This is a genomic window from Lelliottia sp. EB106-05-01-XG201, assembly GCF_058791735.1.
In genome coordinates, this window is record NZ_JBYTDV010000001.1 from 1,441,361 (window position 1) to 1,902,733 (window position 461,373).

The 461,373-nt window shown below is 55.8% G+C and carries 400 protein-coding genes, 9 tRNA genes, 5 pseudogenes, 1 riboswitch and 1 other annotated feature (1 of these 416 running past the window's edge); of the genes and pseudogenes, 263 read left to right on the forward strand and 151 right to left on the reverse strand.

All coding sequences use genetic code 11. From position 1 onward, the window contains the following. On the forward strand, positions 1-31 hold the 3' end of the coding sequence (sixA, locus tag AC3WS9_RS06750; RefSeq protein WP_282493688.1) for a phosphohistidine phosphatase SixA. Its footprint begins 455 nt before the window's first position; 31 of the gene's 486 nt are visible here — the last part of the coding sequence; the start codon falls outside the window, past its left edge; the stop codon is at positions 29-31. A 45-nt stretch (positions 32-76) separates the two neighbouring features. Here the strand turns inward: sixA and smrB are convergent, their stop codons facing one another. Beyond that, positions 77-628, reverse strand: coding sequence for an endonuclease SmrB (gene smrB / locus AC3WS9_RS06755; RefSeq protein ID WP_282493687.1), 552 nt, complete (start codon positions 626-628; stop codon positions 77-79). Between the two features lie 157 nt (positions 629-785). On the opposite strand from smrB, the gene prmB reads away from it, so the two are divergent. The 6 genes from prmB to AC3WS9_RS06785 all read left to right on the forward strand — a co-directional run bounded on the left by prmB (position 786) and on the right by AC3WS9_RS06785 (position 5,337). Then, on the forward strand, positions 786-1,718 hold the full coding sequence (gene prmB / locus AC3WS9_RS06760) for a 50S ribosomal protein L3 N(5)-glutamine methyltransferase (protein ID WP_285146804.1): 933 nt from the start codon (positions 786-788) through the stop codon (positions 1,716-1,718). Between the two features lie 61 nt (positions 1,719-1,779). After that, positions 1,780-2,865, forward strand: coding sequence for a chorismate synthase (aroC, locus tag AC3WS9_RS06765; RefSeq protein WP_285146802.1), 1,086 nt, complete (start codon positions 1,780-1,782; stop codon positions 2,863-2,865). A 2-nt stretch (positions 2,866-2,867) separates the two neighbouring features. Next, the gene (gene mepA / locus AC3WS9_RS06770) at positions 2,868-3,692 is read left to right on the forward strand and encodes a penicillin-insensitive murein endopeptidase (RefSeq protein ID WP_282493684.1); all 825 of its coding nucleotides are present in this window, start codon (positions 2,868-2,870) and stop codon (positions 3,690-3,692) included. Continuing rightward, complete coding sequence (locus tag AC3WS9_RS06775) at positions 3,692-4,501, forward strand: sulfite exporter TauE/SafE family protein (protein ID WP_282493683.1); 810 nt, start codon at positions 3,692-3,694, stop codon at positions 4,499-4,501. The genes mepA and AC3WS9_RS06775 overlap by 1 nt, the downstream gene beginning before the upstream one ends. Continuing rightward, positions 4,501-5,049, forward strand: a complete 549-nt coding sequence (locus AC3WS9_RS06780; RefSeq protein ID WP_282493682.1) for an elongation factor P hydroxylase — start codon at positions 4,501-4,503, stop codon at positions 5,047-5,049. The genes AC3WS9_RS06775 and AC3WS9_RS06780 overlap by 1 nt, the downstream gene beginning before the upstream one ends. A 9-nt stretch (positions 5,050-5,058) precedes the next feature. Continuing rightward, positions 5,059-5,337 carry a YfcL family protein gene (locus tag AC3WS9_RS06785; protein ID WP_100779413.1) on the forward strand — a complete coding sequence of 93 codons (279 nt, stop codon included), beginning with the start codon at positions 5,059-5,061 and terminating at the stop codon, positions 5,335-5,337. A 95-nt stretch (positions 5,338-5,432) separates the two neighbouring features. Here the strand turns inward: AC3WS9_RS06785 and mnmC are convergent, their stop codons facing one another. Further along, positions 5,433-7,445 carry a bifunctional tRNA (5-methylaminomethyl-2-thiouridine)(34)-methyltransferase MnmC2/FAD-dependent 5-carboxymethylaminomethyl-2-thiouridine(34) oxidoreductase MnmC1 gene (gene mnmC / locus AC3WS9_RS06790; protein WP_492487447.1) on the reverse strand — a complete coding sequence of 671 codons (2,013 nt, stop codon included), beginning with the start codon at positions 7,443-7,445 and terminating at the stop codon, positions 5,433-5,435. Positions 7,446-7,603: 158 nt separating this feature from the next. On the opposite strand from mnmC, the gene fabB reads away from it, so the two are divergent. Further along, positions 7,604-8,821 (forward strand): beta-ketoacyl-ACP synthase I, encoded by a 1,218-nt coding sequence (gene fabB / locus AC3WS9_RS06795; RefSeq protein WP_282493680.1) that lies wholly within the window; start codon positions 7,604-7,606, stop codon positions 8,819-8,821. 65 nt (positions 8,822-8,886) lie between these two features. Further along, complete coding sequence (locus AC3WS9_RS06800) at positions 8,887-10,065, forward strand: MFS transporter (protein ID WP_282493679.1); 1,179 nt, start codon at positions 8,887-8,889, stop codon at positions 10,063-10,065. A 76-nt stretch (positions 10,066-10,141) separates the two neighbouring features. On the opposite strand, the gene flk is transcribed toward AC3WS9_RS06800, so the two are convergent. After that, positions 10,142-11,146 (reverse strand): flagella biosynthesis regulator Flk, encoded by a 1,005-nt coding sequence (gene flk, locus AC3WS9_RS06805; RefSeq protein ID WP_492487450.1) that lies wholly within the window; start codon positions 11,144-11,146, stop codon positions 10,142-10,144. Positions 11,147-11,263: 117 nt separating this feature from the next. On the opposite strand from flk, the gene pdxB reads away from it, so the two are divergent. From pdxB to hisP, 15 genes are all read left to right on the forward strand, one after another. After that, a complete protein-coding gene (gene pdxB, locus AC3WS9_RS06810) occupies positions 11,264-12,400 on the forward strand; it encodes a 4-phosphoerythronate dehydrogenase PdxB (RefSeq protein WP_492487452.1) in 1,137 nt (378 codons plus the stop codon). Between the two features lie 66 nt (positions 12,401-12,466). Continuing rightward, the gene (locus AC3WS9_RS06815; protein ID WP_492487454.1) at positions 12,467-13,477 is read left to right on the forward strand and encodes an aspartate-semialdehyde dehydrogenase; all 1,011 of its coding nucleotides are present in this window, start codon (positions 12,467-12,469) and stop codon (positions 13,475-13,477) included. 2 nt (positions 13,478-13,479) lie between these two features. After that, positions 13,480-14,292, forward strand: a complete 813-nt coding sequence (gene truA / locus AC3WS9_RS06820; RefSeq protein WP_492487457.1) for a tRNA pseudouridine(38-40) synthase TruA — start codon at positions 13,480-13,482, stop codon at positions 14,290-14,292. Between the two features lie 32 nt (positions 14,293-14,324). Next, the gene (locus AC3WS9_RS06825; RefSeq protein WP_282493674.1) at positions 14,325-14,984 is read left to right on the forward strand and encodes a DedA family protein; all 660 of its coding nucleotides are present in this window, start codon (positions 14,325-14,327) and stop codon (positions 14,982-14,984) included. 154 nt (positions 14,985-15,138) lie between these two features. Then, the gene (gene accD, locus AC3WS9_RS06830; RefSeq protein ID WP_282493673.1) at positions 15,139-16,044 is read left to right on the forward strand and encodes an acetyl-CoA carboxylase, carboxyltransferase subunit beta; all 906 of its coding nucleotides are present in this window, start codon (positions 15,139-15,141) and stop codon (positions 16,042-16,044) included. Between the two features lie 69 nt (positions 16,045-16,113). Further along, the gene (gene folC / locus AC3WS9_RS06835) at positions 16,114-17,382 is read left to right on the forward strand and encodes a bifunctional tetrahydrofolate synthase/dihydrofolate synthase (RefSeq protein WP_492487459.1); all 1,269 of its coding nucleotides are present in this window, start codon (positions 16,114-16,116) and stop codon (positions 17,380-17,382) included. Continuing rightward, positions 17,372-18,067: a cell division protein DedD gene (dedD, locus tag AC3WS9_RS06840; protein ID WP_282493671.1), complete on the forward strand. Its 696-nt coding sequence runs from the start codon at positions 17,372-17,374 to the stop codon at positions 18,065-18,067. Before folC ends, dedD begins: the two co-directional genes overlap by 11 nt. 247 nt (positions 18,068-18,314) lie before the next feature. Beyond that, positions 18,315-18,803 carry a colicin V production protein gene (gene cvpA / locus AC3WS9_RS06845; RefSeq protein ID WP_282493670.1) on the forward strand — a complete coding sequence of 163 codons (489 nt, stop codon included), beginning with the start codon at positions 18,315-18,317 and terminating at the stop codon, positions 18,801-18,803. 35 nt (positions 18,804-18,838) lie between these two features. After that, positions 18,839-20,356, forward strand: a complete 1,518-nt coding sequence (gene purF / locus AC3WS9_RS06850) for an amidophosphoribosyltransferase (RefSeq protein ID WP_100779425.1) — start codon at positions 18,839-18,841, stop codon at positions 20,354-20,356. An 89-nt stretch (positions 20,357-20,445) separates the two neighbouring features. Then, complete coding sequence (locus AC3WS9_RS06855) at positions 20,446-21,015, forward strand: UbiX family flavin prenyltransferase (protein WP_282493669.1); 570 nt, start codon at positions 20,446-20,448, stop codon at positions 21,013-21,015. Between the two features lie 291 nt (positions 21,016-21,306). Next, positions 21,307-22,089: a lysine/arginine/ornithine ABC transporter substrate-binding protein ArgT gene (argT, locus tag AC3WS9_RS06860; protein WP_095282776.1), complete on the forward strand. Its 783-nt coding sequence runs from the start codon at positions 21,307-21,309 to the stop codon at positions 22,087-22,089. A gap of 211 nt (positions 22,090-22,300) precedes the next feature. Next, positions 22,301-23,083 carry a histidine ABC transporter substrate-binding protein HisJ gene (gene hisJ / locus AC3WS9_RS06865; RefSeq protein ID WP_095282775.1) on the forward strand — a complete coding sequence of 261 codons (783 nt, stop codon included), beginning with the start codon at positions 22,301-22,303 and terminating at the stop codon, positions 23,081-23,083. 85 nt (positions 23,084-23,168) lie between these two features. Continuing rightward, entirely contained in the window at positions 23,169-23,855 is a 687-nt protein-coding gene (locus AC3WS9_RS06870; protein WP_285146793.1) for a histidine ABC transporter permease HisQ, read from the forward strand. Continuing rightward, on the forward strand, positions 23,852-24,568 hold the full coding sequence (locus tag AC3WS9_RS06875; protein ID WP_282493667.1) for an ABC transporter permease: 717 nt from the start codon (positions 23,852-23,854) through the stop codon (positions 24,566-24,568). The genes AC3WS9_RS06870 and AC3WS9_RS06875 overlap by 4 nt, the downstream gene beginning before the upstream one ends. Before the next feature lie 7 nt (positions 24,569-24,575). Continuing rightward, positions 24,576-25,349 carry a histidine ABC transporter ATP-binding protein HisP gene (gene hisP, locus AC3WS9_RS06880; RefSeq protein WP_095282772.1) on the forward strand — a complete coding sequence of 258 codons (774 nt, stop codon included), beginning with the start codon at positions 24,576-24,578 and terminating at the stop codon, positions 25,347-25,349. A 40-nt stretch (positions 25,350-25,389) separates the two neighbouring features. On the opposite strand, the gene AC3WS9_RS06885 is transcribed toward hisP, so the two are convergent. From AC3WS9_RS06885 to yfcG, 4 genes are all read right to left on the reverse strand, one after another. Beyond that, complete coding sequence (locus AC3WS9_RS06885; RefSeq protein WP_492487464.1) at positions 25,390-25,923, reverse strand: GNAT family N-acetyltransferase; 534 nt, start codon at positions 25,921-25,923, stop codon at positions 25,390-25,392. A gap of 57 nt (positions 25,924-25,980) precedes the next feature. Next, complete coding sequence (locus tag AC3WS9_RS06890; RefSeq protein ID WP_492487466.1) at positions 25,981-26,874, reverse strand: TIGR01777 family oxidoreductase; 894 nt, start codon at positions 26,872-26,874, stop codon at positions 25,981-25,983. A 19-nt stretch (positions 26,875-26,893) separates the two neighbouring features. Next, complete coding sequence (gene folX, locus AC3WS9_RS06895) at positions 26,894-27,256, reverse strand: dihydroneopterin triphosphate 2'-epimerase (RefSeq protein ID WP_282493663.1); 363 nt, start codon at positions 27,254-27,256, stop codon at positions 26,894-26,896. Between the two features lie 72 nt (positions 27,257-27,328). Further along, on the reverse strand, positions 27,329-27,958 hold the full coding sequence (gene yfcG / locus AC3WS9_RS06900) for a GSH-dependent disulfide bond oxidoreductase (protein ID WP_285146789.1): 630 nt from the start codon (positions 27,956-27,958) through the stop codon (positions 27,329-27,331). A 138-nt stretch (positions 27,959-28,096) separates the two neighbouring features. Here yfcG and yfcF point away from each other — a divergent pair, with 138 nt between their 5' ends. Genes yfcF through yfcD form a run of 3 tightly spaced genes read left to right on the forward strand, consistent with a single transcriptional unit; the run spans position 28,097 to position 29,958 of the window. Further along, positions 28,097-28,741 carry a glutathione transferase gene (yfcF, locus tag AC3WS9_RS06905; protein WP_492487469.1) on the forward strand — a complete coding sequence of 215 codons (645 nt, stop codon included), beginning with the start codon at positions 28,097-28,099 and terminating at the stop codon, positions 28,739-28,741. Positions 28,742-28,796: 55 nt separating this feature from the next. After that, positions 28,797-29,348 carry a phosphodiesterase gene (gene yfcE / locus AC3WS9_RS06910; protein ID WP_492487471.1) on the forward strand — a complete coding sequence of 184 codons (552 nt, stop codon included), beginning with the start codon at positions 28,797-28,799 and terminating at the stop codon, positions 29,346-29,348. A 55-nt stretch (positions 29,349-29,403) separates the two neighbouring features. Continuing rightward, on the forward strand, positions 29,404-29,958 hold the full coding sequence (gene yfcD / locus AC3WS9_RS06915) for an NUDIX hydrolase YfcD (RefSeq protein ID WP_282493656.1): 555 nt from the start codon (positions 29,404-29,406) through the stop codon (positions 29,956-29,958). Between the two features lie 3 nt (positions 29,959-29,961). On the opposite strand, the gene AC3WS9_RS06920 is transcribed toward yfcD, so the two are convergent. Beyond that, the gene (locus tag AC3WS9_RS06920; protein WP_282493655.1) at positions 29,962-30,981 is read right to left on the reverse strand and encodes a LacI family DNA-binding transcriptional regulator; all 1,020 of its coding nucleotides are present in this window, start codon (positions 30,979-30,981) and stop codon (positions 29,962-29,964) included. Between the two features lie 237 nt (positions 30,982-31,218). On the opposite strand from AC3WS9_RS06920, the gene AC3WS9_RS06925 reads away from it, so the two are divergent. The 5 genes from AC3WS9_RS06925 (at position 31,219) to AC3WS9_RS06945 (ending at position 35,200) form a co-directional block, all read left to right on the forward strand. Continuing rightward, positions 31,219-31,662, forward strand: a complete 444-nt coding sequence (locus AC3WS9_RS06925; protein WP_492487474.1) for a PTS sugar transporter subunit IIA — start codon at positions 31,219-31,221, stop codon at positions 31,660-31,662. A gap of 79 nt (positions 31,663-31,741) precedes the next feature. Then, the gene (locus AC3WS9_RS06930; protein ID WP_095282763.1) at positions 31,742-32,014 is read left to right on the forward strand and encodes a PTS sugar transporter subunit IIB; all 273 of its coding nucleotides are present in this window, start codon (positions 31,742-31,744) and stop codon (positions 32,012-32,014) included. A gap of 21 nt (positions 32,015-32,035) precedes the next feature. Next, positions 32,036-33,427, forward strand: coding sequence for a PTS ascorbate transporter subunit IIC (locus tag AC3WS9_RS06935; RefSeq protein WP_282493650.1), 1,392 nt, complete (start codon positions 32,036-32,038; stop codon positions 33,425-33,427). After that, the gene (locus AC3WS9_RS06940) at positions 33,424-34,254 is read left to right on the forward strand and encodes a transketolase (protein ID WP_492487476.1); all 831 of its coding nucleotides are present in this window, start codon (positions 33,424-33,426) and stop codon (positions 34,252-34,254) included. The genes AC3WS9_RS06935 and AC3WS9_RS06940 overlap by 4 nt, the downstream gene beginning before the upstream one ends. Next, entirely contained in the window at positions 34,247-35,200 is a 954-nt protein-coding gene (locus AC3WS9_RS06945; RefSeq protein WP_492487478.1) for a transketolase family protein, read from the forward strand. Before AC3WS9_RS06940 ends, AC3WS9_RS06945 begins: the two co-directional genes overlap by 8 nt. A gap of 111 nt (positions 35,201-35,311) precedes the next feature. Here AC3WS9_RS06945 and pta read toward each other — a convergent pair whose 3' ends face one another. Continuing rightward, positions 35,312-37,456 carry a phosphate acetyltransferase gene (gene pta / locus AC3WS9_RS06950; RefSeq protein ID WP_492487480.1) on the reverse strand — a complete coding sequence of 715 codons (2,145 nt, stop codon included), beginning with the start codon at positions 37,454-37,456 and terminating at the stop codon, positions 35,312-35,314. 76 nt (positions 37,457-37,532) lie between these two features. Beyond that, a complete protein-coding gene (gene ackA / locus AC3WS9_RS06955) occupies positions 37,533-38,735 on the reverse strand; it encodes an acetate kinase (RefSeq protein WP_282493647.1) in 1,203 nt (400 codons plus the stop codon). A gap of 337 nt (positions 38,736-39,072) precedes the next feature. Between ackA and yfbV the strand changes: the two genes are divergently transcribed. From yfbV to AC3WS9_RS06975, 4 genes are all read left to right on the forward strand, one after another. Next, positions 39,073-39,528: a terminus macrodomain insulation protein YfbV gene (yfbV, locus tag AC3WS9_RS06960; RefSeq protein ID WP_282493646.1), complete on the forward strand. Its 456-nt coding sequence runs from the start codon at positions 39,073-39,075 to the stop codon at positions 39,526-39,528. 93 nt (positions 39,529-39,621) lie between these two features. After that, a complete protein-coding gene (locus AC3WS9_RS06965) occupies positions 39,622-40,116 on the forward strand; it encodes a YfbU family protein (RefSeq protein WP_095282756.1) in 495 nt (164 codons plus the stop codon). Positions 40,117-40,126: 10 nt separating this feature from the next. Further along, positions 40,127-40,786, forward strand: a complete 660-nt coding sequence (locus tag AC3WS9_RS06970) for a sugar phosphatase (RefSeq protein ID WP_492487483.1) — start codon at positions 40,127-40,129, stop codon at positions 40,784-40,786. Positions 40,787-40,862: 76 nt separating this feature from the next. Continuing rightward, on the forward strand, positions 40,863-42,695 hold the full coding sequence (locus AC3WS9_RS06975) for an SLC13 family permease (RefSeq protein WP_492487485.1): 1,833 nt from the start codon (positions 40,863-40,865) through the stop codon (positions 42,693-42,695). 71 nt (positions 42,696-42,766) lie between these two features. Here AC3WS9_RS06975 and yfbR read toward each other — a convergent pair whose 3' ends face one another. Together yfbR and alaA are read right to left on the reverse strand one after the other, a co-directional pair. Further along, positions 42,767-43,366, reverse strand: coding sequence for a 5'-deoxynucleotidase (yfbR, locus tag AC3WS9_RS06980; protein ID WP_285146777.1), 600 nt, complete (start codon positions 43,364-43,366; stop codon positions 42,767-42,769). A gap of 94 nt (positions 43,367-43,460) precedes the next feature. Further along, a complete protein-coding gene (alaA, locus tag AC3WS9_RS06985; protein ID WP_095282753.1) occupies positions 43,461-44,675 on the reverse strand; it encodes an alanine transaminase AlaA in 1,215 nt (404 codons plus the stop codon). Positions 44,676-45,559: 884 nt separating this feature from the next. Here alaA and lrhA point away from each other — a divergent pair. From lrhA to nuoN, 14 genes are all read left to right on the forward strand, one after another. Beyond that, the gene (gene lrhA, locus AC3WS9_RS06990; RefSeq protein ID WP_282493642.1) at positions 45,560-46,498 is read left to right on the forward strand and encodes a transcriptional regulator LrhA; all 939 of its coding nucleotides are present in this window, start codon (positions 45,560-45,562) and stop codon (positions 46,496-46,498) included. Positions 46,499-47,128: 630 nt separating this feature from the next. Beyond that, entirely contained in the window at positions 47,129-47,569 is a 441-nt protein-coding gene (nuoA, locus tag AC3WS9_RS06995; protein ID WP_282493641.1) for an NADH-quinone oxidoreductase subunit NuoA, read from the forward strand. A 15-nt stretch (positions 47,570-47,584) separates the two neighbouring features. Next, complete coding sequence (nuoB, locus tag AC3WS9_RS07000; RefSeq protein ID WP_003861482.1) at positions 47,585-48,259, forward strand: NADH-quinone oxidoreductase subunit NuoB; 675 nt, start codon at positions 47,585-47,587, stop codon at positions 48,257-48,259. 90 nt (positions 48,260-48,349) lie between these two features. After that, entirely contained in the window at positions 48,350-50,152 is a 1,803-nt protein-coding gene (gene nuoC, locus AC3WS9_RS07005; protein ID WP_282493640.1) for an NADH-quinone oxidoreductase subunit C/D, read from the forward strand. Between the two features lie 2 nt (positions 50,153-50,154). Beyond that, positions 50,155-50,655, forward strand: coding sequence for an NADH-quinone oxidoreductase subunit NuoE (nuoE, locus tag AC3WS9_RS07010; protein WP_492487490.1), 501 nt, complete (start codon positions 50,155-50,157; stop codon positions 50,653-50,655). Next, positions 50,652-51,989, forward strand: a complete 1,338-nt coding sequence (nuoF, locus tag AC3WS9_RS07015) for an NADH-quinone oxidoreductase subunit NuoF (RefSeq protein ID WP_285146776.1) — start codon at positions 50,652-50,654, stop codon at positions 51,987-51,989. Before nuoE ends, nuoF begins: the two co-directional genes overlap by 4 nt. Positions 51,990-52,046: 57 nt before the next feature. After that, positions 52,047-54,773: an NADH-quinone oxidoreductase subunit NuoG gene (nuoG, locus tag AC3WS9_RS07020; protein WP_285158425.1), complete on the forward strand. Its 2,727-nt coding sequence runs from the start codon at positions 52,047-52,049 to the stop codon at positions 54,771-54,773. Further along, the gene (gene nuoH, locus AC3WS9_RS07025; protein WP_095282746.1) at positions 54,770-55,747 is read left to right on the forward strand and encodes an NADH-quinone oxidoreductase subunit NuoH; all 978 of its coding nucleotides are present in this window, start codon (positions 54,770-54,772) and stop codon (positions 55,745-55,747) included. Before nuoG ends, nuoH begins: the two co-directional genes overlap by 4 nt. A 13-nt stretch (positions 55,748-55,760) precedes the next feature. Further along, positions 55,761-56,303 carry an NADH-quinone oxidoreductase subunit NuoI gene (gene nuoI / locus AC3WS9_RS07030; RefSeq protein ID WP_282493636.1) on the forward strand — a complete coding sequence of 181 codons (543 nt, stop codon included), beginning with the start codon at positions 55,761-55,763 and terminating at the stop codon, positions 56,301-56,303. A gap of 10 nt (positions 56,304-56,313) precedes the next feature. Next, the gene (gene nuoJ, locus AC3WS9_RS07035; protein WP_282493635.1) at positions 56,314-56,868 is read left to right on the forward strand and encodes an NADH-quinone oxidoreductase subunit J; all 555 of its coding nucleotides are present in this window, start codon (positions 56,314-56,316) and stop codon (positions 56,866-56,868) included. Beyond that, positions 56,865-57,167 (forward strand): NADH-quinone oxidoreductase subunit NuoK, encoded by a 303-nt coding sequence (nuoK, locus tag AC3WS9_RS07040; protein WP_003861496.1) that lies wholly within the window; start codon positions 56,865-56,867, stop codon positions 57,165-57,167. The genes nuoJ and nuoK overlap by 4 nt, the downstream gene beginning before the upstream one ends. After that, positions 57,164-59,005, forward strand: coding sequence for an NADH-quinone oxidoreductase subunit L (gene nuoL / locus AC3WS9_RS07045; RefSeq protein ID WP_285146772.1), 1,842 nt, complete (start codon positions 57,164-57,166; stop codon positions 59,003-59,005). Before nuoK ends, nuoL begins: the two co-directional genes overlap by 4 nt. A gap of 170 nt (positions 59,006-59,175) precedes the next feature. Then, positions 59,176-60,705, forward strand: a complete 1,530-nt coding sequence (nuoM, locus tag AC3WS9_RS07050; protein WP_282493633.1) for an NADH-quinone oxidoreductase subunit M — start codon at positions 59,176-59,178, stop codon at positions 60,703-60,705. A 6-nt stretch (positions 60,706-60,711) separates the two neighbouring features. Continuing rightward, positions 60,712-62,169, forward strand: coding sequence for an NADH-quinone oxidoreductase subunit NuoN (nuoN, locus tag AC3WS9_RS07055; RefSeq protein WP_282493632.1), 1,458 nt, complete (start codon positions 60,712-60,714; stop codon positions 62,167-62,169). Positions 62,170-62,299: 130 nt separating this feature from the next. On the opposite strand, the gene AC3WS9_RS07060 is transcribed toward nuoN, so the two are convergent. Both AC3WS9_RS07060 and rnz read right to left on the reverse strand, forming a co-directional pair. Beyond that, the gene (locus AC3WS9_RS07060; protein ID WP_285146771.1) at positions 62,300-63,304 is read right to left on the reverse strand and encodes a chemotaxis protein; all 1,005 of its coding nucleotides are present in this window, start codon (positions 63,302-63,304) and stop codon (positions 62,300-62,302) included. Between the two features lie 64 nt (positions 63,305-63,368). Beyond that, entirely contained in the window at positions 63,369-64,286 is a 918-nt protein-coding gene (gene rnz, locus AC3WS9_RS07065; protein WP_492487495.1) for a ribonuclease Z, read from the reverse strand. Positions 64,287-64,357: 71 nt separating this feature from the next. Between rnz and AC3WS9_RS07070 the strand changes: the two genes are divergently transcribed. The 10 genes from AC3WS9_RS07070 to AC3WS9_RS07115 all read left to right on the forward strand — a co-directional run bounded on the left by AC3WS9_RS07070 (position 64,358) and on the right by AC3WS9_RS07115 (position 74,274). After that, positions 64,358-64,819 carry a GNAT family N-acetyltransferase gene (locus AC3WS9_RS07070; protein ID WP_285149257.1) on the forward strand — a complete coding sequence of 154 codons (462 nt, stop codon included), beginning with the start codon at positions 64,358-64,360 and terminating at the stop codon, positions 64,817-64,819. Between the two features lie 52 nt (positions 64,820-64,871). After that, entirely contained in the window at positions 64,872-65,177 is a 306-nt protein-coding gene (gene elaB, locus AC3WS9_RS07075) for a stress response protein ElaB (RefSeq protein ID WP_282493628.1), read from the forward strand. 96 nt (positions 65,178-65,273) lie between these two features. Next, entirely contained in the window at positions 65,274-66,569 is a 1,296-nt protein-coding gene (menF, locus tag AC3WS9_RS07080) for an isochorismate synthase MenF (protein ID WP_492487496.1), read from the forward strand. 88 nt (positions 66,570-66,657) lie between these two features. Beyond that, the gene (gene menD / locus AC3WS9_RS07085; protein ID WP_492487498.1) at positions 66,658-68,328 is read left to right on the forward strand and encodes a 2-succinyl-5-enolpyruvyl-6-hydroxy-3-cyclohexene-1-carboxylic-acid synthase; all 1,671 of its coding nucleotides are present in this window, start codon (positions 66,658-66,660) and stop codon (positions 68,326-68,328) included. Beyond that, positions 68,325-69,101, forward strand: a complete 777-nt coding sequence (menH, locus tag AC3WS9_RS07090; protein WP_492487500.1) for a 2-succinyl-6-hydroxy-2,4-cyclohexadiene-1-carboxylate synthase — start codon at positions 68,325-68,327, stop codon at positions 69,099-69,101. The genes menD and menH overlap by 4 nt, the downstream gene beginning before the upstream one ends. Further along, complete coding sequence (gene menB / locus AC3WS9_RS07095; RefSeq protein WP_095282734.1) at positions 69,098-69,955, forward strand: 1,4-dihydroxy-2-naphthoyl-CoA synthase; 858 nt, start codon at positions 69,098-69,100, stop codon at positions 69,953-69,955. Before menH ends, menB begins: the two co-directional genes overlap by 4 nt. After that, entirely contained in the window at positions 69,955-70,920 is a 966-nt protein-coding gene (gene menC / locus AC3WS9_RS07100) for an o-succinylbenzoate synthase (protein ID WP_492487503.1), read from the forward strand. The genes menB and menC overlap by 1 nt, the downstream gene beginning before the upstream one ends. After that, positions 70,917-72,278 (forward strand): o-succinylbenzoate--CoA ligase, encoded by a 1,362-nt coding sequence (gene menE / locus AC3WS9_RS07105; protein ID WP_492487505.1) that lies wholly within the window; start codon positions 70,917-70,919, stop codon positions 72,276-72,278. Before menC ends, menE begins: the two co-directional genes overlap by 4 nt. Before the next feature lie 160 nt (positions 72,279-72,438). Next, a complete protein-coding gene (locus AC3WS9_RS07110) occupies positions 72,439-72,981 on the forward strand; it encodes a YfaZ family outer membrane protein (RefSeq protein WP_282493621.1) in 543 nt (180 codons plus the stop codon). A gap of 93 nt (positions 72,982-73,074) precedes the next feature. Further along, entirely contained in the window at positions 73,075-74,274 is a 1,200-nt protein-coding gene (locus AC3WS9_RS07115; protein WP_285146763.1) for a nicotinamide mononucleotide deamidase-related protein YfaY, read from the forward strand. Positions 74,275-74,894: 620 nt separating this feature from the next. On the opposite strand, the gene glpC is transcribed toward AC3WS9_RS07115, so the two are convergent. The 3 genes from glpC to glpA are packed head-to-tail and all read right to left on the reverse strand — an operon-like array spanning position 74,895 to position 78,959. Then, positions 74,895-76,085 carry an anaerobic glycerol-3-phosphate dehydrogenase subunit GlpC gene (glpC, locus tag AC3WS9_RS07120; protein WP_492487508.1) on the reverse strand — a complete coding sequence of 397 codons (1,191 nt, stop codon included), beginning with the start codon at positions 76,083-76,085 and terminating at the stop codon, positions 74,895-74,897. After that, on the reverse strand, positions 76,082-77,341 hold the full coding sequence (glpB, locus tag AC3WS9_RS07125) for a glycerol-3-phosphate dehydrogenase subunit GlpB (RefSeq protein ID WP_492487510.1): 1,260 nt from the start codon (positions 77,339-77,341) through the stop codon (positions 76,082-76,084). Before glpB ends, glpC begins: the two co-directional genes overlap by 4 nt. After that, positions 77,331-78,959, reverse strand: coding sequence for an anaerobic glycerol-3-phosphate dehydrogenase subunit A (gene glpA / locus AC3WS9_RS07130; protein ID WP_324722758.1), 1,629 nt, complete (start codon positions 78,957-78,959; stop codon positions 77,331-77,333). Before glpA ends, glpB begins: the two co-directional genes overlap by 11 nt. Before the next feature lie 256 nt (positions 78,960-79,215). On the opposite strand from glpA, the gene glpT reads away from it, so the two are divergent. Next, positions 79,216-80,568, forward strand: a complete 1,353-nt coding sequence (glpT, locus tag AC3WS9_RS07135; RefSeq protein ID WP_282495148.1) for a glycerol-3-phosphate transporter — start codon at positions 79,216-79,218, stop codon at positions 80,566-80,568. Between the two features lie 97 nt (positions 80,569-80,665). Here glpT and yfaE read toward each other — a convergent pair whose 3' ends face one another. From yfaE to ubiG, 4 genes are all read right to left on the reverse strand, one after another. Next, positions 80,666-80,920, reverse strand: coding sequence for a class I ribonucleotide reductase maintenance protein YfaE (gene yfaE / locus AC3WS9_RS07140; RefSeq protein ID WP_282495147.1), 255 nt, complete (start codon positions 80,918-80,920; stop codon positions 80,666-80,668). Continuing rightward, the gene (gene nrdB, locus AC3WS9_RS07145; RefSeq protein ID WP_282495146.1) at positions 80,920-82,050 is read right to left on the reverse strand and encodes a class Ia ribonucleoside-diphosphate reductase subunit beta; all 1,131 of its coding nucleotides are present in this window, start codon (positions 82,048-82,050) and stop codon (positions 80,920-80,922) included. The genes yfaE and nrdB overlap by 1 nt, the downstream gene beginning before the upstream one ends. Before the next feature lie 118 nt (positions 82,051-82,168). Next, positions 82,169-84,454: a class 1a ribonucleoside-diphosphate reductase subunit alpha gene (gene nrdA, locus AC3WS9_RS07150; RefSeq protein ID WP_492487513.1), complete on the reverse strand. Its 2,286-nt coding sequence runs from the start codon at positions 84,452-84,454 to the stop codon at positions 82,169-82,171. A gap of 357 nt (positions 84,455-84,811) precedes the next feature. Then, positions 84,812-85,540 (reverse strand): bifunctional 2-polyprenyl-6-hydroxyphenol methylase/3-demethylubiquinol 3-O-methyltransferase UbiG, encoded by a 729-nt coding sequence (ubiG, locus tag AC3WS9_RS07155; RefSeq protein WP_492487514.1) that lies wholly within the window; start codon positions 85,538-85,540, stop codon positions 84,812-84,814. A gap of 146 nt (positions 85,541-85,686) precedes the next feature. On the opposite strand from ubiG, the gene gyrA reads away from it, so the two are divergent. Both gyrA and rcsC read left to right on the forward strand, forming a co-directional pair. Further along, positions 85,687-88,323 carry a DNA topoisomerase (ATP-hydrolyzing) subunit A gene (gyrA, locus tag AC3WS9_RS07160; RefSeq protein WP_282495143.1) on the forward strand — a complete coding sequence of 879 codons (2,637 nt, stop codon included), beginning with the start codon at positions 85,687-85,689 and terminating at the stop codon, positions 88,321-88,323. A 131-nt stretch (positions 88,324-88,454) separates the two neighbouring features. After that, positions 88,455-91,301 carry a two-component system sensor histidine kinase RcsC gene (gene rcsC, locus AC3WS9_RS07165; RefSeq protein ID WP_492487517.1) on the forward strand — a complete coding sequence of 949 codons (2,847 nt, stop codon included), beginning with the start codon at positions 88,455-88,457 and terminating at the stop codon, positions 91,299-91,301. A gap of 51 nt (positions 91,302-91,352) precedes the next feature. On the opposite strand, the gene rcsB is transcribed toward rcsC, so the two are convergent. Both rcsB and rcsD read right to left on the reverse strand, forming a co-directional pair. Continuing rightward, on the reverse strand, positions 91,353-92,003 hold the full coding sequence (gene rcsB, locus AC3WS9_RS07170) for a response regulator transcription factor RcsB (RefSeq protein WP_015959795.1): 651 nt from the start codon (positions 92,001-92,003) through the stop codon (positions 91,353-91,355). A 16-nt stretch (positions 92,004-92,019) separates the two neighbouring features. Continuing rightward, complete coding sequence (rcsD, locus tag AC3WS9_RS07175; RefSeq protein WP_492487519.1) at positions 92,020-94,692, reverse strand: phosphotransferase RcsD; 2,673 nt, start codon at positions 94,690-94,692, stop codon at positions 92,020-92,022. 741 nt (positions 94,693-95,433) lie between these two features. Here rcsD and AC3WS9_RS07180 point away from each other — a divergent pair. The 6 genes from AC3WS9_RS07180 to mgtE all read left to right on the forward strand — a co-directional run bounded on the left by AC3WS9_RS07180 (position 95,434) and on the right by mgtE (position 102,831). Beyond that, the gene (locus tag AC3WS9_RS07180) at positions 95,434-96,552 is read left to right on the forward strand and encodes a porin OmpC (protein ID WP_282495140.1); all 1,119 of its coding nucleotides are present in this window, start codon (positions 95,434-95,436) and stop codon (positions 96,550-96,552) included. Between the two features lie 117 nt (positions 96,553-96,669). Then, positions 96,670-97,725, forward strand: coding sequence for an FAD:protein FMN transferase ApbE (apbE, locus tag AC3WS9_RS07185; protein WP_492487521.1), 1,056 nt, complete (start codon positions 96,670-96,672; stop codon positions 97,723-97,725). Positions 97,726-97,797: 72 nt separating this feature from the next. Beyond that, complete coding sequence (gene ada, locus AC3WS9_RS07190) at positions 97,798-98,862, forward strand: bifunctional DNA-binding transcriptional regulator/O6-methylguanine-DNA methyltransferase Ada (protein ID WP_492490307.1); 1,065 nt, start codon at positions 97,798-97,800, stop codon at positions 98,860-98,862. Next, complete coding sequence (alkB, locus tag AC3WS9_RS07195) at positions 98,862-99,512, forward strand: DNA oxidative demethylase AlkB (RefSeq protein WP_492487523.1); 651 nt, start codon at positions 98,862-98,864, stop codon at positions 99,510-99,512. Before ada ends, alkB begins: the two co-directional genes overlap by 1 nt. Positions 99,513-99,588: 76 nt before the next feature. Then, positions 99,589-101,232, forward strand: a complete 1,644-nt coding sequence (locus AC3WS9_RS07200) for a multidrug ABC transporter permease/ATP-binding protein (RefSeq protein ID WP_492487525.1) — start codon at positions 99,589-99,591, stop codon at positions 101,230-101,232. 162 nt (positions 101,233-101,394) lie between these two features. After that, positions 101,395-102,831, forward strand: a complete 1,437-nt coding sequence (gene mgtE, locus AC3WS9_RS07205) for a magnesium transporter (protein ID WP_282495135.1) — start codon at positions 101,395-101,397, stop codon at positions 102,829-102,831. Here mgtE and AC3WS9_RS07210 read toward each other — a convergent pair. Next, positions 102,794-104,095 carry a SulP family inorganic anion transporter gene (locus AC3WS9_RS07210; RefSeq protein ID WP_492490308.1) on the reverse strand — a complete coding sequence of 434 codons (1,302 nt, stop codon included), beginning with the start codon at positions 104,093-104,095 and terminating at the stop codon, positions 102,794-102,796. The genes mgtE and AC3WS9_RS07210 overlap by 38 nt on opposite strands. 190 nt (positions 104,096-104,285) lie before the next feature. Between AC3WS9_RS07210 and mqo the strand changes: the two genes are divergently transcribed. Next, positions 104,286-105,941: a malate dehydrogenase (quinone) gene (mqo, locus tag AC3WS9_RS07215; RefSeq protein WP_285149274.1), complete on the forward strand. Its 1,656-nt coding sequence runs from the start codon at positions 104,286-104,288 to the stop codon at positions 105,939-105,941. 46 nt (positions 105,942-105,987) lie between these two features. On the opposite strand, the gene eco is transcribed toward mqo, so the two are convergent. Further along, positions 105,988-106,497: a serine protease inhibitor ecotin gene (eco, locus tag AC3WS9_RS07220; RefSeq protein ID WP_285144016.1), complete on the reverse strand. Its 510-nt coding sequence runs from the start codon at positions 106,495-106,497 to the stop codon at positions 105,988-105,990. Between the two features lie 204 nt (positions 106,498-106,701). Between eco and AC3WS9_RS07225 the strand changes: the two genes are divergently transcribed. Then, complete coding sequence (locus AC3WS9_RS07225) at positions 106,702-106,962, forward strand: DUF2534 family protein (RefSeq protein WP_282495132.1); 261 nt, start codon at positions 106,702-106,704, stop codon at positions 106,960-106,962. A gap of 50 nt (positions 106,963-107,012) precedes the next feature. Here AC3WS9_RS07225 and AC3WS9_RS07230 read toward each other — a convergent pair whose 3' ends face one another. The 5 genes from AC3WS9_RS07230 to AC3WS9_RS07250 all read right to left on the reverse strand — a co-directional run bounded on the left by AC3WS9_RS07230 (position 107,013) and on the right by AC3WS9_RS07250 (position 110,357). After that, positions 107,013-107,666 carry a helix-turn-helix domain-containing protein gene (locus AC3WS9_RS07230; RefSeq protein ID WP_285154328.1) on the reverse strand — a complete coding sequence of 218 codons (654 nt, stop codon included), beginning with the start codon at positions 107,664-107,666 and terminating at the stop codon, positions 107,013-107,015. A gap of 170 nt (positions 107,667-107,836) precedes the next feature. Beyond that, positions 107,837-108,076, reverse strand: a complete 240-nt coding sequence (locus AC3WS9_RS07235) for a DinI family protein (RefSeq protein WP_282495130.1) — start codon at positions 108,074-108,076, stop codon at positions 107,837-107,839. A 124-nt stretch (positions 108,077-108,200) separates the two neighbouring features. Next, positions 108,201-108,277 (reverse strand) — tRNA-Pro (locus AC3WS9_RS07240). A 72-nt stretch (positions 108,278-108,349) separates the two neighbouring features. Next, positions 108,350-110,110 carry an LPS biosynthesis-modulating metalloenzyme YejM gene (gene yejM, locus AC3WS9_RS07245; protein WP_324722751.1) on the reverse strand — a complete coding sequence of 587 codons (1,761 nt, stop codon included), beginning with the start codon at positions 110,108-110,110 and terminating at the stop codon, positions 108,350-108,352. Positions 110,111-110,129: 19 nt separating this feature from the next. Further along, complete coding sequence (locus AC3WS9_RS07250; protein ID WP_014884596.1) at positions 110,130-110,357, reverse strand: YejL family protein; 228 nt, start codon at positions 110,355-110,357, stop codon at positions 110,130-110,132. A 134-nt stretch (positions 110,358-110,491) separates the two neighbouring features. Here AC3WS9_RS07250 and yejK point away from each other — a divergent pair, with 134 nt between their 5' ends. Continuing rightward, a complete protein-coding gene (gene yejK, locus AC3WS9_RS07255; RefSeq protein ID WP_282495128.1) occupies positions 110,492-111,499 on the forward strand; it encodes a nucleoid-associated protein YejK in 1,008 nt (335 codons plus the stop codon). A gap of 50 nt (positions 111,500-111,549) precedes the next feature. On the opposite strand, the gene rplY is transcribed toward yejK, so the two are convergent. Then, positions 111,550-111,834: a 50S ribosomal protein L25 gene (rplY, locus tag AC3WS9_RS07260; RefSeq protein WP_095282702.1), complete on the reverse strand. Its 285-nt coding sequence runs from the start codon at positions 111,832-111,834 to the stop codon at positions 111,550-111,552. A 124-nt stretch (positions 111,835-111,958) separates the two neighbouring features. After that, positions 111,959-113,719 (reverse strand): DNA repair helicase RadD, encoded by a 1,761-nt coding sequence (gene radD, locus AC3WS9_RS07265; RefSeq protein WP_492487529.1) that lies wholly within the window; start codon positions 113,717-113,719, stop codon positions 111,959-111,961. Positions 113,720-113,869: 150 nt separating this feature from the next. On the opposite strand from radD, the gene rsuA reads away from it, so the two are divergent. The 3 genes from rsuA (at position 113,870) to AC3WS9_RS07280 (ending at position 117,062) form a co-directional block, all read left to right on the forward strand. Beyond that, complete coding sequence (rsuA, locus tag AC3WS9_RS07270) at positions 113,870-114,577, forward strand: 16S rRNA pseudouridine(516) synthase RsuA (protein WP_285149278.1); 708 nt, start codon at positions 113,870-113,872, stop codon at positions 114,575-114,577. A 15-nt stretch (positions 114,578-114,592) separates the two neighbouring features. Next, positions 114,593-115,789: a Bcr/CflA family multidrug efflux MFS transporter gene (locus AC3WS9_RS07275; protein WP_282495125.1), complete on the forward strand. Its 1,197-nt coding sequence runs from the start codon at positions 114,593-114,595 to the stop codon at positions 115,787-115,789. A 928-nt stretch (positions 115,790-116,717) separates the two neighbouring features. Beyond that, a complete protein-coding gene (locus AC3WS9_RS07280; RefSeq protein ID WP_282495124.1) occupies positions 116,718-117,062 on the forward strand; it encodes a YejG family protein in 345 nt (114 codons plus the stop codon). A 3-nt stretch (positions 117,063-117,065) separates the two neighbouring features. On the opposite strand, the gene yejF is transcribed toward AC3WS9_RS07280, so the two are convergent. The 9 genes from yejF to AC3WS9_RS07325 form a co-directional block, all read right to left on the reverse strand. Next, complete coding sequence (gene yejF, locus AC3WS9_RS07285) at positions 117,066-118,655, reverse strand: microcin C ABC transporter ATP-binding protein YejF (protein WP_492487532.1); 1,590 nt, start codon at positions 118,653-118,655, stop codon at positions 117,066-117,068. A gap of 1 nt (position 118,656) precedes the next feature. Continuing rightward, on the reverse strand, positions 118,657-119,682 hold the full coding sequence (locus AC3WS9_RS07290; protein ID WP_492487534.1) for an ABC transporter permease: 1,026 nt from the start codon (positions 119,680-119,682) through the stop codon (positions 118,657-118,659). After that, complete coding sequence (locus AC3WS9_RS07295; RefSeq protein ID WP_285144024.1) at positions 119,682-120,776, reverse strand: microcin C ABC transporter permease YejB; 1,095 nt, start codon at positions 120,774-120,776, stop codon at positions 119,682-119,684. Before AC3WS9_RS07295 ends, AC3WS9_RS07290 begins: the two co-directional genes overlap by 1 nt. Positions 120,777-120,785: 9 nt before the next feature. Continuing rightward, on the reverse strand, positions 120,786-122,591 hold the full coding sequence (locus AC3WS9_RS07300) for an extracellular solute-binding protein (RefSeq protein WP_492487536.1): 1,806 nt from the start codon (positions 122,589-122,591) through the stop codon (positions 120,786-120,788). An 88-nt stretch (positions 122,592-122,679) separates the two neighbouring features. Further along, a complete protein-coding gene (locus AC3WS9_RS07305; protein WP_492487538.1) occupies positions 122,680-124,236 on the reverse strand; it encodes a cyclic di-GMP phosphodiesterase in 1,557 nt (518 codons plus the stop codon). Between the two features lie 201 nt (positions 124,237-124,437). Further along, positions 124,438-125,007 carry a bifunctional murein DD-endopeptidase/murein LD-carboxypeptidase gene (gene mepS, locus AC3WS9_RS07310; protein ID WP_282495117.1) on the reverse strand — a complete coding sequence of 190 codons (570 nt, stop codon included), beginning with the start codon at positions 125,005-125,007 and terminating at the stop codon, positions 124,438-124,440. Positions 125,008-125,423: 416 nt separating this feature from the next. Further along, positions 125,424-126,137 carry a phosphatase PAP2 family protein gene (locus tag AC3WS9_RS07315; RefSeq protein ID WP_492487540.1) on the reverse strand — a complete coding sequence of 238 codons (714 nt, stop codon included), beginning with the start codon at positions 126,135-126,137 and terminating at the stop codon, positions 125,424-125,426. Positions 126,138-126,180: 43 nt separating this feature from the next. Continuing rightward, complete coding sequence (locus AC3WS9_RS07320) at positions 126,181-127,158, reverse strand: CobW family GTP-binding protein (RefSeq protein ID WP_492487542.1); 978 nt, start codon at positions 127,156-127,158, stop codon at positions 126,181-126,183. 121 nt (positions 127,159-127,279) lie between these two features. After that, on the reverse strand, positions 127,280-128,746 hold the full coding sequence (locus AC3WS9_RS07325; protein ID WP_492487544.1) for a mannitol dehydrogenase family protein: 1,467 nt from the start codon (positions 128,744-128,746) through the stop codon (positions 127,280-127,282). 204 nt (positions 128,747-128,950) lie between these two features. Here AC3WS9_RS07325 and uxuA point away from each other — a divergent pair, with 204 nt between their 5' ends. After that, a complete protein-coding gene (gene uxuA / locus AC3WS9_RS07330; RefSeq protein ID WP_282495111.1) occupies positions 128,951-130,141 on the forward strand; it encodes a mannonate dehydratase in 1,191 nt (396 codons plus the stop codon). A gap of 122 nt (positions 130,142-130,263) precedes the next feature. Here uxuA and yeiP read toward each other — a convergent pair whose 3' ends face one another. Beyond that, complete coding sequence (gene yeiP / locus AC3WS9_RS07335) at positions 130,264-130,836, reverse strand: elongation factor P-like protein YeiP (protein ID WP_095282688.1); 573 nt, start codon at positions 130,834-130,836, stop codon at positions 130,264-130,266. Between the two features lie 165 nt (positions 130,837-131,001). Here yeiP and AC3WS9_RS07340 point away from each other — a divergent pair, with 165 nt between their 5' ends. Further along, positions 131,002-131,256, forward strand: a complete 255-nt coding sequence (locus AC3WS9_RS07340; RefSeq protein WP_285149286.1) for a YkgJ family cysteine cluster protein — start codon at positions 131,002-131,004, stop codon at positions 131,254-131,256. On the opposite strand, the gene setB is transcribed toward AC3WS9_RS07340, so the two are convergent. Beyond that, a complete protein-coding gene (gene setB, locus AC3WS9_RS07345; RefSeq protein ID WP_282495109.1) occupies positions 131,253-132,434 on the reverse strand; it encodes a sugar efflux transporter SetB in 1,182 nt (393 codons plus the stop codon). The two genes, AC3WS9_RS07340 and setB, sit on opposite strands and share 4 nt — an antisense overlap. Positions 132,435-132,787: 353 nt before the next feature. Between setB and fruB the strand changes: the two genes are divergently transcribed. The 3 genes from fruB to fruA are packed head-to-tail and all read left to right on the forward strand — an operon-like array spanning position 132,788 to position 136,564. Next, the gene (gene fruB, locus AC3WS9_RS07350; RefSeq protein WP_492487546.1) at positions 132,788-133,918 is read left to right on the forward strand and encodes a fused PTS fructose transporter subunit IIA/HPr protein; all 1,131 of its coding nucleotides are present in this window, start codon (positions 132,788-132,790) and stop codon (positions 133,916-133,918) included. Next, the gene (gene fruK, locus AC3WS9_RS07355; RefSeq protein ID WP_095282683.1) at positions 133,918-134,856 is read left to right on the forward strand and encodes a 1-phosphofructokinase; all 939 of its coding nucleotides are present in this window, start codon (positions 133,918-133,920) and stop codon (positions 134,854-134,856) included. Before fruB ends, fruK begins: the two co-directional genes overlap by 1 nt. A gap of 16 nt (positions 134,857-134,872) precedes the next feature. Then, positions 134,873-136,564: a PTS fructose transporter subunit IIBC gene (fruA, locus tag AC3WS9_RS07360; protein ID WP_285144031.1), complete on the forward strand. Its 1,692-nt coding sequence runs from the start codon at positions 134,873-134,875 to the stop codon at positions 136,562-136,564. A gap of 71 nt (positions 136,565-136,635) precedes the next feature. Here the strand turns inward: fruA and nfo are convergent, their stop codons facing one another. Both nfo and AC3WS9_RS07370 read right to left on the reverse strand, forming a co-directional pair. Further along, a complete protein-coding gene (gene nfo, locus AC3WS9_RS07365; protein WP_492487549.1) occupies positions 136,636-137,493 on the reverse strand; it encodes a deoxyribonuclease IV in 858 nt (285 codons plus the stop codon). A gap of 63 nt (positions 137,494-137,556) precedes the next feature. Further along, the gene (locus AC3WS9_RS07370; protein WP_492487550.1) at positions 137,557-138,603 is read right to left on the reverse strand and encodes a YeiH family protein; all 1,047 of its coding nucleotides are present in this window, start codon (positions 138,601-138,603) and stop codon (positions 137,557-137,559) included. Positions 138,604-138,725: 122 nt separating this feature from the next. Between AC3WS9_RS07370 and yieE the strand changes: the two genes are divergently transcribed. Both yieE and lysP read left to right on the forward strand, forming a co-directional pair. Then, positions 138,726-139,592 (forward strand): DNA-binding transcriptional regulator YeiE, encoded by an 867-nt coding sequence (yieE, locus tag AC3WS9_RS07375; protein WP_324722746.1) that lies wholly within the window; start codon positions 138,726-138,728, stop codon positions 139,590-139,592. A gap of 130 nt (positions 139,593-139,722) precedes the next feature. Beyond that, positions 139,723-141,192 carry a lysine-specific permease gene (gene lysP / locus AC3WS9_RS07380; protein WP_285149291.1) on the forward strand — a complete coding sequence of 490 codons (1,470 nt, stop codon included), beginning with the start codon at positions 139,723-139,725 and terminating at the stop codon, positions 141,190-141,192. Positions 141,193-141,252: 60 nt separating this feature from the next. Here the strand turns inward: lysP and AC3WS9_RS07385 are convergent, their stop codons facing one another. After that, positions 141,253-143,238, reverse strand: a complete 1,986-nt coding sequence (locus tag AC3WS9_RS07385) for a ligand-gated channel protein (RefSeq protein ID WP_285144035.1) — start codon at positions 143,236-143,238, stop codon at positions 141,253-141,255. Between the two features lie 236 nt (positions 143,239-143,474). Further along, entirely contained in the window at positions 143,475-144,314 is an 840-nt protein-coding gene (fghA, locus tag AC3WS9_RS07390) for an S-formylglutathione hydrolase (protein ID WP_492487552.1), read from the reverse strand. A 137-nt stretch (positions 144,315-144,451) separates the two neighbouring features. On the opposite strand from fghA, the gene AC3WS9_RS07395 reads away from it, so the two are divergent. From AC3WS9_RS07395 to mglC, 7 genes are all read left to right on the forward strand, one after another. Then, on the forward strand, positions 144,452-145,600 hold the full coding sequence (locus AC3WS9_RS07395; RefSeq protein ID WP_492487554.1) for a YbfB/YjiJ family MFS transporter: 1,149 nt from the start codon (positions 144,452-144,454) through the stop codon (positions 145,598-145,600). Between the two features lie 104 nt (positions 145,601-145,704). Beyond that, positions 145,705-146,373, forward strand: a complete 669-nt coding sequence (folE, locus tag AC3WS9_RS07400; RefSeq protein WP_095282673.1) for a GTP cyclohydrolase I FolE — start codon at positions 145,705-145,707, stop codon at positions 146,371-146,373. 16 nt (positions 146,374-146,389) lie between these two features. Then, a complete protein-coding gene (gene yeiB, locus AC3WS9_RS07405) occupies positions 146,390-147,547 on the forward strand; it encodes a DUF418 domain-containing protein YeiB (protein WP_492487556.1) in 1,158 nt (385 codons plus the stop codon). A 155-nt stretch (positions 147,548-147,702) separates the two neighbouring features. Next, positions 147,703-148,725 (forward strand): HTH-type transcriptional regulator GalS, encoded by a 1,023-nt coding sequence (gene galS / locus AC3WS9_RS07410; protein WP_282495091.1) that lies wholly within the window; start codon positions 147,703-147,705, stop codon positions 148,723-148,725. Between the two features lie 295 nt (positions 148,726-149,020). Then, complete coding sequence (gene mglB, locus AC3WS9_RS07415; protein WP_010433541.1) at positions 149,021-150,019, forward strand: galactose/glucose ABC transporter substrate-binding protein MglB; 999 nt, start codon at positions 149,021-149,023, stop codon at positions 150,017-150,019. A gap of 78 nt (positions 150,020-150,097) precedes the next feature. Beyond that, positions 150,098-151,618 (forward strand): galactose/methyl galactoside ABC transporter ATP-binding protein MglA, encoded by a 1,521-nt coding sequence (mglA, locus tag AC3WS9_RS07420; RefSeq protein WP_282495089.1) that lies wholly within the window; start codon positions 150,098-150,100, stop codon positions 151,616-151,618. A 15-nt stretch (positions 151,619-151,633) separates the two neighbouring features. After that, on the forward strand, positions 151,634-152,644 hold the full coding sequence (gene mglC, locus AC3WS9_RS07425) for a galactose/methyl galactoside ABC transporter permease MglC (protein ID WP_100779526.1): 1,011 nt from the start codon (positions 151,634-151,636) through the stop codon (positions 152,642-152,644). A 702-nt stretch (positions 152,645-153,346) separates the two neighbouring features. Here mglC and sanA read toward each other — a convergent pair. The 4 genes from sanA to AC3WS9_RS07445 form a co-directional block, all read right to left on the reverse strand. After that, positions 153,347-154,066 carry an outer membrane permeability protein SanA gene (gene sanA / locus AC3WS9_RS07430; RefSeq protein WP_282495088.1) on the reverse strand — a complete coding sequence of 240 codons (720 nt, stop codon included), beginning with the start codon at positions 154,064-154,066 and terminating at the stop codon, positions 153,347-153,349. A 129-nt stretch (positions 154,067-154,195) separates the two neighbouring features. Next, on the reverse strand, positions 154,196-155,080 hold the full coding sequence (gene cdd / locus AC3WS9_RS07435) for a cytidine deaminase (RefSeq protein WP_492487559.1): 885 nt from the start codon (positions 155,078-155,080) through the stop codon (positions 154,196-154,198). Between the two features lie 128 nt (positions 155,081-155,208). Continuing rightward, entirely contained in the window at positions 155,209-155,904 is a 696-nt protein-coding gene (locus tag AC3WS9_RS07440) for a CidB/LrgB family autolysis modulator (protein ID WP_154127372.1), read from the reverse strand. Beyond that, on the reverse strand, positions 155,901-156,299 hold the full coding sequence (locus AC3WS9_RS07445; RefSeq protein WP_282495086.1) for a CidA/LrgA family protein: 399 nt from the start codon (positions 156,297-156,299) through the stop codon (positions 155,901-155,903). Before AC3WS9_RS07445 ends, AC3WS9_RS07440 begins: the two co-directional genes overlap by 4 nt. 216 nt (positions 156,300-156,515) lie before the next feature. Here AC3WS9_RS07445 and AC3WS9_RS07450 point away from each other — a divergent pair, with 216 nt between their 5' ends. Both AC3WS9_RS07450 and dusC read left to right on the forward strand, forming a co-directional pair. Continuing rightward, entirely contained in the window at positions 156,516-156,782 is a 267-nt protein-coding gene (locus tag AC3WS9_RS07450) for a hypothetical protein (RefSeq protein WP_285154346.1), read from the forward strand. Between the two features lie 72 nt (positions 156,783-156,854). Continuing rightward, a complete protein-coding gene (gene dusC, locus AC3WS9_RS07455) occupies positions 156,855-157,787 on the forward strand; it encodes a tRNA dihydrouridine(16) synthase DusC (protein ID WP_285149298.1) in 933 nt (310 codons plus the stop codon). 37 nt (positions 157,788-157,824) lie between these two features. Here dusC and yohP read toward each other — a convergent pair whose 3' ends face one another. Beyond that, positions 157,825-157,908 (reverse strand): small membrane protein YohP, encoded by an 84-nt coding sequence (gene yohP / locus AC3WS9_RS07460; protein ID WP_087855921.1) that lies wholly within the window; start codon positions 157,906-157,908, stop codon positions 157,825-157,827. A gap of 220 nt (positions 157,909-158,128) precedes the next feature. Here yohP and mdtQ point away from each other — a divergent pair, with 220 nt between their 5' ends. Then, positions 158,129-159,547, forward strand: coding sequence for a multidrug resistance outer membrane protein MdtQ (mdtQ, locus tag AC3WS9_RS07465; RefSeq protein ID WP_492487562.1), 1,419 nt, complete (start codon positions 158,129-158,131; stop codon positions 159,545-159,547). A 48-nt stretch (positions 159,548-159,595) separates the two neighbouring features. Beyond that, a complete protein-coding gene (locus AC3WS9_RS07470; protein WP_492487564.1) occupies positions 159,596-160,369 on the forward strand; it encodes an SDR family oxidoreductase in 774 nt (257 codons plus the stop codon). Positions 160,370-160,373: 4 nt separating this feature from the next. Here AC3WS9_RS07470 and AC3WS9_RS07475 read toward each other — a convergent pair whose 3' ends face one another. Next, complete coding sequence (locus AC3WS9_RS07475; protein ID WP_285144046.1) at positions 160,374-160,940, reverse strand: DedA family protein; 567 nt, start codon at positions 160,938-160,940, stop codon at positions 160,374-160,376. A 173-nt stretch (positions 160,941-161,113) separates the two neighbouring features. Here AC3WS9_RS07475 and AC3WS9_RS07480 point away from each other — a divergent pair, with 173 nt between their 5' ends. Both AC3WS9_RS07480 and pbpG read left to right on the forward strand, forming a co-directional pair. Beyond that, entirely contained in the window at positions 161,114-161,701 is a 588-nt protein-coding gene (locus tag AC3WS9_RS07480; protein ID WP_282495080.1) for a Yip1 family protein, read from the forward strand. Positions 161,702-161,867: 166 nt separating this feature from the next. Continuing rightward, positions 161,868-162,788 carry a D-alanyl-D-alanine endopeptidase gene (pbpG, locus tag AC3WS9_RS07485; RefSeq protein ID WP_285144047.1) on the forward strand — a complete coding sequence of 307 codons (921 nt, stop codon included), beginning with the start codon at positions 161,868-161,870 and terminating at the stop codon, positions 162,786-162,788. 204 nt (positions 162,789-162,992) lie between these two features. Here the strand turns inward: pbpG and AC3WS9_RS07490 are convergent, their stop codons facing one another. Both AC3WS9_RS07490 and dld read right to left on the reverse strand, forming a co-directional pair. Beyond that, the gene (locus AC3WS9_RS07490; protein WP_282495078.1) at positions 162,993-163,547 is read right to left on the reverse strand and encodes a GNAT family N-acetyltransferase; all 555 of its coding nucleotides are present in this window, start codon (positions 163,545-163,547) and stop codon (positions 162,993-162,995) included. A 94-nt stretch (positions 163,548-163,641) separates the two neighbouring features. After that, positions 163,642-165,408 (reverse strand): D-lactate dehydrogenase, encoded by a 1,767-nt coding sequence (gene dld / locus AC3WS9_RS07495; RefSeq protein WP_285149303.1) that lies wholly within the window; start codon positions 165,406-165,408, stop codon positions 163,642-163,644. Positions 165,409-165,596: 188 nt separating this feature from the next. Between dld and bglX the strand changes: the two genes are divergently transcribed. The 8 genes from bglX (at position 165,597) to AC3WS9_RS07535 (ending at position 176,694) form a co-directional block, all read left to right on the forward strand. Beyond that, complete coding sequence (bglX, locus tag AC3WS9_RS07500; protein WP_492490309.1) at positions 165,597-167,894, forward strand: beta-glucosidase BglX; 2,298 nt, start codon at positions 165,597-165,599, stop codon at positions 167,892-167,894. Positions 167,895-168,327: 433 nt separating this feature from the next. Next, on the forward strand, positions 168,328-169,659 hold the full coding sequence (locus AC3WS9_RS07505) for a glycoside hydrolase family 28 protein (RefSeq protein ID WP_492487568.1): 1,332 nt from the start codon (positions 168,328-168,330) through the stop codon (positions 169,657-169,659). Beyond that, positions 169,656-171,209 carry an MFS transporter gene (locus tag AC3WS9_RS07510; RefSeq protein ID WP_492487570.1) on the forward strand — a complete coding sequence of 518 codons (1,554 nt, stop codon included), beginning with the start codon at positions 169,656-169,658 and terminating at the stop codon, positions 171,207-171,209. Before AC3WS9_RS07505 ends, AC3WS9_RS07510 begins: the two co-directional genes overlap by 4 nt. Further along, positions 171,206-172,447: an MFS transporter gene (locus AC3WS9_RS07515; protein WP_492487572.1), complete on the forward strand. Its 1,242-nt coding sequence runs from the start codon at positions 171,206-171,208 to the stop codon at positions 172,445-172,447. Before AC3WS9_RS07510 ends, AC3WS9_RS07515 begins: the two co-directional genes overlap by 4 nt. A gap of 495 nt (positions 172,448-172,942) precedes the next feature. Continuing rightward, positions 172,943-173,860: a glycine betaine ABC transporter substrate-binding protein OsmF gene (gene osmF / locus AC3WS9_RS07520; RefSeq protein ID WP_282495072.1), complete on the forward strand. Its 918-nt coding sequence runs from the start codon at positions 172,943-172,945 to the stop codon at positions 173,858-173,860. Positions 173,861-173,872: 12 nt separating this feature from the next. Next, positions 173,873-175,030, forward strand: a complete 1,158-nt coding sequence (locus AC3WS9_RS07525) for an ABC transporter permease (RefSeq protein ID WP_492487574.1) — start codon at positions 173,873-173,875, stop codon at positions 175,028-175,030. Further along, positions 175,023-175,973: an ABC transporter ATP-binding protein gene (locus AC3WS9_RS07530; protein ID WP_324722740.1), complete on the forward strand. Its 951-nt coding sequence runs from the start codon at positions 175,023-175,025 to the stop codon at positions 175,971-175,973. Before AC3WS9_RS07525 ends, AC3WS9_RS07530 begins: the two co-directional genes overlap by 8 nt. Further along, entirely contained in the window at positions 175,957-176,694 is a 738-nt protein-coding gene (locus AC3WS9_RS07535) for an ABC transporter permease (protein WP_282495069.1), read from the forward strand. The genes AC3WS9_RS07530 and AC3WS9_RS07535 overlap by 17 nt, the downstream gene beginning before the upstream one ends. On the opposite strand, the gene AC3WS9_RS07540 is transcribed toward AC3WS9_RS07535, so the two are convergent. Both AC3WS9_RS07540 and mlrA read right to left on the reverse strand, forming a co-directional pair. Beyond that, positions 176,669-176,782: a protein YohO gene (locus AC3WS9_RS07540; protein ID WP_100779551.1), complete on the reverse strand. Its 114-nt coding sequence runs from the start codon at positions 176,780-176,782 to the stop codon at positions 176,669-176,671. The two genes, AC3WS9_RS07535 and AC3WS9_RS07540, sit on opposite strands and share 26 nt — an antisense overlap. A gap of 78 nt (positions 176,783-176,860) precedes the next feature. After that, entirely contained in the window at positions 176,861-177,589 is a 729-nt protein-coding gene (gene mlrA, locus AC3WS9_RS07545) for an HTH-type transcriptional regulator MlrA (protein WP_282495068.1), read from the reverse strand. A 219-nt stretch (positions 177,590-177,808) separates the two neighbouring features. Here mlrA and AC3WS9_RS07550 point away from each other — a divergent pair, with 219 nt between their 5' ends. The 3 genes from AC3WS9_RS07550 to AC3WS9_RS07560 are packed head-to-tail and all read left to right on the forward strand — an operon-like array spanning position 177,809 to position 180,733. Next, positions 177,809-179,497 carry a sensor histidine kinase gene (locus AC3WS9_RS07550; protein ID WP_282495067.1) on the forward strand — a complete coding sequence of 563 codons (1,689 nt, stop codon included), beginning with the start codon at positions 177,809-177,811 and terminating at the stop codon, positions 179,495-179,497. Then, positions 179,491-180,210, forward strand: a complete 720-nt coding sequence (gene btsR, locus AC3WS9_RS07555) for a two-component system response regulator BtsR (protein ID WP_282495066.1) — start codon at positions 179,491-179,493, stop codon at positions 180,208-180,210. Before AC3WS9_RS07550 ends, btsR begins: the two co-directional genes overlap by 7 nt. A gap of 46 nt (positions 180,211-180,256) precedes the next feature. After that, positions 180,257-180,733: a YehS family protein gene (locus tag AC3WS9_RS07560; RefSeq protein ID WP_492487578.1), complete on the forward strand. Its 477-nt coding sequence runs from the start codon at positions 180,257-180,259 to the stop codon at positions 180,731-180,733. A 107-nt stretch (positions 180,734-180,840) separates the two neighbouring features. Here the strand turns inward: AC3WS9_RS07560 and metG are convergent, their stop codons facing one another. Then, complete coding sequence (gene metG / locus AC3WS9_RS07565; protein WP_282495064.1) at positions 180,841-182,874, reverse strand: methionine--tRNA ligase; 2,034 nt, start codon at positions 182,872-182,874, stop codon at positions 180,841-180,843. Between the two features lie 136 nt (positions 182,875-183,010). Between metG and apbC the strand changes: the two genes are divergently transcribed. Then, the gene (gene apbC / locus AC3WS9_RS07570) at positions 183,011-184,120 is read left to right on the forward strand and encodes an iron-sulfur cluster carrier protein ApbC (RefSeq protein ID WP_282495063.1); all 1,110 of its coding nucleotides are present in this window, start codon (positions 183,011-183,013) and stop codon (positions 184,118-184,120) included. A 125-nt stretch (positions 184,121-184,245) separates the two neighbouring features. On the opposite strand, the gene AC3WS9_RS07575 is transcribed toward apbC, so the two are convergent. Both AC3WS9_RS07575 and AC3WS9_RS07580 read right to left on the reverse strand, forming a co-directional pair. Further along, the gene (locus tag AC3WS9_RS07575) at positions 184,246-184,734 is read right to left on the reverse strand and encodes a GNAT family N-acetyltransferase (protein ID WP_324722739.1); all 489 of its coding nucleotides are present in this window, start codon (positions 184,732-184,734) and stop codon (positions 184,246-184,248) included. After that, entirely contained in the window at positions 184,676-185,008 is a 333-nt protein-coding gene (locus tag AC3WS9_RS07580) for an RcnB family protein (protein ID WP_282495061.1), read from the reverse strand. The genes AC3WS9_RS07575 and AC3WS9_RS07580 overlap by 59 nt, the downstream gene beginning before the upstream one ends. A 491-nt stretch (positions 185,009-185,499) precedes the next feature. Between AC3WS9_RS07580 and AC3WS9_RS07585 the strand changes: the two genes are divergently transcribed. The 6 genes from AC3WS9_RS07585 to AC3WS9_RS07610 all read left to right on the forward strand — a co-directional run bounded on the left by AC3WS9_RS07585 (position 185,500) and on the right by AC3WS9_RS07610 (position 193,415). Beyond that, the gene (locus AC3WS9_RS07585; protein ID WP_492487581.1) at positions 185,500-186,639 is read left to right on the forward strand and encodes a polysaccharide export protein; all 1,140 of its coding nucleotides are present in this window, start codon (positions 185,500-185,502) and stop codon (positions 186,637-186,639) included. Beyond that, positions 186,639-187,073, forward strand: coding sequence for an arsenate reductase/protein-tyrosine-phosphatase family protein (locus tag AC3WS9_RS07590; protein WP_282495154.1), 435 nt, complete (start codon positions 186,639-186,641; stop codon positions 187,071-187,073). Before AC3WS9_RS07585 ends, AC3WS9_RS07590 begins: the two co-directional genes overlap by 1 nt. Before the next feature lie 15 nt (positions 187,074-187,088). Next, positions 187,089-189,284: a polysaccharide biosynthesis tyrosine autokinase gene (locus AC3WS9_RS07595; RefSeq protein WP_492487584.1), complete on the forward strand. Its 2,196-nt coding sequence runs from the start codon at positions 187,089-187,091 to the stop codon at positions 189,282-189,284. Positions 189,285-189,637: 353 nt separating this feature from the next. Further along, complete coding sequence (locus AC3WS9_RS07600) at positions 189,638-190,777, forward strand: polysaccharide export protein (protein WP_492487586.1); 1,140 nt, start codon at positions 189,638-189,640, stop codon at positions 190,775-190,777. Further along, the gene (locus tag AC3WS9_RS07605; protein WP_492487588.1) at positions 190,777-191,211 is read left to right on the forward strand and encodes an arsenate reductase/protein-tyrosine-phosphatase family protein; all 435 of its coding nucleotides are present in this window, start codon (positions 190,777-190,779) and stop codon (positions 191,209-191,211) included. The genes AC3WS9_RS07600 and AC3WS9_RS07605 overlap by 1 nt, the downstream gene beginning before the upstream one ends. A 14-nt stretch (positions 191,212-191,225) precedes the next feature. Next, on the forward strand, positions 191,226-193,415 hold the full coding sequence (locus AC3WS9_RS07610; RefSeq protein ID WP_492487590.1) for a polysaccharide biosynthesis tyrosine autokinase: 2,190 nt from the start codon (positions 191,226-191,228) through the stop codon (positions 193,413-193,415). A 40-nt stretch (positions 193,416-193,455) separates the two neighbouring features. On the opposite strand, the gene AC3WS9_RS07615 is transcribed toward AC3WS9_RS07610, so the two are convergent. The 4 genes from AC3WS9_RS07615 to AC3WS9_RS07630 form a co-directional block, all read right to left on the reverse strand. After that, the gene (locus AC3WS9_RS07615; protein ID WP_285158721.1) at positions 193,456-194,922 is read right to left on the reverse strand and encodes a pyridoxal phosphate-dependent decarboxylase family protein; all 1,467 of its coding nucleotides are present in this window, start codon (positions 194,920-194,922) and stop codon (positions 193,456-193,458) included. A gap of 13 nt (positions 194,923-194,935) precedes the next feature. After that, the gene (locus AC3WS9_RS07620; protein ID WP_492487592.1) at positions 194,936-196,312 is read right to left on the reverse strand and encodes a diaminobutyrate--2-oxoglutarate transaminase; all 1,377 of its coding nucleotides are present in this window, start codon (positions 196,310-196,312) and stop codon (positions 194,936-194,938) included. 263 nt (positions 196,313-196,575) lie between these two features. Then, positions 196,576-197,037, reverse strand: coding sequence for a hypothetical protein (locus tag AC3WS9_RS07625; protein ID WP_285144070.1), 462 nt, complete (start codon positions 197,035-197,037; stop codon positions 196,576-196,578). A gap of 202 nt (positions 197,038-197,239) precedes the next feature. Continuing rightward, a complete protein-coding gene (locus AC3WS9_RS07630; protein WP_492487594.1) occupies positions 197,240-198,193 on the reverse strand; it encodes a YadA C-terminal domain-containing protein in 954 nt (317 codons plus the stop codon). 734 nt (positions 198,194-198,927) lie between these two features. Between AC3WS9_RS07630 and AC3WS9_RS07635 the strand changes: the two genes are divergently transcribed. Next, a complete protein-coding gene (locus AC3WS9_RS07635) occupies positions 198,928-199,755 on the forward strand; it encodes an RES family NAD+ phosphorylase (RefSeq protein ID WP_492487596.1) in 828 nt (275 codons plus the stop codon). A 226-nt stretch (positions 199,756-199,981) separates the two neighbouring features. Here AC3WS9_RS07635 and AC3WS9_RS07640 read toward each other — a convergent pair. The 4 genes and pseudogenes from AC3WS9_RS07640 to AC3WS9_RS07655 all read right to left on the reverse strand — a co-directional run. Beyond that, positions 199,982-200,086 (reverse strand): annotated as a pseudogene (locus AC3WS9_RS07640) (YrhA family protein); the annotation flags it as partial. Positions 200,087-200,106: 20 nt separating this feature from the next. Continuing rightward, the gene (locus tag AC3WS9_RS07645; protein WP_492487598.1) at positions 200,107-200,607 is read right to left on the reverse strand and encodes an Hcp family type VI secretion system effector; all 501 of its coding nucleotides are present in this window, start codon (positions 200,605-200,607) and stop codon (positions 200,107-200,109) included. Between the two features lie 3 nt (positions 200,608-200,610). Continuing rightward, positions 200,611-200,940, reverse strand: coding sequence for a putative T6SS immunity periplasmic lipoprotein (locus AC3WS9_RS07650; protein ID WP_492487600.1), 330 nt, complete (start codon positions 200,938-200,940; stop codon positions 200,611-200,613). Further along, positions 200,937-201,500 carry a type IV secretion protein Rhs gene (locus AC3WS9_RS07655; protein ID WP_492487602.1) on the reverse strand — a complete coding sequence of 188 codons (564 nt, stop codon included), beginning with the start codon at positions 201,498-201,500 and terminating at the stop codon, positions 200,937-200,939. The genes AC3WS9_RS07650 and AC3WS9_RS07655 overlap by 4 nt, the downstream gene beginning before the upstream one ends. A gap of 554 nt (positions 201,501-202,054) precedes the next feature. Further along, positions 202,055-202,151, forward strand: a riboswitch (TPP riboswitch). A 36-nt stretch (positions 202,152-202,187) separates the two neighbouring features. Between AC3WS9_RS07655 and thiM the strand changes: the two genes are divergently transcribed. From thiM to AC3WS9_RS07670, 3 genes are read left to right on the forward strand one after another with little or no spacing between them, the layout of a single operon-like run. Continuing rightward, positions 202,188-202,958 (forward strand): hydroxyethylthiazole kinase, encoded by a 771-nt coding sequence (gene thiM, locus AC3WS9_RS07660; protein WP_492487604.1) that lies wholly within the window; start codon positions 202,188-202,190, stop codon positions 202,956-202,958. Further along, positions 202,955-203,755, forward strand: a complete 801-nt coding sequence (gene thiD, locus AC3WS9_RS07665; protein WP_492487606.1) for a bifunctional hydroxymethylpyrimidine kinase/phosphomethylpyrimidine kinase — start codon at positions 202,955-202,957, stop codon at positions 203,753-203,755. The genes thiM and thiD overlap by 4 nt, the downstream gene beginning before the upstream one ends. Before the next feature lie 49 nt (positions 203,756-203,804). After that, on the forward strand, positions 203,805-204,551 hold the full coding sequence (locus AC3WS9_RS07670; protein WP_285144078.1) for a GntR family transcriptional regulator: 747 nt from the start codon (positions 203,805-203,807) through the stop codon (positions 204,549-204,551). On the opposite strand, the gene AC3WS9_RS07675 is transcribed toward AC3WS9_RS07670, so the two are convergent. From AC3WS9_RS07675 to AC3WS9_RS07685, 3 genes are read right to left on the reverse strand one after another with little or no spacing between them, the layout of a single operon-like run. Beyond that, positions 204,525-205,481 carry a PfkB family carbohydrate kinase gene (locus AC3WS9_RS07675; protein WP_492487609.1) on the reverse strand — a complete coding sequence of 319 codons (957 nt, stop codon included), beginning with the start codon at positions 205,479-205,481 and terminating at the stop codon, positions 204,525-204,527. The two genes, AC3WS9_RS07670 and AC3WS9_RS07675, sit on opposite strands and share 27 nt — an antisense overlap. Next, positions 205,478-206,482 (reverse strand): ADP-ribosylglycohydrolase family protein, encoded by a 1,005-nt coding sequence (locus AC3WS9_RS07680; protein ID WP_285144080.1) that lies wholly within the window; start codon positions 206,480-206,482, stop codon positions 205,478-205,480. Before AC3WS9_RS07680 ends, AC3WS9_RS07675 begins: the two co-directional genes overlap by 4 nt. Then, positions 206,479-207,756 carry a nucleoside permease gene (locus AC3WS9_RS07685; RefSeq protein WP_282495045.1) on the reverse strand — a complete coding sequence of 426 codons (1,278 nt, stop codon included), beginning with the start codon at positions 207,754-207,756 and terminating at the stop codon, positions 206,479-206,481. The genes AC3WS9_RS07680 and AC3WS9_RS07685 overlap by 4 nt, the downstream gene beginning before the upstream one ends. 252 nt (positions 207,757-208,008) lie before the next feature. Between AC3WS9_RS07685 and fbaB the strand changes: the two genes are divergently transcribed. The 7 genes from fbaB to AC3WS9_RS07720 all read left to right on the forward strand — a co-directional run bounded on the left by fbaB (position 208,009) and on the right by AC3WS9_RS07720 (position 215,760). Then, complete coding sequence (gene fbaB / locus AC3WS9_RS07690) at positions 208,009-209,061, forward strand: class I fructose-bisphosphate aldolase (protein WP_492487611.1); 1,053 nt, start codon at positions 208,009-208,011, stop codon at positions 209,059-209,061. A gap of 340 nt (positions 209,062-209,401) precedes the next feature. Continuing rightward, the gene (locus AC3WS9_RS07695; RefSeq protein ID WP_492487613.1) at positions 209,402-210,556 is read left to right on the forward strand and encodes a mandelate racemase family protein; all 1,155 of its coding nucleotides are present in this window, start codon (positions 209,402-209,404) and stop codon (positions 210,554-210,556) included. A 33-nt stretch (positions 210,557-210,589) separates the two neighbouring features. Then, positions 210,590-212,206, forward strand: a complete 1,617-nt coding sequence (locus tag AC3WS9_RS07700; protein ID WP_492487615.1) for an ABC transporter substrate-binding protein — start codon at positions 210,590-210,592, stop codon at positions 212,204-212,206. Further along, complete coding sequence (locus tag AC3WS9_RS07705; protein WP_282495041.1) at positions 212,203-213,240, forward strand: ABC transporter permease; 1,038 nt, start codon at positions 212,203-212,205, stop codon at positions 213,238-213,240. Before AC3WS9_RS07700 ends, AC3WS9_RS07705 begins: the two co-directional genes overlap by 4 nt. Beyond that, entirely contained in the window at positions 213,237-214,142 is a 906-nt protein-coding gene (locus AC3WS9_RS07710) for an ABC transporter permease (protein ID WP_492487617.1), read from the forward strand. Before AC3WS9_RS07705 ends, AC3WS9_RS07710 begins: the two co-directional genes overlap by 4 nt. Further along, the gene (locus AC3WS9_RS07715; protein ID WP_285149330.1) at positions 214,114-214,977 is read left to right on the forward strand and encodes an ABC transporter ATP-binding protein; all 864 of its coding nucleotides are present in this window, start codon (positions 214,114-214,116) and stop codon (positions 214,975-214,977) included. The genes AC3WS9_RS07710 and AC3WS9_RS07715 overlap by 29 nt, the downstream gene beginning before the upstream one ends. Positions 214,978-214,986: 9 nt before the next feature. After that, the gene (locus tag AC3WS9_RS07720) at positions 214,987-215,760 is read left to right on the forward strand and encodes an ABC transporter ATP-binding protein (protein ID WP_492487619.1); all 774 of its coding nucleotides are present in this window, start codon (positions 214,987-214,989) and stop codon (positions 215,758-215,760) included. 89 nt (positions 215,761-215,849) lie between these two features. On the opposite strand, the gene yegS is transcribed toward AC3WS9_RS07720, so the two are convergent. The 3 genes from yegS to AC3WS9_RS07735 form a co-directional block, all read right to left on the reverse strand. After that, positions 215,850-216,749, reverse strand: a complete 900-nt coding sequence (gene yegS, locus AC3WS9_RS07725; protein WP_282495038.1) for a lipid kinase YegS — start codon at positions 216,747-216,749, stop codon at positions 215,850-215,852. Between the two features lie 249 nt (positions 216,750-216,998). Then, on the reverse strand, positions 216,999-218,360 hold the full coding sequence (gene trhP, locus AC3WS9_RS07730) for a prephenate-dependent tRNA uridine(34) hydroxylase TrhP (protein WP_285144088.1): 1,362 nt from the start codon (positions 218,358-218,360) through the stop codon (positions 216,999-217,001). 154 nt (positions 218,361-218,514) lie between these two features. After that, entirely contained in the window at positions 218,515-218,847 is a 333-nt protein-coding gene (locus AC3WS9_RS07735; RefSeq protein ID WP_282495036.1) for a YegP family protein, read from the reverse strand. 277 nt (positions 218,848-219,124) lie between these two features. Between AC3WS9_RS07735 and AC3WS9_RS07740 the strand changes: the two genes are divergently transcribed. The 4 genes from AC3WS9_RS07740 (at position 219,125) to AC3WS9_RS07755 (ending at position 224,741) form a co-directional block, all read left to right on the forward strand. After that, positions 219,125-221,371, forward strand: coding sequence for an inverse autotransporter beta domain-containing protein (locus tag AC3WS9_RS07740; RefSeq protein WP_492487622.1), 2,247 nt, complete (start codon positions 219,125-219,127; stop codon positions 221,369-221,371). Between the two features lie 53 nt (positions 221,372-221,424). Then, entirely contained in the window at positions 221,425-222,318 is an 894-nt protein-coding gene (locus AC3WS9_RS07745) for a SinI family autotransporter-associated protein (RefSeq protein WP_492487623.1), read from the forward strand. Positions 222,319-222,369: 51 nt separating this feature from the next. After that, entirely contained in the window at positions 222,370-223,476 is a 1,107-nt protein-coding gene (locus AC3WS9_RS07750) for an Ig-like domain-containing protein (protein WP_492487625.1), read from the forward strand. Positions 223,477-223,583: 107 nt separating this feature from the next. Next, positions 223,584-224,741, forward strand: coding sequence for a DDE-type integrase/transposase/recombinase (locus AC3WS9_RS07755; RefSeq protein WP_492487627.1), 1,158 nt, complete (start codon positions 223,584-223,586; stop codon positions 224,739-224,741). An 83-nt stretch (positions 224,742-224,824) separates the two neighbouring features. On the opposite strand, the gene baeR is transcribed toward AC3WS9_RS07755, so the two are convergent. The 7 genes from baeR to yegD form a co-directional block, all read right to left on the reverse strand. Beyond that, on the reverse strand, positions 224,825-225,547 hold the full coding sequence (gene baeR, locus AC3WS9_RS07760; RefSeq protein WP_100779592.1) for an envelope stress response regulator BaeR: 723 nt from the start codon (positions 225,545-225,547) through the stop codon (positions 224,825-224,827). Beyond that, a complete protein-coding gene (gene baeS / locus AC3WS9_RS07765; protein ID WP_285158728.1) occupies positions 225,544-226,947 on the reverse strand; it encodes an envelope stress sensor histidine kinase BaeS in 1,404 nt (467 codons plus the stop codon). Before baeS ends, baeR begins: the two co-directional genes overlap by 4 nt. Then, the gene (locus AC3WS9_RS07770; protein ID WP_282495031.1) at positions 226,944-228,359 is read right to left on the reverse strand and encodes an MFS transporter; all 1,416 of its coding nucleotides are present in this window, start codon (positions 228,357-228,359) and stop codon (positions 226,944-226,946) included. Before AC3WS9_RS07770 ends, baeS begins: the two co-directional genes overlap by 4 nt. After that, a complete protein-coding gene (gene mdtC / locus AC3WS9_RS07775; RefSeq protein WP_492487630.1) occupies positions 228,352-231,438 on the reverse strand; it encodes a multidrug efflux RND transporter permease subunit MdtC in 3,087 nt (1,028 codons plus the stop codon). The genes AC3WS9_RS07770 and mdtC overlap by 8 nt, the downstream gene beginning before the upstream one ends. After that, entirely contained in the window at positions 231,439-234,561 is a 3,123-nt protein-coding gene (locus AC3WS9_RS07780; protein ID WP_492487632.1) for an MdtB/MuxB family multidrug efflux RND transporter permease subunit, read from the reverse strand. After that, a complete protein-coding gene (locus AC3WS9_RS07785) occupies positions 234,561-235,808 on the reverse strand; it encodes an MdtA/MuxA family multidrug efflux RND transporter periplasmic adaptor subunit (RefSeq protein WP_492487633.1) in 1,248 nt (415 codons plus the stop codon). Before AC3WS9_RS07785 ends, AC3WS9_RS07780 begins: the two co-directional genes overlap by 1 nt. Before the next feature lie 261 nt (positions 235,809-236,069). Further along, positions 236,070-237,422, reverse strand: a complete 1,353-nt coding sequence (gene yegD / locus AC3WS9_RS07790) for a molecular chaperone (RefSeq protein ID WP_492487635.1) — start codon at positions 237,420-237,422, stop codon at positions 236,070-236,072. A 132-nt stretch (positions 237,423-237,554) separates the two neighbouring features. Between yegD and alkA the strand changes: the two genes are divergently transcribed. Next, positions 237,555-238,427 (forward strand): DNA-3-methyladenine glycosylase 2, encoded by an 873-nt coding sequence (alkA, locus tag AC3WS9_RS07795; RefSeq protein WP_492487637.1) that lies wholly within the window; start codon positions 237,555-237,557, stop codon positions 238,425-238,427. Here the strand turns inward: alkA and AC3WS9_RS07800 are convergent. Beyond that, a complete protein-coding gene (locus AC3WS9_RS07800; RefSeq protein WP_492487639.1) occupies positions 238,392-241,721 on the reverse strand; it encodes a diguanylate cyclase in 3,330 nt (1,109 codons plus the stop codon). The genes alkA and AC3WS9_RS07800 overlap by 36 nt on opposite strands. A gap of 342 nt (positions 241,722-242,063) precedes the next feature. On the opposite strand from AC3WS9_RS07800, the gene udk reads away from it, so the two are divergent. The 3 genes from udk (at position 242,064) to asmA (ending at position 245,246) form a co-directional block, all read left to right on the forward strand. Beyond that, positions 242,064-242,705: a uridine kinase gene (udk, locus tag AC3WS9_RS07805; protein ID WP_282495024.1), complete on the forward strand. Its 642-nt coding sequence runs from the start codon at positions 242,064-242,066 to the stop codon at positions 242,703-242,705. A gap of 91 nt (positions 242,706-242,796) precedes the next feature. Beyond that, complete coding sequence (dcd, locus tag AC3WS9_RS07810) at positions 242,797-243,378, forward strand: dCTP deaminase (RefSeq protein ID WP_282495023.1); 582 nt, start codon at positions 242,797-242,799, stop codon at positions 243,376-243,378. A gap of 23 nt (positions 243,379-243,401) precedes the next feature. Next, on the forward strand, positions 243,402-245,246 hold the full coding sequence (gene asmA / locus AC3WS9_RS07815) for an outer membrane assembly protein AsmA (RefSeq protein ID WP_492487641.1): 1,845 nt from the start codon (positions 243,402-243,404) through the stop codon (positions 245,244-245,246). 713 nt (positions 245,247-245,959) lie between these two features. Here the strand turns inward: asmA and AC3WS9_RS07820 are convergent. Next, the gene (locus AC3WS9_RS07820; RefSeq protein ID WP_282493953.1) at positions 245,960-247,543 is read right to left on the reverse strand and encodes a TerC family protein; all 1,584 of its coding nucleotides are present in this window, start codon (positions 247,541-247,543) and stop codon (positions 245,960-245,962) included. A 693-nt stretch (positions 247,544-248,236) separates the two neighbouring features. Between AC3WS9_RS07820 and AC3WS9_RS07825 the strand changes: the two genes are divergently transcribed. The 33 genes from AC3WS9_RS07825 (at position 248,237) to ugd (ending at position 284,579) form a co-directional block, all read left to right on the forward strand. Further along, positions 248,237-249,376: a polysaccharide export protein gene (locus AC3WS9_RS07825; RefSeq protein ID WP_282493954.1), complete on the forward strand. Its 1,140-nt coding sequence runs from the start codon at positions 248,237-248,239 to the stop codon at positions 249,374-249,376. 6 nt (positions 249,377-249,382) lie between these two features. After that, positions 249,383-249,826, forward strand: a complete 444-nt coding sequence (gene wzb, locus AC3WS9_RS07830; RefSeq protein ID WP_285144101.1) for a low molecular weight protein-tyrosine-phosphatase Wzb — start codon at positions 249,383-249,385, stop codon at positions 249,824-249,826. 2 nt (positions 249,827-249,828) lie between these two features. Further along, positions 249,829-251,991, forward strand: coding sequence for a tyrosine-protein kinase Wzc (gene wzc / locus AC3WS9_RS07835; RefSeq protein WP_285144102.1), 2,163 nt, complete (start codon positions 249,829-249,831; stop codon positions 251,989-251,991). A gap of 105 nt (positions 251,992-252,096) precedes the next feature. Next, a complete protein-coding gene (wcaA, locus tag AC3WS9_RS07840; protein WP_285149345.1) occupies positions 252,097-252,939 on the forward strand; it encodes a colanic acid biosynthesis glycosyltransferase WcaA in 843 nt (280 codons plus the stop codon). A 2-nt stretch (positions 252,940-252,941) separates the two neighbouring features. After that, complete coding sequence (gene wcaB, locus AC3WS9_RS07845; protein ID WP_285155142.1) at positions 252,942-253,430, forward strand: colanic acid biosynthesis acetyltransferase WcaB; 489 nt, start codon at positions 252,942-252,944, stop codon at positions 253,428-253,430. Continuing rightward, on the forward strand, positions 253,427-254,644 hold the full coding sequence (gene wcaC, locus AC3WS9_RS07850) for a colanic acid biosynthesis glycosyltransferase WcaC (protein WP_492487645.1): 1,218 nt from the start codon (positions 253,427-253,429) through the stop codon (positions 254,642-254,644). Before wcaB ends, wcaC begins: the two co-directional genes overlap by 4 nt. Continuing rightward, a complete protein-coding gene (gene wcaD / locus AC3WS9_RS07855; protein WP_492487647.1) occupies positions 254,619-255,839 on the forward strand; it encodes a colanic acid polymerase WcaD in 1,221 nt (406 codons plus the stop codon). The genes wcaC and wcaD overlap by 26 nt, the downstream gene beginning before the upstream one ends. A 16-nt stretch (positions 255,840-255,855) precedes the next feature. Next, a complete protein-coding gene (gene wcaE, locus AC3WS9_RS07860) occupies positions 255,856-256,602 on the forward strand; it encodes a colanic acid biosynthesis glycosyltransferase WcaE (protein WP_492487649.1) in 747 nt (248 codons plus the stop codon). Between the two features lie 15 nt (positions 256,603-256,617). Further along, entirely contained in the window at positions 256,618-257,166 is a 549-nt protein-coding gene (wcaF, locus tag AC3WS9_RS07865) for a colanic acid biosynthesis acetyltransferase WcaF (RefSeq protein ID WP_103949801.1), read from the forward strand. 30 nt (positions 257,167-257,196) lie between these two features. Next, positions 257,197-258,318, forward strand: coding sequence for a GDP-mannose 4,6-dehydratase (gene gmd / locus AC3WS9_RS07870; protein WP_282493962.1), 1,122 nt, complete (start codon positions 257,197-257,199; stop codon positions 258,316-258,318). A 3-nt stretch (positions 258,319-258,321) separates the two neighbouring features. Further along, on the forward strand, positions 258,322-259,287 hold the full coding sequence (gene fcl / locus AC3WS9_RS07875) for a GDP-L-fucose synthase (protein WP_282493963.1): 966 nt from the start codon (positions 258,322-258,324) through the stop codon (positions 259,285-259,287). A 2-nt stretch (positions 259,288-259,289) separates the two neighbouring features. Further along, entirely contained in the window at positions 259,290-259,769 is a 480-nt protein-coding gene (locus AC3WS9_RS07880) for a GDP-mannose mannosyl hydrolase (RefSeq protein WP_492487652.1), read from the forward strand. Further along, entirely contained in the window at positions 259,766-260,989 is a 1,224-nt protein-coding gene (wcaI, locus tag AC3WS9_RS07885; protein WP_492487654.1) for a colanic acid biosynthesis fucosyltransferase WcaI, read from the forward strand. The genes AC3WS9_RS07880 and wcaI overlap by 4 nt, the downstream gene beginning before the upstream one ends. Positions 260,990-260,992: 3 nt before the next feature. Then, a complete protein-coding gene (cpsB, locus tag AC3WS9_RS07890; RefSeq protein ID WP_282493966.1) occupies positions 260,993-262,429 on the forward strand; it encodes a mannose-1-phosphate guanyltransferase in 1,437 nt (478 codons plus the stop codon). Positions 262,430-262,554: 125 nt separating this feature from the next. After that, positions 262,555-263,925 carry a colanic acid biosynthesis phosphomannomutase CpsG gene (gene cpsG, locus AC3WS9_RS07895; RefSeq protein ID WP_285155115.1) on the forward strand — a complete coding sequence of 457 codons (1,371 nt, stop codon included), beginning with the start codon at positions 262,555-262,557 and terminating at the stop codon, positions 263,923-263,925. A 127-nt stretch (positions 263,926-264,052) separates the two neighbouring features. After that, positions 264,053-265,447 (forward strand): undecaprenyl-phosphate glucose phosphotransferase, encoded by a 1,395-nt coding sequence (gene wcaJ / locus AC3WS9_RS07900; RefSeq protein ID WP_285144112.1) that lies wholly within the window; start codon positions 264,053-264,055, stop codon positions 265,445-265,447. Between the two features lies 1 nt (position 265,448). Then, complete coding sequence (gene wzxC / locus AC3WS9_RS07905; protein ID WP_492487657.1) at positions 265,449-266,927, forward strand: colanic acid undecaprenyl disphosphate flippase WzxC; 1,479 nt, start codon at positions 265,449-265,451, stop codon at positions 266,925-266,927. A gap of 126 nt (positions 266,928-267,053) precedes the next feature. Next, positions 267,054-268,334 (forward strand): colanic acid biosynthesis pyruvyl transferase WcaK, encoded by a 1,281-nt coding sequence (gene wcaK, locus AC3WS9_RS07910; RefSeq protein WP_492487659.1) that lies wholly within the window; start codon positions 267,054-267,056, stop codon positions 268,332-268,334. Further along, complete coding sequence (gene wcaL / locus AC3WS9_RS07915) at positions 268,331-269,551, forward strand: colanic acid biosynthesis glycosyltransferase WcaL (RefSeq protein WP_285144116.1); 1,221 nt, start codon at positions 268,331-268,333, stop codon at positions 269,549-269,551. The genes wcaK and wcaL overlap by 4 nt, the downstream gene beginning before the upstream one ends. Positions 269,552-269,562: 11 nt before the next feature. Beyond that, positions 269,563-270,954, forward strand: coding sequence for a colanic acid biosynthesis protein WcaM (wcaM, locus tag AC3WS9_RS07920; protein ID WP_492487661.1), 1,392 nt, complete (start codon positions 269,563-269,565; stop codon positions 270,952-270,954). A gap of 177 nt (positions 270,955-271,131) precedes the next feature. Next, complete coding sequence (galF, locus tag AC3WS9_RS07925; protein ID WP_282493973.1) at positions 271,132-272,028, forward strand: GalU regulator GalF; 897 nt, start codon at positions 271,132-271,134, stop codon at positions 272,026-272,028. A gap of 387 nt (positions 272,029-272,415) precedes the next feature. Then, on the forward strand, positions 272,416-273,492 hold the full coding sequence (gene rfbB, locus AC3WS9_RS07930; RefSeq protein WP_492487663.1) for a dTDP-glucose 4,6-dehydratase: 1,077 nt from the start codon (positions 272,416-272,418) through the stop codon (positions 273,490-273,492). Continuing rightward, on the forward strand, positions 273,489-274,364 hold the full coding sequence (gene rfbA / locus AC3WS9_RS07935; RefSeq protein WP_492487665.1) for a glucose-1-phosphate thymidylyltransferase RfbA: 876 nt from the start codon (positions 273,489-273,491) through the stop codon (positions 274,362-274,364). Before rfbB ends, rfbA begins: the two co-directional genes overlap by 4 nt. Continuing rightward, a complete protein-coding gene (locus AC3WS9_RS07940; RefSeq protein WP_492487666.1) occupies positions 274,354-274,752 on the forward strand; it encodes a sugar 3,4-ketoisomerase in 399 nt (132 codons plus the stop codon). Before rfbA ends, AC3WS9_RS07940 begins: the two co-directional genes overlap by 11 nt. Further along, positions 274,746-275,207: an acyltransferase gene (locus AC3WS9_RS07945; RefSeq protein WP_492490310.1), complete on the forward strand. Its 462-nt coding sequence runs from the start codon at positions 274,746-274,748 to the stop codon at positions 275,205-275,207. Before AC3WS9_RS07940 ends, AC3WS9_RS07945 begins: the two co-directional genes overlap by 7 nt. 2 nt (positions 275,208-275,209) lie before the next feature. Beyond that, positions 275,210-276,313 carry a DegT/DnrJ/EryC1/StrS family aminotransferase gene (locus AC3WS9_RS07950; RefSeq protein WP_492487669.1) on the forward strand — a complete coding sequence of 368 codons (1,104 nt, stop codon included), beginning with the start codon at positions 275,210-275,212 and terminating at the stop codon, positions 276,311-276,313. Beyond that, on the forward strand, positions 276,310-277,566 hold the full coding sequence (locus tag AC3WS9_RS07955; protein WP_492487671.1) for an O-antigen translocase: 1,257 nt from the start codon (positions 276,310-276,312) through the stop codon (positions 277,564-277,566). The genes AC3WS9_RS07950 and AC3WS9_RS07955 overlap by 4 nt, the downstream gene beginning before the upstream one ends. A 12-nt stretch (positions 277,567-277,578) precedes the next feature. Next, positions 277,579-278,556, forward strand: coding sequence for a glycosyltransferase family 2 protein (locus AC3WS9_RS07960; RefSeq protein ID WP_492487673.1), 978 nt, complete (start codon positions 277,579-277,581; stop codon positions 278,554-278,556). A 2-nt stretch (positions 278,557-278,558) separates the two neighbouring features. Then, positions 278,559-279,380, forward strand: a complete 822-nt coding sequence (locus tag AC3WS9_RS07965) for a glycosyltransferase (protein ID WP_492487674.1) — start codon at positions 278,559-278,561, stop codon at positions 279,378-279,380. After that, positions 279,380-280,522 (forward strand): hypothetical protein, encoded by a 1,143-nt coding sequence (locus AC3WS9_RS07970; protein ID WP_492487676.1) that lies wholly within the window; start codon positions 279,380-279,382, stop codon positions 280,520-280,522. The genes AC3WS9_RS07965 and AC3WS9_RS07970 overlap by 1 nt, the downstream gene beginning before the upstream one ends. 2 nt (positions 280,523-280,524) lie before the next feature. After that, on the forward strand, positions 280,525-281,598 hold the full coding sequence (locus AC3WS9_RS07975) for a glycosyltransferase family 4 protein (RefSeq protein ID WP_492487678.1): 1,074 nt from the start codon (positions 280,525-280,527) through the stop codon (positions 281,596-281,598). 155 nt (positions 281,599-281,753) lie between these two features. Then, positions 281,754-283,160: an NADP-dependent phosphogluconate dehydrogenase gene (gene gnd / locus AC3WS9_RS07980; RefSeq protein WP_282493983.1), complete on the forward strand. Its 1,407-nt coding sequence runs from the start codon at positions 281,754-281,756 to the stop codon at positions 283,158-283,160. Positions 283,161-283,412: 252 nt separating this feature from the next. Further along, positions 283,413-284,579 carry a UDP-glucose 6-dehydrogenase gene (gene ugd, locus AC3WS9_RS07985; RefSeq protein ID WP_492487680.1) on the forward strand — a complete coding sequence of 389 codons (1,167 nt, stop codon included), beginning with the start codon at positions 283,413-283,415 and terminating at the stop codon, positions 284,577-284,579. Positions 284,580-284,634: 55 nt separating this feature from the next. Here ugd and AC3WS9_RS07990 read toward each other — a convergent pair whose 3' ends face one another. Next, positions 284,635-285,639, reverse strand: coding sequence for an NAD-dependent epimerase (locus tag AC3WS9_RS07990; protein ID WP_492487682.1), 1,005 nt, complete (start codon positions 285,637-285,639; stop codon positions 284,635-284,637). 193 nt (positions 285,640-285,832) lie between these two features. On the opposite strand from AC3WS9_RS07990, the gene wzzB reads away from it, so the two are divergent. Continuing rightward, positions 285,833-286,813 (forward strand): LPS O-antigen chain length determinant protein WzzB, encoded by a 981-nt coding sequence (wzzB, locus tag AC3WS9_RS07995; protein ID WP_492487684.1) that lies wholly within the window; start codon positions 285,833-285,835, stop codon positions 286,811-286,813. Between the two features lie 40 nt (positions 286,814-286,853). Here wzzB and hisIE read toward each other — a convergent pair whose 3' ends face one another. From hisIE to hisL, 9 genes are all read right to left on the reverse strand, one after another. Then, positions 286,854-287,465: a bifunctional phosphoribosyl-AMP cyclohydrolase/phosphoribosyl-ATP diphosphatase HisIE gene (hisIE, locus tag AC3WS9_RS08000; protein ID WP_282493988.1), complete on the reverse strand. Its 612-nt coding sequence runs from the start codon at positions 287,463-287,465 to the stop codon at positions 286,854-286,856. Next, positions 287,459-288,235, reverse strand: coding sequence for an imidazole glycerol phosphate synthase subunit HisF (gene hisF, locus AC3WS9_RS08005; protein ID WP_285144135.1), 777 nt, complete (start codon positions 288,233-288,235; stop codon positions 287,459-287,461). Before hisF ends, hisIE begins: the two co-directional genes overlap by 7 nt. Beyond that, positions 288,217-288,954: a 1-(5-phosphoribosyl)-5-[(5-phosphoribosylamino)methylideneamino]imidazole-4-carboxamide isomerase gene (gene hisA, locus AC3WS9_RS08010; RefSeq protein ID WP_492487686.1), complete on the reverse strand. Its 738-nt coding sequence runs from the start codon at positions 288,952-288,954 to the stop codon at positions 288,217-288,219. The genes hisF and hisA overlap by 19 nt, the downstream gene beginning before the upstream one ends. Continuing rightward, positions 288,954-289,544: an imidazole glycerol phosphate synthase subunit HisH gene (gene hisH, locus AC3WS9_RS08015; protein ID WP_492487688.1), complete on the reverse strand. Its 591-nt coding sequence runs from the start codon at positions 289,542-289,544 to the stop codon at positions 288,954-288,956. Before hisH ends, hisA begins: the two co-directional genes overlap by 1 nt. Next, the gene (gene hisB / locus AC3WS9_RS08020; RefSeq protein WP_492487690.1) at positions 289,544-290,611 is read right to left on the reverse strand and encodes a bifunctional histidinol-phosphatase/imidazoleglycerol-phosphate dehydratase HisB; all 1,068 of its coding nucleotides are present in this window, start codon (positions 290,609-290,611) and stop codon (positions 289,544-289,546) included. The genes hisH and hisB overlap by 1 nt, the downstream gene beginning before the upstream one ends. Then, positions 290,608-291,669, reverse strand: coding sequence for a histidinol-phosphate transaminase (gene hisC / locus AC3WS9_RS08025; RefSeq protein ID WP_324722702.1), 1,062 nt, complete (start codon positions 291,667-291,669; stop codon positions 290,608-290,610). The genes hisB and hisC overlap by 4 nt, the downstream gene beginning before the upstream one ends. Beyond that, positions 291,666-292,970, reverse strand: a complete 1,305-nt coding sequence (gene hisD, locus AC3WS9_RS08030; protein ID WP_492487692.1) for a histidinol dehydrogenase — start codon at positions 292,968-292,970, stop codon at positions 291,666-291,668. The genes hisC and hisD overlap by 4 nt, the downstream gene beginning before the upstream one ends. 98 nt (positions 292,971-293,068) lie before the next feature. After that, positions 293,069-293,968: an ATP phosphoribosyltransferase gene (hisG, locus tag AC3WS9_RS08035; protein ID WP_282494001.1), complete on the reverse strand. Its 900-nt coding sequence runs from the start codon at positions 293,966-293,968 to the stop codon at positions 293,069-293,071. Positions 293,969-294,003: 35 nt separating this feature from the next. Beyond that, positions 294,004-294,127: a sequence feature (His leader region), on the reverse strand. Further along, positions 294,103-294,153: a his operon leader peptide gene (gene hisL, locus AC3WS9_RS08040; protein ID WP_099516347.1), complete on the reverse strand. Its 51-nt coding sequence runs from the start codon at positions 294,151-294,153 to the stop codon at positions 294,103-294,105. Its footprint overlaps the feature before it by 25 nt. A gap of 175 nt (positions 294,154-294,328) precedes the next feature. Between hisL and AC3WS9_RS08045 the strand changes: the two genes are divergently transcribed. The 4 genes from AC3WS9_RS08045 to AC3WS9_RS08060 all read left to right on the forward strand — a co-directional run bounded on the left by AC3WS9_RS08045 (position 294,329) and on the right by AC3WS9_RS08060 (position 297,756). Further along, positions 294,329-295,153: an SDR family oxidoreductase gene (locus tag AC3WS9_RS08045; RefSeq protein WP_285144140.1), complete on the forward strand. Its 825-nt coding sequence runs from the start codon at positions 294,329-294,331 to the stop codon at positions 295,151-295,153. A gap of 41 nt (positions 295,154-295,194) precedes the next feature. After that, positions 295,195-296,124, forward strand: coding sequence for a LysR substrate-binding domain-containing protein (locus AC3WS9_RS08050; protein WP_282494005.1), 930 nt, complete (start codon positions 295,195-295,197; stop codon positions 296,122-296,124). 221 nt (positions 296,125-296,345) lie between these two features. Next, positions 296,346-296,408, forward strand: a complete 63-nt coding sequence (gene yoeI, locus AC3WS9_RS08055) for a membrane protein YoeI (protein ID WP_350315468.1) — start codon at positions 296,346-296,348, stop codon at positions 296,406-296,408. Continuing rightward, the gene (locus tag AC3WS9_RS08060; RefSeq protein WP_282494007.1) at positions 296,398-297,756 is read left to right on the forward strand and encodes an APC family permease; all 1,359 of its coding nucleotides are present in this window, start codon (positions 296,398-296,400) and stop codon (positions 297,754-297,756) included. The genes yoeI and AC3WS9_RS08060 overlap by 11 nt, the downstream gene beginning before the upstream one ends. A gap of 63 nt (positions 297,757-297,819) precedes the next feature. On the opposite strand, the gene sbcB is transcribed toward AC3WS9_RS08060, so the two are convergent. Next, a complete protein-coding gene (sbcB, locus tag AC3WS9_RS08065) occupies positions 297,820-299,256 on the reverse strand; it encodes an exodeoxyribonuclease I (RefSeq protein ID WP_492487695.1) in 1,437 nt (478 codons plus the stop codon). Positions 299,257-299,454: 198 nt separating this feature from the next. Here sbcB and dacD point away from each other — a divergent pair, with 198 nt between their 5' ends. The 4 genes from dacD to AC3WS9_RS08085 all read left to right on the forward strand — a co-directional run bounded on the left by dacD (position 299,455) and on the right by AC3WS9_RS08085 (position 302,875). Further along, positions 299,455-300,621, forward strand: coding sequence for a serine-type D-Ala-D-Ala carboxypeptidase DacD (gene dacD, locus AC3WS9_RS08070; RefSeq protein WP_285144142.1), 1,167 nt, complete (start codon positions 299,455-299,457; stop codon positions 300,619-300,621). 120 nt (positions 300,622-300,741) lie between these two features. Continuing rightward, positions 300,742-301,215 (forward strand): DNA gyrase inhibitor SbmC, encoded by a 474-nt coding sequence (gene sbmC / locus AC3WS9_RS08075; RefSeq protein WP_282494013.1) that lies wholly within the window; start codon positions 300,742-300,744, stop codon positions 301,213-301,215. 98 nt (positions 301,216-301,313) lie between these two features. Then, entirely contained in the window at positions 301,314-302,372 is a 1,059-nt protein-coding gene (locus tag AC3WS9_RS08080; protein ID WP_282494014.1) for an FUSC family protein, read from the forward strand. 167 nt (positions 302,373-302,539) lie between these two features. Continuing rightward, positions 302,540-302,875: a DUF496 family protein gene (locus tag AC3WS9_RS08085; protein WP_095282548.1), complete on the forward strand. Its 336-nt coding sequence runs from the start codon at positions 302,540-302,542 to the stop codon at positions 302,873-302,875. Between the two features lie 111 nt (positions 302,876-302,986). On the opposite strand, the gene AC3WS9_RS08090 is transcribed toward AC3WS9_RS08085, so the two are convergent. Next, positions 302,987-303,062 (reverse strand) — tRNA-Asn (locus AC3WS9_RS08090). Positions 303,063-303,083: 21 nt separating this feature from the next. Here AC3WS9_RS08090 and AC3WS9_RS08095 point away from each other — a divergent pair. The 3 genes and pseudogenes from AC3WS9_RS08095 to AC3WS9_RS08105 form a co-directional block, all read left to right on the forward strand. After that, positions 303,084-303,164: pseudogene (locus AC3WS9_RS08095) on the forward strand (hypothetical protein); the annotation flags it as partial. 54 nt (positions 303,165-303,218) lie between these two features. Then, positions 303,219-304,733 carry an EmmdR/YeeO family multidrug/toxin efflux MATE transporter gene (locus AC3WS9_RS08100; protein WP_285144145.1) on the forward strand — a complete coding sequence of 505 codons (1,515 nt, stop codon included), beginning with the start codon at positions 303,219-303,221 and terminating at the stop codon, positions 304,731-304,733. Positions 304,734-304,813: 80 nt separating this feature from the next. Continuing rightward, positions 304,814-304,889, forward strand: a tRNA-Asn gene (locus tag AC3WS9_RS08105). A 101-nt stretch (positions 304,890-304,990) separates the two neighbouring features. On the opposite strand, the gene AC3WS9_RS08110 is transcribed toward AC3WS9_RS08105, so the two are convergent. The 3 genes from AC3WS9_RS08110 to shiA form a co-directional block, all read right to left on the reverse strand. Next, positions 304,991-306,766 carry an aminopeptidase P family protein gene (locus AC3WS9_RS08110; RefSeq protein WP_492487699.1) on the reverse strand — a complete coding sequence of 592 codons (1,776 nt, stop codon included), beginning with the start codon at positions 306,764-306,766 and terminating at the stop codon, positions 304,991-304,993. A gap of 18 nt (positions 306,767-306,784) precedes the next feature. Next, positions 306,785-308,239 carry an AMP nucleosidase gene (locus tag AC3WS9_RS08115; RefSeq protein ID WP_282494019.1) on the reverse strand — a complete coding sequence of 485 codons (1,455 nt, stop codon included), beginning with the start codon at positions 308,237-308,239 and terminating at the stop codon, positions 306,785-306,787. Between the two features lie 79 nt (positions 308,240-308,318). Further along, positions 308,319-309,629 carry a shikimate transporter gene (shiA, locus tag AC3WS9_RS08120; protein WP_492487701.1) on the reverse strand — a complete coding sequence of 437 codons (1,311 nt, stop codon included), beginning with the start codon at positions 309,627-309,629 and terminating at the stop codon, positions 308,319-308,321. Between the two features lie 223 nt (positions 309,630-309,852). On the opposite strand from shiA, the gene pagP reads away from it, so the two are divergent. Beyond that, a complete protein-coding gene (pagP, locus tag AC3WS9_RS08125; RefSeq protein WP_282494021.1) occupies positions 309,853-310,428 on the forward strand; it encodes a lipid IV(A) palmitoyltransferase PagP in 576 nt (191 codons plus the stop codon). A 160-nt stretch (positions 310,429-310,588) separates the two neighbouring features. On the opposite strand, the gene AC3WS9_RS08130 is transcribed toward pagP, so the two are convergent. Genes AC3WS9_RS08130 through AC3WS9_RS08140 form a run of 3 tightly spaced genes read right to left on the reverse strand, consistent with a single transcriptional unit; the run spans position 310,589 to position 315,698 of the window. Continuing rightward, positions 310,589-311,512 carry an acyltransferase gene (locus tag AC3WS9_RS08130; protein ID WP_282494033.1) on the reverse strand — a complete coding sequence of 308 codons (924 nt, stop codon included), beginning with the start codon at positions 311,510-311,512 and terminating at the stop codon, positions 310,589-310,591. A gap of 38 nt (positions 311,513-311,550) precedes the next feature. Next, positions 311,551-314,613: an efflux RND transporter permease subunit gene (locus AC3WS9_RS08135; RefSeq protein ID WP_492487702.1), complete on the reverse strand. Its 3,063-nt coding sequence runs from the start codon at positions 314,611-314,613 to the stop codon at positions 311,551-311,553. Continuing rightward, positions 314,613-315,698: an efflux RND transporter periplasmic adaptor subunit gene (locus AC3WS9_RS08140; RefSeq protein ID WP_492487704.1), complete on the reverse strand. Its 1,086-nt coding sequence runs from the start codon at positions 315,696-315,698 to the stop codon at positions 314,613-314,615. The genes AC3WS9_RS08135 and AC3WS9_RS08140 overlap by 1 nt, the downstream gene beginning before the upstream one ends. Positions 315,699-316,235: 537 nt before the next feature. Between AC3WS9_RS08140 and AC3WS9_RS08145 the strand changes: the two genes are divergently transcribed. Then, positions 316,236-316,667 (forward strand): universal stress protein, encoded by a 432-nt coding sequence (locus tag AC3WS9_RS08145; RefSeq protein WP_285144151.1) that lies wholly within the window; start codon positions 316,236-316,238, stop codon positions 316,665-316,667. Positions 316,668-316,709: 42 nt separating this feature from the next. Beyond that, positions 316,710-319,406, forward strand: a complete 2,697-nt coding sequence (locus tag AC3WS9_RS08150; protein WP_282494025.1) for a cation-transporting P-type ATPase — start codon at positions 316,710-316,712, stop codon at positions 319,404-319,406. Positions 319,407-319,498: 92 nt separating this feature from the next. Here AC3WS9_RS08150 and AC3WS9_RS08155 read toward each other — a convergent pair. Further along, positions 319,499-319,574 (reverse strand) — tRNA-Asn (locus AC3WS9_RS08155). 320 nt (positions 319,575-319,894) lie between these two features. Between AC3WS9_RS08155 and nac the strand changes: the two genes are divergently transcribed. The 3 genes from nac to AC3WS9_RS08170 all read left to right on the forward strand — a co-directional run bounded on the left by nac (position 319,895) and on the right by AC3WS9_RS08170 (position 322,524). After that, positions 319,895-320,812 (forward strand): nitrogen assimilation transcriptional regulator NAC, encoded by a 918-nt coding sequence (gene nac / locus AC3WS9_RS08160; RefSeq protein WP_095282537.1) that lies wholly within the window; start codon positions 319,895-319,897, stop codon positions 320,810-320,812. A 96-nt stretch (positions 320,813-320,908) separates the two neighbouring features. Further along, the gene (cbl, locus tag AC3WS9_RS08165; protein ID WP_282494026.1) at positions 320,909-321,859 is read left to right on the forward strand and encodes an HTH-type transcriptional regulator Cbl; all 951 of its coding nucleotides are present in this window, start codon (positions 320,909-320,911) and stop codon (positions 321,857-321,859) included. 125 nt (positions 321,860-321,984) lie between these two features. Further along, complete coding sequence (locus AC3WS9_RS08170; protein WP_492487707.1) at positions 321,985-322,524, forward strand: DUF2058 domain-containing protein; 540 nt, start codon at positions 321,985-321,987, stop codon at positions 322,522-322,524. Between the two features lie 12 nt (positions 322,525-322,536). Here the strand turns inward: AC3WS9_RS08170 and AC3WS9_RS08175 are convergent, their stop codons facing one another. From AC3WS9_RS08175 to mtfA, 3 genes are all read right to left on the reverse strand, one after another. Further along, positions 322,537-323,220: an RluA family pseudouridine synthase gene (locus AC3WS9_RS08175; RefSeq protein ID WP_492487709.1), complete on the reverse strand. Its 684-nt coding sequence runs from the start codon at positions 323,218-323,220 to the stop codon at positions 322,537-322,539. Between the two features lie 107 nt (positions 323,221-323,327). Next, a tRNA-Asn gene (locus AC3WS9_RS08180) sits at positions 323,328-323,403 on the reverse strand. Positions 323,404-323,503: 100 nt separating this feature from the next. Next, a complete protein-coding gene (gene mtfA / locus AC3WS9_RS08185; protein ID WP_285144154.1) occupies positions 323,504-324,301 on the reverse strand; it encodes a DgsA anti-repressor MtfA in 798 nt (265 codons plus the stop codon). 93 nt (positions 324,302-324,394) lie between these two features. Between mtfA and AC3WS9_RS08190 the strand changes: the two genes are divergently transcribed. Beyond that, positions 324,395-324,484 (forward strand) — tRNA-Ser (locus AC3WS9_RS08190). 179 nt (positions 324,485-324,663) lie between these two features. Here AC3WS9_RS08190 and AC3WS9_RS08195 read toward each other — a convergent pair. The 4 genes from AC3WS9_RS08195 to AC3WS9_RS08210 form a co-directional block, all read right to left on the reverse strand. Further along, positions 324,664-325,350, reverse strand: coding sequence for a hypothetical protein (locus AC3WS9_RS08195; RefSeq protein ID WP_492487711.1), 687 nt, complete (start codon positions 325,348-325,350; stop codon positions 324,664-324,666). Further along, positions 325,347-325,922, reverse strand: coding sequence for a hypothetical protein (locus tag AC3WS9_RS08200; protein WP_492487713.1), 576 nt, complete (start codon positions 325,920-325,922; stop codon positions 325,347-325,349). The genes AC3WS9_RS08195 and AC3WS9_RS08200 overlap by 4 nt, the downstream gene beginning before the upstream one ends. Positions 325,923-326,112: 190 nt before the next feature. Next, positions 326,113-327,762, reverse strand: a complete 1,650-nt coding sequence (gene fumA, locus AC3WS9_RS08205) for a class I fumarate hydratase FumA (RefSeq protein WP_285149397.1) — start codon at positions 327,760-327,762, stop codon at positions 326,113-326,115. Positions 327,763-327,817: 55 nt separating this feature from the next. Then, positions 327,818-329,326, reverse strand: coding sequence for an anion permease (locus AC3WS9_RS08210; RefSeq protein WP_282495373.1), 1,509 nt, complete (start codon positions 329,324-329,326; stop codon positions 327,818-327,820). 615 nt (positions 329,327-329,941) lie between these two features. On the opposite strand from AC3WS9_RS08210, the gene AC3WS9_RS08215 reads away from it, so the two are divergent. Both AC3WS9_RS08215 and AC3WS9_RS08220 read left to right on the forward strand, forming a co-directional pair. After that, complete coding sequence (locus AC3WS9_RS08215; protein WP_492487716.1) at positions 329,942-332,719, forward strand: flavocytochrome c; 2,778 nt, start codon at positions 329,942-329,944, stop codon at positions 332,717-332,719. 85 nt (positions 332,720-332,804) lie between these two features. Continuing rightward, positions 332,805-333,770: an FAD:protein FMN transferase gene (locus AC3WS9_RS08220; protein WP_492487718.1), complete on the forward strand. Its 966-nt coding sequence runs from the start codon at positions 332,805-332,807 to the stop codon at positions 333,768-333,770. Here AC3WS9_RS08220 and dcuR read toward each other — a convergent pair. Together dcuR and AC3WS9_RS08230 are read right to left on the reverse strand one after the other, a co-directional pair. Beyond that, on the reverse strand, positions 333,751-334,470 hold the full coding sequence (gene dcuR, locus AC3WS9_RS08225; protein ID WP_282495376.1) for a two-component system response regulator DcuR: 720 nt from the start codon (positions 334,468-334,470) through the stop codon (positions 333,751-333,753). The genes AC3WS9_RS08220 and dcuR overlap by 20 nt on opposite strands. Beyond that, on the reverse strand, positions 334,467-336,083 hold the full coding sequence (locus AC3WS9_RS08230; protein ID WP_492487720.1) for a sensor histidine kinase: 1,617 nt from the start codon (positions 336,081-336,083) through the stop codon (positions 334,467-334,469). The genes dcuR and AC3WS9_RS08230 overlap by 4 nt, the downstream gene beginning before the upstream one ends. A gap of 164 nt (positions 336,084-336,247) precedes the next feature. Between AC3WS9_RS08230 and AC3WS9_RS08235 the strand changes: the two genes are divergently transcribed. The 5 genes from AC3WS9_RS08235 to AC3WS9_RS08255 all read left to right on the forward strand — a co-directional run bounded on the left by AC3WS9_RS08235 (position 336,248) and on the right by AC3WS9_RS08255 (position 340,292). Continuing rightward, positions 336,248-337,111, forward strand: coding sequence for an N-acetylmuramic acid 6-phosphate etherase (locus AC3WS9_RS08235; RefSeq protein ID WP_492487722.1), 864 nt, complete (start codon positions 336,248-336,250; stop codon positions 337,109-337,111). A gap of 212 nt (positions 337,112-337,323) precedes the next feature. Further along, positions 337,324-337,593 carry a cell division protein DrpB gene (gene drpB, locus AC3WS9_RS08240; RefSeq protein ID WP_285144163.1) on the forward strand — a complete coding sequence of 90 codons (270 nt, stop codon included), beginning with the start codon at positions 337,324-337,326 and terminating at the stop codon, positions 337,591-337,593. 48 nt (positions 337,594-337,641) lie between these two features. Next, positions 337,642-338,337: a phosphohydrolase gene (locus AC3WS9_RS08245; protein ID WP_492487724.1), complete on the forward strand. Its 696-nt coding sequence runs from the start codon at positions 337,642-337,644 to the stop codon at positions 338,335-338,337. 49 nt (positions 338,338-338,386) lie between these two features. Beyond that, a complete protein-coding gene (locus AC3WS9_RS08250) occupies positions 338,387-339,820 on the forward strand; it encodes a DNA cytosine methyltransferase (protein ID WP_492487726.1) in 1,434 nt (477 codons plus the stop codon). Beyond that, positions 339,801-340,292: a very short patch repair endonuclease gene (locus AC3WS9_RS08255; protein WP_492487728.1), complete on the forward strand. Its 492-nt coding sequence runs from the start codon at positions 339,801-339,803 to the stop codon at positions 340,290-340,292. The genes AC3WS9_RS08250 and AC3WS9_RS08255 overlap by 20 nt, the downstream gene beginning before the upstream one ends. Here the strand turns inward: AC3WS9_RS08255 and yedA are convergent. Continuing rightward, positions 340,264-341,178 (reverse strand): drug/metabolite exporter YedA, encoded by a 915-nt coding sequence (gene yedA / locus AC3WS9_RS08260; RefSeq protein WP_492487730.1) that lies wholly within the window; start codon positions 341,176-341,178, stop codon positions 340,264-340,266. The genes AC3WS9_RS08255 and yedA overlap by 29 nt on opposite strands. A 177-nt stretch (positions 341,179-341,355) precedes the next feature. Between yedA and AC3WS9_RS08265 the strand changes: the two genes are divergently transcribed. From AC3WS9_RS08265 to dgcQ, 3 genes are all read left to right on the forward strand, one after another. Continuing rightward, positions 341,356-342,267: a DUF808 domain-containing protein gene (locus tag AC3WS9_RS08265; protein WP_285149415.1), complete on the forward strand. Its 912-nt coding sequence runs from the start codon at positions 341,356-341,358 to the stop codon at positions 342,265-342,267. A gap of 78 nt (positions 342,268-342,345) precedes the next feature. After that, positions 342,346-342,528 carry a YodC family protein gene (locus AC3WS9_RS08270; RefSeq protein WP_282495385.1) on the forward strand — a complete coding sequence of 61 codons (183 nt, stop codon included), beginning with the start codon at positions 342,346-342,348 and terminating at the stop codon, positions 342,526-342,528. Positions 342,529-342,656: 128 nt separating this feature from the next. After that, the gene (gene dgcQ / locus AC3WS9_RS08275; protein WP_492487733.1) at positions 342,657-344,348 is read left to right on the forward strand and encodes a cellulose biosynthesis regulator diguanylate cyclase DgcQ; all 1,692 of its coding nucleotides are present in this window, start codon (positions 342,657-342,659) and stop codon (positions 344,346-344,348) included. Here the strand turns inward: dgcQ and AC3WS9_RS08280 are convergent. Then, entirely contained in the window at positions 344,315-345,142 is an 828-nt protein-coding gene (locus AC3WS9_RS08280) for a mannosyl-3-phosphoglycerate phosphatase-related protein (protein ID WP_285144176.1), read from the reverse strand. The two genes, dgcQ and AC3WS9_RS08280, sit on opposite strands and share 34 nt — an antisense overlap. 292 nt (positions 345,143-345,434) lie before the next feature. After that, a complete protein-coding gene (gene yodD, locus AC3WS9_RS08285) occupies positions 345,435-345,662 on the reverse strand; it encodes a YodD family peroxide/acid resistance protein (RefSeq protein WP_282495388.1) in 228 nt (75 codons plus the stop codon). Positions 345,663-345,790: 128 nt separating this feature from the next. On the opposite strand from yodD, the gene dsrB reads away from it, so the two are divergent. After that, the gene (dsrB, locus tag AC3WS9_RS08290) at positions 345,791-345,985 is read left to right on the forward strand and encodes a protein DsrB (protein WP_181826524.1); all 195 of its coding nucleotides are present in this window, start codon (positions 345,791-345,793) and stop codon (positions 345,983-345,985) included. Between the two features lie 91 nt (positions 345,986-346,076). Here dsrB and rcsA read toward each other — a convergent pair whose 3' ends face one another. The 14 genes from rcsA to fliF form a co-directional block, all read right to left on the reverse strand. Then, positions 346,077-346,700, reverse strand: coding sequence for a transcriptional regulator RcsA (gene rcsA / locus AC3WS9_RS08295; RefSeq protein WP_282495389.1), 624 nt, complete (start codon positions 346,698-346,700; stop codon positions 346,077-346,079). Positions 346,701-346,984: 284 nt separating this feature from the next. Further along, entirely contained in the window at positions 346,985-347,779 is a 795-nt protein-coding gene (gene fliR, locus AC3WS9_RS08300; RefSeq protein WP_282495390.1) for a flagellar biosynthetic protein FliR, read from the reverse strand. 8 nt (positions 347,780-347,787) lie between these two features. Continuing rightward, positions 347,788-348,057, reverse strand: a complete 270-nt coding sequence (fliQ, locus tag AC3WS9_RS08305; protein ID WP_282495391.1) for a flagellar biosynthesis protein FliQ — start codon at positions 348,055-348,057, stop codon at positions 347,788-347,790. Between the two features lie 10 nt (positions 348,058-348,067). Then, complete coding sequence (fliP, locus tag AC3WS9_RS08310; protein ID WP_282495392.1) at positions 348,068-348,805, reverse strand: flagellar type III secretion system pore protein FliP; 738 nt, start codon at positions 348,803-348,805, stop codon at positions 348,068-348,070. Continuing rightward, positions 348,805-349,179, reverse strand: a complete 375-nt coding sequence (fliO, locus tag AC3WS9_RS08315) for a flagellar biosynthetic protein FliO (RefSeq protein WP_492487737.1) — start codon at positions 349,177-349,179, stop codon at positions 348,805-348,807. The genes fliP and fliO overlap by 1 nt, the downstream gene beginning before the upstream one ends. A gap of 2 nt (positions 349,180-349,181) precedes the next feature. Then, positions 349,182-349,595, reverse strand: a complete 414-nt coding sequence (gene fliN, locus AC3WS9_RS08320) for a flagellar motor switch protein FliN (protein WP_282495394.1) — start codon at positions 349,593-349,595, stop codon at positions 349,182-349,184. After that, positions 349,592-350,596, reverse strand: coding sequence for a flagellar motor switch protein FliM (gene fliM / locus AC3WS9_RS08325; protein ID WP_282495395.1), 1,005 nt, complete (start codon positions 350,594-350,596; stop codon positions 349,592-349,594). The genes fliN and fliM overlap by 4 nt, the downstream gene beginning before the upstream one ends. Before the next feature lie 4 nt (positions 350,597-350,600). After that, positions 350,601-351,068 (reverse strand): flagellar basal body-associated protein FliL, encoded by a 468-nt coding sequence (gene fliL / locus AC3WS9_RS08330; RefSeq protein ID WP_282495396.1) that lies wholly within the window; start codon positions 351,066-351,068, stop codon positions 350,601-350,603. A gap of 105 nt (positions 351,069-351,173) precedes the next feature. Continuing rightward, positions 351,174-352,397 (reverse strand): flagellar hook length control protein FliK, encoded by a 1,224-nt coding sequence (gene fliK / locus AC3WS9_RS08335; RefSeq protein WP_492487739.1) that lies wholly within the window; start codon positions 352,395-352,397, stop codon positions 351,174-351,176. Continuing rightward, complete coding sequence (gene fliJ / locus AC3WS9_RS08340) at positions 352,394-352,837, reverse strand: flagellar export protein FliJ (RefSeq protein WP_282495398.1); 444 nt, start codon at positions 352,835-352,837, stop codon at positions 352,394-352,396. Before fliJ ends, fliK begins: the two co-directional genes overlap by 4 nt. Before the next feature lie 21 nt (positions 352,838-352,858). Beyond that, positions 352,859-354,229: a flagellar protein export ATPase FliI gene (gene fliI / locus AC3WS9_RS08345; protein ID WP_282495399.1), complete on the reverse strand. Its 1,371-nt coding sequence runs from the start codon at positions 354,227-354,229 to the stop codon at positions 352,859-352,861. Then, positions 354,229-354,942, reverse strand: coding sequence for a flagellar assembly protein FliH (gene fliH / locus AC3WS9_RS08350; RefSeq protein ID WP_282495400.1), 714 nt, complete (start codon positions 354,940-354,942; stop codon positions 354,229-354,231). Before fliH ends, fliI begins: the two co-directional genes overlap by 1 nt. Then, positions 354,935-355,930, reverse strand: coding sequence for a flagellar motor switch protein FliG (fliG, locus tag AC3WS9_RS08355; protein ID WP_282495401.1), 996 nt, complete (start codon positions 355,928-355,930; stop codon positions 354,935-354,937). The genes fliH and fliG overlap by 8 nt, the downstream gene beginning before the upstream one ends. Further along, entirely contained in the window at positions 355,923-357,602 is a 1,680-nt protein-coding gene (fliF, locus tag AC3WS9_RS08360) for a flagellar basal-body MS-ring/collar protein FliF (RefSeq protein ID WP_282495402.1), read from the reverse strand. The genes fliG and fliF overlap by 8 nt, the downstream gene beginning before the upstream one ends. A gap of 228 nt (positions 357,603-357,830) precedes the next feature. Between fliF and fliE the strand changes: the two genes are divergently transcribed. Both fliE and yedD read left to right on the forward strand, forming a co-directional pair. Then, complete coding sequence (fliE, locus tag AC3WS9_RS08365; protein ID WP_282495403.1) at positions 357,831-358,148, forward strand: flagellar hook-basal body complex protein FliE; 318 nt, start codon at positions 357,831-357,833, stop codon at positions 358,146-358,148. An 83-nt stretch (positions 358,149-358,231) separates the two neighbouring features. Continuing rightward, positions 358,232-358,645, forward strand: a complete 414-nt coding sequence (yedD, locus tag AC3WS9_RS08370; protein WP_492490311.1) for a lipoprotein YedD — start codon at positions 358,232-358,234, stop codon at positions 358,643-358,645. Positions 358,646-358,740: 95 nt separating this feature from the next. On the opposite strand, the gene amyA is transcribed toward yedD, so the two are convergent. Genes amyA through fliD form a run of 4 tightly spaced genes read right to left on the reverse strand, consistent with a single transcriptional unit; the run spans position 358,741 to position 362,527 of the window. Beyond that, a complete protein-coding gene (gene amyA / locus AC3WS9_RS08375) occupies positions 358,741-360,228 on the reverse strand; it encodes an alpha-amylase (RefSeq protein ID WP_492487743.1) in 1,488 nt (495 codons plus the stop codon). Positions 360,229-360,280: 52 nt separating this feature from the next. Beyond that, the gene (gene fliT / locus AC3WS9_RS08380; RefSeq protein WP_282495405.1) at positions 360,281-360,655 is read right to left on the reverse strand and encodes a flagella biosynthesis regulatory protein FliT; all 375 of its coding nucleotides are present in this window, start codon (positions 360,653-360,655) and stop codon (positions 360,281-360,283) included. Continuing rightward, positions 360,655-361,065, reverse strand: coding sequence for a flagellar export chaperone FliS (fliS, locus tag AC3WS9_RS08385; RefSeq protein ID WP_282495406.1), 411 nt, complete (start codon positions 361,063-361,065; stop codon positions 360,655-360,657). The genes fliT and fliS overlap by 1 nt, the downstream gene beginning before the upstream one ends. Positions 361,066-361,081: 16 nt before the next feature. Next, complete coding sequence (fliD, locus tag AC3WS9_RS08390) at positions 361,082-362,527, reverse strand: flagellar filament capping protein FliD (RefSeq protein ID WP_282495407.1); 1,446 nt, start codon at positions 362,525-362,527, stop codon at positions 361,082-361,084. 387 nt (positions 362,528-362,914) lie between these two features. Here fliD and AC3WS9_RS08395 point away from each other — a divergent pair, with 387 nt between their 5' ends. From AC3WS9_RS08395 to sdiA, 24 genes are all read left to right on the forward strand, one after another. Continuing rightward, positions 362,915-363,751: a flagellin N-terminal helical domain-containing protein gene (locus AC3WS9_RS08395; RefSeq protein ID WP_282495408.1), complete on the forward strand. Its 837-nt coding sequence runs from the start codon at positions 362,915-362,917 to the stop codon at positions 363,749-363,751. Between the two features lie 230 nt (positions 363,752-363,981). After that, entirely contained in the window at positions 363,982-364,818 is an 837-nt protein-coding gene (locus AC3WS9_RS08400) for a flagellin N-terminal helical domain-containing protein (protein WP_282495409.1), read from the forward strand. Positions 364,819-365,053: 235 nt separating this feature from the next. Then, positions 365,054-365,890, forward strand: a complete 837-nt coding sequence (locus AC3WS9_RS08405; RefSeq protein ID WP_282495410.1) for a flagellin N-terminal helical domain-containing protein — start codon at positions 365,054-365,056, stop codon at positions 365,888-365,890. Positions 365,891-366,124: 234 nt separating this feature from the next. Beyond that, positions 366,125-366,961 carry a flagellin N-terminal helical domain-containing protein gene (locus AC3WS9_RS08410; RefSeq protein WP_282495411.1) on the forward strand — a complete coding sequence of 279 codons (837 nt, stop codon included), beginning with the start codon at positions 366,125-366,127 and terminating at the stop codon, positions 366,959-366,961. A 182-nt stretch (positions 366,962-367,143) separates the two neighbouring features. Continuing rightward, positions 367,144-367,980 carry a flagellin N-terminal helical domain-containing protein gene (locus AC3WS9_RS08415; RefSeq protein WP_282495412.1) on the forward strand — a complete coding sequence of 279 codons (837 nt, stop codon included), beginning with the start codon at positions 367,144-367,146 and terminating at the stop codon, positions 367,978-367,980. A gap of 214 nt (positions 367,981-368,194) precedes the next feature. Next, complete coding sequence (locus AC3WS9_RS08420) at positions 368,195-369,619, forward strand: hypothetical protein (RefSeq protein ID WP_492487747.1); 1,425 nt, start codon at positions 368,195-368,197, stop codon at positions 369,617-369,619. Positions 369,620-369,666: 47 nt separating this feature from the next. Further along, a complete protein-coding gene (locus AC3WS9_RS08425) occupies positions 369,667-373,017 on the forward strand; it encodes an O-linked N-acetylglucosamine transferase family protein (RefSeq protein ID WP_492487748.1) in 3,351 nt (1,116 codons plus the stop codon). A gap of 63 nt (positions 373,018-373,080) precedes the next feature. Next, positions 373,081-374,241 carry a DegT/DnrJ/EryC1/StrS family aminotransferase gene (locus tag AC3WS9_RS08430; protein ID WP_282495415.1) on the forward strand — a complete coding sequence of 387 codons (1,161 nt, stop codon included), beginning with the start codon at positions 373,081-373,083 and terminating at the stop codon, positions 374,239-374,241. Continuing rightward, positions 374,238-374,876, forward strand: coding sequence for an acetyltransferase (locus tag AC3WS9_RS08435; RefSeq protein WP_285144189.1), 639 nt, complete (start codon positions 374,238-374,240; stop codon positions 374,874-374,876). The genes AC3WS9_RS08430 and AC3WS9_RS08435 overlap by 4 nt, the downstream gene beginning before the upstream one ends. A gap of 24 nt (positions 374,877-374,900) precedes the next feature. Next, positions 374,901-375,140 (forward strand): acyl carrier protein, encoded by a 240-nt coding sequence (locus AC3WS9_RS08440; protein WP_285144190.1) that lies wholly within the window; start codon positions 374,901-374,903, stop codon positions 375,138-375,140. Positions 375,141-375,157: 17 nt separating this feature from the next. Beyond that, on the forward strand, positions 375,158-375,904 hold the full coding sequence (locus tag AC3WS9_RS08445; RefSeq protein WP_282495454.1) for an SDR family NAD(P)-dependent oxidoreductase: 747 nt from the start codon (positions 375,158-375,160) through the stop codon (positions 375,902-375,904). Positions 375,905-375,914: 10 nt separating this feature from the next. Beyond that, entirely contained in the window at positions 375,915-376,658 is a 744-nt protein-coding gene (locus AC3WS9_RS08450; protein WP_492487751.1) for an SDR family NAD(P)-dependent oxidoreductase, read from the forward strand. After that, the gene (locus AC3WS9_RS08455) at positions 376,655-377,464 is read left to right on the forward strand and encodes a transketolase (protein ID WP_492487756.1); all 810 of its coding nucleotides are present in this window, start codon (positions 376,655-376,657) and stop codon (positions 377,462-377,464) included. The genes AC3WS9_RS08450 and AC3WS9_RS08455 overlap by 4 nt, the downstream gene beginning before the upstream one ends. Further along, entirely contained in the window at positions 377,461-378,429 is a 969-nt protein-coding gene (locus AC3WS9_RS08460; RefSeq protein ID WP_492487758.1) for a transketolase family protein, read from the forward strand. Before AC3WS9_RS08455 ends, AC3WS9_RS08460 begins: the two co-directional genes overlap by 4 nt. Further along, a complete protein-coding gene (locus tag AC3WS9_RS08465; RefSeq protein WP_492487760.1) occupies positions 378,426-379,799 on the forward strand; it encodes an AMP-binding protein in 1,374 nt (457 codons plus the stop codon). Before AC3WS9_RS08460 ends, AC3WS9_RS08465 begins: the two co-directional genes overlap by 4 nt. After that, positions 379,792-380,874, forward strand: a complete 1,083-nt coding sequence (locus AC3WS9_RS08470; RefSeq protein WP_492487762.1) for a LuxE/PaaK family acyltransferase — start codon at positions 379,792-379,794, stop codon at positions 380,872-380,874. Before AC3WS9_RS08465 ends, AC3WS9_RS08470 begins: the two co-directional genes overlap by 8 nt. After that, positions 380,858-382,063: an acyl-CoA reductase gene (locus AC3WS9_RS08475; protein ID WP_492487763.1), complete on the forward strand. Its 1,206-nt coding sequence runs from the start codon at positions 380,858-380,860 to the stop codon at positions 382,061-382,063. Before AC3WS9_RS08470 ends, AC3WS9_RS08475 begins: the two co-directional genes overlap by 17 nt. Before the next feature lie 127 nt (positions 382,064-382,190). After that, positions 382,191-382,910 carry an RNA polymerase sigma factor FliA gene (locus tag AC3WS9_RS08480; RefSeq protein WP_282495424.1) on the forward strand — a complete coding sequence of 240 codons (720 nt, stop codon included), beginning with the start codon at positions 382,191-382,193 and terminating at the stop codon, positions 382,908-382,910. A 52-nt stretch (positions 382,911-382,962) separates the two neighbouring features. Further along, positions 382,963-383,514 carry a flagella biosynthesis regulatory protein FliZ gene (gene fliZ / locus AC3WS9_RS08485; RefSeq protein ID WP_282495425.1) on the forward strand — a complete coding sequence of 184 codons (552 nt, stop codon included), beginning with the start codon at positions 382,963-382,965 and terminating at the stop codon, positions 383,512-383,514. Positions 383,515-383,598: 84 nt separating this feature from the next. After that, entirely contained in the window at positions 383,599-384,399 is an 801-nt protein-coding gene (gene tcyJ / locus AC3WS9_RS08490; RefSeq protein WP_282495426.1) for a cystine ABC transporter substrate-binding protein, read from the forward strand. Between the two features lie 105 nt (positions 384,400-384,504). Then, positions 384,505-385,491: a D-cysteine desulfhydrase gene (gene dcyD / locus AC3WS9_RS08495; protein WP_492487765.1), complete on the forward strand. Its 987-nt coding sequence runs from the start codon at positions 384,505-384,507 to the stop codon at positions 385,489-385,491. 20 nt (positions 385,492-385,511) lie between these two features. Then, a complete protein-coding gene (gene tcyL / locus AC3WS9_RS08500; RefSeq protein WP_095282452.1) occupies positions 385,512-386,180 on the forward strand; it encodes a cystine ABC transporter permease in 669 nt (222 codons plus the stop codon). Then, a complete protein-coding gene (gene tcyN, locus AC3WS9_RS08505; RefSeq protein ID WP_285144199.1) occupies positions 386,177-386,929 on the forward strand; it encodes an L-cystine ABC transporter ATP-binding protein TcyN in 753 nt (250 codons plus the stop codon). The genes tcyL and tcyN overlap by 4 nt, the downstream gene beginning before the upstream one ends. Before the next feature lie 223 nt (positions 386,930-387,152). Continuing rightward, a complete protein-coding gene (gene sdiA, locus AC3WS9_RS08510) occupies positions 387,153-387,875 on the forward strand; it encodes a quorum-sensing transcriptional regulator SdiA (RefSeq protein WP_285149572.1) in 723 nt (240 codons plus the stop codon). Positions 387,876-387,946: 71 nt separating this feature from the next. Here the strand turns inward: sdiA and AC3WS9_RS08515 are convergent, their stop codons facing one another. Further along, a complete protein-coding gene (locus AC3WS9_RS08515) occupies positions 387,947-388,171 on the reverse strand; it encodes a DUF2594 family protein (protein ID WP_282495429.1) in 225 nt (74 codons plus the stop codon). A gap of 467 nt (positions 388,172-388,638) precedes the next feature. Between AC3WS9_RS08515 and uvrY the strand changes: the two genes are divergently transcribed. From uvrY to AC3WS9_RS08565, 10 genes are all read left to right on the forward strand, one after another. Then, on the forward strand, positions 388,639-389,295 hold the full coding sequence (gene uvrY, locus AC3WS9_RS08520; protein ID WP_282495430.1) for a UvrY/SirA/GacA family response regulator transcription factor: 657 nt from the start codon (positions 388,639-388,641) through the stop codon (positions 389,293-389,295). Then, a complete protein-coding gene (gene uvrC / locus AC3WS9_RS08525) occupies positions 389,292-391,124 on the forward strand; it encodes an excinuclease ABC subunit UvrC (RefSeq protein WP_282495431.1) in 1,833 nt (610 codons plus the stop codon). Before uvrY ends, uvrC begins: the two co-directional genes overlap by 4 nt. A 56-nt stretch (positions 391,125-391,180) precedes the next feature. Further along, positions 391,181-391,729, forward strand: a complete 549-nt coding sequence (gene pgsA, locus AC3WS9_RS08530) for a CDP-diacylglycerol--glycerol-3-phosphate 3-phosphatidyltransferase (RefSeq protein WP_095282446.1) — start codon at positions 391,181-391,183, stop codon at positions 391,727-391,729. Between the two features lie 150 nt (positions 391,730-391,879). Next, positions 391,880-391,955 (forward strand) — tRNA-Gly (locus tag AC3WS9_RS08535). Between the two features lie 53 nt (positions 391,956-392,008). Beyond that, positions 392,009-392,082 (forward strand) — tRNA-Cys (locus AC3WS9_RS08540). 12 nt (positions 392,083-392,094) lie between these two features. Continuing rightward, positions 392,095-392,180 (forward strand) — tRNA-Leu (locus AC3WS9_RS08545). Between the two features lie 653 nt (positions 392,181-392,833). After that, the gene (locus tag AC3WS9_RS08550; protein ID WP_492487769.1) at positions 392,834-398,113 is read left to right on the forward strand and encodes a peroxidase family protein; all 5,280 of its coding nucleotides are present in this window, start codon (positions 392,834-392,836) and stop codon (positions 398,111-398,113) included. A 60-nt stretch (positions 398,114-398,173) separates the two neighbouring features. Next, the gene (locus AC3WS9_RS08555) at positions 398,174-399,916 is read left to right on the forward strand and encodes a type I secretion system permease/ATPase (protein WP_492487771.1); all 1,743 of its coding nucleotides are present in this window, start codon (positions 398,174-398,176) and stop codon (positions 399,914-399,916) included. Next, the gene (locus tag AC3WS9_RS08560; protein ID WP_285154906.1) at positions 399,916-401,229 is read left to right on the forward strand and encodes an HlyD family type I secretion periplasmic adaptor subunit; all 1,314 of its coding nucleotides are present in this window, start codon (positions 399,916-399,918) and stop codon (positions 401,227-401,229) included. The genes AC3WS9_RS08555 and AC3WS9_RS08560 overlap by 1 nt, the downstream gene beginning before the upstream one ends. A gap of 46 nt (positions 401,230-401,275) precedes the next feature. Further along, a complete protein-coding gene (locus tag AC3WS9_RS08565) occupies positions 401,276-401,944 on the forward strand; it encodes a YecA/YgfB family protein (protein WP_282495434.1) in 669 nt (222 codons plus the stop codon). Between the two features lie 513 nt (positions 401,945-402,457). On the opposite strand, the gene tyrP is transcribed toward AC3WS9_RS08565, so the two are convergent. The 4 genes from tyrP to AC3WS9_RS08585 form a co-directional block, all read right to left on the reverse strand. Beyond that, positions 402,458-403,669: a tyrosine transporter TyrP gene (tyrP, locus tag AC3WS9_RS08570; RefSeq protein ID WP_492487774.1), complete on the reverse strand. Its 1,212-nt coding sequence runs from the start codon at positions 403,667-403,669 to the stop codon at positions 402,458-402,460. 226 nt (positions 403,670-403,895) lie between these two features. Beyond that, positions 403,896-404,393 (reverse strand): non-heme ferritin, encoded by a 498-nt coding sequence (gene ftnA, locus AC3WS9_RS08575; RefSeq protein WP_282495436.1) that lies wholly within the window; start codon positions 404,391-404,393, stop codon positions 403,896-403,898. A gap of 203 nt (positions 404,394-404,596) precedes the next feature. Then, positions 404,597-404,935 carry a YecR family lipoprotein gene (gene yecR / locus AC3WS9_RS08580; protein WP_492487776.1) on the reverse strand — a complete coding sequence of 113 codons (339 nt, stop codon included), beginning with the start codon at positions 404,933-404,935 and terminating at the stop codon, positions 404,597-404,599. 104 nt (positions 404,936-405,039) lie between these two features. Further along, positions 405,040-407,220 carry an HD domain-containing phosphohydrolase gene (locus tag AC3WS9_RS08585; protein ID WP_285157139.1) on the reverse strand — a complete coding sequence of 727 codons (2,181 nt, stop codon included), beginning with the start codon at positions 407,218-407,220 and terminating at the stop codon, positions 405,040-405,042. A 246-nt stretch (positions 407,221-407,466) separates the two neighbouring features. Between AC3WS9_RS08585 and AC3WS9_RS08590 the strand changes: the two genes are divergently transcribed. Continuing rightward, positions 407,467-408,105, forward strand: a complete 639-nt coding sequence (locus AC3WS9_RS08590) for an RpiB/LacA/LacB family sugar-phosphate isomerase (RefSeq protein WP_282495439.1) — start codon at positions 407,467-407,469, stop codon at positions 408,103-408,105. A gap of 103 nt (positions 408,106-408,208) precedes the next feature. On the opposite strand, the gene AC3WS9_RS08595 is transcribed toward AC3WS9_RS08590, so the two are convergent. Further along, a complete protein-coding gene (locus AC3WS9_RS08595; RefSeq protein ID WP_492487779.1) occupies positions 408,209-409,627 on the reverse strand; it encodes an MFS transporter in 1,419 nt (472 codons plus the stop codon). A gap of 213 nt (positions 409,628-409,840) precedes the next feature. Here AC3WS9_RS08595 and azuC point away from each other — a divergent pair, with 213 nt between their 5' ends. Beyond that, positions 409,841-409,924 (forward strand): stress response protein AzuC, encoded by an 84-nt coding sequence (azuC, locus tag AC3WS9_RS08600; RefSeq protein WP_014832437.1) that lies wholly within the window; start codon positions 409,841-409,843, stop codon positions 409,922-409,924. A 108-nt stretch (positions 409,925-410,032) separates the two neighbouring features. Beyond that, positions 410,033-410,284: a DUF2766 family protein gene (locus AC3WS9_RS08605; protein ID WP_095282433.1), complete on the forward strand. Its 252-nt coding sequence runs from the start codon at positions 410,033-410,035 to the stop codon at positions 410,282-410,284. A 97-nt stretch (positions 410,285-410,381) separates the two neighbouring features. On the opposite strand, the gene AC3WS9_RS08610 is transcribed toward AC3WS9_RS08605, so the two are convergent. Both AC3WS9_RS08610 and AC3WS9_RS08615 read right to left on the reverse strand, forming a co-directional pair. Beyond that, positions 410,382-411,725, reverse strand: coding sequence for an anaerobic C4-dicarboxylate transporter (locus tag AC3WS9_RS08610; protein ID WP_095282432.1), 1,344 nt, complete (start codon positions 411,723-411,725; stop codon positions 410,382-410,384). 148 nt (positions 411,726-411,873) lie between these two features. Then, on the reverse strand, positions 411,874-412,377 hold the full coding sequence (locus AC3WS9_RS08615; RefSeq protein WP_492487782.1) for a non-heme ferritin-like protein: 504 nt from the start codon (positions 412,375-412,377) through the stop codon (positions 411,874-411,876). A gap of 201 nt (positions 412,378-412,578) precedes the next feature. On the opposite strand from AC3WS9_RS08615, the gene AC3WS9_RS08620 reads away from it, so the two are divergent. The 6 genes from AC3WS9_RS08620 to otsA all read left to right on the forward strand — a co-directional run bounded on the left by AC3WS9_RS08620 (position 412,579) and on the right by otsA (position 419,385). Continuing rightward, the gene (locus AC3WS9_RS08620) at positions 412,579-413,136 is read left to right on the forward strand and encodes a DJ-1 family glyoxalase III (RefSeq protein WP_492487784.1); all 558 of its coding nucleotides are present in this window, start codon (positions 412,579-412,581) and stop codon (positions 413,134-413,136) included. 316 nt (positions 413,137-413,452) lie between these two features. Then, the gene (gene araF, locus AC3WS9_RS08625; protein ID WP_095282430.1) at positions 413,453-414,442 is read left to right on the forward strand and encodes an arabinose ABC transporter substrate-binding protein AraF; all 990 of its coding nucleotides are present in this window, start codon (positions 413,453-413,455) and stop codon (positions 414,440-414,442) included. A gap of 66 nt (positions 414,443-414,508) precedes the next feature. Continuing rightward, positions 414,509-416,023, forward strand: coding sequence for an L-arabinose ABC transporter ATP-binding protein AraG (gene araG / locus AC3WS9_RS08630; protein ID WP_492487786.1), 1,515 nt, complete (start codon positions 414,509-414,511; stop codon positions 416,021-416,023). A 14-nt stretch (positions 416,024-416,037) separates the two neighbouring features. Next, positions 416,038-417,018 (forward strand): L-arabinose ABC transporter permease AraH, encoded by a 981-nt coding sequence (araH, locus tag AC3WS9_RS08635; protein ID WP_282495445.1) that lies wholly within the window; start codon positions 416,038-416,040, stop codon positions 417,016-417,018. Between the two features lie 164 nt (positions 417,019-417,182). Beyond that, positions 417,183-417,989, forward strand: coding sequence for a trehalose-phosphatase (gene otsB, locus AC3WS9_RS08640; protein ID WP_492487789.1), 807 nt, complete (start codon positions 417,183-417,185; stop codon positions 417,987-417,989). Further along, entirely contained in the window at positions 417,964-419,385 is a 1,422-nt protein-coding gene (gene otsA, locus AC3WS9_RS08645; protein ID WP_492490312.1) for an alpha,alpha-trehalose-phosphate synthase, read from the forward strand. Before otsB ends, otsA begins: the two co-directional genes overlap by 26 nt. A gap of 19 nt (positions 419,386-419,404) precedes the next feature. Here the strand turns inward: otsA and uspC are convergent, their stop codons facing one another. Then, a complete protein-coding gene (gene uspC, locus AC3WS9_RS08650; protein WP_282495447.1) occupies positions 419,405-419,830 on the reverse strand; it encodes a universal stress protein UspC in 426 nt (141 codons plus the stop codon). A gap of 795 nt (positions 419,831-420,625) precedes the next feature. Here uspC and flhD point away from each other — a divergent pair. From flhD to cheW, 6 genes are all read left to right on the forward strand, one after another. Beyond that, complete coding sequence (gene flhD / locus AC3WS9_RS08655; RefSeq protein ID WP_181826511.1) at positions 420,626-420,976, forward strand: flagellar transcriptional regulator FlhD; 351 nt, start codon at positions 420,626-420,628, stop codon at positions 420,974-420,976. A gap of 2 nt (positions 420,977-420,978) precedes the next feature. Next, complete coding sequence (gene flhC, locus AC3WS9_RS08660; RefSeq protein WP_107704251.1) at positions 420,979-421,557, forward strand: flagellar transcriptional regulator FlhC; 579 nt, start codon at positions 420,979-420,981, stop codon at positions 421,555-421,557. Positions 421,558-421,680: 123 nt separating this feature from the next. Beyond that, a complete protein-coding gene (gene motA, locus AC3WS9_RS08665; RefSeq protein ID WP_282495448.1) occupies positions 421,681-422,568 on the forward strand; it encodes a flagellar motor stator protein MotA in 888 nt (295 codons plus the stop codon). Next, positions 422,565-423,494 (forward strand): flagellar motor protein MotB, encoded by a 930-nt coding sequence (motB, locus tag AC3WS9_RS08670; RefSeq protein ID WP_492487791.1) that lies wholly within the window; start codon positions 422,565-422,567, stop codon positions 423,492-423,494. The genes motA and motB overlap by 4 nt, the downstream gene beginning before the upstream one ends. Before the next feature lie 4 nt (positions 423,495-423,498). Continuing rightward, positions 423,499-425,538: a chemotaxis protein CheA gene (cheA, locus tag AC3WS9_RS08675; protein WP_282495450.1), complete on the forward strand. Its 2,040-nt coding sequence runs from the start codon at positions 423,499-423,501 to the stop codon at positions 425,536-425,538. 20 nt (positions 425,539-425,558) lie between these two features. Continuing rightward, positions 425,559-426,062 carry a chemotaxis protein CheW gene (gene cheW, locus AC3WS9_RS08680; protein WP_282495451.1) on the forward strand — a complete coding sequence of 168 codons (504 nt, stop codon included), beginning with the start codon at positions 425,559-425,561 and terminating at the stop codon, positions 426,060-426,062. Between the two features lie 340 nt (positions 426,063-426,402). On the opposite strand, the gene AC3WS9_RS08685 is transcribed toward cheW, so the two are convergent. Next, complete coding sequence (locus tag AC3WS9_RS08685; RefSeq protein ID WP_282495452.1) at positions 426,403-426,867, reverse strand: hypothetical protein; 465 nt, start codon at positions 426,865-426,867, stop codon at positions 426,403-426,405. Between the two features lie 446 nt (positions 426,868-427,313). Between AC3WS9_RS08685 and AC3WS9_RS08690 the strand changes: the two are divergent. After that, positions 427,314-428,526, forward strand: a pseudogene (locus tag AC3WS9_RS08690) (IS3 family transposase). 12 nt (positions 428,527-428,538) lie between these two features. Here the strand turns inward: AC3WS9_RS08690 and AC3WS9_RS08695 are convergent. From AC3WS9_RS08695 to AC3WS9_RS08715, 5 genes and pseudogenes are all read right to left on the reverse strand, one after another. Further along, positions 428,539-428,807 (reverse strand): annotated as a pseudogene (locus AC3WS9_RS08695) (RHS repeat-associated core domain-containing protein); the annotation flags it as partial. A 110-nt stretch (positions 428,808-428,917) separates the two neighbouring features. Then, positions 428,918-429,277: a hypothetical protein gene (locus AC3WS9_RS08700; RefSeq protein WP_285149443.1), complete on the reverse strand. Its 360-nt coding sequence runs from the start codon at positions 429,275-429,277 to the stop codon at positions 428,918-428,920. A gap of 428 nt (positions 429,278-429,705) precedes the next feature. Then, positions 429,706-433,302: pseudogene (locus AC3WS9_RS08705) on the reverse strand (RHS repeat-associated core domain-containing protein); the annotation flags it as partial. 43 nt (positions 433,303-433,345) lie between these two features. Further along, positions 433,346-435,418 carry a type VI secretion system Vgr family protein gene (locus tag AC3WS9_RS08710; protein ID WP_492487794.1) on the reverse strand — a complete coding sequence of 691 codons (2,073 nt, stop codon included), beginning with the start codon at positions 435,416-435,418 and terminating at the stop codon, positions 433,346-433,348. Positions 435,419-435,767: 349 nt separating this feature from the next. After that, positions 435,768-437,027: a dicarboxylate/amino acid:cation symporter gene (locus tag AC3WS9_RS08715; RefSeq protein WP_492487796.1), complete on the reverse strand. Its 1,260-nt coding sequence runs from the start codon at positions 437,025-437,027 to the stop codon at positions 435,768-435,770. A 428-nt stretch (positions 437,028-437,455) separates the two neighbouring features. On the opposite strand from AC3WS9_RS08715, the gene AC3WS9_RS08720 reads away from it, so the two are divergent. The 11 genes from AC3WS9_RS08720 to cheZ all read left to right on the forward strand — a co-directional run bounded on the left by AC3WS9_RS08720 (position 437,456) and on the right by cheZ (position 449,067). Then, on the forward strand, positions 437,456-438,025 hold the full coding sequence (locus AC3WS9_RS08720) for a Csu type fimbrial protein (RefSeq protein WP_492487798.1): 570 nt from the start codon (positions 437,456-437,458) through the stop codon (positions 438,023-438,025). Between the two features lie 14 nt (positions 438,026-438,039). Beyond that, positions 438,040-438,588, forward strand: coding sequence for a Csu type fimbrial protein (locus tag AC3WS9_RS08725; RefSeq protein ID WP_285149451.1), 549 nt, complete (start codon positions 438,040-438,042; stop codon positions 438,586-438,588). A gap of 17 nt (positions 438,589-438,605) precedes the next feature. After that, the gene (locus tag AC3WS9_RS08730; protein WP_492487801.1) at positions 438,606-439,355 is read left to right on the forward strand and encodes a fimbrial biogenesis chaperone; all 750 of its coding nucleotides are present in this window, start codon (positions 438,606-438,608) and stop codon (positions 439,353-439,355) included. Beyond that, positions 439,331-441,715: a fimbria/pilus outer membrane usher protein gene (locus tag AC3WS9_RS08735; protein WP_492487803.1), complete on the forward strand. Its 2,385-nt coding sequence runs from the start codon at positions 439,331-439,333 to the stop codon at positions 441,713-441,715. Before AC3WS9_RS08730 ends, AC3WS9_RS08735 begins: the two co-directional genes overlap by 25 nt. Beyond that, positions 441,712-442,677 (forward strand): Csu type fimbrial protein, encoded by a 966-nt coding sequence (locus tag AC3WS9_RS08740; RefSeq protein ID WP_285144227.1) that lies wholly within the window; start codon positions 441,712-441,714, stop codon positions 442,675-442,677. Before AC3WS9_RS08735 ends, AC3WS9_RS08740 begins: the two co-directional genes overlap by 4 nt. An 84-nt stretch (positions 442,678-442,761) precedes the next feature. Next, positions 442,762-444,429 (forward strand): methyl-accepting chemotaxis protein II, encoded by a 1,668-nt coding sequence (gene tar / locus AC3WS9_RS08745; RefSeq protein ID WP_282494687.1) that lies wholly within the window; start codon positions 442,762-442,764, stop codon positions 444,427-444,429. 43 nt (positions 444,430-444,472) lie between these two features. Next, on the forward strand, positions 444,473-446,074 hold the full coding sequence (tap, locus tag AC3WS9_RS08750; protein ID WP_492487806.1) for a methyl-accepting chemotaxis protein IV: 1,602 nt from the start codon (positions 444,473-444,475) through the stop codon (positions 446,072-446,074). A 19-nt stretch (positions 446,075-446,093) separates the two neighbouring features. After that, a complete protein-coding gene (gene cheR / locus AC3WS9_RS08755) occupies positions 446,094-446,960 on the forward strand; it encodes a protein-glutamate O-methyltransferase CheR (protein WP_100779756.1) in 867 nt (288 codons plus the stop codon). Beyond that, positions 446,957-448,006 carry a protein-glutamate methylesterase/protein-glutamine glutaminase gene (locus AC3WS9_RS08760; protein ID WP_282494685.1) on the forward strand — a complete coding sequence of 350 codons (1,050 nt, stop codon included), beginning with the start codon at positions 446,957-446,959 and terminating at the stop codon, positions 448,004-448,006. Before cheR ends, AC3WS9_RS08760 begins: the two co-directional genes overlap by 4 nt. A gap of 16 nt (positions 448,007-448,022) precedes the next feature. After that, a complete protein-coding gene (gene cheY / locus AC3WS9_RS08765) occupies positions 448,023-448,412 on the forward strand; it encodes a chemotaxis response regulator CheY (RefSeq protein WP_282494684.1) in 390 nt (129 codons plus the stop codon). Between the two features lie 10 nt (positions 448,413-448,422). Further along, a complete protein-coding gene (cheZ, locus tag AC3WS9_RS08770; protein WP_282494683.1) occupies positions 448,423-449,067 on the forward strand; it encodes a protein phosphatase CheZ in 645 nt (214 codons plus the stop codon). 45 nt (positions 449,068-449,112) lie between these two features. On the opposite strand, the gene AC3WS9_RS08775 is transcribed toward cheZ, so the two are convergent. From AC3WS9_RS08775 to AC3WS9_RS08790, 4 genes are all read right to left on the reverse strand, one after another. Further along, positions 449,113-450,261, reverse strand: coding sequence for a fimbrial protein (locus AC3WS9_RS08775; protein WP_492487809.1), 1,149 nt, complete (start codon positions 450,259-450,261; stop codon positions 449,113-449,115). Then, positions 450,251-452,806, reverse strand: coding sequence for a fimbria/pilus outer membrane usher protein (locus AC3WS9_RS08780; protein WP_492487811.1), 2,556 nt, complete (start codon positions 452,804-452,806; stop codon positions 450,251-450,253). The genes AC3WS9_RS08775 and AC3WS9_RS08780 overlap by 11 nt, the downstream gene beginning before the upstream one ends. Positions 452,807-452,812: 6 nt before the next feature. Beyond that, positions 452,813-453,505, reverse strand: a complete 693-nt coding sequence (locus AC3WS9_RS08785; protein ID WP_492487813.1) for a fimbrial biogenesis chaperone — start codon at positions 453,503-453,505, stop codon at positions 452,813-452,815. 135 nt (positions 453,506-453,640) lie between these two features. Further along, entirely contained in the window at positions 453,641-454,216 is a 576-nt protein-coding gene (locus tag AC3WS9_RS08790; protein WP_285149575.1) for a fimbrial protein, read from the reverse strand. A 516-nt stretch (positions 454,217-454,732) separates the two neighbouring features. Here AC3WS9_RS08790 and flhB point away from each other — a divergent pair. The 5 genes from flhB to bglB all read left to right on the forward strand — a co-directional run bounded on the left by flhB (position 454,733) and on the right by bglB (position 461,323). Continuing rightward, positions 454,733-455,881 carry a flagellar biosynthesis protein FlhB gene (gene flhB, locus AC3WS9_RS08795; protein ID WP_282494678.1) on the forward strand — a complete coding sequence of 383 codons (1,149 nt, stop codon included), beginning with the start codon at positions 454,733-454,735 and terminating at the stop codon, positions 455,879-455,881. Then, the gene (gene flhA, locus AC3WS9_RS08800) at positions 455,874-457,952 is read left to right on the forward strand and encodes a flagellar biosynthesis protein FlhA (RefSeq protein WP_492487816.1); all 2,079 of its coding nucleotides are present in this window, start codon (positions 455,874-455,876) and stop codon (positions 457,950-457,952) included. The genes flhB and flhA overlap by 8 nt, the downstream gene beginning before the upstream one ends. Further along, positions 457,952-458,344, forward strand: a complete 393-nt coding sequence (gene flhE / locus AC3WS9_RS08805; RefSeq protein WP_285144372.1) for a flagellar protein FlhE — start codon at positions 457,952-457,954, stop codon at positions 458,342-458,344. Before flhA ends, flhE begins: the two co-directional genes overlap by 1 nt. 251 nt (positions 458,345-458,595) lie before the next feature. After that, a complete protein-coding gene (locus AC3WS9_RS08810; protein WP_285144234.1) occupies positions 458,596-460,179 on the forward strand; it encodes an MFS transporter in 1,584 nt (527 codons plus the stop codon). A gap of 4 nt (positions 460,180-460,183) precedes the next feature. After that, on the forward strand, positions 460,184-461,323 hold the full coding sequence (gene bglB, locus AC3WS9_RS08815; protein ID WP_492487818.1) for a beta-galactosidase BglB: 1,140 nt from the start codon (positions 460,184-460,186) through the stop codon (positions 461,321-461,323). The last annotated feature ends 50 nt before the right edge of the window (positions 461,324-461,373 follow it).

The following is a 461,373-nucleotide window of genomic DNA, read 5'->3' on the forward strand; positions in this document are numbered from 1 at the left end:
GTGCAATCTGAAGATGGCAAAAGCTATCTGATGTGACGAATGTTCTGGCGGGTAGCCTGTGCCACCCGCCTGCCTGTCAGGGCAGCTCCGGTGGCTGCCACTCTTCCACTTCAATCAACACCAGCAGCGCGGCATCTCCGCCGTACTCTTTTGGCGCCTGATGGAAAGCCATCACATGTGGATGCTGAGCCAGCCACAGCGGCGTTTGTTGTTTGAGAATATGCTTCCCGTGGCCGTGCATCACACAGGTGCAAAACACGTGCTCGCGACGACAGGCCGCAATCAGCGCACCCAGTTCCTGCTTCGCCTGCATCTGCGTCAGACCGTGCAGATCGAGAAACAGCTCCGGCGAATAATCCCCGCGACGTAACTTTTTCAGCTCAAAGTGGCTGACATCTTCCCGCACATATTTCACTGCGCCTTGCGTGTTCAGCAGCGGCTGAAATTCGTCTGAAAAATAGTGGCTGTTATCGGCCTGTTCCTGCAGCAGCCGTTTCACCGGGACTTCGCTGACTTTTTTGCGGATCGGTCGATGGACAATGGTGTCCTGAGTGATTTTGCGCGTCCCGCTCATCAACTGGCGAAAGAGCGTCTGATCCTCCTCGCTAAGCGGCATTTTCTTTTTCATTAGTCCGTCTCATCTCTTATTTCCCTTAGTTTACCTGAGGGAGGCGCAAGCAAAACGCATTTTTTCACCTATCTCACCCCGTCACAATGCTGATTTATCGCCGTCTTCATGGCAAACTAGCCGCCGAAAATTATGCAAGCATGCCCTGGAGAGAATAATGGATAAAATATTTGTCGATGAAGCAGTAAACGAACTGCACACCATTCAGGACATGTTGCGTTGGTCCGTCAGCCGCTTTAGCGCCGCCAATATCTGGTACGGACACGGGACGGACAACCCATGGGATGAGGCGGTTCAACTGGTACTGCCATCCCTGTATCTGCCGCTGGATATTCCTGAAGACATGCGCACCGCGCGTCTGACCTCCAGCGAGAAACACCGCATCGTTGAGCGCGTGATTCGCCGCGTTAACGAGCGCATCCCGGTCGCTTATCTGACCAATAAAGCCTGGTTCTGCGGCCACGAATTCTACGTTGATGAACGCGTGCTGGTGCCGCGCTCTCCAATTGGTGAGCTGATCAATAATCACTTTGCGGGCCTGATCGACCATCAGCCGCAGCACATTCTGGATATGTGTACCGGCAGCGGCTGCATCGCGATTGCCTGCGCGTACGCCTTCCCGGAAGCAGAAGTCGATGCGGTGGATATCTCCACCGATGCGCTGGCCGTCACCGAACACAACATCGAAGAGCACGGCCTGATTCACCACGTGACGCCGATTCGCTCTGACCTGTTCCGCGACCTGCCAAAACTGCAATACGACCTGATCGTCACCAACCCGCCGTACGTTGACGCGGAAGATATGTCCGATCTGCCGAACGAATATCGCCACGAACCGGAACTCGGCCTGGCGTCCGGCTCGGACGGCCTGAAGCTGACGCGCCGCATCCTGGCCTGCGCGCCGGATTATCTGACCGACAACGGCATTCTGATTTGTGAAGTCGGTAACAGCATGGTACATCTGATGGAGCAGTACCCGGACGTGCCGTTCACCTGGCTTGAATTCGACAACGGTGGCGAAGGCGTCTTCATGCTGACCAAAGCGCAGCTCATTGCGGCGCGCGAACACTTCAGCATCTACAAAGATTAATCCAACGGGCTGCGGCCCGTTTCACATCGCTCAAACACAGAACAACGACAACGGAGCCGTGATGGCAGGAAACAGTATTGGACAATTATTCCGTGTAACCACTTTCGGTGAGTCTCACGGCCTGGCGCTGGGTTGCATCGTGGACGGTGTCCCGCCTGGCATCGAACTGACCGAAGCCGATTTACAGCACGATCTCGATCGCCGCCGTCCGGGCACTTCGCGCTACACCACGCAGCGTCGCGAGCCAGATAGCGTCAAGATCCTCTCCGGCGTCTTCGAAGGCCGCACCACCGGCACCAGCATCGGTCTGCTGATTGAAAATACCGATCAGCGCTCGCAAGACTACGGCGCCATCAAAGACGTTTTCCGTCCGGGTCATGCCGATTACACCTACGAACAAAAATACGGTTTCCGCGACTATCGCGGCGGCGGACGCTCTTCGGCGCGTGAAACCGCCATGCGCGTGGCCGCAGGCGCTATCGCCAAAAAATATCTGGCGCAAAAATTCGGCATCGTGATCCGCGGCTGCCTGACCCAGATGGGCGACATTCCGCTGGCGATCAAAGACTGGGATCTGGTCGAGCAGAACCCGTTCTTCTGCGCGGATGCCGACAAAATTGACGCGCTGGACGAACTGATGCGCGGCCTGAAAAAAGAGGGCGACTCCATCGGCGCGAAAGTGACCGTGGTGGCAGACGGCGTTCCTCCGGGCCTCGGCGAGCCGGTCTTCGATCGTCTGGATGCGGACATCGCCCACGCGATGATGAGCATCAATGCGGTGAAGGGCGTTGAAATTGGCGACGGTTTTGACGTCGTCGCCCTGCGCGGCAGCCAGAATCGCGATGAAATCACGAAAGACGGTTTCCAGAGCAACCACGCGGGCGGCATTCTGGGCGGCATCAGCAGCGGTCAGCAAATTGTGACCAACATTGCGCTGAAACCGACTTCCAGCATTACCGTCCCTGGGCGCACCATTAATCGCTCTGGCGAAGAAGTTGAGATGATCACCAAAGGGCGTCACGATCCTTGTGTCGGGATCCGCGCGGTGCCGATCGCAGAAGCGATGCTGGCGATTGTGCTGATGGATCATTTCCTGCGCCAGCGCGCGCAGAATGCGGACGTGACGGCCCCTCTTCCACGCTGGTAAACATGAAAAAAACCGCTATTGCTCTGCTGGCCCTGCTCGCCAGTGGAGCCAGTCTGGCAGCCACCCCGTGGCAAAAAATTACCCATCCGATCGCGGGCAGCGCCCAGTCGATCGGCGCGTTTGCCAACGGCTGTATCGTTGGCGCGCAGGATTTACCGCTGCAGTCTGATACCTATCAGGTGATGCGCACCGACCAGCGTCGTTACTTTGGCCATCCGGATCTGGTGCTGTTTATCCAGCGTCTGGGTAACCAGGTGCACAACCTGGGGCTCGGGACGATGCTGATTGGCGATATGGGGATGCCAGCAGGAGGCCGATTTAATGGCGGTCACGCCAGCCATCAGTCGGGGCTGGATGTTGATATCTTCCTGCAACTGCCGAAAACACGCTGGAGTTCGTCGCAATTGCTGAAACCGCAGGCGCTGGATCTCGTCGCGCGCGATGGCAAAAGTGTGGTGCCATCTCTGTGGTCGCCGGATGTCTCCAGCATGATCAAACTGGCGGCGAAGGATAACGACGTGACGCGCATCTTCGTGAACCCGGCGATAAAACAGCAGCTTTGTCTTGATGCCGGAACGGATCGCGACTGGCTGCGTAAAGTGCGTCCGTGGTTCCAGCATCGCGCGCATATGCACGTGCGTTTGCGCTGCCCGGCAAACAGCCTGGAGTGTGAGGATCAGCCGTTACCGCCGCCGGGAGATGGCTGCGGGGCCGAGCTGCAGAGCTGGTTTGAGCCAGCAAAACCTGGAACCACCAAGCCTGAGAAGAAGACACCGCCTCCGTTGCCGCCTTCCTGCCAGGCGCTACTGGATGAGCATGTACTTTAATGGATAATTTCGTCGATCTGTTTATGGTGTCACCGTGGCTGCTGGCGGTACTGTTCTTTGTTGCGATGCTGGCGGGTTTTATCGATGCGCTGGCGGGTGGGGGCGGTCTGCTGACGGTGCCTGCGCTGCTGGCCGCGGGCATGAGCCCGGCCCAGGCGCTGGCAACCAATAAGCTGCAGGCCTGCGGCGGTTCGCTCTCTGCGTCCATCTACTTTATTCGCCGCAAAGTCGTCAGCCTTGCCGATCAGAAACTCAATATTCTGATGACCTTCATCGGCTCGACCAGCGGCGCGCTGCTGGTCCAGCATGTGCAATCGGACATTTTGCGCCAGATTCTGCCGATCCTCGTCATCTGCATTGGCCTCTATTTTTTACTGATGCCAAAACTGGGGGAAGAGGACAGACAACGTCGTCTGCACGGCCTGCCGTTTGCCCTGATTGCCGGGGGCTGCGTCGGCTTTTACGATGGCTTCTTCGGCCCCGGTGCGGGTTCGTTCTATGCCCTGGCGTTTGTCACGCTGGCCGGTTTTAACCTTGCCAAATCCACTGCCCACGCGAAAGTGCTCAACGCCACCTCTAACCTTGGCGGTCTGCTGCTGTTTATCATTGGCGGGAAAGTGATTTGGGCGACCGGCTTTGTGATGATGGTCGGACAGTTTTTAGGCGCGCGCGTCGGCTCGCGTCTGGTATTGAGCAAAGGGCAGAAACTTATCCGTCCGATGATTGTGATTGTGTCGGCGGTGATGAGTGCCAAACTTCTTTATGACAGCCACGGACAGGAGATCCTCCACTGGTTGGGGATGAACTAATGAACAGTACGCATAAATACGAACAACTGATTGAGATCTTCGACGGCTGTTTTGCGGATGATTTTAATACCCGTCTGATTAAAGGCGACGACGAACCGATCTATCTTCCTGCTGATGCCGACGTGCCGTACAACCGGATCGTCTTTGCGCACGGCTTTTATGCCAGCGGTCTGCACGAGATATCCCACTGGTGTATCGCCGGGAAAGCGCGCCGCGAGCTGGTGGATTTCGGTTACTGGTACTGCCCGGACGGGCGTGATGCCACGACGCAAGGCCAGTTTGAGGACGTGGAAGTTAAACCCCAGGCCTTCGACTGGCTGTTCTGCGTGGCGGCCGGTTTTCCGTTCAACGTCAGCTGCGACAATCTCGAAGGGGATTGCGAGCCGGATCGCATTACCTTCCAGCGCCGCGTTCATGCGCAGGTGATGGAATATCTTGAGAAAGGCATCCCGGAGCGACCGGCGCGTTTCATCAAGGCACTACAGAATTATTACCACACGCCGGAATTCACGGCGGAACACTTCCCGTGGCCGGAAGATCTTAATTGAGGAAAGAAGATGATCGCAGAATTTGAATCACGCATCCTGGCGTTAATTGATGACATGGTGGAGCACGCCAGTGACGATGAACTGTTTGCCAGCGGTTATCTGCGTGGTCACCTGACGCTTGCTGTAGCCGAGCTGGAAGCGGGCGACGATCACTCACCGGAAGCGGTCCACGCTGAAGTGAGCCGTGGTCTGGAAAAAGCGATTCAGGCGGGCGAGCTTTCGCCGCGCGACCAGTCTCTGGTGCTGGGCATGTGGGACAATTTGTTTCAGCAGGCTAATTTGAAGTAGTGGCTTTTTGCCCGGTGGCGCTGCGCTTACCGGGCCTACAAAACCCTCTCCATCCCCATCTCCCTCTCCCGTGGGAGAGGGGCGGGGTGAGGGCATCAGACCGCACCCGGCTTCACCAACTTACCCTTCAATAATTTCCGCACCCACAGTCGATTCGGGTTCAATCCTGCCAGCGTAACGCCGTCCATCGGAATCGGCTCTTCACTCATCTGCGAGGCCAGAATTTCTGCCGCCAGCGGGGCGGTACACAATCCGCGTGACCCGAGCGCACCGAGCATAAACAGGTCTGGATAGACCGGGGCACTCACGGCTGTCTCACGATTTTCTGCAAGATTTTCATAGGCCGTCAGCGTCGCGGCGTAATCCGGTACGTTGCCGAGCATCGGCAGGTGATCGCGGGTGGCGCAGCGGATGCCGCAGCGCGCATCGCCATCGCTTACATCGACCTCTTTTGCCCACTCAGCCTGAGGGAAGCAATCGATCAGGCGCTGCCGGTTTAGCTGCTGATCCTCTTCGCTGTACTCCATTTCCGTCTCACCGCGATGATAGCTGGCCCCGATGCAGTGATGCCCATTCGCCGGGTTTTGCGGCGTCAGATAGCCGTCGTAGCACAGGACCTGACGAAGTTCTTTCAGATTCGGCGTGGTGGGAATATGACTCACCTGGCCGCCGACCGGATAGACCGGCAGGTTTTCTGTTTGCGGGAAATCGCCGATGCGATGACCGTTAGCCAGCACCAGGCTGGCGTGCTGTGCCTTGCTGCCATGAGCAAAACGCAGCTGCCAGCCGCCGTCGATGTTCTCCAGAGATTCCAGCGCATGTTCATAATGCACTGTCAGCCCTTGCGACTGGGCGAGTGCGATGGTCGCCGCGGTCAGCTGTGCCGGGCATAGCCAGCCGCCGAGAGGATAATGAATCCCGCAGCAGTCAATTTGCAGGCCGCTATTTTCCTGCACTTGTTGCGCGTTCACCGCCTCTGCGATTTGCGCGGGCATTCCCAGGCTCAGCATCTGGTCGATCTTGCGCTGGCTTTTTTCATCCCAGCCGAGCTGCGTCACGCCGCACCATTGATGGTCAAACTTCACCGGCAGGCTGTCGTAGAGACGTCTGGCGAAGGTAAAGGCCGCCGGGAAAAACTGGCTGAGGGCCGGATCGTGAGCGGTCAGAAGAGGATAGAGCGCGCCCTGGCGATTGCCGGAAGCACCCGCAGCGGGGGCGGGGTCAGCGCAGTATAACGTCACCTGCCAGCCGCGCTGGAGCAGGGCAAGCGAAAGCAGTGCGCTGGCGATACCGCCGCCAATAATCGCCGTTTCGCGTTTTTCCGCGCCGCTGCGGGCGAACCACGGGGCGCGCGCTGGCAGAGTCTTTTCCTGCTCCATCACGCCTGTCAGCATCTCTCGCTTACGGCCAAAGCCTTTGGTTTTACGCATGGTGAAACCGGCTTCCTGCAACCCACGACGCACAAACCCGGCGCAGGTAAAGGTCGCCAGCGTCGCACCGGGACGGGCCAGGCGCGCCATCGCGGAGAAAAGATTTGGGCTCCACATGTCCGGGTTTTTCGCCGGGGCAAAGCCATCCAAAAACCAGGCGTCGACTTTCTGATTCAGGGAGTCGTCGAGTTGGTCCGTTAGTTCGTTGATGTCCCCAAGCCACAGATCGAGTGTCACCCGTCCGCCGTCCAGCACCAGACGATGGCATCCGCCTGACGGCAGCGGCCACTGGGCCTGCAGCTGCTCGGCCCAGACGCGCAGTTCCGGCCAGTGCTCATGGGCCAGCCTCAGGTCGTGGGCGGTGAGGGGGAATTTCTCGAAACTGATGAAATGTAATCTTTGCAGCGTAGCCTCAGGGTGCGCCGCATGGAACTGGTCAAACGCCTGCCAGAGGGTGAGGAAGTTTAATCCGGTGCCAAAACCGCTCTCCGCCACCACAAACTGGCTGCGCGGATGCTCTGGAAAACGTGCGTTGAGCTGGTTTCCATCAAGGAAAACATAACGGGTTTCTTCCAGTCCGTTATCATTAGAGAAATAGACATCGTCGAAATCTCGGGAAACAGGTGTACCCTCAGCGTTGAACTCAAGGTTGGCGGGTTGTATGGCGTTTTGTTTCACGTAAGTTACTCGTCTGACAGGCAGTGGCACGATCTTAACGATGTGTGTTCGTTGGTGCAAATTTCCACAGAAATTGGCTGATCGGACTTGTTCAGCGTACAAGTGTACGCTATTGTGCGACTCGAAACTTAATATAGTATGACTTACAGAGGTATTGAATGAAACGTGCAGTGATTACTGGCCTGGGCATCGTTTCCAGCATCGGTAACAACCAGCAGGAAGTCCTGGAATCTCTGCGTGAAGGACGCTCGGGGATCACTTTCTCTCAAGAATTCAAAGATTCTGGTATGCGTAGCCACGTGTGGGGTAACGTCAAACTGGACACCACCGGTCTGATCGACCGCAAAGTGGTCCGTTTCATGAACGATGCCTCTATCTACGCTTACCTCTCAATGCAGCAGGCTGTAGAAGATGCTGGTTTGAAAGAAGAGGTTTACCAGAACAACCCGCGCGTGGGCCTGATCGCAGGTTCCGGCGGTTCTTCTAAATCTCAGGTGTTCGGCGCAGACGCTATGCGTAGCCCGCGCGGCCTGAAAGCGGTCGGTCCTTACGTTGTGACCAAAGCGATGGCGTCTGCAGTGTCTGCGTGCCTCGCAACCCCGTTCAAAATCCACGGTGTGAACTACTCCATCAGCTCCGCATGTGCGACTTCCGCACACTGCATCGGCAGCGCGGTTGAGCAGATCCAGCTGGGCAAACAAGATATCGTCTTTGCTGGCGGCGGCGAGGAGCTGTGCTGGGAAATGGCGTGTGAGTTCGACGCGATGGGCGCACTGTCCACCAAGTACAACGAAACGCCAGAAAAAGCCTCCCGTACCTATGACGCAAACCGTGACGGTTTCATCATCGCAGGCGGCGGCGGTATGGTGGTAGTTGAAGAGCTGGAACACGCTCTGGCACGTGGCGCGCACATCTACGCTGAAGTTGTCGGCTACGGCGCGACTTCCGATGGCGCAGACATGGTTGCTCCATCTGGCGAAGGCGCAGTGCGCTGCATGAAGCTGGCAATGGACGGCGTGGATACCCCAATCGATTACCTGAACTCCCACGGTACCTCGACTCCGGTCGGCGACGTGAAAGAGCTGGGTGCTATCCGTGAAGTCTTTGGCGACAACAGCCCGGCGATCTCCGCGACCAAAGCAATGACCGGTCACTCTCTGGGTGCCGCTGGTGTGCAGGAAGCGATCTACTCTCTGCTGATGCTGGAACACGGCTTCATCGCCCCAAGCATCAACGTGGAAGAGCTGGACGAGCAGGCTGCTGGCCTGAACATCGTCACCAAACCGACCGAGCAGGCGCTGACGACCGTTATGTCTAACAGCTTCGGTTTCGGCGGCACCAACGCCACGCTGGTGATGCGTAAACTGAAAGCGTAAGATTGACGCTGATGTGAAAAAAGGGAGCCCAACGGCTCCCTTTTTGTATTCGTTTGGAGTCATGAATGACTGCGCTAGCTCAAAAAGAAAAAACCTCGTCAGCGAATGTCTCGCTGTTTCGCATCGCCTTCGCGGTGTTTCTGACCTATATGACCGTCGGCCTGCCGCTGCCGGTGATCCCTTTGTTTGTTCATCAGGAGCTGGGCTACGGCAATACCCTGGTGGGCGTCGCCGTGGGGATTCAGTTTTTAGCCACCGTTCTGACACGCGGCTACGCCGGGCGACTGGCCGATCAGCATGGCGCAAAACGTTCTGCGCTGCAGGGGATGTTTGCCTGCGGGCTGGCGGGAGGCGCATGGCTGCTGGCGGCGCTGCTGCCGGTGGACGCCATCTATAAATTCGCGCTGCTGGTTGTTGGGCGTTTAATTCTCGGTTTTGGCGAAAGCCAGCTGCTGACCGGGACGCTCACCTGGGGCATGGGCCTGGTTGGGCCGACGCGTTCCGGCAAAGTGATGTCCTGGAACGGGATGGCGATCTACGGCGCGTTGGCCGCAGGTGCACCCCTGGGTCTGCTCATCCACAGCCATTTCGGTTACGCCGCGCTGGCGGGAACCACCATGGCGCTGCCGCTGGTGGCGTGGGCCTTTAACGGCTCGGTGCGTAAAGTGCCTGCCCACAAAGGCGAACGTCCGTCCCTGTGGAGTGTGGTCGGGCAAATCTGGAAGCCGGGTCTCGGGCTGGCGCTGCAGGGCGTCGGTTTTGCGGTGATTGGTACCTTTGTCTCGCTCTACTTTATGAGTCGCGGCTGGGCGATGGCGGGCTTTACTCTGACTGCGTTTGGCGGCGCATTTGTGCTGATGCGCGTCCTGTTCGGCTGGATGCCGGACAGGTTTGGCGGCGTGAAAGTCGCCGTCGTTTCCTTGGTCATCGAAACGCTGGGTCTGCTGCTGCTGTGGCAGGCGCCGGTGGCGTGGATCGCGTTACTGGGTGCGGCGTTAACCGGCTGCGGCTGTTCGCTCATCTTCCCGGCGCTTGGCGTGGAAGTGGTGAAGCGCGTAGCACCGCAGATTCGCGGAACCGCGCTTGGCGGCTATGCGGCTTTTCAGGATATCTCTTACGGGATCACCGGCCCGCTGGCAGGCGTTCTGGCAACGTCGTTCGGCTATTCGTCGGTGTTTCTGGCCGGGGCGGTTTCGGCGGTGGTGGGGATTGCGGTGACGATTATCGCGTTTTGGAAGCGGTGAAGGGGCTTGTCGGGTGGCGGCTGCGCCTTACCCGACCTACAAAACCCGTTAATTCGTAGCCGCCATCCGGCAAAAATTAGATAACCAGCCAGAACAGCGCCAGCGCAACCATCAGCGCAATAATCATCAGCCCAGGACGTGCGGAGATCGATTTTATCGTGTCCACCACCGGGGCAAACAGCGGACTGTAAATCGGCTGAATGTTGCGCGCTTCCGGCACGCCACTTTCAGGTTCGGCGCGGCGGATAAAGATCTGATTGAGCAAATCCTGAACCTGGGCGGTGGTCAGCACCGTTTGTGGCGTCGCCTGCCAGGTCTGCTGGGCGTAATCACGCACGGCTTCAAATTCACGGGGCTCCAGCGGCTGCTTGAGCGCCGCCTGCAGGGTATGCAGCGTGGGCGCGGTTTGTGTGCTCAGCGTCTGGCGAGCCTGCAGCCAGGTTACCAGATGGGTAAACTGTTTCGCCGGGATCAGCTCGCCGGCCTTCACGCCGGACAGCTCCAGCATCGACTGCCAGATAAGCTTGTTCGATTCGCCCGTGGCGGCCGCCAGTCGGGTAACCATCTGCTTGAGCGTATTATGCTCGGCAGGCTGCAGCGGACGCTCGGTGGCGGGGCGCTGCTGCGGCTGCGGAATCGACAGCTGATTACTTTGCAACAGTGTCAGCACGGTTTTCAGCTGGTCCGGCGTGAGCTGGCTCAGCGTCGTCTGGCCAAATTGCTGACGAATGAACTCACTCACCGCCTGGCGGTTATTCCCCTGACCTAACAGCTCGGTCAGCTGCGACACCACCTGGCGGGTGGTGTGATTTTGCTGCGCGGTGGTCAGGCGCAGATTCAGGTTTTGCTCGGCAGCAGGAAAATGGCGCGACAGCAGCGGGGTCTCGTTTTTCAGCCCGAGGTCATGTTTCATTCCCGCCCACACTTCCGCGCTCTGCTGCGAGGTCAACGCAACCAGACGGGTGATCAGACGCTCCAGCACCGTGCGCTGCATCGTCGATAACGGCTGTTCGCCAATGGCGGAAGGTGTTACGGGGCCTTCACCCGGAGGGCGCGGCGGCGTACCTGAAATGGGCTGCATCGTCAAAATCCTTAAAGTCATTACTCACCGTGAACCAGGCAAAGCGATCGGGTATGCCTGGCGGCGAGATTATGGCACACTTGGCAGGTTTTCTTCCTCTCAAACAGGTACTCTGTCGTGAAAATCCTCGTTGATGAAAATATGCCTTACGCCCGTGAGCTGTTTAGCCGCCTGGGTGACGTTAAGGCTGTTCCCGGTCGCCCGATCCCGCTGGCGGAACTGGATGACGCTGACGCGCTGATGGTGCGCTCGGTGACCAAAGTGAATGAGACGCTGCTGTCGGGCAAAAGCGTTAAATTTGTCGGCACGGCGACGGCAGGAACCGATCACGTGGATGATGCCTGGCTGGCGCAGGCGGGTATCGGATTTTCAGCAGCACCGGGCTGCAATGCGATTGCGGTCGTGGAATACGTCTTCTCCTCTTTACTGATGCTGGGCGAGCGCGACGGCTTTGCGCTGAAAGACCGCACGGTCGGCATTGTTGGTGTGGGAAACGTCGGCGGACGTTTACAGAAGCGTCTCGAAGCGCTCGGCATCCGCACGCTGCTGTGCGATCCGCCGCGCGCCGATCGCGGTGATGAAGGTGACTTCCGCACGCTTGATGAACTGGTCGAGCAGGCGGACGTGATCACCTTCCATACCCCGCTGTTCAAAGACGGCCCGTACAAATCCCTGCATCTGGCCGATGAGGCGTTTATTCGCCGCCTGAAGCCTGGCACTATTCTGATAAATGCCTGCCGTGGGCCGGTGGTTGATAACGCCGCGCTGCTGACCTGTCTGGAAGCCGGGCTGGATCTGAGCGTGGTGCTGGACGTCTGGGAGCCAGAGCCGGATCTCAACGTCACGCTGCTGAACCACGTCGATGTCGCCACGGCGCACATCGCGGGCTATACGCTGGAAGGTAAAGCGCGCGGCACGACGCAGGTCTTTGAAGCCTATAGCGCTTTTATCGGCCAGCCCCAGCAGGTTTCGCTGGATTGCCTGCTGCCCGCGCCGGAATTTGGCCGCATTACGCTGCACGGCCCGCTCGATGAGTCTTCGCTAAAAAGGCTGGTGCATTTAGTGTATGATGTGCGCCGCGATGACGCGCTGCTGCGAAAAGTGGCGGGCATTCCGGGTGAATTCGACAAACTGCGCAAGAATTACCTCGAGCGCCGCGAGTGGTCCTCCCTGTATGTCATCTGTGACGATGCCGATGCGGCAGCGTTACTGAATCAACTGGGTTTTAATGCCACGCATAACCCGGCGCGTTAATGTCTTCTTAATGCTCCCTGCCGGATAATCTGGCCGGGAGCTGTTTCATTTCTGGAGTAAACCACCATGTCTGAAGGCTGGAATATTGCCGTACTGGGTGCCACTGGCGCTGTGGGCGAAGCCCTGCTCGAAACACTTGCGGAACGTCAGTTCCCGGTGGGAGAAGTTTATGCCCTGGCGCGCGCGGAAAGCGCCGGGACCTCCCTGCGCTACGAAGGTAAAACCGTTCGCGCGCAGGACGTTGCGGAGTTTGACTGGACGCAGGCCCAGCTGGCGTTCTTTGCAGCGGGCACTGAAGCCTCAGCCGCTTACGCGGAAGAAGCGGCCAACGCCGGTTGTCTGGTGATCGATCTGAGCGGTCTTTTTTCGCTGGAGCCGGACGTGCCGCTGGTGGTGCCGGACGTTAACCCGTTTGTGCTCGCCGACTACCGCAACCGTAATATCATCGCTGTCCCGGACAGCCTGACCAGCCAGCTGCTGACGGCGCTGAAACCGCTGATCGACGACGGCGGCTTGTCACGTATCACCGTCACCAGCCTGCTCTCTGTCTCCGCGCAGGGTAAAAAAGCGGTCGATGCGCTGGCAGGGCAGAGCGCGAAACTGCTGAACGGAATTCCGGTCGACGATGACGATTTCTTTGGTCGCCAGTTAGCCTTCAACCTGATGCCGATGCTGGCCGATCGCGAAGGCAGCGTGCGTGAAGAGCGCCGTATCGTCGATGAAACCCGCAAAATTCTGCAGGATGATGGTCTGATTATCTCCGCCACCAGCGTGCGTGCGCCGGTCTTCTATGGTCACGCGCAGATGGTGAACTTCGAAGCCCTGCGTCCGCTGGCGGCGGAAGAAGCGCGCTATGCGTTCGAGCGCGGCGAAGATATCTCTCTGAGCGAAGAGACCGATTTCCCGACTCAGGTTGGCGATGCGACAGGCAACGCGCGTCTCTCCGTGGGCTGCGTGCGTAACGACTACGGCATGCCTGAGCAGGTGCAGTTCTGGTCTGTGGCGGACAACGTACGTTTCGGCGGCGCGCTGATGGCGGTCAAAATCGCTGAGAAGCTGGTGCAGGAGTATCTGTAAGGATGTCTGAAGTGGAACACAAGCCAGTGCATAGAATTGCCCTCGGGATTGAGTACGACGGCAGCAAATATTATGGCTGGCAGCGTCAGAATGAAGTGCGTAGCGTCCAGGAAAAGCTGGAAAAAGCGCTCTCTCAGGTGGCGAACGAACCGATCGGCGTGCTGTGCGCCGGTCGTACCGATGCAGGCGTACACGGTACGGGCCAGGTGGTGCATTTTGAAACCACCGCGGTGCGTAAAGATGCGGCGTGGACACTGGGCGTAAATGCGAATTTGCCTGGTGACATCGCGGTGCGCTGGGTGAAAGATGTGCCGGATGATTTTCACGCGCGTTTCAGCGCCACGGCCCGTCGCTACCGCTACGTTATCTACAATCAGCGTCTGCGTCCGGCAGTGTTAAGCCAGGGCGTGACTCATTTTTATGAGCCGCTGGATGCCGATCGTATGCATCGTGCCGCGCAGCATCTGCTCGGTGAAAATGACTTTACCTCGTTTCGCGCGGTCCATTGCCAGTCGCGCACGCCGTGGCGAAACGTGATGCACATTACCGTCAGTCGTTATGGCGCGTATGTGGTGGTGGATATCAAAGCCAATGCCTTTGTACATCATATGGTGCGGAATATTGTGGGCAGCCTGATGGAAGTAGGCGCCGGACACCAGCCGGAGAGCTGGATTGCAGAACTGCTGGCAGCGAAGGACAGAACGCTTGCGGCAGCAACGGCGAAGGCGGAAGGGCTGTATCTGGTCTCGGTAGATTATCCGGATCGCTTTGACCTTCCAAAACCGCCAATGGGCCCGCTATTTTTAGCGGACTAACGCAGTTGCAATTCAATTAAGGCTTAGACAATATGGACTTAATACGTTTTCTCATTGATTTCATCCTGCATATCGATGTTCATCTGGCGGAGCTGGTCGCGCAGTACGGCGTATGGGTGTATGCCATTCTGTTCCTGATTTTGTTCTGTGAAACCGGCCTGGTCGTCACGCCGTTTTTGCCGGGCGATTCCCTGCTGTTTGTCGCGGGCGCGCTTTCTGCTTTGCCGACCAACGATCTCAACGTCCACCTGATGGTGGTGCTGATGATCATTGCGGCTATTGTGGGCGATGCGGTGAACTACACTATTGGGCGGGTATTCGGTGAACGGCTGTTCAGTAATCCGAACTCGAAGATTTTCCGTCGCAGCTATTTAGACAAAACGCACGCATTCTATGAACGTCATGGTGGCAAAACCATCATTCTGGCGCGTTTTGTGCCGATCGTCCGCACGTTTGCCCCCTTTGTGGCGGGAATGGGACATATGTCCTATCGTCACTTCGCGGCCTATAACGTGATTGGTGCGCTGCTGTGGGTGCTGCTGTTTACCTACGCGGGCTACCTGTTTGGCGATCTGCCAATCGTGCAGGAAAATCTTAAGTTACTGATTGTTGCCATTATTGTGCTCTCAATCCTGCCGGGCGTTGTCGAAATTATTCGTCATAAACGTGCGGCGGCAAAGCAAGCGAAGTAAGTACGCATTTGCGGTTCGACCACTTTTTTATCCAAAGTTTCGGGCTGTTATGTTTTAATGTGCAACATTCATGGTCTGTTTGTGGCAAAAATGGCATTATGCGCCGCTTACAGCAAAACTGGCATACGACCAGGTTCAGGCAGAAAGGTTATCAATGAGCTGGATTGAACGAATTAAAAGCAACATAGCCCCAACCCGTAAGGCGAGTATTCCTGAAGGGGTGTGGACCAAGTGTGACAGCTGCGGCCAGGTCTTGTACCGCGCTGAGCTGGAACGCAATCTTGAGGTGTGCCCGAAGTGTGACCACCACATGCGTATGTCGGCGCGTAATCGCCTGCATAGCCTGCTGGATGAAGGTTCCATGGTTGAACTGGGTAGCGAACTTGAGCCAAAAGATGTACTGAAGTTCCGTGACTCCAAGAAATACAAAGACAGACTGGCTTCTGCTCAGAAAGAGACCGGCGAGAAAGACGCGCTGATCGTGATGAAAGGCACCCTGCACGAGATGCCGGTTGTCGCTGTGGCCTTTGAGTTCTCCTTTATGGGCGGCTCAATGGGTTCCGTCGTCGGTGCGCGTTTCATCCGTGCCGTTGAGCAGGCTCTGGAAGACAACTGCCCGCTGATCTGCTTCTCCGCCTCCGGTGGTGCACGTATGCAGGAAGCGCTGATGTCACTGATGCAGATGGCGAAAACCTCTGCAGCGCTGGGCAAAATGCAGGAACGCGGTCTGCCGTATATCTCCGTTCTCACCGACCCTACCATGGGCGGCGTATCGGCGAGCTTTGCGATGCTGGGCGATCTGAACATCGCTGAACCGAAAGCGCTGATCGGCTTTGCCGGTCCACGCGTTATCGAACAGACCGTGCGTGAGAAACTGCCGCCGGGCTTCCAGCGCAGTGAATTCCTGATCGAAAAAGGCGCTATCGACATGATCGTTCGCCGCCCGGAAATGCGCCTGAAACTGGCAAGCATCCTGGCGAAGCTGATGAATCTGCCGTCGCCAAGTCCGGACGAACCGCGTGAAGGCGTGGTCGTGCCGCATCAGGAACCCGAAGCCTGATAACTCAAAAAGGGCAGGGCCAGACGGCGCTGCCCTTTTGCTTTCTAACCTAAAATGAAAGTGCGTATCATGGAAAAACAAATGATTCCCCAAGCCACGTCACCCCTGGTCACGTGGCTTTCTTATCTGGAAAATCTCCACAGTAAAACCATCGATATGGGACTGGACCGCGTGAGCCAGGTCGCTGCGCGTTTAGACGTCCTCAAGCCCGCGCCGTTCGTCTTCACCGTGGCGGGAACCAACGGCAAAGGCACAACCTGCCGCACCATCGAATCGATGCTGATGGCCGCCGGTTACAAGGTGGGTGTTTACAGTTCTCCGCATCTGGTGCGCTACACCGAGCGCGTGCGTGTGCAGAATACCGAGCTGCCGGAATCGGCGCACACCGCCTCTTTTGCGGAAATCGAAGCCGCGCGCGGTGAGATTTCGCTCTCCTATTTTGAGTACGGGACGCTCTCCGCCCTGTGGCTGTTCAAACAGGCACAGCTGGACGTGGTGATCCTCGAAGTCGGTTTAGGCGGACGCCTGGACGCCACTAACATGGTCGATGCCGACGTCGCCGTCGTGACCAGCATCGCGCTGGATCACACGGACTGGCTGGGGCCAGACCGCGAAAGCATTGGTCGCGAAAAAGCGGGCGTTTTCCGCGCCAACAAACCTGCCGTGGTGGGTGAGCCGGATATGCCGAACACCATCGCCGATGTGGCGCAGGAGAAGGGGGCGCATCTGATGCGCCGCGGCGTTGACTGGCAGTATGAGGTGTCGGCTGAGGGCTGGCGCTTTAGCGATGCTCAGGGCGTGCTGGATAATCTGCCGTTGCCGCAGGTTCCGCAGCCGAACGCCGCTACCGCGCTGGCGGCCATTCGCGCCAGTGGACTGGCGGTGAGCGAACAGGCGATCCGTGACGGTATTCAGAATGCGCTTCTGCCGGGACGTTTTCAGATTGTCAGCGAGTCTCCGCGTCTGATCCTGGACGTGGCGCACAATCCCCATGCCGCGGCCTACCTCGCAGAACGACTCAAATCCCTGCCAAAAACCGGGCGAGTGCTGGCGGTTATCGGTATGCTTCATGATAAAGATATTGCTGGCACGCTGCCCTGCATGGAGAGTGTCGTCGATTGCTGGTATTGTGCTCCACTGGAAGGCCCACGGGGCGCGTCTGCCGAACAGTTGATGGAACATCTCGCGCAGGGCGAAGCTTATGAAAACGTGGCGCTGGCATGGCACGCCGCGATGGCGGATGCTAAACCTGAAGATACCGTGCTGGTGTGTGGATCGTTCCACACCGTAGCGCATGTCATGGAAGTGATGGAGGCGGGGAGAACCGGTGGCAAGTAAGTTTCAGAACCGTTTAACAGGAACCATTGTGCTGGTTGCGCTGGGAGTGATTATCCTCCCGGGACTGCTCGACGGGCAGAAAAAACATTATCAGGATGAGTTCGCGGCGATCCCGCTGGTGCCGAAACCCGGCGATCGCGACGAGCCCGACATGCTGCCTGCGGCCACGCAGGCGCTGCCTGCTCAGCCTCCGGAAGGGGCGGCAGAAGAGGTGCGTGCCGGAGATGCGGCGGCACCGTCGCTCGATCCCTCTCGTTTGACGGCAAGCAACACCGGCGAACTGGACCCAGTTCCGGAACCGGTCGTGCAGCCTAAGCCTGCCGCGAAACCGGCGGACAAGCCCCAGCCGAAACCACAGCGTGATAAAGCCAGCGAGCAGATTGCCGCTGCGGCAGAAGCGCCGCCGGAAAAACCGGTTCAGGAAGAGAAACCTGCGCCGACCGGGAAAGCGTACGTGGTGCAGCTTGGGGCGTTGAAAAATGCCGATAAAGTCAATGAAGTGGTGGGTAAACTCCGCGGGGCAGGATATCGGGTTTACACTTCACCTTCGACGCCGGTGCAGGGTAAAATCACCCGCATTCTGGTCGGCCCGGATGCCTCGAAAGATAAGCTGAAAGGGTCGCTTGGCGAGCTGAAGCAGATCTCCGGGTTGAGCGGTGTGGTGATGAATTATAGCGCGAACTGATAGGCGCTTACTGCCCTCACCCTAACCCTCTCCCCATAGGGGAGAGGGAACTGATCGGTGCGGTCTTTTCTCCCTCGCCCCTTTGGGGAGAGGGCCGGGGTGAGGGGCAAAAGAACGGACGGCGTTGAGCATTTTTTCAGCGCCTTTTTTATTTACGCGCGGGAAGGAAATCCCTACGCAAACGTTTTCTTTTTCTGTTAGAATTCGCCCCGAACTGGATGACAGGGCGTTTAATCGTGGGACACATATGGTCTGGATTGATTACGCCATCATTGCGGTGATAGGTTTTTCCTGTCTGGTTAGCCTGATCCGTGGCTTTGTTCGTGAAGCGTTATCGCTGGTGACATGGGGTTGTGCTTTCTTTGTTGCCAGTCATTACTACACTTACCTGTCTGTCTGGTTCACGGGCTTTGAAGATGAACTGGTCCGAAATGGAATCGCCATCGCGGTGCTGTTTGTCGCGACGCTTCTCGTCGGCGCTATCGTGAACTACGTGATAGGTCAGCTGGTCGAGAAAACCGGTCTGTCAGGAACGGACAGGGTACTGGGGATCTGTTTTGGTGCGCTGCGAGGCGCGCTGATCGTGGCAGCGATTCTGTTCTTCCTTGATACCTTTACCGGGTTTTCAAAAAGCGAAGACTGGAGCAAGTCCCAGCTGATTCCACAGTTCAGCTTCATCATCAGATGGTTCTTTGACTATCTGCAAAGCTCGTCGAGTTTCTTGCCCAAAGTGTAATCACTTTGAGATGTGGCTTAACGAGGAAAAGACGAATGTGCGGTATTGTCGGTATCGCCGGTTTCATGCCGGTAAACCAGTCTATTTATGACGCGTTATCGGTGCTTCAGCACCGTGGCCAGGATGCAGCAGGCATCATTACCATTGATGCCAACAACTGTTTCCGTTTACGCAAAGCGAATGGCCTGGTCAACGATGTATTTGAAGCCCGCCATATGCAGCGCCTGCAGGGCAATATGGGGATTGGCCACGTTCGTTATCCTACTGCTGGCAGTTCCAGCGCCTCTGAAGCACAACCTTTCTACGTCAACTCTCCGTATGGCATCACGCTTGCCCACAATGGCAACCTGACCAACGCGCACGAGCTGCGTAAAAAGCTGTTTGAAGAGAAGCGTCGCCACATTAACACCACCTCTGATTCTGAAATCCTGCTCAATATCTTTGCCAGCGAGCTGGATAACTTCCGCCATTACCCGCTGGAAGCAGACAACATTTTTGCCGCCATTGCCGCGACCAACCGCCAGATCCGTGGCGCGTATGCCTGCGTGGCGATGATTATCGGCCACGGTATGGTGGCGTTCCGCGACCCTAACGGCATCCGTCCGCTGGTGCTGGGTAAACGCGATCTGGGCGATGGCCGTACCGAGTACATGGTCGCCTCCGAAAGCGTAGCGCTGGATACTCTGGGCTTTGAGTTCCTGCGCGACGTCGCACCGGGCGAAGCTGTCTACATCACCGAAAAAGGCCAGCTGTTTACCCGCCAGTGCGCGGAAAACCCGGTCAGCAATCCGTGCCTGTTCGAATATGTGTACTTCGCCCGTCCGGACTCGTTCATCGACAAGATTTCCGTGTACAGCGCGCGTGTGAACATGGGCACCAAGCTCGGTGAGAAGATTGCCCGTGAGTGGGACGATCTGGATATCGACGTGGTCATCCCGATCCCGGAAACCTCCTGCGATATCGCCCTGGAAATGGCACGAATCCTGGGTAAACCGTACCGTCAGGGCTTCGTGAAGAACCGCTACGTGGGCCGCACTTTTATCATGCCGGGCCAGCAGCTGCGTCGTAAGTCCGTGCGTCGTAAGCTCAACGCCAACCGCGCTGAGTTCCGCGATAAGAACGTGCTGCTGGTGGACGACTCCATTGTGCGCGGCACCACGTCTGAGCAGATCATCGAGATGGCGCGTGAAGCGGGTGCGAAGAAGGTCTATCTGGCCTCTGCTGCGCCGGAAATTCGCTTCCCGAACGTCTACGGAATCGACATGCCGACCGCCAACGAGCTGATTGCTCACGGTCGCGAAGTGGATGAGATTCGCCAGATCATCGGCGCTGACGGCCTGATTTTCCAGGACCTGAGCGATCTGATTGACGCCGTACGCGCCGAGAACCCGGATATTCAGCAGTTTGAGTGTTCGGTCTTCAACGGCATCTACGTGACTAAAGACGTTGATCAGCAGTATCTCGACTATCTCGACTCGCTGCGCAACGACGATGCGAAAGCCGTGCAGATGCAAAACGATCTCGAAAGCTTAGAGATGCACAACGAAGGCTAAGTCTTCGGCTGGTGAGGGCGGGTGCCCTCACTTGCAACTCCCCGCAAAATCCTGCAAAGTCTGCCCGAGATGCAAGTAAGGGCGAAATCATGAAACAACTCATTGTAGGGATCTCCGGTGCCAGCGGTGCCATTTACGGCGTACGACTGCTGGAAGTGCTGCGCGACGTAGCGGATGTCCAGACCCATCTGGTGATGAGCCAGGCGGCGCGTCAGACCCTCTCCCTCGAAACCGATTTTTCCCTGCGCGACGTTCAGGCCCTGGCCGACGTGGTGCACGATGCCCGCGATATCGCCGCCAGCATCTCTTCTGGCTCGTTTAAAACCGCCGGGATGGTTATCCTGCCGTGCTCCATCAAAACGCTCTCCGGCATCGTGAACAGCTATACGGACACGCTGGTGACGCGCGCCGCCGACGTGGTGCTGAAAGAGCGCCGCACCCTGGTGCTCTGCGTGCGTGAAACGCCGCTGCATCTCGGCCATTTGCGCCTGATGACCCAGGCGGCGGAGCTGGGCGCGGTGATTATGCCGCCGGTGCCGGCGTTTTATCATCGCCCGCAAACGCTGGACGACGTGATCAACCAGACGGTCAATCGCGTACTGGATCAGTTTGACATCGACCTGCCGGAAGATCTCTTCGCCCGCTGGCAGGGCGCATAACCCGTTGCCCGTTTTGGGTGCATGATAAGCCTGGTTGCCCCGTTGCGGGGCAATTATGCAACCGCGATCATATCCTCGACATTTAATTCGTTTTTTCCCTTTCTCCCTCTCCGGTTCGTTTGGCAGACCTGCTATCTTTCCTTATTAAGGCAATATCGCAACGTTTTATTAACATATTTAACGTCGAATTTTTGACCCGTCGGCAATATGGCATAAGACCTGCAAGAGAACGCCTGATACACAACACACAACATAAACCATAAGAAAATCACGACACTTGAGGGTAAATGTATGAAGAAGACGGTTCTGGCTCTGTCTCTGCTGGTGGGATTAAGTGCGGCAGCGAGCAGCTATGCGGCACTTCCTCAGACAGTGCGTATCGGTACTGACGCCACTTACGCGCCATTCTCGTCCAAGGATGCGAAAGGCGACTTCGTCGGCTTTGATATCGATCTGGGAAATGAAATGTGCAAGCGCATGCAGGTGAAATGCACATGGGTGGGCAGCGATTTTGATGCGTTAATCCCGTCGCTGAAAGCCAAGAAAATCGATGCCATTATCTCTTCACTCTCCATTACTGAAAAACGTCAGCAGGAGATTGCCTTCTCTGACAAGCTCTACGCGGCGGACTCCCGTCTGATCGCGGCGAAAGGCTCCCCAATCCAGCCAACGATCGAATCGCTGAAAGGCAAACACGTTGGCGTGCTGCAGGGCTCCACGCAGGAAGGTTTTGCTAACGCCGACTGGCGCGAAAAAGGCGTCGATGTGGTCGCGTACCAGAACCAGGATCTGATCTATTCTGACCTGGCTGCAGGGCGTCTGGATGCGGCATTCCAGGACGAAGTGGCGGCGAGTGAAGGCTTCCTGAAACAGCCTGCGGGTAAAGAGTTCGCCTTTGCCGGTCCGTCGGTGAAAGACAAAAAATACTTCGGTGACGGCACCGGAATTGGCCTGCGTAAAGACGACAAAGAGCTGAAAGCGGCCTTCGACAAAGCCTTTGCTGAACTGCGCAAAGATGGTACCTACGACAAACTGGCGAAGAAATATTTCGACTTCAACGTATACGGTGATTAATCGTCACTGACGGGGTGTTCGGATGTGTTGGATCCAAAATGGTGCAAAAAGCGCACCATTTTGGGTCGTCAAGTGCATAGTTAAGCACTTATGATGCAAAAATTTCCATCTGGCGGGCATTATACTTTGCCTTGCTAAGGGGATTAATGGCACATTAACGACACTCCCCCGTCGTAAAATCCCGTAAGAAGACAGTCTGTTGAGGATAAACATGAAAAAACTGGTGTTGTCGCTTTCTCTGGTGCTGGCCTTTTCCAGCGCTACCGCTGCTTTTGCCGCCATTCCGCAAAAAGTGCGTATCGGTACCGATCCGACTTATGCCCCGTTTGAATCGAAGAATTCGAAAGGTGAACTGGTCGGTTTTGACATCGATATCGCCAACGAGCTGTGCAAACGCATCAAAACGCAATGTACCTACGTTGAAAACCCGCTGGATGCGCTGATCCCCTCGCTGAAAGCCAAAAAAATCGACGTGATTATGTCCTCCCTCTCCATCACCGAAAAACGTCAGCAGGAGATTGCCTTCACCGACAAACTCTATGCCGCGGATTCGCGTCTGGTGGTGGCTAAGTCTTCTGACATTCAGCCAACGCTGGAGTCCCTGAAAGGCAAACGCGTCGGCGTGCTGCAGGGCACCACCCAGGAAACCTACGGCAATGAACACTGGGCACCAAAAGGGATTGAAATCGTCTCTTATCAGGGCCAGGAAAACATCTACGCTGACCTGACCGCAGGCCGTATTGACGCTGCGTTCCAGGACGAAGTGGCTGCCAGCGAAGGTTTCCTCAAGCAGCCGGTCGGGAAAGATTATAAGTTCGGCGGTCCGTCCATCAAGGACGAGAAACTCTTTGGCGTCGGCACCGGCATGGGCCTGCGCAAAGAGGACAACGAACTGCGTGAAGCACTGAACAAAGCCTTTGCCGAAATGCGTGCAGATGGCACTTACGAAAAACTGGCGAAGAAATACTTCGACTTTGATGTCTACGGCGGCTAATCGCCCCGTTATATAACGTGCGCCCCCTCCCGCGTTTCGGGAGGGGAAAAGACACGGTGTGACCACTCACGACAGGGCAGGCCTTATGCTGTACGGATTTTCTGGCGTTATTTTACAAGGCGCGCTCGTCACTCTTGAACTGGCCCTCAGTTCAGTGGTGCTGGCGGTGCTGATAGGCCTGGCGGGTGCGGGAGCGAAACTCTCAAGTAATCGGGTACTGGCGCTGATTTTTGAAGGCTACACCACGCTGATTCGCGGTGTACCCGATCTGGTGCTGATGCTGCTCATTTTCTACGGTCTGCAAATCGCGCTCAACAGCGTGACGGATGCCGTTGGGATGTCGCAAATTGATATCGACCCGATGGTGGCCGGTATTATCACCCTCGGCTTTATCTACGGCGCCTATTTCACGGAAACCTTCCGTGGCGCGTACATGGCCGTACCCAAAGGCCACATCGAGGCGGCAACCGCCTTCGGTTTTACCTCCTCACAAATCTTCCGTCGGATCATGTTCCCGGCCATGATGCGCTTTGCCTTACCGGGCATCGGCAACAACTGGCAGGTGATCCTCAAAGCGACGGCGCTGGTTTCCCTCCTCGGGCTGGAAGATGTGGTGAAAGCCACGCAGCTTGCGGGCAAGAGCACCTGGGAACCCTTCTATTTTGCCGTGGTGTGCGGCGTGATTTATCTGGTGTTTACTACCGTCTCCAATGGTGTGCTGCTTCTTCTCGAACGTCGCTACTCCGTGGGTGTGAAGAGGGCTGACCTGTGATTGAGATTATTCAGGAATACTGGAAATCGCTGCTGTGGACCGATGGCTATCGCTTTACCGGCGTGGCGATCACCCTGTGGCTGCTGATTTCGTCTGTGGTGATGGGCGGGATTCTGGCGGTGTTTTTGTCCATTGGCCGCGTGTCGGAAAACAAATACATTCGCTTCCCAATCTGGCTGTTCACCTATGTGTTTCGCGGTACGCCGCTGTACGTTCAGCTGCTGGTCTTTTACTCCGGGATGTATACGCTGGAGATCGTCAAAGGCACCGAAATGCTCAACGCGTTCTTTCGCAGCGGCCTGAACTGTACCGTGCTGGCGCTGACGCTGAACACCTGCGCTTATACCACCGAGATCTTCGCCGGGGCCATCCGCTCTGTGCCGTACGGTGAGATTGAAGCAGCGCGCGCCTACGGCTTCTCGTCCGTGAAACTTTATCGCTGCATTATCATGCCATCGGCGCTGCGTATCGCCCTTCCGGCGTACAGCAACGAAGTGATTCTGATGCTGCACTCTACGGCGCTGGCGTTTACCGCCACCGTGCCGGATCTGCTGAAAATCGCGCGTGATATTAACTCGGCGACTTACCAGCCCTTTACCGCCTTCGGCATCGCCGCGGTGCTGTATTTGATCATTTCGTACGTCCTGATTAGCCTGTTCCGTAAGGCAGAAAAACGCTGGTTGCAGCACATGAAACCCACTTCGACGCACTGAGAAAACGATGTCTGAAAATAAATTAAACGTTATCGATCTGCACAAACGCTACGGCGAACATGAAGTGCTGAAAGGGGTATCGCTCACGGCGAATGCGGGCGATGTGATCAGTATTATCGGCTCATCCGGTTCGGGAAAAAGTACCTTCCTGCGCTGCATTAACTTCCTCGAAAAACCGAGCGAAGGCTCGATTATCGTCAGCGGGCAGAATATCAATCTGGTGCGCGACAAAGACGGGCAGCTGAAAGTGGCGGATAAAAATCAGCTGCGTCTGCTGCGCACGCGCCTGACGATGGTCTTCCAGCACTTTAACCTCTGGAGCCACATGACGGTGCTGGAGAACGTGATGGAAGCGCCGATTCAGGTTCTCGGCTTAAGCAAACAGGAAGCGCGCGAGCGCGCGGTGAAATACCTGGCGAAAGTGGGGATCGACGAGCGCCAGCAGATTAAATACCCTGTGCATCTGTCCGGCGGTCAGCAGCAGCGCGTCTCTATCGCCCGTGCGCTGGCGATGGAGCCGGAAGTACTGCTGTTTGATGAGCCGACTTCTGCGCTCGACCCTGAGCTGGTGGGCGAAGTGCTGCGCATTATGCAGAAGCTCGCCGAAGAGGGGAAAACGATGGTGGTGGTGACGCACGAGATGGGCTTCGCCCGTAACGTCTCTAACCACGTGATCTTCCTGCATCAGGGTGTCATCGAAGAGCAGGGGCATCCGGACGAGGTGCTGGCGAACCCGAAAAGCCCGCGTCTGCAGCAGTTCCTGAAGGGATCGCTCAAGTAGTTTTGTCGCCCGGTGGCGCTGCGCTTACCGGGCCTACGAGTTATGTAGGCCGGGCAAACGCAGTGCCGCCCGCGCCACACTCCAGCCGATAAACCCAGTCGTCATACCGAACGCCATCGATCTCATAGGCCTGTTCCAGCACCTGAGTGCGCACAAAACCCATCTTTTCCAGCACCCGCACGGAACCGGCGTTATCTGCCAGCACGTAGGCATTGATCGCTTTCACGCCCGTCTGAGTGAATGCATAGTCGCACACCGCGCGCAGCGCCTCGCTGGCAATGCCTTTGCCCTGCGCCTGCGGGATCACCGTGTAGCCGATATCCGCCTCTTCCCGATACTTCGCACTGATTTGCAGGCCGATATCGCCGAGCGGCGTGTCATCATGACGGGAGCGGATCACGAAGGTATGCGGTGCCGCGAGGCGGATGGCGAACAACCGTCGCGTCTCTTTTTCAGGGGCGATGGCCGCCATGTAGCGCATGATGGCGCGGTCTTCGCGCAGCGAGCGGAAGAATGCCCAGTCGGAGGGTTTGAAGGGGGAAAGCTGAAGTCGGGGAGTGGTGATTGTCGCCATAGTGTCGCCATTCTGGGGAGTCTGACGTACGACTCTACCATAGGCGACACGGCAGATTTAACCCACCACATCTCCCAGGGCTTCTTCTAAGTCATACCAGCGGAAGGCAAATCCTGACGCTTCCAGCCGTTTTGGCAGGGCGCGCTGCCCGCCCAACACCAGCACTGACGATTCGCCCATCATCAGGCGAATGGCGGTGGCAGGGGCGCGCAGAACCGCCGGGCGTTTCAGGGCGTGGCCCAGCGCATGGGCGAACTGTTCGTTACGCACCGGATAGGGCGAAACCATATTGAACGGGCCGCGCAGATCGTTATCCAGCAGCCACAGAATGCCGTTGACCATATCGTCGATGTGGATCCACGCCAGATACTGACGACCGCTGCCCATCGGGCCGCCGAGACCGAGTTTAAACACCGGCAACATCTTCGCCAGAATCCCGCCTTTAGGCGCCAGCACCACGCCGGTTCGCAGCAGGCAGACGCGGGTCGTGTCGCTTTGTGCGCCGCAGGCGATTTGCTCCCAGCGCGCGCAGAGTTTGTGGGTGAATTCGTTGTGCGGCGGTTCTTCTTCGGTGACGACCACTTCCCCGAGATCGCCGTAATACCCGGCCGCCGAGCCGGAAATCAGTACCGACGGCGGGGTAGTGCTAGCGTGGAACAGATCGACCAGCTTTTGCGTGATGTTCCAGCGGCTCTCGCACAGCCGCTGTTTCTGCTCTTCGGTCCAGCGTTTGTCGGCGATAGGCTCGCCTGCGAGGTTGATGACGGCATCGAAGCCGTCCAGATTCTGATGCTCAGCGAGACCCTTCCAGATGCCAACGTCTTTTCCCAGCACCTGACGGGCTTTCTCTGCATTGCGCGTCACCACGGTAATCTCGTGATGCAGCACCTGCAGACGCGAAATGAGATGACGACCAATCAGGCCTGTACCGCCAGTCACCAGAATCTTCATACTACCTCCAGGATGGCGCTTAGCGTTGCCAGCTCAGGGTCATGGAGACCGAGTCGGCGTAACGCAGCGCGTGAAGTTTATCGATTTCCACTTCAGCATAAGTGACCCAGTGATGTTCGCGTGCGATGTCGAGCACATCCTGAGTTAATTTTTCCAGCAATGAGAAGCGGTTATTCTCCACGTACTTAATGATGCTCTTGGTGATGGTGCGATAGTTCAGGGCATCGTTGATGTCTTCGCTGGCGCGCGCTTTCTCCGCCGGGTAGTGGATCACCACGTTAATCACGATGTCCTGACGATTTTCGATCTCTTCAGGTTTAATGCCGATAAAAGTGCGTAAGCGTAAGTTTTTTATACGAATAATAGCGTCATGCTGTGACATTGCAGGCTTCCTCTGTTTGTTATTCAGATCATAATACATGAGGATTTTCTGCGCGCCCAACGGGGCGGGCGCTTAAATTTGTTGCGCCTTCTGCATCGCGCGTTCTGTCGCCGGGCGATTGCGAATTCGCTCGAACCAGTTGTTCACGGCCGGGTAAGTCGCAAGGTCGATTCGCTGGCGCACGTGGGCGTTGATCCACGGCCAGCAGGCAATATCGGCGATGCTGTAATGGTCCCCGCCCAGCCACGGGGATTTTTCCAGCCGCTTGTTCATCACGCCGTAAAGCCGCTGTGTCTCCACCTGATAGCGTTCGATAGCATAAGGTATTGGCTGCGGGGCGAAGTGGTTGAAGTGGTGGTTCTGCCCGAGGCTCGGGCCGAGCCCGCTCGACTGCCAGAACAGCCACTGTAGCGTGTGGTGGCGCTCACGCAGTTCGCCGCTCAGCAGTTTGCCGGTTTTCTCCGCCAGATAAAGCAGGATCTCGCCGGATTCAAACAGACTCAGCGGTCTGCCGCCGTCCGCCGGAGCGTGATCGACAATAGCGGGAATTTTATTGTTGGGCGAGATGGCGAGAAAATCAGGCCGGAACTGATCGCCCTTGCTGATATCCACTTTGATAATGCGATAATCCAGCTGCGTCTCTTCCAGAAATAACGTGATCTTGTGTCCGTTGGGGGTCGGGGCAAAATAGAGGTCTATCATCTCAACTCCTGTCCTTACATTATTTCATGCCATAAAAACGAGTATAGGCGCTGCGCATAAATCGTGAGTTTTCATCAAGTGACAGGAACGCAAAGAGATTATATGTTGGATGAAAACCGATCAGCCGATGAGGATGTTATGAGCCAACCTGCGATTACCCTGTGGTCCGATGCCAACTTTTTCTCGCCTTATGTGATGAGTGTATATGTCGCGCTGGCGGAGAAGGGGCTGACGTTTAACCTCAAAACCGTTGACCTGGATCGCGGCGATCACCTCAAACCGCAGTGGCAGGGTTATGCGCTGACGCGCCGCGTGCCGGTGCTGGAAATTGACGGGTTTGAGCTCAGCGAATCCTCGGCGATCGATGAATACCTGGAAGATCGCTTTGCGCCGCCGGAATGGGAGCGCATCTATCCTCACGATCTGCAAAAGCGCGCGCGGGCACGGCAGATCCAGGCGTGGCTCAGGAGCGATCTGGGGCCGATTCGCGAACAGCGGTCGACGGATGTGATTTTCGGCGGGGCGAAAAAGCCTGCGCTCAACGACGCGGGCGCGGCGAGCGCCAGCAAACTCTTCGAAACGGCGGCGAAACTGCTGGAACACGGCAACCCGAATCTGTTTGGGGAATGGTGCATCGCCGATGCCGATCTGGCGTTAATGCTCAACCGCCTGGTGCTGAATGGCGACGAGGTGCCGCAGACCCTGGCGGACTATGCCTCCTTCCAGTGGCAGCGGGCCTCCGTGCAGCGTTTTGTGGCGCTCTCCGCAAAGCGTGCAGGCTGATAAACCCCGTGGGTTCAGGTATCATAGGGCAGTGATCATTTGAAAGGAGTCCCTGATGAAACTCATGTTTGCATCGGATATTCACGGGTCGCTGCCCGCGACGGAACGCGTGCTGTCACGCTTTGTGGAAAGCGGTGCGCAGTGGCTGATAATTCTTGGTGATGTGCTCAACCACGGGCCGCGCAATGCGGTCCCGGAAGGCTACGCTCCGGCACAGGTGGCGGAAAAACTGAATCAGTACGCGGATAAAATTATTGCGGTGCGCGGCAACTGCGACAGCGAAGTCGATCAGATGCTGCTTCACTTCCCGATAACGGCCCCCTGGCAGCAGGTGTTGCTGGAAAATACCCGTCTGTTTTTAACCCACGGACATCTTTTTGGACCGGAGAATCTGCCGCCGCTCGCTACTGGCGATGTGCTGGTTTACGGTCATACTCATATTCCGGTGGCGGCATTACACGGGGATATCGTGCATTTCAATCCAGGGTCCGTCAGCATTCCGAAAGGGGGACATGCTCCCAGCTATGGCCTGCTGGATGAGAATCTCTTGAGCGTTATCGCACTTAATGATCAGCAAGTTATTGCGCAGGTCAGCATTAATCCGTAAGTTACACCTCAAAAGTCAAACGCGCCAAAAGAGCGCTTAACGAGAAGGGTTCCCGATGGTGGAGCAGAGTCATTTGGCAAGTACAGAGTGGGTAGACATTGTCAGCGAAGACAATGAAGTGATTGCACAGGCCAGCCGCGAGCAAATGCGGGCTGAACGTCTGCGCCATCGCGCCACCTACATCGTTGTTCACGACGGTATGGGCAAGATCCTGGTACAGCGACGTACTGAAACGAAAGACTTTATGCCAGGCATGCTGGACGCCACGGCGGGCGGCGTCGTTCAGGCCGATGAGATCCTGCTGGATTCCGCGCGTCGTGAAGCCGAAGAAGAGTTAGGCATCGCCGGTGTCCCTTTTGCCGAGCACGGTCTGTTCTACTTTGAGGACAAACATTGTCGCGTCTGGGGCGGGTTATTTAGCTGCGTTTCCCACGGGCCATTCGCGCTTCAGGAAGAAGAGGTGAGCGAAGTGAGCTGGATGACGCCAGAAGAGATCACCGCCCGTTGCGATGAATTCACGCCGGACTCACTGAAAGCCCTGGCGCTGTGGATGAGCCGCAACGCCAAAAATGAATCCGCAAAACCTGAGAAGCAGGAGCAGGCTGAGTAAATCTCAGCAGCTTTCCCGCAAGCACAGACTGGAGGCGATCGGTTTCTGATCGCGCCAGTCGTCGCCATTTAAGCGCTCCAGCAGCGCACGTCCCGCTTCAACACCAATCTTCCGATGTGGCACCGCCATGGTCGTCAGCGGCGGCTGACAGACGCGGCTCACGTCGCTATCGCCAAAACCCACCACTGCCAGATCGTCCGGCACTTTGATGCGTCTGCGCTGACATTCATACAGCACGCCGCACGCCAGTTCGTCAGAGACGCAGACCAGCGCATCCAGCTCAGGCCAGGCGAGTAAAAACTCCGGCAGCTGCGACGCCCCCGTCGAAAAGTTCGGCGGCAGCGCGGCGTTAATCACCCGATTGGGGGACATATGGTGGCGCAACATCGCTTTGTACCAGCCCTGCAGGTGCTGCTGGAAAATCCACTGCTCCTGATTGGCGCACAACAGCCCGATATTCTGGTAGCCGCGCTGAATCACCAGTTCGGTGAGTTCGTACATCGCCGCGACGTTGTCGATTCCGATATTCATATCCAGCGGGTCGGCACGCATCGCGCCCATCTCCATCACTGGGATCGAGGCGTTTTTCAGCCAGTGGCGAACGGTATCCGTGTGTTCCGCGCTGAGTAAAATCGCCGCCGCAATGTTCGAGGCGAGCAGCGTTTCCAGCAATTTCTCTTCCTGCTCAGGCCGGTGCTGCGATTCTGCCAGCATAATCTGGTATCCGGCGGGCTGCAGGACCTGCTGCAATCCGGCAAACATATCGGAACAACCATCCTCTGCCAGATTGGGCACGACCATCGCAATGGTCCTGGACGATGCTGACGCCAGCGCGCTGGCCGCAAGATTGGGCATATAACCCAGCTCCTGCACCGCCGCTTCAATTTTTTCTCGTAGCTTATCGGAAACCTGCTCAGGCGTGCGCAATGCGCGGGACACCGTCATAGTACCCACTCCGGCAAGCTGCGCGACATCCGAGATAGTCACTTTGCCGGTACTACGTCGTTTTCGGGTTAGAGACATACAAATTCCTGGTGACCAGACGCGTTTTTCTTATCATCCTTCGCTTCACATGAATTTGAGTATACGCCTTAAATCCCTTTTTTTACTGTGATTTCCCATGCGGATTCCAATTTGATAGCGCTATCACAATTCTGAATGTTCGAAATTGGTAGCGCTATCTTTGTGATCCGGATCGCAGCTATCCGCAGTGGGCTTGCATAAAGTTTGTTCATCATTGACCTCAGGCGGGAGAAGAAAGTGCTCAAAAGCTGGATACATGATGCAACCATCACGCTGGAAGAGAGCGTTGAGGACTGGCCGCAGGCGCTGGAGCTGTGCGCCAGACCGCTGCTGGAGATGAACGTCATCTCCCCGGAGTATGTGACGGCGATTGTCGAACAGCATCACAAGTTAGGACCCTATTACGTGCTGGCACCAGGGCTGGCAATGCCGCATGCGCGGCCAGAAGAAGGGGCGAAAGGGCTTGGCCTCTCATTATTAAAACTGAAACAGGGAGTCGCATTTGGTGCCGGAGAGTTCGATCCGGTAGATATTATTATTATGCTGGCTGCACCCGATAAACACAGCCATATCGAAATGATCTCCGCGCTGGCCGAGTTATTTTCCAGTGATGAGGATTTGGCCGAGCTGCATGATGTTAATACGCGGGAGGAAATAAAAGCCATTATCGAACGCTTCTGACGTTATTACCCATTCCGATTAATTGACTCATTACGCCGATGCGTGATGCGGACGTACTCTACTCAAAAAAGGCATAACAATGAAAATTATGGCGATTTGCGGCTCCGGCCTGGGCAGCAGTTTTATGGTCGAAATGAATATCAAAAAAGTCCTCAAGAAACTAAATATTGAAGCTGAGGTGGAGCACTCCGATCTCTCCTCGGCCACACCGGGAGCCGCTGACCTGTTCGTGATGGCAAAAGACATCGCCGCCAGCGCAAGCGTGCCGGAAAGCCAGCTGGTGGTGATCACCAACATTATCGATATCAATGAACTCGAAGCGCAGCTCAGCGCCTGGTTCGCGAAACAATAACCCTGTTGAGGCGAGGTGGATATGTTTATCCTTGAAACGCTGAATTTCGTTGTTGATATTTTAAAAGTCCCCTCAGTGCTGGTGGGATTAATTGCTTTAATTGGCCTGGTGGCGCAGAAAAAGCCGTTTTCTGATGTGGTAAAAGGTACCATTAAAACCATTCTCGGTTTTATTGTGCTGGGCGGTGGCGCCACGGTGCTGGTGGGCTCGTTAAATCCATTAGGCGGGATGTTTGAACACGCCTTTAGTATTCAGGGCATTATTCCGAATAACGAAGCGATTGTTTCGATTGCGCTGGAAAAATATGGCGCATCCACGGCGCTGATTATGGCCTTCGGGATGGTGGCGAATATTATTGTCGCCCGCTTTACGCGTCTGAAATACATCTTCCTCACCGGGCATCACACCTTTTATATGGCCTGTATGATCGGCGTGATCCTGACGGTTGCGGGTTTCGAAGGCATTGGCCTGGTCTTTACCGGCTCGCTGATCCTGGGCTTAATCATGGCGTTCTTCCCGGCGCTGGCGCAACGCTATATGAAGCGCATCACCGGCAATGACGATATCGCCTTTGGTCACTTCGGCACCCTGGGCTACGTGCTCTCCGGCTGGATCGGCAGCAAGTGCGGGAAAGGCTCGCGTTCTACCGAAGAGATGAACCTGCCGAAGAACTTAAGCTTCCTGCGCGACAGCTCAATTTCTATCTCCCTGACCATGATGATTATCTACCTGATCATGGCTGTCAGCGCCGGGCGCGAGTACGTAGAAGCCACCTTCAGCGGCGGCCAAAACTATCTGGTTTACGCCATCATCATGGCGATCACCTTCGCGGCAGGTGTGTTCATCATCCTGCAGGGTGTGCGCCTGATTCTGGCGGAGATCGTCCCGGCCTTCACCGGATTCTCCGAAAAACTGGTGCCGAATGCGCGTCCAGCCCTCGACTGCCCGGTGGTCTATCCCTATGCGCCTAACGCCGTGCTGATTGGCTTCCTGTTCAGCTTCCTCGGCGGGATCGTCGGGCTGTTCCTGTGCGGACAGTTTAGCTGGGTGCTAATCCTGCCGGGCGTGGTTCCGCACTTCTTCACCGGGGCAACCGCTGGCGTGTTCGGTAACGCAACGGGTGGGCGTCGCGGGGCGATGATCGGTGCCTTTGCCAACGGCCTGCTGATTACCTTCCTGCCGGTGATGCTGCTGCCGGTGCTGGGGGCGATTGGATTTGCTAACACCACCTTCTCAGACGCCGACTTTGGCGCGGTGGGCATCGTGCTGGGCAACCTGGCGCGCTACCTGTCACCGTTCGCCATCACCGGCCTCGTCGTCGCGTTGTTCGCCGTGCTGGTGGCCTACAACCTGTTCGCTAAAAACAAAACTGCGGGCGGTAACGCGCAGGAAAACACCGGAGCCAAATCATGAATGTGAAAGAAGTGACCCGACTGGCGCGCGAGATCCGCGTGGAAACGCTCAAATCCTTAACGCAGCTGGGGTTCGGACATTACGGCGGCAGTATGTCGGTAGTGGAAACCCTGGCGGTGCTCTACGGTGCGGTGATGAAAATCGACCCGGCCGATCCCGACTGGCTGGAACGCGACTACTTCGTGCTCTCCAAGGGCCATGCGGGCCCGGCACTCTACAGTACGCTGGCGATTAAAGGCTATTTCCCGGTGGAAGAGCTCAGCACCCTGAACCAGAACGGAACGCGTCTCCCAAGCCACCCGGACCGCCTTAAAACGCGCGGCGTGGATGCGACGACCGGCTCGCTCGGGCAGGGGATTTCGATTGCGGGCGGCATGGCGCTGTCACACAAGCTGGCGGGGCGTCCAAACCGGGTATTCTGCATCGTCGGTGACGGCGAGCTGAACGAGGGCCAGTGCTGGGAAGCCTTCCAGTTTATTGCCCATCACCGGCTTAACAATCTGACCATTTTTGTCGACTGGAACAAGCAGCAGCTCGACGGTGAGCTGGACGAGATCATCTGCGCGTTCGACCTCGAAGGGAAATTCCGCGCCTTTGGCTTCGATGTGGTGACGGTCAAAGGGGATGACGTGCCCGGGCTGCTGGAGGCCGTTTCGCAGCCGCCTGCCGCCGAGGCCCGCCCACGGGTGGTGATCCTCGATAGCATCAAAGGGCAGGGCGTGCCGTATCTGGAACAGTTAAGCAACTCCCACCACCTGCGACTGACGGATGACGTCAAAGCCGCGCTGAATGAGACGATTCGCCAACTGGAGGCCGCAAATGATTAAGGTTGCACCCGCAGGACAAAAAGACGCTATCGAGATGCGCAAAGTGTACGCCGGTTTCGTGGCCAGCCAGATTGAAGCCGGAAGCGAGATCATCGCCCTCGAAGCCGATCTGATGAGCTCAATGGCGATGGACGGTGTGGCGCGTGATTACCCGCAGCACGTCATTAACTGCGGCATTATGGAGGCCAACGTTATTGGCACGGCGGCGGGTTTATCGCTGACCGGGCGCAAACCTTTTGTGCATACCTTTACGGCATTCGCCAGCCGTCGCTGTTTTGACCAGCTGTTTATGTCGCTCGATTATCAGCGCAATAACGTCAAAGTGATCGCCTCGGACGCGGGCGTCACTGCCTGTCACAACGGCGGCACCCATATGTCGTTTGAGGATATGGGGATCGTGCGTGGCCTGGCGCATTCGGTGGTGCTGGAAGTGACCGATGCCGTGATGTTCGAGGACGTGCTGCGCCAGCTTATCGATCTCGACGGGTTCTACTGGGTGCGCACCATTCGCAAGCAGGCCCCGAGCGTCTATGCGCCAGGCACCACGTTCACCATTGGCAAAGGCAACGTGCTGCGCGAGGGTAGCGATATTACTCTGATTGCCAACGGCATTATGGTGGCTGAAGCGCTGGAAGCGGCGCGCCAACTCGAGCAGGAGGGAGTCAGCGCGGCGGTGATCGACATGTTTACCCTGAAACCTATCGACCGGATGCTGGTGAAAAACTACGCCGAGAAAACCGGGCGGATTGTCACCTGTGAGAATCACAGCATTCACAACGGATTAGGGTCTGCGGTGGCGGAAGTGCTGGTCGAAACGTGCCCGGTGCCGATGCGTCGCGTGGGGGTGAAGGAGCGCTACGGTCAGGTCGGGACGCAGGATTTCCTGCAAAAAGAGTATGGCCTGACGGCACACGATATTGTCTCGGCGTCGCGAGAGCTGCTGTAAATAAAAAAGGCGACCATTTTATTGGTCGCCTTTTTGTTGCCCGGTGGCGCTAACGCTTACCGGGCCTACGGTTTTGTAGGCCGGATAAGCGAAGCGCCATCCGGCAAAACCTTACTGCTGTTGCTGTGAAGACTGAATCGCGGTCAGAGCGATGGTGTAGACGATATCGTCAACCAGCGCGCCACGGGACAGGTCGTTCACCGGCTTGCGCATACCCTGCAGCATCGGCCCGATGGAGATCAGATCGGCAGAACGCTGTACCGCTTTGTAGGTGGTGTTACCGGTGTTCAGATCCGGGAAGATGAACACGGTAGCGCGACCTGCAACCGGAGAGTTCGGCGCTTTGGATTTCGCAACGTCAGCCATCACTGCGGCGTCGTACTGCAGCGGGCCATCAATCATCAGGTCAGGACGTTTTTCCTGTGCCAGACGGGTCGCTTCACGCACTTTCTCAACGTCGCTACCCTGACCGGAGGTACCGGTAGAGTAAGAGAGCATTGCCACGCGCGGTTCGATACCGAAGGCAATCGCGGAGTCCGCAGACTGAATTGCGATCTCAGCCAGCTGCTCAGCAGTTGGGTCTGGGTTAATCGCACAGTCGCCGTAAACGTAAACCTGTTCAGGCAGCAGCATGAAGAACACAGAAGAGACCAGAGAGCTGCCTGGTGCAGTTTTGATCAGCTGCAGCGGCGGACGGATGGTGTTCGCGGTGGTGTGAACAGCACCAGAAACCAGACCGTCAACTTCGTCCTGCTCCAGCATCAGGGTACCCAGCACCACATTGTCTTCCAGCTGTTCGCGGGCAACGGCTTCGGTCATGCCTTTGCTCTTACGCAGCTCAACCAGACGGGCAACATAGCTCTCGCGGACCACGTCTGGATCGACGATTTCGATACCAGAACCCAGTTCCACGCCCTGAGACGCGGCAACGCGGGTGATTTCATCCGGGTTACCCAGCAGCACGCAGGTCGCGATTCCGCGCTCTGCACAGATAGCGGCCGCTTTCACGGTACGTGGTTCGTCGCCTTCTGGCAGAACAACACGTTTACCGGCTTTACGCGCCAGCTCGGTCAGCTGGTAGCGGAAGGCTGGTGGAGACAGACGACGGCTACGCTCGGAGGTCGCGGTCAGAGACTCAATCCAGTCAGCGTTGATGTAGCTTGCGACGTATTCCTGAACTTTCTCGATACGCTCATGGTCATCAACCGGCACTTCCAGGTTGAAGCTCTGCAGGCTCAGGGAGGTCTGCCAGGTGTTGGTGTTCACCATGAAGACTGGCAGGCCGGTGGCGAACGCACGTTCGCACAGCTTGCCCACGCGTGGGTCCATTTCATAAGCGCCGGTCAGCAGGATTGCACCGATCTCAACGCCGTTCATCGCGGCCAGACAGGCTGCAACCAGCACATCAGGACGGTCAGCGGAAGTTACCAGCAGGGAACCTGCGCGGAAATGTTCCAGCATGTGCGGAATGCTGCGCGCACAGAAGGTTACAGATTTCACGCGACGGGTGTTGATGTCGCCTTCGTTAACCACGGTCGCATTCAGGTGACGCGCCATGTCGATCGCACGGGTGGCGATCAGGTCGAAGCTCCATGGCACCGCGCCCAGAACTGGCAGCGGGCTGCTTGCGCTCAGCTGAGCCGGGTCCACTTTCACGACTTTCGCTTTGGAAGAGTCGTCGAAAATTTCAGACAGGTCAGGGCGGGTACGGCCTTGTTCATCAACCGGTGCGTTCAGTTTGTTAACGATAACGCCGGTGATGTTGGTGTTTTTCGCGCCGCCGAAGCTGCTGCGAGTCAGCTCAATACGCTCGTTCAGCTGTTCCGGGGTATCGGTACCCTGGGACATCACGAACACGATTTCAGCGTTCAGGGTTTTGGCGATTTCAAAGTTCAGAGACTGAGCAAACTGGTGTTTGCGCGTCGGAACCAGGCCTTCAACCAGCACCACTTCTGCGTCTTGCGCATTCGCGTGGAAATTGGCGATGATCTCTTCCATCAGCACATCGGACTGATTGCTGGAGAGCAGAGACTCAACGTGGCTCATTTTCAGCGGTTCAGCCGCTGGCAGACCGGAATTCGCACGCACGATGGCGGTGGTCTGGTCTGGCGCATCGCCACCGGCACGAGGCTGGGCGATAGGCTTAAAGACGCTCAGGCGAACGCCTTTGCGTTCCATAGCACGGATAACGCCAAGGCTGACGCTGGTCAGGCCGACGCTGGTTCCGGTAGGGATCAGCATAATAGTACGGGACACGGTTTATCCTCTTTTGGTTACCGCCGCATCGGGCGGGGTACAAAACAGCACCGCCAGCTAGGCTGGCGGTGTGGAATCAGGCAGTCAGACGGTTCGCGTCTTGCGCGATGACCAGCTCTTCGTTGGTTGGGATAACCAGAGCCGGGCGGGTGCCTTCTTTGTTGATGAAGCCAGACTTGCCGAAACGGGCAGCCAGGTTACGCTCGTGATCAACTTCAAAGCCCAGAACGCCCAGTTTGCCCAGGGACAGTTCACGGACCATTGCCGCGTTCTCACCGATACCGCCGGTGAAGATAACCGCATCCAGACGACCATCCATCAGCGCGGTGTAAGAACCGATGTATTTCGCCAGACGGTGGCAGTAAACGTCCATTGCACGTTTAGCGTCAGCTTTGGTGGTGTAGTTGTCTTCAACGTAACGGCAGTCGCTGGTGACTTCGGTCAGACCCAGCAGGCCAGACTCTTTGGTCAGCATTTTGTTGATCGCATCAACGCTCATGCCCAGGGTGTCGTGCAGGTGGAAGATAATCGCCGGGTCGATGTCACCGGAACGGGTACCCATCACCAGACCTTCCAGCGGGGTCAGACCCATAGAAGTATCAACACACTCGCCGTTGCGGATAGCAGAAACAGAACCACCGTTGCCCAGATGGCAAGTGATGATGTTCAGCTCTTCAACAGGTTTGTTCAGAACCTTGGCCGCTTCCTGAGTGACGTAGAAGTGGCTGGTGCCGTGTGCGCCGTAGCGACGTACGCCGTGCTCTTTGTACAGGCTGTACGGCAGGGCATAGAGGTAAGACTCTTCCGGCATGGTCTGATGGAACGCGGTGTCGAAGACAGCGACGTTTTTGTCTTTCAGATTCGGGAAGGATTTCAGCGCTTCCGCGATGCCGATCAGGTGCGCAGGGTTGTGCAGCGGTGCAAAAGAGGCTGCATCTTTGATACCCTGAATCACGGATTCGTCGATCACTACAGAGCCGGTGTACTTCTCGCCGCCGTGAACAACACGGTGACCGATTGCAGTCAGCTGAGCAGACAGTTCTGGTTTTTGTGCCAGAATAGTGTTAACGATAAAGTTCAGCGCTTCACTGTGAGCGGCGCCTGCACCTAAAGCCGCTTCTTGTTTGCTGCCGTCCATTTTCCACTTAAGACGTGCTTCAGGAAGATGGAAACATTCGGCCAAACCAGAGAGGTACTCTTCACCGTTGAGCGCATCGATGATGGCGAATTTCAGTGAGGAGCTACCGCAGTTCAGAACCAGTACTAACTTACTCGACATGGAAGTACCTATTATTGATACGTGGCTAAAAAAACGTCAGTGAGTCTCGTAGCGTAGCGCAAGATGACCCAGACATTTATGATTAACATCATGCCAAACGAACATTCTGGCAGGATGAAAGAAATCCATATGATTTTATGCCATTTTGAACGATTTTCAGACAATGGCATAATATGCGATAATTTGACGAGTTAACGATTCTCGTCTAAGGCCCAATCAGGCTGGCACAGAATACCCGATACTGGGTAGCGATGACAAAATATTTTGAACGTTGTCATGGCTTGTTGTGGATTTGCACGAAAATTTTAATTTTTATATGTGAAGTTGAGGTACAGCCATGTCGACACCAGAGAACCCCTCCGTGAGCTTCTTTAGCCTGTTTCGTCGGGGCCAGCATTACGCAAAGACGTGGCCCCTGGAAAAGCGCCTTGCCCCGGTGTTTATCGATAACCGCGTCATCCGCATCACCCGCTATGCGATCCGCTTTATGCCGCCTATCGCCGTCTTTACCCTGTGCTGGCAAATTGCGCTGGGTGGCCAACTGGGTCCGGCCGTCGCGACGGCGCTGTTTGCGCTAACACTTCCGATGCAAGGACTGTGGTGGCTGGGCAAACGTTCTGTCACACCGCTGCCACCTACTATTTTACACTGGTTTTATGAAGTGCGCGGGAAACTTCAGGAAGCCGGTCAGGCGCTGGCCCCGGTGGAAGGTAAGCCGGATTACCAGGCGCTGGCCGACACGCTCAAGCGCGCTTTTAAGCAACTTGATAAAACATTCCTTGATGACTTGTGATTGATCATCGAAACGGTCACGAAAAGAAGGCACAGTAACAATCAGTTACCGTGTCTTTTTTTTTTGAGTGCAACGCGCAACAGGAGTCGAAAGATGGAAATGACCAACGCTCAACGTCTGATTTTGTCCAATCAGTACAAGATGATGACTATGCTTGATCCCGACAACGCTGAGCGCTATCGCCGCTTGCAGACTATCGTCGAACGTGGCTTTGGCTTGCAGATGCGCGAGCTGGATCGTGAATTTGGTGAACTGAAAGAAGAGACGTGCCGCACCGTCATCGACATCATGGAGATGTACCATGCGCTGCATGTTTCCTGGACCAATCTGAAAGATGCTCAAACCATCGATGAGCGTCGCGTAACCTTCCTTGGTTTTGACGTGGCGACCGAATCCCGCTACCTGAGCTATGTTCGCTTTATGGTGAACACCGAAGGGCGCTATACCCATTTTGATGCCGGTACTCATGGCTTCAACTCCCAGACGCCGATGTGGGAAAAATATCAGCGTATGTTAAGCGCGTGGCACGCCTGCCCGCGTCAGTACCATTTAAGCAGTAACGAGATTCAGCAAATTATTAACGCCTGAGGGGGTGAGTGTGCAGTGTAAAGGTTTTCTGTTTGATCTGGACGGTACGCTGGTGGATTCGCTGCCGGTTGTCGAGCGCTCGTGGTGCCATTGGGCCGACAGGCATGGCATCGACCATCAGGACGTGTTGAATTTCATCCATGGCAAACAGGCCATTACCTCTTTACGCCACTTCTTATCCGGAAGAACCGAAGAGGAGATTCAGGCGGAGTTTAAATATCTGGAGCAAGTTGAAGCTCAGGATGTCGAGGGTATTGCGGCACTCCCGGGCGCGCTTGAGCTGCTCCAGCATCTGAACGAAGCGCAGATCCCCTGGGCGATTGTGACCTCGGGTTCAATTCCCGTCGCTCATGCCCGCCACAAGGCCGCAGGCCTGCCGACGCCTGAAGTGTTTGTCACCGCTGAACGTGTGAAGCGCGGTAAACCGGAGCCGGATGCGTTTTTATTAGGCGCGGAACTGCTGGGTATTCATCCAGCGGACTGCGTGGTGGTCGAAGACGCTGCCGCCGGTGTGCTGGCGGGGCTCAACGCCGGAAGCCACGTGATTGCCGTGAATGTTCCGGCCGGTTCGCCCCGGCTCGACGAAGTGGATTTCGCGCTCACGTCGCTTGCCGCGCTCTCGGTCCACAAGGGATCGGACGGAAATGTTACCGTCTCCCTGAAAATGTAAACCCATGATTTGGCCCCACATTGTTGGGGCCTTTTTATGGCAAAATTTCCCTCCCTTTCCCTGACAAGGATATGTTGTGAACGGTGAACTGATTTGGGTGCTGAGCCTTCTTGCTATCGCCATCATTCTCTTTGCAACCGGCAAAGTGCGCATGGACGCCGTTGCTCTGCTGGTTATCGTCGCGTTTGTTCTGAGCGGCACCTTAACGCTCTCCGAAGCCTTCTCCGGTTTTAGCGATCCCAACGTCATTTTGATTGCCGCGCTGTTCATCATCGGCGACGGCCTGGTGCGCACCGGCGTCGCCACGGTAATGGGCTCCTGGCTGGTGAAAGTGGCGGGCAGCAGCGAAACCAAAATGCTCATCTACCTGATGCTGACGGTCGCCGGGCTGGGTGCCTTTATGAGCTCCACCGGCGTGGTCGCGATCTTTATTCCGGTGGTGTTAAGCGTCTCGATGCGCATGCAGACCTCACCGTCGCGGTTGATGATGCCGCTGAGTTTCGCCGGGCTGATTAGCGGCATGATGACTCTTGTCGCGACACCACCGAACCTGGTGGTGAACAGTGAACTGCTGCGCGAAGGCTATGCCGGGTTTAGCTTCTTCAGCGTGACGCCGATTGGCCTGGTCGTGCTGGTACTCGGCGTGATTTACATGCTCCTGACCCGCTTTGCGCTGAAGGGCGATACGCAACACAAAAAAGGCGACGGCTGGCGTCGGCGCACTTTCCGCGATCTGATCAAAGAGTATCGCCTCACCGGGCGGGCGCGTCGCCTGGCGATCCGTCCCGGCTCACCGCTGATTGGTCAGCGTCTGGACGATCTCAAACTGCGCGAACGCTACGGCGCGAATATCATTGGCGTCGAGCGCTGGCGGCGGTTCCGTCGCGTGATTGTGAATGTGAACGGGGTGTCAGAGTTCCGCGCCCGCGACGTCCTGCTGATTGATATGTCGACGGCGGACGTGGATCTGCGTGAGTTCTGCACTGAACAACTGCTGGAGCCGATGGTGCTGCGCGGCGAGTATTTCTCCGATCAGGCGCTGGACGTGGGGATGGCGGAAGTCTCGCTGATCCCTGAGTCGGAACTGCTGGGCAAAACCGTGCGCGAAATCGGGTTCCGTACCCGCTACGGACTGAATGTCGTCGGCCTGAAACGCGACGGCGTTGCGATGGAAGGGGCGGTAGTGGATGATCCCCTGCAGCTGGGCGATATCTTCCTGGTGGTCGGCAACTGGAAGCTTATCAGCCAACTCGGGCAAAAAGGGCGCGATTTTGTGGTGCTCAATATGCCTGTCGAAGAGAGCGACGCCTCACCGGCCCACAGTCAGGCTCCGCATGCCATATTCTGTCTGGTGCTGATGGTCGCCCTGATGCTCACCGACGAAATTCCTAACCCCATCGCGGCGATTATTGCCTGCCTGCTGATGGGCAAATTCCGCTGCATCGACGCCGAAAGTGCCTACAAAGCCATTCACTGGCCGAGCATTATTCTGATCGTCGGGATGATGCCGTTCGCGCTGGCGCTGCAAAAGACAGGCGGTGTGGATCTGGTGGTGAAAGGCCTGATGGACGTCGGCGGGGGCTATGGCCCGTACATGATGATGATTTGTCTTTTCGTGATGTGCGCCACCATCGGATTGTTTATCTCCAATACCGCGACGGCGGTGCTGATGGCACCTATTGCGCTGGCGATGGCGAAGTCGATGGGCGTGTCGCCGTATCCGTTTGCGATGATGGTCGCAATGGCGGCGTCAGCGGCGTTTATGACGCCAGTTTCGTCACCGGTGAATACGCTGGTGCTGGGGCCGGGGAACTATCAATTCAGCGATTTCGTGAAGCTCGGGGTGCCGTTCACCATTCTGGTGATGCTGGTTTGCGTGGTGCTGATTCCGGTGCTGTTCCCGTTTTGACATCGTTGTTGGCATCCCGTTAAGGGTTTTGTAGGCCCGGCAAGCGTAGCGCCGCCGGGCACAACGGACGACTAAAGAGGTGAATCCTGGCTAATCTCATCCAGCGACAGATGGAAGCTCGGCACAAACACCTGCATAAAGTAATCCATCTCTTCGCTGCGGCGTGATTCGAGGGTTTTTTCCAGTCGCGTTTTCGCCAGTAAAAACTCGTTGTTTCCGGCGGACAACTCTTCGAGGCACTTGAGATAGGCGCACAGGGCATCGGCCTGTTTCACCAGCAATCTTTCCTCTTCTGTGCACTGATGCTCATCGATCAGCGGCGCAAAAATATCCCGCAGCTCTTCCGGCACCATATCCACCAGTTTCTGCTGGGCGATCTTCTCGATAGCCTTATATTCCTGGGCAATCTGCGAATTGAAATATTTCACCGGTGTCGGCAGGTCGCCGGTTAACACTTCGGAGGCGTCGTGGTACATCGCCAGCAGGGCGATGCGTTCGGCATTGACGTTACCGTTGAATTTGCGGTTTTTAATGGCGGCCAGGGCGTGAGCAACCATCGCCACCTGCAAACTGTGTTCCGACACGTTTTCGGTGCGCACGTTGCGCATCAGCGGCCAGCGGTTAATGAGTTTCAGGCGGGAGAGATGGGCGAAGAAATGACTTTGACTCATAGAATACCTTTTGTCTTGCACTGCGACAGCGTTCATTGTGCGGCGAGGGGAGGCAAGATGCAAATCAGGCTGCCAGTGGCAGCCTGATGGGAGGTTACTGATGATAACCGGAGAGGAAGCGTCCGAACCGGCTAATCGCCATTTCCAGGTCATCCTCACGCGGTAGAGTGACGATACGCACGTGGTCCGGCCATGGCCAGTTAAACGCGGTTCCCTGAACCAGCAGCACTTTTTCCTGCAGCAGGAAGTCGAGCACCATCTTCTGGTCATCGTGAATATTGAAACGTTTAGCGTCAATTTTCGGGAACATGTAGAGCGCGCCGTTAGGCTTCACGCAGGAGACGCCAGGAATATCGTTAATCAGCTCCCACGCGCGGTTACGCTGCTCGTACAGGCGGCCGCCGGGCACGATAAATTCGCTGATGCTCTGATAGCCGCCGAGCGCCGTTTGAATCGCATGCTGCGCCGGAACGTTGGCGCACAGGCGCATCGAGGCCAGCATTTCCAGCCCTTCGATGTAGCCCTTAGCGTGCTTTTTCGGGCCGTTCAGGACCATCCAGCCCTGACGGAAACCGGCCACGCGGTAGGTTTTCGACAGGCCGTTAAAGGTGACGGTCAGCAGATCCGGAGCCAGCGTCGCAATCGAGTGGTGCTGCGCCGCGTCGTAGAGGATCTTGTCGTAAATCTCATCGGCGAAGATGATCAGGTTGTGCTGACGGGCGATCTCCACGATCTCCATCAACAGCTCTTTGGAGTAGACCGCACCCGTCGGGTTGTTCGGGTTGATAATCACGATACCGCGCGTGCGCGGGGTGATTTTGGCGCGGATATCGTCGAGATCCGGGAACCAGTCGGCAGATTCGTCGCACAGATAGTGCACCGCTTTGCCGCTGGAGAGGGAAACGGCCGCTGTCCACAGCGGATAATCCGGCGCAGGCACCAGCATCTCATCGCCGCTGTTCAGCAGGGCTTGCATCGCCTGCACGATCAGTTCGGAAACGCCGTTACCAATATAGATATCTTCAACGGTGACATCGCGCATCCCACGGGCCTGATAGTGCTGCATGATGGCCTTACGGGCGGAGTAGAGTCCTTTTGAATCGCAGTAGCCTTGCGCAGTGGGCAGGTTACGGATCACATCCACCAGAATTTCGTCCGGCGCGTCAAAACCAAAGGGCGCAGGGTTGCCGATGTTGAGTTTCAGGACCTTGTTGCCTTCCTCTTCCAGGCGCTTTGCCTCTTTGAGAACCGGACCGCGGATGTCGTAACAGACGTTATCTAATTTGCTGGATTTTTCGATAGGGGACATGAATCGTTGACCTTTTAGCTGTTGTTGCCACTCCCTGCCGTGGAAGTCAGCACGGAACAATGTACTCCCACCGCGCTGCGTTTTGAAGGGTGTACAGAAGAAGATTTTGCCGGGATGCGAAAATAAGACGTAATCTATTTATCTGCCAGCAGAGTAGTTTGGTCGTTTAAAGCATTGCGTTAGCAGGCAAGTGCAGTTTATTATCGCGTTTGCGGCGGTTTTTAATGTATTTTACCCTGCGAAAAACCGCGCTCTGGTAGGGAAACGATGAGATTGCAATGATTTCCTCGGGTGACCTTTCGTAAAACCGGAATGCTTCTTAATATCTTTGCTCAATGGGGGAATTGGTCAAAGGTTGCGCGTGTAAAAATAATGTTAAGCATTATTAATGGATAAAGCTAATCTAAATTAATGTTTATATATTATTGAGGCCGAAATCTTAACTTTCGTTAATTTTAATAAAATTAGTTTAGCCGTTAATCAACATCGATTAATCATTAATGGTGCAATAATACTTATAAATAAAGTGGATTTGGGTTAAGATGTTGTCTCAGGAAAAGAGAGGAATGTTTACAATAACGTGTATTTCCTCCCGTTTTTCCTGAATTAGTTGATTGTTATTGTTAGAATTATCTCTACTATACTGGATAGGCAACACCTTTACTGCTGTGCCCGTGTTGCGTGAAAAAAGGTGATGATGTGTAGTTTCTTTAATGGAATTTACCTAAATCAGCAAAACCTAAAAATATCCTGAACATTTAAGAGAATAAAAATATCGTCATGGAACGTTGTTTCTGACTTCTGCTATACACCAGCCAATAACTATCTGTCATGTAGTCTGCCGGTCGGGCAGCTCCGCACGAGCAACTTGTAAGTGAATAGATATGATAAATGCAAATCGTCCGATAATGAATCTCGACCTCGATCTGCTGAGAACCTTTGTTGCGGTCGCTGATCTCAATACGTTTGCCGCCGCCGCAGCCGCTGTTTGCCGTACCCAGTCGGCGGTGAGCCAACAAATGCAGCGACTCGAGCAGCTGGTGGGCAAAGAGCTCTTTGCACGCCATGGTCGTAATAAGCTCTTAACCGAGCACGGGATCCAGTTACTGGGTTACGCAAGGAAGATTCTGCGCTTCAATGATGAAGCATGTATGTCATTAATGTTTAGCAATCTTCAGGGCGTTTTAACGTTAGGCGCTTCTGATGAATCCGCTGATACGATATTGCCGTTTTTACTTAATCGCATCAGTTCGGTTTATCCGAAGCTTGCGCTGGATGTCAGCGTCAAACGAAATGCCTTCATGATTGATATGCTGAAAGACCATGAAGTTGATCTGGTTGTGACAACGCACCGTCCTGGGCAATTTGATTGCCTGACGCTGCGCACGTCACCGACGCACTGGTATTGCGCGGCGGAATATGTGCTGCAAAAAGGTGAGCCTATTCCGCTGGTGTTGCTGGACGATCCCAGCCCGTTCCGCGATATGGTGTTGTCCGCGCTGAATGAAGCCAATATTCCGTGGCGCTTAGCCTATGTGGCTTCCACGCTGCCTGCGGTACGCGCCGCGGTGAAAGCGGGACTTGGCGTGACCGCTCGCCCAGTTGAGATGATGAGCCCGGATTTGCGCGTTTTAGGCAAATCTGACGGATTACCGTCATTACCTGACACGGAGTATCTGCTGTGCCATAACCCGGGCAGCAATAACGAGCTGGCAAAAATCGTCTTTGAAGCGATGGTGAGCTACCACAATCCGTGGCAATTCGAGAATGTTACTCCCGAAGGGGGGGGCGATTCCCTGGTGGTTGAAGGGGATTTTGAGTGATCAGGCTCTAATAATCTCGTAACAATTTGTAAGTGTAAAAAAGAACCACTCGTGCGGATTTTTCGCGGAGTGGTTTTTTTTTGACAAAAATATCGTCATTATCTCTAGGGATATTTTAAATAGTGTTTAATTATCAGGGTAATGAGTATATTTGCTCGATTTTTAAACGTTTCGCGTTTTGTTATTCTGTTTGCAGTGCTGATGTTAAAAAACCAGCAAAAATGTTGCCGTTTTTTGGATTGGATTAACAAAAGCGTGTCTCAGATCAAGAAAATACTCCTATTTGGGGGGAGGAATCAGCAGCAAATCCTGTCAAAATAGGGGGGTAATATTTCTTTTACTTCAAAACGGACACGATTCAACACCATGCGGTTGACGTAAAGTCATCGGCCCACCAGGGTTAAAGGGCATGAAATGTTAATGAGAATCGATCTATGTGATTTAATGTGAAGAAACCTTTGTTAAAGTTGACAAAAGGTTATAGAAAGGAGTAAAAAACCACATCATTTTGCTGTCTATGTCTCATTTCTGACAGTCGGTGTAAGGTTATTTGTTCCTCCCCATGAATCGATGTGATGTCCATCTGCCAGCAAGAGCAGAGCTGTAGATATCACTTTTGATGAGTAAGCAATGAGTATGTCAACATCCACAGAAGTCGTCGCTCATCATTGGGCATTCGCAATCTTTCTTATCGTTGCCATAGGCCTGTGCTGCCTGATGTTAGTCGGTGGCTGGTTCCTGGGCGGTCGCGCCCGCGCAAGGCACAAAAACACCCCATTTGAATCGGGTATCGATTCGGTAGGTACCGCTCGCTTACGCCTGTCCGCCAAGTTCTATCTGGTGGCCATGTTCTTCGTTATCTTCGACGTTGAAGCGCTCTACCTGTTCGCATGGTCAACTTCAATCCGCGAAAGTGGATGGATTGGCTTTGTCGAAGCCGCAATTTTCATTTTAGTGCTACTGGCCGGTCTGGTTTACCTGGTGCGCATCGGCGCGCTGGACTGGACACCTGTGCGTTCACGCCGTGAACTGGTTAACCCGGAAAACAGTAACTCTAATCGTCAGCAGTAACAGCGAGGCAATAAGATGGATTATACGCTCACCCGCATAGATCCTAACGGTGAGAATGACCGTTACCCCCTGCAAAAACAGGAGATCGTAACCGACCCCCTGGAGCAAGAAGTCAACAAAAGCGTGTACATGGGCAAGCTCGAACATGCCATGCACGATATGGTCAACTGGGGTCGTAAGAACTCCATCTGGCCATACAACTTTGGTCTTTCTTGCTGCTACGTTGAAATGGTGACGTCATTCACTGCGGTGCATGACGTTGCGCGTTTTGGTGCCGAGGTACTGCGTGCATCACCTCGTCAGGCTGACCTGATGGTGGTAGCGGGAACCTGCTTCACCAAAATGGCGCCCGTCATTCAGCGTCTTTACGACCAGATGCTCGAGCCGAAATGGGTTATTTCCATGGGTGCTTGTGCAAACTCGGGCGGTATGTACGACATTTATTCCGTAGTGCAAGGCGTCGATAAGTTTATCCCGGTGGATGTTTACATCCCTGGCTGCCCGCCGCGTCCGGAAGCTTACATGCAGGCGCTGATGCTGCTGCAGGAGTCGATCGGCAAAGAGCGCCGTCCGCTTTCCTGGGTGGTTGGCGACCAGGGCGTGTACCGCGCCAATATGCAGTCTGAGCGCGAGCGTAAACGCGGAGAACGTATTGCAGTGACCAATCTGCGTACGCCTGACGAAATTTAATTTGCGCCTGTAGGCCTGGAGAAAAACCTTCGCATATCACTATACAAATAGCGCGAAGCCAGGCTTAACAGTCACCACGGACCATTTGCAATGGTGAACAATATGACCGACTTAACCGCGCAAGATGCCGCATGGCAAACCCGGGATCATCTCGATGACCCGGTCATCGGCGAACTGCGCAACCGTTTTGGGCCGGATGCCTTTACTGTTCAGGCCACCCGCACCGGGGTACCCGTTGTTTGGGTCAAGCGTGAACAATTGCTGGAAGCAGTCGATTTCTTAAAGAAATTACCTAAACCTTACGTCATGCTGTTTGACTTACACGGCATGGATGAGCGTCTGCGCACCCACCGTCACGGTTTACCCGCGGCGGATTTTTCCGTTTTCTACCACCTGATCTCAATAGACCGCAATCGGGATATCATGCTCAAGGTGGCATTGTCTGAAAACGACATGCATCTGCCGACGATCACCAAACTTTTCCCGAACGCGAACTGGTACGAGCGTGAAACCTGGGAAATGTTCGGCATGACCTTCGATGGCCACCCGCACCTGACGCGCATCATGATGCCGCAGACCTGGACCGGCCACCCTCTGCGTAAAGACTACCCGGCGCGCGCCACCGAATTCGACCCGTTTGAGCTGACCAAAGCCAAACAGGATCTGGAGATGGAAGCGCTGACCTTCAAGCCGGAAGACTGGGGCATGAAGCGTGGCACCGACAATGAGGACTTCATGTTCCTCAACCTCGGTCCAAACCACCCGTCTGCGCACGGTGCATTCCGTATTATTCTTCAGCTCGACGGCGAAGAGATTGTCGACTGCGTTCCTGACGTCGGTTACCACCACCGTGGTGCTGAGAAGATGGGCGAGCGCCAGTCCTGGCACAGCTACATTCCTTACACCGACCGTATCGAGTACCTCGGCGGCTGCGTGAACGAAATGCCTTACGTGCTGGCCGTAGAGAAACTGGCCGGTATCAAAGTGCCTGAGCGCGTTGATGTTATCCGCGTCATGCTCTCTGAACTGTTCCGTATCAACAGCCACCTGCTCTATATCTCCACGTTCATTCAGGACGTCGGGGCGATGACGCCGGTGTTCTTCGCGTTTACCGACCGTCAGAAAATCTACGATCTGGTTGAAGCCATCACCGGTTTCCGTATGCACCCGGCCTGGTTCCGTATCGGCGGTGTGGCACACGATCTGCCGCGTGGATGGGATCGCCTGCTGCGTGAATTCCTCGACTGGATGCCGAAGCGTCTGGCCTCTTACGAGAAAGCCGCGCTGCGTAACACCATTCTGATTGGCCGTTCCAAAGGCGTGGCCGCTTACGGCGCGAAAGAAGCGCTGGAGTGGGGCACCACCGGTGCTGGCCTGCGTGCAACCGGTATTGATTTCGACGTGCGTAAAGCCCGTCCATACTCTGGCTACGAAAACTTCGACTTCGAAGTCCCGGTTGGCGGCGGTGTATCCGACTGCTACACCCGCGTGATGCTGAAAGTGGAAGAGTTGCGCCAGAGTCTGCGCATCCTTGAGCAGTGCCTCAACAACATGCCGGAAGGCCCGTTCAAAGCAGATCACCCGCTGACGACGCCGCCACCGAAAGAGCGCACGCTGCAACATATCGAAACCCTGATCACCCACTTCCTGCAGGTTTCATGGGGCCCGGTCATGCCAGCCCAGGAATCCTTCCAGATGGTGGAAGCGACCAAGGGTATTAACAGTTACTACCTGACCAGTGACGGCAGCACCATGAGCTACCGTACGCGTATTCGTACGCCGAGCTTTGCGCACCTGCAGCAGATCCCGTCCGCCATTCGCGGCAGTCTGGTCTCCGACCTGATTGTGTATCTGGGTAGTATCGATTTTGTTATGTCAGATGTGGACCGCTAATTATGCACGAGAATCAACAACCACAAACCGAGGCTTTTGAGCTGAGTGCGGCAGAACGTGCGGCAATTAAGCACGAGATGCATCACTACGAAGACCCGCGTGCGGCATCCATTGAAGCGCTGAAAATCGTCCAGAAACAGCGCGGTTGGGTACCCGATGGCGCGATCTATGCGATCGCCGAGGTGCTGGGTATCCCGGCAAGCGACGTGGAAGGGGTGGCAACATTCTACAGCCAGATCTTCCGCCAGCCGGTAGGCCGTCACGTGATCCGCTACTGCGACAGCGTGGTGTGTCATATCACCGGTTATCAGGGCATCCAGGCCGCGCTCGAGAAAAAACTCGACATCAAGCCAGGACAAACGACTTTCGACGGTCGTTTCACGCTGCTGCCAACCTGCTGCCTGGGTAACTGCGACAAGGGGCCGAGCATGATGATTGATGAGGATACTCACAGCCATCTGACGCCGGAAGCGATTCCTGACCTGCTGGAGCGGTACAAATGAAAACAGTCATTCGCACTGCTGAAACTCATCCGCTGACCTGGCGTCTGCGCGATGACAAACAGCCCGTCTGGCTCGAAGAATATCAGAGCAAAAACGGCTACGAAGGCGCACGTAAAGCGCTCTCCGGCATGGCGCCGGATGAAATCGTCAACGCGGTGAAAGACTCCGGCCTGAAAGGGCGCGGCGGCGCGGGCTTCTCCACCGGTTTGAAGTGGAGCCTGATGCCGAAAGACGAATCCATGAATATCCGTTACCTGCTGTGTAACGCCGATGAAATGGAGCCGGGCACCTATAAAGACCGCCTGCTGATGGAACAGCTGCCGCACCTGCTGGTGGAAGGCATGCTGATCTCCGCGTTCGCGCTGAAAGCCTACCGTGGCTACATCTTCCTGCGCGGCGAATACATTGAAGCGGCAGAAAACCTGCGTCGTGCCATCGCGGAAGCGACCGAAGCGGGCTTGCTTGGCAAAAACATTCTCGGCACCGGTTTTGACTTCGAGCTGTTCGTGCACACCGGGGCAGGGCGTTACATCTGTGGTGAAGAGACCGCGCTGATCAACTCCCTCGAAGGCCGCCGCGCGAACCCGCGCTCCAAGCCTCCGTTCCCGGCAAGCTCCGGCGTGTGGGGTAAACCGACCTGTGTCAACAACGTCGAAACCCTGTGTAACGTTCCGGCTATCCTCGCCAACGGCGTGGAGTGGTATCAGAACATCTCGACCAGTAAAGACGCTGGCACCAAGCTGATGGGCTTCTCCGGTCGCGTTAAAAATCCGGGTCTGTGGGAGCTGCCGTTCGGGACCACCGCACGCGAAATCCTCGAAGACTATGCGGGCGGTATGCGCGATGGCCTGAAATTCAAAGCCTGGCAGCCGGGCGGCGCGGGGACAGACTTCCTGACTGAAGCGCACCTCGACCTGCCAATGGAATTCGAAAGCATTGGTAAAGCAGGCAGCCGTCTGGGTACGGCGCTGGCGATGGCCGTTGACCATGAAATTGGCATGGTGTCGCTGGTGCGTAACCTGGAAGAGTTCTTCGCCCGCGAATCCTGCGGCTGGTGTACGCCATGCCGTGACGGTTTACCGTGGAGCGTGAAGATCCTGCGCGCCATCGAGCGCGGCGAAGGCCAGCCTGGCGACATCGAGACACTTGAGCAACTGTGTCGATTCCTCGGTCCGGGCAAAACCTTCTGTGCCCACGCACCAGGTGCCGTTGAGCCATTGCAAAGCGCGATTAAATATTTCCGCGACGAATTCGAAGCGGGCATCAAGCAGCAGTTCAGCAATACCCATTTGATTAACGGTATTCAGCCGAACCTGCTGAAAGCGCGCTGGTAGCGATACTGAATTTTGATTAACGCTCAGTCTCTGACTGAGCCAACTGGAAGCATGCTAATGGCTACGATTCATGTAGACGGCAAAGAATACGAGGTCAACGGGGCCGACAACCTGCTAGAAGCTTGTCTGTCTCTCGGCCTTGATATTCCGTATTTTTGCTGGCATCCGGCGCTGGGCAGCGTCGGTGCTTGCCGCCAGTGTGCGGTGAAGCAATACCAAAACGCGGAAGACACGCGTGGACGCCTGGTCATGTCCTGTATGACACCAGCGACCGAAGGCACCTTTATTTCGATTGAAGACGAAGAAGCGAAACAGTTCCGTGAGAGCGTCGTGGAATGGTTGATGACCAACCACCCGCACGACTGTCCGGTCTGTGAAGAGGGCGGTAACTGCCACCTTCAGGATATGACCGTGATGACAGGTCATAGCTTCCGTCGCTATCGCTTTACCAAACGTACTCACCGCAACCAGGATCTGGGGCCGTTCATCTCTCACGAAATGAACCGCTGCATCGCCTGCTACCGCTGCGTGCGTTACTACAAAGATTACGCAGACGGTCAGGATCTGGGCGTGTATGGCGCACATGACAACGTCTACTTCGGTCGTCCGGAAGACGGAACGCTTGAAAGCGAATTCTCCGGTAACCTGGTAGAAATCTGCCCGACCGGCGTATTCACCGATAAAACGCACTCCGAGCGTTATAACCGTAAGTGGGACATGCAGTTTGCGCCAAGCATCTGCCAGCAGTGTTCCCTCGGCTGTAACACCAGCCCGGGCGAGCGCTACGGTGAACTGCGTCGTATCGAAAACCGTTACAACGGTACCGTTAACCACTACTTCCTCTGCGACCGTGGTCGTTTCGGCTATGGCTATGTGAACCTGAAAGACCGTCCGCGTCAGCCGGTTCAGCGCCGTGGCGACGATCTGATCACCCTCAACGCTGAACAAGCGATGCAGGGCGCGGCAGATATTCTGCGCCAGTCGAAGAAAGTGATCGGTATCGGCTCCCCGCGTGCCAGCGTCGAAAGCAACTTTGCGCTGCGTGAGCTGGTGGGTGCGGATAACTTCTACACCGGTATCGCCCACGGCGAGCAGGAACGTCTGGAGCTGGTGCTGAAAGTGCTGCGCGAAGGCGGTATCCGTACTCCTGCGCTGCGCGAAATCGAATCCTATGACGCGGTGCTGGTGCTGGGCGAAGATCTGACGCAGACCGGTGCACGCGTTGCGCTGGCGGTTCGTCAGGCGGTGAAAGGTAAAGCACGTGAAATGGCAGCGGCCCAGAAAGTGGCTGACTGGCAGATTGCGGCGATCCTCAACATCGGCCAGCGCGCCAAGCATCCGCTGTTTGTCACTAACGTCGACAACACCCGTCTGGACGACATCGCGGCGTGGACCTATCGCGCACCGGTAGAAGACCAGGCGCGTCTCGGTTTTGCCATTGCTCACGCGCTGGATAACAGTGCTCCGGCCGTCGAAGGCCTGGATCGTGACCTGCAGAACAAGATCGACGTGATCGTGCAGGCTCTGGCCGGCGCGAAGAAACCTCTGATTATTTCCGGTACCAACGCCGGTAGCCCGGACGTGATTCAGGCTGCGGCAAACGTCGCGAAAGCGCTGAAAGGGCGCGGGGCGGACGTGGGCGTGACCATGATTGCGCGCGCAGTCAACAGCGTCGGTCTGGGCTTGATTGGCGGCGGTTCTCTGGAAGCGGCGTTGAGCGAACTCGAATCGGGTGCGGCTGACGGTGTGATCGTCCTTGAGAACGACCTGCATCGTCATGCTTCTGCCGCTCGCGTGGATGCAGCTCTGTCAAAAGCGCCGCTGGTGATGGTAATTGACCATCAGCGCACGGCGATTATGGACAAAGCGCACCTGGTGCTGTCGGCAGCAAGCTTCGCCGAAAGCGACGGGACGGTTATCAACAACGAAGGCCGCGCACAGCGTTTCTTCCAGGTTTATGACCCGTCTTACTACGACGCGAACACCCTGATGCTGGAAAGCTGGCGCTGGCTGCACTCTCTGCACAGCACCGTGGAAAACCGTCAGGTGGACTGGACGCAGCTCGATGATGTGATCGACGCCGTTGTGGCAAAACTGCCGCAGCTGGCAGGCATCAAAGATGCCGCGCCGGACGCGAGCTTCCGCATTCGCGGCCAGAAACTGGCGCGTGAACCGCACCGTTACAGTGGCCGTACGGCGATGCGCGCGAATATCAGCGTGCACGAACCGCGTCAGCCGCAGGATAAAGACACCATGTTCGCCTTCTCCATGGAAGGGAACAACCAGCCGTCTGCACCGCGTTCTCAGATTCCGTTCGCATGGGCACCGGGCTGGAACTCCCCGCAGGCATGGAACAAGTTCCAGGCTGAAGTGGGCGGTTCTCTGCGCCACGGCGATCCAGGTGTTCGTTTGATTGAAGCGAGCGAAACGGGTCTGGAGTACTTCACGACCGTTCCGGCTCGTTTCGAAGCGCAGGAAGGCAACTGGCGTATCGCGCCTTACTACCATCTGTTTGGTAGTGACGAGATGTCCCAGCGCTCTCCGGTGTTCCAGACGCGCATGCCGCAGCCTTACATCAAGCTCAATCCGGCGGATGCCGCGAAGCTTGGCGTCAACGCGGGTAGCCAGGTCTCCTTTAGCTATGAAGGCCAGACCATCAGTCTGCCGCTGGTGATCGCCGAAGGTCTGACAGCAGGGCAGGTGGGTCTGCCGATGGGTCTGCCGGGTATCGCTCCGGTGCTGGCGGGCGCGCGTCTTGATAATCTGCAGGAGGCACAAGCATGAGTTGGTTAACGCCGGATCTCATCGAAATTCTGTTAAGCATTCTCAAGGCGGTGGTCATTCTGCTGGTGGTTGTCACCTGCGGCGCGTTCATGAGCTTTGGTGAACGTCGTCTGCTCGGTCTGTTCCAGAACCGTTACGGACCGAACCGCGTGGGCTGGGGTGGTTCACTCCAGCTGGTCGCGGACATGATCAAGATGTTCTTTAAAGAAGACTGGATCCCGAAATTCTCGGACCGCGTCATCTTTACCCTGGCACCGATGATCGCCTTTACCTCGCTGCTGCTGGCCTTTGCTATCGTCCCGGTCAGTCCGACCTGGGTGGTGGCGGACCTGAACATCGGGATCCTGTTCTTCCTGATGATGGCAGGCCTGGCGGTTTACGCGGTCCTGTTCGCGGGCTGGTCGAGTAACAACAAATACTCCCTGCTGGGTGCGATGCGTGCGTCTGCGCAGACCCTGAGCTACGAAGTGTTCCTCGGTCTTTCCCTGATGGGCGTGGTGGCGCAGGCCGGTTCATTTAACATGACCGACATCGTCAACAACCAGGCTGATATCTGGAACGTCATTCCGCAGTTCTTTGGTTTTGTCACCTTTGCTATCGCGGGCGTGGCGGTGTGTCACCGTCACCCGTTTGACCAGCCAGAAGCCGAACAGGAACTGGCCGACGGTTACCACATTGAATATTCCGGCATGAAGTTCGGTCTGTTCTTCGTGGGCGAGTACATCGGTATCGTCACCATTTCCGCGTTGATGGTTACGCTGTTCTTTGGTGGCTGGCATGGCCCGTTCTTACCGCCGTTCATCTGGTTCGCGCTGAAAACCGCGTTCTTCATGATGATGTTCATTTTGATTCGTGCGTCTTTACCGCGTCCGCGTTATGACCAGGTAATGTCCTTCGGCTGGAAAGTGTGCCTGCCGCTGACGCTCGTCAACTTGTTGGTAACGGCGGCTGTCATTCTCTGGCAGCAGCCATAAGGGGCTTTAGAACATGACCTTAAAAGAATTATTGGTAGGCACCGGCACCCAGCTTCGCAGTATCTGGATGATCGGCCTGCACGCGTTTGCAAAACGCGAAACCCAGATGTATCCGGAAGAGCCGGTATATCTGCCGCCGCGCTACCGTGGCCGTATCGTGCTGACCCGCGATCCGGACGGCTCTGAGCGCTGCGTTGCCTGTAACCTGTGTGCGGTAGCCTGTCCGGTCGGCTGTATCTCTTTGCAGAAAGCAGAGACCAAAGACGGCCGCTGGTACCCTGAGTTCTTCCGCATCAACTTCTCACGCTGCATCTTCTGTGGTCTGTGTGAAGAAGCGTGCCCAACCACGGCGATTCAGCTGACTCCAGATTTCGAACTGGGTGAGTACAAGCGTCAGGACCTGGTGTACGAGAAAGAGGATCTGCTGATTTCCGGTCCGGGCAAATACCCGGAATATAACTTCTACCGGATGGCGGGTATGGCAATCGACGGCAAAGATAAGGGCGAAGCAGAGAACGAAGCTAAGCCTATCGACGTCAAGAGCCTGTTACCGTAAGGAGAGGGCAATGGAATTCGCTTTTTATATCTGTGGCCTTATCGCCATCCTGGCCACGCTGCGCGTGATCACGCACACCAATCCGGTGCATGCGTTGCTGTATCTGATCATCTCGCTGCTGGCTATTTCCGGCGTGTTCTTCTCGCTGGGTGCCCACTTTGCGGGCGCACTGGAAATCATCGTCTACGCCGGGGCCATCATGGTTCTGTTCGTCTTCGTGGTGATGATGCTGAACCTGGGCGGCTCTGAAATTGAACAAGAACGTCAGTGGTTAAAACCGCAGGTGTGGATTGGCCCGGCGATTCTGTCGGCCATCATGCTGGCGGTGATCGTTTACGCAATTCTTGGCGTGAACGATCAGGGCATCGACGGTACGCCGATCAGCGCGAAAGCGGTTGGTATCACGCTGTTTGGCCCGTACGTTCTGGCCGTTGAACTGGCGTCGATGCTGCTGCTGGCGGGTCTGGTTGTGGCCTTCCACGTTGGTCGCGAAGAGCGTCCGGGTGAAGTGCTGAGCAACCGTGCGAATGACAGCGCGAAAAGAAAAACGGAGGAGCGCGCATGATCCCCTTAACACATGGACTGATCCTCGCCGCGATTTTGTTCGTTCTGGGCTTAACCGGTCTGGTTATCCGCCGCAATCTGCTGTTTATGCTGATCGGTCTGGAAATCATGATCAACGCTTCCGCGCTGGCCTTTGTGGTCGCCGGTAGCTACTGGGGCCAGACCGATGGTCAGGTAATGTACATTCTCGCCATCAGCCTTGCGGCTGCTGAAGCGAGTATTGGCCTGGCGCTGTTGCTGCAGCTCCATCGTCGCCGCCAGAACCTGAACATCGATTCAGTAAGTGAGTTGCGTGGATGAACATGCTTGCCTTAACCATTATCTTTCCGTTGATCGGCTTTGTGCTGCTGGCATTCTCCCGCGGCCGCTGGTCGGAAAATCTGTCCGCGACCGTGGGCATTGGCTCTATCGGCCTGGCGGCGCTGGTCACCGCCTATGCCGGTATTGACTTCTTTAACAACGGCAAGCAGGCGTTCACCCTGCCGCTGTGGACCTGGATGTCGGTCGGTGATTTCAACATCGGTTTCAGCCTGGTGCTGGATGGTCTCTCTCTGACCATGCTCTCCGTGGTGACCGGTGTGGGCTTCCTGATCCACATGTTCGCCTCCTGGTATATGCGCGGTGAAGAGGGTTACTCCCGCTTCTTCGCCTACACCAACCTGTTTATCGCCAGCATGGTGGTTCTGGTGCTGGGTGATAACCTGCTGCTGATGTATCTCGGCTGGGAAGGCGTGGGTCTCTGCTCTTACCTGCTGATCGGTTTCTACTACACCGATCCGAAGAATGGCGCAGCGGCCATGAAAGCGTTCGTCGTGACCCGTGTGGGTGACGTGTTCCTCGCTTTCGCGCTGTTCATTCTTTACAACGAACTGGGCACGCTGAACTTCCGCGAAATGGTAGAACTGGCGCCGGCTCACTTCGAAGCAGGCAACAACATGCTGACGTGGGCAACGCTGATGCTGCTCGGTGGTGCCGTGGGTAAATCCGCGCAGCTGCCGTTGCAGACCTGGCTTGCGGACGCGATGGCAGGCCCAACGCCTGTCTCCGCGCTGATCCACGCCGCGACCATGGTAACCGCTGGTGTTTACCTGATTGCGCGTACCCATGGTCTGTTCCTGATGACTCCGGAAATCCTGCACCTGGTCGGTATCGTGGGCGCAGTGACGCTGGTTCTGGCGGGCTTTGCCGCGCTGGTTCAGACGGACATCAAACGCGTTCTCGCTTACTCCACCATGAGCCAGATTGGCTACATGTTCCTGGCGCTCGGCGTACAGGCATGGGACGCGGCGATTTTCCATCTGATGACGCACGCGTTCTTTAAAGCGCTGCTGTTCCTCTCGTCCGGCTCCGTCATTCTGGCGTGCCACCACGAGCAGAACATCTTCAAGATGGGCGGTCTGCGCAAATCTATTCCACTGGTTTATATCTGCTTCCTGGTGGGCGGCGCGGCGCTGTCGGCTCTGCCGATTATCACCGCGGGCTTCTTCAGTAAGGACGAAATCCTTGCGGGTGCCATGGCAAATGGTCATATCAATCTGATGGTGGCAGGTCTGGTCGGTGCATTCATGACCTCCCTGTATACCTTCCGAATGATTTTCATCGTGTTCCACGGTAAAGAACAAATTCACGCTCACGCAGGGAAGGGGATTACCCACCACCTGCCGCTGCTGGTTCTGCTGGTCCTGTCTACCTTCGTTGGTGCGATGATTGTGCCACCGCTGCAGGGCGTACTGCCGGATACCACCGAGCTTGAGCACGGTCGCGTTCTGACGCTTGAAATCACCTCGGGTGTGGTCGCTATCGCGGGCATCCTGATCGCTGCATGGCTGTGGCTGGGCAAACGTACGCTGGTGACTGCGGTCGCTAACAGTGCGCCGGGCCGTCTGCTGGGCACCTGGTGGTACAACGCGTGGGGCTTCGACTGGCTGTACGACATGATCTTCGTTAAGCCATTCCTCGGCATTGCGTGGCTGCTGAAACGCGATCCGATGAACTCCATGATGAACATCCCGGCGGTGCTGTCCCGCTTCGCAGGTAAAGGCCTGCTGTTAAGCGAGAACGGTTATTTGCGCTGGTATGTGGCTTCGATGAGCATTGGTGCGGTTGTCGTGCTGGCGCTGCTGATGGTGTTGCGTTGATTTGAGATGGGGTTTGCCCGGTGGCGCTGCGCTTACCGGGCCTACAAAACCGTAGGTCGGGTAAGCGTAAGCCCCACCCGACACAACAAACCCCATCCGAACTGAATTTTCCGTGAGAATTCGTTGAACATCGGCCCCGGCTGGGGCCTTAAAAAGGAATAAAAATCGCCATGTTACTACCCTGGCTAATATTAATTCCCTTCATTGGTGGGTTCCTGTGCTGGCAGACCGAACGCTTTGGCGTGAAGATGCCGCGCTGGATTGCGCTGATCACCATGGGATTGACGCTTGCACTTGGTCTGCAACTCTGGTTGCAGGGCGGCTATTCACTGACCCAGTCTGCGGGCATCCCGCAGTGGCAGTCTGAATTTATCCTGCCGTGGATACCGCGCTTTGGTATCACGATCCACCTCGCGCTCGACGGCCTGTCGCTGCTGATGGTGGTGCTGACCGGCCTGCTCGGCGTTCTGGCGGTACTGTGTTCCTGGAATGAGATTCAAAAATACCAGGGATTCTTCCACCTGAACCTGATGTGGATCCTGGGCGGCGTGATCGGCGTGTTCCTTGCCATCGACATGTTCCTGTTCTTCTTCTTCTGGGAAATGATGCTGGTGCCGATGTACTTCCTGATCGCGCTGTGGGGCCATAAGGCATCCGACGGTAAAACGCGTATCACGGCGGCAACCAAGTTCTTCATCTACACCCAGGCGAGTGGTCTGGTGATGTTGATTGCGATCCTGGGCCTGGTGTTCGTGCACTACAACGCGACCGGCGTCTGGACCTTCAACTACGAAGCGCTGCTGAAAACGCCAATGTCTCACGGCGTGGAATACCTGCTGATGCTGGGCTTCTTCATCGCGTTTGCGGTGAAAATGCCGGTGGTTCCGCTGCACGGCTGGCTGCCAGACGCGCACTCCCAGGCACCAACGGCAGGTTCCGTTGACCTGGCGGGGATCTTGCTGAAAACCGCGGCCTACGGTCTGCTGCGCTTTGCGCTGCCGCTGTTCCCGAACGCCTCCGCTGAGTTCGCGCCTATTGCGATGTGGCTCGGTGTGATCGGTATCTTCTACGGCGCATGGATGGCATTCACGCAGTACGACATCAAACGTCTTATCGCGTACACCTCCGTTTCCCATATGGGCTTCGTGCTGATTGCCATCTACACCGGCAGCCAGCTGGCGTACCAGGGCGCGGTGATTCAGATGATTGCTCACGGTCTTTCTGCGGCGGGTCTCTTCATCCTCTGCGGTCAGTTGTACGAACGTCTGCATACCCGTGACATGCGCATGATGGGCGGTCTGTGGAGCAAAATTAAGTGGCTGCCAGCTCTGTCGATGTTCTTCGCAGTCGCGACGCTGGGGATGCCGGGCACCGGTAACTTTGTCGGCGAATTCATGATTCTGTTCGGCAGCTTCAAAGTGGTTCCGGTGATTACCGTGGTCTCCACGTTTGGCCTGGTCTTCGCGTCCGTTTACTCGCTGGCGATGCTGCATCGCGCTTACTTCGGTAAAGCGAAGAGCCAAATCGCGGAGCAAGAGCTGCCGGGGATGTCGCCGCGCGAACTGTTCCTCGTTCTGTTGCTGGTCGTACTGCTGGTGCTGCTGGGCTTCTATCCGCAGCCGATTCTGGATACTTCGCATTCCGCGATGGGTAACATCCAGCAGTGGTTTGTTAATTCTGCTTCTAATACAAGGCTGTAATTCGCCATGACAATAACTCCACAACAACTGATCGCGCTGCTACCGCTGCTGATCGTCGGATTGACGGTGGTGGTTGTGATGCTCTCCATTGCGTGGCGACGCAATCACTTCCTGAATGCCACGCTGTCGGTTTTGGGTCTGAACGCTGCGTTAGTCTCCCTCTGGTTTGTTGGCCAGGCGGGCGCGATGGATGTCACCCCGCTGATGCGCGTTGACGGTTTTGCGATGCTGTACACCGGGCTGGTCCTGCTGGCGAGCCTCGCGACCTGTACCTTTGCCTACCCGTGGCTTGAAGGCTACAACGACAACAAAGAAGAGTTTTACCTGCTGGTTCTGATTGCCGCTCTCGGCGGGATCCTGCTGGCGAACGCTAACCACCTCGCGGCCCTGTTCCTCGGTATTGAGTTGATCTCTCTCCCGCTGTTCGGCCTGATTGGTTATGCGTTCCGTCAGAAGCGCTCTCTGGAAGCTGCTATCAAGTACATGATCCTGTCTGCTGCGGCCTCGTCATTCCTGCTGTTCGGTATGGCGCTGCTGTATGCGCAGTCCGGTAACCTCTCTTTCCTGGCGCTCGGCAAGAGCCTCGGCGACAACATGCTGCACGAACCGCTGCTGCTGGCGGGTCTGGGCATGATGATTGTTGGCCTCGGCTTTAAACTCTCTCTGGTTCCGTTCCACCTGTGGACGCCAGACGTGTATCAGGGGGCTCCGGCTCCGGTTTCCACCTTCCTGGCGACGGCGAGCAAAATCGCTATCTTCGGCGTGGTGATGCGTCTGTTCCTGTACGCGCCGGTTGGCGACAGCGAAGCGGTGCGCGTGGTGCTGGGCATTATCGCCTTCGCCTCGATCATCTTCGGTAACCTGATGGCGTTGAGCCAGACCAACATCAAGCGTCTGCTGGGTTACTCGTCTATCTCTCACCTGGGCTATCTGCTGGTGGCGCTGATTGCGCTGCAGAGCGGTTCGATGTCGATGGAAACCGTCGGAGTTTACCTGGCCGGTTACCTGTTCAGCAGCCTCGGCGCGTTCGGCGTGGTGAGTCTGATGTCCAGCCCGTACCGTGGCCCGGATGCAGATTCACTGTACTCCTACCGTGGTCTGTTCTGGCACCGTCCGATTCTGTCCGCAGTGATGACCGTGATGATGCTGTCTCTGGCGGGTATCCCGATGACGCTCGGCTTTATCGGTAAGTTCTACGTGCTGGCCGTCGGTGTGCAGGCGGGTCTGTGGTGGCTGACCGCGGCGGTGGTTATCGGTTCCGCCATCGGTCTGTACTACTACCTGCGTGTCGCCGTGAGTCTGTACCTGAACGCGCCGCAGCAGCTGAACCGCGATGCGCCTACCAACTGGCAGTACAGCGCCGGCGGTATTGTGGTGCTGATCTCCGCGCTGCTGGTGCTGATCTTCGGTATCTACCCGCAGCCGCTGATCACCCTGGTGCAGCATGCGATGCCGCTGATGTAACAGGTGGCAGACAAAAAAAAACCCGCTTCGGCGGGTTTTTTTATTGCCGGGTGGCGCTTCGCTTACCCGGCCTACAAAAATGTCATGATCTGTAGGCCGGGTAAGGCGCAGCCGCCACCCGGCACAAGGCTTACGCCAGCTGTTTACGACTGATCAACGGCCCTTCAATCTTCTTCATCGAACGATCCAGCACTTCCTCGATCACCGATGACAGCTCGTTAATCTCAAACTTCGCCACATACCCGTCGGCCTTCACCTTACGAATATGGTCTTCGTTGGCGTTCCCGGACAGGGAAGAGTGGATCACCACCGGAATGTGCTTGAGGAATTCATCGGTCTTGATTTTGCGCGTCAGCGTAAATCCGTCCATCTCTGGCATTTCGAGGTCAGTCAGCACCAGCGCGATCTTATCGGTAATCGGCACGCCTTCGGCCTGAGCCTGCGCCGCCAGTTCACCAATTTTTTCCCAGGCTGTTTTGCCGGTGATAAACAGCTGTGCCGGGATATTCATCGCCTCCAGCCCTTTTTCCAGCATCGAGCGAGCGACTTTAGAGTCTTCCGCCACAATCGCCACCGCACCTGGCTTGATGTTGAACTTGCTGATTTTCAAATCCGTGGCGTGCATTTCGTGGTTCGCTGGCGTGATGTCATATAAGACCTGCTCAACGTCCAGCACCATCGCCAGATTGTTCGAATCGCTGCCCTCATCCAGGCTGGCGATGCTGGTAATGTAGCGCCCGCTGACGGCGGTTTCCGCCGCATGCACCTGCTTCCAGTCCAGACGCATAATATTGTCGACCGACTCCACGGCAAACGCCTGCACGCTGCGGGCGTACTCGGTAATCAGCAGAATATTCAGACCGGTTGTGGGGGTACAGCCTGCGACTGCCGCCAGATCGATCACCGGGATCACCTGATCGCGGATATTCACCATCCCCATTAGCGGGGATTTCATACCCGCAGGTTTAGTGAATTCCGGCATCGGCACAATTTCGCGCAGCTTAAAAACGTTGATGCCAAACAGTTCAGACTTGTTCTCATTCATTGAGGTCCCGAGACGGAACAGTAACAGTTCAAACCGGTTCGACAGGGTGAGATTCGCCCTGTCATCAATATCTTGTTGGTAATTATCCATGGTGCCCTCAAATGAAATGCTTGCCTTTTAATCGTTATCGGCACGCTGAGGGAAAAGTGAAGGGCTAAACGCAAACCTGCCAGAAATCGTGGGCCAGCTCGCACTCTGCGAATACCTCCCGGCACTCCGCGAGCAGCGCCGCGCAGCCCTCGGCGTCGTAGCGGGAGCTGACGTGGGTGACGATCAATTTCTTCACGCCTGCATCCCGCGCCAGGGCCGCCGCCTGACGGGTAGAGCTATGCCCACGGCTGTTGGCTTTCTCTTCCATTGCTGCTTCAAGCGTCGCCTCGTGAATCAGCACATCCACGCCCTGTGCCAGAAGCAGCGCCTGCGGACAGGGTGCCGTATCGCCAAAGATCGCCACTTTTTTGCCGGGAATGGGGGATGCGAGATAATCCTGACCGTTAACCACGCGCCCGTCATCCAGGGTAACGGTTTCGCCGTTTTTCAGCTGCTGGAACAGTGGCCCCGGTTTGATGCCGTCGGCAATCAGCGCTGCAGCGTCCAGTGCACCGGGCTTGTCGTGCTCATCCACGCGATAGCCATAGCACTCCACCGGATGATTCAGCGGCTGCGCCGTCACCCTATAGCGTGGGTCTTCAAAGACCACCCCCTCGGTAATTTCAACCACCTCCAGCGGGTAATCGGTCCACGACCCGCTCAGGCGCAGGGTGGTTTCGACAAATTCCTGAATCCCCGCCGGGCCGTAAATCGTCAGCGGGTTAGCGTTCCCGGCCATTGAGCGGCTGCACAGCAGCCCTGGCAGGCCAAACAGATGATCGCCGTGCAGATGGGTGATAAAAATTTTGTCCAGCTTGCCGGGGTGATACGCGGTGCGTAGCAGCTGATGCTGCGTCCCTTCACCACAGTCGAAAAGCCATAAGCCCGCGTGCGTCGGGTGCTGCAAATCGAGCAATATTGCCGTCACGTTTCGTGATCGGGTTGGCACACCGGCAGACGTACCGAGAAAAATCAGTTCCATAACATCATCAAACTCTATGACTCACGAGAAGTGTTTAGTATAACGGGATGAAATCCAATAAGGAGCCTGACATGATCCAGTGGCAAGATTTACATCATAGTGAACTGACCGTTTCCGCCCTCTACGCGCTGCTTAAACTGCGCTGCGAAGTGTTTGTCGTGGAACAAACCTGCCCGTATCAGGATATCGACGGCGATGACCTGGTGGGCGAGAACCGCCATATCCTCGGCTGGAAAGATGACGAGCTGGTGGCGTATGCGAGGATTCTGAAAAGCGAAGAGGATTATGAACCGGTCGTCATTGGCCGCGTAATTATCAGCAGTAATGCACGCGGGGAAAAACTTGGCTATGCGCTGATGGAGCAAACGCTGAAATCTTGCGAAAAACAGTGGCCAGACAAGGCGTTATACCTCGGCGCTCAGGCGCATCTGCAACCCTTCTACGCCCACTTTGGTTTTGCCCCGGTCACGGACGTGTATGACGAAGACGGCATTCCCCACATCGGCATGGCAAGGGAAGCGAAACAGGCGTAATACGCTGTCGTTGTCTATAGTTAGGGACTGATGCACTCACATGGAGAAAGATATGTCATTTCAATCCTGGGATTCCCGTATCGACGACGACCTGGCGCTGCTAAGCGAAACGCTGGAAGAAGTGCTGCGCTCATCGGGCGATCCGGCTGACCAAAAGTACATTGAGCTGAAAGCGCGCGCTGAACGGGCGCTGGAAGAGGTGAAACACCGCGTCAGCAACGCGTCCGATAATTACTATTATCGCGCCAAAAAAGCGGTTTATCGCGCCGATGATTACGTGCACGAAAAACCGTGGCAGGGCATTGGCGCAGGGGCGGCCGTCGGCCTGGTGCTGGGGCTTCTGCTCTCTCGCCGCTGATTCTGCGCACAAACGGTGACCCCTCCCTAAACGTGGGTACTGCTTTTTCGGCTAAGTACCCCGTATAATGTGAGGTTTTAACAGGGAGAGGTCAGCGTGCATTCGATTTCAGTCGCGATGGAACGTCTTTGCAGCTTTCTGGCGCAAGACTTTCCGGCAACCCCCGGCGTACGCCATATCGACATTGCTTTCCCGTTAAACGATGCCTTCGATCCCCTGGCCTGGCTGGGCGCTCAGGCATCTTATCCCCAGTTTTACTGGCAGCAGCGTAGCGGCGAAGAAGAGCTCGCCGCCCTCGGCGCAGTGCAACACTTCTCCTCACTCGCGCTCGCCCGCCAGTTTCTCAAGACCCATTCGCTTCCTGACGATACCCGTATTTGCGGGCTGAACGCTTTTAGTCCTGAAAAGAGCCATCTGTTCCTGCCGCGTCTGTTATGGCAGCGTTTGGGCGGTGGGGCGACGCTGCGCCTGAACCTGGCGAGCGACCATTCGCTTCAGGACGACGCGCAACAGGCCAGCGCCTTCCTGCAACAGCTCAGTCAGAGCAAACCCATTACTGCCCTCGCGATGCACAAAGTGCGCGAAACGCATCTGCCTGAAAAGCCGGAGTGGCTGCGGCTGGTTTCGCAGGCCACCGACACCATCGAGCGTGGCGCATTCGATAAAGTGGTGCTGGCCCGCGCGACCGATCTGCACTTCGACCGCGGCGTGAACGCCATCGCCCTGATGGCCGCCAGCCGCCGTCTGAATCTCAACTGCTTCCATTTCTGCATGGTGTTCGACGCCCACAGCGCGTTTATGGGCTCCTCGCCGGAGCGCCTGTGGCGTCGGCGCGGCACGCATCTGCGCACCGAAGCGCTGGCCGGTACGGTCGCCAGCCATCCCGACGACGCTCAGGCCCAACGTCTGGGCGAGTGGCTGCTGGCGGACGACAAAAACCAGCGCGAAAACATGCTGGTGGTGGAAGATATCTGCCAGCGGTTGCAACGCCATACTCAGGCGCTGGAGGTGCTCCCGGCGCAAATCGTCCGGCTGCGCAAGGTGCAACACCTGCGCCGCTGTATCTGGACCGAATTACACGACGCGGACGACGAGCAGTGTTTGCTGCTGTTACAGCCGACGGCCGCCGTCGCCGGTTTGCCGCGCCAGTCGGCGCACGACTTTATCCAGACCTTTGAACCCTTCGACCGGGAATGGTATGCCGGTTCGGCGGGCTATTTGTCGCTGGCACAAAGTGAATTTTGCGTGGCGCTTCGCAGCGCGCGCGTCAGTGATTCAGCAGTCAGGCTTTATGCCGGGGCAGGGATTGTCAGTGGGTCCGTTCCCGAGGAGGAGTGGCAGGAGATAGAGAACAAAGCCGCAGGGCTGAGAACACTGCTCCTTATGGATTAATACTGAGTCGCGCAATCCCGATTCATATCAAAATTCAATCACTCTCTATTATTTATACTGTGTCTCAATATTGATACCGGACAATTTCATGTCAGTAAGTTCTTTTAACCGACGCTGGGCGGCGGTGATCCTCGAAGCCCTGACTCGCCATGGCGTCAGGCATGTGTGTATTGCGCCGGGCTCACGTTCTACGCCGCTGACGCTCGCGGCGGCAGAAAACCGGGCGTTTATTCATCACACCCATTTTGATGAGCGCGGTCTTGGCCATCTGGCCCTTGGGCTGGCAAAAGTCAGCCAGGCGCCCGTGGCGGTGATTGTGACGTCCGGTACGGCGGTCGCGAACCTCTATCCGGCCCTGATTGAAGCCGGGCTGACGGGCGAAAAGCTGATTCTGCTCACTGCCGACCGTCCGCCGGAACTGATTGACTGCGGCGCTAATCAGGCGATTCGCCAGCCGGGCATTTTTGCCTCTCATCCGTCCCAGTCCATCGCGCTTCCGCGTCCGACACAAGATATCCCCGCCAGCTGGCTGGTCTCGACGATTGATCATGCGCTGGGATCGCTGCACAGCGGTGCGCTGCACATCAACTGTCCGTTCGCCGAACCGCTGTATGGTGAAATGGACGACACCGGCGTGGAGTGGCAGCAAACCCTCGGTAACTGGTGGCGCAGCGACAAACCCTGGCTGCGCGCTCAGACCCATCTCGACAGCGCAAAACAGCGCGATTGGTTCTTCTGGCGACAAAAGCGCGGCGTGGTCCTTGCCGGCCGCATGACCGCCGCCGAGGGCAAACGGGTGGCGGAGTGGGCGCAAACCCTCGGCTGGCCGCTGATTGGCGACGTGCTTTCGCAAACCGGACAGCCGCTGCCCTGCGCCGACCTCTGGCTGAGTAACGCCAAAGCTGTGACAGAGCTGTCGCAGGCACAAATCGTGGTCCAGCTGGGATCGAGCCTCACGGGTAAGCGCGTACTGCAATGGCAAACCACCTGCGAGCCGGAAGAGTACTGGCTGGTGGACCCGCTGGAAGGACGCCTGGATCCGGCGCACCATCGCGGGCGTCGTCTGGTCAGCAACATCGATGACTGGCTGGACGCCCATCCGGCAGAAAAACGCCAGCCGTGGGCGATGGATATCCCGACGCTGTCGCGCCAGGCCTGGGAGTTAACCTCGCAGCAGTGCGAAGGTTTTGGCGAGGCTGAGCTGGCGCACCGCGTCCGCCAGTATCTCCCGGAGCAGGGCCAGCTGTTTGTCGGCAACAGCCTGGTGGTGCGTCTGATTGATGCCCTGGCAAAACTGCCTGCCGGGTATCCGGTCTACAGCAACCGTGGCGCGAGCGGGATCGACGGTTTGATCTCCACCGCGGCGGGCGTGCAGCGCGCGAGCACCAAATCGACGCTGGCGATTGTCGGGGATTTATCGGCCCTGTATGACCTCAACGCGCTGGCATTGCTGCGCCAGGTCTCCGCACCGTTCGTGCTGATTGTGGTCAACAATAACGGCGGGCAGATTTTCTCCCTGCTGCCGACGCCGCAAAGCGAGCGCGAGCGTTTCTACCTCATGCCGCAAAACGTGCAGTTCGAGCACGCCGCGGCAATGTTTAGCCTCAAATACCGCCGCCCGCAAAGCTGGGCGGAGCTGGATGAGGCCATGAGCCGCGCCTGGAAACAGCCGGGCGCCACGCTGATTGAGCTGGTGGTCAACGATTCCGACGGCGCGCAGAAGCTGCAAAACCTCCTCGCCCAGGTGAGCCATCTATGATCCTCGCCGGGGAAATGCGCGCCGGAAAACCAGGCCTCCCCTGGCTGGTGTTCCTGCACGGTTTTTCCGGCGATCACCGTGAATGGCAGAGGGTAGGGGCGCAGCTGCCCGACTACCCGCAGTTGTATCTCGATCTCCCCGGCCACGGCGGTTCACAGGATATGGCCGTGACGGGTTTCAGCGACGTCAGCCAGCTTCTGAGCAATACGCTCCTTAGTTACAACATACTTAACTACTGGCTGGTGGGGTACTCCCTCGGCGGCCGCGTGGCGATGTTTCATGCCTGCCAGCAGCCGCAAGGGCTGGCGGGGCTGATTGTGGAAGGCGGTCATCCTGGCCTGCGCGACGCCTCAGAGCGAGAGGCGCGATCCCTGTCTGATCAACGCTGGGCGCAACGCTTTCGCGATGAACCCCTGGCGTCAGTCTTCCAGGAGTGGTATCAGCAGCCGGTCTTTGCCTCCCTGACAGTCGCCCAGCGCGACGAACTGGTTGCCCTGCGCAGCCAAAACAACGGCGCGACCCTGGCGGCCATGCTGGAAGCCACCTCTCTGGCGGTACAGCCTGATTTACGTGCGGCGCTCAGCGCCAGCAACATTCCTTTTCACTATGTGTATGGCGAGCGCGACGAGAAGTTTGCAGCCCTCGCGGCTGAACTTCACGCCGAACGCCATGTGATTCCCAATGCCGGACACAACGCCCACCGGGACAATCCCGCTGCGGTTGCCGCGAGTCTGGCGCAGATACTGCGTCTTCGAACAAAGGACATCCTATGATCTACCCTGATGAACAAATGCTCTATGCACCCGTTGAATGGCAAGACTGCTCCGAAGGCTACACGGATATTCGTTACCACAAATCTGCCGACGGCATTGCCAAAATCACCATTAACCGTCCGCAGGTGCGTAACGCGTTTCGTCCTCTGACCGTCAAAGAGATGATGCAGGCCATGGCCGATGCGCGCTACGACGACAACATCGGCGCGATCGTGCTGACCGGGGAGGGCGACAAAGCCTTCTGCGCGGGCGGCGATCAGAAAGTGCGCGGCGACTACGGCGGATACCAGGATGACTCCGGTGTACATCACCTGAACGTGCTCGACTTCCAGCGCCAAATCCGCACCTGTCCAAAACCTGTTGTCGCAATGGTCGCCGGTTACTCCATCGGTGGCGGCCACGTGCTGCACATGATGTGTGACCTGACGATTGCCGCTGAAAACGCCATCTTTGGCCAGACCGGTCCGAAAGTCGGCTCCTTCGACGGCGGCTGGGGTGCCTCCTACATGGCGCGCATCGTGGGTCAGAAAAAAGCGCGTGAAATCTGGTTCCTGTGCCGTCAGTACGACGCCAAAGAGGCGCTGGATATGGGCCTCGTCAACACCGTGGTGCCGATTGCCGATCTGGAAAAAGAGACCGTCCGCTGGTGTCGCGAAATGCTGCAAAACAGCCCGATGGCGCTGCGCTGCCTGAAAGCCGCGCTGAACGCCGACTGCGACGGTCAGGCCGGTCTGCAGGAGCTGGCGGGTAACGCCACCATGCTGTTCTACATGACCGAAGAAGGACAGGAAGGCCGCAACGCGTTTAACGAAAAACGCCAGCCGGACTTCAGCAAATACAAACGGAACCCGTAATGCGTCGCGCGCAGGTTTACCGCTGGCAGATACCGATGGACGCGGGCGTGGTGCTGCGTGAACGGCGGTTAAAAACCCGTGACGGTCTGTTCGTCCATTTGCAGCAGGGCGAAAAGCAGGGCTGGGGCGAAGTCTCGCCGCTGCCAGGCTTTAGCCTCGAATCGCTGGACGACGCCCAGGCGGCGCTGCTGAGCTGGGTTAACGCCTGGCGCGACGGCGCTTCTCCGGTGCTGCCGGATGTGCCTTCTGCTGCCTTCGGGATTAGCTGCGCGCTCGCCGAACTGGACGGCACGCTGCCGGAGGCGGCGGATTATCGCGCCGCGCCGCTCTGTTCCGGCGATCCGGACGAGCTGTTTGTGGCGCTTGCCGCCATGCCGGGCGAGAAAGTCGCTAAGGTCAAAGTGGGCCTGTACGAAGCGGTACGCGACGGTATGGTCGTTAATCTGCTGCTCGAGGCGATCCCGGATTTGCGTCTGCGTCTGGACGCCAACCGCGCCTGGACGCCGCTCAAAGCGCAGCAGTTCGCGAAATATGTCAATCCGGTTTACCGCAACCGCATCGCGTTTATGGAAGAGCCGTGCAAAACCCGCGACGACTCGCGCGCCTTTGCACAGGAGACGGGGATTGCCATTGCCTGGGATGAAAGCCTGCGCGAGGCAGATTTCGAGTTTATCGCCGAGCCGGGTGTCAGCGCGGTGGTGATCAAACCGACGCTCACGGGCAGTCTGGATAAGGTGCGCGAGCAGGTCGCGGCGGCCCACGCGCTGGGGTTAACCGCGGTAATCAGCTCCTCCATCGAGTCGAGCCTCGGCCTGACCCAACTGGCGCGGATTGCCGCGTGGCTGACCCCGAACACCATTCCGGGGCTGGACACGCTCAATTTGATGCAGGCCCAGCTGGTGCGCTGCTGGCCGGACAATGCGCTCCCGCTGGTGGACGTTGAGGCGCTGGAGCCGCTGCTATGAGCTTTACCGACTGGCCGTGGCGACACTGGTGTCAGCAGCAGGCCGATAAACCGGCCCTGCGCCTGAACAGTGAGATTCTGACCTGGCATAAGCTGTGTCAGCGCGTCGATGCGCTGGCCAGCGGCTTCCAACAGCAGGGCGTGCAGGACGGCGACGGCGTGATGCTGATGGCGCAAAACCACCCTGACACGCTGCTCGCCTGGCTGGCGCTGCTGCAATGCGGCGCGCGAATCTTACCCGTTAACCCGCAGCTTCCGCGCCCGCTGCTGGACGTGTTAATTCCGCAGATGACCCTGCGCTTTACCCTGCTGCTGGACGGCGATTTCGACGGATTGCCGCAGCTCGCGATGCGCGAATCCGCAGGCGTCCACGCGGCCCCATGGCAGCCAGAGCGACTGGCGTCGATGACGCTGACCTCCGGCTCCACCGGCCTGCCAAAAGCGGCGGTACACACCTGTGAGGCCCATCTTGCCAGCGCGCAGGGCGTGCTCTCCCTGATGCCCTATGGCGAAGACGATGACTGGCTACTCTCGCTCCCGCTGTTTCACGTCTCCGGGCAGGGGATTCTCTGGCGCTGGCTGTTGGCCGGTGCCCGTTTAACCGTGCGTGAAAAACAGCCGCTGGAGCAGATGCTGCAGGGCTGCACGCATGCGTCGCTGGTCCCGACGCAGCTCTGGCGCCTGCTGAATAACCACGACCCCGTCGCCCTCAAAGCGGTGCTGCTGGGCGGCGCGGCGATCCCCGTTGAGCTAACTCTTAAGGCGCAAGAGCAGGGCATCAGAAGCTGGTGCGGCTATGGCCTGACGGAGTTTGCCTCCACAGTTTGTGCGAAAGAAGCCGATGGCAAACCTGACGTGGGATATGCGCTGCCCGGCCGTGAAGTCCGCATCGTTGACGGTGAGGTCTGGCTGAAAGCGAAATCGATGGCCAGCGGTTACTGGCGCGACGGCGGTTTAGCGCCGCTTGCCAATGCGCAGGGCTGGTTCGCAACTCGCGATCGTGGGGAGCTGCGCGATGGCCGTCTGACGATTGTTGGACGCATGGATAATCTGTTTTTCAGCGGCGGCGAGGGCATTCAGCCGGAAGAGCTGGAGCGCGTAATTAGCGCACATCCGCTGATTCATCAGGTGTTTGTCGTGCCGCTGGATGACGCCGAGTTCGGTCAGCGCCCGGTGGCGGTGGTCGAGTGCGCCGAAAACGCCGATATCGGCGCGTTTCCCGAGTGGGTCAGCGACAAGCTGGCGCGGTTCCAGCAGCCGCGACACTGGCTGGTGTTGCCTGCCGAGCTGAAAAGCGGTGGGATCAAAATCTCCCGTCGGGCGTTACAGCAGTGGGTTAATGCTTTTCTGAAAGGCTAGTCCGTTAATTGACCTTAACACTGCTTGCAAAAAAGCCGGAAAGTTTCAAATCGTTACAAACTAAACGTCATACGCACTGATAGCGCATTGATCCCAGGCCCGCACGGGTTAAAATCGCGCGGTTTTGGGATATCTATTCAATGAGTGCGGGATCACGACAATGAAAAAAGTGGCATTACTGGGCCTGAGCGGCCTGATGTTTGTATCTGCAGCGGCAAACGCAATTTCTTTCAGCGGCCAGGCGGGTAAAGATTACACCCACCTTGGTTTTGGCATGGGCACGGAGACCTCCGGCCTGGCGATGACCGGCGGCTGGACGCATAACGATGACGACGGCGATGCGGCAAGCCTCGGCCTGGGTCTGAACATTCCGCTGGGACCATTCCTGGCGACCGTGGGCGGGAAAGGGATCTACACCAACCCGAACGACGGCAGCGAAGGCTACGCGGCGGCAGTGGGCGGCGGTTTGCAGTGGAAAATCGGCGACAGCTTCGGCCTGTTTGGCGAGTACTACTACTCTCCGGATTCCCTCTCCAGCGGTATCGACAGCTATGAAGAAGCCAACGCCGGTGCGCGCTGGACCATCATGCGTCCAATCACTATCGAAGCGGGCTACCGCTACCTGAACCTCGCCGGTAAAGACGGCAACCGCGACAACGCGCTGGCCGACGGCCCGTACGTTGGTGTGAGCGCAGGTTTCTGATTTTCAGGTGCGGCGTCCTGCCGCACCTGTTTCTTTCTTCCCCCCACATCGGTTTGCGCTATAGTGTTTCCACTCAATACGTGGGAGAACACGATGATAAGCGTGGAAATGTTGTCCACTGGCGATGAAGTGCTGCACGGACAAATTACCGATACCAATGCGGCCTGGCTGGCCAATTTTTTCTTTGAGCAGGGATTACCCTTAACGCGCCGCAATACCGTCGGCGATAGCCTCGAGTCACTCGTCAACGTGCTGCGCGAGCGCAGCGAGCATGCGGATGTGCTGATTGTGAACGGTGGCCTCGGGCCGACCAGCGACGATCTCAGCGCGCTGGCCGCCGCCACGGCAAAAGGCGAAGGGCTGGTGCTGCACGAAGCGTGGCTGACGCAGATGGAGCGCTTCTTTTCCGATCGCGGGCGGGTGATGGCCCCCAGCAACCGCAAGCAGGCGGAAATACCCGCCAGCGCTGAATTTATCAATAACCCGGTCGGCACGGCCTGCGGGTTTGCCGTCAAGCTGAACCGCTGCCTGATGTTCTTCACCCCCGGCGTCCCCTCTGAATTTAAAGTGATGGTCGAGCAGGAGATCATGCCGCGCCTGCGCGAGCGATTCACGCTGCCCGAGCCGCCGATTTGCCTGCGTCTCACCACTTTTGGCCGCTCGGAAAGCGATCTGGCGCAAAGCCTCGATCCCCTCGAATTGCCGGAAGGAGTGTCGATGGGCTATCGCTCCTCGATGCCAATTATCGAACTGAAACTCACCGGCCCGGCGACACAAAAAGCGGCGATGCTGGCGGCATGGCCGGAAGTGCAGCGCGTGGCAGGTGAAAACCTGATCTTCGAAGGCACCGAAGGATTACCGGCGCAAATTGCCCGTCATCTGCAGGAGCGTCAGCTGAGCCTGACCTTAAGCGAGCAGTTCACCGGTGGTTTGCTGGCGCTGCAGCTCTCGCGGGCCAACGCCGCGCTGCTGGCGAGCGAAGTGGTACCGTCTCAGGAAGAGACTCTGGCGCAAACCGCCCACTGGACGGCCGATCGTCGGGTGAATCATTTCGCCGGGCTGGCGCTGGCGGTGACAGGTCTGGAAGACGATCATCTTAACTTTGCCCTCGCCACGCCGCAGGGCACCCATGCGCTGCGAGTGAAAATGAGTGCCACGCGCTACAGCCTGCCGGTGCGTCAGGAAGTGTGCGCGATGATGGCCCTGAACATGCTGCGCCGCTGGCTGAATGGGAAAGATGTTGCGAGCGATCATGGGTGGATTGATGTGGTGGATACGCTGTTTATTGAATAAATGAGTTCGGGAGGCAATGCCTGATGCCCTTTACAGAAGTAGTGGAATCGTTCCGTTCACTTCATTTCCTCTGCTTCCTGTCCGTTCCTCTGCGGTGAACGTGTAAAGGGCGCTCGCCGCCGCGCCCTTTACAATCCCGGCTCCAGGCCAGGAAAATCGCCGCTTCGCGGTGCCCTCAGCTTATTCCTTGCGGCTATCGGGTCGGGCGCGATCCTGCATCCATGCAGGTCGCACCCTCTCGGCGCTTCCCTGCGCCTCGACCCGGCCTCCAGGAAACGCTTCGGCGATTTTCAGCCGGACTCCCGCTCCCTCCAGCTTTACAGCCGTCTGAATGTGGCACCGGTGTGGGCCCCCGCAGAAATCGGCGAACCGGAGGCCGGATGACAAGGGCTGGACGCCAGGGATGGCGGCCAGAGGCGAAACGAGACAGGAAGTCGAGTCGAGCCGACCGCAGGCAGTTGGCCGGGAGGTGAGCGCAGTGCGAAGCACCGATTTCATGGCGGGGCGCGGGGATTGACAAGGGGGCCGCGCAGCCCCCTTGTCACGTTCACAGGTGAAGAAGCCTTTATGTTCTGCCAAACATGAGGTGAACGGAAAAACCTCAGATGCTTAACAATTAGCTACTGCAATGCTTTCGCCAGCAGCGAAATCGGGTGCTCGCAGCGCTTGCTGGTGGACATCTCAATCTGCCATTTACAGGTCTCGCAGTCGGTCACCACCAGATCCGCGCCACTCTCTTCAATCTGCTGGAACAGCGGCGCACCGATGGCCTGTGAGGTCGGGTAGTTTTCGCTCTTAAAGCCGTACGTTCCCGCAATCCCGCAGCAGCGCGAATCCAGCACCGTCAGCTCCAGCCCTGGAATCAGCCGCAGCAGCTCCAGCGTGTAGATCGCCCAGCCCATTTTCTCCATATGACACGGCGTGTGATACACCACTTTTAGCGGCAACGGCTTAAGCGGCAGCGTCTGGCCGCTATCGAGCTTGCGCCAGATAAAGCGCGTCGCCAGTTCGATGTGCTCGCGCAGGCCGCTGTTATCGACGTCCAGCAGATGCGGATATTCATCGCGCAAGGTGAAGGTGCAGGTAGACGAAGTGGCAAGCACCGGAATGCCTTTGTCGACAATTGCTTCGCGCAGGGAAGTCACGTTATGCCGGGCCTGTTTGCGCGCTTTGTCGGTAAAACCGTTGGCAATCAGCGGCACGCCGCAGCACTTCTCTTTATTCAGCAACTGCACGCCGGTGCCCATTGCGTTAAGCACCTTGACCAGATCTTTCCCCAGCTGCGGGTGGTTATAGTTCACGTAACAGCCGTGGAAAAACGCGGCCTGGTCGGCGTATTGCGCCTGTTCAGCGGCGACAGATTGATACCAGCGGCGGAAGGTGCCGTGGGAGTATTTCGGCAGGCTGCGGTGATGATCGATTTTAAGCGCCACGTCGAGCAGTTTGCGCACCGGTTTCAGGGCGGTGGCCGCATTGACCAGCGGGGCGAACGGGGTGGAGAGGCTGCCCATCAGATCCGTGTGGCTCAGAATCGCATCGCGCAGGGTCGGTTTCTGTGTGCTGTACTGCGCCCGCGCGCGCTGGATGATGTCGCCGATTTTGACGTCAGACGGGCAGGCGACCTCGCAGCGCTTACAGTTGATGCAGTATTTGAGCGCCTCATCGTACAGGGCGCCATCTTTCAGGCGCAGACGCTCGCCGTCCGGCCCGGCCTGTTTCGGACCGGGATAGCGAGGGTTCACGCTGCTGACCGGGCAGACGGTGGTGCAGAGGGTGCATTTGATGCAGCTTTCAAAACGGGTATCGTTCATGGGTGTTCTCCCGCACGCTGGCAAATCTGTTCGGCCACCGCCAGCGCGGTAATGGCGCACACGCCGCCTCCGCAGCCCTGGGCTATCGGGTCAAAACCGCCGAGTACCGAACCTATGGCGTAAAGATTGTCGACAGCCACGCCGGAAAGCTGCGGGCGCAGGCGATCGTCGGTAATGACCCCGAACTGCTGCCACGGTTGTGGGGTAAAGAAGTCGCTCTGATACCAGTCGGCGCGAGAGGCGCTCTGGCGTACGTCGAGGCCCATTACCGCCTCGCGAATGCCTTCGCGGGTGCTGAGCAGGCCGTTGCTGAAGAAGCTCCCGCTCGCCAGCACCACGAAACGGGCGCGCAGCGGGATATCCTCGTGGTTGCGCGTCCAGACTGCGGTAGCTTTGCCTTCCTCCAGCGACACTTTTTTGACCTCATCGCCCGCCATCCACACACCGCCCTGGGCGACAAACTGGCGCTGGAGCTGATTGTGCAGACGAATGCCCGGTACGGAAGGGGGAAGCGTAGGCAGGAGATGCAGCGGGCAGGGGAGGCGGTCGGAAAGCCAGCGCCACAGACGGTTATCCGTCAGCCCAAAGCAGGCGGGCATGTACAGTGCGTCGACGCCCTGCGCCAGCGGTTTTAAAGCGTCGTAAAGCGTCGTCCAGTGAACGTCGTTATCCAGCAGACGGGCGATATTCACCGCGCGAAACTCACTGGCGTTGTCGCGCAGGACATCCAGCTCCGGCAGCTCAATTTCGACGGTGTCCGCCTCGATCCCCTGATGACGCAGCGAGGCGGCGGCGAGGTGGGCCTGAAAATCAAGAAAGCCGCTAATGCCGACGACGCGAACGCGCTGGGTTTGCGCGGGGGCGACAGGCACCTCTTCCGGGCTGAGCCACGCGCTGCGCAGGGTGCCCAGCGGCGTGACGCGCTGATGGTTTTGCCCGGCGTTACCCTTTAAGCGCGTGCCGCACGCCGCGAGCAGCGCTTCGGTTTCCAGTGCCAGACGGGAAATATTGTCGACGCCCACCCGACGGTAAGGATGTTCTGGCGGCAGGGCCTGCGGGTTTTCCAGCGCCGTCAGCGGATTCTGCACGGATGACCCGTCGGCCATCGCGCCGAGCAGGTCCAGCGAGCCGGATGAAAAATGCAGCGCACTTTGACCGCGCGTGATGATGGCGCAGCGCTGGCCGCGTTGCGTCAGCTTCAGACCGCACATCAGCCCGGCCAGACCGCCGCCGATAATCACCGTATCAAACTTCATCGTGCTGCTCCTTTTCCAGTCCGCACAGTCCCTGATAGACCCAGCGGGTAAATTCGCTTTCGCGCAGCGCGTCGCCCCAGGCGATAGGCTGCACCCCTTTCCAGCGCTCGTTGAGGAACTCGCTGAGCTGTGTCAGTGATTGCGCTGAGGTGGTCACGTTAAACCGTTGCAGAAGACCGGCCGCGCGGCAGGCGCACAGCTCGCCCTGACAGGTGCCCATCCCAACGCGGGTGCGGCGGCGCAGATCGAGCAGATTATTGACCGTCAGGTTTTCGACCGCGTACTGCACTTCCCCCGCCGTGACGGCTTCGCATTCGCACACCAGGCTGCGGCTGAGACGGCCCTGCCCGAGCCAGACGGGCGTGCGATCCCCGTGACGGTAAATGGCTGAACCGCGCAGCGGCGCGGGCAGGGAGATGATTTTTTGCAGCGTTTTTTCGGTCGGCTCCTGCGAACCCGGCAGCGGACGTTCCGCGGTGGTGCAGGGCTGCGTATTGCCCAGCTTGCGGCACACGGCGTCCGTTGCCCACTGGGCCATCAGCCGGTAGGTCATCAGCTTGCCACCGGTGATGGTGATAAAGCCTTCCAGCCCGTCGCGCGCGGCGTGATCCAGCAACACAATGCCGCGGCTGACGTTGCGTCCGCTCGGGTCGTCATCGCTGGCCACCAGAGGACGCACACCGGCATAGGCGCGCAGAATGCGGGTTTGCGCCATGATCGGGGCCAGTTTTTCCCCCTCGCGCAGCAGGATATCCACCTCTTCGGCGGTGACGCGGTTGCTGTCGATGTCGTTGTAATCAATGTGCGTCGAGGTGGTGCCAATCAGGGAGATGGTATCGCCGGGCACCAGAATGTCGGCGTCAGACGGTTTGCGACAGCGGTTGATGACGTGATTGTTGATGCGATGATCGAGGATCAGCAGCGAGCCTTTGGCCGGGAACATGCGAATGGAGAGATCCGCATATTCGGCAATGCGTTGGCCCCAGATCCCCGCCGCGTTTACCACCACGCTGGCGTACAACGCGCTGTGTTCCCCGTACAGATGGTCGTAGACACGCACGCCCCGCACTCTGTCGCCTTCGCGGATCAGCCCCGTCACTTCGTGGGCGGTCAGAACGGTCGCGCCGTGCTCGCGGGCATCCAGCATGTTGGCCGCCGTCAGACGGAAGGGGTCGACGGTGCCGTCGGGAACTTTCACCGCGCCCAGCAGCGCAGGGTTTACCGCCGGTTCGATGCGTCGGGCAAGCTGAGGATCGATCGCTTCGGCGGAAATCCCGGCCTCCGTGCAGGCGGTAATAAAGGTTTGCTGAAAGGCGAGATCGTCTTCGGGCAGGGTGATAAACAGGCCGCTGGTCGGCTCAATGCAGTGGCGGGCGATGCGTTTGAGGATCTGATTTTCGGCAATGCACTCGCGCGCGGATTCGTTATCGGTGACGGCGTAGCGCGCGCCGCTGTGGAGCAGGCCGTGGTTACGCCCGGTTGCACCGGTGGCAATGTCATGACGCTCGAGGAGCGTCACGCTCAAGCCTCGCAGGGCGCAGTCCCGCGCCATTCCGGCGCCCGTTGCGCCGCCGCCAATGATAATCACATCGCTGTAACGGGGATCGCGGATTGTCATTGTCTTCCCTCATGTTCGTTTTTTACCATTTAGCCACATCAAAAATGGGGTTTGTTTGATTTCGAACATAATCGAGCATAATACGAAAATGAAACGTGATTCCGTGCGCCTTTTTGCGCACTGTGTCATATTTCTGTAACAATTCGTGCGTTGATTCACAGTAACAATCGTTGTGATTATTTAACATCCCCGCCTCTCTGGAGCCGGGGTGAAGTATAACGCCCCGGCAATTCAATACATGGCCACGGAGGCTGTTATGCTCAGTATCTTCAAACCTGCCCCGCATCGGGCGCGTCTGCCAGAAGCAGAAGTCGACCCGCTCTATCGCCGCCTGCGCTGGCAAATCTTCCTCGGGATTTTCTTTGGCTATGCCGCCTACTATCTGGTGCGTAAAAACTTCGCGCTGGCGATGCCGTACCTGGTCGAGCAGGGTTTTTCACGCGGTGACTTAGGTTTTGCCCTGTCCGGCATTTCCATTGCCTATGGTTTTTCTAAATTCATTATGGGATCCGTCTCGGATCGCTCTAACCCGCGCGTCTTCTTACCGGCGGGGCTGATCCTCGCGGCGGCGGTGATGCTGTTTATGGGCTTTGTGCCCTGGGCGACGTCGAGCATCGCGGTGATGTTTGTTCTGCTGTTTGTCTGCGGCTGGTTCCAGGGGATGGGATGGCCGCCGTGCGGACGCACCATGGTTCACTGGTGGTCGCAGAAAGAGCGCGGCGGGATTGTGTCGGTGTGGAACTGCGCCCATAACGTCGGCGGCGGTATTCCACCGCTGCTGTTCCTGCTGGGAATGGCGTGGTTTAACGACTGGAAAGCGGCGCTGTACATGCCGGCGTTCGGCGCGATTCTGGTGGCGATGATTGCCTTTGCCCTGATGCGCGACACGCCGCAGTCCTGCGGTCTGCCGCCGATTGAAGAGTATAAAAACGACTATCCGGATGACTACAGCGAGCAGCATGAAGAGGAGCTGACGGCGAAGCAGATCTTCATGAAATACGTCCTGCCAAACAAACTGCTGTGGTACATCGCGGTGGCGAACGTGTTTGTCTATCTGCTGCGCTACGGCATCCTCGACTGGTCGCCGACCTACCTGAAAGAGGTGAAGCATTTCGCGCTGGATAAGTCCTCGTGGGCCTATTTCCTGTATGAATACGCCGGGATCCCGGGGACGCTGATTTGCGGCTGGATGTCGGACAAAGTGTTCAAAGGCAACCGTGGCGCAACGGGCGTGTTCTTTATGACTCTGGTGACCATCGCGACGGTCGTTTACTGGCTCAACCCTCCGGGTAATCCGGGCGTGGATATGGCCTGTATGATCGTGATCGGCTTCCTGATCTACGGCCCGGTGATGCTGATCGGTCTGCATGCTCTGGAGCTGGCACCGAAGAAAGCCGCAGGGACTGCCGCGGGCTTTACCGGTCTGTTTGGCTATCTCGGCGGGTCGGTCGCGGCCAGCGCCATTGTTGGCTACACGGTCGATTTCTTCGGCTGGGACGGTGGCTTTATGGTGATGATTGGCGGCAGCGTGATGGCGGTGTTGCTGTTGATCGTGGTGATGATTGGCGAGAAGCGTCATCATGCGGAGATGATGCAGAGACGCGGATAATCAGACGCATGTATTGCCGGGTGGCGCTGCGCTTACCCGGCCTACAAAACCCGTAGGCCCGTGCAAGCGTAGCGCCGCCGGGCGTGTCGTTCAGGCATTACATCTCAATTTCAATATCGCCTTTTGCCCGGCAGCAGCAGGGCAAAATTTCCCCTTCGTGGATAAATGCCAGCGGCTCCGTGAGCCAATCAACCTGGCCTGCCACTAAACGACAGCGGCAGGAGCCACAGTAACCGGCGCGGCACTGGTATTCGACCTCAACCTGATGCGACTCGAGCGCCACCAGCAGGGAAGGGTGCTCTTCGCGGCACAGCACTTCTGTGCCGGAAAGGCTTAGCGTGACTCGGCTCATCAGAGCTGGAAATCGCTCAGGTCGTCAGTGTTCACTTCGGAATCAATCTGACCGACCAGGTACGAACTCACTTCCACTTCCTGCGGCGCAACCTGTACGTTATCGGACACCAGCCAGGTGTTGATCCACGGAATCGGGTTAGAACGCGTTTTGAACGGCAGCTCAAGGCCCACCGCCTGCATGCGGATGTTGGTGATGTACTCCACGTACTGGCACAGAATGTCTTTGTTCAGACCGATCATCGAACCGTCGCGGAACAGGTAATCTGCCCACTCTTTCTCCTGCTGCGCGGCCAGCACAAACAGGTCGTAGCACTCTTGTTTACACTCTTCGGCGATTTCAGCCATCTCCGGATCGTCCACGCCGCTGCGCAGCAGGTTCAGCATGTGCTGAGTGCCGGTCAGGTGCAGGGCTTCGTCACGGGCGATCAGGCGGATGATTTTGGCGTTACCTTCCATCAGCTTGCGCTCAGCGAAGGCAAACGAGCAGGCAAAGCTGACGTAGAAGCGGATCGCTTCCAGCGCGTTGACGCTCATCAGGCACAGGTACAGCTGTTTTTTCAGGGCGCGCAGATTCACGGTCACGGTTTTGCCGTTCACGTTGTGCGTGCCTTCACCCAGCAGATGCCAGTAGCTGGTCATTTCGATCAGCTCGTCGTAGTAGTGGGCGATGCCCTCGGCGCGTTTCTGGATCTGCTCGTTGGTGACGATGTCGTCAAACACCACCGCCGGATCGTTGACGATGTTGCGGATGATGTGGGTGTAGGAGCGCGAGTGGATCGTCTCGGAGAACGCCCAGGTTTCGACCCAGGTTTCCAGCTCCGGAATGGAGATCAGCGGCAGCAGCGCCACGTTCGGGCTACGACCCTGTATGGAGTCCAGCAGCGTCTGGTATTTCAGGTTGCTGAGGAAGATGTGCTTTTCATGGTCCGGCAGCGCCTGGAAGTCGATACGGTCGCGGGAAACATCCACTTCTTCCGGACGCCAGAAGAAGGAGAGTTGCTTTTCGATCAGCTTTTCGAAGATGTCATATTTTTGCTGATCGTAGCGTGCCACGTTGACCGGCTGGCCGAAGAACATCGGCTCTTTGAGCTGGTCGTTTTTCGTCTGTGAAAAGGTGGTATATGCCATTAATGTGGGTCCTGTAGGAGTGTAATGCCGGATGGCGCTTCGCTTATCCGGCCTACAACACCTTGTAATTATGTAGGCCGGATAAGGCGTTTACGCCGCCATCCGGCAAAAGACAATACTAGATCTTACACGCGCCGCTTTCGCAGCCATCGTCCTGGATAGAAGGTGCCATGTCATCCTGCGCATCTTCAGCACCGTCACGGGTGTTGTGATAGTACAGGGTTTTCACGCCAAATTTGTAGGCGGTCAGCAGATCTTTGAGCAACTGCTGCATCGGCACTTTACCAGACGGGAAGCGCGTCGGGTCATAGTTGGTGTTAGCAGAGATCGACTGGTCGATAAACTTCTGCATGATGCCCACCAGCTGCAGGTAACCGTCGTTATTCGGCATCTCCCACAGCAGTTCGTAGTTATTGCCAAGCAGTTCGTAATCCGGCACCACCTGACGCAGCACGCCATCTTTCGACGCTTTGATGCTCACGTGGCCGCGCGGCGGCTCAATGCCGTTGGTGGCGTTGGAGATCTGCGAAGAGGTCTCGGACGGCATCAGCGCGGAGAGCGTGGAGTTACGCATACCGTGAGTTTTGATGGACTCACGCAGGCCTTCCCAGTCGAGATGCAGCGGCTCGTTCACGATACCGTCCAGATCTTTCTTGTAGGTATCGATCGGCAGAATGCCTTTCGCGTAGGTAGTTTCGTTGAACCACGGGCACGCGCCTTGCTCTTTCGCCAGCTCGTTCGAGGCTTTCATCAGGTAGTACTGAATAGCTTCGAAGGTTTGGTGGGTCAGGTTGTTGGCGCTGCCGTCGGAGTAACGCTTACCGTTTTTCGCCAGCCAGTAGGCAAAGTTGATCACGCCAATACCCAGGGTACGACGGCCCATTGCGCCACGTTTTGCCGCAGGGATTGGGTAGTCCTGATAATCCAGCAGGGCATCCAGGGCACGAACCGCCAGCACCGCCAGCTCTTCCAGCTCGGACAGGCTCTTGATCGCGCCCAGGTTGAAAGCGGACAGGGTGCAAAGTGCGATTTCACCGTTTTCGTCGTTAACGTCGTACAGCGGTTTGGTCGGCAGGGCGATCTCCAGGCACAGGTTAGACTGGCGCACTGGCGCGATGGCCGGATCAAACGGGCTGTGGGTGTTGCAGTGGTCGACGTTCTGGATGTAGATACGGCCAGTAGAGGCACGTTCCTGCATCATCAGGGAGAACAGATCTACCGCTTTCACGCGCTGCTTACGGATGCTGTCGTCGTTTTCGTATTGGGTGTACAGACGCTCGAACTCGTCCTGATCGGCGAAGAACGCATCGTACAGACCCGGGACGTCAGACGGGCTGAACAGGGTGATGTCCTGGCCTTTCAGCAGGCGGGTGTACATCAGCTTGTTGATCTGTACGCCGTAGTCCATGTGACGAACGCGGTTGCCTTCGACGCCACGGTTGTTTTTCAGGACCAGCAGGCTTTCGACTTCCAGGTGCCACATCGGGTAGAACAGCGTCGCAGCGCCACCGCGAACGCCGCCCTGCGAGCAGGATTTCACGGCGGTCTGGAAGTGTTTGTAGAACGGAATACAGCCGGTGTGGAACGCTTCACCGCCGCGAATCGGGCTGCCCAGCGCACGAATACGACCGGCGTTGATGCCGATACCGGCACGCTGGGAGACGTATTTCACAATCGCGCTGGAGGTGGCGTTGATGGAATCCAGGCTGTCGCCGCACTCGATCAGGACGCAGGAGCTGAACTGACGAGTCGGGGTGCGCACGCCAGACATGATCGGCGTAGGCAGAGAAATTTTAAAGGTAGAAACCGCATCATAGAAACGCTTCACGTAGCTCAGACGCGTTTCACGCGGATAGCCGGAGAACAGGCATGCGGCGACGAGAATATACAGGAACTGCGCGCTCTCGTAGATTTCGCCCGTCACGCGGTTCTGCACCAGGTATTTGCCTTCGAGCTGCTTCACCGCGGCGTAGGAGAAGTTCATGTCGCGCCAGTGATCGATAAACCCGTTCATCTGCTCGAACTCTTCTTCCTTATAGTCTTCCAGCAGATGCGTGTCGTATTTGCCCAGCTCAACCATTTTCACTACGTGATCGTGAAGCTTTGGCGGCTCAAACTGGCCGTAGGCTTTTTTACGCAGGTGGAAAATGGCCAGACGTGCCGCGAGATACTGATAATCTGGCGCTTCGCGGGAGATCAGGTCTGCCGCCGCCTTGATGATGGTCTCGTGGATGTCAGAGGTTTTAATGCCGTCATAGAACTGAATGTGAGAACGCAGCTCAACCTGGGAGATAGATACGTTATTCAGTCCTTCTGCTGCCCAGTCGAGAACTCGATGGATTTTGTCGAGATTGATGCGCTCAGTGGTACCGTCGCGCTTTGTCACCAGCAGACTCTGATTCATGTGGGTTTTTACCTGTCCGTGAATTACCGTGAAATAGAAATATCCCCCGTTTATCCACAGAACTGCCTTGTGACTAAGTCTGTGGATAAATACTACATATAGGGGTTTTGCGATTAAATGAACGCTATATGGTGAGTATTCTAGTATCGAATCATTTCAGTACAAGGGTTGATTTTGAGGTTAAATTGAGGTTGTGAAAGGTTAAAAAAGCCTAAGTCCTCGTACTGTAAGGCCTGGACGACATGTCAATAATTTAGAAAAAAAATTCAAAATTTGATCGAGTGCTGATTTCTTCAACGGGAGGTCAAAATTGCGCAACATGATGCCGCGCAATCTTTATAAGAATAGTTGATGACGTTAGTCGTTTTTGGAGGTTGCGTGCAACATATAGTTAACATCTACGCCCGGCGCGAGCTTGAATTTATCCGTTAACGGATTGTAATGCAGACCGGTGATGTGCTGCTCTTTGAGCCAGGTGCCATCGACCCAGCCTAACAGCTCCGCCGGTTTGATGAATTTCTTCACGTCGTGCGTGCCTTTCGGCACCATCCGCAGCACATATTCCGCACCTACGACCGCCATCAGCCAGGCTTTGCCGTTACGGTTGATGGTCGAGAAGAAGACCTGGCCGCCGGGTTTGACCAGCGCTGCGCAGGCGTTAACCACCGACTGCGGGTCAGGGACGTGCTCTAACATCTCCATGCAGGTGACGACGTCATACTGATGGGCGTGTTTCGCCGCGTGCTCTTCCACCGTCTCCTGAACGTAATCGACCTGAATACCGCTCTCGAGTGCATGCAAACGGGCGACCTGTAGCGGCTCAAAGCCCATATCCAGCCCGGTGACCGTAGCGCCTTCGCGCGCCATGCTTTCAGCCAGAATGCCGCCGCCGCAGCCGACATCGAGCACTTTTTTACCGAACAGACCGCCGGAACGCTCCGCGATATAGCCCAGACGCAGCGGGTTAATGCGGTGCAGAGGTTTGAACTCACCTTCGAGATCCCACCAACGGGATGCCACCGCTTCAAATTTGGCAATCTCGTTGTGGTCAACGTTGTGAGCTACCGGGGATTTTTCGGCATTCATGGGCGCTTTTACTCCTTATTTCGCAAGAGGATCGAGTATATCAGGCTCTCCCCGTGAATAAAGCATACAGGTTTACCTGTCTGAGAGCGGTTGTGTTATAATTTGCGACCTTTGAATCCGGGACACAGTAGAGGGATAGCGGTTAGATGAGCGACCTTGCGAGAGAAATTACACCGGTTAACATTGAGGAAGAGCTGAAGAGCTCCTATCTGGACTATGCGATGTCGGTCATTGTTGGCCGTGCGCTGCCGGATGTCCGAGATGGCCTGAAGCCGGTACACCGTCGCGTACTATACGCCATGAACGTATTGGGCAATGACTGGAATAAAGCCTACAAAAAATCTGCCCGTGTCGTTGGTGACGTAATCGGTAAATACCACCCTCATGGTGATACCGCCGTTTATGACACTATCGTGCGTATGGCACAGCCATTCTCCTTGCGTTACATGCTGGTAGATGGCCAGGGTAACTTTGGTTCTGTCGATGGCGACTCCGCTGCGGCGATGCGTTATACGGAAATCCGTATGTCGAAAATCGCCCATGAGCTGATGGCCGACCTGGAAAAAGAGACGGTGGATTTCGTCGATAACTACGACGGCACCGAGCGCATTCCAGACGTGATGCCAACCAAGATCCCAAACCTGCTGGTGAACGGTTCTTCCGGTATCGCCGTGGGTATGGCCACCAATATTCCACCGCACAACATCACGGAAGTGATCAACGGCTGCCTGGCCTTTATTGAAGATGAAGACATCAGCATTGAAGGGCTGATGGAACACATCCCTGGCCCGGACTTCCCGACTGCCGCCATCATCAATGGCCGTCGCGGTATTGAAGAAGCCTACCGCACCGGTCGTGGCAAAATTTATATTCGTGCCCGCGCCGAAGTAGAAGCGGACGCAAAAACCGGTCGTGAAACCATTATCGTCCACGAAATTCCGTATCAGGTGAACAAAGCGCGCCTGATCGAGAAAATCGCGGAGCTGGTGAAAGACAAACGCGTTGAAGGCATCAGCGCGCTGCGTGACGAGTCTGATAAAGACGGTATGCGCATCGTGATTGAAATCAAACGCGACGCCGTGGGTGAAGTGGTTCTGAACAACCTCTACTCCCAGACTCAGCTGCAGGTTTCCTTCGGTATCAACATGGTGGCATTGCACCATGGTCAGCCGAAGATCATGAACCTGAAAGAGATCCTGAGCGCGTTCGTCCGTCACCGCCGTGAAGTAGTGACTCGCCGTACTATTTTCGAACTGCGTAAAGCACGCGATCGTGCCCATATCCTCGAAGCTCTGGCCGTTGCGCTGGCGAACATCGACCCGATCATCGAACTGATCCGTCGTGCGCCAACCCCTGCCGAAGCGAAAGCGGGCCTGGTTGCCCGTTCGTGGGAGCTGGGTAACGTGGCCGCCATGCTGGAACGTGCGGGCGATGACGCTGCGCGTCCTGAGTGGCTGGAGCCGGAGTTCGGCGTGCGTGACGGTCAATACTATCTGACTGAACAGCAGGCCCAGGCGATTCTGGATCTGCGTCTGCAGAAACTGACCGGCCTTGAGCATGAAAAACTGCTCGACGAATACAAAGAGCTGCTGGAGCAGATCGCTGAGCTGCTGCACATCCTCGGAAGCGCAGATCGTCTGATGGAAGTGATTCGCGAAGAGCTGGAGCTGGTCCGCGACCAGTTTGGCGATGAGCGTCGCACTGAGATCACCGCCAACAGCGCGGATATCAACATCGAAGATCTGATCAACCAGGAAGATGTGGTTGTGACCCTGTCTCACCAGGGCTACGTGAAGTATCAGCCGCTGACCGACTACGAAGCACAACGTCGTGGTGGTAAAGGCAAATCTGCTGCACGTATTAAAGAAGAAGACTTTATCGACCGCCTGCTGGTGGCCAACACCCACGACACGATCCTCTGCTTCTCCAGCCGAGGTCGTCTCTACTGGATGAAGGTCTATCAGCTGCCGGAAGCGAGCCGTGGGGCGCGTGGTCGTCCAATCGTCAACCTGCTGCCGCTGGAGCCGAACGAACGTATCACCGCGATCCTGCCGGTACGCGAGTACGCAGAAGGCGTGAACGTCTTTATGGCGACCGCCAGCGGGACCGTGAAGAAAACCGCACTGAAAGAGTTCAGCCGTCCGCGCTCTGCCGGCATTATTGCCGTCAACCTGAACGAAGGCGACGAACTGATCGGTGTGGATCTGACTTCCGGTTCTGATGACGTGATGCTGTTCTCTGCCGCCGGTAAAGTGGTGCGCTTCAAAGAGAGCGCCGTGCGCGCAATGGGTCGTACGGCGACCGGCGTTCGCGGTATCAAACTGGCTGGCGAAGACAGCGTTGTTTCCCTGATCATTCCACGTGGCGAAGGCGCAATCCTGACCGTGACGCAGAATGGTTACGGTAAACGTACCGCGGAAGGGGAATACCCAACCAAGTCTCGCGGCACGCAGGGCGTTATCTCGATCAAAGTCACCGAGCGTAACGGCTCCGTGGTCGGCGCGGTACAGGTTGATGACTGCGACCAGATCATGATGATCACTGATGCAGGCACCCTGGTGCGTACCCGCGTTTCTGAGATTAGCGTTGTGGGTCGTAACACCCAGGGCGTGATTCTCATCCGTACTGCGGAAGACGAAAACGTGGTTGGCCTGCAGCGTGTGGCAGAGCCGGTGGATGACGAAGAGCTCGATTCCATCGACGGAAGTGTGGCAGAAGGCGATGACGAAATTGCGCCGGAAGCAGACACCGACGACGATGCGGCAGATGATGCCGAAGAGTAATGTCTCCTGACAGAAAAAAGGGCCGGATACCGGCCCTTTCTTTTTTGCAGACAAGCGAACATTGCGGCAAACGGCGTTTACCGCTACCTTAACCACATTCTTTTTGACCCTGATGGCGGAGCTTCGCCCCCTTGAAATACCTCGTCTCCTTTCGTACCACGCTTAAAGTCTCTCGCTATCTTTTCCGGGCGCTGGCGTTATTGCTCTGGTTACTCGTGGCGCTGTTCTCGGTGTTTTACATCGTCAATGCGCTGCATCAGAAGGAGTCCGAGATCCGTCAGGAGTTCAACCTAAGCTCCGATCAGGCCCAGCGCTACATTCAGCGCACGTCTGACGTGATGAAAGAGCTGAAGTACATTGCTGAAAACCGTCTGACGGCGGAGAACGGCATTCTCGCCACCCGCGGGCGAGAGGATAAAACGGAAGTCCCGGACTTCGAGCCGCTCTTCCCCGATTCCGACTGCTCGGCGATGGGCAACACCTGGCGCGGCTCCCTTGAGTCGCTGGCCTGGTTCATGCGCTACTGGCGCGATAACTTCTCGGCAGCTTACGATCTGAACCGCGTGTTCCTCATCGGCAGCGAAAACCTGTGCATGGCTGATTTCGGTCTGCGCGATGTGCCTGTCGAACGCGAAGATGCCCTGAAAAGCCTGCACGAACGCATTATCAAATACCGTAACGCCCCGCAGGAAGAGCGAGGCAACAATATCTTCTGGATCAGCCAGGGGCCGCGTCCGGGCGTGGGCTATTTCTATGCCCTGACGCCGGTCTATCTGGCTAATCGTCTGCAGGCCCTGCTGGGCACCGAGCAGACCATTCGCATGGAGAACTTCTTCACGCCGGGCAGTTTGCCGATGGGCGTGACCATTCTCGATGAGAACGGCCATAAGCTGATTTCACTCACTGGGCCGGAAGATCGGCTGAAAGTCGATCCGCGCTGGATGCAGGAGCGCTCCTGGTTCGGTTATACCTCGGGCTTCCGTGACCTGGTGCTGAAGAAAAGCCTGCCGCCGTCTTCCCTGAGCATTGTCTATTCCGTGCCGGTGGATATGGTGCTGGAGCGCATCCGGATGCTGATCCTCAACGCCATTCTGCTGAATGTGCTGGTCGGGATCGCGCTCTTCACCCTGGCGCGAATGTACGAACGCAAGATTTTCATCCCGGCGGAGAGCGACGCCCAGCGGCTGGAAGAGCACGAGCAGTTCAACCGCAAAATTGTGGCCTCGGCGCCGGTTGGGATCTGTATCCTGCGCACCCAGGACGGGACCAATATCCTCAGTAATGAGCTGGCGCATAACTATCTGAACATGCTGACGCATGAGGACCGACAGCGGCTGACGCAAATCATCTGCGGCCAGCAGGTTAATTTCGTCGACGTGTTAACCAGCAACAACACCAACCTGCAAATCAGCTTTGTGCACTCGCGCTATCGCAACGAAAACGTGGCGATCTGCGTGCTGGTGGATGTCTCCTCGCGCGTGAAGATGGAAGAGTCGCTGCAGGAGATGGCGCAGGCGGCGGAACAGGCCAGCCAGTCGAAATCCATGTTCCTCGCGACCGTCAGCCACGAGCTGCGCACGCCGCTGTACGGGATTATCGGGAACCTCGATCTGCTGCAAACCAAAGAGCTGCCGAAGGGGGTCGACCGTCTGGTGACGGCGATGAACAACTCTTCGAGCCTGCTGCTGAAAATCATCAGCGACATTCTCGACTTCTCCAAAATTGAGTCCGAGCAGCTGAAAATCGAACCGAGCGAGTTTTCCCCGCGCGAGGTCATGAACCACATCAGCGCCAACTATATGCCGCTGGTGGTGCGCAAACAGCTGGGGCTGTACTGCTTTATCGAGCCGGATGTGCCGCTGACGCTGCACGGAGACCCGATGCGCCTGCAGCAGGTGATTTCAAACCTTCTCAGCAACGCCATCAAATTCACCGATGTGGGCTGCATTGTGCTGCACGTCTCCCGCGCCGGGGATTATCTCAGCATTCGTGTGCGTGATACGGGTGTCGGTATTCCGGCCAAAGAGGTGGTCAAACTGTTTGATCCGTTCTTCCAGGTCGGGACCGGCGTGCAGCGTAACTTCCAGGGAACGGGCCTCGGCCTGGCAATCTGCGAGCAGCTGATCAGCATGATGGACGGCGATATTTCGGTCGATACCGAGCCGGGCATGGGCAGTCAGTTCACGATCCGCATCCCGCTTTACTCCGCCAAGTATCCGGTCAAAACCCCTGCGGAAGGGCTGAGTGGGAAAACCTGCTGGCTGGCAGTGCATAATGCCTCGCTGTATGCCTTCCTGGAGTCAATGCTGACGAGCCGGGGTCTGAATGTTGTGCGTTACGAAGGCCAGGCCACGGGCGATGACGATACGCTGATCACGGACGCTGAAGTCGATCCGTCGTGGAAGGGCAGAGCGGCGATTATCTTCTGCCGTCGTCATATCGGTATTCCGCAGGAGCGGGTGCCGGGTGAATGGACGCACAGCGTCGCCACGCCGCATGAACTGATGCATCTCCTGGCGCACATTTATCGTGTGGAAGTGGACGAAAATGACGGCGTGAGAGTATTGCCGTCACCGGACTCAACCGTTGCGATGAACGATGACATGATGATTCTGGTGGTCGACGATCATCCGATCAACCGCCGCTTGCTGGCGGATCAGCTTGGATCGCTGGGCTATCAGTGCCTGACGGCCAATGATGGCGTCGATGCCCTGAACGTGCTCAGCAAAAATCATATTGATATCGTGCTCAGTGACGTCAACATGCCGAATATGGACGGCTATCGTCTGACGCAGCGTATCCGTCAGCTCGGCCTGACGCTGCCGGTTGTTGGCGTGACGGCGAACGCGCTGGCGGAAGAGAAGCAGCGTTGTCTCGAGTCGGGCATGGACAGCTGTCTGTCGAAACCGGTAACGCTGGATGTGATCAAGCAGACGCTGTCGGTCTACGCCGAGCGGGTCCGGAAATCCAGGACGTAAAAAAACCCGGTCAGCGCGAGCGCGACCGGGTTTTTTAATGGCAGAGCGGAATCAGTCTTTATCGACCGCGCTCAGTGTTACCGAAGAGAGATAGTTCAGCAGGGCGATGTCGTTTTCGACACCCAGCTTCATCATCGCGGATTTCTTCTGGCTACTGATGGTTTTGATACTGCGGTTCAGCTTCTTGGCAATCTCCGTGACCAGGAAACCTTCGGCGAACAGGCGCAGCACTTCGCTCTCTTTCGGCGACAGACGTTTGTCACCGTAACCACCGGCGCTGATTTTCTCGAGCAGACGAGAGACGCTTTCCGGGGTAAATTTCTTACCTTTCTGCAGCGCAGCCAGCGCTTTCGGCAGATCGGTTGGCGCGCCTTGCTTGAGCACAATCCCTTCAATATCGAGTTCCAGCACGGCGCTTAAAATCGCCGGGTTGTTGTTCATCGTCAGAACGATGATCGAAATGCTCGGGAAGTGGCGCTTAATGTATTTGATCAGCGTAATCCCATCACCGTATTTGTCTCCAGGCATGGAGAGATCGGTAATGAGGACATGGGCATCAAGTTTCGGGAGGTTATTGATAAGTGCTGTAGAGTCTTCAAATTCACCGACAACATTCACCCACTCGATCTGTTCAAGTGATTTGCGAATACCGAACAGTACAATCGGGTGGTCATCGGCAATAATTACGTTCATATTGTTCATGTATAAGGCTACCTTGCTACAGCAAGCTTTTGACGTAGGCGTCAATGTCGCTGATGTATTTTTCTGTGCCAGAAGCATCTTTCTCGCGAATGAGATGTTCCAGCGTTTCACATAACTGCTTGCCCGGAACCAGATTGAGCATGGCAAACACCCCTTTAAGCCGGTGTGCTGTCTGTGCCAGCGCGGCGAAATCCTTCGCTGCGGACTCAGTATACAACCGCTTAACATCATCTGGTACTGTATCTACGAAGAGCGAATAATATCCACTGGCATGGAGTTCGGCATTTTCATCGCCACCCAACGGGGACTCCAGGATCTCTTCTTGCGCCAGCTGCTCCTCTATTAGTTGTAGTACAGCTTCCTGCATCGCATTGCTCATATTAAAGTTGACGCGCATCTGGCCAGGGCCGATTTTTCGCACGCCTGACTCATCATCGCTTAAAAGCAAGCCCGAGGCAGTAAGATTAGACGGATTATCAGTTAAAAACAGATCATATTCTTGACTCGTAAGCCTTTCGTCCGGAGTGATGCAGGACGCGCCCCAGTTTTCCAGCTGACGAACCACGATGTTGCGGATCTCGCTCGAGGTCACATCCACCATGATCACCACGTCATCCAGCAGACCTTCTTCATCCTCTTCCTGCGGCGTCGCGGCCATTTTCACATGCAGGGAATAGCGGGTGCCGAGCGACTCGCGGGCTTTAATGTTCAGATGACCGCCGAGTTTGCGCGCCAGCTGATCGCACAGCCAGAAGGTGAGGGCGTTGGCTTTGCCGTACCGGTCACTCTGGGTATCGTTGAGGAACGGGAAGTGCAGATTGTCGACTTCGCTAAGCGTCACGCCTTCGCCGGTATCGAGAATGCGGAACGTCAGGCGATCTTCGGCGGATTCGTCGCTGCTCACTTCCAGCGTGATTTTGCCGATTTGCGTCGTCGTGACGGAGTACTGAATCAGCATCAGCACGATGCGGCGCAGGGCGTCGCGGTCGCCGTGGCGTTTATCATTGGCCGGGAGATGGTTGTTAATCAGCAGCTGCAGCCCTTTGCGCTTGATCACCGGCAGAACTTCCGGCACCACTTCGTTAATCAGATCCTGAATAGAGAACAGGGTAGCGTTACCTTTCCAGGTATCGTTCTCCAGCATATTGGCGAGCTGGATCTCATCCACCATGCGTACCAGGTTATCCGCCTGACTGGCGATCTGCTGGCTTTCCGGCGCGCTGATACTCGCCGCCTGGCTGGCCAGCTCTTTCAGCGGTCGTTTAAAGGCATCGCTGATGTTTTGCATAAACACCGCGCGGCCCTGCTGGTTTTTCTCGTACAGCCGCTGGGCCTGTTTCAGCTTCTTGTTCACCAGCACTTCGCGGTCCTGATCGCGGATGATAAAGATCTGGGTGCGGGAGGCGACCTGGCTGCGGAACTGGCGGATCTCGTACAGTTCATTATTAATGGTGGCCTGAATCACCCCCTGATGCTGGTCGGCCATCGCGGTGATGTTCTGCAAATTCAGGTGCGGCAGCAGGTGGTCGGCAATCTTGTTGCTCATGATCGTGCGATTGGCTTCCTGATCATGCACCAGCAGCCCAAGCGGAAGAATAGAGACGATCTCTTCGTTCAGCGCCCGCAGCACGCGCAGTTCGTTGCTGGAGCCCGATGACGACAGGCTCTCGCTCTGACGGCCCGGCTGGAAGCGGAAGGTGCTATAACCAAACAGCGCCAGCGCCAGCAGGCCGATGTTCAGCAGCAGCGGCAGAAGGATATTTTGCAGGGTATCCAGCAGCAAGGTGCCAAAGGGTACCTGCCAGACCAGGCGCATACCGGTTGAGTTCAGCGGCGAGGCAATCTCTATCTTCGAACCGTTAAAAGTGATGGACGCGCTCTCGGGGCTCTCTTTTTTATCCGCCGGCGCGCGCATGTTCTGCGCTGAGTTGTCGGGCTCCAGGCGGAAGCTGTCCAGCGGCATATCCGGCGGGATCAGATCGTTAATCGGTAAATCGAAGGCGACAACGGTGGCCAGATGCCCCGGCTGGTTAAAGGTGGTGCGCAGGGTAAAGTAGTGACCGTTTTGCCACGCCAGGCGGCGCAGAGAAGAGAAACTTTCGCGCTCATCGAGGGCGTTCGCCTGCTGGAGCATCTCTGCCCGGCGGGAATCGACGATCGACCCGATGGTGGACTCTTTAAATCCGGAAGAGAGATCTTTCAGCGGTAGAGTCGAGATCAGGATCATGCTGTTGTCCTGACCGTTCAGATAGTACATCGACCACGGCACGGTTTCCGCGCCCCACAGGGTGTCGAGATAAGCGGACATCCGCTGCGTCATCTCAAGAGTTGCGCTGTCGTGCGAGCCAAAAATCAGCGCCTCGGTTTTACGGCGCGTTTTCTCAAGGTAATAGACATCCTGCTTAAGCCGCGTCTCCTGCAAATTTTCGCCAGATGTGCTTCCCGGTGCGGCGGCAATGTTGTCGTAGATCTGCCAGGTCGCGTAACGCCAGGTGTCAATGCGCTTATGCACCGCGTGGGTGATATCGACAATCTGGTAGCTTCTGTCCTTCAGCCAGGTGTTAACCGCGCTCTGTACCATCACCCCCATCGTCACCAGCAGCACGATGATCAATAGAAGGAAGAAGCGGGTGATGCTCCCGGGAAGAAGGGAGAACTTACCTGTTGCTGTGGTTTCAGACTGACTCATTGCTATGTTTAACCCGATATGGCCGCACGTAAGGGGGAGAGGGCAGTATAAAGGGTAATACCTGAATTTCCAGCATCCTGGCCTGACCAGCGGGACTTTTTCTGCGTTAAATATCAGTCAGTAAAACGGCTCTGAAAGTGTACAAACGGAACCTGGCTGTACAAATAGCGGGCAAGATAAACGAAAAATAGCACTAATTAACAAGAAATTAAAATTTGTTAAAATGCGGAGAGGGGAGTTTTAGGGCGCAATCGAATTAATTAATAGTTGTTATGATTTCAGTGCGGTAGCACATAATAATTCAGGTTACGTAAAGAAGAGTAAAAAAAAACCGAATGCATGTGCACTCGGCTCAATTAGGGATAAACAGACATTCAAAACTGAATGACGGTAATAAATAAAGTTAATGATGATAGCGAGAGTTATTTTAGTGATGTAGACAGGTTTTGTTTTGACAATCAGTGCGGTAAAGATATATTGATCTAAGTGGCTGATATTTATGCGTTGTATTCCTTCTTTGATTATTAGTGCTTTATTTTTTAGCTCTTCGTGCTATTGAAAAGTTCCCTCTTATTTACAAAATGAAACATGTTTATAGACATATGAAACATCTTCAAAGTTTTCGTATCATATTCTTATTGGATTATTCTGTAATTTTGCGGAGAATGAAGTTGCCGATCGGTTAAGAGGGTTAACCGGTAAGCAGTGGCATAATAAGGCATATAACAGAGGGTTAATAAAATGAAAGTTAAAGTACTGTCCCTCCTGGTACCAGCTCTGCTGGTAGCAGGCGCAGCAAATGCGGCTGAAATTTATAACAAAGACGGCAACAAATTAGATCTGTTCGGTAAAGTCGACGGTCTGCACTATTTCTCCGACGACAAAGGTGCTGATGGCGATCAGACCTACATGCGTATCGGCTTCAAAGGCGAAACTCAGGTCAACGATCAGCTGACCGGTTACGGCCAGTGGGAATACCAGGTTCAGGGCAACACCACTGAAAGCGACAACCAGTCCTGGACGCGTGTGGCGTTCGCGGGTCTGAAATTTGCTGACGCGGGTTCTTTCGATTACGGTCGTAACTACGGCGTTATCTATGACGTGACTTCCTGGACTGACGTACTGCCAGAATTCGGCGGCGACACCTACGGTGCGGACAACTTCCTGCAGTCTCGTGCTAACGGCGTAGCAACTTACCGTAACCAGGACTTCTTCGGTCTGGTTGATGGCCTGAACTTTGCTCTGCAGTATCAGGGTAAAAACGGCAGCGTCAGCGGTGAAAACACCACCGGTCGCAGCACGCTGAAACAGAACGGCGACGGCTACGGCGCGTCCCTGACCTACAACCTGGGCGAAGGCTTCAGCGTAGGTGGTGCGATGTCCTCCTCTAAACGTACTGCTGACCAGAATGCTGCAGGCGTGTACGGCGAAGGCGATCACGCAGAAGTGTACAGCGGCGGCCTGAAATATGATGCTAACAACATCTACCTGGCAGCGCAGTACTCTCAGACCTACAACGCAACCCGTTTCGGTGACTCTCAGAGCAGCAGCGACATCTACGGTTTCGCCAACAAAGCGCAGAACTTCGAAGTGGTTGCACAGTACCAGTTCGACTTCGGTCTGCGTCCATCCGTGGCTTACCTGCAGTCTAAAGGTAAGGACGTGAGCAACAACACCACCAACTTCGGCGATCAGGATCTGCTGAAATATGTTGATGTTGGCGCGACTTACTACTTCAACAAAAACATGTCCACCTACGTGGATTACAAAATCAACCTGCTGGATGAAAACAACTTCACCCGTCAGGCTGGTATCGGTACTGATGACATCGTCGCTCTGGGTCTGGTTTACCAGTTCTAAGACACGCTCAGTAACACAAAAGGGGCCAACAGGCCCCTTTTTCTGTTCTATTAATAACGTCTTACCAGTGACCTGTTTTGGTATACTCTTGCCGCCCAGGCATGAGGATAATAACGAATGGACATGACTTTTTGGCGCGCCGGCCTTCTGGCGAGCTTTTTCTTACTGGCGGCATGCGACCCCTCCACCTCTGCGGTAAAACCTGCGGCCCCCGCCGCGACGGTGCTGGAAGGGAAGACCATGGGGACCTTCTGGCGCGTCAGCATGATGAATGTGGACGCCAGACGTGCGGACGAACTGCGCGATAAAATTCAGTCTCAGCTCGACGCTGACGATCAGCTGCTCTCCACCTATAAAAATGACTCCGCGCTGATGCGTTTCAATTTGTCGAACAGCACCTCCCTGTGGCCGGTCAGCGAAGCGATGGCCGATATCGTCACCGAGGCGCTGCATATTGGCTACAAAACGAACGGCGCGATGGATATCACCGTCGGGCCGCTGGTGAATCTGTGGGGTTTTGGCCCGACGAAACAGCCAGAGCATATTCCCGATCAGGCGCAAATTGACGATGCCCGTGCGCGTACCGGTTTGCAGCACCTGACGGTGATCAATCAGTACGGACAGCAGTATCTGCAAAAAGACATTCCCGATCTGTTTGTTGACCTGTCGACGGTCGGCGAGGGCTATGCCGCGGATCATCTCGCCGCGCTGATGACCCAGGAGGGGATCCCGCGATACCTCGTTTCCGTGGGCGGCGCACTGGTGAGCCGGGGTCTAAATGCCAGCGACAAGCCCTGGCGCGTGGCGATCCAAAAACCGACCGACACCCAGAATGCGGTGCAGGCGGTGGTGGATATCAACGGCCACGGCATCAGCACCTCTGGCAGTTACAGGAACTATTACGAACTGGACGGGAAGCGTCTTTCGCACGTCATCGATCCGCAAACTGGCCGCCCGATCGAACATAACCTGGTTTCTGTCACTGTGATTGCGCCGACTGCGCTGGAAGCCGATACCTGGGATACCGGGCTGATGGTTCTCGGGCCGGAAAAAGCCAAAGAGGTGGTGCGTCAGGAAGGGCTGGCGGTGTACATGATCACCAAAGAGGGTGACACGTTTAAGACCTGGATGTCACCGCAGTTCCAGAGCTTCCTCGTCAGCGAACAAAATTAAAAAGCAAGGTTGCGGGTTTTTGTTCAGTGGCACTCGGGCATTGTATGAGTATGCTTGTAAGAGGAGCCGATGATGAAAAACCTGACCCTGAATACCGATGAGCAACGCTGGCTGGCCGTGCTGGCCCGCGATGCTCACGCCGATAACCAGTTTGTTTTTGCCGTCCAGACGACCGGCATCTATTGCCGTCCCTCCTGCCGGGCGCGTCACGCCCTGCGCAAAAATGTGAGTTTCTATCCCGATTCCGCCCATGCTGAGCAGGCAGGATTTCGCCCCTGCAAACGCTGCGCGCCGGACAAAGCCTTCCCGCAGGCGCAGAAGATGGCCCAAATCGAAAAAGCCTGCCGCCTGCTGGAAAAGGATTCGACCCTGACGCTTAACGCGCTCGCGGAGCAGGTCGCCATGAGCCCGTTCCATTTTCATCGCCTGTTCAAATCCGTCACCGGCTTGACGCCCAAAGCCTGGCAGCAGGCGGCGCGCGCGCGGCGTTTACGCAGTGCGCTGCAGCAGGGCGACAACATTACTGATACCGTCCTTGCCGCCGGATTCCCCGACAGCAGCAGCTACTATCGCAAAGCCGATGACGCGCTGGGGATGACAGCGAAACAGTATCGCCGCGGCGGAAGTGACGTGGCTGTGCGCTACGCCATCAGCGACTGCAAACTGGGCCGTTGTCTGGTGGCGGAAAGCGAGCGCGGGATCTGCGCGATCCTGCTGGGAGATAACGACGGTGAGCTGATGGAAGAGATCCAAACACTCTTTCCCCATGCGCAGGCGGAATCTCCTGAGGGGGATTTTGCGGTCAGACTGCTGCAGGTGATCCACAGCCTGGACCACAGCGGCACCGCGCTGGCCCTGCCGCTGGATATTCGCGGGACCGCGTTCCAGCAGCAGGTCTGGCAGGCGCTGCGCGCGATCCCTTGCGGCGAAACCGCCAGCTACCAGCAGGTCGCCAGCGCCATCGGCAAACCTAAAGCGGTTCGGGCGGTGGCGAGCGCCTGCGCGGCCAACAAACTGGCGATTATCATCCCTTGTCACCGCGTGGTGCGAAACGACGGGGCTTTATCAGGCTATCGCTGGGGAACGGCGCGCAAAGCGCAGCTGTTGCAGCGTGAAGCGAATCATCAGGAGGAGTGATGCTGGATCTCTTTGCAGATAGCGATCCCTGGGAAGAGCCGTTAGCGCCCGGCGCGGTCATTCTGCGCCGCTTCGCGCTGGCCCGTGCAGAGGCGATGTTTCAGGCCATCGACGCGGTCGCGGAGATCTCGCCGTTTCGCCACATGGTCACGCCGGGCGGCTACACCATGTCGGTAGCGATGACCAACTGCGGCGCGCTCGGCTGGACGACGAACGAGCGGGGGTATCTCTATTCTCCCGTCGATCCCCTGACGCAACACCCCTGGCCTGCGATGCCCGCCGCGTTCAGCGCGCTCTCCCATGATGCCGCCGTCGCCGCGGGATATCCGCATTTTCAGCCCGACGCCTGCCTGGTCAATCGCTACGCGCCGGGGGCGAAACTGTCGCTGCATCAGGATAAAGACGAGCCTGACTTAGGCGCGCCGATTGTTTCTGTGTCGCTGGGCCTGCCAGCCGTTTTCCAGTTTGGCGGTTTGCGTCGCAACGATCCGCTCAAACGCCTGATGCTTGAGCACGGCGATGTGGTGGTGTGGGGCGGGGAATCGCGGCTCTTTTATCACGGGATTCAACCCCTTAAACCCGGCGTGCATCCGCTGGCGGGGGAGTATCGCTATAATCTGACCTTCCGACAAGCCTCTGATAGCGAATAAAAATAAGAATTATTCTTGATGTAACCGTCGGGCAGTTTACACTGCTGGCTGTTTTTTCTTGTCCGGATTGCTTTGCATGCAACTACTTCTCCTTGTCTGGCGTCAGTACCGCTGGCCGTTTGTCGCGGTCATGGCGCTCAGCCTTGCCAGCGCCGCGCTGGGCATTGGGCTTATCGCCTTTATTAACGTGCGTCTGATTGAAATGGTCGATACGCAACTGTCGGTCTTGCCCGAATTTCTCGGCCTGCTGCTGCTGTTGATGGCCGTGACGCTGGCCTCGCAGCTGGCGCTGACGGCGCTGGGGCACCATTTCGTCTATCGCCTGCGCGGCGAATTTATCAAACGTATTCTCGACACTCAGGTTGAGCGCATCGAGCAGCTGGGCAGCGCGTCTCTGCTGGCGGGGCTGACCAGCGATGTGCGGGCGATTACCATTGCCTTTGTCCGTCTGCCGGAGCTGGTGCAGGGGATTATCCTGACCTTCGGCTCTGCCGCCTATCTCGCCTGGCTGTCGACCAAAATGCTGGCCGTGACCGCAATCTGGATTGTCGTCACCATCTGGGGCGGCTATCTTCTGGTGTCGCGCGTGTACAAGCACATGGCGGTGCTGCGTGAAACGGAAGATAAGCTCTATAACGACTACCAGACGGTGCTGGAAGGGCGCAAAGAGTTGACCCTGAACCGCGAGCGCGCCGAGCACATCTTCAATAATCTCTATATCCCGGATGCGCGCGAGTATCGCCATCACATTATTCGCGCCGATACCTTCCACCTGAGCGCGGTGAACTGGTCGAACATTATGATGCTCGGCGCGATTGGCCTGGTGTTCTGGATGGCGAACAGCCTCGGCTGGGCGGATACCAACGTAGCGGCGACTTACTCCTTGACGCTGCTGTTCCTGCGCACGCCGCTGCTCTCCGCCGTGGGCGCGCTGCCGACGCTGCTCAGCGCGCAGGTGGCGTTCAGAAAGCTGAACCAGTTTGCTCTGGCACCGTTCCGCGCGGAATTCCCGCGACCTAAAGCCTTCCCGGACTGGAAAACGCTGGAGCTGCGTAACGTCACTTTCCACTATCAGGACAATAACTTTGCCGTCGGTCCGGTCAACCTGACCATCCACCGTGGCGAACTGCTGTTCCTGATTGGTGGCAACGGCAGCGGGAAATCGACCCTGGCGATGCTCCTGACCGGGCTGTATCAGCCGCAGTCGGGTGAGATTTTGCTGGATGGTCAGGCGGTGTCCGTCGAGAAACCGGAAGATTACCGCAAGCTCTTCTCCGCGGTCTTTACCGACGTCTGGCTGTTTGATCAGCTGTTAGGGCCGGAAGGCAAACCGGCCAATCCTGCGCTGGTGGCGAAGTGGCTGGAGCAGCTGAAAATGTCCCACAAGCTGGAGCTTCAGGACGGCAAAATCCTCAATCTCAAGCTGTCAAAAGGGCAGAAAAAGCGTGTGGCGCTGCTGCTGGCGCTGGCGGAAGAGCGCGATATTATCCTGCTGGACGAATGGGCGGCCGATCAGGACCCGCACTTCCGCCGCGAGTTTTATCAGGTGCTGCTGCCGCTGATGCAGGATATGGGCAAAACCATTTTTGCCATCAGCCACGACGACCACTACTTCATTCATGCTGACCGGTTACTCGAGATGCGTGACGGCAAGCTCAGCGAGCTGACCGGCGACGAGCGCGATGCCGCGTCGCGGGATGCAGTGGCGCGTACGGCGTAATCCCCAAAAAATGCCGGGTGGCGGCTTCGCCTTACCCGGCCTACTCAACGTCAAAACATGTAACACCCGCCGCTTTTTTCGTCATTCCGGCCATTTGTTTATTATCATTTACATTCCCTCAGGCTATGCTTGATATCACCTTATTTCATGGATTTATGATTGATGTCTTTGATAACCAAAAACAGCGCAAGGCTGCGCGATCAGGAGCGCGCCCGACTCATCTGGCTCCTCACCACAGATAAAGCAGTCACGTCGGCGTTATTAGGCAAATTAACCCTGGCTGAGCAATATGACGTCGGTACTCTGACCGACGATATTGCTGAGGTAGGGGCGCTGGTTGCACATCTGCCGCCGCCGGATCTGGCGGATACCCTCGAATCTCTCCCTTCGGAAGAGCGTCACGCCTTATGGCGACTGGTGCAGGATCACGAACGCGGCCAGGTCCTGCTGGAGGCGTCCGAAAACGTCTGGGACGATCTCATCGATGAGATGAGCGACCGCGAGCTTCTCGATGCCGTGCAGACGCTGGATATCGACGAGCAGATCTACCTGGTTCAGCACCTGCCGCGTAACCTGACGGGCCGCCTGCTGGCGTCGCTCCCGGCGGCAGAGCGCGCTCGCGTGCGCCAGGTGATGGATTTCGACAAGGACAGCGTCGGCGCGATCATGGAGTTCGAGGTGATCATGGTGCGCCCGGACGTCACGCTGGCGACCGTGCAGCGCTATCTGCGCCGCAAGGGCAAAATGCCGGAGAACACCGACAAACTGTTCGTCACGGCGCGCGACAAAACTTTGCTCGGTGAACTCACGCTGCAATCCATCCTGCTGAACGGCGCGCAGCGCCGGGTGAGTGAGGTGATGAACACCGAGCCGATGGTCTTCTCCCCGGAAGATGACGCCGAAAAAGCGGCGCGTACCTTCGAACGTGACAACCTGATCAGCGCCGCGGTAGTCGATTCCGTCGGTAAACTGATGGGCCGCGTGACGATCGATGAGATCGTTGACGTGGTGTATGAAGAGACCGACAACGATCTGCGCGCATTAGGCGGTTTGAGTGCCGAAGATGACGTGCATGCCTCCGTCGGCAAAGCGGTCAAAACGCGCTGGGCGTGGCTGGCGATAAACTTATGTACGGCGTTCATTGCCTCCCGCGTAATTGATGGTTTCGAACACACCATCTCACAGCTGGTCGCCCTGGCTTCCCTGATGCCTATCGTGGCGGGGATTGGCGGGAACACCGGCAATCAGACTATCACCATGATTGTGCGCGCCCTGGCGCTGGAGAAAATTCAGCCCGGCAACTTTACGTTTCTGATCTTCAGAGAGATGGGTGTGGCGCTGATCAACGGCCTGGTCTGGGGCGGGATCATGGGCGGCATCACCTGGTGGCTGTACGACGATATGGCGCTGGGTGGCGTGATGATGCTGGCGATGGTGCTAAACCTGCTGGTGGCCTCGATGATGGGGGTGATTATCCCCCTGACCATGACCCGATTTGGGCGCGACCCCGCGGTGGGGTCGAGCGTCATGATCACCGCCATTACCGATACCGGCGGCTTCTTTATTTTCCTTGGTCTGGCGACGATTTTCCTGCTTTAAGAGCCTGCTTGCGCTTCAGACGGGCGGGGATTATCGCCATCACGATAATGCCGCCCAGCACGCCAATCGCCAGATTGCCGGTGGAAACGGTGGCCGCCACGGTCACCAGCATTACCAGCGTTTCGGCGATTGGGGCGTTTTTCACAGTGCCCGGCTGGATGCTGTGCCAGTTAAAGGTTTTGAAGGCGACAATCGCCATAATCCCCGCCAGCACCGCCATTGGGATGTGCGCCATCACTTCACTGAGCGCAGTCACCAGAATCAGCAGGACCACGCCTGCGGAGAGCGTAGAAAGTCGGCTGCGTCCTTTCCCCATCTCCACGTTGACGATGGTTTGCCCGATCATCGCACATCCGGCGATGCCGCCGTAAAAGCTGGACAGGATATTCGCCACGCCCAATCCGATGCTCTCCCGGCGCTTGCTGGACGGCGTCAGAGTCAGCTCATCTACCAGTTTTGCCGTCAGCAACGACTCCATCAGCCCGACAAAGGCGATGCTCAGGGCGCAGGGCCAGATGATGCTGAGCGTCTGCAGATTCAGCGGCACCAGCAGCTGCGTCAGCCCCGGCAGGCCACCGCTCATGGAGCCTTCATCCCCGACGGTGGGCAGAAGTTGCCCGCTGGTGACGGTAAAGACGGTCAACACGACAATCGCGATCAGCGGTGAGGGAACGCTCTTAATAAAGCGCGGCGCCCAGAGCACGATCAGCAAGGTGAGGACAAACAGGCCGACGATCAGCGGGCTTTTGGTCCAGAAATGCGGAACCTGAGCAAAGAAAATCAAAATACCGAGGGCGTTCACAAACCCGGTCATCACCGACTGGGGGATAAAGCGCATCAGTCGCGCCATGCCCAGCGCGCCGAACAGGATTTGAATCAGCCCGGCGAGGATCACCGCAGGCAGGATGTACTGAACCCCGTGCAGATGCACCATAGGGCCAATCACCAGCGCGACAGAACCCGCAGCGGCGGTGACCATCGCCGGGCGACCACCGAGAACGGACATCGCCAGACACAGCACCACCGAGGCGATCAGACTCACCTTCGGGTCAACGCCCGCGACCACGGAAAACGAAATGACTTCGGGGATCAGCGCCAGGGCGGTAATCACACCGGCTAAGGTTTCGCGCATCAACAGTTTGGGGGAGCGGAGTACGCTCGCCACGCGGCCATCGTCAGGCGTCAGGGCAGAAGAGTGGGGTAATGACATAGATATTCGCTGGTTAGGGCAGGCTTCCGTGCGCGCGATCACAAAGTGCAGCATAGTAGCCACAAATACCCCGCTGTGCCAGCCAGCAGTTCGCTTATCCCTACAAAAAATCCAACATTTAATTTCACAATTACAATAATTTCTTAACCTTTAAACAATGTTTAAAAATTGTTAACGTTGCCCCGCAGCTTATTTCACCTGCAATTTCCACGTAAAAAGCACGACTACAAGTAAGGCATAAATGATGAAAAAAATGACTGCCATGCTCTTTTCTATGGCCGTAGGGCTGAGCGCCATCTCGATGGCGGCGAAGGCTGACACCCCGAAAGAGCAGGAAACGGACGTCCTTTTAATTGGCGGCGGCATTATGAGCGCCACTCTGGGCACCTACTTACAGGAATTACAGCCAGACTGGTCGATGACCATGGTTGAGCGCCTGGATGGCGTAGCGCAGGAGAGTTCGAACGGCTGGAACAACGCCGGTACGGGCCACTCGGCACTTATGGAACTGAACTACACTCCGCAGAAAAAGGACGGTTCCATTAGTATCGAGAAGGCGGTAGAGATCAACGAAGCATTCCAGATCTCCCGTCAGTTCTGGTCACATCAGGTCAACAGCGGCGTGATGCACGATCCGCACTCCTTCATTAACACCGTTCCGCACATGAGCTTCGTGTGGGGCGACGACAACGTCAATTTCCTGCGTGCGCGCTATGCGGCGCTCCAGCAGAGCAGCCTGTTCCGCGGCATGAAATATTCTGAAGATCATGCCCAGATCAAAGAGTGGGCACCGTTGGTGATGGAAGGGCGCGACCCGAATCAGAAAGTGGCCGCCACGCGCACTGAGATCGGCACCGACGTCAACTACGGCGAAATCACCCGTCAGCTGGTGGGCGCATTGCAGAAGAAGGATAACTTCAAACTGCAGGTCAGCACCGAAGTGCGCGGCTTTAAGCGCAACGCGGATAACAGCTGGAGCGTGACCGTTGCCGATCTGAAAAACAACGAAGCCGAGCATGTGATCAAGGCGAAATTCGTCTTTATCGGTGCCGGTGGCGCTGCGCTGAAGCTGCTGCAGGAGTCCGGTATTCCTGAAGCGGACGACTATGCGGGCTTCCCGGTCGGCGGTCAGTTCCTGGTATCCGATAACCCGGAAGTGGTGAATCGCCATCTGGCGAAAGTGTATGGTCAGGCTTCTGTCGGCGCACCGCCGATGTCGGTTCCGCACATCGATACCCGTATTCTGGACGGTAAACGTGTGGTGCTGTTTGGGCCGTTCGCGACCTTCTCCACTAAATTCCTCAAAAACGGCTCTCTGTGGGATCTGCTGAGTTCCACCACCACCTCGAACTTTATGCCGATGGTGGACGTGGGCCTGGATAACTTCGATCTGGTGAAATACCTGATTAGCCAGGTGATGCTCTCCGATGACGATCGCTTTGCTGCCCTGCAGGAATATTACCCGCAGGCGAAGAAAGCCGACTGGCGTCTGTGGCAGGCGGGTCAGCGCGTGCAGATCATCAAACGCGATCCGAAAGAGGGCGGTGTGCTGCGTCTGGGTACGGAAGTGGTGAGCGACAAAGATGGCACCATTGCGGCGCTGCTGGGCGCGTCTCCTGGCGCATCCACCGCGGCACCGATCATGCTGCATCTGATGGAAAAAGTGTTTAAAGATAAAGTCGCCAGCCCGGAATGGCAGGCGAAGCTGAAAACCATTATTCCTTCCTACGGCACTAAGCTGAACGGTAACGTGGCGGCGACGGAACAAGAGCTGGAATACACCAGCGGCGTTCTGCAGCTCAAATACGAGAAACCGCAGGCGGCGGACGCGGCACCACAAGCGCAACCGCAGGCAAAACCTCAGCCGGAATCTAAACCGGTCGCGGATATCGCGCTCTGAGTGAGCTGAATACAAAAAGGCCGGGTATCGCTACCCGGCCTTTTTTTTAACGCACGACGGCGTTTTCGACTTTTTCGTCCGCTTTCCAGATGCGGAATTTCACGTCGACATTATCCGGTGTGTACACCACGATCGGTAATTTGCTGTTATAGCGCAGAAGGCTGTTTTCGCCCAGATAGGCGGTCACGAACTGCTGGGTTTTCTTGCCATCCGGGCAGGCCATCATGGTCGAAACCGGAGACGTCACTTTATCAAAGACGTAGTAGTCATAGCCCCAGCCTTCGAGGGTTTTGCTCTCCAGTTTGCCGCCCAGGCGATGACGGTTACAGTCCACTTCCAGGTTCTGACCAATCAGCAGCTCCACTTTAAACGCCGATTCATCTTCCTGAGCCGGGAGCTGAATGACCTGACGCTTCATGCCTTTTTCCGCCTGCGGGTAGGGCGCGATTTTTTCCAGAGGCTGCGGCTTCTGTGTGTCGCTGGCGAAAGCGCTGGTGCTCATGCAGGCTGCGGCCAGCAGGGCAATGGCAAATTTAGGGGTGTTTTTCACAGTCATTCCTTTTATGTCAAACAATCGATGCAAGATTAGCACAGCGCAGAGAACTGTTTGGTTTGATTTACCTATATTTTGATTTCATACGGTTGATTGCACTACTTTGGAGGCGTCAGGGTAGTTGTTAATGCTGAGATGGAATGAAAGGGAAGATCGTGTTAGGGTTAGCGGAATATATTGTTATTCATCTGTAAAGGAAAGAGAGACATGGTCCGCGCAAAGCTTAACACTCCCGAAGGCAGGAAGTTTTTACTGGCGCTGTTTGTGGTGTTTCTGATTGCCGCAGCAGGCGTCGGACGAGCGACAATCGTCGGTGTGATTGAGCAGTACAATATTCCGCTGTCCGAGTGGACGACCAGTATGTACGTGCTGCAATCGGCGATGATTTTTGTTTACAGCATGGTCTTCACGATCCTTCTGGCGATTCCGCTGGGGATCTTTTTCCTGGGCGGCCCGGATAAGCGCTAATTGGTTATGTGCATCAATGAGGTTATCAGCTGATGACCTCATTAAACGTCTCAGTCAGATGACGCCACCGCATCATTAATAAAAATAAGCACACCGCGTTCAATGCCGATGGATTTTTCTTTTTTCATTTTGGCCAGAATACCCATCACCCCGCTACGCGATAACGCCGTCTTTTCCATAATGTATTTACAGGCATTCGTTTTTAGACGGTACTGTTCACTCTCGTTCATTAAATCAATCAAACAGTCGCGAATAATATCCTGCGCGCGCAATCCGATACTGTGATTGCTCAGTGTGGCCTGTAACCCCATGATATACAGAAGATAGTTACTGTAGTCTTCCCACAATGATTTTCCTCTGATAATTGCCATCGCCTCTTTGTAAGGCAGAATGGCGACTTTCACCTTCGTCGCGGTCATTAAGCGGAACGTATTCGCCATGTAATCCGGGTGTGAGATACCCGCGACAAAAGGGGCTTTGATCGTCCCTTTCAGTATTCCATCATCAATGCGAGAAATATCGATCAACCCTTCAAGCAGAATGAGGCAGAGTCGCCCGCTCGTATTTTCGAGATGAAGGATACGGTGAGCAGAAAAATGTTTAATGTCGGCCAGCGGAAGAAAGTGGCGAGTAAGGCGCTCTATCTGCGTAAAAGGCTTAAAACGAGTCAGAGTATGAATCGGCATAACAGCTTTGGGGTTCATGATGTTGCCCATCGTTTTTTAATAATTATCGCAGAAGTCATGAAACGCGCAATCACCTGCTGACTCAATAGCTTAAATCATCGCGCGCAGACTGAACCTTGCTAAAAAAATCCCCGGTGCATTGACCAGGGATTGGGGCATTTATGTTGAGAGCGTCGTATGTGGAATGGTTACTCTGAAACCATCCACATATCCGCTTCTTCGAACATCTCTTCCAGCATGCGGTTAAGTTTCTCACGATCGCTTTTACTGGCGTCGCTGTTTAAGCCGTTAGCCTGCATCGGTTTAACTTTCACCACGGCATCCGGGAAAATCCGGTGCACGCGTTTGGTTAACTCAGTGAGAATAATGTCGCTGGCGCCTGGCAACCCTGCAACGTTGCGCTTGTCATAAACGAGTTCAACAAACATAACTGCCTCATGATAACTGTTTTTATGTACAGTATTTTCGCGACGAAGCGGGGGAAAGTCAAGCCGTCCGGGCGTTCAGGCATAAAAAAACCAACCCTAAAAGGTTGGTTTTTTTTAAATGTTTTGGTCGGCACGGAGAGATTTGAACTCTCGACCCTCGCCACCCCATGACGATGCGCTACCAGGCTGCGCTACGTGCCGATGCTGTAAAAAGATACTACCTGTTTGCTTTCCGATTGCAAGATCAGGCGACGCTAACTGATTTAAAATTAATCAGTTAGCGATGAACCGTTTCTCGTCGGTCAGCACCTGCAACAGCAGACTGAGCTGAGGTTTCTGGTCGTGGATCTTCTCGCCCTGCAGGTCGTAAGTCTGGTAATTGCCGTTGCTGTTCAGCACCAGCGTCTGCTCCGGCGTGGTGACGGCCAGGGTGTTTCCACTTGCCGCGGTCACCCAGTTGTGGCGACGCGTTGCGCTAAACAGATCCTGTCCCTGCGAGTACTCATTCGCCGGTGTGCTGACATGAAGCAGGCGCTGCATCAGCGTGGTCATCACGTCTTTATGGTCGGTCAGCATATTGATGCGCTGCGCAGGCGTACCCGGCCAGTGAACCACCAGCGGAACGTGCAGATTAGGGCGCGTCCAGCTCATCTCTTTCGCTTCATCACCGAGCGGAATACCGTGGCCGGCGGTAATAATCACCACCGTGTTATCCAGCTTGCCGGATTCGCGCAGGGCGTTCAGCACGCGCGCAATCTGGTCGTCGACGTTACCCACCGCACGGCTGTAGCGACGCATAAAGCCTTTCTGGTTGCTGTCATCCATGGTCGTACCGTTGAACGCGACCCATGAGAACCAGCGGTTATCTTCCTGCGCGTAGCGGTTAAGCCAGTTCACCCACTGACCGGCGGTCTGTTCGTCGGACTGGTTTTGCGCGGCAGGCAGAGAGAAATCAGAGAGCAGCGCCTGGCGATACAGCGGGCTGCTGAAACCGTCCGAGGAGAACAGCCCCAGCTGATAGCCCTGTTGATTCAGAGAGGTAATCAGCGCCGCCGGTGTACGGGAAGAGAGCACGCCGTCCATGTAGCCCGCGGAAATACCGTAGAACAGGCCAAAGATACCGGCGTCGGTGTTATTCCCCGAACTCATATGTTGGGTGAAATTGATGTTCTGCTCGGCGAACTGCGCCAGCGCAGGCATCTGCTTCTCGTAGCGGGAATAGTTCAGGCCGTCGACGGTAATGAGCAGAACGTTCTGGCCCTGGCCCATATCGCGATAGCGCAATTCACTCAGCGGATACTGAACCGACACCGCTTCCGGATTGCCTTGCTCCACCAGACGACGCTGGTACTCCTGCGCATCCAGCAGACCGTGTTTCTCAAGAAAGCGACGGGCCGTCATCGGGTAGGAGAGCGGCAGGTTGGCGCGCTGCATGGTAATCGGGCGATAGAAGTTCGCATCCGCCCAGATGTACATAATGTGTGAGCTGATAAACGCCACGAAAAACAGGGCGGCAATCGGCTGGGCGTAGTGACGGCGTCGGGTCAGGCTACGCAGTTTTTGCCAGCTCCAGGTGGCAAACAGCATCTCAATCAGCAGGATAATCGGCACGCTGATAAACATCAGCTGCCAGTCACGCGCGGTTTCGTTCTGGTCGGGATTGATCACCAGTTCCCAGACGATGGGATTGAGATGGAGGTGAAAACGGGTGAAAACTTCGCTGTCGATCAGCAGCAGGGTCATACCGACAGTGGCGAGGATAGCGGATAAAAACCGCATCAGCCGCTGCGACATCACGATAAACGTCAGGGGGAACAGAATCAGCAGATAGGTGGCGAAAACCAGAAAACTAAAGTGCCCGACAACGCTTATCCAGGAGTAAACACGCCCGGTCAACGTCGTCGGCCAGTCGGCCACTAAAAGATAACGGCTGCCGAGGACTATGGCCAACAGAATGTTGAACAAGGCAAACCAGTGCCCCCAGCTTACCATCTGGGACACTTTTTCGCGGTAGCGCTGACGATTCGTCACCATAGACTGTCGTTCGTTTCCCTTAATGCGCCTGGTCGTTGCTGACTGAAGACTGCAAGGCCTGGGCGAATGATTTTGCGATCGCCTGACGTTGAGCCGGAGCAACGCTGGTATTGATAAGGTTGGTGACCATATTTCCCAAAACCATCAGGGAGAGATCGGTCGGCGTTTTGTGTTTCTCAAGTACGTTGACCAGCTCACTGAGCAGTTGTTCAACGTGTTCATCACTATAGCGGGAATGTTGTGGCATAAATCGAAATCAGTTTGTTGATGAAAGGGCAACATATTACCGTAGCAACAGCTTTTTTTCCCCTTTTTTATCTTCTGTTGCACACATGCGTGGGTGATGGTTGAATACCGCCCGGTCTTTAAGGAGAGTTTATCATGAGTCTGGATATCAACCAGATTGCCTTGCACCAGCTTATCAAGCGTGATGAGCAAACCCTGGAGCTGGTGCTTCGCGATTCGTTACTGGAATCAACGCCTACCGTTACGGAAATGATGGCGGAGCTGCACCGCGTCTACAGCGCGAAGAATAAAGCCTATGGCATGTTCACCGAAGAGAGTGAGCTGGCGGAAAGCCTGCGCCTGCAACGCCAGGGTGAAGAAGATTTTCTGGCCTTTAGCCGCGCGGCCACCGGCCGTCTGCGCGACGAGCTGGCGAAATATCCGTTCGCTGATGGCGGTATCGTGCTGTTTTGCCAGTATCGCTATCTCGCCGTGGAGTATCTGCTGGTCACGGTGCTGAGTAATCTGAGTAGCATGCGCGTCAACGAGCAGATGGATATCAGCTCTACGCACTATCTGGATATCAACCACGCCGATATTGTGGCGCGTATCGATCTGACCGAATGGGAAACCAATCCGGAATCAACGCGCTACCTGACGTTCCTGAAAGGGCGGGTGGGCCGCAAAGTGGCCGATTTCTTCATGGATTTCCTCGGTGCCAGCGAAGGTCTGAACGCCAAAGCGCAGAACAAAGGGCTGCTGCAGGCGGTCGACGATTTCACGGCAGAGGCGCAGCTCGATAAATCCGAGCGTCAGAACGTGCGTCAGCAGGTGTACAGCTACTGCAACGAACAGCTGCAGGCGGGCGAAGAGATCGAACTGGAATCCCTCTCGAAAGAGCTGTCAGGCGTTAGCGAGGTCAGCTTCCACGAGTTTACGGCGGACAAAGGCTACGAGCTGGAAGAGAGCTTCCCGGCGGATCGCAGCACCCTGCGTCAGCTGACTAAATTTGCCGGTAGCGGTGGCGGATTGACGGTGAACTTCGATGCTATGCTTCTGGGCGAGCGCATTTTCTGGGACCCGGCGACGGACACCCTGACCATCAAAGGCACCCCACCGAACCTGCGAGATCAGCTGCAGCGTCGCACTTCTGGCGGTAAATAACAGCCATAAAAAAACCCCGCATTGCGGGGTTTTTCTCAACTTGTTGGCGATTAAGCGCGAACGAAGTCGACGTGAGACAGTTTTGGCTTGAACGGGTGACGCTGAACAGCCTGAACTTTCACTTTTTCTTCTTTACCATCGAAAACGATAGTCAGAACTTCAGTGTAGAACCCTTCTTTAGTCTGCTGGTTCCAGACTTTGTCCTGGTCCAGTTCGATTGCGACTGGAGCAGCATCGCCACCATAGATGATAGCCGGGAACTTGTTAGCTGCGCGCAGGCGGCGGCTCGCACCCTTACCCTGCACAGAACGTACTTCTGCATTGATAGTGAACATTGATTTCTCTCTGTAAATAAGTCCTGCTACAGGCGACCCAGCAGCAGGTGAGTGTTCTGCCTCACGGATGTGAAGCGGGCGGCATTTTATACTCAAACGCCATTCACATCAATCAAAAGTCCCGTTAACCGCGCAATTCATTAGCCCGACGGAAGCGTCCTTCATAGTCGAAGAGCTTCTCGCGCACCTGCCAGAACTGGCCTTTTTTACGCGCGACGACAAAATCCGGGTGGCGCAACAACGCTTCCTGATGGACGATATCGGCGACGGTGATCCAGCGTAAAGGCACGCCCGGCGTGCGGGTGTGCGGGCGGATAAACAGCTGTTCGAAGGCCGTGCGCTGGGCGGGGGTATGCAGACGGAAGCGCTCGCTAACGTCCGCGCCGTCTTCATCGTAATAGGTAATTTTCAGCCATTCGCCTTTCTCGTCGGCTCCGGGTTGCAGCGCCATGCCGGAGCAGCGCAGCACCAGCGCGTCTTTCAGTTTCAGCGCGGCTTTCAGCATGTCATCGGGGTCGACCAGTACCGTGTCGCACTGGCGACAGCGCCGGGCGGCGATGTCATTTTCAGCGTTACACTGCGGACAGTTTTTAAAGCGGAAGCGATAATCGCACTGCTCGCGATGACCGTCATCGTCCTCAAACCAGCCCTGGCAGCGGCGGCCAAAATGTTCAATCAGCGTGCCGTCGGCAGTGGTTTTCCCCCAGAAAGTATTGGCGAACCCGCAGCCGGGGCAGAATACCTGCACCGGGACGTTGCCGCTTTTACCTTTCGGTGTCCCCACTTCGGGCGAGTAGAGATCGTGCGGGTTTCCGGCGTAGTCCAGAATCAGGCAGTCGGTCTTGCCGGGCGCCAGGCGCAGTCCACGTCCGACAATCTGCTGATACAGGCTGACGGACTCGGTGGGGCGCAGGATCGCAATCAAATCGACATGCGGTGCGTCAAAGCCGGTGGTCAACACCGAGACGTTCACCAGATAGCGGAACTGCTGCGCCTTGAAGGCGTCGATCAGCTTGTCGCGCTCAGGGCCTGGCGTTTCGCCGGTGATCAGCGCTGCGTCGTCAGGCGGGAGCAGGCCGGTTATCTCTCTGGCATGCTCGACGGTGGCCGCGAAAATCATCACCCCTTTGCGCGTCTGGGCGAACTCTTCGATCTGGCTGATGATGTGCGGCGTAATACGCTGCTGTTTTTTCAGCTCCTGGTTCATATCCGCTTCGCTGAACAGGCCGTTGCTCTGGGCCTGCAGGCGGCTGAAATCATATTGCACCACCGGCATATCCAGCCGCTCGGGCGGCGTCAGGTAGCCGTGCTTGATCATGTAGCGCAGAGGGAGCTCATAGATGCAGTCGCGGAACAGGGCCTTTTCGTCGCCGCGCACCATACCGTGATAGTGAAACTGGTAGATCCAGCCTTTGCCGAGGCGGAACGGCGTCGCGGTCAGGCCCAGCAGGCGAACCTGCGGGTTCACCTCTTTCAGATGATTGAGGATTTGCTGATACTGGCTTTCGTCGTCATCGCTGATCCGATGGCACTCATCGACAATCAGCAGCGAGAATTCACTGCGAAAATGCGCCAGGTTTCGCGCCACCGACTGCACGCTACCAAATACCACTTTGCCGTGGCTCTCTTTGCGTTTTAGTCCCGCAGCGAAAATATCCGCCTCCAGGCCCAGGGCGCAGTATTTGGCGTGGTTCTGCGCCACCAGCTCTTTGACGTGCGCCAGCACCAGCACGCGGCCACGCGCGAGGCGCGCCAGTTCGGCAATCACCAGGCTTTTGCCTGCGCCGGTGGGCAGGACGATGGCGGCAGGTTCTTTATGTTTGCGAAACCAGGCGAGGGTGGCGTCGACGGCCTCCTGCTGATAGGGGCGAAGTGTAAAAGTCATGGGCTCTCTATTTGGTTATCTCGCACATAGTATGCCACGAAACTTTTTCCCTTGAGTGGCGCGAACAGACCGCTATACTGGACCGTTCTTGACTGCTTCTTTTTCGGACATGTTGTCCGACTTCCAGCACCATAAAGGCTATAAGATTTCATGCGACTTGATAAGTTTATCGCTCAGCAACTCGGCGTAAGCCGCGCTATTGCCGGGCGCGAAATTCGCGCCAGCCGCGTTACCGTGGATGGCGAAATTGTGAAAGACAGTTCTTTCAAACTCCTGCCAGAACATGACGTTGAGTTCGACGGCAACACGTTGGCCCAGCAGAACGGCCCGCGCTACTTCATGCTCAACAAGCCGATAGGGTACGTCTGCTCGACGGACGACCCGGATCACCCGACGGTGCTCTACTTCCTCGACGAACCGGTCGCGCACAAGCTGCATGCGGCAGGGCGTCTGGATATCGACACCACCGGGCTGGTGTTGATGACCGATGACGGCCAATGGTCGCACCGTATTACGTCTCCGCGCCATCACTGCGAAAAAACCTATCTGGTCACGCTCGAATCGCCGGTGTCTGACGATACCGCCGGGCAGTTTACCAAAGGTGTGCAGCTGCATAACGAGAAAGATCTGACCAAACCGGCGGTGCTGGAAGTGATCACCCCGACTGAAGTGCGTCTGACCATCAGTGAAGGGCGCTACCATCAGGTGAAACGTATGTTTGCCGCGGTCGGCAACCGCGTTGTCGGGCTGCACCGCGAGCGCATCGGTGAGATCGCTCTCGATCCGGAGCTTGAACCCGGTGAATACCGCCCGTTGACGGAAGAAGAGATTGCCAGCGTTGGCATGCCTTCACGCTAATTTCAGGAGCACACTGTGACCACCAGGCCACACTCATCAATCAGCATCGTGTTTATCCTTGGCCTGCTGGCCATGTTGATGCCGCTGTCTATCGACATGTACCTGCCTGCACTGCCGGTGATTTCCGCGCAGTTTGGCGTACCGGCCGGCAGCGCGCAAATGACGCTCAGCACCTATATCCTCGGTTTTGCCGTCGGGCAATTGCTGTACGGCCCAATGGCGGACAGCATTGGCCGCAAGCCGGTGATCCTCGGGGGAACGCTGGTGTTTGCGGGTGCGGCGGTGGCCTGTGCGCTGGCGCAGACGATCGATCATCTGATCATCATGCGTTTCTTCCACGGCCTGGCGGCTGCGGCGGCGAGCGTGGTGATTAACGCCCTGATGCGCGATATCTATCCGAAGGAAGAGTTCTCGCGCATGATGTCCTTCGTCATGCTGGTCACCACCATCGCGCCGCTGCTGGCGCCGATGATTGGCGGCGCGGTGCTGGTGTGGTTTAGCTGGCACGCCATCTTCTGGATCCTGGCGATTGCGGCGCTGTTGGCGTCGGCGATGATCTTCTTCTTTATCGATGAAACCTTGCCGGTGGAACGTCGGCAGAAGTTTCATATTCGTACCACCATCGGTAACTTCGCCTCGCTGTTCCGTCATAAGCGTGTACTGAGCTACATGTTGGCGAGCGGTTTTAGCTTTGCGGGGATGTTCTCCTTCCTCAGCGCCGGACCGTTCGTGTACATCGAAATTAACCACGTCTCGCCGCAGCACTTTGGCTATTACTTCGCGCTCAACATCGTGTTCCTGTTTGTGATGACCATCATTAACAGCCGCTTTGTCCGCAGGGCAGGGGCGCTGAACATGTTCCGCGCCGGGCTGTGGATCCAGTTTGTGATGGCAATCTGGATGATGCTGACTGCCTTCTTCGGCGTCGGTTTCTGGGCGCTGGTGGTGGGTGTGGCGGCGTTTGTCGGCTGCGTGTCGATGGTCTCTTCCAACGCGATGGCGGTTATCCTCGATGAATTCCCGCATATGGCGGGCACCGCGTCGTCGCTGGCCGGAACCTTCCGCTTCGGAATTGGCGCGATTGTCGGGGCGCTGCTCTCGATGGCGACGTTTAATACCGCCTGGCCGATGATTTGGTCGATTGCGTTCTGCGCCACCTGTTCGATTCTCTTCTATCTCTACGCCAGTCGGCCGAGAAAATCGGCAAGCTGAAGAAGAAAAGGGGCCAATGCGGCTAATGCTGGCCCCAAGACCTTTATGGCATCAGTGGAATTGTTCCGTTCACTTTCCTTCCTCTGCTTCCGGTCCATCTCTCTGCGGTGAACGTGCCTGGGTGGCTCAATCGCCACCACCCTGGCAACCCCGGCTCCCGGCAAAGAAAATCGCCGCTTCGCGGTGCCTTCGTCTTATTCCTTCCAGCTGACGGGGACGGGCGCAGGTAACATCCCTGTAAGTCGCGCCCTCGACGCACATCCCTGTGCGTCGCCCCTACCTCCAGTCAACGCCTCAGCGATTTTCAGCCGGACTCCCGCTCCCTCCGGCTTCACAGCTGTCTGTATGTGGCACCGATGTGGGTCCCCGCAGAAATCGGCGAACCGGAGGCCAGAGGCGAAACGAGACAGGAAGTCGAGTCGAGCCGACCGCGGGCAGCAGGCCGGGAGGTGAGCGCAGTGCGAAGCACCGATTTCATGGCGGGGCGCGGGGATTGCAAAGGGGGCCGCGTGGCCCCCTTTGCACGTTCACAGGTTGTGACGCGATTATATTCTGCTGAACATGAGGTGAACGGAACAACCTCAGCTGCTTAACTGACCAGCATTAGCCAATGCAGCCTCTTTTTTTGATACTCGTCAACCAAACTCGCGTTTGTTTACCCCATGTTTGTTTCTTTTATGTAAAATCTATTTATGTAAAAAGTCACATCGTTGTAGTTAAAAAGGTTGAGTTAGATCGCAGAAACGGGTACATATAGCGCCAAAGCGAGCCTGTAACTCACAAAATAATGCCAGCAAACCAGAGACGCCAAAGCCCGTAACATCAGGCGGCAAGCGGTTTCTGAGGAAAATAACGGCAGGTTAGCAACGATGTGTTACTATAAATGTAAATAAATTGTGAAGTCTTTTTGGGCTTCCGGGGAAAGAACGTGAATACATTACAACTCTCCATTGTCCATCGCTTGCCCCAGAGCTATCGCTGGTCGGCGGGTTTTGCAGGTTCGAAAGTTGAACCGATTCCGCAAAGTGGAAAAGAGGGCGAAAACAGTCTGGTGGCGCTGAAATTGCTCAGCCCGGACGATGAAAACGCATGGCCAGTGATGGAGCGTCTGAGCCAGGCACTGACAGATATCGAAGTCGTCAGCTCCGTACTGGAGTGCGAAGGCGAGCCCTGCCTGTTTGTCAACAGCCAGGACGAATTTGCGGCGACCTGCCGTTTGAAAAACTTTGGCGTGGCGATCGCCGAGCCGTTTTCCGGCCAGCATCCTTTCTGAGCGTCAGCGCAGCGCTAACAGCTGACGCGTATACTCATGCGTCGGCGCGGCAAACACGCGCTGGCAATCCCCTTGCTCGACCACCTCTCCCTGTCGCAGCACAATCACCTGATGACACAACGCGCGCACTACCTGCAGGTCGTGGCTGATAAAGATATAGGCCAGTCGGTGCTTTTCCTGTAAGTCCTTCAACAACGCCAGAATCTGCGCCTGCACGGTGCGGTCGAGAGACGACGTCGGCTCATCCAGAATAATCAGCTCCGGTTTCAGGATCAGCGCCCGTGAAATGGCGATACGCTGGCGCTGGCCGCCAGAAAATGCCGCCGGATAGCGATGGCGCGTGGCCGGATCCAGCCCCACCTCCTGCATCACCCGAATCACTTCATCTTCACGCTGACGAGCGCTCAGCGCTGGCTGATGCACGCGCAGACCTTCTTCAATGATTTGCAGCACGTTCAGCCGCGGATTCAGCGACGAGTTTGGGTCCTGAAACACCACCTGCATCCGCGGGCGGACGGGCAACATCTGCCGACGGTTCCAGCTGTGCAGCGGTTTGCCATCAAACAGAATCGTCCCCTGAGAGTTGATCAGGCGCAGCAACGCCAGACCGGTAGTGCTTTTGCCAGAGCCTGATTCCCCGACCAGCCCCAGGGTTTCACCCGGGCGCAGGGAAAAGCTGACGTCTTTCAGCACTGCGTTTTCTGCCACCACGCGACGGAGAATTCCCTTGCGCACCGGGAAGGAGACGCCGAGATTTTCGACGTTCAGCAGCGGTTGACTGCCCTCGGTCAGCGGGACGGGATCGCCCGACGGTTCGCTGTCGAGCAGACGCTGGGTGTAAGGGTGTTGCGGGGCATGGAACAGGGCCGTCGCCGTGTTCTGTTCGACGCAGCGGCCGTTTTGCATCACCGCCACCTTGTCGGCGAGTTTCCTCACAATGCTGAGATTGTGGGTGATAAACAGCAGGCTCATGTTGAGCTCGTCGCGTAACTCGCGCAGCAGCTGCAGGATTTGCGCCTGCACCGTGACATCCAGCGCGGTGGTTGGCTCGTCGGCAATCAGCAGCTCCGGGCGCGTCAGCAGCGCCATGGCGATCATCACGCGCTGGCGCTCGCCGCCCGACAGCTGATGCGGAAAGTCCGTCAGACGTTTAGCGGCATGACGAATGCCGGTGCGCTCAAGGCAATCCAGAATCTCGCCCCGGGCGGCCTCTTTGCGCATTCCCCGGTGCAGGGACAACACTTCGTACAGCTGTTTTTCCAGGGTGTGCAGCGGATTGAGGGAGACCATCGGCTCCTGGAAAATCATCGCGATTTTGTTCCCGCGCATGCCGCGCAGGGTGTGTTCATCCGCGTGCAGTAACGACTGCCCGTGGAACAGGATATCGCCCTGCGGATAGACCACCGGCGGGGAGGGGAGCAGACGCAACACCGACAGCGCCGAGACGCTTTTGCCAGAGCCGGATTCCCCCACCAGCGCCAGGGTTTCACCGGCCTGGATCTGCAGGGAGAGATCGCTCACCACTTCACGCGTTTCACCCTGCTGAGTAAAGGCGATGGAGAGATGTTCGATGCTGAGGAGAGGCTGCGTCATCTTATACCGCCTTGTTGGGATCGAAGGCATCGCGGACCGCTTCGCCAATAAAAATCAGTAACGACAGCAGCACGGCCACCGACAGAAACGCCGTTATTCCCAGCCACGGAGCCTGCAGATTGTTTTTTCCCTGCAGCAGCAGTTCACCCAGCGACGGCGAGCCGAGAGGCAAACCGAAGCCGAGAAAATCGAGCGAGGTGAGGGTGGTGATGGAACTGCATAGGATAAACGGCAGGAAGGTCAGGGTCGCCACCACCGCGTTAGGCAGCATATGGCGGAAGATAATGCTGCGATCGCTGACGCCAAGCGCCTGCGCCGCGCGGATGTAATCGAAGTTACGGGTACGCAAGAATTCCGCGCGCACCACGCCCACCAGCGCCATCCAGCCGAACAACACCGTAATGCCGAGCAGCCACCAGAAGTTGGGCTGCAACACGCTGGAGAGCAGAATAATCAAAAACAGCGTCGGCATGCCGGACCAGACCTCAATAAATCGCTGGCCCCAGAGATCAATTTTCCCACCGTAATAGCCCTGCACCGCGCCCGCCACCACGCCCATTACGCTAGAAAATAGCGTCAGCATCAGGCCGAACAGGATCGATATCCGCGTGCCGTAGAGAATGCGAGCCAGCACGTCGCCGCCGTTGGCGTCGGTGCCCAGCCAGTTTTGTGCAGAAGGCGCAGAAGGGAAGGGCGTCGAGGTGGAGAAGTTAATGCTGTTCGCGCCAAAGCGAATCGGGGCCCACAGCACCCAGCCGTCGCTGTCGAGACGATCGCGCAGCCACGGGTCCTGATAATCTGCCGGTGTGGCAAAGGGCCCACCAAAATCGCTCTCACTGTAGTTGGTGAGTACCGGCGTGTACCAGCGATCGTTGAAATGCACCAGCAGCGGTTTGTCGTTGGCAATCAGCTCAGAGCACAGACTCAGGATAAACAGAACGGCAAAAATCCACAGGGACCAGTAGCCGCGACGGTTGTGGCGCAAACGCGCCCAGCGGGCCTGGTTGACGGGGCTTAAGTGCGGCATCAGCGGCCCTCAAAATCAATGCGGGGATCGACCAGCGTGTAGCTGATGTCGCTGACAATGTTCAGCAGCAGGCCAATCAGGGTGAAAATATAGAGTGTACCGAACATCACGGGATAATCGCGCGAGACGGTGGCTTCGTAACCGAGCAGGCCAAGACCGTTAAGGGAGAACATCACCTCGATCAGCAGCGAGCCGGTGAAAAACATGCTGATAAAGGTGGCCGGGAAACCGGCGATCACCAGCAGCATGGCGTTGCGGAACACGTGCTTCCACATGATCTGTTTCTCGCTCACCCCTTTGGCCCGCGCGGTCACCACGTACTGTTTGCGGATCTCATCGAGAAACGCGTTTTTGGTCAGCATCGTCAGGGCCGCGAACCCACCTATCACCGTCGCCAGCACCGGCAGGGTGATATGCCACAGATAATCGGTGATCTTCTGATACCACGGCAGGGAGCTGAAATCGGCTGACACCAGTCCGCGCAGCGGGAAGAGGTCGAAATAGCTGCCACCGGCGAAAAAGACAATCAGCAGAACCGCGAACAGAAATGCGGGGATCGCGTAACCAATGATGATGAAAGTGCTGCTCCAGATGTCGAAGCGGCTGCCGTTGTGCACCGCTTTGCGGATCCCGAGCGGAATCGACACCAGATAGATAATCAGCGTGCCCCACAATCCGAGGGTGATTGACACCGGAAGACTGTCTTTGATGAGCTGGATCACCGATGCGCTACGGAACAGGCTGTCGCCAAAGTCAAAGCGGATGTAATCCCAGAGCATCTTGAAATAGCGCTCATGAATAGGTTTGTCGAAGCCGTAGCGATGGGTGATCTCGGCGATCACCTCAGGATCTAACCCGCGCCCGCCGCGATAGTGGCTCTCGCTGATATTCCCGGTGCCGGTTTGCGCGTGGCTGGCGCGCAGGCCTTCGCCACCGCCGCCCGGTAATCCGCCGCTGTGACCAAACTCAACGGCAGCGATGGCCTGGTCGACCGGGCCGCCGGGGGCAATCTGCACAATGAAAAAGTTAATGGTGATAATCGCCCACAGCGTTGGGATTATCAGCAATAAACGGCGAATCAGGTACGCACCCATTTTTATTCCTTAACGCCGTTCAGCGGGCAGTTTGGCGGCTTTATTGACGTCATACCACCAGTTATCCAGCCCCAGAGAGTAGATTGGGCGAATGGATGGCTGAGAGAATTTATCCCACCAGGCAATGCGATCCTCACCCATAAACCACATCGGCAGCATGTAGTAGTTCCAGGTTAAAACCCGATCGAGGGCGCGGCCCAGCGGCAGGAGCTTCTCTTTGTCGCCCTGTGCGGCAGTTATTTGCGCAATGAGATTATCGATGACCGGGCTCGTGACGCCGGGAGCATTGTAGGACGAGTTGATGTATTCCGAGGCCCAGGAGATGCGCAAATTGCTGTTTGGCCACGGCTGGGCCTGCCACAGGCGCGGCATCATGTCATAATCGCGGTTACGCATGCGGTTGGTGATCTGTGCGTTATCGACCTGGCGGATCTCCACGGTGACGCCTAAACGTTCCAGATTGTGCTGGAACGGGAGCACCCACTGATTGTTGCCCGCCGAAGAGAGCAGCAGTTCGAAGCTGAGGGGTTTTCCGGTTTGCGCATTCACCCGTTTCTGGTTTTTCAGCACCCAGCCCGCGTCGTCGAGCAGCTTACTGGCTTTGAGTAAGTTTTCACGGTCGTAGCCATCGCCTTTCGACGTTGGGGGCTCAAAGATGCTGGTAAAGACTTCCGGCGGAACCTCGGCTTTGAGGGGCGCCAGCAGGGTCAGCTCGGCGGCGTCAGGATAACCCCGCGCTGCGTACTCCGTATTCTGGAAATAGCTGTTGGTGCGGCTGTAGGCCCCGTAAAACAGGGCTTTGTTCATCCACTCAAAGTCAAAGGCGAGGGTAATAGCCTGGCGGACGCGTCGGTCGGCAAACACCGGACGCTGAATATTAAACGCCAGCCAGCGCGTGTCCTGGGCGGATTCGTTCTTTTGCTCATCTTTCACAATGAAGTGGTTGGCAAAGTTTTTGCCCACGTAGCGAGTCGCCCAGTTTTTGGCGCTGACTTCCTGGCGCATATCGAACGCCCCGGCTTTGAAGGCTTCGAAGGCGACGTTATCGTCCAGATAGTAGTCGTATCGGATGGTATCGAAATTCCAGCGACCCCGGTTGACCGGTAAATTCGCCGCCCAGTAATCTTTGACCCGTGAATAGACCACGTATTGCCCCATCTTCCAGCTGGTGATGCGGTATGGCCCGCCCGCCAGCGGAGGTTTAGAGATAGGCTCGCTGAGCTTATGGTCTTTCCAGAACGACTCGGGCATCACCGGGAGCGAGAAAAGACTCAGCATGTTCTCTTTGCCCGGCTCGGCGAGCTCAATGCGCACGGTCAGCGGGGCGATGGCTTTCACGGTCGCACCTTTGAACACCAGCCGGAACTGCGGCACCCCTTCGGTCATAAACTTATGGAAGGTAAAGGCCACATCGCTGGCTTTCACCGGGGAGCCGTCATGAAAACGGGCGCGCGGGTTGATCGTCACTTCTGCCCAGGAGAAGTCATCCGCATAGCGCGCGGAGTCGGCGACCAGCGGGTAGTAACTGCCCGGTTCATCATCGGAAGTGACAAACAGCGTGTCGTACAGGGCGTCAGTTCTTTCGGCGGGGACACCGCGCAGGGCAAAGCGGTTGAAGTTATCAAAGGTGCCGAGGGCGGAGAGGGTGATGTTTCCGCCTTTAGGGGCCGCGGGATTAACGTAATCGAAGTGGGTAAAGTTCGCTTCATACTTCGGCTCGCCAAGCACCGCGAATGCGTAGCTCTCTTTAATACTCTGCGCCTGGCAGGTCACGCTGAATAACGCCATTAACAGCAAAACAAAGCGCATAGTCATTCGCAGCGTATCCCTCATCTGTTCTGGCTCACCCGCGGTGAGACTCATGGTTTAGCTGATAATAAGTGACGAAACCGTCATTGGGAAATCATTCGCTCTCTATAGCGACGTCAGATTTCCATTTCAGGAACTGTGCCAGCGGCATCGGGCGGCTGATCCAGTAGCCCTGCAAATAATTCACTCCATGCTGACGCAGCCACGCCGCCTGCTCGGGCGTTTCCACACCTTCCGCCACAGTCACCATGTTCAGACGTCGCGCCAGCGTGAGAACGGCATCCAGCACCGGCGAAGTGACCGTTTCCGTACCTATGGCGTTCACGAATCCGCGATCGATTTTCAGGTAATCCATGGTGAAACGCTCCAGATAGATCAGCGCGCTATGACCGGTGCCGAAATCATCAATCGCAATTTCAAAGCCTTCGTGATGCAACCATTCGAACAGAGGCGCCGCTTCGAGCTGATTAATCATGTCGCGTTCGGTAATTTCCAGCACCACCTGGAAGTGATCGGGTGGCAGCGACGCGGCGAATTCGCGCATGTCATCTTTAAAGTTTTCCGAATGGAGATGGCCTGGCGCAATGTTAATGCCCAGCTTCGCTCCCGGCGGCAGCACGGTTTGTAGCAGCGGCGCATCGCGGATGATCAGCTCAAACAGATGCAGCGTCAGCGGGACAATCAGTTTTTGCGCTTCGGCAAAATTGATAAAGGCATCCGGTGGGATTTCGCCCATCGTCGGGTGTTTCCAGCGCATCAGCACTTCGCAGCCCTGCATCTTCAGCTCTTTTGCATCGACCACCGGCTGATACACCACGTAGAACTGACCGCGTTTAATGGCAGTCAGGATCTCTTTACCCGGGTTCAGACGGATGTTGAGGATATAAAAAGAGAGGGTGCCCGCCGCAATACCGCATATCAGGCCAAAGAGCAGCGCGAAGAGGATTTCGTAGATCGTCCACTCCTGGGCATACAGGTTGATGGTGAGCGGTACGTCTTTCAGGGTCGCGCTGCGGATAGGGGTGCCATGCAAGTCGCTGACGTTGATCAGATGGCCTGACGCGGTGGATAAGGCCATATTGCCAATAATCACCGCGATACCGGCAAACTCGTCCTGGCGCGAGGTATAGAGCAGATAAGGCGTCAAATTAATATTGATGGAGGTAAATACGCCACCGCCTTTGACCAGCGGATTCTGATACCAGACGACGATCGCGGGTTTGTCCGGCAGCATGGGGGTGCCGGGCAGCAGCGCCATATCGACGGATTTGGTGGTATCCAGATCCGGTATCAGCTCCTTCATCGGAACACTCATCGGCCCGGTGGCCGACGAGCAAAACGCGGCGTTATCCCGGACCAGTAAAAAGGCGCGAACGTTGACGCTAAAGGCGGCGCGTGAGGTTAGCTCTGCGCTCACGTCCTGGCAGGTGCTCAGGGTAAAGGGCTGCAGGGTATCAATCGAGGTTTTGAGATCGGAGAAATAACTCTCCATATAGACCCGAAGATCAACGATCAGGGTATCGAACTTCGCTTCCCGCTTATGGTAGCTCAGAAAAAACTGCAGCATTCCGCAGAGCAGGGCAACAATAATGCCCGCGAGGATGCTGCCTGTCAGAACTTTGCGGCTGGTGGAAAAGAAACGAGTGAGCATAAACGTCATTGTTCCTGGATCGTCGTGGTTCCGGCAGGACGACTAATCTTACGTATTTACAAGACTATAGCCTGGTTTTATGCAACCAGTCATATATGAAGGCAGAGCGCGCGGGGTTAAACGGGCAAAAAAAAACACTGCCGAAGCAGTGCTTATTTTTTATCGTGTTGCCAGCCAAGGGATAACCAACAACACGACAGATTAACTGCGACTCAGTACACGGCGCGCTTCGTTATAGCGCTTCTTCCAGTAGGGTTCATTCATGCTGGAAATCGTCACACCGCTGCTGGTGGAAGCATGAACAAACTGGTCGTTGCCGATGTAGATACCGACGTGGCGACCCGTTGAACCGGCACGGAACAGAACCAAATCACCGGTACGCAGTTTGGTACGCGAAATGGACTTACCCATTTCCTGCTGTTCGTAAGTCGAACGCGGCAGATCCATGCCAAATTGCTCGCGGAATGTACGCTGTACAAAACCGGAACAATCGATACCTTTTTTGGTGCTGCCGCCAAGACGATAGCGCACGCCTTTCCAGTCAGCATACTGGTCCATAATGCGGGACTTCACGTCCAGATTACGTACCATATTCTCAAATTCATCCTGAGAGGCTTGCAGTGACGAGGCATCTTCAGTGCCCACAACACGCGTCTCAGGATGCATATTCTTCGCGGTGTTAGACGTACTACATGCAGACAGCAGTACCGCAACTGCTATTGCCGGGATTCCCCGCAAGATATATCTCAAAATCGGTTGAGATTTGACCATGTTGATTATTTTCCCTTGAAGTCCTTAACGATAAATATCGTTATAAAAATGCCAAACGTGACGAGACTAAATACCTGCGCACAATGAGACAATTCTTTATGGTCAAATCTGTGCTCTAACGCACAAACTTATTCACCCTGAGAATAATTATCTCTGTGAGGCAAAACGAGTTCGAGATTAACCGATCCCCTTAGGCATTGAAAGCAAAAATAGGGTCTTTTTTATAAGAAAATGTGATAGAGAAAGTGATTTACCGGGATTGCCTAAAATAGCGGCAATTTAGGTTAAATCTTACGCAACGCATTCATTTGTTTGGTGAATGATATTACGAGAAGATGACAAAATAGCGGATGAATGGCGGGAAAAGCATCAGGGATCGAAAATGATCCCTGATGGATGATGTTAATTTAGGTTGGTTATTTGTTTTCGACTTGTTGCATTTTACCCGGAAGATAGCGATCAAATACCCTAATCAGACGATCGCTTAACGGGGTCATTAAGCACCACGGCACACCAATCAGCACCGCAGAAAGTGAACCGACGGCAATATCGGTCAGCCAGTGTGCGCCGATCATTACGCGCGGGAAGGCGAAAACCACAACAATAATCAGGGCAACCGCGAAGGCTTTTTTGCCGAAATAGCGCAGCATGAATGAAGCGAAAATAAGCAGCATCATTCCGTGATCGCCAGGGAAACTGTCTTTCGACGCATCCTTGGTGGAGATATGCAGTAATTCACTCACCCGATGAATATCCGGGAAGAACAGCGTCGGGCTTGAGCGCTTAACCGGCATCAGCCCTTGCGCCAGCTGGTTAATCACCACGGCGGTCAGCAGCATCACCAGGCCAATCATAATGATGCGGCGGCGTCCGGCGGCATCTTCTTTCCGCCAGAACGAGAGCATTAAGCAGCCCATCGCCAGCAGGGAACAGCCATCGAAGGCGCGATTGTTGGTGATGGCGACAAGCCACAGAATCGCCTGGCTCTTGACCAGCTGTTCATTGAAGAAATGGAAAATACCGGAATCAATCGGGAACCAGAAACCGTGATTCACCGGCAGATACCAGGATAAAAAGAGCGCCACACCGGCGGCGTTGAGCAGTAATATCAGGGGAATTTTTTTAATCATCGTCATATGCATAGCAGTTTAGTCGGGGGCAACGTTAGTGGCTTCAACTTAAACGAAGCTTCAACAAGCTCGCCTGAAGTGCGTTCCAGTCGGTGTTAACCGCACTAATTAACTCTATTCGGCTGTCAGGTGGCGCCACGTTTTGCGTTTCAATGAAGAAGTCAGCGCCCTGACGATTAATGCGGACCAGACCGTCCTGAGTGCGCATGACGCCCTTCACGCGATCCACCGGCGCGAGCCTGGCCCACTCCAGAATGCCAATGGTATCAAAGCAGGTATCGGCGTCAAAAATCCATCCGCAGGCCTGATGACCCTGCCCGCTGTTCAGGCTGCGACGCCAGCGCTGATGTTCTGGCAGACTCAACGCCGCCAGCCCTTTTTGCGGGGCGTGACGGTGGGAGTGAGCGGCGCTGGCTGGCAGTTCAGCTACATTCCTGCGCGGCTGGTCGAGCAGCGCATTATCTATCTTTCCCTGCGTCGCCATGACGAACTGGCGATCGCCGCCAAAATTCTGCCACCAGAAATCAAAGGCATTGCGGCTTTCCTGCGATGCACGGTCCTCTTTATTCGCCACAATGATATCGGCGGAGGCCAGCTGGTCGCGGAAGTTCTCATTTTTCACGGCTTTCTCATCCAGCAGCTGGCGCGGATCGAGAATACATAGCGTCGCGCGGAGATCGATCCACGGCTCATACACCGGGGCGGTGAGGAGATCGAGAATTTGCTTAGGATGGCCTAAACCGGTCGGCTCAATGATTAAACGGTCCGGTTTACCCTGGCGTAGCAGGGTGTTCAGGCCCACCTGCATCGGCAGACCGTTAACGCAGCACATGCAGCCGCCGGGGATCTCTTTGACCATCGCACCACTGTCCGCCAGCAGCGCGCCGTCAATGCCAATCTCACCGAATTCGTTTACCAGGATGGCCCACTTCTCCGCCGGATCTTTGTTGGCCAGCAGATGAAGGATAGAGGTGGTTTTACCGCTACCGAGAAAACCGGTTACGAGGTTAGTTTTGGTCACATGCGCTCCAGGAATAATTGTAATGCTGTAACAATTATCAGTAATCCTGGCGAAAAATAACAGCGCTGGGAAGAGGGGAGGCGAACAGAGGGGCTTCTGTTCGCCTTAAACGCACGATGGGTTAAATGGCGAGGGTCTTAACCACCGCCTGACGCGCGCCGTGTTGGGCAATGCGTTGATACGCCTGATGAATAGCTTCGACAAATTGCGGATGCTGCGGCAAATCCGTACCAAACACTTCGCTCAGCGCCAGCAGGGCGCTGACGCGCTCCTCTTCGCTACTGGTGTCCACCATCGCCCGAATTTTATCGCTGAGAGGATCACGAATATCAATCCTGTTGCCGTTGTCATCGACGCCGCTGACGTAACGCATCCAGCCCGCAACACCCAGTGCCAGCAGCGGCCAGGCGCTTTCGCGTGCTAAATGGACCCGCACGCCCTCCAGCATCCGCTGAGGCAACTTCTGGCTGCCGTCCATTGCGATTTGCCAGGTCCGGTGTTGCAGTGCCGGGTTAGCAAAGCGGGCAATCAGGCTGTCGGCATAACCCGTCAGGTCGACGCCGGTAATACGCAGCGTCGGGGCCTGTTCGTCGAGCATCAGGCGACGCGCGGCTTCGCGGAACGCGTCGTCCTCCATACACTCATTGATATGCGCATATCCGGCGAGATAGCCGAGGTAGGCGAGAAACGAGTGGCTGCCGTTCAGCATGCGCAGCTTCATCTGTTCCCAGGGCAACACGTCCTGCACCATCTGTACGCCAGCCAGTTCCCATTCCGGACGCCCGGCGACGAAGTTATCTTCCACCACCCACTGGATAAACGGCTCGCAGCTGATGGCGCAGGGATCTTCCACGCCCAGTTCACGGGTGATTTCCGCCAGCGATTCTTCGGTGGCGGCAGGGACAATTCGGTCGACCATGGTGCCAGGGAAACTCACGTTTGCCGCAATCCACGCGGCCAGCTCAGGTGAGCGTTTTTCTGCCATCCCCAGCACCGCGTTTTTCACGACGTGGCCGTTGTCAGGGATGTTATCGCAGGAGAGCACGCTAAACGGTGCCAGTCCGCGCTCGTGGCGACGATGCAGCGCCTCCACCAGAATGCCCGGTGCCGAGTGCGGTTCGGACGGATTTTCCAGATCGTGGACGATCCGCGCATTTTGCGTATCGAGTTTCCCTGTCGCCGGATCGATGCAATAGCCTTTTTCAGTGATGGTCAGGGAGACAATCGCCACCTGCGGCTCGCAAAACTTCTCAATAATGGCCGCCAGCGAATCGAGTTTGGCATTCAGACACTCATGCACGGCCCCGACGATAATCGGCTGATTGCCCCCGGCACCTTTTTCCAGCACGGTGAAAAGATGGTCCTGGGCACGCAGCTGACTCATCAGCACATCGCCGCTGAACAGGCTAATCTCACAGATGCCCCAGTCGCCGCCTTTGACGTTGAGCACGCGATTTGTTAACAACGCCTGATGCGCGCGATGAAAGGCACCAAAACCAAAATGGACGATGCGGGAGCGCAACTGCTGGCGATCGAACTGCGGCAGCTGGACGTGAGAAGGGAGCGCGGTGGAGGCAATTGTCTTCATGAAATACACACCTGATTAACCATTAATTAACAATGCCAGTGTAAAGTTATATGACAACAAATTGAATTGGTAAGCCGTAAATATCCAGATTCTGTGAGATCGATCAATCAATCCTGCGGCCTGTATTGACCGTCAGAAACAAGCATGTATGGTAGTCGTCATTGTAACAATCGTATTGGTATAACAACTTAAGAGGGTGAGGCAATGGAACAAACCTGGCGTTGGTATGGGCCGAATGATCCGGTTTCTCTTGATGATGTGCGTCAGGCTGGCGCAACGGGTGTTGTCACCGCACTGCACCACATTCCCAACGGCCAGGTCTGGCCGGTGGATGAGATCAAAAAGCGTCAGGCGGTGCTGGCGGAAAAAGGGCTGACCTGGTCAGTCGTTGAAAGTATCCCGGTGCACGAAGATATCAAAACCCACTCCGGTGAGTTCGACACCTGGATTGCCAACTATCAGCAGAGCATCCGCAATCTTGCGGCCTGCGGCATTGACACCGTGTGCTACAACTTCATGCCGATTCTGGACTGGACGCGTACGGACCTGGAATACCAGCTGCCGGACGGCTCTAAAGCGCTGCGTTTTGACCAGATCGCTTTTGCTGCCTTTGAGCTGCATATCCTCAAGCGTCCAGGCGCTGAAGCAGATTATTCCGCTGAAGAGAAACAGCAGGCGCAGCAATGGTTTAACGATGCGACCGACGCGGACATCGAGAAGCTGACCCGTAATATCATCGCCGGCCTGCCGGGGGCGGAAGAGGGATATACCCTGGATCAGTTCCGCGCGCGTCTGGCGGAATACGGTGATATCGACAAAAATCAGCTGCGTGAAAACATGGCGTACTTCCTGCGCGCGATTGTGCCGGTGGCAGAGGCGTGCGGTTTACGTCTGGCGGTTCACCCGGACGATCCACCACGTCCAATCCTCGGCCTGCCGCGCATCGTTTCCACCATTGAAGATATGCAGTGGCTGAAAGAGACCGTCGACAGTATCAATAACGGTTTCACTATGTGCACCGGTTCATACGGCGTGCGTGCGGATAACGATCTGGTGCGGATGATTGAAACCTTCGGCGATCGCATTCACTTCACCCACTTACGTGCGACCTGTCGCGAAGGCAATCCGAAAACCTTCCACGAAGCGGCGCATCTCAATGGTGATGTGAATATGGTGGCAGTGGTGGATGCGATTCTGAGCGAAGAGCAGCGCCGCAAGAAAGCGGGGGATTTGCGTCCGATTCCGTTCCGTCCGGACCACGGGCATCAGATGCTCGACGATCTGCGCAAGAAAACCAACCCAGGCTACTCGGCGATTGGCCGTCTGAAAGGGATGGCGGAAGTGCGCGGGGTTGAACTGGCGCTGAAAATGACCAAGTATCCAGAGTTGCTTTAACAGGTATCGTCGGGTGGCGGCGTAGCCTTACCCGACCTACAAACCCATAAAAAAAACCGGCCTCGAAGCCGGTTTTTTTTATGGCCGGATAAGGCGCAGCCGCCATCCGGCAAAAAACGCAATCAGTCCGCGCGACCCATATAACGTTTTTCTTCGATATGGATGCGGATCTTCTCGCCAGCAGACAGATATTCAGGAACCTGCACCACCAGACCGGTGGTCAGCGTCGCAGGTTTGTTGCGCGCACTGGCAGAAGCGCCTTTGATGCCAGGAGAGGTTTCGACGATTTCCAGATCGACCGTCTGTGGCAGTTCCAGCGCCAGCAGCTGGCCGTCCCAGGTCAGAACCTGCATATCCGGCATACCGCCTTCAGGAATGAACTGCAGCTCGTCTTCAATCTGATCTTTGGTGAAGATGTACGGCGTGTAGTCTTCTTTATCCATGAACACGTATTCGTTGCCGTCGATGTAGGAGAAGTCAACGAAACGGCGGGTCAGGGTCACGGTATCCACGATATCGTCGCCTTTGAAGCGCTCTTCCACTTTCAGGCCGGTACGCACATCAGCAAAACGCATTTTGTACAGCGTTGCTGCGCCACGGGCGCTGGGGGACTGAACATCGATATCTTTCACAATCAGCAGCTTGCTGTTGTAGTTCAGTACCATACCTTTCTTAATTTCGTTCGCTCTTGGCATTGCAGTAATCCTGTTTACTGGGAGGTAAAAAATATCGCGCCAAATTACTCGCGCGAAGCCTTTCAGGCAAGCGGAATTAGTGGGTTTTGCTATCAATACACAAAAGGTGTTACTGTGCGCGCCACGCCCGACCCTACGGGCATCTGTCACTCATTGAGAGGGTTTATGGATTGTCGTCCAGACTGTGGCGCGTGCTGCACCGCACCGTCCATATCAAGCCCGATCCCAGGCATGCCAAAAGGCAAACCGGCCAACACCCGCTGCGTTCAGCTTTCTGATACCAATCTGTGCAAAATCTTCGGCTCGCCGCTGCGCCCGAAAGTTTGTGGGGCACTTCAGCCGTTAAAAGAGATGTGCGGCAGCACGCGCGAGCAGGCGATGGTCTATTTGATTGAGCTGGAAGCGCTCACCGCGCCCTAAACGTCTTTAATCCGCGTCAGACAGCCGGTGGTAATAATGCACATCACCAGCGCAATCCAGAACACCGTGTGATAGCTCCAGATCTCCGCCACAACGCCCGCCAGCGATCCGGCGATAATCCAGCCGACACGCGTCGTATTAGTATAAAGGGTGGTCGCTGCCCCTGCCTGGCCGGGCATTAAATCCTGGAAGTAGAGCATGCCGATGCCCGCCAGAATGCCAATGTAGATGGCGTTCAGCAGCTGTAGCGCCAGCAGCAGTGCCGGGGTGTGAACCGTCAGCATGCCGATGTAAAACAGCAGACCCGCTACCACCGCAATCCGCATCAAAAAACGCTTTCCGAAGCGCTTCGCGTAATAACCGGCGATCAGCATGGTCGGGATTTCCAGCCCCGCCGCCGTACCCATCATGATACCCGCCAGTTTTTCCGGCAGGTGCAGTTCATCAATTATAAACAGCGGCATATTAATGATGTAGAGGCTGTTGGTGCCCCACATCAGCGTGCAGACGACAAACAGCAGCAGGGCATCGCGGCGGTTGCGGCGTGGGGCTTCCAGCGTCCCAGTCGAGAGTTTGGGCTCTTTGCGCATCGACGGCAGGAAAAACCACACCATTGCTCCGCACACCACAAAGGCCACGGCCGCGCTCAGATACATCACCGTAAAACCAAAGCCCATCGCCAGCGCATAGGCCAGCGGCGGGCCGATCACCCACGCCAGCGAGACCTGGGCGCGCAGAATCGAGCTGAACATCACCGCTTCGCGGCCCGTGTGATCCGCATGTTCTCGCGCAAGGGCGAACATTTGTGGGTTGGCGGTCGAGCCAAAGCTGCTCAGAAACACGCCGACAAACAGCAGCACGAAATAGTTGCGGTTCCAGGCAAACAGCACGCAGGCAAACACGCCGAGCAGGCAGCAGAAGACAATCAGGCTTTTGCGATCGCCTTTGCGATCCGATCGGCCGGCGAGAAACTGGCTGACGAGAATGCCGATGATGGCACTGCCGGTAAAGAAGAAGCCGACCATCGCCGGACGGGCGTGGACTTCGTTGGTCAGGAACAGGCTCAGCGTTGGTGTCTGTAACGCACCGGCGATCCCGGTGAGAAAGGCAACAATCAGAAACGCCGATGACGTCAAATCAAATGGCTTTGGTGAGGCGGCAGCGGGGGAGTTGTGCATGGTTCGATATCGGTGATGTGAAGAGTCGCGGAGTTTACGCCGCTTGTCAGAAAATAAACAGGTGGTGCGGTCAAATTACCCACGAAAAATCAAAATAGCATTTCAAAAACGTTTCAGGCTGAAGTGTGCTGAAGCGAACCGGTAAACGTCCTTGTCATTTCAGCAAATGTGGGAGAAATGTGCGGCACTTCTAAATTCTGAAACGTGAAATGTAACTTTCCTTGCAAGCCATTACATTACGCGCAAGACTTCTTGAAACGTTTCAGCGCTATCTTGTTTTAACTGACGGAGCAGGTTAGCGCATTTTTTCTCATTAAGGCTGAAACGATTCAATTCAGCGAGAGAGGAGAACCATGTTCCAGTTATCAGTGCAAGACATCCATCCGGGCGAACAGGCCGGTAACAAAGAAGAGGCCATTCGCAAGATTGCCGCTGCCCTGGTGCAGGCGGGTAACGTCGCGGACGGCTACGTAGACGGCATGCTGGCCCGCGAGCAGCAGACCTCCACTTTCCTCGGCAACGGTATCGCCATTCCGCATGGCACGACCGAAACCCGCGACCAGGTGCTGAAAACCGGTGTGCAGGTTTATCAGTTCCCGCAGGGGATTTTGTGGGGCGAAGGGCAGGTGGCTTACGTGGCAATCGGTATTGCCGCCAGCAGCGACGAACACCTCGGCCTGCTGCGTCAGCTGACGCACGTCCTGAGCGATGACTCCGTGGCTGAACAGCTGCAATCTGCGACCACGGCTGAAGAGCTGCGTGCCCTGCTGATGGGTGAAAAACAGAGCGAAGCGCTGAAGCTGGATAACGAGACGCTGACGCTCGACGTGGCGGCCTCCGATCTGGTGACCTTGCAGGCGCTGAACGCCGGTCGTCTGAAAGAGGCCGGGGCGGTTGATACCGCTTTCGTCGCCCGCGTGATTAATGACAAGCCGCTGAATCTGGGTCAGGGCGTCTGGCTGAACGACAGCGCAGAAGGCAACGTGCGCAGCGCCATCGCCGTGAGCCGTGCCGCCACCGCGTTTGAAGCCGATGGCGAACACGCCGCTCTGCTGGTGACTGTCGCCATGGCCGATGAACAGCCGGTTTCCGTGCTGAAGCGCCTGAGCGATCTGCTGCTGAACAACAAAGCTGAACATCTGCTGAAAGCGGATGCCGCTACTCTGCTGGCACTGCTGACCAGTGACGATGCTCCGACCGATGACCTGCTGACCGCTGAGTTTGTGGTGCGTAACGAGCACGGTTTGCACGCGCGTCCTGGCACCATGCTGGTCAACACCATTAAACAGTTCGAAAGTGAGATTACCGTGACCAACCTGGATGGTTCGGGCAAACCGGCTAATGGCCGCAGCCTGATGAAAGTCGTCGCTCTGGGTGTGAAAAAAGGCCATCGCCTGCGCTTCACCGCTCAGGGTGCGGATGCTGAACTGGCGCTGAAAGCGATTGGCGAAGCCATCGCGGCTGGTCTGGGGGAGGGCGCATAATGAGCAGACGTGTTGCCACTATTACGCTGAACCCGGCTTACGATCTCGTCGGCTTTTGCCCTGAAATTGAACGCGGCGAAGTGAACCTTGTTCGCACCACCGGCCTGCACGCTGCCGGTAAAGGCATCAACGTTGCTAAAGTTTTAAAAGACTTAGGTATCGATGTCACCGTCGGCGGTTTCCTCGGGAAAGACAACCAGGATGGTTTCCAGCAGCTGTTCAGCGAGCTGGGCATTGCCAACCGTTTCCAGGTGGTTCAGGGCCGTACGCGAATTAACGTCAAGCTGACGGAAAAAGACGGCGAAGTGACCGACCTGAACTTCTCCGGCTTCGAAGTAACCGGCGCAGACTGGGAGCGTTTCGTGAATGACTCCCTGAGCTGGCTGGGTCAGTTCGACATGGTCTGCGTCAGCGGCAGTCTGCCGTCAGGCGTCAGCCCGGAAGCCTTTACCGACTGGATGCTGCGCCTGCGTAGCCAGTGCCCGTGCATTATTTTCGACAGCAGCCGCGAAGCCCTGGTGGCGGGTCTGAAAGCCTCTCCGTGGCTGGTCAAACCAAATCGCCGTGAACTGGAGATCTGGGCCGGCCGTAAGCTGCCAGAATTAAAAGATGTGATTGAAGCCGCCCATGCGCTGCGTGAACAGGGTATTGCTCACGTGGTGATTTCACTGGGAGCAGAAGGCGCGCTGTGGGTTAACGCGTCTGGCGAATGGATCGCCAAGCCACCGTCGGTGGAAGTGGTCAGCACCGTAGGTGCCGGGGATTCAATGGTTGGCGGCCTGATTTACGGTCTGCTGATGCGTGAATCCAGCGAGCATACCTTACGTCTTGCGACCGCTGTTGCCGCCCTGGCCGTGAGTCAGAGCAATGTTGGAATTACCGAACGTACCCAGTTGGCCGCGATGATGGCGCGCGTTGACTTACAACCTTTTAACTAACAGCAGGAGAGGCATAATGAAAACGCTGCTGATCATTGATTCCGGTCTCGGACAAGCTCGCGCCTATATGGCGAAGACCTTGCTGGGCGCGGCGGCACACAAAGCGCATGTTGAAATGGTCGATAACCCAAATGACGCCGAACTGGCGATTGTTCTGGGCGATAAAGTTCCTGCTGACAGCGCGCTGAACGGCAAAAAAGTGTGGCTGGGCGATATCAATCGCGCGGTGGCACATCCTGAATTGTTCCTGAGCGAAGCCAAAGGCCACGCGGCAGTCTACAGCGCACCGGTTGCGACCGCTGCGGTTGCGACTGCAAGCGGCCCGAAACGCGTCGTGGCGATTACCGCCTGCCCAACGGGCGTGGCGCACACATTTATGGCGGCGGAAGCCATCGAAACCGAAGCGAAAAAACGCGGCTGGTGGGTGAAGGTTGAAACCCGCGGTTCCGTGGGCGCTGGCAATGCCATCACCCCGGAAGAAGTGGCGGAAGCGGATCTGGTGATCGTGGCGGCGGACATCGAAGTGGACCTGGCGAAATTCGCCGGTAAGCCGATGTATCGCACCTCCACCGGTCTGGCGCTGAAGAAAACTGCGCAGGAATTTGATAAAGCCCTCGCGGAAGCGAAGCCTTATCAGGCGACGGGCAAATCTGAGTCCTCTGCAACCGAAGGCAAAAAAGAGTCTGCGGGCGCCTATCGTCACCTGCTGACCGGCGTGTCTTACATGCTGCCGATGGTGGTGGCGGGCGGTCTGTGTATCGCGCTCTCTTTCGCCTTTGGTATCGAAGCCTTTAAAGAGCCGGGCACGCTGGCGGCGGCATTGATGCAGATCGGTGGCGGTTCAGCGTTTGCGCTGATGGTGCCGGTTCTGGCCGGTTACATTGCCTTCTCCATCGCTGACCGTCCGGGTCTGACGCCGGGTCTTATCGGCGGTATGCTGGCCGTGAGCACCGGCTCTGGCTTTATCGGCGGTATCATCGCCGGTTTCCTGGCGGGTTACGTGGCGAAAGCCATCAGCTCTAAGCTGAAATTACCGCAGAGTATGGAAGCGCTGAAACCGATCCTGATCATCCCGCTGATTTCCAGCCTGGTGGTTGGCCTGGGTATGATCTACCTGATTGGTAAACCGGTTGCGGGCATCCTCGAAGGTCTGACTCACTGGCTGCAAACCATGGGTACAGCGAACGCGGTACTGCTGGGTGCGATCCTGGGTGGCATGATGTGTACCGACATGGGTGGCCCGGTCAACAAAGCGGCGTACGCGTTTGGCGTCGGCCTGCTGAGTACCCAGACTTATGCCCCGATGGCGGCAATCATGGCGGCCGGTATGGTGCCACCGCTGGCGCTGGGTCTGGCGACTATCATTGCACGTCGTAAATTTGATAAGGCGCAGCAAGAGGGTGGTAAAGCGGCTCTGGTACTGGGTCTGTGCTTCATCACCGAAGGTGCGATTCCGTTCGCAGCCCGTGACCCGATGCGCGTTCTGCCTTGCTGTATCGTTGGCGGCGCGGTGACTGGTGCCATCTCCATGGCGATTGGTGCGAAACTGATGGCGCCGCACGGCGGTCTGTTTGTTCTTCTGATCCCTGGTGCGATTACCCCGGTTCTGGGTTATCTGTTCGCGATTATCGCGGGTACGCTGGTGGCGGGTCTGTCTTACGCGGTGCTGAAGCGCCCGGAAGTGGAAGCGGTGGCTAAAGTCGCCTAAACCTATTGTCGGGTGGCGCTTCGCTTACCCGACCGACAAAAAAGCCGGGTGCTTACGCGACCCGGCTTTTTTTATGCGGCTTGTTCAGCCGTTTGCTGTGCTTTCAGCCAGGCGATCTCGTCCGCCCAGATATCCGGATTCACCGTTTCGAGTACCATCGGGATGCCGTCAAAGCGGTCGTCCTGCATGATAAAGCGGAATGCGTCGTGACCGATGTTCCCTTCGCCGAGGCTGTGATGGCGGTCAACGCGGCTGCCGAACGCGCTTTTGGCGTCGTTCAGGTGCATCCCGCGCAGATACTTAAAGCCCACGATACGTTCGAACTCTGCGAAGGTTTTTTCACACTCTTCGCGGGAGCGCAGGTCATAGCCTGCGGCAAACGCGTGGCAGGTATCGATACACACGCCGACGCGGGATTTATCCTCCACGCCGTCGATAATCGCCGCCAGATGTTCAAACTTAAAGCCCAGATTGCTGCCCTGACCGGCAGTGTTTTCAATGACTGCCGTTACGCCTTGAGTCTGCGCCAGCGCGATGTTAATGGATTCGGCAATACGCGCCAGACAGGCATCTTCATCGATTTGCATCAGATGGCTGCCCGGATGGAAGTTCAGCAGCGTCAGGCCAAGCTGCTCGCAGCGCTGCAACTCATCCAGAAACGCATCGCGCGACTTCTCCAGCGCTTCCTCGACCGGATGGCCGAGGTTGATGAGGTAGCTGTCGTGGGGAAGGATCTGACCCGGCCCGAAACCATACTTTTCGCAGGCGGCTTTGAAATCATCAATCACTTCAGTGGTGAGCGGTGCCGCGCGCCACTGGCGCTGATTTTTGGTGAACAGGGCGAACGCAGTCGCCTCGATTTCGGCGGCGCGAATGGCGGCATTCGCAAGACCACCTGCTGCGCTCACGTGCGCTCCAACGTATTTCATAGGGGACTCCTGTTAACCCGAAACGCTTATGATAGCGGGTTAACAGGAGAAGGATGTAGTGGTTTATGCCATCAGGCTATGAACCGCCAGGTTAATCGCGCCGCCGCCCACAATCAGCCAGACAAACAACATCAGTGCCATCAGCAGCGGTTTGGCACCGGCTTTTTTCAGGGCGCTGACGTGAGTGGTCACACCCAGCGCGGCCATTGCCATTGCCAGCAGAACGGTGTCCAGCGTGACCAGCATATCCACGACCGCTTTAGGCAGCAGGTGGAAGGAGTTAAACACCGCGACCACGATAAACAGAATCGCGAACCACGGAATGGTGATTTTGCTTTTCTCGCCTTTGCCTGCCGGGGTCAGCTGTTTCACGCGCGCGGCCAGAATAATAAGGAACGGAGCCAGCATCATCACGCGTAACATTTTGGCGATCACCGCCGCATTTTCGGCGTCCGGGCTGATGGCATGGCCTGCCGCAACCACCTGCGCCACTTCATGCATGGTCGAACCAATATAGATGCCGTAAGTTTCCGGTGTGAACCAGTGGGCGACCAGCGGGTACATGGCCGGATAAAGGAAAATCGCCAGGGTACCGAAGATCACCACCGTCGCCACCGCAACGGTCACTTTGCTGGATTCCGCTTTCACCACCGGCTCTGTCGCCAGAACCGCCGCGGCCCCGCAGATGCTGCTCCCCGCACCAATCAGCCAGCTGGTTTGCTTGTCGAGGCCAAACACTTTTTGCCCGATAAAGCAGGCCAGCAAAAAGGTGCTGGTGAGCGTCAGCACGTCGATGGCGATGCCGCTCACGCCCACATCGGCAATCTGCGCGAAGGTGAGGCGAAAACCATAAAGAATAATCCCGAGGCGCAGCAGGTGCTGTTTGGCAAACAGCACGCCGCCGTCGCAGGTGCTCCAGATTTTGGGGTAAACCGTATTCCCGACGACCATGCCGATCAGAATGGCCAGCGTTAATGCGCTGAATCCAGCCCCGGCAACGGCGGGAATACTGCCGCCCCATAATGCTGCGCCGGTGATGAGTGCGCTCAGCGCAAGTCCTGGAACGTAGTGCCACACTGTACGATGAGGGTGCAGAGTGATTTCAGTCATAACCTTCTCCTTTGTCTGGCTAAAAGGTTACGGCGCTCTGGCTTAAAAATAAAATTGATTATATATTTATAATTAATCTTTATAAGTGGTAAGCAAGGCGCTTACCCGCGCGGAAGGCCACTATGCACATTACATTGCGTCAACTGGAAGTTTTTGCCGAAGTGCTGAAGAGCGGGTCGACCACCCAGGCTTCGCAGCGTCTGGCCCTGTCTCAGTCGGCGGTCAGCGCGGCGCTGACGGATCTGGAAGGGCAGCTCGGCGTTCAGCTTTTCGACAGGGTAGGGAAGCGGCTGGTGGTGAACGAGCACGGGCGTCTGCTTTACCCACGCGCGCTGGCCCTGCTGGAGCAGGCCGTCGAAATTGAGCAGTTGTTCCGGGAAGACAACGGTGCTATCCGCGTGTATGCCAGCAGCACCATCGGGAACTACATTCTCCCGGAAGTGATTGCCCGCTATCGCCGCGATTTCCCGTCACTGCCGCTGGAGATGAGCGTGGGTAACAGTCAGGATGTGATCAACGCGATTATCGATTTCCGCGTCGACATCGGGCTGATCGAAGGCCCGTGCCATAACGTGGATATCATTGCGGAACCCTGGCTGGAAGATGAGCTGGTGGTGTTTGCCTCTCCCGCATCGTCTCTGCTGCAGGGCGAAGTGACGCTGGAGCGCCTGGCGCAGGCCCCGTGGATTTTGCGCGAGCACGGTTCCGGCACGCGTGAAATCGTCGATTACCTGCTGCTGTCGCATCTGCCGCAGTTTCAGCTCGGTATGGAGCTTGGGAATTCCGAGGCCATCAAGCACGCCGTGCGACACGGTCTGGGGATCAGCTGCTTATCCCGACGGGTCATCGCCGAGCAGCTTGAAAGCGGGTCGCTGATTGAAATTCCGGTTCCGCTGCCGAAGCTGGTGCGTACCCTGTGGTGCATCCATCATCGCCAGAAACACCTGTCGAATTCCCTGCAGCGCTTTTTGCGCTATTGCGAAATGTAGCTGAGGCTCTGCTTTACTTATAATTTCGGGGCAGTCATGAAGCTCTCTTATAACAGAGTATTTCTGCCAGAAGGTTCGCGGATCGTCTGCTACAATCTCGCCTCATTTTTTGAATGGACAGCATTTTCATATGGTTTCCGAAACTAAAACCACAGAAGCGCCCGCGCTACGTCGCGAACTCAAGGCGCGTCACCTGACGATGATCGCTATTGGCGGATCCATCGGTACAGGTCTTTTTGTTGCCTCTGGTGCAACTATTTCAGCGGCAGGCCCGGGTGGCGCGCTGTTTTCTTATATGCTGATTGGCCTGATGGTGTACTTCCTGATGACCAGTCTGGGCGAACTGGCCGCTTACATGCCGGTCTCTGGCTCTTTCTCTACCTACGGCCAAAAATACGTTGAAGAAGGCTTCGGCTTCGCGCTGGGCTGGAACTACTGGTACAACTGGGCGGTGACCATCGCCGTTGACCTCGTGGCCGCGCAGCTGGTGATGAACTGGTGGTTCCCGGACACGCCAGGCTGGATCTGGAGCGCCGTCTTCCTCGCCGTGATCTTCCTGCTGAACTACATCTCTGTACGCGGTTTCGGTGAAGCGGAGTACTGGTTCTCGCTGATTAAAGTCGCGACCGTCATCATCTTTATCGTCGTCGGTGTGGCGATGATCGTCGGCATCTTCAAAGGTGCGCAGCCTGCGGGCTGGAGCAACTGGCAGATAGGCGAAGCGCCGTTCGCCGGTGGTTTTGCGGCGATGATTGGCGTGGCGATGATTGTCGGCTTCTCCTTCCAGGGCACCGAGCTGATTGGTATCGCGGCCGGTGAATCTGAAGACCCGGAGAAGAACATCCCGCGCGCGGTGCGTCAGGTGTTCTGGCGTATTCTGCTGTTCTATGTGTTCGCGATCCTGATTATCAGCCTGATTATTCCTTACACCGACCCAAGCCTGCTGCGTAACGATGTGAAAGACATCAGCGTCAGCCCGTTCACGCTGGTCTTCCAGCATGCGGGTCTGCTGTCTGCGGCGGCGGTGATGAACGCGGTGATCCTGACGGCGGTGCTGTCGGCGGGTAACTCCGGGATGTACGCCTCAACGCGTATGCTCTATACCCTGGCGTGCGACGGTAAAGCGCCGCGCATCTTCTCTAAACTGTCTCGTGGCGGTGTACCGCGTAACGCGCTGTATGCGACCACCGTGGTGGCGGGCCTGTGCTTCCTGACGTCGATGTTTGGTAACCAGACGGTTTACCTGTGGCTGCTGAACACCTCCGGGATGACCGGCTTTATCGCCTGGCTCGGGATTGCCATCAGCCACTATCGTTTCCGTCGCGGCTACGTCATGCAGGGGCACGACATTAACGATCTGCCGTACCGCTCTGGTTTCTTCCCGCTGGGGCCGATCTTCGCTTTTGTTCTGTGCCTGATCATCACCCTCGGCCAGAACTACGAAGCCTTCCTGTCTGACACCATCGACTGGGGCGGCGTCATGGCGACCTATATTGGTATTCCTCTGTTCCTGATCATCTGGTTTGGTTACAAACTGACGAAAGGAACCCGCTTCGTCCGCTACAGCGAAATGGATTTCCCGGGACGCTTTAAGCAGTAAGTTTCTTGAAAGATACAAAAAAGCCCCCGGCATCGCTGCCGGGGGCTTTTTATTGGGCGCTTAGAAACTGTAAGTCATGCCCACAGTGTAGCGACGTCCATCGAGTACCGTGTCGTAGGTATCGTAATCGATCTGCTTATCGAGAACGTTATACACCCCGGCGGAGACCAGCAGGTTTTTGTTCGCGTTATAGCGCAGACCGACATCGACCTGAGTATAGGATGGCGTACCCTGAGACATGGAGGTACGGCTCAGATACTCAGAGGTTTTGCCGCGCAGATTCAGACGGCTCCAGAAGCCAACATCTTGAGTGGCCTGCCAGTCCAGCGTAGTGTTGAACATATGCTTAGGCATTTTGTTCAGTGGCTTACCGGAGAACTGACCGCTCTTCTGCTCGGATTCGGTATAGGTGTAGTTGGCGGTCCAGTTCACGTCTTTGGTGATTTCCCAGCCGAAGGTCGATTCCACGCCGCGCATGTTTGCTTTATCGACGTTGACGCGATCGCTGACGAAATCGTAGCTATGGTCGCCAATGGTGCAGGCGGGATCTGAGCTGCTGTTACAGCGACGAACTTCGGTGATTTTGTCTTTAAAATCGGTATTGAAGAGGGTCACACCGGCGTTGAGATTGTCGTTGTTGTCCCACAGCAGGCCGATCTCTTCGCTCAGGCTCTTCTCAGGTTTCAGATCCGGGTTGCCGACGATGATGCCATCGAGGCGTCCGCCCCCGGTGACCTGGCCCCAGTTGGCGGATGACTGACGCAGATCCGGCGCACGATAACCGGCAGATACGCCTCCTTTCAGCGTCCACTGCTCGGCAAGGTGCCACACACCATAGCCGCGCGGTGTCCAGTTAGTGCCGTAGTTCTGGTCTTTATCCATACGCAGGCCGCCGGTGAGCGTAAAGCTCTCGGTCATGGACCACTCGTCTTCCGCAAACAGCGCCCAGTTCCAACGTGTCAGTTTACTCAGGCCATCTGCCGCTTCCAGCTGGTTACCGTTGTCGCGCAATTTTTCATAGTGATACTGGCCGCCCAGCGTCAGGGTATGGTCGCCCAGGAAGACCTGATTCTGGTTGTTAAAGGTCGTGTTGTAAGAGCGCATTTCACGATCGGGGTTATTGGTCTCTTCCTGCTGGATGTAGCTGGTGGAGTTGAAATTGTCGTAATAACCACTGTGCGTTAACGAGTAGGTGGTGTGCTCGTAGCGCGTTTCGCTTTTGGTATTCGGCGTACAGGTATTTCCGCGGCAGTTTTCTTCTGCTTTAGACATCCCCGGCGTACTGTTTCGGTCCTGAAGTTCACGCGCATAGTCGAGATCGAAATCGTTTTTCTCGTCTGGCGTGAAGTTCAGCGTCACGCCGCCGTTGCGCATTTTCTGCTCATTGAAACCGTTCTCGATTTTATCTTCGGCGCGGCGGGAGAGAAGCCCCGTGACTTTTGCACCGAGTAATCCGTCGATCAGCGGGCCAGACGCGTAGGCGTTAGTCTGGAACAGATCGCCGGAGTCATTGTTTTCCTGGAAAGTGGCATCACCGTGCAGGGAGCCCGTCCAGCCTTTGGTGTTCGAGACTTTCTTGGTGATGACGTTGATAACACCGCCCATAGCGTCAGAGCCATATAGCGAGGACATCGGCCCACGAATGACTTCGATTCGCTCAATGGATTCGAGCGGCGGCAACCAGCCCTGTTCGATCCCTGCGTTATCGCTGTTTGGACGGGTGCTGCGGGTGCTGATGCGCTTGCCGTTGACCAGGAAAAGCGTGTACTGAGAGGACATTCCGCGAATACTGATATCGCTGCTGCTGCCACCGCCGGTCACGACAACGCCCGGGACATCTTTCAGTGCATCGGTAACATCGCGATAGGCCTTATCTTCGATCTGCTGTTTAGAAATGACAGAGATCGAGGCCGGTGCGTTCTGAATTTTCTGCTCAAAACCCGTGGCGGTGACGACAACGGTATCTTGATCGGCGGCGTGAACGAGCTGTGGTAAGGTCGCTGCGCAAACTGCGACAGCAAGTACCTTAAGGCGGGGTATTGTCATTTGTACATTCCGTTTAAAATGAATAAAACTCCATCGGGATAACCCTGAGAACTGTATGTATTTGTCTTTTAAGAACTCTTTGTGATGGAGAAGAGTGAGGAATTGTACAAAAGAATGTTTATTTGTAAACACAAATGATAATTGAACTCATTTGTGTTTATTGTCTTGAAGGGTAAAGTGCAGAAATTTCAGTGGGATAAAGAGATGTAAAGATGGAGGGCTTTCGCCCTCCTGTTTCATTTTGCGAACAAATGCTCCGCGTGGAAGCGGAGGTGGTCCTCTATCCAGGACGCAATGAAATAGTAACTGTGGTCATGACCTTCCTGAATGCGCAGGGTCAGCGGCCAGCTTTTCTGCCGCGCTACTTCCGCCAGTACGGCGGGCTGCAGCTGATTTGCCAGGAACTGATCCGCATCACCCTGGTCGATTAGGGTCGGGATGGCGTCTTGCGACTGGCTGGCCTGCATCAGCGCACAGCTGTCCCACTCCTGCCAGGTGGATTCATCGTTGCCCAGATAGTTCGAAAACGCTTTCTGCCCCCACGGCACCTGCGTCGGGTTTACGATAGGCGCAAACGCGGAGACGCTGGTGAACGTCCCAGGATTTTTCAGCGCCAGAATCAACGCTCCGTGGCCGCCCATGGAGTGTCCGCTGATCGCCGCGCGATCGCTCACGGCAAACTGCGCTTTAATAAGAGTGGGCAGTTCTTCGCGGATATAATCGTACATCCGGTAGTGGCTGGCCCACGGCTCCTGAGTGGCATTCAGATAGAAACCCGCACCTTTACCGAGATCGTATCCGGCGTCGTCCGCGACATCGTCGCCGCGCGGGCTGGTGTCGGGCATCACCAGCGCAATGCCTAACTCGGCAGCAACGCGCTGTGCGCCTGCTTTGGTGGTGAAGTTTTCGTCGTTGCAGGTCAGGCCGGAAAGCCAGTACAGCACCGGCGGTTTAACGTTATCTGCCGTCGGCGGCAGGAAAATGCTGAAGATCATAGTGCAGTTCAGCGTGGTGGAGTCGTGGCGCCAGCGCTGCTGCCGACCTTCAAAACAACGGTGCTCTTCGAGCAGTTCCATGCAAGGCTCCTGATAAGTATTGATATTCACTCAATCCATAATACAGATTATTCATTCACCTGTGAGCAACTTTCACTTCCGCATTAAGTCGAGATGTTGCATCATGAATTAACTAAATTTTAACAATCGGGGCGATCATGGCGCTGCGTATCGCGCTCAGCGGATTTGTGGTTTTAGTGGTGGCGATGGGGATAGGGCGCTTTGCTTTTACCCCTCAGGTTCCGCTGATGATTGCGGCCGGGCAACTGACGCTGACCAGCGCCGGGCTGGTGGCCGCCATGAACTATCTGGGCTATTTAGTCGGCGCGTGGGATGCCATGCGCGCGCACCGGTTTGTCGAAGGGCGTTTGTACCTTGGGATTTTCGGCGCGGTGGCGCTGACATTGCTGTCAGCCATTGCGGATAACGCTATTGTTCACGGCCTGATCCGCTTCGTCATTGGCTGCATGAGCGGCTGGTCGATGGTGCTGATTGCCGCGTGGACTAACGAGCGTCTGGCTCATTTCGGCAAGCCAGGGCTGAGCGCCGCGGTGTTTGCCGGGCCGGGGGCGGGGATTGCCTTAAGCGGCCTGCTGGCGGTCTATATTCAGGCGCGCTCGCTCTCCGCCGGTGCGGCGTGGCAGATTTACGGCGTGCTGGCGTTAATTTTGATTGTACTGGTGGCGCGTTATCTCCCGCGCGGTGGGCAGTTGCATCGCCCCGGGACCGCGCCGGAGCCGTTGGTGCTGACCACCGATCTACGCCGTCTGGTCTGGAGCTACAGCCTCGCCGGTTTTGGCTACATTTTGCCGGCGACCTTTTTATCGCAAATGGCCGCGGTGCGCTTCCCCGGCAGCCTATTTGCGCAGTTTGTCTGGCCGGTGTTTGGTGCCGCATCCGTCGCCGGGATCGCGCTGAGTATCGCATTGCGCCGCGTCTCGACCTCGAACCGTCGCCTGTCGATTGTCCTGTGGTTGCAGGGGCTGGGTGTGTTTGCCGCCTGGCTGATGCCGGGAATCGGTGGCCTGGTGACCGGCGCGCTGCTGGTCGGTGGCGGGTTCCTGTGCGCCGTTCAGCTGTCGCTGCTGTGCGGGCGTGAACTGGCGCCGAATCACACGCTCTACATGGCCGGATTACTGACCACCGGGTATGCGCTGGGCCAATTAGTGGGCCCGGTGACGTCGGCGTTATCGACGTGGCTGACCCATCAGCTTGAACCGGCGCTGGGCCTCGCGGGCGTGGCTCTGTTTGTCGGCGGGTGGCTGGTCTGGGATCGTCAGGCCGAAAGGCTGCAACAATTGCAATAATTATCGCCGTGAATACTGGATTATGTGCGTCACCTCACGCACAATGAGCGCACACTTTTGCTTCAAAGAGGGCAAAAGGCAGCCACACCTGCAGGAGAAAAATAATGCCATCACTCAGTAAAGAAGCCGCTCTCGTTCACGAAGCGCTGGTTGCGCGTGGTCTTGAAACCCCGCTGCGCCCGCCCGTTAATGAACTGGACAAAGAAACACGCAAACGTCTTATTTCCGGGCACATGACCGAGATCATGCAGTTGCTGAATCTCGATCTGAGCGATGACAGCCTGATGGAAACGCCGAATCGCATTGCAAAAATGTATGTCGATGAGATTTTCTCCGGTCTGGATTACGCCAACTTCCCAAAAATCACCGTCATCGAAAACAAGATGAAGGTGGATGAAATGGTGACCGTGCGCGATATCACCCTGACCAGCACCTGTGAACACCATTTCGTGACCATCGACGGGAAAGCCACCGTGGCCTATATCCCGAAAGATACGGTGATTGGCCTGTCGAAGATCAACCGCATTGTGCAGTTCTTCGCCCAGCGTCCGCAGGTGCAGGAGCGTCTGACGCAGCAGATCCTGACGGCGCTGCAAACGCTGTTGGGCACCAACAATGTGGCTGTATCTATTGATGCCGTCCATTATTGCGTGAAAGCGCGTGGCGTTCGCGATGCGACCAGCGCGACCACTACCACCTCGCTGGGTGGCCTGTTCAAGTCCAGCCAGAACACTCGCCAGGAGTTTCTGCGCGCCGTGCGTCACCACAACTAATCACAGGGCAGGATAAATGGAGCGTAATGTCACGCTGGATTTTGTACGTGGCGTGGCCATTCTCGGTATCCTGCTGCTGAATATCGCCGCCTTTGGTCTGCCCAAGGCGGCGTATCTCAATCCTGCCTGGTATGGCGAGATCACCCGCAGCGACGCCTGGACCTGGGCGATCCTCGACCTTTTCGCACAGGTTAAATTCCTCACTCTCTTTGCGCTCCTCTTCGGCGCAGGGCTACAGCTGCTGCTCAAGCGCGGCAAGCGCTGGATCCAGTCGCGCCTGACGCTACTGGTGCTGCTCGGTTTTATCCACGGTCTGTTCTTCTGGGATGGCGATATTCTGCTGGCTTATGGATTAGTTGGCCTGATTTGCTGGCGCATGATCCGCGACGCGCACGACGTGAAAAACCTGTTTAACACCGGCGTCATTCTGTATCTCATCGGGATCGGCGTGCTGGTGCTGCTGGGGTTGATCTCCGGCGGGGCAACCAATCGTTCCTGGATACCGGATGCGGCGAATCTGCAGTATGAGCAGTTCTGGAAGCTCAAAGGCGGCGTTGAAGCCATCAGCAATCGCACCGATATGCTTGGCGATAACCTGATTGCGCTCGGCGCGCAGTACGGCTGGCAGCTGGCAGGAATGATGCTGATGGGCGCGGCCCTGATGCGCACCGGCTGGCTGAAAGGGGAGTTTAGTCTCGCCCACTACCGCCGCACGGGCGTGATTCTGGTGCTGGTGGGGGTGATCATTAATCTTCCCGCCGTCGTCGCGCAGTGGATACTGGACTGGGACTACCGCTGGTGCGCGTTCCTGTTACAGGCCCCGCGTGAGCTGGGCGCGCCGTTCCAGACCATCGGCTATGCGGCGCTGATTTACGGCTTCTGGCCGCAGATCGCGCGCTTCAGGCTGGTGGCTGCCGTGGCCTGCGTTGGCCGCATGGCGCTGAGCAATTACCTGCTGCAAACCCTGATCTGCACCACGCTTTTCTATCGCTTTGGCCTGTTTATGAAATTCGACCGACTCCAGCTGCTGGCGTTTGTTATTCCGGTCTGGGCAGTGAACATGGTGTTTTCCGTCATCTGGCTGCGCTTTTTCCGCCAGGGACCGCTGGAATGGCTGTGGCGTCAATTAACCGCACGTGCTGCAGGTGTATCATTGAGTAATACATCCAGATAACGATCTGGATCACAATCATTAACAAAACGGATGTAAGCGTTTTCATCTGTGTGACCTTCTTCACGTAGTCCCCTCTTCGTCACTGCCAGAATAGCCTCCTTGCTAAACACAGGGGGTGTCTGTGAGTTGCTGCAATCCATTTAAGGATGGTGAATATGATCACCATTCGTGACGTAGCCCGCATCGCGGGTGTTTCTGTTGCTACCGTCTCCCGCGTGCTGAACAACAGCGCGCTGGTCAGCCCTGAAACGCGTGAAACCGTAATGAAAGCGGTGACGCAGCTTGGCTATCGGCCCAACGCCAATGCGCAGGCGCTCGCCACTCAGGTGAGCGACACCATCGGCGTGGTGGTGATGGATGTGTCGGATGCCTTCTTTGGCGCGCTGGTGAAAGCCGTGGATGTTGTCGCCCAGCAGCACCACAAATATGTGCTGATCGGTAACAGCTATCACGAAGCTGAAAAAGAGCGTCATGCCATTGAGGTGCTGATTCGCCAGCGATGTAACGCCCTGATTGTTCACTCAAAAGCTCTCAGCGATGAAGAGCTGGCCGGGTTTATGGATCAGATCCCCGGTATGGTTCTGATTAATCGCGTGGTGCCGGGCTACGCCCATCGCTGCGTGACGCTGGATAACGTCAGCGGGGCGATGATGGCGACGCGCATGCTGCTCAATAACGGCCATCAGCGCATCGGCTATCTCGCCTCCAGTCACCATATTGAAGATGACGATATGCGTCGGGAAGGGTGGCAAAACGCCCTGAAAGAGGCCGGGATTGTGCCGTCCGACAGCTGGATTGGCACCGGATCGCCGGACATGCCGGGAGGGGAGGCCGCAATGGTCGAACTGCTCGGGCGTAACCTGCAGCTGACCGCCGTCTTTGCCTACAACGACAGCATGGCCGCCGGGGCGCTGACCGCGCTGAAAGACAACGGCATTGCGGTGCCGCAGCATTTGTCATTGATTGGTTTTGATGATATTCCGATAGCCCGTTACACGGATCCGCAGCTTACCACCGTGCGTTACCCGATTGCGTCAATGGCCCGACTGGCGACGGAGCTGGCGTTACAGGGGGCCGCAGGGCAGCAGGATGTGAGCGCAACACACTGTTTCATGCCGACTTTAGTGCGTCGTCATTCAGTGGCTGTTAAGCAAATTGTGGCTCCGATCACTAACTGATTACATCGGGTGATGTAACCGTTTTCAATCTGTGAGTAAATTCACAGTATCTTAACAAGCCGCTGACTATGATGTCAGCGTTTTAGGAGCTGAAACGCTATGTAACGGTGATTAATCACTTTCACTATAGCTAAAGTGCCCCAAACGACAAATAAAACGCATTACTGGAGCGTTACCGAACACGGAAGATAGAAATTTTATAAGTGAACTTCGGCTGTCAGTAACGTTTTGTTAACACCTGCCCGCCGACCGTTATTCACAAGAACTACCCTGCATAAAAAAAACCGGAGATACCATGAATAAGAAGGTGTTGACTCTGTCTGCTGTTATGGCAAGCATGCTTTTTGGTGCGGCTGCGCACGCTGCGGATACCCGTATTGGTGTGACAATCTATAAATACGACGACAACTTTATGTCTGTTGTGCGTAAAGCGATCGAGAAAGATGCTAAAGCAGCGCCAGACGTTCAGCTGCTGATGAATGACTCCCAGAACGACCAGTCCAAACAGAACGACCAGATCGACGTTCTGCTGGCGAAAGGCGTGAAAGCCCTGGCTATCAACCTGGTTGACCCAGCGGCAGCAGGTACCGTGATTGAGAAAGCGCGCGGCCAGAATGTGCCAATCGTCTTCTTCAACAAAGAGCCTTCCCGCAAAGCGCTGGACAGCTATGACAAAGCCTTCTACGTCGGTACTGACTCTAAAGAGTCCGGTATTATTCAGGGCGATCTGATCGCGAAACACTGGGCAGCGAACCCGAACTGGGACCTGAACAAAGACGGTCAGATTCAGTTCGTACTGCTGAAAGGCGAGCCGGGCCACCCGGATGCTGAAGCACGTACTACCTACGTTATCAAAGAGCTGAACGACAAAGGTCTGAAAACTCAGCAGCTGGCATTAGACACTGCAATGTGGGATACCGCTCAGGCGAAAGATAAGATGGACGCGTGGCTGTCTGGCCCGAACGCTAACAAAATCGAAGTGGTTATCGCCAACAACGATGCGATGGCAATGGGTGCGGTTGAAGCGCTGAAAGCACACAACAAATCTTCTATTCCGGTCTTCGGCGTGGATGCTCTGCCAGAAGCGCTGGCCCTGGTGAAATCTGGCGCAATGGCCGGTACCGTGCTGAACGATGCCAACAACCAGGCGAAAGCCACCTTCGATCTGGCGAAAAACCTGGCCGACGGCAAAGGCGCGGCTGATGGCACCACCTGGAAAATCGAGAACAAAATTGTTCGCGTACCTTACGTGGGCGTAGACCAGTCAAACCTGGCTGAGTTTATCGGTAAATAAGTTTATTGCCTGTTCTCACAGGGCGCAATTCGTTGCGCCCTTTTATAACGCGATATGCGAGGCCGTCAAGGTATAATTATGGTCAGCACAAATACTCAGTCGTCAGGCGAATTCTTGTTAGAAATGAGCAGTATTAACAAGTCCTTCCCCGGCGTTAAGGCTCTCGATAATGTTAATTTAAAAGTGCGTCCTCACTCTATTCACGCGTTGATGGGGGAGAACGGTGCGGGTAAATCGACATTATTAAAATGCCTTTTTGGGATCTACCAAAAAGATTCTGGTAGCATTCTTTTTCAGGGGAAAGAGATCGACTTCCATTCCGCCAAAGAAGCACTGGAGAATGGGATTTCGATGGTACACCAGGAATTAAACCTGGTGCTTCAGCGTTCTGTTATGGACAATATGTGGCTGGGTCGTTATCCGACTAAAGGCGTATTTGTCGATCAGGACAAAATGTATCGTGACACCAAAGCGATTTTTGATGAACTGGATATTGATATTGACCCGCGCGCCCGCGTAGGCACTTTATCCGTTTCACAAATGCAGATGATTGAAATTGCCAAGGCCTTCTCCTATAACGCGAAAATCGTGATTATGGATGAGCCGACGTCATCACTGACGGAAAAAGAGGTGAATCACCTTTTCACTATTATCCGTAAGCTGAAAGAGCGTGGCTGTGGCATCGTCTATATCTCGCATAAAATGGAAGAGATCTTCCAGCTGTGCGACGAAATCACCATCCTGCGTGACGGTCAGTGGATCACCACTCAGCCGCTCGAAGGGCTGGATATGGACAAGATCATCGCCATGATGGTCGGCCGCTCCCTGAACCAGCGCTTCCCGGACAAAGAGAACAAGCCGGGCGAGGTGATCCTCGAAGTGCGTAATCTGACGTCTCTGCGCCAGCCTTCCATTCGTGATGTCTCCTTCGACCTGCACAAGGGCGAAATTCTCGGCATCGCCGGTCTGGTCGGGGCGAAACGTACCGATATCGTGGAAACCTTATTTGGCATCCGCGAAAAATCGGACGGCACTATTACGCTGCACGGTAAGCGCATTAATAACCATAACGCCAACGAAGCGATTAACCACGGTTTTGCCCTGGTGACAGAAGAGCGTCGCTCAACGGGGATTTATGCTTATCTGGATATTAACTTTAACTCGTTAATCTCCAATATTCGTAATTACAAAAATAAGATGGGTCTGCTGGATACCTCCCGCATGAAAAGCGATACCCAGTGGGTTATCGACTCCATGCGTGTAAAAACACCAGGGCATCAGACACAAATCGGTTCACTTTCCGGCGGTAACCAGCAGAAGGTTATTATTGGTCGCTGGTTATTAACCCAACCAGAAATTTTAATGCTTGATGAACCGACGCGCGGTATCGACGTAGGTGCAAAATTTGAAATCTATCAGCTGATTGCTGAACTGGCTAAAAAGAATAAAGGGATCATTATTATTTCTTCCGAAATGCCGGAATTGTTAGGGATCACAGATCGTATTCTGGTCATGAGCAATGGTCTCGTTGCCGGAATTGTTGACACCAAAACGACAACGCAAAACGAAATTCTCCGTCTTGCGTCTTTGCACCTTTAAGATCAGGGGCTCCTCATGAGTGCGTTAAATAAAAAAAGTTTTCTCACTTATCTGAAAGAGGGCGGTATTTACGTCGTTCTTTTAGTATTGCTGGCCATTATTATTTTCCAGGACCCTACGTTCTTAAGTTTGCTTAACTTGAGTAACATTCTGACTCAGTCCTCGGTGCGTATCATCATCGCACTCGGCGTGGCAGGGCTGATTGTGACTCAGGGTACGGACCTGTCAGCCGGGCGTCAGGTTGGCCTGGCGGCGGTTGTCGCGGCAACGCTTTTGCAGTCGATGGAAAACGCCAACAAGGTGTTCCCGGAAATGGCGACCATGCCGATTATCGTGGTCGTGCTGATCGTCTGCGTGGTCGGTGCCATTATTGGTCTGATCAACGGGATTATCATCGCCTACCTGAACGTGACGCCGTTTATCACCACCCTGGGCACGATGATCATCGTTTACGGTATCAACTCCCTGTACTACGACTTCGTGGGTGCATCCCCGATTTCAGGCTTCGACAGCGGCTTCTCGACCTTTGCGCAAGGCTTTGTGGCGCTGGGCAGTTTCCGACTTTCCTACATCACCTTCTACGCGCTGATCGCCGTGGCGTTCGTATGGGTGCTGTGGAACAAAACGCGCTTCGGTAAAAATATCTTCGCTATCGGCGGTAACCCGGAAGCAGCGAAAGTGTCCGGCGTAAACGTTGCCCTGAACCTGCTGATGATTTATGCCCTGTCCGGCGTGTTCTATGCCTTCGGCGGCTTGCTGGAAGCGGGGCGTATCGGCTCCGCCACCAACAACCTCGGCTTTATGTACGAGCTGGATGCGATCGCAGCCTGCGTGGTGGGCGGTGTGTCCTTCAGCGGTGGTGTGGGTACGGTAGTGGGCGTGGTGACGGGTGTGATTATCTTCACCGTTATCAACTACGGTTTGACCTATATTGGCGTGAACCCGTACTGGCAGTACATCATTAAGGGCGCGATTATTATCTTCGCGGTAGCGCTGGATTCATTGAAGTACGCGCGTAAGAAGTAATTTTTTAGCAATGTAAGTTATGAAGCATCTGAGGTTTTTCCGTTCACCTTATGTTCTACAGAATATAATGGCTTCATAACCTGTGAACGTGAAAAGGGGGCTGCGCGGCCCCCTTTTCAATCCCCGCGCCCCGCCATGAAATCGGTGCTTCGCACTGCGCTCACCTCCCGGCCAGCTGCCCTCGGTCGGCTCGACTCGTGATTACTCGTCCCATCCATGGGACTCGCCCCTACGGGGCCAGCGCAAGCGCTGTTCAAAATTGCTCCCGGCAATTTTGTCCTGTCTCGTTTCGCCTCTGGCCGCCATCCCTGGCGTCCAGCCCTTGTCATCTGGCCTCCGGTTCGCCGATTTCTGCGGGGACCAAAATCGGTGCCACATTCAGACGGCTAAGAAGGTTGAGGGATCGGGAGTCCGGCTGAAAATCGCCGAAGCGTTTCCTGGAGGCCGGGTCGAGGCGCAGGGAAGCGCCGAGAGGGTGCGACCTGCATGGATGCAGGAACGCGCCCGACCCGATAGCCGCAAGGAATAAGCTGAGGGCACCGCGAAGCGGCGATTTTCTTTGCCGGGAGCCGGGATTGTTAAGGGGGCGGCGGTAGCCCCCTTAACACGTTCACCGCAGAAAGGCGGACAGGAAGCAGCGAACTAATAGTGAACGGAACAATTCCACTTTTTCCACAAAGGAGTAAAGCCAAAGAAAATGACTTATTTCTTCTCTTTCTTCTGCAATTCCAGCAACTGCTCCGGCGTCACCGCCGGATAATCCTGCGCATCCTCTGGCACCTGATGCATTGCCGGGATCGGTACCAGCGGCCCTAAAAAGCGCGGTTCACGCTTGAAGAGATACAGATCCGCCAGCGCCCCGAAGCGCGCACCAAACTCACGCACGCGAACGCTCCACATGTCTTTCGGAGAAGGCACCGCATAGCACTGGGCCTGAATGCCCATATGCAGCGCGATAAACAGCGCTCGCTCGCAGTGGAAGCGCTGAGTGATGATGATAAAATCGTTAGTATCGAAGACCTTACGTGTGCGGACGATGGAATCCAGGGTGCGGAACCCGGCGTAGTCGAGCACGATATCTGCCGGATCGACGCCTGCGGCAATCAAATCTTTGCGCATGGTCATCGGCTCGTTATAGCTCTGCAGGGCGTTATCCCCGCTCAGCAGCAGGTAATTAACCTTGCCGCTATTGTAGGCGTTCAGCGCGCCCTGAATGCGGTAGCGGTAATACTGGTTAATCACGCCGGTGCGATAATATTTGGCGGTGCCCAGCACCACGCCGACCTGCCGATAAGGCAAATCCTGCAGATCGTCAAAGATATAGGGGGCGGTTTTCCAGCTCATCCAGCGGTCGAGGCCGAGCACCGTCAACAGCAGAATGCCGACCAGGACAAACAGGCTGTAAAACACGCGCTTTAACATGAAGATGGCTCGTTCCGTGGAGGGAAATTTTACTCAGGCTACTTTACCCGCCTGGTAAGCGCAAGAAACAGCGGTTTGATTGGGGGGATTTTCATCAGCAGGGCGGGCATTTCTGCCCGCACAGGAGAATCAGGACAGAAGCTGACGGTCGATACTGGTGCAGCCGAGCGCTTTCAGCGTCGCGGCGGTGGCGTCCCACTGGATCAGCGGCGCATCGGCAATTTCAGCCAGAATCGCGCGCTGGATATCCGGATAGTCGTAGCCGTTCAGGCTCAGCAGGTTCAGTGCGCCTTGCAGCGGAGGCAGCGTCGGGTTGAAGGCAGCGTTTTCCGCATAGCTCCCGGAGAAAATTTTGCCATCACGCAGTTCCAGCGCCACGCCGCTCGGCGATTTGCTGTACGGGGTGTGGCTTTTGTTCGCCGCCTTGATGGCCGCTTGCGCCAGCTCATCGCCGGTCAGGGCGTAGCCGTGATCCTGGTCGTCCATCAGCAGGGTTTTGATATCCAGATCTTTCGGACCAAAGGCGTCCGGCAGGTAGTCACCCAGCGTATGCGGCTCGCGACCCGGCAGGTTGATGCGCAGCTCCAGCCCGCTATTCAGCTCATTCATGAACTGGCGGCAGTGACCGCAAGGGGTGTAGTTCACGGTGATGGCCTGCAGCGCTTTTTCACCGCGCAGCCAGGCATGGCTGATGGCGCTTTGCTCCGCGTGGACGGTCTGTTGCATGGTCGCACCCAGGAACTCCATGTTCCCGCCGAAATACCAGGTCCCGCTCACGCCGCGCGCAATAGCGCCAACGTTGAAATGGGAGAGATCGGCTCTGGCGCAGGCGGCAGCCAGCGGCAGCAGTGCGAAAGCCAGCGCGTCTTCGTCCAGTCCCGTTGCCTGTTTAAGCGTCGTGACCTGCTCCGCAGTCAGCAGGGCGGGGAAGTGCGTATCCGCCAGAACCGGAGCCAGGGCTGATTGCAAATTCTCTGCGAGCTGGGCAAAAGCAGTTTGAAAACGTGGGTGCATGGCAATGCCTCATAAAGGTTAATGGATCGGTAGTGTACGGAGCCGATAGCGCTTTATATGTGATCCACTTCTCATTATGTATGCAACTTATGAAAACAAAATGAAATTTGCGCGACGCATCGCAAATTTTAGCCCACCACCGCCAGAATTATCGGGAACAGGAACGGGGCAATCAGCGAGGTCATGATCCCGCAAATCACCAGCGCCAGCGAGCTGAACGCGCCTTCCTGATAGTCCAGCTCGGCGCAGCGTGCCGTGCCCAGGGCGTGCGAGGCCGTCCCCATCGCCAGTCCGCGGGCGGCTTTGGTGCGGATACGCATTAAATTTAGCAGGGTATGACCGAATACCGCGCCCAAAATACCGACAAAAATAACGCACATCGCGCTGATCGCCGGGATCCCGCCGATACTGCCGCCCACGGCCATCGCAATCGGTGTGGTCACGGATTTCGGCAGAATAGAGGCGGCGATTTGCGGCGATGCGCCCATCAGCAGGGCAACCGACGTGCCCGTCACCATGGCGACGACGCTGCCGATCAGGCAAATGGTGATGATCGACTTCCAGCGCGCGCGGATCTGGTGCAGCTGTTCATACAGCGGGAAGGCCAGCGCCACCACGGCGGGCTGCAGCAAATCGTTGAGAATTTTGCTGCCCGCGAAATAGCGCTCGTACGGAATCCCCGTCAGCAGCAGGAAGGGAATAATCACTACCATCGCCACCAGCAGCGGGTTGAGCAGCGGCATCTTGAAACGCGCGGCAAGTTTTCGTGCGGCGAAAAATACCACTAAGGTCAGCGGCAGCGACCACCAGATATTGGCCATCATTTTTGACTTCCTTTCTGCCCAACCACTTTGCGTTCGCCATGCACCAGATGCGAACTCCAGCTCACTACCAGGAACACCACCAGCGTACTCACGGCACAGGAAACCAGGATCGGACCGTACTGGGCTTTAAGCAGATCGTAATATTGCATCACCCCGACGCCGATCGGCACAAACAGCAGCGCCATATAGCGGATTAGCACGAAGCAGCCAGGATTGACCCATTTGGCGGGCAGAATTTGCAGCGCCAGCAGTAAAAACAGAATCAGCATGCCGATAATGCTGCCGGGAATAGTGATAGGCAGCAGAGATGAAATAAAAATCCCTGCGTACAGGCAGGCATAAATCAGCACGAACGCGCGCAGGTACTGCCAGATGATATTGAGAGTTTTGCTCATGGTGATAGTCCTTGGGGGAACGCATTCATCATACAATTAAACATAGAAACGTGCTACGGATCACAACATGAATTTTGAGCATACCAGACATTCCCTTTTGGAACGTCGGGCGTTTCCATAGGATTCATTGTAAAAGCCTGTCAAAACAGTGTAGTTGCGGTGACTATTTTTGAAGCAGTGATATGATAAATCCACTCTTATGGACAGGGGCTTTGTATGTCAAATTTCATCTTTTTCAGGAAAGGTACACAGATTTCGACAGTCAGGAAAGGCGATACGGATGCCGCATCGCACCTGAAACAGCAGGGCTATGAGCAGGAGTTTGAAGAGATCGAAGCGGCGGATGCCTCAAGCGCGCTGGCGCGTTACCACGATATTAAAAAAGAAGAAGAGCTGAATTTATACGCTTTCGCGACGGGCCCGATTTTTACGGTACTGATTGTGGTCGTTGCCGCAGCGGTGGGCTACCTGGTGATGAGATAGACCTGCGTTAAGATCTTTGCAGGCCACCAGAGAGCGGCTACTATAGCGCCTCTTTTTTCACAGGGTCTACGAATGCGTGTTTTACTGGCACCGATGGAAGGTGTGCTCGACTCCTTAGTGCGCGAGTTGCTGACGGAAGTGAACGATTACGATCTCTGCGTCACCGAGTTTTTGCGGGTGGTCGATATGCTGTTGCCAGTAAAGTCGTTCTATCGACTCTGCCCGGAGCTGCATCGCCAGAGCCGGACCACCTCCGGCACCCTGGTGCGTCTGCAACTGCTGGGGCAATACCCGGAATGGCTGGCGGAGAACGCGGCCCGCGCCGTGGAGCTCGGCTCTTACGGCGTCGATCTTAACTGCGGCTGCCCGTCGAAAATGGTCAACGGCAGCGGCGGTGGTGCGACCTTACTAAAAGATCCTGAGCTGATTTATCGCGGTGCCAAAGCGATGCGCGAAGCGGTGCCCGCGCATCTGCCGGTGACGGTGAAAGTTCGTCTGGGCTGGGACAACGGCGACAGACAGTTTGAAATTGCCGATGCGGTGCAGCAGGCCGGGGCGACGGAGCTTGTCGTTCATGGTCGTACCAAAGATGACGGCTACAAAGCAGACCGAATTAACTGGCAGGCGATCGGGGAAATCCGCAAGCGTCTGTCGATACCGGTGATCGCCAACGGTGAAATCTGGGACTATGAAAGCGCGCAGGCCTGTCTGAAAGAGACGGGCTGTGATTCGGTGATGATCGGTCGCGGCGCGCTGAATATCCCCAACCTCAGTCGGGTGGTGAAGTACAACGAACCGCGCATGCCGTGGCCGGATGTGGTCACATTGCTGCAAAAATATTCGCGTCTGGAAAAGCAGGGCGACACCGGGTTGTATCACGTGGCGCGCATTAAGCAGTGGCTGAGTTACTTACGCAAAGAATATTCTGAGGCGCTGGGATTGTTTCAGGAGATTCGTACACTACAAACCTCGGCAGAGATTGCCCGGGTGATCCAGTCCAAATAGGTGTGGCCCGACAGGCGCGCGCCGGTCGGGCAAACCATCAGAAAATCATTTTAAACACGCCGGTTACCACCAGTAAGCCAATCAAGAAAATAATCAGGATAATCCACAGTAGTATCTTCATTCCCTTCTCCCTCGCCATTGAGCTTCAATCACGTAAAGTGTAGCAGCCAGACGGCAGCGGCAAATGATAAGCCATAAGAATGAATATAATTGACTGATTCATATGGTGAATAAATTTCCATCTGTGTGAGTGTGTTTCTAAATACTGGTTGCCACGGGTTACTAAAAAAAAGAAAAGCAGCAGGCGTAATTTGCGTCTTTCTTTTTTAAGTGAATGCGTGATGAAACGTTCAACTCTTGTATTTTTTAGCTTACCTCTTTCTTTTTTACTGGTGTCATGCGCGCCAGGCCACGACACCGCGGCCTCGCTGAAACAGCAGGCGCCCGCAACCCAAATCAACACTCAGCTCGCCCATACCCAGTGGCCCAAAAATGAGTGGTGGAAAGATTTCAATGATCCGGAGCTTAATGCCCTGATTGCGAAGGCGCAGGCGGATGCCCCGGATATGCAGATTGCCCATCAGCGCATCGCCCTGGCAGAAGCCCAGGCCAAAATGGCGATGGCCGCCGACGGGCCGCAGATTGATTTCTCCGCCGATGCCGAGCGGCAAAAAATGTCGGCAGAAGGGCTGATGGGCCCGTTTGCCTTCACCGACCCGGCGGCGGGCACCACCGGGCCGTGGTACACCAACGGCACCTTTGGCCTGACCGCAGGCTGGGATCTGGATCTGTGGGGTAAAAACCGCTCAATGGTCGAGGCCAGGATCGGCAAGGTCAACGCGCAGAAAGCTGAGATGGAACAGACCCGCCAGCTGCTCGCCAGCAGCGTCGCGCGCCTGTACTGGGAGTGGCAAACCCAGGCCGCGATTGGCAACGTGCTCACTAACATTAAGCAGGAGCAACAGTCGATCATCGCCGTCGATCGCGAGCTCTACCAGCAGGGCATTAATTCATCCATCCAGGGTGTCGCGACCGACATCAACGCCAGTAAAACCGAAGAGCAGATGGCTGAAGTTCACGGGAAAATGAAAGCCATCGAGGCGCGTCTGCAGGCGCTGACCAATACCTCAACGATGAAACTGACCCCGCACGCACTGCCGAAAACCGAGGCTTCGCTGCCGCCAACGCTTGGCTACGAACTCCTGGCGCGCCGCCCGGATCTGCAGGAAGCGCACTGGTATATCGAAGCGTCCATGAACGACGTGGATGCGGCGAAAGCGGCCTTTTATCCTGATGTGAATCTGATGGCGTTCCTGCAACAGGACGCGCTGCACTTAAGCGATCTCTTCCGCTCGTCGGCGCAGCAGATGGGCGTTACCGCAGGGCTGACGTTGCCGATCTTCGACAGCGGACGACTGAACGCGAATCTGGATATCGCCCAGGCGCAGAGCAATTTATCCGTCGCGAATTACAACAAAGCGGTGGTGGATGCGGTGAATCAGGTGGCGCGCACTGCCAGTGAAGTGGACACCCTCATCAATAAAACCCAGCAACAGCAGAAGATCGAAGCCGACACCGCCCGCGTGGTGGCCCAGGCGCAGGCGCGTTTCAACGCCGGGATCATTGCCGGTTCGCGCGTCAGCGAAGTGAAAATTCCAGCCCTGCAGGAGCAAATCGCCGGTCTGACGCTGCAGGGGCAGTATGTTGACGCCACGCTGCAGCTCACCTCCGCGCTCGGCGGCGGGTATCACCACAGCTAAACCTCAGGTTATCTATACTTACCTCTTTGCGATTGTGCGGAGGTAGGTATGGCAGCGACTCAACGCGTGGCAATTGTCACCGCATCGGATTCAGGAATTGGCAAAACCACCGCTCTGCTGCTGGCTGAGCGGGGCTTTGATATCGGCGTGACCTGGCACTCCGATGAAGAGGGGGCGCAGAAAACCTGTCGGGAAATTGAAGCGCTGGGGCGCCGCGCCGAGGCCATTCAGCTGGATTTAAGCCAGTTGCCGCAAGGGGCGAAAGCGATTGAGACGCTGATTGCCCGCTTCGGTCGTCTGGATGCGCTGGTCAACAACGCCGGGGCGATGGCCAAAGCACCGTTTCTTGATATGTCGTTTGATGACTGGCGCGCGATTTTTACCGTGGATGTGGATGGGGCCTTTCTCTGCTCGCAAATCGCCGCCCGGCAGATGGTGAAGCAGGGGCAGGGTGGACGAATCATCAATGTCACTTCGGTGCATGAACATACGCCGCTTCCGGATGCCAGCGCCTACACGGCGGCAAAACACGCCCTGGGCGGTCTGACCAAATCGATGGCGCTCGAACTGGTGCAACATAAAATCTTGGTCAACGCTGTCGCACCCGGAGCCATCGCCACGCCGATGAACGGCATGGACGACAGCGAAGTTGAAGAGGGATCGATGCCAGAGATCCCCCTCGGACGACCGGGGAAAACGCACGAGATCGCAAGCCTGGTCGCGTGGCTCTGCGACACGGATGCCAGCTACACTACCGGGCAATCACTGATTGTCGATGGCGGGTTTATGCTGGCGAATCCGCAGTTTAAACCGGCGGGATGAGGCGTTAATCCCGCGCGTTTTCTCGATGTTTCAGCCACAGCCGCCAGGCAACCACTACCACGACCACCAGAATCAGCCAGATCCAGTGCTTCAGATGCTTATCGAAATTATGCAGCCACGGGCCAATTACTTCCCCGCCGACGTATCCGAGGGTGGTAAAAATCAGCGCCCAGGCGATGGCCCCAATAATATTCAGCGGCAGGAAGATTTTCGGTGGCAGGCGGCTGGCACCAATCAGCAGCGGACCGATAATGCGAAAGCCGTACATAAACCGGGTGCCGATAACAAACAGATAGGGATGCCGCTGGATCAGCCGCTGGGCGCGGTTGATTTTTTTCTGATGCTTTGAGAAACGTTTGAGCAGGGTCGGACCGAAGCGCAATCCCAGCAAGTAGAGCAGCTGATCGCCAATCATCCCGCCGAGCGCCACGGAGGCCACCACCAGTGGGAAGCGGAGCAGCCCCTGATGCGCAACCACTCCCCCGAGAAGCGTAATGGTTTCACCTTCCGCCACGCTGCCAATCACCAGCGCCGCATATCCATACTGTTCAATCAGACTATTGATATCCATAAGGTCAGCGTTGTCTCCCTCTGTGAACCTCCTTTAAGCATACACCCTGTGAATCAATGGCGCGGCAACCACGACATTTTCCCGTCGCGGCATTTTCGCGGCTGGTCATAAAATAATCTAAAGCTGCATTATACTGAGAGTATCGCCTTGCGGGCCGACAATGAGGGGGCTGTATGAACCATGTCTGGGGGCTTTTTTCCCATCCCGATCGTGAGATGCATGTCATCAGAAGCGAGAACGAAACGGTCGCGCATCACTACACGCACCATGTCCTGCTCATGGCGGCGGTACCGGTGATCTGCGCGTTTATAGGCACAACACAAATCGGCTGGAACTTTGGCGATGGCAACGTCGTGAAGCTCTCCTGGATGACCGGGCTGGCGCTGGCGGTGGTCTTTTACGGTCTGATGCTGGCAGGCGTCGCGATAATGGGGCGGGTGATCTACTGGATGGCGCGAAACTATCCGCAGCGTCCGTCGCTTACCCTGTGCATGGTCTTCGCCGGATACGTGGCGACGCCGCTGTTTATGAGCGGCATTGTGGCGCTCTATCCGCTGGTCTGGCTGTGTGCGCTGATAGGGACCATCGCGCTGTTTTACACCGGCTATCTGCTGTACGTGGGGATTCCGACCTTCCTCAATATCAACAAAGAAGAGGGCTTAAGTTTTTCCAGTTCTACCCTCGCCATCGGCGTGCTGGTGCTGGAGGCGCTGCTGGCGCTCACGGTGATCCTCTGGGGTTACGGGTACCGTCTCTTCTGACCAAAATGCATTGCTGGTGTAAATGCCAGCAATGCAGCATCTGTTCATGATTCTCTAGTGGCGACAACTCACCAGGGCAGCTATGATGCCTTTGCCAGCCTGTTTCGCCCGATGTAACAGGAGGCGTACGTCATCACGTGCATGAATAATTATCAGAAGTCTCACCATGCTGAAATTCCGAGTTTCTTTGCTTAGCCTTGCGCTGATTCTGGCTGTGCCCGTTGCTGCGCCAGCTATCGCCAAAACAACCGCAGTGACCACTGCCGCCCAGCCGGAAATTGCCTCCGGTAGCGCTATGATTGTCGATCTGAATACCAACAAGGTGATCTACTCCAGTCACCCGGATCTGGTACGTCCGATCGCCTCAATCACCAAATTAATGACCGCGATGGTGGTGCTTGATGCACGACTGCCGCTGGATGAGAAACTGAAAGTCGATATCAGCCAGACGCCAGAGATGAAGGGGATTTACTCCCGCGTGCGTCTGAACAGCGAAATCAGCCGTAAAAACATGCTGCTGCTGGCGCTGATGTCCTCGGAAAACCGTGCGGCCGCGAGCCTCGCGCACCATTATCCGGGCGGGTATAACGCGTTTATCCGCGCGATGAATGCCAAAGCCAAATCCTTAGGCATGACGAACACCCGTTTTGTCGAGCCGACCGGACTGTCGATTCATAACGTCTCGACCGCGCGCGACCTGACCCACCTGCTGATTGCCAGCAAACAGTATCCGCTGATCGGTCAGCTCAGCACCACGCGTGAAGAGATGGCGACCTTCGCGAATCCGGCGTACACCCTGCCGTTCCGCAATACTAACCATCTGGTCTATCGCGATAACTGGAATATTCAGTTAACCAAAACCGGCTTTACCAATGCGGCGGGTCACTGTCTGGTGATGCGTACCGTGTTTAACGGTAAACCGGTTGGGCTGGTGGTGATGGATGCGTTCGGGAAATACACCCACTTCGCCGATGCGAGTCGTTTACGCACCTGGATTGAAACCGGGAAAGTGACACCCGTTCCGGCAGCCGCGATGAGCTACAAAAAGCAAAAAGCGGCGCAGATGGAAACGGCGCAAAACGATTAATGATAGTGTTTTGTTGACGGTGGTTTTTGTAGGCCGGGCAAACGCAGTGCCGCCCGGCAAAAGCGCCCGGTGGCGCTTCGCTTACCGGGCCTACAAGGTAAAAGCAAAACGGCAACCTCGTTGCCGTTTTTAGTGTTTTCTCCCTCTCCCCGTGGGAGAGGGCCGGGGTGAGGGCATCAGAGCGCAGAGGAAACCGCACAAAAGCTATTCCGGCAGCGTCCAGTCCCCGTCGTTCAGCGGACGCTGCATAATCAGCGTATCCCGCCAGTTCCCCTTCTTGTAGCCCACGCTTCTCAGCTGTCCGGCCACTTCGAATCCATGCTTTTTATGTAACCGCAGCGATCCGGCATTGTTATGCCCGTCGCCGACCACGGCGATCATCTGCCGCCACGGACCCTGCTCGCAGCGTGCGATCAGCGCATCCATCAGCGCACTGCCAAAACCGCGGCCCGTCGCACTGGCATCGACGTAAATCGACTCTTCAAGGGTATAGCGATAAGCCGGGCGCGCGCGATACAGCCCCGCATAGCAATACCCGACCACCACGCCACGATAGAGCGCCACCAGCCACGGCAAACCGTCGGCGGCGATCTTGCTCATGCGCTGGCGCATCTCTTCAATGGTGGGAGGGACTTCTTCAAACGATGCGCGCCCGTTAAGCACATGCCAGGCGTAGATCGCGGCGATGGCATGAACGTCGTCAGGTTGGGCGTCGCGCACCTCAACTTCGGATGCGGGTAAGATATCAACGGCCGACATGGTGGGCAGGCTCCTCAGAGAAAAAAGCCGGAGAAACGTTTCTCCGGCGGCGTGAAACTACTCTAGTACGAGAATCACGTGCTTAACAATAATTTCAGTGTGGCTTTACTGTTTGATCAGCGGCTTGCGTCGCGTCGCGCTCTGCGTCAGCCGCTTCTTTCCAGTATTTATGCTTCGTCGTCTTACCAATGCCCGGATTCATGCTGTTTGTCGGGTCATTCTCACGATAAAAACGTTTAAGCGTCTCAGGCGCTTCATACAGATGGCCGACGTTGTGTTCCGCCGGGTATTGCGCCCCGCGCGCACGCAGCAGCTCCAGCATCTGCTCTTTCAGTTCATGTGCGTCGACGCCTTTTTTGACGATGTAATCCTGGTGGAAAACGTGACACATAAAGTGACCGTAATAGAGTTTATGCACCAGCTTGCTGTCGATTTCCGGCGGCAGATGTTCAAACCACTCCGTATCGTTGCGGCGCAGGGCGATATCCAGCGCCAGAATATCTTCAACTTCGTCCGCGTGAACTGCCTGATAGCGAATCGCCGCACCTGCCGCAGCAAAGCGGTGTAAGAATGCCTTGCTGCCTTCTTCCGGCGTACAGGCAAAGAAATCGCCTTCTGCGGTTTTAAAGAACTCCGCCAGCCAGGTTTGCGCTTCGGCAATCCCGTCGCCCGACATCTTCAGCAGCAGGTGATGTTCGTACTTATCGCGCCAGCTTTTCATGCGCGGCGGCAGATGCGCCGGGAAGGCGGTGCCGAGCTTCTGCATAAAGCGGTCGGTGAAGTGCGGTTTAAACAAGGACACTTTGCCGAGCATCGCGTCGGCGCGGCCCTTCATCGTAAAGAAGAACGGCATTTTGTCGGTGCCGAGCTTGTCGATCATCAGGAAGGTGTCTTTCCCGTAGCGCTCGGCGATATCGTAAATATCGCGATGCATATACTCGCCCGCGACCGGCAGATTCTGGAATTCACCCAGAATATGGCGACGGATCTCGGTCAGCACGTCCGGCTGGTTGGTGCCGATATAAAAGACCTGCTGATTTTTCTCCGCCGGGAAGGTGTCGAGGCGCACGGCGAACACCGCCAGCTTGCCCGCGCAGCCGGAGGATTCAAACAGACGATCGGGGTCAGCGTTATAGCGCGCCGGGGTATCGGCCTCGATATCACGTACGCGTTCAACGTAATCGTGATCGTGGGCGTGACGGCCATCGTGCTGCACGTCGGCGTCGCTCACGCGTTCGTCGTCGAGCTTGCTGAGGATCTGCTCCGGCGTCACGCCCAGGTTGATCCCCAGATGGTTCACCAGCTGCAATTTGCCGTTTTCATCAATACGCGCAAACAGAGACATCTCCGTGTACGCCGGACCGCGCTGCACCAGCGAACCGCCGGAGTTATTGCAGATCCCGCCGACCACGGACGCGCCAATGCACGAGGAGCCAATCACCGAGTGCGGCTCGCGGCCCAGCGGCTTGAGCGCTTTTTCCAGGGAATAGAGCGTGGTGCCAGGATAGGCCAGCACCTGTTCGCCTTTATCCAGCAGATGCAACTTATCGAGGCGCAGGGTGCTGATAATGATGATGTCGCGGTCGTAATCATTGCCGTTCGGCGTGGAGCCTTCCGTCAGGCCGGTATTCGCCGCCTGCATCAGAATAATTTTGTCGGCGGCGACGCAGGCGCTCAGGACGCGCCAGAGTTCCAGCAGCGTGCCGGGGAAGACCACGGCCAGCGCTTCACCCTGACCAGAACGGAAGCCCTTGCGATAGCGGGCGGTTTTTTCCGGGTCCGTCAGCAGGTGTGAATGACCGACCAGGCGAGACAGTTCGTTAATCAATGTGTTGTTATTTTGTGTGCGAACAGAAGTCATCTTCCACTCCTTGTGGTGGGGCAAATTTCTCGCTGTAAAGCATAGCGCGATTAACTGTTAAGCGAACAAGTATTCATGAGAAAAATCAGAGAATAACCCTGCAACGTTCTGAGGGTTTGTGGCACACTGCGCTTTTCGCACGGTCTGGCCGAGTTTCCCGGCGGTTGATGATGAGAGAGTACAACAACATGAAATGGCTTTGTTCTGTAGCTGTCGCAGTAAGCCTGGCGCTGCAACCCGCGCTGGCTGACGATCTGTTTGGCAACCACCCATTAACCCCGGAAGCCCGCGACGCCTTCGTCACGGACTTGCTCACCAAAATGACGGTCGATGAAAAAATCGGCCAGCTGCGTCTGATAAGCGTCGGGCCGGATAACCCGAAAGAGGCGATCCGCGAGATGATCAAGGAGAGCCAGGTCGGGGCGATTTTTAACACCGTGACCCGGGAAGATATCCGCAAAATGCAGGACCAGGTGATGCAGCTCAGCCGCCTGAAAATTCCTCTCTTCTTCGCCTACGACGTGGTCCACGGTCAGCGTACCGTCTTCCCGATCAGCCTCGGTTTAGCCTCGTCCTTTAACCTCGATGCGGTGAGAACCGTGGGGCGCATTTCCGCCTATGAAGCCGCCGACGACGGCCTGAACATGACCTGGGCGCCGATGGTCGACGTCTCGCGCGATCCGCGCTGGGGCCGCGCTTCGGAAGGCTTCGGGGAAGACACCTATTTAACCGCCACTCTCGGCAAAACCATGGTCGAAGCGATGCAGGGCAAAAGCCCGGCGGATCGCTATTCGGTGATGACCAGCGTCAAACACTTCGCCGCCTATGGCGCAGTGGAGGGCGGGAAGGAGTACAACACCGTCGACATGAGCCCGCAGCGCCTGTTCAACGACTACATGCCGCCGTACAAAGCCGGACTTGACGCGGGCAGCGGCGCGGTGATGGTGGCCCTGAACTCCCTCAACGGCACGCCGGCGACCTCCGATTCCTGGCTGCTGAAAGACGTCCTGCGCGACCAGTGGGGCTTTAAAGGCATTACCGTTTCCGATCACGGCGCGATCAAAGAGCTGATTAAACACGGTACCGCTTCCGATCCGGAAGACGCGGTCCGCGTGGCGCTCAAAGCCGGGATCAACATGAGCATGAGCGACGAGTACTACAGCAAATACCTGCCTGACCTGGTGAAAACCGGCAAAGTCACCATGGCCGAGCTGGACGACGCCACCCGTCACGTGCTGAACGTGAAATATGACATGGGGCTGTTTAACGATCCGTACAGCCACTTAGGGCCGAAAGATTCTGACCCGGTCGACACCAACGCCGAAAGCCGCCTGCATCGCAAAGAAGCCCGTGAAGTGGCACGCGAAAGCCTGGTGCTGCTGAAAAACCGTCTTGAGACGCTGCCGCTGAAAAAATCTGGCACCATTGCGGTGGTCGGCCCACTGGCTGACAGCAAACGCGACGTGATGGGCAGTTGGTCCGCCGCGGGCGTAGCCGATCAGTCCGTTACCGTACTCACCGGCATCAAGAACGCGCTGGGTGAAAACGGCAAAGTCGTTTACGCCAAAGGGGCGAACGTCACTGACGACAAAGACATCGTCACCTTCCTGAATCAGTACGAAGAGGCGGTGAAAGTCGATCCACGCTCGGCGAAAGAGATGATCGACGAAGCGGTCAACGCGGCGAAGCAGTCTGACGTGGTGGTTGCCGTCGTCGGTGAAGCGCAGGGCATGGCCCACGAAGCATCCAGCCGTACCGATATCAACATTCCGCAGAGCCAGCGCGACCTGATTAGCGCCCTGAAAGCGACCGGCAAACCGCTGGTGCTGGTGCTGATGAATGGCCGTCCGCTGACGCTGGTGAAAGAGGATCAGCAGGCCGATGCGCTGCTGGAAACCTGGTTCGCCGGGACCGAAGGCGGGAACGCCATCGCCGACGTGCTGTTTGGCGATTACAACCCGTCGGGCAAACTGCCGATGTCCTTCCCGCGCTCCGTCGGCCAGATCCCGGTTTACTACAGCCGCCTGAACACCGGTCGCCCGTATAACGCCGATAAGCCGAACAAATACACCTCGCGCTACTTCGACGAAGCTAACGGCCCGCTGTATCCGTTCGGTTATGGTCTGAGCTACACCACCTTCAAGGTGTCGGATGTGAAAATGTCTGCCCCAACGATGAAACGTGACGGAAAAGTGACGGCCAGCGTCGATGTGACCAACACCGGTAAACGCGAAGGCGCAGCGGTGATTCAGATGTACGTCCAGGATGTGACGGCGTCCATGAGCCGTCCGGTGAAACAGCTGCGCGGCTTCGAGAAGGTTGATCTGAAGCCGGGTGAAACCAAAACCGTCAGCTTCCCGATTGATGTGGATGCGCTGAAGTTCTGGAATCAGCAGATGAAATACGACGCGGAAGCGGGCAAGTTCAACGTGTTTATCGGCGTGGATTCGGCGCGGGTGAATAAAGGGGAGTTTGAGCTGCTGTAGTGGCGGTTTCCCCTCACCCTAACCCTCTCCCCATAGGGGAGAGGGGACTGTTCTGAGCAGGTTGGTGAGTGGGGGGCGGTTTTCCCCCTCTCCCTTTTAGGGAGAGGGACGGGGTGAGGGTTCCAGGCCGCACAACCCCCAACCCCTCACCACCCACCCAATCTGTGACCCATCCCTCAACATTACGTCCCTTCGCCCCGAAATCCCTGCGAAACGCACTTTTCACCCGCTCAACCACCCGCCAAACGTGACCCTATTCACACTTCATTTTTCCCTCACCGGCGAAAACGTGAACAGGATCAAAAGCGCTACCCCCCGCATCCAACAGGCGTGACTCTCTTCACTCTTCCCACAAAACCCCGCTAAACACGCCGCTCATCCTGCACAGAAAACCCGTTTAATCCCTGTCACATCACAGCAGACAGGTATTCACATGAAACTCTCATTAGAAAATGTCTCCCTCGATCGCAGCGGCCAGACGCCGGTGACGTCCACCCTCCAAAGCCTAATCGATCAACTTGCCGCAGCCGGAGGCGGCACGCTGGTGGTCACGCCGGGAATTTACCTCACCGGCACGCTGGTGCTGCCGTCGAATTTCACCCTGCATCTGGACGCGGGCGCGCGGCTGCTCGCCAGCCAGAACGTCGTTGATTACCACGCGGCAGAAACCCAAAGCATGGCCGAGCTGTCGCGCATGGCGCTGATCTACGCTCGCGACGCGCGCAATGTGACGCTGAGCGGAGCGGGCTGTATCGACGGCAACGCCACGGCCTGGTTTGCCTCACAGGCGGATGACCAGGGCTATCGTCAGCCCAAACCCCAGCGGCCGCGTCTGCTGGTGCTGGAAGGATGCGAGCAGGTGCGCATCACCGACATCACCCTGTACGACTCGCCGATGTGGACCGCCCATCTGGTGAGCTGCAATCACGTGTTTATCCGCAACATCACCATCGATAACGGTCTGACGCTGGCGAATACCGACGCGCTGGATATCGACAGCTGCCAGCACGTGCATATCAGCGACAGCTATTTCAGCGCCGCCGACGACGGCATCTGCCTGAAAACCACCGCCAAAGCGCCCGAACTGCAGCAGCCGATCTACAACGTTACGATCAACAACTGCATCATCCGCTCCAAAAGCTGCGCGATCAAAGTCGGAACCGAAACCTTCGCCGACATCACCCATCTGGCCGTCAGCAACTGCGTGATCTTTGAATCCAATCGCGGGATTGGCCTGGTCTCCCGCGACGGCGGCCATTTCAGCATGATGAGTTTCAGCAACATTCTCTTCGACTGTCGCCACGGCCATCCGTGCCACTGGGGGAAAGCGGATCCGGTGTTTATCTCGGTTCGCCATCGCGCGCCGGACGTGACGCCAGGCGATATCCGCCAGGTCACCTTCTCGGGCCTGAACGGGACGGGGGAGGGGGCAATCAATCTGCACAGCGAAACGCCGGGGGCTATTCGCGACATCACCTTCAACGGGCTGACCTTCAATCAGCAACTCGCCGAGTCCGATGAACAGGGCTGCTACGACGTGCGTCCGCCGTGCAACCCGGAGCGGCCGACCGGAATGGGGCTGGACAACGCCTATAAGGTGAATGTCGAAACCGGGCGCGCCCACGGCGTGGAACCTTATCCGCACGGCCTGCCCGCCATTTATGCCCATGGCGTCGACGGGTTGCACCTGCACGCCGTCACTCTGACGCGCCCATCGCCGCTGCCTGCGGGCTGGGATCCTGAGAATATCCGGAGTTCAAAATGATCAAAAAAGTGCGAGAAATCAAACTGCGGAACTACGTCTGCTACGGCCTGGCGGATGTGATCGGCTCGGGGGCCTTTACCCTGGTCAGCGCCTGGCTGCTGTTCTTCTTAACCACCTTTTGCGGCCTGACGCCAATCCAGGCGGGGTCGCTGTTCGCGGTGGCGAGAATTGTCGATGTGATTATGTGTCCGGTGATCGGCTACGTTTCCGATAACTTCCACAAAACGCGTCTCGGCCGCCGGTTTGGCCGCCGCCGTTTCTTCCTGTTAGCCAGTATTCCGCTGGTGTCGGTCTACAGCCTGCTGTGGGTGGAGAGCTTCAACTACTGGATGTATCTGCTGTTCTACATCCTGTTTGAGATCGTCTACACCATGATCATCATCCCGTACGACACCCTGTCGGCGGAGATGACCTCGGATTTCAAAAAGCGCTCAAAACTGACCAGCGCGCGCATGTACATCGCTCAGCTCGCGGGCTTTGCGGCGGCGTTCCTGCCGGGGCGTCTGGTGGCGTACTTTGGGCCTGACTCTTCCGATTCGTTCTTCTACACCGGGGCGATTTTCACCGTCTCCTTTATGATTGTGCTGTTCTTTGTCTACTTCGGCACCTGGGAGCGCTCGCTGGAGGAGATCCAGCAAAACGAGCATCAGGACGAGGACGAAGAGAAAGAGCCGTTCACCACCCGGGCGTACCATATCTATTACGATTTCGTTTCGACGTTAAAAATCAAAACCTTCCGCTCACACCTGGGGATGTATCTCGGCGGCTCGGTGGCGCAGGACATTTTCAACTCGGTCTTTACCTACTTTGTGGTCTTTGCCCTGATGACCTCGTCGGTGATGGCCTCCAACCTGCTGGGCGTGGTGAACGGCCTGCAGTTCTTCGGCGTCGGCATCGCGACCTGGCTGACCCTGCGCTTCTCCCCGTCGCGCGCCTTTGCGACACAGGCGACGATGGCGCTGGTGGCCTTTGCCCTGTTTGTCTCGGCGTATTTCAGCGGCACCAGCGGGATGACGCTGCTGTACATCGGTGCGGCGGTAGCCGGGCTGGCACGGGGCGGGATCTACGCCATTCCGTGGAACAACTACACCTTCGTCGCGGACGTGGATGAAATTCTCACCTGCCGTCGCCGGGAAGGGATCTTCGCGGGCTTTATGAGCCTGCTGCGTAAGGCCTCGCAGGCACTGTCGATTTTCCTCGTCGGCGTGGCGCTGCAGATGTCCGGATTTGTCTCCGGGCAAAGCGCCCAGCCGCAGTCGGCCATCAACATGATTCTGGTGATCATGATTGTGCTCCCGGTCATTTTGACGCTATGGGGCATCTGGTCCGCCTTCCAGTTTAAGGTCAACAGCCGCACCCACGCGATCCTGAACGAAGAGGTGGCTCGCCTGAAACAGGGCGGCAGCAAGGCGACGGTCAGCGCGGAGAACAAAGCGGTGATCGAGAGCCTGACCGGAATGCGGTACGACCACTGCTGGGGGGAAAACAGCGTCGGCTATCAGAACCGTAAACGCCTGAATGCGCGCGCACTGCGGGACAAAATGGCATGACGGATCAGAGCGTATTTATCCAGCAGGGCCTGTGGGCCCGGCTGGGATTACCGAAGGAGCTGTGCTGGGGCTTTGTCGGGATTTTCCTGTTTATCACCGGGGCCACTATCGAGCAGAGCTGGCTGGCGTCGATGCTCCAGCACCGGGGTTTTGACGCGGTCCATATCAGCCTGCTGTCGTCGGTGTTTGGCCTGTGCGTCGCGGCGGTGTCGTGGTTCTCCGGGATTGGCGCGGGCGTGCTCGGCCTGCGCCGCCTGATGTGGGCCGCGACGCTTCTCTACTTCATCGGTTCGATTCCGTTTATCGGCTACGCGCTGCCGCAGGGAAATTATCCCCTGATGGTGGCGAGCTACGCCCTGCGCGGCGTGGCCTATCCACTGTTTGCCTATTCGTTTTTGGTGTGGATTAACCAACGCTGCGAGCCGGGGATCCTCGGGCGCGCGGTATCGTGGTTCTGGATTGCGTTCGGCGTGGGGATGACCATCGTCGGGCCGTGGTACTCCAGCCTGATGCTGTCGCGCATCGGCGAAACGTCCACGCTGCTGAGCGGGTTTGCGTTTGTGGGGCTCGGAGCCTTCTGCGCCCTGGTACTCAATCGCGACCGTCCCCAGTGGCAGCGCGGCGGCCATCTCGGCGCGGCCTTTGCCGAGGGCATTCTGGTGCTGGTGCGCGAGCCGAAAATGCGTCTGGCGGTGATCGTCAAAACCATCAACGATATCGGCAAGTTTTCGCTGGTGATCCTGATGCCAGTCTATCTCCCGCGCTTCGGGTTTAGCATTGCCGAATGGCTCACCATCTGGGGGCTGGTAAACGTGGTTAACATCTTTGCCAACTACTTTTTCGGCTGGCTGGGCGACACCATCGGCTGGCGCAACACGGTGGTCTGTTTCTCCGGCACCCTATGCGGCCTGGCGATGCTGGCGGTGTGTTACGCCCCGGTCCTGTTCGGCGACAGCGAAACGGCGCTGTTTCTGGCCCTGGCTCTCTACGCCATCGGGCTGGGGGCCTTTGGCCCGTTGAGCGCGCTGATCCCGTCGCTGCTGCCGGAGAACAAAGGCGCGGCCATCTCCTGCCTGAATCTCGGGTCGGGGCTGAGTAATTTCGTTGGCCCGCTGATTGTGACGCTATGCGTGTCACCTTTCGGCGTGGAAGGGACGCTGTGGGTGATGGCGGGGCTCTATTTTGCCGCCAGTTTGCTGACGATTCCGCTCAGGTTGCCGGAAGCTACTGGTCATTAAGGCTAAGCTCTTTGAGGGAGCAGTGGAATCGTTCCGTTCACTTTCATTCTTCTGCTTCTTGCTAATTTCTCTGCGGTGAACGTGTTAAGGGGGCCGCCGCCCCCTTAACAATCCCGGCTCCCGGCCAGGAAAATCGCCGCTTCGCGGTGCCCTCAGCTTATTCCTTGCGGCTTTCGGGTCGGGCGCGATCCTGCATCCATGCAGGTCGCACCCTCTCGGCGCTTCCCTGCGCCTCGACCCGGCCTCCAGGAAACGCTTCGGCGATTTTCAGCCGGACTCCCGATCCCTCCAGCTTTACAGCCGCTTGAATGTGGCACCGGTGTTGGCTCCCTTGTCACGTTCACAAGATATGAAGCAATTATATTCTGCCGAACATAAGGTGAACGGAACTACCTCCAGTGTTTAACTGATCAACATGGGGATAATACCCAATTTTTAGTCTACGCTTTTCTCTCAAGCCCCTGATAAAGGCGGCAAATTAATGAGGAAAGTGGAATGACAATCGCAAAGGGGATATGGGGTTCAGCGGCGTTACTGGCGGCGCTGAGCCTGCCTTTACAGGCAGCAGAGCCGGTGAAGGTTGGGTCGAAGATTGATACGGAAGGGGCGCTGCTGGGCAATATCATCCTGCAGGTGCTGGAGAGCCACGGCGTGAAAACCGTGAATAAAGTGCAGCTCGGCACCACGCCGGTGGTGCGCGGGGCGATCACCTCCGGCGAGCTGGATATCTATCCGGAATACACCGGTAACGGGGCCTTCTTCTTCAAAGATGAAAACGACGCGGCATGGAAAAATGCCAGCGCGGGCTACGAGAAAGTGAAAAAACTCGACGCCGAACAGAACAAGCTGATCTGGCTGACGCCTGCGCCCGCCAATAACACCTGGACCATCGCGGTGCGCAAGGATATCGCTGAGAAAGGCAAACTCACCTCCCTCGACGATCTGAGCCGCTATCTGAAAGATAAAGGCGACTTCAAACTGGCGGCCTCGGCGGAATTTATCGAGCGCCCGGATGCGCTCCCGGCCTTCGAAAAAGCTTACGATTTCAAACTCGACCAGAGCCAGCTGCTGTCGCTCGCGGGCGGTGATACGGCGGTGACCATCAAAGCTGCCGCCCAGCAAACGTCTGGCGTAAACGCGGCGATGGCCTATGGCACCGACGGTCCGGTGGCGGCGCTGGGTCTGCAAACCCTGAGCGATCCGAAAGGCGTTCAGCCGATCTATGCCCCAACGCCGGTGGTGCGCGAGGCGGTGCTGAAAGCCTATCCGCAGATCGGCGACTGGCTGAAACCGGTGTTTGAAAAACTCGATGAGAAAACCCTGCAACAGCTCAACGCGAGCATTGCGGTGGAAGGGCTGGATGCCAAAAAAGTGGCGGCAGATTTCCTGAAGCAAAAAGGACTCGTGAAGTAACAGGACAACGCTTTGCCAAAGACATGTCATAACCGCGTACTGCTTCTGCTCGCGTTTGTCGGGCTGGCGGCGTGCGCGCTTCCGTTCGTCAATTTCGCCCCGAACCGGCTGATGTCCGGCGAGGGGCTGTCGGTCTGGCAGGTGTGGGCGATCTCGCCCCTCCCGCTGGCGCTCTCTCTGGTAGGCGTCACCGTGCTGTCGTTTTGCGCGGGGCGTGTGCCGCTCATTCTCACGCTGATGGTTTGTGAACTGCTTTTTGTGCTGCTGGCCTGGAGTGCGGGGCTTGCGGCAACGCATCTTGCCACCGCGGAAACCCCGCTTGCGCGTACCTCGACAGGCAGCGGTCTGTGGCTGTGGATGGCCCTGTGCCTGCTCGCCTGTAGCGATGCGATCCGCCGCCTGACCACCCGCCCGGTGTGGCGCTGGCTGCTCAATGCGCAGATCTGGATTTTGCCCCTGGCGCTGCTGTTCAGCGGCGAGCTGAACACGCTTTCGCTGCTGAAAGAGTACGCCAATCGTCAGGAGGTGTTTAACGATGCGCTGGCTCAGCACTTGACGATCCTGTTTGGCACCCTGGTTCCGGCGCTGCTCATCGGCGTGCCGATCGGCCTGTGGTGCTACCGCCATCCCACGCGTCAGGGACCGGTATTTACCGTGCTGAACGTGATTCAGACCATCCCTTCCGTGGCGCTGTTTGGCTTGCTGATTGCGCCGCTCGCCGGGCTGGTGAAATCCTTTCCGGCGCTGGCCGCCATCGGCATCGCCGGAACCGGGCTGACGCCTGCGCTCATTGCTCTGGTGCTGTACGCGCTGCTGCCATTAGCGCGCGGCGTGCTGGCGGGACTCAGCCAGGTTTCCCCGGAGGTGCTGGAGAGCGCCAGCGCGATGGGGATGAGCGCCAGTCAGCGGTTCTGGAAGATCCAACTGCCGCTCGCGCTGCCGCTTCTGCTGCGCAGCCTGCGGGTGGTCGCGGTGCAAACCGTCGGCATGGCGGTGATTGCCGCGCTGATTGGCGCCGGTGGTTTCGGGGCGCTGGTGTTCCAGGGGCTGCTCAGCAGCGCGCTGGATCTGGTGTTACTCGGTGTGATTCCGACCATCGCCCTGGCGGTGGTGGTGGACGCGCTCTTTGCCCTGTGGCTGGCCCTGCTGAAGGGGAAAAATAATGATTGAATTTCACGATGTGAGCAAAGAATTTGCCGGGCAGACGGCGGTAAAAAACCTCAATCTGCGCTTTGAGGAAGGGGCATTTTCGGTGCTGATAGGCACCTCCGGGTCGGGGAAATCGACCACGCTTAAAATGATCAACCGGCTGGTGGAACACGACAGCGGGCTGATTCGTTTTGCCGGGGAGGAGATCCGCAGCCTGCCGGTGCTGGAGCTGCGCCGCCGGATGGGCTACGCCATTCAGTCGATTGGCCTGTTCCCGCACTGGACGGTGGCGCAGAACATCGCCACCGTGCCGCAATTGCAAAAATGGTCGCGGCAGAAAGTGGCGGATCGCGTCGATGAGCTGATGGCGCTCCTGGGGCTGGAGCCTGCGCTTCGCGAGCGCTATCCGCATCAGCTGTCCGGCGGGCAGCAGCAGCGCGTCGGGGTGGCGCGTGCGCTGGCGGCGAATCCTGAGGTGCTGCTGATGGATGAACCCTTCGGTGCGCTGGACCCGGTGACCCGCAGCGCGCTGCAAACGGAGATGACCCGTATCCACCGCATTCTTGGGCGCACGATTATTCTGGTGACGCACGATATCGACGAAGCCCTGCGCCTCGCCGATCGTCTGGTCTTGATGGACAACGGGGAAGTGGTGCAGCAGGGCACGCCGCTGGAGCTGTTAACCCGCCCGGCGACGGATTTCGTGCGCGAATTCTTTGGCCGCAGCGAACTGGGCGTGCGACTGCTCTCCCTGCGCACTGTCGCAGAGTATTTACGCCCGCAGGATCGGGCGGTGACCGGCGAACCCCTTCAGGCGCAGATGAGCCTGCGCGATGCGCTCTCGGCCTTTGTCGCCCGTCAGTGCGAAGTGCTGCCGGTGGTGGATGAGCAGGGCGCGCCGTGCGGGACCCTGCATTTTCGCGATCTGCTGGCAGGGGAGGTGGAACGTGAAATGGCTACGTGATCCGCTCCTGTGGCTGGTGCTGCTGTTCGTCGCGCTGCTGTGGCTGATGCCCTACAGCGGCGGGCTGTTTGGCGCGCTGTTCCCCGGTCTGCCGCGCCCGGTCTATCTGCAGGAGAGTTTTATCAGCCTGACGCTGGCCCATTTCTGGCTGGTGGGCGTGTCGAGCGCCATCGCGATTGTGATCGGCGTCGGGGCCGGGATTGCGGTGACGCGCCCTTTGGGTAAAGAGTTTCGCCCGCTGGTCGAGACCATCGCCGCGATCGGGCAGACCTTCCCGCCGGTGGCGGTGCTGGCGATTGCGGTGCCGGTGATCGGCTTTGGTCAGCAACCGGCGATCATTGCCCTGATTTTATACGGCGTGCTGCCGATCTTGCAGGCGACGCTGGCCGGACTGACAGCCGTGCCTGCGGCGGTGACCAGCGTAGCGGAAGGGATGGGGATGAGCGCGGGGCAGCGACTGCGTAAAGTCGAGCTGCCGCTGGCAGCGCCGGTGATTCTGGCGGGGGTACGGACGTCGGTGATCATCAATATCGGGACCGCGACCATTGCGTCAACGGTCGGGGCCAACACCCTGGGCACGCCGATTATCATCGGACTGAGCGGATTTAACTCAGCCTATATTGTGCAGGGTGCGGTGCTGGTGGCGCTGGCAGCGATTGTGGTCGATCGCGGGTTTGAACGGCTGGCGCAGTATCTCAGCCGACACCGCCACGCACGATAAATGAGTAGCCGGCCAGCATCACGCCGCCGATGCCGCTGATGGCCATTAAGGCGAAGAGGGTAATTACGGCCACTTTGGTTGCCTTCATAATGTGCTCCTTTTGTTAACCGCCCAATTATACGGTGAAGCACACCTGTTAATGAACCATTAAATGCCGGGAAGACATTTACGGGCCGAGGGTAATGACCGGGTAGCCGTGTTCGCGCCATTCATTCAGCGACTGCTGTTGGGCGGCAGTGGGGATATCTCCGCACCAGACCAGCAGGGTTTGCCCTTCGAAAAGCTCGGGGCGAAGCTGAGCTAATGAATGCGCCAACACGTCTACACGCCAGCCTTGCTGCGTAGCTATCCAGGCTTCGAGCCATAAGCGGGTGGTGTCGTGAACATTCCAGCCGACCACCAGGGCGTCCTTTCCGCTCTTCTTGCGTGCCGTCGACAGGCACACGGAAATGTAATTGATCAGCATGCCATCGAGCATACTCAGCAGCGCCTGAAGCGCCGGTTGCTGAGAGAGACGGCGACGAAGCGGGATAAACAGATGTGTGATGAGCGTCTGGGCGGGATAATCCCGGCCCTGCTCCTTGATCCAGGTTCGCAGACGCTGAAAGTTACCGGCCTGCAGCAGCCGGAGCAGTGTTTCCTGATGTTCACGCCATTCGGCCAGACTATCGGCATCGTGTTCACATAACAGCGATTTGACCTTGCTGACCTGGACACCGTTATCGATCCAGCTTTTGATCTCGCGGATCCGGTCGATATCCGCCTCGTTAAACAGACGATGTCCTCCGTCCGTTCGCTGCGGTTTTAGCAGCTCATACCGCCGCTGCCATGCTCGCAGCGTCACAGGATTGATATCACAAAGCAGTGCCACTTCACCTATCGTGTAAAGCGCCATGTTCGCCCCCTGGCTTGCGCATCCCCAGAATAACTGTAGACGCTGATTCGCGAACCAGGAAGAATCGACCGTTTTTTGAACAAATAATGCGAAGGGTGGAAGTTGTTCCGCTAAAGGATGTGATGACGGGCACGAATTGCAGCTTTTTTGGAATGCTTCAAAGAAAGTTAATGTGTATCAGTGTATGTTACGCGTTTTTAGACAGTGCGGTTTGCAGTCATGTACGAATTTAATCTGGTGTTGCTGCTGCTTCAGCAGATGTGCGTTTTCCTGGTCATCGCCTGGCTGATGAGCAAAACGCGGCTGTTTATTCCGCTGATGCAGGTGACCGTTCGCCTGCCGCACAAGCTTCTCTGCTATGTCACCTTCTCGATTTTCTGCATTCTCGGCACCTATTTTGGTCTGCACATTGAAGATTCGATCGCCAATACGCGCGCCATCGGGGCGGTTATGGGCGGGCTGCTCGGCGGCCCGGTGGTGGGTGGCTTAGTCGGGCTGACGGGCGGGCTACATCGCTACTCGATGGGCGGCATGACTGCGCTCAGCTGCATGATCTCGACGATTGTCGAAGGGCTGCTCGGCGGCCTGGTTCACAGCTATATGATCAAGCGTGGCCGTCCGGATAAAGTCTTTAGCCCGCTGACCGCCGGGGCGATTACGCTGGTGGCGGAGCTGGCGCAGATGCTGATTATCCTGCTGATCGCCCGTCCGTTCGAAGATGCCCTGCATCTGGTGAGCAGCATCGCAGCCCCGATGATGGTGACCAACACGGTTGGCGCGGCGCTGTTTATGCGCATCCTTTTGGATAAACGCGCGATGTTTGAGAAATACACTTCGGCGTTCTCGGCCACGGCGCTGAAAGTGGCAGCCTCGACGGAAGGGATTTTGCGCCAGGGCTTTAACGAAGAGAACAGCATGAAGGTGGCTCAGGTGCTGTATCAGGAGCTGGACATCGGCGCGGTGGCGATCACCGACCGCGAACGGCTGCTGGCCTTTACCGGCACCGGGGACGATCACCATCTGCCTGGCAAACCGATCTCCTCGGCCTATACCTTGCGCGCCATCGAAACGGGCGAAGTGGTGTACGCCGACGGGAATGAAGTGCCGTACCGCTGCTCATTGCATCCACAGTGCAAGCTCGGCTCGACGCTGGTGATCCCCCTGCGCGGTGAGAATCAGCGGGTGATGGGCACCATTAAATTGTACGAGGCGAAGAACCGGCTGTTCAGCTCCATCAACCGTACGCTGGGGGAGGGGATCGCCCAGCTGCTGTCGGCGCAGATCCTGGCGGGGCAGTACGAGCGGCAAAAGGCGCTCCTGACCCAGTCGGAAATCAAGCTCCTGCACGCCCAGGTCAATCCGCATTTCCTGTTTAACGCCCTGAATACGCTCAAGGCGGTGATCCGCCACGACAGCGACCAGGCGACGCAGCTGGTGCAGTTTCTGTCGACCTTTTTCCGCAAGAACCTGAAGCGGCCTTCAGAGATTGTGACCCTGGCCGATGAGATTGAACACGTGAACGCCTATCTGCAAATCGAGAAGGCGCGCTTCCAGTCGCGGTTGCAGGTCTCGCTGTTTGTGCCAATTGAGCTGGCCCATCAGCATCTTCCGGCGTTTACCCTGCAGCCGATTGTGGAAAACGCCATTAAGCACGGCACCTCACAGCTGCTGGGCACCGGCGAAATCCGTATCTCTGCCAGCCGGTTTAATCACCACCTGGTGCTGGATATTGAAGATAACGCCGGGCTGTACCTGCCCGGCGCCGAGTCGGGCGGGCTGGGAATGAGCCTGGTCGACAAACGTCTGCGCGCGCATTTTGGCGATGACTGCGGCATTACCGTCGACTGCGAGCCGGACAGTTTTACCCGTATTACCCTACGATTGCCCCTGGAGGAAAACGCATGCTAAGAGTGCTGATTGTCGATGATGAGCCGTTAGCGCGGGAAAACCTGCGGGTTCTGTTACAGGAACAGAGCGACATTGAAATCGCGGGTGAGTGTGCCAACGCCATCGAAGCCATTGGCGCGGTGCATAAATTGCGCCCGGATGTGCTGTTTCTCGATATCCAGATGCCGCGCATCAGCGGTCTGGAGATGGTCGGGATGCTCGACCCGGAACATCGTCCGTACATCGTGTTTCTCACCGCCTTTGATGAATATGCGGTCAAAGCCTTTGAAGAGCACGCGTTCGATTATCTGCTCAAACCGATCGAAGAGAAGCGGCTGGAGAAAACCCTTAACCGTTTGCGCCAGGAGCGCAGCGTGCAGGACGTGTCGCTGCTGCCGGAAAACCAGCAGGCGCTGAAATTTATCCCCTGCACCGGCCACAGCCGAATTTATCTCCTGCAGATGGACGACGTGGCCTTTGTCAGCAGCCGCATGAGCGGGGTGTTTGTCACCAGTGGCGAAGGCAAAGAGGGCTTTACCGAGCTGACCCTGCGCACGCTGGAGAGCCGGACGCCGCTAATCCGCTGTCATCGACAGTATCTGGTGAACATGGCGCATCTGAAAGAGATTCGTCTGGAGGAGAACGGTCAGGCGGAGCTGGTGCTGCGAGCGGGGCAAACAGTGCCGGTGAGTCGACGCTATCTGAAAAGCCTGAAAGAGGCGATTGGGTTGTAAAACTGGTACACTGCGCCCCATCGCATCACCGACAGCTGAAGGCTCTATGTTAAGTAACGATATTCTGCGCAGCGTGCGCTACATCCTGAAATCCAACAACAACGATTTGGTTCGTATTCTGGCGCTGGCCGAGGTTGAGACCACTCCGGCGAATATTGCCAGCTGGATCACCAAAGAGGACGAAGAGGGCTTCGTTCGCTGCCCGGACATCATCCTCTCTTCGTTTCTGAACGGGCTGATCTACGATAAGCGCGGCAAAGACGAGTCTGCCCCGGTGCTGTCACCAGAGCGTCGCGTGAATAACAACATCGTGCTGAAGAAGCTGCGTATCGCGTTTTCCCTGAAATCCGACGACGTATTAGCCATCATGAGCGAGCAGAAATTCCGCGTGTCGATGCCGGAGATCACCGCCATGATGCGCGCGCCGGATCATAAGAATTACCGCGAGTGCGGCGACCAGTTTATGCGTTATTTCCTGCGCGGGTTGACTCATCGAGTGCATAGCGCGAAGCCGTCTGCCTGAGCACGGGCCTACGGGTTTTGTAGGTCGGGTAAGGCGAAGCCGCCACCCGACACCGTAACCCGGCAAAAAGGCATAAAAAAAGCCGCTCATCTGAGCGGCTTTTTCGTTTATTTCACCTGCTGACCCGGCTTCGCGCCTTCGTCAGGGCTTAACAGGAAGATATCCTTCCCGCCAGGTCCGGCGGCCATCACCATCCCTTCCGAAATGCCGAAGCGCATTTTGCGCGGCGCAAGGTTGGCGACCATCACCGTCTGGCGACCGATCAGCACCTGCGGATCAGGATACGCCGAGCGAATGCCGGAGAAGACGTTGCGCTTCTCACCGCCCAGATCCAGCGTCAGACGCAGCAGTTTGTCGGAGCCTTCCACGAATTCCGCGTTTTCAATCAGCGCGACGCGCAGATCGACTTTGGCGAAATCATCAAAGGTGATGGTTTCCTGAATCGGATCGTCTGCCAGCGGGCCAGTAACAGGCGCAGCGGCGGCTTTCACCTCTTCTTTGGACGCCTCAACCAGGGCTTCAACCTGTTTCATCTCAATGCGGTTATACAGCGCTTTGAAGGTATTCACTTTGTGGCCGAGCAGCGGCTGCTGGATAGCATCCCAGGTCAGCTCCGTGTTCAGGAACGCTTCAGCACGTTCTGTCAGCTGTGGCAGAACCGGCTTCAGGTAGGTCATCAGCACGCGGAACAGGTTGATGCCCATGGAGCAGATCGCCTGCAGATCCGCATCGCGGCCTTCCTGCTTCGCAACTACCCACGGTGCCTGCTCGTCCACATAGCGGTTCGCCAGGTCGGCCAGGGCCATGATTTCGCGTACCGCTTTACCGAACTCACGCGCTTCCCAGGCTTCGCCGATGGTCGCGGCCGCGTCGGTGAAGGTTTTGTACAACGCCGGGTCAGCCAGTTCAGCCGCCATCACGCCGTCGAAACGCTTGGCGATAAAGCCTGCGTTACGGGACGCCAGGTTCACCACTTTGTTTACGATGTCCGCGTTCACGCGCTGCACGAAATCTTCCAGATTCAGGTCGATATCATCGATGCGCGAAGAGAGCTTAGCGGTGTAGTAGTAGCGCAGACTGTCGGCGTCGAAATGGTTCAGCCAGGTGCTGGCCTTGATGAAGGTCCCACGAGATTTGGACATCTTCGCGCCGTTCACCGTCACGTAGCCGTGCACGAACAGGTTGGTTGGCTTGCGGAAACCGCTGCCTTCCAGCATCGCTGGCCAGAACAGGCTGTGGAAATAGACGATGTCTTTGCCGATGAAGTGGTACAGCTCGGCGTCGGAATCTTTCTTCCAGTACTCTTCGAAGCTCGTGGTGTCGCCGCGCTTGTCGCACAGGTTCTTGAAGGAGCCCATGTAGCCGATTGGCGCATCCAGCCAGACGTAGAAATATTTGCCCGGTGCGTTCGGGATTTCAAAGCCGAAGTATGGCGCATCGCGGGAGATATCCCACTGCTGCAGGCCGGATTCGAACCACTCCTGCATTTTGTTCGCCACCTGCTCCTGCAGCGCGCCGCTGCGGGTCCACGCCTGCAGCATTTCGCTAAACGACGGCAGGTCGAAGAAGAAGTGCTCAGAGTCACGCATCACCGGTGTCGCGCCGGAAACCACGGATTTCGGCTCGATAAGCTCGGTCGGGCTATAGGTCGCGCCGCACACTTCGCAGTTATCGCCATACTGATCCGGGGATTTACACTTCGGACAGGTGCCTTTCACAAAACGGTCCGGCAGGAACATGCCTTTTTCCGGATCGTAGAGCTGAGAGATGGTGCGGTTTTTAATAAAACCGTTCTCTTTCAGACGGGTGTAGATAAGCTCGGACAGCTCGCGGTTCTCGTCGCTGTGCGTCGAGTGGTAGTTGTCGTAGCTGATGTCAAAGCCAGCAAAATCGGTCTGATGCTCCTGACTCATTTCGGTAATCATCTGCTCCGGGGAGATCCCCAACTGCTGTGCTTTCAGCATGATTGGCGTGCCGTGAGCATCGTCCGCGCAGATGAAGTTTACCTGGTGGCCGCGCATTCGCTGGTAACGGACCCAGACATCAGCCTGGATATGCTCCAGCATGTGGCCGAGGTGGATTGAGCCGTTTGCGTACGGCAGGGCGCACGTTACCAGAATTTTTTTCGCGACTTGAGTCATAGTGGGCATTACTTCTTTAACAGTAAAAAGGGTTTTTGATAGTAACAAAAGGGCCATTATTAAGTAAGCACAAACCACGGCCTTTCAGGTAAACTTGTTCAACTAAGGTCTTATTCACAAGAACAAAGGAGTCGGGATGAGTTCTCAATCCCAGGCCAAATCACCGGAAGCCTTACGAGCAATGGTTGCCGGGACGCTGGCCAATTTTCAGCATCCAACCCTGAAGCACAATCTCACCACGCTGAAAGCGCTGCATCATGTCGCCTGGCTGGATGACACGCTGCACGTCGAATTGCAGATGCCGTTCGTCTGGGCCAGCGCCTTCGAAACCCTGAAAGAGCAGTGCAGCTCTGACCTGCTGCGCATCACCGGGGCGAAGGCGATTGACTGGAAGCTGACGCACACCATCGCCACGCTCAAGCGCGTGAAGAATCAGCCGGGCGTGAACGGCGTGAAGAACATTATCGCCATCAGCTCCGGCAAGGGCGGGGTGGGGAAATCCTCCACCGCCGTGAACCTGGCGCTGGCGCTGGCCGCCGAAGGGGCCAAAGTGGGTATTCTCGATGCGGATATTTACGGCCCGTCGATCCCGAACATGCTGGGTGCAGAAAATCAGCGTCCAACTTCGCCGGACGGTACCCACATGGCGCCGATCATGGCTTACGGCCTGGCGACCAACTCGATTGGTTATCTGGTGACAGACGATAACGCCATGGTCTGGCGCGGCCCGATGGCCAGCAAGGCGCTGCTGCAGATGCTGCAGGAGACCATGTGGCCGGATCTCGATTATCTGGTTCTGGATATGCCGCCGGGCACCGGTGATATTCAGCTGACGCTGGCGCAAAACATTCCGGTGACGGGCGCGGTTGTGGTCACGACGCCGCAGGATATCGCGCTGATCGACGCCAAAAAAGGCATCGTGATGTTCGAGAAGGTGGAAGTGCCGGTACTCGGCGTGGTCGAGAACATGAGCGTGCATATTTGCAGCAACTGCGGGCACCACGAGCCGATCTTTGGCACCGGTGGCGCAGAGAGGCTGGCGGCGCAGTATCACACCCAGCTGCTGGGGCAGATGCCGCTGCACATTACGCTGCGTGAAGATCTCGACAGCGGTAAGCCGACCGTGGTGCGCAGTCCGGAGAGTGAGTTTGCCGGGATGTACCGTCAGCTCGCCGGACGCGTGGCCGCGCAGCTGTACTGGCAGGGTGAAGTGATCCCGAGCGAGATCGCGTTTCGAGCGGTGTGATTTGTAGCCTTGTTGTGCCGGGTGGCGGCTTCGCCTTACCCGGCCTACAAAACCCGTAGCCTCGCAACCCAGTAGGCCCGTGCAAGCGAAGCGCCGCCGGGCACCAGACCGCACAACCCCCGCAATTACCGTAACCGGTAATGCATCAGGTAATACTCTCCCTCCGGAGAATCCCCCGTCGCCTCGATATGCCAGCCGTGCTGCTGATAAAACCCTACCGCACGCTCATTTCTCACCAGACACTTAAGCGAACCTGTACTGCTGAACTGCTGTTGTACATGTTCCAGCAGCAGGCTGCCTGCGCCCACGCCCTGATACTGCGGATCTACAAACAGGTTGTGCAGAAAATTATCGTTGCTCCAGACCGACGCAAACCCGACGCGATGGCCGTTTTGCACCGCTACCCAGATCTGCTCGTCAAGGGTGGCCGCGTCGAAATCCTCAAGCTGCCAGTCGGTGTCATCCAGCCACGGCCACGCCTCGCGACGGGCCTGTAAAAAGAGGGTGCGCAGGAAAGGGCGATCGCTTTCCTGCCAGGGTCTGACGATGAGGGGATCAGCGGTGATAGAAGATATCCCCGTTGTAGGCTTTAAGGATTTTACCGTCGGCGTCATTAATCAGAACGTAGTTCTCACCCATGTAAGTCCAGTGCGTACCCGCATCTGGTGCCGGGAGGTTACGCAGCTGAAACTGCTTAATGGTGTACTCAGGCGTTTGATAGAGCGCCGGGGCGGTGTCGCCAATTTTGAATTTTGTGAAATCGGCGATGAACTCTTGTTCTTCATAAGCCTGGATCCCGGAAGGTGCAGTCACGGCTTGCGGAGCGGCATAAACAGCACCCGCCAGTGACATCAACACACCCAGAAGCAGCAATTTACTCTTAGCCATTTTATCTCCAGTTAAACCTTTTGCTGAACCTTCAGCCCGCTGTGACGGCACAGCGCGGCAAGCAGCCCATTTTAAGTATCACGGTCGCGCTTGTTGGAAAAAAAATGTAACAAATCTGAACAGCTTTGCCCATGACTTAATCATTCATCTCGCAAATGGATAATCGAGAAACACGCTGCCAGTTTTATTATTCAGCCTCAGGGTGAGTGAAAATAGAAGGTGCAAAATTGGACTGAACGGTGAATGCAATTTAAACACATACCTTTTACTATTAAATTCGATATGAATAGCTTTGGTGGTATTTCCCGCGATGAATATTTGCCACCGCCGGGAAACAAATGAAGAGTATTTATTCGAAATGATTAAATTGACGGCTCATGGATGGAGTGCTAATTCAAACTGTTGATTTTGCTATTTTTTAACTCGGCTGGTCATGGGTGTCAACGTACTCGCCAATTATTCCTGATAAAACAAAGATTTTATCCATTCCAATGAAAAATAAAATATCTCTTTCGGTGTTAGCATTAATAATAAGTCAATTGACAGGCTGTGCGTTTGTACCTGGCCAGCAGCTGAGTGTTTCGGATAAAAATGTCATTGCTGCATCAGATGCTAATTATCAGCTTGATAAACGCGTCGATGTTTACCCGATCACGCCGTCGTTGATTGAGACGCTTCGCCCAACGACACTCAAATCTCAGGCGAATCCTAATCTCGATGCGCAGCTCAAAAGCTGGGAATACCACATCGACGTAGGCGATATTCTGACCATCACCGTCTGGGATCACCCGGAGCTCACTACCCCTGCCGGGCAGTACCGCAGCGCGAGCGACACGGGCAACTGGGTGGCCGCCGACGGGACGATTTTTTATCCCTACATCGGCAAGCTCAACGTCGCCGGGAAAACCGTCTCCGAGGTTCGCGAGGAGATCGCCTCCCGGCTCGACAAAGTGATCGAAAGCCCGCAGGTGGACGTGAGCGTGGCGGCCTTCCGCTCGCAAAAAGCCTACATCACCGGCGAGGTGGTCAAATCCGGGCAGCAGGCGATCACTAACATTCCTCTCACGGTTATGGATGCGGTGAATGCGGCGGGCGGTCTCTCCGCCGAGGCCGACTGGCGCGACGTGGTGCTGTCCCATAATGGCAAAGACACCCATCTCTCTCTGTATGCCCTGATGCAGCACGGCGATCTGACGCAGAACAAACTGCTGTGGCCAGGGGATATTCTCTTCGTGCCGCGCAACGACGGGCTGAAAGTCTTCGTGATGGGCGAAGTCGCTAAACAAAGCACCCTCAAAATGGATCGCAGCGGGATGACCCTGGCGGAAGCGCTCGGCAATGCCGGGGGAATCAACCAGGACCTGGCGGACGCGACGGGGATCTTCGTCATTCGTTCGGCGCCGAAAACCGACAAACAGGGCAAAATCGCCAGCGTCTACCAGCTCGACGCCAAAGATGCCTCGGCGATGGTGCTCGGCACCGAATTTCAGCTCCAGCCCTACGACATTGTCTATGTGACAACCGCGCCGATTTCGCGCTGGAATCGCGTGATCTCTCAGCTCGTGCCAACCATCAGCGGCGTTCATGACCTGACGGAAACGGCGCGCTATATCCGCACGTGGCCGCAGTAATGGTGAATTCAATCCTCGTGGTCTGCACCGGAAATATCTGCCGCTCGCCCATCGGTGAACGCCTGTTGCGCCAGCAGATGCCCGGTTTCACCGTGGCCTCCGCCGGAGTCAGCGGCCTGGTCGGGCACGCGGCCGATGCGCGGGCGCAGGAAGTGGCGGCGTTGCACGGCGTCTCCCTCGAAGGGCATGTGGCGCAGAAACTGACCCCGCAGCTGATGCGCGAATACGATTTGATTCTGGCGATGGAGCCGGAACACCTGAACCATATTTCGGCGATGGCCCCTGAAATCCGGGGCCGGTCGCTGCTGTTTGGGCAGTGGTTGCAAACGCGCGCAATCCCCGACCCGTATCGTAAGAGTCACGAAGCGTATGAATACGTGTTCGATCTGCTGGGCAGGGCGAGTCAGGAATGGGCTCAACGACTGAGTCATTAAAGGAATAAAGTTTCAATGTCTTCATATACTTCAGACATCTACGCGGCTGCGAATGAAAATCACGAGCTGGATCTGGCGCGCCTGCTGGGCGAGATGATCGACCATCGCCTGCTTATTTTATGCATCACTTTTCTGTTTACCGCCTGCGCGGCCCTCTACGCCTTCACGGCGACGCCGGTTTTCCGGGCCGATGCGATGGTGCAGATCGAAAGTAAACAGGACAACAGCCTGCTTAAAAATCTGAGCCAGCTCAGCCCGGAGCTCTCCCCGGATACCATGCCGGAAATTCAGCTGTTGAAATCGCGGATGATCCTCGGCCAGACGGTGGATGGCCTGCGTCTTAACGAAGAGGTTAAACAGCGCTACTTCCCGCTGGTAGGGCGCGCGCTTGCCAGGCTGTTCGGCCAAAAACCGGCGACGCTGGACCTGCTCATGATGCATATTCCCTCAACAGACGGCACGCCGCGCACGCTGACCCTGACGGTGCTGGACCCAACGCATTTTCGCGTGACGGGGGATGATTTCGAGGGCGAAGGCGTCGCGGGAATGCCGTTTGAAAAAGAGGGCGTCTCCCTGTGGGTGAAAACGATGACGGCGCAGCCGGGCGCGCGGTTCGCCCTGACGGAGCGGACAAAACTCGATACCATCAACGCGCTGAATCAGCAGTTCGCCGTGGCCGAAGCGGGTAAACAGAGCGGCGTGCTGAACCTCTCCCTGACCGGTACGGACCCGGACCTGATTGCGAAAGTGCTCAACAGCATTGCCGAAAACTATTTGCGTCAGAACATCGACAGACAGGCCGCGCAGGATGCCAAAAGCCTGGCCTTTTTGCAGCGCCAGCTGCCGCAGATCCGAGGCGATCTGGATGTCGCCGAAGAGCGGCTCAACGTCTATCGTAAGCAGCGCGATTCGGTGGATCTGACGTTAGAGGCCAAATCGGTGCTGGAGCAGATCGTCAACGCCGATAACCAGCTCAACGAACTGACCTTCCGCGAGGCGGAGATCTCGCAGCTGTTCAAAAAAGATCACCCGACATATCGCGCGCTGATGGAAAAACGTCAGACGCTGGAGAGCGAAAAAGCGCGCCTGAATCAGCGCGTCTCCGCCATGCCTTCCACGCAGCAGGAAATTCTTCGTTTGAGCCGGGATGTGGATTCCGGGCGCGAGATCTACCAGCAGTTGCTGACCCGCCAGCAGGAGCTGAGTATCTCCCGCTCGAGCGCTATCGGTAACGTGCGCATTATTGATCCTGCCGTAACGCAACCTGAGTCGATCAAACCCACGAAACCGCTGGTTATCGTGATGGGCTTTATGCTGGGGTTGATCATTTCAGCGGCTCTGGTCCTGGGGCGCGCGGCGCTTAAACGCGGTATCGAAAGCCCGGATCAGCTCGAAAACCAGGGGATTACGGTGCTCGCCACGCTGCCGCGCTCTGTCTGGCTGTGGAAAAAGACCCGCCTGCGCGGCAAGTATTTCTTCGGCGATCGCTGGACCCACAGGACCCGAAATATCCCGTTCTTGCCCGTCGACAGGCCGGTGGATCTTTTTGTGGAAGCCATTCGTGGCCTGCGCACCAGCCTTCATTTCACCATGCTGGAGACGACCAACCGCGTGGTGATGTTTACCGGCCCGACGCAGAATTGCGGCAAGACCCTCGTCAGCACCTCGCTGGCCGCTATCGTCGCGCAGACCGGGCAGAAGGTGTTGTTTATCGATGCCGATATGCGCAAAGGGTACGTCCATCAGATCTTTGGCCTGACAAACCGCACCGGTCTTTCTGACGTGCTTTCCGGCAAAATCGATTATCAGTCTGCCATTCAGCGCTATCTGCCCGGAGAGGTGGACGTGATGACCTGCGGCCAGACGCCGGGTAACCCTTCGGAACTGCTGATCGGCGAACCATTCCAGCAGCTGCTGAAATGGGCGAACGAGCACTACACGATGGTGATCGTTGATACACCGCCGATTCTGGCGGTGACGGATGCATCACTGGTAGGAAGAAAAGCGGGAACCACGCTGCTGGTGGCCCGATTTGGCATGACCAGCGTGAAAGAGGTTCAGGCCTGTTCGAAACGGCTGCAGCTGGCCGGTGTCGCCGTTGACGGCGCGATTCTTAATGACGTTATTAAATCCGCAGCGCTGTATTACGCCGAGGGGTATGCCCCTTTCGAGTACAGTTATAGCGCTGAGAAAGAGAAAAACGTGGGATAAAAAGAGGCCCCGCACCAGGCGGTGCGGGTCTTTATAAGCCCAGATTATTACCTCATCGTCTTATTTCCCTCCATGAATCTGAGAAAACAATATTCTCCGCCAGCGAATGCTAGCTGGTTATTTAATGCACTCTCTCTCTCGTGATTTATTTGTTGTTGACTTTGTATTTGTTGGTTAATGACTGATGAATACAGACTTATTTTTGAAGTTATTGCATTTATTTCAGTTGGTTATGCATTAATTGTATTTTTTAATATAATTATTTAACTGAAATTTTTTTTTAGTCGTGGTGTTGGTTTATTTTAAAGTGTAACCTCCTGGCTTTGAAAGAAAACAACCATTCAATCATTCAAGTGAAAAATAAAATATACCTTTCTGCATTGATATTAATAATATATCAATTAACGGGCTGTACCTTCATTCCTGGCCAGACGCTCAACGTATCAAATAAAAATAAGATAGCTGCGACAAATGAACATGATGATCTGGATAACAAAGTGGACGTCTATCGGATCACCTCTTCTTTGATTGAGACGCTGCGCCCAACGACGCTTAAATCTCAGGCGAATCCTGCTCTCGACGTGCAGCTCAAAAGCTGGGAATACCACATCGACGTGGGCGACATCCTGACCATCACCGTCTGGGATCACCCGGAGCTCACCACGCCTGCCGGCCAGTATCGCAGCGCGAGCGACACGGGCAACTGGGTGGCCGCAGACGGGACGATTTTTTATCCCTACATCGGCAAGCTTAAGGTGGCCGGCAAAACCGTCTCCGAAGTCCGCGAAGAGATAACCTCCCGGCTGGATAAAGTGATCGAAAGCCCGCAGGTAGACGTCAGCGTCGCCGCTTTCCGTTCGCAAAAAGCCTACATCACGGGAGAAGTCGTCAAATCCGGGCAGCAGGCGATCACCAATATCCCGCTGACCGTCATGGATGCGGTAAATGCCGCGGGGGGATTATCTGCCGATGCCGACTGGCGCGACGTGGTGCTGACTCACAACGGAAAAGACACGCATCTCTCCCTGTATGCCCTGATGCAGCACGGCGATTTGACGCAGAACAAGCTGCTGTGGCCGGGCGATATTCTCTTCGTGCCGCGCAACGACGGCCTGAAAGTCTTCGTGATGGGCGAAGTCGCTAAACAAAGCACTCTCAAAATGGACCGCAGCGGGATGACCCTGGCGGAAGCCCTCGGCAATGCCGGGGGACTGAATCAGGACCTGGCGGACGCGACGGGGATCTTCGTGATTCGTTCGGCACCGAAAGCTGATAAACAGAGCAAAATCGCCAGCGTCTACCAGCTCGATGCCAAAGATGCGTCGTCGATGGTCCTCGGCACCGAATTTCAACTTCAGCCCTACGACATTGTCTATGTCACAACCGCGCCGGTTTCGCGCTGGAATCGCGTCATCTCTCAGCTGGTGCCCACCATCACCGGCGTTCATGACCTGACCGAAGCGGTACGCTACATCCGAACGTGGCCGCAATAATGGTGAAATCCATCCTTGTCGTCTGTACCGGAAATATCTGTCGCTCTCCCATCGGTGAACGCCTGCTGCGCCAGCACTTGCCCGCCTTTATGGTGGCGTCAGCAGGGGTCTGCGGACTGATGGGGTACGCGGCAGATACGCGCGCTCAGGAAGTGGCGGCGCTGCACGGTGTATCGCTGGAAGGGCACGTCGCGCAGAAACTGACCCCGCAGCTGATGCGCGAATACGATCTGATCCTGGCGATGGAGCCGCAACACCTGAACCATATTTCAGCGATCGCCCCTGAAATCCGCGGGCGTTCGCTGCTGTTTGGCCAGTGGCTGCACACGCGGGTCATCCCCGATCCCTACCGTAAAAGCCACGAAGCGTATGAATACGTTTTTGACCTGCTCGGCAGAGCAAGCCGGGAATGGGCTCAACGATTGAGTCACTAAAGGAATAGAGTTGTATGTCTTCACACATTTCAGAACACAATGCCGCAGCGATTGGGCATCAGGAACTGGATCTGGCGCGCCTGCTGGGCGAGTTGATCGACCATCGCGTACTTATTGTTTGCATGACCCTCCTGTTTACCCTCTGCGCTGGCCTGTACGCGTTCACCGCGACCCCGGTGTACAGAGCCGATGCGATGGTGCAGATCGAGAGTAAACAGGACAACAGCCTGCTCAAAAATCTGAGCCAGCTCGGTCCGGAGCTCTCCCCGGACACACTCCCGGAAATCCAGCTGCTTAAATCGCGGATGATCCTCGGCCAGACGGTGGAGGCGCTGCACCTGAATGAAGAGGTGAAGCAGCGCTATTTTCCCCTTATCGGGCGCGCAATAGTGCGTCTTTTGGGTCAGCGACCGGCGACCCTGGAGCTGGCCAGACTGCACATTCCCGCCACGGTGAACGCGACTCATACCCTGACGCTCAGAGCGCAGGAGCAGGGGCGTTACCAGCTTGAGGGGGAGGATTTCCAGGGGGAAGGCGTGGTGGGAAAGCGGTTCGAAAAGGACGGCGTAGTCCTTCTGGTCAAATCCATGGAAGCTCAACCCGGCACGCGTTTCACCCTCTGTGAGCGGACAACCCTGGAGGCGATTAACGCCCTGAATCAGCAGTTCACCGTTGCCGAAGCGGGAAAACAGAGCGGTATTCTGAATCTGTCCCTGACCGGCACCGACCCGGATCGGATTGCCGAGGAGCTCAATAGCATTACTGAAAACTATTTGCGTCAGAACATCGACCGGCAGGCCGAGCAGGATGCTAAAAGTCTCGCCTTTTTGCAGCGCCAGCTGCCGCAGATCCGAGGCGATCTGGATATCGCCGAAGAGCGGCTCAACCTCTATCGCAAACAGCGCGATTCGGTGGATCTGACGCTGGAGGCCAAATCGGTGCTGGAGCAGATCGTCAACGCCGATAACCAGCTTAACGAACTGACCTTCCGCGAAGCGGAGATCTCCCAGCTGTTCAAAAAGGATCACCCGACTTACCGCGCCCTGATGGAAAAACGCCAGACCCTGGAGAGCGAAAAAGCGCACCTGAATCAGCGCGTCTCCGCCATGCCTTCCACTCAGCAGGAAATCTTGCGACTCAGCCGGGATGTGGATTCCGGGCGTGAGATCTACCAGCAGCTGCTGACCCGCCAGCAGGAGCTGAGTATCTCTCGCTCCAGCGCTATCGGAAACGTGCGCATTATTGATCCTGCCGTGACGCAACCTGAACCGATAAAACCTACCCGACCGCTGGTGATCGTCATGGGCTTTCTGATCGGGCTCATCCTTTCCACGGGAATCATTCTGGGGCGAGCCGCGCTCAGACGAGGCCTTGAAAGCCCTGAACAGCTTGAGGCGCTGGGGATGACCGTACTGGCGACGCTGCCGCGTTCTGTCTGGCTGTGGAAGAAGACCCGTTTGCGCAGAACGCTCAGCTTTGGCGAGAGCTGGAACCACAGGACCCATAATATTCCGTTTCTGCCTGTCGACAGGCCGCTCGACCTGCTAGTGGAGGCGATACGCGGTCTGCGGACCAGTCTTCATTTCACCATGATGGAGGCCAGCAATCGCGTGGTGATGTTTGTCGGGCCGACACAAAACTGCGGTAAGACGCTGATCAGCACGTCGCTGGCGACTATCCTGGTGCAGGCCGGGCAGAAGGTGCTGCTGATCGATGCCGATATGCGTAAAGGTTATGTGCACCAAATCTTCGGTCTTACCAATAATCGTGGCCTCGCGGAGGTGCTGACGGGAGACGCCGCCCATGAAGAGGTCATTCAGCACTATGAGCCGGGAGGGGTAGACGTGCTGACCTGCGGCCAGACGCCGGATAATCCTTCGGAGCTGCTCATCGGGGAGCGCTTCCAGCAATTGCTGACGTGGGCTGACGCTCATTTCGACATGATTATTGTCGATACGCCGCCGATACTGGCGGTGACGGATGCCTTGCTGGTAGGAAGATACGCGGGAATTACGCTGCTGATTGCACGGTATGGCATGACCAGCGTCAGAGAAGTGCAGTCCTGTGTAAAACGTCTGCATCTGGGCGGAGTGATGATGACGGGGGCCATCTTGAATGACGTGGTGAGAACCGCCGCCCTGTACTACGGTACGGGGTATACCCCTTACGACTACAGCTACACCTCAGAGAAACACGAGCAATAATACAAAAATCCCCGCACCGGGCGGTGCGGGGAACAGGAACTTACTTCGCCAGAATCTCGTGCGCCGTACGTTCAACCAGCGACAGCAGGACTTTCACATCGCCCAGCGTCACCGTTGGGTTCAGCAGCGTCAGCTTCAGGCAGGTCACGCCGTTGTGCTCGGTGACACCGACGTTGGCGCGACCGGAGTCGAGCAGGGCATCACCGATCTTCTGGTTCAGCAGCGCGATGGCCGCGTCGTTCAGCGCAGAGTCTGGACGGAAGCGGAACAGCACGCTTGCCAGCTGAGGCTTCATCACCAGCTCAAGGCTATCCTGAGTTTGCACGTATGCCGCCACGTCCTGTGCCAGGGTGACGCCGTGATCGATGATCGCCGCGTATTGCTCCTGACCCAGCGCTTCCAGGCTCATCCACAGCTTCAGCGCGTCGAAACGGCGCGTGGTCTGCAGTGATTTGGAGACCAGATTCGGCACACCCGCCTCTTCGTCAAACTCGGAGTTCAGGTAGGCCGCCTGGTAACGCATCAGCTCGTAGTGGCGCTCTTCTTTCAGCAGGAACGCGCCGCAGCTGATGGTCTGGAAGAACTGCTTGTGGAAGTCCAGAGTGATGGAATCCACCAGCTCAATGCCGTCCAGGTAGTCGCGATACTTATCGGACATCAGCAGCGCGCCGCCCCAGGCCGCATCTACGTGTACCCAAATCTGCTGCTCAGCCGCCATCTCAGCGATAGCGCGCAGTGGATCGATAGCACCCGCGTCGGTGGTTCCGGCGGTGGCCACGATCGCCAGAATCTGTTCGCCACTGGCATTGCACTGAGCAATTTTTGCCGCCAGATCGTTCAGATCCATGCGCGAGCACTCATCGGTTTTCACCTGAATGACCGACTGGTAGCCCAGACCGAGCAGCGCCATGTTCTTCTGCACCGAGAAGTGCGCATTTTCAGAACAGAGCACGCGAATCTTGCGCAGATCGCCGACCAGACCATCCTGCTGGATAGAGTGGCCCTGACGCGCGAAGAAGGCGTCACGCGCCAGCATCAGCCCCATCAGGTTGCTCTGGGTGCCGCCGCTGGTGAACACGCCCGCATCACCGGCCTGATAACCCACGCGGGTACGCAGCCAGTCGATCAGCTTCATCTCAATGATGGTCGCTGACGGGCTCTGATCCCAGGAGTCCATGCTCTGGTTGGTGGCGTTGATCAGCACTTCCGCGGCCTGGCTGACGACCAGGCTCGGGCAGTGCAGGTGCGCCACGCACTGCGGGTGGTGAACCGACAGGCTGTCTTTCAGGAAGTACTCGACCGCGCGGGCAATCGCCGCTTCGTTGCCGAGGCCTTTCTGACCGAAGTTCAGGGAGATGTTGTCGCGCAGTTCGGCGACGGTTTTCCCCTGATACATCTCAGACTGCTGCAGCCACTGCATCACCGCCTGGGAGCTCTGCTCGATGGCCTGCTGATAGGCCTCGATGCTTTGCGCCGACGACGACAGAATTGGGTTTGACTCAGACATCTTTCTAACTCCGTTAGACCGGGCGAATGCCCGCAGCAAGCAGCGCCTGCTCGAATTTATCCAGGAAGACTTTCAGCTCCTGATCGCTAATCAGCAGGGATGGCAGCAGACGCAGAACGACGCCGTTACGACCACCGCGCTCCAGAATCAGGCCCGCTTCGAAGCATTTCTTCTGGATCAGGGCGGAGAGATCGCCATCGCCCGGGAAGCAGCCCATGTGATCTGGCGCTTCGTTCGGTTTCACGATTTCGATGCCGATCATCAGGCCCAGACCACGCACGTGGCCGATCACCGGATAACGCTGCTGCAACTCAGCCAACTGGCCTTTCAGCCATTCGCCCTGAGCGGCAACTTTGTCGGCGATGTTCTGATCTTTCAGAATTTTCAGCGTGGTCAGGCCGGTCGCCATCGCGAGCTGGTTGCCACGGAAGGTGCCGGTGTGATGACCCGGTGCCCAGGCATCGAACTGCTTTTTGATACCGAGCACGGCCAGCGGCAGACCGCCACCGACAGCTTTGGACATCACGATGATGTCTGGCTCAATACCCGCGTGTTCGAAAGCGAACGTCTTGCCGGTACGGCAGAAGCCCGCCTGAACTTCGTCGAGGATCAGCAGAATGCCGTGTTCCTGAGTCACTTTACGGATGCGCTGCAGCCACTCAGCCGGAGCCGGGTTCACGCCGCCTTCGCCCTGAACCGCTTCCAGAATCACGGCCGCAGGTTTACGCACGCCGCTTTCGACGTCGTTGATCAGGTTGTCGAAGTAGTAGGTCAGCGCTTTCACGCCCGCGTCACCGCCGATACCCAGCGGGCAGCGGTACTGATGCGGGTAAGGCATGAACTGCACTTCTGGCATCATGTTATCGACCGCTTCTTTCGGTGACAGGTTACCTGTCACGGACAGCGCGCCGTGGGTCATCCCGTGATAACCGCCAGAGAAGCTGATGATGCTGCTGCGACCGGTGACCTTTTTCGCCAGCTTCAGCGCGGCTTCCACCGCATCTGCGCCGGACGGGCCGGTGAACTGCAGGCAATATTCTTTGCCCTGGCCTGGCAGCAGGGAGAGCAGGTATTCCGAGAACTCGTCTTTCAACGGAGTCGTCAGATCGAGCGTATGTAACGGCAAGCCGCTGGTAATGACATTTTGGATGCTTTTCAGCACATCAGGATGGTTGTGGCCAAGCGCGAGGGTGCCCGCGCCTGCAAGACAGTCAAGGTATTCTTTATTATCTGCATCGGTAATCCACACGCCGTCTGCTTTAGTGATCGCTAAAGGCAGTTTGCGAGGATAACTCCTGACGTTTGATTCAAACTCGGCCTGACGGGCCAGATAGGTTTCGTTGCTTTTGTGGGCATCTGCGGTGTCAATACGGACTTTATCCGTCATCATATCACTCCTACAACCGGGGCAGTCTTATGCGCCTCGATTGAATAAATAGTTAGTTAAGGATGTAGCGAGTAAAAAACGCGGCCAATATAGAGCCTTTTGGCGCGTGGCTCAATGGTTAATTTGTTTACTGTTTTGTTACAAAAGAGGGGGGGTAAAAAGTGGTCAATAACCCGATGTTTTCGATAGCAAAAATCTGCCGCTTCGCCGTACAAATCCCTCGCCGCGCAGGAGACAAAAAAGGCGGCACGTTAGCCGCCTTAACATTACTTCTGCGTAAACTGCAGTAAACCGTTATCGCGACCGTGGGTTTTATTCCATGACGCGTCGGTGATGCCGTTGTCATCAAGGGTGATGGAGAGAACGTATCCCGCCCCTTTGATTTCATAACTATTCGCATTAAAACGCTTCACCACGGCTTTCTTACCGTTGATTTTCGCGGTGAAAAAGCCGTTGCTGACCGTGGCGTTAATGCCGTTGGCGGTAAATGACGCCTCGCGCAGCGGGTCCTGCACTTTGGCGCTTTGCGCGTGCTGCACGGCGTTAGCGGCATTCTCCAGCGCCTGTTTTTCAGCCACGGCGTTCATCGCCGTGGTGCGATTTTGTTCCGCCAGATAACAGGTATCCCGGCTCACGCCCTGCGCTTCACACTTCGCCATGCGTTCAGCAGGGGAGGAGCAGGCAGAAAGCGCGGAAACCGCCAGGGCAATCATCAGTAACTTCTTCATTTATTAACCTCAATCACAATGGACATAATTTAAAGCCAGGGACAGCTGACGACAGGAGAAATAATCGCTATACAGGGTGCCGAGCCAAAAACCGGTCAGCATCAGTAAAATATAAAGAACAGCTGAGCAAACTATTATTTTTATCATGATGGCTATCATCAAAGGGTACAGGTGAATTATTCAATTACGATGAGCCGGTTTATCAGAAACCAATGCCGATTCCCGCGCCCATTGCAAAATCATTATTTGTGGAGTCACTGACGCCCGCTTTAATAACCGTCGATGCACCTGCATGGAAGGAGGCGCCCACGCTCAGCGCTTGTTCATCTTTAAAGGTTCCCGCGCCTGCGGAGAACATCACCGACTGGCCAGCTTCCACCTGTGGCATCGACGCAATCGCAATGGCAGACGCCGCGCCGCTGCGGGACTCTTTTTTATTATCATCCATTTCGTCTTTCAGACTTTTAAATTGCGCATTGCTGCTGCTCTGCTGCTGGGTTAAGAACTGTTTTGCGTCCTGCAGATCTTTAGCAACGTTCGCAGACTGTTTCGCCGTCTCGGCTATCGCTTCGCTATTGCTTGCGACTTTCGCCTGAGTCGCCGTATCGACTTTAGTGATGGTGGTAGTTGCACCCGCTAAACCGCGATCACCTTTATCCCCTTTATCACCTTTAGCTCCATCTTTAGGTTTAGGCGCATTTTCTAACGCATTAATGCGCGTGGTGTTTCCACTAATCAACGTATCTTGATGAATGTTAACGTCAGTAAGACTGTGGTTTACCGTGTCTTGAGCGGTTTTGTTAGCAGCAATAGAATCTTTGTTAGTCTGGATATCTGAAGCGTTTTGAACAACTTCACTTTGTACAACTACTACGCCGTTCTTAGTGCTGTTAAGATCTTGCTCAACAGCAACAATATGATTCTTGTTAGTTTTGATATCATCAGCGTTAGTTTTTACAGCTTGCTCAGTGTCCCACATGTCACTAGACAAACCATCTACTCGCCCTGATTCGTTATTAAGGTGAGTTTCCAGATCCATACCTGTAGAAAGTTGCACATCAGAAGCAGGAGTCACGGCGTTTGCACAAGTAGAAGCAACCAAAGCACCAAATACAACTACCGCAATTGTAGAATTTCTAAAATTAACTAATTTCATTTTGCTATCACCAAAGATAAAGAAGGGAAAATGTATCAATGCGTAATTTTATACATTGATAATAGCTGTGAAATATCCCGGAATGTGATGGTGAAATTATTGATCTACATCATGCGAATGTTCTTATATGAACCTGTTTAAGGTGATAAAACAGGCGATTCACAGCCGTGTTGTATAATGTTTATCTGGCGACTACATTATAGATACAAATTAATTCCGTTATATCAATGTATACTTACAGATGAAAGTGAGGTGGCGCTTTTTATAATGTTTAATAAGTTTGAGGGGCGGGCGGTAAAGCTCCTTGAATCGTTGCCTATAAGATTAATTATCTCACTTGCCTTTTATAGTCCGTATCCTGGCTTACCAGGTGGCTACTTTTTCGTGTCAAGGTACAGCGTGAAGAAGCGATAAACGGTAGGTGGGCTTACGCCAACAAGCAGCTTCCCCTAAGCTGGAAAAAGTAAGCTGTTTTGTACCAAATGACTCGGGGTGCCCTTCCACGTTAAGGCTGTGAAATACCCGTACCACCTTCTAAGGACGATCCTCTAGCCAGCAATACTGCCACTCGACGCCGTTACGTATCCAAACAAGCAAACAATCTAAGCGATAACAGCTGCAACACACATTTTTTACACCTCCTCATTGAAAAAGAGATTGAAATTGTTAGCCTGTCTAGTAGATGCAGTGACGAAAAGTGTCATGTTGGTCAGAAAGCTATGAGCGGGATGGTTATGGATAACAAACTAAAAGTAATTGAATTAAACAGTCTTGATCTGTTTCGTAATGAATTATTAGCGACTAAAGAACCAGAAAAAGTGGAAGGGCTACTCAGATGGTATCTTCAATCATATGGCGGGATTAATTTTCAGTTTGGTTATGATAGACCAATTTTTAGAGCAAGAAAGTGCTTAAGCGAATATGGATATGATAATGTAAGAGAAATATATCCTCCTCCTCTAGAGAAATGTAAAATAGGTCGGATGAATGAGGATAAGCAAGCTATCTTCTATGGTGCCTATAGCATAGGAACTGCGTTGGCTGAAATTAATGCAAAGGAAGGCGATTATGTACATATAGCTCATTTTAAATTGCCTGAAAACTCGGAACATGGAGTGCGATGTTTTGCCATTGGTGAAGTGTATAATGCCTATCACGGAACTAATACCATTTCAATGGTAGCATTTAATGAGATACGTGATTTTATCCAGCGAATTGGGAAGGATGATATTCGCGCTTTATTATCATATTTGTACATGGATGCTCTTTCTGCTGAATTACTTAATAGCGTCAATGCTCATGAAATAAATTATATTTACTCAAGGGTTTTTTGCCGTCTTCTTCTTGAAAAACATCCGGATGTGGACGGTCTTATTTATCCTAGCGCTAAAATAAAAGGGACGTCAAACATCGTTTTGCGCCCTGAAGTTGTTAAATCAAAAATGCAATTGGTTTCCAATCTTGTGTTTAAAGTAAATAAAATATACCCCTATGGAATAGTTGATTTCAGTATAGTAAAAAATGCTAAAGGTCATACATCAGACGGGCGCATCGTCTGGTAAGTCGTACTGCCTTTAACTAGTTGGGCAACCGATGTATCAGGTAATGAGTGTGCCGCTCCGGGTCATTGCAAAGTATTGATGCTTGCTACCGCCGTATAGATAATTTAGCGTCGATTTTATTGAGCGCGAAAAAATGCAGTTGCTCTAGTTCATATTTCGGCATTAATAAAATAACACCCTAGACACCTATTCATGTACCGGAGCGGCATTTAAACCCCTGCACAGGTTACGCTACTGTATCAAGTATCTCTGATAAGAAATCGGTGAAGTTAGAACAGGAATCAAAGACATTTTCTGTACCTATATTATCTGTAATTTCAAATGGATTTGTTATTGAAGCCCCATGATTTCTTATTTAGCATTCTGACTTTCTGGTGCTGGTTTCATCCATGCGTCATCATATTTGATATTCCCTCTAACATAATTCCATTCAATCCCACGGAATTTAAGCCCTACAACCTCGTGCATGTTAGGGTTAGAGCTACCCGGATAGTACACATGGGTAAAATCTACCGATGAGATAACGACACTTTCAAGCGTGATATTATAGATTTCTACCTCTATCCCTGCTTCTACAATTTCATAATACTTTATCACTGCTTTCTGCAATCGTTTTGATTCACAAACGGCAACAGCAAGGTAAGGACTTACTTTATCAAGTTGCTTATGTAATGTGATAGGGTCATGTATTCTACAGCCTGTCATGCTTCCTGTAACTCTATCTACAGGTTGGCGTACACCATAGCTACTATTCATTATCTCAATAGCACCTTCACGACCTAACGCCATACAATCCCCTGGAATTTGCATCCCATTTTCATCATATAAAAACAAATAAGCTGGTAATGACATATTTTAATTCCCGTCTTTATCAATAAAAAATGAATCTGAATAACTTTTACCATTAAGGCTATATGCAATATTGTACTGATAGCCATTATGTAACTTAACTTTAAAACAGGTGTCAGGGTATGATAAAGAAACTCTATCATCAGCTTTGATAACTGTATATTTCCTGTCAGGCCAATAGTAAACGCTATAACGGTCAAGCACGTCTGTTTTATTTACAGTGAAACAAATCGTATCACCTTCTATAAAAACGCTACGATGTTCAGCAATTGGAACACCTCCACCAGGGCAGCCTGAAAGAAGAAATATCACAGGTAGTATTAGTAATTCTTTCATCCGGGGAAACCCTTTAACACGGCTTTGTATCTTCTTATTAATTCATGAGTAGATAAGCTAGGATTGTAATCTTTGTATTCTGCTAAATAAGATGTATCCCTATTAAAGCCATATGTGACAAGTAGCCAATAATCACTAGCTATTGATGCTTGTTGTTCTAATCCATAATGGAGGAAATCAGCTTTATCTAAGGTATAACTGTAATCAGCGAAGCGAGAAAATAAGCCTCTTGTTCTAACAAACATACCTTTTTGTGCTTGCCATGCGTGAACCATTTCGTGCATGAATCTATGTTTCTTTTGTAGATCTTGCTCTAATGAAAAATCAGGTGAATAGGTTCCTTCTCTAAACCATAGTTCGCCGTTAGGAGTCATAGCAACATCTACAGGTTGCATGTTGAAGGGGAGGTAGCTTTCACGATGTACCCAAATGCGGCTATAAATGAGGCTTCCACCGAAAAGCGTTTTAGCGAGAGCTATCTCACCTAACGTAAGTTGCCTGATTCCTCCAGCTACAATGGGGGTTCCTGATGTGGGTTTTATACTTTCATCAACTGGCATTCAATATCCCTCTGATCCTTGTAGGTATTGATCGTTAATCGTACTACCAAAAGGATCAAGTAAGGAAAAGGTTTTTCCGAGAAGGCTCCTAAAATTAAATGGATTTAAGTGAAATTACATCAAGATTTAGTGTTGCTAAATATCGCCAGCTAAGAAACGGATTCGTCGAAAGCTAGAGGCCACAATAGAGAGAAAAGCATAAGGGAACGATAAAGGAAGAGCATAATAGTTTACTTTTATTATTCCTCTAATGTTGATTTTAGGTGTTTGGTTTTCTTTTATTGGTGTTGTTAGTCTTTTGGTTACCTCCTGCCTGGTGGTGAAGAAGCGATACCGGGCGTAGGATTTGCTTGTCAAATCCGTACTTTCCTATGCTCCTGATTCATTCATCGACTATTCGAGCGGGTGAACACATTGAGGTGATTGATTACGTGATTTGTCTATTTCCGGTGTGATAACAACTGTGATAAATCGAAAATTCTTGCTCCTGTGACTATGCCCCGGTTACACTAAATACCTACACATTTTCAATGTGTAAATGTTTGTTTTATAAATGATTTGACTCGGGGTGCCCTTCCACGTGAAGGCTGAGAAATACCCGTACCACCTGATCTGGATAATGCCAGCGTAGGGAAGTCAGATGCCTTTCACGGCTATCGCTTCTTGACGCAAGGCAGGAGCGATACCATGCAGCCTGACCTGCTCGATTTACACGTTTTACATCTCTTCCGAACCCGTTCGCCACTCACTCACTGCATGACCAACGATGTCGTGCAAACCTTTACTGCTAACGTTTTGCTCACCCTCGGTGCCTCTCCGGCGATGGTCATTGAAGCCGAAGAGGCGGAGCAGTTTGCGGCCATGGCGGATGCGCTGCTGATCAATGTCGGCACGCTCACCTCGCCACGCGCGCAGTCGATGCGCCGGGCGATTGAAAGTGCGGTCGCCGCGGGAAAACCCTGGACGCTCGATCCTGTTGCCGTTGGGGCGCTCGCGTTTCGCACCCGTTTTTGCCAGCAAGTACTGACGCTCAAACCCGCCGCCATCCGCGGAAATGCTTCGGAAATTCTCGCTCTTGCCGGGATGAGCGCGGGCGGTCGCGGAGTAGACACCACCGATACCGCTGCCAGCGCGCTACCCGCCGCACAGGCGCTGGCGCGCCAGACCAACGCCATTGTCGCCGTCACGGGCGAAGTGGATTACGTCACTGACGGTCAGCGAACGAAAAGCATTGCTGGCGGCGACCCGATGATGACCCGCGTAGTCGGCACCGGCTGTGCGCTGTCGGCGGTGGTCGCGGCAAGCTGTTCGCTGCCAGGCGACAGGCTGGATAATGTTGCCGCCGCCTGCGGATGGATGAAGCGCGCGGGGAGCGTCGCGGCGTCGCAAAGCGCCGGGCCGGGCAGTTTTGCCAGCGCCTTTATTGACGCCCTCTGGAACCTGGAGGCGCAGGCATGAAACGTATTAACGCACTCACCATTGCAGGCACCGACCCAAGCGGCGGGGCGGGCATTCAGGCCGATCTCAAAACCTTCTCCGCGCTCGGGGCGTACGGCTGCTCGGTCATTACCGCGCTGGTGGCGCAAAACACCCGCGGCGTGCAGTCGGTCTATCGCATTGAGCCAGATTTTGTCGCCGCCCAGCTGGATTCCGTGTTCAGCGACGTGCGCATTGATACCACCAAAATCGGTATGCTGGCCGAGACGGATATCGTCGAAGCCGTCGCCGAACGTCTGGCACGTTACCGGGTGAAAAACGTGGTGCTCGACACAGTGATGCTGGCGAAAAGCGGCGATCCGCTGCTTTCTGCGTCTGCCGTTGACACCCTGCGAAAAAAACTGCTGCCGCAAGTCTCGCTTATCACGCCGAATTTACCCGAAGCCGCCGCGCTGCTCGATACGCCGCACGCCCGCACGGAGCAGGAGATGAAAGAGCAGGGCCGCGCATTGCTGGCGCTCGGCTGCGAAGCGGTGCTGATGAAGGGCGGTCATCTGGATGACGCCGAAAGCCCGGACTGGCTCTTTACCCGCGACGGCGCGCAGCGATTTACCGCCCCGCGCGTCATCACCAAAAACACCCACGGCACCGGCTGTACGCTCTCGGCGGCGCTGGCCGCGCTGCGCCCGCGTCACGAAAACTGGGCCGATACGGTGCAGGAGGCGAAAGCCTGGCTCTCACTGGCACTCGCCAAAGCCGATACTCTGGAGGTCGGTCACGGTATTGGCCCGGTTCACCATTTTCATGCGTGGTGGTAACGGGCTGAGCGAGTATACTGGCTAGAGATTTTCGGCCAGGAAAACAGAGATGGAACAAGCGCATACCCGGTTAATTGCTCAACTGAATGAACGGATCGCGGCGGGGGATAACACCCCGCTGTACCTCAGGTTTGCTGAGACGGTCAAAAACGCCGTGCGCAGCGGAATACTGGAGCATGGCAATATTTTGCCGGGCGAGCGCGATCTGAGCCAGTTGACCGGGGTGTCACGCATCACCGTGCGTAAGGCGATGCAGGCGCTGGAGGAAGAGGGCGTGGTGACGCGCGCGCGCGGTTACGGCACGCAAATCAACAACATCTTTGAATATTCGCTCAAGGAAGCGCGAGGATTTTCCCAGCAGGTAGTTTTGCGCGGCAAAAAGCCCAATACCCTGTGGGTGAATAAGCGGATTGTTCCGTGTCCGGACGAGGTGGCGGCGGAGCTTGCCATCGCGCCGCAAAGCGATGTGTTTATGCTCAAGCGCATTCGCTACGTGGATGACGACGCCGTGTCGATTGAAGAGTCCTGGGTGCCGGTCGGACTGATTCAGGATCCCGACGCCATCGGCATCTCCCTGTATGACTATTTCCGCAGTCAGAATATCTTCCCGCAGCGCACCCGCTCGCGCGTCAGCGCCCGGATGCCGGACAGCGAATTCCAGTTACACATCAAAATGGACGAAAAAATACCGGTGCTGGTGATCAAGCAAGTTGCGCTTGACCAGCAACACCGGCCGATTGAGTACAGCATTAGCTACTGTCGCAGCGATTTATACGTCTTTGTGTGCGAGGAGTAATTCCTCGCGCGTCGGCGCACAGTCGCCGCCGCGATGGCTGACCACCCACGCCGCCACCGCATTGCCCAGCAATACCGCATCCGGCAGCGCCCATCCCGCCGCCAGCCCGGCCAGCGAGCCACCGGCGTGGCTGTCGCCCGCGCCAATGGTATCCACCACCGTGGCGGCAAACGCCGGAACATGCCCGGCGTTATCGCCGTCGTAATACCAGGCTCCGTCTTTGTCGTGCCGCACAATCAGCGGGCTGGCGTAATGCGCTTGCCACGCCTTGCCGAGTGCTTCGACGTTAACGCCCAGACGCTCCGCCGCAATCACCGCTTCCTGACGATTGAGCGACACAATAGGTTTGCAGGCCATGATCCGCGCCATCAGCGCATCAGGGATATCCGCGATGCGCGGCCCGAAATCGATAAACGCCGTCACGTCCGTTAGCCCTTCCAGCCAGCGTGTAAGCAGTTCACCGCAGGGTGAGGTCAACTGGTAGCCTGAGAGCGAGACCAGGCTGCGCGCCGGAACCTCCAGCCCGTCCAGCCAGCTCTGCTGCCACTGATTCTCCACGCCGCTGAACGACATGAAGGTGCGCTCACCGTCCGGCTCGACCAGCGCCAGGCACCAGCCGTTATCGCCGCTTTCGGCTTCAACCGCGCTGTGCAGATCCTGTTTCGCCATCGCGTTGCGAATAATATCCGCCCACACGCCGTGGCCGACCGGCAGCGCGTTTTGCGCCGCGATGCCGAGGCGTTTCAGGGCGATGGCGATATTCAGCGCGCAGCCGCCGATGTTCACCCCCTGCTGTTTTAATTCGATATCGCACCCGCGCCACGGCAGGGCGTAGGCATCGGCGATCACGTCGATCACCGCCGCGCCCAGCACCGTCACCGGACGCCGGGCGGTCAGCGTCTCAAGTTTGCGAGAAAGGTCTGTACTCATGCGCCCTCTCTTTGTTCCCGATAGTTCAGCAGGTGATCGCAGTAGTAGTTGAAATCGAGCTGATTCACTGCGTCCAGTTCCGCTTTCAGGGCCGGATCGATCGCCTGTACGCCGTGCAGCGCGCCGCAAATGGCGGTCGCCATCGCGCCGATGGTGTCCGTGTCCCCACCGAGGTTGGCGCATAAAATTGCGCAGCGGTTCGGGTCGGTCCCGGCCAGTTCGACCATCGCAATCGCCGCCGGAACGGATTCAATGGTGCTGGTCCCCGCGCCGACGAGCTGGTAAATCTGCTCGCTGGCGGAATCAATGCCGTTGGCCTCGCGCACGGTTTTGAGGGCCAGCTCCAGACGCGCGGCGAGCGAGGCGCTGAAGGTGGTGGTTTTAGACTCCTGAGCATAACGCGCGATGCCGGGCAGGGCGTCGACGATGTTCTGCCAGCTTTCACCGTCGATGGCGCGAGAGATGGCCCAGGCGATCACCACCGCCCCGGCAATCGCCAGATCCGATTTATGCGTCGGACTGGAGGCGAGCGCCACCTGCTCGACAAAATGCTCAAGGCGGGTGGCCGGGAGCAGGCAGCCCAGCGGCGAGGCGCGCATCGCTGCTCCATTGGTGACGCCGTTGTTTTCCAGCTCGCTCACCGGTTTCCCCGCACGAATCGCGTTCAGGGCAATCTTCGACGTCGGGCCGAGCACGTTCTTGTTAAAGGCATCAAACTCTTCGGCCCACAGCAGGATATGCCTGCCGATGGCGTCGGGATCAATCTGCCCGTCGCATTCGATAATCGCATCCGCCAGGCTCAGGGCCATGGAGGTATCATCCGTAAACTCCGCGCGGCCAAAATAGCAGGCGGCGTTATTCTCTGCCGGACCCGGCAAAAAGCGGTCGATCCAGCCAAAGTGGGCTTTCACGCGGCTTCTTGGCCACAGCTCAGACGGCATGCCCATCGCATCCCCCAACGTCTGCCCGTACAGGGCTCCGAGAATACGTTCTGCTTTCATTTCACTTCCCCTCGTGTCAGCGCGGTATCGGCATCATCCACCTCAATGGCGGTGATCTCTTTATCCGATTCGCGGAAAAACAGCATAAACAGCACGGCGATGACGGCGATCATGATGCCGCCGAACGCCCACATTCCGGCCCAGTTGAAGGTCAACCCGTTCACAGGCTCTTTATAGGCAAACATTTTTTCCATCATCACGCCGCCCAGGCGGTAGCCCAGCAGACTGCCGAAGCCCTGGCAGCACAGCGTAATCAGCCCCTGCGCCGCGGTACGCATGTGCGCGGGCGCTTTTTTGTCCACGTAGATATAGGCAGTGACGTAGTAGAAGTCGTAGCTCACGCCGTGGAGCAAAATGCCGAGGAACAGCAGGGCGTAAGTGAAGTACTGGTCCGCGCCGCCGAAGACGAAGAAGCCGTAGCGGATGGCGGCGGTGATCAGGCCCAGCAGCAGGACCTTTTTAATACCAAAGCGCTTAGTGAAGAACGGTAGCGCCAGCATAAAGAAGATTTCAGAGAACTGGCCGAGGGTCATCCAGCCGGTGGCGTTTTTCATCCCGACTTCCGTCAGATAACCGTTGGCAAAGATGTAGTAGAACGCCAGCGGCATCGCGAACAGGAACGAGCAGAAGAAGAACACGAGGAAGTTTTTATCGCGCAGCAAAATCAGCGCATCCAGCCCCAGCATCACTTTGATATCCAGCTTGCCGGTACTCTTCGGCGGGGTGTTCGGCAGGAACAGAGCGAAGACGCCCAGCAGCAGGGAGCTGCCCGCTGTCATCAGCAGAGGAATATTGGTGTCAGAAATATCGCTGTAGCCGAGCATTTGCGGCAGGAATCCGCAGGCCAGGCCGGAGGCAATCCAGCCGATGGTGCCCATCACGCGGATGCGCGGGAAATCGGCCTCGACGTCGTCAACGTTAGCAAAAGCAATGCTGTTGGTCAGGGCAATCGTCGGCATATAGGTCAGGGAATAGAGGAGCAGCAGCGGGAAGAAGGCGCTGAACTCGGTCTGCTGGGCGGCGAAGTACATCAGAATCGCTCCGGCAAACATCAGCACCGCCAGCACTTTTTGCGCGGCAAAGAAACGGTCTGTCAGGGAGCCGACGAGGATCGGCGAGAGGATCGCAGCGATAGCCGTACAGGCGTAAGACCAGCCAATTTCCCCGGCGGTAAAGCCGCTTTTACTCAGCCACAGCCACAGCGGCACGAACCACGCGCCCCAGATAAACCATTCAACAAACATCATGAATGACAGTTGGACTTTCGTTTTCATTGTTTAATCCTGCATGTCAGAGAGGGTACGCCTTTAACATACCACTCAATAATACCTTTCAAGTACCTTTGTCGCGATTGTTTGATCGATGTAACAGTTTTGTTGTACACGAAACGAGCCAGCAGATTGTGCTGAAAAACCTTGCGCCGGCTGGAAATTAAGCTAAGTCGGGTCCAGGCTTAGTCTGCTCACAAATTTGTGGGTATGGATATCACGCTCCGACATGATGTCGGAACTTACGGGAGCATCGCTATGACTGATATTGCGCAGCTGCTTGGCAAAGACGCCGACAGCCTTTTACAGCATCGTTGTATGACTATTCCAGCCGATCAGCTCTACCTGCCGGGCCACGACTATGTTGATCGGGTGATGATGGATAACAATCGCCCGCCTGCGGTGCTGCGAAATATGCAGACGCTGTACAACACCGGACGCCTCGCCGGAACGGGCTATCTGTCCATTCTGCCCGTTGACCAGGGCGTCGAGCACTCCGCGGGGGCGTCATTTGCCGCCAATCCGCTCTATTTTGATCCGAAGAATATCGTGGAGCTGGCGATCGAAGCCGGCTGTAACTGCGTGGCGTCCACTTACGGCGTGCTGGCCTCGGTGTCTCGCCGCTACGCGCACCGCATTCCGTTCCTCGTCAAACTGAACCACAACGAAACCCTGAGCTACCCGACCGAATACGATCAGACGCTGTACGCCAGCGTTGAGCAGGCGTTCAACATGGGCGCGGTGGCGGTCGGGGCGACGATTTACTTCGGCTCCGAGCAGTCCCGTCGTCAGATTGAAGAGATTTCAGCGGCGTTCGAACGTGCGCACGAGCTGGGCATGGTTACCGTACTGTGGGCGTATCTTCGCAACAACGCGTTCAAGAAAGATGGCGTGGATTACCACGTTTCGGCGGATCTCACCGGCCAGGCGAACCATCTGGCGGCGACCATCGGCGCGGATATCGTGAAGCAGAAAATGGCTGAGAATAACGGCGGCTACAAGGCGGTGAACTTCGGGTACACCGACGACCGCGTCTATAGCAAGCTGACCAGCGATAACCCTATCGATCTGGTGCGCTACCAGCTTGCCAACTGCTACATGGGCCGTGCGGGGCTGATTAACTCCGGCGGCGCGGCTGGCGGCGAAACGGATCTGACCGACGCGGTGCGTACGGCGGTGATCAATAAACGCGCGGGCGGCATGGGGCTGATCCTCGGTCGTAAGGCGTTTAAAAAATCGATGTCCGAGGGGGTTAAGCTGATTAACGCGGTGCAGGATGTGTATTTGGATACGAAGGTGAGTATCGCGTAGTTTGTTGCCCTCACCCTAACCCTCTCCCACAGGGAGAGGGGACTATCCGGTTTTCTCCCTCTCCCCGTGGGAGAGGGCCGGGGTGAGGGGCCCAGACCGCACTCCCACTTAAACCCGAAACCCTTTTTCATTTCATTCAAACACCCATCCCGATCGACTTCACACTTCCCCTCTCTTTTGTGAAAAGTGTCACTCCTCGCCGTGCATATGCCCAATAAATGACCGATGCTTAGCGGAATTTGTCTAAGGCAGCGGACGAATTTTGCGCTTAAAGTTACTTTCGAAACAGCTTTTCAAATTACGAAGTCGCTCTGAACCTCTGTTGTGTTAAGGACTGATAATGAAAATTGAATCTGTAAACGTCACCGTCTTCCAGTATCCGACGCGACGGGTCTCCGACAGCGCCGGGCATTCGCATCCTGGCCCCGAAAGCCTGGCCAAAATGGCGATGCTCTCGATCACGGCAGACGATGGCACCAAAGGGTATGCCTTTGCGCCGCCGGAAGTGGTGCGTCCCTTTGTGGTCAATACCTTCTTTCGCAAAGTGCTGGTCGGCCAGGATGCGTTCAACCGCGAAAAAATCTGGCAGGAGCTGGCACACTGGCAGCGCGGCAGCGCGCACCAGCTGACGGAGCGCGCCCTCGGGTTCATCGAGCAGGCGCTATGGGATCTCATTGGCCGCAAACTGAATATGCCGGTGTGGAAACTGCTCGGCGGTTATCGCGATAAAGTCCCGGCCTACGGCAGCACCATGTGCGGGGACGATCTGCCGGGCGGCCTGTCGACGCCGGACGAGTACGCGAGCTTTGCCGAAACCCTGGTGGCGCGCGGATACAAAGCGATAAAACTGCACACCTGGATGCCGCCTGTCTCGTTTGCGCCAAACCCGAATATGGACGTCAAAGCCTGCGCCGCCGTGCGCGAAGCGGTCGGGCCGAATATCGATCTGATGATCGACGGTTATCACTGGTACAGCCGTACCGAAGCGCTGTACATCGGCAAAGAGCTGGAAAAACTCAACTTCGCCTGGTTCGAAGAGCCGATGGAAGAGGAGAGTATGGCCTCCTACGCCTGGCTTGCGGAAAACCTGTCGATCCCGATTATCGGCCCGGAAAGCCTGGGCGGAAAACATCACAGCCGCGCCGACTGGGTAAAAGCCGGGGCGTGCGACATTCTGCGTGCGGGGGCTAATGGCGTAGGCGGGATTTCACCAACGCTGAAAGTGGCGAACCTCGCGGAATCCTTCGGTATGGATTGCGAAGTGCACGGTAACGGCGCGGCGAGCCTGGCGGTGATTGGCGCGATCAAAAACTGCCGCTGGTATGAGCGCGGCCTGCTGCACCCGTTCCTCGATTACGACCAACCGGCGGCGTATCTCCACAGCCTGGTCGACCCGATGGATGAGCACGGCATGGTCAGCCTGCCGGACCGACCGGGTCTCGGCGAAGACATCAATTTTGCGTATATCGAAGCCAATACAGTCAGCCACGACTGACACATAAAAACGTACCCTACAGGCGATATATACATGAAACAAACTCCTCTGTGCAGGGCGTGTTTACTCGCGCTCTCGCTGATGATGGGGAGCGGCGCGGCGTACGCCAAAACACCGCCCGACCAGCTCATCATCGGTATGAACATGAACAACCTGCTGACCCTCGACCCGGCGGCGATGACCGGCAACGAAGTGGTCGGCATCGTGGTGAATCTCTACGATTCGCTGGTGGAACTCGACCCGAACGAACTGACCAACGTCCGGCCCGCGCTGGCGAAATCCTGGGAGATCGCGCCGGACGGCAAAACCCTGACCTTCCATCTGCGCGATAACGTCAAATTCCACTCCGGTAATCCGCTCACCGCGCAGGATGTGGTCTGGTCGATGCGCCGCCTGCTGCACCTCAATCTGGCGCAGGCGTCGGTGTGGAAGTCCTACGGCTTTTCGAAGAAAAACATCGACCAGCAAATCAGCGCGCCCGACGACTACACCGTGCAGATCGTGCTGCCCAAACCGAACGATCCGCAGCTGGTGATCTACTCCCTCGGGGCGCTCGGCAATCTGGGCGTGCTCGACAGCAAAACGGTGCAATCTCATGAAGTGAACAACGACTGGGGCAACCGCTGGCTGACCACCAACGAAGCCGGTTCTGGCCCCTTTATGCTCGACACCTGGCAGGCAAAAGATGTGCTGCGTATGCAGCGCAATCCGCACTACTGGCGGGAAGAGCCAAAAATGAACCGCGTCGTGCTCCGCCACTTCCAGGAGTCGCAGACCCTGCGTCTGATGATTGAGAAAGGCGATCTGGATATTGCCAGTAACATGGCGGTGTCCGACATCAATGCCCTGCGCAAAGACCCTCAGCTCACGGTCGAAGCCGTGCAGAAGGGGACCGTTTATTACGTGGCGATGAGCATGAAAGAGGCGCACTTCGCTAACCCTAAGGTGCGCGAAGCGGTGCGCTATCTGATTGATTATCAGGGCATCAACAAAGCGCTGATGCCGGGCTACGGTGTACTGCATCAGCGGCCGATCAAAGCCGGGATGCCGTCGACGCTGCCGGACCCTGGCTATCGCCTGGATATTCCGCGCGCCAAAAAGCTGCTGAAAGAGGCCGGTTATCCGGAAGGTTTCGACACCACCCTGCGCGTGCTGGCGGATCAGCCGTTCCTTAATATTGCCATCGCCGTGCAGTCCACGCTGATGCAGGCGGGGATCAACGCCAAAATCATCACTGGCACCGGGAACCAGATTTACGGCGCGATGCGCGAGCGTAAGTTCGACATGCTGGTCGGCCGCGGCGGAAGTGGCGTCGAGCCGCATCCGCACTCCAGCCTGCGCGCACTGGTCTATAACCCGGACAACAGCGACGAGGCGCGGCTCACCAACTTCCAGGGCTGGCGCACCAGTTTCTACGATAAACCCCTCAACGAGATGATCGACAAAGCGCTGCTGGAACGCGATCCGCAAAAGCAGGTGGCAGATTATCAGCAGATCCAGGTGCGCTACGACGAACTGATCCCGGCGATGATTCCCCTGTCGCAAATGGTCGATTCCGTCGTGGTGCGCAATGAAGTCAAAAACTTCCAGTCGCACCCGTCGGCCACCACGTTCCTGCGCGAAGTCTACAAAACCGGAGGTGAACAATGAGCGTGGCGATCCTCTCTCCCGGCTCCCGCACCCGACGTTTCTCGAAGCGGCTGACGCAGGTGCTGGTGACGCTGTTTGGCCTGCTGCTGCTGACCTTTTTCATCGGGCGCGTGATGCCGGTCGACCCGGTGCTGGCGATTGTCGGCCCGGACGCCGACCACAGCACCTATCAGCAGGTCTATCACCAGCTGGGTTTCGATCAATCCTTGCTGACGCAATTCGGCATTTACCTGAACAACCTCCTGCACGGCGATCTTGGTAACGCGCTGCTGACGGGCAAACCGGTCATGGACGACATTCTGCGCGTCTTCCCGGCGACGCTGGAGCTGGCGACGATGGCGATTATCGTCGGCGCAGGCCTGGGCATTCCGCTGGGCGTGCTGGCGGCGGCGCGTCGCAACAGCCTGTCGGATTACGTGGTGCGCATTATCAGTCTGGCGGGATATTCCACGCCGATCTTCTGGGTCGGGATGATGGGGCTGCTGCTGTTCTACGCCTGGCTCGGTTGGGTGGGCGGGGCGGGAAGGCTCGATTTAGGGCTGGACGGGATCGTACCGCGCCGGACCGGGCTGATGACCGTCGATGCCCTGCTGGCGGGAAACAGCGCCGTGTTCTGGAATGCCATTAACCATCTGGTGTTGCCTGCATCATTGCTCGGCTTCCACTCGCTGGCCTACATCAGCCGTATGACGCGCAGCTTCATGCTGGCGCAACTCTCGCAGGAGTTCATCATCACCGCGCGGGTGAAGGGCTTAACCGAGCGGCAGGTTGTCTGGAATCACGCGTTTCGCAACATTCTGGTGCAACTCCTGACGGTAGTGGCGCTGGCCTACGGCTCGCTGCTGGAAGGGGCGGTGCTGATTGAAACCGTCTTCTCCTGGCCGGGCTTTGGATCGTATCTCACGGGCAGCCTGCTGCTCGGCGACATGAATGCGGTAATGGGTTGCGTGCTGCTGGTGGGGATTATCTTTGTGATGCTCAACCTGCTCTCCGACATGTTGTATCAACTCTTTGACCCGAGGACGAAATCATGACCGTTTCTCTGGATACACCGCTGGGGGCGCGCAGCAGCGAAGGCCGCCAGCGAATCAAACGTACCCTGAATCGTGGGGCGGGTTTTGTCGGCAAAATGGCGCGCAACCCGCTGACGGCGATTGGCGGTGGGATTGTTGTGCTGCTGCTGATCGTCGCCGCCTTTGCTCCGCTGATTGCGCCGTACAACCCGCTGGTGCAGGACCTGAACAACGCGCTGGTCGCGCCGAACGAGCAGCACTGGTTTGGCACCGATGAGTTTGGCCGCGATATCTTCAGCCGCCTGGTGTATGGCTCGCGCATCACGCTCTATATCGTGCTGCTGGTGTCGGTCACCGTCGGGCCGCTCGGCCTGCTGTTGGGCGTTACCGCCGGGTATTTCGGCGGCAAAGTCGATGCGGTGCTGATGCGGGTGACGGATATCTTTATCTCGTTCCCGAGCCTGGTGCTGGCGCTGGCGTTTGTCGCCGCCCTCGGTCCGGGGCTGGAGCACGTGGTGATTGCCATTACGATCACCGCCTGGCCGCCGATTGCCCGTCTGGCGCGGGCGGAAACGCTCTCGCTGCGCCAGGCCGATTTTATCTCGGCGGTGCGTTTGCAGGGGGCGTCCCCGGTGCGCGTGCTGTGGCGACATATCGTGCCCCTGTGCCTGCCGTCGGTGATTATCCGCATCACCATGAACATGGCGGGGATCATCCTGACCGCCGCCGGTCTGGGCTTTCTCGGCCTCGGCGCACAGCCGCCGGAGCCGGAGTGGGGCGCGATGATCTCAAGCGGCCGCACCTACATGATGGAGTGCTGGTGGGTCGTGACTATTCCGGGGCTGGCGATCCTGATCAACAGCCTGGCGTTCAACTTCTTAGGAGATGGCCTACGTGACATCCTCGATCCTCGCAGCGAATAACGCTCCACTGCTCGACGTGCGTGACCTGCACGTCGATTTTATCAACGGCGGCGCGGTGACCAACGCCGTGCGCGGCGTCTCCTTCCAGCTCGGGCGCGAAAAACTGGCGATTGTCGGCGAGTCCGGCTCCGGGAAATCCACCGTCGGGCGGGCATTGCTGCGCCTGCATCCGGCGAAAGCGCGGATCAGCGCCACACAGATGCAGTTTGGCGACGTCGATCTGCGCTCGGTGAGCGAGGCGCAAATGCGTGGCATTCGCGGGAAGCGCATCTCGATGATCATGCAGGACCCGAAATACTCGCTGAACCCGGTGGTCTGCGTCGGGGCGCAGATCGCTGAAGCCTGGCTGACGCACCATCCGGGGCGCAAAGCGGAGGCGAAAGCCAAAGTGCTGGAGATGCTCGACGTGGTGCGCATCCGCCAGCCGGAGCGGGTCTATCACCTCTATCCGCACGAGATTTCCGGCGGGCAGGGGCAGCGCATCATGATCGCTATGATGCTGATCACCGATCCCGAACTGGTGATCGCCGATGAACCGACCTCAGCGCTGGACGTTTCCGTGCGTTTGCAGGTGCTGGGGTTGCTGGACGATCTGGTGAAATCCCGCGGGCTGGGACTCATTTTTATCAGCCACGATATCAACCTGGTACGCAGCTTCTGCGACCGGGTGCTGGTGATGTACGCCGGGCGGGTGGTGGAGTCCATCGCCGCCTGCGATCTGCATAACGCCCGGCATCCCTATACCCAGGGCTTAATCAGTGCCCTGCCGGAACTTCACCATCGCCGTCCGGTGCTGCCAGTGTTGCAGCGTCAGGCCAGCTGGCTCAATGAATAAGGAGCAGAGATGATCGAGATTAAAAACCTCAACCTGGCCTTTGGCGAGGGTGAAAAGCGCAATCAGGTGCTGAGTGATGTGAACATCAGGGTTGAAGCCGGCGAGATTTACGGCCTGGTGGGGGAGTCGGGGTCCGGCAAAACCACGGTCCTGAAATGTCTGGCCGGGCTGTTTACCCACTGGGACGGTGAGCTGGCGATCGACGGCACCCGGCTTGGACGAAAGATCAACGCCGAACGCTGTCGGCGGGTGCAGATGGTGTTTCAGGACCCGTACGGCTCGCTGCATCCGCGCCACACCATCGGCGATATTCTGGAAGAGCCGCTGCAAATCCACGGCATTTCCGACCGCGATCGAAGAATCCACGGTTTGCTGGATAAAGTAGGGTTGAACCGGGCGTTTCGCGATCGCTATCCGCACCAGCTCTCCGGCGGTCAGCGCCAGCGCGTGGCGATTGCGAGAGCGCTGATTCTGGAGCCGCAGGTGCTGCTGCTGGATGAACCGACGTCGGCGCTGGACGTGTCGGTGCAGGCGGAGATTTTAAATCTGCTGGCGGAACTGCAGCGCGAGTCGAATCTCACCTATCTGATGGTGACGCACGATCTGGGCGTGATTGCCCATCTGTGCCAGAAAGTGGCGGTGATGCAGTACGGCAAGATTCTGGAGACCCTGACCGTGGATGAACTGGTCGCCGGAAACGCCCGCACCGACTACACGCGTATGCTGGTGAACGCCAGCCAGCAGTACACCCGCGAGATGGCGCGGGAGGTGGCGGCGTATTGAGTGGTGGGTTTTGCCCGGCGGCGCTTCGCTTGCACGGGCCTACGGGTTTTGTAGGCCGGGTAAGGCGAAGCCGCCACCCGGCAACAATGTCAGCGCAACAGCACACAATCCGGCGGCAACCGGCACTCCAGCGCGCCGGGCAGCAGAGAAATGCGGAAATGCTCCCCGCTGAGCGGCTCACCGTCGAGGTTAAAAGTCATGCCGTGTGGGGCGATAATTTCAAACCACGCGGACTGTCCGTCGAGCACGTTCGGGCTCTCTTCCGGGCGGGTCAGGGTGGTGAACAGGGCGGGTAACATCCCGTCGCTGGTGAAAATACGCAGCTGCAACAGACCATCATTAATCAGCGCATCGGGGCACAGCTGCTGCCCGCCGCCCGCCTGACGTCCGTTACCAATCCCAATCACCAGAGCGTCACCCTGCCAGTGGAAGTTCTCGCCGTTAATTTCGCAGCGGTCGGGCTTGAGCATATCCATGCGCATCAGACCGTGAATCAGATACGACACCCCGCCGAGCGCGGCTTTCAGTTTCTCCGGTGTTTCGCTGGTAATACGGGTGCCAAAACCGCCCGTCGCCATATTGATAAAACAGGTTTTCTCATTGACCTGGGCTATATCCACCGCCGTCGGTTTCCCGACGATGGCCAGCTGCAACGCTTTATCCAGACTTTCAGGAATGCCCGCGCTGGTGGCGAAATCATTGGCGGTGCCGAGGGGTAAAATGCCCATCACCGGGCGATGTGCGGCGTCACGCTCAACCAGCGCGCTCGCCACTTCATTGATGGTCCCGTCACCGCCACCGGCAATGACGGTGGCGACGCCCAGCCGACAGGCTTCGTCGATATACCGTGCGGCATCCCCTTTTTCCCAGGTCACACGGACGTGAATTTGTGCGCCATTTTCGCGCAAATCGGCAATCGCCTGGCGCAGAAAGTCATCGCCTGCACTTTTGCCGTTGAGGATCAGTAAACTATCCGGATAGGTCGACATCCAAGGTTGCTCCCTTTTAAGCTCTATCAAGAGTGTATCTCAGGGAAGGAAAAAGCGCGTAAGAACAGGATGAAAGGCAAAAAATAAGCCTGCGTAAGGGAGATTACGCAGGCTAAGGAGGTGGTTCCTGGTACAGCTAGCATTTATGGGTTATGTTTTTCAGCGCTGGGGATAATACCCTTATTGAACGAAGCGGTATGTGATCCGTTTCTAAGAATTATCCCATGCCGAAAAAATACCCCTGCTCAACTACTTGTTGTGCGGGTTACGGGTGCTTTCACCGGCAAAATTGCGCATCAACAGTGCGTATTCCAGCTCCACTTCTTCCGGCACCGGCAGCCACACGGTGTGACCGTCGCCAGGGGCAACGGTGATGGCTTCACCTTTGCCATTTTCCAGATGCTCCAGCGTAAAGTTGATATTGCCCTGCGGGGTCATCAGCTCCAGGCTATCGCCTTTGGTGAATTTGTTTTTCACGGCCACGGCGGCCAGAGGCCCTTTGCGCGCGCCGGTGAAATCACCGACAAACTGCTGGCGCTCGGAGATGGAGTAGCCGTGCTCGTAGTTCTGGTAATCGTCATGAGTATGACGGCGCAGGAAGCCTTCGGTGTAACCGCGATGCGCCAGACCTTCGAGGGTCTCCAGCAGGGTGGTGTCGAACGGTTTACCCGCCGCGGCGTCATCAATCGCTTTGCGATACACCTGCGCGGTGCGGGCGCAGTAGTAGTAAGACTTGGTACGACCTTCGATCTTCAGGGAGTGGACGCCCATTTGCGTCAGACGCTCGACGTGTGCGATCGCACGCAGGTCTTTGGAGTTCATGATGTAAGTGCCGTGTTCGTCTTCGAAGGCGGTCATGTATTCGCCCGGACGTTTCGCTTCTTCAATCATAAACACGCTGTCGGTCGGGGCGCCCACGCCCAGCGTCGGCTCAACGGTTTTCACCGGGATTGGCTCGTGCTTGTGCACGATGTTGCCGACATCATCTTCTTTGCCTTCCTGGACGTTATATTCCCAGCGGCAGGCGTTGGTGCAGGTGCCCTGGTTCGGGTCGCGTTTGTTGATATAGCCAGAGAGCAGGCAGCGGCCAGAGTAGGCCATGCACAGAGCGCCGTGAACGAAGATTTCGAGTTCCATTTCCGGCACCTGAGTGCGGATCTCTTCGATTTCTTCCAGCGACAGTTCGCGCGACAGGATCACGCGGGTCAGCCCCATCTGTTTCCAGAATTTGACCGTCGCCCAGTTAACGGCGTTCGCCTGCACGGAGAGGTGAATATCCATCTCCGGGAAGTTCTCGCGCACCAGCATGATCAAACCCGGGTCAGACATGATCAGCGCATCAGGACCCATTTCCACCACTGGCTTGAGATCGCGAATAAACGTTTTCAGCTTGGCATTGTGCGGCGCGATGTTCACGACCACGTAGAATTTTTTGCCCAGGGCATGCGCTTCGTTGATGCCGAGCTGCAAATTCTCGTGGTTGAATTCATTATTACGCACGCGCAGCGAGTAACGCGGCTGGCCCGCATACACTGCATCGGCACCATAAGCGAAAGCGTAACGCATATTCTGCAGCGTTCCCGCCGGGGAAAGGAGTTCTGGTTTAAACATGTTTGTTCTCGTTCTGATGACAGGTCAGATCCGCGTACACCAGGTGCAGCGGTAAGGGGAGATCCCGTACTTTAAGGGCGGGCATTGTAGCGCTGCGGGGGAGGGAGGTAAAGCGCCGGGTGGCCGCGGGGCCAGCCCGGCGGAGGTAATCGGATTAGGTGAGGTCTTTCAGCGTCTGGCTTGACCCGTTATTTTTCACCGAGGCGATGCCGGTTTCCCGCGTTTGCTCGGACGCATACAGCTGGCTTGAGCCAATCACCTGGTGGTTTGCCGCTTTCAGGTTGAAGTGATATTTGCCGTTAGCCGAGGTTTTTTTCTCATAGCGCTCGTCGTGCGGGCTGTTGGTACGCACAGAGGCAATACCGTTTTCTGCTGAAGCCCTGGTGGTGTACAGCTCACTGGTGAGGATAATTTCACCGTTCCCCGCTTTCAGAACAAACCTGAACTGCCCGTCACTGCTTTTGCTTAGTTCGAACCAACCAGCCATAAGAACTCCTTGATCAAAAGTGTTTATCAAACAGGAAGTCACATCGGAGGATGCCGTTGAAAGTATGGGTGATTCTCAGGGAGTTGCCAGTGGCTGAAAACATGTCGTTTACATATTAACCGGCGCGTATTTAGATATATTAAAACAACTTAATTATTAAATAATAACTCTCGGCTTTGTTTAATATTGATAATTAATGATTGGAATTGCATAATAAATGTACGCTTTATGAACGTGTTTGAGTTTTTACTTATATAATATTATGAAACATTAATTTATGCTTCCTGTATATATCCTTCTGGCTTTATTTTGCTTTATGCTGTCATTTGGCATTTCTTCTGCGGCAGAGAATATAAATCTCCCTGATCTTGGGAGTGATTCCGCTATGCAAAAAAATAGTACTGATAAATCAGATGGAGATACCGGGGACAATGAAAAAAACATTGAAAAAAAAGTATCCGATATTGCTGTAAGTGAGGCGCAGCAGAGGTTTCAAAATCTGACGCCTGAAGGGATGAAATCAGAGTTTTATCAATACGGTAAAGGTGTCGTTACCGGCGCAGCTCAATCGCAAATAGACAATTTGTTATCACCTTATGGCCATGTTGCTACAAATATAGCCATAGATGATAAAGGAAATCTCGATGGTTCTTCACTGGATTATTTAGTTCCCTGGTATAACGGGGAAAGTGATTTACTATTCAGTCAATTCTCAGTTCATAATAAAGATGGGCGTACCATTGCTAATATAGGCACGGGCGTTCGCCATAATGTCAGTAAAGACTGGATGCTGGGCACCAATGCTTTTTACGATCACGATATTACCCGCGGGCATAAACGTCTGGGTATTGGCACCGAGGCGTGGACCAATTATCTCAAATTAAGCGGCAACTACTATTTACCGCTCTCTTCCTGGAAAGACTCTCCGGACCTCGATGATTACCAGGAGCGCCCGGCGCGCGGGTGGGATGCGCGCGTTCAAACTTATCTTCCTGCTTATCCGCAGCTCGGCGGCTCGATAGTGTACGAGAAGTACTATGGGGACCAGGTAGCCTTGTTCGGTACTGACGATCTGCAGGAAGACCCCTCAGCCGTCACGCTGGGCGTCGACTACACTCCCGTGCCTTTGATTACGCTCAAGGCTGGCTACAAAACCGATCAGTCAGAAAAAAGCGAAGTGACGGTCAATCTGGATATCGATTACCGCATCAACGTTTCGCTCTCAAAGCAACTTGATGGCGCCGAAGTGGCGCAGATGCGGACACTCGCCGGTAGCCGGATGGATTTTGTCGATCGTAATAACGACATTGTCCTTGAATATAGGGAGAAGAACGATCTGGATGTCGGCATTTTCCTGGCTCCGACCAACACCGCAGCCCCCTGCATTCTTACCGACGCGCCGGATACCGCTCAGGCCTACGAGGGTTGCCACTGGACGGTGAATGCGGACATTACTTCGCATCTTAAAATACAAAGTGCGCACTGGGTGCCGATGGGCAACTTCAGCCCTGAAAAGGCGCTGGCTCTGCCAGCCTTATCGCCATCAACTAATATCGCGACCGGCAAGGATAACCACTGGACCTTAACCTTCCCGGCGTGGGTGGATTCCCCGGACAGCAACGCGAATAAGTATCGTCTGGCGGTGACGCTGGTGGATGAAAAGGGGCACACCCGCCAGTCAAACGCGGTGAATATCCTGGTGGCAGAGGCGCCGACAAATTATCAACTGGTCATTGATGATGAAGACGGGGAGAAAAAAGCGGTCAAGGCTCCTGCAAACGGAATTACGCCGGTCAACCTGAAAAGCTACGGCGCGAAAGCGGCGGGCGTGCACGGTGAAACAACGCCGGTTGCCCCGGAAAACCTGGACATGACATTTCACGCCTATGAAGTGAAGGACAGGGATCACGCCCATGAAGTGCCTATCCACAAATCGAAAAAAGAGTGTGATAACGAGCAAAAATGCCTGTTCTTTGTTTCAGGATCCAGTAACGGGAAAGCCGTTGTTTCGAGCACCCGGAGCGGGATCTATGCCTTCGTTGCCACGCAGCAAGACGAAGATGGCCAGAAAACCAACCCCGTGCTCGTGGATTTTAGCGACAGCTCGCAGTATATCGTTGCCGCGATTGTCGATACCCAGAATCCGACAATCAATTTAATTGGGATTAAATCGAACAAATTAGCCCTGGGTCATCAGTACCGTTTTATTCTGGCCTGGGACAGCAATAAAAACGGCCAATGGGATGCCTCTGATCTACAAACGGTGTCGAGCACCGATCTTCGACCGCTGACGGAGGTGACTCACTATCGATGGTTATTTGATGGCAAAAGCACCAACGGAATGCCGGGTGGATATGCTGCCAGTAATACCGATAACCAGGATATTTCCATTCCGGTCACCAACGCAGAAGCAAAAGCTATTTTCCCTGCCGCCGGTGTTAATGGCGTCCAGGGATATCAATTAAGAGTGGATTACAAGCTGACAACGGAAGGAATGCAGTTTGTCCAGGCTAACTTTAAGTAAATAATCTTGTTATATCAGTGTGAATTAAATATATCTTAATTATGTGAGTTTTAATGAAAATGAAAACCTTTAACAAAACACTTATTGCCAGCGTGCTGTTTGCGGGCTGCGCACATATGGCCTTAGCGGAAGTTACAGACTCGGCGGGGCAATTAATAGGTACCTTGCCCGTTTTAAAAGGCTCGGGTACCGGAGCTGTCGATCACAGCGTCACTTTTAATAACGGACACGAAAGTGGCTCCACTGCCGCGATGTCGCCGGGTGATAAAATTACGCTGAGCTATCTCTTTACGGATAAAGAGGGCGATACCGACAGCAGTAAAACCTCTATTAAATGGTTTACGTCAACGGACGGACATGGTGCTAATAAGATTGCATTAACTAACGATGGTAAGGAGAGCTATACCATTGCGGCGACAGATGCCGGGCGTTATCTGGGTGCAGAAATCACCGAGCAAACCTCTACCGGTACGCCAAACAAAGGTCAGACGATCACCATCAATGATATTAGTGTGAATGATTCAACCGATAATATTCCAGACGGCCCAATTGTCGGCGGTAATATCGGCGTCATGATTGTCGATTCCGCAGCGCCAACGGTTAACCTGATTGGTAAAGCGAACAGCCAGCTGCTCGTCGGCCATACCTACCAGTTCAAAATCTGGTATGACGCGAACAATAACAACGTCATGGATGCGGATGAGCTTGATGCATCCAGCAACTACAACTACAAGTGGGTCTTCGACGGCACCAGTGCGACGACAGGCACCGCGGGCGGTTATGCTGTCAGCAGCACGGACAACAAAGATCTGTCGATCCCGGAAACCAACGCCAGCGCGAAATCTATCTTCGCATCTGCCGGAGCGGACGGTGTCCAGGGCTATGGCCTGAAAGTGGATTATACGGCGAAAGTCAAAGCGGTTCTGAAATCGACCAAACGCAAATAATCGGCAACCGTCATGTCCTGAGCGCTTCGGCGCTCAGGACATAATAAAATCATGACAGACTCATTGCGTGGTAAAATGATGAAAATAAAATTTATTCACAGCCAGGTGGTGATGCTCATTGTATTACTCAATTTGGGTCGGGCAAGTGCCACGGATCTGACGGCGAGCGCCGGAATTATTAATGGAACACCCCCTGTTATTTACAATGACAAAAATGAACCGGGGAAAGTGAGTTTTCATCGAAAAAACGTTGTTGTGGATGATGATGACGAACTGGATATTAGTGATTCCATAGAATTATTATGGAAAGTGATGGATGCAGAGGGAGACCAGGAGGCGACGCTGCCCACGGTGGAATGGGTTTGCACTGATATAAATAACAAACAACATGTGTTGGCCAGCGGAGTCGATCATTACGATATTCTTCCTGACGATAAAGGTTGCACCATTGGTGTCAATATTACCCCCACAACTACCACGGGTATTCCTCGCGCCAATAATACCCTTTCGATAAAAGATATTAGCAACTACGACGTTGAAGATAATATTCCTTCCGGCCCCGTTAACCCGCATGCCATGAATATTATCAGCTATATTGTTGCGCCATTAAATCATGAAGCCGCGTACTATGTGACGGCAGATAAAAAACTGCAGACCGCCTTTGCGGGTGCGCAGATACAGCTCGAAACCGATAACGAGGCGGACCAGCTGGAATGGACAACCAGTAATTCCGCGATTGCCGAGGTGAGTGATTCGGGACTTGTCACTATCCATGCGAAAGGGCCGTTCAAAATCACGGCTCGCCATAATGAGATCAAGACCTCCATTATTTTTAATCCGCAGAAATTCTTCGTCTTTAGCGAAAAGACCAAAATGAACTGGTCTGACGCTAAAGCCTGGTGTGAGAATCAAGGTTATCGCCTGCCCGTCAATGACGATTTGTCTTCAGCGCAGGGCAAACGCGAAGTACCGAGCGGGGCGCTGTGGCAGGAGTGGGGCAGCAGCCTGGATGATGTCACCCACGCGGGTACGGTGTACTGGTCATCTGAAGAGGCGATTGCCGATGAGGATGCCTATTACTACATGTACACCGCAACGGGGCGTATCACGTCGAATACGTCTGATAAGACGGAAGGCGTGGCCTGTATCATGCCGTAAAGGAAGGTCAGCCGGGTGGCGCTGCGGTATGAACCGGAAACATGGGTAACACTTTAGACCGGATACATGGGTAACAGTTATAACTGGCATAGAAGAGGAGACTCACTATGCCCTGGACTGAGACCCGACCTATGCAACGCCTTGAATTTATCCGTGCCTGCCATGCAGGCGCGGACTCCTTTTCTGCCCTTTGCCGTCTCTTCGGCATCAGCCGCAAAACCGGCTACAAGTGGCTTCAGCGCTTTGAACCTTCTGACCCTTCCTCGCTCTTTGACCGCTCGCGGGCACCCCACTCCTCGTCCCGCTCTGTCCCGGATGACATCGCCGGTTATCTGACGGCATTACGGCAAAAACATCCGGACTGGGGGCCTAAAAAACTGCGGATGTGGTGTCTCAATCACGCTGTCGATTTTACCGTGCCCGCGGCCAGCACCATCGGCGATATCCTCAAACGCGAGGGCCTCGTACCGGATAAAAAACGTAAGCGCAGGACACCGGGAAATCGTCAGCCGCTGACCAGGGTCAGTGAAAACAATCAGGTCTGGAGCGCTGATTTTAAAGGCAAGTTCAGACTGCTGAGCAGGGAGTATTGCCATCCCTTCACCCTGACCGATAACCACAGCCGGTACCTCCTGAGCTGTCGCGGAACAGACCGGGAGAGCGAGCCGTTCGTTCGACAGTGCCTGACGGAGGCGTTCCTGGAATACGGGCTCCCGGATGTGCTCAGAACCGACAACGGCCAGCCGTTCGCCGGGACGGGTATCGCCGGATTAAGCCGTCTTGCGGTCTGGCTGATAAAGCTGGGTGTCAGGCCGGAGCGTATCCGGCTGGGCCATCCGGAGGAGAACGGACGTCATGAACGTATGCACCGTTCGCTGAAGAGCGCCCTGCGGCATGGCAATACCTTCATGACGATGGAAGAGCAGCAGCGCTGGTTCAGCCATTACCGGGAGGAGTTTAACCACGAAAGGCCGCATGAAGCCCTGGCGGGCGCAACGCCCGGAACGGTGTGGCAACCCTCAGGCCGGCAGTGGGATGGCAGGGTTCCTGAATACGCTTATCCGACAGGGGGTATGGTCTACAGAGTAAAATCGAGGGGCACACTGTATATGGGTAAAAAGGGGACGGTGTTCCTGAGTGAAGCCCTGACAGGCGAATGCATTATGCTGCAGGAACAGGATGATGGCCTGGAGGCCATCATCTTTAATGGAATAACGCTTGCGTACTACGACCGAAAAACCGAGAGTGTGGTCCGGATAGACTAGAAAGTGTTACCTATGTTCCCGGTCTGATCTGTCACCTATGTATCCGGTCATACACTGCGCTTACCCGGCCTACAAAACAATAGTTATGCAATCCGACAGGCGTCCGCTTCCCAGCGATATCCCACGCCATACACCGCGCGGATAAACGACTGATCGGCATCCAGCGCTTCCAGCTTACGGCGCAGGTTCTTGATATGGCTGTCGATGGTGCGGTCCGTCACCACGCGGTAATCGTCGTAAAGATGATTCAGCAGCTGTTCGCGGGAGAACACTTTCCCCGGCTCGTGAGACAGGGTTTTCAGCAGACGGAATTCCGCTGGCGTCAGGTCCAGCAGTTTGCTGCGCCAGCTCGCCTGGAAACGGCTTTCATCGACAATCAGCGGGCTTTCGGCGTCCAGCACCTGGAGTTCTCGCTGCGGACGGCAGCGGCGCAGAATGGTTTTCACACGGGCGACCACTTCACGCGGGCTGTAAGGTTTGCAGATGTAATCATCGGCACCGATCTCCAGCCCCAGCAGGCGGTCGATCTCCTCGATTTTGGCCGTTACCATCACGATCGGTACGTCGGAAAAACGGCGGATTTCGCGGCACAGGGTTAAACCGTCGGTGCCGGGCAGCATCAGATCCAGGAGGATCAGATGCGGCGGCGTCTGGCGCACGTACGGCAGCACCTGATCGCCGTGGTTAATCAGCGTAGGGGCATAGCTTGCCGCGCGTAAATAGTCGATCAATAACTGCCCAAGCTTAGGCTCGTCCTCCACGATCAGAATACGTGGCGTGTTTTCGTCAATGGGTAACTCAGTCATACTTCTCTCGATAAGTCGCGTTCCAGCGGTAGCTCTACTGTAATGCTAACCCCGCCAAAAGGCGAATGGGCGGCGCGGATGGTGCCGCCGTGCGCCTCGACGATGTTAACGCAAATCGCCAGCCCTAAGCCCGAGCCGCCGCTGGCGCGGTTGCGCGAGCCTTCGGTGCGGTAAAAGCGCTCGAACAGTTTTTCCAGCTGACCGTCCTGCACGCCCGGTGCGGAATCGGCAAAGGTCAGGGCGAAACGCCCGTCTTCCGCCCGGCCCGAAATGCGTAGCGCGCCGCCGCCGTCCGTATAACGCAGGCTGTTTTCCAGCAGATTGTTGAAGAGCTGCATCAGGCGATCCGGGTCGCCGAAGACCACGGCGCTGTCCGGCAGGGACAGTTCAATTTTCAGATTTCGACTGGCGAAGCGTTCGCGGAATGCGCCGCTGACCACCTCAAGAATATTGATCACATCGACCGGGGCTTTTTGATATGCCAGCGCTCCTTCGTCGGACATCGACAGCTGATGCAGATCGTCCACCAGCTTGGTGAGCGTACCCACTTCCGCTTGCAGCGAAGTGACGGACTCCGGCGTAAACTGGCGCACGCCATCCTGAATCGCCTCCAGCTCACCGCGCAATACCGCCAGCGGCGTGCGCAGCTCGTGGGAAATATCGGCCATGAAGTCCCGGCGCATCTGCTGGTTTTTCTCAAGGGTGCTGGCGAGCTGGTTAAAGTCCTGCGCCAGTTTGCCCAGCTCGTCCTGGCTGCGGGTATCCACGCGGGTGGAAAAGTCGCCTGCTGCCAGCTTATGCGTCCCTTCGACCAGCCGTTTGACGGGAGCCAGCAGGCCGCGCGCCAGCGGGAAGGTCGCCAGCGCGGCAAGCAGAGTCGACAGGGCGACAATCATCCAGCTGGTCTGTCGCTGCTGGCGATCGAAGTTAATATCCGTGTTGCGCGTCAGGCGCTCGACGGGCGAGGCGATGACCCACCCGACAGTGGCGCCGTTAAACGTGATGGCCCGCCTGGTCCCGTCCGGAGGTACCGGCGCGCGCGGGCCGACCAGCACGTATTTATCCTGATCGACCACCCAGAACTGAGTGCGCCAGCCGTGCGGCGGCATGCCCGGCCCCGGACGATCGTCGTCGTTATCGTGCTCAAGGGACTTGAGGATCTGGAATACAAAGCGGTCGTTGTTGCGCAGGAAACGCCAGTTGCCGTGCAGAGCATACTGATCGGCCAGCGCGTCGCTCAGGCCCTGCAATCGCTGTTCGTTCCCGCGCTTAATGTAGTCGATAAACCCGCGTTCGAAGCTGACCCGCACCGCCCAGTGCATGGTAATAAGCAGCACGATGCAGGTGGCAAAAATCGCCAGAAACAGCTTTCCTGTGATGCCGGGACGCCAGAATTTCATGACTCACTCCTTTTGCGTCGGCTGATGACGACGTTCTTGCTGGTATCATCCGGGACCCGGGCGAAGATAATGGCGGGCAGGGCGATAATCACCGCCATGCTGAGATAGGTGTAGAGGAATACCTGATGCGCGCCGCTGGTATCGACGCTCAAATGATGCTGGCCGTACATCCCGAGCAGCAGGCCCGCGACGGTAACGCCGACGCTCATGGAGAGCTGCATGATCATCGACAGCAGACTGTTGCCGCTGCTCGCCAGTTCATCCGGCAGATCTTTCAGCGTCAGGGTGTTCATCGACGAGAAGCGCGTCGAGTTAATCACCCCCTGGAAGAACAGCACCAGCGGCAGGGCGTAGTACCAGCCCATCAGCGCGACGGCCATAAACAGCAGGCTGACCAGCGCCAGCCCGAGCGTAGCGGCCACCAGCACGCGGCGATAGCCGAAGCGGTTGACCACCTGCACCACAATGCGTTTCATGCCCATGCTGCCGAGCACCATCGGAATCATCATCAACCCGGCGTGGAACGGCGAAAAGCCCAGCCCGATCTGCAGAAACACCGGCGTCATAAACGGCAGCATGCCGCTCCCGAGACGCCCGGCGAAGCTGCCGAACAGCCCGAGGCGGAAGGTGTGATTGCGAAACAGGGACAAGCTGAACAGCGCCTGGTCGTTATCCCTGGCGTGCCACAGATACCAGAGAATAGACAGCACGCCGATGGCAATGAGCAAGCCCAGCGTCAGGGGCGAAATCCCCAGCCCTTTTTGCCCGTCGAGGGCCAGCGTCAGCGTCGCCATCCCCGCCGCCAGCAGCACAAAGCCGAAGATGTCAAAGCGCCGGGTCTGCATTTTGTAGTTTGGCATCAGGGAGAGCGTGGCGATGGCACCGATAATCCCGACCGGGAGATTGATCAGGAAAATCCAGTGCCAGGAGGCGTACTCCACCAGAATCCCGCCCAGCGCAGGCCCGAGCAACGGCCCGACCTGGCCGGGCAAGGTGACGAAGGTCATCGCCGCCATATACTGCTCGCGCGGCACAATTTTCATTACCGTCAGCCTGCCGACGGGCACCATCATCGCGCCGCCGACGCCCTGCAGCACCCGCGCCATCACCAGCTCGTTCAGCGTGTCGGCCTTCGCGCAAAACAGCGACCCGAGCGTGAACAGCACGATGGCGGTGAAGAAGATATTGCGCACCCCAATCTTATCCGCCATCCAGCCGCTGGCGGGCAGCATCACCGCCACCGTCAGCACATAGGAGACAATCACCATGTGCATATGCAGCGGACTCTCACCCAGACTTTTCGCCATCGAGGGGAGGGCGGTGTTGACGATGGTCGTATCCAGCGACTGCATAAAGAAGCCGAAGGCGACAATCCATAACTGCCAGCGGACGTTACTTGGGAGATCAGTCATGTGTTTCGCTTACTGTCGTTCTGTTTTGACGTGAAAAACGCACCCTCAGACGGTCGAAGAACAGATACACCACCGGCGTCGTATAGAGCGTCAACAGCTGGCTCATCACCAGCCCACCGACGATGGTGATCCCCAGCGGCTGGCGCAGTTCAGAGCCGTCGCCGCCGGAAATCACCAGCGGCAGCGCGCCAAACAGCGACGCCAGGGTGGTCATCATAATCGGGCGGAAGCGCAGCAGGCAGGCCTGGAAAATGGCGTCCTGCGGCGACATATTGCCGTTACGCTGCGCGTCGAGCGCAAAGTCGACCATCATGATCGCGTTTTTCTTCACTATCCCTATTAATAGCATGATCCCAATGAGCGCAATTAGGCTAAAGGGCGCTCCAAACAACTCCAGCGCCAGCAGCGCGCCAACGCCCGCTGACGGCAGGGTGGAGAGGATCGTCAGCGGATGGACGTAGCTCTCGTACAAAATACCCAGCACGATATAGACCGTCGCAATCGCCGCCAGAATCAAAATCACCTGCGAGTTCATCGTCTGCTGGAACACCTGCGCGGTCCCGGCAAAGCTGCCGCGCACGGTGGACGGCACGCCGAGCTGAGTCATGGCGCGGTTGATGGCGTCGCTGGCCTCGGAGAGTGACGACCCGGTCGGCAGGTTAAACGACACCGTCGACGCCGCCGACAGCCCCTGATGGTTCACCGACAGCGGCGCATTGGCGGGCTGCCAGCTGGCGAAGTAGGAGAGGGGGATCGATTTGCCGTCGTTGTTGATGACGTACATCTTATCCAGCGCGCTGATGTCCTGGGTGTAGCGCGGATCGACTTCCATCACCACTTTGTACTGGTTCATCGGCTGATAAATGGTGGAGATCTGCCGCTGACCAAAGGCGTTATTCAGCAGGCTGTTGGCCGCTTCGACGTTAATCCCCAGCCGCGCCATGGTTTCGCGATCGTAGGTCAGGTTCATCTCCGCGCCGTTGTCCTGCTGGTCCGAGTTCACGTCGGCCAGTTCCGGCAGTGCCGCCAGCGCTTTACGGATTTTCGGCTCCCACTCGCGAAGCGCCGCCAGATCGTCCGACAGCAGCGTGTACTGATAGCTGGCGTTAGCCTGACGTCCGCCGACGCGGATATCCTGAACGGCCATCAAAAACAGATTCGCCCCCGGCTCTTTGGCGAGCTTCACGCGCAGGCGGTCAATCACCTGCTGCGCCGTCTCGTTGCGCTCGCCGCGTGCTTTCAGGGTGATAAACATCATCCCGCTGTTGACGCGCGACCCGCCGGTAAAGCCGGTGACGTTATCCACCGCCGGATCTTCACGAATGATCTTCATGAAATCCTGCAGCTTCACGCGCATCGCCTGGAACGAAATGCTCTGGTCCGCCTGAATCCCGCCCATCAGCACGCCCGTATCCTGCTCCGGGAAAAAGGTTTTCGGAATGCTGATATACATCCAGACGTTCAGCGCAATGGTGCCGACCAGCACCAGACCAACGATGCGCGTGTGGTTCAGCACCCATTTCAGTGACCGGCCATAGCCCTCCTGCATGGCTATCAGCAGACGGCCAAAGCCTTTTTTGCGCGGCTGCGAGTGGGGCTTGCTGCGCTTAAGCATCCAGCCGCACATCATCGGCGTTAGCGTCAGGGAGATCACCAGCGATATGCCGATGGCGACAGAGAGCGTGACGGCGAATTCGCGCAATAGCCGCCCCGGCAATCCGCCCATCAGCAGCAGCGGCAGGAACACCGCCACCAGCGACAGGCTCATGGAAAGCACCGTAAAACCGACTTCGCGCGTCCCCTGAAGCGCCGCCTGGAGCGGCTTCATTCCCGCTTCCAGATGGCGCGAGATATTTTCCAGCACCACGATGGCGTCATCGACCACAAAGCCGGTGGCGATGGTCAGGGCCATCAGCGACAGGTTGTTAAGGCTAAACCCGCACAGGTACATGGCGGCAAAGGTGCCGATCAGCGACACGGGCACCGCCACGGCGGGGATCAGCGTCGCACGGCCGGAGCGCAGGAACAGGAACACCACGAGGATCACCAGCCCGACGGAGATAATCAGCGTCTGCTCGACCTCCTCCAGCGATGCGCGAATGGTCGGGGAGCGATCCTGGGCGATTTGCAGATCAATCGCCGCCGGGATCGTCTCCTGCAGTTCCGGCAGACGCTCGCGGATGCTGTTCACCGTCTGAATGATATTGGCTTCCGGCAGCTTGCGGATCATCAGCAAAATGGCCGGTTTGGCGTTGGTCATCCCGGCGTTACGCACGTCCTGCACCGAGTCGGTGACGCTGGCGACATCGCTTAAACGCACCGCCGCGCCGTTGTTGTAGTGGATGATCAGCGGCTGATATTCGGCTGCGGTTTTGAGCTCGTCGTTAGTCTGGATCTGCCAGCGACGGCTGATGTCTTCGATGGCCCCCTGCGGCCTGCGCACGTTGGCATTGCTGATGGCCGTCCGCACGTCGTCGAGCGATACGCCCTGATTAAACAGCGCTTCGGGGTTCAGCCCCACGCGCACGGCGGGCAGGGAGCTGCCGCCGACGTCCACGTCACCGACGCCGTCGATCTGGGCGATAGTCTGCGCCAGCTGCGTCGAGGCAAAGTCGTACAGCTCGCCCTGGGAATAGGTGTCCGAGGTGAGCGTCAAAATCATGATTGGCGCGTCGGACGGGTTGGCTTTGCGATAGGTCGGACGGCTCGGCATTCCGCTTGGCAGAAGGCTTTGCGCGGCGTTGATCGCCGCCTGCACGTCGCGGGCCGCACCGTTGATATCGCGGTCAAAGTTGAATTCAAGAATGATGCGCGTGCTGCCGAGCGAACTGCTGGAGGTCATTTCGCTGACGCCTGCAATGCGCCCCAGGGAGCGCTCCAGCGGTGTCGCCACCGACGACGCCATGGTCTCTGGCGACGCGCCGGGCAGCGAGGCGCTGACCATGATCACCGGGAAATCCACCTGCGGCAGCGGGGCCACCGGCAGCAGCCGGAAGCCGAGCACGCCGCACAGGGTGATGGCGAGCGAAATCAGAATCGTCGCCACCGGGCGGTAAATGAAGAGGGCGAAAAACTTCACTTACGCCTCCTCTTCACGTTTCGGGAAGCGCGCCTTGAGTTTCAGCGCCAGATTATCAAACAGCAGATAAATCACCGGCGTGGTAAACAGGGTTAACACCTGGCTCACCAGCAGGCCGCCAACCATGCCGATCCCCAGCGGACGGCGCAGCTCCGCGCCGACGCCGGTACTGAGCATTAGCGGCAGCGCGCCGAGCAGGGCGGCCATGGTGGTCATCAGGATCGGGCGAAAACGCAGCAGACAGGCCTGGAATATGGCGTCGCGCGGAGCCATGCCCTGTTCGCGCTCGGCGGCGAGGGCAAAGTCGATCATCATGATGGCGTTTTTCTTGACGATCCCGATCAGCAAAATGATGCCGATAATCGCAATCACATCCAGCTCGCTGCCCGAGAGCATCAGCGCCAGCAGCGCCCCCACGCCCGCCGTCGGCAGGGTAGAGAGGATGGTGACCGGGTGGATAAAACTTTCGTACAGCACGCCGAGCACGATATACATCGCCACCACGGCGGCGACGATAAGCCAGATGGTATTCCCGAGCGCGGCCTGGAACGCCAAAGTGCTGCCCTGGAACTGGGTCTGGATATCGGTCGGGAAGTTGAGGGTTTTCTCAGCGTTCAGAATCGATTCCACCGCCTCGCCGAGGGAATAATCGTCCGGCACGTTAAACGAAATCGTCGTCGACGGGAACTGATCGAGGTGGTTGATGGAGAGCGGCGTGAAGCGCTGTTCGACGCTCGCAATGGCGCTGAGCGGCACAATCCCGCCGTCTTTGCTGGTCAGGCGAATCGAATCCAGCGCCGCCAGGCCCGGCGTCTGCTCGGTGTTGTGCTCCAGCACCACGCGATACTGGTTGGCCTGGGTGTAAATGGTGGAGATCAGGCGCTGGCCGAAGGCGTTATACAGGGCGTTATCGACATCGGCCATGGTAATGCCGAGACGGCTGGCGGTGTCGCGGTTGACGTTCACGTACGCTGCCAGCCCCTGATCCTGCCAGTCGCTGCTCACGTCCGACAGCTGCGGCAGTTCCTGGAGTTTACTCACCAGCTGTGGAACCCAGGTGCTGAGCGCCTCGAGGCTGTTGGCCTGCAGGGTGAACTGGTACTGAGTGCGGCTCACGGTGGTGTCGATGGTCAAATCCTGCGTCGGCTGGAGGTACAGCTCGACGCCAGGCACTTTCGCCACCGCGTTTTGCAGGCGCTCGATCACTGCGTTCACGCGATCGTCGCGCTCATCCAGCGGTTTGAGGTTGATCTGCAGGCGGGCGCTGTTGAGCGATGGATTGGTGCCGTCCACGCCAACAAACGAGGTCAGGCTCTCCACCGCCGGGTCTTTCATGATCACATCCGACACCTGCTGCTGGCGCTGGGCCATGCTGGCAAAGGACACGGACTGCGGGGACTGCAGCGTCCCCTGGATAATGCCGTTATCCTGAATCGGGAAGAAGCCTTTCGGGATCATCACCCACAGCAGCACGCTCAACGCCAGGGTACCCAGCGCCACGCTCAGCGTCGCCCACGGGTGATTCAGCACTTTCGCCAGCAGACGACCATAGGCGGCAATCACGCGTTCAAACAGGCGCTCAGAGGCGCGAGAAAAACGGTTTTGCTTGCGCAAAGATTCCGCGCTCAGCATGCGGGCGCACATCATCGGCGTCAGCGTTAGCGACACCACGGCGGAGATCAGGATCGCCACCGCCAGGGTGACGGCAAATTCGCGGAACAACCGGCCCACGATATCGCCCATAAACAGCAGCGGGATCAGCACCGCAATCAGCGAGAAGGTGAGGGAGATAATGGTAAAGCCGATCTCGCCTGCGCCTTTCAGCGCGGCGGCCAGCGGCTTCTCGCCTTTTTCGATATAGCGCGAGATGTTCTCGATCACCACGATGGCGTCATCGACCACAAACCCGGTGGCGATGGTGAGAGCCATCAGCGTCAGGTTATTGATCGAGAAATCGAGGAACACCATCACCGCGAAGGTGCCGACCAGCGAGAGCGGAACGGCGACGGCAGGGATAATGGTCGCCGGGACGTTGCGCAGGAAGACGTAAATAATCATCACCACCAGCGCAATCGCCAGCATCAGCTCGAACTGAGTATCGCTGACGGAGGCGCGAATATTGGTGGTGCGATCGGACAGCACTTTCACGCTAACCGACTTCGGCAGGGTCTCGATGAGCTGCGGGAGCATGGTGCGGATGCTGTCGGCGGTGTCGATAATGTTCGCGCCCGGCTGGCGCTGGACGTTCATCACGATCGCCTGCTGCTTGTTAGCCCACGCGCCAAGCCAGCTGTTTTCTGCGCCTTGTTCGACCGTGGCGACATCGCCGAGGCGAATCGGCGCACCGTTCTGATACGCCACAATCAGCTGGCGATATTCGTCGGCGGACTGCATCTGATCGTTTGCCGAGAGCGTGACCGCCCGCGCCGGACCGTCCAGCGAACCCTTCGCCGAGTTGACGTTGGCGTTGCTGATGGCGGTGCGAATGTTTTCGCTGGTTAAGCCGAGGGCGGCAATCGCCTGGGCGTTGAGCTTCACCCGCACGGCAGGACGCTGGCCGCCGGAGAGCGTCACCAGCCCGACGCCGGAGACCTGCGAAATCTTCTGCGCCACGCGCGTTTCCACCATATCTTCGACCTGGGTCATCGGCATGGCGGAGGAGGTGACGGCGAGGGTCATGATCGGCGGATCCGCCGGGTTTACTTTGCTGTAAACCGGCGGGTTAGGCAGATCCGAGGGCAGCAGGTTAGTGGCGGCGTTAATCGCGGCCTGCACTTCCTGCTCGGCCACGTCGAGGGGCAGCGTGAGCTGGAACTGTAGCGTCACCACCGATGCGCCGCCGGAGCTTTGGGACGACATCTGCTTCAGGCCCGACATCTGGCCAAACTGACGCTCCAGCGGGGCGGTGATCGCCGACGTCACCACATCCGGACTGGCACCGGGGTACAGAGTGACAACCTGAATGGTCGGATAATCCACTTCCGGCAGCGCCGACACGGGCAGAAAACGATAGCCGATAATCCCTGCCAGCAGGATCGCCACCATCAACAGGGTGGTGGCGACGGGGCGCATGATGAACAGGCGTGATGGCCCACCTGTGGAGCTTGGGGGCAACACCTGCATCAGGAAGCCGCTCCCTGTTTCGGGTGTTCACGTTTCGCCGGTTTAGCGCTGGTGGCGGTGTCGCTGTGGGCTTCGACCACTTCGACTTTGGCCCCTTCGGTCAGACGGTCAATCCCGTCCGTGACCACGCGATCGCCTGCGGAGAGACCGGCGGTGATGACCACCGTCTGGCTGTCCTGAATACCCGGTTTCACCAGATGTTTGCTGACTTTGTTGTCGCTGTTCAGCACCCAAACGAAGTTGCCTTCGTTACCCATCTGCAGCGCGGCGGTCGGGATCACCACCGCGTTCTCTTCGGTGGCGACCAGCATGCGTGCGTTGACAAACTGGTTGGGGAACAGAGCGTCGTCCTGATTGTTAAAGCGTGCTTTCAGCTTGATGGTGCCGGTGGTGGCGTCAATCTGGTTATCGAGGCTCAGAAGCTGGCCGTCGCTCAGTTTGGATTTGTTGGCGCGATCCCAGGCTTCGACCGCCAGTTTCTGGCCGTTCTTTTGCGCCTGAACCACGGTGGCAATTTCGCTTTCTGGCAGAGTGAAAACCAGATCAATCGGGTGCGTCTGGGTGAGGACCACAATGCCGGTGGTGTCGCCGCTGGAGATCTGGTTGCCGATATCGACCTGTTTCAGGCCGACGCGCCCGTCAATCGGCGCGGTGATGCGGCTCCAGTCGAGCTGCAGCTGCGCGCTGGCAACGGCGGCTTCATCGGCCTTGATGGTGCCCTGAGCTTCACTCACCAGCGACTGCTGGGTGTCCAGCTCCTGGCGGGAGACGAGATTGGTTTTCACCAGCTGCTGATAACGCGCCAGATCGCGCTGGGCGTTGGCAAGCGTCGCTTTGTCTTTGGCGAGCTGGCCCTGGGCCTGTGCGAGCGCTACTTTGAACTGGCTCGGATCGATTTCTGCCAGCAGATCGCCGGCTTTGACCTGCTGGCCTTCCTGGAAGTGGATCGCCATTAGCTGTCCGTCGACGCGGCTGCGCACGGTGACAGTATTCGCGGCGGTGACGGTGCCGAGCCCGGTGAGATAACGAGGAACTGATTTGCTGACCGCAGTTGCGGCCTGAACAGGCGCCAGCGCGCCGCCGCGCATACCGTGGCGTCCCCCGCCCGCAGGGCGCTGTGCCTGGCTGTTAGCACCTGCCGGAGCGGCGGTCTGCGCCGATTGATTATGCCAGTACCACGCGGCGGCAAGCGCCACCACAATGATACCGACGGCGATTGCCCAGCGGGATTTGTTGCTGCCTTTCATCGTTATACGTTCTCTTCCTGAAACACTTCGGGGAATGATACTAGTTTAGTCAGGCAACACCGTGGAATAATGGAGGAAATATGAAAGACTGTCTGGATTTGTCCGAGATAAAAGCAAACAGCAACCTATGGTTGCTGTTTTAGTGTTTTCTCCCTCTCCCACGGGGAGAGGGCTGGGGTGAGGGCATCAGGCCGCTCGGAGCGTTTGCCCGCCGGGTGGCGGCTTCGCCTTACCCGGCCTACAACGGCAAGAAAACCCCGTTCAACTGAACATCACCTTCGCCCAACGGGCCAAACCTGCGGTAACGGAACCAAAATCATCGCCACCGGCAATCGGAATGCCCGGCAACTGCTCCGCCAGCGCTTTTTTGATCAGCGGTGAACGGGCGCTACCGCCGGTCAGGTAGATTACGTCCGGCTTCTCGTTGCCGTTCTCCAGCGCCAGCTGGACCTGCTCCAGAATGCGCTGCAGCGGCTGCGTCAGCGCCGTTTCCAGCCCTTGCTGAGAAATCGCCGTCGCCAGCTCATCGCTGATAAAGGGTAACGTCACGGCGTGCTCGACTGCGTTCGAGAGGGCGATCTTGCTCTCTTCGGCGCTGCGTACCACGCGATAGCTCAGGCGCTGACGCCAGACTTTATGCAGCAGGGCCACTTTGTCGCCGTCCTGGGCGTCGCGCAACAGGTCATTAAGGAAGCGTCCGTTGGCGGTGCTGTAGAAATCGCTCTGCGCCGGAACATCGTTAATCGCCACGGCGTTCCACCACGGTAGAATCGGCAGCGCGGTGCCTTTTTCGGTCTGGCCGCCCATGCCGAGCAGCGGCATCAGGCTCTTAAACGCCAGGGCGATATCCAGGTCGTTACCGCCGACGCGGCAACCGCTGTGCCCTAACAGGCTGTTTTCGCGGTCACGGCGCTGGTGCCACTGCGGTCCCATCAGCAGCAGGGAGCAGTCCGTCGTACCGCCGCCGATATCCACCACCAGCACGCGTTTTTCTTCGCGCAGCGTGGCTTCAAAATCCAGCCCGGCGGCAACCGGCTCATACTGGAACACCACGTCGCGAAAACCAGCGCGATGGGCCGCGCGCTCAAGAATACCCTGTGCCTGCTGGTTGGCTTCATCGCCGCCCAGACCCTGGAAGTTGATCGGGCGTCCGATCACCGCCTGGGTAATGGTTTCAGTCACCTGAGTCTGCGCCTGGTTGCGAATGTGCAGCATCATCGCGCAGACAAGATCCTCAAACAGGGCTACCTGCTGTGGCTTCAGCCCGCTGGCACCGAGGAAAGATTTGGGGGATTTAACGAAGTAAACTTCTTCGGGATCTTCAATGTACTGCGCCAGCGAAGAGAGACCGAACTGCACGCTGGATGGCGTCACGTCGATATCTTCGTCGCGGTTGAAATTCACGGCACGACGCAGCAGCGCCTGCGTTTCCCCGGCAGTGGCCGGAACCTGATGATGGCGATACAGCCACTCGCTCACGGCTTCGCGCGTCGGGGCGCACAGCATCGACGGCAGCAGTGAACTCTCTTTTTCCATTTTCAGCAGACGGGGCTGATTGTCATCCATCACTGCCACTGAGCAGTTTGCGGTACCGTAGTCAAAACCAATAAACACTGACGTAATCCCCATGCCGTTGAGAAGGGGCGAGACTTTAGCGAAATGTCTCGCTCTCGACAACTGGAATATGAAAGCAAGGCACGCGGGGCCTGGTCGGGTTATGCTGTGAGGACAACAAAAGGAGCGACGATGTACACCCTGAACTGGCAACCCCCCTACGACTGGCAATGGATGTTTGGCTTTCTCGGCGCGCGTGCGGTCACGGGCGTGGAAACCGTCACTGACGAGTATTACGAGCGCAGTTTCACCTGCGAGGGTCATCAGGGGCTGTTTCGCGTCACGCCGGTCGAGGCACTTTGTACCCTGCAGGTGACGCTCAGCGACGGGCTGATTCCAGTGGCCGATATCTGTCTGGCGCGTATCGAACGCCTGTTCGATCTGACCTGCGATCCGCAGCAGATTGCCACGACGCTCGGTGAGCTGGGTGCGGCGCGTCCGGGCTTGCGATTGCCGGGGGCGATGGATGCTTACGAGCAGGGCGTGCGGGCGATCCTCGGGCAGCTGGTGAGCGTGGCGATGGCCGCAAAACTGGCGGCACGCGTGGTGGCCCTGTGCGGTGAACCGCTGAAAGATTTCCCGGAGTACACCTGTTTCCCGACGCCTGCCGCGCTGGCAGCCGCCGATCCGCTGGCGCTCAAGGCGCTGGGGATGCCGGTCAAGCGCGCGGAGTCGCTGATTCATCTTGCGCAGTCGGTGGTCGACGGCACTTTTCCGCTCCAGCCGCCGGAAGATATTGAAGGGGGAATGAAGGCGCTACAGGCGCGACCGGGGATCGGGCGCTGGACGGCGAACTACTTAGCCCTGCGCGGCTGGCAGGCGAAGGATGTGTTTCTGCCGGACGATTATCTGATTAAACAGCGCTTCGCCGGCATGACACCGGCGCAGATCCGCAACTATGCTCAGCGCTGGCAGCCGTGGCGTTCCTACGCGCTTCTTCACATCTGGTACACCGATGGCTGGACACCGTCAGTTGATAGCGAAGTAGCTGGTATTCAGCAGTAGCTCCAGCGGCTGCGGCTCGGCGATGGAATCCCCGTAGATAAAGTCGATACCAATCCCTGAGAGGGTGTCCATCATCAGCGGCTGATTGCTCGGCCCGGCAATGGTTTTCATCCCCAGCCGCTGGGCGTGGCCCTGGATAATGGTCACCATCATTTCGTCCATCAGATTGCCGTGAACGTTGGTCACCAGCTCTGGGTCAAGCAGCAGATAATCCGCCATGTGCGCGCTGAGATGGTTGAAGATATCCATATCACGCCCGACGTGGCTCAGCACAATCCGACATCCCGCCTGGCGCAGTTTCTGCAGCCCGTCCTGAATGTTAGCCTCCTGGTTTTGCAGGGTTTCGACCGGGATCACCAGATGCAGCAGACGCCCCGGCAGCGGGCTTTTCTCCAGCAAATCGAGCAGTTCATTCACCAGCGTCGCGCTGGAGAGCCCTTCCGGTGAGAGCGGCAGCGCCACGCCCATCCCTTTACTGGCAACCTGACCCGCAAAGGCGCGGAAAAATTCCTGGAAAATACGACGGTCGAGGGCATGGAGCAGATCCGGCTCAGCCAGACCTGAACGGAACGCGTGTTCCTCCAGCACTTCGCCCTGACTGGTCCACAGACGCAGGGAGACCAGCCAGAAGTTGCTGGCTTCCGGAATGCGCGGTGAGGCGACGCTGCGGCCAATCATCAGCAGGTGATTGTCTTTGATCATGTGCCACTGTTCATCGAGGGACATCATGCTGCGCGCGCTGTGAATTCTCTCCTGCTGCGGCTCGTACACCGTCACCACGCCGCGGCCATTATTCTTCGAGGCGTAGCAGGCGATATCCGCCTGAGACATCACATCGGCGGCCTGGCTGTTGCTGTCATCAATCAGCGTAATCCCGGCGCTGGCCCCAATGCGGTGCAGACGACCTTCCCACATAAAGTGGTAATCGTTGATGGCGTGAATAATTCGGCCCGCGATATAGCGCGCGCTCTCGACGTTACAGTCCGGCAGCAGCAGGCCAAACTCGTCGCCGCCCAGACGGGCCAGCACGTCGCTGGAGCGCAACATGCTCAGCATCAGGGACGACAGCTCACGCAGCAGGGCGTCGCCCGCCGCGTGGCCTGCGGTGTCATTCACCGCCTTGAAGCGGTCGAGATCGATAAACACCAGCGCGTGGCGTTGATGGGTGTCATGCACGGTTTGCAGCAGGCGCTTGAGGTGGCTCTCGAAACTGACGCGGTTCGCCAGATGGGTGAGGGCGTCGTGAGAGGCACTGTAGCTCAGCTGGCGCAGCATTTTACGCGATTCGGTGACGTCCTGAATGACCAGCACCGAGCCGATATTCTGCCCGTCGAGGGTGCTGAGCGGCGTGATGCTGTAGTGAATATCAAAGGTGCCGCTGTTACGGCTGTGCAGGACCACGTCCTGATTGATGTCGGAGCGTGACATATCGCCGCTGTGAATATTTTCCATCGGCGGGCCGTTCTCACCGAAGGTAATGTGCAGCACGTTGAGGATCGGCTGGCCCATTGCCTCCTGCTGTGTCCAGCCGCTCATCTTCTCGGCGACCGGGTTCATAAAGGTGACGTGCATGTCGACATCGGTGCAGAGCACCGCTTCCCCGATGGAGTCGAGGGTGATATGCAGACGCTCTTTTTCCTGGAACAGGGCTTCGTTAAGTTCCTTAACTTCGGTCATGTCCATATTAATGCCGAGCAGGCGCTCGACTTCGCCCTGCTTGTTGAGCACCCGGTTCGCCAGAGAGCGAATATGGCGCACGCCCTCTTTGACGCGAATGCGGAACTCCAGCTTAAAGGGCACGCGCGCCATCAGGGAGTCGCGGATAACCTGTTCGGCCTGCTCGCGATCTTCCGGAATAATGCTCTCATGCCAGAGCTGCCAGGTCGGTTTGATGTGCGCCGGGATCTCGTACATCTCGAACATCCGTTTATCCCAGCTGATCACATCTGGCTGCAAATCCCACTCCCAGATGCCAATCCCGCCCGCTTCGTTTGCCAGCGTAATGCGCTCCATCAGACGCTTATTCACCCATTCGGTGTGCTTGAGGTCGTTGATGTCTTCAATCTGGGCGATGAAATAGAGCGGGGAACCGTCCGTATGGCGCACCACGGAAACCGTCAGCAGCGCCCAGACCACCTCGCCGCTGCGGGTGTAGTAGCGCTTCTCCATCGAGTAGCTGTTGATATCGCCGCGAACCAGCTCTTCCAGGCTCTCAAGATCGTTGTTTAAATCTTCCGGCCAGGTCAGCTGCTGGAAGGTGAGGGCCTGCAGCTCGGGCTGCGAATAGCCGAGGAACTGACAGAGTGCTTTGTTGGCCTGTAGCCACTGGCCTTCAATGCCCACCAGCGCCATGCCGATGGCGGAATATTCCATCGCATTACGAAAACGTTCTTCGCTCTCGGTAATGTGTTTGCGCTCGGCGCGAAACGCGTACATCACCATGGTCATTACGTTCGCGGGCAGGAGCATCATCAGGAACGGCAACCACGGCGCGTTGAGCATCACGCCGGTATTCTGAGCGGTCATCAGCGTCGGTTGGGTCGCAATCATCAGCGACACCATCATCACCGTCACCAGGAAGACGAGGAAGGCTTCCATCCGCGGCAGGCGCACGGCGCTCCACATCAGCAGCACAATCACGCAGGTAAACGGCCAGGGCAGGAAGGTGATCGCCACCCAGCACAGCACCAGCGTCACGGCCATGGTGAGCAGCGTTTCGAGTAACAGTTTGGGATTGCGGTGACGAAGTAAGTAGTGCGGTTTAAACAGCAGACCAAGCGGGACCAGCGCCAGCGCGCCGATGGATTCGGATAACACCCAGACCAGGAAGTTACGCACCGGCTCGGCGCTCGGGACCAGCAGCCAGGCCAGAATACCGCCCAGAATCGGCGGGATCACCGCGCTGCCAATCGCCAGCCGTATCCAGTCGCCAAGATTTTTTAAGGGGTTGTACCAGGGCAGGAGTTTACGCAGCAGCAGCGCGCCGACGCACGCTTCAATCACGTTGATTGCTGTATACCAGAAGCTCAGCGTCTCCCAGGAGAACAGCATCCACGAGGCAAAAACATTGCCGAACGAGCAGGCGAGGGCGATGCCTGGCCACATCTTCCCGGCGTGGCGATAAAACGCGACCATCATGATGGAGGTCGGGAACCACAGCGGTGCCAGTAACGTTCCGAAACGCGTCAGTTCGAGCGAGAAAAGGGTAAAGATAAAGGTAACCAGACCAAGACTGACAAGCCGTAGTAAAGGATGTGGGGTAGTCACCAAAACACGTTGGTATTGTTTATTCATTACCGCTTTATCCAGAGACGCCATGCTGCCAGGAACCAGGTCCGCACGAGTGAGAATTTTAATTTGGATTATGCTAGTACAAACAATTTACAATTCATATGCTGACTGCTCATAATTTGTCATCATAGAGTTATTAAATACTTAGTCTGCAGAAATTTCATGTTTAACGCTGTAAAAGTGACCGTTTAAATTTGGGTCAGGGCCAAAAGATGTATTTGGAATGACTCTCGCATTACCTGCGCTTTCGACTAGTATCAGACACACGAAATCCCTATAATTGCCGCGTTTGACGCTCCGGCGTCGTCCTTCCTTTACATCCAGGTTAATCAGGTCGCTAAATTTATGACTGATAAGTCTCATCAGTGCGTCATCATAGGCATCGCCGGCGCATCAGCTTCAGGTAAAAGTCTTATTGCCAGTACGCTTTATCGCGAACTGCGTGAACAAGTTGGTGATGAGCACATCGGCGTCATTCCCGAAGACAGCTACTATAAAGATCAATCCCATCTGTCGATGGAAGAACGCGTAAAAACGAATTACGACCATCCTAATGCCATGGATCACAGCCTGCTGTTCCAGCATTTGCAAATGATCAAAAGCGGCACCCCTATTGACCTGCCGGTCTATAGCTATGTCGACCACACCCGTACGGCAGAGACGATTCACATTGAACCGAAAAAGGTCATCATTCTGGAAGGCATTCTGCTGCTGACCGACGCGCGTTTGCGCGAAGCGATGAACTTCTCGATTTTCGTCGACACGCCGCTGGATATCTGCCTGATGCGCCGTATTAAGCGCGACGTCAACGAGCGCGGGCGTTCGATGGATTCGGTGATGGCACAATATCAGAAGACGGTGCGTCCGATGTTCCTGCAGTTTATCGAGCCGTCTAAACAGTACGCCGATATCATCGTGCCGCGCGGGGGTAAAAACCGCATTGCTATCGATATCCTGAAAGCGAAAATCAGCCAGTTTTTTGAATAATTCGCGCGAATTGTGTACCGTTCAGAGATAACCGGGTTTGCCCCGAAGCCGCTGCGGCCTTGGGGTTTGATGCACGAAAGGAGAAAGTGTCATGCGTCTTTGTGACCGAGATATAGAAGCCTGGCTGGATGAAGGGCGTCTGTCTATCACCCCGCGTCCGCCAGTGGAACGCATTAACGGCGTCACCGTCGATGTGCGTCTGGGCAATAAATTCCGTACTTTTAGCGGCCACACCGCCCCCTTTATTGATTTGAGCGGGCCGAAAGACGAAGTCAGCGCGGCGCTCGATCGCGTGATGAGCGATGAAATCGTGCTGGCCGAAGGCGATGCGTTCTACCTGCATCCGGGCGAGCTGGCGCTGGCGGTGACCTATGAGTCCGTTACGCTGCCTGCCGATCTGGTCGGCTGGCTCGATGGCCGCTCTTCTCTGGCGCGTCTGGGCCTGATGGTGCACGTCACCGCGCACCGTATCGATCCCGGCTGGTCCGGCCGTATCGTGCTCGAGTTCTTCAATGCCGGAAAACTGCCGCTGGCCCTGCGCCCTGGTATGATGATCGGTGCGCTGAGCTTCGAGCCGCTTACCGGCCCGGCGGATCGCCCTTACAACCGCCGTCAGGACGCGAAATATCGCGACCAGCAGGGCGCGGTTGCCAGTCGTATCGATAAAGACTGATTTTAGGCTTCACTGAGGATGCCATGAGAAGAGTTCTGACAACGCTGATGATTTTGCTGGTGGTGCTGGTTGCTGGCCTTTCAGCGTTGGTTCTGCTGGTTAACCCTAATGATTTCCGCGCCTACATGGTGCGGCAGGTCGAAGTGCGAAGCGGGTATGAACTGAAGCTGGATGGACCCCTGCGCTGGCACGTCTGGCCGCAGCTCAGCATTCTTTCCGGTCGGATGTCGCTGACCGCGCCGAGCGCGACGGCTCCGGTGGTCGCCGCCGACAACATGCGCCTCGACGTGGCCTTGATGCCGCTGCTGTCGCATCAGCTCCAGGTGCGACAGGTGATGCTCAAAGGCGCGGTGATTCAGCTGACGCCGCAAACCGAAGCCGTCCGCAAGCCGGATGCGCCCGTGGCGCCGCGCGCCAACTCCCTTCCTGATGTGCCGGAAGACGCTGGCTGGTCGTTTGATATCGCCAGTCTGAAAGTCGCGGACAGCGTGCTGGTGTTCCAGCATGAGGACGACGATCAGGTCACCGTGCGCAACATCAATCTGAAGATGGAGCAGGACGAAAACCATCTGGCGACGGTCGATTTCTCAGGCCGCATTAATCGCAATCAGCGCGATTTGATCTTGTCGCTGAATGGCAATGTCAATGCGTCTGACTACCCGCATCAGCTCACCGCCGATATTCAACAGCTCAACTGGCAGTTCTCCGGCGCCGATCTCCCGACTCAGGGGATCACTGGGCAGGGCACGCTTCAGGCCCTGTGGCATGAAGAGCAAAAGCAGCTAGAGCTGAACAATCTCAACCTGCAGGCCAATGACAGTACCCTGAAAGGGCGCGCCAGCGTCATTTTGAGCGAACAGCCGAAGTGGGTGTTTGATCTGCAGTTCGACAAACTCAATCTGGAAAATCTGCTGCCACAGCCGGTCACCGCGAAAGAGGGCGATGCGTCCCAGCCGTCCTCGCCGCCGAAGCAGACGCGACCGGTTATCGCGACCAGCGCCGATGCACCAGACTACAACGGCCTGCGCAGCTTTACCGCCGATGTTCTGCTGAAAGCCAATACGGTGCGCTGGCGGGGAATCGATTTCACTAACGTCAGCAGCCAAATGCTCAACCACAACGGCCTGCTGGTCATTTCCGACCTGAGCGGCCAGATGGGCGCGGGGCATATTTCTCTGCCGGGCATGCTGGATGTGCGCAAGGATATGGCGAAAGCCGAATTCCAGCCGCGTCTTGAGAACATCGAGATCGGCACCATCCTGAAAGCCTTCAATTACCCGATTGCCCTGACCGGCAATCTGACCATGGCGGGAGATTTCTCCGGCGATAAGATTGATGCCGACGCGTTCCGTCGCAGCTGGCAGGGGCAGGCGCACGTCGATCTGGCCAATAGCCGCATGGAAGGCCTCAACTTCCAGCAGCTGGTGCAGCAGGCCGTGGAGCGAAGCAGCAACATCAAAGCGAAAGAGAGCTACGACAGCGCGACGCGCCTCGACAGCTTCACGACCGATATGACGCTGGATAACGGTCAGCTCACGCTGGACGATATGCAGGGGCAATCCTCGATGCTTGCCATCTCAGGCAAAGGGACGATGGATCTGGTCCAGGAGACGACCGATACGCGCTTCAACGTCCGCGTCGTGTCGGGCTGGGAAGGGGAAGGTCCGCTGGTTGATCTCCTGAAAGAGACCGCGATTCCGCTGAACGTGTATGGTAAATGGCAGGAGCTGAACTATAGCCTGCAGGTTGACCAGATTCTGCGTAAGCATCTGCAGGATGAGGCGAAACGCCGGTTGAATGAGTGGGCGGATAAGAATAAGGATTCGCAGAACAGTAAGGATGTGAAGAAGCTTTTAGATAAGCTTTAAGGTTTAGCGTTGCTCTTTCTCTGAACTCCTTTTGAGAAGCAGTGGAATCGTTCCGTTCACTTCCGGTTCTCTGCTTCCTGCTAATTTCTCTGCGGTGAACGTGTTAAGGGGGCTACCGCCGCCCCCTTAACAATCCCGGCTCCCGGCCAGGAAAATCGCCGCTTCGCGGTGCCCTCAGCTTATTCCTTGCGGCTTTCGGGTCGGGCGCGATCCTGCATCCATGCAGGTCGCACCCTCTCGGCGCTTCCCTGCGCCTCGACCCGGCCTCCAGGAAACGCTTCGGCGATTTTCAGCCGGACTCACGATCCCTCAACCTTCTCAGCCGTCTGAATGTGGCACCGATGTGGGTCCCCGCAGAAATCGGCGAACCGGAGGCCGGATGACAAGGGCTGGACGCCAGGGATGGCGGCCAGAGGCGAAACGAGACAGGACAAAATTGCCGGGAGCAATTTTGAACAGCGCTTGCGCTGGCCCCGTAGGGGCGAGTCCCATGGATGGGACGAGTAATCACGAGTCGAGCCGACCGCGGGCAGCAGGCCGGGAGGTGAGCGCAGTGCGAAGCACCGATTTCATGGCGGGGCGCGGGGATTGACAAGGGGCCCGCGCAGGCCCCTTGTCACGTTCACAGGTGATAAAGCGATTATATTCTGCTGAACATAAGGTGAACGGAATAACCTCTAATGTTTAAAAAGCCTGTACTACTTCCGCGCGAATCAAACCTCAAAATCCAAATCATCCTCCCCGCGCAGCGGAATCAACTGCACCTTCTGCACCCGATGACTCTCCACCTGCAGCGTCTTCAGCACATAATCCCCCACCTGAACCTCTTCGCCCGGCTGTGGAATGCGCTGTAAATATTCCATCAGCAAACCGGCAATGGTGTGGTATTCCCGCTTCTCATCCAGCGGCAGCGGAACGTACTGCACCAGGTCTTCCAGCGGCATATGGCCATTGGCGGTCCAGGAACCATCGGCATTTTTCTGGATGTCGTGGCGGGCGTCGATCTCGTCTACTTCGTTCGGCAGGTTACCGGCGATGGTCTCCATCACATCACTCAGTGTTACCAGCCCTTCCACGGAACCAAACTCATCTACCACAAATGCAAAGTGGGTGCGCGCATTGCGGAACTGTTCGAGCGCCGAGAGCAGCGGCAGAGTTTCCGGGAACACCAGCGGCTGGCGGATCAGCGCGCGTAAATCCAGCGGCTCACCGCGCAGGGATTGCTGCAGCAGGTCGATGACGTGCACCACGCCGAGCAAATCTTCCTCTTCTTCGCCGCCGGTCACCACCACGCGGGTGTGCTGGTTTTTATCCAGCAGGGCGCGGATCTGCGCTTCTGGCGAGTTCAGGTCGATATGTTCAATATCGTGGCGTGAGGTCATGATGCTGCTCACCGAGCGCTGGTTAAGATTCAGCACCCGCTCAATCATCCGCCGCTCCTGCGGGTTAAAGATCTGACTGTCGTCGTGGTCGGCCAGCAGTGATGCCGATTCCGCATCGAGCTCGGCGTCCTCTTTTTTCCCGCTGAGCAGGCGCAGAACGGTTTCCGCTGTGCGCTGGCGCAAAGTCTGATTGGCAGACAGGAACCGGCGACGGTTGAAAATCGCCAGCTGGTTCAGGGATTCAATAATCACCGAGAAACCAATCGCTGCGTACAGATAGCCTTTCGGAATATGGAAGCCAAAGCCGTCCGCGACCAGGCTAAAGCCGATCATCAGCAGGAAGCTCAGACACAAAATCACAATCGTCGGGTGGCTGTTCACAAAGCGCGTCAGGGCTTTGCTCGCCATCACCATTAGCGTGATCGCAATGATCACCGCCGCCATCATCACCGGCAGGTGGTCGACCATCCCGACGGCGGTAATCACCGAGTCCAGCGAGAAGACCGCGTCCAGCACCACGATCTGCGCGACGACGGGCCAGAACTTCGCGCCGCGCCGCTGGGTGGGGTTCTCGCTGTCTTTCCCCTCCAGCCGCTCGTTCAGCTCCACCGTGGCTTTGAACAGCAGGAACAGCCCGCCGAACAGCATGATCACATCCCGCGCGCTAAAGCTCAGATCGTGGAAAGAGAAGAGGGGAGCGGTCAGCGTCACCAGCCAGGAGATCGAGGCCAGCAGTAAAAGACGCATCACCATCGCCAGCAGCAAACCGGTTACGCGTGCGCGGTCGCGCTGCGCCGGGGGCAGTTTTTCGGCGAGGATGGCAATAAAGACCAGGTTATCAATGCCGAGGACTAATTCGATGACGACCAGCGTCACCAGCCCGGCCCAGATTGATGGATCGGCAATCCATTCCATAGTAATAGCAGTACCTCTGAAGATATGACATTTGTCACACTTCGATCATGGATAAAGCGGACGAAAATTGCAATGGCCGCTTGAGATTTCTCTTAATGAGCGACAGGGAAATATCGCTGGCGAATAACCTTATTATTTCTATATGAAAGTTAAATTATCTGTTTACTGGTATATTTAGGAAATATCGCATGCGGTGTTTTGACTCCCTAATTTGTCAATATAAAGAAATTCCTAAAACCATAAAACTTTGCGCTTAATATTATTCTTAAAAACCAATATTAGGACGGTTGTCTCCTTGCCTGCTATTAGGTTAGCTGCAACAATTCTCCAGGCATCAAATGTTAAATCTTCTTGCTGCTATTTATGTGACGGTCTTAAGAGCGGTCATTCATTACCGCTCAGGCATTGAAAATGCCGGATATATTTATCCCATAAGACTTATCTAAGAGGGTGTCTATCCATAACACATTGTTTCGTCAGTGGATTGGTAACTGAAAGCCAAGGGCGGTAGCGTGCCTGAAAGCGTGTGAATCAGCCTCGATTATTCTGTCAATAGCCAATGGATGAATAAGCGTTTTTTAGGACTGATGCCAGTTATATTTCTTTTTTATTAACTGCATTCTGATTGTCCAAACAATCCGCGTTTATTTAAATTGCACAGGATAATTACTCTGCCAAAGTGATAAATAATCAATGATGAAATCCAAAATGAAATTGATGCCATTATTGGTGTCTGTGACCTTGATGAGTGGTTGTACGGTCTTTCCCGGCAGCAATATGTCGACAATGGGCAAGGATGTGATCAAGCAACAGGATGCTGATTTTGATCTCGACAAAATGGTGAATGTTTACCCATTAACGCCGCGCATCGTCGAGCAATTACGTCCGCGCCCGAATGTGGCGCAGCCGAATATGTCTCTGGACCAGGAGATTGCCTCCTATGAATACCGCGTGGGGCCGGGCGACGTCGTCAGCGTCACCGTCTGGGATCACCCGGAACTCACCACGCCTGCCGGGCAATATCGTAGCTCCAGCGACACCGGTAACTGGGTGCAGCCCGATGGCACCATGTTCTATCCCTACATCGGCAAAGTCCACGTGGTGGGCAAAACCCTCGCAGAAATTCGTAGTGATATTACCGGCCGCTTAGCGCAGTACATCGCTGATCCGCAGGTGGACGTTAATATCGCCGCATTCCGCTCGCAGAAAGCCTACGTCTCCGGCCAGGTGAATAAGTCGGGCCAGCAGGCGATCACCAACGTGCCGCTGACCATTCTCGACGCCATCAACACCGCGGGCGGCTTAACGGATGCGGCCGACTGGCGCAACGTGGTGCTGACGCACAACGGTAAAGAGGAGCGCATCTCGCTCCAGGCGCTGATGCAGAACGGCGATTTGAGCCAGAACCGTCTGCTCTATCCGGGCGACATTCTGTTTGTCCCACGCAATGACGATCTGAAAGTGTTCGTGATGGGCGAAGTGAAAAAACAGAGCACGCTCAAGATGGACTTCAGCGGCATGACCCTGACCGAAGCGCTGGGCAATGCGGAAGGTCTGGACCTGACGGCGTCGAACGCCAGCGGCATCTTCGTGATCCGTCCGCTGAAAGGCGAGGGCAGCGCGAAAGGCAAGATCGCCAACATCTACCAGCTGGATATGTCCGATGCGACCTCTCTGGTCATGGCGACCGAGTTCCGTCTCCAGCCATACGATGTGGTCTACGTCACTACCGCCCCAGTCACACGCTGGAACCGTCTGATCAACCAGTTGCTGCCAACCATCAGTGGCGTTCGCTACATGACGGACACGGCGCGCGACATTCATACCTGGTAACCCGCGATGTTTAACAAAATTCTGGTGGTGTGCGTGGGGAACATTTGCCGTTCCCCCACGGCTGAACGGTTGCTGAGAGCGTATCAGCCCGACCTTATCGTTGACTCCGCAGGGCTGGGAGCGCTGGTGGGTAAAGGGGCGGATGAGCGCGCAACGAGCGTGGCAAAGGAGCACAACCTCTCTCTGGCCGGGCATTTTGCCCGCCAGGTCTCTGGCCGGATGTGCCGGGAATACGACCTGATCCTGGCGATGGAAAAACGTCACATCAACGCGCTGTGCGAAATCGCACCAGAGATGCGCGGGAAAGTGATGCTGTTTGGTCACTGGGACAGCGAACGTGAAATTCCCGATCCGTATCGCAAGAGCCGTGAGGCATTTGAGGCGGTTTATACCTTACTAGACCAGTCTGCCCAACAGTGGGCGCAGGCACTGAAAGTTCAGCAGGGATAACAATGACAGAAAAAACAAAACCTTCTGCCGCCCCGATCTCGGGCAGTGATGAAATTGATATTGGTCGTCTGGTCGGGACGATTGTCGAGGCGCGCTGGTGGGTGCTGGGCATTACGGCGGTTTTTGCTCTCGCCGCGGTGATCTACACCCTGTTCGCCACGCCTATCTATAGCGCCGATGCGCTGGTGCAAATCGAGCAGAACTCCGGCAATTCACTGGTGCAGGACATCGGCTCGGCGCTGGCGAATAAGCCCCCGGCGTCGGATGCGGAAATCCAGCTGATCCAGTCTCGCATGGTGCTCGGTAAAACCGTGGACGATCTCGATCTCGACATCGCCGTCACCAAAAATACCTTCCCGGTGTTTGGCGCGGGCTGGGACCGTCTGATGGGCCGTCAAAACGACACCGTCAAAGTCACCAGCTTTACCCTGCCAAAAGGCACGGCAGATCAGGTTTTCACTCTGACCGTGCTTAACCCTAAGCAGTACGAACTGAAAAGCGATGCCGGTTTTAGCGCCCGCGGCGAAGTGGGGCAGATGCTTTCCAAAAACGGCGTCAGCATGATGGTCAGCGCCATTCAGGCGGCGGACGGCGGGGAGTTTACCGTCAGCAAATTCTCGACGCTCGGGATGATCAACAACCTGCAAAACAATCTGACCGTCACCGAGAACGGCAAAGACACGGGCGTGCTGAGCCTGAGCTTTACCGGTGAAGATAAGGAGATGATCCGCAACGTTCTGAACAGCATCACCCGCAACTACCTTGAGCAGAACGTGGAGCGTAAATCGGAAGAGGCGGCGAAAAGCCTTGCGTTCCTCGCCAGACAGCTGCCGGAAGTGCGCACCCGACTGGACGATGCGGAAAACAAGCTTAACGCCTATCGCCAGCAGAAAGACTCCGTCGATCTGCCGCTGGAGGCCAAATCGGTGCTCGACTCGATGGTCAACATCGACGCGCAGCTGAACGAACTGACCTTTAAAGAAGCGGAAATTTCCAAGCTCTACACCAAACGCCACCCGGCGTACCGCACGCTGCTGGAGAAACGCCAGGCGCTGGAAGATGAGAAATCCAAACTCAACAACCGCGTGACGGCGATGCCGAAAACTCAGCAGGAAATTGTGCGTCTGACGCGCGATGTGGAGTCCGGCCAGCAGGTGTATATGCAGCTGCTGAACAAGCAGCAGGAGCTGAAAATCACCGAAGCCAGTACCGTCGGCGACGTGCGTATCGTTGACCCGGCCATCACTCAGCCCGGCGTGCTGAAGCCGAAGAAAGCGCTGATTATTCTCGGCAGCATTATTCTCGGCCTGATGCTCTCTATCGTTGGCGTGCTGCTGCGCTCCCTGTTCAACCGCGGTATCGAAAGCCCGCAGGTGCTGGAAGAGAACGGCATCAGCGTGTACGCCAGTATTCCGCTGTCGGAATGGCAGAAATCGCGCGATAGCGTCAAAACGGTCAAAGGGATCAAACGTTACAAACAGAGCCAACTGCTGGCGGTGGGTAACCCGACGGATCTGGCGATTGAAGCGGTGCGTAGCCTGCGTACCAGCCTGCACTTCGCCATGATGCAGGCGAAAAACAACGTCCTGATGCTCACCGGGGTCAGCCCGTCGATCGGGAAAACCTTCGTCTGTGCCAACCTCGCGGCGGTGATCAGCCAGACCAACAAGCGCGTGCTGCTGATCGACTGCGATATGCGTAAGGGCTACACCCACGAGCTGCTTGGCACCAACAACGTCAACGGCCTGTCGGAAATCCTGCTCGGGAAAGGGGAGATCAGCCAGAGCGCCAAGCCGACATCGATCACCAACTTCGACCTCGTCCCGCGCGGTCAGGTGCCGCCGAACCCGTCTGAACTGCTGATGAGCGAGCGCTTCACTCAGCTGGTGAAATGGGCGAGCGAACACTATGACCTGGTGCTGATCGATACCCCGCCAATTCTGGCCGTCACCGACGCCGCGATTGTCGGTCGCCACGCCGGGACCACGCTGATGGTGGCGCGCTACGCGGTGAACACCCTGAAAGAGGTGGAAACCAGCCTGAGCCGCTTCGAGCAGAACGGCATCGAGGTGAAAGGGGTTATTCTGAACTCCATCTTCCGCCGCGCGACCGGATACCAGGATTACGGGTATTACGAGTACGAATATAAGTCTGACAGTAAATAATCGTTTTCCCTCACCCTAACCCTCTCCCAGAGGGAGAGGGAACTCAATCCCCCTCTCCCGTGGGAGAGGGCAGGGGTGAGGGCAACAAGCCATCCGGGGAATAAAATGACAACACCACGCCCTTTGATCTCCATCTATATGCCGACCTGGAATCGCCAGCAGCTGGCGATCCGCGCGATTAAATCGGTTTTACGTCAGGACTACGACCACTGGGAATTGATCATCGTCGACGACTGCTCCTCCTCTTACGAGCAGCTGCAAAAATTCGTTACCGAGCTGAACGACCCGCGCGTGATGTACACCCATAACGCCATGAATTCCGGGGCCTGCGCGGTGCGCAATCAGGCGATTTTGCAGGCCAAAGGGGAGTTTCTCACCGGCATCGATGACGATGATGAATGGACGCCCAACCGTCTGTCGATCTTCCTGTCGCACAAACAGCAGCTGGTGACCCACGCGTTTCTGTACGCCAACGACTATGTCTGCCAGGGCGAAGTCTATTCGCAACCGGCCAGCCTGCCGCTGTACCCGAAATCGCCGTACTCGCGCCGTCTGTTTTTCAAGCGCAATATCATCGGCAACCAGGTCTTTACCTGGGCGTGGCGCTTCAAAGAGTGCCTGTTCGATACAGAACTGAAAGCGGCGCAGGACTACGACATCTTCCTGCGCATGGTGATGGAGTACGGTGAGCCGTGGAAAGTGGATGACGCCACGCAGATCCTGCACATCAATCACGGCGAAATGCAGATCACCTCGTCGCCGAAAAAATTCTCCGGCTACTTCCACTTTTACCGCAAACACAAAGACAAATTCGACCGTGCCAGCCGGAAGTATCAGCTGTTTACCCTGTATCAGATCCGCAATAAACGCATGAACTGGCGCACGCTGCTGACGCTCTTTTCCGTGCGCAACACCAAGCGTCTGGCCGACGGGCTTCGGGGGAAATAATGATTCTGGAAGATTGTCGCGCGAACAGCTGGAGCCTGCGCCCGTGCTGTATGGTTCTGGCCTACCGGGTCGCGCATTTCTGCTCCGTCTGGCGCAAAAAAAATGTGCTTAATAATCTCTGGGCGGCACCGGTTCTGGTGCTGTACCGCATCATCACCGAGTGTCTGTTTGGCTACGAAATCCAGGCGGCGGCGACCATCGGACGCCGTTTCACCATTCACCACGGCTACGCCATCGTTATCAATAAATTCGTGGTCGTGGGTGACGATTTCACTGTTCGCCACGGCGTCACCATCGGCAACCGTGGCCCGGAAAGTCTGGCCTGCCCGGTGATTGGCAACAACGTCGAGCTGGGCGCGAACGTGGTGATGATTGGCGATATTACCGTCGGCAATAACGTCACTATCGGCGCGGGCAGCGTGGTGCTGGACAGCATCCCGGATAACGCCCTGGTCGTCGGTGAAAAAGCCCGTGTGAAGGTCATCAAATGAATATTCTGCAATTTAACGTCCGTCTCGCAGAGGGCGGGGCGGCCGGTGTGGCGCTGGATCTGCATCAGCGCGCGCTGCAAAAAGGGTTACAGTCCCGCTTTGTCTACGGTTACGGCAAGGGCGGCAAGAAAAGTGTCAGCCACGATAATTACCCGCACGTTCTCAAGCAGACCCCGCGTCTGACCTCGATTGCCAACATCGCGCTGTTCCGTCTGTTCAACCGCGATCTGTTTGGCAATCTCAATAACTTGTACCGCACCGTGACGCGGAGCGAAGGGCCGGTGGTTCTCCATTTCCATGTTCTGCACAGCTACTGGCTGAAACTGGAAGAGGTGGTCGCCTTCTGTGAAAACGTGCTGGCGCATAAGCCGGACACCACGTTTGTCTGGACGCTGCACGATCACTGGAGCGTCACCGGACGCTGCGCTTTCACCGACGGCTGTGAAGGCTGGAAAACGAACTGTCAGAAATGCCCGACCCTCGCCAACTATCCGCCGGTGAAAGTGGATCGCGCCCATCAGCTGGTGGCGGGGAAGCGTCAGCTGTTCCGCGACATGCTGGCGCTGGGCTGCCACTTTATCTCCCCGAGCCAGCACGTGGCGGACGCGTTTAACAGTCTGTACGGGGCGGGCCGCTGCAAAATCATCAATAACGGTATCGATGTGGCGACGGAAGAGATTCTGGCGGAACTGACGCCGGTGGCTGTCACGCCGGGCAAACCGAAAATCGCGGTGGTCGCCCACGACCTGCGCTACGACGGCAAAACCAACCAGCAGCTGGTGCGCGACATAATGGCGCTGGGCGACAAAATCGAGCTGCACACCTTCGGTAAGTTCTCGCCGTTTGAAGGGCCGAACGTGATTAACCACGGTTTCGAAACCGATAAACGCAAGCTGATGAGCGCCCTGAACGGCATGGACGGACTGGTGTTCAGCTCGCGGGTGGATAACTATCCGCTGATTTTGTGCGAAGCGCTCTCCATTGGCGTGCCGGTGATTGCCACCCACAGCGACGCCGCGCGCGAAGTGCTGGAAAAATCCGGCGGGAAAACCTTCAGCGAGCACGAGGTGCTGCCGCTGGTGCAACGGCCAAAAGCCGAGATCGCGCAGGCTGTTTTTAACACCAGCCTGGAATCGTTCCGCAACCGCAGCCGCAAGGCCTACAGCGGTGAACAGATGCTGGAGGAGTATGTCTCGTTCTATCAGAATCTGTAGTTACCTGCTGCTGCCGCTGATCTATCTGCTGGTTAACGTCAAAATTGCCCAACTGGGCGAAAGCTTCCCGATTACCATCGTCACCTTCTTACCGCTGTTGCTGCTGTTGTATGTCGAGAAGATCAGCGTTAAGAAGCTGATGATTGCCTTAGGGCTGGGTTTTGGCTTAACGGCATTTAACTACATTTTTGGTCAGTCGCTGGATGCCAGCAAGTACGTCACCTCCACCATGTTATTTGTCTATATCGTGATTATTATTGGCATGGTCTGGAGTATTCGCTTTAAAACAATTTCTCCGCACAATTATCGGAAAATCCTTAGGTTCTTTTATATTGCCGTTGCGTTCATTGTCTTGCTGGCTGCGATGGAAATGGCGCAAATTATTTTGACCGGCGGCAGTAGCCTGATGGAGATGATTTCGAAATATCTGATTTACAGTAATAGCTATGTTCTGAACTTCATTAAGTTCGGCGGCAAACGAACCACGGCGCTCTATTTTGAACCGGCGTTTTTTGCTCTGGCACTAATCTCAATTTGGCTCAGCATCAAACAGTTTGGTATCAAAACGCCTAAGACCGATGCTATGATTCTTGCAGGGATTGTGCTGTCAGGTTCTTTCTCTGGGGTAATGACATTTATCTTGTTTTACCTGCTGGAATGGGCCTTTCAGTACCTGAATAAAGATGCGATTAAGAAAAAACTACCCTTAGCCATTATTTCGCTAACCGTATTTTTAGTGGGTATTGTTTTTGCCTTCCCCTACATCGCCACCCGTCTCGGTGATTTAGGAACGGAAGGGTCGTCATCTTATTATCGCATTATTGGTCCGCTGGTGATGGTTGGGTATTCTTTAACCCATATTGATGGCGTCGTCAGATTTGGCTCACTTTACGAATATGTTGCATCATTCGGAATCTTTAACGGTGCGGATGTCGGTAAAACCATAGACAATGGTCTGTATCTGTTAATTATTTACTTTTCCTGGTTCGCGGTGCTGTTAACAGCCTGGTACCTGTTTAAAGTGTTCAAAATGATGATTAACGCATTTGGTGATAATCAGAATTATCGTGTTCAGCTTTATCTTTTTACGCCGGTGTCGCTGTTTTTTACCGGGTCAATATTTAGCCCGGAATATGCATTCTTAATTGTCTGCCCGTTTATTTTGCGCAAAGCGCTGAATATTACGCGCGTATGACGAAATGAGGTGATTTATGTTTCTTAGCGTTATTACTGTCGCCTTTCGCAATCACGACGGGGTGGTAAAAACCTGGCGCTCGCTGCGCAATCTGGCACGCGATCCGAGCCTCACTTTTGAATGGATTGTGGTGGACGGCGGTTCCAACGACGGCACGGCAGAGTTTCTGGAAAAACTCAACGGTGAGTTCAACTTACGTTACATCAGCGAGAAAGATAAAGGCATTTACGATGCGATGAACAAAGGCATCGAGATGGCGCAAGGACGCTATGCAATCTTCCTGAATTCCGGCGATGTGTTTCATGAGGACGTGGCGCTGTTTGCCCGTCAGCTGTCTCGTCAGAAAGACGACGCGATGTTTATCGGCGATGCGCTGCTGGATTTCGGCGATGGTAATAAAATTCGTCGAAGCGCCAAAAGCGGCTGGTATATCTACCACAGTTTACCCGCCAGCCATCAGGCGATTTTCTTCCCGACGACAGGGCTGAAAAAACATCCCTACGATTTGCAATATAAAGTGTCATCCGATTATGCCCTGGCCGCCAGTCTGTATAAATCAGGTTATCCGTTCCGCCGGATTAAAGGGCTGGTGTCGGAATTCTCGATGGGCGGTGTGTCAACCTCGAATAATCTGGAATTATGCCAGGATGCAAAAAAAGTGCAGCGCAATATATTACGCGTGCCGGGCTTCTGGGCGGAATTGTCCTATTTATTACGCCTGAGAACGACGGGCAAAACGAAAGCCTTATATAACAAAGCCTGAATATAAGGACATGTGATGCAGGATCTCAGTGGTTTTACCGTCCCGAAAGGTTTTCGCGGTGGAAATGGAATTAAGGTGCAGCTGTGGTGGGCCGTGCAGGCAACATTATTTGCCTGGTCTCCGCAGGTGCTGTATCGCTGGCGCGCCTTTTTACTGCGTTTATTTGGCGCAAAAATTGGCAAAAATGTGGTGATTCGTCCGTCAGTCAAAATTACCTATCCCTGGAAATTAACCCTCGGGGATTATGCCTGGGTGGGCGATGACGCGGTGTTATATACCCTGGGCGAGATTACCATCGGTGCAAATTCTGTGGTGTCGCAGAAGTGTTATTTGTGTACCGGCAGTCACGATTTTATGAGTCAGCATTTTGATATTAACGCCACGCCAATTGTGATTGGTGAAAAATGCTGGCTGGCAACAGATGTCTTTGTTGCGCCTGGCGTTTCTGTTGGTGATGGCACGGTTATTGGTGCCCGCAGCAGCGTTTTTAAATCGCTACCGGCAAATAAGATTTGCCGTGGCAACCCCGCAGTGGTGATACGCGAACGCGTTGAAACTGAATAATTTCTGAGATAAGTACAGAGGAAAATAAACATGTCAAAAGTCGCTCTCATCACCGGCGTTACCGGGCAGGATGGTTCTTATCTGGCGGAGTTTCTGCTGGAAAAAGGTTACGAAGTTCACGGCATCAAACGTCGTGCCTCTTCGTTCAACACCGAGCGTGTGGACCACATCTATCAGGATCCGCATGCTGCAAACCCGAAATTCCACCTGCACTACGGCGACCTGACCGACAGCTCCAACCTGACCCGTATCCTGCAGGAAGTGCAGCCGGATGAAGTGTACAACCTGGGCGCCATGAGCCACGTGGCAGTCTCCTTCGAATCCCCGGAATACACCGCAGACGTCGATGGCATGGGCACCCTGCGCCTGCTGGAAGCCATTCGCTTCCTCGGTCTGGAAAAGAAAACCCGTTTCTACCAGGCATCCACCTCTGAGCTGTACGGCCTGGTGCAGGAAATCCCACAGAAAGAGACCACGCCGTTCTACCCGCGCTCTCCGTATGCAGTCGCCAAACTGTACGCCTACTGGATCACCGTGAACTACCGCGAATCCTACGGCATGTACGCCTGTAACGGCATTCTGTTCAACCACGAGTCCCCACGTCGTGGCGAAACCTTCGTGACACGTAAAATCACCCGCGCGATCGCCAACATCGCTCAGGGCCTGGAATCCTGCCTGCACCTCGGCAATATGGACTCCCTGCGTGACTGGGGCCATGCGAAAGACTACGTGAAAATGCAGTGGATGATGCTGCAGCAGGACAACCCGGAAGACTTCGTGATCGCCACCGGCGTGCAGTACTCCGTGCGTCAGTTCGTTGAGATGGCGGCGGCACAGCTGGGTATCAAACTGCGCTTCGAAGGCACCGGCGTTGAAGAGCGCGGCGTGGTGGTGTCTGTCACCGGTCATGATGCCCCAGGCGTGAAACCAGGCGATGTGATTGTCCAGGTTGACCCGCGCTACTTCCGTCCTGCGGAAGTGGAAACCCTGCTCGGCGACCCGACCAAAGCGCACGAAAAACTGGGCTGGAAACCGGAAATCACTCTCCAGGAGATGGTCTCTGAAATGGTTGCCCACGATCTCGAAGCAGCGAAAAAACACTCCCTGCTGAAGTCCCATGGCTACGAGGTTGCCATCGCGCTGGAGTCCTGAGTCATGACCAAACAACGTATTTTTGTCGCCGGTCATCGGGGGATGGTGGGTTCCGCCATCGTCCGTCAGCTTGAACAGCGCGGCGACGCGGAGCTGATTGTCCGCACCCGCGACGAGCTGAATCTGCTCGACGGCCAGGCGGTGCAGCAGTTCTTTGCCAACGAACGCATTGATCAGGTGTATCTGGCGGCGGCGAAAGTGGGCGGCATTGTCGCCAACAACAGCTACCCGGCGGATTTCATCTACGAGAACATGATGATCGAGAGCAACATCATTCACGCCGCGCATCTGCACAACGTGAATAAGCTGCTGTTCCTCGGCTCATCCTGTATTTACCCGAAGATGGCTAAGCAACCGATCGCCGAGAGCGAACTGCTGCAGGGGACGCTGGAAGCGACCAACGAACCCTACGCCATCGCCAAGATTGCCGGGATCAAACTGTGCGAGTCCTATAACCGCCAGTATGGCCGCGACTATCGCTCGGTGATGCCGACCAATCTGTACGGTCCGCACGATAACTTCCACCCGAGCAATTCGCACGTGATCCCGGCGCTGTTGCGCCGCTTCCACGAAGCGACCGCCGCCAACACCCCGGATGTGGTGGTGTGGGGCAGCGGGACGCCGATGCGCGAGTTCCTGCACGTGGATGATATGGCCGCCGCCAGCATTCACGTCATGGAGCTGGACCGCGAGGTCTGGGCCGAGAACACCGAGCCGATGCTGTCGCATATCAACGTCGGTACCGGCGTGGACTGCACCATTCGCGAACTGGCGCAGACCATCGCTCAGGTGGTCGGCTACAAAGGCCGCGTGGTGTTTGACGCCACGAAGCCCGACGGCACACCGCGTAAATTGCTGGACGTGACACGTCTGCACCAGCTCGGCTGGTATCACGAAGTGTCGCTCGAACAGGGACTGGCGAGTACGTACCAGTGGTTCCTGGAAAACCAGCACCGCTTCCGGGGGTAATCATGTTTTTAAGTCAGGAAGATTTTGCCACGGTAGTACGTTCCACTCCGCTGATTTCCATTGATTTCATCGTGGAAAACGAGCGCGGCGAGTTCCTGCTCGGCAAACGCACCAATCGCCCGGCGCAAGGGTTGTGGTTCGTGCCGGGAGGGCGCGTGCAGAAAGATGAGACCTTAGAAAATGCTTTCGAGCGTCTCACTCTCGCGGAGCTGGGGCTGCGTCTGCCGATGGCGGCAGGCCAGTTTTACGGAGTATGGCAGCACTTCTATGACGATAACTTTTCCGGCACCGGTTTCAGCACCCACTACGTGGTGCTGGGTTTTCGCCTGAAAGTGAGTGAGGCAGACCTGCGTCTGCCTGATTCTCAGCACGACGATTACCGCTGGCTGGAGAAGGCTGCGCTGCTGGCGAGTGACCAGGTTCACGACAACAGCCGCGCCTATTTCCTGGCGGAACGTCAGGCTGAGGTGCCGGGCCTATGAAAATCCTCGTTTACGGGATCAACTATTCGCCGGAACTGACCGGTATCGGCAAGTACACCGGTGAGATGGTGGAGTGGATGACCCGTCAGGGCCATGAGGTGCGGGTCATTACGGCCCCGCCTTACTACCCGGAATGGAAGGTCGGCGAACGTTACTCCAGCTGGCGCTATCGCCGCGAGCAGGGAGACGCGACCGTCTGGCGCTGCCCGCTGTATGTGCCAAAACAACCTTCGACCCTGAAACGCCTGCTGCATTTGGGAAGCTTTGCTCTGAGCAGTTTCTTCCCGCTGATGGCCCAGCGTCGCTGGAAGCCGGATCGCATTATCGGCGTGGTGCCAACCCTGTTTTGCACGCCAGGCATGCGTCTGCTGGGCAAACTTTCCGGCGCCCGCACCTTGCTGCACATTCAGGATTACGAAGTCGACGCCATGCTCGGCCTCGGGATGGCCGGGAAAGGGAAGGGCGGAAAAGTCGCGAAACTGGCGAGCGCCTTTGAGCGCAGCGGCCTGCACAACGTCGATTACGTCTCGACGATTTCGCGCTCAATGATGAACAAAGCGCAGGAGAAGGGCGTTCCGGCGCAGAAAGTGATCTTCTTCCCGAACTGGTCCGAAGTGGCGCGTTTTCGCGACGTCGCGGACAGCGATGCGCTGGCGTTACGTGCGCAGCTCGGTCTGCCTGACAGCCAAAAAATCATTCTTTACTCAGGCAACATCGGGGAAAAACAGGGGCTGGAGAGCGTTATCGACGCCGCGCAGCAGCTGGATAAACATCCGTGGATGTTTGTGATTGTCGGGCAGGGCGGCGGTAAAGCCCGGCTGGAGAAAATGGTCAGCGAACGCGGCCTGAACAACGTTAAATTTTTCCCGCTTCAGTCTTACGAGGCGCTGCCAGCCTTGCTGAAGATGGGCGATTGCCACCTGGTCGTGCAAAAGCGCGGTGCGGCGGATGCGGTGCTGCCGTCCAAACTGACCAACATTTTGGCCGTCGGCGGCAACGCGGTGATCACCGCCGAGCCGGAAACCGAATTAGGCCAGCTGTGCGACAGCTTCCCGGGGATCGCCGTTTGCGTGGAGCCGGAGTCGGTGACCGCGCTGGTGGCCGGGATCGAACAGGCGATCGCCATGCCGAAAGAGAATACGGTGGCACGTGAATATGCCGAACGCACGCTCGAAAAAGAGAACGTGCTTAGCCAATTTATTGCAGATATACGGGGATGAATCATGAGTCAGAATAAATTGTACCCGGTGGTGATGGCGGGTGGCTCTGGTAGTCGGTTGTGGCCGCTGTCCCGCGTGCTCTATCCCAAGCAGTTCCTCTGCCTGAAAGGGGAGCTCACCATGCTGCAAACCACGGTTTCCCGTCTCAACGGCGTGGAGTGCGAAAGCCCGGTGGTGATTTGCAACGAGCAGCACCGTTTTATCGTTGCCGAACAGCTGCGTCAGCTCAACAAGCTGACCGAGAATATCATTCTGGAACCGGCGGGGCGGAATACCGCGCCGGCGATTGCCCTCGCGGCACTGGCCGCTCAGCGCAGCAGCCCGGATTGCGATCCGCTGATGCTGGTGCTGGCGGCGGATCACGTCATCCAGCAGGAAGATGCCTTCCGCGACGCGGTGCGCGCCGCCATTCCTTATGCTGAAAGCGGCAAACTGGTGACCTTCGGCATCGTGCCGGATCTCCCGGAAACCGGCTACGGCTATATTCGTCGCGGCGACGTGACCACCGGCGAGGGTGACAGCGTGGCCTTTAACGTGGCGCAGTTTGTCGAGAAACCGAATCTGGAAACCGCGCAGGCCTATGTCGCCAGCGGTGAATATTACTGGAACAGCGGCATGTTCCTGTTCCGCGCCGGGCGTTATCTGGAAGAGCTGGAAAAATATCGCCCGGATATTCTCCGCGCCTGCGAAAAAGCGATGGCGGTGGTCGACCCGGATCTCGACTTTATCCGCGTGGATGAAGCGGCGTTCCTCGCCTGCCCGGAAGAGTCCGTGGACTATGCGGTGATGGAGCGCACGGCGGATGCGGTGGTGGTGCCGATGGATGCGGGCTGGAGCGATGTCGGCTCCTGGTCTTCTCTGTGGGAAATCAGCGCTCATACGGCGGAAGGCAACGTCCACCATGGGGACGTCATCAGCCACAAAACCGAAAACAGCTATGTCTATGCGGAATCCGGCCTGGTGACCACCGTGGGTGTCAAAGACCTGGTGGTGGTGCAGACCAAAGATGCGGTGCTGATTGCCGATCGCAATTCCGTACAGGACGTCAAAAAAGTCGTCGAGCAGATCAAAGCCGATGGCCGTCATGAGCATCACATTCACCGCGAAGTCTACCGTCCGTGGGGCAAATATGACTCCATCGACGCGGGTGAACGCTATCAGGTGAAGCGCATCACCGTAAAACCGGGCGAGGGGCTGTCGGTGCAGATGCACCACCACCGCGCCGAACACTGGGTGGTGGTGGCAGGCACGGCGAAAGTCACCATTGATGACGAGGTCAAACTGCTCGGTGAAAACGAATCTATCTACATCCCGCTGGGCGCGACCCATTGCCTGGAAAACCCGGGGAAAATTCCTCTCGATCTGATCGAAGTGCGCTCCGGCTCCTATCTGGAAGAGGATGACATCGTCCGCTTCCAGGACCGGTACGGGCGGGTTTAGCCCGAGCGCGTTGTTCGCCGGATGCGCGTTGCTTATCCGGCCTACAAAAGACCACGGACCAACGACAAAGACAATTTTGACCATTTTGGGTCAGGGCCGACTGTTGCCTGAAAAAGGGTAAAACCATGAATAAATTAACCTGTTTCAAAGCCTACGATATTCGCGGCAAATTAGGCGAAGAGCTCAACGAAGACATTGCGTGGCGCATTGGCCGCGCGTACGGCGAATACCTGAAACCGAAAACCATTGTGCTGGGCGGCGATGTGCGCCTCACAAGCGAAGCGCTTAAACTGGCGCTGGCGAAAGGGCTGCAGGACGCGGGCGTCGATGTGCTGGATATCGGCCTGTCCGGTACCGAAGAGATCTACTTTGCCACCTTCCACCTGGGCGTGGACGGCGGCATCGAAGTGACTGCCAGCCACAACCCGATGGATTACAACGGCATGAAGCTGGTGCGCGAAGGGGCGCGTCCGATCAGCGGTGACACCGGCCTGCGCGACGTGCAGCGTCTGGCGGAAGCCAACGATTTCCCGCCGGTGAACGAATCCGCGCGCGGCAGCTACCAGCAGATCGACCTGCGCAAAGCGTACATCGACCATCTCCTCGGCTACATCAACGTCAAAAATATCACCCCGCTCAAACTGGTGATCAACTCCGGTAACGGCGCGGCCGGTCCGGTGGTGGATGCCCTCGAAGCGCGCTTTAAAGCGCTGAACGTGCCGGTCACCTTCATCAAAGTTCACAACACCCCGGACGGCAACTTCCCGAACGGCATTCCTAACCCGCTGCTGCCCGAGTGCCGGGACGACACCCGCAACGCGGTCATCGAACACGGCGCGGACATGGGGATCGCCTTCGACGGCGACTTTGACCGCTGCTTCCTGTTCGATGAGAACGGCCAGTTTATCGAAGGGTATTACATCGTCGGCCTGCTGGCGGAAGCCTTCCTCGAGAAAAATCCGGGGGCCAAGATCATCCACGACCCGCGCCTTTCCTGGAACACCGTCGATGTGGTCAGCGCCGCGGGCGGCACGCCGGTGATGTCAAAAACCGGTCACGCGTTCATCAAAGAGCGCATGCGCGAAGAAGACGCCATCTACGGCGGCGAAATGAGCGCCCACCACTATTTCCGCGATTTTGCCTACTGCGACAGCGGGATGATCCCGTGGCTGCTGGTGACGGAACTGCTGTGCCTGAAAGGGCAGACCCTGGGCGAACTGGTCCGCGATCGCATGGCGGCGTTCCCGGCGAGCGGTGAGATCAACAGTAAGCTGGAACTGCCCGCCGAGTCCATCGCCCGCGTGGAGCAACACTTTGCCCTGCACGCGCTGGAGATCGACCGCACGGATGGGATCAGCATGTCGTTCCCGCAGTGGCGCTTCAACCTGCGCTCGTCGAACACGGAGCCGGTGGTGCGCCTGAACGTGGAATCACGCGCCGACGTCCCGCTGATGGAGGCACGAACGCAGGACATTCTGGCGCTGTTGAAGGCGTAATGATATTTCGTCGCCCCTCACCCTAACCCTCTCCCCATAGGGGAGAGGGGATCGCTCGGAGCGGTCTTTTCACCCTCGCCCTATGGGGAGAGGGCCGGGACGAGGGGAAACTCAAACAGGAACAACGATGACAAATCTAAAAAAGCGCGAGCGAGCCAAAACGAATGCATCGTTAATCTCTATGGTGCAGCGTTTTTCTGACATCACCATCATGTTCGGTGGGCTGTGGGTCGTGTGTCAGCTAAGCAACCTGTCGTTTTTATACATGCACCTGTTGATGGCGCTGCTGGCGCTGGTGGTCTTTCAGATGATCGGCGGGATGACAGATTTTTACCGTTCTTACCGCGGCGTCAAAATGACCACCGAGCTGATGCTCCTCCTGCAAAACTGGACCTTGAGCCTGATCTTCAGCGCCGGGCTGGTGGCATTTAGCAGTGACTTCGATAACAGCCTCAAAACCTATCTGTGCTGGTATGCGTTAACCAGCGTCGGGATGGTGGTTTGCCGCTCCCTGATCCGCTTCTTCGCCGGCTGGCTGCGCAATCGTGGCTATAACAAGCGTTATGTGGCGGTGGCCGGGGATTTACCCGTGGGTCAGGCGCTGCTGAACAGTTTTCGCAAAGAGCCGTGGCTGGGCTTTGACGTGGTGGGGGTGTATCACGACGCCAAACCGGGCGGTGTGACCTCGGACTGGGCGGGCAACTACGAGCAGCTGATCGAAGACGCGCGCGCGGGCAAAATTCATAACGTCTATCTCGCCCTCAAGATGAGCGAAGAATCCTGCATCAAATACCTGATGCGCGAACTGGCCGACACCACCTGCTCGGTGATCCTGATCCCTGACGTCTTTACCTTCAACATTCTGCACTCGCGGATTGAAGAGGTGAACGGCGTGCCGGTGGTGCCGCTGTACGACACGCCCCTCTCCGGGATTAACCGTCTGCTGAAACGCGCGGAAGATATCGTGCTTTCCTCTCTGATTCTGCTGCTGATCTCCCCGGTGCTTTGCGGGATTGCGCTGGCGGTCAAAATGACCTCGCCCGGCCCGATTATCTTCCGCCAGACCCGCTACGGGATGGACGGCAAGCCGATCATGGTGTGGAAATTCCGCTCCATGAAGGTGATGGAAAACGACAGCGTTGTGACCCAGGCCACGCAGAACGATCCGCGCGTGACCCGCGTGGGGAACTTCCTGCGCCGCACCTCGCTGGACGAACTGCCGCAGTTTATCAACGTGCTGACCGGCGGGATGTCGATTGTCGGGCCGCGCCCCCATGCGGTGGCGCATAACGAGCAGTACCGCGCGCTGATTGAAGGCTACATGCTGCGTCACAAAGTGAAGCCGGGCATCACCGGCTGGGCGCAGATCAACGGCTGGCGTGGGGAAACCGATACTTTGGAAAAAATGGAAAAACGCGTTGAGTTCGACCTGGAGTACATCCGCGAGTGGAGCGTCTGGTTCGATATCAAGATCGTGTTTCTGACGGTGTTCAAAGGTTTTGTCAACAAAGCGGCCTACTAACATGAGCTTACGTGAAAAAACCATCAGCGGGGCCAAGTGGTCGGCGATGGCAACCATCATCATCATCGGCCTCGGGCTGGTGCAGATGACGGTGCTGGCGCGCATTATTGATAACCATCAGTTTGGTTTGCTGACGGTGTCATTAGTGATTATCGCTCTGGCCGATACCCTGTCGGACTTCGGGATTGCCAACTCGATCATTCAGCGCAAAGAGATTAGCCATCTTGAACTCACCACTCTCTACTGGCTCAACGTCGGGCTGGGGATGGTGGTGTGCGTGGGGGTGTTTTTGCTGAGCGATGTTATCGGCGATGTGTTGAATAACCCGGACCTCGCGCCGCTGATCCGCACGCTGTCGTTTGCCTTTGTGCTGATCCCCCACGGCCAGCAGTTCCGCGCCCTGATGCAAAAGGAGCTGGAGTTCAACAAAATCGGCATGATCGAGACCACTTCGGTGCTGGCCGGTTTTACCTTCACTGTCGTCAGCGCTCATTTCTGGCCGCTTGCGATGACGGCGATCCTCGGGTATCTGGTCAACACCGCCGTGCGCACGCTGCTGTTCGGGTTCTTTGGCCGCAAGATTTACCGTCCGGGCCTGCATTTCTCGCTGGCGTCGGTCTCATCCAATCTGCGTTTTGGTGCCTGGCTGACCGCCGACAGCATCATTAACTACGTGAATACTAACCTCTCCACCCTGGTGCTGGCGCGTATTCTCGGGGCGAGCGTCGCGGGGGGCTATAACCTGGCGTACAACGTGGCGGTTGTCCCGCCGATGAAGCTCAACCCGATTATCACCCGCGTGCTGTTCCCGGCGTTCGCCAAGATTCAGGACGACACCGAAAAGCTGCGTGTGAACTTCTACAAGTTGCTGTCGGTGGTGGGGATTATCAACTTCCCGGCGCTGCTCGGGCTGATGGTGGTCTCCAACAACTTTGTTCCGCTGGTGTTTGGCGAGAAGTGGAGCGGGATCATCCCGATCCTGCAGCTGCTGTGCGTGGTGGGCCTGCTGCGCTCCGTCGGCAATCCGATCGGGTCGCTGCTGATGGCGAAAGCGCGCGTCGATATTAGCTTCAAATTCAACGTGTTTAAAACCTTCCTGTTTATTCCGGCGATTATCGTCGGCGGCCAGATGGCGGGCGCGATTGGCGTCACGCTGGGCTTCCTGCTGGTGCAGATCGTCAACACGGTGCTGAGCTACTTCGTGATGATTAAGCCGGTGCTCGGCTCCAGCTATCGTCAGTACATCCTGAGCCTGTGGCTGCCGTTCTACCTGTCGCTGCCGACGCTCGCGGTGAGTTACGGATTAGGGATTGTGCTCAACGGCCATCTGCCGCTGGGCGTACTGCTGGCGGTACAGATCGCCGCCGGTGCGCTGGCGTTTGGGGGGATGATTGTGCTGTCCCGCAATGCGCTGGTGGTGGAGATGAAACGCCAGTTTTGTCGCAGCGAGAAGATGAAAACGTTGCTGAGGGCGGGGTGATTTCCCCCTCACCCTAACCCTCTCCCAAAGGGAGAGGGAACTTTTCACCCTCTCCTTGTGGGAGAGGGCCGGGGTGAGGGCATCAGGCCGCACCTGTTATGTGAAGAACCCCTTTTAGAGGTCATTATGAAATTACTGATTCTGGGCAACCATACCTGCGGCAACCGTGGCGACAGCGCCATTCTGCGCGGTCTGCTGGATGCCATTAACACCCTTGAGCCTGAGACAGAAGTGGATGTGATGAGCCGCTATCCGGTGAGCTCGTCGTGGTTACTCAATCGCCCGGTGATGGGCGATCCGCTCTACAGCCAGATGAAACAGCACAACACCGCGGCGGGCGTGGTGGGGCGCGTGAAGAAAGTGCTGCGCCGCCGCTATCAGCATCAGGTGCTGCTGTCGCGTGTGACCGACACCGGCAAGCTGCGCAATATCGCCATCGCGCAGGGCTTTACCGATTTTGTGCGCCTGCTGTCGGGCTACGACGCCATTATCCAGGTCGGCGGATCCTTCTTTGTCGATCTGTACGGCGTGCCGCAGTTTGAGCATGCGCTCTGTACGTTCATGGCGAAAAAACCGCTATTTATGATTGGTCACAGCGTCGGGCCATTCCAGGATCCGCAGTTCAACCAGCTGGCAAACTATGTCTTTGGTCACTGCGACGCGCTGATCCTGCGCGAATCCGTGAGCCTCGATCTGATGAAACGCAGCGAAATTGATACGTCGAAAGTGGAACACGGCGTGGATACGGCCTGGCTGGTGGACCATCAGAACGACAACTTCGAGGCCAGCTATGCGGTTCAGCACTGGCTGAACGTGGCGGCAAAGCAGAAAACCGTCGCCATCACCCTGCGCGAACTGGCGCCATTTGATAAGCGTCTGGGAACTACCCAGGCCGCCTACGAACAGGCGTTTGCCGAAGTGGTGAATCGCGTGCTCGACAGCGGGTATCAGGTGCTGGCGCTCTCGACCTGTACCGGGATCGACAGCTACAACAAAGATGACCGCATGGTGGCGCTGAACCTGCGCAATCTGGTAAACGATCCGTCGCGGTACCACGTGGTGATGGACGAACTCAACGACCTGGAGATGGGCAAGCTGCTTTCCGCCTGCGACCTGACGGTGGGCACGCGTCTGCACTCGGCGATTATCTCCATGAACTTTGGTACGCCGGCGATTGCCATCAACTACGAACACAAATCGGCGGGCATCATGCAGCAGCTCGGGATGCCGGAGATGGCCGTAGATATTCGCCATCTGCTCGACGGTTCTTTGGGCGCGATGGTTGGCGACACGCTGGGCCAGCTTCCGGCTGTTAACGAACGCCTGGCGCGCGCGGTGAAAGCGGAACGCGAAAACGGCATCAGCATGGTCAAATCCGTCCTCGACCGCATCGGGGAGGGCAAATGAAGGTTGGATTCTTCTTACTGAAATTCCCGCTCTCGTCTGAAACTTTTGTACTCAACCAAATCACCGCGTTTATCGATATGGGATACGACGTGGAGATTGTCGCCCTGCAAAAGGGCGATACGCAGAATACCCATGCGGCCTGGACGCAGTACGATCTTGCAGCGAAAACCCGCTGGCTGCAGGATGAGCCGCAGGGCCGTCTGGCGAAACTGCGCTACCGTGCAACCCGGACGCTGTGCGGGTTGCATCGCCCCTCGACGTGGCGGGCGCTGAATGTGTCGCGCTACGGCGCGGAGTCGCGCAACCTGATCCTCTCCTCGATTCGCGGGCAAACCGCACGGCCATTTCGTGCCGATGTGTTTATCGCCCACTTTGGCCCGGCAGGCGTGACGGCGGCAAAGCTGCGCGAGCTGGGCGTCATTGACGGCAAAATCGCGACCATTTTCCACGGGATCGACATCTCCAGCCATGAGGTGTTGAACCATTACACCGGTGAATATCAGCAGCTGTTTCGTCGCGGCGACATGATGCTGCCGATCAGCGACCTGTGGGCCGGACGGCTGAAAACCATGGGCTGTCCGTCTGACAAAATCACCGTGTCGCGGATGGGGGTGAACATGGAGCGCTTCACCCAGCGGCCGGTGAAAGTGCCGGGTAAACCCCTGCAAATTATCTCCGTGGCGCGTCTTACCGAGAAAAAAGGGCTGCACGTGGCGATCGAAGCCTGCCGTCAGCTCAAGTCGCGCGGGGTGGATTTCCACTATCGCATCCTCGGGATTGGCCCTTGGGAGCGCCGCTTACGTACGCTTATTGAACAATATCAGCTCGAAGGCGTGGTGGAGATGCCGGGCTTTAAACCGAGCCACGAAGTTAAAGCCATGCTCGATGAGGCTGACGTGTTCCTGCTGCCGTCCGTCACCGGCGCAGATGGCGATATGGAAGGGATCCCCGTCGCGCTGATGGAGGCGATGGCGGTCGGTATTCCGGTGGTGTCTACCGTGCATAGCGGTATCCCGGAGCTGATCGAGCCCGGCCATTCCGGCTGGCTGGTGCCAGAAAACAATGCCTCGGCGCTGGCGGACCAACTGGCGGCGTTTAGCGATATCGATCAGCAGGCGCTGGCCCCTGTGCTGCACAACGCGCGGCAAAAAGTCGAAACCGAATTTAATCAGCAGGTGATAAATCGTCAGTTAGCGAGCCTGTTACAAACGCTATAAGCCGAGGTGGTATGCTGAAAAAAATAACCCGACGCTCTTTCGTGACCTCCTGCTCTTTGCTGGCCGCGACGCCGCTGCTCACCACCCGCCTTGCGCGGGCGGCGGGGGGCGGGACGGTCGACATCAGCCAGTACAATCGTAAGGACTGGATCGCGGCCTTTAAGCAGGCCTTCGTCGATGGCGACACGGTGGTGGTCCCGGCGGGACTCACCTGCGAGAACATCAACACCGGGATTTTTATTCCCGACGGCAAAACCTTGCTGATCCGCGGAGCGCTGACCGGGAACGGTCGCGGGCGTTTCGTGCTGCAGGAAGGCAGCAAAGTGATTGGCGAAGGGAAGGGCCGCACGGAAAATATCACCCTGGATGTGCGCGGTTCTGACTGTGTGATCCAGGGGCTGGCGATGAGCGGCTTTGGCCCGGTGACGCAGATTTACATCGGCGGTAAAAAACCGCGCGTCATGCGTAATTTGCTGATCGACAATATCAGCGTGTTGCAGGCCAACTACGCCATTCTGCGGCAGGGATTCCATAATCAGGTCGACGGGGCGCGGATCACTAACAGCCGTTTCAGCCATCTGCAGGGCGATGCGATCGAGTGGAACGTTGCTATCAACGATCGCAATATCCTGATTTCCAACCACGTCATCGACAACATCAACTGCACCAACGGCAAGATTAACTGGGGTATCGGCATCGGCCTGGCCGGGAGTACATACGATAACGACTACCCGGAAAAGCAGACCGTGAAGAACTTTGTGGTGGCGAACATCACCGGGAGTAACTGCCGCCAGCTGATTCACGTCGAGAACGGTAAACACTTCATTATTCGTAACGTCAAAGCGAAAAACATCACCCCGGATTTCAGTAAGAAAGCGGGGATTGATAACGCGACGGTGGCGATTTACGGCTGCGATAATTTTGTCATCGACAACGTCGAGATGGTCAACAGCGCCGGGATGCTGATCGGTTACGGGGTGATTAAGGGCGACTATCTGTCGATTCCGCAGAACTTCAGGCTCAACAACATCCACCTGGATAATCGTGAGCTGGCGTATAAACTGCGCGGTATCCAGATTTCGTCCGGCAATGCGACTTCATTTGTCGCCATCACCAACGTCGAGATGCAGCGTGCTACGCTTGAACTGCATAACAAACCGCAGCATCTGTTTTTGCGTAACATTAAGGTGATGCAGGAAGCGACCGTTGGGCCCGCGCTGAAGATGAATTTTGACCTGCGCAAAGACGTGCGCGGCAAGTTTATGGCGAAAGACGAGACGTTGCTGTCGCTGGCAAACATCCACGCTGTGAATGAGAAAGGCCAGAGTTCGGTGGATATCGACCGGGTGGATCAGCAGGTGGTGAATGTGGAGAGGTTGAACTTCAAATTGCCCCACAGATAGGTTTTGCGCCAGCCATTTTGCGATTATTCTGGGGCAAAACTGTGACGTATTCGGACAACAACTACTGTATTTTGTGGGTCGAAAGCGTACCATCAGGTCCAGAATTACCGCAAAACATGCTGGCGAAAACAGGTTTAACAGCTATAATTCGGCAACCATTTTAAGGTGGAAGAAATAATGATTAATTTGAAAGCAGTCATTCCGGTAGCGGGTCTGGGCATGCATATGCTGCCAGCCACGAAGGCGATTCCAAAAGAAATGCTACCGATCGTCGACAAGCCGATGATTCAGTACATCGTTGACGAGATTGTTGCTGCAGGGATCAAAGAAATCGTTCTGGTGACCCATTCATCCAAGAATGCGGTAGAGAACCACTTCGACACCTCTTACGAACTCGAAGCGCTGCTTGAGCAGCGTGTTAAGCGTCAGCTTCTGGCCGAAGTGCAGTCTATCTGCCCGCCAGGGGTGACCATCATGAACGTTCGCCAGGCGCAGCCGCTGGGCCTGGGACACTCCATTCTTTGTGCTCGCCCTATCGTGGGTGACAACCCGTTTATCGTCGTGCTGCCAGATATCATTCTGGACAATGCGTCTGCCGATCCGCTGCGTTACAACCTGGCCGCTATGGTCGCGCGTTTCAATGAAACGGGCCGCAGCCAGGTGCTGGCAAAACGCATGAAAGGCGATCTGTCCGAGTACTCTGTGATTAAAACCAAAGAGCCGCTGGATTCAGAAGGGCAGGTGAGCCGTATCGTCGAGTTCATCGAAAAACCCGATCAGCCGCAGACCCTGGCTTCCGATCTGATGGCGGTGGGCCGCTACGTACTGAACGCTGATATCTGGGCCGAACTGGAAAAAACAGAGCCTGGCGCATGGGAACGTATTCAGCTGACTGATGCAATCGCCGAACTGGCGAAGAAACAGTCCGTTGATGCGATGCTGATGACTGGCGACAGCTACGACTGCGGTAAGAAAATGGGGTACATGCAGGCGTTCGTGAACTACGGGCTGCGTAACTTGAAGGAAGGGGCGAAGTTCCGTAAGAGCATTGAGAAGATGCTGACGAGCGAGTGATTCTTCAGTCCTGTTAAGCGCCACGAGCAAAGTAGCGGCAACCGTCATCCTGAGCGAAGGTAAATACTCAAGATTGATAGTTGCCGTTTTTTGTTTTTAAAGTCCCAGAATTACAATGAGTTACCTGTTGTTTTTTTGGACTACTTGATAAGGATTTCTACTTGTTTCTGGGGGCGATAAGGACGACAATTAACGTTCTTCTGTGGTTATCCACTGGTTTTTTTACGTCCGGAAACTGACCGCAGAACACTCATTTTAAGCAATCGCTCAGTGCACTGGTAGCTGTTAAGCCAGGGGCGGTAGCGTGTCAATTTTCTGTTTTCGTCCCTATTATCCTGAATTCAGAACATCAATATCTCGATATATTCAATCTACGGAATAGCTAACGTGAAAATTCTTGTTACTGGCGGTGCCGGTTTTATCGGTTCAGCTGTAGTACGGCATATTATTAAAAATACCCAGGATGAAGTGGTCAATGTCGACAAATTGACCTATGCCGGTAACCTGGAATCGCTTGCTGAAGTGAGTAATAGCGAGCGTTATGCGTTTGAGCAGGCAGACATCTGCGACAAAGCGGCGATGGAGCGCATTTTTGCGGCTCATAAGCCTGATGCGGTGATGCATCTTGCGGCGGAAAGCCATGTGGATCGTTCTATCACTGGCCCGGCGGCGTTTATCGAAACGAATATCGTTGGCACTTATGTCCTTCTGGAGGCGGCTCGCGCCTACTGGTCAACACTGAGTGATGAAGCCAAAGCCGCATTCCGCTTCCACCACATTTCGACTGATGAAGTGTATGGCGATCTTTCACACCCGGACGAGCAACCGGTGTCAACTGAGCTGCCACTGTTTACTGAAACAACCGCTTATGCGCCGAGCAGCCCGTATTCTGCTTCTAAGGCTTCGAGCGATCATCTGGTCCGCGCCTGGCTTCGCACCTATGGTTTCCCCACCATGGTGACCAACTGCTCTAACAACTACGGTCCATACCATTTCCCGGAAAAACTGATCCCGCTGGTTATCCTGAATGCCCTGGACGGTAAAGCCCTGCCGATTTATGGCAAAGGCGACCAGATTCGCGACTGGCTGTATGTGGAAGATCATGCTCGGGCGCTCTATACCGTAGTCACTCAGGGTAAGCCTGGCGAAACATACAACATCGGTGGTCATAACGAGAAGCAAAACCTAGATGTTGTTCACACCATCTGCGACCTGTTGGATGAGATCGTGCCGAAAAAAGGGTCATATCGCGATCAGATTACTTACGTCACAGACCGTCCGGGACATGACCGTCGTTATGCGATCGATGCCCATAAAATTGGTGAAGAGCTGGGTTGGGAACCGCAAGAGACGTTTGAGAGCGGGATCCGCAAAACCGTTGAGTGGTATCTGGCTAATTTTAGATGGTGTGAGCGAGTACAGGATGGGAGTTATCAACGTGAGCGTCTGGGGTTAACAAAATGAAAGGTATAATTTTAGCTGGTGGTTCAGGAACACGGTTGTATCCCATTACAATGGGGATTTCTAAACAATTACTTCCTGTTTATGACAAGCCAATGATTTACTACCCGCTGTCAGTCCTGATGTTAGCTGGAATTAGAGATATTTTAATTATTACTACACCTGAAGATCAGGCTGGTTTTATCCGCCTATTGGGAGATGGCAGCCATTTAGGGATTAATATTTCATATGAAATCCAACCAAGCCCAGATGGTTTAGCTCAGGCATTTATTATTGGTGAAGAATTTATTGGAAACGATTCCGTTTGTCTTGTTCTTGGTGACAATATTTTCTTTGGACAAGGCTTCACGCCTAAGCTGAAAGCGGCAGCGGAGAGAAAAACAGGAGCAACTGTATTCGGATATCAGGTGATGGATCCTGAGCGTTTCGGGGTCGTTGAATTTGATAATGACTACCGAGCATTGAGTATTGAAGAGAAACCATCTAAGCCTAAATCAAATTGGGCGGTTACAGGTTTATATTTTTATGACAATGATGTTATTGAAATAGCTAAGAGTGTTGCGCCATCTTCACGTGGTGAACTCGAAATAACGACAGTGAATGAAATTTATTTAAAGAATAATGCGTTAAATGTTGAATTATTAGGTCGAGGTTTTGCCTGGTTAGATACAGGTACGCATGATAGCTTAATAGAGGCAGGTAGCTTTGTCGAAACTGTTCAGAAGCGACAGGGAATGATGGTTGCTTGTCCAGAAGAGATATCATGGAGAAATGGTTGGTTAAGTGACCAAAAGCTGCTTGCCCTTGGTCAGGTTGTAGAAAAAAACCATTATGGAAAATATTTAATAGATTTAGTGAAACGTAATGAACATTGAATTAATACCGCTACAAAAGCATGGTGATGAACGTGGAATGCTCATCGCTTTAGAGAATGCAAAGAATATTCCATTTGATATCAAGCGTGTTTACTATATGTTTGATACGCAATCTGATGTACGAAGAGGATATCATGCCCATAAAAACCTACGGCAATTAGCGATTCCTATCAGTGGCTCTTGTCGTTTTCATCTTGATAATGGAACTGAAAAAGTCGACGTTCTTTTAGATAATCCGGCATTGGGACTGCTTATCGAACCAACAATGTGGCATGAGATGTACGATTATTCCTCGGATTGCATATTATTAGTTTTGGCAAGTGATGTTTATGATGAAAGCGATTATATTCGGAATTATGATGAATTCATTGCGTCGGTGAAATTATGATTCATAAATTAAGTGATGTACAGACCACTAAAATTGGTAAAAATACGAGAGTGTGGCAATTCAGCGTTATTTTGTCAGGAGCAAGTTTAGGGGATGACTGTAATATATGCGCGCACACTTTAATCGAGAATGACGTTGTTGTAGGGAACAGAGTAACAATAAAATCTGGTGTGTATCTGTGGGATGGAATCACTCTGGAGGATGATGTATTTGTTGGACCTTGCGTGGCGTTTACAAATGATAAGCATCCACGTTCAAAACACTATCCTGATGAATTCCTCAGAACAGTAATTAAAAAGGGAGCATCGATTGGAGCGAATGCGACAATACTCCCCGGAATAACTGTTGGTGAGGGCGCAATGATTGGCGCTGGCTCAGTCGTACTCTCAGATGTAGCGCCATATTCTGTTGTCGTTGGCAATCCAGCTAGAATCATTAAAAAAATTAAGGAATGAATATGGTTGACTTTTTGAATTTGAAAAAAATTAATGAGCAATATAAAGAAGAATTAATTCAAGCTTGCTCTCGGGTAATAAGTTCTGGTTGGTATATCATGGGGGAGGAGTTAAAAGCGTTTGAAAGCGAATTTTCTCAATTTTGTAATACTAAATATGCTGTTGGTGTGGCAAATGGACTTGATGCATTATATCTCGTTTTACGAGCCTGGAAAGAAATGGGTAAGCTGAAAGATGGAGATGAGGTTTTAGTTCAGGCAAATACTTATATCGCATCAATTCTGGCTATTACAAATAATAATCTGATTCCTATTCTGGTCGAACCTGACGAAGGCACGTTTAACTTAACCGTTGAAGGGTTGAGTAAAAATATTACTTCAAACACTAAAGCTATCTTGCCAGTGCATCTTTATGGGCAAATTTCACCAATGAATGAGATTATGTCATTCGCAAAAGAACATGAATTACTTGTTTTGGAGGATTGCGCTCAATCACATGGTGCAAGCTTAGGGGGGATCAAAGCTGGTAATTGGGGCCATGCTGCAGCATTCAGCTTTTATCCAGGAAAAAATCTTGGAGCACTGGGTGATGCAGGTGCAATTACCACCAGTGATGAAGAACTGGCAAATACAATCTTTGCACTGCGTAACTACGGCTCTCATAAAAAATATGAAAATATCTATCAGGGAGTGAATAGTCGTTTGGATGAAATTCAGGCCGCAGTTTTGCGCGTGAAATTACCATATTTAAATGAAGAAAACACGTCTCGAAAACGTATAGCAGAAAAGTATCTTGCTGAAATAAAAAATGATCTTGTTGAATTACCTAAAGCTTGTAATTCAGAAAGTCATGTGTGGCATTTATTCGTTATAAAAACAACTCATCGAGAAGCTCTTCAAAAACATCTTTTTGCTCATGATGTCCACAATTTGATTCATTATCCTATACCTCCACACAAACAAAAAGCATATGCAGAAATGAATGATTTGAAATTGCCCTTGACCGAGAAAATACATGAAATGGTTCTTTCGCTACCAATCGATCCTACTATGGATGATTTTGCAGTGAATAAAGTGATTCATGTAGTCAACGCTTTTAGATCATGAAACGATTGCTGGCTGTAACTTCCTTAACAGGGCTACTTACCTTATTAAAAATGGGCGCGGGTTTTTTAGTGGGTAAAGTCGTTGCAATATACGTCGGTCCAAGTGGTTTGGCTATGCTTGGGCAAATTCAAAACGTCGTTGCATTGTTCAATGGCCTTGTTAATTCACCCGCTGGAGCAGGAGTCATAAGATATACTGCTCAAAATCATCAGAATGATAATTACCTTACTTGCTCTTTATGGTGGAGGGCAAGTATGTTATGGGTGATTGCTATAGCATTAATCATTATTAGCATATCCTTCTGTTTTTCAAATGAAATATCCTTATTGCTATTCAATAATAGTCAATATAATTCAATAATCATTATCACTGCATTTGTCCTCCCGTTGACAGCAATAGGAACTTTAATAAACTCGGTTACAAATGGGCAACAAAACTACAAGCGTTTTATTTCGATAGGGATGGTATCTGTAGTAATATCTACTACTGTAATGACATTTTTGATAATTAAATATAATATCTATGGTGGTTTATTGGCAGTAGCCTTACAAAGTGGTCTTATTGGTTTGGTTTCATTAATTATTTGTATTCGTTTACCATGGGTTAAATTGCAATTTTGGTTTGGTAAAACATCATTACAACACGTTAAGGACATATCTCATTATATGCTGATGGCACTAACAAGCGCTATTTGTTTGCCATTAAGCTTACTTATTATTAGGAAAATATTAGTTCATGATGTTGGTTGGAATTCAACAGGTCAATGGCAGGCAGTGTGGAAAATTTCTGAAGCATATTTAGGTGTCGTCACATTAGCTTTGGGTACGTATTTTTTGCCAAAATTGTCTACTCTGACTACCTATTCACAAATTCGAACAGAAATTTTCTCAACAGCCAAAGTAATACTTCCCTTAGTGGCGTTAATGGGAGTGACAATTTATCTTCTCCGCGAATATATAGTACGTATATTATTTACCAGTGATTTTACTCAGTCTTTAAATTTATTCCATCTTCAATTAATCGGCGATTTCATAAAGATTTTTGCGTGGTTATTTGCTTATCCTCTTCTCTCTAAAGGAAAAGTCAAATGGTATATAACCACTGAAGTTCTATCTTCGTTGTTGTTTATATCATTAAGCTATTTTTTCATAAACACTTATGGCCTTAAAGGTGTTTTTTACGCTTATATATTGAATTATACCTTTTATGTAACATTTATTATTCTTAATTTGAAAAGAATTTTAAAGGACTAAGGATTTAATAGATTGAATACTACAAATTCTGCTTCAGTTTCAGTTATAGTTCTTACATATAATTCAAGCTCGACAGTGATATCTACATTAGAAAGTATTCTCAAGCAAACCTATGATACTCATCTTATTGAGTTGGTCATCAGTGATGATGCATCGTCTGACAACACAGTTGAAATAGTTTCTTCATGGGTTATAAAAAATAAGCGTAATTTTTTCTCGGTCAAAGAAATCACCCATTCCCAAAATCTAGGCATAGTTTCTAATTTAGACAATGCTTATAGGCAAGCTGATGGCGAATGGATTAAAATTATTGCAGGTGATGATATATTGCTTCCGGAATGCATAGATACATTTTATTCTACTGCTTTTGGAAAAGTTGGGCGTGTATATTTATCATATATTCAAACTTTTCATGAAAGAAATGGAGCGTTGACAAAAGGTGATCTTCTGCCACCTGAATTTCAAGTTAAGATACTAAAAGGAGATCTTGAGAAACAAAAACAACATTTAATAAATTCGAGCTTCTCTGCCACTCCATCTTTATTTATTCAAAAAAGTCTTTTAGAGGAAATTGCTTTTTTAGATCGGGATTTCTTCTTAATGGAGGATTATCCATTATGGTTCAAAATCACAGAATATGGTGTAAAAATAGATTTCGTAGATAAAGTCACAGTTTTATACCGCGTTGAAGAATCTGTTAGTCGCTCAAGAAAAAACATAATCAATTTAAATTTTCTGAGTGATATACTCAAACTGGAAGATAAGATAGTTTCAAATATTCCGCCCTATACTTTAGCTTATTACCGACGTAAAATTTGGCGAATTGTCTATCCCCGTATTGTTGATCTTTTTAAGAATAATAGAACATTTCTTTCAAGATCTGTTCTCCTGATTATCAATGTAATGTTTAAGCCCGGTTACCTTAATGCATTGAATGCCAAGGTTAAATCTAAATATATAAAAAATAAACTCGATGTTTCAAAGGTTTGAAAATGTCAGATAAGATTAAAACAATAGCGGTAATTGCAGCAGTATATGACGGTGACGAAGCAAGTATTTTCAAACAAGCAATGGATAGTTTATTCTTACAAACGTATAAACTTTTTGATATATATTTATATGTTGATGCTGTCAAAAATGAGAGCTTAATAAAGGCGATCGAACAATACCAGAGTAAAGATAACTTTTTTACTTTCTATGGAAATGAAAGAAAAGGATTAGCATTCGGTTTGAATTTTTTATTAAGTAAAATACAAAGTTATAACTATGGTTACATTGCTAGAATGGACTCTGATGACCTCTCTAGAGAAGAACGATTTCAATCTCAAGTTGAATTTCTGGACCATAACTCTGAAATATCTGTTGTGGGCACTAATTGCATTGAAATAGATAGTAACGGTAATGAATTGTTCCATAAGGTTATGCCTGAAACACATAATGACATAATCGATGTTGTAATAAAGCGCTCGCCATTTATACATCCTACAGTAATGTTTCGTGGTGATTTAATTTCTGCGCTAGAATATGATAAAAAATTAATGAATACTCAAGATTACTATCTCTGGGTTAATTTATTAAGTCAAGGCTATAAGTTTCACAATATACAATACCCGCATCTATATTTTAGAGTTAATGATGAATTTTATAATCGGCGCGGGTTGTCTAAGGTATTCAACGAAATCAAAAGCAGATTTTATGCGATTAATAAGTTGAAGAAAAGAAGTTTCAAGAGTTACGCTTATGTATTGGGGCTGATTATGCTACGACTGGCGCCTGTTAGCATTAAAAAATACTGCTACAAGAGGTTTCGCTAATGAATTTCTTAATGTACTTCTATGGTTTTTTTTTTGCATTACCCTTAACATTTTTAAATGTTCTCCCGGGCGGTTTAAAAATTGATGATGTACTTCTATTTATAATAATTACATTGCTACCTATTTTAATTTTAAAAAATAATGAGAAGATCAGGATTTCATGGACTTATATTATTTTTGTAGGAGTGACTCTATTCTTTTCACTTTTGTCTTTTTACAAAGGAATATCTGCAACAGATGAATTCTTGGGAGATTCAGCTTATACTGTAATTTCTCGTATAATTCAATCGCTCTTGATTGCGACTTTCCTCGTAATTATTAAAAACTCCCCATTTAAATTAATCTATTTTTTTAAAGGCTATGTACTAGCGGCAAGTATTTCAATTTTTATTTTCTTCCTTTATTATTTCTCAAAAATAAATCTCGCATCATTTGTGTCGCGTGGCGTTTACTTTGCAAAGGATATATTTCAATATAATGATGATATCCCATTTACAGTCCATGTAAATACATTGGGTTCGTTCTTCCTAATTGCATTTTTTATAATAAGATGTAACTTTAAGAGATATTCAAAACTATCATACATCTTTCTCGCTCCTTCGTTTCTATTGATTTCAAAGGGCGATATACTTGCTGTTTTGATTTTTTTTGGAATTGAGTTTTATAGAAAAAATAAGTTCAACGCATTGATTGTAATTTCATTTTTTTGTGTTTCACTAGTTTTGTCGCCAATTCTAATGCAAATTTATTCCAATCTTGCTGAATATAGAGTTTATACATCCGGAAGAGATGAGTTGTATGGTGCCGCAATTGAAAGCATTCAAATCAATCCTTTAGGATATGGTTTGGGGATGCAAAACAATATCCTTAACTCTTTGACAGGTATTGATTTCCCTGCTCACAATATTTTCCTCAGCATTGGTATTGAACTCGGTATACCTTATCTTTTTTTTGGAGCATTATTCTTTTTTACATGGTGGATTACTAGTAAAGGAAAACAAGAGAAATTTATATTCCTATCGTTCTTAATTATAGGTTTTTTTGGTAATGCAATGTATTTTTATAAATTCCATTCATTAGCAATAGGTCTATCACTCTTTGGTTTATGGTCTATTACTTCAGAATTTAAAAAAAGAAAATAACAATGAAAATAGTATACATTCTAAATAAATCTGTCTTATCAGGCCCAAACATTGTTGCGTTAACAAATGCTGAACAGTTATACCTTTTGGGTCATGACGTTTCAGTTTTTTTTATCAAGGGCGGAATACCTCTTCAAGAACACTTCCCTTTCCTTCGGAAGGTTCAGGTCGTAAGCATTGAAAAGTCATCATTGCTAACTAAACTAAAAAGATTACGCAATGAAATTTTGAATTTGAATCCTGATATTATACACAGTCATTGTTTTATTCCTGACTTACTCAATGCAGGATTGAAAATATTATCACTCTCGAAGAAGACAAAATATATTACAACGGTGCATAACATTCCAGAAGAGGATTATTGTATTCGTTACGGCGCTTTGAAGGGAAGGCTTTTACTTTCTGTGCATAAATTCCTGATGTTTTTCTTTGATAAAATAATCTGTATCTCAGAGACAGTACAGAAAAGCGTAGGCAGAAGTAATACTCATGTGATTTATAATCCAGTAAGAAATGTTTTTTTCGACAGCAAGAAAGAGAAATGTTCAAATTTAGTGATTGCTTACTGCGGCCATTTTTCTAAGTTAAAAAATCCCATGAAAATAATTGTTCATCTGATGAATAGTCGGTTCGATTTCCAATTTATAGGTATTGGTGATGGTCCTTTGCTATCAGATTGTAAAGAATTAGTTGTAGGTGATAAAAGATTCAACTTCACGGGTAGAGTTGAGGATGTGCATAATTATTATAAGAAAGCCAACTGTCTAATACATTTTTCTCAAACTGAAGGCTTTTGCCTCTCAGTTGCTGAAGCGCTCGCATCTGAAATGTATGTTATCACAAATGATGTACCTGTTTTTTTGGAGTTAAAAAATAAGCTGCATGCTGAAAGTATACATATATTGCGTGATATTGATCAGGTGTCTATAGATAGTGCTCTTGCAAATATAAGTGTTAAGATCGTGGGCGATGATACGATATTAAAAATTATTGCGAAATCGACTTATGACTTGCTATCTCCAAATCAAGTAGCAATTTCTCACGAAAGACTTTATCAGCAGTTAAAAGACCATTGATACCATATTTTTAATATGGCTCATTCCTCATTTTTGTAATAAATAATAAGCATGACTTATTTATAAGCATTTACTCGTACGAAAGATCTGATAATATAATATGTATTAATGTCACTGTGAATGTACGCGGTGACCACACCTGACAGGAGTATGTAATGTCCAAACAACAGATCGGCGTTGTCGGTATGGCAGTGATGGGGCGCAACCTGGCGCTCAACATCGAAAGCCGTGGTTATACCGTCTCCGTTTTCAACCGTTCCCGTGAAAAAACCGAAGAAGTAATTGCCGAGAACCCTGGCAAGAAGCTGGTTCCCTTCTATACGGTGCAGGAGTTTGTTGAATCCCTGGAAACGCCGCGTCGTATCCTGTTAATGGTGAAAGCAGGCGCTGGCACTGATGCTGCCATCGATTCCCTGAAGCCGTATCTGGATAAAGGCGACATCATCATTGATGGCGGCAATACCTTCTTCCACGACACCATTCGTCGTAACCGTGAACTCTCCGCTGAAGGTTTCAACTTCATCGGTACCGGTGTGTCTGGCGGTGAAGAGGGCGCCCTGAAAGGCCCATCTATCATGCCTGGCGGTCAGAAAGAAGCGTACGAGCTGGTTGCTCCGATCCTGACTAAAATCGCCGCTGTTGCTGAAGATGGCGAGCCGTGCGTGACCTATATCGGTCCGGATGGTGCGGGTCATTACGTGAAAATGGTTCACAACGGTATCGAATACGGCGACATGCAGCTGATTGCTGAAGCCTATTCTCTGCTGAAAGGCGGCCTGAATCTGTCCAACGAAGAGCTGGCGCAGACCTTCACCGAGTGGAACACCGGCGAGCTGAACAGCTACCTGATCGACATCACCAAAGACATCTTCACCAAGAAAGACGAAGAGGGTAAATACCTGGTTGATGTGATTCTGGATGAAGCGGCCAACAAAGGTACCGGGAAATGGACCAGCCAGAGCTCCCTGGATCTTGGTGAGCCGCTGTCTCTGATCACGGAATCCGTGTTCGCGCGCTACATCTCTTCTCTGAAAGAGCAGCGCGTTGCCGCATCGAAAGTGCTGTCAGGCCCGCAGGCTAAACCTGCCGGTGACAAAGCGGAGTTCATCGAGAAAGTCCGTCGCGCACTGTACCTCGGTAAAATCGTCTCCTACGCACAGGGCTTCTCTCAGCTGCGTGCCGCGTCTGACGAAAACAACTGGGATCTGAACTACGGTGAGATCGCCAAGATCTTCCGCGCAGGCTGCATCATCCGTGCTCAGTTCCTGCAGAAAATCACTGACGCTTATGCGCAGAATGCGGATATCGCGAACCTGCTGCTGGCACCGTACTTCAAGCAAATCGCTGACGATTACCAGCAGGCGCTGCGTGATGTTGTGGCTTACGCGGTTCAGAATGGTATTCCGGTTCCAACCTTCTCTGCCGCTGTGGCTTACTACGATAGCTACCGTGCAGCGGTGCTGCCTGCTAACCTGATTCAGGCACAGCGTGACTACTTCGGCGCGCACACTTATAAGCGTACCGATAAAGAAGGTGTGTTCCACACCGAATGGCTGGATTAATCTGATTTAACTCAGTCTGATAGCAAGGCCCGGCTATTGTTACCGGGCTTTTTTATTGCTCCTTTCCCCATGTCTTCTCGCTTTGTACAGCCTCCTGCGGAAATGGCAGAATAATTCACGCTTTTATCCCGCTCCGCTAGCAAGGGCTTTGCCTTGACAGTGCATAAACATAAGAGGTAAAAACCTCAACAGTTGTTTACTGCGGTGGCGCTGTACCGCCTCCTGACACTCATACTTGAAGAAGTTGAACGAATGAAAATTACAATCTCCGGAACAGGCTATGTCGGTCTCTCAAACGGTATTCTGATTGCGCAAAACCATGAAGTGGTCGCGCTGGATATCGTGCAGGCCAAAGTGGATATGCTTAATCAGAAGATCTCTCCGATTGCCGATAAAGAGATCGAGGAATACCTGGCCCATAAGCCGCTCAACTTCCGCGCAACAACCGATAAAGAAGATGCTTATCGCGGTGCAGATTATGTGATTATCGCCACCCCAACGGATTACGATCCTAAAACGAACTACTTCAATACCTCCAGCGTCGAGGCCGTCATCAGAGATGTTGTCGCTCTCAACCCAAGCGCAGTGATGATCATCAAATCAACTATCCCGGTCGGCTTCACCCAGTCGATTAAAGAAAAACTGGGCATTGATAACGTGATCTTCTCTCCAGAATTCCTGCGTGAGGGCAAGGCGCTTTACGACAACCTGTATCCATCGCGTATTGTTATTGGTGAGCGTTCCGAACGTGCGGAGCGCTTTGCGGCGCTGTTGCAGGAGGGAGCGATTAAGAAAGATATTGATGTGCTGTTCACCGATACCACTGAAGCTGAGGCCATCAAGCTTTTCGCCAATACCTATCTGGCGATGCGTGTCGCCTTCTTCAACGAACTGGACAGCTACGCAGAAAGTCTGGGACTCAACACCAAACAGATTATCGAAGGTGTTTGCCTGGATCCGCGTATCGGGAATCACTACAACAACCCGTCCTTCGGCTACGGCGGTTACTGCCTGCCAAAAGACACCAAACAGCTGCTGGCAAACTACCAGGCGGTGCCGAACAACCTGATTTCCGCGATTGTTGAAGCCAACCGCACGCGCAAAGACTTTATCTCTGACTCCATTCTGGCGCGGCAGCCAAAAGTCGTGGGCGTGTATCGTCTCATCATGAAGAGCGGTTCAGATAACTTCCGCGCGTCCTCTATCCAGGGGATTATGAAGCGTATCAAGGCGAAGGGTGTTCAGGTCATCATCTTTGAACCGGCGATGAAAGAAGATGAGTTCTTCCACTCGCGCGTGATTCGCGATCTTGATGCCTTTAAGCAAGAAGCCGACGTGATTATTTCAAACCGTATGGCGGAAGAGCTGGCGGATGTGGCGGATAAAGTCTATACCCGCGATCTGTTCGGAAGTGATTAAGCTTTCTTGTTAAGCTCATTAAGAAAATGCCCGGCATCGCCGGGCATTGTCGTTTTTAGGCCTTGTAGAAATCGCGATACCAGTCGACGAAGTTCTTCACGCCTTCTTTAACGGAAGTCTGAGGTTTAAAACCAATCACCTCATACAGCGCTTTGGTATCTGCGCTGGTTTCCAGTACATCACCCGGCTGAATCGGCATCATATTTTTGTCCGCTTCGATGCCTAACGCTTCTTCCAGCGCCGTGATGTAATCCATCAGTTCAACAGGCGAGCTGTTGCCGATGTTGTAGACGCGATACGGAGCGGAGCTGGTTGCTGGTGAGCCTGTTTCCACGGTCCAGTTGGTGTCGGCCTGCGGGATAACATCCTGCAGACGGATAATGGCTTCGGCGATGTCATCGATGTAGGTGAAATCGCGCTTCATCTTGCCGTAGTTATACACGTCAATGCTTTTGCCTTCGAGCATCGCTTTGGTGAACTTGAACAGCGCCATATCCGGACGGCCCCACGGGCCATAAACCGTAAAGAAACGCAGGCCAGTCGTTGGCAGATTATAGAGATGCGAGTAGGTGTGCGACATCAGCTCGTTGGCTTTCTTGGTCGCCGCATACAGGGACACCGGGTGGTCTACGGAATCGTCGGTGGAGAAGGGCATTTTGCGATTCAGGCCATAAACGGAGCTGGAAGAGGCATACAGCAGGTGCTGAACCTTATTGTGGCGGCAGCCTTCGAGCACGTTCAGATGACCGATAAGGTTCGCGTCCGCGTAAGCATGTGGGTTTTCCAGCGAGTAGCGTACGCCAGCCTGGGCGGCCAGGTGGATCACGCGGTCAAACTTCTCGTCGGCAAACAGCGCGGCCATCCCTTCGCGATCGGCGAGATCGAGTTTATGGAAAGTGAAATTCCCGGATGTCAGCAGATCCAGACGCGCCTGCTTCAGGTTCACATCGTAATAGTCATTGAGATTGTCAATCCCGACAACCACGTGCCCGGCGTCCAGAAGTCGCTTGCTGACGTTCGAGCCGATAAAACCTGCTGCACCGGTGACCAGAAATTTCATATTCATCCTCTGTATAATCAAAAAATCGCTTTCTGTTTAGCCTAAAACCTATGACGCACATCATACCCCTAAGCGCTAAGTAAGCAAAACTTCGCCAGTCAGCAGATAACTCACAGGATTCTTATAGAAAAATTGCCAACAAGCGATACACTAGCTAAATAATATTTTTGTCTATTCTTTCGTTAAGGATTGTATGTCCCAGTACAGCAATAATGAGGTCAGCAGTCGAAATGACCCGGAGCAGATTGATTTAATTGATTTAGTAATGCAATTGTGGCGTGGGAAGTGGACGATTGCTGCATTTGTTGCCATCGCGATTGTGCTTGCTGGTGTTTATGTTGCTACTGCGAAAGAGAAATGGACCTCTACCGCGATCATCACTCAGCCTGATGCCGCGCAAATTGCCACCTATACTAACGCCCTGAATATTCTTTATGGTTCCGCCGCACCGTCGATGAACGATACTCAGCTGCGCGTCATCGGGCGCTTTAACTCCGCATTCTCAGCGTTGGCTCAGTCCCTGGATAATCAGGAGGCACCTGAAAAGCTGACCATTGATGCCGCGGTAAAAGGGCAACCTTTACCTTTAAATGTCACCTATGTGGGCGATTCGGCAGAAGCCGCACAAAAACAGCTGGCGCAGTACATTCAACAGATTGATGAACAGACGGCCAAAGAACTGGATGTTGACCTTAAAGACAATATCAAACAGCAGATCACCACGCTGAATGACTCCCTGGAAAACCAGGAGAAAGTCTCCCAGGAGCAAAAAGATCTGCGTATCAAGCAAATCACCGAAGCGCTGAAATTTGCCCAGGCGGCAAAAATTACCGCTCCACAGATTCAGCAAACACAGGACGTCACCCAGGACACCATGTTCCTGTTGGGCAGCGAAGCGCTGAGCTCAATGATTGAACACGAGTCGACGCGTCCGCTGGTCTTCTCCCAGGCCTATTATCAGACCAAACAGAACTTGCTGGATATTCAGAATCTGAATGTTGACCCGGCCACCATCCATGCCTATCGCTATGTGATGAAGCCCAATCTCCCTATCCGTCGCGACAGCCCGAAGAAAGCGATTACGCTGATTCTGGCCGTGCTGCTGGGCGGGATTATCGGTTCCGGTGTGGTGCTGGGGCGTAACGCGCTGCGTAACTACAAGCCAAGAGCCTGATCGTCAGACTAAAAAAAGACCGGGTCTCCCCGGTCTTTTTTTATTTGTGCCGCTTACGCAAATTCTCAATCACCGCCGTTAAATCCAGCTCCTGATCCTGGAGCAACACCAGCAGGTGATACATCAAATCCGACGCCTCATTGGTCAGCTCATCGCGATCGTGCACCGTCGCGGCCAGCGCAGTTTCAACGCCTTCTTCACCGACTTTCTGCGCGATACGTTTGGTCCCACTCGCGTAGAGTTTCGCGGTGTATGAACTCTCCGGGTCAGCGGTTTTGCGCTCTGCCAGCAGTTGCTCGAGCTGATACAGGAACAGCCACTGGTGGCTCGCGTCGCCGAAACAGCTGCTGGTGCCCAGGTGGCAGGTTGGCCCGATCGGGTTTGCCAGCACCAGCAGGGTGTCGTTATCACAGTCAGGGGTAATGCTCACCACATTGAGGAAATGGCCGGACGATTCGCCCTTAGTCCACAGGCGCTGTTTAGTGCGCGAGAAAAAGGTCACTTTCCCGCTTTCAAGCGTGGTGTTCAGCGCATCCTGGTTCATATACCCCAGCATCAGCACTTCGCCGGAAACCGCATGTTGCACAACCACCGGCAATAATCCGTCCGTTTTTTCCCAGTCCAGCTGCGCCCGTTGTTGTTCAGTTAACATACCCTAATCTCCACGCCCTGATTGACCAGGAACGTTTTTAACTCGCCAATATTAATAATCTGCTTGTGGAACACGGAGGCGGCCAGCGCCCCGTCGACATCCGCGTCGCGGAAGGCCTCCAGAAAGTGTTCCATGGTTCCCGCGCCGCCGGAGGCAATCATCGGTACGCGGCATACGGCGCGCACTTTTTTCAGCTGCTCCAGGTCATAGCCGTTACGCACGCCGTCCTGGTTCATCATGTTCAGTACGATTTCACCCGCGCCGCGTTTTTGCACTTCCTGCACCCAGTCCAGGGTCTCCCATTGGGTCACGCGGGTGCGGTTTTCGTCGCCGGTATATTGATTGACGTGATACTTGCCGGTGGCGGCGTCATACCAGGTATCAATCCCGACCACAATGCACTGCACGCCAAAGCGATCCGCCAGACGGGTGATCAGCTCCGGGTCCGCCAGGGCAGGGGAGTTGATGGAGATCTTGTCCGCGCCGAAGGAGAGGATCTGCGCAGCGTCTTCCGCCGATTTAATCCCCCCCGCCACGCAAAACGGAATATCGATCACTTCCGCCACGCGCTCGACCCAGCTCTTATCCACCACGCGACCATCGCTGGAGGCGGTGATATCGTAAAACACCAGTTCGTCGGCGCCTTCGTCAGCGTAGCGTTTAGCCAGCGGCACGATATCGCCGATGATTTCGTGATTGCGGAACTGCACGCCTTTCACCACCTGGCCGTCGCGCACGTCCAGACACGGGATTATCCGTTTTGCCAGCATTGAATCGCCTCCGTCACAGTAAACTTCTCTTCCAGTAAAGCACGTCCCACGATCACGCCGCGCACGCCAGTCCCGCGCAGGGCGGCGATATCCGCCAAATCACCAATGCCGCCCGAGGACTGGAACGCCACCTGCGGATAACGGGCGCACACCTCCTGATACAGCGAGACGTTAGAGCCCGCCAGCGTGCCATCGCGGGAGATATCCGTACACAGCACATGTTTCAGCCCGACGGGGAGGTAGATCTCGACCAGCTCTTCCAGCGTCACGCCGGAGTTTTCCTGCCAGCCGCTGACCGCCACCTGCTTATTGCCTTGCTCGTCAATGCGCACGTCGAGTGCCAGCACCAGCGCGTCGGCACCAAAGCGGCGGAACCAGCCTTTGACCTGTTCCGGGTCTTTCACCGCCGTCGAGCCGACCACCACGCGCGCCACGCCCGCTTCCAGCAGGGCGGCAACATCCTCTTCCGTGCGCACTCCGCCGCCCACCTGTACCGGGACGTTCACGCCCGCGACCAGAGTTTTTAGCAGGGATATTTGACGTTTCACCGGGTCTTTCGCGCCCGTGAGATCGACCAGATGCAGCACTTCTGCGCCCTGGGCCGCATAATCCTGCAAACGCGGGAGAGGATCGCTACCGTAATCGCGCTGCTGGCCGTAATCGCCCTGATGGAGACGGACAACGGTGCCGTCAATTAAATCTAATGCGGGAATGATCATCACATCTCCAGGAAGTTTTTCAGCAGCTGTGCGCCCGCCGCACCCGAGCGCTCCGGGTGGAACTGCACGCCAAAGAAGTTATCTTTATTGACCGCAGCCGTGAACGGCTCGCCGTAATTGCATTGGGCGATGGTGTACGGGTTCAGCGGCATGGCGTAGCTGTGTACGAAGTAGAAGTAAGACCCGTCTTCGATGCCGCGGAACAGGCGGTCACCCGCTTTCGGATACACGCGGTTCCAGCCCATGTGCGGCAGCGGCAGACCAAAATCGGTCATCTTCGGCACGTCTTCTTCGATGATGCCCAACAGGTCCACGCCGTTGCTCTCTTCGCTGCGACGCCCGAGGATCTGCATCCCCAGGCAAATGCCCAGCACCGGCTGGGTGCAGGCCTTAATAAGCTCGACCAGCTCACGTTCGTGGATCTGATCCATCGCCGCCTGTGCGGTGCCGACGCCCGGTAAAAAGAGTTTGTCGGCTCGCAGCACCACGTCAGGGTCACGGCTGACGATAGGATCGTAGCCGTGCCGGGCGATGGCCGATTTCACCGAGTTGAGGTTGGCGCATCCGGTATCCAGAATCACCACGTTCATCACAACACTCCTTTTGACGAAGGCAGGGTATCGCCCTCCACGCGGATCGCCTGGCGAAGCGTGCGGCCAAAGACTTTGAACAGGCTTTCAACGCGGTGGTGATCGTTTTTGCCCTTGGTTTTCAGGTGCAGCGTCACGCCCATGGTGTAAGAGAGCGAGCGGAAGAAGTGCTCGACCATCTCGGTGCTCAGGTCGCCAACGCGCTGATAGGTAAAATCAGCTTTGTATTCCAGGTGCGGGCGACCGGAAATATCCAGTGCGCAGCGGGCCAGACATTCGTCCATCGGCAGCACAAAGCCAAAACGGTTGATGCCGCGCTTATCGCCGAGAGCCAGTTTCAGGGCTTCGCCCAGCGCCAGGCCGGTATCTTCCACGGTGTGGTGATCGTCGATGTAAAGATCGCCTTTCACGTTGATCTCCATACGGAATCCGCCGTGGGTCGAGATCTGCTCCAGCATGTGATCGAAGAAGCCGACGCCGGTGTGGATTTTGCTGCCGCCTTCGCGGTCCAGCCACACTTTGACATCAATCTGCGTCTCTTTGGTGTTGCGCTCGACGTGGGAGTAACGGTCGCGCTTCGTCAGTTGCTCGCCAATCATCGCCCAGTTCAGTTCGTTGCGGTTAAAACGCAGACCCTGAATGCCCATGTTTTCAGCGAGCTGAATATCGGTGGCGCGATCGCCAATCACGTAGCTGTTGGATTTATCCAGCACGCCTTCGGCAAGATACGGCTCGACCAGCTTCACTTTCGGTTTGCGGCAGTCGCAGTTGTCCGCCGGCAGGTGCGGGCAGATCAGCACCTCGTCAAAGGTGATGCCCTGTGATGTGAGGATCTGCATCATCAGGTTGTGCGGGCCGTCAAAATCGGCCTGCGGGAAGCTGTCGGTGCCCAGTCCGTCCTGATTGGTGATCATCACCAGTTTGTAGCCCGCTTTTTGCAGCTTGAGCAGAACCGGGATCACGTCAGCTTCAAAAGCCAGTTTGTCGAATCGATCGACCTGATAATCACTCGGGGGCTCAGCAATAATGGTGCCGTCGCGATCGATAAAAAGGGTCTTCTGGCTCATACTTTCTCCGCTTTCAGGGCGTCAATCACGCGCTGACTCTCTTCCCGGGTGCCCACGGTAATGCGTAAACAGCCGCTCAGGGAAGGTTGTTTGTTTTGGTCTCGTAAGATAATGCCCTGATCCCACAAAGATTTAAATACGGCGCTGGAGGCGGTGAAGCGCACCAGGATGTAATTGGTTTCCGAGTCAAAGACCTGCTCTACGCACGGCAGCGTTTTCAGGGCCGTGACCAGATACTGACGTTCCACCAGAATCTGCGCCACACGCTCGCGCATCGCATTGATACCCTGCGGAGCCAGCGCCTGGGCGGCGATGTCGGCGACCGGCGTCGAGAGCGGATACGGGGCGATAACTTTCATCAGCAGATCGATGACTTCTTTATTGGCCAGCGTGAATCCGCAGCGCAGACCGGCCAGCGCAAAGGCTTTCGACAGCGTGCGCAGCACCACCAGGTTCGGATACTCTTCCAGCCAGCCCGCGAGCGTCGCCTGCGGACAAAACTCAATATAGGCCTCATCGGCGACAACCAGCGCTTTGCCGCGCGTCATCTCCAGCAGGGTGCGGATATCCTGCGGATTGATGATTTGTCCGGTCGGGTTGTTCGGGCTGCAGACGAAAATCACTTTTACGCCGTCAAGATTCTCGGCAATGGTCGGGAGGTCGAGCTGCCAGTCATCCAGAGACAAAATGTTGCGACACTCCACGCCAAAGGTTTCGGCGCTGACGCTGTACATGCCATAGGTCGGCTGACAGTAAAGCACGGCGTCTTTGCCCGGCTCGCAGAAGGCGCGGATCAGCAGCTCAATGCCTTCGTCTGCCCCACGGCTGACCAGAACCTGCTCAGGTTTCACCCCGGCATACTGGGCATAATTTTCAATCACTGCGACTGGCTGGCACTCCGGGTAACGGTTCAGGGTCTGCTGCGACAGCTCGAAGGCGACCGCCGTCGGGAATTCGTTGGCATTCAGCCACACATCACCGTTACCGCCCAGGCGGCGAGCAGATTGATAGGGCGTCAGTCGACGAACGTTTTCGCGGGCTAATTCTTCAATGCTCATGCTTGCTCCTTCAGGGCGGCAACGCGCAGCGTTACGGCGTTTTTGTGGGCGGTCAGGCGTTCGGCGGCGGCCAGCGTTTCGATGGTGGAGGCGAGGGCGGCAAAACCTTCGCGGGACAGCTCCTGCACGGTCATGCGCTTCTGAAAATCCGCGAGCCCGAGGCTGGAACAGGTCGCGGTGTAGCCGTAGGTCGGCAGCACGTGGTTAGTGCCGGAGGCGTAATCGCCCGCGGATTCCGGCGACCAATCACCGAGGAACACCGAACCGGCACTGGTAATGCTGTCGACCAGAGAACGCGCGTCGCGGGTCTGGATGATCAGGTGCTCGGGGCCGTACTGGTTGGAAATCGCGATGCATTGCTCAAGCGTTTCCGCCACAATCAGACGGCTGGCAGACAAGGCCTGGCGCGCCGTCTCGGCACGCGGGAGTTCTGCCAGCTGGCGCTCGACGGCTTCACCCACGCGTTTTGCCATGTCGGCGTCTGGCGTCAGGAGAATCACCTGGGAATCAGGGCCGTGCTCGGCCTGCGAGAGCAAGTCGGAGGCCACAAAGTCCGGCGTCGCGCCGCTGTCGGCAATCACCAGCACTTCCGATGGACCGGCTGGCATATCAATCGCCGCACCGTCCAGACGCTGGCTGACCTGGCGCTTGGCTTCGGTAACATACGCGTTGCCCGGCCCAAAAATTTTATCGACTTTTGGCACGGATTCGGTGCCAAAGGCGAGGGCGGAAATGGCCTGCGCGCCGCCGACTTTAAAGACCTCCTGTACGCCACACAGTTTTGCGGCATAGAGGATTTCATCGGCAATCGGCGGTGGGGAGCAGAGCACCACTTTCTGACAACCGGCGATACGCGCCGGGGTTGCCAGCATCAGAACCGTTGAGAACAGCGGAGCAGAACCGCCGGGAATATAGAGACCGACGGAGGCCACCGGGCGCGTCACCTGCTGGCAGCGCACGCCGGGCAGGGTTTCGACATCCACCACCTGCAGTTGCTGCGCAGTGTGGAAGGTGTCGATGTTTTTCACCGCCACGGCCATCGCCTGTTTGATGTCGTCACCAAGACGTTCGCAGGCGTCATCAATTTCTTGCGCCGTCACTTTCAGTGCGCCGACGTCGGTCTTATCAAACTTTGCGCTGTACTCGCGCAGGGCGTCGTCACCCCGGGCTTTCACGGTGTCCAGGATCTCCGCCACGGTGCGGGTGATGCTCTCTGAGGCGGAAATAGCCGGGCGCATCAGTAGTGCACGTTGTTGTTCAGTGCTGCAGGTGTTCCAGTCGATGATGGTGTTAAAGCTCATGATCGTCTTCCTTTCTTGCCGGATGCGCTTCGCTTATCCGGCCTACGGGTCTTGTAGGCCCGGTCAGCGTGGGCGCCACCGGGCAACGTTGCACAGAATTATTCCATCATCTTCTCAATCGGCAGCACCAGAATGGAGCTGGCGCCCAGCGCTTTCAGTTTTTCCATCGTTTCCCAGAACAGGGTTTCGCTGCTGACCATGTGCATCGCCACGCGCTGCTGGTCGCCCGCTAGCGGCAGAATGGTTGGACGTTCCGCGCCTGGCAGCAGGGCAATGACTTCATCGAGACGTTCGGTCGGAGCGTGCATCATGATGTATTTCGATTCGCGCGCCTGAATCACCCCCTGAATACGGGTCAGCAGGCGATCGATCAGCTGCTGTTTGGCCTCCGGCATGTCGCCGTCGCGCTGGATCAGGCAGGCTTTGGAGCGATAAATCACTTCCACTTCACGCAGACCGTTGGCTTCGAGCGTTGCGCCGGTCGAGACCAGATCGCAGATGGCGTCGGCCAGACCCGCACGCGGGGCCACTTCTACAGAGCCGTTCAGCAGACAGGATTTAAACTGCACGCCTTTCTGATCGAGGTAACGCTTGAGCAGGTGAGGGTAAGAGGTGGCAATGCGCTTGCCGTTCAGACCGGCCGGGCCGTCCCAGGCTTCATCCACGGCGGTGGCGAGCGACAGGCGGCAGCCGCCGAAATCGAGACGACGCAGGGTGAAATAGCGCGGGTCTTCGCCCTGCGCACGGCGGGTCAGCAGCTCTTCTTCCAGCACGTTTTCGCCGATGATGCCGAGGTCAACCACGCCATCCATCACCAGGCCCGGGATATCGTCATCGCGAACGCGCAGGATATCGATCGGCATATTTTCAGCGAGGGCAATCAGGCGCTGGGTGTGCAGGTTAATTTTAATCCCGCAGCGGGAGAGTAATTCGCGTGAATCGTCGCTCAGGCGGCCTGATTTTTGAATAGCTATGCGTAAACGTGAGTTATCTAACATTCTGTTGTCCTTATTACCCTGTCTGGATACGGTCCAAAAAAAAGCCCCCGGAAGATGATCTTCCGGGGGCTCTCTCTTGCGTTCTCGCACCACTGGAAGATCTGAATGTCTTCCAGCACACATCGCCTGAAAGACTAGTCAGGATGATGGTGATGATGGTGGTTTTTAAAAGGAACGCGTGTCATATAAATTCTCTGTGAATGCTTATGCATCTGATGTCTTTTAACCTAAACCACATTCACGGTGTAAAGCAAGGGCTTTTTTTAATCATTAATTCATTTCATATTGATGCTATGAATTGTCAGTTCCGCACTGCTGGCGTAGCCTTAAGTCAGACGCGTGAAAGCCAGGAGAAAACGCATGAAGAAGGTCGCAATTGTCGGTTTAGGATGGTTAGGCATGCCGCTGGCGATGTCGTTAACGGCGCGAGGCTGGCAGGTGACCGGCAGCAAAACCACGGTGGACGGCGTCGAGGCCGCACGGATGTGCGGCATTGAGGGCGTCGAGTTACGCCTGGAGCCGGAGCTGGTTTGCGATACGGACGATCTCGACAGCCTGATGAACGTCGACGCGCTGGTGATTACGCTCCCCGCGAGGCGCAGCGGGCCGGGCGAGGAGTTTTACCGCCAGGCGGTGCAGGAGATTGTCGACAGCGCGCTGGCCCATCATATCCCCCGCATTATCTTTACCAGTTCGACGTCGGTGTATGGCGACGTCGAAGGAACGGTGAAAGAGAGTACCGAGCGCACGCCCGTTACCGCCAGCGGTCGGGTGCTGAAAGAGCTGGAAGACTGGCTGCATAATTTGCCGGGCACCCAGGTCGACATTTTGCGCCTGGCCGGTTTAGTCGGGCCGGAGCGTCATCCCGGTCGCTTCTTTGCCGGAAAAACGGCACCGAACGGGCAACATGGCGTCAATCTTGTCCATCTTGAAGACGTTATCGGCGCGATTACGCTCCTGTTGCAGGCTCCGAAGGGCGGGCACATCTATAATATATGTGCGCCCTCTCATCCGGCGCGAAGCACGTTTTACCCTGTGATGGCCCGACAGCTTGGGCTTGAGCCGCCGCAGTTTCGCGACGCATCCGGGGAAGGGCAAGGCAAAGTGATTGATGGCAATCGTATTTGTCGTGAACTGGGATTTGAGTATCAATATCCCGATCCGCTGGTAATGCCAATGGAATAACCCCGCCAGCGGGTTCTATCGCACACCTTTTGGGGGCGAACATGAAACCGCTGCTGGATGTTCTCATTATCCTCGATGCACTCGAAAAAGAGGGGAGCTTTGCCGCCGCGTCGGCGAAGCTCTACAAAACCCCCTCGGCCCTAAGCTACACCGTTCATAAACTCGAAAGTGACCTCAATATTCAACTGCTCGATCGCAGCGGACACCGCGCGCGTTTCACGCGAACGGGCCAGATGCTGCTCGAAAAGGGGCGCGAAGTGCTGCACACGGTGCGCGAGCTGGAAAAGCAGGCGGTGAAGCTCCATCAGGGCTGGGAAAACGAGCTGGTCATTGGCGTGGATGATACCTTTCCTTTCTCGTTACTCTCCCCGCTGATCGAAGCCTTTTACCAGCGCCACAGCGTGACCCGGCTCAAATTTATCAACGGCGTGCTTGGCGGCTCCTGGGAGGCATTAACGCAGGGCAGGGCGGATATTATCGTCGGCGCATTACGCGACCCGCCCCAGTCGAGCGATTTTGGCTTTTCGCGTATCGGCACCCTCGAGCAGGTGTTTGTGGTGGCCCCGCATCATCCCCTGGCTCAGGAGCCCGAACCCATTCCGCGTCGCGTGATAAAAGGCTGTCGGGCGATTGTGGTGGGCGACAGCTCTCTGCCGGAGTGTGCCGTCTCTTCCCAGCTGCTCGACGATCAGGAAGCCATCACGGTGTTTGACTTCAAAACCAAGCTGGAGCTGCAAATCAGCGGGCTCGGCTGCGGTTATCTCCCGCGTTATCTGGCCCAGCGATTCATCGAAAGTGGTGCGCTGGTGGAGAAACAAGTGCTGGCGCAAACCAACAGCGAATCGGTGTGGGTAGGGTGGAATGAACAGACCGCCGGGCTAGCCAGCGCGTGGTGGCGGGATGAGATTTTAGCAAATAGTGCTATCGCTGCCGTTTACACTTTGCCCGAGGGCGGAATATCAACCGCTTAGTAAAAAGAAAAGCGCGATCGGCTTCTGAATCTATTGCCTTTTATGCCAAAGATGGGGCAAAATGCGCCGCTGCAAAAAAATGAGATTAACCGACGATATAAAAGGCGTCGGTTATTTTTTTTGCATGTAACAAACGCCATTTAAAAACAAAGAGGCCGGGCTTCGTACCGGATAGATACTTACTAAAATCCGACAGTTGTTGTCGCTGAGGAATCCAGAAAATGGGGCAATCTTTTGCTTACGCGGCGGTTTTCACCGTTAAGGAGAAATCCTGTGTCGCATAACGCTACTCCAAAAACCTCTCGCGTGGAATTACGTAAAACACTTACGTTGATTCCGGTTGTCATGATGGGCCTCGCCTATATGCAGCCGATGACGCTGTTCGATACGTTTGGTATCGTTTCAGGCCTCACTGACGGTCACGTTGCAACGGCGTATGCCTTTGCGCTGGTCGCTATTCTCTTTACGGCGTTGAGCTACGGTAAACTGGTTCGCCGTTTCCCGTCCGCTGGCTCAGCGTACACCTATGCTCAGAAATCCATTAGCCCGGCTGTTGGCTTTATGGTGGGCTGGTCATCTCTGCTGGACTACCTGTTCATGCCGATGATCAACATTCTGCTGGCAAAAATTTACTTTGAAGCGCTGGTGCCTTCCGTACCGTCGTGGATCTTCGTTGTCGCGCTGGTGGCCTTTATGACCATCTCTAACCTGCGCAGCATAAAGACCGTGGCCAACTTCAACACCCTGATCGTGATTCTGCAGATGGGCATCGTGGCGGTTATCGTCGGGATGATCATCTATGGCGTGGCGCACGGTGAAGGCGCAGGTACGTTGACCAGCACCCGTCCGTTCTGGTCTGAAGGCGCGCACGTGGTGCCGATGATTACCGGCGCGACCATCCTGTGCTTCTCGTTCCTCGGCTTCGACGGTATTTCTTCTCTGTCCGAAGAGACCAAAGACGCAGAGCGCGTGATTCCGCGTGCGATTCTGCTGACTGCGCTGCTGGGCGGCCTGGTGTTCATTGGTGCCTCTTACTTCCTGCAGCTGTACTTCCCGGACATCTCTCGCTTTAAAGATCCGGACGCGTCTCAGCCAGAAATCATGCTGTACGTGGCAGGCAAAACCTTCCAGTGGGGCGTGCTGATTTTCTCCAGCGTCACCGTACTGGCATCCGGAATGGCCGCTCACGCAGGCGTTTCTCGTCTGATGTACGTGATGGGTCGCGACGGCGTGTTCCCGACTCGCTTCTTCGGCTACATTCATCCGAAATGGCGTACTCCGGCATGGAACGTGCTGCTGGTTGGCGCGATTGCTCTGCTGGCGATCAAATTTGACCTGGTAACAGCGACGGCGCTGATTAACTTCGGTGCGCTGGTGGCCTTTACCTTTGTTAACCTCTCCGTGATCTCTCAGTTCTGGATCCGCGAGAAGCGCAACAAAACGCTGAAAGACCACTTCAACTACCTATTCCTGCCACTGTGTGGCGCGATGACGGTGGGTGCGCTGTGGATTAACCTGGAAGAGAGCTCAATGATTCTGGGCCTGATCTGGGGTGCTATCGGTCTGGTATACCTGGCTTGCGTGACCAAAAGCTTCCGCAACCCGGTGCCACAGTACGAAGATATCGCGTAATCACTGAGCAGTGACGTAAAAAAAACCGGAGCACATGCTCCGGTTTTTTTATGCCTGCAATCCTCAGACAATCTCTTGCGCGTACTGATACAGCGCTTTCAGCAGCGCCTGTTTCTCCGCATTGCCTTCATACTGCGTGTACAACATCTCCAGCTCCTGGGCGTACTGCTGCAAAAACTCTGGCGTAAAGACGTTACGGCGGTGCTGCAGCCAGCGCTCCTGCTCGGCTTCATCGAGAGTGCCAGGGAAGTTACGCGCCCGATAGTTAAACATCAGCTTTTCGATACGCTTATCGGCGAAGGTGATGTCCAGCGCCGGTAAATTTTGCGGATCGGTCTGCAACACGATGTTCATGGCGGCGCGATCGGCGTCGCTGAAAAAGCCGTTATAGAGCTGCGCGTCGACGTTATCAGAGGGCACAAACGGCTCGGCTTCGGCGAAAATCGCCACCACTTTGTCGCGCACCTGCGGATTCTCGCGCAGCACTTTCAGGTTATCGAGGCAAAGCTGACGATTCACACCCAGCCGGTCGGCATCTTCCGGACGCAGCGTATTCGCCTGCGCCAGCACCGGGCATTTGTTGATATGCACCAGCTTGACAGGCACGGCGGCGGTATCGCCCAGCTCATTTTTCGGTGTGTACAAACGCTCGCGCAGGGTGTCGCTGTCCAGTTCCAGTAGCGGCGAAATATCACCGGCCAGATCGACCATGATCACCGCGTTGCGATTGTCAGGATGCCACGCCAGCGGGGCGACCCAGCTGGTATTCCCGCGCCAGGCACCAAACATCCCGGAGATATGCACCAGCGGTTTCATCTGCGGGACGTCAATCAGGGTCATCAGTTTCTGCTTGCTGCGATGGCTGAGGAGATAATCAAAGAGTTTGGGCTGGGCGGTCTTCACCAGCTTCGCCATGGCGATAGTGGCATACACGTCCGCCATCGCATCGTGGGCGTTGCTGTGCTCAATGCCGTTGGCGCGCGTCAGATGCTCAAGGCGGAAGCTCGGCAAACCGTCGTCATTCTCAGGCCAGTTTATCCCTTCAGGGCGCAGGGCGTAGCAGGCGCGCATGACGTCCAGCAGATCCCAGCGCGAGTTGCGGTTCTGCCAGCTCCAGGCGTAGGGATCGTAGAAATTGCGGTACAGGATATTGCGCGTGACTTCATCATCGAAGCGGATGTTGTTATAGCCCACCACGCAGGTATTGGGCACGGTAAACAGGTCGTGAATGCGACGGGCAAACTCGGCTTCGTTCACGCCTTTTTCGCGCGCTTCCTGCGGCGTAATGCCGGTAACCATCACTGCGCCGGGCTGGGGCAGATAGTCGTCGGCAGGCTTACAGTAAAAAACCTCCGGCTCGCCGATGATATTGAAATCCGTATCGGTGCGGATCGCCGCAAACTGCGAAGGCCGGTCCAGCGACGGGCTGGTGCCAAAGGTTTCGTAATCGTGGAAGAGAAATGTGGGGCGCGCGGCGGAATCAGACACCAGTAATACCATCCTGTTGAAAAGTGACCTGGCTATGGTAAACGATCGGCGGCGACACGCCGAACAAAAAGCGTTTTTCAGCGCCAGTTTTGCGCGCTGCCTTCTGCTAAATCACTGCGCGCCGTCACATTTTTTTGCAATTTAAACAGGTAACGAACTGAGATTTTCCGTAAAAAGGGCAACGATTTTAAATGACCTGAGGACATATCGTTGAAACGCCGTCTGTTTATTGCTGTTTCTTTACTCGCTTCGAGTATCACCTCCGCACTGGCTGCCGATCCCCTGGACTTCTCGCCGCAGCCGCCGGCCATTCAGGCCGGGTCCTGGGTGCTGATGGATTACACCACGGGTCAAATTTTAACGGCAGGCAACGAGCATCAACAGCGCAATCCGGCCAGTCTCACCAAGCTGATGACGGGCTATGTGGTCGATCGCGCGATCGACAGCCATCGTATTACGCCGGATGACGTCGTTACCGTCGGGCGCGATGCGTGGGCGAAGGGCAATCCGGTGTTCGACGGTTCATCGCTGATGTTCCTGAAAGCGGGCGATCGCGTGACCGTTCGCGATCTCAGCCGCGGCCTGATTGTGGACTCCGGGAACGACGCCTGTGTGGCCCTGGCGGACCATGTGGCGGGCGGTCAGCCGCAGTTCGTCAGCATGATGAACGACTATGTGGAAAAGCTAAACCTGCGCGATACGCACTTTGAAACCGTACATGGGCTGGATGCGCCGGGCCAGCATAGTTCGGCTTACGATCTGGCCGTTCTGTCGCGAGCCATCATTCACGGTGAGCCCGATTTCTATCACATGTACAGCGAAAAGAGCCTGACGTGGAACGGCATCACCCAGCAAAACCGCAACGGTCTGCTGTGGGATAAAACCATGAACGTTGACGGGCTCAAGACCGGGCACACCTCCGGCGCGGGCTTTAACCTGATTGCCTCGGCGGTGGATGGTCAACGTCGCCTGATCGCGGTAGTGATGGGGGCAGACAGCCCGAAGGGTCGCGAAGAGCAGGCCCGCAAGCTGCTGCACTGGGGTCAGCAAAACTTCGATACCGTGCAGATCCTGCGCAGCGGCAAACAGGTCGGGACGGAGCGCATCTGGTACGGCGACAAAGAGCAGATCTCTCTCGGAACGGATCAGGATTTCTGGCTGGCACTGCCGAAAGCGGAAGTCGCCAATATCAAAGCTAAATACGTGCTCGATAAAAAAGAGCTGGAAGCGCCGATTGCCGCCCATCAGCGCGTCGGGGAAATTGAGCTGTATGACCGCGATAAAGTCGTTGCCCACTGGCCGTTAGTGACCCTGGAGCCGATTGGCAAGGGCGGTCTGTTCTCCCGTCTGAGCGACTATCTGCATCACAAAGCCTGACGCCTAAAAGAGCAGACTGGCACTCCTGCGAGTCTGCTCACATAATAAACATCTCGTGTTTGCCGGACATAACGAATCTGCTTTATAGTGTATAAATATACAGTAATAAACGGAGGCAGTATGGACTACAGCATCAAGCAGCAACCTAAGCGTAAAATTGCCGGTTTTCATCTGGTTGGCCCGTGGGAGCAAACCGTTAAACAAGGCTTTGAGCAACTGGCGATGTGGGTCGATGGCAACAAAATCGAGCCCCTCGAATGGGTGGCGGTTTATTATGACAATCCCGATGAAGTGCCCGCCGAAAAACTGCGCTGCGACACAGCCGTGACCGTGCCAGAAGATTTTCAAATCCCGGCGAACAGCGAAGGGGTGATCCTCACCGAAATCGCGGCAGGGGACTACGCCGTCGCCGTAGCGCGTGTCGAAAACCATGATTTTGGCACGCCCTGGTACAGCTTCTTCAACAGTCTCCTTGAGGACAACCGCTACGGGATCGCGCCGAAGCCTTGCTTCGAGCGCTATCTGAATGATGGCAATGTAGATGGTTATTGGGATATCGAAATGTACGTTGCAGTGCAAAATAAGGTCGTTTGAGTCCGGGCCTGTTATTTGTAGGGTTTTTCTGTCGGACGTGATGCGTCCGGCAGAAAACACAGTACAATTGTGGTTTGCCGTGTAGCTGGAGAGCGGGTGTGCGTCCCGACAAATCATTAACTCCCTTTGAAATCCGTTTGTACCGGAATTACCGCGTCGTGCATGGTTGCCGCATCGCGCTGGCGTTTATTCTCACTTTCCTGCTGGTGAGGCTGTTCCACATCCCTGAGGGGACCTGGCCGCTCATCACACTGGTGGTGATCATGGGGCCGATCTCTTTCTGGGGAAACGTGGTCCCGCGCGCTTTTGAGCGCATAGGCGGCACTATTTTTGGCTCGGCGCTGGGGCTGATTGCGCTCAAGCTGGAGCTGATTTCTCTTCCTGTGATGTTGCTGTGGTGCGCCGGGGCGATGTTCCTGTGCGGCTGGCTGGCACTCGGCAAAAAACCGTATCAGGCGCTGCTGATCGGGATCACGCTCTCGGTGGTCGTCGGTGCCCCGGCAGGGGACATGGCGACAGCCCTTTGGCGAAGCGGCGATGTGATTCTGGGTTCGCTGCTGGCGATGCTATTTACCGGCATCTGGCCGCAGCGGGCGTTCCTGCACTGGCGCATCCAGATGGCGAACTACGTCACCGCGGTGAATCGCGTCTATCAGGCAGGTTTTTCGCCCAATCTGGTTGAACGTCCGCGGCTTGAAAAGCATATGCAAAAAATTCTCAACGATGTCGTCAAGATGCGCGGCATTATCGCGCCCGCCAGTAAAGAGACGCACATTCAAAAATCCATCTTCGAGGCGATCCAGACCGTCAGCCGTAATCTGGTGTGTATGCTCGAACTGCAAATCAACGCCCACTGGGCATCCCGCGCCAGCCACTTCGTGCTGCTGAATGCGCACACCCTCAAGGAAACCCAGCAGATGACGCAGCAAACGCTGCTGACCATCGCTCACGCGCTGTATGAGGGGAACCCGCAGCCGATCCTGGCGAACAGCGAACGTCTGAACGAAATCACGGCAGAACTGCGGCAGCTGATCAACGACCATCAGGGCGACAATGTGGCGGAAACGCCCATCCACGGCTATGTATGGTTGAGCATGGAAATGGCGAGGCAACTGGAGCTGTTGTCGCATCTTATCTGCCGGGCGCTGCGCAAATAAAAAGCAGCCATCGCCTGTTGTGACGGCTGCTGCTTCGATTCAGCAGCGATTGGGGTTATGATAGGATCAAACGATATAGTCATTGTCATTCGCAGCGGCTGTCAGTAAGGTTATCTGCACAGCGGTTGCTTAACGAATCCGAATCTTACATTAGCAGGGGTATCAAAATGGAAACTACCAAGCCTTCGTTCCAGGATGTTCTGGAATTCGTCCGCCTGTTCCGCCGCAAAAACAAACTGCAGCGTGAAATCCAGGACGTTGAGAAGAAGATCCGTGACAACCAGAAACGTGTTCTGCTGCTTGATAACCTGAGCGACTACATCAAGCCAGGCATGAGCGTTGAAGCTATCCAGGGCATCATCGCCAGCATGAAAACCGACTACGAAGATCGCGTAGACGACTACATCATCAAAAATGCTGAGCTGTCCAAAGAGCGTCGCGACATCTCCAAAAAACTGAAAGTGATTGGCGAAATCAAGAACGGTGAAGCCAAAAGCGAGTAACTGTCGCGAAAATTGATAAGGCCTCTCTGCGAAAGCAGAGGGGCTTTTTTTTGGGCGTTTTACAGACTCAGAAAAGCAAAAAGCCTGCTTTAAAAGCAGGCTTTTCAAATTTGGCTCCTCTGACTGGACTCGAACCAGTGACATACGGATTAACAGTCCGCCGTTCTACCGACTGAACTACAGAGGAATCGGTTAGGAGGCTTATCTTAGCGGCGAAAAAACTTTTGTCAAACCTGATCTTACACTCGGTGGTTCAACTGCTGATTCTGTCGTCAGTTTGTCGTCATTCTCTACAATTTTTTGTGGAAAATACTTTGCAGGATTAGCGTTTCTCCCTCATCATTTGAAATGGAGTTTCAACTTTCTCTCGTTAAGGTCCATTTTGAACGTCACTTCCGCTCTGCGCCAGGCCGTTAAGCGTACGCCCTGGTATGCCAAACGTAAAAGCTATCGTGTTCTGTTCTGGCGTGAAATCACCCCCCTTGCTGTGCCTATCTTTCTGGAAAACACCTGCGTCCTGCTGATGGGCGTGCTCAGCACATTTCTGGTGAGCTGGCTGGGCAAAGAGGCGATGGCGGGCGTGGGGCTGGCGGACAGCTTTAATATGGTGGTGATGTCGTTCTTTGCCGCTATCGACCTCGGGACAACGGTGGTGGTGGCCTTTAGTCTGGGCAAACTGGACCCGAAGCGCGCGCGTGAAGCGGCGCGGCAATCCTTGATGATCATGACCGTCTTCTCAATCATTCTGGCGGCGGTGATCCACTATTTCGGTCAAGAGATTATCGATATCGTGGCGGGGGAGGCAACCAATGAGGTGAAAGACCTGGCGCTGACCTACCTCGAAATGACGGTGCTGAGCTATCCGGCGGCGGCCATCGCCCTTATTGGCAGCGGCGCGTTGCGCGGTGCGGGCAACACTAAAATCCCTCTGCTGATCAACGGCGGGATGAACATCCTCAACATCATCATCAGCAGCATTCTGATTTACGGTCTTTTCTCCTGGGACGGACTAGGCTTTGTCGGTGCAGGGCTTGGGCTGACTATCTCCCGCTACATCGGCGCGATCGCCATTGTCGTGGTGCTGATGATGGGCGTAAACCCTGCGCTCAAGCTCTCGTTAAAGAGCTACTTCCGCCCGTTCAATTTCGCCATTATCTGGGAAGTGATGGGGATTGGGATCCCTGCCAGCATTGAGTCGGTGCTGTTCAACGGCGGGAAACTGCTCACGCAGATGTTTGTCGCCGGAATGGGCACCGACGTCATTGCCGGTAACTTTATAGCGTTCTCTATTGCCTCGCTGATTAACCTCCCGGGGAACGCCCTTGGGTCGGCGTCGACCATCATCACCGGTAAACGGCTCGGCAAAGGGCAAATTGCCCAAGCGGAACGGCAGCTGCGCCACGTTTTCTGGCTGTCGACGATTGGCCTGACGATTATCGCGTGGGGAACCGCGCCGTTCGCGGGGCTGATGGCCTCGTTCTACACCCATGAGGACGACGTCAAAGAGGTAGTCAAAATCCTCATCTGGATGAACGCCGCGTTTATGCCTATCTGGGCGGCGTCGTGGGTGCTTCCAGCGGGGCTCAAAGGGGCGCGTGACGCGCGCTTTGCGATGTGGGTCTCGATGCTCGGCATGTGGGGCTGTCGCGTGGTGGCGGGGTATGGGCTCGGGATTATGCTCGGAATGGGCGTGGTGGGCGTCTGGCTGGGGATGTTCCTCGACTGGGCGGTGCGCGGCGCGCTGTTCTACTGGCGTATGGTTAGCGGTCGCTGGCTGTGGAAATACCCGCGGATCAAAGCCCAAAATGAGGCTCCTGACGCGCCTGAACGGTTGACAAGTGTGCGAACTGAGGAATAAAGCAGCAAACGAACATTTTTGTGCATTCTGTCTTTGACAATGCCGGGTGGCGTCGATAATATGCGCCCCGTTCACACGATTCCTCTGTAGTTCAGTCGGTAGAACGGCGGACTGTTAATCCGTATGTCACTGGTTCGAGTCCAGTCAGAGGAGCCAAATTTGAAAAGCCTGCTTTTGAAGCAGGCTTTTTGCTTTTCTGCCTTTGGTAAATTGCCGGGTGGCGGCTTCGCCTTACCCGGCCTACAGGATCGTACGGATTACCCCGCCTGCACGCGAATCGGCGCGGTGGCTGCAAACAGCCACGGACGCGCATCGCTCTCGACCAGCGGCGACAACACGTCCCGCACCTGCTGATGATACTCATCCAGCCACTGCTTCTCCTGCTCGCTGAGCAGATGCAGCTCCACCTGACTTAAATCAATCGGGATTAGCGTCAGGGAGGCAAACTTGCAGAAGCCCGGCATGCTCTCCACGATCTCCACCTGATTCTCAATGCGAATACCGTGACTGTCGGCCTGATAGTAGCCCGGCTCGATAGTGATGATATTCCCCGCCGTCAGCGGCCACGGGTTTACCTTCTTCGCAATGCGCTGCGGATTCTCGTGGATCAACAGCTGATTCCCCACGCCATGCCCGGTGCCGTGATCGTAATCCAGCCCCAGCTCCCACAGCGGACGGCGGGCAAAGGCATCCAACTGATGCCCCTGCGTACCCGACGGGAATTGCAGCGAGATCAGGGACAAGAAGCCTTTCAGCACCGCGGTGTAGTGCAGGCGCTGCTGCGCATCCAGCTTGCTGTAGGCGAGGGTACGGGTCGCATCGGTGGTGCCATTGTGATACTGACCGCCGGAATCGTTCAGATAAAAATGCCCGCTGGTGATCGCCTTATTCGATGCTTCACTCGAATGGTAATGGCACATCGCGGCGTTACTGGCGGAGGCGGAGATGGTCTCGAAGCTCTGCTCGATGAATCCGCTTTGCTGCTCGCGGAACTTAAGCTGCTGCGCCTGGGCTTCCAGCTCGGTCAGCGGCTTGCCCGCAGCCTCGCGCTGCGGCACTTCACGGGACAGCCACGCGAGGAAGTTCACCCATGCGGCGCCGTCCTGCTGGTGGCATTCGCGATAGCCTTCCAGCTCAATCGGGTTTTTATGCGCTTTCAGGAGCGTCACCGGATCGGCCTGCCAGATGATCTCTCCCTGCGGCTCAATGGCAAAACGCAGCGCGACCGGCGCGGAATCCGCATCCAGCCACACGCGATTGCCTTCGCCGAGCTGTTTGCAGCGCGGCACAAAATCATCCTGCGGCGAAATCACGATCCCTTCCACGGCAGAGGCCGGCAGTTCGCGAAGTTTGTCGCCGTCGACAAACCACTCGATGTCCCCCTCGCGGCTCAGCAGCGCGAAGGAGAGCGGCACCGGGCTGGTCGGAATGTCGGAGCCGCGCACGTTCATCAGCCAGGCGATGTTATCCGGCATGGTCAGCGCCAGATAATCCGCGCCGTTACTTTGCAACAGTTGCGCCACACGACGGCGTTTATCGGCGCTGCTTTCACCGCTCACGTCTACCGGCATCTCGCGGATCATCCCCGCCGGGGCGGCAGGTCGGTCGGTCCAGAGGGTATCGAATGGCGACGCCTCGAGGGCCACGAATTCACAGGCAGTAGCGGCCAACTGCTGATACTCGTTATGGGTCATCAGCAGCGGGTCAAAGGCGATACGCGTTCCCGCGCTGGCATTGGCGTCAAGCCACTGGCCCAGCGGTTCGTTGTGCAGATGATGGATGGCAAAATCGTCCATGTTGACCTGCACGCGTGCCTGCACCTGATAGCGGCCGTCGACGAACAGCAGGGCGCGATCTTTCAGAACCAGCGCCAGCCCCGCCGAGCCGTCAAAGCCGGTCAGCCACGCCAGTTTTTCGAAATGGGGCGCGCAGTATTCGCTTTGCCACGCATCGGTGCGCGGGACGATCATCCCGTCTAGATGATTTTCCTGTAGCCACTGGCGAAGCGCCGTAAGCGGTGTGGTGGTGTGCATGATTTTTCCTTGTTGTTTTTAGCGGAACGGCGGCTCGTTAAAGGTGCGCAGCTTACGCGAATGCAGCTTGTCGCCTTCCGCACGCAGTAAGTCGATCGCCCGAATGCCAATCTGCAGATGCTCGGAAATCGCTCCCTCGTAGAAGCGGTTAGCCTGGCCCGGGAGTTTAATCTCGCCGTGCAGCGGTTTGTCCGAAACGCACAGCAGCGTGCCGTACGGAACGCGGAAACGGTAGCCCTGGGCGGCAATGGTGGCGCTTTCCATATCGATGGCCACCGCGCGGCTTAGGTTAAAGCGCAGGGCGGACGCCGAGTAGCGCAGCTCCCAGTTGCGGTCGTCGGTGGTGACCACCGTGCCGGTGCGCAGGCGCTGTTTAACCTCTTCGCCCGGCATGCCGCTCACCTGCTTGGTGGCGTCGTACAGCGCGCGCTGGACTTCGGCGATGCTCGGGATCGGGATGTCCGGCGGCAGCACCGCGTCGAGCACGTGGTCGTCGCGCAGATAGGCGTGGGCGAGGACGTAATCACCGATCAGCTGGCTTTCGCGCAGGCCGCCGCAGTGGCCGATCATCAGCCACACGTCCGGGCGCAATACCGCCAGATGGTCGCAGATAGTTTTGGCATTCGACGGGCCGACGCCGATGTTAATCAGCGTAATGCCCTGACCGTCGGCGGTGATCAGGTGCCAGGCTGGCATCTGATGTTTTTTCCACGCCAGATCGGAAATCGCCATCTCAGGCGCTTCGGTCTCGGCGGTGATCCAGATCCCGCCCGCGCAGGAGAGCGCCACGTACGGGCTGTCCGGATCGAGGATCTGGCTGCAGCCCCAGCGCACAAACTCATCCACGTAGCGGGTGTAGTTGGTGAAAAGCACAAAGGGCTGGAAATGTTCGACCGGCGTGCCGGTGTAGTGGCGCAGTCGTGCCAGCGAGAAATCAACGCGGCGCGCATCGAAGTGCGACAGCGGGGAAAACTCCGCCGGATGGTAAATCCCGTCGGCGGTCTCATCGCCAATCTGCGACAGCTCGGTGGTTGGGAAGTGGCGCGTCAGCCCGGCGCTCATCGAACGGTCCAGCGTCAGCGCCGAACCGTCAATCACGTACGGGTACGGGATTTCGTGCATCGAGGGTTCAACGGCGATATGCGCGTCGTAATCCTGATACAGCAGCGTCAGCTGCTCTTCAAGATAAGGGCGGAACAGGGAAGGGCGGGTAACGGTGGTGGAGTAGCATCCTGAATGGGTAAAGCGGGCGTAGGCACGGGTTTTTGGTGTGTTGGTGGTGCCGCCGTCCCAGGTTACCGAGAGCGAGGGATAAACAAAAAGGCCGTCGAGTCGGGCCTTTTCATCAGGAAGCGTTCCGTTTTCAATGTACTCGCTAATGGCGGTGCGCAGGGCGTTGACAGATTGCTCGTACAACGCCTCCAGCTTTTCCAGCGCCTGAGCAGGTGTCAGGCTTAAGCCCTTATTATTCATGTCTGTCTCCTTGATCCACAGATGTGCGACGTCACTCGATAGTATGTCACTCACATGTGAAAAAAAAGTCAGGACATCATCAGTGGGACTCTTTCATCAGCAGCGCCGTGGCGGCGGAGATCAGGCAGCCCGCCAGCAGGTAAATCGCCACGCTCTGCCAGTTGCCGCCGGAGAAGGTGACTAAGGCCGCGGCGATAAACGGCGTAAACCCGCCGCCGACCACGCTCGCCACCTGATAGCCCACGCCCGCGCCGCTGTAGCGATAGCTCGCGCCAAACATCTCCGTGAACATCGGCTGCTGCACGCACACCACCATGTCATGGGCGATGTTGGCGAGCATAATGGCGAAGAACACAATCCAGAACATCGACTGGGCTTCCAGCGCCATAAAGAACGGCCAGGCGCTGAGGCTGCCGATCAGCGCCCCGGTGATGTAGACGCGTCGACGGCCAAACCGGTCCGCCAGCCACGCAAAGCAGGGAATACTGAAACAGCTAATGCCACCCACCAGCAGGCCAATATTCAGAAAAAGCTCACGCGGCAGGCCGAGGTTTTGCGTCGAATAATTCAGGGCGAAGGCGGTGACGATATACATCGTCAGCAGCTCGCACAGGCGCAGAGCGATGATCTTCAGGAACGCGCCGGGGTGCTGGAGCAAAGCTTCCATCACCGGCAGGCGTTTCTTCGCCACCGGCGCTTCGTTCTGCTGCTTTTCAAACTCGGCGGACTCTTCCATGCCGTTGCGGATCCACAGAGCGGCCAGCACCAGCACGATGCTGAACAGGAACGGAATGCGCCAGCCCCAGCTCAGGAACTGCTCGTCGGTGGTCATTTGGCTTATCAGAGAAACCAGCCCGGTGGAGAGCAACAGGCCGACGCCGTAACCGACCTGCACGCCGCTGCTGTAGAAGGCTTTCTTGTGTTTCGGCGCGCTTTCGACGGAGAGCAGCGCCGCGCCGCCCCATTCACCGCCCACGGCAAAGCCCTGAATGGCGCGCAGGGTCACCAGCAGGACCGGTGCCCACCAGCCGATGGTGTCGAACGACGGCAAAATACCGATCAGCGCAGTGGCGATGCCCATCATCCAGACCGTGAGCATCAGCATCCGCTTGCGGCCCAGTTTGTCGCCGAAATGACCGAAGATCACGCCGCCCAGCGGGCGAAACAGGAACCCGACGCCAAAGGTGGCAAACGCGGCGAGGGTGCCCATTGCCGGGCTGACCTGAGGGAAGAATTCGCGGTTAAATACCAGAGCGGCGGTGATGCCGTAGAGCAGAAAGTCATACCAGTCGACGACGGCTCCGGCGAAACTGCCGAGGGCGGCGCGTCGGGCGCGATTAAGCGATGGTGTCTCCTCGTTGGGGCGTTCGGAGATGAGGGTGGAGTCCATTTTTAGTCCTGTCTGTACCGTATTTTTCATTATTAGTATGGGAAAAGGTTACTCACATCGTGCCCGCCGTGGAGACGGGAACCATGAGACTACCCCGACAGGCGGCAGGTGAAAATGATTTTATCCGCCCGGTACGGTAAAATTTCCGAAACGCGACGACGGGGTTTCCAGAAAAGGGATTACAGTATTAGTTATCGCATAACGATTTGCAGAGGGATTAACTATGCACGCGCTTCGGATTGCCTTACTCATTATGTTGATGTGGTTTGTGGCCCCTTTATATGCTGAGCCGGGTGTTTACGGGGAACAGCGCATCACCGGCTGGTGGAACAACTTCACCAACGATGTCTCCCAGACGTGGAATGAGCCGCAAAACTACGATCTCTATCTGCCCTTCCTGAGCTGGCATGCGCGCTTTATGTATGACAAAGAGAAAACCGATAACTACAACGAAATGCCGTGGGGCGGCGGGTTTGGGGTTTCTCGTTATAACGAAGAGGGAAACTGGAGTTCTCTCTACGCGATGATGTTTAAAGACTCCCACAACGAATGGCAGCCGATTGTCGGCTACGGCTGGGAGAAGGGCTGGTATCTGGATAATGCGCAGGATTTCCGCCTCGGGCTTGGCGTCACGGCGGGGATCACAGCGCGGCAGGATTTTGCGAACTATGTGCCGCTGCCGATCATTTTGCCGCTGTTCTCCGCCGGGTATAAACGGCTGAACGTACAGTTCACCTATATTCCGGGGACCTATAACAACGGCAACGTGCTGTTTGCGTGGCTGCGGTATGGGTTTTAAAGTCGGAGTCTGAAGCCGGGTGGCGGCTGCGCCTTACCCGGCCTACAAGGTAAATGCAAAACGGCAACATCGTTGCCGTTTTTAATGTTTTCTCCCTCTCCCTGTGGGAGAGGGTTGGGGTGAGGGCATCAGACAGCACAAGCCCGAAGCGCGCACGGTCTCAAAGCGTGATGATCTTCTTAACCGTCGAATGCGACAGCGCCAGCATCGAAATCAGCACCGACGCCACAAACGTCAGCCCAATCAGCAGCAGTTTGGTGGTGAGCGAGGTCACGGGGATCAGCGACGTAAGCAGGTGAAACACCGAATAGTGAAGAATATACACCCCGGTCATCGTTTTACTGACCGCGGCTAAAATCGCCTCTTTGAATTCGATATTCCTGCGAAACCGCACGCCGTTGGCGGCAATCACCAGCGCCACGATCAGGATGTAAATCTGCGAGCCGGTCAGAATAAATGCGTTGCGATCCGCCTTGAACAGGGCGAAAAAGAAGTGCCGCTCATAAAACCAGGTGAACAGATAAATCACCGGAATGGCCGCGATGGCCGCTTTCACCACTTTGTCTTTGCTTATCCAGGCGGAAACAAGCGGGTCGAAAAAAATCTGACCGGTGAGATAAAACAGCAGCCAGGTCCAGAGCCGATACTGCGGCGCCAGCGACAGCAGATGCTTTTCGGGATAGAGCGCCGACAGCAAATCGTAGCCATAGGCAAACACCAGCAGGGTGAAAATCACGCCAAAAAACAGGCGTCGCCGCTGGCTTAGCCACTCAATCAGCGGGTGGAAGGTGTAAATCACGATAAAGGTGAAGACAAACCACGGCTGGATTAAATACCCGCGCTGATACGGCTCCCACAGGTAATAGACCGTCATCCAGAACAGAAACACCACCACCACCGCTTTGATCTTTCCGAGCTGCCAGCGCGAGCCGTGCCGCGACTGAGCGTCCAGATAGCCCGCCACCACAAAAAACAGCGGCGTGGCGATAGTGGAGATAAAGGTCAGGAAACCGAGGATCCAGTGATAATCGTAATCGTAGCGATCCCAGGTGTGGTACAGAGTGAAAAAGGTCACCGCCGTCATGCATCCCAGCGTTTTAATAATGTTCAGCCCGGTTGGGTTCATTGGGGTTCTGCCCTCTCCGTGGGGTGGAAACAGGCATAAATAACCGGAAGTACCAGCAGCGTCAAGATAGTGGCAAAGCCCAGGCCGAACATAATCACCACCGCCATACTCTGGAAGAAGACATCGCGCAGCAGCGGGGCCAGCCCGAGCACTGTGGTAAAGGCCGTCAGCAGAATAGGGCGCAAGCGCGAGGTGGCAGCATCGACTATCGCCTGGTGCTGGGCTTTGTGCTCTTTCTGCTGCTCAATCTCTTCCACCAGCACGATGCCGTTACGGATGAGCATCCCGCTCAGACTCAGCAGCCCAATCAGCGCCATAAAACCAAACGGAATGCCGGTGAGTAAAAAGCCCGGCGTCACGCCGATCAGCGCCAGCGGCACCGTCAGCCAGATCGCCACCGCGTTTTTCACCGAGCTGAACATCAGGATGGTGATGATGAACATCACCAGGAAACCGATCGGCAGGGTGGTGAAAATGCCCTGCTGCGCCTCGCTGGAGTTTTCCGCGTCGCCGCCCCACTCAATGCTGTAGCCGTGCGGCAGCGGCAGGGCATCAATTTCCGGTTTCACGCGGGCCAGAATATCGCCGGACGTTTCGTTGCTGAGCGGGTCGGGGTCGGTCTGCACCGTCAGCACCCGGCTGCGGTCCCGGCGCAGGATCAGCGGATCTTCCCACTCCAGCGCAAAGCCGCTTACTACGTTGCTCAGGGGAATGTACTGCTGGCGGTTTTGGCTCCACACCAGCACGTTGTTGAGATGATTGGCATCCTGGCGCTCGCTCTCCGGCGGGCGCACCACCACGGGCAGCAGGTCCGATCCTTCCCGGTACAACCCGACGCGGCTGCCGGAGAAATTCATCTCCAGTGCGCTGTCGATATCCTGTTTATCCACCCCCAGCTCGCGCCCGGAGGCGGCGACGTACTGCGGGCGGATCACTTTGCTGCGGTTTTGCCAGTCGTTACGGACGCTGTCTGTCGCTGGATCGCGGGCCAGAATGTCATCCACCTGGCTGGCAATCAGCCGCAGCCGATCCGGGTCCGGCCCTTTGATGCGCACTTCAATGGCGCTGTCGCCGGACGGGCCGAACATCACCCGTTTGGTGCTGGCGTTAATCTCCGGATAGTGGCGGGCAATATCCTCGTCGACGTGGCGGGTCAGGGCGGCGATGTTACGCTGATCGTCCATGCGCACCATGATTTGCGCGTAGTTGCTGTACTGCCGCTGGCCGCTGTAGGTCAGGATAAAACGCATGCTCCCCTGGCCAATGGTCGAGACGGTGGTGACTACGCCCGGCTGGCCGTTGATCGATTTTTCAATCTCGCTGGTGATCCTTTCGGTCTGGGTGATATCCGTCCCGTAGGGCAGCCACAGGTCGACAAAGAAAATCGGCGTATTCGACGACGGGAAGAAGTTTTGCCGGACGGCGCCGAAGCCCCAGATAGCGCCAGCCAGCAGAACCGCCATCAGCGTCAGGGTGATCGTTTTGCGCACCAGCAGCGCGTTGAGCATGTTCTGGTACAGACGGTAAAAGCGCCGGTTATAGGGATCGACATCCGCCGGTGCGTCGGCGGTTTGCTGGCCCTTAAACAGCCACCATTTGATCATCACCGGGGTGAGGGTCAGCGCCGAGAACCAGCTCAGCAGCAGGGAGATCAGCAGCACCTGGAACAGGGATTTACAGTATTCGCCCGTCGAATCCTGCGACAGCCCAATCGGCGCAAAGGCGAGGATCGCGATGACCGTCGCGCCCAGCAGGGGCAGGGCAGAGCGGCGAATGACGTAGTTAATCGCCGTCATCAGCGTGGAGCCGCGCTGCCGGGCGATCAGGACGCCTTCCACGATCACAATCGCATTATCCACCAGCATACTCAGGGCGATAATCAACGCCCCGAGCGAGATGCGCTGTAGCTCAATGCCCCACAGGTACATGATCAGCAACGTGCCCAGCACGTTCAGGGCCAGCGACAGGGCGATGATGATCCCGCTGCGCAAGCCCATAAAAATCAGCAGCACGCCGATGACGATCGCCAGCGCCATCAGGAAGTTAATGATAAATCCGTTCACCGAGTGGCCCACTTCGGCGGCCTGGTCGTAGAACAGATCGATGTTAATGCCCGCCGGTTTTTCCGCCGACATCTGCTGCAGTTTGGCCTCCAGCGCGCGACCCACATCGATAACGTTCACGCCCGGAATAAACGAAACGCCCATGGTCACGGCCTGACGCCCGTTGGCATGGTAAATACTCGACGGGGAAACCGTCAGCCCGCGCGAAATGGTGGCGATATCCCGCAAACGCGTCGCCGCACCCACGCCGGGCGGGGTGATAATCAAGTCTCCGAGTTCATCAAGATTTTCAAACTCGCCCGTCGGGTGCAGACGAATGGATTCGCTCCCGGAGGCAATCTCCCCGGCGTTGGCCACGCTGTTCACCCGCCCCAGCAGCGTCGAAATCTGCCCGAGGGTGACCCCGCGCGCCGCCATTTTCGCGAGGTTGATATCCACATTAATCTGTTGCGGCACCGCGCCGCCAATCGCCACTTTCCCGACGCCGGGGATCAGCACCAGCTCGCGGCGCAGCTGGTCGGCATATTGAGACAGCTCCGGATTGGTAAAATTATCGCCCGAGATGGCAAAGAAAAAACCAAACACATCGCCGAAGTCGTCATTGACGAACGGCGTCACCACCCCCGGCGGAAACTGGCGCGACGCATCGCCCACGCGCCGGCGCAGCTCGTCCCAGATTTGCGGCAGCTCATTGGAGTGGTAGCGCGAGGCGATATTCACGGTGATCTGCGACAGCCCGTTCGAGGAGATCGAGCTGACGTTATCGAGATAGGGCAACTGCTGCAGGGCATTTTCCAGCGACAGCGTGACCTCCTCTTCCACCTGCTGGGCCGACGCGCCGGGGTAGTGGGTGACCACCACCGCCGTTTTAATGGTAAACGCCGGATCTTCCAGCCGACCAATATTGAGCAGGGCAAAAATCCCACCGACGCCGAGGAGCAGCACCGTCAGCCAGACGCGAATCGGGTTGTCGATAAACTGGCGAGAGATATCCATTACAGACCTCGCTCGCGCGTCCAGACTCGCACCGGCTGCTGGGCGTGTAATTCGCCAACGCCCGCCGCGACGACGCGCTCTCCGGCTTTCAGACCTTCCGTGATGATCACCCCCTGAGCGGTGACCTGCCCGACCGTCACCTGGCGATCTTCCAACTGCAGATTATCCCCTTCGCCTTTTACCACCCATACGTGCGGCTTATTGCGCGGGCTGTTATCCGGATTGAATACCGCTTCCACCGGCACCACCAGCGCATTGCGTCCCGCGCCCGCCGGGAGATTCGCCAGATTGACCGTTACCGTGCCGCTTACGCCGCCCACCGCCGGAAAATCATCCGGACGCGGCATGGTTAAAATCACCTGCCAGGTGAGGGTATTGCTGTCGCTGCTGCCGGTGTGTTCTTTGTATACCGCGCTAAATTCGCGGTCCGGAATCGAATTGATCTTCACCACCGGGCGATAGTCGGCGTTACGGATATCCAGAGTTTTGAACAGGTTTTCCGGAATGCTGAACACCACGTCGAGCAGATCGGTGCGGGTCAGGGTCACAATCGGCTGCCCGGCAGAAACGACCTGATGATTGCGCACCTGCACGCTGGCCGCCGTGCCCGCGAAAGGGGCGGTGAGCGTCATCTGGCTCAACTCCTCCTGGGCGATTTTCAGCGCCGCATTGGCGGAATCGCGGGTGGCGCGCTGCACGTCCATCTCGGCTTTGGAGATGGCCTGGCGTCCGGCCAGCGTCTGGAAGCGATCGAACTGACGCTGGGCGAGAGTGGCGGAGGTTTGTCTGTCTCTCAGGCGCTGCTGAGCTTCCCGCGCGTTGAGGCTCGCCAGCTGTTGGCCTTGTTTTACGGGGGTGCCCTGGCGAATATCGAGCGTTTCAATCTGGCCGCCGCGTTTAAAGGAGAGGTCGGTGGCGTCGCCGGACTCTATTCTGGCGGGAAAGACGCGCTGCTGCGCCTGGCCTGCATCCGTCACCGTGGCGACTTTCACCATTCTCGGCTGGGGTGTGGCCTCTGGCGCTTTTTGATCGCAGGCAGCAATGAAAAGAATAAGAACTGGTATCAGCGCAACGTAACGATTCACACTATTCCCCTAATAAATAAAAACGCTATTTATTACGAACACTTACCTTGCACGGTTTTATTCCGCGAGAGCCGAAACCACCAGATAAGTCAATAATCCCACGGCGGCGCTGGACACTATGGCCAGGGCAATAAACAACGCGAGGCGAATCAGGCTATATCCAAACATCTTTCCTCCCTTTCCAATACCTGCAAGCGAGTCAGGCATGCTCATCCAGCGTGGGTAGTGGATTGTTAAGCAAGCCAGAATGTCTTTTTATGAGCATAGCCTGTGAAGCGGGAAAAGGTTAAGCCGCGCCTAAAATTGGCAGGCACGCGGAATTCATGCCTTTGAATGAGAGATGAGAAAGTACTTAGGTGTTAATCCATGATTATTCAGATAATGAGTGCGCGGCAGTAAAATAACGAGAGTCCTGTGCTACGTTTAATAACATCCCTTTCATTTCTTCGTACCCGGTGGTGGTGCTTATTCCTCTGTGTTCCACGACCTGTAGTGTTATTCATTACTTTTCTTATTGGTAATAAAAGGATGCTCACTATGTACAGAAATATTCTGGTTCCGGTCGATGTCTATGAAATCGGCCTGGCCGATAAGGCGCTGGCCCATGCCCAGTTCCTCGCGCAATCCTCCTCGGCGGATATCCATTTACTGCACGTCATCCCCAAATTCTCGCCGGAACTGACCCGCGGGTTTATCTCCGACGCGCGGAAAATGGATGACTATATGGTTAATAACGCAAAAGAAAAACTCACCGCCCTGGCGCAAAAAACCGCTTTTCCGCAGGATCGCATTCATTTTCACGTTCGCAGCGGCAACGTCCGCGATGAAGTGACAAAACTCGGCGACGAGCTGACGGCGGACGTGATCATTATCGGCTCGCGCAACCCCAATATTCAGACCCATTTACTCGGCTCGGATGCGGCCAATATTGTTCGCTATGCGCACGTGCCGGTATTTGTTGTGCGTTAAGGGCAAAGGGCGATTTTCGTTGCAGGACGTGAGGACGAAATAATGAATACAGAAAAACCGGGCCAGCCGTTTTACCGGCTCTCCGTAGAAGAAACCCTGGCACAAACCAACAGCTCCGCCGACGGCATTTCCGGCGCGGACGCCACGGCGCGTCTCGCGCAGTACGGGGAGAATGCCCTGCCGCAAAAACCGGGCAAGCCCGCGTGGCTGCGGTTTTTAGCGCACTTCAATGATGTGCTGATCTATGTCCTGTTGGCCGCGGCGCTGCTCACGGCGGTGATGGGTCATTGGGTCGATACCCTGGTGATCCTCGGCGTGGCGGTAATCAATGCCCTGATCGGTCACATCCAGGAAAGCAACGCTGAGAAATCCCTGCAGAGTATCCGCAATATGCTCTCAAGCGAGGCTGTCGTGGTGCGTCAGGGGAATCACGAAACCATCCCGACCACCGCGCTGGTGCCGGGCGATATCGTGGTGATCCGCGCGGGTGACCGTATTCCCGCCGACCTGCGACTGCTCGAAGCCCATAACCTGCGGGTGGAAGAGGCGATCCTGACGGGGGAATCGACCGTCGTGGAAAAAGGCACCGAGCGGCTGGAAGGGGAGTTACCGCTGGGGGACCGCACCAACCTGCTGTTCTCCGGCACCACGGTCAGCTCGGGCGGCGGGAAAGGGATCGTCGTGGCGACGGGGGGCGATACGGAGCTCGGCCATATCAACCAGATGATGGCCGATATCGAAAAACACCGCACCCCGCTGCTGGTGCAGATGGATAAGCTCGGCAAAGCCATCTTCATTATTATCCTGGTGATGATGGCGGCGCTGTTTGTCTTCAGCCTGCTGTTCCGCGATATGCCGGTGTCGGAACTGATGCTGTCGCTCATTAGCCTGGCGGTGGCCTCGGTCCCGGAAGGTCTGCCGGCGATTATCTCGATTATCCTTTCCCTCGGCGTGCAGACGATGGCGCGGCAGAAGGCGATTATCCGCAAACTGCCGACGGTCGAAACTCTGGGTGCGATGACGGTGATCTGCTCGGATAAAACCGGCACCCTGACCATGAACGAGATGACCGTCAAAGCGGTGATCACGGCGGATAAAATCTACCGCGTCGAGGGCGACAGCTACGAGCCGGTCGGGAATATTCATCCCATCGATGACCCTACGCCGGTGACGGTGGCCCACGGCTCGCTGCTGGAGCGCTACCTGCGCACCATCGATCTCTGTAACGACAGTCAGCTGATGAAAGACGATCAGGGGCTGTGGAAAATCACCGGCGGGCCGACGGAAGGGGCGCTGAAAGTCTTAGCCGCCAAAGTGCCACTCCCGCCTGTGCAGACGGAGCTGCGCAGCAAGATCCCGTTTGATTCCCTCTACAAATACATGTCGACCCTGCATCGCATCGGCGATGAGGAGATGATTTTGATTACCGGCGCGCCGGACGTGCTGTTCCGGCTCTGCCAGCACCAGCAGACGGAAAACGGCCTCGAGCCGCTCAACCAGCCCTACTGGGAAGCGCAGATTGAAGAGTATGCGCGCGAAGGGTTGCGCATGGTAGCGGCGGCCTGGAAACCGGCCGGTGTGGATCAAACCACGCTCGATCACCCGGATCTGCAGCAGGGCGTGATCCTGCTCGGGATTGCCGGGATGATGGACCCGCCGCGACCGGAAGCCATTACCGCCATCGGCGACTGCCTGCAGGCGGGCATCCGCGTGAAAATGATCACCGGCGACCACCCGCAAACGGCGATGAGTATCGGCAAAATGCTGGGCATCGGTAACGCCGGGAACGCGATCACCGGGCGCGAGCTGGAGGTGATGGATGACCAGCAGCTGAGCGACGCGGCACAGAAATTTGATATCTTTGCCCGCACCAGCCCGGAGGATAAATTCCGCCTGGTGCAGGCCCTGCAAGCGAAGAAGGAGGTGGTCGGGATGACCGGGGATGGCGTCAACGATGCGCCTGCCCTGAAACAGGCCGACGTCGGTATCGCCATGGGCATCAAGGGCACGGAGGTGACGAAAGAGGCGGCGGATATGGTGCTCACGGATGACAATTTCGCCACTATCGCCAGCGCGGTTCGCGAGGGCCGTCGGGTCTACGACAACCTGAAAAAAACCATTCTGTTCATCATGCCAACCAACCTGGCGCAGGGTTTGTTAATCATCATCGCCCTTCTGGCGGGGAACTTAATCCCGCTGACGCCGGTGCTGATCCTGTGGATGAACATGGCGACATCCGCCACCCTGTCGTTCGGCCTGGCGTTTGAGGCGGGCGAGAAGAACATCATGAAACGCCCGCCGCGCAACCCGAATCTGCACGTCATGGACGGGTTTGCCATCTGGCGTGTGATTTTTGTGGGGTCGATGATCGCCGTTAGCGCCTTTGTGCTGGAAGCCTGGCTGCAGCCGCGCGGCTATTCGCCGGAGTTCATCCGCACCGTGCTGCTGCAGACGCTGGTGACGGCCCAGTGGTTCTACATGCTGAACTGCCGCGTCTCGGACGGGTTCTCATTAAGTAAAGGCCTGCTGGCGAACCGGGGTATCTGGATCGTGACCGGCGTTCTGCTGGTGCTGCAGCTGTTAATCATCTACGCGCCGTTTATGCAGATGCTGTTCGGCACAGAATCGCTGCCGTTCCGCTACTGGGTGATCACCTTTATTATCGGTTTTGTGATGTTCTTAATTGTCGAAATCGAAAAACCGCTGACGCGCAGGTGGCGGGTGGAAGCGAAGGGTTAGAACGGTAGGCCGGGTAAGGCAAAGCCGCCACCCGGCAATTTACCCGGCGCAGAAAAGCAAAAAGCCTGCTTTAAAAGCAGGCTTTTCAAATTTGGCTCCTCTGACTGGACTCGAACCAGTGACATACGGATTAACAGTCCGCCGTTCTACCGACTGAACTACAGAGGAATCGTGTGAACGGGGCGCATATTATCGACCCCGATAACGCTTGTCAAAGGGGAGATCGACCTCCTGTGATCGTTTGCTGACAATTTCAGCAAAGTGCTCTCTTTCCCGACAAAATGCACACTTCTGGTGCAGCCATACCCCTAATGGGGCAGATCGCAAACCACTGTTTCAGTCATCAAACCGCCTCCAGTGATTAGATTTCCTTATTTTCAGCCGCTTAGCGCACTCATCGGTCCTCCTGCAAAAACTGGCACCCATATTGCAAAAACCTTCTCAACAATGAGCGCCAGTACCGGCACTGTATTTTAACAGGGGGCAAAATGAACTTAAGACGACTGAAATACTTCGTAAAAATCGTCGATATCGGTAGCCTGACCCAGGCCGCGGAAGTGTTGCATATCGCGCAGCCTGCGCTGAGCCAGCAGGTGGCCACTCTGGAAGGTGAACTGGACCAGCAGCTGTTGATCCGCACCAAGCGCGGCGTCACGCCAACCGAAGCCGGTAAGATCCTCTATACCCATGCGCGCACGATTCTGCGCCAGTGTGAACAAGCGCAGCTGGCCGTGTGCAACGTCGGCCACACCCTGAGCGGGCAGGTATCGATTGGCCTGGCGCCGGGTACTGCCGCCTCGTCCATTACCATGCCGCTGCTGCAGGCCGTCCGCGCTGAGCTGCCGGAAGTGCTGGTCTATCTGCATGAAAACAGTGGGTCGGTGCTGAACGATAAACTGCTTAACGGCCAGCTGGATATGGCCGTGCTCTACGATCGCTCGCCGATTGCAGGGATCACCAGCCAGCCGCTGCTGAAAGAAGATCTCTATCTGGTAGGGACGCGCGACTGTCCGGGTCAGAGCATCGATTTAACGGCGGTTGCCGAGATGAATCTGTTCCTGCCGCGCGACTACAGCGCCGTGCGTCTGCGCGTCGACGAAGCTTTCTCTCTGCGCCGTCTGACGGCCAAAATCATCGGCGAGATCGACTCTATCTCCACCCTGACCGCCGCGATTGCCAGCGGAATGGGCGTCACGGTGCTGCCGGAATCTGCCGCACGCTCCCTGTGCAGCGCCGCAAACGGGTGGATGGCGCGGATCACCACGCCGTCCATGAGCCTGCCGCTGTCTCTGAATATGTCCGCGCGTGGCTCCCTTTCACCGCAGGCTCAGGCGGTGAAAGAGATCCTGATGTCGCTGGTCAGCCGTCCATCGCTTGAGAATCGTGAACTGCAGCTCGTGAGCTGATATTCCATAAAGGAATAAGATGCTGGTTTTTATTATTTGTTCTGCAGGTCTGCTGACTCTAACAATAGGGCTATGTCAGATGCGCCGGAGTGAATCGTGAATTTCCAGCAACTTAAAATTATCCGTGAGGCGGCCAGGCGGGACTACAACCTGACCGAAGTCGCCAACATGCTTTACACCTCTCAGTCAGGCGTCAGCCGCCATATCCGCGAGCTGGAAGAAGAGCTGGGCATCGAGATTTTCATCCGTCGCGGGAAACGTCTGCTGGGGATGACCGAGCCCGGCAAGGCGCTGCTGACCATCGCGGAGCGGATCCTCAACGAAGCCAGCAACGTCCGTCGTCTGGCGGATCTTTTCACCAACGACGCGTCCGGGGTGCTGACCATCGCCACCACCCACACCCAGGCGCGCTACAGTTTACCGCCGGTGATCAAGGCGTTTCGCGAGCTGTTCCCGGACGTTCGCCTGGAGCTGATTCAGGGCACCCCGCAGGAGATCGAAGTCCTGCTGCAAAACGGCGGGGCGGATATCGGTATCGCCAGCGAACGTCTGAGCAACGACCCGCTGCTGGTGGCGTTCCCCTGGTTCCGCTGGCACCACAGCCTGCTGTTGCCCGTTGACCATCCTCTCCATCAAGTTTCGCCTCTCACCCTCGAAGATATCGCCAGATGGCCGCTGATCACCTATCGGCAGGGCATCACCGGGCGTTCACGCATCGACGAAGCCTTTAACCGCAAAGGGTTAACGCCGGATATCGTGCTCAGCGCGCAGGATTCGGATGTGATCAAAACTTACGTTGAGCTGGGGCTGGGCATCGGGCTGGTGGCCGAACAGTCGGGCGGCGAACGTGAGCTGGGCGATTTGGTGCGGCTGGACACGCGTCATCTGTTTGATGCCAACACCGTCTGGCTGGGGCTCAAGCGCGGTCAGCTGCAGCGCAACTACGTCTGGCGCTTTATCGAACTCTGTAACGCAGGGCTGTCGGTGGATGAAATCAAGCGTCAGGTCATGGAGACGGAAGAGGTGGCGATCGATTATCAGATTTGATCGCTAAACGGATGAAAGCCAGAAGCCTGCCCGCGTGCAGGCTTTTTTGTTTTGGGGCGCGCTTAGCCAGCATGAGCAATTGCAGGTATAATCCCTGCAAATATTGATCAGGTTCAGATACGAAGATGACAAAACTTACCTTACAAGAGCAGATGCTCAAAGCCGGACTCGTCTCCAGCAAAAAAGTGGCCAAGGTTCAGAGAACCGCCAAAAAATCCCGCGTTCAGGCCCGTGAGGCCAGAGAAGCCGTGGAAGAAAATAAAAAAGCGCAGATTGAGCGTGACAAACAGCTGAGCGAGCAGCAGAAAAAGGCGACGCTGGCGAAAGAGTTTAAAGCGCAGGTGAAGCAGCTGATTGAGATGAACCGCATCGATGTTTCCAGAGGCAACATCGACTTCAACTTCACCGACAATAATCTGATCAAAAAAATCGCCGTCGATAAGCAGACGCAGGCGCAGCTGATCAACGGTCGTCTGGCAATTGCCCGCCTGCTGGTGGACAGCAGCGGCAAGAGCGAATATGCGATTATCCCTGCCAGCGTGGCCGATAAAATCGCCCAGCGCGATGCGGACAGCATCGTCCTGAACAGTGCGTTGAGTCAGGAAGAGCAGGACGAAGACGATCCGTATGCAGATTTCAAAATCCCTGACGATCTGATGTGGTAAGGATTTTTGCCGTCAGAACGGTGGGGTATGGCGGGCGCAGACCCGCTCTCCGCTGACGGGATGCACGAAATCCAGCTCGCTGGCGTGCAGCATCAGCCGCGGCGTCTGTTCTGTACCCGGGAGCAGAAGGCCGCCATACAGATCGCAGCCCAGAATAGGGTGGCCCAACTGCTGGCAGTGAATGCGCAGCTGGTGGGTCCGCCCGGTCTCCGGGGTTAACTCTACCCGCGTCAACGGCAGTAACTCACGGTAAAAACGCTCCACCACCCGGTAGCGAGAGCGGGCGGGTTTGCCGTTAACAGAACATATCGACATTAGCGGGAACAAGGCCGGATCTTTGGCAATCGCCGCGTCTATCACCCCCTCATCATTTTCCAGATGCCCGCAGAGCAGGGCGCTGTACACCTTCGTCACCGTGCGCTCGCTGAACTGCTGGCAGAGTGCGGCGTTGATCGCTTTGTTGCGGGCAACCACCATCAGCCCAGACGTGCCGAAATCCAGGCGGTGAACCAGCGTGCAGCCGGGGAAGATCTTTACCAGCCGGTGGTGCACCGAATCAAGATTCTGCGGGTTTTTCCCTGAGAGGCTCAGCAGCCCGGCGGGCTTGTTGATCAGCACCAGATGTTCGTCCTGAGAGACAATTTCAATCTGGTCATGGCACGGCGGGGCAACAAAGGTATCGATAATGGGTGACATCAGGCTGACCGGGCAGAGAAGGGGAACGGATGATAACGAATTTTCATTACACTGGCGAACATAACAAAAAGCCCGCTCAGGTTTCCCTGAGCGGGCTTCTCTAAATATGGCTCCTCTGACTGGACTCGAACCAGTGACATACGGATTAACAGTCCGCCGTTCTACCGACTGAACTACAGAGGAATCGTGTGAACGAGGCGCATGTTAATGGCCTCGCTATTTTGTGTCAACACTAAATTCAACACGCTGATTCAAATGATTAATTAAGACTCAACCTGCTGTTTTAGTGTACTTGAGTGGGGGATTGTCCGTCAGGCCCTGCATTTTCACGCAGGCGTTGCAGCGGGTCCTGCTGGTAAAAATGGCAAAAACGCTGCCACAGCGCCGGGAAACGTGGGGCGAACAGTTCGGGCGCGCTGAAGAAATATTCCGACAACACGGCAAAGCACTCCGCCGGATCGGTCGCGGCGTAAGCATCAATGCTGGCCGCACTTTCGCCGACCAGATCGATCTCATCCTGAATGTTATTCATCGCTGCGTGCAGATCATGCTCCCAGCCCGCCACTTCCCGCAGAGGAATAAAGGGCACGCCGCTGGCGCGATCGCCGTTGCGGGTATCGAGCTTATGGGCCACTTCATGAATAATCAGGTTAAAACCGGAGGCGTCGAACGAGTCCTGGATGTCCAGCCAGTTGAGGATAATCGGGCCCTGCTGCCAGCTCTGCCCGGACTGTACGACGCGCTGATTGTGCACCAGCCCAATATCATCTTCCCACTCGTCATCGACCACGAAAGGCGCGGGATAGATCAGCACTTCATGGAAGCCGTCGAGCCACTCAAAGCCCAGCTCAAGCACAGGCAGGCAGAAGAGGAGGGCGATACGCGCGCTTTTTAGCGCATCCAGCTCAAAACCCTGAAGCGGGACGAGGCGTTTTTGCTGTAAAAAACGATCGGCTAACTGAACCAGTCGGGTTTGCTCATCGGGGTCAAGACTGGCGAGTACCGGAATAGCCAGCGCCTCTTCCCAGGGAAAAGTCGTGTTCGGTGCGGTTTCGTTCGATTTCCAGGGCCACTTAATCATCGCTTCGCTCGCAAACTCATCACTTGAACATAAATGCAGGATAAGGAACTTTTAAAATGCCAAATTACCTGGCATCATGGCAACCACTAAAACGGAGAGATGCCAGAGCGGCTGAATGGACCGGTCTCGAAAACCGGAGTAGGGGCAACTCTACCGGGGGTTCAAATCCCCCTCTCTCCGCCATTTCCTTGCTTTATCGTCATACCCATCATCAGACATCCCGCACCGCCCTCATTCTGACTGAGATCGGAACCAGGATGCGCCGGAAGTTCGCAGGAGTCTAGCCTTACTACTTTTTCAAGTCATTGATGTTTTATGTAACTTGAGAGAGATATCTAGCTTTTAACGCTTTTATCACCTTTTCAGACCGCCCCTTTGCCATACTGGTGCCGACACAGCGTCCCGACATTGCGCTTGTGACTTTTGGTGCCCGTGTGCAGGTAGAGCGGTTTGGCCTCATGCACCCAAAAGCTGTCACCTGCCTGCATCTGCTCATTAAATATCGTCGCCTCAGGATACAGCGCGCGCAACCGACCGCTGCTCAGGCCAAACCACTGGCGTGAAACCGCGCGTAATTCCTGCGTGGTCAGAAGCTTGCCGCCGAGACGGGCGCAGTGCTCACGTGCGCTGGCGAAATTTTTATCCAGAACGCCATCCCCCGTCAGCCAGGTGTCGACGAAAAAGTCGTGGCTCTGGGTATTGCCGGTCTTGAGATTTTTCAGCGTTAGCGTCATGGCTCTTTCATCGGCGCGCGGCTGGCGGACCATCTGCAGCTTTACGCGTCCCTCCGCTGGCTGCGGTTTAATCACCATCCAGTCGTGATTCACGCTAAATTTGACGTCGTTGAGATTGAGCGATTCACGGGTGCTGCTCATCGTGACATAAGCCCCGGTAAACCCCGCGCTCAGCATATCCACCGTTCGAAATCCTGGCATGCTGGGTGAGTGAAAACTGATATGACGGAGGTAGTCAGGGGCCACAGGCTCCGCCAATACGCTCAGCGGGAGCAGCAGGGGGAGCGTCGCGGCGGCGCGGCGGAGAATATTCATGACAACGATCCCTCCAGTCGGCCAGCGGAGACTTCCCGGTCAAGCACGCGGGCCTCTTTATTCTGAATCGTGCCTGCGGATTTCAGCACAATAAAGATCAGCAGCGTACAGGCGAGAAAGGCGGCTAAATAATATCCGCTCATCAGCAGATACCCCGCCAGCGAGATATAGATCAGTCCGCTCACGGCGCTGGTCAGGGCCACATTGACGGCCACTTTTTCGCTTCGCCTGAAGGAGACGCCAATCAGCGCGGCGATAAAGATCAAACTGAGGACAACGCCCACGGCGGGAATGCTGCAGATTGCTGCCGCGATGATAAACAGCAGCGTCTGATATTTGCGCAGCAGGGGTTTGTTGGCAAAGAAGTCGGTTTCATAGAGGGTTTGCGTGGAAATGTTAAACAGTCGTACCAGACGCTGTTTTCGCAGTAACAGACGCACGCGTTGACCGGTTTTGAGTTGCTTCAATACGTTCGCCGGGATCTCAAAGACTTCCCTTTGCTCGCCGCATCTGAGGACAACAGAATTCCACTGGATGTGTTCAATCTCGCCGATCAGGAGTTTTTTTTCCATTTACCATTATCATCGTTAACAGAGTAACTGCTTGAATTTCCTGCGCCCGATTGTAGGGAATCGAGCCTGTAGAAATGTAAATAACTCTGCGGGATTCATAAGGTATTGTGGAGATTGTTCAGGGCGGGAGACCCGGCCTGAAAAAACTTGAAGGCCCGGCAAACGAGGTGCCGCCGGGCGAGGGTTTCAATCAGCGCTGCGCACAACCCGCGCACTGCTTGTTCTGGATTTGCTGGAAGAAGTCGTTGCCTTTGTCATCCACCAGGATAAACGCCGGGAAGTTCTCGACTTCGATTTTCCAGATCGCTTCCATACCCAGTTCAGGATAAGCCACGCACTCCAGACTCTTGATGCTGTTCTGCGCCAGCACCGCTGCCGGGCCGCCGATGCTGCCGAGGTAGAAACCGCCGTGCTTATGGCAGGCGTCCGTCACCTGCTGGCTGCGGTTGCCTTTCGCCAGCATCACCATGCTTGCGCCGTTTGCTTGCAGTAAATCCACATACGAGTCCATACGACCCGCGGTGGTTGGGCCTAAGGAGCCAGAGGCGTAACCTTCTGGGGTCTTCGCAGGGCCAGCGTAGTAGATCGGGTGATCTTTCACGTACTGCGGCAGTTCTTCGCCGTTATCCAGCAGCTCTTTCAGTTTCGCATGAGCGATATCACGCGCCACGATAATGGTGCCGTTCAGGGACAGACGAGTCGAAACCGGATGGGCAGAGAGCTGCGCCAGGATCTCACTCATCGGCTGGTTCAGGTTAATGCTGACCACTTCGCCTTCACCCTGCTGACGCAGTGATTCAGGAATGTACTGGCCCGGATTGTGTTCTAGTTTTTCAATCCAGATCCCGTCGCGGTTGATTTTCGCTTTGATGTTACGGTCAGCCGAGCAGGAGACGCCCATGCCGACAGGGCAGGAAGCGCCGTGGCGCGGGAGGCGGATCACGCGGATATCGTGGGCGAAGTATTTCCCGCCGAACTGCGCGCCTAAGCCTAAGTTCTGCGCTTCCAGCAGCAATTCCTGTTCCAGCTGAACATCGCGGAACGCCTGACCGTGCTCGTTACCTTCCGTCGGCAGGCCGTCGTAGTAGCGAGTCGAAGCCAGTTTTACGGTTTTCAGGGTGCTTTCCGCGGAAGTCCCGCCAATCACAAAGGCGATATGGTAAGGAGGGCAGGCCGCTGTCCCCAGGGAACGCATCTTCTCGACCAGGTAATTTTTCAGTTTGGCCGGGGTGATCAGCGCTTTGGTTTCCTGATAGAGATAGGTTTTGTTCGCGGAGCCGCCGCCTTTCGCCATGCACAGGAACTTGTACTCATCCCCGTCCACGCTGTAGAGATCGATCTGCGCCGGCAGGTTGGTGCCGGTGTTCACCTCTTTATACATATCCAGCGCGGCGTTCTGAGAGTAGCGCAGGTTATCTTCGATGTAGGTGTTGTATACGCCCTGGCTCAGGGCTGCTTCGTCACCGCCGCCGGTCCAGACGCGCTGGCCTTTTTTACCCATGATGATCGCCGTACCAGTGTCCTGACAGGTCGGCAGCACGCCTTTGGCCGAGATTTCAGAGTTGCGCAGGAACTGCAGGGCGACGTATTTATCGTTCTCGCTGGCTTCCGGGTCATTCAGGATCGCCGCAACCTGTTTCTGGTGCGAAGGGCGCAGCATAAAGGCCGCGTCGTGGAACGCCTGCTGAGCGAGTAACGTCAGGGCTTCGGGCGCAACCTGGAGAATTTCCTGGCCGTTGAATTCCGCCACAGAGACGTGCTCTTTGGTCAGCAGGTAGTATTCGGTGTCGTCATGGGCGAGAGGGAACGGATTCTGATAGTAAAAGGCTTTGTTCGACATTGCGTATCACTCCATAAAATTAAACCGCCGGAGAGTGTGCCCCGGCGGTTATGAATCAGAACATCATGGACATCCACGGATAACCAATCAGCAGCAGGGCCGCCAGGAAGATGGCGCCAAAGATAGTCCCGAGACGCCAGTAATCTTTGGTCGGCAGGTAGCCGCTGCCGTAGTAAATCGGGCTTGGGCCGGTGCCGTACGGGGTGATGATCCCCATGATACCCAGAGAGGTCACCATCAGCAGGACGAACACTTCCATGTTGATGCCTGGGATGGTGGCGGCGATGGTCAGCATCGCTGGCAGCAGCGCGGTGGTGTGCGCGGTAGTACTGGCAAACAGGTAGTGCAGCAGATAGAACGCCAGCAGCAGGACGATAGTCGCCACACCCGGCGAAATACCGCTCATCAGCAGGCCGCCTTCTTTACCCAGCCAGGCGATGAAGCCGGTGGAGGAGAGGCCGTCCGCAAGGGCGACTAAGGTAGCGAACCAGACAAAGGTGTTCCACGCGGCTTTGTTGCCGGTGATGTCGTTCCACTCCAGCACGCCGGTCCACAGCATCAGGCCCACAATCAGCAGGGCAGCCAGGGCCGGTTCAATCCACGCGGCGGCGAAAATCCACATCATCAGCGCACAGCAGACGAAGACCAGCAGCAGGATTTCGTTACGCGACAGTTTGCCCAGTTTCTCAAGCTCACGACAGGCCCACAGCGGCACTTCGTCGTTGACTTTGACTTCTGGCGGGTAGAACCAGTAGGCCAGCAGCGGCATCACCAGAATCAGCAGCACACCCACCGGCAGGAAGGCGATGAACCAGGTGCCCCATGAGATGTTGATGCCCACAATGCTTTTCACCAGCGCCAGGGCCAGCAGGTTAGGGGCCAGCGCAGAGAGGAACATAGAGCTGGTGATACAGGCCGCGGTGATCGCCACCCACATCAGGTAAGAGCCAATTTTGCGCGAGCTCGGGTCGTTTGGTTTTGAACCGTACAGCGGCGGCAGGTTAGCGATAATCGGGTAGATTGTCCCGCCGCTGCGCGCCGTGTTGGATGGGGTGAACGGCGCCAGCAGCAGATCCGCGAAGGTGATGGCGTAACCGAGCGTCAGGCTGCGACGGCCAAGATATTTCACCAGAATCAGCGCCAGACGGCGGCCGAAGCGGGTTTTATCGTAGCCCGCGGCGAACATGAATGCGCCGAAAATCAGCCATACGGTGGAGTTACCGAAGCCGCTCACCGCCCATTTAAAGGAGGCACCGGCCAGCTTGAATTTCGGGTCAGCCAGCTGTTCCGGGCTGAACAGCACCCACTGGCTGCACAGGGCGATGGCGACGACGCCGGTCAGGCCAATGACGGCACCCGGCAGCGGTTCGAAGATCAAACCGACGATCACGCCGACAAAGATCGCGAAATAGTGCCATGCATACGGCGGTAATCCTTCAGGCACCGGCACAAACAGGAGCAGGACGGCAACGATAATGGGCAGCGCCATCATCAGCAGACGTTTGTTGTTTCCGTCTTTTGGCTTGCTCGCCACTGGGGGCGTTACAGCAGTTTTATCATTCATAGGATTGCTTCTTAAGTTGTCAAAAATTCGGGTGATAAAAAGCACAGCGCGACTTTTTTAATTTATTTACTTTCTTTAGTTTTAAAAGGTGCGTTGTGGTTATTTCGTAAAAGGCTATTTAACGCATTTTGCGAAGCGCTAAATTAAAAATTAATGATGTTTATATACTGCGCCTTTCGATGCCAGTGGAATTGATCGCGATCAATAAAATAGAAATGCAGAGGAGTTTTTAAGCTATTTATAATAACCCTATTGAGTTATGTGGATATTATCCGTTTTGTTTGGTTGGCTGCACTTAACAGATATTATGCGCAAACGGTTATTAATTTAATTATTCACTAAAAACAGCGCCTTAACTCTGGTATAGGTTGTCCGGAGAAGTAATCAAAAAGTTAACGTTGTTTATATTATTGTGAACACGACACCCTAATATCAATAACACCAATGTAGTAATAATGTTATTGAAGGGATTAAATAGTTTTTTAACTAACGTAATAACTTTCGTAACTAAAAATATCGTTATATTAATACCATGACATCGGCAAAAAAATTAACCAGAAACATAATCCGATAAAGAATTCTCAGATTTCAATTTTAAAGTTTGGAGTTTCTATTATGAGCACTAACGAACGAATTCTTAGTCCTTTCACATTACCGAATGGTACCGAACTCAAAAACCGTCTGTTAATGGCACCGATGACCACCTGTACCGGGTATTACGATGGTACGGTGACCAGCGAGCTGGTGGAATACTACCGCGCCCGCTCCGGCAGCATCGGCACCATCATCGTTGAATGCTGCTTTGTCGACGATCTGGGCCTGGCATTCCCTGGTGCCATCGGCATCGACAACGACGAGAAAATTGCCGGGCTGGCAAAAATTGCCGACGCCATCAAATCCAAAGGCTCAAAAGCGCTGCTGCAGATCTACCACGGTGGCCGCATGGTCGACCCGAAACTGATCGGCGGTCGTACTCCGGTCGGCCCAAGCGCCGTGGCTGCACCGCGCGACGGCGCCGCCACGCCGGTGGCGTTAACCACTGAAGAAGTCGAAGGCATGATCGGCAAGTTCGGCGAAGCGGTTCGCCGTGCGATTCAGGCCGGCTTCGACGGCGTCGAAATTCACGGCGCAAATACCTATCTGATTCAGCAGTTCTACTCCCCGAACTCCAACCAGCGCGACGACGAGTGGGGCGGCAGCCGCGACAACCGCGCTAAATTCCCGCTGGCAGTGCTGGAAATCACCCACAAAATGGTTCGCCAGTACGCGGATGACGCTTTCATTATCGGCTATCGCTTCTCGCCGGAAGAGATGGAAGTCCCGGGCATCCGTTTCGACGACACCATGTACCTGCTGGAAAAACTGGCCGCCCGCGGTCTGGACTACCTGCACTTCTCCGTTGGCGCAACGCTGCGCCCGTCCATCGTCGATACGCAAGATCCAACCCCACTGATTGAAAAATATTGCGCCATGCGTTCTGAAACGCTCGCGCAAATTCCGGTGATGGGCGTGGGTGGCGTGGTGAATGCTTCTGACGTCAACGAAGCCCTGGACCACGGTTACGATCTGATTGCCGTGGGCCGCGCGACTATCGCTTATCCGGACTGGACCGACCGCATCGGCTCCGGCGAAACCCTCGAGCTGTTCATGGACAGCACCCAGCGCGAAGCGCTGAACATCCCGGAACCGCTGTGGCGTTTCTCGCTGGTGGAAGCGATGATCCGCGACATGAGCATGGGCGAATCAAAATTCAAAGCGGGTGTGTTTGCTGAAACCGTCCAGGACGACAGCAACGAGCTGGTGATCAACGTCAGCCTTGAAACCGACCGTATCGCCGATATCGAACTGGCGTCCGGCCCGACGCAGGACGTGGAGTTTGTCGCAAGCTTCGAAGAGATCCGCAGCCGCATTCTCGACGCCAACACCCCGCACGTGGACGCCATCACCGGCGCGACCAGCCAGAGCGAAGCGGTGAAAAAAGCCGTATCCAAAGCGATGGTCAAATCCAGCAAAGTGCTGGCGGCGGAAGAGGGCGTGGACCCGAACGCAGCGAAACAATTTGACGTGGTGGTTGTCGGTTCCGGCGGCGCAGGTCTGGCGGCGGCGATTCAGGCGCACGACGAAGGGGCCAGCGTCCTGATCGTGGAGAAAATGCCAACCATCGGCGGGAACACTATTAAAGCTTCTGCCGGGATGAACGCCGCAGAAACCCGCTTCCAGCGCGTACAAGGCATCCAGGACAGCAAAGAGCTGTTCTACCAGGAATCCCTGAAAGGCGGCCACAACAAGAACAACCCGGAGCTGCTGCGTCGCTTTGTCGAAAACGCGCCAGAAGCGATTGAATGGCTGGCGACCCGCGGGATCATGCTCAACGGCATCACCACCACCGGTGGGATGAGCATCGAACGTACGCACCGTCCAAAAGATGGTTCTGCGGTGGGCGGATATCTCATCAGCGGCCTGGTGCGTAACGTCACCAAACGCAACATCGACGTGATGCTCGATACTTCCGTCAGCGACATTATTTTTGAAAACGGCGAAGTGACCGGGGTGCGTCTGACCACCGAAGAGAACGAAACTGTGACCGTTTCAACTCGCAGCGTGATCATGGCGACCGGCGGTTTCAGCGCCAACAGCAGCATGGTCGTCAAATATCGCCCGGATCTGGACGGTTTTGTCACCACTAACCACAAAGGTGCCACCGGCGGCGGTATCGCGCTGCTGGAACGTCTCGGCGCGGCGACCGTGGATATGGGCGAAATTCAGATCCACCCGACCGTGGAGCAGAACACCTCGTACCTGATTTCCGAGTCCATCCGCGGCGGCGGCGCAATCCTGGTGAGCCAGAAAGGGAGCCGTTTCTTCAACGAAATGGAGACCCGCGACAAAGTCTCAGCGCAGATTATTGCCCTGCCAGAGAAATACGCCTACATCGTGTTTGATGAGCACGTTCGCGCGAAAAATAAAGCCGCGGATGAGTACATCGCCAAAGGTCTGGTGACCAGCGCCAGCTCGCCAGAAGCGCTGGCCGAAACTTTAGGAATGGATAAACAGACCTTCCTCGACACCCTGGAGCGCTACAACGGGTTTGTGGCAAAACAGCACGACGATGATTTTGGCCGCACCACCGCGCTGCGTGCGCCGATCAACGAAGGCCCGTTCCACGCGATTCGTATCGCCCCGGGGGTACACCACACCATGGGCGGCGTGACCATCAACACCGAAACCTGCGTGCTGAACAGCAACAAACAGATCATTCCAGGCGCCTTCGCGGCGGGTGAAGTGGTCGGCGGCATCCACGGTGGGAACCGCATCGGCGGTAACGCCGTGGCAGATATCATTATTTTTGGTACCCTTGCCGGACACCAGGCGGCGATGCGCGCGAAACAGTAGTATCAATGCCCGGCGCTTGCCGGGCACGGTTTTGTAGGCCGGATAAGCGCAGCGCCATCCGGCAATTTAACCGAGGAGCATTGCCATGTCTGACGACCATCGCGTCTACAGCTACACCGCCACCCTGATGGGCTCCCCCATTCTTCTGAAGCTCTTCTCGAACAACGAATCGCTCGCCTCGCGGGTGTTTCGCCTCATCAAACAGTACGAAGATCTGCTCACCGTCAACCGCGCGCCGTCGCAGGTGATGGGCATCAACCACGCCGCCGGAAAACACCCGGTCAGCGTCAGCCGTCCGGTGTATGAACTGATCCGCGTCGCCAAAGCTGCAAGCCTGATTGAGAACAGCGCCTTCAACCTGACGATTGGCCCGCTGGTGAAGCTGTGGAAGATTGGTTTCCAGGGCGACAGCGTCCCGCCCGCCGATGAGATCGCGGCGCTACTGACAATCACCGATCCAGCGGAAGTTGTGCTCGACGACGCGGCCAGCAGCGTGTTCCTGACTAAATCAGGCATGGAGATCGATCTCGGGGCCATCGCCAAAGGCTATATCGCCGATCGGGTGCGGGATTACCTGCGTAAAGAGGGCGAAACCCTCGGGCTGATTAACCTCGGGGGCAATATTCAGACGCTGGGCGCGCCGGAAGGGGGCTGGGCTTTGGGGATCAAAACGCCGTTCGGCGGGGCTGACGAACTGATCGGCACGCTGAATGTGGAGAATAAATCGGTCGTCACATCGGGCACTTACGAACGCTTTTTTGAACGGGACGGAAAGCGCTATCACCACATTCTGAACCCGCGCACGGGCTATCCGCTGGATAACGAACTCGACAGTGTGACCATTATCTCGACGAACTCCATCGACGGGGATATCTGGACCACGCTGATCTACGGGATGGGCGTGGAGAAGGGCTGTGCCGCGCTGCGCGCGCGGCCTGATATCGAAGCGGTCTTCGTCACAAAAAGCAAAGAGGTGGTGGTCTCCTCAATGCAGCATTTCCGCTTTACGCTTCTGGATAACCGCTATCGCCTTACTGGCAATACTGTCTGAGCAGCCCGACCTGTTCCGGCTGCAAACGGTAGCGATACACCGGGCGTCCGGTAGCACCGTAATGAATGCTGGTGAACAGGATAGTAATCTGCGCCAGCCAAATCAGATATTTACGACAGGATACGCGGGAAATACTGACCGCGTTCGCCAGGTCATCGGTCGAAAACTCCGCGTCAGGATGGGCATCAATCCACTGACAAATGGTGCGCAGGGTCTGCGGCGTTAAGCCTTTCGGCAGACGCTTGCTGTCCGCCAGCTCCGGCGCGCCGCCGTGGAGCAGACGATCCACATCCGCCTGCTCATAATATTGATGCGCGCCCATCAGCTGCTTCTTCTCCTTCCAGCCGTTCAGCGCTTCTTCAAAGCGCGGGAACTGGAACGGCTTGATCAAATAATCCACCACGCCGTAGTGCATCGAGGTCTGAATGGTGGTCGCGTCCGACGCTGATGAAATCATGATCACATCAATCGGGCGGCCCGAGGCGCGGATAATCGGCAGCAGATCCAGCCCGTTATCCTGCTGCATATAGACATCGAGCAGCACCAGGTCGACAGGCTGGGCGGGATTATTAATCACCGCTTCGGCCTGATTCAGCGTAGAGGCCACGCCGCAGCAGCTAAATCCCTCAACCCGGTTCACGTACAGACGGTTAAGGTCGGCCACCATGGCATCATCATCGACAATTAAGACATTTATCACGCGATTTTCCTCTCGCTATCCCAGGGGATCTGTACAAAAAATTGAGTAAATACGCCAGGCTCGGATTCGACGGCAATCTCACCGCCCAGTTTTTCGAGCTGCTGGCGAGCAAGGAAAAGCCCCACGCCGCGGTTTTCACCTTTGGTGGAAAAGCCCTTCGTAAAAATATGTTCCAGTCGTTCATGCGCAATGCCAGGACCGTCGTCGCTGATTTCACAGCTTAGCCAGCCGTTTTGATAATGCATCAGCAGGCCGACTTCGCCCTCGGGCTGGCCGGTCATGGCGTCCAGCGCGTTTTCGATCAGATTGCCGAGCACGGTAATCAGCACCGTCACTTGCTCGGTGTTCGGCGTGTCCGGCACCAGACACTCTTCCGCCAGCGTCAGGGTAAAGCCCGCCTCCTTGGCGCGGTTGATTTTGCCGAGCAGGAACCCGGCAATCACCGGTGATTTAATTTTATGCTGAATCGCGCCGATATCGGTCTGATAATTCTGCGCGGTCTGAATGACATACTCCTCGAGCTTGTCATAGCGCTTCATGTGCAGCAGACCGAGGATCACATGCAGCTTATTCATAAATTCATGGGAGTGAGTGCGCAGGGCGTCGACATAGCTCACCATGCCATCCATTCGCTGCATCAATTCCCGCACTTCGGTTTTGTCACGGAAGGTGCTGATCGCACCAATGACCGCGCTCTGGCTTCTGACCGGGAAGGTGTTGCACAGCAGCAGACGCCCGTTGCAGTCGATCTCCTGATCCTGCAAGGCTTTGCCGGTTTGCGAGACGCGCCGCAGAGAGGCGAGCATCGGCATGTGGCGCGGCTCGTCCGTATTGCCCGCAGGCAGGAGGAGGATCTGGCGGGCGGCGTGGTTAATCATCGTGACGCGCCCCTCGCTGTCGACGGCAATGACGCCTTCTTTCAGGGATTGCAGCATCGCCTGACGCTGTTCAAAGAGGGTGGAGATTTCATAGGGCTCCAGCCCGAACAAAATCCGCTTCAGAAGATGCACCAGCCCCCAGGTCCCCAGCGTGCCCATCAGCGCGCTGAAGAGTATCGCCCAGATGGCACCCCAGCGGCTGCGGCTGATCTGTTCATCCACTTTGTTGAGCGAAATCCCAATTGCGACCACACCAATCTGCTGGTGCTGATCGTTATAAACCGGAGTGAAGACGCGTAAGGCTTCGGCCAGTACGCCGTGGTTGACCGCCACATTTTCCTTCCCTTCCAGCGCCGGTCTGATGTCTTCGCCGATGAAGCGTTTGCCGAGCAGGGTGTTATTCGGGTGAGAGTAGCGCACGCCCTGCATATTGGTGACGACGGCGAAGAGCAGATCGTTGCGGCGGGTGACGGCATCGGCGACGGACTGAATGGGGCTATTTTCAGGAGAGTGCTGTAAGCCGCGTTTGACATCGGGGCTGTCGGCAAGCGTACGGGCAATCGCCAGAGCGGTATCTTTCACGCCGTCGCGCGTGGCGCGGGTGACTTGCACAAAATAGAGCGCAAAAATCACCAGTAACACCGACCCCATCACGCCGCACACCATCAGGGTGACCAGAGTGTTGAGTTTCATCGGGCGCTTGCGCGTCGTGGTTAAAGGCTGCAAATCGCTCATCGAAACCCCGTGGATAATTAGAAAGGGGTAATTATCGCTGATGACGGCGCTTTCTTAAAGCGATGTAAAAGCTGACGAATGCTGCTCTTTTCGTGACCCCCCTCGCAGGTCATCCATATAAAACACTTTATAGTGTGGGGGAATTCATAACAAGGAGGCAGTTTATGAGCGTTAAGCTGAACGGTTTGGTCACGGAGAGACGCCACGCGGATACGGCGGATATCGACAGGTTGTCGACCCTGGACATGCTGAATGTGATTCATCAGGATGATAAATGCATTACCGACTCCATTACTCCTTTTGTTCCCGTCATCGCCCGCGTGGTGGATAACGCGGCGGCCACTCTGAGCCATGGCGGACGGCTGTTCATTGTCGGCGCCGGGGCATCGGGTCGCGCAGCACTGCACGCGGCGCTGGAGTACGCCCCGGGCAAACATCCGGTCATTGGTCTTGATGCCGGAGACGGCGCGGGAAATTACGATCGTGGGGTGGCCGATCTGCAGGCCATGAATTTTGGCGAGCACGACATGATGCTCGCGCTTTCCGTCAGCGGCAAAACGCCATGGGTCTGGGGGGCGATGCGCCACGCCTGGTCCCTGAGTTCTCCGGTTGCCATCATCACCAGCGATGAACAGAGCGAAGCTGCGCAGCTGGCGAGCATGATTATCGCGCCACAAACCGGACCAGATGTGGTGGCGGGCTTTAACAACGCCAAAGCGGGCATGGCGCAAAAACTGATCCTCAATATGATTGCGACGGGACTCGCCGTTCGCACCGGTCGGGTTTACAGCAATATGCGCGTGGACCTGGAAGCGAAAAGCATCAAGTGGGCCGAACGGCAGATCGCGATTGTGATGGAGGCGGGCGGCTGCACGCGCACGGTTGCCAAAGCGGCGCTGGAAAGCTGCAACCACCACTGCAAAACCGCCGTGCTGATGGTGATGACTGGTCTGGACGCCTGGCAGGCGCGTGAATTGCTGGAGCAGAATAACGGGTTTATTCGCGTGGCGTTGCAGGAAGCGCCGTAACCGCTTGAGCTTGTGAACAAAAAGGCCGCAGATGCGGCCTTTGGTGTTTTTAAGATTCTGATTTTTACTTGCGTCCGATCAACTTAAGATAAATCCCTCGACCTTTACCATCGCATGACGACGCAAAGAGTGCCAAAATGTGACTTTATTCACACTTTTGTGCTCGCAATGTGAGAGCGGTAACGCCATTACCGCGGCAGTAAAGGTTAAACATGGAACAGAACAACTCGCGTGGCCTGGGAGGCAAACTCGCCCTGTGGGCGTTTTACACATTTTGCGGATACTTTGTCTGGGCGATGCTCCGCTATCTGTGGGTGGTCAGCAAAATTCCCTCCGCGCCGAATATGGTCGTCGAGGGCGATTTAGGATCGACCAGCGGGAAGTGGCTCGGGGCGTTTCTCGGTTTCCTGGTGCTGGGCTCGGTGGGCGGCATTCTGGGCGCTATCGCCTGGTACACGCGCCCGCGCGACGACAACGAGTGATTGGCCTGCGGAAAGTTGTTAAGGTGAGCGTTTCGTAAAGGAGAGATCATGGAACTTGCTCACTGGCCGCAACGCTTCGAAGCCTGGTTAACGGAACATCACGAAACCGATGACGCGGCGCATGACATTTCACATTTCCGCCGCGTGTGGATGACTGCGCAGCGGATGATGGACGGGCAAGCCGTCGACGCGCTGGTGGTCCTCACGGCCTGTTATTTCCATGACATCGTGAGCCTGGCGAAAAATCATCCCCAACGCAGCCACTCTTCAAAGCTTGCGGCGCGCAAAACCCGGCAGATCCTCACGGACGATTTCCCGGATTTCCCCGACGCAAGCATTCCTGCGGTTGAACACGCCATCGAAGCGCACAGCTTCAGCGCGGGAATCGCGCCGCAGACTCTTGAGGCCAAAATTGTTCAGGACGCGGACCGGCTGGAGGCCCTCGGCGCGATCGGTCTGGCGCGCGTCTTCGCCGTATCGGGTTCACTGGGTGTGGCGCTGTTCGATGCCAACGATCCCTTTGCCGATGCGCGCGACTTAAACGACAAACAGTTTGCCCTCGACCATTTTCAGACCAAGCTGCTGCGCCTGCCGGAGACCATGCAGACCGAGATGGGCCGCGAGCTGGCCCGTCACAACGCCAACTTTTTAGTGCAGTTTATGGCGAAACTGAGCGCCGAGCTGCGGGGCGATTGTCTCGGGATGGATACGCAGGCGCTGAGCCGATTCCAGCGCGATGTGTAAAGCGGAACTATGGTAATCTGTCCCCAGTCTCTTTTGCCCGGTTAAAGGTATGCAGGAAAAACGATCAGTGATAGCGCCCGCACTTCTGCTGGCAGAGAAATCCACGGCCACGGTGCAGGCGTTATTGAGCAAACTGCTGACCATCTATGATGCGAAAACCCTGGTCAATGAGCTGAATGCGCAGGGTGAAAGCCACTGGAGCCCGGCAATCCTCAAACGTCTGGTCACCAGCGACAGGGCAGGGCACCGCCTGAGCGAGCGGGAATTTACCTACCTGCAAAACCTGCTCCCGCGCCCACCGGCTATTCATCCTAATTATGCTTTCCGCTTTGTCGATCTGTTCGCCGGTATCGGCGGGATCCGCAACGGTTTTGAGGCCATCGGCGGCCAGTGCGTGTTTACCAGCGAATGGAACAAACACGCGGTGCGCACCTACAAAGCTAACTGGTATTGCGACCCGCACACGCACCATTTCAACGAAGATATCCGCGACGTGACCCTGAGCCACAAACCTGGCGTCAGCGACGACGAGGCGGCGGAGCACATTCGACAAAATATTCCTCAGCATGATGTGTTGCTCGCGGGCTTCCCGTGCCAGCCGTTCTCGCTGGCGGGTGTATCGAAAAAGAACGCCCTGGGCCGCGCTCACGGTTTCGCCTGCGATACGCAGGGCACGCTGTTTTTTGACGTGGTGCGGATCATCGACGCCCGTCGACCGCCGATTTTTGTGCTGGAAAACGTCAAAAACCTCAAAAGCCACGACGGCGGGAAAACCTTCCGCATCATCATGCAAACGCTGGATGAACTGGGCTATGACGTGTCCGATTCGCAGGACATGGGCGCGGACGATCCCAAGATTATCGACGGCAAACACTTCCTGCCGCAGCACCGGGAACGCATTGTGCTGGTGGGCTTCCGCCGCGATCTGAACCTGAAGGGCAACTTCACGCTGCGCGATATTCCGTCGCTCTATCCCGCGCATCGACCTTCCATTGCCGAGCTGCTCGAACCGGTGGTGGACGCCAAATTTATCCTCACGCCGGTGCTGTGGAAATACCTTTACCGCTATGCCAAAAAACATCAGGCGAAGGGCAACGGCTTCGGGTTTGGCATGGTCGACCCGACTAATCCGCACAGCGTCACTCGCACGCTGTCAGCCCGCTATTACAAAGACGGTGCCGAAATCCTGATCGACAGAGGCTGGGATAAAGCGCTGGGCGAAGTGAATTTCGACGACCCGAACAATCAGCAACATCGCCCGCGCCGCTTAACGCCGCGCGAGTGCGCGCGTCTGATGGGCTTCGAATCGCCGCAGGGCTATCGCTTTCGCATTCCGGTGTCGGATACCCAGGCCTATCGCCAGTTTGGCAACTCCGTGGTGGTGCCGGCCTTTGCGGCGGTGGCAAAACTGCTCGAGTCGCGGATCAAACAGGCCGTCAAACTGCGTCTGGGCGAGGCCGTCAATGACGGATGTGCACAGTAAGGCGACGCGCAGTAAAAACATGCGTGCCATCGGCACGCGTGACACCGCGATTGAAAAACGGCTGGCGGGGCTGCTAACCCAGAGCGGTTTTGCGTTTCGCGTGCAGGATGCGGCGCTGGCCGGCCGCCCCGATTTTATCCTCGACAATTATCGTTGCATCATCTTCACCCACGGCTGTTTCTGGCACCATCACGACTGTTATCTGTTTAAAGTCCCGGCGACGCGCACCGAGTTCTGGCTGGAAAAAATCGGTAAGAATGTGACGCGCGACCAGCGGGATATCACCACGCTGATGACGCAGGGTTGGCGGGTGTTGATTGTCTGGGAGTGTGCGCTGCGGGGCAGGTTAAAGCTTGATGACGCTGCGCTGATTGAGCGGCTGGAAGAGTGGATCTGCGGCGGTGGTCAAACCGCGCAGATCGATACGATGGGGATTCACACCCTTACGGTTTCTCCACCTCACACGCCGTAACCACCGCTTTCGCCGGGAACAGATACTTCCCAAGCGTCACCAGCACCACCGCCATAATAATCACGCCCAGCGCCAACCATTCCACAGACGATAAAACCTCGCCTGCAAAGGTGGTGCCCAGCAACACGGCCACTACCGGGTTGACGTAGGCGTAGCTGGTGGCAACGGCGGGGCTGACATTGCGGATCAGGAACATGTACGAGTTGATAGCGATAATCGAGCCAAAAATGGCCAGATAACCGACAGCCAGGAAACCGGAAAGCGTCGGCATCGTGGTGAGTTTTTCACCGGTGAGGGTCGAGACGATAAGCAATACAATGCCCGCCGCCAGCATCTCTATGGCACCGGCCATCATCCCGGAGGGCAACTCCACTCTTGAACCCAACACCGAGCCAAAGGCCCAGCTCATGGAGCCAATCAGGATCAGCACCGCGCCCCACGGATTACCGCTCAGGTTGCCGCCGCTGTTAAGCAGAATAATCCCCGCCAGACCAATACCGATCCCCATCCACTCCAGCTTGCGGGTGCGGATGCCGAACAGTCGGCTAAAGCAGAGGGTAAACAGCGGCACCGTGGCGACCACGACCGCCGCAATACCGGACGGCACGTTCTGATGCTCCGCCACCGTCACACCGCCGTTACCGACAGCTAACAGCAGCAGGCCGATCAGCGCCGCGTTCATCATCGGGCGCAGCGGCGGGAGTTTATGCCCGCGCATCAGCAGAAATGCCAAAAGCAGCACACCGGCAGAGAAGAAACGCACGCCCGCCATCATCAGCGGTGGCCAACTTTCCACGCCGATACGAATCACAAAGTAGGTCGAACCCCAGATGATGTAGAGCGAAAACAGCGCTCCAATAAGGGGTAATAATTGCCGGAAACGCATAATCCCTCACAGCGATTTAAAAAGGTCGCTCATAGTAAACGTGAAAACTATCGGGCTGGCGAGTCCTTTAATTGTGCCAATGGTGTGAATTATTTGTTGACTTGCGGTGCCTGTTTCAGGGTTTCGCTTTTTGCTCCATACTATTCACTTAATTATCAAAATAAGAAGGATCAGATTTTGGCAGGAAGTAGCTTATTAACATTACTCGACGATATTGCCACCTTGCTGGATGACATTTCGGTGATGGGAAAACTGGCCGCCAAGAAGACGGCCGGTGTGCTGGGAGATGACTTGTCGCTCAACGCGCAGCAGGTGACGGGCGTTCGCGCCAACCGCGAGCTGCCGGTGGTGTGGAGCGTGGCGAAAGGGTCCTTTATCAACAAAGTGATCCTGGTGCCGCTGGCGCTGCTGATCAGCGCCTTTATCCCGTGGGCGATCACCCCGCTGCTGATGATTGGCGGCGCGTTCCTCTGCTACGAAGGCGTTGAGAAGGTGCTGCACTCCTTCGGCTCGCACAAGGACGAAGAGACCCCGCAGGCCCGGCAGCAACGCTTGGAAGCGCTGGCCGCCAAAGATCCGATGGCCTTCGAGCGCGATAAGGTGAAAGGGGCGATCCGCACGGACTTTATCCTCTCGGCGGAAATCGTGGCGATCACACTTGGGATTGTGTCGGAATCACCGCTGCTCAACCAGGTGCTGGTGCTCTCCGGTATCGCGATTCTGGTCACCGTCGGCGTGTATGGCCTGGTGGGCGTGATCGTGAAGCTTGACGACATGGGCTACTGGCTGGAGAAAAAATCCAACGCCCTGGCGCAGGCGGTCGGCAAAGGTCTGCTGGTCCTGGCCCCGTGGCTGATGAAATCCCTCTCGATTATCGGCACCCTGGCGATGTTCCTGGTCGGCGGTGGGATCGTGGTACACGGCATCCCGGTTCTGCATCACGCCATTGAACATTTCAGCGCGGAATTCGGCGCCATTGTCGCGGCGGTACTGCCGATGGTCGCTAACCTGGTGATTGGCTTTATCATCGGGGCCATCGTCATTGCGGCGGTAAAGGGCATCGAAAAAGTGCGTGGAGTTTCGCACTAATTGCCCCATCGGCGACTACGCAAAAACGCCATTCCTCGTCTAGATTGAAACAGTTTCACCCTGATACTGGAGGCGGATATGGTCTTTGTGGTCAGTGATGAAGTTAAGCCGAAAAACGGTGGTCCATCGATGATTGTCACCGGCTATTCCAGCGGTATGGTGGAGTGCCGGTGGTACGACGGGTACGGCATCAAGCGGGAAGCGTTTCGTGAAGACGAGCTTCTGCCCGGTGACGGACGACAACGGCGAGAAACGGCTTAATCACGCAACGCCCGGCATGTCCGGGCGTTTTTGTTGACTATCCTCAAGCGCGGTGCTTGTCTTAAGATATCGGAACCGCCGGGCGTGGCTTTTGTGCGGGTGATGCAAGTTTTCAGCAGGGAGTGTCTGTGCAGCGCGATGTCTATAAAGCCAAAACGCATTTTCTTGAACGGTTACGTCACCAGCCCGGGAAAATCGTTAATCTCTGTTTTGTGGTTGTCCTTATCTTTTCAACGATCCTCACCTGGCGCGAAGTGGTGGTGCTGGAAGATGCTTACATCTCCAGCCAGCAAAATCACCTGAAAAATGTGGCCAGCTCCCTCGACCGGCAGCTCCAGTTCAGCATCGATAAACTGCTCTTTTTTCGCCACAGCATGGGCGATGCGCTGCAAACGCCGCTCGGCTTTCGCGTGCTGCAGGATGCCGTCACCAAATTTAACCGTCTGCGCAATCAGCCGTTCTGGCAGCTGGATGTCGATCAGCAGCGCACGCTGCCGATAAGCGGCGTCTCAGACGCGACGGTGGAGCGCACCACGCTACTGGCGCGCGACGGTCAGCGCATCGGCAACGAGCTCTCTGCCGCGCTGGAGGTGGGTTATCTGCTGCGTCTCGCCACCTCGACCACCGGCAAGGAGAGGCGCGTCTCTTATGTCTCGCGCGCCGGTTTTTTTCTCTCCACCGATCCTTCGCCTCTTGATTACACGATTGTCTCCCGTTATTACGACCTGGTGACGCGCCCGTGGTTTACCCAGCAGAACGAGCGGCAAAACCGCTCGCGCGGCGTGCGCTGGTTTATGGCGCCCCTGTCCGACGACCGCGAGGAGAGGGTAATCACCGCCAGCCTGCCGGTCTATCAGGATCACTACTGGTACGGCGTGCTGGCGATGGATTTCACCCTCCCGACCATGAAGCAGCTGCTGACGGAAGCCGTCGATCGCCGCACGGACGGAGAGTATCAGCTGTATGACAGCCGCCTGAATCTGATCACCACCTCCGAGCCGCCGGACGGGCTGGTCAATCAGTTTGACGAACTCGAGCGGGCGCAGATTGCCCATGCCATCGAAAGCGATACCCAGGGCGGCATTCGCCTGAACTCGCGCTATATCAGCTGGGAGCGACTCGACCATTTTGACGGCGTGGTGCTGCGCGTGCATACCTTGCAGGAAGGGGTAAACGGGGATTTCGGCAGTATCAGCATCGCGCTGGCGCTGCTGTGGGCGCTCTTTACGGCGATGCTGCTGATCTCCTGGCTGGTGATTCGCCGGATGGTCAGCAACATGTCCAGCATGCAAAACTCTCTCCAGTGGCAGGCGTGGCACGACCCGCTGACGCGGCTGAACAACCGTGGCGCCCTGTTTGATCGGGCCAAAACCCTGGCGCAAGAGTGCCGTGAGCAGAACATTCCTTTCTCGGTCATTCAGCTCGATCTGGACCATTTCAAAAGCATTAACGACCGCTTCGGCCACCAGGCCGGGGACAAAGTGCTGTGTCACACCGCCGGACTGATCGCCAGCGCCCTGCGCAGCAGCGACGTCGCCGGGCGCGTCGGCGGCGAAGAGTTCTGCGTGGTGCTGCCGGGAGCGACCACCCGGCAGGCCGCCGAAGTGGCGGAGCGCATTCGCGCCTGTATCAACCGCAAAGAGATTCTGGTGAGGAAAAGCACCACCACGCGGATCAGCGCCTCGCTGGGCGTGAGCAGCACGGAGGAGAACGAGAATTCCGACTTCGAGCAACTGCAGTCCATTGCCGATGCGCGCCTGTACCTGGCGAAACAGCAGGGGAGAAATCAGGTGGTGTGGCGCGACGCCGATAAGAAATGATCGAGTCCTTCACGCCAGCCTTCCGGTCCCGGTTGGGTGGTGTGGTAGACCCGCTCAGGAATATCTTCCTGGAGCTGAATACCGTGGCGGTTAATGCCTTTCACCACCACGGCGTAATCGACGTTATCGAGCAGGGGGGCGTCGTTGGGTCCGTCGCCCAGCCCGATCGTCGTCGGCACAAAACCCTCGCGTTTGCGGTACTCATCAATCAGCCAGTTGACCGCCTGATCTTTCCCGCCGCGCGCATCCAGAATGTGCCAGAAGCGTGCGCCCTGCACGAACTTCAACCCGAGCTGCACCAGCTCAGATTCAAACTGCGTCATCCGCTCGTCGCTGTCGCGCCAGATGAGGGTAATTGAGGCTTCGTGCAGACGGGCCAGCGCCGAACGCTCGCGGTTCAGCCCGGTCCACTCGCCGATCACCCGTTCGTCGACGTCATCGAAAGTGGTGAATTTATACCCGCTACGTTCACGAATGGGATCGATGAGGCTGCGGATTTCACTGTGCGGCGTGCCGTTGATCAGGCGCGGGGCATTGGGGTGATCGTCCCAGCGCACATCCAGCTGGATCACCGCCCCGTTTTCGGCAATAAAGGGCAACCCTTCCAGCCCCAAATCCTGCTGGATTTCGAGGGTCTCCGCCGCCGTTTTACTGCTGCATAAAATGACCGGGATCTGATGGTCCTGTAGTTTATCCAGCCAGGGCGCGGCAGGTCGCCAGTCGTAGGTGTGGATATCCAGCAGCGTACCGTCCAGATCGGTAAATATCAGCAGTGTCTCCTTAAGTAAGGACATAGCGTCTCCTGAAGCCTGTGTGCCTGAGATTAATCCTAAAACCGGGGAGGCATAAGCTCTCCCGTTTTCGGAACCGATCCCGCTGACCCGCATGCGGCAAGGGCCGCGATTCATAACTAAAACTGAAGGTTGTGACGGAAATCATTTTCGACAGGAATATATCCTTGTCATGCAATTTTATTGGGGATAAGGTAAATCCCACATCAGATTTCCTGGTGTAACGAATTTACAAGTGCTTCTTGCATAAGCAAGTTTCATCCCGGTCATCCCCATGACCGGGATTTTTTTCGCCTCAACGGTTCACTTCGCTGATGCTGAAATCATGAATATCCAGCTCAAACGCCTCGGCCAGCTCGCGGTAAGTGTGATAGTCACGCCCGTCGATGCTCACGCGCGTAGGGTCTTCCTCCGAGCGGCGCACTTCGCCTTCGCTGATTTCATTAATCGCGGCCAGCAGGGCATCGACATCGACGCTAACTTCGCGTTTCGCGGTGTCGCTGTACTCTTTCGCGGTCTTCATTCCTCGTACCTCATTTCGCCGTCTTCAGGGTTAAGTATAGACTGCCCACAAAAGCGTCACTCACGCGTGCACCCGCTGCCAGTTGCTGCGTTTTGTTCTACACTGGCTCAAAACCACAGGAGGATTTTATGAAGGTCAACGATCGGGTCACCGTCAAGACGGACGGCGGACCGCGCCGCCCAGGCGTAGTACTGGCAGTGGAACAGTTTAACGAAGGCATCATGTATCTGGTGTCGCTGGAAGATTACCCGCTCGGCATCTGGTTCTTTAACGAGATTGGCCATTCTGACGGGATCTTTGTGGAAAAAGCGGAATCTGAATAATGGCGCGTCGGGTGAGGGCGAACTTACCCGGCCGTTAAACGAAAAATCTCTGGCCAGGCCAGAGATTGATATTGTGTGAAGAGTTTAAGAATTAGCGCATATTGACAAAAATACCGTTGGTCACATTATCCGTCAGACGAACAACATGATAGATGACCTGTTTATTATGCGTTTTTATTTTCCTTTTAATATTACCCTTATGTGACGAAACCGTTTTTGCTTTGATGTTCATCTGGTCGGAAATTTGAATTGTGCCCTGTCCGGCCATCCACATTCGCAGCATACTTGATTCAGTGCGGCTTAATGATAGCGTGGGTATGTTAAACTCCGCTACACTCTTTGTCTCTTTATTCAAATAATCACCCAAAATGTCATCCAGCGACTCGGGCTTAATTGATTTAGAACTGATTAATAGGTTTTTACGGACTAACAGATATTCATCGAAATGGATATTTGCGATCGCCATAAAAACAATAAACAGGGTTTTAGGATGTTGATTAATGATCTGCTTGATGTGCTGACTGTTGGCTGGATCGTGAATGAAACAGTCCTCATTAATAAACACCACGCCGGGCTTGTAAGTATCACAAGCGGCTTCAAGTTCACCAACATCATGCACATCGTTGATGTCTCGCTTTTTAACCCCTCTGCTTGCCAGGTACCCGGTTAGCCCTAGCCGGGTGTAACTGCATAAATCCATAATGATCGTTGACATGGCATACCCTCACTCAATGCGTAACGATAATTCACCATCTGCCTGAGAGCTCATAAACAGCCATACGGGATGGAAACGGTTATTAACCTGTGAGCAAAACAAAGACTTTCAGGCGGACTCACTATCCCGTAAAGTTACGTATAATTTGCCAGGAATCATCTTAAAGTAAAGTAAATGTTGAGTATTGTGAGGGGCATAAAAACAAATAAACCGCACCAGATATATCCTGGTAGATGTTTTTCATGTTTTATTTTAGGAATATCCTCACAGAGACAATATAAACATCAGGGATTAATATTTCTGGGTAGCTCGTGAACAATATCCGTCAATAAAGTAAACAATTCGCCAAATAAATGTTCGCAGAAGGGGGCGATCAGGGGCATTAACAGGGCCATCAATATCAGGCCGACGGTCAGGGTGACCGGGAAGCCAATGACAAATACCGACAGCTGCGGCGCCATACGGTTCAGGAGTCCCAGCGCCAGGTTCACCGTGAGGAGCAGGGTGATGACCGGCAGGGCCAGCATCAGACCGTTGAGGAAAATCAGCCCGGCGGCGCGCACCAGCGCGAGGAAGGCGTTGCTGTTGACCGGGTTACCGCCAATCGGCAGCGTGTGGAAAGTATCCACCAGCATTGAGATCAGCCACAGGTGACCGTTGAAGCTCAGGAACAGCAGCATCGCCAGCATATCGATGATACGCGCCAGCACCGGCATGTTGAGGTGGCTCGCCGGATCGATGAAGGTGGCGAAAGAGAGCCCCATCTGCAGGCCGATAAGTTCACCGGCGGTTCGTACCGCCGCAAACGCCAGCTGCATGGTAAAGCCAATCGCCACGCCGATCAGGATCTGCTGCAGCGCCATCCAGACCGCCTGAGGAGAGAAAATCGGCACGTCAACGGGCGGCAGCGTCGGGGCAACCACAAAAGTAATCGCCATCCCCAGACCGATTTTCACGCGTTTGGGGATCGATTTTTCACTGAAGATGGGCGCACTCATGATCAGCGCCATGATGCGCAGCAGCGGCCAGAAGTAGAGGCCGAGCCAGCCCATGAACTGATCGCTGGTGAAATGTAGCATTCAGCCCGTCAGCCGATGATGTAGGGCAGGTTGGTAAACAGGTTGCGCATGTAGTCCAGCAACAGGTTCAGCATCCACGGCCCGGCAACGATAATGGTGACAAACACAGCGATGATTTTCGGAATGAACGACAGGGTCATTTCGTTAATCTGCGTCGCCGCCTGCAAAATACTGATAACAAGACCGGTGATCAGAGCCACCAGCAGAAGAGGAGAGGCGACGGAGATGGCGATTTTCATCGCCTCCGTGCCCATCATCATGACCGATTCAGGAGTCATTGGGCGCGCCTCAACTGTAGAAACTCTGCGCCAGCGACCCGACCAGCAGTTGCCAGCCGTCGACCAGCACAAAGAGCATGATCTTAAAGGGCAGGGCAATGGAGGCGGGGGGCACCATCATCATCCCGAGCGCCATCAGGACGCTGGCGATCACCAGGTCGATAATCAGGAACGGAATAAAAATGGTGAAACCAATCTGGAACGCGGTTTTCAGCTCGCTGGTCACGTACGCAGGCAGCAGAATGCGCATCGGCACCGCTTCCGGGCCTTGCATCGGGCCGGCATTCGCCAGACGGGCAAACAGGGCGAGGTCCGCTTCACGGGTCTGGCGCAGCATAAATTCACGCAGCGGCTGAGCGCCTTTTTCGAGCGCCACTTGCATCGAGATTTTGTCTTCACTGAACGGCTGATAGGCGTCGGCGTAAATCTTGTCGATCACCGGCGACATAATAAAGAAGGTCAGAAACAGGGCTAAGCCAAGCATCACCTGGTTCGGCGGCGCAGACGGCGTGCCGAGCGCATTTCGCAGCAAACCAAAGACGATGATGATGCGGGTGAAGCTGGTCATCATCAGCAACACCGCCGGAATAAAGGTCAGGGCGGTGATAAACACCAGCGTCTGAACAGGCAGAGACCAGCTCTGGCCGCCGCCCGCCATCGGGGTTGAAATCAGACCGGGTAACTGGGCATGCACGGCAGGAGCAAACAGGCAGAGGCCTGCCAGCGTAAGGGATAACACACGGCGCATCAGGATCTCCCGGAACGCTTAAGCAAACTCTTCATAACGGACTGAAAATCCGCTGAACTCTCTGCACTCTCTGGCGCGGTTTCCGGCGCAGGAGGCAGTTTATGCAGCACATTAATTTGCGTTGCAGTCACGCCCAACACCAGGCGCGCATCTTCTACTTCAACGATCACCACGCGTTCCCGCGGGCCGAGCGACGTACTGGCGCTCACTTTCAGACCGCGCGTGTGGGCGGTTTTACCCGCCAGGCCAAAACATTTGACCAGCCACGCGGCAATCAGAATAAAGGCAATAATACCGAACAGCGCACCGCTCACCTGGAGCAGCGGCGAGCCGGGCACCGCAGAGGGTTGAGATACTGTTGCCTGGGTTTTCATACTTAGCGGCTCAGACGACGCATACGTTCGGACGGGGTAATGATGTCGGTAATACGCACGCCGTATTTATCGGCCACGACGACTACTTCACCCTGGGCAATCAGATAGCCGTTGATCAGGATATCCAGCGGCTCACCGGCCAGACCTTCCAGCGCCACCACGGAACCCTGCGTCAGGCGCAGCAGCTCTTTGATGGTCATCCGGGTACGACCCAGCTCAACGGTCAGTTTTACCGGGATATCCATAATCAGGTCGATATCCTGCAGCGTACCGCTGACGTCACCGCCGCCTAACTGCTGAAACACCGCTTCCGCCGCGCTTTTGCTCGGGGTTGCCTGTTGCTCGTTTAACGCATCAGCCCACAGATCGTCCAGTGCTCCGCTGTTTTCATCGGACGGATTGTTCATGTCACTCATTTGGGCTGTTCCTCATTCAGCGAATTCAATATCGGATTGATCAAGTGCTCAACGCGTAGCGCGTATTGACCGTTAACGGTGCCGTACTGGCTGGTCAATACCGGGACGCCATCCACATGGGCAATAATGCGGTCCGGTTTTTCTATCGGCAGCACATCGCCGGGTTGTAATTTCAGGATCTGGGACAAACGCAGCGGAATATCCGCAAAGCTCGCCACCAGTTCAAGCTGTGAATGCTGCACCTGACGCACCAGATTCTCGCGCCAGTTCTGATCCTCATGGCGTGAGTTTTCCAGCGGTGGGTTCACCAGCACTTCGCGCAGCGGCTCAATCATGCTGAACGGCAGGCAGATATTAAACTCACCGGTCAGGTTGCCGATTTCCACGTGGAACGGGGTATTGACGACGATGTCGTTTGGCGAGGTGGTGATGTTGGTGAATTTCACCTGCATCTCCGAACGCACGTACTCCACTTCCAGCGGGTTAATCGCTTTCCACGCGTCGCTGTAAGATTCCAGCGCCAGCTTCAGCATGCGGTTGATCACACGCTGTTCAGTATGGGTAAATTCGCGTCCTTCGACTTTCGTCGGGAAGCGACCGTCACCGCCAAACAGGTTATCCACGGCGATAAAGACCAGGCTCGGAGAAAACACGAACAGCCCGGTGCCACGCAGTGGTTTCAGGTGGATCAGGTTAAGGTTAGTCGGCACCGGCAGGTTGCGGGCAAACTCATGATAAGGCTGAATGCGGATTGCCCCGACGGTGATGTCCGGGCTACGACGCAGCAGGTTAAACAGCCCCATACGGAACTGACGTGCAAAACGTTCGTTGATGATCTCCAGCGCCTGCAGGCGCTCGCGCACCACGCGACGCTGGGTATTCGGGTCATAGGGGCGAATATCTGATTCGCCACCCTGTCCCGGTACGGGATCATCGCTCTTCTCGCTGTCGCCGTTGAGCAGCGCATCGATTTCCGCTTGAGAAAGAATACTATCGCCCATGTCTCTACCGCAGGATGAAAGCTGTGTACAGAACGTCAGTGACTTCCTGCTTAGGTTGACCTGCTACCAGTGGCGCTGCCAGCGTTTGTTTGATGGCCTCGACCAGCTTTTGCTTCCCGTCATCGGTGGCAAGCCCGGAGGCGTCCTGACGAGAGAAAAGCAGTAACAGGCGGCTGCGCACTTCTGGCAGGTATTCGCTCAGACGGGTGCGAGTTGCGTCATCTTTCAGGCGCAGGGTAATGCCGACATACAGCACACGATCCGCATCACCGAGGTTAACGGTGAAGGTATCCAGTGCGAAAAAGACCGGTGCCGGAGGCGGCGGGGGTTCTGCATGGGCAGCGGCTGACGGCGCTTGTTGTGAACGCCAGTAACTATAGCCAGCGGTCGCACATGCGGCGAGTGTAATTAACACCAGCAGCGGCACCCAAATGGAGCGCTTGCTTTTTTTGGTGATAGCGGAGTCAGTCATCTGATACGAGCTTCCTGTTTCGGTACAGCTAATACAGTGATTATCCCGCGTCCTGCTTTGGTCAAAGCGTGGAAAAGACGGAGATAATCACGCTACCTCTGGCGTTTAGGCAAAGATGTCTACGGCGCTGTTGCCACGCGCGGCGGACTGCAGTGCCGCAGGCGTTGCCAGCAGTTCTTCACTTTCGTCGTTAAATCCACCCTGCTGGCCGGAGCGCGAGGCCTGCTGTTGCTGCTGAGAGGACTGCTGCTGTTGGCCTGCGAAGCTTTCACTGCTGATGGTGCTTTGCGCCAGCTGAATGCCGTTCTCGGCAAGCGAGGTGCGCAGCATCGGCAGCGCCGCTTCCAGCGCAGCACGTACGCTGCCGTGGGCGGAAACCATCTGCAGCTGTGCCTGGTTATCATCAAGTTTAAGCGAAATTTGCACTTGTCCCAGTTCTTCGGGGTGTAAATGCAGTTCCGCGCTCTGCTGGCCCTGTTTGGTATACAAAGTGACGTGCTGGCTGATCGCCTGCTGCCACTCGTGCGTCCCCAGCGGCTGGCTGATCACCGCCGCAGGTGCCGCAACGGCAGGGGGCGGTGCGCTGATACTGTTCGCCAGAATCGGGGGCAAGGTTGCGCTCGATGTCGTCGAAGAGGCGGCGCTGATCGCTTCATGCTTCGCGGCGACCGCTTCCGCCACCGGCGTTAACGGCTGGACGCTGGCCGACAGGGTAGTGCGCTCGGCATCCCCGGTATTGGCCTGCACTTTGCTGTTGATGGCAACATCGGCATTCAACATCGCATTGCGTGATGAAGAGGAGGCGACGCCCGCAGGCTGTGTCGCGATCTCACCGGCCGTGTTCGATGGCGCGATGGCCGCCGTCGCCGTCTGCTGGTGCGGCAGCATCGCCATCAGGGCGCTCAGCCCGGCAAGCTCTTCATCGTTCAGGTCAGTTTTAGTCTCTTCTTTTTGCGCCTGGCCGGTCAGGGCTTTCAGCGCATCGCCGTGGGTGGCAGGCAGCAGGCCCGTCACCAGACCTTCCAGCGGTGCGGTTTTCGCGGCACCGTCGGCGGCGATCTGATCCTGACGCGCCAGCAGAGAGGCGAGTTTGGTCTGAAGGGTGCTATCGCCGTCCTTCAGGATCGCCTCTTTCGACAGCTTGCTGGTGGCGGCTTTCAGGGACGCCAGCGTCAGCGGGGCGTCTTTGCCCTGGCCCTGACCGGCGGTGTCCGTTAAGGCACCCGCCAGCAGGGAGAGAAAATCTTGTGCGCCCTCGGCGCCTTTACCCGTCTGCGTGCCGCCGGACAGGTCAGGGTCGGTCATCAGCAGTTGTTGCAGTGTGATCATTCCGTTTTCCTCATTGATGCGCGCTGGGCAAACTCATCCATTTTCTTCTGATCGAGGCGGTTTTCGGCAAGCAGGGTCGCGGCGGTCTGTCGATCCTGAAGCGTAGTCCAGGCCTGAAGTCGCTGCTTCTTTTCTCGCCAGAAATTGAGTGCCTTATCGACTTTCTGGTCCCACTGGGTCAGCTGCTGGCGATGCTGTTCGATCGCCTTTTCCAGCGTCTGAATAAACTGCTGATAGTTAATCCAGCGCTGGCTGCCAATGCCCTGTGACATATCGGTATTGAGGTTGGTGCGATATTCGTGCTGATAGTCGATTAACATCGTCAACTGTTCTTCAGCCTGCTGATATCCGCGTCGCATTGCGCCAAGCTGCAGTGCGGCATCATCAACTTCTTTTTCAGCCAGATCTTTTAGCGTCGCTAATGCGCCATGTTGCGCCATGATCTTCGCCCTCCACCTGTGTTACACCTGCGGGAATATCAGATCCAAAGCCTGGAGAGAATCTTCCCAGTCGGCACGTTCAAAAATACCTTGTTGCAAGAACGCCTCCAGCTGTGGCCAAAGCGCAATCGCCTTGTCGAGCATCGGGTCGCTGCCTTTGGCATAGGCCCCGACGCTCACCAGATCGCGGTTACGCTGGAAGCTGGAAAGCAGTTGTTTAAAGTTACGCACGCGGGCGTAATGTTTTTCGCTAATCAGCGCGGTCATCGCACGGCTGATTGAGGCTTCAATGTCGATCGCCGGATAGTGGCCCGCTTCCGCCAGATGACGGGAAAGCACGATGTGACCATCGAGGATCGCACGCGCCGAGTCGGCAATCGGGTCCTGCTGGTCATCGCCTTCGGTCAGGACCGTGTAAAACGCGGTGACCGAACCGCCGCCGCTCACCCCGTTCCCTGCGCGTTCAACCAGCGCAGGCAGTTTGGCAAACACCGACGGCGGATAGCCTTTGGTCGCCGGGGGTTCGCCGATCGCCAGCGCGATTTCACGCTGGGCCATCGCATAGCGGGTCAGGGAGTCCATAATCAGCAGCACGTGCTGGCCGCGATCGCGAAAATCTTCAGCAATACGGGTGGCGTAGGCGGCACCCTGCATACGCAGCAGCGGGGAGACATCCGCCGGAGCGGCGATCACCACCGAACGCGCGCGGCCATCGGCCCCGAGAATGTTCTCGATAAAATCTTTAACTTCGCGGCCACGTTCCCCGATCAGCCCCACGACAATCACGTCGGCTTCGGTGTAACGCGCCATCATCCCGAGCAGTACCGATTTACCGACACCGGAACCGGCGAACAGGCCCATACGCTGCCCGCGACCGACGGTCAGCAGGGCGTTAATTGGGCGCACGCCCGTATCCAGAACATGTTCGATGGCGGTACGTTGCAGCGGGTTAAACGGCTGAGTGATCAGCGCCCCGGTTTCGGTGGTGTCCGGTGCGGGCAGTCCGTCGAGCGGTTTCCCTGCGCCGTCGAGAACTCGGCCTAACAGCGCCGGACCGAGGGGTAATTGCTTACCGCTGTGCAGCCCGTCGCCGGAGTTGTTTTTCGCGTACACGCGCGCGCCGGGCAGAATGCCTTCCACCTCTTCGAGGGGCATCAAAAACAGGCGCTGGCCGTTGAAGCCGACGACTTCGCTTTCGACTTCGCGCGTTTCGTTCTGGTCCTGGCGTTCAATCACGCAGGTTGCGCCGAGCGGCAGCTGTAAGCCGGTGGCTTCCAGCACCAGCCCGGTGGCACGGGTCAGACGGCCATAACGACGAACAGATGGCAGTTGCGCCATCTTCGTTTCAAAGTTGTCGAGCGTGTTCAGCCAGCGCGTCAGACGGGCGGTCATCAGACAACTCCCGGTGCGGCCAGGCGGCACAGTTCCTGCCAGCGCGTGGCGACGCTGGCGTCCAGATCGCCTTCATCGGCGGAGACTTTACACCCGCCGTGATGCAGCGACGGATCGCCGCGCAGACGCCAGCCGTGCAGGCTCAGCGTGGCGCCCAGCATCTCTTCGACGCGCTGCAGATCGTCCGGATGGACGCGCAGCTGCGGTTTGCCGCTGAACAAAGGTTCTTGCTGCAGCAAGCCCTGAATCTGTTTAATCAGCGCCGAGTTGTCCACCACCGGCGTATGACCAATCACCTGGCGGGCCGCTTCGAGCGCCATCTGCATCAGGCGCGAGGCGATCACGCTGTCGAGCGCATCGAGCGTGTTCTGGAACTCGCTCACCAGCTGCTGCATCCGCGCATGGACCGGGGCCTGCTGCTGGCGTGACTCCTCCAGACCTTTCTCAAGGCCCTGGGCTTTGCCTTCTTCGTAACCCTGCTGGTGGCCAAGCTGGCGACCTTCATTCATGCCCGCGTTATAGCCTTGCTCATGCGCCTGCATTTGCAGATGCGCCAGCATCTGCGCACGCTGCTCTTCTTCGCTCAGCTCCGGGACATCTTCGTCTGCGCTCTCTTCGCTGGAAGAGGAGGGCAGCAGGGCAGGCATAAACTCCGCCATCGGCGGGGCCAGATCGTCAGGAGTCCAGCGCTTCCACGGCAACTCCTTAGACATACGCATCGTCTCCGCCGCCAATCACCATCTCGCCGGTTTCGGCCAGACGACGTACGATAAGCAGGATCGCTTTCTGTTCGTTTTCCACCTGAGACAGACGAACCGGGCCACGGTTGGCAAGGTCGTCGCGCAGGATATCCGCCGCACGCTGAGACATGTTGCGCAGGAATTTCTCGCGCAGCGGCTGCTCGGCCCCTTTGAGGGCGATAAGCAGGGATTCGGAATCCACTTCCTGGAGCAGGCGCTGGACGCTGCGATCGTCGACTTCGACCAGGTTTTCGAACAGGAACATCTCGTCGATAATTTTCTGTGCCAGCTCGCCGTCGAACTCGCGCACCGCCGACATAACGGCCTCTTCCTGCTGCGATTTCATCAGGTTGATAATTTCGGCTGCGGTTCTCACGCCGCCCATTTTGCTGCGCTTGAGGTTCTGGCCGTCGAGCAGGCCGTTCAGCACTTCGGTCAGCTCCGCCAGCGCCGCCGGCTGGACGCCGCCGAAGGTGGCGATACGCAGCATCACGTCGTGACGCAGACGTTCGTCGAACAGCGCCAGAATATCTGCCGCCTGGCTGCGTTTGAGGTGCACCAGGATGGTGGCGATGATCTGTGGGTGCTCGTCGCGAATAAGGTCGGCGGCACTCTGCGGCTCCATAAAGTTGAGCGTTTCGATGCCGCTGGCGGTATCGCGTGTTTCCAGAATATCTTCCAGCAGGCTGGCAGCACGCTCTTCGCCCAGGGCTTTGACCAGGACCGAACGCAGGTAGTCGTTGGCGTTGACGTTCAGCGCCGCGAACTGTTCCGCTTCCTGCTCAAACTCGGCCAGCACTTCCGTCAACTGCTGGTTGGAGATCTGACGCACGTTCGCCATCGCCGCACTGAGGATCTGAACTTCGCGCTGGGAGAGGTGTTTGAACACCTCCGCCGCACGATCTTCACCGATGGTCATCAGCAGGATGACGCTTTTATCTTTACCGCTAAGGTTACTCATCTTCGTTACCCATCCACTGGCGGATCACCAGCGCGACGACGCGTGGATCGTTATCAGACATTTCGCGAATACGCTGGCTCATGACCTCAGCGCCCATGCGCTGGTTGGCGCGGCGTTGCTGCAGCTGTTCGTCACGGCTCAGGCGAACTTCAACGGCTTCCTGAGTTTCCTGACGAACGCTCATGTTCTCTTGTTCAGCTTTCAGCACTTCCGCACGGCGGTTAAGCTGTGGACGGATGGCTTTACGCCAGATAATCCAGGCAACAATCAGGACCAGTAACCAGCGGCCTGCGGACATCAGCTGGTCGATGAACGACTGCTGTTGCCAGAATGGCAGCTCACCACCGGATTCGTCAGTGACGGTGAACGGAGAGTTGACCACGTTCAGGGTGTCACCGCGTTTTTCGGAGTAGCCCATCGCTTCACGGGTCAGGTCTTCGATCTGCTTCATCTGATCGGTGGTCAGCGGCAGCGGTTTTCCGTCCGGCAGCGTTTTGTAGTTCACCACCACGGCAACGGAGAGACGCTGCACGTCGCCCACGTTCATCTTGGTGTGACGGATGGTGCGATCCACTTCGTAGTTCGTGGTCTCGTTACGGCTCGAGTTACGTGGACCGGTGTTTGCCGCTGCCGTCGAGGTGGTCTGCGCCGCATTCTGCTGGCCGTTCTGCTGATTCGCCGGAGGCGTGGAAATCGGCGCAGTGTTAGCCGGGGCAGGGGTGTTCGACAGCGCACCCGGAACGCCGCCCGGATTCTGGCCGCCGATCTGATCGGTGGTGTTCAGCTGACGCGAACGCATAACTGCCTGAGACGCATCGCCGTTCGGGCTGTACTGCTCTTCGGTTTGTTCTTTATTCGCGAAGTCGATCTGCGCGGTGACCTGAGCGTGGACGTTGCCGTTACCCACGATAGGACCGAGGATCGCTTCGATGCGACGCTGGACGCGGCTTTCCACGTCGGTGGCATATTTCAGCTGCGCGTCATTCAGGTCGCGGCTGCTGGTGTTGGACTGGGTCAGCAGGTGACCGCTCTGATCCACCACGGTGACGTTACCCGGCGGCAGGCCAGCAACGGCGCTGGAGACCAGGTGGGTGATCGCGCTGATCTGGCCTTCGTCCAGCGCACGGCCAGGTTCCAGATTCACGGTCACCGACGCCGTCGGCGATTTTTGTTCGCGCACGAACAGGGACGGTTTTGGCATCGCCAGATGCACGCGGGCGGTTTTCACCGGGCCAAGCGTTTCGATAGTGCGGGCCAGTTCGCCTTCCAGCGCGCGCTGGTAGTTGATCTGCTCGCTAAACTGGCTGATACCGAACTTTTCCTGATCCAGCAGCTCAAACCCAACCGCGCCGCCTTTCGGCAGACCTTGTTGGGCGAGGCGCAGGCGCAGTTCGTGGACTTTATCCGCAGGTACTTCCAGCACACCGTTATCCGCAAAGCGGTAAGGGATGTTCATCTGGGTCAGCTGGGTGACGATAGCCCCGCCGTCCTGATCGGACAGGTTGCTATAAAGGGTGCGATAGTCCGGGCTTTTCGCCCACAGGACCATCGCCACGAGAATCGCAATAGCGGCAGCGCCGGCTACGATCAACGGAATTTTAGGGTTCGCACGCAGGCGGTTCATCCACTCAAGCGATTTGTTTTGCGGTGCTGCAGATGCTGTCGCAGTCATAGCGCACCTCGTGGCTCGTGGTGGATGATGTTATTCGTGTAGTGAAACAAAACTAACTCCCGGGTCGGCAAACACGACAAAAGTTCCATATATATGGCCGAGCTATTATTTGATGAATCCGGATTTTCGATTCGTCAAATAACCTGGTTTTTTGTCGCTATTTACCGCAATTATCCCATTGACAAGGTGCTAGTCTTGTCCTCGTAAAAAACCATCCAGGGGAGAGTCATGGCAATACAAGGCATTGAAGGGGTGATCAGCCAGCTGCAGGCAACGGCGATGACGGCCCGTAATCAGGACGTTTCTGCGGACACGCAATCGACGGTTAGCTTTGCAGGACAACTGCACGCCGCACTCGATCGCATCAGCGACACGCAAAACGCTGCGCGCGCAGAGGCAGAGAAGTTCACCCTCGGCGAACCCGGTGTGGCGCTGAACGATGTGATGACCGATTTGCAAAAATCATCGGTTTCTCTGCAGATGGGGATTCAGGTGCGTAATAAGCTGGTGACGGCTTATCAGGAAGTGATGAACATGCAGGTGTAGTCCCTGCAACGATTGTTATCTTACGCTGGAAGCTTTAACGCTTTAATGCCACAATATTTTTTTCTTCGCAGGCGAGAAAGATGATGAAAAAAAGTATCGTGGTTGGCGCGCTGCTGGCGTTAACCGGTTGTGTGCAGGTCGATAATTATCAGGATGTCATCAAGCATCCAGTCCCTGCTCATCTGGCGGGTTACTGGCAGTCTCACGGACCGCAAAGCAAAATGGTCAGCCCGGAAGCGATTGCGACGCTGGTGGTGACAGAGCAGGGGGATACCCTGGATTGTCGTCAGTGGCAGCGCGTGGTGGCGGTGCCGGGTAAAATCATGCTGCGGTCTGACAGTTATTACAACGTGACCCGCAAGCTGGATATCTATCCGCTCGAACTTGATGGCAACACGCTGGAGTATGACGGCATGGAGCTGCAGCGCGTCGACCGTCCGACGGTGGAGTGCGCGGATTACCTGAGCAAGAACCCGCTTGAGAGTTCGATGAAGTAAGGTTTTTTTGCCGGGTGGCGGCTACGCCTTACCCGGCCTACGGTCCGATTTTGTAGGCCGGGTAAGCGCCAGCGCCACCCGGCACAACCCCCCAACTACAACACTTCCTCCATCACCCAGATACTCACGCTCCCGCCTTTGCAGGTGAACGTCCCTTCGCCGTCGGCGGCGGTGGTGACACTCTCTTCCCGGTTGCCGAGAAAATCACGCCAGCTCTTGTTGCCGTAATTCTCCCCGAGACACAGCACTTTTTCGCCGTCGTCCCCGTTGGACATCACCACTACGCAGCCCGGATCTTCATCGGTGCCGCTGCGGCTGAAGGCAATACAGTTGGGATGATCGAACCACAGCGTCTGCACGCCGTGGGCGAAACGCTGGCGGGCGAGGATCAGCTCGTGGAGCTGCTCAATAACCGGCATCACGATAGGATAAGTTTCCCCGTCGCCGCCGGTATCTTCATAGCTCGCGCCAAACAGATCCGGATAGAACACGCTCGGCACGCCGTTTTCGCGCAGCAAAATCAGGGCATAGGCCAGCGGTTTAAACCAGGCTTCCACCGGTGCCTCCAGCGCCTGTAAGGGCTGGGTGTCGTGGTTGGCGACCAGCGTCACGGCATGGAACGGATCCACCTCCACTAAAGTCCCGGTGAAGATCTGACTCATGTCGTAGTCGCGGCCCTGGCGGGAGGCTTCGTGGAATTTCATCTGCAGCGGGGCGTCGAAGAGCATGGTTTTGCCCTCGACCTGCTCGATGTATTGCTGGAGTTTATCAACTTCGTGGGACCAGTATTCCGCCACAATAAACAGCGGTTTGGGTGCCACTTCCTGCACGTGTTCAATCCACTCTTTATAGAACCAGGCCGGAATATGCTTCACCGCATCGAGACGAAAACCGTCGCAATGGGTTTGCTCCATCACCCAGCGCGCCCAGTATTTCAGCTCCTCCGTCACCGCGTGATTGCGAAAATCGATGTTCTCGCCCATCAGGTAATCGAAATTGCCCATTTCGTCGTCGACCTGATCGTTCCAGCCGTCGCCGGTGTAATCATTGACGATTTTGAAAATGCTGTCTTCGTTGGGGTTTTCAATATGGTCGATGCCGCTAAAGCATTTGAAATCCCAGATAAACTCGGAGTATTTCCCGCCCCGGACGGGGAAGGTGTAGCGGGTCCAGGCTTCGCATTCGATGATCTCATCATCAATCTGCGTCCGGTCCTGCTCATTCACTCGCTGCACGCGGATCGACTCTTTCTCATCCGCGCCCATTTTGTGGTTCACTACCACGTCCAGCAGTACGGCGATCTCATTGCTTTTTAAGGCGTCGATGGCCTCCAGCAACTGCGCTTTATCGCCGTATTTGGTGGCGACAGACCCTTTTTGATCAAACTCACCGAGATCGAACAGATCGTAAGAGTCATATCCGACGGAATACCCGCCCGATGCCCCTTTGTAAGCCGGGGGCAGCCAGATCATGTTGATGCCGATTTCGTTGAGATTGGGGGCCAGCGCCGTCACTTCCCGCCACAGCTCGCCGCCAGTGGGGTAATACCAGTGAAAACATTGTAACAGAGTGGGGTTTTTCATCTTCCGTGCTCCAGAAGCCGTTAGGCTGACTTCTGGAGTATGGATGATGAAATCATAGTTGGTTATCGCGAGTCAGACTTTCTGGATAAAGAATATTTCCGGAAAGCTTGCCATAGGCCGAAGTTATGGACTGTTGTTTCGTCGTTTGGTCGATGAGATTACGCAGCTCATCCATGCGGATAGCCAGCAGCTCTTTTAGCTCTTTCTCATTTTTCAGCACCATCTCTAACAGGTATCGCGCCTGTTCAATCTGGGCCGCATGAGCAGATGGTATAGAATTCTGCGAGATGCGTTCAACCAACTGCACATAGGAGATTTCGTGGGCGATGAGCTCATCCCACTGGCCGGAATGAGCAAGTTTTAACATCGCCAGGCTAAGGCTGTGCAGGGCCTGCCAGTCGTTAAGAGCGGTGCTGGGATTCGTCATCAAAATTTATCCTGGAGAGAGGAAACGGTCGGGCCTATCTGTTTCCACGCATCCGCAATGTTATTTAATATACCCTCGATCTCGACAATGGCCTCGACGTCATTACGCAGGTTAGCGTGTAACAGACGTCGAACCATGTAGTCGTACAGTGCAGCGAGGTTGCCAGGCAACTCGCTATCAACCTCCATGTTCAGTCCCGCTTTTAAGCCATTATCGATAATGTTGATCGCTTTCGATAAGGCTTCACCTTTCTCGGCAATTTTCCCCTCTTCGAGGAAAAGCCGGGCGCGAACCAGGGCACTAAGTGCCCCGTCGAAAAGCATGACCACAAGCTGATGCGGAGTTGCGCTCAGAACCGCGCTCTCCAGCCCGACCTGCTGATAGGCTCGGGCGCCGTTTTGTGCATACATATACGTTCCTTAACCGCTAAGAACTAAATTGCTTGGTGAGGTAAGCGGCGGTGTTATTCAGCTTGCTCATCATGGTGTCCAGGTTAGTGAACTGACTTTTATAACGCGCCATGGTGGCATCAATACTGGCTTCCATCGCGGTGTAGCGCTGATCCAGAGACTTCAGCGTACTGTTGATCCCGTCGGTGGCGTTCTTGATGATCCCTTCTTTACCGGTTGTGGTGCTGAGCATCCCGGTAAGTACCGTGGACATCTGCGTCGCCAGACCGGTCTTTTTACCGTCGCCCACGAAGTAGGCCTGTACGGCATCCGGGCTTTCACTCAGCACTTTGGTCAGTTTGGCGTCGTCGACTTTCAGGTTGCCCATGGAGCCATCGGCACCCACGGTTGGATCCTGGGTCACGCCCAGCTGAGCCATAATCGAGAACGCCCCGTCCTGTACGTTGGTCAGCAGGCTGCGCAGCTGAGACTGTACGGAACGCACGGTGTTATCACCCAGCAGCGCACCATTGCTGGTGGACTGATCGGCACCGGCATCCACTTTCACGTACTTGGTGACCGTGGCGATGGTGGATTGCAGGGCGTTATAGGAGGTGACCCAGTCGTTTACCGCTTTTTTGGTGGCATCGGTAGAGCGGGTGACATCCAGATTTTCACTCTTGGTGCTTTCTGCCTTCAGGCTTAAAGTCACGCCCGGCAGCGCATCGCTGATGGTGTTGGTTGAACGCTCGATTTCGATGTCGTTCACCACCACTTTGGCGTTTTGCGAAGCCGTTTGCTGATTCATGGCACCGGTGTGGGTGGATGAATCAAAACCAATGATGTTCTGAAGCGCATCATCGCCGGTCACGGAGACCGTCATGTCGTTCGCGGTGCCGGTGGTTTTTGATGCCAGCATCAGCGTAAACGCACCGTCTTTGGCTTTAACGACCGTTGCGTTGACGCCGCCATTCGCTTTGTTGATCGCGTTAGCGATACCGCTCAGGCTGGTGTCACCGTCTTCCAGCGTTACGCTGATCGGCTTATCAATGCCTGGCTGAGAAATTGTCAGAGTACGCGTGGTACCTGTGGTGCTGCCCAGCTGTGCGGTGGAGCTGGTCTGGCTGTCAGTGGTCAATACCTGTGCTTTAGCCAGCGCTTTCACCTGTACCGAATACGAACCTACTGCCGCACCTGCCGTGGTGGTGGCGCTGAACGCGGTATTGGTCGAACCAATGGTGGCGGCGTTCCAGGTATCGTTCTTGGCCAGAGCCGCAGTCGCGGTGTTCAGGTTCTGCATCGCGCTTTGCAGTTTACTAAAGGCACTCAGCTGCGCATTAAAGGAAGACTGCTGCGTGGTAATGGTATTGAGCTTCGTTTTTTCCGCTGTCTCAAGGTTCGTGTACAGCGAACTCAGGTCCAGTCCAGAGCCGACCCCCATGCTGGTTATCGTCGCCCCTGAGGTAGTGATTGTACTTGCCATTAATTCATTTCCTTTAGCCAATGGTAGTTTCAGATACTTATCGGCGACTTCTGGAGATAGTTTACGTTTTAGTTAAAAAAATTATCGACGGAATAACGCGCAACGATGCGGTCATATGCCTCTATTGCGGTCTGGAGGTATAAAGAAGGGAAGGGTAAGAGAGTTAAGCGTGGATTAATAATTTAGCTTAGTGCACCAGTTAAATTAACATCTGAAGAGAATGATGAGGCATTTACAGGATTTAAAACACATTAAATACAAAGGGTTAAATTTTTTCTGACTTAAGTTCTAAAGTCTTATTCAGACCCGTCGATAACCTTCATAACGCTGAGAGACGCCGTGAGTCACCGGCACTTACTCATAACACTATATTGAAGGAATCGAACCATGGCTGTTATTAATACCAACCTGCTGTCCCTGACCACTCAGAACAACCTGAACAAATCACAGTCTTCTCTGGGCACCGCCATCGAGCGTCTCTCTTCTGGTCTGCGTATCAACAGCTCTAAAGATGATGCGGCTGGTCAGGCGATTGCAAACCGTATGACCTCTCAGGTTAAAGGCATGACTCAGGCGGCGCGTAACGCCAACGACGGTATCTCCCTGGTGCAGACCGCGGAAGGTAACCTGAACGAGATCAACACCAACTTACAGCGTATCCGTGAACTGGCCGTACAGGCAGCGAACGACACTAACGGCACGACTGACCTGGACTCCATCAACACGGAAATCACCCAGCGTCTGTCTGAAATCGACCGTATCGCCGGTGGCGCGAACTTCAACGGCAAAAACCTGCTGAACGGTTCTGTATCTACCGCTCTGAAAATCCAGGTTGGCGCAGGTGTTTCTTCTAACGACACCATCGCGATTGACAGCTCTGCGCTGATCAACGCCACTTCCGGTTCTCTGAGCACCACCCTGAGCACCACCATCGCGGGCAACTCCTCTGCGCAGACCGTGATCTCTGCTGCTGACGCCGCTATCGCGAAAATCGATACCGCACGTTCTAACATGGGTGCGATTCAGAACCGTTTCGAATCCACCATCAACAACCTGAACAACTCCATCAACAACCTGTCTGCGGCCCAGTCCCGTATCCAGGATGCTGACTACGCGACCGAAGTGTCTAACATGTCCCGCTCGCAGATCCTGCAGCAGGCTGGTACTTCAGTGCTGTCTCAGGCGAACCAGGTTCCTCAGGCGATGCTCTCCCTGCTGCGTTAATTTCGCAGAATTCTTAAGAAAGGGTTGCTGGAAACGGCGGCCCTTTTTTTATCGTTTTTCACCAGCCTCAGTGCCGCTCATTTTTGTCAGAGAAGTCCGCCCCTGATAGCGATCTATTTTTAGCGAAAGGTCTAAAGTCTTTCCCCAGCTCGTCGATAACCTTAATAACGCTGAGAGCTGCCGTGAGTGACCGGTACCGACTCATAACACTATATTAAAGGAATCGAACCATGGCCGTTATTAATACCAACCTGTTGTCCCTGACCACTCAGAACAACCTGAACAAATCTCAGTCTTCTCTGGGCACCGCCATCGAGCGTCTGTCCTCTGGTCTGCGTATCAACAGCTCTAAAGACGATGCAGCGGGTCAGGCGATTGCAAACCGTATGACCTCTCAGGTTAAAGGTATGACTCAGGCGGCACGTAACGCCAACGACGGTATCTCCCTGGTGCAGACCGCGGAAGGTAACCTGAACGAGATCAACACCAACTTACAGCGTATCCGTGAGCTGGCCGTACAGGCCGCGAACGACACCAACGGCACGACTGACCTGGATTCCATCAACACGGAAATCACCCAGCGTCTGTCTGAAATCGACCGTATCGCTGGCGGCGCAAACTTCAACGGCAAAAACCTGCTGAACGGTTCTGTATCCACCGCGCTGAAAATCCAGGTTGGCGCAGGTGTTTCTTCTAACGACACCATCGCGATTGACAGCACTGCGCTGATCAACGCCACTTCCGGTACCCTGAGCAGCACCCTGAGCACCTCTATCGCAGGCAACTCCACGGCTCAGACCGTGATCTCTGCGGCTGACGCCGCGATTGCGAAAATCGATACCGCACGTTCTAACATGGGTGCGATTCAGAACCGTTTCGAATCAACCATCAACAACCTGAACAACTCCATCAACAACCTGTCTGCGGCACAGTCCCGTATTCAGGATGCTGACTACGCGACTGAAGTATCCAACATGTCCCGCTCGCAGATCCTGCAGCAGGCGGGTACTTCAGTGCTGTCTCAGGCGAACCAGGTTCCTCAGGCGATGCTGTCCCTGCTGCGTTAATTTCGCAAAAATATCGAAAAGGGTTGCTGGAAACAGCAGCCCTTTTTTTTTGCCTGCGGTTTTTTATTAATTTAGGTGAAATTAATTTTTATTAGGGAAATAAAAAGACGGGGCGGATCTATTTTTAGTGAAATAGCTAAAGTCTTTCCCTTATTCGTCGATAACCTTAATAACGGTGAGAGATACCGCAGGTGCCTGGCACTGACTTTTAAAACTTATTTGAAGGAATTCAATTATGGCAGTTATTAATACCAACCTGTTGTCCCTGACCACTCAGAACAACCTGAACAAATCACAGTCTTCTCTGGGCACTGCTATTGAGCGTCTGTCTTCTGGTCTGCGTATCAACAGCTCTAAAGACGATGCAGCGGGTCAGGCGATTGCTAACCGTATGACCTCCCAGGTTAAAGGTATGACTCAGGCGGCACGTAACGCCAACGACGGTATCTCCCTGGTGCAGACCGCGGAAGGTAACCTGAACGAGATCAACACCAACTTACAGCGTATCCGTGAGCTGGCCGTGCAGGCCGCGAACGACACCAACGGCACAACTGACCTGGACTCCATCAACACGGAAATCACCCAGCGTCTGTCTGAAATCGACCGTATCGCTGGCGGCGCAAACTTCAACGGCAAAAACCTGCTGAACGGCTCTGTGTCTACCTCCCTGAAAATTCAGGTTGGTGCGGGTGTTTCTTCTAACGACACCATCGCAATTGACAGCACGGCGCTGATCAACGCCACTTCCGGTTCTCTGAGCACCACACTCAGCACCACTATCGCGGGTAACTCCACGGCTCAGACCGTTATTTCCGCAGCTGACGCCGCTATCGCGAAAATCGATACCGCACGTTCTAACATGGGTGCGATTCAGAACCGTTTCGAATCAACCATCAACAACCTGAATAACTCCATCAACAACCTGTCTGCGGCACAGTCCCGCGTACAGGACGCTGACTACGCGACCGAAGTCTCTAACATGTCCCGCTCGCAGATCCTGCAGCAGGCCGGTACGTCTGTGCTGTCTCAGGCGAACCAGGTTCCTCAGGCGATGCTCTCTCTGCTGCGTTAATTTCGCAGAAATATCCAAAAGGGTTGCTGGAAACAGCAACCCTTTTTTTTGCATATTATTTATTAATAAGTTCGGTGAATCTAATTTTTATTAAGTAAATAAATCAAAGAGGGCAAATTATTTTTAGCGAAATATCTAAAGTCTTCCCTTAATACGTCGATAATCTTAATAACGGTGAGAGACGCCGCGAGTGCCTGGCACTGACTTATAAAACTAAATTGAAGGAATTTAATCATGGCAGTTATTAATACAAACCTGTTGTCCCTGACCACTCAGAACAACCTGAACAAATCTCAGTCTTCTCTGGGTACCGCTATCGAGCGTCTGTCTTCTGGTCTGCGCATCAACAGCTCTAAAGACGATGCAGCGGGTCAGGCGATTGCTAACCGTATGACCTCCCAGGTTAAAGGTATGACTCAGGCGGCGCGTAACGCCAACGACGGTATCTCCCTGGTGCAGACCGCGGAAGGTAACCTGAACGAGATCAACACCAACTTACAGCGTATTCGTGAGCTGGCCGTACAGGCCGCGAACGACACCAACGGCTCGACCGACCTGGACTCCATCAACACGGAAATCACCCAGCGTCTGTCTGAAATTGACCGTATCGCTGGCGGCGCGAACTTCAACGGCAAAAACCTGCTGAACGGCTCTGTGTCTACTTCCCTGAAAATTCAGGTTGGCGCGGGTGTTTCTTCTAACGACACCATCGCGATCGACAGCACTGCGCTGATCAACGCCACTTCCGGTACCCTGAGCTCCACCCTGAGCACGGCGATCAGCAACAACGCCTCAGCACAGACCGTGATCTCTGCTGCTGACGCCGCTATCGCGAAAATCGATACCGCACGTTCTAACATGGGTGCGATTCAGAACCGTTTCGAATCAACCATCAATAACCTGAATAACTCCATCAACAACCTGTCTGCAGCACAGTCCCGCGTACAGGATGCTGACTACGCGACCGAAGTGTCTAACATGTCCCGCTCGCAGATCCTGCAGCAGGCCGGTACGTCTGTCCTGTCCCAGGCGAACCAGGTTCCTCAGGCGATGCTGTCCCTGCTGCGTTAATTTCGCAGAAAGAACAAAGGGGTTGCTGGAAACAGCAGCCCTTTTTTAGGTCTGCGGGACTTCGATCTTTTTTTTACAAAATATCTAAAGTCTTAGTTCATGCCGTCGATAACTGTAATAACGGTGTGAGACGCCGTAAGTGACAGGCACCGACCCTGCAAACCTAACTAAGGAATTTAATCATGGCAGTTATCAATACCAACCTGTTGTCCCTGACGACTCAGAACAACCTGAACAAATCTCAGTCTTCTCTGGGCACCGCCATCGAGCGTCTTTCTTCTGGTCTGCGTATCAACAGCTCTAAAGACGATGCTGCTGGTCAGGCGATTGCTAACCGTATGACCTCTCAGGTTAAAGGCATGACTCAGGCGGCGCGTAACGCCAACGACGGTATCTCCCTGGTGCAGACCGCGGAAGGTAACCTGAACGAGATCAACACCAACTTACAGCGTATCCGTGAACTGGCCGTACAGGCAGCGAACGACACCAACGGCACGACTGACCTGGACTCCATCAACACGGAAATCACCCAGCGTCTGTCTGAAATTGACCGTATCGCTGGCGGCGCGAACTTCAACGGCAAAAACCTGCTGAACGGTTCTGTATCTACCGCTCTGAAAATCCAGGTTGGCGCAGGTGTTTCTTCTAACGACACCATCGCAATCGACAGCTCTGCGCTGATCAACGCCACTTCCGGTACCCTGAGCAGCACCCTGAGCACCTCTATCGCAGGCAACTCCTCTGCACAGACCGTGATCTCTGCTGCTGACGCCGCTATCGCGAAAATCGATACCGCACGTTCTAACATGGGTGCGATTCAGAACCGTTTCGAATCAACCATCAACAACCTGAACAACTCCATCAACAACCTGTCTGCGGCACAGTCCCGTATCCAGGATGCTGACTACGCGACCGAAGTATCTAACATGTCCCGCTCGCAGATCCTGCAGCAGGCTGGTACTTCAGTGCTGTCTCAGGCGAACCAGGTTCCTCAGGCGATGCTGTCCCTGCTGCGTTAATTTCGCAAAATTCTTAAGAAAGGGTTGCTGGAAACAGCAGCCTTTTTTTTTGCCTCTGAAAGATGAATAACGTCAGCGACGCGCATTTCTAAACTCGAAAATAAGGCGCTGATTTAGGTTTTGTTCCCGCCATTATGGTTGCCCCCGCAGTGATAACCTTTCAACCTCTGCAGAATCGGTTAAAAAACGCATTATCACAGGTTAATACATCACTATGACAACTTACGCTCGCACCAGAGCCATGCACCAATATTATCGGGATGTATTCACCCGTGAAATCTATCTGCCTGAAGCCGATGCCCTGCCAGCCCATATCGTGGTGGAGATCCTCAACTACGCCAACGCCGATCTTCGTTCGCTGGAAGGCATGCTGAACGCGGCGGAAACCGAGTTAGATCCCGATCAGGATCGTGCCATCAAGCTGATGATGAGCGCGGTCGCGCTGGCGAACGGCGCCTTTGATAGCCGCTCGGACGGGCAGCAAGTGCCACTGTCAGCCGAAACCATTGCGCTGATCACAAGCCAGGTCGTTGAGGCGATGCAGCTTTCAAACAGTGTCCATTTCCTGGTCGCCTCCATTCAGATCCTGTTCCGCGTCAACGAAATTGACTCGGTGCTGTTCCTGATCACCAACAATCTCTCAACGCTCAGTGAAATCCCGAGCGTGCTGAAAATCCTGCTGCTCATCTGTCTGATGGAAGAGGATTACAACCAGGCGCTGGTGATTGTTCAGCAGCTCACGGCGAATGCCGACCTGATTGGCGAAGATCGCATGACGCTGATTATGGTGGTGTGCAGCATCTATAAGCTCGGCGGTTTCCCGGATTCATTTATCGACTTCCGCCCGCTGAGTTTACCCGCGCCGAAGCTTGATGCGTCGCGCTACGAATGGCTGATCGCCCCAGAAGATAACGGCAAAACCACGGTGATGGTGGCCTGTGACAAGGGTTACTACTATCAGCACGCCGTCGCGCTGCTGCTCTCAATTTATGAGACTAACGGCTGCGATCTGAACGTCCATTTCCATATCTATAACTGCGATGCGGAGATGATTTCGCATCTGCAGGGGCTGGGTAAGACGCTGCCGGGGCTGAATCTGTCGCTCAGCAGCGAATACTTTGCCGCGGTCCAGGCCGTGAATGTGCACTACGCCTGCCGCCGCTTTATCTTCCTGAGCCACGCGCTTGAGAAAATCAACGGGCCGATCATGGTCCTGGATGCCGACTGCCTGGTGAGAAAATCCTGGGCTGAGGTGAAAGCGCGCTACCAGGATAACGAACTGATCGTCTCGCACCACGACGGTCTGCCCCTGTGGGAGCAGATCCCGGCCGGATTCGTCTATACCCGCGGCGGCGCGATCTCGAAAAAATACTTCGCCGCTGTCGGCCACTTTATCGACGTCAACCTGGCAAGCGAGAAGGCCGAGTGGTTCCTCGATCAAATTGCGCTCTCTTTCTCCGTCGATGCCTTAACGCCCGTTGAGCAGATGAGCATTGGTCGCGAGCCGACGGCGGAACTGATCGACATTAAGCACTCCGATAACGCTTTTAGCTGGGTGGTGACCACCAGTAAAAATGCGGCGGGGCGCTATCAGGATTACAAAAAGCAGCTGTGCAGCAAATATCTGCCTGACGCGTGATGCTCCGGCAAGGAACGTTTTAATTTTCTCATTTGGATAAGCTTATCGTGACACGCGTTTACTCTGCTACTGGCCAGACTCCCGTCGCTCTTCATGCAGCGGCCTCGCTCTATCATGCTTCGAGCGTCACGCCCGACCAGGCGCGAATTCTGGAGCTGGGCTGTGGTGATGGGGAAGGGCTGGTGGCGAACGCGCTGGCCTGGCCAGAGAGTGTGGCGATCGGTGTTGATGTCCATGAAGAAGAGATCGCCCTCGGCCAGGCAAAGATTGCGCAATTTTCGCTGACCAACCTTGAGCTCCACCATGCCGGGCTGGCGGATCTGCTCGCTTCCGATTTAGGGGAGTTCGACTACATCGTGCTGCGAGGACTCTTCTCGCTGATGGGCGGCGACGAGCGAATCGCGCTGCTCTCCTGGTGCCAGTCACACCTTTCATCCCAGGGGGTGATTGCCCTTCACTGGCCGGTGTTACCTGGCGCGCAGGAGAGCAAAACCTTACAGGATGCGCTCTGTTTTCACGCCGGGAGCGCAGCGGATATCGACGCGCAAATTGATTCCGCGCGCGGGATGCTCAGCTATCTGGCGATGACTCTCCCGGAAGGCAGCTTAAAAGATCAGGTCACCCGCGCAGAAAAAAGCAACGATCTGACGCTGGCGTTGCGCTATCTCAGTCACAGCCATCAGGGCGACTACTTTGTCGATTTTCAGCAGGTTATCGCTGATGCCGGATTGAGCTATCTTGGCGACGCCGTTCCGCAGAGCGAGACGGCGAGCTTCTACGGCAGCAAAGTGGCGCAGATGCATGGCCTGATCAGCCGCGGCAGCACGCGCGCCATCAGCCAGCAGTATCTCGATTTTGCCACCGGCCGGAGCGAGCGTTTCAGCCTGCTGATCCACCCAACGACGGTCTCTTTTGCCGAAGAGCCAGACCTCGAATCCATCGAGCATCTGCACTGGGCGGGCTGCTTCAAGCGCCAGACCAACGCCAGCGGGGTGATGGCCAACGGGCATATCGGTCAGGACGGCACGCCGCTCAGAACAGACAATAAAACCACGCTGCAGATCCTCGATGTGCTGTCCGAAGTCTGGCCGTTAAGCCTGAGCTTTGAGCAACTGCTTTTCCACTGCCGTTTCCCGGAAGAGACCACCCGGGATCATCGCGCTGAGCTGGTTTCATCCCTGCAGGATCTACTGTCAAATGCCATCAGCGGGCTGATGATCTCCGCCGTGCCTTGCGCGTATAACCTGGCGACCGACGACGTTTTGCGTCCCATCGTCCCTGTCACCGAGGCCGCTTTTGCCGATAAGGGCGACATCACGCTGCAAAACTACTGGGGCCAGCCCGTCACGCTCAGCCTTGATGAGTGGCGTTTTGCGACGGATGCGCAACAGTGGCAGGGCGCAGCCAACTGGCCGCGCTTTTGCGCGCTGCGGGATAAAGGGCTGTTAACCGGCTCCATCGCCGCCTGGCGCAACGCCCTGCAAGAATTCATGAAATCTGACGATCTGGCGGTGATCAAACAGGTCTATATCGGCCTGCTGATGTTCAGCTGCGAGCGTAAATACGGCGGATTTTCCCTCACGCCGGATCTGAAACAGACCCCCGTCGGCAGCGATGAGCAGTACGACAGCCTGTACGATGAGGTCAACGCCCTGATCCAGCAGGGGCGGCATAAACAAGCCCGCGACCGGGTGGCGGATTTACTCAAAGACGATCCGGACAACGTGCATTTGCTGCGCTGTCAGGCCCGCTCCAGCCTGCTGATGGAGCAGTGGCAACCGTCGCTGCTCATCAGTAGCCGCCTGCTGGGACACTATTCCATGCACTGGGATAGCTATTACGATCTGGCGACTGCGCTGTTTAAAATTGACGAGCTGCTCGAAGCGCGCAAGCTGCTGCGGGCCTTGTTGCGTATTGACGATCAAAACGCGAACTGCTGGAACCTGCTGGCGTGCCTGTTCCATTCCCGACGCGAGATGGCGGTTGCCGAGAAATGCGCGCGGCAGGCGATCCGTCTGGCGGCGGACGTGCCGTATTTCCTGAGCATCATGGGGATTATCCTCAGCGATAACCAAAAAATACCCGATGCGCGCTATTTCCTTGAGAAATCCCTGTCGCTGAAAGGCGATGATTTAAACACCTTCACCAGCCTGCTGTTTGTCCTGAGCCATGATGTCAGTTTGTCGCCCGCCGACCTGTTTTCTGTCCATCAGAAATATGGCCGCCAGGTGAACGAGATGTGCCAGTCCCAGCAGGTGGCGATTCACCATGCGGGCAGCAAAGATCCCCAGCGCAAGCTGCGCGTTGGCTTTGTCTCGGGCGATCTCCGTAACCATCCGGTCAGCAATTTCTTCCTGCCGTTCTGGGATAACCTGAACCGCGAGCACTTCGATCTTATCGGCTACAGCACCATCGATAAAACCGATGAGGTGAGCGAGCACTATGCCCGCACGTCAGCTATCTGGCGCATGGCGACGGAGTACAGCGACGCGGAGCTGGCGAAGCAGATCGCCGAAGATCAGATTGATATTCTGGTCGACCTGTCGGGCCACACCACGGGAACCCGTCTGCCGGTCTTTGGTTTTAAACCTGCGCCGGTGCAGATGACCTGGATTGGCTATCCGGGAACGTCAGGCCTGGATCAGATGGACTATCGCATCACCACGCCGGGGCTGGGTAAGCCTGGCGAAATGGACGATCAGTACACTGAAAAACTGCTCTATATGCCGCTGCGCAGCTTCTTTGCCCCGAGCGAACTCAGCCCGGAGGTTAACCCGCTGCCGGCGCTCAGCAATGGCTACTTCACCTACGGCAGCTTCAACCGTCCGAAGAAACTGAACAATGAGGTCTTCGCCCTGTGGGCGCAGATCATGTCGCGTAATCCGACCGCGAAGCTGCTGATTGGTTTTATGGACGATGACGAGATGATTGCCCGTTATCGCAAAAAACTCTGCGCGCTGGGCGTGCTGGAGTCGCAGCTGATTTTCCGCAAAACAACCGATCTCGAAACCTACCTGCGCATGCATCACGAAGTGGATCTGATGCTGGACTCCTTCCCGTATACCGGTGGCACGACAACCAGCCACGGCGTCTGGATGGGCGTTCCGACGCTGAGTATTGCCGGGGCGACCACCGCGTCGCGCCAGGGGGTGGAGATCATGCACATCTATGGCCTGCAGCCGTTCGTCGCCACCAGCCAGCAAGATTACGTCGAGCGCGCCGTTGGCTGGCAAAACCGTCTTCAGGAGCTGAACGACTGGCGCCAGAGCATGCGTAACAACATGCCGCTGAAGCAGGATGGCTTTGACGTGGCCGCACCGCTGGAAAAAGCGCTGCGCAAGGCGTGGGAGATTTACTGCTCCGGGCAACCGGCACAGAGTTTTACGGTAGAAGAGTAGGGCGGTTCGTGGCGGCGTAAGCCGTCCGCGAGGGCAAACACAGATTTCTTTTGAAGGTGCGTTATGAAAAACAATGTCTACGTCACGAGCCCGCTGCTTCCGCCGCTCGAGGAGTTTATTCCTTACCTGGAGCAAATCTGGGAAAACAAGTTTTTAACCAACGGCGGTCAGTTTCACCAGCAGCTGGAAAAAGCGCTGGCGGAATACCTCGGCGTGGAGCACCTGTGTCTGTTCTCTAACGGCACGCTCGCGCTGCTGACGGCGCTGCAGGCGCTACGCATCACCGGGGAAGTGATCACCACCCCGTACTCGTTTGTCGCGACCTCGCATTCGCTACTGTGGAACGGCCTGACGCCGGTGTTTGCGGATATCGATCCGGTGACCTGCAATATCGATCCGGCGAAAATCGAACAGCTGATTACCCCGGCTACGTCCGCCATCCTGCCGGTCCACTGCTACGGCATTCCGTGCGACGTGGACGGCATCCAGAAGATCGCCGATGCCTGGGGCTTAAAGGTGATTTACGATGCGGCGCACGCGTTTGGTGTCAAAAAAGACGGACAAAGCGTGCTGAACTGCGGCGATCTGTCGATTCTGAGCTTCCACGCCACCAAGGTGTTTAACACCTTTGAAGGCGGGGCGATTATCTGCCCGGATGCGCGCATGAAGCAGCGCATCGACTACCTGAAAAACTTCGGTTTCGCCGGGGAGACCACCGTGGTGGCACCGGGGATCAACGCCAAAATGAACGAAGTGCAGGCCGCGTTTGGCCTGGTGCAGCTCCAGCATATTGACGGCGCCCTGGCGGCCCGTCGCGCCATCTATGAGCGCTACTGTGAACTGCTGAGCGATATCGACGGGATTGAGTCCTTCAGCGCGCCGGACAATGTGGAGTGGAATCACGCCTACTACCCGGTGCTGGTGAACGAGAGCTATCCCCTCAGCCGCGACCAGCTCTATGACGTGCTGAAAGAAGAGAATATCTACTCGCGTCGCTACTTCTACCCGCTGATCAGCTCGTTTTCCATGTACCGGCATCTGCCTTCCGCCAGCCCGCAAAACCTGCCTGTCGCGGAAGGTATCTCGCAGAAAATTCTCTGCCTGCCGATTTTCCCGGATCTGAGCGAAAGCGATCAGGATCGCGTGGTGGCGATGATTCGCCAGTACAGCGCCGCGTCGGCGAATCAGCCGCTGGTGGCGCAGGTTGACGGAGAAGTGGCATGAAACTGGGTATTTACGGCGCAGGCGGCCTGGGGCGCGAAGTGTTAGTCCTGGCGCAGCAGCTCAACCAATCTTCCCGCTGGGAAGAGATCTTTTTTATCGATGACGTTACTGACGAAAACGTGGTCTCAGGCATCCCGGTCCATCGTTTTGCCCTGCTGGATCATCAGTGCACCGAAGTAGTGATTGCGATTGGTGAACCGGCCGCGCGGCAGAAACTGGCCGAGAAAGTGCTCGCCAGAACCAGCCTGACGACGCTGATCCATCCTTCGGTCTTTATTCCGCCGGGGACGCACATTGGCGCCGGGGCGATTATCTGCGACCACGCCTTTATCTCCTGCGATGTCGACATTGGGGAAAACACCCTGATTCAGCCGCACGCCAGCGTCGGCCACGATACCCGCGTGGGGCCGCACTCGGTGGTCTCCAGCAACGTTACTCTGGCCGGACACTGTCTGGTGGGCAAGCGCGTGTTTATCGGCATGAATGTGGCGGTGAAAGAAAAAACCACCCTCGGCGCTGACGTTATCGTCGGGATGGGCAGTGCGGTGTTCAGCGATATTGCTGAAGAGTCCGTGGCCCTCGGGAATCCTGCTCGCGTGATGCGCAAAAATGAGCAAAAGAAAGTTTTTAAGTAATTGTTTTGTCTGGAGCTATTCGAAATGACTAATTTAATAAAGTACAACACGATTTTTGTCGAAACCTTTGAGATCACTGAAGACATCCTGCCTGGCTACAAATATCAGGACACCCCTTCCTGGGACTCCGTCGGTCATATGAGCATGATTGCGGCGCTGGAAGAGACCTTCGACATCATGCTGGACACCGAAGACATTATTGATTTCTCCTCCTGGGAAAAAGGGAAAGAGATCCTCAAAAAATATGATGTTGAAGTCGCCTGAATAAAGGAGGGGTGAGCATGTTACTGGCCGGGAAAACTGCCGTTGTGACTGGATGCCTGCAGGGAATAGGGAAGGCGACGCTGGTCGCCTTTGCCCGCCAGGGTGCGAACCTGTTTGCCTGCGTTCAGCAGGAGGATGAGGATTTTTTAACCTTTATTCGTGACCTGAGCGCAGAGCACGGCGTATCCATTACGCCGGTAAGCTTTGATTTGCTGGACGACGCGTCGATCAAACAAGCCGCGATGACCATTCAAAAAGCGAAACAGCCGATTGATATCCTGGTGAACGTAGCGGGCGTGACGCTCGATGCGCTGTTCCCGATGGTCACGCTCGATCAGCTGCAAAAAACCTTCACCATTAATTTCTTCTCGCAGATGGTGTTTACCCAGTACATGACCCGTCTGATGCTGCGCAATAAGCGCGGCAGCGTGATTAACATCGCCAGTATTTCCGGACTCGACGGCAATGTGGGGCAGCTCTCTTATTCCGCCTCCAAGGCGGCGATGATCGCGGCCACCAAAACATTGTCTGCCGAGCTGGGTCCGCAGGGCATCCGCGTAAACGCGGTGGCGCCCGGCGTGATCCAGACCGCGATGACGGAAAACCTGCCGCAGGCGGTGGTGGATGAAAAAATGGCGGCGGCCGCTATTCCGCGCCTGGGTCTGGCAGAAGAGGTGGCAAATACCCTCTGCTGGTTAGCGTCTGATGCGGCGGCTTACGTCACCGGTCAGGTTATCCGCGTCGACGGCGGGATTGGGCACTAAGGGGCTGACTATGCTGTTAAAAGATAAAAATGTCATTATTACCGGCTGCAAGCGCGGGATTGGTCGGGCGATGGTCGAGGCGTTTGCGTCTAATGGCGCCAGTATTTACGCCCATGCCCGCAGCGCTGACGACGATTTTTTGACGGATATGGCCCAGACTGCCGCCCGTCACGGGGTGCAAATCTGGCCGCTCTGTTTTGATCTCACCGATTCGGCGGCAATGAAGCTGGCGGTCAAACAGCTGATGAGCGACAAACGCCCGCTGCACGGCCTGGTGAACAACGCCGGGATTACCCTCAACGCCCTGTTCCAGATGACCACCGAGCAGGCGTTGCGTCAGCAGTTTGAAGTCAATTTCTTCTCGCTGTTCAACTTCACGCAATCCGTCTCCAAGCTGATGGCGCGCCAGAAGCAGGGCAGTATCGTCAATATCGCCTCGACGGCCGCGCAGGATGGCAACGCCGGGAAATCGGCGTATGGCGCATCCAAGGCGGCGGTGATCGCCCTGACGGAATCCATTGCCACCGAGCTGGGTGAAACCGGGATCCGTGCGAACTGCATCGCACCGGGGATCACCGATACGGATATGCTGGAAACCCTTCCGGCTGCCATTATCGAAGCGACGCGCAATCAGACCGATCTGCGCCGTCTGGGCAACCCGTCCAACATCGCCGATGCGGCGGTGTTTTTAGTCTCCGATCTGGCGAGCTACATTACCGGCCAGACGCTGCGCGTGGACGGCGGTTTACGATGAGTCGCGTCGCTGAACTGCAGGCAGCCGCCCGTCAGATCCGCCGCTCGATGATCGACGTGGCGTTCAATGCGCCCGTTGACGGCGTGCATCTTGGCTCGGCGCTGTCGATGGTAGAGATCGCCACCGTCCTGTATGGATCAGTGATGCGTTATTCGGCGCACAATATGGCGAGCCAGGATCGCGACCGCTTTTTACTGAGCAAGGGTCATGCCGCCCTCGCGCTCTATACCACGCTGCACCACTACGGCGTGTTGAGTGCGGAACAGCTGGCGACCTTCGATCACAGCGGCTCGCTTTTCCCGGCGCTGACGCCGATGAATTCGGCCCTCGGCATTGATTTCGCCGGTGGCTCTCTGGGGCTTGGCGTGGGCTTTGCCAGCGGGATCGCCTGGCATCAGCGCCTGAAACAGCAGCCGTGGCACAACTACGTCGTGCTGGGTGACGGGGAATGCAATGAAGGCTCCATCTGGGAGAGCGCCATGTTTGCCGCGCACCACGGGTTAGATAACCTGACGGCGATTGTCGACGTGAACGGCTTCCAGTCGGATATCGCCTGCGAACAAACTCTTAAAATGAATTTCCCGGCCCTGTGGCAGGCCTGCGGCTGGCATGTTGAAACCTGCGACGGCCATGATATCGCAGCGCTCCAGCAGGCTTTCGCTGCACCTTCCCACGGCAAACCGAAAGCGGTGATCGCCGCTACCGTGAAAGGGAAAGGGATCTCCTTTATGGAACATAACAACGCGTTTCACCGCGCGAAACTCTCTGCGGCGCAGCGCCTTGCCGCCCTGGAGGAGCTGGTATGAATATCTCCGTCTCTCCGGCAGAGGTCCGGGCCTGGTCGATGATGGGCACGCGCGGCACCTTTGGCGTGACGCTCCTGAATCTTGCCCAGCAGAACCCCGATATCGTGGGGCTGACCGCGGATCTGGGGATTACCTCGGGCATGGAGCGTTTCAGCCATACCTTCCCCGAGCGCTATATTAACGTCGGTATTGCCGAGCAAAATCTGATCGGCGTGGCGGCAGGTATTGCCTCCCAGGGCAGTATTCCGTTTGCCACCACTTTTGCGAACTTCGCAGCACTTCGCTCCTGCGAGCAGATGCGCCATTACATGGGCTATCTGCAGGGCAATATTAAAGTGGTCGGGCTGGCGTCCGGGTTTGCGATGGGGATGTTTGGCACCACCCATTACGGGATTGAAGATATCGCCACGCTGCGCTCGATAGCCAATCTCACCATCCTGTCGCCTGCGGATGCGACGGCGACGGCACTGCTGACGCTCGCGGCGGCAGAACATACCGGGCCGGTCTATCTGCGCCTGACGGGCGGAATGCGCACGCCGATCGTCTATCGCGACGCGCAGACATTCACCCCAGGCAAAGCCAACCTGCTCCGCGAAGGCTCTGACGTGGCGCTGGTGGCGACGGGGAGCATGGTTTCAGCCTCGCTGAAAGCGGCGGAGATCCTCGCCGAGCGCGGGATCAGCTGCAGCGTTACCGATATGTTCACCCTCAAGCCGCTGGATACGGAAGCGTTAAAAAATCAGTTTGGCTGCAAAATGATGGTGAGCCTTGAAGAGCATAGCGTCATTGGCGGACTGGGCAGCGCCGTTGCCGAGTTTCTGGTGACCCAGCCACAGGCGCCGCGTCTGCTAACCATTGGCATACCGCAGGGCTACGGCCCGGCGGGGGAGTATCAGTGGATGCTCGAGCAAAACGGCCTGACCGGGGCGCAGATTGCGGGCACGATCCTGGAGAGTTTGTCATGACGCCCTTCTGGCAGCTTGCGGCCGACAGCGATGCGGTGGCCGTGATCGACGACCAGGATACCGCGCTCACGTATCGCGAGCTGGCGCATTCCGTTGCCGCCCTTGCCGAAACATTGCCAGCCCGCGCGCTGGTTTTTTGCTTATGCGATAACAGCCCCGGCGCGCTGGTGGGCTATCTGGCCTGCCTGAACGCCCGCGCGGTTCCGCTGATGCTGGATAAAACGATCGCCCCGGAACTCCTGCAACAGCTGCTCGATATCTATCGCCCTGGCTTTATCTGGCAGCAGGGCGCGGACGGTTATGCGCTTGAGGATTTACAGCAGCCAGCGCCGGAGATGGATGACTCCCTGGCCTTGCTGATTGCCACCTCCGGCTCGACCGGCAGCCCAAAACTGGTGCGTCAGAGCTATCAAAACCTGCTCTCGAACACCCGCAGCATCATTGATTATCTTGGCATCGACCGTCACGAGCGGGCGCTCGCCTGGCTGCCGATGAACTACGTCTACGGACTGTCGATTATCAACACCCATCTGGCGCAAGGGGCCACGCTGCTGCTGACCAACAGTGGCCCGGTGCAGCCGGGGTTCTGGCGTTTTGTGAAACAGCATTCAGCCACCTCGCTCTCCGGCGTGCCATACAGCTGGGAAATACTGAAAAAACTGCGCTTTACCCGCATGGATCTCCCGTCGCTGAAAACCCTGACCCAGGCCGGAGGCAAACTGCGCCCGGAGCTGCACAGCGAGCTGGCGGCGTGGGCGGCTGAGAAAGGGTTACGCTTTTTCGTCATGTACGGTGCATCAGAAGCCACCTCGCGGATGGGCTATTTGCCTCCCGAGCTGGCGGCAGATCATCCGGGCGTGATGGGAAGGGCGATCCCGGGCGGCCGGTTTGCCCTTGAGGACGAAACCGGTGCGGAAATCACCGCCGCCGGTGAGCGCGGTGAGCTGATTTACTACGGTGAGAACGTCACGCTCGGGTATGCCACCTGTCGTGCGGATTTGGCCAAAGGTGACGAGCGCCGCGGGCGTCTGGCGACCGGAGATATGGCCAGCCGTAATGAGGCCGGGCTTTACACCATCGTCGGGCGTAAAACGCGCTTTCTGAAAGTCTTCGGCAACCGCATCGGGCTGGATGAACTTGAGCATCTGGTGGTGAATGCATTCCCGTCCACCGAGTGTGTGGCGGTCGGGCGCGACGACAACGTGCAGGTGTTTATTACCGATGCGCATCAGGCAGAAGCGGTCAAAAGCTATCTGGCGAAAACCTGCCAGCTGCACCACTCCGCATTCAGGGTGACCGGGATCGAGGCGATCCCGAAAAACCCGGCGGGGAAAACCTTATACCGTCAGCTGGAGGCATTGTGTGACTGAATTTGATGCCTGGCTCGAACATGGGCCTTACGCCTTAAAGCGCGACGAAAAACGCCAGCATCTGCTGGCGCGCATGCGCAGGCTGACGGAACACCATCAGCAGAATTGCGAGCCTTACCGCAATATGTTGCAGGGGCTGGGCTGCGACGTGACCCGGCTGAATCAGCTTGAAGACGTGCCGTTTCTGCCCGTTTCGCTGTTCAAAACTCTGTCCCTGCAAAGCGTGCCGGAAGAAGAGGTGGTCAAAACCATGACCTCTTCAGGCACCTCGGGGCAGCAGGTTTCGCGTATTTTCCTCGATAAAATGACCGCCGCGCGCCAGCAGAAAACGCTGGTGCGCATTGTGAGCCATTTTACCGGTGCAGGGCGATTGCCGATGCTGATCCTCGACACCCCGGCAGTGATGAAAGATCGCAACATGTTTTCCGCGCGTGGGGCGGGCATTCTCGGATTTTCGATGTTCGGATCTGAGCGCTGCTGGGCGTTAACGGAATCCATCGATCTGGATGTGGAAGGCATCAGTGCGTTCCTGGAGCGTCATCAGGGGAAACCCATTCTGCTGTTTGGTTTTACCTTTATGGTCTGGCAGCATTTTTACCAGGCGTTAAAGACCAGCGGCAAGTCTCTCAACTTAGAGAACGGGATCCTGATCCACGGCGGCGGCTGGAAAAAACTCCAGTCGCAGGCGGTTTCCGCCGTAGAGTTTGCCGATGCGTTGTACAGCGTGTGTGGTATTAAAAACATTTCTGACTATTACGGCATGGTGGAACAGACCGGCTGCATTTATATGCAGTGCGAGCAGGGCCATCTCCATGCCAGTATTTTCTCCGATGTGATCGTCCGCGATCCGCGCACGCTTTCTCCGTGCCCACCGGGTCAACCCGGTATTATTCAGGTCCTGTCGACGATCCCGGAATCCTATCCGGGCCATTCGCTGTTAACTGAAGACGAAGGGATGATCCTCGGGGAAGATGATTGTCCGTGCGGCAGGGCAGGAAAGTATTTCCGTATTCTTGGCCGACTGAAAAATGCAGAAATAAGAGGATGCAGTGACACCTATGCCGCAGAGTTTTGAATCATTACGCTTCCGGGTGGGTGACGGGCTGGTCCTGGCGCAGATGCCCGAGGCAAAGCCGCGTATGCCCTTTGCTCCTGAAGTCATGGCATTCCTGCACACTTTCTCGAAAATAGTACTGGCAATGCCGCAGGCGCGTCCGCACAGCGATGTGATCTCACTCGCATTCTGGTGTCGAAAAGCGGCGCTGGAGAAAATGAAACAGACACTCCAGTATAAAGAGCGACTGTTGGGTCGGGGCGTGGCGTTTCATATTGCGCCGTCGAATGTGGCGGTCAATTTTGCTTACTCGCTGTTTGCCGGATTACTCACCGGAAATGCCAATGTTGTGCGCCTGCCGTCAAAAATGTTCGTGCAGGTCGATATTATTTGCGAGGCCCTTAACCAGGCGCTGCAACAACATGTTCCGATACGTGAATTGATCTGTCTGGTGCAATATGGGTATGAGAGCGAAATTAATAACGCGCTGTCAGCACTGTCTCAGTCACGTTTAATTTGGGGCGGGGATAAAACCATTGCCTTAATTCGCCAGTCGCCGCTTTCCCCTCGCGCTGTCGATGTGGCCTTTGCCGATCGCTATTCCATTGCCATTATTCACGCCGATGAATATCTCGCCGCTGACAATAAACAACGCATCGCCCAAAACTTTTTTAACGATACCCTGTTAACCGATCAGCTGGCGTGTACCTCGCCAAAAGTGGTGGTGTGGCTGGGAGAACGAAAAGCCGAGGCGCGCGCGCAGTTTTGGGCGCATTTTGAATCTTACCTGCAAGACAGGCCTGATCCCGAAGCCGTTTCGGTGGTGAAAACTCTCGCCGATTATTGCCAGCGGGCGGCACAAAACCCGGCGTTAAAATATATTCCGTCAGAGACGCGATATATTTTCCGGGTAGAGGCAGAGGCGGTAAGTCAGGAGATGCTGGACACTCATCACGGGAATGGACTTTTTTATGAGTGGCTGGTGAATGACATCAGTGAAATTATGTCTATCTGCGGGGAAAAATGTCAGACTGTTGCGACATTTGGCGTATCCAGAAATAATATTGAGACGTTTATTGTTAACCATGCCCCTAAAGGCGTTGACCGAATAGTTTCTTTCGGTGAAACCATGGAGTTTTCACTGCACTGGGACGGCTATGATCTGCTAAAAACATTAACGCGGACAATCACTTTGTCGCCTGACTATTAGTCGGGCGGCCCCCGTTTTCGCATTACCCCCCAAATAACCCCCGATTTCACCCACTATTCATCCGATTAAAACCCCTCCAGAATTGGATAATCATGCCGATAACTCAATTAACGCAGGGCTGTTTATCGTGAATTCACTCTATACCGCTGATGGTGTAATGGATAAACACTCGCTGTGGCAGCGTTATGTCCCGCTGGTGCGTCATGAAGCGTTGCGCCTCCAGGTGCGATTGCCGGCGAGTGTGGAACTGGACGACCTGCTACAGGCGGGCGGTATCGGGTTACTGAATGCAGTGGACCGGTACGACGCTCTGCAAGGAACGGCATTTACGACTTACGCAGTACAGCGTATTCGGGGTGCGATGCTGGACGAACTGCGCAGCCGTGACTGGGTGCCACGTAGTGTTCGCCGCAATGCCCGCGAAGTGGCACATGCAATAGGACAGCTGGAACAGGAACTGGGACGTAACGCGACGGAAACTGAAGTGGCGGAACGTCTTGGCATTGCTGTGGCAGATTATCGCCAGATGTTGCTCGATACCAATAACAGCCAGCTCTTCTCTTATGACGAGTGGCGTGAAGAGCATGGCGATAGCATCGAGCTGGTGACTGATGAAAATCAGCAACAAAACCCGTTACACCATTTACTGGAAGGTAATTTGCGCTCGCGCGTGATGGAAGCGATTGAAGCGTTACCGGAACGTGAGCAGCTGGTGTTAACCCTCTACTACCAGGAAGAGCTGAATCTGAAGGAGATCGGCGCGGTACTGGAAGTCGGGGAGTCGCGGGTGAGCCAATTGCATAGTCAGGCCATCAAACGCTTACGGACCAAACTGGGTAAGTTATAGGCGATGAACGCCCGAAAAGTGCCGCACAACGTATTGACAACCAGGAGTTATCATGACGGTGCAGCAATCTAAAAGACGGCCTTTAAGCCGCTACCTAAAAGACTTTAAACACAGCCAGACGCATTGCGCCCACTGCAATAAGTTGCTCGACCGTATCACGCTGGTTCGTCGCGGCGAAATCGTGAATAAGATCGCGATCTCTCGTCTCGACACCCTGATGGATGAATCCGCGTGGCAGGCAGAGCAGCAGGAGTGGGTGGCACTCTGTCGATTCTGTGGCGATCTGCATTGCAAAGAGCAAAGCGATTTCTTCGACATCATCGGCTTTAAACAATTCCTGTTTGAGCAAACTGAGATGAGCCACGGCACCGTGCGCGAATATGTGGTTCGCCTGCGTCGCCTGGGTCAGCATCTGACACAGCAAAACATCTCCCGCGATCTGCTGGACACCGGTTATCTGGATGAGAATCTGGAGCCGTGGTTGCCTGCAACCAGCACCAACAACTATCGCATCGCCCTGCGTAAGTACGCGCAATATAAAGCGCAAATGCCGGGCGTGATGAAGCAGAAAGTCTACGCCGGAACAACTTCTGATATATATTAAAATTGAATAAGATGTAGCGGACTCGTGTTTGACGTTATAAACGAAAGCCCTACACTACTCAAAAACCACTATATCGGGGTCACTATGAAATTAGCACTTCTGGGTCGTCAGGCGCTGATGGGCGTCATGGCTGTTGCGCTGGTCGCAGGGATGAGCGCGAAAACCTTCGCCGCTGAAAATCTGCTGAATAAAGTGAAAGAACGCGGCACGCTGCTGGTGGGACTGGAAGGCACTTATCCGCCATTCAGTTTCCAGGGCGATGACGGCAAGCTGACCGGTTTCGAGGTCGAGTTTGCTGAAGAGCTGGCAAAACATCTGGGCGTGAAAGCCTCGCTGAAACCGACCAAATGGGACGGAATGCTGGCCTCGCTGGATTCCAAACGTATCGACGTGGTCATCAATCAGGTGACCATCTCTGACGAGCGTAAGAAGAAATATGATTTCTCGACGCCGTACACCGTCTCCGGTATTCAGGCGCTGGTGAAAAAGGGCAACGAAGGCACGATTAAATCTGCCGCCGATCTGAAAGGCAAAAAAGTGGGTGTGGGTCTTGGCACCAACTATGAAGAGTGGCTGCGCCAGAACGTACAGGGCGTGGATATTCGTACCTATGATGATGACCCGACCAAATATCAGGATCTGCGCGTAGGCCGTATCGACGCCATTCTGGTTGACCGTCTGGCCGCGCTGGATCTGGTGAAGAAAACCAAAGACACCCTGGCCGTGGCCGGTGATGCCTTCTCCCGTCAGGAAGCCGGTGTGGCTATCCGCAAGGATAACCAGGACCTGGTCAAAGCGATCGACGATGCGATTGCTGAGATGCAAAAAGACGGCAGCCTCAAGGCGCTCTCCGAGAAGTGGTTCGGGGCAGACGTCACCAAGTAAGTCTATCCCTGAAAAAAAGGCGCTTTTAAAAGCGCCTTTTTCATTTCTGTCGCGACTGCGTGCATAATAAAAATAATAAACAAAAACAGCGTTACCGGAGGATCCATGTCACTGCAAAATTTAACCCGCTTTCCGCGCCTCGAGTTTATCGGCGCGCCCACGCCCCTGGAGTATTTACCGCGTTTTTCTGACTATTTAGGGCGCGATATTTTTATCAAGCGTGACGACGTGACCCCAATGGCGATGGGCGGGAACAAGCTGCGCAAGCTGGAGTTCCTCGCCGCTGACGCGCTGCGTGAAGGCGCTGACACGCTGATCACCGCCGGTGCGATCCAGTCCAACCACGTGCGCCAGACGGCGGCGGTGGCGGCGAAGCTCGGCCTGAACTGCGTGGCGCTGCTGGAGAACCCGATTGGTACGCGTGCGGAAAACTATCTCAGCAACGGCAACCGCCTGCTGCTGGATCTCTTTAACGTGCAGATTGAGATGTGCGACGCCTTAACCAATCCGGCGGCGCAGCTGGAAGAGCTGGCGACGCGCGTCGAAGCTCAGGGTTTTCGTCCATATGTCATTCCGGTCGGCGGCTCGAACGCGCTGGGTGCGCTGGGCTACGTCGAAAGCGCGCTGGAGATCGCTCAGCAGTGCGAAGGGGCGGTGAGTCTCTCGTCTGTGGTGGTAGCCTCCGGCAGCGCCGGAACGCACGCCGGGCTGGCGGTTGGGCTTGAGCAGCTGATGCCGGAGGTGGAGCTGATTGGCGTCACTGTGTCCCGCAGCGTCGCGGATCAGAAGCCGAAAGTGGTGACTTTGCAGCAGGCGGTTGCGCAGCAGCTGGAAGTGCAGGCGAAGTCGGACATTTTGCTGTGGGATGACTATTTCGCGCCGGGCTACGGCACACCGAACGAAGAAGGGCAGGAGGCGATCAAACTGCTGGCGCGTCTGGAAGGCATTCTGCTCGATCCGGTTTACACCGGGAAAGCGATGGCGGGGCTGATCGACGGTATTACCCAGAAACGCTTTAAGGATGAAGGGCCGATTCTGTTCGTTCACACCGGCGGAGCGCCTGCGTTGTTTGCCTATCATCCTCACGTCTGAATCACGGGTCGAAAATAATAATGCAAGAAAGTATTCAACTGGTTATTGATTCCCTGCCGTACCTGCTGAAAGGGGCGGTGTTTACGCTGCAGCTCAGCCTGGGCGGGATGTTCTTTGGGCTGGTGCTGGGCTTTATCCTCGCATTGATGCGCATGTCGCCGATCCTGCCGGTACGCTGGCTGGCGCGGTTTTACATCTCGATATTTCGCGGTACGCCGCTGATCGCTCAGCTGTTTATGATCTACTACGGTTTGCCGCAGTTTGGCATTGAGCTTGATCCGATCCCGGCGGCGATGATTGGCCTGTCGCTCAACACCGCGGCGTATACCTCTGAGACCCTGCGGGCGGCGATCTCCTCGATTGATAAGGGCCAGTGGGAAGCGGCGGCCAGCATCGGCATGACGCCGTGGCAAACCCTGCGCCGCGCCATTCTGCCGCAGGCGGCACGGGTGGCGCTCCCGCCGCTCAGCAACAGCTTTATCAGTCTGGTAAAAGACACGTCGCTCGCGGCAACCATCCAGGTGCCGGAACTGTTCCGTCAGGCGCAGCTTATCACCTCGCGCACGCTGGAAGTATTCACCATGTATCTGGCGGCGTCGCTGATTTACTGGGTGATGGCGACGGTGCTTTCCGCCCTGCAAAACTATTTTGAAAACCAGCTTAACCGCCAGGAGCGAGATCCGAAATGAGTGCTATCGACGTCAAAAACCTGGTCAAAAAATTCCACGGGCAGACGGTGCTGCACGGCATCGATCTCGAAGTGCAAGAGGGCGAAGTGGTGGCGATTATCGGGCCGAGCGGCTCGGGGAAAACCACGCTGCTGCGCAGCATTAATTTGCTGGAACAACCTGAGGGCGGAACCATTCGCGTCGGGGATATCACCATTGATACCGGGAAGTCCATCGGGCAGCAGAAGGGGCTGATCCGTCGTCTGCGCCAGCACGTGGGCTTTGTCTTCCAGAGCTTTAATCTCTTCCCGCACCGCACGGTGCTGGAGAACATTATTGAAGGGCCGGTCATCGTAAAAGGTGAGCCAAAAGAGGAAGCGACCGCCCGCGCGCGGGAGCTGCTGGCGAAGGTGGGCCTGTCGGGAAAAGAGACCAGTTATCCGCGCCGCCTGTCGGGCGGACAACAGCAGCGTGTGGCGATCGCCCGCGCGCTGGCGATGCGCCCGGACGTGATCCTCTTCGATGAGCCGACCTCGGCGCTGGACCCGGAGCTGGTGGGCGAAGTGCTGAACACTATCCGCCAGCTGGCGCAGGAGAAACGCACGCTGGTGATCGTCACCCACGAGATGAGCTTTGCCCGTGACGTCGCCGACAGGGCGATTTTCATGGACCAGGGGCGCATCGTGGAGCAGGGCCCGGCAAAAGAATTGTTTACCCATCCGCAACACCCGCGCACCCGTCAGTTCCTCGACAAATTCCTGACGCAGTAATCTTATCTGCGCTGATTTGCTCCAGATAGACGATCTGGAGCAAATCATTCTCCAGTTCTGCGGTTTTTTAGATGGTTATATTCTAAATATCAACACTTAAAGGGCGGGAAATGAAAGCCATTCTCACCTGGGGCGATATTTTATACATATAAATAAGATTTATGTGTTAGGTTATATTCACCATAATAATGATTATCTTTTTCAGGGGCTTCATTCAGTAAGTATGAGGGATACAGACTTTTTTACATGGCGGCGGAATTGCTTCCTCCGTTTCCAGGAGATGGGAACGGCCGACGAGGTTTATCACGAACTTCAGCAGCAAACACAGGCTCTCGAATTCGATTATTACTCACTCTGTGTGCGTCACCCGGTGCCGTTTACCCGTCCAAAAATTACGGTTCATTCCAGCTATCCGGCTGAATGGATGTCGCAATATCAGGCAGAGAATTATTTCGCGATTGATCCGGTATTAAAGCGGGAGAATTTCATTCAGGGGCATCTGCCCTGGACGGATGCATTATTCGCTGAGGCGCAACCTTTGTGGGATGGCGCGCGCGACCACGGCATTCGTAAAGGGATCTCGCAATGTTTAATGTTGCCGAATCACGCGCTCGGATTTCTCTCCGTTTCCCGCACCAGCCAGTTTGGCAAAATGATGGACAGCGATGAAATAGAGCTGCGTCTGCAGATGTTAGTGCAAATGGCGCTGACCACGTTGCTGCGATTTGAACATGAAATGGTGATGCCGCCGGAGATGAAATTCTCCAAACGCGAGAAGGAAATTCTGAAGTGGACGGCAGAGGGGAAAACGTCGGCTGAAATCGCGATTATATTGTCGATCTCAGAGAATACGGTGAACTTCCATCAGAAGAATATGCAGAAGAAATTTAATGCGCCGAATAAGACGCAGATTGCCTGCTATGCGGCGGCAACCGGATTCATCTGACAACACTCTTACTGTTCTGCGTGCCAGACACGAAAACGGCTGAATGCAATCGCATCCAGCCGTTTCTTTTTTTACTGGCGGTAAGCTTGTTTAATTTGCTTAACCGTACCGGCAAATACATCTGCCTGGCTCTGATCTTCCATTTGGGCGATCTGTTTTTCCATCTTAATGATCACACGACCCGCGTCGGCCTGGCCCATCGCCTGCAGCATCAGAGTCAGTAGCGCTTTCAGACAGGATACTTCCTGCGCCAGTTCTTGGTTATTTTCGGCGGTGGCGAATTCAGGTGTGCTCATTGTTATTCCTCAGGACAAAACGGCGCTTGAGCGCGACGATGAAAGTTATGGCGGCGGAGTATACCACAAGCCGGAGGAAAAAAAGCAGTGGTTATTTTTTGTACATTTTTAGACTTTGTTTATTTGGGTAAACTATCATTAAGTGTAATCGCAATAATGTTTTAACATTCCTTAATTGTTTATGGCTGGTGTGCACCTTGTTAATTATTGTTACAAAAATATAAGTGCGACGCTCTGCCAGGACGTGGGCAGTCTTTCGTAACTTTTTGAATACAGAAGCTTAAAAATAACGACGATCCGACTTTTTAAATGGGATTACCTTTCCACTTGCTGTACAGGCTAATTTCCAAAAACGAGAAGGAAATCGAATGGCGCACTTTTTAGCGTTTTAAAGTTGGGATGAAAACCGTTAATATAAGCCAAATTAGTAGTCAGTAGCGTTATCCCTATTTCTGGAGACATTTCCTTTGATCAACGTTCTTCTTGTTGATGACCACGAACTCGTGCGCGCAGGGATACGACGCATACTTGAAGATATAAAGGGTATTAAAGTCGCTGGTGAAGTTTGCTGCGGCGAAGACGCCGTGAAGTGGTGTCGTACTCACACAGCCGACGTAGTACTGATGGACATGAACATGCCCGGCATTGGTGGGCTCGAAGCCACGCGTAAAATTGCGCGCGCCTACGTTGATACCAAAGTCATCATGCTGACCGTCCACACGGAAAACCCGCTGCCCGCAAAAGTCATGCAGGCCGGAGCCGCCGGTTATCTCACCAAAGGCGCAGCGCCACAGGAAGTGGTCAATGCGATTCGCTCCGTTTTCGCCGGTCAGCGCTATATCGCCTCGGATATTGCTCAACAGATGGCGTTAAGCCAGATTGAACCGGAAAAAACCGGATCGCCATTTGCCAGTTTGTCTGAGCGTGAATTGCAGATTATGCTGATGATCACCAAAGGCCAAAAGGTGAATGAGATTTCTGAGCAGCTGAATCTCAGCCCGAAAACGGTGAACAGCTACCGCTACCGTATGTTCAGTAAACTGAACATTCATGGCGATGTCGAACTCACTCACCTGGCCATTCGACATGGTCTGTGCAATGCAGAGACCCTAACCAGTCAGTGAGTGCTGTGTTCGATTCAAAATCTTTCCTGAAAACCGTCACCAGCCAGCCAGGCGTCTACCGGATGTACGACGCTGGCGGTACGGTTATCTATGTTGGCAAAGCCAAAGACCTGAAAAAGCGTCTTTCCAGTTACTTCCGCGCCAATCTGGCCTCCCGTAAGACGGAAGCGCTGGTGGCACTGATCCAGCAAATCGACGTCACCGTGACCCACACGGAAACGGAAGCGCTGCTGCTGGAACACAACTACATCAAGCTCTATCAGCCGCGCTATAACGTGCTGCTGCGCGACGATAAATCGTATCCGTTTATTTTCCTCAGCAGCGACACTCACCCGCGCCTCGCTACCCATCGCGGGGCGAAACACGCGAAAGGGGAGTACTTCGGCCCGTTCCCGAACGGTTATGCCGTGCGTGAAACCCTCGCGCTGCTGCAAAAAATCTTCCCGGTGCGCCAGTGCGAGAACAGCGTTTATCGCAACCGCTCACGCCCGTGTCTGCAATATCAGATTGGCCGCTGCCTCGGCCCGTGTGTCGCAGGGCTGGTAAGTGAAGAAGAGTACGCCCAGCAGGTCGACTACGTGCGCCTGTTCCTCGCTGGAAAAGACGATCAGGTGTTAACCCAGCTGATTGCGCGTATGGAAAAAGCCAGCCAGGCGCTGGCGTTCGAAGAGGCCGCGCGTATTCGCGACCAAATCCAGGCGGTACGACGCGTCACGGAAAAACAGTTTGTCTCGAATACCGGCGACGATCTGGACGTGATTGGCGTCTCCTTTGATTCCGGCATGGCCTGCGTCCACGTCCTGTTTATTCGCCAGGGCAAAGTGCTGGGCAGCCGGAGCTACTTCCCGAAAGTGCCGGGCGGTACAGAGCTTGGCGAAGTGGTGGAAACTTTCGTTGGCCAGTTCTATCTGCAGGGCAGCCAGATGCGCACCTTGCCGTCGGAGATCCTGCTCGACTTTAATCTGCATGACAAAACCCTGCTGGCGGACTCGCTGTCCGAGCTGGCGGGGCGGCGCGTCAACGTTCAGACCAAACCACGCGGCGATCGCGCACGTTATCTGAAACTGGCGCGCACCAACGCGGCGACGGCGTTGACGACCAAACTCTCTCAGCAATCGACGGTAAATCAGCGTCTGGTGGCGCTGGCGGCGGTGCTGAAACTGCCGGAAGTGAAGCGGATGGAGTGTTTCGACATCAGCCACACCATGGGCGAGCAAACCGTTGCCTCCTGCGTGGTGTTCGACGCCAACGGCCCCGTGCGTGCGGAGTATCGCCGCTACAATATCACCGGCATTACGCCGGGCGATGACTACGCGGCGATGAACCAGGTCTTGCGTCGTCGCTACGGCAAAGCCATCGAAGAGAGCAAAATCCCGGACGTGATCCTCATCGACGGCGGGAAAGGGCAGCTCGGTCAGGCGAAAACGGTTTTCGCTGAACTTGATGTGCCGTGGGACAAGCATCATCCGATCCTGCTCGGCGTGGCGAAAGGGACCGATCGTAAAGCCGGTCTGGAGACGCTGTTTTTTGAGCCGGAAGGGGAAGGGTTCAACTTGCCGCCGGATTCTCCCGCGCTGCACGTGATCCAGCATATTCGCGATGAGTCGCACGACCACGCAATTGGCGGACACCGTAAAAAACGGGCGAAGGTCAAAAACACCAGTACCCTTGAGACCATCGAGGGCGTTGGGCCAAAACGTCGGCAAATGTTGTTGAAATACATGGGCGGATTGCAAGGATTACTCAACGCCAGCGTGGAGGAAATTGCAAAAGTGCCGGGTATTTCGCAAGGGCTGGCAGAAAAGATCTACTACTCGTTGAAACATTGAGGGCTCTGTAGCAACATAGAGCTAAATTTTACTGACAACAGACAGTTACCGTCACTATGCGATTTAACATCCCTACGTTGCTCACGCTTTTTCGCGTCGTACTTATCCCGTTCTTTGTGCTGGCTTTTTACATGCCATTCACCTGGGCTCCTTTTGTATGTGCGCTGATCTTCCTTGTGGCCGCGGTGACCGACTGGTTTGATGGCTATCTGGCGCGTCGCTGGAACCAGAGCACGCGTTTCGGTGCTTTCCTCGATCCTGTTGCCGATAAAGTGATGGTCGCCATTGCGATGGTGCTGGTGGCAGAGCATTACCACACCTGGTGGGTGACGCTGCCGGCGGCGACGATGATTGGCCGAGAAATTATTATCTCCGCCCTGCGCGAGTGGATGGCGGAGTTAGGTAAACGCAGCAGCGTGGCGGTCTCCTGGATTGGTAAAGTCAAAACCACGGCGCAGATGGCGTCTCTGGTGTGGATGCTGTGGCGTCCGAACGCCTGGGTCGAGTGGGCGGGAATCGGCTTGCTGTGGGTCGCTGCGGTGCTGACGCTGTGGTCCATGCTGCAATACCTGAACGCCTCACGCGGCGATCTGCTTGATCAGTGATCGTTTCGGCGTAATTTTCAGCAAACGATCCAGGGAAGCAAAATTAACGTTGACTCAAATCGTCATATAAGTAGAATGCAACGCATCGAACGGCGGCACAGTCAGCCGGACGATAATGAAATCAAGTGATTACAAATAACTTGGTGACATGCGGGAATAGCTCAGTTGGTAGAGCACGACCTTGCCAAGGTCGGGGTCGCGAGTTCGAGTCTCGTTTCCCGCTCCAAATTTAAGCATCGGCAGTTTGCGGGTGCAGGTCGGAAGACCACAAAGATTTAAGGCGCGTTAGCAAAGCGGTTATGTAGCGGATTGCAAATCCGTCTAGTCCGGTTCGACTCCGGAACGCGCCTCCAATTTCTTCCCGAGCCCGGATGGTGGAATCGGTAGACACAAGGGATTTAAAATCCCTCGGCCATAGGCTGTACGAGTTCAAGTCTCGTTCCGGGTACCATGGGAAAACAAGAATAATCAAAGCAATAAGCAGTGTCGTGAAACCACCCTCGGGTGGTTTTTTTGTTTTTATCTCTCCCCCGTTTCCACTCTTCTCATCCTCACTTATTCATTTCAACGCTTATTAATCTCACGCTATTTTAATACTGAGTAACTGGCGAAAATATGAGCTGAAATGCCCGGCATAAGAAAGAATAAATAAAACGATGGCACGCGTCAGTGTTCAGAAAAAAGCTTAGAGAGGGGGGTAATGGTTTCAGCAGAAAGTATGAGGTGAGGAAACAAAGCACCCTCCATAGTTATGACCATAACAAAACTGTCATCTTAAATTAAAGCTGAAATGACAGTTAAGCCTCACTAATATATTACCTTTGTGAAAATACAATCTGACTGAGTTATTAATCATTCATTAGCCGAATATAAAAGCACGGTATTTATTCCCGGTTTTCCATTGGGAAAATAAATCTGACAGGATAATTCCTCCCCGCATTACGGATTCAGGGTCTGGCTTGTTGTGCTTAAAACGTAAACGGACTTCAGCGATCGACGACCTTAAGGTGATTAATTCTATCTGATGAGGATCATTCTTTATCTGTTGCGGCAGCGCCGTGGCGGAAACGGATGATGATAGCTTAATAAACAGAGGTAATGATTATGGCTACGCAATATGATTTTACCGTCACGCTGCACGATCTGGCGTTTATTCTGCAGCAGATCAAAATATCGGAAGCGGCAACCAATCCTGACGGGTCGGTTAATGGCGAGCTGCTGCGCGAACTGGTCTCCAGCCCGCTGTTGCCCTATGGGCTTCGTACCGTGGACGGCTCCTGGAACAACCTGCTGCCGGGACAGGAGCTCAACGGGGCTGCCGATCAAACGATGCCCAGGCTGGTGACGCTGGATTTAAACGATCTGCAAGCGCTGCAAAAGTATCTGATTCTCAACCCGAATCAGATGGTGGTGGACGCCGACCCGCGCATCATCAGTAACCTGATCTCGGACCAGACCGCCTCCAACCCCGCCGCGCAGGAGGCCCATGACGGACTCGCGGACGCCCCCGGCGGCGGCACGGTGTCGGACAATGGCAGTTTATCTATCCCCAATTTATCGCCGGATATCGGCCTGTCACCGGCGTTCAACGGCTGGATGACCTTCTTCGGCCAGTTCTTTGACCACGGTCTGGATTTGATCCCCAAAGCCGGGAACGGGATTGTCTTTATCCCGCTCATGCCGGACGACCCGTTATTCGTCGAGGGCTCGCCGACCAACTTCATGCTGCTCACCCGCGCTCAGGTCGACGCCAACCACAACACCACCAACATCACCACGCCGTTTATCGATCAGAACCAGACCTATACCTCCCATCCTTCCCATCAAATTTTTATCCGCGAATATGCGATGGTTGACGGTAAACCGGAGCCAACCGGAAATCTGCTGGAAGGCGCGGGCGGCGGGCTGGCCACCTGGGCAGACGTGAAACATCAGGCTGAAACCCTGCTGGGGATTAAGCTGACGGATCAGGATGTGTTCAACGTTCCGCTGCTGGCAACGGACCGCTATGGCAACCTGATCTTGAGCGACAACGGTAAAGTGCAGATCGTCACCGCGCACGGCCTGGTGGAGGCCAACGGGGATGTTCTGCCAGCAGACACTATCCGCACCGGCCACGCCTTCCTCGACGATATCGCCCACACCGCAGTGCCAAAAGCGGGCCTGGTGGCGGATGACGATACGGAAACCGGCAACGCGCAGACCGCCGGAACCTATGATGACGAACTCCTCGACCGCCACTTTATTACCGGGGACGGACGCGGGAACGAGAATATCGGCCTGACCGCCGTGCATTCCGTGTTCCACAGCGAACACAACCGCCTGGTCGAGCAGTACAAAACCACCATTCTCGAAAGCAATGACATTACGCTTATCAACCAGTGGCTGCTGCCGAATCACCAGATCACCGAAATCCCGGCTGATACCAGCACGCTGCAATGGAACGGGGAGTATCTCTTCCAGGCGGGGCGTTTTGCGACGGAGATGGAGTACCAGCATCTGGTGTTTGAAGAGTTCGCCCGCGCCGTGCAACCGGCGGTCGATCCGTTCGTCTTCTCCAACAGCGCGGACATCAACCCGGCGATTTTCGCCGAGTTCGCCCACGTGGTGTACCGCTTTGGCCACTCGATGCTCACCGAGACCGTCGCGCGTACCGATGAGGAGATGCAAAGCGACGATATCGGGCTTATCGAAGCCTTCCTGAACCCGGTCGCATTCCACGAGCTCAACGGCCAGACTATCTCCACCGAGCAGGCGGTAGGGGCGATTGTGCGCGGGATGACCCGTCAGGTCGGCAACGAAATTGATGAATTTATCACCGATGCGCTGCGCAATAATCTGGTCGGGCTGCCGCTGGATCTCGGCGCGCTCAACCTGGCGCGTGGGCGCGATACGCTCATGCCGACCCTGAATCAGGCCCGAGAGCAGTTCTTTGAATTAACCGGCAACAGCGAACTCAGGCCATACACCAGCTGGGGCGACTTCGCCTCGTTCCTGAAAAACCCGGCGTCGATCATCAACTTTATGGCCGCCTACGGCCAGCACGATCTGATTCGCAACGCCACCACCATCGAAGGCAAGCGCGATGCGGTGAACTTCCTGCTGTTTGGCGATGCTGACGATCCCGCCCGCGCCGATGCGCTGGATTTCTTCATGGGAACCGGGGCGTGGGCTACCAAAGAGACCGGGCTGAACCTGGTCGACTTCTGGATTGGCGGGCTGGCAGAGCGCAAAAATGAGTTTGGCGGCATGCTCGGCTCCACCTTCAACTTCGTGTTTGAAACCCAGATGGAGATGTTGCAGGACGGCGACCGTTTCTACTACCTGAGCCGCGTGCAGGGGCTGAACCTGCTCAACGAGCTGGAGGGCAACTCCTTCTCGGCGCTGGTGATGCGTAACAGCGATCTGGGCGATGCGGGATCTTCTCATCTGCCCGCCCACCTGTTCCAGACCCCGGATTACACCTTTGAGGTCGATAAAGCCCTGCAAACCCATGCCGATCCGAAGTGGGGGAATGCGCTGAAAGATCTGCTCTTCCCGCTAGTGGTGCGGCGCGCGGCCGGGCCGGATGTGGACGGGGATGGCGCAGCCGACGGGGCGTATCTGAAATACACCGGTGACGGGCACGTGGTGCTCGGCGGCTCGGCGGGGAATGACACGCTCATCGGCGGGAAAGGGATCGACAGCCTGTGGGGCGATGCCGGCGATGACCGTCTGGACGGCGGCGACGAGGCGGACGTGGTTCACGGCGGTGACGGGAACGACATTATCACCGATACCGGTACGCCAATCGGTGGGGCCGATTTCCTCCACGGCGATGCAGGCCACGACGTTATCTTCTCGGGCAACGGCAACGATCTGATCTTCGGCGGCAGCGGAAGTGATTTCATCGTTGTCGGCGAAGATGCGCAGGAGGTCTTCGCCGGACGCGACAACGACTTCGTCCTCGGCGGCTCCGGCGGTGACGCACTGCTGGGTAACGAAGGCGACGACTGGCTGGAGGGCGGCGACGGGTTTGACTCCCTGACCGGTGAAAACTCCGAGCTGTTCTTCAACAGCACCATAGTCGGGCACGACGTCCTCAACGGTCAGGGTAACGACACGGACTACGACGGCGAAGCGGGCGACGACATCATGGTGCAGGGCGCTGGCATCCAGCGTAACAACGGCATGGCCGGTTTCGACTGGGCGATCCACAAAGGCGACCCCAACGCGGCCAACTCGGATCTGGGCATTCCGATCTTCGTCAACCAACAGGAGTTCATCCTGCGCGATCGCTTTGACCTGGTGGAAGGGCTGTCAGGCTGGAAGTTTGACGATGTCTTAACCGGCACGGAGCAGCCGGTCGGGACCGCGCCGGTTCAGGGCGTACCGCTGTCCAATAACCTCACGCAGGAAGGCGTCGACAGGATCGCCGGTTTGCAGAGCATTGTCGGCGGACAGCGCCTCGCGGATCCGAATGCGGTGGTCTTTAACCCCGATACCGGCGGCGACATTCTCCTTGGCGGGGGCGGCAGCGACCGCATCACGGGCAAATCCGGGAATGACATTATCGACGGCGACGCCTGGCTGAACGTGCGTATCGCGGTCTCCGGCATGCCAGGGCTGACCAGCGCCGACAGCATGAACGAGCTGAAATCCCTGATGCTGGCCGGAACTCTGAAACCGAATCAGCTCTCCATCGTGCGTGAAATTTTGCAGGAGGGGGCAGGCACCGCGACGGACGTGGCGGTCTATCGCGATCTCAGCAGTAACTACCTCTTCAACCGCAACGCTGACGGCAGCCTGACGGTGAACCACGCCACGCCTGCGGCCGGGCTGGCGTTTAACGACGGCGTCGATCGCCTGCTGCATATCGAAAAAGTGGAGTTCGGCAACGGCGAGCAGCTGTGGGTGACGGCCCAGGCCGCTACCGGCAACCTCGCAATCACCGATTCCACGCCGGAAGTAGGCGATCTGCTGCGCGTCAGTCTGACGGACCTGCAGGACGGGAATGGCATCGCGGCGAATGCCCCGATTGTGCTGACCTGGCAGGCGCTGGTGGGCGGGCAATGGCGCGATCAGGCCAATGGCGAAACCTTCCGCGTGCCGGGCGGCATTCTGGGTGCGCCGCTGCGGGTGATTGCCAGCTTCACCGACCGTATGGGCGATGCCGAACGGCTGGTCTCCGCGCAAACCGGCGCCGTTCAGGTGCGCGATCAGCCCACCACCGGCGCACCGGTGATTAGCGATTCAACGCCAACGGAAAGCGTCACGCTGACGGCGATTGTCTCGGGGATTGCCGACAGCGACGGACTGACGGGCGGGAATTTCAGCTACCAGTGGAGAATGAGCCAGGGCAACGGGTTCGTGAATATCGCCGGGGCTACCGCCGCGACGTACACCCCCGGTCAGGCGATGATTGGCCGCGCACTGCAGGTGGTGGTCACCGTCGTCGATGACGAGGGCAACCCGCCGGTGGTGCTGACGTCCGCCGCGACTCAGCCTATCGGCGATATGGTGACGGGGAATAACGCGGCGAACACGCTGGTGGGTACGGCGTGGAGCGACATCATCAACGGCGAAGGGGGGAATGACACCTTACTCGGTCAGGCAGGGGACGATCTGCTGAACGGCGGGGCGGGCAACGACGACCTGGATGGTGGTGCCGGTCAGGATACCCTCAACGGTGATGCCGGCAACGACGAGCTCGATGGCGGGACGGGCGCGGACATCATGGCCGGTGGCGCTGGCGACGATCTCTATATCGTCGATAACGCCGCAGACGTGGTGACGGAGGGGCTTAACGCCGGAACGGACACCGTCCGCACCGCGCTGGCCAGCTACGTGATGGCCGAAAACGTGGAAGTGCTGGTCTTCACCGGGCAGGGCAATTTCACCGGCACGGGGAATGCGCTGGCTAACACCATCACCGGCGGTTCGGGGAACGACAGGCTCTCGGGCCTGGGCGGGAATGACCTGTTGCAGGGCGGGATCGGCAACGACATTCTCGACGGCGGCGACGGGAACGATAACCTCGTGGGCGCTAACGGGAATGACAACCTGAGCGGGGGTGCGAATGACGACGTGCTCTCCGGCGGGATTGGCGACGATATCCTCTCCGGCGGCGCGGGGAACGATGCCCTCGACGGCGGGACAGGCGACGACCGGTTCGCGTTTGCGGCCGGTTTCGGTCGGGACCGCGTGACCGGCTTCGACAGCGACTTGCGCGGCGGTCAGGATCTTATTGATATCAGTCTGCTGGGTATCACCGCAGGGAACTTCGGCAGTCGCGTGGCGATTGCGGCCAGCGGCGGCGATGCGGTCATCACCATTGATAATAACGTCATTACGTTAGCAGGCGTCACCGCCAGCACCGTCAATGTGACCGACTTCATTTTATAACCTCCTGCTGCGACGGCCATGAGAATGGCCGTCGCTCATCGCACAAATAAGGAGAGGCTTATGCCGCGCCCGCATCCGTCTACGGAAATGAATACGGCTTTAAAAGGCACGCGTCCGGTATTTCTCATGCTGCTGTTTTTTAGCAGCACGATCAATATTCTGATGCTGGCTCCGGCCATCTATATGTTGCAGGTTTACGACAGGGTGCTGGTCAGCAAAAATACCACCACTTTGCTCATGCTCACCTTATTAATCGTCGGCCTGTACACGGTTATTTCGATGATTGAATTTGCCCGCTCCAGCGTCATGACGCGCCTCGGCAACCGACTGGATGTGAAACTCAATCAGCTTATTTTTAATGCCACCTTTAAACGGCGAATTGCCACCGGAGATAATAATCCCGCGCAGGCCATTGCGGATTTAGCCCAGGTACGCCAGTTTCTTTCCGGGAACAGTATCTTTGCGCTGCTGGATATTCCCTGGACCCCTTTTTATTTATTCATCGCCTTTCTGGTGCATCCACTGCTGGGATATTTGTCCGTCGGCGGGATTGTGATTTTATTTGCCCTGACGCTGATGACCGAATTAACCACCAAAAAGCCGATTCAGCAGGCGCACGCCTTAACCATCAATAACACCAGCAAGCTGAATAAACAGCTGCAAAACTGCGACACCATTGAAGCGATGGGGATGCTCTCGACTCTGAAAAATCACTGGCTGGAACAGCACAGCAAATCCCTGGTGATCCAGACCCAGATTGCCGACAAAACGGCGGGGCTGAGCAGCCTGAGCCGCTTCGTGCGCATCCTGCTGCAATCCGTAGCGCTGGGCGCGGGGGCGCTGCTGGTGATCGCCGGGGAAATTACCCCAGGGCTGATGATCGCCGCCTCGATTATTCTTGGCCGCGTGCTCAATCCGGTCGAACAGGTGATCGGCAACTGGAAGCAGTTTGTGCAGTTCCGCCACGCCTGGCGTCAGCTGTCCCACCTTCTGAGCGACTACCCGACGCCGAAAGATATTTTGACGCTGCCCCGTCCGAAAGGAAATATCAGCGTCGAAGCGGTATTTGCCGCGCCTCCGGGCCAAAAGACGCCGGTTCTGCGCAATATCTCCTTCCAGCTGGAGCAGGGGGAAGTGCTGGGGATTATCGGCCCGTCGGCGTCGGGGAAAACCTCGCTGGCAAAACTGCTGGTTGGCGTCTGGGCGCCCCTGTCGGGGAAAGTGCGCATTGACGGGGCAGATATTTGCCAGTGGGACAAAGCCCTGCTCGGCCCGGCCATCGGCTATCTGCCGCAGGATGTCGAGCTGTTCGACGGGACTATCGCGCAAAATATCGCCCGTTTCACGCAAAGTGACAGTCAGCCGATCGTCGCTGCGGCCATGCTGGCCGGGGTACACGAGATGATTTTGCGCCTGCCGGAAGGGTACGACACGCCGCTGGGGGCGCACGGATATCAGCTCTCCGGCGGGCAGCGCCAGCGCATCGGCCTGGCGCGCGCGGTCTATAACAATCCGGCTTTTCTGGTGCTGGATGAGCCCAACGCCAGCCTCGACGATGCCGGGGAATATGCCCTTATCCAGGCGATCAACACCCTCAGAACCCAGGGCCAGACGGTGGTGATCATCTCCCATCGCCCGACGCTGCTGGGCGTGGTGAACAAAATCCTGCTGCTCAACGAAGGGACCATTCAGGAGTTCGGCACCCGCGAACAGGTGATCGCCAATCTGCGCCAGGCCAACATTCTCAAACCGGTGGCCACCGCTTCTGCACCGCAAAGTGAACCGCAACGCGAGGCATTGTGATGAAAAAGAATCAGGATAATACCGTTGATACCAATATCTGGCCGCCGCTGCTGCGGGGCATTCTGGTCATTGTGCTCGGCGTAGGCGGCTTTTTGCTCTGGGCGGTTCAGGCTCCGCTGGATGCCGGTGTGGTGGCTGACGGGACGGTGACGGTGTCGAGCAACCGCAAAACCATCCAGCATTTAAGCGGCGGGCGGGTAACGGATATTTTTATCAAAGAGGGCGAGACGGTTAAAAAGGATCAGGTTCTGGTGCGGCTGGATAAAATCCAGCTCGATATGCGCTACAGCGCGCTCAGTGCGCAGTATATTGCGGCGAAAACCGTCGAAGATCGGCTGCTGGCCGAGCGCGACGGGCTGGAATCGATCGCCTTTAGCGACGCGCTGACGCAGCATTTTGCGGGCAATAAACGTCTGACGGAAGTCCGTCGCCTGCAGGAAAAGCTCTTCGAGACGCGCAAAAAAACCATTCAGGATGAGCTGTCGATGATCCAGGAGACGCTCGACGGTCTGGCCGGGCAGACGGAAAATCTCAACAAAATTAAAGGCTATCGTGAGCATCAGTTCACCCTGATCAACCGCGAGTTAGGCACACTCAGATCGCTGAGCGCAAAAAATTACTACCCGAAAGCGCAGCTGCTGGTGCTGGAGCGCGAGGCGGCGGAGATTTCCAGCAGCGTGTCGGAAGATATTCTCAATATCGCCAAACTGAAATCCCAGCAGAATGAGTTAAAAATTAAAGCGTATCAGGTGCAGCATCAGTTTATCCGCGAGGTGGAATCTGAGCTGACCGTGAATCAGAAAGATGTCGCGACGCTGGAGGATGAGCTAGCCTCTACCCGCCATGAGCTGGAAAACACTGAGATTCGCTCGCCGATTGACGGGATTGTGCTGGACGTGAAAGTCAGCACCGTTGGGGGCGTAATCCAGCCCGGCGAACATCTGATGGATATTGTCTCGGCCAATCAGCCGCTGCAGATCGACGCTAAAATCCCGGTGCATGCCATCGATAAAATGGTGCCGGGGCTGACGGTGGATGTGCTGTTCCCGGCGCTGAACCATGCGCTGCTGCCTTCGGTTCCCGCGCGTGTTTTAACGGTTTCGGCGGACAGGCTGATCGATAAAGTGACCCAGCAGCCCTATTATCTGGCAGAAGTGCAGGTCAGCCCGCAGGGCGTGCATTTGCTCGGCGACTACAAAATCAAAGCCGGGATGCCCGCCAGCGTGACCATCAAAACCGGTGAGCGCACCCTGATGAGCTATCTGTTTAAACCGCTCATTGCCCGCCTGGAACTGGCATTTAAAGAGTACTAGCCTGAAGTGTGGTAAGCTCCTTTTCTTTTTTTCAGGAGTATCAGCAATGACTGAAGGCCCATTATCTGAAAACGAACTGGAGTGGCTGGAAGAGACGTTGATGTCCTACGGTCACGAAGAAGCGTCGGTGATTGACGTTTCCGAACTCGACGGCATGTTGACCGCGGTGTTGTCCGGTCCGATCGTCGTCGAACCCGACACCTGGCTGGTGGCCGCGTGGGGCGGGCAAAAGTACATTCCACGCTGGAAAAACGACCGCGAAATGCACCGCTTTATCGATCTCTGCTTTAAGCACATGAACGATATCGCCGAGCGCCTGAGCGATTACCCTGACCAGTTTGAGCCGGTGTTTGGCGAGAACGAAGTCGAGGGTAAAACTTACACCGTTGTAGAAGAGTGGTGCTACGGCTACATGCGCGGCATGGCGCTGACCGACTGGTCCACGCTGCCGGAAGAGCTGAAGCCGGATCTGGCGGTGATTGCCCTGCACGGTACGGAAGAGAACGTCGACCTCGTCGAAGAGATGACAGAAGACGAGTACCAAGCGAGCGTGGACAGCATCCGTCCGGCGGCGATTCGTTTGTACAACTACTGGCTGGCGAATCCGCAGCAGCCGTTGTCACAAAAACCGATCGTCAACGGGACCAAAGTGGGACGTAACGATCCGTGCCCATGCGGGAGCGGGAAGAAGTTTAAGAGCTGCTGCCTGCATTAAAATCCTGCCGGGTGGCGCTGCGCTTACCCGGCCTACAAAACTATGGTTCAAAAGCTCCTTTGAGAAATGGGTGGAATTGTTCCGTTCACCTTATGTTCAGCGGAATATAATCACTCGATAACCTGTGAACGTGAAAAGGGGGCTGCGCGGCCCCCTTTTCAATCCCCGCGCCCCGCCATGAAATCGGTGCTTCGCACTGCGCTCACCTCCCGGCCTGCTGCCTGCGGTCGGCTCGACTCGTGATTACTCGTCCCATCCATGGGACTCGCCCCTCCGGGGCCAGCGCAAGCGCTGTTCAAAATTGCTCCCGGCAATTTTGTCCTGTCTCGTTTCGCCTCTGGCCGCCATCCCTGGCGTCCAGCCCTTGTCATCCGGCCTCCGGTTCGCCGATTTCAGCGGGGACCCACACCGGTGCCCAATGCAACATTTCATTTCGTCTTTATGGGAGAGTGTAGTGATTATGAATAAACAAAACCCTGTAGGCCCGTGCAAGCGAAGCGCCGCCGGGCGGTTTTAGCCCACTTCGGGCAGTAATCCCGCCACAATCAAAAACTGCACCAAAATCACCCCAATCCCACACACAAACACCAGAGCTAACAACGGCTTCCCGCCCCACACCCGATAACCCGAATCCGGATGCTGCTGGCGGCTTTTCCATGCCAGCAGGGAAGGGAGCAGCAGCGCCAGCACCGCCAGCGCCACGCCCGCGTAACCCAGCGCCATCACAAATCCGCGCGGATAGAACAGTGCGAAGGCCAGCGGTGGCAGGAAGGTGATCAGTCCCGTCTGAATGCGTCCGCCGACGGAGCGATTACGCTGGAACAGATCCGCCAGATAATCGAACAACCCCAGCGCCACGCCGAGGAAGGAGGTGGCCAGCGCCAGATCGGCAAACAGATGCACCGCCAGCTCAACGTGCGGCGAGGCCACCACTTCACGTAACGCCTGCAGGAATCCGTTCAGACCCGAGCGATCGGCCATTAAGCCCATAAAGGTCGATGAGCCAATGCTGCCGAGCGTCACCAGCTGCCAGAAAATATAGGCAATCAGCGGGATCGCACTGCCGATAATAAACACGCGACGCAGCTTACGGATATCGCCATTCATATAGCTGACGATGCTCGGCACGCTGCCGTGGAAGCCGAAGGAGGTGAAAATCACGGGGATCGCGGAAAGCGCCAGACCCTGTTGCAAAGGCAGCGTCAGCAGATTCACTTTGTGAACGTGCGGAGCCAGCAGGGCCAGCATCACCACCAGGAAAATAATCTTGGCGGTGAACAGAAAACGGTTAAACAGATCGACCAGCGATGTGCCGACGCACACTACGCCGCCGCCAATCAGGGTAAAGAAGACAACGCCGGTGGCCGGAGAGATATCCGTGCCAAACCAGTCGTTGACGCTCGATGCAATCAGCTCGCCTGCGCCGCTCATGTACGCCGCTGTCAGGGCATACATCAGGAACATCATGCTAAAACCGGTGATCCACTGACCGTAGCGGCCGAGATAGCGCGCGGCCAGCGAGCCGAGGCCCGTATCCGCCGGAACGTGCTGATACACTTCCAGCAACAGCAGGGCGGTGTAACACATCAACGCCCACAGGCAACCCAACAGCACCAGCGTCACGCTAAATCCGACGCCCGCGGCGGCCAGTGGCATCGCCAGCATTCCTGCGCCAATCGTCGTACCTGCGACGATAAAAATACTTCCCAGTGTTCTGTTCTTCACGCTTTCCTCTACCACAACCGCTAATCGCAACCTAATCTGCGGCGCAGAGTAAGACAAAAGCGCAACCTCGTCAAATCCCCGTTACAAGGGGTGTAATGGAATTTTTACAGGGTTGAAGCAGGCGGCGAGAGGGAATTTTATCAAGGGGGGGAAGCGGGGGTTTTCAACGCACGAAAGTAAAATCTATCGCCAATAAAAAAAGGGAGCCAGAAGGCTCCCCGAAACTTTATTTCTGTGTGTCGAGAGTCGACAACTCTTTATCAATAAAGTACAGACCTTCGCCTGATTTACCCGCCAGCGATAATTTATCGAGTACGGATTTAAACAGTTTCTCTTCTTCGTGCTGCTCTGCAACATACCATTGCAGGAAATTAAAGGTCGGATAATCCTGAGCCACCATCGCCGCGTGAGTCAGTTCGTTAATTTTCTGGGTGATCAGCTGTTCGTGTTCGTAAGTGGCGCGGAACAGTTCGTCCAGAGAGGCGTACTCGGCAAACGGAGACGCAACCGGGTTGATGCGAGGCAGGCTGCCGGTGTCAGAGAGATAATCGAACAGACGCTGCATGTGCGTCATCTCTTCCTGAGCGTGGCGACGCAGAAACGCAGCCGCGCCTTCAAAGCTGTGGTAGCTGCACCAGGCACTCATCTGTTGATAAAGCAGGGATGAAAAAAGCTCAAGGTTCATTTGTTCGTTGAGCTTATCGATCATTTCAGTTTTCAGCATAGCGCAGCTCCGGGAAATTATTATTAGTCAGTCAGGGCGTCACTATAATTTGTTATTTAATTATTTGCAAAAGGTAAAATAAGTATATTATTTATTAAAAATACGAATGGGAATAAAACGCATTGGCGCTTATTTATATTTTAATGAGAATGGTTTCGCTTCGTATTAAATAAGCTGCCAGAATAATACTGGCAGCACTATTATTAATAGTAGGTTTGCGTCGCCGCAGGATTCACCGCATAGCCCATGCATTTGTACTGAATGGTGACGGTCTGGTTAAGGCAAACCGACCCGCTGAACAGGCTACAGGTTTTAATCGGCTGGCCGTAGAAAGAGGCGGTCGCGAAGCCCATGCTCTGACACTCGCGCGTGGCGGTCCCGTTGGTGACGTAGTCATCGTAACGGGCATTCTGGAAAATTGGCTGACCGTAATCCAGCCGGACCACGCCGCCAGTCGCATCGGCATTGCTCACCTGCGCCTGGCGGGTGACCGTGCAGCCCGTGAGGAGCAGCACTAATCCTGCAACGAATACTCTCTTCATATCTCGCCCTGATCTGATGTAAACAGGTTATCTTACTGTCTGATAAGCCAGACAATGCCTGGAATAGCCGGACGAATTTCCCTTTCTCTTCACAACGGCATGATTTAGTCGGCGAGACTGTCGAAGATCATGCGGAATTTCAGATGGTGCTGGCGGAACAGGGCGATCAGCTGCGGATCAAAGTGTTTTCCGGCACCCTCAAAAATCACTTCGCAAGCCTGCTCATGGCTGAATCCGGGTTTATAGACGCGCTTTTGCCGCAGGGCGTCGTACACATCTGCCAGCGCCAGAATGCGCGCTTCGAGCGGAATATTTTCTCCGCGCAGCCCTTCAGGATAGCCGCTCCCGTCCCATTTCTCATGATGGAAGTGAATGATGTTTTCCGCCACCGGGCCGAGCCCCAGGCCCTGAATAATCATATAGCCCTTGGTGGTGTGCAGTTTCATCTCGCTGAACTCTTGTTCCGTCAGCGGGCCTTGCTTGCGCAGGATCCTGTCCGGCACCGCAATTTTCCCGACGTCGTGCAGCGACGCAAAATGTTCGATCTCTGTCATCATTTTGCGCGACAGATTCAGTTCCCGCGCCATCATTCCGCAATATTTCGCCACGCGCTGAATATGACTTCCGGTTTCATCGTCGTGGGCGCGATTCACCTTCTCCAGGGCCTGCACAATATTGCGGTTCACCAGGCGGCTCTCTTTTATATGCCGACGCATCATGAACAGCATCCCAATACTAAAAAGTACGGTGACGAAGAGAATCACGCTGATAATTTTTAAGGTGTTTTTGGTGAGCGCCGGGAAGAATTCGTGCACCTCATGACGTTCCAGCTGAGTGCGGAAGCTCGACAGGCGGTTAACCTGAGTCAGCAAGTGGTACAGCGGATGATCGGGCTGAACCCAGGGGCCGACGATGAATTCGCTGCGGGTGACGCCCGCGACTTTCAGCACACCGCGAAACAGTTCATTGCCTCGCAGGGTCGATTCCAGCGAACTCAGATCCCCCAGAATGAAGTCGACTTTATTGTTCTCCATCGCGTCGATAAGCCCGTTTACGCTGTGTCGGGTGACGATCACCACGTCGCTGCCAAAGCGATTTTGCAGATAGCGGGCCGCGAAGGATCCCTCCAGCACGCCCACGCGCTGGCTGCGGATACTCTCTTCATCCCACAGGAAAGGCTGCTTGATACGGTTGTAGTAAACGTTATGCCACGCCACATCCGGCCCGATGCGGCCAGCGGCATGCTCGGGATCGGTGGTTTCCGCGACATTAACCAGGCGGACCGGCCAGCGCTGCTGCCTCAGCGCGTCGGCATAGTGATCGATAAAATGGACATCCACTTCCATGCCCAGCAGGTCGCGCATGTCCTTGATCATATTGATGGCAGTTCCCTGATAGCCGCGATCGTCCTTCCAGACCACCGGCGCAAAGTTCTCATTTTTCGGCAGCCAGATTTGCAGGCGGTTGTTCGTAAGCCACGCGCGCTCCTCTTTTGAGATGGAAATCCGACTGAGGAGGTAGTGGCGCTTGCTCTCTTCCAGCGCCTTGTACATCTCCCCACTGCGATACCACTCGCCGAGAAACGCATTCACCTTTTCACGCAGATCTTTCAGCTCCGGGCTGAAGGCCAGCACCACCGGAATACGCAGTTCGGGAAAGGGGCGGGAGATCAGATAATAGCGCTGGGTGTTTTCCATCTCGCTGGCGTCATTAATGTAGAAATCCGCCTTGTGCTCGCTCAGCAAACGGAACGCCTCTTCGCTGCTGGCGACCAGATACAGCGAGCGGAATTTCAGCTCCGGATAACGCTTCTGCACGCTTTCCAGAGTGGCGTCGTTCTGGCGAAACAGCACGCGGGCATTCGCCAGCTCTTCAACCGTATTCACGGACATGCTCGGGCTGGCGGCCACCACTTCATTATTGAACAGCTGCGAGGAGAGAATTTTGGTCCGGGCGCGGGCTTCGGTTCTGAGCACGCCCGCATACACGCCGTAGATATCGCGGTTAAAACGCTGGCCGATCTCGGGGCCGCTGACCGGCGTGAGTTCCAGACGGGTGCCATATTTTTCATTAATGGCGCGCACCAGTTCCGGATAAAAACCCTGTAACTCGCCCTGCGGCGAGCGCCAGAATTCAAAGCTGTCGGCGTCATAAATCCAGACGGGAATGGCGTGGGTTTCGGCAGCGGGCTGGGCAAAAGCGGCTCGGGCCCAGACCAGGGCCGCGAGGATAAGTATCCAGAAAAGCGATGTGATGCGAAGCGTCCGGCGGCGCATATTCACCATTGTTCCCCAAAGGATTTTTATAGTCTTTTAAAAAGCAGTCTAGCTAACAGCCAGATTCGTGAGTAGAGATTTCTTAAGTTTGTGCATAAGCACGCTATTTCCGCGTGAAGAGTCGAAATTGTGAAGCGCCTTTCGTTTTTTAAAACATTTTTTCAGTTAATTTGAAAGTGCGTTTGTTAGATAGTAAGGTTGGGTGGATTCGCTATCTTTGGCGGCAAAACCCGCAACGCATTCAGGAGATGAAGAATGAAAATTGCACTGATGATGGAAAACAGCCAGGCCGGTAAAAACGCCACTATCCTCAACGAACTTAAATCCGTTGTCGATGAGAAGGGCTTCCCGGTCTATAACGTCGGGATGAGTGATGAGAACGATCACCACCTGACCTATATCCATCTGGGTATTATGGCCAGCATCCTGCTGAATGCGAAGGCCGTTGACTTCGTGGTGACCGGCTGCGGTACCGGGCAGGGCGCGCTGATGTCTCTGAACATCCATCCGGGCGTGATTTGCGGCTACTGTATCGACCCGGCAGATGCCTTCCTGTTTGCGCAGATCAACAACGGTAACGCGCTCTCCCTGCCATTCGCCAAAGGCTTCGGCTGGGGCGCAGAGCTGAACGTGCGCTTCATCTTCGAAAAAGCCTTTACGGGCCGCAAAGGCGAAGGTTATCCGCCAGAGCGTAAAGAGCCGCAGGTGCGTAACGCCGGTATTCTGAACCAGGTGAAAGCCGCCGTGGTGAAAGAGAACTATCTGGATACTCTGCGCGCCATCGATCCTGAACTGGTGAAAACCGCGGTTTCCGGCCAGCGCTTCCAGCAGTGTTTCTTCGAAAACTGTCAGGACAAAGAGATCGAAGCCTTTGTTCGCGGTATCGTTGGGTAATCTGTGGTCTGATTTTTGCCGGGTGGCGCTGCGCTTACCCGGCCTACAACACCCCGTAGGCCCGTGCAAACGAAGTGCCGCCGGGCGATTTTAATGGCCGCATTTAGCGCTTATTCGACACCGCGCTTCCTGCATCCTTCGTCAGCCGCAACGTATCCACCATCCCCACCAGACAAATCAGCGCGATGGCGACAAAGGCCAGGCGGAAGCTGATCCCCGGCACATCGGTGATACCCAGAACACTCCCGAGCTTTTCCCCGATACGAATCCCTATCGCCCCCAGCGTGATCCCAAGCCCCACCGCCAGCTGTGTGGCCGTGGAAAACAGCGTGTTGGCGTAGCTCATCTGTGCCGACGGCACGTCCGCAAAAGCCAGGGTACTCACCGCCGTAAACTGAATCGAGCGGAACACGCCGCCCAGATAGAGAATCAGCATGATCAGCCAGACCGGCGTTTGCGGCGAGATAATCGCGCAGGCCAGCAGCGACAGAACGTTTAACGCCCCGTTGATCAGCAGCAGCTTTCGAAAACCAAGGCGGCGAATCAGCGGCGTGGTCGCGGGTTTGATCGTCAGGTTGCCGACAAACACCGCCAACACCAGCAGACCGGAGTGGAACGCGTCCATGCCAAACCCGACCTGAAACATCAGCGGCAGCAGGAAAGGCACGGCGCTGATAGAGGCGCGGAACAGCGACCCGCCGTACATCGTCACGCGAAACGTCGTAACCTGCAGAGCGTCGAGGCGAATCATCGGCCACTCGGCGCGCTGAAAATGGCGCAGGGCGTAGATGAGCGTCACCACGCCGACCGCCAGCAGCCCCACGGTGAAAAGCCCTTCCGGATGCTGCGCTCCCATCGACTCCATGGCGTACACCAGGCTCACCATCGCAATGGTGGTGGCGATAAAACCGGGTGTATCAAAGGGACGGCGCGCGTCGTCGTGCAGGTCGGGAATGATGCGCAGCGCCAGAATAATCGCCAGCATCCCGAGCGGCACATTACTAAAGAAGATCCAGCGCCAGTCGGCGTAGCTGGTGATAAACCCGCCGAGTGGTGGACCGATGATCGGAGCCACCAGCGCGGGCCAGGTGAGGGTGGCGATGGCGGTGATGAGCTGATGTTTGGGCGTCGTGCGCAGCACGGCAAGACGCCCGACCGGAACCATCAGCGCGCCGCCCATCCCCTGCAGCACGCGCATGGCGACAAACTGATCGACCGTGGTAGACAGCCCGCACAGCACGGAGGCGAGAGTGAAGATTGCCAGCGCCACGGCGAAGACTTTGCGCGCGCCAAAGCGGTCGGCAATCCAGCCGCTGGCGGGGATCAGCACCGCCAGGGTAATCAGATACGCGCTGATACCGATGTTCAGATCCACGGCCTGCACGCCAAAGCTTTTCGCCATATCGGGCAGCGCGGTGGCAATCACCGTACCGTCGAGAAACTCCATAAAGAACGCCCCGGCAACCAGCAGCGCCGCAGGAGACAAACCGCGGCTCTCTTTTCCGGTGATGTTTTCACTCATTTTTACCCTGCCATATCAAAAAATTTTATAAAAATTTACTGGAACTTATAAGTTCCTAACCCGCGGATTTGTCTTGTGTTTTTATAACAATCTCGCAGCATTGCTGATTTTGTAACCGTGATGTGCGTCACATAACCGTTGATTTTTGTGATGCTGGTCATATTATATGCGGATAGACAATAACACCTGCATAACACATTACCGGAGCATCAAATGAAACTGCGCAAAATCCTGAAAAGCATGTGGGCTAACTACTGCAATACGTTCAAAGACGTACCGCCAGGCGCAATGTTCTGATGAAAAAAACCTGCTTCGGCAGGTTTTTTTATGCCTGCGTTCGACGAGAGGGAAGATGAAAGGGCCGTGGTTTTGCTACTATAGCGCTCTTTATTGAAGGAGCTTCCTATGTCTCAAAATCTGAGCGCCGATCAGGAACTGGTGTCTGACGTCGTCGCGTGCCAGTTGGTCATCAAACAAATCCTGGATGTGTTAGACGTTATCACCCCGACCGAAGTGCGGGAAAAAATGTCCACCCAACTGAAAAACATCGATTTCACCAGCCATCCTGCTGCAGCGGATCCCGTTACGCTTCGCGCCATTCAAAAAGCCATTGCGCTTATCGAACTCAAGTTCACACCGCAGGGTGAGTCACACTAAAATAAACCGATGTTTTGAATTTTGGAACAGGTTTTTGCCGGGTGGCGCTTCGCTTACCCGGCCTACAAAACCCCGTAGGCCCGGCAGCGCATGACGCTTAGAAGAAGGTCTGCACCAGCAGATAGCTGGCGGCACAGGCGCAGCTCACGCCGATAAGGCCTGGCAGAATGAAGCTGTGGTTGATAATGAACTTGCCGATTTTGGTGGTACCGGAGCGGTCAAAGCCGATACAGGCCAGATCGCTGGGATACGTCGGCAGCACGAAGTAACCGTAAGAGGCCGGGAAAAACGCAATCAGCATTTTCGGTTCGATGCCCAGCATCAATCCCATCGGCGCGACGGCGGTGAGAGCCGCGGCCTGGCTGTTCACCAGTTTGGAGACCAGGAACAGCACGATAGCGTAGGTCCACGGATGACTCTTCACCACGCCTTCCAGCGCCATTTTCAACTCATCGAGGTGCGCCTGGAAAAAGGTATCGCTCATCCACGCGACGCCGAACACCGAGAAAATCGCCACCATTCCCGCTTTAAACACCGCGCCGTTCGAAATGGCGGAGGCGTTAACCTTACAGGCAATCAGCATCACCGCACCGGCGATCAGCATCATCATCTGGATCACGAGGTTCATCGACAGCGCCGTCATTTTGCCTTTGATTTCAAACGCAGGGCGCAAATCGGGCAGGGCACCCAGCAGAACCACCACGGCGATCCCGGCGAAGAAAATCCACGTCGACCAGTAGGCCTGTTTCGGGAAGCGCTGGTTCATCAGGGTTTCGGTGCTGCCATAGATAAATTCACGCTGTTTCGGGTCGGTGAGTTTTTCCTGAAATTCGGCGTCATCCGCCAGATCTTTCCCACGGCGCAGGCTCCAGAGGGCGGCGATCATCACGCCAAACAGCGAGGCGGGAACCGAGACGGCTAAAATCTCCAGAATCCCCCACGCCTGACCCACCCCGTGCTGAGCGCCAATGATCGACACCAGCGACACCACGGCAACGGAGACGGGCGAGGCGGTAATCGCCATCTGCGAAGCGATGGAGGCCACCGCCATCGGGCGTTCCGGGCGAATCCCTTTTTTCAGCGCGATATCCGCGATGATTGGAAACATGGTGTAAACCACGTGGCCGGTGCCGCACAGAAAGGTCAGCATCCAGGTGGTGAACGGCGCGAGGAGGGTGATGTGCTGGGGGTGTTTCCTGAGCAAGCGCTCCGCAAACTGCATCATCACATTCAGACCACCGGCGGTTTGCAGCGTCGCGGCGCAGCCGATGACCGCGAGGATCGTCAGCATCACGTCCACCGGCGGTTTGCCGGGCTGTAGTCCAAACACAAAGCTTAAAATGAAAAGGCCGATACCGCTTATCAGCCCAAGGCCCATCCCGCCAAACCGCGTTCCCACCAGCAGGCAGAGAATAATGACAATAAACTCGATGGTGATCATGAAGCTCCCTCGTCAGTCAAAGTGAAATGAATTAAATCATTTCACTTTGTAAGGTTATGGGTTGGGAGCCAGATCTGATTTGTTAAAATTCAATTAAAGCAATGACTTGATAACTATTAATTAACAATTCCCGTAATACGAAACGGTTTCAGTGCTGCTGAAAGTTCACCAGATTCAGCAGATGTTGGTCCGTCTGGGTCATGCACAGACCGGCGCGTCTGGCACTGCGTACCTCGTCGAGAATGGTTTTCAGCAGCAGGCCATCCTGCTGCTGCTCTTTCCCCATATCGCGCAGGAAGTCGAGGGTGTCGTCGTCGTGCAGCGCTTTGGCTTCTCCGGCGAGGGTTTTCAGCATGGTACAGCGCTGCTCATACTCTTCGAGGGTTTTCTGGAACAGCTCTTCCAGCGATGAGCAGGACTCTTCGGAAACCACACGGGCTTTAACAATCGGGTTGGCCCCGGCCTGTTTCATATATTCGAAGACCCGCATCATCTGGGTGATATTGCTTTGCGCCTGGGTGCGCAGGAAGGTGGCGGTACCGTTGAGGCTGTGCTCGGAACACCAGTCGCTCAGCTGCAAATAGAGGTTGGAGGCGTTGAACTCGAGGTTCATCTGGGTGTTGAGTTTCTGAATCATTCCTGAAGTCGTCATTATAATGTCCTTATTTCGGGGAGGGATGATTAACACCAGAATAAAGCCGTTCAGTATCGTCTTAATGTGACCAGCTTTTCATTTCCTTTGATTTCAATGCTATTTCTCAAAAATACCGAACTGTGATCCACCCGCGAGTTTGCCCAATGACTTTCTATAAAATGAAACGATGTTTTATCTATTTTATTTGTGAGGATCAAAATGGCAAAAGTGGCGGTGTTACTGGCACCAGGATTTGAAGAAGCAGAAGCAATTATCACCATTGATATCCTGCGCCGCATGCAGATTGAAGTGGAAACCCTGGCCTGTGCGGAGTCGCGCGCGGTAGTGAGCTATCACAATATTCCGATGGTGGCCGACAGCACCCTGACCGAGCGCGCCGCCACCCTGTACGATGCCATCGTGCTGCCGGGCGGGCCGCAGGGGAGCGTGAATCTGGCTGCCAGTCAGGACGTTATCGCTTTTGTGAAAGCCCACGACGAGGCCGGAAAACGGATCTGCCCGATCTGCTCCGCCGCCGCGCGGGTACTGGGCGGAAACGGTCTGCTGAAGGGGCGTCGCTATGTCTGCTCCGGCGATCTGTGGGAGACGGTGAAAGATGGCGTGTATGTCGATGCCCCGGTGGTAGAGGACCAGAATCTGCTCAGCGGAAAAGGTCTCGGCCATGCCTTTGATTTTGCCCTGACCCTGGCAGCGCGTTTGTTGAATGATGAAACGGCGGTTCGCGATCACGCGGATCATATTTACTACGCCTGGTAAATTCTTAACCGGGCGCTACGGCGCCTGGGTTACAGGGACGCGTTAGCTGACTCTATGGATAATTCTGCTTAATCCCCTTCTATTTGTCCGACAATAGCCGCCTTTTTTATGTCATTTATCGCTGAATCTATGTACGCAATTACTGTAATTCTGCGGTGTGATGGGGCTCTCTTATGGATGATTAATTTCCCGCTAAAACTATCTCCAGCACTATCACTTATTCATGGGTGAGCGCTAATACCTTGTTTTATGTCCGATTAAATAAAAAGCACGACAATATACCCTACATAAAAGAATGCTCATGCTGGAGTTAACCATGCACAAATTTACTAAAACGCTGGCGGCCATCGGCCTGGCTGCCGTTATGTCACAATCCGCTATGGCGGAGAATTTAAAGCTCGGTTTCCTGGTCAAACAGCCGGAAGAACCCTGGTTCCAGACCGAATGGAAATTTGCGGATAAAGCCGGGAAAGATCTCGGGTTTGATGTCATCAAAATTGCCGTGCCCGACGGCGAGAAAACCTTAAACGCCATCGACAGCCTGGCGGCGAGCGGGGCGAAAGGCTTTGTGATTTGTACACCGGATCCGAAACTCGGCTCGGCCATCGTGGCGAAAGCGCGCGGCTACGGCATGAAGGTGATTGCGGTGGACGATCAGTTCGTCAACGCCAAAGGCAAACCGATGGACACCGTGCCGCTGGTGATGATGGCGGCGACTAAAATCGGCGAGCGTCAGGGCCAGGAACTCTATAAAGAGATGCAAAAACGCGGCTGGGACGTGAAAGAGAGCGCCGTGATGGCGATCACCGCGGACGAACTCGATACCGCGCGTCGTCGCACCTCCGGTTCGATGGAAGCCCTGAAAGCGGCCGGATTCCCGGAAAAACAGATCTATAAAGTCCCCACCAAATCCAACGATATCCCAGGTGCGTTTGACGCCGCGAACTCGATGCTGGTTCAGCATCCGGAAGTGAAACACTGGCTGGTGGTCGGCATGAACGACAATACCGTGCTGGGCGGCGTGCGCGCGACGGAAGGTCAGGGCTTTAAAGCCCCGGATGTCATCGGGATCGGCATTAACGGCGTGGACGCGGTGAGCGAACTCTCCAAAGCGCAGGCCACCGGTTTCTACGGTTCGCTCCTGCCAAGCCCGGACGTACACGGCTATAAATCCAGCGAAATGCTCTACAACTGGGTCACCAAAGACGCCGAGCCGCCGAAATTTACCGAAGTCACCGACGTGGTGCTGATCACCCGCGACAACTTTAAAGAGGAACTGGCGAAAAAAGGGCTGGGCGGTAAGTAATTTGTTGTGATTGCGCCCCTCGATGCTGAGGGGCCAGACGTACACTACTGGAATCACGGAGACGTTATGCAACAGTCTGACCTGACTCTCTCTTTTCGCGGCATCGGGAAAACCTTTCCCGGTGTGAACGCGCTGACCGATATCAGTTTTGACTGCTATCCCGGTCAGGTCCACGCCCTGATGGGGGAGAACGGCGCGGGGAAATCCACGCTGTTAAAAATCCTCAGCGGAAACTACGCCCCGACGACCGGCACGCTGGCCATTCGCGGGGAAGAGATGGCGTTTGCCGATACGACGGCGGCGCTGAATGCCGGGGTCGCGATCATTTATCAGGAGCTGCACCTGGTCCCTGAAATGACGGTGGCGGAAAACATCTATCTGGGGCAACTGCCTCACAAAAGCGGGATCGTTAACCGTTCGCTGCTCAACTACGAAGCCGGCCTGCAGCTCAAGCATCTCGGGCTGGATATCGATCCGCAAACCCCGCTGAAATACCTCTCCATCGGCCAGTGGCAGATGGTGGAAATCGCTAAGGCGCTGGCGCGTAACGCCAAAATTATCGCTTTTGATGAACCGACGAGTTCCCTCTCGGCGCGCGAGATAGACAACCTGTTTCGCGTGATCCGCGAGCTGCGCAAAGAGGGGCGCATCATTCTGTATGTCTCTCACCGCATGGAAGAGATTTTCGCCCTGAGCGATGCGATCACCGTCTTCAAAGACGGGCGCTACGTGCGCACCTTCACCGACATGCAGCAGGTGAATCACGACCAGCTGGTGCAGGCGATGGTCGGCCGCGAGCTGGGGGATATTTACCACTGGCAACAGCGCGAGTACGGCACCGAGCGTCTGCGTCTGGAGAGTGTGAAAGCGCCAGGCGTGCGCACACCGATTTCGCTCTCGGTGCGCAGCGGTGAAATCGTCGGCCTGTTCGGGCTGGTAGGCGCCGGGCGCAGCGAGCTGATGAAAGGGCTGTTTGGCGGCACGCGGATCACCGCAGGCCAGGTGTATATCGACGGCGAGCCGGTGGATATCCAGAAACCGGCCCACGCCATTCGCGCCGGAATGATGCTCTGTCCGGAAGATCGTAAAGCCGACGGAATTATTCCTGTCCATTCCGTTCGCGACAATATCAACATCTCAGCCCGGCGAAAATTCCTTCGCGCCGGGTGTTTAATTAACGATCGCTGGGAAAACATTAACGCCGATAACCATATTCGCTCCCTGAATATTAAAACTCCCGGCCCTGAGCAGTTGATTATGAATCTCTCCGGCGGCAACCAGCAAAAAGCGATTCTTGGCCGCTGGCTGTCGGAAGAGATGAAAGTCATTTTGCTGGACGAGCCGACACGCGGCATCGACGTCGGGGCGAAGCACGAAATCTATAACGTCATCTATGAGCTGGCAAAACGCGGCGTGGCGGTACTTTTCGCCTCAAGCGATCTGCCCGAAGTGCTGGGCGTCGCCGACCGCATCATCGTGATGCGCGAAGGGGATATCGCCGGTGAGCTGTTACATGAACAGGCGAATGAACAACAGGCGTTGAGCCTCGCCATGCCTAAAGTCAGCCAGGCTGTCGCCTGAGCAAGGAGTGAATGATGTCTTCTGTTACTACCTCCCGCGCGCCGAAGTCGGCTTTTAACCTGGGGCGCATCTGGGATCAATACGGGATGCTGGTGGTCTTCGCGGTCCTGTTTATCGGCTGCGCGATTTTCGTGCCGAATTTCGCCAGTTTCATCAATATGAAAGGGCTGGGGCTGGCGATTTCCATGTCGGGCATGGTCGCCTGCGGAATGCTGTTCTGTCTGGCGTCCGGGGATTTCGACCTCTCCGTCGCGTCGGTTATCGCCTGTGCCGGGGTGACGACGGCGGTGGTCATCAACATGACCGAAAGCCTGTGGATTGGCGTGTTCGCCGGTCTGATGCTCGGCGTGCTCAGCGGCCTGGTGAACGGCTTTGTTATCGCGCGTCTGAAAATTAACGCCCTGATCACCACGCTTGCCACTATGCAGATTGTGCGCGGTCTGGCCTATATTATCTCTGACGGTAAAGCGGTGGGTATCGAAGACGAGCGCTTCTTTACTCTCGGCTATGCGAACTGGCTGGGTTTGCCGGCGCCAATCTGGCTGACGGTGGGCTGCCTGATCATTTTCGGCTTCCTGCTCAACAGAACCACCTTTGGCCGCAACACGCTGGCGATAGGCGGGAATGAAGAGGCGGCGCGTCTGGCCGGTGTCCCGGTGGTGCGCACCAAGATTATTATCTTCGTGCTCTCCGGGCTGGTGTCGGCGGCGGCGGGGATTATTCTGGCTTCGCGTATGACCAGCGGCCAGCCGATGACGTCCATTGGCTATGAGCTGATTGTGATTTCTGCCTGCGTTTTAGGTGGGGTTTCACTGAAAGGCGGCATCGGAAAAATCTCATATGTGGTGGCCGGTATCCTGATCCTCGGCACCGTGGAGAACGCCATGAACCTGCTGAATATCTCCCCGTTCTCGCAGTACGTGGTACGTGGCCTGATCCTGCTGGCAGCGGTGATCTTCGACCGTTACAAGCAAAAAGCGAAACGTACCCTTTAGGTAAAATCAGGCTCAACTTTTAAGTCTAGTCCCACCTTCCCACCGCCAGCCAGCTTCGCTTGCAGGCGGTGTTCTAAATGGCGAGCAGCGTCACACTGTCTATACTTACATGGCTACTGAGATGTTAAATGTCTGACATCTCGAAAACCGTAAGGAGGACAAGGGTGGCAGACTCGTTAACCGTACCGCCTGCACTGACCGGAGAATTTGCACTCTTTTTCGATCTCGACGGGACCCTCGCCGAGATCAAACCACACCCTGATCAGGTGGTGTTACCCGCCGACATTCTCCGGGCGCTGGACCAGCTCTCGCAAGACAATCAGGGAGCACTGGCATTGATATCAGGGCGCTCAATGGCCGAGCTTGATGAGCTCGCCAGGCCTTACCGCTTTCCGCTTGCCGGTGTGCACGGAGCGGAGCGCCGCGACATCCATGGCAACGCGCATATCGTCTCACTCCCCGACTCGCTGATTCAGACGCTCACGGCGCAGCTGACGGCTGCGCTTACGCATCTGCCGGGTACGGAGCTGGAAGCCAAGGGGATGGCCTTTGCGCTGCACTATCGACAGGCGCCAGAGCACGAGGCGGCGATAACCGCGCTGGCAACCGCGGTCGTGGCCGCGCATCCGCAGCTCGCGCTGCAGCCGGGGAAATGTGTGGTCGAAATCAAGCCCAAGGGCATTAACAAAGGCGAGGCGATTAGCGCCTTTATGGCCGAAGCGCCGTTCGCGGGCAGGACGCCGGTGTTTATCGGCGATGACCTGACGGACGAGAGCGGCTTTCGCGTCGTGAACCAGGCTGGAGGGATTTCTATTAAAGTCGGACAGGGGGAAACCTGTGCCGGATGGCGACTGCCTAATGTCGCCAGCGTCTGGCAGTGGGTCACTGAAGTCGCTAACCAGCAACAAGAAGAAAAAATAGCGCATAACAACAGGAGAAAACATGATGGGTCGCTTAGTCGTAGTCTCTAACCGAATTGCGCCACCGGACGATAAAAAATCCAGCGCGGGTGGTCTGGCGGTGGGGATTTTGGGTGCCTTAAAAGCAGCCGGCGGGCTCTGGTTTGGCTGGAGCGGGGATGTCGGTAATGAGGATCAGCCGCTAAAAAAGGTGACACGGGGCAACATCACGTGGGCATCCTTTAATCTTGGCGAGAAGGATTACGAAGAGTACTACTCGCAGTTTTCCAACGCGGTGCTGTGGCCTGCGTTTCACTATCGCCTGGACCTGGTAAAATTCCAGCGCGAATCCTTCGAAGGGTACATGCGTGTCAACGCGCTGCTGGCGGATAAACTGCTGCCCTTAATCGAGGAAGACGATATTTTATGGATCCACGATTATCACCTGCTGCCGTTTGCCAGCGAGCTGAGAAGACGTGGCGTGAACAACCGGATCGGCTTCTTCCTGCATATCCCGTTCCCGACGCCGGAAATTTTCAACGCCTTGCCGCCGCACGAAGAGCTGCTGGAAGGGCTGTGCGATTACGATCTGCTGGGCTTCCAGACCGAGAACGACCGTCTGGCGTTCCTCGATAGCGTCTCCGGCAAAACGCGCCTGACGACGCGCAGCAAGTCTCACACCGCGTGGGGGAAAACCTTCGAAACCGAGGTCTATCCTATCGGCATCGAACCGGATGAGATCGCCGCCGATGCCTCTGGCCCGCTGCCGCCGAAACTGGCGCAGCTCAAAAGCGAGCTGAAAAACGTCAAAAACATCTTCTCCGTCGAGCGTCTGGATTACTCCAAAGGCTTGCCGGAGCGCTTCCAGGCCTATGAGCGACTGCTGGATAAGTTCCCGCAGCACCACGGGAAAATCCGCTATACGCAGATTGCACCGACCTCCCGTGGGGAAGTGCAGGCCTATCAGGATATTCGCCATCAGCTGGAAACCGAAGCGGGGCGCATTAATGGCCGCTACGGCCAGCTGGGCTGGACGCCGCTCTATTATCTGAATCAACATTTTGAGCGCAAAATTCTGATGAAGGTTTTCCGCTATGCGGAAGTGGGGCTGGTGACGCCGCTACGCGACGGGATGAATCTGGTGGCAAAAGAGTATGTTGCCGCGCAGGACCCGAAAGATCCCGGTGTGCTGGTGTTGTCGCAGTTCGCGGGCGCGGCCAACGAACTGACGTCGGCGCTCATCGTTAATCCTTATGACAGCGATGATGTAGCGAATGCGCTGGACAGGGCGCTCACCATGCCGCTGACGGAACGCATTTCACGTCACGCGGAGATGATGAAGGTCATCCGGGAAAACGATATTAACCACTGGCAGGAGCATTTTATCCGCGATCTTGAGCGGCTCACGCCGCGCAGTAAGGAGAGCAACCTGCAAAAAAAGGTCGCCACCTTCCCTAAGCTCGCCTGAGTAGCGCCCCTCGGTGGCATTAGCTGCCGAGGGGAACCAGCAGCACGTCCACCTGACTTGAGCTGACAATCGCCTTGGCGGAGCACGCCGCGCGCGAGAAGAAGCTTTGGTTATGGTTCCCGCAAATCACCAGATCGACCTGCTCCTTGCGACAGATATCGAGAATGTGCTCGCTCAGTTCACCCGTTGCGATAAAGGTTCGCGCGATAGGGTACTGAGCTTTGTCTTCCAGCTCCTGCAAAAACTGCTGGGTCTCTTCCTGCAGCAGACCCCGAATATCTTCCAGCATTGGCGCAGCCAGCTGGTTGTACATTTCGGGTTCGGCAGCAAGGGTAACAAGACTGACCCGCGCGTTAAGCGGGCGGGCGATAGAGACGGCACGCGCCAGTAGCTGATGGCTTTCTGGTGTCACCGCAACACACACAAGAATATGCGAGTAACTCATAGCTCACTCCTTTGATGTCCTGAGACAGAGGATTCTTCACCATTAGCGCGATTCGCAACGCTTCGCAAGAGGGCAATACGACAATGGTGTGACGCTTATCATAATTATTCATTAATTATTCTTATAAAACGAATAGTGGCATAACGCAGCTTAACCACCGAAAAGAACGCCTTAAGTTAAATGTCTACATTTTAATAATGAGTGGATGAATCATTTTAACGCCCCGTCAATAAGTCAGTTACCATCACCAGACGAAACTATTTTATTTGATTAAAGCTGTAATCCATTGTTTTTATAAGTAAATAAATCAATGTATACAATATTGAGATGAAATGTTAATGCCTTGATCGCATCTGGTGTAACAACAGTTGAGGGTCCTCTCGCAACGATGGTCACTGTGCATGAGTATTCGCATGGTAAGAATATAAAAGGCGTTCAAGTGGTCAATATTTGTTCAAATTACAAATCAAACTGATGGTTCATTCCGTTTTTATACCGTGGTTTTTGTGATCTGGATCACATTTTTTTTAAATTTCGGGAGGGGCTGCATTGTATGTCGGAAAACGGACGAGTAGAGTTGCCTCGAATTAGGAAAAATCTTAGTTATTTGTAAGTAATGATAAGACGCAATGGTCAAGGATCACCATTTTAAACACCGCGCGTTTTATCCAGTTTAACCTTAATTCGACTATGCATTTTCGCCTTTTCTTTTTTTTACCGGGGTTTTCCCGGCGACATCACGGGGTGCGGTCTTACCGCATAAAAAATTATAGTTGGTTATTCTGGATGGGAAAAATGCATACATCCGAGATGCTTAAACATGTCTATGACATAAATTTGTCATACTTATTACTTGCGCAGCGTTTGATTAGTCAGGACAAACCGTCCGCCATGTTCCGTCTGGGTATCAGCGAAGAGATGGCAACAACGCTTGGCGGATTAACCCTCCCTCAGATGGTCAAACTGGCGGAAACCAATCAGCTGGTGTGTCAGTTCCGCTTCGACAGTCATCAGACGATTACCCGTCTGACTCAGGATTCACGCGTAGACGATCTGCAACAGATCCATACCGGAATTTTGCTTTCAACCCGCCTTCTCACCGAAATCAGCCAGCCTGACGACGTGGCCCGTAAGAAAAGGGCTTGAAGATGAGCGAAAAAAGCATTGTTCAGGAAGCTCGCGACATTCAGTTAGCCATGGAACTGATCACGTTGGGTGCTCGCTTACAAATGCTGGAAAGCGAGACTCAGCTGAGCCGCGGTCGTCTTATCAAATTGTACAAAGAATTACGCGGTAGCCCGCCGCCGAAAGGCATGCTGCCGTTCTCTACGGATTGGTTTATGACCTGGGAGCAAAACATCCACGCATCGATGTTTTGTAACGCCTGGCAATTTCTTTTGAAAACGGGTTTGTGCACCGGCGTGGACGCCGTTATTAAAGCGTACAAACTCTACCTTGAACAATGTCCTCAGCCGGAAGAGGGGCCACTTCTGGCGCTAACCCGTGCATGGACTCTGGTGCGCTTTGTCGAGAGTGGATTGCTGCAATTGTCGCGCTGTAATTGCTGCGACGGCAACTTTATCACCCACGCTCACCAGCCCGTAGGTAGCTTCGCCTGCAGTTTGTGTCAGCCGCCTTCCCGTGCGGTAAAAAGACGTAAACTTTCCCCGGAAGCTGCCGATATTAATCCACAACTGCTGGATGAACAGATCGAACAAGCTGTTTAACCCGAACGTGTGGGAAAGATTCCAGCAGCGGTAAGCAATTACCGCTGCTTTTTTTTACCCTGCGATCCGGTTAAGTCTTCAACCTGAACATCCTGCCATAGTCACTAGCAGAAGGATGATGTCGTGCTTATCTTATTAGGTTACCTGGTCGTACTCGGTACCGTTTTCGGTGGATATATGATTACCGGTGGGGAACTGGGAGCACTCTATCAACCGGCTGAATTTATTATCATCGGCGGCGCCGGGATAGGTGCGTTTATCGTTGGTAACAACGGTAAATCGATTAAAGGGACGCTGAAAGCGCTCCCGTTACTGTTTCGTCGTTCGAAATACACCAAAAGCATGTATATGGATTTGCTGGCGTTGCTCTATCGTCTGATGGCGAAGTCGCGTCAACAAGGCATGTTCTCGCTGGAGCGTGATATTGAGAACCCGAAAGAAAGTGAAATTTTTGCGAGTTATCCGCGCATTCTCGCCGACGCGACCATGCTGGATTTCATCGTCGATTATCTGCGACTGATCATCAGCGGCAACATGAACACCTTCGAAATCGAAGCGCTGATGGACGAAGAGATCGAAACGCATGAAAGCGAGTCCGAAGTCCCGGCGAGCGCGCTGGCGACCATGGGTGATTCACTGCCCGCCTTCGGTATCGTGGCGGCGGTGATGGGGGTGGTTCATGCGCTGGCGTCAGCGGATCGTCCGGCTGCAGAGCTCGGTGCGCTGATTGCTCACGCCATGGTGGGAACCTTCCTCGGGATCCTGCTTGCCTACGGTTTTATCTCGCCGCTGGGAACGGTATTGCGTCAGAAGAGCGCGGAAACCACCAAGATGATGCAGTGCGTGAAGATCACGCTGCTGTCAAACCTGAACGGCTACGCACCGCCAATCGCGGTAGAGTTCGGGCGTAAAACCCTGTACTCCAGCGAGCGTCCATCGTTTGTCGAGCTTGATGAACACGTTCGTGCCGTGAAGAACCCGAACCAACAGACGACGACTGAGGACGCATGAAAAACCAGTCCCATCCCATCGTCATAGTCAAAAAGCGCAAGCACAAAGGTCATGGGCACGGCTCCCATGGCTCGTGGAAAATCGCTTACGCCGACTTCATGACCGCGATGATGGCCTTTTTCCTGGTGATGTGGCTGATTTCCATCTCCAGTCCGAAAGAGCTGATTCAGATTGCGGAGTATTTCAGAACCCCGCTGGCGACGGCGGTCACGGGCGGACACCGTATTGCTAACAGCGACAGCCCAATCCCTGGCGGCGGTGACGATGTCACCCAGCAAAAGGGTGAAGTGAAGAAAGAACCGAATATCGACGAGTTGAAAAAGCGTATGGAGCAGGCGCGGTTGAAAAAACTGCGTGGCGACCTGGATCAGCTCATCGAGGCAGACCCGAAACTGCGCGCCCTGCGCCCGCATTTGAAGATCGATCTGGTGCAGGAAGGATTACGTATCCAGATTATTGATAGCCAGAACCGCCCGATGTTTAAAACCGGCAGCGCAGAAGTAGAGCCTTACATGCGCGATATTTTGCGCGGTATTGCCCCGGTGCTGAACGGGATCCCAAACCGTATCAGCCTCTCGGGTCACACGGATGATTTCCCGTATGCCAGCGGGGAGAAGGGATACAGCAACTGGGAGCTATCTGCCGATCGTGCCAACGCCTCGCGTCGCGAGCTGGTGGCCGGTGGGCTGGATGAGGGCAAAGTCCTTCGCGTCGTCGGTATGGCCGCCACCATGCGCGTCACCGACCGCGGCCCGGACGATGCCATCAACCGTCGTATCAGTCTTTTAGTGCTCAATCAGCAGGCGGAGCAGACCATTCTGCACGAAAACGCCGAAAGCCAGAATGAGTCACTGGATGATTTAAAACAGCCAGGGGCAGAGCCTTCGGCTGCCGTTCCAACATCGCCACCAGCCAATCCGAGGTGATAGCGTGAGCATGGATATTAGCGATTTTTACCAGACGTTTTTTGACGAAGCCGACGAGTTGTTGGCGGACATGGAGCAGCATCTGCTGGATTTAGTGCCTGAGGCACCGGATTCAGAGCAGCTCAATGCCATTTTCCGTGCCGCACATTCCATTAAAGGTGGCGCCGGAACATTTGGATTTACCATCCTGCAGGAAACGACCCATTTAATGGAGAACCTGCTGGATGAAGCCCGTCGCGGTGAGATGCAGCTCAACACCGACATTATTAACCTGTTTTTGGAAACCAAAGATATTATGCAGGAACAGCTCGACGCCTATAAAAGCTCGCAAGAGCCAGATGCTGCAAGCTTTGAATACATCTGCAACGCTCTGCGCCAGTTAGCTCTGGAAGCGAAGGGCGAAGTCGCGGCACCTGCGGTCAGCGCGGCAAAACTGAGCGTGGTTGATGCCCTGGCCTCCGACGAGGTGACTCCGCCTGCGGCCGAAGCGAAGCTGCGCGTGGTGCTCTCTCGTCTGAAAGAGAGCGAAGTGAATCTGCTGGAAGACGAGCTGGGTAACCTGGCGACGCTGAGCAATGTCGTGAAAGGCCCGGACAGCCTGGCCGCCACCATCGACGGTGGTATCAGCCAGGATGATATCGTCGCGGTGCTGTGTTTCGTGATTGAAGCCGACCAGATTAGCTTTGAAACCGAAGCCGCTGCGGTTGAAGCGCCTGCCGAAGTGGCTGAAGTGATGGCCGCGCCAGAAGTGGCGATGCCTGCGGTGGTGGCTCCGACGCCTGCGCTGAAAGCGGTACCGAATGACGCAGCCGCGCCAAATCGCGCGGAACGTGAAAAACCGGCGGCCCGCAGCAGCGAATCGACCAGCATCCGCGTGGCGGTTGAGAAGGTCGATCAGCTGATTAACCTCGTCGGTGAACTGGTGATCACCCAGTCGATGCTGGCCCAGCGTTCAAACGAACTCGACCCGGTCACCCACGGCGATCTGATTACCAGCATGGGTCAGTTACAACGTAACGCCCGCGATCTGCAGGAATCAGTAATGTCCATCCGTATGATGCCGATGGAATACGTCTTCAGCCGCTTCCCGCGTCTGGTGCGCGATCTGGCGAGCAAGCTGAACAAACAGATTGAACTGACTCAGGTGGGGAGCTCCACCGAGCTGGATAAGAGCCTGATCGAACGCATTATCGACCCGTTAACGCACCTGGTGCGTAACAGCCTCGACCACGGTATCGAATCTCCGGAAAACCGCATCGCGGCCGGGAAATCCCCGGTCGGCAACCTGACGCTCTCTGCAGAACATCAGGGCGGCAACATCTGCATCGAAGTGACCGATGACGGCGCCGGTCTGAACCGCGAGCGTATTCTGGCGAAAGCGATGTCTCAGGGCATGTCCGTCAGCGAAAACATGACCGATGAAGAAGTGGGGATGCTGATCTTCGCGCCTGGCTTCTCGACGGCAGAGCAGGTGACTGACGTCTCCGGGCGTGGCGTGGGCATGGACGTGGTGAAACGTAACATCCAGGAGATGGGCGGTCACGTTGAGATCAAGTCCAAGCAAGGTTCCGGCACCACTATTCGTATCCTGCTCCCGCTGACCCTGGCGATCCTTGACGGGATGTCGGTGAAGGTCGCAGGCGAAGTCTTCATCCTGCCACTGGGTGCGGTGATGGAATCCCTGCAGCCGCGTGATGAAGATCTGCATCCGCTGGCGGGCGGTGAGCGCGTGCTGGAAGTGCGTGGCGAGTATCTGCCGCTGGTGGAACTGTGGAAAGTCTTTGAAGTCGACGGAGCCAAAACCGAAGCGACTCAGGGCATCGTGGTTATTCTGCAAAGCGCGGGCCGCCGCTATGCGCTGCTGGTCGATCAGCTGATTGGTCAGCACCAGGTGGTGGTGAAAAACCTCGAAAGCAACTACCGCAAAGTGCCGGGAATTTCAGCTGCCACCATCCTTGGCGATGGCAGCGTCGCACTGATCGTCGATGTGTCGGCGCTTCAGGGTTTAAATCGTGAACAACGTGTGGCGTACACAGCCGCCTGATTAGTTAAGAAGGTAAAAACATGACCGGTATGAGTAATGTAACGAAACTGGCCGGCGAGCCATCAGGGCAGGAATTCCTGGTTTTCACTTTAGGCGATGAAGAGTACGGCATCGATATTCTTAAAGTGCAGGAGATTCGCGGCTACGATCAGGTGACTCGCATTGCCAACACACCTTCCTTTATCAAAGGTGTGACCAACCTGCGTGGGGTAATCGTCCCTATCGTCGATCTGCGCGTGAAGTTCAGCCAGGGTGACGTGGAGTATAACGACAACACCGTGGTGATTGTCCTGAACCTCGGCCAGCGCGTCGTCGGTATCGTGGTGGATGGCGTGTCTGACGTGCTGTCCCTGGCTTCCGACCAGATCCGTCCGGCTCCGGAATTCGCTGTGACTCTGTCAACCGAATACCTGACCGGCCTCGGCGCACTGGGTGACCGTATGCTGATTCTGGTGAATATCGAAAAACTGCTGAACAGCGACGAAATGGCCCTGCTGGATATCGCGGCAAGCCACGTGGCGTGATGTGCCTCATCATTCTTTTTATGAATGATAAGTTAGAGTGTGTTAACCAGGAATGAACGTCACAAGAGGACCGCGAGGTCCTCTTGTTGATTTTTTTGACCGGACGTTACCTATCATCATCCATTGGCATTCGCATTGAGTGTGAGAATTTATGCGTGGCGATATGGTATGCATACTTAAGAATCACCAGACACCATCACTCATAGTAGTGAGACCGATGCCTGAATATCATACCCGACATGTTGCTTGATGAGTTGTAGAAAATAATGACATACCGGTTTGTGATAATAACTATATTATTAATATAGCTTAACTTTTAATGGCTACATTTATCATCCGTTTAGGATAGTGGGTGTGGGAAAAACTCCCTTTCACTGTTTAGTAAATGCTGTCTCTCGACCTTGTGGGTGTTGCCTAATAATTTCAATGATAAAGATGATGCTCCAAAAGAGAAAGTATGGCTGTCACTATTGGTAATGATATTCCATTTAAAATATTGCGGGAGACGAAGTGTTGTTTCAATTGCCTCCCTTTGTATATCAATGATATACACTCCGCTTTCCGAAGAAGTGTAGTTACTGTTTGACCAGGATATTCTTGCATTTAAATCTGTAACATGGTGGAAAGAAAGTAAGGCTTGCGATACGGAGAATGTCTTAATTGTATTTTCAGAACATCCCCCCCATTGCAAAATATGGTCTATATCAAAAATAAGTGTAGATTCCTCGTTTTTTTCATAGCCAGGTAGTAATATTCCATGGATTGCATTGTCATGGAAAGAATAGTTTTCGAAATCATACTTCATAGAATTGACTCCATTTTATCAAGGTGCAACACCACATCCTCCAAATACATGCTTTGCATGTTTGCACTCACACGTTTTTGGTATCTGCCTGTTCACATCATAATGCCAATGAACAGGACTTCCTGTTTTTGCCATACATCCATGGCTTCCCTCGAGTGGATCCGGGTCCCTGCCGTGTTTTTCATAATGAGTTACTTTGTTAAACATTTCACCTGCTGGTGGACTGCATGGCGGGCACTCTTCTTCCTCTGTATCACTAAATGTCTTATTAAACCACTTTGTGAGAGCTTTCGCTGCGCTGTCATTTAGTTCGCTTGAAGGGTTCGATACCCCGGGGACAGGTATTGGTGGGAGTGGAATAGCAAACAATCCTAATGGATCTTGCCTGTTTACTGGATCTAATGGATAAATGTAGTGGCATAGTTAATTTGGCCACCTGAACAGAGGTGATACTCTTGCCTCAACACAAACAGGTGACACCATGCACAAGAAAACAAAACGGACATTCTCTCCCGAGTTCAAACTGGAATGCGCTCTGCTCGTTGTCGATAAAGGGTACTCCTACCGTCAGGCCTGCGAAGCGATGAACATCGGCTCCTCAACTCTTGAATCCTGGGTTCGTCAGCTCAGAAATGAGCGTCAGGGCGCTACGTCTTCCGCCGCACCAATCACCCCGGAGCAGCAGCGTATTCGTGAGCTGGAAAAGCAGGTTCGCCGCCTGGAGGAACAGAATACGATATTAAAAAAGGCTACAGCACTCTTAATGTCCGACTCGCTGAACAGTTCACGATAGTTGCCAGACTTAGTGACAGCCATACTGTTGTCAGCCTTTGCAGGGCTTTTGGCCTGCATCGCAGCAGTTACCGGTACTGGTGTCAACGACGCGATACAATTAGCCCGCAGCAGATAACATTGCACAGTGTAATACGCCGACTCTGGAAACTGAGCCGGGGCTCCGCGGGTGCGCGCACTCTGGCTGAGATGCTGACCCACAACGGTATCCCGATAAGCCGCTATCGTGCCGGACGTCTGATGAAACACCTGAATCTGAGCAGTTGCCAGCCCGGAAAACATCAATACAAGAATGCCCGCCAGCCGCATACGTTTTTACCGAATCTGCTGGAGCGTCAGTTCGCGGTACCAGAGCCAGATCGGGTATGGTGCGGAGATATTACGTATATCTGGGCTGGAAATCGCTGGTGCTACCTGGCGATCGTCATGGATCTTTTTGCCCGCAGAGTTATTGGCTGGAGTCTGTCAGCAAATGCCGATACGGCACTGATAAGCGGTGCGCTGCGAATGGCATATGAGACGCGAGGCCAGCCGCAGAATGTGATGTTCCATAGCGATCAGGGAAGCCAGTACACGGGTCTGAAATATCAACAGCTTATCTGGCGATACAGGATAAAACAAAGCGTCAGTCGGCGGGGGAACTGTTGGGATAATAGCCCAATGGAACGCTTCTTCCGCAGCCTGAAAACGGAGTGGGTACCGGCAAATGGATACGGGGATCAGGGCGAGGCCGCAGAGAAAATCAGGTGTTATATCCAGCGCTATTACAACAGCGTCAGACCACATCATTACAATGGCGGTCTGACGCCTGAAGAATCAGAGAACAGATACCGCTCTTACCATAAAACCGTGGCCAGAATTACTTGACCACTACAAAACATATCCATTAGCTCCACCCGACAACCCAATTGGATCCTGCGTAATATACCGTCCCTGCCTCGGGTCATAATACCGGTGCCGGTTATAATACAGCCCCGTCTCAACATCGTACTGCTGCCCCGGTAGGCGAATAAGCTGTTGCAGACTTTCCGGGTTCTCTTCGTGCAGCAGGTTTCCCCATTCATCAAACTCGGCCTGCCACGCAATGTGGTCGTGAGTGTCAATCAGCGCCAGCCCCGGTGATCGCTGTGGTACAGGTGAAACTTCCGCTCTTAGGTATATGGCTGCACTGTTAGCTGTGCCCGCTGAACTGGTCACTCCATTTTATTTGGCGGGGGGTAGCTAACTGTAGAATATACGCTATTTCCAGAACTCACCCTTATGAATTATCACGCATTGAAGCAATTGAATAAAGCCGGGAAATATATGATTCCTTCATTAATTCCTTCAAGTCATTATCAAATGCCTCACACTTTATTATATAAGAGCGAACATCATCAGCCATCAGTTGCTCTAAATCAAGAAATGTCAAATTAATCAATTTAATCAAGGTGTCTTTATCCGGATTTCGTCTTATCCACCAATGAAATGCTCCGTTCCTATAATGTTCAGAAGATTCCTCATCATTATCTTCACGATACAGATTAATCTGGTTTTTAAATAACACGTCAGGATATAGATTGAACGTTATCCATTCAATAGGGAAATGCATTTTCATTAAAAAATGCTCTTTTTTCATTTTATATGTTCTCCTTATACTTCATCGGGGTTAGTTATTTCCCCACCTAGATACTCAAACACTGAACACATATTAGAGTCACCTTGTAAACACAGCTCACGAGCCCCACCATCTGATAATTGTTTTACAATACCGGGCAGACTGAAAAACCTGCCTGTTTTAAACACCTGTTTCACCCGGTCAGAAAGAGTTTTTTTAGTATCATCTGAAAGCTTTTTGCAAAAACCTTTTTGCTCTTTTGTCATTTGAGCTGCATCTTTTTTGGAATATGGCTCCCAAGTATCAGTTCTTATCCGTGGCCCATCATTTTTACCCAAATGCATATGTTCAGGCATATGATCAGGTTTGTACGCTGTTGCTTCTGGACCAGGGTTCGCATGTACAGATGTTTGCCCTTGAGCGCCAGGAATATTATTACCGATATTAACTAACCCCAACGGATCATGCCAGTTCACAGGATCGAGTGGATAACAATACGGATCCCATCCCCCTCCTAACCCAATCGGATCCTGTGTAATATACCGTCCCAGTTGCGGGTCATAATAGCGATGCCGGTTATAATACAGCCCCGTCTCAGCATCGTACTGCTGCCCCGGCAGGCGAATAAGCTGTTGAACATTGTCCGGGTTCTCTTCCTGCAGCAGGTTTCCCCATTCATCAAACTCGGCCTGCCACGCGAGACTCCCGTCTTCGCTCACTAAGGCCAGCGGCAGCCCCCGGTGGTCGCAGTGGTACAGATGGGTTTTCCGGGCCGGGGTGTACTCCGGCTCCATCTGGTTTTTCATCTGCTCCGGCGTCAGGCCGCACCGGGTCAGCCACTGCTGACTGTGTTCGCTGAGCTGATTCGCTCTCAGCTCCTGCTCAAGGCTGTCCAGCATCGTGACCAGTTCCGGCACAAACATCATTCCCGCGTCCTGCTGCAGTTTTTCTGCCAGAGTGCGGCGAATGGCTTTTGTCAGCTCACTCGTGGCGGTTTCGATGCGAATTAACGGCGCGAAGGTGCCCGGCTGGTAAATCGTCTGGATGCGGGTGGTGTCGGTCTGGGTGGTGGTCAGCCGGTCGCCGTCCCAGCCGTACCACACGGATTCAGCGGGGGCGGTCGGGAGATACCAGATACCGTCGTGTGTCTGGCCGTGCCAGACCTGTTTGCAGATACGGCGCCCGAGCGGGTCATACGCGTAGCGGCTCTCGGTCAGCAGGTGACCGCTCTGCCTCTTTTGGTAGTGTGTCAGCCGGTGCTGGTTATCGTACCCGTAGTGATGGGTAATGCTCCCGTCCCGATGGATGCGGCGCTCGTCTTTCTCCGTGAGGCTGCCGTGGACGTCGTAATGATAAAAATGCTCTGCATCCTGAGTGATGCGGTTATCCCGCCACACGTCCGGCAGGGTTTCCTGTGCCGCAATCCGGTTCCCCGCCGGGTCGGTCGGGGTCCGTTGCGACAGGTCGTGGTGCGCGGACTGTATGTGTGTGCTGAGCAGGCGTCCGTTCTCATACCCGTAGTCGCGCTGGTCATGCGGGCCGCGGATGTGAGTGAGCTGTCCGTCCGCATTCCAGGTGTAGTCCCGGCTGAGCTGCGGGATGTTGAGGTGGTGGCTCTGGAGCTTTCCGCCGGGCGTGTACATCGTCGCCAGCTCATAGCCACCGAACCGGCGCTGCGTTTCCCGGTGCAGGCGGTCGCGGGTGTACTCGATGAGCGGTGTGGCGCCGAGTTTCATGCCCGCCAGATAACCGGAGCCATACGTCAGCCACTCCACCGGCGGCAACTGGTCCGGGGTCATCCGGTTCACCAGTCCGGTGCGGTAGTCGTGTTTTGTTTCATGCTGCCACAGCAGGGCGTTCGTTTCCGCGCTGTGCACCGTCTGGCGCTCACCGGTGACGCGCCCCGTGTTGTCGTGGGTGTAATGCACCGCGACCCGGTGGCCGCCGCTGAGATGGCTGATGTCCGTCAGCCAGCCGCGCGCGTCATACTGCCACTGCTCAGCGGGTTCACCGTCTACCGCACGGCTGAGCAGACGGTCAGCGTCGTCGTACTGCCAGTGTGTGACCAGGGGGTCGTCTTCACTGCGAATAAGCCTGCCGCTCAGGTCGTAGTGATAACGCTTTACCCGCCCGTCAAAACCGGTCTCCTGCGTCAGACGGTCCAGCGCATCGTAAGCGAATTCAGTGTGGCTGCCGTTCTCATTGGTCAGGGTGGTCACGCGACCGGCGGCGTCGTACGCCATCCGCCGGGTCAGGGCGCCCTGCGCTGCGAGGACGATATTTCCCCGGTTGTCGAAGCCGGTTTCGCTGCGCTGACCGTCAGGGGATATCACCGCCGTCAGGTCGCCTGCGACGTTGTATTCATAGCGGGTCTGCTGTCCGGCAGCATCGGTTATCACCGCCAGCCTGCCGCGCGCATCGTATGCCCGGTACTGGCTTAAGCCTCCCTCACGATGAACGACGGTCAACTGGCCGAAGCGGTCATATTCATAGCGGGTTTCATATCCCGAACAGTCAGTATAAGAAAGCAACTGGCCGTAGCGGCTCCAGATCATCTGCTTCTTGCTGCCGGTGGGGTCTTCGGACGCAGTCGGGTACTCGCTGTGCGGGTCATCATACGCATAATGCGTCACGTCGCCCTGGCGTGAGGTGTCGGCGGTCAGCCGTCCAGCGTCGTCGTACTCCTGCCGGCTTTTCAGGCCGTCCGGATACACCGTGGCGGTCAGCTGACGCTGGCTGTTATAGTAAAACTCCGTCAGCCTGCCGTCCGGCGTGACCGTCGCTGCCAGCAGGCCCGAGCCGGGACTGAGCCGGTATTCTGTCCTGCGGCCTGCCGCGTCGGTCTGTGCCACCAGGCGGCCCGCATTGTCGAATTCACTCTGTGTGATGCTTGCGTCGGCGAATTCCTTTTTCACCACCCGCTTCAGGCCGCCTTCGCCTTCCGTGTGCAGCACCTCGCGACGGTTCAGGCTGTCGGTAATCACCGTGTGGTGTTTTTCATACTGGTAGCGGTAGCTCAGACCATCGGGATTGTGCTGCTCCGTGACGCGCCCGGTGGCGTCGTAGCGATAGGTCGTCTGCGGCCTGCCCGCATACTGATGGGCCACCATCCGGCCCGGATGCCTGTCGTCATACGTAAACTGACGAACCTGCGTGCCGCTGCGGTCATACACCGCGGAAAGCTCGCCGCGGGGCGAATAGTCGTAACGCGCCAGAGGTGCAGCGGGCAGGTTGCCCGGGTACTCCGGGTCGTGTGCCAGCCAGACTTCAGAAAGACGGACACCACTGGCTGTGGTGGTCAGCACCAGCCGGAAGCGGCGGCCTGCGCCGTCGGTGACCCCGGTCACGGCGCCGGCAAACTCACCTGAAGGGGCGCGGTGAAACGTCAGCGTGCGACCAAAATTATCCACCAGCCCGGTCAGCACCCGGTACGGCGGCAGCGGCGCGGGAAGGAGTTCATCCACGGACGGCACGCGCTCCGCCCACCCGAGCAGCCACCACGGACCCTGCAGGCTGTTGGTGGCCAGGTAAATGTTGGGGCTGAGGCGGACATCCTCCGGCAGGGCCTGCCAGAGACGATGCAGGGGATGGACGGCATTCAGGTTCAGCACGCCGCCGCGTGCCAGCCAGAAGGACTCGGTGCGGCTGAACGCCACCTCGCCCGGCAGAAGCAGGTCAAAGTGAATGCTGCGCCCGCCGTTGTCGTTGAGGATGAGTTCCTTGCCGCGAAGTTGCAGGTGGATATCAGAGGGCGCTTTCCAGCCGGGACCAAAAATACCCTCTGGCGCCGGGGTTCTGGTGCGGTAGCTGCTGTAGGTGCGCGACAGAACAAAGGACAGCGGGCCGGGGAGTGCGAGGTCCGTTTCACCGGGCAGGACTTTGGCCCCGAGCAGCGGGTTCACCGGACTGCCGGACACCACGCCGCCCGGACACACCGAACAGGCGACGCCGGTCGGTGCGCCAATCATCACCCCAAGGCTGCCCTGCACAATCGGGCCGCCGATGGCGGTCATATCGCCCTGACGGGCGGCGGGTTTTCCGGTCATGGTCAATTCCTTTTGTGAATGTTCAGATAATCCATGCTATCGACTAGGCCTGAGGCGGGGTTTCTGCCACACCGCAGTTCCAGTTAATCAACAATCCGTCACCGCTGATTGCCGCTGCACCCTGCAGGTTGATGGTGGTACCGTTAAGAAATATTTTTCCATCCTTGGTCAATACCAGACGGGCCATTCCGCAACACAGCTCAAGATGATCGCCAGCTGAGTAAACCGCTACTTTTCCGGTACTTTCACTCTTATTTTTCCCAACAGTAAAGGTGACGTTTTCCCCCACGCTAACGTCATAACCTTTACCAACCAGAAGAGATTTCTGTATTCCAATCTGTGAGGATTGCGTCAATGCCACTGAGGTGTTCATCACTCCGCCCACCGTGGTCTGGTAGGCAACACCGACCGTCAGTGCCCGGGCCACGCCGACCGTCTCCGCCTGATTCAGGCCAACGGTGATTATTTGGTTTTGCCCCACGGTCTCTTTCTGGTTTTGCACCACCGTCTGGATCTGGTTTTGCTTCACGGTAATCATCTGGTTTGCGCCGATGGTTTCCATGTGATTCACTTTCACGTCGGTTGTGCGGTTGTTAAGGACCTCGGTGTCCATGTTTTTCTGAGCATGGATATAGACCTGCTCATTACCGGTCGCATCATCGAATTTCAGTTCGTTGAACCCGCCGCCCTTGTAGGTTTTTGAACGAAGCGTCATTTGGGTTTTGGTCCCAGGCAGGCTGCCCGGAGAGCGGTTATCTTCGTGGTAGGTGCGGCCCATCACAATGGGCTGGTCCGGGTCGCCATTGAGGAAATCGACAATGACTTCCTGACCTACACGTGGAATGGCGAGATGACCGAACCCAGCTCCGGCCCAGGACTGAGATACACGCACCCAGCAGGAGCTGTCCTCGGTTGCGCCGTGATATCGATCCCAGCGGAATTTCACGCGGATGCGCCCATGCTCATCGCAGAAGATCTCTTCCCCCGCTGGGCCTGTGACCACTGCGCTCTGCGGTCCGTCCACTTTCGGCTTTGGTAACGGGTTCGCACGCCAGGTTTTATCTGCCGGAACGACCGCAAACAGGTTGTTCAGCGTGGTGCCATTGCCCTGACTTCCATGCAGGGCCTGCGGTTGTTCGCCGTTCAACATGCTGCTTACCACCTGCCAGTCGCGGTTGAGCGTTTGTACAGGATGCCCAGTGAGGGTGAAGATGACGCCAGGCGACAAGGTGGGTGAGTTGCTGGCACAGGTGGCCGTTTCTGCATTGTTACGCAAGCCTTCAATCTGATAGCGGGCAAAATCCTGCCCATGTTGTTCATCTTTGAAGCGACCCGGATAATCGAAAATTTCATACTGTGTGTATTGCACGTTCAGATTTTCCCCGGGTTGCCCGTAATATCCCGGCCACTGAGGGACTTTGAAGGTATAGTCCTGCGTTTCGACGGAAGAAGGGCGAATCTGAGCCTGATAGCTAAAGGCGCTGATACATTCAGTGGAAACTTCTGTGGTGGTATTTGGATTAAAAGGGAAACTACCTGCAGTGGATAATCCGGCCACGCCATCACAGAGAGTCAGTGTTTGGGCCGGACCGTCTTTTGCCATTTTGTCGTAAAAGAAAATACCTTCTTCTGACCACAAGCGAGCGAGAAAGGCGAAGTCGCTCTCCCCGTACTGAACGCAAAACTCTCTCGTCGGATGATCTTCGTAAAATACGGGCTTCCAGTCGGTGATGCCGTTTTCATTAAGGAGAAGGGCAGAAATAGTCTGAATGTCCTGCTGCTGAAAACTGCGGAAATTTTGCCGCAGAGCGCTGCGCCAAAGAGGAGGATGGATACGCAAATGGTATTGCATCTGCCAGCCGTTGTTTTCTTTCATTCCGAAGGCTGCAACAGTACCGCTGACATAACGTAGCGCCTGCGACCCTTGCCAGATGGTCAAAGTGGCATTTTTCTCCAGCAGTTGTTCGGCCGTTTGATTAAATGAATCGCTTGCAACATCCACTTCCAGAACAAAGGGTGAGGAGTAGTTCTGAGTTAATCCGAACCTGACCACGGCAAAAGTATTTGTCGCCAGACCCTCGACTTCCAGTGTAAAACGCAGTCCATGTAATGACATATCTCTTCCCTGTTGTTAATGAAAACCGGATGGAAATAAACGGCAGTGTGGCAGAGCGAAAATGTTTCAGGTAGTACAGCATCGGACAATATAAGAAAGAGTAGGGGATACACTGTCGTGGTTTTTTCTTTTTTGACTGGGGTCAATAAGTTAGAGTTATTGTCCGTTAATGATTAAATAATTAATCATGTGCGCTTTAAATTATTATTGTTGTATATGAATAATTTTTTTAAATTTGTTGGATGAATAAATAAAATGATGAGATGGGTATCAGGAAAATGTGGGAAGTAAATTCAGATTAAAAAAACAGGCCGGGTAAGCGTCAGCGCCACCCGGCTTTTTTTATGCCTTACGCTTCCTGCTCCACCAGCTCTGGCTCTTCTTCCAGCAAGCCCTCATTCTGCGCCAGCATCGCGGTGGCGATCCCGTTGCCCAGTACGTTAATCGCCGAGCGGCCCATATCGAGGAAGTGATCGATCCCCATCAGCAGCAAAATCCCCGCAACCGGAATGTTGAAACTCGGGATAGTCGCGGCGAGCACCACCAGCGCGGAACGCGGGACACCGGCGATCCCTTTTGAGGCCAGCATGAGCGTGAGCATCAGGACGGTCACTTCGGCAAAGCTCAGATGAATATTGTAAGCCTGGGCGATAAACATCGACGCAAAGGAGCAATAGACCATTGAGCCGACCAGGTTGAAGGAGTAACCAATCGGCAGGACGAAGGAGACGATATTGCGCGAGCAGCCAAAGCGGGTGAGCTGCTCCAGCGTTTTCGGGTAAGCGGCCTCTGAGCTACTGGTGGTAAAGGCCACCAGCACCGGATCTTTCAGCATGCTGACCAGACGGAAAACCTCTTTTTTCAGCACCATATAGCCCACCGCCAGCAGCACCAGACAGGTCAGCAGAATAGCGACGTAATATCCGCCGATAAACGAGGCGTAGTTGAGCAAAATGCCCAGCCCCTGGGTGGCGATGACCGAAGAGATGGCGGCGAAAATCGCCAGCGGCGCAACGTACATCACGTAGCCGGTCACCTTCAGCATGATATGCGAGACCACGTCCAGCGCGGCGACCAGCGGGGCGTTGAACTTCTCGCCCAGGGACGCACCGCCGATGCCGAAGAACATTGAGAAGACCACGATCTGCAGAATTTCATTATTCGCCATCGCGCCGACAATACTGGTCGGAAGTGTGTGCGACAGGAACCCCTTCAGCGACATCCCGCTGACCGCCAGCCCGGTGTCGACAGAGCCCGCAGGGATCGTCAGGTTCAGGCCCGTGCCGGGCTGTTCCAGGGTGACAATAAACAGACCGACCAATATGGATAGCACCGAGGAGCTGATAAACCAAACCATCGCTTTCCCGCCGACGCGGCCAATGGTGGAGGTTTCACCGAGCTTCATAATGCCCACCGTCAGTGTGCTGAACACCAGCGGAGCGATCACCATTTTGATCAGTCGGAGGAAAATATCGGTGAGGAGTGTGATGTTGTCTGCCCAGGTCGCGATAGCGTCGGCAGACGCGTACTCGTGAATGACTGCCCCTGAAAGAATACCCGCCAGCATGAAAATCACGATGAAGAGCGTGAGTTTGTTTGCACTTGCCACGAAAAAAGACCCTCTGTTTATGCGCCTAAGTTGTCATCAGTGCGCTGAGTCATATGTTTTTTTTATTTCAGCGCACAAATACATTCATCGCATAAATTGAAGTAAAGCGAATGCAGATACAACAAATTTTTAAGTTTTATTAATTTTGTTGCTAACGGGCGAGCGATATATTGTGACGCTAATCACATTATTGTGAATATATCCTCAACAAAGCGGTGTTCAAACCTATCACCCAACATGTAACTTATTGTTTTAAATTGGAATAAAACATCAATAGGGCAAAGGTATGAGGTCCATTTGCCCTGGTGGTTGAACCGCGATCCATAAACTAAATTCTCAATAAGCGCTGATTGGGAATGTTAAGTGGTGCTAACAGATTGAGTGGTATAAATAAAATACGAAGGGCAACACTTTCTGGAGGGCTGTAAATGAAAAGTAAACTCCTTCTGATCTGTACGGGCGGCATGCTGATTTTCGCGGCGCAGCAGGCGATGGCGGTGACCAGCAGCGGAACCATCGGTGCCACGTTGACATTAACCAACGGCTGTCTGATCAACGGCTCTCCGACTCAAAACGGCATCAATTTCGGTAGCCTCGATTTCGGGACCCATCCCGCCACTTTCTCCACCCTCACCACCCAGTTAGCGGGTGCCAGCGGAGGGAACACCTTCACCATCCAGTGTACGACCGCCAGCTATACGGTGGCGATCACCGGAAACACCAACTCCACCGCACCGGGCACCGTTGTTGGCACGCCGGGCACGCCTGCGCGCTACCTGGTGAATACCGCCAACACCGCGCAGGGTGTGGCCTACAGCCTGTTTAGCGACAGCGGATTTAACAACGTGATCGCCAACAACGCACCGCTCCCGGTGGCCTCCACCGCAGGCGGCGTCGACAGCTACACCCTGTATGGCCGAATTACCGGGGGCGGAAACAGCGTCACCGTGGTACCGGGAACCTATACGGACACCATTAACGTCAGCGTGACCTACTAGTTCCAGCGCCGGAAATGACCGATGTCATCTCACGTCTGCGAAAAATCGCAGAGGGAAAACTGCGCCTTTTATTTGTGCTCATCGCCGGGGTAGCGGCAGTGGGAACGGCGCACGCGGTCACCTCGCAGTCGTTTCAGGTGTCGGCGACGATCGTGCCGGGCTGTTCGGTGACAACAGGCACCGGCGGCGTGCTCGGGACGCTTAACTTCGGTACGCGATCCGGCGTTGCGACCGGGCAGGTCAGCACCAGCTTTGTGCCGAACGGCTCCTTGTCGATCGCCTGCACGCCCAACGTCGCCCTGAGCATGAGCATCGACGGCGGGCAGCACTACTCTTCGGTGCGCAGGATGCAGCGGGCCAGCGGTACGGAAATGGTGGCCTACCGCCTGTACAGCAGCAGTTCGCTGGCGGCTAACAGTGAGATCGGGGTCAATCAGGCGGTGCCGGTGACCTATACCAATAGCAACAATATTGCGCTGCCGCTGTTTGGTGTGGCGCTGCTGACGGGGTTTAGCCCGGCTGGCACCTATTCAGATCAACTCACTGTGACCTTGTCATGGTGATCTAAGGGAGAAGGTCAATGAAGGCATCATCTATTCGCTATGGCGTACTGGGGATGTGGGCCGTCCTGGCCGTGATGACGGGGAGGGCCAATGCGGCGGCGACCATTCTGCTGTGGCCGATCGACCCCTGGCTTTCGGCGGATACTAAAGCCACTGAGCTGTGGATCCAGAATCAGGGTAACAGCGCCACCATCATGCAGGTGCGCATTATGCGCTGGAAGCAGGAGAACGGTTTCGAGCGCTACACCGCTCAGCAGGATGTGGTCGCCAGCCCACCGATTGTCACCATTGGCAAAGACGGCAAGCAGCTGATTCGTCTGATCAAACAGAACGACGTTCCGATGGGCGTCGAGCAAGCCTACCGCATTATCGTCGACGAAATCCCCCAGCCCGGCGACAAATCCCGTCCCGAAATCGGCCTCAAAATCCAGATGCGCTACTCCATTCCGCTGTTCGTCTACGGCCAGGGCATCCCGACAATCAAAGAGGGGGCGCATCACGCCCTGGCGGAGCCACAAAACCTGAGCTGGAAAATTGTGCAGGAGGACGGTAAACCCGCGCTGCAGGTACGCAATCGGGGCGATGTCCACGTCCGTCTGAGCCAGGTGGTGCTCGACAAGCGGACCATCGCCGACGGCCTGCTGGGCTACGTCCTCCCGGACAGCACCCGCAGCTGGCCGCTGCCGGCAGGCGTGCATCAGGCCAGCCAGATGAGTGCGCAAATTAACGCCGGGAACGCGCAATGGCAGTCGGCGCCCGCCCACTGAAACCGGCGATGATCATCCTGCTTTGCGTGACGACCAGCGCCTGGGCCGAAAACGGTGATGACAGTTTACCGCCCCCGCCGGATGCGCAGGCGCTCAACAGCGAGGCCGTGTTTCAGCTTTCGGTGGTGATCAACCACTACGACACCGGCCTGGTGGTCCCCGTCACGCAGCGCAACGGGACTTTTTTTATCTCCAGCGCCGATCTGCTGCGCGCCGGTCTGCCGCCGGAACAGGTGCCGAACGGCGAAGTCGATCTCTCCCGGCTGGCGCATGTGCGCGTGGAGTATGACAGTGCCGCCCAGCGCCTGCTGTTGAGCGTCCCGCGCGACTGGGTATCGACTCGGGTCACGCCCTTCGGCGGACAGACCGCCCAGAGCAAGCCCCAGTATGGCAGGGGCGCGCTGCTCAATTACGATCTCTACACCAATCACACGGAACACATCGGCGGCCAGGCCTCGCTCTGGCACGAGTTCCGCTATTTCAATGAAAACGGGTCGCTCTCTTCAACCGGGTACACGCGCAAAAGTTTTGCCGGCGACTCGGGCCAGCAGGAAGGGTACGTCCGTTACGACACCACGGTGATGATCACCAATGAAGACGACGCGACCACCTGGACCGCCGGGGATGTGATCAGCGATGCGTTAAGCTGGAGCAGCAGCGTACGCATGGGCGGGATCAGCTACGGGCGCGACTTCTCCTTGCGCCCGGACCTGGTCACCTGGCCGCTGCCGGAGTTTTCCGGCGAAGCGGCGGTGCCGACATCGGTGGATCTGTTCATCAACGGCTACCGTTCCGGCTCGACGCAGCTCCAGCCCGGCCCGTTCACCCTGACTAATCTGCCCTACATCAACGGTGCAGGGGACGCGGTGCTGATCACCACCGATGCGCTCGGGCGCCAGGTCAGCACCACCATGCCGTTCTATGTCACCAGCGATCTCCTCAAGCAGGGGCTGAGCGACGGGGCGGTGACGCTGGGGAGTCTGCGTCGCAGCTACGGCATCAAGAATTTTGACTACGGCCCGGCGGCGGGCAGTGGCTCGTACCGCTACGGCTTAACCGACTGGCTGACGCTGGAAGGGCACGGCGAAGCGGCAGAAGAGCTGGCCCTCGGCGGGGCGGGAACGGTGGTCAAACTGGGGCAGCTCGGCGTGGTCAACGGCTCATACACCCACAGCCGAATGCGAGGCGACGACGGCGGGCAGATCAACTGGGGCTATCAGTACAGCACCAGCGCCTTTAGCCTCGCGACGCAGCACTCCCGGCGCGATCGCGGATACGGCAACCTGGCGCTCTACGACCAGCCGACTATCTATGATGAGCACGATCAGCCCATCGCCAGCCTGAGCCGCAATACCGACCAGTATTCGCTCACCTTTAATCTCGGTAACTACGGCAATATCGGCGCGGCGTGGATTGGCGTGGAGAGTTTTGACAGCCAGAAAACCGAGCTGCTGAACCTCTCCTGGAGCCGCAATCTGTGGGGAAGCAGCAGTATTTATCTCGCCGCCAGCCGCGATCAGCAGCGCGGCGACTGGACGGTGGCGATGTCCCTGCAAATTCCGATAGGCGAGCGGGACAGCGCTGCCGTCACTTTCGAAAACACGCCGGATTCCGGCAGCACTCAGCGCATCAACTACAACCACTCGATGCCGTCCGACGGCGGACTGAGCTGGAATATGGCGTGGGCGAATCAGTCGAGATCGCAAAACTATCAGCAGGCGACGTTGGGCTGGCGCAACAACAATATTGAAGTGCAGGGCGGGGGATACGGCGAGCAGGACATGATGACCTGGTGGGGCGAGGCGATGGGCTCGATCGTCCTGATGGACAACGAGCTGTTTGCTGCCAATAAAATCAACGACGCCTTCGTGGTGATCAGCACCGACGGCCACCCGGACGTGCCGGTCAACTACGAAAACCAGCCGGTCGGCAAAACCAATCACAACGGCTATCTGCTGGTCAGCGGCGTATCGGCCTACTACCCGGCGAGCTACAGCATCAACACGCTCAATCTACCCGCCGATACGCGGCTTAAAGAGACGGAGCGCCGCGTCGCCATTCGCCGTCACAGCGGTTATCTGGTGGATTTCCCGATGGAGCAGGAGCGGGTGGCGAGCGTGATTTTGCACGATCCGCAAGGGGAGGCGATCCCCGTCGGGAGCCAGGTGAAACGCGCGGCGCGCAGCACGGCGGTGGTCGGGTATGACGGCATCGCCTGGCTGGAGAATCTCAACACCGTGAACCCGCTGGAAGTGATTCTGCCGGAGGGGAAACGCTGTTACGCCACCCTGACCATCGGCGCGAATCCGGATCACAAGCTGCAAACCTTCGGGCCGCTGACCTGCCGGGAGGCCCCGTGAAACGCCTGCTGATCGCCCTGATGCTGCTGATGTTCTCGGGCGGCAGTTGGGCGGTGTGTAACATCAGCACCGTCAATGCGAATTTCGGCAGCGTGACGTCGTTTGCCTTGAGCGGCACGGGCGAAGTCGAAACCACCGGCACGCTGGTGGTGAGCTGCGATGCGATCCTGAACCTCATCACCAATGACTCCGTGACCCTGAACTACACCGCCGCGACCGTCTCAGCCAACAGCCGCGCGACCATGAAACGCACGGACAATGCGACCATCACCGATGTCATTCCCACCCGGCTGTGCGGACTGTCGGGCTGTTCCGGCAGCAGCGAAGTGCAAATCGCCAAAGCCTATACCTGGAGCGGCGCCACGCTGCTCAACCTGCTGGGGGCCAAGCAGTACAACATCCCTCTTTATTTCCGCACGGTTGCGGGGCAAAACGTGACGGCGGGGCCGTATCAGGTGGTGCTGACCTTTAGCATTAACTACAACGTCTGTTCCGTCGGGGCCGTCGGACTTTGCCTCACGCCGCAAACCGGCACCGCCACCACCAGCATTACGCTCAACATGAACGTCACCAACGATTGCAGCGCGATGACCACGCCAAACGTCAACTTTAACAGCGCGCCGCTGGTGCAAAATTTTCCCACCGTCTCGCAGGCCATTTCCGTCACCTGCACCAAGGGCAGCACCTACACCATCGGCATCAACAATGGTGCCAATGCCTCGAATGGCGTGCGCCGAATGGTAAGCAACGGTAATTATATTAATTACGACATTTATAAAGAGGCGACCAGCAACCGCTGGGGCGGCAGCGGAACCGAGCGCTGGACGAGCGCCACCTCATCACAGGTCAGTACTGACGGGCTTCTGCGCACCTATAACTACACCGCCAAAGTGCTCACCAGCCAGACCACACCTCCCGCCGGAACCTACTCCGACACCCTGATTGTCGACGTCGCATTCTGAGCCGACGTTTTTCCCTTTCGCAAATGTAAAGTTCCCGCAGCCTGTGCCGATAACACCACTAATAATTCTTAGAGAAGGTGTTGTATGTTGAACCGTATCCGCGTTGTCACAATGCTGATGATGGTGCTGGTCATTTTCGCACTTCTTCAGCTTATTTCCGGTGGGCTGTTTTTCTCATCCTTAAAAAATAACCAGCAGAGTTTTGCTGTTTCCAATGATTTACGTCTCCAGCAGAGTGAGCTGACGTCGACCTGGGATCTGATGCTGCAAACGCGTATCAACCTGAGCCGCTCTTCCGCCCGCATGATGATGGACCCGAACAATCAGCAGAGCAGCGCTAAAACCGATCTGCTGAAAAATGCGCGCGCGACCCTGGCCGATGCCGCGAAACACTACGACGCCTTCAAAAAGATTACGCCGCTGCCTTCCATGGTGCAGGCGAGCGAAAACATTGACGAAAAATACACGGCCTATGCTGCCGGACTGGCTGAACTGACCCAGTTCCTCGAAAACGGCAATATGGACGCCTATTTCGCCCAGCCGACGCAGGGGATGCAAAACGCCCTCGGCAAAGCGCTGAGCGAATACGCTACCGCCAGCAGCGAGCAGTACCTCGCGGCCTTCAACGAAAGCAAAAGCGACTACCACTTTGCCAAATGGCAGATGGCGATCCTGGCCCTCGCGCTGGTGATCGTGCTGGTCGGCGTGTGGTACGGCATCCGCGCCATTCTGCTCAACCCGCTGGCGCGGGTGATTGGTCACATTCGTGAAATCGCCAGTGGCGACCTGACCAAAACGCTGGTGATTTCCGGTCGTAACGAAATCACCGAGCTGGCGGGCAGCGTCGATCACATGCAGCGCTCTCTGACCGACACCGTCACCAACGTGCGTCAGGGATCGGATGCGATCTACACCGGCACCAGCGAAATCGCCATGGGCAATAACGATCTCTCCTCGCGTACCGAAGAGCAGGCCTCTGCCCTGGAAGAGACCGCCGCCAGCATGGAAGAACTCACCGCGACCGTTAAGCAAAACGCCGATAACGCCCGTCAGGCGGCGCATCTGGCTGAAAGCGCTTCCGAAACCGCGCAGCGCGGCGGCAAGGTGGTGGATGGCGTGGTGAAAACCATGCACGAGATCGCCGGCAGCTCGAAAAAAATCGCCGATATCATCAGCGTGATCGACGGGATTGCCTTCCAGACCAACATCCTCGCCCTGAACGCCGCCGTTGAAGCGGCGCGTGCGGGCGAGCAGGGGCGTGGCTTTGCCGTCGTCGCCGGGGAAGTGCGCAACCTGGCGAGCCGCAGCGCCAACGCGGCAAAAGAGATCAAATCCCTGATTGAAGATTCTGTCGCGCGCGTCGATACCGGCTCCGTGCTGGTTGAAAGCGCGGGTGAAACCATGAACGACATCGTCAACGCGGTGACGCGCGTGACCGACATTATGGGCGAAATCGCCTCTGCATCCGATGAGCAGAGTCGCGGGATCGACCAGGTGGCGCTGGCGGTGTCCGAAATGGATCGCGTCACACAACAAAACGCCGCGCTGGTGCAGGAGTCCGCGGCCGCGGCCGCTGCGCTGGAAGACCAGGCGAGCCGTCTGAAGATGGCCGTCTCGGCGTTTCGCCTTACCTCTGGACCACAAAATACGGTGGCGTCCCGGGCAGTCTCTGCCGGGGCCGCGCCTGCCGCAAGGATGAACAACACCCGCGCGCAGGCCGCCGGACAAGAAGAAAACTGGGAAACATTTTGACTGACATTTAACCGCGGCTAATGACCGCTTGATGGGAGCGTGGATGTTAAATCGTATTCGTATCTCGACCACACTGTTTTTGATTCTGATCCTTTGCGGTGTGTTGCAAGTTGGCAGTAATGGATTGTCTTTCTGGGCTTTTCGCGATGGCTATCAGAACTTACAGGAAGTTGAGACGAGTAATCAGCAGCGCTCCTCGCTCGCGCAAACCCGCGCGGTGCTTTTGCAGGCCAGCACCGCGCTGAATAAAGCGGGCACATTAACGGCATTAAGTTATCCGCCTGATGACATCAAGGCGCTGATGACCACCGCGCGTAACAGCCTGAAACAGGCCGAAGCGCAGTTTAACGCCTTCGGCGCGCAGGAGGCGCTCAGCGACAAAGCCAAAGCGCTGAAAGCCGAGATGCAAAAGGGCTATAGCCAGTGGCATAGCGATCTGGAGCATCAGGCCACCTGGCTTGAGAACAACCAGCTGTCAGATTTTCTGACGGCACCGGTGCAGGACTCCCAGGCCGCGTTTGATAAAAGCTTTAACGCCTGGCAGCAGGATATGAACCAGTTCGTTGAAGAGGCGAGCAGCGACAGCCGCACCAGCTATCACATGTCGGGGGTGATTTTCGCCACCGTGGTGATTCTGGCGCTGCTCCTCACCGGCGGGGCGCTGCTCTGGTCGCGCAAGATGATCGTCCTGCCGCTGGCGATTATCAGCAGCCATTTTGACAGCATCGCCAAAGGCAACCTGGCGCGTCCGGTGGCGGTGTTTGGTAAGAACGAAATTTCGGCCATTTTTGCCAGCCTGAAAGCGATGCAAGGATCGCTTCGCGAAACGGTGACCGATGTGCGACAGGGTAGCTATGCGATGCACACCGGTATTTCCGAAATCGCGGCGGGGAACAACGATTTGTCGTCCCGTACTGAGCAGCAGGCTGCGTCTCTGGCGCAAACGGCGGCCAGTATGGAAGAGCTGACGGCCACCGTCAGTCAGAACGCCGACAACGCCCGGCAGGCATCGGACCTGGCGAAACAGGCGGCTTTAACGGCGAAGAAGGGCGGGGATCAGGCGTCGCATGTGGCCAGCACCATGCAGCAGATCGCCACCAGCTCGCAGAAAATTGGCGACATTATTAGCGTGATCGACGGTATCGCGTTTCAGACGAACATTCTGGCATTGAACGCCGCCGTTGAAGCGGCGCGTGCCGGTGAACAGGGCCGTGGTTTTGCGGTAGTGGCAGGCGAAGTGCGCAATCTCGCCAGCCGCAGCGCGAACGCGGCGAAAGAGATCAAGGTATTGATTGAAGAGTCCGTCTCTCGGGTGCAACAGGGTTCTCAGCTGGTGGATACCGCTGCCCACACGATGACGGAAATTGTCACCTCGGTGACGCGTGTAAACGACATTATGGGCGAAATTGCTTCCGCCTCAGACGAACAGCGTCGCGGCATCGAACAGGTCGCACTGGCCGTGACGCAGATGGATCAGGTAACGCAACAGAACGCTTCTCTTGTTGAAGAAGCGGCTGCCGCTACCGACCAGCTCGCCAACCAGGCCGATCATCTGACGGGTCTGGTCGCCGTTTTTAACGTAAAAGAGCAAGTCGAAAAAGTAGCAGAAGTCGGGCGGTCACAGGCCGTGCCAGTTGTAACCTGAAAGTGATAAAGAAGGCGCTATGACCTCACCAAACCCCTCGGGGCAATCGTCATTATTGCAGCAAATGACCCAGCGCCTCGCGCTGTCCGACGCGCATTTTCGTCGGATATGTCAGTTGATTTACCAGCGTGCAGGGATTGTGCTTGCCGACCATAAGCGAGACATGGTCTACAACCGACTGGTCCGGCGCTTACGCACCCTGGAGCTTGATGATTTTGGTCGTTATCTGGGCATGCTGGAGGCAAACCCTAACAGCGCCGAGTGGCAGGCCTTTATCAACTCGCTGACCACGAACCTGACGGCATTTTTCCGCGAAGGTCACCACTTCCCGGTACTGGCGGAACATGCCCGCCGTCGTAGCGGAGAATATCGTGTCTGGAGCGCGGCGGCGTCGACGGGCGAAGAGCCTTACTCGCTGGCGATTACCCTTGCCGATACGCTGGGCATGGCGCCCGGCCGTTGGAAGGTGTATGCCAGCGATATCGACACCGAAGTGCTGGAGAAAGCGCGCAACGGCGTCTATCGCCAGGACGAGCTGAAAACCCTGTCGCCGCAGCAGCTGCAGCGTTACTTCATGCGCGGCACAGGCCCGCATGAAGGGCTGGTTCGCGTGCGTCAGGAGCTGGCGAATTGCGTGGAGTTCGCTCCGGTCAATTTGCTCGATAAACAGTACAACGTACCGGGTCCTTTCGACGCGATATTTTGCCGTAACGTAATGATTTATTTTGATAAAACGACGCAGCAGGAGATCCTGCGCCGTTTTGCTCCGCTGCTCAAGCCCGATGGCTTGCTGTTTGCCGGGCATTCGGAGAACTTCAGCAACCTCGCCCGCGAATTTGTTCTGCGCGGCCAGACGGTATATGCGCTGAGTAAGGAAAAAGCATGAGTAAGATCAGGGTGTTGTCTGTCGATGATTCCGCGTTGATGCGCCAGATCATGACTGAAATTATCAATAGCCATAGCGACATGGAGATGGTGGCGACTGCGCCCGATCCGCTCGTCGCGCGGGATTTAATTAAGAAATTTAACCCCGATGTGCTGACGCTGGACGTCGAAATGCCGCGCATGGACGGGATTGATTTCCTTGAGAAATTGATGCGTCTGCGTCCCATGCCGGTGGTGATGGTCTCCTCGCTGACCGGGAAAGGTTCAGAAATTACCCTGCGCGCGCTGGAGCTGGGAGCGGTGGATTTTGTCACCAAACCGCAGCTGGGCATTCGCGAAGGGATGCTTGCCTACAGCGAGATGATCGCCGAGAAGATCCGCACCGCGTCGCGCGCCAAACTGACGGCGCACACCCCTGCGGCCGTCCCTGCGACGTTGAAGGCCGGTCCGCTGCTGAGTTCGGAAAAACTGCTGGTGATCGGCGCGTCAACCGGAGGAACAGAGGCAATTCGCCATGTACTCCAGCCATTGCCGCTCTCAAGCCCGGGTATTCTTATTACCCAGCATATGCCGCCAGGCTTTACCCGTTCGTTCGCTGAGCGCCTGAATAAGCTATGCCAGATTAGCGTGAAAGAGGCGGAAGACGGTGAACGTGTTCTGCCGGGTCACGCCTATATCGCACCGGGCGACAAGCATATGGAGCTGGCGCGCAGTGGCGCTAACTATCAAATCAAAATTCATGACGGTCCGCCGGTTAACCGGCACCGTCCGTCTGTGGATGTGCTGTTTCATTCGGTGGCGAAACATGCGGGGCGCAACGCCGTTGGGGTGATCCTGACGGGGATGGGCAACGATGGCGCCGCCGGAATGCTCGCGATGCACCAGGCTGGCGCCTGGACGATTGCGCAGAATGAAGCAAGTTGTGTGGTGTTCGGCATGCCGCGCGAGGCCATCAATATGGGTGGCGTGAGCGAAGTGGTCGATCTTAGCCAGGTAAGCCAGCAGATGCTGGCGAAAATCAGTGCCGGACAGGCAATACGTATTTAACGAGGAGAAGGTTTTTATGGCGGACAAAGAGCTCAGATTTTTGGTTGTGGATGACTTTTCCACCATGCGTCGTATCGTGCGCAACCTGCTGAAAGAGCTAGGTTTTAATAACGTTGAAGAAGCAGAAGATGGCGTTGACGCCCTCAACAAATTACAGGCCGGTGGCTTTGATTTTGTGATCTCTGACTGGAACATGCCAAATATGGACGGTCTGGATCTGCTCAAAACGATTCGCGCTGACGGCAAAATGTCCGCTCTTCCGGTTCTGATGGTGACAGCAGAAGCGAAGAAAGAGAACATTATTGCGGCAGCACAGGCGGGCGCAAGCGGGTATGTGGTGAAACCATTTACGGCGGCGATTCTGGAAGAGAAACTCGGCAAAATCTTCGAGAAACTCGGCATGTGAGGTGCTGGTGATGATAAAACCTGCTATGAAACCGGTCGAGGAACATTCGGCCAATGAGATTATTGTCCGTATCGGCAGCCTGACGCGTATGTTACGCGACAGCCTGCGCGAGCTGGGCTTAGATCAGGCGATTGCCGAAGCGGCAGAAGCCATCCCCGATGCGCGCGACCGTCTCGACTATGTTGTGCAGATGACCGCTCAGGCGGCAGAACGCGCGCTGAACAGCGTTGAAGCCTCTCAACCGCACCAGGACGAGATGGAAAAGGGGGCGAAAGCCCTGAGCAAACGCTGGGACGAGTGGTTCGAAAACCCAATCGAACTCGCGGATGCCCGTGAGCTGGTGACGGATACCCGTCAGTATCTGGGCGATGTCCCGGGACACACCAGCTTCACCAACGCGCAGCTGCTGGACATCATGATGGCGCAGGATTTCCAGGACCTGACGGGTCAGGTGATCAAGCGCATGATGGATGTGATTCAGGAGATCGAACGTCAGCTGCTGATGGTGCTGCTGGAGAATATGCCAGAGCCTGCGGCGCGTCCGAAACGCGAGAACGAAAGCCTGCTCAATGGCCCGCAGCTCGACACCACCAAGGCGGGCGTGGTAGCCAGCCAGGATCAGGTGGACGATCTGCTGGACAGTCTCGGCTTCTAATCCCGGCGAGGTTTTCTCAGGCTGCGTGCGCAGCCTGAGGAGCCTTTATCGCAAATCCATTTTTACCGTCACGTTCCCTTCAAATTTACCCGGTTCCGGCGTGGCACGGGTTGTGCTCACGGGCGCCGCTTTGATCTTCACTGAACCATTTCCCTGCTCGTCCATGGTGACCGGAAACTCGTAGCTGCCGTCGAGTGCGACATCCTTATCGCTTTCAGTAAATACTCTGACCCCGACGTCATCCCGGCCCAGCATTTTGGCTATTAGCGGATCGCTGCTGTCAACGACACCTTGATCGGCGCTGAGCGTCAGTTTAATGCGGTTATCATTCCCCACGGCGTTATCGTCACAGTGATAGGAGATGTCCACGTTTTTCAGCGTATAGCCCTGCGGCATAACACCTTTGACTTTGAACTGCTTGCTGACGATGTTGCCAAAATCGACCTCGATGGTGCTGCCTTCGTTGATTGTGCAACTGAGGGGAGCGGAAAGGGATCCGCTGAGCCAGATGTTGGATACCAGTTGTGCGCTTGCAGCATCACAGCTCCCAGTATCGTAATAGAGGCAGGCATAGTTCTGAACCACCAGGGTAGGGGGAATAATCTCTTTGCCGAGAATCGGTTTTTTAATGTGAAACGTGGCATTCATGACGTTCCAGCGGAACTGGCGTTTTGCAGGGGGAGACTTCTCCGGACGAGTGCTTTCGCTGCATACGCTGTTTGTGTTTTCTGGGACAATTCTATTGTCCGCAAATTTTGACATCGAAGCGATGGGGGTTGGATATTGATTTATGCTTAACGGGTGTAACCCCGATCCGTCAGGAGAATTGATCGCATCGTCATACCCCCCAACGTCAATATCAAACTTATCGGTGAGATAACCATAGTCGTCGCTTCCCGGCGGAAGCGGGCTTCCTGCCAATGTTAATTCCTTGACCGCAATTGTCTCATCCATTGAAGAAGGGCAAGTACAATTAGCCTCCATGACCGTACTCTCTGCAACCAGATGTCCCGGAACATCAACGTCGTGACCAGCCAGATTTTCATTCGTCGTGAGATCACGGTCGTATGCGATGTGGTAATCCACAGGGACAAAACAGTTGTGCAAAATCGTCACGGCTTGCGCCGAAACAGGAATGCAGAGGCACAGGAACAACACTCCTGAAAAAAAACGTGAAATTGAATTAATTAACATGTTGTGGTTCCTGCTGACAAAGGGCATTGACGGAGCGAATTCCCGCCGGATTTGAAGCCTGTACTGCCGCACCGAGAGAGACATGGGCGGTGCATTGCTGATCCGCTGCACTTCCCCATTTCACGCTTAACTGAACGGTGTCAGAGACCCCTGCCAGGTAAACAGTGCCCTTATCATCAACGATACCGCTGATAACTGGCGAGAGGGCGGTAACGATGGCGCCGAAAGGTACCGTTTTGCCATCCGGGCGCATGAGCGTGATCAGGACGCGATAGCCTACATGGGCATCGAAATTCGCCACGACCGCGGCATTACGGGAAGGGATAACCGTGACCTCCGTTTCGGTCGTATCGACATCTTCCGGCAGACTGGTGGTATCAACACGGATGCTGTTTTCCTGATACGGACTCAGGGACGGAATCACCGCATTGCCCTGCCAGTCGGTCTGAATGCCGCGCTGGTTCTGGAAACGCACGCCTGACGCGTGGTTCGCGTTGACGATAGCGAACTGGCTGCCCAGCGGCTGGGCGAGGGTGACCCCATGCGGGTGCGCAACCACGGCACCGCTCACACCGTAGCTTAGCTGTCGGGAATTATCGGAGGAGTAGTAATACCCGGCATTCATATTGGCGTACTGCGAGCGATAGCTGCCGTACAGGCTGCTGGTGTCATCGCCATCGTGATTCGAATGGCTTTGCTGCAGCGAGTAGCTCAGGCGCTCGTCATCCAGCAGTGTTCCGTTGAGCCCCAGGCTTTGGCGGGTATAGCCGTGTTTGCTGTTGCTCAGGTTATAGCTGCTCCAGGCGCGCGGCAGGAAGCGGCTTAGCGGCATGCTAAAGCCGAAAGAGACCATCTGATCGCTCCGATCATCGTCTGTTTTGCTGTAGGTGTACGCCACATGAAGGCTTATGCCTTCAACGACAGTGTTCAGGCCCGCTGAGACACTTCGTTCTTTTTGTGAGGTATGCCAGTAATCCTGCTGATAGCCATTAAGATAAAAACTGACGCCGGAGATGTTCTGGCTGACGCTGGCCTGAATGCGGTTACGCTTGTTGTAATGGAACAGCAGATCCTCTTCGTGCTCATCGTATTTCTGATTGGCATCGGCAAAGCTGTAGTAGCCGCTGGTGGAGTAGCGATAGCTGGCAAGGGTAAAGTTAGTGTCAGTGGTATCAATTTTACCGGAGTAGAGCAGGCGATAAGACTGCCCGGTGCTCTGGGTGCCATTGTCGAGCTGCGTTTTCGCGGCGGTCACATCCGCTGACAGGGTACCGAGCAATCCCAGGGCGATACCCGCGCCGCTGTTCACCGCCTGATAATCATCCGACGCGGTTAGTCCGCCAAACAGCGTCATGCTGTTGTTCAGACCATAGATTAGACTTCCCTGAGCAAAGAGCGGTTCGTTTTGATCGCTGCCGCTGTCCGCGCGATAGCGGGCCGCCGTGATCTCATATTTCATGTGTCCAGGCCGCTGCATCACCGCGATGCTGGAGTAAGGCTGGGTGAAGTGGTGCTCGGTCCCGTCGGCCTCTTTGACGGTCACTTCCAGGTCGCCGCTGTTGGTGGTGGAGTAGAGATCGTTAATCTCGAACGCGCCCGGCGCGACGTTCTGCTGATAGATCAGATACCCATTCTGGCGCACCGACACTTCGGCATTCGAGCTGGCGATACCACGAATCACCGGCGCGAAACCGCGCTGGCTGTAAGGTAGCATCTCTTCATCGGAGGCCACGTTGATGCCGCGATACTGCAGGCTGTCGAACACTTCACCCTGAGTGCTGCTCTCGCCGCCCGTGAACTGCGCTTTTATCGCATCGATATCATGTTGTACGTAGGTATTGACCGTGTCCCAGCTGTTGGCGTCATCCGTTTTACTCCACGTGGAGTAGTTGCGCACGCGCCAGCCGCCGAGATTGGCGCCGCTTCGCATATTAAGATACTGATTCGTTGTTGTATTTTGGCCACTGTCCTGGTTCTGTGAGCCGGAAAACGAATAATCAGTGAACGCGACAGGGACACCGTCATCCCAGCGTGAAGGGGCGATATAGTCTCTGCCACTCCCGGCTATGGCGGCCTGCGGGATGCTCAGATGCAGCGTCATGGTGGCGAAATCGAGCGTGGCCGAAGCCTGCGGGATGTAATTACCCAGCGGTTGAGGCAGAGGAACCGTGGCATCCAGCGCGGCAAGCTTTGGATACTTATCGATATCCACACCCCAGTTGCGCAGCATATCCGGCGTCAGCTGTGGTGCCAGTTCGCCGTTTTTAGTACCGAGATAGGTGATACTGGCATCGCCTGCCCGCCGATCGTTGAACACGATTCGGGAGGAATAGACCCCCGGCAGTTGGGTATTGGCACGCGAAAACAGCGACAGGTCGATGTTCTGCTGCGAGAGCATGTCGCCTTCCAGTGAAGAGGGCGCGAAGTGGTACTCCCGGGCCTCAGCGCCGACTGACGTCACGAGTAAAACACCACTCAAACAACGTACCAGCGGGTTAAGACGCCAGAAACGCTGGCGGGACACATCATGCAGTCCTTTTGCCATTTTGTTCTATTCCTGAACCAGCTTGGAAACGTATTTGTAGGAGGCATTGCCGTAATCCGTGATGCAGCGCCAGCTCACCTGCGAACCGGAAGCCGTGTCCGGTAACGGGATCTGAACGCTGGACTGAGGATTGACCATGTCAGCTTTAACGATTTTTGTGCTGCCCAGCAGCAGACTGTCGAAGGTGCTGTGGAAGGCACCGTCATTGGTGATCGTCAATTGCTTGCCGCTGCGGGAAAAACGCAGATTTTGGCACGTCTCCTCCGGCGAGCCTTTCAGTCCCTTAGGGCGCCAGAAGAGCTTGATTCGGGTTTTGTAGATCAGTCGTAAAACGTTCTTATCGTCGTCTTCCGCCGCGGTGGCGGGAATGGTACGAACGTTCATGTAAAACAACGATTCTTTGTTTTCGGGCAATGCCGTGCCATTCCACGCTATTCTCAGGCTTTGTTCTTTCTGTGGCTCAAGGCGAAATAGTGGAGGGGTGACAATAAAGGGACCACGGGTTTTTCCATCGCCCGTATCGGTCCAGGATTGTATCAACCAGGGTAGGGCATTTTCTTTATTGATAAGCGGTAGTGAGATCTCTTTCTTGCCGGCATCATAGATGATTCGCGTGCGCCCAACCTGAATGCCTGCTGCATGGCTTAGGGAGATGAAAATAACGGGGGTTAACAATACAGCTAGCGGGAAAATACGCATGGCAATACCTGTTCCGGTTTTTAAAATAAAGGAAATCCCAAGCTCACCATAAGGTTGGGACTTCCTTACATAGACCCATTCACATCAATATTTTCTGGGAAATAATTGATATCAAGAATGGATAAAGTATAAATATTAACGGTAAATAATATTTACGGTCATATCAGCATCTGCAGGGCCTGCTTCGACTGTTTTAGTGAATGACCTATATCGAGCGTTGAAATTGGTGGTAAGAATGTCATCTACCTTATTTGTGAGTGGCACTTTAACCTGACCTTCAGCACCGTCCATAGTGATAAGATTCGTATCTTTTCCATCAAGGCTGACCGCAACACCCACGCCTAAAGCCGCCGTCGTTCCTGCGGTGGTTTTTTTGCTTACATCAAGCAGATTATTTACCCCCGTCAATGTAGTGGTGCCAGTGAACGTTAATTGAACTGAGGGCAGACCGTCGCTTTTTAATGGGCAATCTTTCAGTGAAATGGAGAAAGGCACCAGTGTAGATTCCACGCCAACGTCAGTAAATAACGACGTCGGATAGGTTCCCAAAGGAACGGTACTGTCTGTACCATCATCGCCTTCGATAACACAGCTCGGTTCGATTATCTCACCTGTAAAGTGAATCGTACCTGCATTCATTTCAGCGGCGAATCCACTCATTGAGGCTAATGCCAGCAAGGATCCCGAAATGATATTGTTCCTGATGTTCATGGTATGACGTTCCTTAGCAATATAATCCATATAGACACTGTTTTAGAGAATAATCCCAATAAATAAAATTATTCCACGGACAGTATACAAAGATATTTACCTCAGGCGGAAGTGTGGCTTAATTGATATTGTTTGCATGATAATGGGTTTCTCGAAAATAGTAAAATCAACAATTATGAGTTAATTCTATAATCATTATCTTAGTGATGTTAAATGTGCTGATAAATATTATTGTTAAGATGTAAATTGTATTTTTTATGTTGCATTTGATTTGTTTAGATTGGCGGGAAATGGTGTTTGTAGTGTTTTAAAATAAAAAATCAGGATGCTTTTTCCTGTTTCGGCAAATTCAAATTTTACCCTCTGGGGTCTAAAATTAGATCGAAAAGTTTATCTGAATCGAGTTATTTCACTTTAAAGAGGATAAAAACGACCAGTTTTACAGGCTTTTCCATCCATTGAATCCACCCGGCTCTGACATGATACGCGTGACGAAATGGGCAAAGAGTACGAACTGTGTCAGAAGACAGCGACGACAAAACAGAAGCCCCCTCACCCCACCGACTAGAAAAGGCGCGTGAGGACGGGCAAGTCCCCCGATCCCGAGAACTGACATCCCTGCTGATTTTAATCGTTGGGGTTTGCATTATCTGGATGGGAGGGGAGTCGTTTGCCCGCAGGCTGGCGGGCATGCTCTCGGCTGGCCTGCGTTTCGATCACAGTATGGTCAACGACCAGAATCTGATCCTCAGCCAAATCATTCTGCTGCTCAAAGACGCCATGATCGCGCTATTGCCGCTGATCTCCGGCGTGGTGATTGTCGCGCTGGTCTCGCCCGTGATGCTGGGCGGATTGATATTCAGCGGCAAATCGCTGCAGCCCAAATTCTCTAAACTCAATCCGCTCCCGGGCATTAAGAAGATGTTCTCGGCGCAAACGGGCGCGGAACTGCTGAAAGCGATCCTCAAATCGACGCTGATGGGCAGCACCGCCGGATTTTATCTCTGGTTCCACTGGCCAGACATGATGCGGTTGATCAGTGAATCGCCGCTGACGGCGATGATCAACGCCATGGACCTGGTGGGAATGTGTGCGGTGCTGGTGGTGCTCAGCATTATCCCGATGGTGGGATTCGACGTGTTCTTCCAGATCTATAGCCACATCAAAAAGCTGCGTATGTCCCGCCAGGACCTGCGCGATGAATACAAACAGAACGAAGGCGACCCGCACGTCAAAGGGCGTATTCGCCAGATGCAGCGCCAGGCGGCGCGTCGTCGCATGATGGAAGATGTGCCGAAAGCGGACGTGATCGTGACCAACCCGACGCACTACTCCGTAGCGCTGAAATACGACGAAAACAAAATGTCTGCGCCAAAAGTGGTGGCGAAAGGCGCGGGCCTTATCGCGCTGCGCATCCGTGAAATTGGCGCGGAACACCGCGTGCCGGTACTCGAGGCGCCACCGCTGGCGCGTGCCCTGTATCGTCATGCAGAAATTGGACAGCAAATTCCAGGTCAGCTTTACGCCGCCGTGGCGGAAGTGCTGGCATGGGTATGGCAGCTGAAACGCTGGCGTTTGGCAGGCGGTCAACGACCTGGTAAACCTAAAAATCTTCCGGTGCCTGAAGCACTGGATTTTATGAACAAGAAGGACACTGATGGCTAATCTGGTGGCAATGTTGCGCCTGCCGAGCAACATTAAATCGACGCAATGGCAGATCCTTGCCGGGCCGATTCTCATCCTGCTAATTTTGTCGATGATGGTGCTGCCGTTGCCAGCATTTATCCTCGATCTGCTTTTCACCTTCAACATTGCGCTCTCGATTATGGTGCTGCTGGTGGCGATGTTCACCCAGCGCACGCTGGAGTTTGCGGCGTTCCCGACCATCCTGCTGTTCACTACCTTGCTGCGCCTGGCGCTGAACGTGGCCTCGACGCGTATCATCCTGATGGACGGACATACGGGTGGGGCAGCGGCGGGTAAAGTGGTTGAGGCCTTCGGTCACTTCCTCGTCGGCGGCAACTTTGCCATCGGTATCGTGGTGTTCGTCATCCTCGTGATCATCAACTTTATGGTTATCACCAAAGGTGCGGGCCGTATCGCCGAAGTGGGCGCGCGTTTCGTGCTCGACGGGATGCCGGGCAAACAGATGGCGATTGACGCCGATCTGAACGCCGGTCTGATCGGCGAAGACGAAGCGAAAAAACGCCGCTCTGACGTGACCCAGGAAGCGGATTTCTACGGTTCGATGGACGGTGCGAGTAAGTTCGTTCGCGGGGATGCCATCGCCGGGATCCTGATCATGGTGATCAACATCGTCGGCGGCCTGCTGGTGGGTGTTCTCCAGCACGGGATGGACATGGGCCACGCGGCGGAAAGCTATACGCTGCTGACCATCGGTGACGGCCTGGTCGCCCAGATCCCGGCGCTGGTTATCTCGACCGCGGCGGGTGTTATCGTCACCCGCGTCAGCACGGATGAAGACGTCGGTCAGCAGATGGTTAGCCAGCTGTTCACCAACCCGAACGTGCTGATGCTCTCCGCGGCAGTGCTTGGCCTGCTGGGGATGGTGCCGGGCATGCCTAACTTCGTCTTCCTGCTGTTTACCGCGGCCCTGCTGGGCCTGGCCTGGTGGCTGCGCGGGCGCGACATCAAACCGGCGGCAGAACCGATGCCGGTCAAAATGCCGGAAAACAATCAGGCGGTGGAAGCGACCTGGAATGACGTTCAGCTGGAAGATTCTCTCGGGATGGAAGTGGGTTACCGCCTGATCCCGATGGTCGATTTCCAGCAGGACGGCGAGCTGCTGGGTCGTATCCGCAGTATCCGTAAAAAATTCGCTCAGGACATGGGCTTCCTGCCGCCGGTGGTGCACATCCGCGACAACATGGATCTGCCGCCTGCGCGCTATCGCATATTAATGAAAGGCGTGGAGATCGGCAGCGGGGATGCCTATCCTGGCCGCTGGCTGGCGATCAACCCTGGCACCGCGGCGGGCACGCTGCCGGGCGAACAGACCATTGACCCGGCCTTTGGCCTGGCGGCGATCTGGATTGAAAGCGCCCTGAAAGAGCAGGCGCAGATCCAGGGCTATACGGTGGTGGAAGCCAGTACCGTGGTCGCGACGCACCTCAATCACCTGATCGGCCAGTTCTCGGCGGAGCTGTTTGGCCGCCAGGAAGCCCAGCAGCTTCTCGACCGCGTCACTCAGGAGATGCCGAAGCTGACGGAAGATCTGGTGCCAGGCGTGGTGACGCTGACCACGCTGCACAAAGTCCTGCAAAATCTGCTCGACGAAAAAGTGCCGATCCGCGATATGCGCACCATTCTGGAAACCCTGGCGGAACATGCGCCGCTGCAAAGCGATCCGCATGAGCTGACCGCCGTGGTGCGCGTGGCGTTAGGCCGGGCGATCACCCAGCAGTGGTTCCCGGGTACCGGCGAAGTGCAGGTGATTGGTCTCGATACGCCGCTTGAGCGTCTGCTGCTGCAGGCGTTGCAGGGCGGCGGCGGGCTGGAACCGGGTCTGGCAGATCGTCTGCTGGCCCAGACGCAAGAGGCGCTGGCCCGTCAGGAGATGCTTGGCGCACCGCCGGTGCTGCTGGTGAACCATGCGTTGCGTCCGCTGCTGTCGCGCTTCCTGCGCCGCAGCCTGACGCAGCTGGTGGTGCTGTCGAATCTGGAACTGTCGGATAACCGCCATATTCGTATGACGGCGACCATCGGAGGCAAATGATGCGCCACTGGTTATGGATCTTACTCTTCCCGCTGATGGCCCAGGCCGCAGGGGAGGGGACGTGGCAGGCGAGCAGCATCGGCATCACGCTGAGTAATCGCGGCGTATCGGCCTCGTCGCGACCGCTGTCCGCCTCAGAGCCGGTCTCCGGTCTGATGACGCTGGTGGTCTGGCGCTATCAGCTGATCGGCCCGACGCCTGCCGGGCTGCTTGTGCGACTTTGTTCGCAGACGCGCTGCACCGAGCTGGATGGCGAAAACGGCACCACGCATGCCTTCAACGGCGTGCCTGCCATAGAGCCGCTGCGCTTTGTCTGGGAAGTGCCGGGGGGAGGACGTCTGATCCCGGCCCTGAAAGTTCAAAGTAACGAAGTGATCGTCAACTACCGCTAATTGCCTGCCTTTTCACCAGCCGTCAGACGAAACTGACGGCTGGCTCGCAAAAAATGACCCCGCCTTTTGATGCAAAAGAAACGCTGTTTTATAAATCAGTGACACGCGTATGGAATCTCTTTGCATTATTGCCATTTGCCCTTGCGCGATGGCAGAAACAGAAAGGTATCAATATGACGATGCTTTTACTGTAGCCGTGTAAAAACTCCCGGATGAGGGGGAGTCTCCCAACACTGAAAGGGTTGACGGCAATGAAAACACGTAAAATTGGACTCGCAAATTACCTGGCCTACGGGTCGGGCGATTTCCTTGGGGCAGGGACCACCGCGCTGACGGCGGCCTGGCTGTTATATTTTTATACCACCTTCTGTGGACTCTCGCCGATTGAGGCGACCTTTATCTTCGCCGCCGCCAGGGTGCTTGACGCGGTCGTCAGCCCGCTGATGGGCTTCCTGACCGATAACTTCGGCACCACCTGGCTCGGCAAACGCTTTGGCCGCCGTAAGTTCTTTATCCTGCTCGGTATTCCCTGCGTCTTCAGCTACTCGATGATGTGGGTCGGAGACATGGGCTTCTGGTATTACCTGGTCACCTATCTGATCTTCGACATCGTCTACACCATGATTCTGGTGCCGTACGAAACCTTAGTCCCGGAAATGACCGACGATTTCAAACAGAAAACCAAATTCTCCGGGGCGCGTATCTCTATGGCGCAGATGTCAGCGATTCTGGCCTCCTTCCTGCCAGGCATTCTGCTGACCCACTTCGGGAAAGACAACGCCATCTCCTTCTTCTACGCGAGCCTGGTCTTCTCGGTGCTGTGCGCGATGATGCTGACGTTTGTGTGGATCTTCACCTGGGAACGTCCGCGGGAAGAGTGGTCTGAGGCGGCGCTGCGTGCCGAAGAGGAGAAGAAAAAACTCAACCTCAGCCAGAGCCTGAACCGTCTGTTCGTCGAGCTAAGCTCCACCCTGCGGGTGAAGATTTTCCGCCAGCATCTGGGGATGTACCTCGGGGGCTATATCGCGCAGGACGTGTTCAACGCCGTGTTTACCTACTACGTGGTGTTCGTCCTGATGCAGGAAGCGTCGATGGCCTCGAATCTGCTGGGCACCATGGCTATCTTCCAGTTCATTGCCGTTATCGCCATGATCCCGCTCTGCATCCGCTTCGGACCGGCTCCGTCTTATCGCATGGTCGTCGTGCTGTTTGGTCTGGCCTCTCTCTCCTACGCGATGCTCTACTACGCCGGGCTGAGCGACGTTTACTCCCTGTTGCTGCTGATCTCTGCGGTTGCCGGCCTGGGGCGCGGCGGTATCAACTATGTGCCGTGGAACATCTACACCTACATTGCCGACGTGGATGAAGTCATCACCGGTCAACGTCGCGAAGGGATTTTCGCCGGGATCATGACCCTGACGCGTAAAGCCTCGCAGGCGGGTGCCATCATGCTGGTCGGGATTGTGATGCAGATGTCCGGCTTTGTCAGCGGGCAGAAAGTCCAGCCTGCGGAAGTGAGCCACACCATTCTGATGATCCTGAGCGTGGGCACCATTCTGGTGCTGATCTGCGGCTTCCTGGTCTCCCTGCGCTTCAAACTGAACTTGCACACCCACAGCACCCTGCGGGAAGAGACCGCCAAAATGCGCGAGTCTGGCCGCGCGATGCCGGAAACCGCGACGCCGCAGGCCCGCGCCACCGTCGAACTGCTGGCCGGGATGCCGTACGAATCCCTGTGGGGCAACAACAACATTGGTTACCTGAATCGCAACAAACCGGCGGCACCTTCCCTGAAGGATCGCGCGGTACTGAATTCGACATATCACAGAGGTTAAGATTATGAAGGTTTGGCCTGTCAAACATAGCCCGCTACTGCGTCAGCCTGAGCACTTTATTGCCAGGGATGAACTGAAATCACTGATTGAAAAGGTGACGCACAATCTGGTGAACATTCACGATAAAACCGGCGAATTTTTGCTGCGACTGGACGACGGGCGGGTGATCGACACCAAAGGCTGGGCGGGATGGGAGTGGACGCACGGCGTCGGCTTGTACGGTATCTGGCAGTATTACTGCCAGACCGGCGCGAGCGAGATGCGTGACATCATCGACGGCTGGTTTGCCGACCGCTTTGCCGAAGGCGCGACCACCAAAAACGTCAATACCATGGCACCGTTCCTGACGCTGGCCTGTCGCTATGAAGAGACGAAAAACGCCACCTGGCTGCCGTGGCTGGAGAGCTGGGCGGAGTGGGCGATGAACGACATGCCGCGCACGACGCACGGTGGGATGCAGCACATTACGCTGGCCGAAGAGAATCATCAGCAGATGTGGGATGACACGCTGATGATGACGGTTCTGCCGCTGGCAAAAATCGGCAAGCTGCTCAACCGCCCGGAGTATGTGGAAGAGGCTGTCTATCAGTTCCTGCTGCACGTGCAGAATCTGATGGATCGGGAAACCGGCCTGTGGTTCCACGGCTGGAACTACGACGGGCAGCATAACTTTGCGAAAGCCCGCTGGGCGCGCGGCAACAGCTGGCTGACGATCGTTATCCCGGACTTCCTCGAGCTGGTGGATCTGCCGGAAAACAACGCCGTGCGCCGCTATCTGGTGCAGGTGCTGAACGCGCAGATTGCCGCGCTGGCAACCCGTCAGGACGAAAGCGGCCTGTGGCATACGCTGCTCGACGATCCAGATTCGTATCTGGAAGCGTCGGCGACGGCCGGTTTTGCCTACGGGATATTGAAAGCGGTGCGTAAGCGTTACGTCAGCGCGGAGTATGCGCAAGTGGCAGAGAAGGCGATTCGCGGCATCGTGAAAAACATCTCACCGGAAGGGGAGTTACTGCAAACCTCGTTCGGCACCGGGATGGGCAGCGATCTGGAGTTCTATCGCCAGATCCCGCTGACCTCCATGCCGTACGGCCAGGCGATGGCGATTTTGTGCCTGACGGAGTATCTGCGAAAGTATTTCTAATTTTTTTTGTGGTTTTGTAGGCCTGATAAGCGAAGCGCCATCAGGCATTT

What these genes read in the sequence shown, in the direction of transcription:
- AC3WS9_RS08760 (WP_282494685.1), top strand. Translation starts at nt 446,957, where the DNA reads ATGAGTAAGATCAGGGTGTTGTCTGTCGATGATTCCGCGTTGATGCGC.
- fliK (WP_492487739.1), bottom strand. Translation starts at nt 352,397, where the DNA reads ATGATCACACTGCAACAACTGCTGATGACCGACCCTGACCTGTCCGGC.
- AC3WS9_RS07750 (WP_492487625.1), top strand. Translation starts at nt 222,370, where the DNA reads ATGACAGACTCATTGCGTGGTAAAATGATGAAAATAAAATTTATTCAC.
- hisC (WP_324722702.1), bottom strand. Translation starts at nt 291,669, where the DNA reads ATGAGCATTGAAGAATTAGCCCGCGAAAACGTTCGTCGACTGACGCCC.
- gmd (WP_282493962.1), top strand. Translation starts at nt 257,197, where the DNA reads ATGTCAAAAGTCGCTCTCATCACCGGCGTTACCGGGCAGGATGGTTCT.
- rplY (WP_095282702.1), bottom strand. Translation starts at nt 111,834, where the DNA reads ATGTTCACTATCAATGCAGAAGTACGTTCTGTGCAGGGTAAGGGTGCG.
- nac (WP_095282537.1), top strand. Translation starts at nt 319,895, where the DNA reads ATGAACTTAAGACGACTGAAATACTTCGTAAAAATCGTCGATATCGGT.
- AC3WS9_RS06935 (WP_282493650.1), top strand. Translation starts at nt 32,036, where the DNA reads ATGTTTATCCTTGAAACGCTGAATTTCGTTGTTGATATTTTAAAAGTC.
- sbcB (WP_492487695.1), bottom strand. Translation starts at nt 299,256, where the DNA reads ATGGTATTACTGGTGTCTGATTCCGCCGCGCGCCCCACATTTCTCTTC.
- yejM (WP_324722751.1), bottom strand. Translation starts at nt 110,110, where the DNA reads ATGGTGACGAATCGTCAGCGCTACCGCGAAAAAGTGTCCCAGATGGTA.
- AC3WS9_RS06945 (WP_492487478.1), top strand. Translation starts at nt 34,247, where the DNA reads ATGATTAAGGTTGCACCCGCAGGACAAAAAGACGCTATCGAGATGCGC.
- AC3WS9_RS07115 (WP_285146763.1), top strand. Translation starts at nt 73,075, where the DNA reads ATGATAAGCGTGGAAATGTTGTCCACTGGCGATGAAGTGCTGCACGGA.
- fruB (WP_492487546.1), top strand. Translation starts at nt 132,788, where the DNA reads ATGTTCCAGTTATCAGTGCAAGACATCCATCCGGGCGAACAGGCCGGT.
- araH (WP_282495445.1), top strand. Translation starts at nt 416,038, where the DNA reads ATGTCTTCTGTTACTACCTCCCGCGCGCCGAAGTCGGCTTTTAACCTG.
- AC3WS9_RS08085 (WP_095282548.1), top strand. Translation starts at nt 302,540, where the DNA reads ATGGAAACTACCAAGCCTTCGTTCCAGGATGTTCTGGAATTCGTCCGC.
- yodD (WP_282495388.1), bottom strand. Translation starts at nt 345,662, where the DNA reads ATGAAGACCGCGAAAGAGTACAGCGACACCGCGAAACGCGAAGTTAGC.
- AC3WS9_RS07605 (WP_492487588.1), top strand. Translation starts at nt 190,777, where the DNA reads ATGGTGAAATCCATCCTTGTCGTCTGTACCGGAAATATCTGTCGCTCT.
- nfo (WP_492487549.1), bottom strand. Translation starts at nt 137,493, where the DNA reads ATGAAATACGTTGGAGCGCACGTGAGCGCAGCAGGTGGTCTTGCGAAT.
- AC3WS9_RS07580 (WP_282495061.1), bottom strand. Translation starts at nt 185,008, where the DNA reads ATGGCTAAGAGTAAATTGCTGCTTCTGGGTGTGTTGATGTCACTGGCG.
- alkB (WP_492487523.1), top strand. Translation starts at nt 98,862, where the DNA reads ATGCTGGATCTCTTTGCAGATAGCGATCCCTGGGAAGAGCCGTTAGCG.
- AC3WS9_RS07785 (WP_492487633.1), bottom strand. Translation starts at nt 235,808, where the DNA reads ATGAAAGGCAGCAACAAATCCCGCTGGGCAATCGCCGTCGGTATCATT.
- flhC (WP_107704251.1), top strand. Translation starts at nt 420,979, where the DNA reads ATGAGCGAAAAAAGCATTGTTCAGGAAGCTCGCGACATTCAGTTAGCC.
- rnz (WP_492487495.1), bottom strand. Translation starts at nt 64,286, where the DNA reads ATGGAACTGATTTTTCTCGGTACGTCTGCCGGTGTGCCAACCCGATCA.
- galS (WP_282495091.1), top strand. Translation starts at nt 147,703, where the DNA reads ATGATCACCATTCGTGACGTAGCCCGCATCGCGGGTGTTTCTGTTGCT.
- fliD (WP_282495407.1), bottom strand. Translation starts at nt 362,527, where the DNA reads ATGGCAAGTACAATCACTACCTCAGGGGCGACGATAACCAGCATGGGG.
- AC3WS9_RS08610 (WP_095282432.1), bottom strand. Translation starts at nt 411,725, where the DNA reads ATGATCACCATCGAGTTTATTGTCATTATTCTCTGCCTGCTGGTGGGA.
- AC3WS9_RS07975 (WP_492487678.1), top strand. Translation starts at nt 280,525, where the DNA reads ATGAAAATAGTATACATTCTAAATAAATCTGTCTTATCAGGCCCAAAC.
- nuoH (WP_095282746.1), top strand. Translation starts at nt 54,770, where the DNA reads ATGAGTTGGTTAACGCCGGATCTCATCGAAATTCTGTTAAGCATTCTC.
- fbaB (WP_492487611.1), top strand. Translation starts at nt 208,009, where the DNA reads ATGACTGATATTGCGCAGCTGCTTGGCAAAGACGCCGACAGCCTTTTA.
- nuoK (WP_003861496.1), top strand. Translation starts at nt 56,865, where the DNA reads ATGATCCCCTTAACACATGGACTGATCCTCGCCGCGATTTTGTTCGTT.
- AC3WS9_RS08780 (WP_492487811.1), bottom strand. Translation starts at nt 452,806, where the DNA reads ATGGCAAAAGGACTGCATGATGTGTCCCGCCAGCGTTTCTGGCGTCTT.
- yejF (WP_492487532.1), bottom strand. Translation starts at nt 118,655, where the DNA reads ATGACGCAGCCTCTCCTCAGCATCGAACATCTCTCCATCGCCTTTACT.
- AC3WS9_RS07575 (WP_324722739.1), bottom strand. Translation starts at nt 184,734, where the DNA reads ATGACGCCGACGGTAAAATCCTTAAAGCCTACAACGGGGATATCTTCT.
- AC3WS9_RS08115 (WP_282494019.1), bottom strand. Translation starts at nt 308,239, where the DNA reads ATGAATAATAAGGGCTTAAGCCTGACACCTGCTCAGGCGCTGGAAAAG.
- yfbR (WP_285146777.1), bottom strand. Translation starts at nt 43,366, where the DNA reads ATGAGTCAAAGTCATTTCTTCGCCCATCTCTCCCGCCTGAAACTCATT.
- nuoC (WP_282493640.1), top strand. Translation starts at nt 48,350, where the DNA reads ATGGTGAACAATATGACCGACTTAACCGCGCAAGATGCCGCATGGCAA.
- AC3WS9_RS08445 (WP_282495454.1), top strand. Translation starts at nt 375,158, where the DNA reads ATGTTACTGGCCGGGAAAACTGCCGTTGTGACTGGATGCCTGCAGGGA.
- ada (WP_492490307.1), top strand. Translation starts at nt 97,798, where the DNA reads ATGAAAAACCTGACCCTGAATACCGATGAGCAACGCTGGCTGGCCGTG.
- setB (WP_282495109.1), bottom strand. Translation starts at nt 132,434, where the DNA reads ATGCACAACTCCCCCGCTGCCGCCTCACCAAAGCCATTTGATTTGACG.
- AC3WS9_RS07395 (WP_492487554.1), top strand. Translation starts at nt 144,452, where the DNA reads ATGGCGCTGCGTATCGCGCTCAGCGGATTTGTGGTTTTAGTGGTGGCG.
- tcyL (WP_095282452.1), top strand. Translation starts at nt 385,512, where the DNA reads ATGCAAGAAAGTATTCAACTGGTTATTGATTCCCTGCCGTACCTGCTG.
- AC3WS9_RS07880 (WP_492487652.1), top strand. Translation starts at nt 259,290, where the DNA reads ATGTTTTTAAGTCAGGAAGATTTTGCCACGGTAGTACGTTCCACTCCG.
- yegS (WP_282495038.1), bottom strand. Translation starts at nt 216,749, where the DNA reads ATGTCGACCTATCCGGATAGTTTACTGATCCTCAACGGCAAAAGTGCA.
- cheW (WP_282495451.1), top strand. Translation starts at nt 425,559, where the DNA reads ATGACCGGTATGAGTAATGTAACGAAACTGGCCGGCGAGCCATCAGGG.
- menB (WP_095282734.1), top strand. Translation starts at nt 69,098, where the DNA reads ATGATCTACCCTGATGAACAAATGCTCTATGCACCCGTTGAATGGCAA.
- metG (WP_282495064.1), bottom strand. Translation starts at nt 182,874, where the DNA reads ATGACTCAAGTCGCGAAAAAAATTCTGGTAACGTGCGCCCTGCCGTAC.
- dusC (WP_285149298.1), top strand. Translation starts at nt 156,855, where the DNA reads ATGCGTGTTTTACTGGCACCGATGGAAGGTGTGCTCGACTCCTTAGTG.
- AC3WS9_RS08200 (WP_492487713.1), bottom strand. Translation starts at nt 325,922, where the DNA reads ATGGAAAAAAAACTCCTGATCGGCGAGATTGAACACATCCAGTGGAAT.
- AC3WS9_RS08730 (WP_492487801.1), top strand. Translation starts at nt 438,606, where the DNA reads ATGAAGGCATCATCTATTCGCTATGGCGTACTGGGGATGTGGGCCGTC.
- trhP (WP_285144088.1), bottom strand. Translation starts at nt 218,360, where the DNA reads ATGTTTAAACCAGAACTCCTTTCCCCGGCGGGAACGCTGCAGAATATG.
- AC3WS9_RS07515 (WP_492487572.1), top strand. Translation starts at nt 171,206, where the DNA reads ATGACGGATCAGAGCGTATTTATCCAGCAGGGCCTGTGGGCCCGGCTG.
- AC3WS9_RS08130 (WP_282494033.1), bottom strand. Translation starts at nt 311,512, where the DNA reads ATGACGGCGGTGACCTTTTTCACTCTGTACCACACCTGGGATCGCTAC.
- AC3WS9_RS07825 (WP_282493954.1), top strand. Translation starts at nt 248,237, where the DNA reads ATGATGAAATCCAAAATGAAATTGATGCCATTATTGGTGTCTGTGACC.
- cpsG (WP_285155115.1), top strand. Translation starts at nt 262,555, where the DNA reads ATGAATAAATTAACCTGTTTCAAAGCCTACGATATTCGCGGCAAATTA.
- wcaK (WP_492487659.1), top strand. Translation starts at nt 267,054, where the DNA reads ATGAAATTACTGATTCTGGGCAACCATACCTGCGGCAACCGTGGCGAC.
- AC3WS9_RS08110 (WP_492487699.1), bottom strand. Translation starts at nt 306,766, where the DNA reads ATGCACACCACCACACCGCTTACGGCGCTTCGCCAGTGGCTACAGGAA.
- nuoJ (WP_282493635.1), top strand. Translation starts at nt 56,314, where the DNA reads ATGGAATTCGCTTTTTATATCTGTGGCCTTATCGCCATCCTGGCCACG.
- AC3WS9_RS08150 (WP_282494025.1), top strand. Translation starts at nt 316,710, where the DNA reads ATGAATACAGAAAAACCGGGCCAGCCGTTTTACCGGCTCTCCGTAGAA.
- yfcF (WP_492487469.1), top strand. Translation starts at nt 28,097, where the DNA reads ATGAGCCAACCTGCGATTACCCTGTGGTCCGATGCCAACTTTTTCTCG.
- wcaD (WP_492487647.1), top strand. Translation starts at nt 254,619, where the DNA reads ATGTCTCGTTCTATCAGAATCTGTAGTTACCTGCTGCTGCCGCTGATC.
- mepA (WP_282493684.1), top strand. Translation starts at nt 2,868, where the DNA reads ATGAAAAAAACCGCTATTGCTCTGCTGGCCCTGCTCGCCAGTGGAGCC.
- dcyD (WP_492487765.1), top strand. Translation starts at nt 384,505, where the DNA reads ATGTCACTGCAAAATTTAACCCGCTTTCCGCGCCTCGAGTTTATCGGC.
- AC3WS9_RS07615 (WP_285158721.1), bottom strand. Translation starts at nt 194,922, where the DNA reads ATGTCTGAGTCAAACCCAATTCTGTCGTCGTCGGCGCAAAGCATCGAG.
- AC3WS9_RS08235 (WP_492487722.1), top strand. Translation starts at nt 336,248, where the DNA reads ATGAGCGTTAAGCTGAACGGTTTGGTCACGGAGAGACGCCACGCGGAT.
- wzxC (WP_492487657.1), top strand. Translation starts at nt 265,449, where the DNA reads ATGAGCTTACGTGAAAAAACCATCAGCGGGGCCAAGTGGTCGGCGATG.
- wcaC (WP_492487645.1), top strand. Translation starts at nt 253,427, where the DNA reads ATGAATATTCTGCAATTTAACGTCCGTCTCGCAGAGGGCGGGGCGGCC.
- AC3WS9_RS06885 (WP_492487464.1), bottom strand. Translation starts at nt 25,923, where the DNA reads ATGGCGACAATCACCACTCCCCGACTTCAGCTTTCCCCCTTCAAACCC.
- mqo (WP_285149274.1), top strand. Translation starts at nt 104,286, where the DNA reads ATGAAAAAAATGACTGCCATGCTCTTTTCTATGGCCGTAGGGCTGAGC.
- AC3WS9_RS08050 (WP_282494005.1), top strand. Translation starts at nt 295,195, where the DNA reads ATGAAACCGCTGCTGGATGTTCTCATTATCCTCGATGCACTCGAAAAA.
- rsuA (WP_285149278.1), top strand. Translation starts at nt 113,870, where the DNA reads ATGCGACTTGATAAGTTTATCGCTCAGCAACTCGGCGTAAGCCGCGCT.
- nuoF (WP_285146776.1), top strand. Translation starts at nt 50,652, where the DNA reads ATGAAAACAGTCATTCGCACTGCTGAAACTCATCCGCTGACCTGGCGT.
- AC3WS9_RS07550 (WP_282495067.1), top strand. Translation starts at nt 177,809, where the DNA reads ATGTACGAATTTAATCTGGTGTTGCTGCTGCTTCAGCAGATGTGCGTT.
- bglB (WP_492487818.1), top strand. Translation starts at nt 460,184, where the DNA reads ATGAAGGTTTGGCCTGTCAAACATAGCCCGCTACTGCGTCAGCCTGAG.
- AC3WS9_RS07180 (WP_282495140.1), top strand. Translation starts at nt 95,434, where the DNA reads ATGAAAGTTAAAGTACTGTCCCTCCTGGTACCAGCTCTGCTGGTAGCA.
- fliE (WP_282495403.1), top strand. Translation starts at nt 357,831, where the DNA reads ATGGCAATACAAGGCATTGAAGGGGTGATCAGCCAGCTGCAGGCAACG.
- hisH (WP_492487688.1), bottom strand. Translation starts at nt 289,544, where the DNA reads ATGAACGTGGTGATTCTGGATACCGGATGCGCCAACCTCAACTCGGTG.
- AC3WS9_RS07670 (WP_285144078.1), top strand. Translation starts at nt 203,805, where the DNA reads ATGGAACAAGCGCATACCCGGTTAATTGCTCAACTGAATGAACGGATC.
- hisG (WP_282494001.1), bottom strand. Translation starts at nt 293,968, where the DNA reads ATGTTAGATAACTCACGTTTACGCATAGCTATTCAAAAATCAGGCCGC.
- mepS (WP_282495117.1), bottom strand. Translation starts at nt 125,007, where the DNA reads ATGGTCAAATCTCAACCGATTTTGAGATATATCTTGCGGGGAATCCCG.
- nuoL (WP_285146772.1), top strand. Translation starts at nt 57,164, where the DNA reads ATGAACATGCTTGCCTTAACCATTATCTTTCCGTTGATCGGCTTTGTG.
- wzb (WP_285144101.1), top strand. Translation starts at nt 249,383, where the DNA reads ATGTTTAACAAAATTCTGGTGGTGTGCGTGGGGAACATTTGCCGTTCC.
- fliF (WP_282495402.1), bottom strand. Translation starts at nt 357,602, where the DNA reads ATGACTGCGACAGCATCTGCAGCACCGCAAAACAAATCGCTTGAGTGG.
- AC3WS9_RS08045 (WP_285144140.1), top strand. Translation starts at nt 294,329, where the DNA reads ATGAAGAAGGTCGCAATTGTCGGTTTAGGATGGTTAGGCATGCCGCTG.
- smrB (WP_282493687.1), bottom strand. Translation starts at nt 628, where the DNA reads ATGAAAAAGAAAATGCCGCTTAGCGAGGAGGATCAGACGCTCTTTCGC.
- AC3WS9_RS08145 (WP_285144151.1), top strand. Translation starts at nt 316,236, where the DNA reads ATGTACAGAAATATTCTGGTTCCGGTCGATGTCTATGAAATCGGCCTG.
- uspC (WP_282495447.1), bottom strand. Translation starts at nt 419,830, where the DNA reads ATGAGTTACTCGCATATTCTTGTGTGTGTTGCGGTGACACCAGAAAGC.
- AC3WS9_RS07740 (WP_492487622.1), top strand. Translation starts at nt 219,125, where the DNA reads ATGCTTCCTGTATATATCCTTCTGGCTTTATTTTGCTTTATGCTGTCA.
- AC3WS9_RS07470 (WP_492487564.1), top strand. Translation starts at nt 159,596, where the DNA reads ATGGCAGCGACTCAACGCGTGGCAATTGTCACCGCATCGGATTCAGGA.
- motB (WP_492487791.1), top strand. Translation starts at nt 422,565, where the DNA reads ATGAAAAACCAGTCCCATCCCATCGTCATAGTCAAAAAGCGCAAGCAC.
- fliZ (WP_282495425.1), top strand. Translation starts at nt 382,963, where the DNA reads ATGACGGTGCAGCAATCTAAAAGACGGCCTTTAAGCCGCTACCTAAAA.
- rfbA (WP_492487665.1), top strand. Translation starts at nt 273,489, where the DNA reads ATGAAAGGTATAATTTTAGCTGGTGGTTCAGGAACACGGTTGTATCCC.
- AC3WS9_RS08810 (WP_285144234.1), top strand. Translation starts at nt 458,596, where the DNA reads ATGAAAACACGTAAAATTGGACTCGCAAATTACCTGGCCTACGGGTCG.
- AC3WS9_RS08605 (WP_095282433.1), top strand. Translation starts at nt 410,033, where the DNA reads ATGTCTCAAAATCTGAGCGCCGATCAGGAACTGGTGTCTGACGTCGTC.
- cheR (WP_100779756.1), top strand. Translation starts at nt 446,094, where the DNA reads ATGACCTCACCAAACCCCTCGGGGCAATCGTCATTATTGCAGCAAATG.
- fliL (WP_282495396.1), bottom strand. Translation starts at nt 351,068, where the DNA reads ATGACTGACTCCGCTATCACCAAAAAAAGCAAGCGCTCCATTTGGGTG.
- menE (WP_492487505.1), top strand. Translation starts at nt 70,917, where the DNA reads ATGAGCTTTACCGACTGGCCGTGGCGACACTGGTGTCAGCAGCAGGCC.
- gnd (WP_282493983.1), top strand. Translation starts at nt 281,754, where the DNA reads ATGTCCAAACAACAGATCGGCGTTGTCGGTATGGCAGTGATGGGGCGC.
- AC3WS9_RS06965 (WP_095282756.1), top strand. Translation starts at nt 39,622, where the DNA reads ATGGAAATGACCAACGCTCAACGTCTGATTTTGTCCAATCAGTACAAG.
- AC3WS9_RS08255 (WP_492487728.1), top strand. Translation starts at nt 339,801, where the DNA reads ATGACGGATGTGCACAGTAAGGCGACGCGCAGTAAAAACATGCGTGCC.
- tap (WP_492487806.1), top strand. Translation starts at nt 444,473, where the DNA reads ATGTTAAATCGTATTCGTATCTCGACCACACTGTTTTTGATTCTGATC.
- cheY (WP_282494684.1), top strand. Translation starts at nt 448,023, where the DNA reads ATGGCGGACAAAGAGCTCAGATTTTTGGTTGTGGATGACTTTTCCACC.
- wcaA (WP_285149345.1), top strand. Translation starts at nt 252,097, where the DNA reads ATGACAACACCACGCCCTTTGATCTCCATCTATATGCCGACCTGGAAT.
- AC3WS9_RS07970 (WP_492487676.1), top strand. Translation starts at nt 279,380, where the DNA reads ATGAATTTCTTAATGTACTTCTATGGTTTTTTTTTTGCATTACCCTTA.
- AC3WS9_RS08790 (WP_285149575.1), bottom strand. Translation starts at nt 454,216, where the DNA reads ATGAACATCAGGAACAATATCATTTCGGGATCCTTGCTGGCATTAGCC.
- fliI (WP_282495399.1), bottom strand. Translation starts at nt 354,229, where the DNA reads ATGACCGCCCGTCTGACGCGCTGGCTGAACACGCTCGACAACTTTGAA.
- eco (WP_285144016.1), bottom strand. Translation starts at nt 106,497, where the DNA reads ATGACTGTGAAAAACACCCCTAAATTTGCCATTGCCCTGCTGGCCGCA.
- AC3WS9_RS08420 (WP_492487747.1), top strand. Translation starts at nt 368,195, where the DNA reads ATGACAACTTACGCTCGCACCAGAGCCATGCACCAATATTATCGGGAT.
- cvpA (WP_282493670.1), top strand. Translation starts at nt 18,315, where the DNA reads ATGGTCTGGATTGATTACGCCATCATTGCGGTGATAGGTTTTTCCTGT.
- AC3WS9_RS07225 (WP_282495132.1), top strand. Translation starts at nt 106,702, where the DNA reads ATGGTCCGCGCAAAGCTTAACACTCCCGAAGGCAGGAAGTTTTTACTG.
- AC3WS9_RS07450 (WP_285154346.1), top strand. Translation starts at nt 156,516, where the DNA reads ATGTCAAATTTCATCTTTTTCAGGAAAGGTACACAGATTTCGACAGTC.
- AC3WS9_RS08250 (WP_492487726.1), top strand. Translation starts at nt 338,387, where the DNA reads ATGCAGGAAAAACGATCAGTGATAGCGCCCGCACTTCTGCTGGCAGAG.
- azuC (WP_014832437.1), top strand. Translation starts at nt 409,841, where the DNA reads ATGAAACTGCGCAAAATCCTGAAAAGCATGTGGGCTAACTACTGCAAT.
- yfbV (WP_282493646.1), top strand. Translation starts at nt 39,073, where the DNA reads ATGTCGACACCAGAGAACCCCTCCGTGAGCTTCTTTAGCCTGTTTCGT.
- radD (WP_492487529.1), bottom strand. Translation starts at nt 113,719, where the DNA reads ATGACTTTTACACTTCGCCCCTATCAGCAGGAGGCCGTCGACGCCACC.
- AC3WS9_RS08720 (WP_492487798.1), top strand. Translation starts at nt 437,456, where the DNA reads ATGAAAAGTAAACTCCTTCTGATCTGTACGGGCGGCATGCTGATTTTC.
- sanA (WP_282495088.1), bottom strand. Translation starts at nt 154,066, where the DNA reads ATGTTAAAGCGCGTGTTTTACAGCCTGTTTGTCCTGGTCGGCATTCTG.
- folX (WP_282493663.1), bottom strand. Translation starts at nt 27,256, where the DNA reads ATGTCACAGCATGACGCTATTATTCGTATAAAAAACTTACGCTTACGC.
- AC3WS9_RS07370 (WP_492487550.1), bottom strand. Translation starts at nt 138,603, where the DNA reads ATGACTGAAATCACTCTGCACCCTCATCGTACAGTGTGGCACTACGTT.
- AC3WS9_RS08620 (WP_492487784.1), top strand. Translation starts at nt 412,579, where the DNA reads ATGGCAAAAGTGGCGGTGTTACTGGCACCAGGATTTGAAGAAGCAGAA.
- AC3WS9_RS07650 (WP_492487600.1), bottom strand. Translation starts at nt 200,940, where the DNA reads ATGAAAGAATTACTAATACTACCTGTGATATTTCTTCTTTCAGGCTGC.
- AC3WS9_RS06855 (WP_282493669.1), top strand. Translation starts at nt 20,446, where the DNA reads ATGAAACAACTCATTGTAGGGATCTCCGGTGCCAGCGGTGCCATTTAC.
- AC3WS9_RS07505 (WP_492487568.1), top strand. Translation starts at nt 168,328, where the DNA reads ATGAAACTCTCATTAGAAAATGTCTCCCTCGATCGCAGCGGCCAGACG.
- AC3WS9_RS08555 (WP_492487771.1), top strand. Translation starts at nt 398,174, where the DNA reads ATGCCGCGCCCGCATCCGTCTACGGAAATGAATACGGCTTTAAAAGGC.
- AC3WS9_RS07385 (WP_285144035.1), bottom strand. Translation starts at nt 143,238, where the DNA reads ATGACAATACCCCGCCTTAAGGTACTTGCTGTCGCAGTTTGCGCAGCG.
- AC3WS9_RS07445 (WP_282495086.1), bottom strand. Translation starts at nt 156,299, where the DNA reads ATGAGCAAAACTCTCAATATCATCTGGCAGTACCTGCGCGCGTTCGTG.
- AC3WS9_RS07720 (WP_492487619.1), top strand. Translation starts at nt 214,987, where the DNA reads ATGATCGAGATTAAAAACCTCAACCTGGCCTTTGGCGAGGGTGAAAAG.
- AC3WS9_RS08215 (WP_492487716.1), top strand. Translation starts at nt 329,942, where the DNA reads ATGAGCACTAACGAACGAATTCTTAGTCCTTTCACATTACCGAATGGT.
- nuoG (WP_285158425.1), top strand. Translation starts at nt 52,047, where the DNA reads ATGGCTACGATTCATGTAGACGGCAAAGAATACGAGGTCAACGGGGCC.
- hisIE (WP_282493988.1), bottom strand. Translation starts at nt 287,465, where the DNA reads ATGTTAACTGAACAACAACGGGCGCAGCTGGACTGGGAAAAAACGGAC.
- AC3WS9_RS08195 (WP_492487711.1), bottom strand. Translation starts at nt 325,350, where the DNA reads ATGAATATTCTCCGCCGCGCCGCCGCGACGCTCCCCCTGCTGCTCCCG.
- AC3WS9_RS07590 (WP_282495154.1), top strand. Translation starts at nt 186,639, where the DNA reads ATGGTGAATTCAATCCTCGTGGTCTGCACCGGAAATATCTGCCGCTCG.
- udk (WP_282495024.1), top strand. Translation starts at nt 242,064, where the DNA reads ATGACTGATAAGTCTCATCAGTGCGTCATCATAGGCATCGCCGGCGCA.
- shiA (WP_492487701.1), bottom strand. Translation starts at nt 309,629, where the DNA reads ATGGACTCCACCCTCATCTCCGAACGCCCCAACGAGGAGACACCATCG.
- AC3WS9_RS06800 (WP_282493679.1), top strand. Translation starts at nt 8,887, where the DNA reads ATGACTGCGCTAGCTCAAAAAGAAAAAACCTCGTCAGCGAATGTCTCG.
- AC3WS9_RS08710 (WP_492487794.1), bottom strand. Translation starts at nt 435,418, where the DNA reads ATGTCATTACATGGACTGCGTTTTACACTGGAAGTCGAGGGTCTGGCG.
- AC3WS9_RS07680 (WP_285144080.1), bottom strand. Translation starts at nt 206,482, where the DNA reads ATGAAAGCAGAACGTATTCTCGGAGCCCTGTACGGGCAGACGTTGGGG.
- AC3WS9_RS07695 (WP_492487613.1), top strand. Translation starts at nt 209,402, where the DNA reads ATGAAAATTGAATCTGTAAACGTCACCGTCTTCCAGTATCCGACGCGA.
- fliP (WP_282495392.1), bottom strand. Translation starts at nt 348,805, where the DNA reads ATGCGCCGTGTGTTATCCCTTACGCTGGCAGGCCTCTGCCTGTTTGCT.
- fliM (WP_282495395.1), bottom strand. Translation starts at nt 350,596, where the DNA reads ATGGGCGATAGTATTCTTTCTCAAGCGGAAATCGATGCGCTGCTCAAC.
- flk (WP_492487450.1), bottom strand. Translation starts at nt 11,146, where the DNA reads ATGCAGCCCATTTCAGGTACGCCGCCGCGCCCTCCGGGTGAAGGCCCC.
- fliS (WP_282495406.1), bottom strand. Translation starts at nt 361,065, where the DNA reads ATGTATGCACAAAACGGCGCCCGAGCCTATCAGCAGGTCGGGCTGGAG.
- yfcD (WP_282493656.1), top strand. Translation starts at nt 29,404, where the DNA reads ATGGTGGAGCAGAGTCATTTGGCAAGTACAGAGTGGGTAGACATTGTC.
- yfaE (WP_282495147.1), bottom strand. Translation starts at nt 80,920, where the DNA reads ATGAGCCGAGTCACGCTAAGCCTTTCCGGCACAGAAGTGCTGTGCCGC.
- ftnA (WP_282495436.1), bottom strand. Translation starts at nt 404,393, where the DNA reads ATGCTGAAAACTGAAATGATCGATAAGCTCAACGAACAAATGAACCTT.
- AC3WS9_RS08590 (WP_282495439.1), top strand. Translation starts at nt 407,467, where the DNA reads ATGAAAATTGCACTGATGATGGAAAACAGCCAGGCCGGTAAAAACGCC.
- thiD (WP_492487606.1), top strand. Translation starts at nt 202,955, where the DNA reads ATGAAACGTATTAACGCACTCACCATTGCAGGCACCGACCCAAGCGGC.
- AC3WS9_RS06780 (WP_282493682.1), top strand. Translation starts at nt 4,501, where the DNA reads ATGAACAGTACGCATAAATACGAACAACTGATTGAGATCTTCGACGGC.
- AC3WS9_RS07770 (WP_282495031.1), bottom strand. Translation starts at nt 228,359, where the DNA reads ATGACTGATCTCCCAAGTAACGTCCGCTGGCAGTTATGGATTGTCGCC.
- yecR (WP_492487776.1), bottom strand. Translation starts at nt 404,935, where the DNA reads ATGAAGAGAGTATTCGTTGCAGGATTAGTGCTGCTCCTCACGGGCTGC.
- AC3WS9_RS08735 (WP_492487803.1), top strand. Translation starts at nt 439,331, where the DNA reads ATGGCAGTCGGCGCCCGCCCACTGAAACCGGCGATGATCATCCTGCTT.
- amyA (WP_492487743.1), bottom strand. Translation starts at nt 360,228, where the DNA reads ATGAAAAACCCCACTCTGTTACAATGTTTTCACTGGTATTACCCCACT.
- AC3WS9_RS08455 (WP_492487756.1), top strand. Translation starts at nt 376,655, where the DNA reads ATGAGTCGCGTCGCTGAACTGCAGGCAGCCGCCCGTCAGATCCGCCGC.
- nrdB (WP_282495146.1), bottom strand. Translation starts at nt 82,050, where the DNA reads ATGGCATATACCACCTTTTCACAGACGAAAAACGACCAGCTCAAAGAG.
- AC3WS9_RS07230 (WP_285154328.1), bottom strand. Translation starts at nt 107,666, where the DNA reads ATGAACCCCAAAGCTGTTATGCCGATTCATACTCTGACTCGTTTTAAG.
- fruA (WP_285144031.1), top strand. Translation starts at nt 134,873, where the DNA reads ATGAAAACGCTGCTGATCATTGATTCCGGTCTCGGACAAGCTCGCGCC.
- AC3WS9_RS06890 (WP_492487466.1), bottom strand. Translation starts at nt 26,874, where the DNA reads ATGAAGATTCTGGTGACTGGCGGTACAGGCCTGATTGGTCGTCATCTC.
- AC3WS9_RS08725 (WP_285149451.1), top strand. Translation starts at nt 438,040, where the DNA reads ATGACCGATGTCATCTCACGTCTGCGAAAAATCGCAGAGGGAAAACTG.
- rcsD (WP_492487519.1), bottom strand. Translation starts at nt 94,692, where the DNA reads ATGAGTCAGTCTGAAACCACAGCAACAGGTAAGTTCTCCCTTCTTCCC.
- AC3WS9_RS07510 (WP_492487570.1), top strand. Translation starts at nt 169,656, where the DNA reads ATGATCAAAAAAGTGCGAGAAATCAAACTGCGGAACTACGTCTGCTAC.
- AC3WS9_RS07490 (WP_282495078.1), bottom strand. Translation starts at nt 163,547, where the DNA reads ATGTCGGCCGTTGATATCTTACCCGCATCCGAAGTTGAGGTGCGCGAC.
- fliN (WP_282495394.1), bottom strand. Translation starts at nt 349,595, where the DNA reads ATGAGTGACATGAACAATCCGTCCGATGAAAACAGCGGAGCACTGGAC.
- AC3WS9_RS08475 (WP_492487763.1), top strand. Translation starts at nt 380,858, where the DNA reads ATGCCGCAGAGTTTTGAATCATTACGCTTCCGGGTGGGTGACGGGCTG.
- hisJ (WP_095282775.1), top strand. Translation starts at nt 22,301, where the DNA reads ATGAAAAAACTGGTGTTGTCGCTTTCTCTGGTGCTGGCCTTTTCCAGC.
- AC3WS9_RS08450 (WP_492487751.1), top strand. Translation starts at nt 375,915, where the DNA reads ATGCTGTTAAAAGATAAAAATGTCATTATTACCGGCTGCAAGCGCGGG.
- AC3WS9_RS07630 (WP_492487594.1), bottom strand. Translation starts at nt 198,193, where the DNA reads ATGAAATTAGTTAATTTTAGAAATTCTACAATTGCGGTAGTTGTATTT.
- AC3WS9_RS08430 (WP_282495415.1), top strand. Translation starts at nt 373,081, where the DNA reads ATGAAAAACAATGTCTACGTCACGAGCCCGCTGCTTCCGCCGCTCGAG.
- btsR (WP_282495066.1), top strand. Translation starts at nt 179,491, where the DNA reads ATGCTAAGAGTGCTGATTGTCGATGATGAGCCGTTAGCGCGGGAAAAC.
- AC3WS9_RS08465 (WP_492487760.1), top strand. Translation starts at nt 378,426, where the DNA reads ATGACGCCCTTCTGGCAGCTTGCGGCCGACAGCGATGCGGTGGCCGTG.
- wcaI (WP_492487654.1), top strand. Translation starts at nt 259,766, where the DNA reads ATGAAAATCCTCGTTTACGGGATCAACTATTCGCCGGAACTGACCGGT.
- AC3WS9_RS08270 (WP_282495385.1), top strand. Translation starts at nt 342,346, where the DNA reads ATGGTCTTTGTGGTCAGTGATGAAGTTAAGCCGAAAAACGGTGGTCCA.
- wcaF (WP_103949801.1), top strand. Translation starts at nt 256,618, where the DNA reads ATGCAGGATCTCAGTGGTTTTACCGTCCCGAAAGGTTTTCGCGGTGGA.
- AC3WS9_RS08460 (WP_492487758.1), top strand. Translation starts at nt 377,461, where the DNA reads ATGAATATCTCCGTCTCTCCGGCAGAGGTCCGGGCCTGGTCGATGATG.
- tar (WP_282494687.1), top strand. Translation starts at nt 442,762, where the DNA reads ATGTTGAACCGTATCCGCGTTGTCACAATGCTGATGATGGTGCTGGTC.
- AC3WS9_RS08515 (WP_282495429.1), bottom strand. Translation starts at nt 388,171, where the DNA reads ATGAGCACACCTGAATTCGCCACCGCCGAAAATAACCAAGAACTGGCG.
- wcaL (WP_285144116.1), top strand. Translation starts at nt 268,331, where the DNA reads ATGAAGGTTGGATTCTTCTTACTGAAATTCCCGCTCTCGTCTGAAACT.
- AC3WS9_RS07235 (WP_282495130.1), bottom strand. Translation starts at nt 108,076, where the DNA reads ATGTTTGTTGAACTCGTTTATGACAAGCGCAACGTTGCAGGGTTGCCA.
- fliO (WP_492487737.1), bottom strand. Translation starts at nt 349,179, where the DNA reads ATGAAAACCCAGGCAACAGTATCTCAACCCTCTGCGGTGCCCGGCTCG.
- AC3WS9_RS07530 (WP_324722740.1), top strand. Translation starts at nt 175,023, where the DNA reads ATGATTGAATTTCACGATGTGAGCAAAGAATTTGCCGGGCAGACGGCG.
- AC3WS9_RS07475 (WP_285144046.1), bottom strand. Translation starts at nt 160,940, where the DNA reads ATGGATATCAATAGTCTGATTGAACAGTATGGATATGCGGCGCTGGTG.
- AC3WS9_RS08135 (WP_492487702.1), bottom strand. Translation starts at nt 314,613, where the DNA reads ATGGATATCTCTCGCCAGTTTATCGACAACCCGATTCGCGTCTGGCTG.
- ugd (WP_492487680.1), top strand. Translation starts at nt 283,413, where the DNA reads ATGAAAATTACAATCTCCGGAACAGGCTATGTCGGTCTCTCAAACGGT.
- yfcE (WP_492487471.1), top strand. Translation starts at nt 28,797, where the DNA reads ATGAAACTCATGTTTGCATCGGATATTCACGGGTCGCTGCCCGCGACG.
- accD (WP_282493673.1), top strand. Translation starts at nt 15,139, where the DNA reads ATGAGCTGGATTGAACGAATTAAAAGCAACATAGCCCCAACCCGTAAG.
- AC3WS9_RS08785 (WP_492487813.1), bottom strand. Translation starts at nt 453,505, where the DNA reads ATGCGTATTTTCCCGCTAGCTGTATTGTTAACCCCCGTTATTTTCATC.
- AC3WS9_RS07710 (WP_492487617.1), top strand. Translation starts at nt 213,237, where the DNA reads ATGACCGTTTCTCTGGATACACCGCTGGGGGCGCGCAGCAGCGAAGGC.
- AC3WS9_RS07295 (WP_285144024.1), bottom strand. Translation starts at nt 120,776, where the DNA reads ATGGGTGCGTACCTGATTCGCCGTTTATTGCTGATAATCCCAACGCTG.
- glpC (WP_492487508.1), bottom strand. Translation starts at nt 76,085, where the DNA reads ATGAACGATACCCGTTTTGAAAGCTGCATCAAATGCACCCTCTGCACC.
- fliT (WP_282495405.1), bottom strand. Translation starts at nt 360,655, where the DNA reads ATGACGAATCCCAGCACCGCTCTTAACGACTGGCAGGCCCTGCACAGC.
- AC3WS9_RS07800 (WP_492487639.1), bottom strand. Translation starts at nt 241,721, where the DNA reads ATGAATAAACAATACCAACGTGTTTTGGTGACTACCCCACATCCTTTA.
- AC3WS9_RS06940 (WP_492487476.1), top strand. Translation starts at nt 33,424, where the DNA reads ATGAATGTGAAAGAAGTGACCCGACTGGCGCGCGAGATCCGCGTGGAA.
- hisP (WP_095282772.1), top strand. Translation starts at nt 24,576, where the DNA reads ATGTCTGAAAATAAATTAAACGTTATCGATCTGCACAAACGCTACGGC.
- mglB (WP_010433541.1), top strand. Translation starts at nt 149,021, where the DNA reads ATGAATAAGAAGGTGTTGACTCTGTCTGCTGTTATGGCAAGCATGCTT.
- araF (WP_095282430.1), top strand. Translation starts at nt 413,453, where the DNA reads ATGCACAAATTTACTAAAACGCTGGCGGCCATCGGCCTGGCTGCCGTT.
- AC3WS9_RS08775 (WP_492487809.1), bottom strand. Translation starts at nt 450,261, where the DNA reads ATGTTAATTAATTCAATTTCACGTTTTTTTTCAGGAGTGTTGTTCCTG.
- AC3WS9_RS08230 (WP_492487720.1), bottom strand. Translation starts at nt 336,083, where the DNA reads ATGAGCGATTTGCAGCCTTTAACCACGACGCGCAAGCGCCCGATGAAA.
- fghA (WP_492487552.1), bottom strand. Translation starts at nt 144,314, where the DNA reads ATGGAACTGCTCGAAGAGCACCGTTGTTTTGAAGGTCGGCAGCAGCGC.
- AC3WS9_RS07635 (WP_492487596.1), top strand. Translation starts at nt 198,928, where the DNA reads ATGGATAACAAACTAAAAGTAATTGAATTAAACAGTCTTGATCTGTTT.
- hisA (WP_492487686.1), bottom strand. Translation starts at nt 288,954, where the DNA reads ATGATCATTCCCGCATTAGATTTAATTGACGGCACCGTTGTCCGTCTC.
- yedD (WP_492490311.1), top strand. Translation starts at nt 358,232, where the DNA reads ATGAAAAAAAGTATCGTGGTTGGCGCGCTGCTGGCGTTAACCGGTTGT.
- AC3WS9_RS08210 (WP_282495373.1), bottom strand. Translation starts at nt 329,326, where the DNA reads ATGAATGATAAAACTGCTGTAACGCCCCCAGTGGCGAGCAAGCCAAAA.
- AC3WS9_RS07200 (WP_492487525.1), top strand. Translation starts at nt 99,589, where the DNA reads ATGCAACTACTTCTCCTTGTCTGGCGTCAGTACCGCTGGCCGTTTGTC.
- alaA (WP_095282753.1), bottom strand. Translation starts at nt 44,675, where the DNA reads ATGTCCCCTATCGAAAAATCCAGCAAATTAGATAACGTCTGTTACGAC.
- lysP (WP_285149291.1), top strand. Translation starts at nt 139,723, where the DNA reads ATGGTTTCCGAAACTAAAACCACAGAAGCGCCCGCGCTACGTCGCGAA.
- menD (WP_492487498.1), top strand. Translation starts at nt 66,658, where the DNA reads ATGTCAGTAAGTTCTTTTAACCGACGCTGGGCGGCGGTGATCCTCGAA.
- hisB (WP_492487690.1), bottom strand. Translation starts at nt 290,611, where the DNA reads ATGAGCCAGAAGACCCTTTTTATCGATCGCGACGGCACCATTATTGCT.
- glpT (WP_282495148.1), top strand. Translation starts at nt 79,216, where the DNA reads ATGCTCAGTATCTTCAAACCTGCCCCGCATCGGGCGCGTCTGCCAGAA.
- cdd (WP_492487559.1), bottom strand. Translation starts at nt 155,080, where the DNA reads ATGCACCCACGTTTTCAAACTGCTTTTGCCCAGCTCGCAGAGAATTTG.
- AC3WS9_RS07110 (WP_282493621.1), top strand. Translation starts at nt 72,439, where the DNA reads ATGAAAAAAGTGGCATTACTGGGCCTGAGCGGCCTGATGTTTGTATCT.
- AC3WS9_RS08435 (WP_285144189.1), top strand. Translation starts at nt 374,238, where the DNA reads ATGAAACTGGGTATTTACGGCGCAGGCGGCCTGGGGCGCGAAGTGTTA.
- hisF (WP_285144135.1), bottom strand. Translation starts at nt 288,235, where the DNA reads ATGCTGGCAAAACGGATAATCCCGTGTCTGGACGTGCGCGACGGCCAG.
- AC3WS9_RS06920 (WP_282493655.1), bottom strand. Translation starts at nt 30,981, where the DNA reads ATGTCTCTAACCCGAAAACGACGTAGTACCGGCAAAGTGACTATCTCG.
- dsrB (WP_181826524.1), top strand. Translation starts at nt 345,791, where the DNA reads ATGAAGGTCAACGATCGGGTCACCGTCAAGACGGACGGCGGACCGCGC.
- AC3WS9_RS06825 (WP_282493674.1), top strand. Translation starts at nt 14,325, where the DNA reads ATGGACTTAATACGTTTTCTCATTGATTTCATCCTGCATATCGATGTT.
- folE (WP_095282673.1), top strand. Translation starts at nt 145,705, where the DNA reads ATGCCATCACTCAGTAAAGAAGCCGCTCTCGTTCACGAAGCGCTGGTT.
- flhA (WP_492487816.1), top strand. Translation starts at nt 455,874, where the DNA reads ATGGCTAATCTGGTGGCAATGTTGCGCCTGCCGAGCAACATTAAATCG.
- AC3WS9_RS07440 (WP_154127372.1), bottom strand. Translation starts at nt 155,904, where the DNA reads ATGATGGCCAATATCTGGTGGTCGCTGCCGCTGACCTTAGTGGTATTT.
- AC3WS9_RS08700 (WP_285149443.1), bottom strand. Translation starts at nt 429,277, where the DNA reads ATGAAAAAAGAGCATTTTTTAATGAAAATGCATTTCCCTATTGAATGG.
- gyrA (WP_282495143.1), top strand. Translation starts at nt 85,687, where the DNA reads ATGAGCGACCTTGCGAGAGAAATTACACCGGTTAACATTGAGGAAGAG.
- yeiP (WP_095282688.1), bottom strand. Translation starts at nt 130,836, where the DNA reads ATGCCAAGAGCGAACGAAATTAAGAAAGGTATGGTACTGAACTACAAC.
- nuoM (WP_282493633.1), top strand. Translation starts at nt 59,176, where the DNA reads ATGTTACTACCCTGGCTAATATTAATTCCCTTCATTGGTGGGTTCCTG.
- wcaJ (WP_285144112.1), top strand. Translation starts at nt 264,053, where the DNA reads ATGACAAATCTAAAAAAGCGCGAGCGAGCCAAAACGAATGCATCGTTA.
- AC3WS9_RS07645 (WP_492487598.1), bottom strand. Translation starts at nt 200,607, where the DNA reads ATGTCATTACCAGCTTATTTGTTTTTATATGATGAAAATGGGATGCAA.
- AC3WS9_RS07315 (WP_492487540.1), bottom strand. Translation starts at nt 126,137, where the DNA reads ATGATTAAAAAAATTCCCCTGATATTACTGCTCAACGCCGCCGGTGTG.
- AC3WS9_RS07675 (WP_492487609.1), bottom strand. Translation starts at nt 205,481, where the DNA reads ATGAGTACAGACCTTTCTCGCAAACTTGAGACGCTGACCGCCCGGCGT.
- lrhA (WP_282493642.1), top strand. Translation starts at nt 45,560, where the DNA reads ATGATAAATGCAAATCGTCCGATAATGAATCTCGACCTCGATCTGCTG.
- AC3WS9_RS06930 (WP_095282763.1), top strand. Translation starts at nt 31,742, where the DNA reads ATGAAAATTATGGCGATTTGCGGCTCCGGCCTGGGCAGCAGTTTTATG.
- AC3WS9_RS08175 (WP_492487709.1), bottom strand. Translation starts at nt 323,220, where the DNA reads ATGTCACCCATTATCGATACCTTTGTTGCCCCGCCGTGCCATGACCAG.
- wzzB (WP_492487684.1), top strand. Translation starts at nt 285,833, where the DNA reads ATGTCCCAGTACAGCAATAATGAGGTCAGCAGTCGAAATGACCCGGAG.
- AC3WS9_RS07585 (WP_492487581.1), top strand. Translation starts at nt 185,500, where the DNA reads ATGAAAAATAAAATATCTCTTTCGGTGTTAGCATTAATAATAAGTCAA.
- AC3WS9_RS08615 (WP_492487782.1), bottom strand. Translation starts at nt 412,377, where the DNA reads ATGACGACTTCAGGAATGATTCAGAAACTCAACACCCAGATGAACCTC.
- AC3WS9_RS07610 (WP_492487590.1), top strand. Translation starts at nt 191,226, where the DNA reads ATGTCTTCACACATTTCAGAACACAATGCCGCAGCGATTGGGCATCAG.
- fumA (WP_285149397.1), bottom strand. Translation starts at nt 327,762, where the DNA reads ATGTCGAACAAAGCCTTTTACTATCAGAATCCGTTCCCTCTCGCCCAT.
- AC3WS9_RS07060 (WP_285146771.1), bottom strand. Translation starts at nt 63,304, where the DNA reads ATGGATAATTACCAACAAGATATTGATGACAGGGCGAATCTCACCCTG.
- AC3WS9_RS07480 (WP_282495080.1), top strand. Translation starts at nt 161,114, where the DNA reads ATGAACCATGTCTGGGGGCTTTTTTCCCATCCCGATCGTGAGATGCAT.
- pagP (WP_282494021.1), top strand. Translation starts at nt 309,853, where the DNA reads ATGCACGCGCTTCGGATTGCCTTACTCATTATGTTGATGTGGTTTGTG.
- AC3WS9_RS07965 (WP_492487674.1), top strand. Translation starts at nt 278,559, where the DNA reads ATGTCAGATAAGATTAAAACAATAGCGGTAATTGCAGCAGTATATGAC.
- glpA (WP_324722758.1), bottom strand. Translation starts at nt 78,959, where the DNA reads ATGACAATCCGCGATCCCCGTTACAGCGATGTGATTATCATTGGCGGC.
- AC3WS9_RS06870 (WP_285146793.1), top strand. Translation starts at nt 23,169, where the DNA reads ATGCTGTACGGATTTTCTGGCGTTATTTTACAAGGCGCGCTCGTCACT.
- yieE (WP_324722746.1), top strand. Translation starts at nt 138,726, where the DNA reads ATGCACATTACATTGCGTCAACTGGAAGTTTTTGCCGAAGTGCTGAAG.
- AC3WS9_RS07325 (WP_492487544.1), bottom strand. Translation starts at nt 128,746, where the DNA reads ATGAAGACAATTGCCTCCACCGCGCTCCCTTCTCACGTCCAGCTGCCG.
- araG (WP_492487786.1), top strand. Translation starts at nt 414,509, where the DNA reads ATGCAACAGTCTGACCTGACTCTCTCTTTTCGCGGCATCGGGAAAACC.
- yedA (WP_492487730.1), bottom strand. Translation starts at nt 341,178, where the DNA reads ATGCGTTTCCGGCAATTATTACCCCTTATTGGAGCGCTGTTTTCGCTC.
- AC3WS9_RS07560 (WP_492487578.1), top strand. Translation starts at nt 180,257, where the DNA reads ATGTTAAGTAACGATATTCTGCGCAGCGTGCGCTACATCCTGAAATCC.
- AC3WS9_RS07070 (WP_285149257.1), top strand. Translation starts at nt 64,358, where the DNA reads ATGATCCAGTGGCAAGATTTACATCATAGTGAACTGACCGTTTCCGCC.
- AC3WS9_RS08400 (WP_282495409.1), top strand. Translation starts at nt 363,982, where the DNA reads ATGGCCGTTATTAATACCAACCTGTTGTCCCTGACCACTCAGAACAAC.
- AC3WS9_RS07620 (WP_492487592.1), bottom strand. Translation starts at nt 196,312, where the DNA reads ATGATGACGGATAAAGTCCGTATTGACACCGCAGATGCCCACAAAAGC.
- wzc (WP_285144102.1), top strand. Translation starts at nt 249,829, where the DNA reads ATGACAGAAAAAACAAAACCTTCTGCCGCCCCGATCTCGGGCAGTGAT.
- aroC (WP_285146802.1), top strand. Translation starts at nt 1,780, where the DNA reads ATGGCAGGAAACAGTATTGGACAATTATTCCGTGTAACCACTTTCGGT.
- AC3WS9_RS08550 (WP_492487769.1), top strand. Translation starts at nt 392,834, where the DNA reads ATGGCTACGCAATATGATTTTACCGTCACGCTGCACGATCTGGCGTTT.
- AC3WS9_RS07290 (WP_492487534.1), bottom strand. Translation starts at nt 119,682, where the DNA reads ATGCCGCACTTAAGCCCCGTCAACCAGGCCCGCTGGGCGCGTTTGCGC.
- AC3WS9_RS08395 (WP_282495408.1), top strand. Translation starts at nt 362,915, where the DNA reads ATGGCTGTTATTAATACCAACCTGCTGTCCCTGACCACTCAGAACAAC.
- wcaM (WP_492487661.1), top strand. Translation starts at nt 269,563, where the DNA reads ATGCTGAAAAAAATAACCCGACGCTCTTTCGTGACCTCCTGCTCTTTG.
- AC3WS9_RS07210 (WP_492490308.1), bottom strand. Translation starts at nt 104,095, where the DNA reads ATGCTGCACTTTGTGATCGCGCGCACGGAAGCCTGCCCTAACCAGCGA.
- baeR (WP_100779592.1), bottom strand. Translation starts at nt 225,547, where the DNA reads ATGACTGAGTTACCCATTGACGAAAACACGCCACGTATTCTGATCGTG.
- dcd (WP_282495023.1), top strand. Translation starts at nt 242,797, where the DNA reads ATGCGTCTTTGTGACCGAGATATAGAAGCCTGGCTGGATGAAGGGCGT.
- alkA (WP_492487637.1), top strand. Translation starts at nt 237,555, where the DNA reads ATGTACACCCTGAACTGGCAACCCCCCTACGACTGGCAATGGATGTTT.
- AC3WS9_RS08595 (WP_492487779.1), bottom strand. Translation starts at nt 409,627, where the DNA reads ATGAGTGAAAACATCACCGGAAAAGAGAGCCGCGGTTTGTCTCCTGCG.
- mtfA (WP_285144154.1), bottom strand. Translation starts at nt 324,301, where the DNA reads ATGATTAAGTGGCCCTGGAAATCGAACGAAACCGCACCGAACACGACT.
- AC3WS9_RS07735 (WP_282495036.1), bottom strand. Translation starts at nt 218,847, where the DNA reads ATGGCTGGTTGGTTCGAACTAAGCAAAAGCAGTGACGGGCAGTTCAGG.
- AC3WS9_RS08280 (WP_285144176.1), bottom strand. Translation starts at nt 345,142, where the DNA reads ATGTCCTTACTTAAGGAGACACTGCTGATATTTACCGATCTGGACGGT.
- AC3WS9_RS08245 (WP_492487724.1), top strand. Translation starts at nt 337,642, where the DNA reads ATGGAACTTGCTCACTGGCCGCAACGCTTCGAAGCCTGGTTAACGGAA.
- fliJ (WP_282495398.1), bottom strand. Translation starts at nt 352,837, where the DNA reads ATGGCGCAACATGGCGCATTAGCGACGCTAAAAGATCTGGCTGAAAAA.
- mglA (WP_282495089.1), top strand. Translation starts at nt 150,098, where the DNA reads ATGGTCAGCACAAATACTCAGTCGTCAGGCGAATTCTTGTTAGAAATG.
- fliR (WP_282495390.1), bottom strand. Translation starts at nt 347,779, where the DNA reads ATGCTACATTTCACCAGCGATCAGTTCATGGGCTGGCTCGGCCTCTAC.
- AC3WS9_RS08170 (WP_492487707.1), top strand. Translation starts at nt 321,985, where the DNA reads ATGACAAAACTTACCTTACAAGAGCAGATGCTCAAAGCCGGACTCGTC.
- AC3WS9_RS07625 (WP_285144070.1), bottom strand. Translation starts at nt 197,037, where the DNA reads ATGAAGAAGTTACTGATGATTGCCCTGGCGGTTTCCGCGCTTTCTGCC.
- fabB (WP_282493680.1), top strand. Translation starts at nt 7,604, where the DNA reads ATGAAACGTGCAGTGATTACTGGCCTGGGCATCGTTTCCAGCATCGGT.
- cheZ (WP_282494683.1), top strand. Translation starts at nt 448,423, where the DNA reads ATGATAAAACCTGCTATGAAACCGGTCGAGGAACATTCGGCCAATGAG.
- elaB (WP_282493628.1), top strand. Translation starts at nt 64,872, where the DNA reads ATGTCATTTCAATCCTGGGATTCCCGTATCGACGACGACCTGGCGCTG.
- apbC (WP_282495063.1), top strand. Translation starts at nt 183,011, where the DNA reads ATGAGTTCTCAATCCCAGGCCAAATCACCGGAAGCCTTACGAGCAATG.
- thiM (WP_492487604.1), top strand. Translation starts at nt 202,188, where the DNA reads ATGCAGCCTGACCTGCTCGATTTACACGTTTTACATCTCTTCCGAACC.
- nuoA (WP_282493641.1), top strand. Translation starts at nt 47,129, where the DNA reads ATGAGTATGTCAACATCCACAGAAGTCGTCGCTCATCATTGGGCATTC.
- ubiG (WP_492487514.1), bottom strand. Translation starts at nt 85,540, where the DNA reads ATGAATGCCGAAAAATCCCCGGTAGCTCACAACGTTGACCACAACGAG.
- AC3WS9_RS07250 (WP_014884596.1), bottom strand. Translation starts at nt 110,357, where the DNA reads ATGCCACAACATTCCCGCTATAGTGATGAACACGTTGAACAACTGCTC.
- osmF (WP_282495072.1), top strand. Translation starts at nt 172,943, where the DNA reads ATGACAATCGCAAAGGGGATATGGGGTTCAGCGGCGTTACTGGCGGCG.
- nuoB (WP_003861482.1), top strand. Translation starts at nt 47,585, where the DNA reads ATGGATTATACGCTCACCCGCATAGATCCTAACGGTGAGAATGACCGT.
- drpB (WP_285144163.1), top strand. Translation starts at nt 337,324, where the DNA reads ATGGAACAGAACAACTCGCGTGGCCTGGGAGGCAAACTCGCCCTGTGG.
- fliQ (WP_282495391.1), bottom strand. Translation starts at nt 348,057, where the DNA reads ATGACTCCTGAATCGGTCATGATGATGGGCACGGAGGCGATGAAAATC.
- bglX (WP_492490309.1), top strand. Translation starts at nt 165,597, where the DNA reads ATGAAATGGCTTTGTTCTGTAGCTGTCGCAGTAAGCCTGGCGCTGCAA.
- baeS (WP_285158728.1), bottom strand. Translation starts at nt 226,947, where the DNA reads ATGAAATTCTGGCGTCCCGGCATCACAGGAAAGCTGTTTCTGGCGATT.
- AC3WS9_RS07655 (WP_492487602.1), bottom strand. Translation starts at nt 201,500, where the DNA reads ATGCCAGTTGATGAAAGTATAAAACCCACATCAGGAACCCCCATTGTA.
- AC3WS9_RS07540 (WP_100779551.1), bottom strand. Translation starts at nt 176,782, where the DNA reads ATGAAGGCAACCAAAGTGGCCGTAATTACCCTCTTCGCCTTAATGGCC.
- fliH (WP_282495400.1), bottom strand. Translation starts at nt 354,942, where the DNA reads ATGTCTAAGGAGTTGCCGTGGAAGCGCTGGACTCCTGACGATCTGGCC.
- prmB (WP_285146804.1), top strand. Translation starts at nt 786, where the DNA reads ATGGATAAAATATTTGTCGATGAAGCAGTAAACGAACTGCACACCATT.
- AC3WS9_RS07595 (WP_492487584.1), top strand. Translation starts at nt 187,089, where the DNA reads ATGTCTTCATATACTTCAGACATCTACGCGGCTGCGAATGAAAATCAC.
- AC3WS9_RS06775 (WP_282493683.1), top strand. Translation starts at nt 3,692, where the DNA reads ATGGATAATTTCGTCGATCTGTTTATGGTGTCACCGTGGCTGCTGGCG.
- hisD (WP_492487692.1), bottom strand. Translation starts at nt 292,970, where the DNA reads ATGAGCTTTAACACCATCATCGACTGGAACACCTGCAGCACTGAACAA.
- wcaE (WP_492487649.1), top strand. Translation starts at nt 255,856, where the DNA reads ATGTTTCTTAGCGTTATTACTGTCGCCTTTCGCAATCACGACGGGGTG.
- yejK (WP_282495128.1), top strand. Translation starts at nt 110,492, where the DNA reads ATGAGTCTGGATATCAACCAGATTGCCTTGCACCAGCTTATCAAGCGT.
- AC3WS9_RS07820 (WP_282493953.1), bottom strand. Translation starts at nt 247,543, where the DNA reads ATGGAATGGATTGCCGATCCATCAATCTGGGCCGGGCTGGTGACGCTG.
- fcl (WP_282493963.1), top strand. Translation starts at nt 258,322, where the DNA reads ATGACCAAACAACGTATTTTTGTCGCCGGTCATCGGGGGATGGTGGGT.
- mgtE (WP_282495135.1), top strand. Translation starts at nt 101,395, where the DNA reads ATGTCTTTGATAACCAAAAACAGCGCAAGGCTGCGCGATCAGGAGCGC.
- AC3WS9_RS07745 (WP_492487623.1), top strand. Translation starts at nt 221,425, where the DNA reads ATGAAAATGAAAACCTTTAACAAAACACTTATTGCCAGCGTGCTGTTT.
- AC3WS9_RS07700 (WP_492487615.1), top strand. Translation starts at nt 210,590, where the DNA reads ATGAAACAAACTCCTCTGTGCAGGGCGTGTTTACTCGCGCTCTCGCTG.
- AC3WS9_RS08585 (WP_285157139.1), bottom strand. Translation starts at nt 407,220, where the DNA reads ATGGTGAATATGCGCCGCCGGACGCTTCGCATCACATCGCTTTTCTGG.
- tcyJ (WP_282495426.1), top strand. Translation starts at nt 383,599, where the DNA reads ATGAAATTAGCACTTCTGGGTCGTCAGGCGCTGATGGGCGTCATGGCT.
- AC3WS9_RS06785 (WP_100779413.1), top strand. Translation starts at nt 5,059, where the DNA reads ATGATCGCAGAATTTGAATCACGCATCCTGGCGTTAATTGATGACATG.
- galF (WP_282493973.1), top strand. Translation starts at nt 271,132, where the DNA reads ATGATTAATTTGAAAGCAGTCATTCCGGTAGCGGGTCTGGGCATGCAT.
- glpB (WP_492487510.1), bottom strand. Translation starts at nt 77,341, where the DNA reads ATGAAGTTTGATACGGTGATTATCGGCGGCGGTCTGGCCGGGCTGATG.
- yeiB (WP_492487556.1), top strand. Translation starts at nt 146,390, where the DNA reads ATGGAGCGTAATGTCACGCTGGATTTTGTACGTGGCGTGGCCATTCTC.
- ackA (WP_282493647.1), bottom strand. Translation starts at nt 38,735, where the DNA reads ATGTCGAGTAAGTTAGTACTGGTTCTGAACTGCGGTAGCTCCTCACTG.
- AC3WS9_RS07955 (WP_492487671.1), top strand. Translation starts at nt 276,310, where the DNA reads ATGAAACGATTGCTGGCTGTAACTTCCTTAACAGGGCTACTTACCTTA.
- fruK (WP_095282683.1), top strand. Translation starts at nt 133,918, where the DNA reads ATGAGCAGACGTGTTGCCACTATTACGCTGAACCCGGCTTACGATCTC.
- nuoE (WP_492487490.1), top strand. Translation starts at nt 50,155, where the DNA reads ATGCACGAGAATCAACAACCACAAACCGAGGCTTTTGAGCTGAGTGCG.
- nuoI (WP_282493636.1), top strand. Translation starts at nt 55,761, where the DNA reads ATGACCTTAAAAGAATTATTGGTAGGCACCGGCACCCAGCTTCGCAGT.
- AC3WS9_RS07300 (WP_492487536.1), bottom strand. Translation starts at nt 122,591, where the DNA reads ATGACTATGCGCTTTGTTTTGCTGTTAATGGCGTTATTCAGCGTGACC.
- sdiA (WP_285149572.1), top strand. Translation starts at nt 387,153, where the DNA reads ATGAGGGATACAGACTTTTTTACATGGCGGCGGAATTGCTTCCTCCGT.
- AC3WS9_RS07990 (WP_492487682.1), bottom strand. Translation starts at nt 285,639, where the DNA reads ATGAAATTTCTGGTCACCGGTGCAGCAGGTTTTATCGGCTCGAACGTC.
- AC3WS9_RS08685 (WP_282495452.1), bottom strand. Translation starts at nt 426,867, where the DNA reads ATGAAGTATGATTTCGAAAACTATTCTTTCCATGACAATGCAATCCAT.
- argT (WP_095282776.1), top strand. Translation starts at nt 21,307, where the DNA reads ATGAAGAAGACGGTTCTGGCTCTGTCTCTGCTGGTGGGATTAAGTGCG.
- flhD (WP_181826511.1), top strand. Translation starts at nt 420,626, where the DNA reads ATGCATACATCCGAGATGCTTAAACATGTCTATGACATAAATTTGTCA.
- asmA (WP_492487641.1), top strand. Translation starts at nt 243,402, where the DNA reads ATGAGAAGAGTTCTGACAACGCTGATGATTTTGCTGGTGGTGCTGGTT.
- AC3WS9_RS07755 (WP_492487627.1), top strand. Translation starts at nt 223,584, where the DNA reads ATGCCCTGGACTGAGACCCGACCTATGCAACGCCTTGAATTTATCCGT.
- AC3WS9_RS07340 (WP_285149286.1), top strand. Translation starts at nt 131,002, where the DNA reads ATGGATTGTCGTCCAGACTGTGGCGCGTGCTGCACCGCACCGTCCATA.
- AC3WS9_RS07940 (WP_492487666.1), top strand. Translation starts at nt 274,354, where the DNA reads ATGAACATTGAATTAATACCGCTACAAAAGCATGGTGATGAACGTGGA.
- rcsA (WP_282495389.1), bottom strand. Translation starts at nt 346,700, where the DNA reads ATGTCAACGATCATTATGGATTTATGCAGTTACACCCGGCTAGGGCTA.
- AC3WS9_RS08405 (WP_282495410.1), top strand. Translation starts at nt 365,054, where the DNA reads ATGGCAGTTATTAATACCAACCTGTTGTCCCTGACCACTCAGAACAAC.
- AC3WS9_RS06815 (WP_492487454.1), top strand. Translation starts at nt 12,467, where the DNA reads ATGTCTGAAGGCTGGAATATTGCCGTACTGGGTGCCACTGGCGCTGTG.
- truA (WP_492487457.1), top strand. Translation starts at nt 13,480, where the DNA reads ATGTCTGAAGTGGAACACAAGCCAGTGCATAGAATTGCCCTCGGGATT.
- AC3WS9_RS08440 (WP_285144190.1), top strand. Translation starts at nt 374,901, where the DNA reads ATGACTAATTTAATAAAGTACAACACGATTTTTGTCGAAACCTTTGAG.
- dld (WP_285149303.1), bottom strand. Translation starts at nt 165,408, where the DNA reads ATGACTTCTGTTCGCACACAAAATAACAACACATTGATTAACGAACTG.
- AC3WS9_RS08410 (WP_282495411.1), top strand. Translation starts at nt 366,125, where the DNA reads ATGGCAGTTATTAATACAAACCTGTTGTCCCTGACCACTCAGAACAAC.
- nrdA (WP_492487513.1), bottom strand. Translation starts at nt 84,454, where the DNA reads ATGAATCAGAGTCTGCTGGTGACAAAGCGCGACGGTACCACTGAGCGC.
- AC3WS9_RS08565 (WP_282495434.1), top strand. Translation starts at nt 401,276, where the DNA reads ATGACTGAAGGCCCATTATCTGAAAACGAACTGGAGTGGCTGGAAGAG.
- rcsB (WP_015959795.1), bottom strand. Translation starts at nt 92,003, where the DNA reads ATGAACAATATGAACGTAATTATTGCCGATGACCACCCGATTGTACTG.
- AC3WS9_RS07705 (WP_282495041.1), top strand. Translation starts at nt 212,203, where the DNA reads ATGAGCGTGGCGATCCTCTCTCCCGGCTCCCGCACCCGACGTTTCTCG.
- cpsB (WP_282493966.1), top strand. Translation starts at nt 260,993, where the DNA reads ATGAGTCAGAATAAATTGTACCCGGTGGTGATGGCGGGTGGCTCTGGT.
- tcyN (WP_285144199.1), top strand. Translation starts at nt 386,177, where the DNA reads ATGAGTGCTATCGACGTCAAAAACCTGGTCAAAAAATTCCACGGGCAG.
- AC3WS9_RS07780 (WP_492487632.1), bottom strand. Translation starts at nt 234,561, where the DNA reads ATGCAGGTGTTGCCCCCAAGCTCCACAGGTGGGCCATCACGCCTGTTC.
- uxuA (WP_282495111.1), top strand. Translation starts at nt 128,951, where the DNA reads ATGGAACAAACCTGGCGTTGGTATGGGCCGAATGATCCGGTTTCTCTT.
- pbpG (WP_285144047.1), top strand. Translation starts at nt 161,868, where the DNA reads ATGCTGAAATTCCGAGTTTCTTTGCTTAGCCTTGCGCTGATTCTGGCT.
- apbE (WP_492487521.1), top strand. Translation starts at nt 96,670, where the DNA reads ATGGACATGACTTTTTGGCGCGCCGGCCTTCTGGCGAGCTTTTTCTTA.
- pgsA (WP_095282446.1), top strand. Translation starts at nt 391,181, where the DNA reads ATGCGATTTAACATCCCTACGTTGCTCACGCTTTTTCGCGTCGTACTT.
- nuoN (WP_282493632.1), top strand. Translation starts at nt 60,712, where the DNA reads ATGACAATAACTCCACAACAACTGATCGCGCTGCTACCGCTGCTGATC.
- sbmC (WP_282494013.1), top strand. Translation starts at nt 300,742, where the DNA reads ATGGACTACAGCATCAAGCAGCAACCTAAGCGTAAAATTGCCGGTTTT.
- AC3WS9_RS07685 (WP_282495045.1), bottom strand. Translation starts at nt 207,756, where the DNA reads ATGAAAACGAAAGTCCAACTGTCATTCATGATGTTTGTTGAATGGTTT.
- fliG (WP_282495401.1), bottom strand. Translation starts at nt 355,930, where the DNA reads ATGAGTAACCTTAGCGGTAAAGATAAAAGCGTCATCCTGCTGATGACC.
- yohP (WP_087855921.1), bottom strand. Translation starts at nt 157,908, where the DNA reads ATGAAGATACTACTGTGGATTATCCTGATTATTTTCTTGATTGGCTTA.
- AC3WS9_RS07305 (WP_492487538.1), bottom strand. Translation starts at nt 124,236, where the DNA reads ATGCTCACTCGTTTCTTTTCCACCAGCCGCAAAGTTCTGACAGGCAGC.
- flhE (WP_285144372.1), top strand. Translation starts at nt 457,952, where the DNA reads ATGCGCCACTGGTTATGGATCTTACTCTTCCCGCTGATGGCCCAGGCC.
- otsA (WP_492490312.1), top strand. Translation starts at nt 417,964, where the DNA reads ATGGGTCGCTTAGTCGTAGTCTCTAACCGAATTGCGCCACCGGACGAT.
- AC3WS9_RS08560 (WP_285154906.1), top strand. Translation starts at nt 399,916, where the DNA reads ATGAAAAAGAATCAGGATAATACCGTTGATACCAATATCTGGCCGCCG.
- menH (WP_492487500.1), top strand. Translation starts at nt 68,325, where the DNA reads ATGATCCTCGCCGGGGAAATGCGCGCCGGAAAACCAGGCCTCCCCTGG.
- AC3WS9_RS08220 (WP_492487718.1), top strand. Translation starts at nt 332,805, where the DNA reads ATGTCTGACGACCATCGCGTCTACAGCTACACCGCCACCCTGATGGGC.
- folC (WP_492487459.1), top strand. Translation starts at nt 16,114, where the DNA reads ATGGAAAAACAAATGATTCCCCAAGCCACGTCACCCCTGGTCACGTGG.
- mglC (WP_100779526.1), top strand. Translation starts at nt 151,634, where the DNA reads ATGAGTGCGTTAAATAAAAAAAGTTTTCTCACTTATCTGAAAGAGGGC.
- AC3WS9_RS07950 (WP_492487669.1), top strand. Translation starts at nt 275,210, where the DNA reads ATGGTTGACTTTTTGAATTTGAAAAAAATTAATGAGCAATATAAAGAA.
- mdtQ (WP_492487562.1), top strand. Translation starts at nt 158,129, where the DNA reads ATGAAACGTTCAACTCTTGTATTTTTTAGCTTACCTCTTTCTTTTTTA.
- yfcG (WP_285146789.1), bottom strand. Translation starts at nt 27,958, where the DNA reads ATGATAGACCTCTATTTTGCCCCGACCCCCAACGGACACAAGATCACG.
- mlrA (WP_282495068.1), bottom strand. Translation starts at nt 177,589, where the DNA reads ATGGCGCTTTACACGATAGGTGAAGTGGCACTGCTTTGTGATATCAAT.
- purF (WP_100779425.1), top strand. Translation starts at nt 18,839, where the DNA reads ATGTGCGGTATTGTCGGTATCGCCGGTTTCATGCCGGTAAACCAGTCT.
- AC3WS9_RS08415 (WP_282495412.1), top strand. Translation starts at nt 367,144, where the DNA reads ATGGCAGTTATCAATACCAACCTGTTGTCCCTGACGACTCAGAACAAC.
- menC (WP_492487503.1), top strand. Translation starts at nt 69,955, where the DNA reads ATGCGTCGCGCGCAGGTTTACCGCTGGCAGATACCGATGGACGCGGGC.